This window comes from Kitasatospora purpeofusca, assembly GCF_042691725.1.
GTDB classification, from domain to species: Bacteria; Actinomycetota; Actinomycetes; order Streptomycetales; family Streptomycetaceae; genus Kitasatospora; species Kitasatospora purpeofusca_B.
The window spans coordinates 2,049,555-2,496,414 of record NZ_CP170483.1; the positions used below are offsets into that span (position 1 = coordinate 2,049,555).

Below are 446,860 nucleotides of genomic sequence, written 5' to 3' on the forward strand. Positions count from 1 at the left end.
GACGGCGATGGCACTGCCGAACACATAGCCGAACACCACCACCATCACCACGGGAACGCCCAGCGAGGCGGCCAGCAGTCCGGGTGAGCGGCGGTAGGCGAGGAGGACCCGGAGCATCGAGGCCCAGGTGTCGGCGAGCAGGCGCGCGGAGGCGGTCATCAGGCGGCCCTTTCCACGGTGGCGTCGGGTGCGTCGGGCGCGTCGTCCGCGCGCCCGGTGAAGGCGAGGAAGACGTCGTCCAGCGAGGGCGGCCGCAGCGCGGCGTCCCGGGCGACCACCCCCACCGCGTCCAACTCCCGTACCAGCCTGGGCAGCAGCACCTCCACCCCGGGCCGGGAGACCACCTCCACCGTCCGCTCGTGCTGGTCCACCAGCACGTCGCCGCTGCCGGCGAGCGCCGCCAGCACCACGGCGGCCCGGCCGAGCTGGGCGGCGTCGGCGAGGGTGACCGAGACCCGGGTGCCGATCGAGGCCTTGAGCCGCTGTGGCGGACCGGTGGCGATGGCGGCGCCGTGGTCGACGAGCACGACCGAGTCGGCGAGCCGGTCGGCCTCCTCCAGGTACTGGGTGGTGAGCAGCACGGTGGTGCCGGCGGCGGCCAACTCCCGCACCACGTCCCAGATCTGCTGTCGGCTGCGCGGGTCGAGGCCGGTGGTGGGCTCGTCCAGGAAGAGCACCGGCGGCGCGGTGACCAGGCTGGCGACGAGGTCGAGGCGGCGCCGCATGCCCCCGGAGTAGGTGCGGACGAGGCGGTCGGCGGCCTCGGCGAGCCCGAAGCGGTCCAGGAGCTCCCCGGCGCGGGCCCGGGCGCCACGGGCGCCGAGGTGGTGCAGCCGACCGAGCAGGTGCAGGTTGTCGCGGCCGGTGAGGCCCTCGTCGACGGCGGCGTGCTGGCCGGCCAGGCCGATGCTGCGGCGGACGGCGTCGGGCGCGCGGACCACGTCGTGGCCGGCCACCCGGACGGTGCCGCGGTCGGGGGCGACGAGGGTGGCGAGGACGCGGACGGCGGTGGTCTTGCCCGCGCCGTTGGGGCCGAGCAGGCCGCAGACCGTGCCGACGGGGACGGTCAGGTCGAGTCCGCGCAGGGCGCGGGTGGTGCCGAATCGTTTCTCCACGCCCGCCATCTCGATGGCGGCGACGGCGTGGTTCTGCTTCCGGACGGTGTCGGACATGGCTCCGCCCACTCCCCTCACTAGATACAGCCTCACTAGGTACAGCGTACGTAGAAGCACGTGCGAGCGCATCGTACTACGTACGCCGTACGTCTCTAAGATGGGGAACCGAGGTGATCAACCAGTGCCGTCCGACCAGCCCCCGCACCGCAGCTCCGCGCCCGCCCCGCTTCCGGGCGAGGCCCCCGAGCTGATCTGGCTGCGCCCCGAGCGCACCGGCCGCGGCCCCCGTCCGGCCCACAGCCGGACCTCGATCGCCGCCGCCGCCATCACCATCGCCGACGCGGAGGGTCTGGACGCGGTCTCCATGCGCCGGGTCGCCGCGGCGCTCGGCGCGGGCACCATGTCGCTCTACAACTACGTGCCGAAGAAGGAACACCTGCTCGACCTGATGCTCGACGCCGTCGCCGGCGAGTACGACTACTCCGCCCTCACCCCGACCGGCGACTGCCGCACCGACCTGCGCCGCCTCGCCCACGAGCAGCTCGCCGCGCTGCGCCGCCACCCCTGGGTCCCGGCCCTGGTGATCGCCCGCCCCGGCCTCGGCCCGCACGCCCTGCGCTACACCGACCACTTCCTCGCCGTCACCGAACCCAGCGGCCTCGACGGCGCCGCCCGCCTGGAGGCGCTCGCCCTGCTCAACGGGTTCGTCTGCCAGTACGCGCAGTACGAGCGCACGGCGGCGTCCGGCGCCAAGTGGCAGGCGGAACTGGCCGGTTACCTCGGCCGCGCCGCCGCCGGCGGCGCCTACCCCCACCTGGCCGCCGCCTTCGCCACCGCCGGCGCCCCGTCCGGCGACCCCGACGCCGTCTTCGACCGCGCACTCAACCGCGTCATCACCGCCGCACTGGCGCCGACGGCACCGTCCTGATCACCGGCCGAAGCGCCCTGCCCCTACTCGCCCCCACAGCTTCGGCAACAACGGCGCCGGCGGCCAGTTCACCTCCGCCCATGCACGGGTGCGCTGCTTGACTGCCATAACGCGGGGCCCTCCGCGAACGCGGACCCGGTACGGCCCCACGGACCCAATCGTCCAATCCCCCTTGTTCCATACGGCAGAGGCGCGCGGCGGGGGGTTCGCGCCCCCCGGGGTGGGGTTCACCCCAGGGCGCGGGGGAGGGTGGTGCGGACCCATTGCTCGGGTTCGGACAGGTGCGGAGCGTGACCGGCCCGGGCGTAGACGTGGCGGTCGGGCTTGGGGAGGGAGAGGTCGATCAGGTCGAGGATCTCGCCGTACATCGGTTCGCTGTCGTCGCTCTGGGTGAGCAGGACGCGTTCGGTGAAGCGGTTGAGGGCGGTGAGGTCGAGGTCGAGGGCGTCGGGGTCGCGCAGTTCGTCGAGGTAGGTCGGCGCGTTGCGGATGTAGGTGTGCCGGACCGGCGCGGGCAGTTGTTCCCACGCCCCCGGGCCGAAGGCGACGGTGTCGACGTAGCGCTCGGCCCCGGCGGCCGATTCGGCCTGTTCGAGCAGTTCGCGGACGGCGGAGATCCGTTCGGCGAAGGCGACGCCCAGCGGCCGCAGCTCCGGGTCGGCGAGCAGGGTGCCGGTCGCGGGCGGTTCGTGGACGGCCACGCCGCGCAGCAGGTCGGGGCGGCCGACGGCGAGGCGCAGGGCGATCAGGCCGCCGTAGGAGTCGCCGCAGACGTAGGCCGGCGCGAGGCCCAGGCCGACGATCAGGGCGGCCAGGTCGGCGGCGTCCTCGTACACGGAACCCTGGGTGAGCAGGTCCTCGCTGCGGCTGTGCCCGCGCCGGTCGTAGGCGACGGCGGTGGTCTCCTCGGCGAGCCCCGGCAGGACGCGCGACCAGCTGTCGGCGTCCGTCCACGACCCGTGCACCAGCACCAGCCCCGGCCCGGCGCCCCGGGTCTCGTAGTACAGCGACACCCCGTTCACCCTGATCTCGGCCATCGCGAGCCTCCCGACCTCGGTCGTGCACCGGCAACGCCCCACCCACCAGCGTGACACACCCCCGTCATACCGGTCGGATGAGCGGACCGGGGAACGGGGGCGCCGTCACGGAGAGCGAAGCGACCGCCCCGGCGGAGGATGGCGCCGAACCTCTGAAGGTGGAGCCGAAGCCCCATGAATCGAATACCTATATGAATGCCCCGGAACGTCGGTGGACCTTGGAAGCGGCTTGAGTCGCGGCGGCGCGTGCGGCAAGACTGGGCCCCAACATCCGAAGGGAGGGACCCACTTGACCACCGACCTCTCCACGATCCGGCAGATCAGACTCGGCGACGAACTCCGAGCCCTGCGGCTGGAGCAGAACAGGAAGCTCCTGGAGGTCACCCGCGGTCTGGACGGCTGGAGCGCCGCCCGCCTCAGCAAGATGGAGCGGGCGGAGCAGCCCGTCGGTCCCAGGGACCTCGCGACGCTCCTGGACTACTACGGGGTCACCGGCGCGGACCGGGAGTACTACGAGAACCTCCTCGGCAGCGGCCCGCCGAAGCAGTGGTGGCGGAACCTGGACTACGCCGAGGCGATCACGCCGGCCTTCGCGGAGTACCTGGCACTCGAAGCCGAGGCCGCGTCCATGCTGGACTACTTCCCCTCCGGGTTCCCCGGCCTCGTCCAGACCGACGAGTACGCGATGGAGATGATCGCGGCGGGCCTCGACTCGCCCAACGAGGAGAGCGTCGAAGCGGGCGCCGAGGTCCGGATCCTCCGGCAACGACGACTCTCCGACGAGCCGGCTCTGACGCTGGAGGCGTACTTCGGCGAGGTCGCGCTGCTGATCGCCGGCGATCAGTCCGTCCTGGCACGGCAGATCGGGCACGCCATCAGGGTCGCCCAACTGCCGAACGTGACCCTGCGCATGGTGCCGCTCAGCGCAGGTCGGACCGGCATTCTGTCCTCGGGGGTCACCCTCATGCAGTTCCCGGGCGATACCGAAAACGGCTTCGTCTTCATCGAAGCCGTCGGCGGTATGCTCCCGCGTAGGACGGGACGCGACGTGCGACGAGCCGAGCGAGCCTTCGCCCGAGTCAAGCGGCACGCGTTGTCTCCCGCCGACACCATCACGGCCCTTGAGCGCAAGTTGGAAGAGCTGACGTGAGCCAGAAGCACGATCCCTACGACCACAACCCCGCTGACGCCGACTGGTCCAAGTCCCCCTTCTCCGGTGACGGCAACGGTAATTGTGTGATCATCGCCCGCTTCCCCAACGGCGACGTCTGGCTCGGCGACGACAAGGACCCCGGCCGGCCCCACCTCGCGTTCGACCACGCCGAGTGGACCGCCTTCGTCCGGGCCGTCGAGTCCCGCTCCGCCCACTTCACCGCCTGACCCGGAGTGGGAAGTCGGATCCGCCGACTTCCCACTCCGAGGCGACGGTCGGCCGTGACCCGGCCGGTGGCAGGTCGTTGCGCCGGGCGTGAAGACGACCCGAGCCCTCGCCCTCCTCGCGACCGCCCTGTTCACCACCGGTCTCGCGGACACCGCCAACGCCATCACGCCCGTCCCCGCGGCCCAGGCCCCCGAGGCGGTCCTGCGGCTGACGGTGGCGCACGGCACGACCCCGACCTCCGGCACGCCGCACGTCGCCGCCCTCGACTGTCCGCCGGACGCCACCACCACCCACCCCGACCCGGTCACCGCCTGCCGGCTGCTCGACTCCGTCAACGGCGACCTCGACCAACTGGACGTCAACCCGGGTGTCTGCAACGACCTGTACGACCCCTACACCGTGACGGCCAAGGGCGTGTACCGGGGCCGGCCGCTCTCCTTCCAGCACACCTACGGCAACCAGTGCGTCCTGCTGCGCACCACCGGCGCGTTCTTCGACTTCTGACCCGGCTTCCGACCCCGGCTTCCGACCCCGGCTTCCGACCGACCCCGTGGACGGCCGGGAAGATCGATCTGGGATGCTCTCCCCGGCCGTTGATCGCACGGAAGCGGGGGGAAGGTCATGGAGACCGGGGAGATCGGGGCGCTCCTGCGGGAGCGGGACGAGCGCGCGTGGCGGCGGGCCCAGCGCTCGTGGGGCTGGGGCGTGAACGCGCTGGGGCTGCTGGCGCTCGGTGCGTGGCTGTGGGCGGTCGGACTGGCCTTCCTGCCGCTCTCGCACACCTATCCGAACGGCCACCACCTGGACTGCGGATCGCCGGTGTTCTTCGAGGCCACCGGGTACGGGGACGACGCCGGGAGGTGCGGCCGCCTCACGGACCACCGGATGCGCGGCGCGGTCGGCCTCGGGCTGGTGACGCTGCCGCTCTCGGTGGGCTGGCTCTGGCGGACGGTCGGCATGCGCCTCCAGCGCGTGGAGGGCCGGCTCTGAGGCTCCGGCTGCCGTCGCCTCCAGGGCGCGGATCACCGGGGGCCTGACCGCCGCAGGTCGGTGGCACTGCCCGGACCGCCGCGTTCGCCGACCCGTTCCACGGGGAGGTCGGTGGCCTCCAGCAGGGACTGCGCGCGGGCGAGCGCTGCTGGAGGCCACGGCCACACGGACACCCTGCTCCGGTGCACCGGCCGCACCCCGCTCCGGGGACACCCGCGCCGCCCGGCGGGCACCTGGCAGTGGGACGTCCGCGTGCGCTGAGCGCGCGACGCACGGGCCCGCCCCGGCCACGCTCCACCGGTCATGAACGGCGGCCCGGACGACGACGGCTCCCGCCCCGGTCAGTCGTCGCCGCCGCTGCCCACCTCACGCCGCTGGGACTTCTGGTAGCGGCGCAGGACGCGCCCGGCGCCGACGGTGGTGGCCGCCACCACGCGGGTCCACCGGGGGCCGCCGCGGTCGGCCCACACCACACAGGCGCAGCCCCCGACCACGAGGGCCAGGATGCCGATGAGCAGCACACCGATCATCTCGCCCACCTCCGTTCTTCGTTCTCGTACGGTTGCGGTGATGTTCCCGGGCCGGTCCCCGGTTCCGCGGGCCGCTCCGGTGTTTCGTACGGTACGTACGGTACGCACGGTTCGCCGTACAAGGACGGCGGGACCCGAATGTGGAGGCGGCGCACCATGGGACAGCAGCATCTCGGCTACGACGACATCAAGGCGGCCTCGGAGCGGATCGCGGGCCGCGTGCGGCCGGTGGCGCTCGCGCCTGGCCACAACGGGAGCGACGGGGGCGGCGGGACCGACGGCGGCGGGCTGTGGCTGGCCCTGGAGTACCTGCAGCACACCGGCTCCTTCAAGGCGCGCGGGGCGCAGAACTTCCTCCAGGCCCACCGGGAGGCCGGATCCCTGCCGGACGCCGGGGTCACCATCGCCTCCGGGGGCAACGCCGGGCTGGCGTGCGCGTGGGCGGCGCGGCAGCAGGGCGTGCGGGCCACCGTGTTCCTGCCCGCCAACGCACCGGGCGTGAAGGTCGCCCGGCTGCGCTCGTACGGGGCGGACGTCCGACTGGTCGGCACGGAGTACGCCGAGGCGCTCGCCGCCTGCGAGGAGTACGCCGCGGCCACCGGCGCGCTGGCGAGCCACGCCTACGACCACCCGCTGATCGCGGCGGGCGCGGGCACCCTGCTGGAGGAGGTCCACGAGCAACTCCCCGGCCTGGACACGGTGCTGGTCGCGGTCGGCGGCGGCGGGCTGTTCGCGGGGGTGGCCGCGGCCGCCCGCGAGCACGGCGTCCGGGTGGTGGCGGTCGAGCCGGAGGGCTCCCGCGCGCTGCACGCCGCGCTCGCGGCGGGCCGGCCGGTGGACGTCACGGTGGACTCGGTGGCCGGCGACTCCCTCGGGGCCCGCCGCGCCACCGCCCTGGCCGTGGACGTGGCGCGCGACCACGACGTCCGCTCCGTCCTCGTCCCGGACCAGGCGATCGTCCGGGCCCGGCAGTCGCTCTGGGAGGACCGCCGGATCGCCGTCGAACACGGCGCCGCGACCGCCCTCGCCGCCCTGCTCACCGGGAGCGAGGAGGAGGACGGCGGCCTCGGCTACCGCCCCGCCGACGGCGAGCGGGTCTGCGTCGTCCTGTGCGGCGCCAACACCGACCCGGCCACCCTCGCCGCCCCGGCCGCGTCATGACCGACGGCACCGGGGGCACCGACGGCACCACCGCGCTGCTCCGCGCCCTGCACGCCCAGCGGCGCCACGTCCTCGGCATCCTCGACGGCCTGGACGACGAGGCGCTGCGGCGGCCGGTGCTGCCGTCCGGCTGGCACTGCCTCGGGCTGGTCCAGCACCTCGCGCTGGACGTCGAACGGTTCTGGTTCCGCGCGGTGGTCGCCGGGGAGGCGGCGGTCGTCCAGGGCCTCGCGGACGAGGACGACGCCTGGCGCGTGGACACCGGCGTGCCCGCCGCCGACGTCCTCGACCGGTACCGCCGGGAGGCCGACCTCGCCGACGCCGTCATCGCCGCCACCCCGGCCGACCGTGCCCTCGCCTGGTGGCCGCAGGACCTGTTCGGCGAACCGCACCTGCACACCCTGCGCGACGTCCTGCTGCACGTGATCACCGAGACCGCCTGCCACGCCGGCCACCTGGACGCCGCCCGCGAACTCCTCGACGGCCGCCGCTGGTTGGTGCTGCCCTGACCAGCCCCGACCAGCCCCGACTACCCGCCCACGCCACCCACCAGCCGATCGCCGAGCGCGGTCCGCCGGTAGAGCACCTGGCGGCCGACACGGGCCCGGGCGACCAGGGCGGCGGCGTGCAGCACCCGCAGGTGCTGGGAGACGGCGCTGGGGGTCACCCGCAGCCGGCGGGCGAGTTCGACGGTGGCCAGCGGCTCGTCGAGCATGGTGAGCAGCCGGGCCTTGGCGGCCCCGACCAGCGGCGCCAGCACGGCGAGCGCGAGCGCGGGGGCGTCGACGGCGGGCGGCCCGGACCAGAGGGTCGCCACGCCCCGGCAGGGGTAGGCGAGCGCGGGCGCGCCGTCCGCGCCGAGCGGCGGCGCCGGCTTGTGGGCGAACACGGACGGGAGCAGCAGCAGGCCGCGCCCGGAGGCGACGACGTGGTGGTGGCTGAGCATGTCGGTGATGTGCAGGACCCCGCGGTGCCAGCGCAGGAACGGGTGCATGTCGGCGAAGAGCAGCCTGGCGCCGCCGACGGCGAGCCGGCGCGCCCGGTACGTCATGTCGGCCTCCAGCAGGAGCCGCATCCCCGGCCACTCCGGCCGCAGGGCGATCTCCCAGTAGTGCTGGAGGAGTTCGCAGATCCCGTCGCGCAGCCTGCGCACCTCGGCGTCGCCGCCGGCGAGGGCGGTGCGCAGCGGTTCCGGCGGCGGGTCCGGCAGGTGGGTGTCCGCCAGGTCGCGGCGGACCGTCTCGGGGGCGGTGCGGCGGACGGCGGCCAACTCCTCCTCGAAGGCGGGCGCGAAGGCCGGCGGACGCGGTGCGAGGAAGTCCGGCACGGTCCCCCGCCCGGCGACCAGGGAGAGCAGCAACCGGCCCTCCGCGGCGCCGAGTTCGCCGATCGCCCGGAGCGCGGACCGCCGCCACGGCAGGTGCACGGCCGACAGGCCCGGATCGCGCAGCACGCGCAGACTGAGCACGGCCTCGTTCAGCGGCGAGAGGGCGAAGCGGGTGTCCGCGAGGTCCTCGACGCCCAACTCGAAGGTGACGACCATGAAGCGCCACGCTACATCGGTTGTCGCCCGCGCGCCGCCGCGCCGCCTTCCTCGCACGACCCGCCGACTCCTCCTGCCTACGGCGACGGCGACGACAACATCCGCAACGCCGAGGACGGACTCTGCCCGGACGTCCCGAACTACGGCCCCGTGCCCGCCGGGACCAAGGTCGGCGAGTACCCGTGCAACGAGACGAACGCCTGGTGCTCCACGGCGGTCGCGGTGGTCGACCCGGGGCTTTACGCCCGGGCCGGCACCGCGACCGCCGTGTTCAGCGCCGGCCCGTGGCTCGCGCCGGACGACCTGCCGGCCGGCGACGGCGCGTGGCCGGTCGTCCTCGCCCCGCCGCCGAAGGAGGCCCGAGCCCCCAGGCCCTAGGCCGCGCCCCGGCGCAGCCGCGGCCGGTCACGCCCCGCTGTGCCGGAGCATGTCCTCCCGCTCCACCACCTTGACCCGCGCACGATCCTCCGCCGCGCCCAGCGCGCGCTCGTGGGCGTCCAGCTCGTACCAGCCCTCCCAGGTGGTGAACCGCACCCCGCGCTCCCGCAGGTGGGCGACGACCGCCTCCGGCTCCGGCTCGGCGGCGCCGGGCAGCCGGCCCTCGGTGTGGTCGGCGAGCAGGCAGGCGACGGTCTCGTTGGCGTCGCCCTTGGTGTGCCCGATGAGGCCGACCGGCCCGCGCTTGATCCAGCCGGTCACGTACACGGCGTCCTGGTGCGAGCCGTCGGCGGCGAGCACCCGGCCGGCCGCGTTCGGGACGGTGCCGGAGACGGGGTCGAACGGCAGCTTGGGCAGTTCGTCGGAGTAGTACCCGATCGCCCGGTAGACGGACTGCACGTCCCAGTCGGTGAACCGGCCGGTGCCGCGCACGTTGCCGGTGCCGTCGAGCTCGGTGCGCTCGGTGCGCAGCCCGCTCACCCGGCCGTCCTCGCCCAGCACCTCCACCGGGGACTCGAAGAAGTGCAGGTGGAGCCGGTGCGGGCGGTCGCCGGCGTCGCGGATGGCCCAGTTCTCGATGGTCGAGGCGACCATGTCGACGTGCTTGGCGCCGCGCCGCTCGGCGATCGAGCCGTCGTCGTACTCGATGTCCTCGGGGTTGACGATGACCTCGATGTTCGGCGAGTGGTCGAGCTCGCGCAGCTCCATCGGGCTGAACTTGGCCTGGGCCGGTCCGCGGCGGGCGAAGACGTGCACCTCCAGCGCCCGGTTGCGCTTCAGGCCCTCGTGGACGTTCGGCGGGATCTCGGTCGGCAGCAGCTCGTCGGCGGTCTTGGCGAGGATGCGGGCGACGTCCAGGGCCACGTTGCCGGCGCCGAGCACGGCGACCTTCTCGGCCTCCAGCGGCCAGCTGCGCGGCACGTCCGGGTGGCCGTCGTACCAGGAGACGAAGTCGGCGGCGCCGTACGAGCCGTCGAGGCCGACGCCGGGGATGTCGAGCGCGCGGTCGGCCATGGCGCCGGTGGAGAAGACCACGGCGTCGTAGAAGCGGTGCAGGTCGTCCAGCGTGAGGTCACAGGGGTAGTCGACGTTGCCGAACAAACGTATCTGCGGCTTGTCCAGCACCTGGTGCAGCGCGGTGATGATCCCCTTGATCCGCGGGTGGTCCGGCGCGACGCCGTACCGGATCAGCCCGAACGGCGCGGGCATCCGCTCGAAGAGGTCGATGGAGACCCCGGGCTGCTGGGCGGCGTCGGACTTCAGCAGGGCATCGGCGGCGTAGATGCCGGCGGGGCCGGCGCCGACGATCGCGACGCGGATCGGGCGGGTCATGGCGGAGCGGTCCTCCGAACGGGAGCGGACGTGGCAGGGCGGACGGGCGAGGGTGACCCACACCCACCCAACCTTGCCGGATCTCGCCACTGTAGGCGGTGCGGATCTATGAGGTCATAGAGCGAACCTATGGCCGATCCGGGAACAACGCCCGATCGCCCTGCTCGCACAAGGTCCAAAAACCGCCCCCCGCAGAGGCCTCCGCATGCCCTAGCGTGGCCCACGCACCACGACATGAGGTCTAGACCATAGAGTGGGGAATCATGAATTCGCGTGTGTCGAAGGCCCGTTGGACCGCGTCACTGGCGGCAGCCGCGGCGCTTCTGCTGACCGGCACCGCCGCCGGAACCGCCACCGCCGACCCGGCGCCGACCACCCAGAACGGCACCTCCGTGGGCTGGCGGGCACTCGGGCTGACCGCCAGCCCGGAGGGGACGAAGGCGTACGTGGTGGCGGCCGACCGGAACGGCAGCCGCACGCCGGTCGTGCTGCGGACGGTGGACCTCCGCAGCGGCTCGGTCGTCGCCGAGCTGCCCCTGGCCGAGGACGGCACCGCCGGGAACCCGGTGGTCAGCCAGGACGGCCGGCGGCTCTACGTGATCGTCGCGGACCACCTGGTGGCCGTGGACACGGCGGCCAACACCGTACTCTCCCGCACCCCGGCGCCGGAGCAGGACCGCCCGGCCGGCTGGTCGCCCGGTGCGCTGACCGGCCTCGCGGTCGGCCCGGACGGCTCGAAGGTGTACGTCGGACAGAACGGTCCGCTCGCCGCCGGCCAGGGGGTGCGGCCCGGGCGGGTCCTGGTGTTCGGCCCCGGCCAGGGCGCGTTCACCGGCTCCCTGCCGCTGCACGGCTACAACGCGAGCGGCCTCACCCTCCAGGCCGGCGGCGCCGCGGCGTACGTCGCGAGCGACTTCGGCATCGAGCACCTCGACACCACCACCGCGGTCCCCACCTTCCTCCGCACCGTCCAGCGGGTCGGCGCCACCAAGGAACTGGCCGCCTCCCCGGACGGCCTGCGCCTCTACGCCCTCGGCTCCCAGACCTCCACCGGCACCGGGTACGCCGTCAACACGCTCACCGACGTCGCCAGGCCGATCTTCACCTTCGCGACCGGACCGGTCGACCTCCACTACGTGTCGGTGAGCCCGGACGGCGGGCGGCTCTACCTGCTCAAGGACAGCTGGACGCCGCAGGCCTCGGTGCTCGCCTACGACACCGCGACCGACCTCAACCTCCCCGGCGAGACGCTCACCGGCTTCGGCCTGGACGGCGTCTCGGCCGCCACGGTCGCCCCGGGCGGGCACACCCTCCTGCTCGCGGGCATCCGCGGCAACGGCTCGTACCTGACGACCGTCGCGTTCTGATCAGGGCCGCCGCTCCGGCCCGGCTCCGGCGGACACACCCGCCGGAGCCGGGCCGGACCACCGCGGGTACAGCACCCCGGCTTCGCCCCGCGTCCCCCTCCGCACGCCCCCGAGCACGGGCCGCGGGCCACCGGCCGGCCCCGGGGGCGCACCCCGGGCCCGGCCGCGCGCCTCAGGACCCCGTGCCCGCCCCGGAGCCGGCCACCGCGCAGGAGGCCGCCTTCTCCAGCCCGGCGAACACGTCGTCGGGGTCCCGGTAGCCGTACTGGCCGGCCGCCACGACGGCCTGCCGCCGGCCGTCCTCCGTGCCGAGCACGTACGCGATGTTGCGGTGGATCGAGCCGGAGTGGCCCCAGACCACGCCGCAGCCCAGATCGACGCTCCCCACGCCGAGGCCGTACCGGTAGCCGGGCACGCCGGTGTCGACGGTGGCCTTCATCGCGGCCAGCTCCGCCGGGCGCAGCAGCCGCCCGCCGAACAGCGCGGCGTGGAAGCGGGCGAGGTCGGCGGTGCTGGAGATGCCGGCCCCGGCGGCGCCTCCGGCGGACGGGTTGATCAGCGTGGTGTCGACCGGGCCGCCGGGCAGCTGGGTGTACAGGTGCGCGTGCGGGCCGGTGATCAGCGGCGAGGAGACCGGCATCGAGGTCTGCCGCAGGCCGAGCGGCCGGATGATGCGCCGCTCCACCTCCTGGTTCCAGGTGCGCCCGGTGGACTTCTGGATGATCATCCCCGCGAGCAGGTAGTTGGTGTTGGAGTAGTGCCAGGACGCGCCGGGCGCGAAGTAGGGCGGGTGGGCCACCGCGTCGGCGACGATCTCCTCCGCCGTCCAGGTGCGCCAGCGGCCGGTGGCGGCCCAGGCCTCGACGCCCTCCGCCGTCCGGGGCACGAAGCGCTGGTCGTCGGTGTAGCTGAACAGCCCGCTGGTGTGGTCGAGCAACTGGCGGACGGTGATCCGCTCGCCGCCCGGCACCACACCGGGCAGGTACGCCGAGACCGGGTCGTCGAGCCGGACCCGGCCCTCGCCGACCAGTTGGAGCACCACGGTGGCGGTGAACATCTTGGTCAGGCTGCCGATCCGGAACCGGCCGTCCGGGTCGACCGCGCTCCGGTCGTCCAGCTCGGCGACCCCGGCGGTGCCCTGCCAGAGCGTGCGGCCGCGGTCCACCACCCGGGCGAGGTCCCAGGTCGCCTCGCCGGCGTCCACCACGGCGCCCAACTCGCCCTGGATCGCGGCGAAAGCCGGACTCACCGGATTCGCCCCGGTCGCGGCCCCCGGCGCCGCCACGGCGACCGCCCCACCGCCCGACGCCCCCGCGGCGCCGGCGGCCATGGCGACCGGCGCCGACGTGCCGACCAGCACCGCCCCCAGCACACCCGCCGCCACCAGCCGCGCCGTCCGCCCGGCCCGTCCGGCCCGTCCGGCCCGACCGGTCCGCCCCGTCGTCGTTCGCATCACGCACTCCCCATCCGCCCCGGGCCGAAGTCCCCCTCGCCCGCCGGGCCTTGCCCTCGTGCCGTCCGCCGGCCCCTCCGGCGGACGAGTACAACGGTAGGCGGGCCGTCGTGGACGAACCATGCGGCAATCCCGCCACTGCGGAGGGGGGTTGTCCCCACCCGGGTCCGAGCGGGTGCCAACTCGCCGAGCGTCAACTCCACTTGCCCGTTGAGGCAGTTCCCGACTGCCCCAGGAGGCGCCCGCTCATCCCCTTCGGCCGAACGCCGCACCACCCGGCCCCGATGCCCGGACCAGGGCTTCGGCGCAGGTCACGGCCGGTCGCCCACCGAGCGACGGTCCGCCCGGCCGGGCCGTCAGGACGAGGGTTGACACCGGAAGTTGGTCTAGTCCACCGTAGGGGAACACGCGTTTGACGAGGCCGGAACAGTCAGCGGCACTCCTTGTCGGACGAGGAAACCCCTCCCTCACCGCCCCCTCACCGCTCCCGGGGGCCCGGCCCCGCACCCGCCATGCCCCGCGTCCCGTCCCGCCGCCCGGCCCCCTCCTCCGGCGCACGGCCGACGACCGCCCGGACGCCCCCACCCGACCCTTGGAGTGACGTGATGCCGAAGCCCGACGGGCACCTGTTCCGGACCGCTTCGGAGCACCCGCACTTCAGCGAGCCGGACTACGGCGGGTTCCCGTGCGACCCCGAGCCGTTCCGCCGCTTCGACGCGCGGCAGGCCGCCCGGCCGACCGACCGCGCCCCGGTCCGCCCGGCCGTCGACCGCACCGGGTTCCCGCGCGTGCGGCCCGAGTTGAAGGCCGGCGGCCTGCCGGCCCGGAACGGCAGGCCGACCCACCGCGTCGCCGCCGACACCTCCGCGAGCGGGGTGCGCTCCGTCCGCAGGCCCCGGGCCGCGCGCGCCGAGCCGCTCGGCCCGGAGTCCTGGAACGCCGCGTCCCCGGCCCGGGACGGCGAGGCGTGAACGGGGACACCGCCGTGCGCGACGTCTGCCCCGCGCTTCCCGCCGACCGGTTCCGTGCCCCGGCCATCGCCGCCCTCGACGAGGAGGCCGCCCTGCTCGTCGACGCCTGGACGCCGCCGGTCCGCGCCGCGCGCGCCACCCCGCCCGGTCCACCGACCGCGCCCCGAGCCGGCCGGAGCGCCGACCATGCCTGACTACGGACGCCTGCGCGCCGCCCTGGCCGCCGCCGAGGACGACCGGATCATCTTCGACCTCGACGGCATCGAGGCCCAGTACGACGCCCTGCTGCGCGAACTCCCCGGCATCGACGTACGGTTCGCGATGAAGGCCTGCCCGGTCGACGAGGTGCTCGACTGCCTGGCCGCCCGGGGCGCCGGCTTCGACGCCGCCGGTCCGCAGGAGATCGCCCAGGCGCTGCGCACCGGCGTGCCGGTCGAGCGGATCCACTACGGCAACACCGTCAAGTCCGACCACCAGATCGCCGAGGCGTACCGGCTCGGCGTGCGCGACTTCGCCACCGACAGCCTGGCCGACGTCGCCGCGCTCGCCGCCCACGCCCCCGGCGCCCGGGTGTTCTGCCGGCTCGCCACCACCGGCGAGGGCGCCCTGTGGGGGCTGAGCCGCAAGTTCGGCTGCTCGCCCGAGGACGCCCTCCGGGTGCTGACGGCGGCCCGCGACGCCGGACTCGTCCCGGCCGGCCTGTCGGTGCACGTCGGCTCCCAGCAACTCACCTCCGAGGCCTGGCAGCACGCGCTGGAGACGCTCGCCGCGGTGATCGTGGAGGCCAACCGCCACGGCATCCTGCTGGACCACGTCAACCTCGGCGGCGGCCTGCCCGCGCTCGGCGTGCTCGACCGGCGCGGGAACCCGCTCCACCCGCCGGTCGACAAGATGTTCACGGTGATCCGGGAGGGCATGCAGTACCTGCGCGAGGTCTCCGCCGGGCCGCTGGGGTTCCTGTTGGAGCCGGGCCGCCACCTGGTCGCCGACCACGGCGCGATCCGGGCCCATGTCGTGCGCCTGACGGAGCGTCGGCAACTGGACGGGGAGCGGTCGCACTGGCTCTTCCTGAGCTGCGGCAAGTTCAACGGCCTGTACGAGATGGACGAGCTGCGCTACCGGCTGGAGTTCCCCACCCGCGCCGGGTCCCCGACCGTGCCCGCCGTGGTCGCCGGCCCCACCTGCGACAGCGACGACGCCTACGCCGACGAGGGCGCCGGCATGCCCGTCCCCCGGGACGCCGCCTCCGGCGACCCGGTGTGGGTCCTCTCCTGCGGCGCCTACGCCACCGCCTACACCACGCGCGGGTTCAACGGCTTCCCGCCGCTCCCCCACAGCTGCGTCCGGACCAACCGCCCGGCCGGCGCACCCGGCCCCGAGGAAGACCCGCGGTAGACGCCCCCGCACCGCCGGAGGGCACGGCGCCCGGGCGCCGAACCACCCGGTCCCGCCGGTGGTGGCCTGCCCGGACGGCCTCGCGGTCGGCCTCCTGGACGTCCCGGTGAACGCCCAGGGCGCCGTCCGCTCCCCCGAAAACCCGTCGCCCGCGGGTGCCCGCGCGGCATACGCTCGCCGGATGAGCACGCGCACCTTCCGCATCACCGTCCGCGGCGTCTTCGACGGCCTCACCCCCGAGCAGCACGCCGAACTGCGGTCCCGCGCCGCCGAGCACGACATCCTGTTCGCCGCCTTCACCCCCGAGGGCCACCTCAGCTACGACCTGAACGCCCGCGCCGTCTTCACCTTCCGCTACCAGGACGGCGGCGAGGCCGAGGAGGACATCCTCGACGCCACCGAGCGCGCCGAACGGTCCGCCCGCACCTGGCTCGACGAACGCGGCTACGGCTACAAGAACCTCCGCTCCCAGGCCGAGGACCTCTCCCAGGCCCCGCTCGGCAAGCGGCAGCGCCGCGCCGCCCGCGAGGCCTGAGGAAAACCCGCTGCGCCGCCGCGCCCGCCCCGGCAGACTACGGACGTGACGCGGCCGACCCCCCTCGCGAGCGAACTGCTCGGCCACCCGCCGGGCACCCGCCTGCTACTGCTCAACTGCGACGACTTCGGCCTCAACGAGGACGTCAACCTCGCCGTCGTCGAGGCGATCGAACACGGGGTCGCGGCCTCCTGCAGCCTGATGACCGGCTGTCCGGGATCCGCCCACGCGCTGCGCCTGCTGCGCGAGCGGCCCGGGCTGCCGTTCGGGATCCACCTCACCCTGGTGTGCGACACCGACGAGCCCGGGTTCCGCTGGGGCCCGGTCGCCCCGGCCGCCGCCGTCCCCTCGCTGCTCGACCCCGCCGGCCGGTTCTTCCCGGCCACCCCCGACGGCCGGACCCGGCTGCTCGCCCGGGCCGACGCGGCCCACGCCGAACGGGAGTTCCGCGCCCAGATCGAGGCCGCCACCGGCCCGGGACTGCACCCGACCCACCTCGACTTCCACTGCCTGGCCGACGCCGGCCGCCCGGACCTCCTGGACCTCGCGCTCGCGCTCGGCGCCGAGTACGGCCTGGCCGTGCGGATCTGGCTCGCGCCCGCGCTGGAACGCCTGCGCGCCCGCGGGCTGCCGGTCGTCGACCACGCCTTCCTGGACAGCTTCGCCGTCCCGCTCGACGACAGGCCCGCCCGCTACGCCCGGCTGCTCGCCGCACTCCCGCCCGGCCTGACCGAGTGGGCCGTCCACCCCAGCCTCGCCACGCCCGCCACCCGCCGGGGCGACGGCGGCTGGCGGGTCCGCCGCTCCGACCACGCCTTCCTGCTCGCCCCGCGCACCCGCGAGCTGCTCGCCGAGCACGGCATCACGGTGACCGACTACCGTCCGCTGCGGGCCCACTGGCCCCGGCGGGCCGCCCGGGGCACCACACGGGCGTGATCCACCCGGGCGCGCGCTCCGGCGCGAGCCCTCTGGTCTGTACCACTCCGACGCACCGGCCGGCGTACGCCGCCGGATGCCCAGAAGGTCGGCACACGGCCTCCTTGGCAGGCCTGCACCAACATGTCATTGTCAATCATCACGTCAGATCCTTTACTCCCAAGGGGAGTTGTGGCGATCGACGCCAGATGCCGAGTCGTCACGCGCTCCCGCGAAACTCAGGTCAGCACAGTTTCCACCTCCGGTCATCCCTACCCCCACACCCCCACCCAGCCGACCGACCACCAGCGGAGAACCCCATGCCGGACCTCGATCTCAACCTGCTCGTCGCCCTGGACGCCCTGCTGGAGGAGGGCAGCGTGACCGGTGCCGCCGAACGGCTGCACACCTCGGCCCCGGCGATGAGCCGCACGCTCGGGCGGCTGCGCCGAGTGCTCGGCGATCCGCTCCTGGTCCGGGCCGGGCGCGGACTGGTGCCGACACCGCGCGCGGTGGAACTGCGCTCCGAGGTCCGCGCCCTGGTCAGCCGGGGCCAGGCGCTGCTGATACCGCCCGCCGCCACCGAACCCGCCGAGCTCAACCGCCGCTTCACGCTGCGGACCGGCGACGTCCTGCTGACCACGATCGGCGCGGCCCTGCTCGCGGCGGTCCGCGCCCAGGCCCCGACCGTGACCCTGCGCTTCCTCGGCGACGACCTGGAGGGCACCAGTGCGATGCGCGACGGCCTGATCGACCTGGAGGTCGGCGTCACCGACCACCTCGATCCCGAGACCCGCACCGAACCCCTCGCCACCACCCGCCTGGTGGGCATCGCCCGCACCGGCCACCCGCTGGCCAACGGCGCGCCCCCGAGCGCCGAGGAGTTCGCCGCGGCCGACCACCTCACGGTCTCCCGGCACGGCCGCGGCCTCGGCCAGGTCGACCAGCGCCTCGCCCAACTCGGCCTCGCCCGACGCGTGGTGGCCAGCGTGCCGAGCTACCCGGCGGCGCTCTTCCTGCTCCGCGACACCGAACTCGTCGGCCTCGCCCCGGCCCGCCTCGGCACCCCGGCGGCCGAGGCCCTCGGCCTGGCCACCTTCCCCCTCCCGGTCGAGCTCCCCGAGGTGGTCCTGAGCATGGCCTGGCACCCGCGCAACGACCAGGACGCCGGCCACCGCTGGCTGCGCGACCTGGTCCGCGGCGTCGTCACCTCCCCCACCGGCCCGCCCCGCCCGCTGCCGGCCCGCACCCGCCCGGACCCGGCCCGCCCGGTCCCCCGCCCCGCCCTGACCGCCCACTGACCTCACCGCCGACCCCACCGGCCCGGCCGCACCGGCCCCCACCGACACCACGGCGGCGCACCACGGGCCCTGGGCCCCGGTGCGCCGCCGGACCGCGAACCGGCCGCCGAGGCGTGTCCGACCATTCCCGCCGGGCGTGCGACACCAGGGCACGCACGCCCCCGGCCCGTCAGCCGGGAGGCGCCCCCACCGCATGGACTCCGCCCCCGGCCGGAGGCTCGGGGAGCCGCCCGTCGATCCGACGCGAACGGTCGGACACGCCTTACGCCGTACGGCGCAGCAGGGCCAGGTACATCGCGTCCGTGCCATGCAGGTGCGGCCAGAGCTGGACGTCCGGGCCGTCGCCGAGGGACGGGACGCCGGGCAGCAGCGGCCGCGCGTCGATCCACTCGAGCCGGGCGCCCTCGGTGCGCAGGACGTCGTCCACCACCGCGCGGGTCTCCGCGAGGTGCGGGGAGCAGGTCGCGTAGCCGACCACGCCGCCGATCCGGGTGGCCTCGACGGCCGAGCGCAGCAGGTCGCGCTGGAGCGGGCCGAAGGCGGCGACGTCCTGCGGACGGCGGCGCCAGCGGGCCTCCGGGCGGCGGCGCAGGGCGCCGAGGCCGGAGCACGGGACGTCGACGAGGACGCGGTCGAAGCCGCCGGAGCGCCAGGCGGGGCGGGTGCCGTCGGCGGCGATCACGGTGTACGGGCCGGGGTTGCCGGCCAGGGCCCGGGCGACCAACCGGGCGCGGTGCGGCTGCTTCTCGCTGGCGACCAGCGCCGCGCCGCGCTCGGCGGCGAGCGCGGCGAGCAGCGCGGCCTTGCCGCCGGGGCCGGCGCAGCCGTCCAGCCAGAGCCGGTCCGGGCCGTCCAGCGGCGCGGCGGCGAGGGCGAGGGCGACCAGCTGGCTGCCCTCGTCCTGGACGCCGGCCCGGTTCTCCTGCACGGCCGCGACCGAGCCCGGGTCGCCGCCCTCGGCGAGCCGCAGTGCGAACGGGGACCAGCGGCCCGGCTCGGCCTCGGGCAGCGCGTCGGCCAGCTCGCCGACGGCGGCCCGGCCGGGGCGGGCCACCAGGGTGACCTCGGGGCGCTCGTTGTCGGCGCGCAGCAGCCGCTCGACGGCGGTGCGCCCGGAGTCGTCCGGCTGCCAGCGGCCGAGCGAGTCCCACAGGGCGGCGACCACCCAGCGCGGGTGGGAGTGCACGACGGCCAGGTGGTCCTCGGCGTCCTGCTCGTACGGCGGGGCGACCCGCTCGATCCAGGCGTCCAGGTCGTGGGCGCTGATCCGGCGCAGCACGGCGTTGACGAACTTGGCCTTGCCGTCGCCGAGCACCACCCGGGCCAGCTCGACGGTGGCCGAGACGGCCGCGTGGCTGGGGATGCGGGTGGTGAGCAGCTGGTGGGCGCCGAGCGAGAGCACGTCGAGGACCGGCGGGTCGACCTTGCCGAGCGGGCGGTCGATGCAGGCGGCGATGATCGCGTCGTAGGTGCCCTGGAGCCGGAGGGTGCCGTAGACCAGCTCGGTGGCGAGGGCCGCGTCGCGCCGGTCCATGCCCTTCTGCTCGGCCTCGCGGAGCAGCGAGGGGAGGATGAGGTTGGCGTAGGCGTCGCGCTCGTCGACGGCGCGCAGGGCGCGGAAGGCGACGATGCGCGCCGGGTCCTTCTTCGGGCGCCGGTGCGGGCGCGGGGCGCGCTTGCCGCCGGACGCGCTGGTGGTGCCGGAGGTGCCGTGGGTACTGCCGGGCGTGCTCATGGGATGTGCCTCAAAGTGCTGCGGGGGTTATTTCTGGATCTCTCGAACAGTAACGCGGAAAACCGGTCTCAGCCGGACTCGCCCAGCCGCTCGCCGGACTCGATGCGCGCGCCGCGCGCCCAGTCCGCCGCCCGCATGGCCTTCTTGCCCTGCGGCCGCACCTCGCCGAGCTCGATCTCGTGGCTGCCGGTGCCGACCCGGACGCTGTTCTTGCCGACGGCCAGCTCGCCCGGTGCCAGTCCGGCGGCGTCGGGCAGCAGCCGCACCGGGCCGGTGACCTTGAGCCGCTCGCCGCGGAACTCGGTCCAGGCGCCGGGGGCGGGGGCGCAGCCGCGCACCACCCGGTCGACCCGCAGCGCGGGCGCGGTCCAGTCGATCCGGGCGTCCTCGACGGTGATCTTGGGGGCGAGGGTGACGCCCTCGGCGGGCTGCGGGACGGCGTGCAGGGTGCCGTCGGCGATGCCGTCCATGGTGGCGGCGAGCAGCCGGGCACCGGAGTGGGCGAGCCGCTCCAGCAGCTCACCGCTGGTGTCGGCGGGGCGGACCTCCTCGGTGAGCACGCCGAAGACCGGCCCGGAGTCCAGGCCCTGCTCGATGAGGAAGGTGGACGCGCCGGTGACCTCGTCGCCGGCCAGCACCGCGTGCTGGACGGGGGCGGCGCCGCGCCAGGCGGGGAGCAGCGAGAAGTGCAGGTTGACCCAGCCGTGTGCGGGGATCTCCAGGGTGCCGGGGCGCAGCAGGGCCCCGTAGGCGACGACCGGGCAGCAGTCGGGGGCGAGCTCGGTGAGCCTGGCGACGAAGTCGGGGTCGCTCGGCTTCGCCGGCTTGAGGACCTCGATCCCGGCCTCCTCGGCGCGCTGGGCGACGGGGCTGGCGACGAGCTTGCGGCCGCGGCCGGCGGGGGCGTCGGGGCGGGTGACCACCGCGACGACCTCGTGCCGGTCGGAGGCGAGCAGGGCGTCCAGCGCGGGAACGGCGACCTCGGGGGTGCCGGCGAACACGAGGCGCATCAAGTGCCTTTCTGCAGTGCGGAGTTGGCGTTGTTCGAAGCGGGGGGGGTGTCAGCGCGCCGCGCCGAAGGTGCTGTGCGGGGAGACCTTGACCACCGGCGCGGGGCCCGATCCCCAGTCCGACTCGCGTATCGCCTTGAGCGCGGCCTTGCGCCGCTCGGTGTCGAGGCGGTCGATGAAGATGATGCCGTCGAGGTGGTCGGTCTCGTGCTGGATGCAGCGCGCGAGCAGCTGGGTGCCCTCGATGGTCACCGGATCGCCGTACATGGTGAAGCCCCTGGCGACGACACCGTGCGCGCGCCGGGTGTCGTAGCGCAGGCCGGGCAGTGAGAGGCAGCCCTCGGGGCCCTCCTGCTCCTCCTCGCTGAGCGACAGGTCGGGGTTGATCAGATGCCCGGTGACGCCGTCCACGTGGTAGGTGAACACCCTTAGGGAGACACCGAGTTGGGGCGCGGCCAGGCCGGCGCCGGGGGCGTCGAGCATGGTGTCCGTGAGGTCCTTGACAAGGGTGCGGAGCTCCTTGTCGAAGGTGGTGACGGGCCGGGCGGTGGCGCGCAGGACGGGGTCTCCGAAGATGCGGATCGGCTGGATCGCCACGGATGCGGGCTCCTGTCCGTCTGGGTCCGGGGTGCGGGGGTCGGGAAGCTGGCGACGAGCGGGCCGCGCGGCGTGCACGCGGCCGTCCGTCAGTCTATGCAATCCGCCCGAACCGGGTTCCGGCACATCCCGCTCGCCCCGCCTGCGTGACCCCGGCGGGCGGTCCGGCGTTGGTCAAGTGGAATTGACCGTGGCCGGAGCGCGCGGGAAGGACGCTCCGGCCGAGCCGAACCGTACGGAAGGTGGCACGTAGGCCATGGCTGAGCAGATCAACCACGACGCCCGGGCGCGGGCGAGCCTGCACCTGCTGGTGCGGGACATCGAGCGGGTGAGGCGACAGGTCGACGCCCTGCGAACGCTCACCGCCCAGTTGGGCAACGTCTACCGGCCGCGCCGCCCCAGCACCTCGGCGGGCTTCGTGGTGTACGGGCGGGCCCCGGCGCCGACGGTGCGCCTGGCGCAGGAGCTGCGGGAGAGCGTGGAGACGCTGGTGGCGGCGGCGGTCGAGTTCGACCGCGCGCTGGGCTTCTCCTGGGACTCGGTGGGCTCGGCCCTCGGGGTCACCAAGCAGGCGGTGCACCGCCGGTACGGGATGCGCCGGCCGACCAGCGAGCTGCTGGCGGCGGGCGGTGCGGTGCCGAGCCCGAGCCGCCCGGACCGCTCCGAGGAGTTGTCCGGCCACACCCCGGCGGTCGCCCACGCGCCGGCCCACCCGCCGGAGCGGGACCGCTCCCCCGCCCCGACCGGACTCGCCGCGACCGTCCCGGCCGCCCGCCAGGGCGGCCTCGACCGCACCGCGCTGGACCGCACCGCCCTCGACCGCGCCACCATCGACCGCACCGCCCTCGACCGCCCCGGCGTCCCGCTGCGCGGCTGACGCCCCCGGACGCCGGGTGGGGGCCGCGGCACGGACACCGCGCCCCTCACCCGACGTCCGTCACCCCGACGTCCGCCCCCGGACACCCGTCACCCCGACGTCCGTCACCCGATGCCCGTCACCCGATGTCCGTCGGGTCGATCCGCACCTTGACCGCCTCCGGCGTCCGCAGCGCGATCCGCGCGATCTGCGCCGCCTTCAGCGCCGCCGCCAGCGCCGCGCCCTGCCCGGGCGGCACCCGCAGCAGCGCGCGCTCCTGCTCCTCCCCCCGCAGCGCCGCCACCGGCACCGGCCCGAGCACATCCGCCTCCTCCGGCAGCCGGACCAGGTTCAGCAGATCCGCCACCGCCGCCGGGCTGCCGCTCACCGAGGCCATCCGGGCGACCGGCGGGAAGTGCAGCTGGGCACGCTCGTCCAGCTCCAGCCCGGCGTGCCCGAGCGGGTCCCAGCGCACCAGCGCCTGCACCGGCCGCGCCGTCGGCTCGGCGACCACCACCACCGTCCCGCCCTCGGCGGCCGGCCGCACCAGCGCGGCGGCGGCCAGCCAGAGCCGCAGCGCCTCCTCGCCGGCCCGCAGGTCGGGCCGGCTCAGCAGCGCCCAGCCGTCCAGCAGCAGCGCCGCCGCGTACCCGCCGCCGCCCTCGACGACCGGCTCCGCACCGGGCGTGGAGATCACCAGCGCCGGCTCGTCCGGGACGCCGGTCAGCACCGCGTCCCGCCCGGAGGTGCGCACCGGGACGCGCGGGAACGCCTTGCCCAGCTCCTCGGCCGTCCGCCGGGCGCCGACCACCTGCGCCCGCAGCCGGAACGAGCCGCACTCCGGGCAGTGCCAGTCCCGCTCCTCCTCGCCGCACCACTGGCAGCACAGCGGCGCATCGGCCCCGGCCGCCTCCAGCGGGCCCTCGCAGCGCCGGCAGCGGGCGGGCGTGCGGCAGCGCCCGCAGGCCAGCCGGGGCACGTAGCCGCGCCGGGGCACCTGGATGAGCACCGGCCCGCCGGCCGCCAGGCCCTCCCGGGCCGCCTCCCAGGCGACCGAGGGCAGCCGGGCGGCCTGCGCGGCGGCGTCCCGGTGCTGGTCCTGGTCGGTGACGGTGCGCACCCGCGGCGCGGTGCGGCGGACGGTCTCCCGGTCGGCGCCCAGCGCCCGGGCCCAACCGGTGCGCACCAGCTGGGCGCCCTCCACGGTGACGACGTGCCCGCCGAGCAGGACGGCCGCGCCCTCCTCGGCGGCGCGCAGCAGGGCGACCTCCCGCACGTGCGGGTGCGGGGCGCGCGGGTCGCTGTGGCTGGAGTCGCCGTCGGACCAGACCACCACCAGCCCGAGGTCGTGCACCGGCGCGAACATCGCGGCCCGGGTGCCGATGGCGGCGTGCACCGAGCCGCGGCTGACCTGCAGCCACCGCCGGTAGCGCTCGCGCGGGCCGAGGTCGGCGGCCAGCACGGCGTGCATGCCCTCGCCGAGCAGCTCGGTCAGCGCCCGGTCGACCCGGGCCACCGAGCGGCCGTCCGGCAGCACCACCAGGGCGCCGCGCCCGCCGGCCAGGGTGGCCGCGACGGCGCGGGCGATCTCGTACGGCCAGCCGGGCCCGGGCAGCGCCGTCCAGACCGCGCGGGGCGAGCCGCCGCCGGCCAGCGCGGCGAGGAAGTCCGGGCCGGCCGGGTAGCGGGACCAGCCGCCGGGCGCGGGTGCGGGCGGGCCGGGACGGGGCGGCGGCGAGGGCTCGGCCTCCGCCTTGGCGTGCCGGGGCGGCACCGCCAGCTGCAGCACATCGGCCAGGGTGCCCGCGTACCGGTCGGCCACGGTGCGGCAGAGCCGCAGCAGCGGCGGGCTGAGCACCGGCTCCGGCGAGAGGACCTGGGCGAGCGGGGCCAGCGGGCCGGGGAAGTCGCTCTTCTCCAGCCGGGCGACGATGAAACCGTCGTGCAGCTCCCCCCCCTCGCGCTGGCCTTTGACCACGCGCGCCCCGAAGCGCACCCGGACCCGCACACCGGGCCTGGCGTCCTCGGCCATCGCGGCCGGCACCTCGTAGTCGAAGAACTTGTCGATGGTGAGCACGCCCTTGTCGACGACCACCCGGGCGACCGGCAGGTGCTCGGCCCGCTTGGCGCCGCGCCAGGTGCGCGGCTTGGCCCGGCGGACCGTCTCCCGGATGAACGCCAGCTGCTCCGGCGCCCCGCCCTCGTCACTCCCCTGCGTGCTGCTCATCGCCCCAAGTAGTACCAGGTCCCACCGACAAAACGGCAGGTGGCGGCCGCCCGGCGTACCGGGCGGCCACCACCTGCCATCAAAGGGTCGAACGGGCCGATCAGGCCTCGACGGCCTTCTTCAGCTGCTCCACGCGGTCGGTCCGCTCCCAGGTGAAGTCCGGCAGCTCCCGGCCGAAGTGGCCGTACGCGGCGGTCTGCGAGTAGATCGGGCGCAGCAGGTCCAGGTCGCGGATGATCGCGGCCGGGCGCAGGTCGAAGACGTCGCTGACGGCCTTCTGGATGGTGAGGACCGGCACGGTCTCGGTGCCGAAGGTCTCCACGAACAGGCCGACCGGCTCGGCCTTGCCGATCGCGTACGCGACCTGCACCTCGGCGCGGCGGGCGAGGCCGGCGGCGACGATGTTCTTCGCCACCCAGCGCATCGCGTACGCGGCCGAGCGGTCCACCTTGGACGGGTCCTTGCCGGAGAAGGCGCCGCCGCCGTGGCGGGCCATGCCGCCGTAGGTGTCGATGATGATCTTGCGGCCGGTGAGGCCGGCGTCGCCCATCGGGCCGCCGATCTCGAAGCGGCCGGTCGGGTTGACCAGCAGGCGGTAGCCCTCGGTGACGAGCTTGATGCCCTGGTCGGCCAGCGCCTTCAGCTCCGGCTCCACGACGAACTCGCGGACGTCCGGGGTGAGCAGCGACTCGAGGTCGATGTCGCTGGCGTGCTGGGTGGAGACGACCACGGTGTCCAGGCGCAGCGCCTTGTCGCCGTCGTACTCGATGGTGACCTGGGTCTTGCCGTCGGGGCGCAGGTACGGGATGGTGCCGTTCTTGCGGACCTCGGTGAGGCGGCGCGAGAGGCGGTGGGCCAGGGTGATCGGCAGCGGCATCAGCTCGGGCGTCTCGTCGGACGCGTAGCCGAACATCAGGCCCTGGTCGCCCGCACCCTGCCGGTCCAGGTCGTCTGTGTCGTCCCCCTGGGTGGACCCCTCGACCCGGGCCTCGTACGCGGTGTCGACGCCCTGGGCGATGTCCGGCGACTGGGCGCCGATCGACACCGAGACGCCGCAGGACGCGCCGTCGAAGCCCTTCTTGGAGCTGTCGTAACCGATCTCCAGGATCTTGTCCCGGACGAGCTGGGCGATCGGCGCATACGCCTTGGTGGTCACCTCGCCGGCCACGTGCACCTGGCCGGTGGTGATGAGCGTCTCCACCGCGACCCGGGAGGTCGGGTCCTCGCGGAGGAGAGCGTCAAGGATGGTGTCGCTGATCTGGTCAGCGATCTTGTCGGGGTGTCCCTCGGTGACGGACTCCGAGGTGAACAGGCGGCGAGACACAGCGCTCCCTGGGGTTGCAGCGGCTGCTGACTGAAAGACCCCGGACGGATCCGGGGGCTTCCGGAAAGACTTGATTCCTGGAGTGTAACGGTCAGCTACCGAGAAACGTCACGCCATTCCGCGATTGGAGACCGGCCGACCACTCTGCGAGATCAGCCGACGAAGGAATCGAGCCGTTCCGCGACGAGGTCCCAGACGACGTCCGCGAGGACCTCCTTCGGCCCCACCGGGACGGGCGTCTCGCTGCCGTCGGCGCCCAGTACCACGGCCTCGTTGACGTCCTGCCCGAAGGCCTTGCCGTCGCCGACCTCGTTGACGACCAGCAGGTCGCAGCCCTTGCGGGCGAGCTTGGCCCGGCCGTGGGCGAGGACGTCGTCGGTCTCGGCCGCGAATCCCACCACGACTCGACCCGAACGGGTGCGGTGGGCGGAGAGCTCCGCCAGGACGTCGGGGTTGCGGACGAGCTCCACCGGCGCCGGCTCGACGCCCTCGACCTTCTTGATCTTGCCGGCGGCGTAGACCGCGGGCCGGAAGTCCGCCACCGCCGCGGCCATGACCACGGCGTCCGCGCCCTCGGCCGCCTTCAGGACGGCGTCGCGCAACTCCAGCGCGGTCGCCACCCGGACCACGTCCACCCCGGCCGGGTCGGGCAGCGCGGCATTGGCCGAGATCAACGTCACACGCGCCCCACGGGCCGCGGCGGTCGCCGCCAGGGCGTAGCCCTGCTTGCCCGAGGAGCGGTTGCCGAGGTACCGGACCGGGTCCAGCGGCTCCCGGGTGCCGCCGGCCGAGACCACCACGTGCCGGCCGGCCAGGTCGGTCCGCTCCCCGCCGTACCGCAGCACCGCGCGGCAGGCGTCGAAGATCGCGGACGGCTCGGGCAGCCGGCCCTTGCCGGTGTCCTTGCCGGTCAGCCGCCCGCTGGCGGGCTCCAGCACGATCACGCCCCGGCGGCGCAGCGTGGCGACGTTCTCCCGGGTGGCCGGGTGCTCCCACATCTCGGTGTGCATCGCGGGCGCCAGGACGACCGGGCAGCGCGCGGTGAGCAGGGTGTTGGTCAGCAGGTCGTCGGCCAGCCCGTGGGCGGCCTTGGCCATGAGGTCGGCGGTGGCCGGGGCGACCACCACCAGATCGGCGTTCTGCCCGATCCGCACGTGCGGCACCTCGTGCACGTTCTCCCAGGTCTCGGTGGCGGCCGGTCGGCCGGAGAGCGCCGCCCAGGTGGCCTCGCCGACGAAGTGCAGCGCCGCCGCGGTGGGCACCACGGTCACCCGGTGGCCGGACTCGGTGAACCGCCGCAGCAGCTCGCACGCCTTGTACGCGGCGATGCCGCCGCTGACGCCGAGGACGACCCGCGGCGCGTCCGTCCGCTCCGTGCTGCCGCTCATGTTCCCCAGCTCTCCTCGTGGCGGTCCTCAGGTGCCCGCCAACCCTACGGCGCGCCGGCGATCACCCGCACCGTGGCACCCCCCACAACGCCGAAGGGCCCGTCGGAGCGGACTCCGACGGACCCTTCACACGAAAGTGGGACCGCCTCAGGCGGCCTCGACCGCCTCGGCGGTCAGCATGCCGGCGTTGATCTCGCGCAGCGCGATCGACAGCGGCTTCTCGTGCACGTGGGTGTCGACCAGCGGGCCGACGTACTCCAGCAGGCCCTCGCCGAGCTGGGAGTAGTACGCGTTGATCTGGCGCGCACGCTTGGCCGCGTAGATGACCAGGCTGTACTTGGAGTCGGTGGCCTCAAGCAGCTCGTCGATCGGCGGGTTGATGATGCCCTCGGGCGCGGTCATGGAAGAGGACACGCGAAAACCTTCCGAAAGGGTGGAAAAGACAACAGGTCAGGCTACACCGAGCAAGGCTAGCAGTTCGCCGGCCACCTGCTCGACCGAGGTGTTGACCAGGGTCGTGTCGAACTCCGGCTCGGCCGCCAGCTCGACCTTGGCGGCCTCCAGCCGCTTCTCGATCACGTCCTGCGGCTCGGTGCCCCGGCCGGTGAGCCGACGGACCAGCTCGTCCCAGCTCGGCGGGGCCAGGAAGACCAGCTGCGCCTCGGGCATGGACTCGCGCACCTGCCGGGCGCCCTGCAGGTCGATCTCCAGCAGCACGGGTTCGCCGCGCTCCAGCTTCTCCTCGACCGCCGCCCGGGGCGTGCCGTAGCGGTTGCCCGCGAACACGGCCCACTCCAGCAGCTCGCCGTTGGCGATCAGCTTGTCGAACTCGTCGTTGTCGACGAAGTGGTACTGGACCCCGTTCTGCTCGCCCGGCCTCGGGTGGCGGGTCGTCGCCGACACCGAGAGCCAGACCTCGGGGTACTGCTTCCTCATATGAGCGACGACCGTGCTCTTGCCGACCCCCGAGGGGCCGGAGAGCACGGTCAGCCGCGGACGCTCACTCATGCACCGATTATCCCGGATCGCGGACGATCCCGGGACCACGGGGGCACGGTCAGGCGGCACCGCCGCCGAACTCCCGTTCCAGGGAGGCGATCTGGTTCGTTCCGAGACCACGGACACGACGGCTCTCGGAGATGCCGAGCCGCTCCATGATCTGCTTGGCCCGAACCTTGCCGACGCCCGGAAGGGACTCCAGCAGGGCCGAGACCTTCATCTTGCCGATCACGTCGTTGTCGGCCTTGCCGGCCTTGATCACCTCGTGCAGGGAGGCGCCGGAGTGCTTGAGCCGGTTCTTGACCTCGGCGCGCTCCCGGCGAGCCTCGGCGGCCTTGGCGAGCGCGGCGGTGCGCTGTTCAGGGGTAAGGGGCGGAAGAGCCACGCCGTTCACCTCAGGGTGGATGGAAGGGATTGAACTATGACTGTTGTGCTTCCCAGGGCACCGGCCAGAGAGCGAACTCGCCGCCCCTGACCTGCGGGAGCAGCAGGTTTCGCGGCTCCTCGGTGACCTATCGCCGGACACTACCCGGATTGCGGCGCCACGTCAGGAAAAGAACACGAAAAGTCCTGGTCAGCCAAGGCCGACCAGGACTTTCCAGGGCAAAATGACCGTGATTGCGAACCTTGGGCGGCGCCGATGTGACGGCGCTCACGTCGGGCGCCCGCCCCGGCGGGCCGTCGCAGCACGTCATCGCGGCCCCGCACGGCGTTCGCCAGGGGCGAACCCCTCCTCCTCGCCCGCTACTTGACCGCCTCCGCGTACTCCTGGACAAAACGGTCGGCGGCCGAGCGCAGCGCCTCCACCGAGGGGCCGTGCTTCAGGACGTCCCGGCTGACGCTCGGCACCACATTGCGCACCGAGGCGCCGAAGACCCGCGGCAGGTCCGCCATCGTCGCGCCCTGGGCGCCGATCCCGGGGGCGAGCAGCGGGCCGTTGATCGCCAGGTCCACGCCCGCGTCGGCCAGCGTCGCGCCGACCACCGCGCCGAACGAGCCCAGCGGCTCGGCACCGGCGTTCTCCGCGGCCAGCTGCCGCAGCACGGCGGCCGCCACCGGCTCGCCGTCCGCGCCGACGGCGCGCTGCACCTCGGCGCCCTCCGGGTTGGAGGTGAGCGCCAGCGCGAAGACGCCCGCGCCGTTGGCCGTGGCGAGGTCGAGCGCCGGGCGCAGCGAGCCGAAGCCCAGGTAGGGGCTCACCGTGACGGCGTCCGAGAACAGCGGGCTGCCGGGCGACAGGAAGGCCTCGGCGTAGGCGGCCATGGTGGAGCCGATGTCGCCGCGCTTGGCGTCCATCAGGACGAGCGCGCCGGCCGCCCGGGCCTCCTCGACGGACTTCTCCAGGACGGCGACGCCCCGGGAGCCGAAGCGCTCGAAGAAGGCGGCCTGCGGCTTGAGCACGGCCACCCGGCCGGCCAGCGCCTCGACGACGGTGCGGCTGAAGGTCTCCAGGCCCGCGACGGTGTCCTCCAGGCCCCAGGCGGCCAGCAGGGAGGCGTGCGGGTCGATGCCGACGCAGAGCTGGCCGCGGGTGTCCAGGGCGTGGCGCAGGCGGGTGCCGAAGGGGGCGAGGGTCATGACGTCCTTCCGGAGAGCGTGAGAAGAGGGGTTCGGGCGGCCCTGCGGCCGTCCACGGCCCTACCGGCCGTCCACGGCGCTGCCGACGGCCGCGGCCAGGCTGCGGAAGCCGCCGGCCCGGAGGCGGGCCGACAGGCCCTTGTGGATGCGCCGGCACCAGAACGGGCCCTCGTAGATGAAGGCGCTGTAGCCCTGGACGAGGTCCGCGCCGTGCAGGATCCGCTGCCAGGCGTCCTCGGCGGTCTCGATGCCGCCGACCGAGACCAGCACCAGCCGGCCCCCGGTACGGGCGCGCAGCCGCTGGAGGACCTCCAGCGCGCGCTCCTTCAGCGGGGCGCCGGACAGGCCGCCCATGCCGATCTCCTTCACCCGGTCGGCGTCGCTGCGCAGGCCCTCGCGGCCGATCGTGGTGTTGGTGGCGATGATGCCGTCCAGGCCCAGCTCCAGGGCGAGGTCGGCGACCTCGTCGATGTCCTCGTCGGCCAGGTCGGGGGCGATCTTGACCAGCAGCGGCACGTGGTGCGGGGTGGTCCGGTCGGCGGCCTCGCGCACGGCGCTCAGCAGAGGGCGCAGGTGCTCGACGGCCTGCAGGTTGCGCAGCCCGGGGGTGTTCGGCGAGCTGACGTTGACCACCAGGTAGTCGGCGAAGCGGGCCAGCCGTTCGGTGGACTTGACGTAGTCGGCGACCGCGTCGGCCTCCTCGACCACCTTGGTCTTGCCGATGTTGACGCCCACCACCGGCGTGGAGCTGGTGTGCGAGCGGGCGGCGAGCCGCGCGGCGACCCGGGCCGAGCCCTGGTTGTTGAAGCCCATCCGGTTGATCAGGGCGCGGTCCTCGACCAGCCGGAACAGCCGCGGCTGCGGGTTGCCCGGCTGCGCCTCGCCGGTGACGGTGCCGATCTCGACGTAGTCGAAGCCGAGCATCGACAGGCCGTCGATGCCGACGCCGTTCTTGTCGAAGCCGGCCGCCAGGCCGAACGGGCCGGGCAGCGCGAGGCCGAGGGCGTCGGTGCGCAGCGCCCGGTCGCGCGGGGCGAGCGCGAGGCGGACGAGGCCGCGCAGGCCGGGCACCGAGGAGGCCAGCCGGATCCAGAAGAAGGCCAGGTGGTGGGCCTTCTCGGGGTCCATCTTCTTGAAGACGAGGTCGAACAGCAGCTTGTACACAAAGTCCTCCCAGGGCATGGAAGTGGGGGGCACCCGGCGGTACTGGTGCCCCCCACTGGAGTGGTGCTACTTGGCGCGGCCGGCGTTGATCAGCTCGGCGTGCTCCTGGAGCGACATGACGCCGACCTCGTCGCGCAGCAGCCGGTCGATGCCCTGGACGGCGGCGCCCATGGCCTGGACGGTGGTCAGGCAGGGCACGGCGCGGGCGACGGCGGCGGTGCGGATCTCGTAGCCGTCGAGACGGCCGCCGGTGCCGTACGGCGTGTTGATGATGAGGTCGACCTCACCGTCGTGGATCAGCTGGACGATGGTCTTCTCGCCGTTCGGGCCCTCGCCCTCGCTGTGCTTGCGCACCACGGTGGCGGGGATGCCGCCGCGCTGCAGCACCTCGGCGGTGCCGGCGGTGGCCAGCAGCTCGAAGCCGAGGCCGACCAGCGCCCGGGCCGGGAAGACCAGGTTGCGCTTGTCGCGGTTGGCGACCGAGACGAAGACCTTGCCCTTGGTCGGCAGCGCGCCGTAGGCACCGGTCTGGGATTTGGCGTAGGCGGTGCCGAAGACGCGGTCGAGGCCCATGACTTCGCCGGTGGAGCGCATCTCGGGGCCGAGGACGGTGTCGACGCCGCGGCCGTGGACGTCGCGGAAGCGGCTCCAGGGCATCACGGCCTCCTTGACCGCGATCGGGGCGTCGGCGGGCAGGGTGCCGCCGTCGCCGTCGGCCGGGAGCAGGCCCTCGGCGCGCAGTTCGGCGATGGTGGCGCCCAGCGAGATCCGGGCGGCGGCCTTCGCGAGCGGTACCGCGGTCGCCTTGGAGGTGAACGGCACGGTCCGTGAGGCCCGCGGGTTCGCCTCCAGGACGTACAGGATGTCACCGGACAGGGCGAACTGGATGTTGATCAGACCGCGCACGCCGACGCCGCGGGCGATGGCCTCGGTGGAGGTGCGCAGCCGCTTGATGTCGTGGCCGCCGAGGGTGATGGGGGGCAGGGCGCAGGCGGAGTCGCCGGAGTGGATGCCGGCTTCCTCGATGTGTTCCATGACGCCGCCGAGGTAGAGCTCGGTGCCGTCGTAGAGGGCGTCGACGTCGATCTCGACGGCGTCGTCGAGGAAGCGGTCGATGAGGACGGGGTGTTCGGAGATCAGGCCGGCGTGGCGTTCGAGGTAGGAGGCGAGGGAGGCCTCGTCGTAGACGATCTCCATGCCGCGTCCGCCCAGGACGTAGGAGGGGCGGGCGAGGACGGGGTAGCCGATCTCGTCGGCGATGGCCTTGGCGTCGGTGAAGGAGAACGCGGTGCCGTGCTTGGGGGCGGGCAGGCCGGCGTCGCGCAGGACGCGGCCGAAGGCGCCGCGTTCCTCGGCGAGGTCGATGGCCTCGGGCTGGGTGCCGACGATCGGCACGCCGTTGTCCTTGAGGGCCTGGGCCAGGCCGAGCGGGGTCTGGCCGCCGAGCTGGACGATCACGCCGGCCAGCGGGCCGGCCTGCCGCTCGGCGTGGACGATCTCCAGGACGTCCTCCAGGGTGAGCGGCTCGAAGTAGAGCCGGTCGGAGGTGTCGTAGTCGGTGGAGACGGTCTCCGGGTTGCAGTTGACCATCACGGTCTCGTAGCCGGCGTCGGCGAGCGCGAAGGAGGCGTGCACGCAGGAGTAGTCGAACTCGATGCCCTGGCCGATGCGGTTGGGGCCGGAGCCGAGGATGATCACCGCGGGCCTGGTGCGCGGGGCGACCTCGTTCTCCTCGTCGTAGGAGGAGTAGAAGTACGGGGTGTGCGCGGCGAACTCGGCCGCGCAGGTGTCGACGGTCTTGAAGACCGGGCGGATGCCGAGCGCGTGCCGCACCTCGCGCACCACGTCCGCCTTCAGCCCGCGGATCTCCCCGACCTGCTGGTCGGAGAAGCCGTGGCGCTTGGCGTGCCGCAGCAGCTGCGGCGTCAGCTTCTCCGCCCGTGCCAGCTCGCCTGCGATCTCGTCGAGGAGGAACAGCTGGTCGACGAACCACGGGTCGATCCTGGTGGCCTCGAACACCTCCTCGGGGGTGGCGCCGGCGCGGATCGCCTCCATGACGGTGTTGATCCGCCCGTCCGTGGGCACCACCGCGCGGGCCAGCAGCTCCGCCTTGTCGCCGACCGTGCCGGCCCAGGTGAACTGGGAGCCCTTCTTCTCCAGCGAGCGCAGCGCCTTCTGCAGCGCCTCGGGGAAGTTGCGGCCCAGGGCCATCGCCTCGCCGACCGACTTCATGGTGGTCGTCAGCGTGGCGTCCGCGGAGGGGAACTTCTCGAACGCGAACCGCGGGACCTTGACGACCACGTAGTCCAGGGTCGGCTCGAAGGACGCCGGGGTCTGCTCGGTGATGTCGTTGGGGATCTCGTCGAGGGTGTAGCCGACGGCGAGCTTCGCGGCGATCTTCGCGATCGGGAAGCCGGTGGCCTTCGACGCCAGCGCCGAGGAGCGGGACACCCGCGGGTTCATCTCGATGACGATGACCCGGCCGTCGTCGGGGTTGACCGCGAACTGGATGTTGCAGCCGCCGGTGTCGACGCCGACCTCGCGGATCACGGCGATGCCGATGTCGCGCAGGATCTGGTACTCGCGGTCGGTGAGCGTCATCGCCGGGGCGACGGTGATCGAGTCACCGGTGTGCACGCCCATCGGGTCGAAGTTCTCGATCGAGCAGACGACCACGACGTTGTCGTTGCGGTCGCGCATCAGCTCCAGCTCGTACTCCTTCCAGCCGAGGATCGACTCCTCCAGGAGCACCTCGGTGGTCGGCGACAGCGTCAGGCCCTGGCCCGCGATGCGGCGCAGGTCCTCCTCGTCGTGCGCGAACCCCGACCCGGCGCCGCCCATCGTGAACGACGGGCGCACCACCACCGGGTAGCCGCCCAGGGTGTCCACCCCGGCCAGCACCTCGTCCATGGTGTGGCAGATCACCGAACGCGCGGACTCGCCGTGGCCGATCTTCGCGTTGACGGCCTCGACCACGCCCTTGAACAGCTCGCGGTCCTCGCCCTTGTTGATCGCCTCGACGTCCGCGCCGATCAGCTCGACGCCGTACTTCTCCAGCGTCCCGGCCCCGTGCAGCGAGATCGCGGTGTTCAGCGCGGTCTGCCCGCCCAGCGTCGGCAGCAGCGCGTCCGGCCGCTCCTTCGCGATGATCTTCTCGACGAACTCCGGGGTGATCGGCTCCACATAGGTCGCGTCCGCGATCTCCGGGTCCGTCATGATCGTCGCCGGGTTCGAGTTCACCAGCACGACCCGCAGGCCCTCGGCCTTCAGAACCCGACACGCCTGCGTGCCCGAATAGTCGAACTCGGCAGCCTGACCGATCACGATCGGACCGGAACCGATCACCAGAACGGACTTGATGTCAGTGCGCTTAGGCACGCTGGCCCTCCATGAGCTTCGCGAAACGATCGAAGAGGTACGCCGCGTCGTGCGGGCCGGCGGCGGCCTCCGGGTGGTACTGCACCGAGAAGGCGGGCACGTCCAGCGCCTGGAGGCCCTCGACCACATCGTCGTTGAGGCAGACGTGGGAGACCTCGACCCGCCCGTAGGGCGTGTCGCTGACCTTGTCGAGCGGTGCGTTGACGGCGAAGCCGTGGTTGTGCGCGGTGACCTCGACCTTGCCGGTGGTGCGGTCCTGGACCGGCTGGTTGATGCCGCGGTGGCCGTACTTGAGCTTGTAGGTGCCGAAGCCCAGCGCGCGGCCGAGGATCTGGTTGCCGAAGCAGATCCCGAAGAACGGGGTCTTGCGTTCCAGCACCCCCTGCGCCACGGCGACCTGGTGGTCGGCGGTGGCCGGGTCGCCCGGACCGTTGGAGAAGAACACGCCGTCGGGGTCGACCGCGTAGATGTCCTCCAGGGTGGCGTCGGCCGGCAGCACGTGCACCTCGATGCCGCGCTCGGCCATCCGCTGCGGGGTCATCGCCTTGATGCCGAGGTCCAGGGCGGCGACGGTGAAGCGCTTCTCACCGATCGCGGGCACCACGTACGGCTCGGTGGTTGCGACCTCGGCGCACAGGTCGGCGCCCTTCATCTCGGGCGAGGACTGCACCTTGGCCAGCAGCGCCGCCGGCTCGGCCAGCGCCTCGCCGGAGAAGATGCCGCAGCGCATCGCGCCGCGGTCGCGCAGGTGGCGGGTGAGCGCCCGGGTGTCGATGCCGCTGATGCCGACGATGCCCTGGGCGACCAGTTCCTCGTCCAGCGAGCGGCGGGAGCGCCAGTTGGAGGCGACCCGGGCGGGGTCCCGGACGACGTACCCGGCGACCCAGATCCGCTTGGACTCGTCGTCCTCGTCGTTCCAGCCGGTGTTGCCGATCTGCGGGGCGGTCATCACGACCACCTGGCGGTGGTACGAGGGGTCGGTCAGGGTCTCCTGGTAGCCGGACATGCCGGTGTTGAAGACCGCCTCGCCGAAGGTCTCGCCGGTCGCGCCGTAGGCCTGGCCGCGGAAGCTCCGGCCGTCCTCCAGGACGAGCACGGCGTCCGCACGGTCCGAGAACGGGCGCTCCCGCCGTTGGTGCTGCGTGGTGGGGGCAGGTGCGGTCATGACGCGGCCTCTTCCGTCTTCTTCGTCGTCGTACGTGTTGCTGCGAGCTGGGTGATCGCCTCGACCCAGGCGGTGTGCTCGTCGGGGTGGTCGGCCCGGAACCCGGAGTCCAGCTCGGTTCCCATGGGGGTCCCCCCGGCCGAAGGCTGGGGGAGGGTCCAGGTGACGACGAGGATTCCGGAGGGGACGACCTTGCCGGCGATCCCGGAGTCCGTGCGGGCGCCGGTCAGGTGCTCGGCGGGGATCCAGAAGTCGACGTCACCGGGGCGCTGCACCAGCAGGCCGTCCTCGCCGAGGGTCAGATCGGCGCGGCTGCGGGTGCCCAGGCCGTGCGCGACGACCCGGTCGAGCCAGTTCCCGGCGGTGGTGGTGCCGTGGTACCGGCCGCTGGTCTCCAGGATGGTCCGCCCGGCCCGTTCCGGCACGGCCGGCAGCGGGGGGATGCCGGACTGCAGGGTGCGGCGCCAGTTCCAGCCCTGGCGCATCAGCCAGTAGACCAGGCCGACGAGCAGCAGCAGGCCGACCGTCCAGCCGAGGTAGCCCGGCCAGTTGGTGACCCTGGCCTGCTCCTGGGCCAGCAGGACCGCGGAGCTCACGCGAGCCCGCCCTGCTCGACCAGCTCGCCGGCCAGCACCGTGGCGGTGCCGCGCAGGAAGGTGGCGTGCACCCGTCCGGGCAGGTCAAGGCCCTTGTAGGGGGTGTTGCGGGAACGGGTGGCGAAGCTGTCGGGGTTCACGGCACCACGGTACGCGGGATCGAACAGCACCAGGTTGGCGGGCTCACCCACCGAGACCGGACGGCCGTGCCCGGCGAGCCGGCCGATCCGGGCCGGGCGGTGCGACATCCGGTCGGCGACGCCCTCCCAGTTCAGCAGACCGGTGTCGACCATGGTCTGCTGCACCACGGAGAGCGCGGTCTCCAGGCCGACCATGCCCATCGCGGCCACGGCCCACTCGCAGTCCTTGTCCTCGGCCGGGTGCGGCGCGTGGTCGGTGGCGACGGCGTCGATGGTGCCGTCGGCCAGCGCCTTGCGCAGCGCCCGGACGTCCTCGGCGGTGCGCAGCGGCGGGTTGACCTTGTAGACGGGGTCGTAGGAGCGGACCAGCTCGTCGGTCAGCAGCAGGTGGTGCGGGGTGACCTCGGCGGTGACGTCCCAGCCCTTGGCCTTGGCCCAGCGGATGATCTCGACCGAGCCGGCGGTCGAGACGTGGCAGACGTGCAGCCGGGAGCCGACGTGCGCGGCGAGCAGCACGTCCCGGGCGATGATCGCCTCCTCGGCGACGGCCGGCCAGCCGCCCAGGCCGAGCTCGCCGGAGACCTGGCCCTCGTTCATCTGGGCGCCCTCGGTCAGCCGCGGCTCCTGGGCGTGCTGGGCGACGACGCCGTCGAAGGCCTTCACGTACTCCAGGGCGCGGCGCATGATCACCGCGTCGTCGACGCACTTGCCGTCGTCGGAGAAGACCCGGACACCGGCCGCGGAGTCGTGCATGGCGCCGAGCTCGGCGAGCTTCTTGCCCTCCAGGCCGACGGTGACGGCGCCGACCGGCTGCACGTCGCAGTAGCCGGACTCCTGGCCGAGGCGCCAGACCTGCTCGACCACGCCGGCGGTGTCGGCCACCGGGAAGGTGTTGGCCATGGCGTGGACGGCGGTGAAGCCGCCCTTCGCCGCGGCCTGGGTGCCGGTGAGGACGGTCTCGGCGTCCTCGCGGCCGGGCTCGCGCAGGTGGGTGTGCAGGTCGACCAGGCCGGGCAGGGCGATCAGGCCGGTGGCGTCGATCTCGATGTCGGCCTCGGCGACCAGGCCGGTGCCGATCGCCCGGATCACGCCGTCGGCGATGTGGAGGTCCTGCGGGACACCGCCGAGGATCTGGGCGTTGCGGATCAGGTAGGTGGTCACTGAGCAATCTCCACGGAGTCGGTGCGGGGGGTGTCGGCGGGAGTGGCTCCGCCGAGCAGCAGGTAGAGCACGGCCATCCGGACGGAGACGCCGTTGGCGACCTGCTCGACCACGGTGCAGCGCGGGGAGTCGGCGACCTCGGCGGTGATCTCCATGCCGCGGACCATCGGGCCGGGGTGCAGGACGACGGCGTGCTCGGGCAGCCGGGCCATCCGGACGGCGTTCAGGCCGTAGCGGCGGCTGTACTCGCGCTCGGTGGGGAAGAACGCGGCGTTCATCCGCTCGCGCTGGACCCGGAGCATCATCAGCGCGTCGGTCTTGGGGAGCACCCGCTCCAGGTCGTAGCTGACCTCGCAGGGCCAGTTCTCGATGCCGATCGGCAGCAGGGTCGGCGGGGCGACGAAGGTGACCTGGGCGCCGAGCGTGGTGAGCAGGTGGACGTTGGAGCGGGCGACCCGGCTGTGCAGGATGTCGCCGACGATGGTCACCCGCCGCCCGTCCAGCCCTCGCCGCAGGGCATTGCCCGGCGTCCCCGGGTTGAGGTGGCGGCGCATGGTGAAGGCGTCGAGCAGCGCCTGGGTGGGGTGCTCGTGGGTGCCGTCACCGGCGTTGATGACGCTGCCGTGCAGCCAGTCGGACTGCGCCAGGCGGGCCGGCGCGCCGGAGGCGTGGTGCCGGATGACGACGGCGTCGGCCCCCATCGCCTGCAGGGTGAGCGCGGTGTCCTTGAGGCTCTCGCCCTTGGAGACCGAGGAGCCCTTGGCGGAGAAGTTGATCACGTCGGCGGAGAGCCGCTTCTCGGCGACCTCGAAGGACGTCTTGGTGCGGGTCGAGTCCTCGAAGAAGAGGTTGACGACGGTCCGGCCGCGGAGGGTGGGGAGCTTCTTGACGGCCCGGCCGGAGAGCTGGGCGAGTTCCTCGGCGGTGTCCAGGATGAGCAGCGCGTCGTCGCGGCTGAGGTCGGCTGCGGACACGAGGTGGCGCTTCACGCGGGTTACTCCGGGAGGTGCGGTTCGGTGGGGCGGGCGGCCAGGGCCTGGGAGGAGCGCGCGGCGAAGTCGCGGTCGCCGACGAGCACGGCGTCGACGCCGTCGCGGTCGGCCAGGCGCACCTGGACGGCTTCGCGCAGCGAGGTGGGGAGGTTCTTGCCCACGTAGTCGGCGCGGATCGGCAGCTCGCGGTGGCCGCGGTCGACGAGCACGGCGAGCTGGACGGCGCGCGGGCGGCCGATGTCGTTCAGCGCGTCGAGCGCGGCGCGGATGGTGCGGCCGGAGAAGAGCACGTCGTCGACGAGGACGACGAGCCTGCCGTCGATGCCGCCGGGCGGCATCTCGGTGTGCTCCAGGGCGCGGGCGGGCTTCAGCCGCAGGTCGTCCCGGTACATGGTGATGTCCAGGGTGCCGAGCGGGATGTCCCGGCCGGTGATCTGGGCGAGCCGGGCGTGCAGCCGGCGGGCGAGGTGGACGCCCCTGGTGTGGATGCCGAGCAGCACGACGTCCTCGGCGCCCTTGGCGCGCTCGACGATCTCGTGCGCTATCCGGGTGATGACCCGGGCGATGTCCGTGCCGTCCAGCACCTGGTGCGGCGGCCGCGGCGCGGATTCCTGGTGTGCGGTCATGCCGAGGCGGACCTCCTTCCCCGCCTCACTGGACGGGCCTTAAAGGATGTCTGGAAACTCCCGGCCTGAACTGCGGCGCGGGCTCCGGTCATCCTAACAGCGTCATTTGCGGCCAACCGTCGGCCATCATTCCGCTCCCCGCGGTTCACGCACCGGACGCACCGGTGATGCGGCCCATTCGCACGACTGCCCCATTCGGCTTGACGCAACTACCTCACTCTACGTAACCTCACAGTGAGTTACGAGACGGACGTCGAACCCACCGGTAACGACGTCGGCCAATCGCCCGTGACCCACCACTGAACGCGAAGCAATCTCGTCCGGGGAGATCAATGTCCAGCGACTACGCGAAGCAGCTCGGAGGCAAGCTCCGAGCCATCCGCACTCAGCAGGGGCTCTCCCTGCACGGTGTCGAGGAGAAGTCCCAGGGGCGCTGGAAGGCGGTCGTCGTCGGCTCGTACGAGCGCGGCGACCGTGCGGTCACCGTGCAGCGGCTGGCCGAACTGGCTGAGTTCTACGGGGTCCCGGTGCAGGAGCTGCTGCCCGGCGGTACACCCGGTGGCGCGGCCGAGCCGCCGCCGCGCCTGGTCCTCGACCTGGAAAGACTGACCCAGGTCCCGTCGGAGAAGGCCGGCCCGCTGCAGCGCTACGCGGCGACCATCCAGAGCCAGCGCGGCGACTACAACGGCAAGGTGCTGTCGATCCGCCAGGACGACCTGCGCACCCTGGCCGTGATCTACGACCAGTCGCCGTCGATCCTCACCGAGCAGCTGATCTCCTGGGGCGTGCTCAACCCCGACGCGCGCCGCGCGGTGCGCGAGGAGGAGGCGGGCTGAGGCTCGCCGCACCGGCTCCCGCCGGCCTCCCCGTCGGCCTCCCGCCTTCGGGGGCGGCGGACAGCAGCAGAAACGTCACGGCGCGGCCCCCGCGAGGGGTGCCGCGCCGCGGCGCTCTCCGGGACGCCCGCGCCCCGTCGGCCCGGGTCGCGCTCCGGCGGAAGCTCTCCAGCCGGTAGCCCGGCTCGCGCCCTAGCAGACCGTCTCCAGCCGGTAGCCCGGCTCGGCGGCCACCCCGTCCAGCCGCACCGGCCCGGCGGCGGGCGCCCAGACCCGGCCCTCGCTGGTCCAGGCCCAGGCCGTCGCCAGGTACTCGCCGCAGGCCGCCGCGGTGCCCTGGGCGCCGTGCAGCACCGCGAGGCCGGGCAGCTCGCGGGCCAGCCCGGCGCAGAACACCGCGCAGAGCAGTTCGAGGTCCTCGTCGTTGATCCGGACCACGCCGTCCTCCCACTGGAGCACCCGGGCGGCCGCGGACAGCCGCCCGCCGGGCGCGTCCACCGACAGGCGCAGCTCGTAGACCCCGCTGCCGGCGCCGAGCAGCATCCGGCGGAACACCTCGGCGCCCTGCTCGTAGGCGCCGCGCACGGCGTCGTCGCGCTCCCCGTGGAGCCGGCCGTCGAGCAATAGGTCGGCGTGGCGCAGGGTCAGGCCGTTCTCACGGGCCCGGACCAGCCGGGGGACGAAGTCGCCGACCAGCTCCTCGCCCTGGTAGGCGAGCAGCTGGGTGCGCAGCGCCGGGTTGACCAGGTAGCGGTCGCGGGCGGCCGGCTCGGCCGGGTCGAGGCCGTGCAGCAGGCAGAACTCGGCGAAGTCCTGCGGGTGGAACATCCGGGCCCGGACGGTGTCGAAGCGGCGCCGGGCGTCGGCGAGCAGCTCGGCGGTCTCGCGCAGGTACTGTTCGTGGTCCGGCGCGTCGGACAACCGCCAGGCGCGGGCCTGCGCGAAGTCCGCGGGGCTGGTGAGCACGCCGATCACGAAGGCCTGGCCGGCGCCCTCGGCCCGCTGCCGCTCGCAGGCGCCGTCGCGGTCGGCGGCGGCGCGCGAGCGCGCCCGGGGGCGGGAACCCGCGGCGGTGCAGTCGGGGGTGCGGCGGGCGCGGCCGTTGCGGCTCATCGGAGCTCCTCGGACGGGGCGGGCGGGCGGGTCGGTCGGGTCGGCGGCGGGTGGCACCGCCGACCCTTGTCCTCCCCAACCCCGCGTGGCGCACACGTACGACGTGTCACAGGACTGTAACCGAGGGTGAATCGGATGTTTGGGGTCACGCACGGTTGTGCGGCCCACCGCTCGCGCCCCGCGCGTCCGACCCGCGCGCGGCGCACCCGTCACTGGGCGTGCACGCCCGCTCACGAGGGCCTCGCGCTACCTCGGCACGCTACCTCGGCACCCGCGCCAGCTGACGGGACTGGGCGACCAGGCGGCCGGTCCCGTCCCAGACCTCGGCGTCCTCCTCGAAGTACCCGCCGGCCAGGTTCCGGGTGGCGTGGACCACCCGCAGCCAGCCCGGCGCGGGCTTGGCGCGCAGGTGCACGGTCAGCTCGACGGTCGGCGCCCAGCCCGGCATCCCGAGGTCGAAGGTGACCGGCGGCAGGGCGTCGGCGGCCAGCAGGAGCAGCAGCGGGTCGGGCTCGCGGCCGTCGGCGAGCCGGAACCAGCCCTGGATCCGACCGACGCCGGAGGGCCGGCCGAGCGCCCAGCCGACGGTGGCCGGGTCGAGCCGCATGTCGAACCGCTCCAGCAGGGCGGCCTGGGTGAGCAACTCCTTGGGCGCGTGCTCGACGCCGATGCACTGGTCCGGCGGCGGCAGCTGCGGCGGGACGGCGGTGGTGCGCGCCTCGCCGTCGTGGGCGGCGAGGTCGCCGTGGCTGGCCACCACCCGCAGCCGCTCCACGCCGCCCTGGCTGAGCGCGGCGGTGCCGGTGGACAGCGAGCGGCCGGCGCGGATCACCTCGGTGCGCACGGTGGCCGGGCCGGGGGTGGCGGCCGAGAGGTAGTAGCCGCTGATCGAGACCGGGTCGGCGTGGCCGGCGCCCCCCGGGTGGGCGGCGTGCGCGAGCGTGAGCGCGTGGCCGGCCACGGCCAGCAGCAGTCCGCCGTTGACGCCGCCGCCGATCTGCCAGCCGGAGCCGAGTTCGCCGTCGTAGCGGCCGGGCTCCTCCGGGTGCGGGGTGAGGGCGATGCCCTGGTCGAACTCGCTGCGGATCGCCGTGGTCATGGAGGTGGCCTGCCCTTCGCTGCGGGGTCGCCGGCGGGTGCGGCCGCCGGCACGCCGGGTTACTGACGAGTAGCCACCACCATACGCCGCCCCGGTGACCATGCACGAGGGCCGCCGGACCGTTTGCGGTCCGGCGGCCCTCGGCGCGGTGTGCGCGGGCTCAGCGGCGGATGCTGGGCTTCAGCTCCAGGAAGCGGGCCAGCAGGCCGTTGACGAAGGCCGGGGAGTCGTCGGTGGAGTACTCCTTGGCGATCTCCACGGCCTCGTCCAGGACGACCGCGTCCGGGACGCGGTCCTCCCAGATCAGCTCGTACGCGCCGAGCCGCAGGACGTTGCGGTCCGCGATCGGCATCCGGTCGAGCGTCCAGCCGATCGCGTACTGCGAGATCAGCTCGTCGATCCGGCGGGCGTGCTGGACGTAACCCTCGACCAGCTCCATGGTGTACTCGCCGACCTGCGGGGTGCCCTCGTCCGGCTTGGGCTCCCGGGCCCGGGCCACCCAGTCGGCGAGGACCGTCAGCGGGTCGACCCCGCGGTGGTCGGCCTCGAACAGGATCTGGAAGGCTCGCGTGCGGGCCTTGGTGCGTGCGGACGACACGGACTTACTTCACCCGGCCGAGGTAGCTGCCGTCGCGGGTGTCGACCTTGACCTTCTCGCCGGTGGTGACGAACAGCGGCACCTGGATCTCGGCGCCGGTCTCCAGCTTCGCCGGCTTGGTGCCACCGGTGGAGCGGTCGCCCTGGACGCCCGGCTCGGTCTCGGCGATGAGCAGCTCGACCGCGGCCGGCAGCTCGACGTACAGCGGCTTGTTGTCGTGCTGGGCGACGAGGGCGTCGAAGCCCTCCAGCAGGTACTTGGCGGCGTCGCCGACCACGCCCGGCTCGATGGTCAGCTGGTCGTAGGTGTCCATGTCCATGAACACGAAGTTCTCGCCGTCCTTGTACGAGAACTGCATGGTGCGCTTGTCGACGTTGGCGGTCTCGACCTTCACACCGGCGTTGAAGGTCTTGTCGACGACCTTGCCCGAGAGGACCTCCTTGAGCTTGGTGCGCACGAAGGCCGGGCCCTTGCCGGGCTTGACGTGCTGGAACTCGACGACGGCCCAGAGCTTGCCGTCCAGGTTGAGGACCATGCCGTTCTTGAGATCGTTCGTGGAAGCCACGGGCGCACTTACTCCTGGATATAGCTGTCAAGGAACCAAGGGTCGCGTCCTGCGGCACACCCGTGTCACAGGGCGAGGAGCTCCTTGGTGGTGATGGTGAGCAGCTCGGGCCCGCCCTCATCCAGGGGGCGCACGACGAGCGTGTCCTCGATCCGGACCCCGCCCCGCCCCGGGAGGTGGACCCCCGGGCCGACGGTGACCGGTACGCGGCTGTCCAGTTTACCCATGTCCGTGGGGCCGAGGCGCGGGGCCTCCCGGATCTCCAGGCCGATGCCGTGGCCGACCGGGTGCGGCGAGCCCTCGGTGTGCCCGGCCGCCCGGAGGATCTCCCGCGCGGCCCGGTCGGGCACGCACTGCTCGATCCCCGGCCCGAGCGCCTCCCGCCCGGCCCGCTGGGCGCGGAACACCAGCCGGTGCAGCTCGACCTGCCAGGGCGCCGGGGCCGCGCCGATCACGAAGGTCCGGGCGGTGGACACCCCGTAGCCGCGGTACTGCGCGCCGAGCACCACGGTCAGGAAGTCGCCCTCCTCCACCCGCCGGTCGGTGGGCTGGTGCGCCGGCTGGCCGGAGTGGGAGCCGGTACCGACCGAGACCGGGAAGGCCGCCCGGTCCGCGCCGTGGTCGATCATCCGGCGCTCCAGCTCCATCGCCAGATGCCGTTCGGTGCGGCCCACCAGGATCGACTCCAGCAGCTCGCCGAGCGCCTGGTCGGCGATCTCCGCGGCGATCCGCAGGTCGGCGATCTCGTGCTCGTCCTTGACCACCCGCAGCCGCTCCACCGCCCGGCCGACGTCCGCCAGCCGCACCCCCTCGGCCAGCCCGGCCACCGCCCGGTGCCGGGTGACCGTCAGGTCGTGCTCCTCCACCGCCAGCCCGGCCACCCCCAGCCGCGCCGCGGCGGCGGCCGCCGCCAGCGCGGTGTCCGACCCGGCCGCCACCGGTAGCCGGGTGACCTCGGGGGCGATCAGGTGCTCGCCGGAGTCGTCCGGCGGCAGGTCGTCCGGCAGCGCGAGCAGCACCCGGTCCCGGGTCAGCAGCAGGGTCGCGCCGCACGGCGGGCACCCGGTGAGGTACCGCACGTTCGCCGCCCGGGTGACCAGCGCCGCGTCGGCCCCGGACGCACCGCAGTGCTCCCGCAACCGCTCCCGGCGGCCCGCGTACGCATCAGCCATGCGTCGAGCCTACGAACCCCTCCCCCGATCCGCCCGCCGAACGCCCCCACCCGGGCCGCCGCTGCGGCGGCTACCGCGGCCCGTCGCCCGCGGCGCCCGGGCTCCACTTCCGCTCCACCCCGGCCAGCCGCCAGTACGCGATGGCCGCGGCCCAGACCACCACGAACAGGCCGACGATCGCGTAGCCGACGTTGTCCAGCGAGATGTCCGCGATCCAGCCGGTCACCGGGTCGGTGAGGTCCAGCTTCTCGTGCAGCACGCCGACCAGCTCGATGGTGCCGATGAGGAAGGCCACCGCGATGGACAGGCCGGTGATGGTCAGGTTGTAGTACACCTTGCGCACCGGGTTGGAGAACGCCCACTGGTAGGCGAAGTTCATGAAGGTGCCGTCCAGCGTGTCGAACAGGCTCATCCCGGCCGCGAACAGCAGCGGCAGGCAGACGATCGCGTACCACGGCAGACCGGAGGCGGCGCCCGAGCCGGCCATCACCATCAGCGTGACCTCGGTGGCGGTGTCGAAGCCCAGGCCCAGCACCATGCCGACCGGGAACATCTGCCCGGGCCGGGTGATCGAGCGGGTCGCCCGGTTCAGCACCCGGGCCAGCAGGCCGCGGGAGTTCAGGTGCGCCTCCAGCTCGACCTCGTCGAACTGCCCGGCCCGCATCGAGCGGAACACCTTCAGGATCCCGAACAGCGCGGCCAGGTTCAGCGCGCCGATCAGGTAGAGGAAGGCGCCGGAGGCCGAGGTGCCGACCACGCCCAGCCACTGGTGGGTGGTCGACTCGTCGTCCATCAGCGTGCTGGCCAGCTGCGCGCCGCCCGCCACCAGGGCGGCCATCAGCACCACCATCGAGGAGTGCCCGAGCGCGAACCAGAAGCCCACCGAGACCGGGCGCCGGCCGTCCGCCATCAGCTTGCGGGTGGTGTTGTCGATCACCGCGATGTGGTCGGCGTCGAAGGCGTGCCGCATGCCGAGGGTGTACGCGGTGATGCCCAGGCCCACCCCGAAGACCTGGGTGCCGACCTCGTACTTCTCCGGCGCGACCAGGAAGATCAGCGTGCCGAACGCCACCAGGTGCATGGCGAGGATCACGCCCATCAGCCCGGCGGTGCGCAGGGTGTCCTCGCGGCGCCAGCGGAAGGCGGGCAGGGCGGCGGGCGGCGCCGCGGCCGCGGCGGTTTCGGGCAGGGTCATCTGCGGATCACGCTCCAGCACCTCGTGGAATGACTTCGTGAGATGCCGCGGCCGGTCTCCTGGCTGACGGGGCTCCCGTACCCGCCTTCCCGAGCGCGCGAGGCGCCCAGTGGCGTCGTGGGTACGGACACTCTCCCCCGATCACAGTGGCGAGGGCCGCTCCGGACTGGGACCCCTGAGGGTCCGTCACCGGTCTTCCCGAGCACCACGGCGGGGAACACCGTAGGCGGCCCGGCCGAACACCCGCAAGGCCGCGCACCCCCGCGGGTGGGCAGGATCACAGCCCCCGCCCGCCGCAACGGGCCGTCCGCGGACCGTCCCGGGCGACCCCGTCCGAACACCGCGCCCGGCCGGGGCCCGTTGAGTACGATCATGGCGTGCTGAACCGCCGCCGGCTCCGGGCCCGGCCCGACGAGGACCGCTGGGACACCCGGCCCGTCCGGGCCCGCGTCCTGGCGGTGGCCCGCACCCTCACCTCCGCCACCCGGGTCCTGGACGTCCTCACCCTGCTGCGCGAGCAGGACGGCATCGGCTTCGCCGTCACCGTCAACCCGGGCTCCGCGTTCACCGCCGGACTCGACGACTACCTCCGCGCCCAGCCCGGCCTCACCGTCCTGCCCTGGCGCGACGCCGTACGGCAGCCATTCGACCTCGCCGTCGCCTGCGCCGTCCATTCCTCGATGCACCGGCTGCGCGCACCCCTCGTGGTCCTCCCGCACGGCGCCGGCTACAACCGCCTGGTCCCCGAGTCCACCGGCGACACGGTCACCGCCGCCGGGCTCTCCCGGCGCGAACTCACCCACCGCGGACGGGTCTTCCCCGCCGTCATCGGCCTCTCCCACCGCGAGCAGTTCGACCGCCTGCGGACCGCCTGCCCCGAGGCACTGCCCCGCGCCCGCGAGGTCGGCGACCCCTGCTTCGACCGGATGCTGGCCGGCCTCGCCGCCCGCGACGGCTACCGGGCCGCCCTCGGCGCGGTCGACGGCCGCCGGCTCGTGGTGGTCAACTCCACCTGGAGCGCGCACTCCTCACTCGGCCGCCACCCCGGCCTGCCGCTGCGGCTGGTCGAACAGCTGCCCGCCGACGAGTACACCGTCGCCGTCGTCCTGCACCCCAACATCTGGGCCCGGCACGACCCGCGCGCCCTGCTCGCCGCCGCCGAACGCTCCGGCCTGCGGCTCCTCCCCCCGGACCAGGGCTGGCAGGCCGCGCTGATCGCCGCCGACTGCGTGATCGGCGACCACGGCTCGGTCTCCTTCTACGGCGCCGCCCTCGAACGCCGCACCCTGCTGGTCGCCACCGGCGCCGCCGAACTCGACCCCCGCTCCCCCAGCCACGCCTTCGGCCAGGCCGCCCCGGTCCTCGACCCCGAGGGCGACCTGCTCGCCCAGCTCGAACGGGCGATGGCCGACCAGGACCCGGCCGCCCTGCGCCCGATCACCGACCGCTCGCTCGGCCGGCGCGGCGAGTCCGCCCGGGTACTGCGCGACCTCCTGCTCTCCTACCTGCCCGGCATCGAGCCGCCGCCCGGCGACCCCCGGCCCCTGCCCTACCCCCGGCCCGTCCCGCTCGCCGCCGAACGCCCCACCGCCTACGACGTCGTCGCCACCGGCGAGGGCACCGCCGTCCACCTGCGCCGCTACCCCGTCGGCCCCGATCACCACACCCCGCGCGGCTTCCACGCGGTCGCCGCCGACGAACCCCGCCTCGCCCTGCGGCACACCGCCGAGGTCCTCGCCCGCACCGAGACCGCCGCCGAACAGCCCGCCGAGGCCTGGCTCGCCGCCACCGCCGCCGAACTCCCCGGCCTCGCCGTCGCCGTCGCCGCCCTCGGCCCGGCCCGCCACCTGCTGCGCCTGCCCACCGGCCTCCTCCTGGAAGCCCACGCCGAACGCCCCTGGGGCGCCCCCGCCCCCCGCCTCGACCCCCTCCTCCTCGGTTCCGCCGTCGCCCACTGGCTCACCACCCCCGCCGCCGCCCCGGCCGCCCTCCCCCGGCACCCCCTCACCCTCCGCACCGGCCCCCACCACACCACCGTCGCCTTCACCCCCCGGCCGCTCTGACCCCGCTCACCGCCCCCGCAGCTCCCGCAGCCGGGCGCGGTTGCGCTCGGCCAGGGCCGTGTCCCCCAGCTCCTGGGCCAGGTCGACGAGCAGCGCCCGCGCCGCCTCCTCCTTCCTCGGCTGCCCCAGCTCCCGCGCCCGCCCGGCGCTCAGCTCCGCCGCGCCGACCGCCGCCGCCGGCCGGTGCAGCGCCCGCTCGGCCCGGGCCTCGACCAGCGGCAGCCGCATCAGCATCGGGGCGTCGCCCTCCCGCCCGGCCAGCGCGGTCGCCTCCCCGAGCACGGCCAGCGCCTCCTCCGCCCGCCCCGCGGCCACCAGGGCCTGGGCGAGGTTGTAGCTCTGCACCACCACACCGTGCGGGTCGCCCGCATTGGCCTCCCGGGCCAGCGTGAACAGCTCCACGGCCCGCTCCGGCCGCCCGTCGGCCAGGCAGAGCAGGCCGTCGGTCTCCCACAGCACACCCGCCAGCCGCGGCTCGTCCACCTCCGGCAGCAGGGCGGCCGCGGCCGCCAACTGCTCGCCCGCGAGCGGGTACTCCCCGCGCTCGTAGTAGGCGCGCCCGAGCTGGTTGCGCATCCGGATCACGGCGTCCGGCCGGTTGTCCCACTGGGCCGCCTCGATGCCCAGCAGATGGCTCTCCACCCAGTCCCCGTAGTGCTTGCGCCCGTGGTACAGCGGCCAGAGCGACTCGCACAGCCGCCACACCTCACCGTGCCGGCGCTGCTCGGCCGCGGCCCGGACGGCGCCCAGCAGGTTGGCCCGCTCGCTCTGTAGCCACTCCAGCGCGTCCGCCCCCGAGCCGAACCCCGCCAGCCCCTGCCCGGCTCCGCTCTCCTGGAGCCGGAAGCGGTCGCCGATCGCCCGGTCGGCCAGCGCCGCGCGGCCCCGGTAGTAGGCGACGATCCGGGCCAGCAGCTCCAGCCGGCCGGGCAGTTCGCGGACCGTCCCGGCGGCGTGCAGCCGGACCAGGTCGTGGGCGCGGTACCGGCGCTCCGGCCCCTCCTGCGCCACGTCGTCCACCAGGTGCGCCGAGCGCAGGTCCGCCAGGCCGTCCGCCGCCCGCGGCACCCCCACCGCCTCCGCCAGCTCGACCGAGACCAGCGGCCCGGGATTGACGCCCAGCAGCCGGTAGAACGCACGGGTGTGCTCGGGAAGCCGCCGGTGGACGGCGTCCAGGACGTCCCCGACCGCACCCTCCTCATTGCTCAGGGACGACAACCTGCGCTCCTTGTCGGTCAGTTCGGCCAGCACCCGGTCCACCCGCAGGTCCTCGCGGTCGAGCAGCCGAAAGCCCACGGCGTTCAGGGCGAGCGGCAGGCCGCCGCAGAACTCGACCAGCCGTGCCAGCTCCGCGTCCGTCCCCCGGCCCGGGCCCAGCCAGCCGCGGACCAGTTCGCTCCCGGCGCCGGTCGTCAGCGGGTCCAGGCGCACCAGCTCGGCGCCGTCCAGGGCCAGCCCCGGCAGCCGGCGCCGGCCGGCGGCCACCAGCAGCCCGGTCGTGGGCAGCAGCGCCCGGACCTCGGCGGCGTGCTCGACGTTGTCCAGGAAGACCAGGACCCGGCGCCCGGCGGCCGTCACGGTGCGGAACGCCGCCGCCCGCTCCGCCAGGGTGTCCGGCACGTACGGGAGCCCGAAGCCGCGCAGGAAGCCGCCGAGCACCTCCCCGAGGTCCGCCCCGCCGAGGTGCCGGTGGGCGGCGAGGTCGGCGTAGAGCTGGCCGCCCGGGAAGTGCGCCGCGGACCGGGCCGCGAACTGGGCGACGAGTTCGGTCTTGCCGACGCCGCCGAGCCCGGTGAACGCCACCACGGCCGGCCGGACGTCGTCCAGCCGGCCCAGCGCCGCCTCCAGCCGGGCGAACTCGCCCTCCCGGTTGACGAAGGCCCGGCGCGGGCCGCGGATCTGGCGCGGCACGGCGAGTCCGGACGCCGCCATGACGACCGTGCCGGCCTGCACCACCATGCCGTGAACCGTGCCCGAAACGGTGTTGACCGTCCGGTCTCCGTCCGTCATCCGCGTGCTCCCTCCGCCCCGTCGAGTGCCGGGCCCCAGCCTACGGCCGGACCTGAGCCGGGATCACGCGGTGGGGCGGGGCGGTTGGCAGGTGGGGCACCAGAAGAGGTTGCGGGAGGCGTGCTCCTCGGTGCGGACGTCCGTGGCGCAGACCAGGCAGCGCTGCCCGGCGCGGCGGTAGACGTAGACCTCGCCGCCGTGGTCGTCGACGCGTGGGGGGCGGTTCATCGCCTCGGGGGTGTGCTCGGGGCGGACGGTGTCGATGCGGCCGGCGCCGACGCCCTCGCGCATCAGGACGACCAGGTCGGCCCAGAGCGCGTCCCACTCGGCGCGGCGCAGGGAGCGGCCGGGCAGCTGCGGGTCGATGCCGTGCCGGAACAGCACCTCGGCGCGGTAGACGTTGCCGACGCCGGCCAGCACCTTCTGGTCCATCAGCAGGGCGGCGATCGTCGTCCGGCTGCCGGTGATCCGCCGCCAGGCGGCGTCCGGGTCGGCGTCGGCGCGCAGCGGGTCGGGGCCGAGGCGGGCGGCGACGGCGGCCTTCTCGGCGTCGGTGATCAGCGCGCAGGTGTTGGGGCCGCGCAGGTCGGCGTAGTGCTCGTCGTTCTCCAGCCGCAGCCGCACCAGGCCGACCGGCTCGGGCGCCGGACCGTCGCCGGTGTCGCCGAAGGTGAAGCCGCCGTACAGGCCGAGGTGGACGTGCACCCAGGCGTCCTCGCCGAAGCCGAGGAAGAGGTGCTTGCCGGTGGCCTCGGCCGCGGCCAGCTCCCGCCCGTCGATCAGCTTGGCGCCGTCCACGAACCGGCCCTGCGGGCTGCTGGCCCGCACCGGCCGGCCGCCGAAGGCGCGGTGGTTCTCGGCGGCGAGGCGGTGGATGATGTGGCCTTCCGGCACGGGCGCGGCTCCCCCCGGTGATTCGTTCAGGACCCGTCCATCATCGCAGCCGGCACCGACAGTCCGGCCGGGCCGAGCGAGCCGCTCAGCGCACCGGGACGCCCATCAGCCGGGCCAGGATCACCCGGTCGAGTGCGGCGGCCGTGGCGGCCACGTCGAGGTGGGAGTTGTCGATGATCGGCAGCCCGGAGTTGTACCAGCCGGCCATCCGGCCGTGGATCCGGGCCACCTCCTCGTCGCCGAGCCGGCGGTTGCCGCTGCGCCGGGCGTTGCGGCCGAGCACCGAGTCCAGGCTGGGCAGCAGCACCACCGGGATCATGCCGGGGCCGATGTGCCGCTTCCAGCCGCCGAGGCCGATGGCCGGGCGGTCGGGGAAGACGGCGTCGTCGATGATGCAGGAGATGCCGTTGGCGAGGTAGTTGCGGCAGGCGAAGCCACAGGTCCGGCGGGCCAGCCGGTACTGCGCCTCGGAGGCGTTGTTCCAGCCGGACTGCGGGTTGGCGAAGCCCGACTGCACCCACTCGCGGACGTCGTCGAGGCTGATGTGCGCGGTCGGGGTGGGGCGCCGCTCGGCCCAGTGGCGGGCGACGGTGGTCTTGCCGGCGCCGGCCGGGCCGATCAGCAGCACCGCGATCGGGCCGGTGGCCGCGTGCTGCTGCGGCGGGCGGACGGGCAGTTGGACGGGCGCGCCGGGCGGCAGCAGGAAGTGGCCGGTGGAGCCGGCCGGCACCGGAGCGGGTGCCGGGGCCGGTGCGGGCGCGGGAGCAGGTGCGGGAGCAGGTGCGACGGGCGGGCCCGGCGGGACGACCGGCACCGGAACGGTCGGCGGCCCGGACGACGCGGCGGGCACCGCCACGGACGCCGGGTAGGCCGGGGCCGGCGGAGCGACGGGACGAGGGGGGACGGGTACACCCCCGGAGTACTGCGTCACGGTCACCTCCCGACATCCTTCAGCGGGGACACTACACGCCGGTGCGGCGGTGGACACAGTCCGCCGCCGCACCTGCGCTGGTCACCGCCCCGGCGCCGTCCGGGCGCCGACGCTCCGTCAGCCCGCCCCGTCAGCCCGTGGCGAGCCGGTCGGCCAGCGCCCGCAGCGCCAGCTCGTACGAGCCGATCCCGAACCCGGCGATCGTGCCGGAGGCCACCGCGGAGATCACCGAGGTGTGCCGGAAGGTCTCCCGGGCGTACGGGTTGGAGATGTGCACCTCGATCAGCGGCGCGGTGCGCTGCGCGGCGGCGTCCCGCATCGCGTACGAGTAGTGGGTGAACGCGCCCGGGTTGATCACCACCGGCACCCGGCCGTCGGCGGCCTCGTGCAGCCACTCGACCATCGTCTGCTCGGAGTTGGTCTCGTGCACCTCGACCTCGAAGCCCAGCTCCTTGCCGAGCGCGGTGCAGCGCTCGACCAGCCCGGCGTACGAGGTGGAGCCGTAGACATCGGGCTCGCGGCTGCCGAGCCGACCGAGGTTGGGGCCGTTCAGCACCATCACCCGGGTCACGAGGACACCTCCGCGTAGGCGGCCACCAGCAGGGACGGGTCGGGGCCCTCCAGCACGGAGGTCCTGCCGAGGCCGTCCAGCACGATGAAGCGGATGAGGTCGCCGCGCGACTTCTTGTCGACCTTCATCGCGTCCAGCAGCTTGGGCCAGGCGTCCGCGCGGTAGCTGAGCGGCAGCCCGACCGAGGCGAGCACGGTGCGGTGCCGGTCGGCGGTCGCGTCGTCCAGCCGCCCGGCGAGCCGGCCGAGCTCGGCGGCGAACACCATGCCGATCGAGATGGCCGCGCCGTGCCGCCACTTGTAGCGCTCGTTGCGCTCGATGGCGTGGCCGAGGGTGTGGCCGTAGTTGAGGATCTCGCGCTGCCCGGATTCCTTGAGGTCCCCGGAGACGACGTCGGCCTTGACCTGGATGGCCCGCCGGATCAGCTCGACGGTGTGCGGCCCGGCCGGCGTCCTGGCGCCCTCCGGGTCGGCCTCGACGAGATCGAGGATGGCCGGGTCGGCGATGAAGCCGCACTTGATGACCTCGGCGAGCCCGGAGACGTAGTCGTGCCGGGGCACGGTCTCCAGGGTCGCGAGGTCGGCCAGCACGCCCACCGGCGGGTGGAAAGCGCCGACCATGTTCTTGCCCTCGGCGATGTTGATGCCGGTCTTGCCGCCGACCGCCGCGTCGACCATGCCGAGCAGCGTGGTGGGCATGGAGACCCAGCGGACCCCGCGCAGCCAGGTGGCGGCGACGAAGCCGGCCAGGTCGGTGGTGGCCCCGCCGCCGAGGCCGACGACCACGTCGGTGCGGGTGAAGCCGGTCTGGCCGAGCACCGACCAGCAGTACGCGGCCACCTCGGCGCTCTTCGCGTCCTCGGCGTTGGGCACCTGGAGGGCGATCACCTCGTAGTCCTCGCCGAGCAGGTCCTCGCGGATCGCCTCGGCGGTGGCGGACAGCGCCTCGGGGTGGATGATCGCCACCCGCCGGGCCCGGGTCCCGATCAGCGGCGCCAGCTCGCCGAGCAACTGGTGCCCGATCAGCACGTCGTACGGGTCGTGGCCGGCGCTGCCGCCGACGTGAATCCTGACGTTGTCAGTCATGGGGGTTGTTCAGCTCCAGTGCTTCCAGTACGGCGTCCGCGACCTGCTCGGGGGTGCGGCCGGCGGTGTCGACGACGGCGGTGGCCACCTCCAGGTAGAGGGGGCGGCGGGCCTCCATCAGCTCGCGCCAGCGGGCCCGCGGGTTGACCGCCAGCAGCGGCCGGGGGGCGTCCAGGCCGACCCGCTTGACCGCGTCGGCGAGCGGCACCTCCAGGAACACCACCGGCAGGCCGCGCAGCAGCTCGCGGGTGGGCTCGGCCATCACCGCGCCGCCGCCGAGGGCGAGCACGCCCGCGTGGCCGTTGGCGGCGCCGCGCACCGCCGCCGCCTCCAGGGCGCGGAAGTGCGGCTCGCCCTCGTCGACGAAGATGTCCGGGATCGGCTTGCCGGCCTGCTCCTCGATGTCCGCGTCGGTGTCGCGGAACCCGACGCCGAGGCGTTCGGCGAGGACCCGCCCGACGGTGGACTTGCCACTGCCGGGCGGGCCGACCAGCACGACGACCGGCGAACTCATCGGACGATCAGGTGGTCGAGGTAGTTCTGCACGTTGCGCCGGGTCTCCGACACGTGGTCGCCACCGAACTTCTCGTTGACCGCGTCGGCGAGCACCAGGGCGACCATCGCCTCGGCGACGATGCCGGCCGCCGGCACCGCGCAGACGTCCGAGCGCTGGTGGTGGGCCTTGGCCGGCTCACCGGTGCGCACGTCCACGGTGCGCAGCGCGCGCGGCACGGTCGCGATCGGCTTCATCGCGGCGCGCACCCGCAGCAGCTCGCCGGTGGACAGGCCGCCCTCGGTGCCGCCGGAACGGCCGGAGACGCGCCTGGCGCCCTCGGGGGTCGGCACGATCTCGTCGTGCGCCTGCGACCCGGGGACGCGGGCCAGCTCGAAGCCGTCGCCGACCTCGACGCCCTTGATCGCCTGGATGCCCATCAGCGCGGCGGCGAGGCGGGCGTCCAGCCGGCGGTCCCAGTGGACGTGCGAGCCGAGGCCGACCGGGACGCCGTAGGCGAGCACCTCGACGACGCCGCCGAGGGTGTCGCCGTCCTTGTGGGCCTGGTCGATCTCGGCGACCATCGCCTTCGAGGCGTCGGCGTCCAGGCAGCGCACCGGGTCGGCGTCCAGCTTCGCCTCGTCGGCGGGCAGCGGCAGCACCCCGGCCGGGGCCTTGGCGGCGGCCAGCTCGACCACGTGGCTGACGATCTCGATGCCGCAGGTCTCCTTGAGGTAGGAGCGGGCGACGGCGCCGAGCGCGACCCGGGCCGCGGTCTCCCGGGCGCTGGCGCGCTCCAGGATCGGACGGGCCTCCTCGATCGAGTACTTCTGCATGCCGGCCAGGTCGGCGTGGCCGGGGCGCGGACGGGTCAGCGCCTCGTTGCGGGCGAGACCGGCGAGCACCTCGGGGTCGACCGGGTCGGCCGACATGACCTGCTCCCACTTCGGCCACTCGGTGTTGCCCACCATGACGGCGACGGGGCTGCCCATGCTCAGGCCGTGCCGGATGCCGCCGAGGAAGGTCACCTCGTCCTGCTCGAACTTCATCCGTGCGCCGCGACCGTAACCGAGCCGTCGGCGCGCCAGCGCGTCGGCCACCATCGCGGTGGTGACCGGTACACCGGCGGGCAGGCCCTCCAGCGTCGCGACGAGTGCGGGGCCGTGCGACTCCCCCGCCGTCAGCCAGCGCAACGTACCCAACGGAGCTCCTTCATCAGCGGACCGGCGCGGCGCTGCCGCCACCCGCCCGGGCGTGCCTTCTCCCCGAATCCTTTCATGCCGGACCGCCCGACCGGCCGCGCAGTCCGGTCACCGGACAGCATCCGGCCGACCCGCGGACGCGAAACGGCCGGTCGGCGCGGCGCCGGGGCGCTGCCGGGCCGCCCTCAGGCCGCAGCCAGCGCGGCCTCGCCGGCGGCGCGGATCGCCGCGAGCGGCCCGGGGGCGCGCCCGGTGAAGAACTCGTTCTGCAGCACCGCCTGGTGCACGAGCAGGTCGAGCCCGCCCAGCACGGTCGCCCCGCGCTCGGCGCAGGCCCCGGCCAGCTTGGTCGGCCACGGGTGGTACAGCACGTCGAAGAGCGCGCCCGGGTCGGCGGTGAGGTCCCCGGCGAAGCCGTCGGTCGTCCCGGCCGGGGTGGTGGCCACGGTGAGCGGGTGGGTCAGCGCCTCGGCGCCGCGCGCCCAGTCCGCGGTCCGCACGGCCACGCCGAGGCGCTCGCCGAGCTCCGCCATCTCCCGGGCCCGCTCGGGGCTGCGGACGTAGACGGTGACCTCGCGGGTGCCGATCGCGGCCAGCGCGGCCAGCGCCGAGGAGGCGGTGGCCCCGGCGCCGAGCACCGCGGCGGCCGGCACCTCGGTGATGCCGCGCTCGCGCAGCGCGTTGACCAGGCCGGGCACGTCGGTGTTGTGGCCGGACTTCCGCCCGTCGGCGCTGAACACCAGGGTGTTCACCGCCTCGACGTCGCGGGCGGTCGCGCTCACCTCGTCGAGCAGCGGGATGACCGCCCGCTTCAGCGGCATGGTGAGCGAGAAGCCCGCCCACTCGGCCTCGTCCAGCCCGGCGAGGAAGCCGGGCAGCCCGGCCTCGTCGACCTCGAAGCGGTCGTAGCGCCAGCCGTCCAGCCCGAGCGCCGCGAAGGCGGCCCGGTGCAGGACGGGCGAGAGCGAGTGCGCGATCGGCGAGCCGAGGACGGCCGCCCGGTGCTTGCTGGTCACGCTGGTGTTTCTCCCTGAACGGCCCCCCGGCGGGCGGTCACTTGGTGGTGCAGTGAACGGCGATCGGGTCGAACTTCTGGCCGGCCGCCGTGCAGTACGCCTTGACGTTGTTGGCGTGCTCCGTGTCCGTATCCGCGAACAGGGTCTGGGTCGGCGACATCGCGATGAAGTACAGCCACTTGCCGTCCGCCGGGTTGAGCGTCGCCTTGAGCGCGTCGTCGCCCGGGTTCGAGATCGGTCCCGGCGGCAGGCCCGGGTTGATGTACGTGTTGTACTTGTTGGAGCCGTCGTTGATGTCCTTCTTCTCCAGGTTCTTGGTACCCAGCGCGTACTGCAGCGTGGTGTCCATGCCCAGCTTGCCGTTGACCTTGCCCTTGTCGGCCAGCCGGTTCTGGATCGTCTTGGCCATCTTGGCGAAGTCTTCCTTGTTGTTGCCCTCCGCCTGGAGGATGCTCGCCTCGATGACCACCTCGTAGCCGGACTTGAGGCCGATCTTCGACGCCTCCGCGTCCAGGCCCGCGTAGCGGTCCACGGCGTTCTTGACCATCTGCTTGAGCAGGTCCTCGGGCTTCATGCCCTCGGTGATCGAGTAGCGGGTCGGCCAGAGGAAGCCCTCGATGTTGCCGTTGGCGTACGCGGGCAGGCCGAGGCTGTTGACCTGCTCCTTGGCGACGTTGGCGGTGGTGCCCTTGGGCAGCTTCAGCTTCTCGTCGATCTTGACGTAGGTGGCGGTGGAGGTCAGGCCCTCCTGGATGATCAGCTTCTCGCCGCCGTTCGCCTCCACCAGGAACTGCACGGCCCCCTCGGCCGACATCTCCTTGGGCATGCTGTAGGCGCCCGGCTGGATGGTGGAGCACTTCACGTTCTTGTCGCAGGCCGCCTTGAACGCGTCGACGCTCTTGACCACCCCGGCGTTCTTCAGCGCCAGGCCCATCTGGGTGCCCGCCGCACCCGGCTTGATCTCCACGTTGACCGAACCGGTGCCCGGGCCGGCGTAGTCCGGCGGCGGGCCGAAGTGGTCCTTGTAGAAGCCGTAGCCCCAGTAGCCGGCGCCGCCCATGGCACCGAGCAGCACGAGAGCGACCACCAGGCAGGCGCCGCCGTTGCGCCGGCCCGACTTCTTGCCCTTCTCCTTGCGCTTCTTCTTCGCCTCGCGGGAGTCGTCCTCCGCGCCGAGGAAACCGCCGTGGCCGTCGTCCTGCGCGCCGTCCTCGTGGTACTCGTCCTGGGCGTACTCGCCCTCGTGACCGTCCCACTCGTCCTCGGCGTGCTCACCGCCGTCGACGGGCGCGGCCGGGTCGGCACCGGCCTCCAGCGCGGCGGCCTCCGCCTCCCAGTCGATGCCGTCCGGCCCGGGGCCGGAGGGCTGCCCGGCGGCCGGTCGCTGCTCCTGCCGCGCCGGGGCGCCCTGCTGACCGGCACCCTGCTGCGGCACCTGCTGCTGCGGCACACCTTGCTGCGGCATCTGCTGCTGCGGGTAGCCCTGCTGCTGGCCCATGCCCTGCTGCGGCACCTGCTGCTGAGGCACACCCTGCTGCTGGGGGTAGCCCTGCTGACCGCCCATCCCCTGCTGCGGATAGCCCTGCTGCTGGGGATAGCCCTGCTGACCGCCGTACTGCTGCTGACCGCCCATGCCCTGCTGGCCGCCGCCCTGCTGCGGGTAGCCCTGCTGACCGCCCATGCCCTGCGGGTCCATCCCCTGCTGCGGCGTCTGCTGCTGGGGGTAGCCCTGTTGACCGCCGTACTGCTGCTGGGAATGCTGGGGATGCTCCTGCCACTGCCCGTCCTGCTGGCCGGGGACCGGCTGCTGACCGCCGTACCCGGGGTCACCCGGATGCCACGGCTCGGAGCCCTGGGGGCCGTAGCCCCGACCCAGATCGGTCATTGATCCCCTTATACCGACGGAGACGACCGGAGGATCGGCCCGGTCGCCCGGGACGGCGTCCCGGCTGCTTGTCGAACCGGCGTGCTAGCGCAACACCTGGACGGAGACGCTACCGTACCGCAGTCGGATGGCCGGTCGGGCCGCCGCCCGGCGCTCAGGGCGACCCCGGCGAGGCCGGGGCCGGAGCGGACGCGGAGGCCGTGGCGCCCGCCGACGCCGTCGCGCCCGCCGAGGCCCGGTTGGCGTTGAACTCCGCGACGTTCTTCTGCTGCACGTCGAAGCTGTCGGTGAACCGGGTGTCCCCCGGCTTCACGGTCACGAAGTAGAGCCAGTCGCCCGGCGCCGGGTCCACCGCCGCCATGATCGCCTGCCTCCCGGGGTTGGAGATCGGCGTCGGCGGCAGCCCCGGGTGCTTGTAGGTGTTGTACGGGGAGTCGAGCCGGGTGTCGGTGACGCTGGTGTTCAGCGTGGAGCGGCCCATCGCGTAGTTGATGGTGGAGTCCAGCTGCAGCGGCATGTTCTTGGCCAGCCGGTTGTAGATCACCCGCGCGACCTTCGCCATGTCCTCGGGGTTGTCGGCCTCCCCCTGCACCATGCTCGCGATGGTCACCAGCCCGTACAGGGACTGCCCGAGGTTGGTCGCGACGACCTCCGCGTCGTCCCGGGCGAACTCCCGGCCGGCCCGGTCGACCATCTGCTTCAGCAGGTCGGCGGCGGTGGTGTCGTCGGTCACCGCGTACGTCGCGGGGAACAGGTAGCCCTCGGGGACGCCGCCCGCGGTCTCCGGCAGGCCCAGCTCCGCGGCCTGGTCCTTGGCCGCCTGCTCCGCGGTGCCCGGCGGCAGCTGGAGCTTCCGGTCGATCGCCGCGTAGATCTGGCTGCCGCGCCAACCCTCGGGAATGGTCAGGCCGTTGGCGTTGGCGGGGTCGATCAGCACGGCGAGCGCGGCGGCCGCCGACATCTTCAGCCGCAGCGTGTACGTGCCGGGCTGGATCCGCCCGGCCGCCGCCGCGCTGCCCTTGGCGGCCCGGGTGAACGCGAGCGAGCTGGCCACCACGCCGTTGCGCACCAGCGCGGAGGCGATCTGGCTGAGGCCGGCGCCCTCCGGCACCGACACCTGCACCGAACCGGACCCGTTGCCCGTGTAGTCGGCCGCGGCCGGCGGCTTGCGCTGCCCCTGGATCCAGCTGAAGCCGGCCAGCCCGATCCCGCCGAACACGGCGATCAGCGACAGCGCGGTCAGCAGACAGGCCAGCCCGGTGCGCCGCCGGCGCGGATCCGGCGCACCGGGGCGCGGCGCGGGCGCGCCCGGCGGGCGGCCCTCCGGTTCGGTCGCCGGCGCACCGAGGTGGCCGGGGCTCAGGCCGGGTGTGAGGTCCAGGTCGGTCACGGCGTCCCCTCGGCGGTCGGCGCGGCAAGCGGCGCGACGGCAACGGCAGAGGGGTCCGTGCGGACGCGCGTCCGCACGGACCCTCTTCGGGACGTTAGAACAGGCCGGTCAGCCCGCCGCCTCGACGCTCTCACCGGGCGGGCGTCCGCTCACCCGTTCGGACTCAAGGGCGGTCTGCAGGATCACCACCGCGGCGGCCTGGTCGACCACCGAGCGGCCCTTCTTGGCCTTGACCCCCGAGGCGCGCAGCCCGTGGGTCGCGGTGACCGTCGACATCCGCTCGTCGACCAGCCGGACCGGTACCGGCCAGAGCCGGTTGGCCAGCCGGACCGCGTAGCCGCGGACCTTCTCGGCCGCCGGCCCCTCCTTGCCGCTGAGCGAGCGCGGCAGCCCGACGATCACCTCGATCGCGTCGTACTCCTCGACGATCGCGGCGATCCGGGCCTGCGACTTGACCCCGGCCGGGACGGTCTCCACCGGGGTGGCGAGCACCCCGTCGGGGTCGCAGGACGCGACCCCGATCCGGGCGTCCCCGACGTCGACGGCGATCCGCCGCCCGCGCCGGAAGGGCTTCTCCTCGAACTCCATCAGAACGCGGACCCCATCAGGAGGCACGCTCCGCGACCAGACCGCGCACCGCGGCGACGGCCTCGTCGATCGCGGCCGGGTTGGTGCCGCCGCCCTGGGCGACGTCGTCCTTGCCGCCACCGCCGCCGCCGAGGGTCTTGGCCGCGGTGCGGACCAGCTCGCCGGCCTTGATGCCGCGGCCGCGGGCGTCCTCGTTGGTGGCGATCACGGTCAGCGGGCGGTCGTTCGCCACGGTGAAGGCGGCGACCACGGCCGGGCGCGAGCCAAGGCGGCCGCGCACGTCCAGGACCAGCTTGCGCAGCTCGTCCGCGCCGGTGCCGTCGGCGACCCGGGCGGCCACCACGGCGATGCCGTGCACGTCCTCGGCCGAGTCGGCCAGACCCGCGGCGGCCGCGAGCACCTTCTCGGCGCGGAAGCGCTCGATCTCCTTCTCGGCGTCCTTGAGCTTGGCGAGCATGCCGGAGATCTTCTCCGGCAGCTCCTCCGGGCGGCCCTTGACCAGCTCGGTCAGCTGGGCGACCACGGTGTGCTCACGGGCCAGGAACCGGTACGCGTCGGCACCGACCAGGGCCTCCACGCGGCGCACGCCGGAACCGATCGAGGACTCGCCGAGCAGCTTCACCAGGCCCAGCTGGGCGGTGTTGCCGACGTGCGTGCCACCGCACAGCTCCTTGGAGAAGTCGCCGATGGTGACGACGCGGACCGAGTCGCCGTACTTCTCGCCGAACATCGCGATGGCGCCGGCCTTGCGGGCCTGGTCCATCGTCATGACCTCGGCGGTGACCTCCAGCTCGCGGGTCAGCACGTCGTTGATCTTCTGCTCGACGTCGGTCAGCACACTGCCGGGCACGGCGGCGGGCGAGCCGAAGTCGAAGCGGAAGCGGCCCGGGGCGTTCTCCGAACCGGCCTGGGCGGCCGTCGGGCCGAGCGCGTCGCGCAGCGCCTGGTGGGTCAGGTGGGTGGCCGAGTGGGCGCGGGCGATCGCCCGGCGGCGCTCCACGTCGATGGTGGCGTACGCGGAGGAGCCGAGCACGACCTCGCCGAACAGCACGCCGCCGGAGTGCACGATCACGCCCGGGACGGGCTGCTGCACGTCGCGGATCTCGACGACCGCGCCGGATTCCAGCCGGATCCGGCCGTGGTCGGCGAGCTGGCCGCCGCCCTCGGCGTAGAACGGGGTGCGGTCGAGGATGATCTCGACCTCGTCGCCCTCGGAGGCGGCCGGCGCCGGGGCGCCGTTCACCAGCAGGCCGACCACGGTGGCCTCGCCCTCGGTGAGGGTGTAGCCGGTGAAGACGCTGGCGCCCGAGGCGTCGGCCACCTCGCGGTACGCGGCGACGTCGGCGTGGCCCATCTTCTTGGCCTTGGCGTCCGCCTTGGCACGGTCCCGCTGCTCCTGCATGAGGCGGCGGAAGCCGGACTCGTCGACCTGGAGGCCCTGCTCCTCGGCCATCTCCAGGGTCAGGTCGATCGGGAAGCCGTAGGTGTCGTGCAGCTTGAACGCCTGGTCGCCGGAGAGCACCGCGCCGCCGGCCTGCTTGGTCTCGGTGACCGCGGCGTCCAGCAGGTTGGTGCCGGCCTTCAGCGTCTGGAGGAAGGCCGCCTCCTCGCCGACGACGACCGTCTCGATGCGCTTGCGGTCGGTCTCCAGCTCCGGGTACTGCGGGGCCATCGCCTTGATGGCGATGTCGGTGAGGTCCTTGGCGACCACACCGGTGGCGCCCAGCAGGCGCATGTTGCGGATGGCGCGGCGCAGGATGCGGCGCAGCACGTAGCCGCGGCCCTCGTTGCCGGGGGTGACGCCGTCGCCGATCAGCATCAGCGCGGTGCGGATGTGGTCGGTGACCACGCGCAGCGAGACGTCCGCCTTGTGCTCGGCGCCGTAGGTGTGACCGGTCAGCTCGGCGGCCCGGTCCAGGATCATCCGGCTGGTGTCGATCTCGAAGAGGTTGTCGACGTCCTGGAGGATGGCGGCGAGGCGCTCGAGGCCGAGGCCGGTGTCGATGTTCTTGCTCGGCAGGTCGCCGAGGATCTCGAACCCGTCCTTGCCGTCGCCGTGGCCGCGCTCGTACTGCATGAAGACCAGGTTCCAGATCTCCAGGTAGCGCTCGCCGTTGACGGCCGGGCCGCCCTCCTCGCCGTACGCGGGGCCGCGGTCGTAGTTGATCTCCGAGCACGGGCCGCACGGGCCGGGGACGCCCATCGACCAGAAGTTGTCCTTCATGCCCAGGCGCTGGATGCGCTCCGAGGGCACGCCGATGACGTCACGCCAGATCTGCTCGGCCTCGTCGTCGTCCTTGTAGACGGTGATCCAGAGCTTCTCCTTCTCCAGGCCGTAGCCGCCGTCCGCGACAGGGGTGGTGAGCAGCTCCCACGCGAACTTGATGGCTCCTTCCTTGAAGTAGTCACCGAAGGAGAAGTTGCCGCACATCTGGAAGAAGGAGCCGTGCCGGGTGGTCTTCCCGACCTCCTCGATGTCCAGGGTGCGCACGCACTTCTGGACGCTGGTGGCGCGCGAGAACTGCGGCTTGACCTCGCCCAGGAAGTAGGGCTTGAACGGGACCATGCCGGCGTTGACCAGCAGCAGGGTGGGGTCGTCGGCGACCAGGGACGCCGACGGAACGACGGTGTGGCCGCGCTCCTCGAAGAAGCGCAGCCAGCGGCGGCGGATCTCTGCCGACTCCATTAGTGGTCCTTCCGGTTGGTACCGCCCCGCGGCGCGAGCGCGCGCCGGGGCGTTTTCTCGATGGCTGGGGGGGTGGTGCCGGCTCCGTCGGAGGACCCGCGGGCACGGCTGGGCGGAGGCAGGGCGGCGGCCGGGCTCCCGGGCGCCGCCGAGATAGCTCGGTACCGGGGCTCGCCGCGCAGTGCCCCGTTGCGGCGGCGCGGCTCGACGACGGCGGTGCCGTCCAGTCCGAGGTCCTCGCGCAGCTGCTCCTCGCGCTCGTTCATGCCGGCCCGCACGTCCTGGGCGAACTGCTTGGCCAGGTCCCCCAGGTGCAGCGCGCCGCGGGCGGCGGTGCCGGAGAGGCTGTCCGGGGTGAGCCGGTGCACGGTCTCGTTGGCCTTGTTCACGGCCCAGACGGTGGCGCCGGCGCCGACCGCCATCCAGAAGATGCGTCGCACCATGCCGTCAGCTCCTCACCGCGCGCCGGACCCTGGAGAGCAGGCCGCCCCTGGGGGCGGTCGCGGCGCGCACCTCGGCCCGGATCAGCCGGGCCAGCTCCTCGCGCTCGGCCGGCTGGGTGGGCAGCGTGGCGGCGCCCTGCTGCTTGGCGACCGCCTTGCGCACGCCGTAGCTGAACGCCGCGACCTTGACCAGCGGGCCGCCGAGGGTGGCCGCGACGGTGGAGGAGAGCGCGTTGGCGTTGGCCGCCGCGTCCTGCACGTTGGCGGTGATCTCGTCCACCCGCTCCAGCTGCTCGTTGGCGCTGCGCACGGCGGCCCCGGCGTCGGTCAGCAGCGGCACGGCCTGCTCGGTGACGGCGGAGACCAGGACGGTGGCCTCCTTGAGCACCCGCGACAGCCGGACCAGCACGACCGCGAGCAGGGTGACCAGGACCGCCCAGAACACGGCGACGAGCAGGCCGGCCAGCTCTCCCACGGACACCTTTGCGCGCTCCCTCGCCTTGCGTTTCATCGGGCACCCATGCCCGGGCCCTGTCGCCTGGACCTTGCCGGGGTCCGGCAGAATCCAGGAGACAGGCCCTAGGGAACCCTATCGCGACCGCACGGAGTTTCCGGACCGGGTTTCCCCGCGCGGGGCGCGCGGCGATCCGACCGGGTGTGCGATCCGCGCGCGTAACCTACCCGTCGGTCACCTCGTTCTGCCGGGCAGGCCGCCACCCGGGCGGCCCGGACGGACGGATGCCCGGGCCGGCCCGGCCCGGGCCTCGAAGCGGGGAGCAGGGTTTGGACGGGGAATCGACACCGCGGCCGGACCGGCCGGGGCCGGGGCGGCTCCCGGCGGAGGTCACCGGCTTCGTCGGCCGACAGCGCGAGCTGACCGAGCTGGCCCTGCTGCTGGCCGGACACCGGCTGGTGACGGTCACCGGCCCGGGCGGGGTCGGCAAGAGCCGGCTGGCGCTGCGGGCCGCGGCCCGGGCCACCGGCGCGTTCCCGGACGGCACCTGGCTGGTGGAGGTGGCGCCGGTGCGGGACGGGCGGCTGCTCGGGCACGCCGCGCTGGAGGCGCTGCGGCTGACCGACGGCACCGCGCGGTCCCCGCTGGAGGTGCTGGCCGAGCAGCTGGCCGGGCGCCGGCTGCTGCTGGTGCTGGACGGCTGCGAGCACCTGGCGGCGGCCTGCGCCGAGCTGGCCGTGGCGCTGCTGCGGGCCCTGCCCGGCCTGCGGGTGCTGGTCACCAGCCGGGTGGCGCTGCGCACGGCCGGGGAGCACCTGCTGATCCTGGCCCCGCTGCCGGTCGGGCCGCGGGAACCGGCGGGCGCGGCGGGCGCCCTCCCCGACGCGGGGCGGCTGTTCGCCGACCGGGCCCGGGCGGTGCTGCCGTCCTTCGCGGTCACCGCCACGAACGCCGGGGCGATCGCCCGGCTGTGCCGCCGGCTGGACGGCATTCCGCTGGCCGTGGAGCTGGCCGCCGGGTGGCTGCGGGCGCTGTCGGTCGAGCAGATCGACGCCCGGCTGGACGACCGCTTCCGGCTGCTGACCGGCGGCGATCCGGATCCCCTGCCGCACCATCGGACGCTGCGCACCACGATCGGCTGGAGCCATGAGCTCTGCACAGTGCAGGAACGTTTGCTCTGGGCCCGCCTCTCGGTCTTCGCCGGCGGCTTCGACTTCGACGCGGCCGAGTACGTCTGCACCGGCGAGGGCGTCGACCCGGACGAGCTGCTCGACCTGCTCACCGAGCTGGTCGCCAAGTCCGTCGTGCTGCGCGTGGGGGCGCCTCCCGGCCGCCGGGCCGGTGAGGAGAGCCCCTACGGCGTCCGGTTCCGGCTGCTGGACACCCTCCGCGAGTACGGGCTGCAGCGGCTGCGGGCGGGCGGCGAGGAGCTCCGGCTGCTGCGCCGGCACCGGGACTGGTACCTGGGCGTGGCCACCTGGGGCGAGGTCGAGTGGTTCGGCCCCCGGCAGGCGGAGACCGCCGAGCGCACCGCACTGGTGCACGCCGACCTGCGGGCCGCCCTGGAGTTCTGCCTGGCCGAGCCGGGCGAGGAGCAGATCGCGCTGCTGATGGCCGGCACCCTCTGGTTCTACTGGGTCGGCTGCGGCCGCCTCGGCGAGGGCCGGCACTGGCTGGAACGGGCGCTGGCGCTCGACCCCGAGCCCACCGAGGCCCGCGCCAAGGCCCTCTGGGCAACCGGCTACACGGCCACCCTGCAGGGCGACCTGGCGGCCGCCCGGCCCGCCCTGGAGGAGTGCCGCCGCCAGGCGCTGGCCACCGGCGACGACCGCGCGCTGGCCTACGCGGTGCACCGGCAGGGCTGCGCCGCGCTGATCGACGACGAGCCGGCCCGCGCCACCGAGCTGCTCGAGGAGGCGCTCTGGCACTACCGCACCATCGGCGAGCTCAACAGCAACGTACTGATGGCGATGTTCGAGCTGGGCATCACCCACCTCTTCCAGGGCGACCGGGAGAGCGGCGAGCTCTGGCTCGGCCGGGTCCGCGAGCTGTGCGAGGAGCACGGCGAGCAGTGGGCGTACGCGTACGGGCTCTACGCGCTGGCGTACGCGCACTGGCTGAACGGCGAGGTCCGCCCGGCCCGGACGCTGGCCCGGGAGAGCGTGCGGCTCAACCACCTCTTCAACGACCTGCTGGGCATCGTGCTGGCGATCGACCTGCTGGCGCTGCTGGAGACCGAGCCGGCCGGCCCCGGGGAGCGGGGCGACCTGCGCGAGGCCCGGGTGCTGCAGGGCGCCGCGCACCGGATCCGGCGCGCGGTCGGCAAGCCCTTCTTCGGCTCGCGCACCTTCGACGGCCCGCACCGCGCCTGCGAGGAGCGCACCGTCGCCGGGTTGACCGAGCGGGAGTTCACCGACTTCTTCGCCACCGGCACCCGGCTCGACCTGGACGCCGCCGTGCACCGCGCGCTGGGCGGCGGGCACCCCGACGGTCCGGGTCCGCTCCCCGGTGGGGCGGTGAGGCCCCCGGGCGGGCCCGGGAATAGTTGAAACTTGTCCATTGCTGGAGCGGGCGGAACCACCGTACGGAAGGAGCACCCCGTGGCCAACATCGCCGACGAGTACCGCATGGCGAACTTCTACTTCGCATCCAAGGCGTACACCGACGCCGCCCGGATGCTCGAGGGGATCGTCGCCGAGGAGCCGGCCAACCTCTCGGTCCGGCTGCTGCTGGCCCGCAGCTACTTCCACTCCGCCCAGCTGCGCAAGGCCGAGGCCGAGCTGCTCCGGGTGCTGGACGCGGACCCGGCCGAGGACTACGCCCGGCTGATGCTCGGCCGCACCCTGGAGCGCCAGGGCCGCGCCGAGGAGGCCCGCCCGCACCTGCGGCTGGCCTCCGCGATGACCGGCGAGTCGTACTGACCCCACCCGGTCCCCCCTGATCCGTCCGGCCCGCCCGGCCGGTCCGTTCGGACAAGGGCGAGCCCCCGCCGCCACAAGGGCGACGGGGGCTCGCTGGGTACCGCAGGTGATACCGCTCGCGGGTCAGCGCGAGTAGTACTCGACGACGAGCTGCTCGTCGCAGATCACCGGGACCTCCTTGCGCTGCGGCGCACGGTCCAGGCGGAAGGCCAGGGCCTTCAGGTTGACCTCGAGGTACTTCGGGGTCTGGCCCTCGCCCGCGTTGCCACCCTCACGGGCGACCTGGAACGGGACCTTCTCCTTGCTGCGCTCGCGGACGGTGACCACGAAGCCCGGCTTCATCTGGAACGACGGCTTGTTGACCTTGCCGCCGTTGACCTCGATGTGGCCGTGGACGACCATCTGACGGGCCTGGTAGATGGTGCGGGCGATGCCCGAACGCAGCACCAGGGCGTCGAGGCGGGTCTCCAGCTCGGCGACGAGCGCCTCACCGGTCTTGCCCTCGGCCTTCTTCGCGCGGTCGAACGCGCGCGCCATCTGCTTCTCGCTCAGGTCGTACTGAGCGCGCAGACGCTGCTTCTCGACCAGACGGACCTTGTAGTCCGAGTTCTGCTTGCGGCCACGGCCGTGCTGGCCGGGCGGGTACGGGCGGGCCTCGAAGTACTTGACGGACTTCGGGGTCAGCGGCACGCCGAGCGCACGCGCGATCTTGACCTTGGGGCGCTTCTGGTTCGCCATGAACCAAACCTTCCTTGCTTACGAATACGGCTTCACCAGGTGTTGACGGAGGTCGCACGTCGCGACCCGGAGAAAACCCCACCGCCCGAGGGCAGTGCGATCAGCCGCTCTCCGGAGCCGGGCACGAAGTGTGCTTGTCACACGGATCGACCCGGAAACCGGGTCACCCGCGACACCGAAACGGTGCGCGACGCTCCTGGTGCGGACCTCCCGAAGGAGGCCGACGGCCGATGCCCCGCTGGTGCGGCCGGTCGGTCGGGGTCTCCCCCGCCGCCGTCCCGGGACACGGCACTCCGCCCGAGTATACCGGCAGATCACCCTGACATTGATCCGCCCTTGTCCCCACCCTTGCCCTCCCCCTTGGCCGCCCTCCCGGTCTCCCCCCGCAGCCGGGCCCTGGTCCACTCCACCACGTCCGCGTAGCGGGCCTCACCGCCGTGCCGGGTCGGCTGGTAGTACGCCTTGCCGTGCACCGCGTCCGGCGCGTACTGCTGGGCCGCGATGCCCTCCGGCAGGTCGTGCGGGTACCGGTACCCCTTGCCGTGCCCCAGCTTGCCCGCCCCGCCGTAGTGCGCGTCCCGCAGGTGCGGCGGCACCGGGCCGGCCAGCCCCTGCCGCACGTCCGCGAGCGCGGCGTCGATCGCCAGGTAGGCGGCGTTGGACTTGGGCGCCAGGGCGAGCGCGATGGCCGCCTGGGAGAGGATGATCCGCGCCTCCGGGAAGCCGATCAGCGCCACCGCCTGGGCCGCCGACACCGCCGTCTGCAGCGCCGTCGGATCGGCCAGGCCGACGTCCTCGCTGGCCGAGATCATCAGCCTCCGGGCGATGAACCGGGGGTCCTCCCCCGCCTCGATCATCCGGGCCAGGTAGTGCAGCGTGGCGTCCACGTCGCTGCCCCGGATCGACTTGATCAGCGCGCTGGCCACGTCGTAGTGCTGGTCGCCGTCCCGGTCGTAGCGGACCGCCGCGTGGTTGACGGCGGTCTCGGTGGTGGCCAGCGTGATGCTCGCCTCGCCCTTCTCCAGCGCCGCGCCGGCCGCCGCCTCCAGCGTGGTGAGCGCCTTGCGGGCGTCCCCGCCCGCCAGCCGCACCAGGTGGTCCTCGGCCTCCTGGCTCAGCTCCACCGCGCCCTCCAGGCCGCGCTCGTCCGCGACCGCGCGGTGCAGCAGCGCCCGCACGTCGTCGTCGGTCAGCGACTCCAGGGTGAGCAGCAGCGAGCGGGAGAGCAGCGGGGAGATCACCGAGAAGTACGGGTTCTCGGTGGTCGCGGCGATCAGGGTGACCCAGCGGTTCTCCACGGCGGGCAGCAGCGAGTCCTGCTGGGCCTTGGAGAACCGGTGGATCTCGTCGAGGAAGAGCACCGTCTCCCGGCCGGACATGCCGACCGCGCGGCGGGCGCCGTCGATGACCGCGCGGACCTCCTTGACCCCGGCGGTGATCGCGGACAGCTCGACGAACCGCCCCTCCACCGCCTGGCTGATGACGTGCGCCAGCGTGGTCTTGCCGGTGCCCGGCGGGCCCCAGAGGATCACCGAGCTGGTCGCCGCCGGACCGCGCGCGCCCGAGACCAGCCGGCGCAGCGGGGAGCCGTCCTTGAGCAGCTGCCGCTGGCCGGCCACCTCGTCCAGGGTGCGCGGACGCATCCGCACGGCGAGCGGCGCGCGGCCGGGCTCCTTGCTCTGGCGTTCCTCGGCGGCGGCGGTGAAGAGGTCCGGTTCGTCCACACCGGAAGCCTATGCGAGCCCGCCGACAGGACGGCCCGAACGGCCCGGGCCCGCTACTACCCGTCGAGGCCCGCCGCGTGGTCCGGGACGTACCGCTGCAGGTCGCGCGGCGGCCGCTGGTAGCCGCGCGAGGCCGGGCGGTCCGGCAGCTCGATCGCCGGCGGCTTCACCTCGCGGTAGGGGACGGTGGAGAGCAGGTGGGCGATCATGTTGATCCGGGCCCGCCGCTTGTCGTCGCTCTCCACCACGTTCCACGGGGAGTCCGGGGTGTCGGTGTGGAGGAACATCTCGTCCTTGGCCCGCGAGTAGTCCTCCCAGCGGGTGATCGACTCGACGTCCATCGGCGAGAGCTTCCACCGCTTCATCGGGTCCTCCAGCCGGTCCCGGAAGCGCCGCTCCTGCTCGGTGTCGCTGACCGAGAACCAGTACTTGCGCAGCAGCAGGCCGGACTCGGTGAGCATCCGCTCGAAGGTCGGGCACTGCTGCAGGAACTGCCAGTACTCCTCCTCGGTGCAGAAGCCCATCACCTTCTCCACCCCGGCCCGGTTGTACCAGCTGCGGTCGAACAGGACGATCTCCCCGGCGGCCGGCAGGTGCTCCGCGTAGCGCTGGAAGTACCACTGGGTGCGCTGCCGCTCGGTGGGCGCGGGCAGCGCGGCGACCCGGGCGATGCGCGGGTTCAGATACTCCGTCACCCGCTTGATCGCGCCGCCCTTGCCGGCCGCGTCGCGCCCCTCGAAGACCACCACCAGCCGGGCGCCCTCGGCGCGCACCCACTCCTGGAGCTTCACCAGCTCGTGCTGGAGCCGCAGCAGTTCCCGCTCGTAGGGCTTCTTCGCCAGGCGCTCGCCCGGACCGGTCCGCGCTTTGGGGGCGCTCTGCTCGCGCTGGGCCTTCGCTGCCACCTGGGGCCTCCGTTCGGTGGGGTGCTGATGACCCTTCACCGTACGTCCTGGACCGGGTTCCCGCTGGTCGGCGGGTTCCGGCCGGGCAGCGGCGGCCCCCTGAACCGCCGCTGCCCGGCTCCCCCGTCGGCCGGTCCGAGGACCGAACGATCAACCATGACCCAGACCTGCCGGACGGGTCCAATTTCCGGTTCCATAACCTTGGGGCATGGATGTCGACACCCGCCTGCTGCGCAGCTTCGCCGCGGTCTGCGAGGAGGGCCAGCTGACCGCGGCGGCGGCCCGGCTGTTCGTCTCCCAGCCGACGCTGACCAAGCAGATCCGCCAGCTGGAGAGCCAGCTCGGGGTCGAACTCTTCGAACGGTCGCGGCGCGGCATGGCCCCCACCCGGGCCGGCCGGGCGCTGGCCGCGCACGCCGGGGCGCTGCTGGCGGGCTGGGAGGAGGCGCTGCGCGCCACCCGGGCGGCCGCCGCGGACCAGGGCTCGACGCTGCGGGTGGGCTTCGAGGGCGGCATCATCAACCTGATGACCCGGCGCACGGTGGCGGACTTCGCCCGCCGGATGCCGGGCTGGCAGGTGGAGCTGCGGCAGAACAACTGGTTCGACCCGACCTCGGGCCTGGCCACCGGCGAGATCGACCTGACGCTCTGGCACGCCCCGCCGGCGCTCGCCGAGCGGTACAGCGTGGCCGTGCTGGGCGAGGAGGCGCGGTGCGCGGCGCTGCCGGCCGGGCACCGGCTGGCCGACCGTGCGGTGATCGACTTCGAGGAGCTGCTCGACGAGCCCTTCGTGGCGATCCCGCACGAGGCCGGGCACTGGCGGGACTACTGGCTGGCGGTCCGGGAGCGGGGCGGGCGACCGGTGCGGATCGGCGCGGTGGCGCACAACACCGACGAGTGGCTGACCGCGGTGGTGTGCGGCCAGGGCGTCGGTTTCGCCCCGGAGACCATGAGCCGGCTGGCACCGCGCGAGGATGTCGCGTACCGGCCGGTGCGGGGGTTGAGCCCGAGCCAGGTCGGGCTGTACTGGCCGAAGGACCGGGAGCCGACACCCGCCATGACCGCGTTCGTGCGCAGTTGCCGCACCACGATAGGTCTCGGAGGAAAGCCGGCCCGCTCGGCCCGGACGGTGCAGTAGGGCTGGACGCTAGACGGCCTCGAAGGGCTCGGGGTAGTGGCACAGGCCCCGCGGGGAGCCGTCGTACCCGGGCAGTGCGAGCGTCTGGAAGTACCCGTCGGGCACCTCGAACGGGCCGCTCACCTCGTGCCGCTGGGCCGGGATGAAGCCGAATCGGCCGTAGTAGTCGGGATCGCCGAGCACGACGACGAGTTTCTCGCCGGCGTCCTCGGCGGCCGTCAGCGCGGCCCTGACCACCAGCTCGCCGACCCCTTTGCGCTGCCATTCGGGGGCGACGGCGACCGGCGCGAGCGCCAGCCCCTTGCCCTTGCCGACCCGCAGCCGGGTGAGCAGCGCGTGGCCGACCACCAGCCCGGAGTCGTCGACCGCGACCACCGACAGGTCCGGCAGCCAGGCCGGGTCGCGGCGCAGCGCGTCGACCAGGTCGGCCTCGTCGGGGCCGGGGAAGGCGGCCATGTGGACACGTCTGGTGGCGGGGGCGTCCTCGGGACATTCGATCCTGGTACTGACCTTCACAGGGAACCCTCTCTCTGTCGCACGCCGTTGTGGACCGGCCCCGGACAGCGGGAATGCTGTCCGGGGCCGTGAAAGGTTAGCCGATGTCGGCCGACGGGGTGTCAGGCCTTCGGCTGACCCTCGGACTTGGCTTCCTCACGGACCTTGGGCTGGGCGTCGACGCCGGCCTCGCGGCGCTGCGCCGGGGTGATCGGGGTGGGGGCGCCGGTCAGCGGGTCGCCGCCGGTGGACGTCTTCGGGAACGCGATGACGTCCCGGATGGTGTCGTACCCGCCGAGCAGGGTGACGATCCGGTCCAGGCCGAAGGCGACACCGCCGTGCGGCGGCGGGCCGTAGTTGAAGGCGTCCAGCAGGAAGCCGAACTGCGAGGCGGCCTCCTCCTCGGAGAGGCCGATCGCGTCGAACGCCCGCTTCTGCACGTCCCGCTGGTGGATACGGATCGAACCGCCGCCCAGCTCCGAGCCGTTGAGCACGAGGTCGTAGGCGTTGGACAGGGCGTTGCCCGGGTCGGTGTCGAAGGTGGCCAGCGACTGCGCGGTGGGGGCGGTGAAGGGGTGGTGCACGGCGTGCCAGCCCTGGAACGCGCCCTTGTCGTCCTCGATCGGCTCGAACATCGGGAAGTCGACGACCCACAGGAAGGCCCACTGGGACTCGTCGATCAGCTCGCAGCGGCGGCCGATCTCCAGGCGGGCGGCGCCGAGCAGCTCCTGGGAGGCGCGCTCCTTGCCGGCCGCGAAGAAGATCGCGTCGCCGTTCTTGGCGCCGGCGGCGGCGGCCAGGCCGGCCAGGTGCTCCTCGGAGAGGTTCTTGGCGACGGGGCCGCGCAGCTCGCCGGTCTCGGCGTCGATGAGCACGTAGGCGAGGCCGCGGGCGCCGCGCGCCTTGGCCCAGTCCTGCCAGGCGTCGAGCTGCTTGCGCGGCTGCGAGGCGCCGCCGGGCATCACCACGGCGCCGACGTACGGGGCCTGGAAGACCCGGAAGTCGGTGCCCTTGAAGTACGCGGTGAGGTCGGTGAGCTCCTGGCCGAAGCGGACGTCCGGCTTGTCGGAGCCGTAGCGGCCCATGGCGTCGGCGTAGGTCATCCGCGGCAGCGGGTCGGGGATCTCGTAGCCGTGGACCTCGCGCCAGATCGCGCCGATGATCTTCTCGCCGAGGGCCAGGACGTCCTCCTGGTCGACGAAGGAGGCCTCGATGTCCAGCTGGGTGAACTCCGGCTGGCGGTCGGCACGGAAGTCCTCGTCGCGGAAGCAGCGGGCGATCTGGTAGTAGCGCTCCATGCCGGCCACCATCAGCAGCTGCTTGAACAGCTGGGGCGACTGCGGCAGCGCGTACCAGTGGCCGGGCTGCAGGCGGACCGGGACGAGGAAGTCGCGGGCGCCCTCGGGGGTGGAGCGGGTGAGGTACGGCGTCTCGATGTCGAGGTAGTCGTTCTCCTCCATCACCCGGCGGATGATGTTGTTGACCTTGGAGCGCAGGCGCAGGCCCTTGGCCGGGCCCTCACGGCGCAGGTCGAGGTAGCGGTAGCGCAGGCGCACCTCCTCGTTGACCGTGCCGGGCTCGTACTCGGCGACCGGGAACGGCAGCGGCGCGGCCTCGGAGAGGACCTCGATCGCGCTGACGACGACCTCGACGGCGCCGGTCGGGATGTCCGGGTTCTCGTTGCCCTCGGGCCGCACCCGGACGTCGCCGACCACCTTGACGCAGTACTCGGCGCGCAGGCCGTGCACCGAGTCGAGGTCGCGGACCACGATCTGCACGGTGCCGGAGGCGTCGCGCAGGTCGATGAAGGCCACGCCGCCGTGGTCGCGGCGGCGGGCGACCCAGCCGGCCAGGGTGACGGTGGTGCCTGCGTGCTCCGGGCGGAGCGTGCCCGCGTCGTGCGTGCGGATCACAGCTGCTTCTCCTTCAGGGTGGTGACGAGTGCGTCGAGGGCGACGGGGTTCTGCTCGCCGGTGGTGAGGTCCTTGAGCTGGACGACGCCCTCGGCGAGGTCGCGGTCCCCGGCGATGAGGGCGAAGCGGGCGCCGGAACGGTCGGCGGACTTCATGGCGTTCTTGATGCTCTTGACGCCGAAGGCGAGGTCGGTGGCGACGCCGGCCCGGCGCAGCTCGATCACCTTGGCGAACAGGACGTTCTTGGCCTCCTCGCCGAGCGCGACGGCGTAGACGGAGGTGGCGGCCGGCAGGTCGAGGGTGACGCCCTCGGCCTCCAGGGCCAGGAAGGTGCGGTCCACGCCGAGCGCCCAGCCGACCGAGGGCAGCGCCGGGCCGCCGATCATCTCGGACAGGCCGTCGTAGCGGCCGCCGCCGCCGATCGCGGACTGGGCGCCGAGGCCGTTGTGCACGAACTCGAAGGTGGTGCGGGTGTAGTAGTCGAGGCCGCGGACCAGCTTGGGGTCGTCGACGAAGGCGACGCCGTTGGCGGTCAGCAGCTCGCGGACCTTCTCGTCGTAGGCCTTGCAGTCCTCGCAGAGGTAGTCGCGCAGCATCGGGGCGCCGCCGAGCTGGGCCTGCACCGACTCGCGCTTGTCGTCCAGCACCCGCAGCGGGTTGATCCCGGCGCGGCGGCGGGTGTCCTCGTCGAGGTCCAGGCCGGCCAGGAACTCCACCAGGGCGGCGCGGTAGACCGGGCGGCACTGCTTGTCGCCGAGGCTGTTGAGCAGCAGCCGGTAGTCGCTCAGGCCGAGCGCGCGGAAGGCGTCGTCGGCCAGGATGATCAGCTCGGCGTCCAGCGCCGGGTCCTCGGCGCCGATCGCCTCCGCGCCGACCTGCGAGAACTGGCGGTAGCGGCCCTTCTGGGCGCGCTCGTAGCGGTAGTAGGAGCCGGAGTACCAGAGCTTGACCGGCAGGTTGCCCTGCTTGTGCAGGTTGGCCTGGAGCGCGGCGCGCAGCACGGAGGCGGTGCCCTCGGGGCGCAGCGCGAGCTCGTCGCCGCCCTTGGTGGTGAGGGTGTACATCTCCTTGCTGACGATGTCGGTCGACTCGCCGACGCCGCGGGAGAACAGCTTGACGTCCTCGAAGACCGGGGTCTCGACGTAGCCGTAGCCGGCCCGGCGGGCGGGCGCGGCGATCGCCTCGCGGACCGCCAGGAAGGTCGCCGAGCTGGGCGGCAGCAGGTCGTAGGTGCCCTTGGGGGCGGTGAAGGTGCTCAACTTCTCTTCCGTCACATTCCTCGTCGCGGGAAAGCCGGGGCGCCGGCCGCCCCCGCTGCCTGCCGGAGGTAGGGGTTGGTGGCGCGCTCGCGGCCGATGGTGGTCTGTCCGCCGTGGCCGGAGAGGACCACGGTGGCGTCGTCGAGGGGCAGGCACACCCGGGCCAGCGAGCGCAGGATCGCCTCGCCGTCCCCGCCCGGGAGGTCGGTTCGCCCTATGGAGCCGGCGAAGAGCAGGTCGCCCGAGAAGAGCACCGGGGGAAGGTCCTCGGCGGCGGGCGTCCGGAACGTCACCGACCCCCTGGTATGGCCGGGGGCGTGGTCGACGGTGAGTGACAGACCGGCCAGCTCCAGCACGCCGCCGTCGGTGAGCTCGCGCACGTCGTCGGGCTCGCCGACGGTCAGCTCGCCCATCAGCTGGGTGCCGAGCGAGCGGCCGAGCGCTTTCTCCGGGTCGCTCATCATGTAGCGGTCCTCGGGGTGGATCCAGGCCGGGACGCCCTTGGCGCCGCAGACCGGGACCACGGAGGCGACATGGTCGATGTGGCCGTGGGTGAGCACCACCGCGACCGGCTTGAGCCGGTGCTCGCGGACCAGTTCCTCGACGCCGGCGGCGGCCTGGTGGCCCGGATCGACGATGACGCACTCCTCGCCCGGCGCCGGAGCGACCAGGTAGCAGTTGGTGCCCCAGGCTCCAGCGGGGAATCCGGCGATGAACACGCGCGTCCTTCGGTGTCGGTCTTCGGCTCTTCGGCGTCGCTCGCCGCGGCGGCTGGGGCTGCGGCTACGAACGGTGATGTAGGGGCAGCCTACCGGCGGTGCGGGTCCGGTTGCGAACCAGATCCGCGTGACAGGTTCACTTCGAGCTGAACGGTTCACCCCGTTCTTACGGTCGCGGTCCCTACACTTGGCCGCCGATGGGTGCGATGATCCGCATCGGCGTCGCACACAGACGAAGCCCCCACATCCGCGATCAGCACATCCGTAGGAGACAGAGCCGGTGGTCAGCAGCGAACAGCGGCGGCGGCAGCTCGCCCGGGACAAGTACGAGCGCCAGATGGAGCGCCGGGCCGCCCAGGTGGCCGCGCGCAAGCGCCGCAACACGATCCTCGGCGCCTCACTCGCCGTGGTCGTGCTGGCGGGCGGCGGCACCCTCTTCGCGACCGGCGCCTTCGACTCGGACGACAAGAAGAAGGACGACCGCACCGCGCAGGCCGCCCCGTCCCCGGACGCGACCGAGCCCACCGCGGCGACCCGCAAGCCGGTCGAGGGCTGCGGGGAGCCGGCGCCGGGCGCCCCGAACGGCAAGCAGTGGCAGGCCGAGCCGGCGATGACCGTGGACGCCAAGGCCTCCTACGCGGTGACCCTGGACACCAACTGCGGCAAGGTGACGCTGTCGCTGGACGCCGCCAAGGCGCCGCACACGGTGAACTCCTTCGCCTTCCTGGCCGGCGAGCAGTACTTCGACCACACCAAGTGCCACCGGCTCACCACCGACGGCATCTTCGTGCTGCAGTGCGGCGACCCGACCGCCAGCGCCACCGCCCCGGGCGGAACCGGCGGTCCCGGCTACAAGTTCGCCGACGAGAACCTCACCGGCGCCACCTACCCGGCCGGCACCGTGGCGATGGCCAACGCCGGCCCGGGCACCAACGGCAGCCAGTTCTTCCTCGTCTACAAGGACACCCAGCTGTCGCCGAACTACACCCCGTTCGGCAAGATCACCGGCGGTCTGGACGTGCTCCAGAAGATCGCCGCCGCGGGCACCCTGGAGGGCGGCACGGACGGCCACCCGATGGCCGACGTCACCCTCAACTCGGTGACCGCCGCCAAGGGTTGATCCGCCCCGGAGCCCTCCCGGCGCGCCGCCAGGGCGCGCCGGGGCGGCCCCGGCCCGAAATCGCCCGGCCCGGATGCGGACAGCACCGGGCCTGGTCGCCTATGTTGGCGTTGTGTAGGGTGCCCAGACCCGCCGGCCGTCACCCTCGGCAGCAGGACACGGCGGACGGGGACGGCGGACTCATCGGTCCGCCGCACATCAACTGTGGACGACGGACGCGTACCGCCCCGGCGCGGGCGCGACGTCATGTGGAGGACGCGCTATGAGCAGCGACCCGTGGGGCCGTGTCGACGAGCAGGGCACGGTCTACGTCAGGACGGCCGACGGCGAACGCGTCGTGGGTTCCTGGCAGGCCGGCTCGCCCGAGGAGGCGCTCGCCTACTTCGAGCGCAAGTACCAGGGCATCGAGGTGGAGATCGGCCTGCTGGAGAAGCGGGTGCGCACCACCGACCTGGCCGCCAAGGACGCCCAGGCCGCACTGGAGCACCTGCGCGAGCAGGTCACCGAGGCGCACGCGGTCGGCGACCTGGCCTCGCTGGCCCAGCGGCTGGACGCGCTCGCCGGCGAGATCGACAGCCGCCGCGAGGAGCGCAAGGTCGCCCGGGCCAAGGCCCAGGACGAGACCCGCACCGCCAAGGAGGCGCTGGTCGCCGAGGCCGAGCAGCTCGCCGAGTCCACCCAGTGGCGGGAGGCCGGCGACCGGCTGCGCGCCCTGGTGGACACCTGGAAGGGCCTGCCCCGCCTGGACCGCAAGAGCGACGACGAGCTGTGGCACCGCTTCTCGCACGCCCGCTCGGTCTTCTCCAAGCACCGCAAGTCGCACTTCGCGGCGCTGGACGCCGAGCGCGAGCAGGCCCGGCTCACCAAGGAGCAGCTGGTCACCGAGGCCGAGGCGCTCTCCTCCTCCACCGAGTGGGGCGACACCGCGGCGAGCTACCGCGACCTGATGGCGCGCTGGAAGGCCGCCGGCCGCGCCCAGCGCGACGTCGAGGACGAGCTGTGGGCGCGGTTCCGCGGCGCCCAGGACGTCTTCTTCCAGGCGCGCTCCGCGGTGTTCAGCGAGCGCGACGCCGAGCAGGTCGCCAACCAGAAGCTCAAGGAGGCGCTGGCGGCCGAGGCCGAGGCGATCCTGCCGATCACCGACCTCAAGGCGGCCAAGGCGGCGCTGCGCGAGGTCAACGAGCGCTGGGAGGCCATCGGCCACGTGCCGCGCGACGTCCGTCCGAAGCTGGACGGCCGGCTGAACACGGTCGAGCGGGCCATCCGCGAGGCCGAGGACAGCGAGTGGAAGCGCTCCAACCCGGAGGCCAAGGCCCGCGCCGCCGGCATGGTCGGCCTGTTCCAGGCCAAGGCGGAGAAGCTGCGCACCGACCTGGACAAGGCCCGCGCGGCCGGCAACACCGCCAAGGCGGCGAAGCTGGAGTCCGAGCTGGCCGGCGTCCAGGAGCTGCTGGAGCAGGCGCACCGCAGCCAGGAGGAGTTCAGCGGCTGATCCGGCCGCGGACCCACGCGAAAGGGCCCCCGGGGAGCGATCCCCGGGGGCCCTTTCGCGTGGCGTGGCCGGCTACTTGCGGGCCGAGGTGACGCGGTAGACGTCGTAGACGCCCTCGACGCCGCGGACCGCCTTGAGGACGTGGCCCAGGTGCTTGGGGTCGCCCATCTCGAAGGTGAAGCGGCTCATCGCCACCCGGTCCCGGGAGGTCTGCACGGCCGCCGACAGGATGTTGACGTGCTGGTCGGACAGCACCCGGGTGACGTCGGAGAGCAGCCGGGAGCGGTCCAGCGCCTCGACCTGGATGGCCACCAGGAAGACCGAGGACTGGGTGGCCGCCCACTCGACCTCGATCATCCGCTCGGGCTGCTGGCTGAGCGCCTCGACGTTGACGCAGTCGGCGCGGTGCACCGAGACGCCGTTGCCGCGGGTGACGAAGCCGACGATGGCGTCGCCCGGCACCGGGGTGCAGCAGCGCGACAGCTTCACCCAGACGTCCTCGACGCCCTTGACGATCACGCCCGGGTCGCCCTTGGCCCGGCGGCGCACCGCGCGCCGGTTGTCGTGGGTCGGGGTGGCCGTCTCGGCGAGGTCCTCGGTGGCGCCCTCCTCGCCGCCCAGCGCCTGCACCAGCTTCTGGACGATGTTCTGCGCGGTGACGTGGCCCTCGCCGATCGCCGCGTAGAGCGAGGAGATGTCCGGGTAGCGCATCTCGTGGGCGAGGGTGACCAGCGAGTCGCCGGTGAGGATCCGCTGGATCGGCAGGCCCTGCTTGCGCATCGCGCGGGCGATGGCCTCCTTGCCCTGCTCGATCGCCTCCTCGCGGCGCTCCTTGGAGAACCAGGCGCGGATCTTGTTGCGGGCCCGGGGGGACTTGACGAAGCCCAGCCAGTCACGGGACGGCCCGGCGTTCTCCGCCTTGGAGGTGAACACCTCGACCGTGTCGCCGTTCTCCAGGGTCGACTCCAGCGGCACCAGCCGCCCGTTCACCCGGGCCCCGATGGTGCGGTAGCCGACCTCGGTGTGCACCGCGAACGCGAAGTCCACCGGGGTGGCCCCGGCCGGGAGGGCTATGACATCGCCCTTGGGGGTGAAGACGAAGACCTCGTTGCTGGCCAGGTCGAAGCGCAGCGACTCCAGGAACTCGCTGGGGTCGGCGGTCTCCTTCTGCCAGTCCAGCAGCTGCCGCAGCCAGGCCATCTCGTTGACGGCGCCGGCCTTGTCGTCCTTGCGGGTCTGGGTCGGGGTGTCGGTGCGCACCTTGGAGGCGCCGGCCACCGCGCGCTGCTTGTACTTCCAGTGCGCGGCGATGCCGTACTCGGCGCGGCGGTGCATGTCGAAGGTGCGGATCTGCAGCTCGACGGGCTTGCCCCCGGGACCGATCACCGTGGTGTGCAGCGACTGGTACATGTTGAACTTGGGCATCGCGATGTAGTCCTTGAACCGCCCCGGCACCGGGTTCCACCGCGCGTGGATGGTGCCCAGCGCCGCGTAGCAGTCGCGGACGGTGTCGACCAGGACCCGGATGCCCACCAGGTCGTAGATCTCGGCGAAGTCCCGGCCCCGGACGATCATCTTCTGGTAGACCGAGTAGTAGTGCTTCGGCCGGCCGGTGACCGAGGCCGTGATCCGGGCACCGCGCAGGTCGCCCTGGACCTGGTCGATGACGGTCGCCAGGTACTCGTCCCGCTTGGGGGCGCGCTCGGCGACCAGCCGGACGATCTCGTCGTACATCTTGGGGTAGAGGATCGCGAAGGCGAGGTCCTCCAGCTCCCACTTGATGGTGTTCATGCCCAGCCGGTGCGCCAGCGGGGCGTAGATCTCCAGGGTCTCGCGGGCCTTCTTCTCCTGCTTCTCCCGCTTGAGGTAGCGCATGGTGCGCATGTTGTGCAGGCGGTCGGCCAGCTTGATCACCAGGACCCGGGGGTCCTTGGCCATCGCGACGACCATCTTGCGGACCGTCTCGGCCTGCGCGGCCTCGCCGAACTTGACCCGGTCCAGCTTGGTGACGCCGTCCACCAGCAGGGCCACCGAGTCGCCGAAGTCCTTGCGCAGGGTCTCCAGGCCGTAGTCGGTGTCCTCGACGGTGTCGTGCAGCAGCCCGGCCATCAGCGTCGGGGCGTCCATGCCCAGCTCGGCCAGGATCGTCGCGACCGCCAGCGGGTGGGTGATGTACGGGTCGCCGCTCTTGCGCTTCTGCCCGCGGTGCCACTTCTCGGCGACCGCGTATGCCTTCTCGATGTCGCGCAGCAGCGCCGGGTCGGCCTTGGGGTCGTTGGCCCGGATCGAGCGGAAGAGCGGCTCCAGGACGGGGTTGAGCACGCTGGAGCGCTGGCCGCCGAGGCGGGCGAGGCGGGCCCGCATGCCGCCGCCGGCGGAGGGGCCGCGGCCGGCCGGGGCGGACGGGCGGGACGGGGTCGGCGCCGGACGTGCCGGGGTGGCCCCCGAGGGCGTGGGCCGGTTCTCGGGGGCGGCCGCAGCCGCCGTGGGCACAACCTCGTCGGGCAAGGACACTCCTCAGGGCGCTCGGCCTGCCCCCCGCGGGCGCCGCACGGCTCGGGCCGCGGCCCGCGCAACCGGGAGGGGATGAATCTTCATGGTACCGAGCCTTGCGCCGGGACGTTCGGTCGGCCGGGCCCGCACACACGGCGGACATCCGCCGGACACACCAGCGGGCGGCGGCCGGAATGCTCCGGCCGCCGCCCGCCTGGGTCGTGCGTCCTCAGACCGTGACCAGCGTCTCCAGCGGAGCGCCGCCCAGGTGCGGGGTCAGCCGCCCGCGCCCGTCGAGGAAGCCCAGCTCCATCAGCACGACCACGCCGGCCAGCTCCGCGCCGGCCTCCTTGACCAGGTCCAGCGAGGCGCCGATGGTCCCGCCGGTGGCGAGCACGTCGTCCACCACCAGCACCCGCTCACCGGGCGCGAAGGCGTCGCACTGCACCTCCAGCGTCGCCGAGCCGTACTCCAGCTCGTACGAGCGGCGGAACACCTCGCCGGGCAGCTTGCCCTGCTTGCGGATCGGCACGAAGCCGATCCCGGCCGCGAAGGCCGCCGGGGCGGCCAGCACGAAGCCGCGCGCCTCCAGGCCGACCACCTTGGTGGCCCCGAGCGCCGCGGCCCGGTCCGCCAGCGCCCGGGTGAGCGCGGCGAAGGCCTCGGCGTCGGCGAGCAGCGGCGCGATGTCCTTGAACAGCACGCCGGGCTTCGGGTAGTCCTGGACGTCCCGGATCCGGCTGGTGAGCAGCTCGGCCAGGGGTGTGTCGGCGGTGGTCACGAAGGGTCCTAACGGTCGACTCGGGTCAGCGCTTGGTGGACGGACGGCCCTTGGCGCGCGTGGTGCCGGCCGCGCCACCGCGCTGGCCGACCATACCCGCCGGCAGGTCCTCGTCGGCGATCTCCTCGCTGTCGCCCGCCTCCTTGGCCGTGGCGGCCTTGGCGTCGGCGGCGCGGCGCTGGGCGACCCGCTTGGCCAGGGCCTTCATCTCCGGCGCCTCCTCCTTCAGCTGCGCGAGCAGCGGGGTGGCGACGCAGATCGAGGAGTAGGCACCGGCGGCGAGACCGATGAACAGCGCCAGCGAGATGTCGTTCAGGGTGCCGGCACCGAGCAGACCGCCGCCGATGAACAGCAGCGCCGCCACCGGGAGCAGGGCGACCACGGTGGTGTTGAGCGAGCGGACCAGGGTCTGGTTGAGGCCCGCGTTGGCCGCGTCGCTGTAGGTGAGCTTGTTCTGCTTGGTGATCCCCTTGGTGTTCTCCTTCACGGTGTCGAAGACGACGACCGTGTCGTAGAGGGAGTACCCGAGGATGGTCAGGAAGCCGATCACGGTGCCCGGGGTGACCTCGAAGCCCACCAGGGCGTAGACGCCGATGGTGATCAGGAGGTCGTGGATGAGGGCGACCAGCGCGGCCACCGCCATCCGCCACTCGAAGGCGATCGCCAGGTAGATCGTCACCAGGATCATGAAGATGACCAGACCGGTGAGCGCCTTGTTGGAGATCTGCTCGCCCCAGCTGGGGCCGATCACCTGGGCCTCGATCTCGCCGACCGGGACGCCGAGCTCCTGCGACAGCTTGCCGGTGACCTCCGCGGAGGTGGTCTTGTCCTCCGAGGAGATCTGGATGCGGATCTTGCCGTTGTCGGTGGACTGCACCAGCGGGTGCGAGGAGACGATCTTGTCGACCGCCTCCTGGGTCTGCGACACCGTCAGCCCCGGCTTGGTCACGGTGTAGACCGAGCCGCCCTTGAACTCGATGCCCAGGTGCAGGCCCATCGCCAGGCCGATCCCGGCGACCAGGACGATCGCCGCGGAGATGCTGTACCAGAGCTTGCGCCGGCCGACGAAGTCGAAGCTGATTTCGCCCTGGTAGAGCTTGTGGCCCAGATTGGAGAAGCGCGACACGGTGTCAGGCCTCCTTCACGGCGGCGGAGGACGAGGGGGTGCGACGACGGGTGCTGCGCAGCGGCGGGCGGGCGCCCAGCCGCTTCGGGTCCAGCCCGGACCACGGGTGGCCGTCGAGGAAGAACTTCCGGCGGGCCAGCAGCGTGATCAGCGGCTTGGTGAAGAGGAAGATGACGACGACGTCGAGCGCCGTGGTCAGGCCCAGCGTGAACGCGAAGCCCTGGACCTTGCCGACCGAGACCAGGTAGAGCACGGCGGCACAGAGGAAGGACACGAAGTCCGACACCAGGATGGTGCGCCGGGCGCGCGGCCAGGCCCGCTGGACGGCCGGGCGCAGCGGGGAGCCCTCGCGGACCTCGTCGCGGATGCGCTCGAAGTACACGATGAAGGAGTCGGCGGTGATACCGATCGCGACGATGGCACCGCAGACGGCCGGCAGGTTCAGCGCGAAGCCGATCCCGGCGCCGAGCAGGCTCATGATCGAGTAGGTCAGCGCCGCCGAGACGAGCAGACCGGCGATCGAGACCAGGCCCAGACCGCGGTAGTAGACCAGCGAGTAGGCGACCACCAGGATCATGCCGATCAGACCGGCGACCAGGCCGGCCTTCAGCTGGTCGCCGCCGAGCTGCGGGGAGACGGTGGTGACGTCGCTGGTGGTGAACTCCAGCGGCAGGGCGCCGAAGCTCAGCACGTTCGCGAGGTTCTGCGCCTCGGTCTGGGTGAAGTTGCCGGAGATCACGGCCGAGCCGCCGGGGATGGCGCTGCGCACGTACGGGTGGGAGACGACCTGGCCGTCCAGCACGATGGCGAACTGGTTGGTCGGGTCGGGCTGGGCGGCGAGCTGGCCGGTGACGGCGGTGAAGGCGTCGGTGCCGGTGCCGTCGAACTGGAGCTGGACCTGCCAGCCGCCACCCTGCTGGGTGTCGATGGTGGCCTGCGCCTTGGAGACGTTCTTACCCTGCACCGCGACCGGGCCGAGGGCGAGCTTGTAGTAGACGCCGTTCTCGTCCTTCTGGGTGCAGGCGACCGCCGGAGCGTTGTCGGCGCCCTGGTAGTTCTTCCGCTGGTCCGGCTTGGTGCAGTCCATCGCGGCGAACTGGGCGGCCAGCTCCGGCGGGACGGTGCCCGAGGTCATCGCCGTGGAGAGGTCCGGCGTGGCCGCCGGGTCGGTCGCGGCGGCGCTCGGGGCGCCGGTGGCGGCGGGCGCCGAGGGGGCGCCGGAGGCGGTGGCACCGGTGGTGGCGGCGGGCGTCGTCGGGGTGTCGGCCGCGAGGGCCTCACCGGCCGGGCGGCCCTGCTTGGTGGCGCTCGCGCTCGGGGTGCCGGTCGCGGCGGCGGTTCCGCTCGCGCTCGGGGTGCCGGTGGCGGCCGGGGCGCTCGGGGTGCCGCTCGCGCCCGCCGACGGGGACGCGGTCGGGGCCGGGGCCTGGATGCCGCTCGGGGCCAGGGCGAGGACCGGGCGGAAGAACAGCTTCGCGGTGGTACCGACCTGGTCGGCCGCGCTCTGCTTGTCACCGCCCTTGGGGATGTTCACGATGATGTTGCGGTCGCCCTGGGTCTGGACCTCCGCCTCGGAGACGCCCATACCGTTGACGCGCTGCTCGATGATCCCGGTGGCGATGTCCATGTTGGACTTGTTGATCGCCTTGGGGTCGGTCGACTTCGCGCTCAGCGTGATGCTGGTACCGCCGGCGAGGTCGATACCGAGCCGGGGCTTGGTGTTGCCCGTCCCGAACATGAGGGCGACCAGTCCGACGGTGACGACCAGGATGAGGGCCAACGCCCGCCCTGGGTAACCGTCGCGCGGGCGCGACTTGGGTGTTGCCACCTTGCTCGTTTCTCCCTGTCCATGCCACTTCCCCCCACCGACCCCCGCCCGGCACGCGGCTGGGCGGGGAGTGGCGGAACTGCGGCCCTGAGTCCTGTGGGCTCGCGGCACAACGCCGCGCGGCCGGGCGGGTGCCCGACCGTACTACTTGCTCGCGGGAGCCCCGCCCTCGGCCTCGGCCTTCGCGTCGCCCTTGTCGGCGTCGTCCTTGCTGAACGACAGCGGCTTCGCGTCGGCCTGCGCGGCCTCGACCTCGACGTCCTCGTCCGAGGCGTCGACCCCCTCGTCCTCGGCCGGGCGACCGTGGATGATCGCGTCGTACTCGTCGCGGTCCAGGATCGCGGCGATCGCGCTCTTGGTGAAGTGGGAGACCACGCCCGGCGCGATCTCCAGCTCGACGGTCTCCTCGTTGACCGCCTTCACCAGCGCGTACAGACCGCCGATGGTCCGCACGCCCGCCCCCGGCTCCAGCGACGTCTGCATCCGCTGCATCTGCTGCTGGCGCTTCTTCTGCGACCGGAACATGAGCACGATCGCGAGGATCGGGAGGAGAAGGATGATGAGGTTCACTGCAGCCAGGGTCCTTTACGGGCCGCCGGCCGGCGGCCTGTGTGGTATTGGTCGTCCCGTCGGGTGAGAGGGGCGGTCCGGCGGAGTCTAGGCGACCCCGAAGTGATCGGACAACGCCAAGCATCGCATCCTGCCGCCGAAAGTGGCGAGCCTCCGCCTGCACTGTTTCCCCGGACTTCTCCCCCGCCTTCGCCGGGTGCCCCGCACGGCGGGCGCGCATGATCCGCACACGCTCCGCCGTCACCCGTTCGGCCCAGACCCCGGGCGCGCCGTCAGTCCTCGGCCTTCTCCTGGGCGAAGAGCTCCGGCTGGGGCGGCACCGCGCCGCGCCCGGGCTGCGCCGGCGGAGTGAGGCCCAGGTGCCGCCAGGCCCCGGCGGTGGCGATCCGCCCGCGCGGGGTGCGGGCCAGCAGACCCTCGCGGACCAGGAACGGCTCGGCGACCTCCTCGACCGTCTCGGCCTCCTCCCCGACCGCGACCGCCAGGGTCGACAGCCCGACCGGGCCGCCGCCGAACAGCCGCAGCAGCGCGTCCAGCACCGCCCGGTCCAACCGGTCCAGACCACGGGCGTCCACCTCGTAGACGTCCAGCGCCTGGCCCGCGATCGCGGCGTTGACCACGCCGTCGTGCCGCACCTGCGCGTAGTCGCGGACCCGGCGCAGCAGCCGGTTGGCGATCCGCGGCGTGCCCCGCGAACGGCCGGCGATCTCGGCGGCGGCGGCCGGGTCGATCTCCACGTCCAGCAGCGCGGCCGAGCGGTGCACCACCCGCTGCAGCTCGGCGGGCGCGTAGAACTCCATGTGCCCGGTGAAGCCGAACCGGTCGCGCAGCGGCGGCGGCAGCAGGCCGGCCCGGGTGGTCGCGCCGACCAGGGTGAACGGCGGCAACTCCAGCGGAATGGCGGTCGCGCCGGGCCCCTTGCCGACGATCACGTCGACCCGGAAGTCCTCCATCGCCATGTAGAGCATCTCCTCGGCCGGCCGGGACATCCGGTGGATCTCGTCGAGGAACAGCACCTCGCCCTCCGCGAGCGAGGAGAGGATCGCCGCGAGGTCGCCCGCGTGCTGGATCGCCGGGCCGGAGGTGATCCGGATCGGGGCGCCCAGCTCGGCCGCGATGATCATCGACAGGGTGGTCTTGCCGAGCCCGGGCGGGCCGCTGAGCAGCACGTGGTCGGGGGCGGCGCCGCGCTGGCGGGCCGCCTGGAGCACCAGCGACAGCTGCTCGCGCACCCGCTCCTGGCCGATGAACTCGTCCAGCAGCCGGGGGCGCAGCGCCGCCTCGACGGCCTGGTCCTCCCCGTCGGCGGCGGCGGTCACCAGCCGGTCGGCGGGCTCGGAGTCGTACGGGCTCATCGGAGGGGGCTCCCACATCGGTGTCGACAAAGGGACAGGTCGTCAGATGGCTTCAGCGAGACCGGTTGAGTCCGCGCAGCGCCAGGCGCAGCAGCGCGCCCACGTCCGGGACCGGCTGCGCCTGCGCCTGCGGCGTGACGGCGTCGACCGCGTCGTCCGCCTCGCGGGGCGCGTAGCCGAGGCCGACCAGCGCGGAGTGCAGCTGCTCGCTCCACGGCGCCGGCCCGCTGGCGACCGGCTTCTGCGCCGGGACCCCGCCGTGCGGGGCGCCCAGCTTGTCCTTGTACTCCAGCAGCAGTTTGGCGGCCTTGGCCTTCCCGATGCCGGGCACCGCCACCAGCGCCTTCTCGTCACCGTTGGCGATCGCGACCCGCAGCGCGTCGGGGCTGTGCACGCCGAGGACGGCCTGCGCCAGCTTCGGACCGACACCGGGCGCGGCCTGCAGGATCTCGAAGACGGCCCGCTCGTCGTCGTCCGCGAAGCCGAACAGGGTCAGCGAGTCCTCCCGCACCACCAGCGAGGTCGCCAGCCGGGCCGGCTCCCCCAGCCGCAGGCCGGCCAGCGTGTTCGGCGTGCACTGCACGGCCATGCCGACCCCGCCGACCTCGACCACCGCGACGCCGCCGGACAGCGCCGCCACGGGTCCTTGCACGAAGGCGATCATCGAATGGTTCCTCTCGGGCCGTGCGGGGAGGTGGTGCGGGCGGCCGCCTTGACCGCGGCCTCCAGGCGGTTGGTGGCGCCGCCGCGCCAGATGTGGCAGATGGCCAGCGCCAGCGCGTCGGCGGCGTCGGCCGGCTTCGGCGGCGCGTCCAGCCGCAGCAGCCGCTGCACCATGGCCGTGACCTGCGCCTTGTCGGCCCGGCCGGAGCCGGTGACGGCGGCCTTGACCTCGCTCGGGGTGTGCAGGGTGACGGGTATGCCGCGCCGGGTCGCGCAGAGCATCGCCACCGCGCTGGCCTGCGCCGTCCCCATCACGGTGCGGACGTTGTGCTGGGCGAAGACCCGCTCGACGGCCACCAGGTCGGGCCGGTGCTCGTCCAGCCAGGCCTCCAGGCCCTGCTCGACCAGCAGCAGCCGCTGCCCGATCTCCGCCTCGGCGGGGGTGCGCACCACGCCGACCCCGGCCATCCGCAGCGGCCGGCCCGGCGCGCCCTCGACCACGCCGACCCCGCACCTGGTCAGCCCCGGGTCGACACCCAGCACCCGCACCACGGCTTCCCCTCCTCTGTAATGCGCCGCTCGTCTGTGATGCGCCGCTCGTCTCCGGGCGCTCGGACCCGGCGACTCGCAGCGCGCGACCTGCGAAGGCTACCCCCCGCCACCGACAGCGCCCCGAACGACACCGGCCCGGCGGTCCTGGGGACCGCCGGGCCGGGAGGGGGCACGATCACTCGGCGTCGAGCTGCGCACCGACCTCGTCGCTGATGTCGAAGTTGGCGAAGACGTTCTGCACGTCGTCGCTGTCCTCCAGGGCGTCGATCAGCTTCAGGATCTTGCGGGCGCCGTCGACGTCCAGCTCGACCTGCATGCTCGGCAGGAAGTTGGCCTCGGCCGAGTCGTAGTCGACGCCGGCGTCCACCAGGGCGGTGCGCACGGCGACCATCTTGGAGGCCTCGGAGACGATCTCGAAGGAGTCGCCGAGGTCGTTGATCTCCTCGGGCTCCTGGTCCAGGACGACCTCGAAGAGCTTGTCCTCGTCCACGCCGTCCGCCTTGGGGACGATCACGACGCCCTTGCGGGTGAACAGGTAGGAGACCGAGCCCGGGTCGGCCATCGAGCCGCCGTTGCGGGTCATCGCCACGCGCACGTCGGAGGCGGCGCGGTTGCGGTTGTCGGTGAGGCACTCGATGAGCACCGCGACGCCGTTCGGCCCGTAGCCCTCGTACATGATCGTCTGGTAGTCGGCCCCGCCGGCCTCCAGACCGCCACCGCGCTTGACGGCGCGGTTGATGTTGTCGATCGGGACCGAGCTCTTCTTCGCCTTCTGGATGGCGTCGTAGAGCGTCGGGTTTCCGGCCGGGTCGGGGCCGCCGGTGCGCGCCGCCACCTCGATGTTCTTGATCATCTTGGCGAAGAGCTTGCCGCGCTTGGCGTCGATCACGGCCTTCTTGTGCTTGGTGGTAGCCCACTTAGAGTGGCCGGACATCGCCAGCTCCTTTACGTCGCCAAAGGGAAATGAACAGATGAGATCTTACCGGTGCGGCCGCCGCCCGACCGCACACGGTCGCGTACGCGCGGTCACGCGGCGGCGAGGTGCTCCTCGACCATGCGCACGAAGTAGGCGTGCACCCGGTGGTCGCCGGTGAGCTCCGGGTGGAACGAGGTGGCCAGCAGGTTGCCCTGACGGACGGCCACGATCCGGCTCTCCGGGCCGTCGGCGGCCGGCAGCTCGGCCAGCACCTCGACGCCCGCGCCGACCGCCTCCACCCAGGGGGCGCGGATGAACACGCCGTGCACCGGGTCCGCGTCCAGGCCCTGGAAGGCGACGCCGGACTCGAAGGACTCGTTCTGGCGGCCGAAGGCGTTGCGGCGCACCGTCATGTCGATGCCGCCCACCGTCTCCTGGTCCTCGCGCCCGTCCAGGATCTTGTCCGCCAGCATGATCATGCCGGCGCAGGTCCCGTACACCGGCATGCCGGCGGCGACCCGCGCGCGCAGCGGGTCCATCACGCCGAACAGCAGCGCCAGCTTGGACATCGTGGTGGACTCCCCGCCGGGGATCACCAGCGCGTCGACCTCGGCCAGCTCCTCCGCGCGGCGGACCGGGCGGGCGAGCGCGTCGGCCTCGGCCAGTGCGACCAGGTGCTCGCGGACGTCACCCTGAAGGGCGAGGACGCCGATGACTGGAGTGGACACTTCTCGTACCTCTTGACTCTCGGACTCGACGACACACGGCGGCCCGCCGCGCCGATGATCTCATCGCGCGGCGGGCCGTCCACAGCGCATTACCAGCCGCGGTTGGCGTACCGCTCGCTCTCCGGCAGGGTGTCGCAGTTGATGCCGACCATGGCCTCGCCCAGGTTGCGGGAGGCGTCGGCGATGATCTTCGGGTCGTCGAAGAACGTGGTGGCCTTGACGATCGCGGCGGCACGCTTGGCCGGGTCGCCCGACTTGAAGATGCCGGAGCCGACGAAGACGCCCTCGGCGCCCAGCTGGCGCATCAGCGCGGCGTCGGCCGGGGTGGCCACGCCACCGGCGGAGAACAGCACGACCGGCAGCTTGCCGAGCTCGGCGACCTCCTTGACCAGCTCGTACGGGGCGCGCAGCTCCTTGGCGGCGGCGTACAGCTCGTTGTTGTCGAAGCCGCGCAGCTTGGCGATCTCGTTCTTGATCTGACGCAGGTGGCGGACCGCCTCGACGACGTTGCCGGTGCCGGCCTCGCCCTTGGAGCGGATCATGGCCGCGCCCTCGGCGATGCGGCGCAGCGCCTCGCCCAGGTTGGTGGCACCACAGACGAAGGGCGTGGTGAACGCGAACTTGTCGGAGTGGTTGACCTCGTCGGCCGGGGTCAGCACCTCGGACTCGTCGATGTAGTCGACACCCAGCGACTGGAGGACCTGGGCCTCGACGAAGTGGCCGATCCGGGACTTCGCCATGACCGGGATCGAGACCGCGGCGATGATCTCCTCGATCATGTTCGGGTCCGACATGCGCGCCACGCCGCCGTCCTTGCGGATGTCGGCGGGCACCCGCTCCAGGGCCATGACGGCCACAGCGCCGGCGTCCTCGGCGATCTTCGCCTGCTCGGCGTTGACCACGTCCATGATCACACCGCCCTTGAGCTGCTCGGCCATGCCGCGCTTCACCCGGGCGGTGCCGATCTGCGGCTGGTCTGCGGTGGTGGGGGTGGTGGACACGTGAGACCTCACTCGAAGATGAACCAGTGCTATCGCCCTATGGTAGGCGGAAGAGACCGGCCCTCCATGCGCCACCAAGTCCAGCCGGTCCGGCGGGATACGACAAAGAGGCCGTATCCGGGCTCCACCCGTCACAACAGGCCGAACCGGGGCCGCCGACGGGCTCCGACCGACTCCGATCGACTCCGATCGGAGCCCACCGGCTCCCACCGGCTCCCACCGGCTCCCACCGGCGCCGACGGCCCGCGCTACGCCGGAGCGCCCTCCGGGGTGAGCGCCACCGGCGGCGCGTCGTCCATCTCGAAGGCCAGCGGGAACGGCGCCTTGCCCGCCAGCCGGAAGTACCGCACCAGCCGGTGCTCGCGCACCGCCCGCGCCGCCCGCACCGCGTCGTTGTGGAACCGCCGCGCCATCGGCACCCGCCGCACCGCCGCCGTCAGATCCCGCACCGCGTCCTCGCCGCCCGGCGCCGCCACCAGCGCCGCCACCTGCTCCGGCTCCGCGAACACCGCCCGCAGCGCCAGGCTCAGCTGGCTCTCCGCCACCTCGCGCTGCTCGTCCTCCGCCTGCCGCGCCGCGTGCGCCGCGTCCAGCAGCAGCAGCGACGCCGCCGGGTCCAGCTGCGAGGACGTCGCCAGCTCCATCGCCACCGAAGCCCGGCGGACCAGCTGCGCGTCCAGCGCCGCACGAGCGGCGTCGATCCGGGCGTGCAGCCGGTCCAGCCTTCCGGCCGTCCAACTCAGGTACATGCCGAACAGCACCACGGCCACGCCGGCCCAGATCCAGGTAGTCACGGGGCGCTACGCTACCGGGTGCCCCCGGTTCAGCCCTCGATCGCCGTGTTCCGGTAGGCCGCGCGGTCGATGTCGCGCACGTCCACGGCCAGGTGCAGCCGCTCCCCCGGCGCCGGCTTCACCCGCTCCGCGAGCAGCGCCAGCACCCCCTCGGTGAGCGCCGCCTTCGTCTCCGGGCTACGGCCCGGGAAGATCTGGAGCTGCACGAACACCTGCGCCTCGGCGCGCTCCCCGAAGGCCACCACGACCTCCGGGTCGGTCGCCCGGAAGATCGTCTTGCAGCCCTCGGGCTGGACGGCGATGGTCTCCACCGTCAGCCGGTTGATCGCCACGCCCAGCTCACGGCGGTCGAAGGAGCCGGCCAGGCTCGGGGAGTAGTCGACGGAGATCTGCGGCATCGGGGCCTCCAGGAACGCGGGAACGCACGGACGGGGAACGGTCCGACCCTAACCGTGCCCGCCCCCCTCCAGGTCCCGGACCGGGGTCTCAGTCCCGGGCCAGCCCGAACCGGCCCCGCCGCCCGCTGCGCTCGTCCTCCCCGACCACCGCCGCCTGCCCGGCCGTCACCGTCTCGTACACGGCCAGGATGTCCGCGCCCACCGTCGACCAGTCGAACCGCCGCACGTGCCGGGACGCCGCCTTCGAGAGCTCCGCCAGCCGCCCCGGGTCCCCCAGCAGCCGCACCGCCGAGCGCGCCAGCGCGTCCGCGTCCTCCACCGGGAACAGCTCCCCCGCCTCCCCGCCGTCCAGCACCTGCTTGAACGCGTCCAGGTCGCTCGCCAGCACCGGCGCCCCCGCCGACATCGCCTCGACCAGGATGATCCCGAAGCTCTCGCCACCGGTGTTCGGCGCCACGTACAGGTCCACGCTGCGCAGCAGCCGGGCCTTGTCCCGGTCGCTCACCATGCCGAGGAACTCCACCTGCGCGCGGACCTCCGGCGCCAGCCCGGCGACCGCCTCCTCCTCGTCGCCCTTGCCCGCCACCAGCAGCCGCACCCCCGGCCGCTCCGCGAGGATCCGCGGCAGCGCCGCGAGCAGCGTCGGCAGCCCCTTGCGCGGCTCGTTGATCCGGCCGACGAAGCCGATCGTCCCCGGCCGCCCCTCGGCCGCCCCGCCCGTCCAGCGCTCGTCCGGCTCCGCCCCCGCGAAGAAGCCCACGTCCACGCCGTTCGGGATCACCACCGCGTCCCCGCCCAGGTGCTCCACCAGGGTGCGCCGGGCGTACTCGCTCACCGCGATCCGCGCCCGCATCTTCTCCAGGCCCGGCTGCAGGATCGAATAGGCCGCGATCATCGCCCGCGAGCGCGGGTTCGAGGTGTGGAAGGTGCCGACCATCGGCCCCGACGCCGACCACGCCGCCAGCATCGACAGGCTCGGCGCGGCCGGCTCGTGCACGTGCAGGATGTCGAAGCGCCCCTCGTGCAGCCACCGCCGCACCCGGGCCGCCGACAGGATCCCGAAGCTCAGCCGCGCCACCGAGCCGTTGTACGGCACCGCCACCGCCCGCCCCGCCGCCACCACGTACGGCGGCAGCGCCTCGTCGTCCTCGGCCGGCGCCAGCACCGACACCTCGTGGCCCAGGCCGATCAGGTGCTCGGCGAGGTCCCGGATGTGGAACTGCACGCCGCCGGGGACGTCCCAGTCGTAGGGGCAGACGATGCCGATCTTCACGCGTCTCCTCGAGATCCTGCGGGCAGTGCGATGCGGTGCGGGCGGTGCGGACGGCGGTCCGCCGGTCGTCAGGCCCCCGACGCCTCGGCCGCCGGCTCCCCGGCCGCCTCCGCCACCGGGCGGACGGCGGGCTCCCGGACGGCCGGACGGCCGGTGCCACCGACCCGCACGGCCCCCGCCTCCACCGTCTCACGGACCGGGAGGTCGGCCAGCCAGAAGCGCTGCAGCATGTGCCAGTCCTCCGGATGCTCCCGGATCGCCGCCTCCCACACCCCGGCCATCGCCTGCGTCATCGCCCGGGTCTTCTCCACCCGGTCGCCCTCCGCCGGCACCACGACCTCCGGGTGCACCCGCCCCCGCATGGTCCGCCCCTCGTACCAGAGCGACACCGGCAGCAGCGCCGCCCCGGTCCGCTGGCACAGCGCCGCCGGACCGGCCGGCATCCGCGTCGCCTCGCCGAAGAACGACACCTCGATGCCCGCCTCCGAGAGGTCCCGGTCCCCCACCAGGCAGACCAGCTTCCCCGCCCGCAGCCGCCGCGCCAGCGTGCCGACCACGTTCACCGAGCCGCCGGTCAGCGCCAGCACCTCCATGCCCAGGCTCTCCCGGAACGCCACGAACCGGTCGAACAGCCGCTCCGGCTCCAACCGCTCCGCCACCGTCGTGAACGGATACCCGCGGGTCGCCACCCAGGCCCCCGCCAGATCCCAGTTGCCCATGTGCGGCAGGGCCGCCACCACGCCCCGCCCGGACTCCAGCGCCTGCTGCACGTGCTCGAAGCCGTCCACCCGCACGTCCCGCAGCACCCGCCCGCGGCCCCACACCGGCAGCCGGAACGACTCCTGCCAGTACCGCATGTACGAGCGCATGCCGGCCCGCGAGAGCTCCCGCAGCCGGGCCTCGTCCGCGTCCGGGCACACCCGCAGCAGGTTCGCCTCCAACTGCAGCACCCGCTTGCCGCGCCGCCGCCACGCCGAATCCGCCAGCCGGTCGAACAGGCCCCGCGCCGCCGGCTCGGGCAGGTGCTTGAGCACCGCCCAGCCCGCCGCGTACGCCGTGTACACCAGCCGGTCCATCAGTCGCTCCCTCACCGCGCAACCGCCCCCTCTCAGCTCCCGGCCGCCACGCGGTCCGCCTCGAACGCCTCACGCCGTACCGTCAGCATCCGCTGGAACACCGTCACCAGACTGCCGACCGCCACCAGCCACAGCGCCACCGGCAGCAGCCACTCCACGTACGGCACCCCGAACGTCGACAGACCCGCCACACCGGCCGCCACCAGGCTGATCACCAGCCGCTCGGCCCGCTCCACCAGCCCCGACACGTCGCACGGCAGCCCCTGGCTCTCCGCCCGCGCCTTGGTGTACGACACCACCAGCCCGCTCGCCAGGCAGAACACCGCCACCGCGCACAGCAGGTTGTTGTCACCCTTGCCCGCGTACCACATGGCCAGACCGCCGAAGACCGCCGCGTCCGCGACCCGGTCCAGCGTCGAATCCAGGAACGCCCCCCACTTCGTGGACCGCCCCAGCTGCCGCGCCATGTTCCCGTCCACCAGGTCCGAGAAGATGAACAGCGTGATCGTGATGGTGCCCCAGAAGAACTCCCCACGCGGGAAGAACACCAGCGCACCCGCCACCGAACCGGCCGTACCGACCAGCGTCACGGTGTCCGGACTCACACCCAATCGGATGAGGAACGCGGCGAACGGGGTCAGGACACGTGTGAAGAAGGCACGCGCGTATTTGTTGAGCATGGCCTTCCCGACCGCTCCGATCTCCCTGGTACCCGCCTGCGGCCAGAGGGCGCGGCAGACGACCGCATGGATCAGCCCACCCGGCGCACCCATCGTAGCCACGCCCGCCGACCTCCCCCGCGCACACACCACCCCCGCATGCCGCTCGCGCGCCTCCGGCCACCCCCGCCCCGGGGGCGTGTCTTGCGAATCAGCCCGGGTCCGCGACGCCAGGGCACGCCCCTCGCCGCGTTGTCGTCGGTCGCCGATGCTCCGCATGGACTCCCTCCTCCGCCTTGCGATGCACGCACCCTGACGCCGCGGCCTTGTCCGAGCTGATCCACAAGACACGCCCTAGACTTTCACCGACAGCCTCGGCGCGACGGGAGGAGACCCCGATGCCCGACCGCAGCACCGCCAGAGCCGGCCAGGCCCCCGCCGTCGCCGGACCGGGCGACCTGCGCAACGTCGTCCTCATCGGCTGCGCCGGCGTGGGCAAGACCACCCTCGCCGAGTCCCTCGCGTACGCCGCCGGCGCCGTCGGCCGCCCCGGCCGGGTCACCGACGGCACCACCGTCTCCGACCACGAGCCCATCGAGCACCAGCAGCAGCGCTCCGTCCAGCTCTCCGTGCTCCCCCTCGAATGGCGCGGCACCAAGATCAACCTGCTCGACCCGCCCGGCCACCCCGACTTCGCCGCCGACCTGCGCGCCGCCCTGCACGCCGCCGACGCCGCCGTCTTCGTCGTCTCCGCCACCGACCCCGTCACCGCCCCCACCCGCACCCTGTGGCGCGAGTGCGCCGCCGAGAACATCCCCCGCGCCATCGCCGTCGCCAAGCTCGACATCGCCCGCGGCAGCCTCGACGACATCCTCACCGCCTGCCACGACGCCTTCGGCCTCGGCCCCGACACCCTGAGGCCGCTCTTCCTGCCCGTCCACCACGACGGCCGCCCCGACGGCAGCGTCGACCTCCTCACCGGCCACACCTACGGCCAGGCCGACCCCCTGCCCGACACCGCCCCCGCCCGCGAGAGCCTCGTCGAAGCCATCTCCGGCCAGGACGACACCCTCATGGAGCAGTACCTCACCGGCGAAACCCCCGACACCGACTCCCTCGAAGCCGGCATGCGCCGCGAGGTCCTCGCCTGCACCCTCCACCCCGCCGTCCCCACCAGCGAACACGGCCTCGGCGCCACCGAACTCCTCGACCTCATCACCACCACCTTCCCCACCCCCGCCGAACGCACCCGCCCCGCCCCCGCCTGCGACCCCGACGCCCCCCTCGCCGCCCAGGTCGTCCGCGTCACCGGCGACGCCTACGTCGGCCGCATCAGCCTGCTGCGCCTCTACGCCGGCACCCTGCGCCCCGACACCCGCATCCGCCTCACCGGCCCCGACCACCCGGCCGACCAGGACGGCGAGGAACGCGTCACCGGCCTCACCAGCCCCTTCGGCAAACTCCAGCGGCCCGTCCCGCACGCCGTCGCCGGCGACCTCGTCTGCGCCGCCAAACTCACCACCGCCCGCTCCGGCGACACCGTCCAGGAACCCGGCCACTTCGCCGAACTCGACACCTGGCCGCTCCCCGAGCCCCTCCTGCCCGTCGCCGTCGAAGCCCACAGCAAGGCCGACGACGACAAGCTCTCCCAGGCCCTCTCCCGGCTCGCCGCCGAGGACCCCGCGCTACGCCTCGAACAGAACCCCGACACCCATCAGCTCGTCCTCTGGTGCACCGGCGAGGCCCACGCCGACGCCGTCCTCGACCGGCTCCGCAACCGCCACGGCGTCCACGTCGACACCGTCGAGCACAAGGTCGCCCTGCGCGAGACCTTCGGCACCGCCGCCGCCGGCCACGGCCGCCTCGTCAAACAGTCCGGCGGCCACGGCCAGTACGCCATCTGCGAGCTGGAGGTCGAACCCCTCCCGGCCGGCTCCGGCTTCGAGTTCCAGGAACACGTCGTCGGCGGCGCCGTCCCCAAACACTTCATCCCCTCCGTCGAGAAGGGCGTCCGCGCCCAGCTCGCCAAGGGCGTCGCCACCGGCCACCCGCTCGTCGACATCCGCGTCACCCTCACCGACGGCAAGGCGCACTCCGTCGACTCCTCCGACTCCGCCTTCCAGACCGCCGCCGCCCTCGCCCTGCGCGACGCCGCCGAACACGCCGTCATCCGGCTCCTCGAACCCGTCGCCGCCGTCAGCGTCCTGCTCCCCGACGACTACCTCGGCGCCGTCCTCGGCGACCTCTCCGCCCGCCGCGGCCGCGTCCTCGGCAGCGAGACCGGCGGCCCCGGCCTCACCCTGCTGCGCGCCGAGGTCCCCGAACTCGAACTCGCCCGCTACCCCGTCGACCTGCGCTCGCTCACCCACGGCACCGCCGAGTTCACCCGCGCCCACCTGCGCCACGAACCCATGCCCGCCGCCCTCGCCGCCCGCTTCACGGACGGCTAGTCAGCGGCTCACCGGCTCACCGGCGCGGCAGCGCGCAGGCCGGCGTCCCGCCCGGCATCCGGTGCCGGTTCGCCGCCACCCACCGGTACACCAGCGCCGCCACCGGCCGCACCGGCGCCAGCGCCAGCACCCCGCCCAGGTACGCCCACGCCCCGCCCGAGCGCATCAGCAACCGCGCCACCGCCTGTGCCCCGCCGTACACCCGGCCCGCCGGCGTCACCCAGAGCACCTCGCGCTCCGCGCGCTCCCAGGACACCTCGCCGCGCCCCCCGGCCACCGCGTCCAGCCCCGCCAGGTCCGCGAACTGGAACGGCACCGCCTCCCAGCCCCCCGACGCCAGCGTCTGCCGCGGGTAGCGCTCCGCCCAGGTCACGCACGTCGTGCAGAACCCGCAGTCCCCGTCGAACACCAGCACCGGATCCGTCAGCCCACCGCTCTCCATGCCGCCATCGTGCACCATCGCGCCCACCGGCCCGCGTCCGGGTGCGTCGAACAGCCGAAACGTGGGCATCATGCCCCACAGGTCCACCGTGGCCCGTTCGTGACGGCACTTCAGACGATCATGCGCGCGCCGGGACCCCGGCACGGTAACCTGCCGCAGGACACAAGGGGAGGAGGGGACGCCACCGTGACCACACTCGACATGACCCCGGGTGCGCAGATACCCCGGACCGATGCCGGCCCGCAGACCGCCGGTACCCAGGCGCTCTCCTCGGCCGCGTACCGCGACGGCGACCTCACGGTCGAGGCCGCCAGACTCGACGGAGCCGGCGCGAACAAGGGCCGCTTCGCCCTCTTCGCCCCCAACTTCGGCGAGGCCTTCAGCAAGGCGCTCATCTCCCGCACCCTCGGCGGCGACCGCAAGCCACTCGTGCCCGCGTTCGGCGTCGAGACCCGCCAGATCGTCGAGCACGCCCTCGCCGCCGAGGAGATCCGCCGCAACCGCGACCGGCAGCTGTCCACCGTCTCCGTGGTCACCGGCCTGCTCTGCCTGCCCGGCACCCTGGTCTGGCTCGGCGCCTTCCAGCTGCGCGCCTGGCTCAGGCGCGACAACCCCAAGAACGCCGGCGTCTACGGAGCCGTCGTCCTGATCCTGGCCGCCGCGCTCGCCGTGCTGCTCGCGATCAAGCCCCCGGCCGGCGGCGTCCTCGGCCTCTACCTGCGCATCGTGATGCTCGCCCCGGTCATCGGCTGGTACCTCGCGCGGCGCATCGTCGAACGCACCGCCGTCGACCTCCGCGCCCGCTGGCTGTCCCTGGCCGAGGGCAACGCCGTCGCCGCGACCGTCCCGATGGCCGTCCCCCGCGACGACCTCGACAAGAAGGCCGCCGACCTGCGCGCCAAGCTCGGCCGGCTGGAGTCCGAGCAGGAGACCAACGTCCAGCACTACGCCGGCCCCAAGGGCATCCTCGGCATCGGCCGCCGCTGGGGCGAGTGGAAGCTCATCGACACCCTGCGCCCCGCCGAGGGACAGATCGACTTCCGCCAGTTCCACCCCTGGGACCTCGTCCGCAAGATCGCCGGCCACCTCAAGGGCCTCGGCATCAGCGAGGTCGCCAACAGCGGCATGCCCAACGTCCAGGTCAAGCAGTGGGTCGTCTACGAGGTCGGCGAGAGCGCCGACGAGATCAGCCGCCCCGGCAACGCCGACATGGACGGCGACCTCATGCGCGACTTCGCCGTCCAGGCCATCGCCGACAAGCAGACCTTCGGCGGCGGCCCCCGCCACTATCTCGCCACCCAGTTCATCACCCACGACGGCAAGCTCGTCCTGACCTTCACCGTCACCGTCGTGCTGCTCGCCAACACCCTCAACATCACCGTCGCCGGCTACGCCCTCGGCCCGATCAACGGCTTCTTCTTCGACAAGCCCAAGGACAAGGAGAAGTCCGTCGCCAAGACCTTCCGGTTCTGGGAGAACCGCACGGTCAAGCTCCCGCTGATCGACAACGACGAGGTCGTCCGGCAGGCCGTCCGCGCCCCCTTCTACCGGATGCCCGGCCTGCTCTCCTGGCTCGGCGGCGGCCTCGGCCTGCCCGAACCCTTCGGCCTGCGGCACATCTGGGCCGGCCAGCCCTGGGGCACCCGCACCATGGCCGACAACGCGCTCAACTCCTCCCACCCGGTGCTCGGCGCCGTCCACGCCGCCACCCTGGAGTTCCTCGCCGAGCACGACCTCGACACCGAGCGCGCCTTCAAGGGCCGCGCGGCCGGCCTCAAGGCCGAGGCCCAGGGCAGCCGCCCGTTCAAGGTCGACCACTACGACGCCTGAGCCCGCACGACGCAGGGCCCCCGCCGACCCGACGGTCGGCGGGGGCCCTTCTCGCTGCGCGCCTCAGCCCTGCGGCCAGGCCTCGGCCAGCATCTTGCGGGTGTCCGCCAGCAGCTGCGGCAGCACCTTGGTGTGGCCGACCACCGGCATGAAGTTGGTGTCCCCGCCCCACCGCGGCACCACGTGCTGGTGCAGGTGGGCGGCGATGCCGGCCCCGGCCGCCGCGCCCTGGTTCATGCCGATGTTGAAGCCGTGCGCGCCCGAGGCCGCGCGCAGCGCCGTCATCGCCTTCTTGGTGAACACCGCCAGCTCGGCCGTCTCCGCCTCGTCCAGCTCGGTGTAGTCCGCCGCGTGCCGGTACGGGACCACCATGAGGTGCCCGCCGTTGTACGGGTACAGGTTCAGCACCGCGTACACGGCGCTCCCGCGCGCGACGACCAGCCCGTCCTCGTCGCTCAGCGACGGGATCGAGCAGAACGGGCAGCCGTCGTCCGGAGCCGGGCCGGTGGGCTTGTTCTCGCCCTGGATGTAGGCCATCCGATGGGGGGTCCACAGGCGGCGGAAGCCGTCCGGCTCCCCGACGCCCTGCTGCAGTTCCGGCTCAGTCGTCATGCTGATCAGCATATTCGCCCAACCGTGCTTGCAAAGCCGCGCGGGGCGGACTCCCTGAGGAGCCCGCCCCGCGCCCGCGCACCACCGAGGGCGTCAGACCTGGATCCGGCGCTCCACGGCGTCCACGATCTCCTGGACGGCCTCGGCCACCGGCACGCCGTTCTTCTGCTCGCCGTTGCGGTAGCGGAAGGAGACCGCACCCGCCTCGACGTCGTCGTTGCCGGCGATCAGCATGAACGGCGTCTTGGCCTTCTGGGCGTTCCTGATCTTCTTCTGCATCCGGTCGTCCGAGGTGTCCACCTCGACCCGGATCCCGCGCTTCTTCAGCTCGGCCGCGACCTCCTGCAGGTACGGCACGTGCTCGTCGGTGATCGGGATGCCGGTCACGGTGACCGGGGCCAGCCACGGCGGCATCGCGCCGGCGTAGTGCTCCAGCAGCACCGCGAAGAACCGCTCGATCGAGCCGAACAGCGCACGGTGGATCATGACCGGCTGCTGGCGCGAGCCGTCCGCCGCCGTGTACTGGAGGTCGAAACGGGCCGGCAGGTTGAAGTCCAGCTGGATGGTGCTCATCTGCCAGGTGCGGCCGATGGCGTCCCGCGCCTGCACCGAGATCTTCGGACCGTAGAAGGCCGCGCCGCCCGGGTCCGGGACCAGCGGCAGGCCCTGCTTCTCGGCCACGGCGGCGAGGACGGCGGTGGCCTCCTCCCACGCGTCGTCGCTGCCGACGAACTTCTCCGGGTCCTTGGTGGACAGCTCCAGGTAGAAGTCGGTCAGACCGTAGTCGCGCAGCAGGTTGAGCACGAAGGTGAGGGTCGAGTCGAGCTCGTCCGCCATCTGCTCGCGGGTGCAGTAGATGTGCGCGTCGTCCTGGGTGAAGCCGCGGGCGCGGGTCAGGCCGTGCACCACGCCGGACTTCTCGTACCGGTACACCGTGCCGAACTCGAACAGGCGCAGCGGCAGCTCACGGTACGAGCGGCCGCGCGCGTCGAAGATCAGGTTGTGCATCGGGCAGTTCATCGGCTTGAGGTAGTAGTCCACGCCCTCGTCGAGCTGCATGGGCGGGTACATCCCGTCCGCGTACCAGTCGAGGTGGCCGCTCTTCTCGAAGAGCTTCCCCTTGGTGGCGTGCGGGGTGTAGACGAACTCGTAGCCCTCCTCCTCGTGCCGGCGGCGCGAGTAGTCCTCCATGGCGCGGCGGATGATGCCGCCCTTGGGGTGGAAGACCGCGAGGCCGGAGCCGATCTCCTCGGGGATGGAGAAGAGGTCGAGCTCGTTGCCGAGCTTGCGGTGGTCGCGCTTGGCGGCCTCCTCCAGGAACTCCAGGTGCGCCTTGAGCTCGTCCTTGCTCGGCCAGGCGGTCCCGTAGAGGCGCTGGAGCATCGGGTTCTTCTCGCTGCCGCGCCAGTAGGCGGCGGCCGAACGCATGATCTTGAACGCCGGGATCATCCGGGTGCTGGGCAGGTGCGGGCCGCGGCAGAGGTCGCCCCAGCACTGCTCGCCGGTCTTGGCGTCCAGGTTGTCGTAGATGGTGAGCTCGCCCGCGCCGACCTCGACGTCGGCGCCCTCGCCGGCGGTGGCGGCGGAGCCCTTGAGGCCGATCAGCTCCAGCTTGAACGGCTCGGCGGCCAGCTCCTCGCGGGCGGCCTCGTCGGTGACCACCCGGCGGGAGAACTTCTGCCCGCGCTTGATGATCTCCTGCATCTTCTTCTCGACGGCCTTGAGGTCGTCGGGGTGGAACGGCTTCTCGACGTCGAAGTCGTAGTAGAAGCCGTCCTTGACCGGCGGGCCGATGCCGAGCTTGGCCTCCGGGAAGAGCTGCTGCACGGCCTGCGCCATGACGTGCGCGGTGGAGTGGCGCAGGATGTCGAGGCCGTCCGGGCTGGAGATCGCGACCGGCTCGACCTCGTCGCCGTCCTGGAGGGCGTAGGCGAGGTCCTTGAGCAGGCCGCCGACCCGGGCGGCGATGATCGAGCGGTCGTCGGCGAAGAGCTCGGCGGCCGTAGTGCCCGTGGTCACCACGCGCTCTTCCCGATCGGGTTCGCGGTTGATGATTACCCGGACGTCCGTCACCGGTCTCTCCTGACGTGCTGGATTCAGAGGGCGCAGCACAGCGCTGCGCCTGACGATGGTACCGAGACCGGTGGCCCCACCGTCACCTCCGTCCCGTCCTACTCCCCCCGCCCCTCCCCCAGGGTCTTGAGCAGGCGCTCCCGCTCGGCCTCCTCCAGTCCGCACGGTTCCGGGCCGGTGGGCCGGACCAGCCGGCGGAAGCCGCCGCGCCGCTCCAGACGGCCGCTGATCCGCACCGGGGTGCCGGCCAGGTGGGCCTCGGCGGCGGTCCGGTAGGCGGGGTCGGGCAGCCGGACCTTGACCTCGTCGACCTCGGCGCCGCCGAGCACCCGCAGGCGCACGCTGCCCGGGCCGGCGGGGTCGGCGCGCTTGAGGCGGACGACGAGGCCGACGAGGGTGACGGCGACGGCGGGCTCGATGCGCTCCAGCAGTTCGGCGGCCTCGCCGAGGGCGGGCAGGTCGCCGGGCGAGAACTCGACGGCGATCCGGCGGTCGCCGAAGCCGCCCGGGGTGCCGGCGGCGGCCGACCAGGCGACGGTGAACCGGCCCGCGGTGGCGCCGCGCACCAGCTCCTGGACGGACTCGACGAGTTCGCGGCTGACGCCGGACTGGACGGCGTTCTCGAAGGCCTCGCCGCCGCCGCTGACCCGCCGGTAGTCGACGGCGTCGCGCAGCGCCTCCAGGGCGCGGACCAGGGTGGTGACGGCGGCCCGGCCCTCGGGGGCGGGCGTGTAGGCGGTCAGGCCGGAGCCGCCGTCGACGACCAGGACCCGGTCGAGGAAGTCGCCGGCCCAGGCGTCGAGGCGGGCGCCGAAGTAGGCGGCGCGGGTGCGGCCGGCCTTGGCGCCGGCGGCGAGCATGGCGCGGGCGGCGAGCCGGAGCCGTTCGGTGTCGTCCCAGGGCAGGGCGCCGGGGGCGGCGGCGCCCTGGGGTGCGGCGAGGTCGCGGTGCCACTGGAGCTCGTCGCCGGGGACGGCCAGGGCGAGCAGGATGGCGCGGGCCGAGGGGCTGGCGGAGCGGGCGAGCGCGGTGACGGCGTCGGTGAGCAGGTCGACGGCGTCGTCGAAGCCGTCACCGGCGGGGACGAGCAGGCTGACGCCGGGGTCGGTGCCCTCGGGGGGCGTCCAGCGGCCGTAGCGGGCGGAGGGGCCGCCGCGCCGGACCCAGCCGTGCCGGGCGAGCAGGGTGGCGAGCACCGCGGGGTCGACGGCGGCCGGATCGGGCAGCGGCCCGGTCTGCGGGGGTTCGCCGAGCGTGGGACGCATCGGCCCGTGGGGCAGTGTCATGGGGCGGCTCCTCCCGGCCGGGCCCGGGCCGTCACGGGCTGCCGCCCGCGCCGACCCGGGCCATGATGTCGCACAGGGCGCGGTCGTCGAAGACCTTCGCGGTGGGGACCCGGACGTTGGTGCGGCGCTGCCCGGTGACGGGGTGGCCGGCCAGGTTGACCCAGTAGCAGCAGTGCCGCAGTTCGAGGGCGTCGGGGCGGGCGGCGAGCCAGCGGTCGACGCGGCGGGGCAGCAGCATGACGACGAGGATCCGGGGCACGGCGACCCGGGGGCGGGCGAGCTTGCGCAGGTGGTCGTTGTCCAGGGTGAAGGAGAAGAACGCGCCGCGCGGGTCGGGTGCGATCTGCTGGGTGGCCTTCAGCTGGATCTTGACGGTGACCTCGTCGTCGACCTCGTGGCTGCGCGAGCCGTGGCTGACCTGCCAGTCGATGCCGTTGTCGGGGAACGGCTGGGAGAGCGAGCAGCCGGCCGCGGCCGCGACCGCGTGCAGGTAGCCGACCTGCAGAGTCTCCATGCAGGCGGTCACCGCCAGGTCGCCCCGCAGGACGTCCGCCGCCTCCTCGGGCTGCGGCTGCGTCAGCGCCATGACCGTTCGTCCTCCCCCGTCCCCCCGGGCCCGTCCGGATTCGAACAGGGCGCCCGTGGGCAGGGTGCCCGGCCGGTGCGGCGCCAAACGGTTGAGGGGGCGTCAGGGGCGGGTATCACCGGGGCGGGAACGCGCCGTTTTCGAGGGGCAGTCATGCAGCAGCACTGGTTCACCGGCCCGCTCGCCTCCTTCGACACCGAGACCACCGGCGTGGACATCGAGACCGATCGCGTCGTCTCGGCCGCCCTGGTCGTCCAAACCGCCCCGGGCACGCCCCCGGTGGCCACCGACTGGCTCGCCGACCCCGGCGTGCCGATACCCGACGGCGCCCGCGCGGTGCACGGGATCAGCGACGAGACGGTGCGGGCGCACGGGCGGCCGGCCGCGGTGGTGGTCGCCGAGGTCGCCGCCGCGCTCGCCGAGCAGGCACGGGCCGGGCGGCCGGTGGTGGTGATGAACGCGCCCTACGACCTGACGCTGCTGGACCGGGAGCTGCGCCGGCACCGGGGGGTGTCGCTGGCCGAGGCGATCGGCCCGGCGGCGCTGCTGGTGCTGGATCCGCGGGTGCTGGACAAGTACGTGGACCGCTACCGCCGGGGCCGGCGGACCCTGACCGACCTGTGCGCGCACTACGGGGTGGAGCTGACCGGGGCGCACGACGCGGGGGCGGACGCGAGGGCGGCGCTGGAGGTGGTGCGGACGATCGGCGCGCGGTACCCGGGGGCGCTGGGCGGGCTGACGGCGGCGGAGCTGCACCTGCGGCAGGCGGTCTGGCACGCGGCGCAGGCGCGCGGGCTGCAGGCCTGGTTCGACCGGTCGGGGGCGGACGAGCGGGTGGACCTGTCGTGGCCGCTGCGGCCGGCCCGGTGCGGTTGCGGCCGCCGGCTGTCGCCGGAGCACGAGTGCGAGGTGGCGGCGTAGCCCGCCGGACCCGGGAACGCCGCAGGCCCCGACCGGTCTTCCGATCAGGGCCTGCGTGCTGTCCGGTGGGCGATACTGGGATCGAACCAGTGACCCCTTCGGTGTGAACGAAGTGCTCTCCCGCTGAGCTAATCGCCCGGGCAACGAGAAGAACTGTAGCACCATTCGGGGGGTGTCGTACAACTCGTTCGGGGAGTGCCGCCCGACGCATCCGCAGAACTCCTGCGCGGCACGGAAGGTGACTGGGACTCAGCACATTCCCGGCACCGTTCGGCGGATTGTGGAAATACATGTGAGGCCCAGCCGATAATCGGCTGGGCCTCACATATCACAATGCATTCCGGTGGGCGATACTGGGATCGAACCAGTGACCCCTTCGGTGTGAACGAAGTGCTCTCCCGCTGAGCTAATCGCCCGGGTGCAGGGAAAACATTACCGCATCCCGGGGGGTGGTCCGAACACGCCGCCTCCCCCGGACGGCCCTCCCCGGGAGGCGGCGGACGGGGCCGGACGGCTCAGTCCTCGTGGATCTTCCAGGGCATGACCAGCCCGTACTTCCACAGGTACCAGCCGCCGAGCGCGGCGATCAGCGTCAGGCCGATCACGGTCAGCGTCAGGTTGCGGCGCCGGACCCGCGGGTCCAGGGCCTTCTGCGCGGCCTCGGCCACCTTGCGGCGGGTCCAGCGCAGTGCCAGCTGGGCCCAGACGAACTCGGTCGCCCAGACGCCCATGCCCAGGAAGATGACCACCCAGCCGGGGCCGGGCAGCGGAAGCATGATCACGCCGAGCACCACGACGGCCAGGCCGACCAGGAAGACGGCCACCTGCCAGCTCAGGTGCAGCGGACGGGAGCGGCGGATGAACCGCGGGGCGCGCGAGCCGAGCGGCTTGCCGCCCTCGGCGCCGCCCTCCGGGGCCCCCTCGTCACCCGCACCCGTCGGCACCCCCGTGTCGTCCGGCACGATCGCATCCCCCGTTCCGGTGTTCCCGCCCGCGTCCCCGCGTGCCTCGTCGCTTCGCACAGTCATGCCAGGAAACTAACCGAGAAGGGGCCCGGTAATCGCCCGGCGGACACTCTGTGGCGATTCCGCAATGCGCCGTAAGGGGTACGACTCGCGCCCGAATCGGGACAGAGGGGTTTACATCGGTCGTGGAGGTGGGATGGTCCGTTCGCCGACGTGCGATTCCCCGAGCGCACACTGAGCGAAAGGCCATGGCGCTTATGAACACCACGGTCAGCTGCGAGCTGCACCTGCGCCTCATCGTGTCCAGCGAGTCCTCACTGCCCGTCCCCGCGGGCCTTCGCTACGACACCGCCGACCCCTATGCCGTGCACGCCACCTTCCACACCGGCGCCGACGAGACCGTGGAGTGGGTGTTCGCCCGAGATCTCCTTGCGGAGGGGCTGCACCGACCCACCGGTACGGGCGACGTCCGGGTGTGGCCCTCGCGCAGTCACGGGCAAGGGGTGGTCTGCATCGCCCTGAGCTCTCCGGAAGGAGAAGCCCTGCTGGAGGCCCCGGCCCGGGCGCTTGAGTCGTTCCTCAAGCGGACGGACGCCGCCGTGCCCCCCGGCACCGAACACCGTCACTTCGACCTCGACCGGGAGCTGTCCCACATCCTCGCCGAAAGCTGACCCCGACCGGTGGCGGTCGCACCCCGCTGTCGGCGGGGTCGTAGCCCCTGCCGTCAACCGCAGCCGTCCTACTCGGGGGCACGGCAGCAGAATCAGCCGCGCACGACGCGGTCTCGGGGCCGGTGACGAAACGGTTCTCTCCCCAGTGGAGCGGGCCCGCAGCACCGAAGGCGCCCGGCACCGGAGCCGGCCATCCCGCGGATGGCCGGCCTCGCTGCCGGGCGCGGCCGTTTTCCGCAGAAGGATCCGCACACACTGGCGGAATCCGTACGCATCTTCGACGCAAGCCGCCGCCGCACGCCGCACCGCCCCGGTATGGTCGGGGAATGACCCGTAGTCGCGGGGTGCCCACGACCCCCTCCGCGCGAGGAGCCTCCACGTGCTGATCACCCATGACACCGAGTGCGCGCTGAGCATCCTCGTCGAGCTGCTCAACACCGCACCCGAGGTGTGCGGCACCGAGCTGCTGCCCGACGTGGCCGCGCTCGACGCGTTCGTGGGCCGGCAGGAGATCAGCGAGGTCGACTCGCTGACCGGCGACGACCTGCGCCGGGTGCACGAGCTGCGCTCACGGCTGCGCGAGGTCTTCGGCACGGAGTCCACCGAGGAGGCCGCCGAACTGGTCAACGCGCTGGTCGCGGCGGCCGGCACGACCCCCCGGCTGACCAACCACGACCACCACGGGTGGCACATCCACTACTTCGCGCCGCACGCCGCCCTCGGCGACCACCTGGCCGCCGAACTCGGCATGGCGCTGGCCTTCATCCTCACCGCGGGCGAGCGCGAACGGCTGCGCCGCTGCGAGGCGCCGGACTGCGCGCGGGTCTTCGTGGACCTCTCGCGCAACCGCTCGCGCCGCTACTGCGACAGCCGGACCTGCGGGAACCGCCTGCACGTGGCCGCCTACCGGGCCCGCCAGCGCTCGGCGGACCCGGTCGCCTCGGCCTGAGCGGCCGGGACGCCGCGCTCAGATGCCGCGGCGGCGCAGGATCTCCTCGATGTCGGCGAACTCGCCGCCGAGGCCGTCGTCGCCCTTGCCCCGCCCGGTGCCCTTGGCCTTCTCGGCGCGCTGCGGCGCCGGCTGAGCGGCCGGGGCCGCGGCGGGAGCCACGGCCGGACGGGCCGGGGCGGGCCCGGCGGCGGGCGCGGCGCCCTCGCGTCCCTCGGTCACGGCGCCGCGCCGGCCCACCCAGCGGGTGGTGACGAGCAGCCCCGCCGAGATCGCCAGCAGCACGATGCCGGTCCACACCCGGGGGTCGAGGACCAGCTTCACCGCCCAGTCGGCGATCTCGTCGCCGATCGTCCGGGCCACCGGGAACAGGCCGGTCAGGTAGAGGCCGGCGGGCAGCAGCGCGACGGCGAACCAGCGGGTCGCGGAGAGGAAGCGCCGGCGGTAGGCGCGCAGGCCCGCCACGGCCGTGCCGGCCGCCGTCAACGTGAACGCGACCGCCGCCGTCAGCACGGCCGCCTCCTCTCGGTCCTCACTCCGGCCGTCGGACTGCCGGTCGAACTGATCATCTCGTCGGACCTCCCACGAACTCCGGTCTGGCGAACTGGCCGGACCCGGTCGCCGAAACGGCACAGGCCCCACTGATGGAACACTGGGGGCATGATCGAAGGTTCCCTCCCCCGTCTCGAGTTCTGGTGCGAGCTCCAGTGCCCGGACTGCCGCACCGCCCTGGCCGACGTCCGTACGCTGCGCGCCCGCTACGGCGACGCGCTGGCGATCGAGCTGCGGCACTTCCCGCTGGAGAAGCACAAGCACGCCTACGCCGCCGCCGAGGCCGCCGAGGAGGCGTTCGCGCAGGGCCTCGGCTGGCCGTTCGTCGAGGCGCTGCTGGAGCGGGTCGAGGACCTGGAGGCGCGCGGCACCGAGGTGCTGCTGGAGGTGGCCCGGGAGGTCGGGGTGGACGCCGAGGAGGTGGACACCGCGCTGGTGGACGGGCGGCACATGCTGACCGTGGACGCCGACCAGGCCGAGGGCCGGGCGATCGGGGTGACGGGCACGCCGACGTACGTGATCGCCGGGCAGCGCCTCGACGGCGGGAAGAGCCAGGACGGCCTGCTGGAGCGCGTCGTCGCCGCCGTCGAGGCCGCGAAGGCGTCCTGACCCGCGGCGGGCCGCCGGCCCGCCGTCACAGCAGCGGCTTGCCGTACACCCGGTTGGTGACCCGGTAGCCGAGCGACTCGTAGAGGCGGATCGCGACCGAGTTGCCGCTGAAGACGTTCAGCCCGAGGTGGCGGACGCCCGCCGACAGGCAGGCGTGCTCGGCGAGGCGCATCAGCGTCCGGCCGTGGCCGCGCCCCCGGTGGGCGTCGGCCACCTCGACCACCATCACCCAGGCCAGCGGGGCGCCGTCGGGCAGGTCGCGCAGCCGCAGCGCCAGCCAGAGCGAGCCCAGCGGCTCCTCCCCGGCCCCGTACAGGCGGCGCAGCGCGACGCCCGCGGTGTCCGCGCCCTGCGGCAGGAGCCTGGCGTGGTCGGCGTCGGCCTTGGCGCGGGCCTCCTCCTCGTCGAGGCCGGAGGCGCACAGGTCGTGCAGGTAGCCGGCCTTGGCCTCGGCCAGCCAGGCCGGGAACTCGGCGGCGCCGATCGGGCGGGCGGCGACGCCGGTCGGCAGGGCCGGCGGCGCGTCCAGCCGTTTGACCATGTTCCGCATCCGCTCGGTGTAGCCGAGGGTGACCGCGAGCGAGCGGGCGACCTGCGCGGCTTCGGGGATGTCGGCGTCCACCCGGGTGCAGCCCCAGCCGCGCAGCACCTCCTCGGCGGCCAGCGCGCCGATCGTCCCGCGCCCCCGGCCGCGTCCGCTGCTGACCTCCAACTCTGCTATCTCGCCCCAGAGTTGGCCGCCGCGCCGGACGGCCGTGGTGCGCAGGCCGCCGACCGGGCGGCCGTTGACGCAGATCTGCCAGCGCCGGGTGCGGCCGCCGGCGGGGGTGGGGGTCTCCGGGCTTTCGGGGCGCAGCGTGGTGGTCATGTCGGGGTCCCTTCCCCGCCGTCCGGCTCTTCTACCGGTCCGGACGCCGCCGGCCCCGCCGGGGGTTCCCTCGGCGGGGCGGCGGGGGCGGGTGCTCAGGGGTCGAGGTCGTCGCCGCTGCGCTGGGCGAAGGCGGCCATGGCCTTGGCGGTGACCGGGCCGGGGCCGGGCAGTTCGCGGTCGTCGACGCGGGTGACGGCCTGGACGTCGCGCAGGGAGGAGGTCAGGAAGATCTCCTCGGCCTCCTGGAGGGCGTCGAGCGGAAGGTCGGCCTCCTCGGCGCCGCACCAGTCGACGACGAGCTGCCGGGTGATGCCGGCCAGGCAGCCGGAGGCGAGCGGCGGGGTGAGCAGGCGGCCGCCGAGGACGACGAAGACGTTGGAGCCGGTGCCCTCGCAGAGCCGGCCGGCGGTGTTGGCGAGCAGGGCCTCGGAGGCGTGGGTGCGGTGGGCGGCGGCGAGGGCGACGACGTTCTCGGCGTAGGAGGTGGTCTTGAGGCCGGCGACGGCGCTGTGCTCGTTGCGGCGCCAGGGGACGACCGTGACGGCGGTGGTGTCGGGGCGGCGGGTGGCGGTGCCGAGGGAGGCCACCAGGGTGGGGCCGGTGTCGCCGCGCTCGGAGCCGAGCGGCGCGGTGCCGCCGGTGTAGGTGATGCGCAGGCGGCCGAGCGGCATCGGGTTGGCGGCGAGGACGGCGGCGCAGGCCTCGCGGACCAGGTCGTGGTCGGGGTCGGGCAGGCCGAGGCCGCGGGCGGAGCGGGTGAGCCGCTCCAGGTGGCGGGTGACGGCGAAGGCCTTGCCGTCGACGGCCTTCATGGTCTCGAAGACGCCGTCGCCGGTGGTGAGTCCGTGGTCCAGGACGGACAGGGCCGGGTCGGCGGAGTCGACGAGGGTGCCGTTGACCCAGCTGGTGGTCGGGTGCTGCATCGCGGGGTGCTCCTCGCGGGACGGGCGCGGGCCGGCCGGCTGCGGATGGCGGCGCCGGGCTCGGTCCGTGTCGGGGTTCAGTCGGAGTCGGGACGGATGTCGGTGCCCGACGCTATCGCGACCAGACGGGCGGCCTTCAGCTCGGTTTCCGCCCATTCACGGTCGGGGTCGGAGCCCCAGGTGATGCCGGCGCCGGTGCCGAAGCGCAGTTCGGGCGCCGCGGGGTCGGTCCGGTCGATCCAGAAGGTGCGGATGCCGACGGCGAGTTCGGCCTCGCCGCGGTCGGCGTCGACCCAGCCGACGGCGCCGCAGTAGGGGCCGCGCGGGGCGGTCTCCAGGGCTTCGATGATCCGCAGGGCGCTGGACTTGGGGGCGCCGGTGACGGAGCCGGGCGGGAAGGTGGCGGCGAACAGCCCGGGCCAGCCGGCGTCCGGGCGCAGGGTGCCCTCGACGGTGGAGACCAGGTGGACCAGGCCGGGATGCTTCTCGACCGCGCACAGGTCGGGCACGGTGACGGTGCCGGTGGCGCAGACCCGGCCGAGGTCGTTGCGGACCAGGTCGACGATCATCACGTTCTCCGCGTGGTCCTTGTCGAGCAGGTCGTGCTCGGTGCGGCCGGTGCCCTTGATCGGGCCGGAGGAGACGGTGCGGCCGGTGCGGCGCAGGTAGAGCTCGGGCGAGGCGGTGGCGATCTCCACGCCGTGCCCGGGCAGCCGGATCGTTCCCGCGTAGGGGGCCGGGTTGCCGTGGGCGAGCAGCCCGGTGAGGGCGTCGATGTCGGAGCGGGCGGGGTCGGGCAGCGGTGCGCAGAGCACCCGGCAGAGGTTGGCCTGGTAGACCTCGCCGGCCGCGATGTGCTCGCGGACGCGGCGCACGCCCGCGGTGTAGGCGGCGCGGTCGAGCGAGCTGCGCCAGGCGCCGGCGGCCGGGCCGAGCCAGCCGGCGCCGGAGGGCGGGGCCGGGGCGGGGCGGACGTCCTCGAAGCGGGCGCAGGTGAGGCGGCCCTCGAAGTCGTAGGCGACGGCCCACCAGCCGGCGGAGTCCAGGGCGGCCGGGTCGGAGGTGACGTCGCGCAGCCCGGTCGCCAGGCGGCCGCCGAAGCGGGCGAGGGGGTGCTGGGGGGCGGGGTGGCCGGACACGGTTCTCCTGCACGGGGCTCTGCTCGGGTTGCGGTGCCTGAAGTGTAGGCCGGGGGGCGTGAGCAGAGCCGGGCGTCGCGCCGGCGTACGCCGGGTGACCTGCGGGTGTCACCCAGGGTGTCGATCGCCCCCGGCCGCACCCGTCCGGGCCGGTCGGCGCGGGGGCGTCCGGCGGCGACCCGCCGGGCATGCTGCGGGAACGGATTTTTCGCTGGCCCGGTAATCCGCTAGAGTTCAACACGTCGCCAGGGAGCGCAGCCGGGAAAACCGGTGAAGACCCCGGGAGACAGGCGGACGTGGCTCAGTTGGTAGAGCATCACCTTGCCAAGGTGAGGGTCGCGAGTTCGAATCTCGTCGTCCGCTCGACGAAGGACAGTGTAGGATCGTCCTTCAGTGTTGCCTGGTGGAGTGGCCGAGAGGCGAGGCAACGGCCTGCAAAGCCGTCTACACGGGTTCAAATCCCGTCTCCACCTCCAAGGGGCTCACCCGGCTCAGCCGGGTGGCCTCCCCGCGCGATTAGCTCAGCGGGAGAGCACTACCTTGACACGGTAGGGGTCACTGGTTCAATCCCAGTATCGCGCACCATGCCCGGCCCTGCCGGACACCTGCCCCGCGCGATTAGCTCAGCGGGAGAGCACCACCTTGACACGGTGGGGGTCACTGGTTCAATCCCAGTATCGCGCACGTCGGATCTTGGGTGATCTTCGGATCCCGGGGTTCGTTGCGGTCGCACCGCATCCGCGCGATTAGCTCAGCGGGAGAGCACTACCTTGACACGGTAGGGGTCACTGGTTCAATCCCAGTATCGCGCACGTCGGACCCCCCGGGGTCTGCTGCAGGACCGCCTTACCAGGCGCGATTAGCTCAGCGGGAGAGCACTACCTTGACACGGTAGGGGTCACTGGTTCAATCCCAGTATCGCGCACAGTGACGGCCGGGGCCGCGACTCGTAACGGGTCGCGGCCCCGGCCGTTTCGGCGTTCCCGGGAACGTTCCGAGAGCGTTCCCGGGCGCACGAGGGGAACAGCGGAAGAGCCGCGTACGGTCGCCCTCACCGACGTCCGTACGCGGCGTCTCCGCCTGCCGGGGCGCTCTGCGCGCCGCTCTCGCCCGTCCGCGTGTCATCGCGGGCGCGGCCTCCCCGGCCGGCACTGGCTCCCCGTCCCCTGGGGATCAGTGCCCGTTTCGGTGGGCACCCTCGGTGCCCCGCCCGTCAGTGGCCGATCAGCTCGGCCACCGCCTGGGCCTGGTTCGCCATCTGCTCCCAGCCGCCGAACAGCATGGCCAGCAGCACCGCGCAGGGCAGTGCCATGGCCACCGCGACCGCCGGGTGCCTGGTGGGCTCCGCGGCGCCGCGCTGGGTGAAGGCCGGCCGACGGCGGCGGGAGGTGGATCCCATGGGCTGCGGTGCCATGCCCTTGACTCCTCTTGCTGAGCTCGGCCGGTGGATGGACGGTGGTGCACGTGGACGCGGTGGACGGCTTACCTCGGGGGACGAGCTCCCCGTCCACCGCTGAGAACAACGGTATGGCGGGAGGGGGTTGGCGGGCGTCATGCCGTCGTACTGTTCTCCGGGCCTCCCGGAGGATGACGATCCGACCTGGGGAGTACTACCGCAGGCGGAGACGTCCGCGACCCGGTCCCAGGGGGAACCCTGAGAGGAAACCCCGAGAAACGATTCGGCAGCGCACCATCCGGATGTCAGTCCAAGATCCGACAATCGGACGGTGGCTTCAGGTGTTGCGTATCAGCACACCGCAGCGGGCAGTCCGTAAGCTGTGCCAGACAGGAACTGACGACGCCCCATCCGACGGGGCCTCACCCACAGTCTGACGGGGAAACGAGAATGGCGATGATGCGGCTGAGGCGTGAGGACCCCCGCATCGTCGGGCCGTACCGTCTGCACCGGCGGCTGGGAGCCGGCGGCATGGGCGTGGTCTACCTCGGATCGGACCGCCGGGGCCAGCGCGTCGCGCTCAAGCTGATCCGGTCCGAGCTGGCTGAGGACGTCGAGTTCCGCACCCGCTTCGCCCGCGAGATCGCCGCCGCCTCCCGGATCCGCGGCGGCTGCACCGCCCGCGTCATGGGCTCCGACATCGAGGCCGACCGGCCCTGGCTGGCCACCGCGTACGTCCCCGGGCCGTCGCTGTACAAGCGGGTCGGCGACGAGGGGGCGCTCGGCTGGCCCGAGGTCGCCCGGATCGGGGCCGCGCTCGCCGACGGGCTCGTCAAGGTGCACGAGGCCGGCGTCGTCCACCGGGACCTCAAGCCGTCCAACATCCTGCTGTCGCCGCGCGGGCCGCGCATCATCGACTTCGGCATCGCCTGGTCGCGCGGGGCCAGCACGCTCACCCACGTCGGCACCGCTGTCGGCTCGCCCGGCTTCCTCGCCCCCGAGCAGGTCCGCGGGGCCGCCGTCACGCCCGCGACCGACGTCTTCGCCTTCGGCGCGACCCTCGCGTACGCGCTCACCGGTGACACCCCGTTCGGCTCCGGGGCCTCCTCGGAGGTCATGCTCTACCGCGTCGTCCACGAGGAGCCCGACCTGGCGGCGGTGCCGCCGCAGCTGGCGCCGCTGATCCGGGCCTGCCTGGCCAAGGAGCCCGCCGAGCGGCCCGGTGCGGCCGCGCTGCACGAGCGGCTGAGCGAGCTGGCCGTGCGCGGCACGGCGGCCGGTCCGGGTCCCGCGCCGGGCGGCGCGGCGGGCCACGGCTCCGGCGGGCCGTTCGGTCGGGCCCGCGGGGCCGCGCGCGGCCAGCAGGCCGCGTCCGGGGCCGTCGGCGGCGCGGGCGCGGGCCGGGCGGGCGCCGTCCGGGGTGCCGCGGGGCCCGGCGCGGACCGGGCCGGGGCTCCGGGGCATCCGGGACACCCCGGGCATCCGGCGCGTCCGGCCGGGGTGGTGCCGGGCGCACCGCCGCCCGCCGCACCGCGCGGCGTCCCGGCGCCCGGGCGGGCACCCGAACAGGCCGCCGCCTCCGCCCGGGCCCGGGCGGGCACGGCGGGCGGCGCACCGCGCCGGGCCTCCGGGCCGACCGACGGGCAGGCGGCCACCGCGCCGCTCCCCGGCCCGAGGCGGCCCACGCCACCCGGCCGATGCGCGAGCGCCAGCAGACCCCGCCGCCCGGGCACGAGCGCCGGCAGCGGCCGGGCGGGCCGCGCGGCCGGGCGGGCGACCGGCAGCACACACCCGCACCCGGCGGGCGCCCCGGGACCGCCCGGCAGCGGCTGCTGCGGCAGCGGCTGGTGGTGTTCGTGACGGTGACGGTGGGGGTCGCGCTGGCCATCGCGGCGGCGCAGGGGTGCGAGAACCGGGACAAGCAGGGGCTGCGGGCGCCCACGAGCGCCGCGACCGCGCCGGCCGGCCCGGGGCCCTCGTCCACTGCGGTGACTCCGGAGGCGTCGGGCGGGACGGGGGTCTCGGCGGACGGGCTCGCCTCCTCGACCACCCCGCTGGCCGCCGCCGCGCACGGGGCCCCGGCCGCCGGCGGCGCGGAGAGCGCGCTGATGCCGGCGCAGGGCGCGGGTCCGGCGGTCGACTGGCCGAACCGCTCCTACACCGATCCGGCGGGCGGTCCGGCGATCTCCCTGCGGGACGGCCGCTCGGCGGGCGCGGGCCCGCAGGTCGTGCTGAGCGCGGTGCTCCCGGCCCGGTACAAGGGCGCACCGGCGGCGCTGGTCGTGCTGCGGCGCTCGGAGGGCTCGGTGCCGGTCGACCTGGTGCAGCTGTTCTCCTTCACCGGGGACGCCCCGGTCGCCCTGACCTCGCGCTCCTCGGCGGCGGACCCGCAGGCGACGGCGGCCTGGCGGCTGGAGGGCGGGGCGCTGGTGCGGGAGGAGCGGGTCGCCCAGACCGGGGCCGCCACCTCCACCCGCTACACGCTGCGCGCGGACGGCACCCTGGAGGAGTCCTGGCCCGGCTCCCCCACCATGACTCCCCCGGCCACCGTCCCGCCCCCCGCCGCGGCCCCCGCACCCCCGACCTCCCCGGCGGGCTGACGCCGGGAGCGGCTTCCCGCGCACCGCGGCACCGTCCCCCGCCGACGGCGAGCGCGGGGCCATGGCGCCGCGACGGGGCTGCGAGCCGGAGCAGGAAGTCGGCGGGGCCGACTTCCTGCTCCGGGCCGTGGTGGGGTCAGGCGGTGGTGGTGACGGCGTAGAAGGCGACGGCCGCGGCGGCGCCGACGTTGAGCGAGTCGACGCCGTGGGCCATCGGGATGCGTACCGCGTGGTCGGCGGCGGCCAGGGCGCGAGGGGTGAGGCCGTCGCCCTCGGCACCGAGCATCAGGGCCGCCTTGGGGAGGCGGTGCGGGGCGAGGCCGGCCAGGTCGACGGCGGTGTCGGCCGGGGTGAGGGCGAGCAGGCTGAAGCCGGCGGCGCGCACCGTGTCCAGGGCGGTCGGCCAGGGGTCCAGCCGGGCGTACGGGACGGCGAAGACGGCGCCCATCGAGACCTTCACCGCGCGCCGGTACAGCGGGTCCGCGCAGTCGGGCGAGAGCAGGACGGCGTCCATGCCCAGGGCGGCGGCGCTGCGGAAGATCGCGCCCAGGTTGGTGTGGTCGACCAGGCCCTCCAGGACGGCCACCCGGCGGGCGCCGGCCAGCAGTTCGGCGGCGTCCGGCAGTGGCTGCCGCTCCATCGAGGCGAGGGCGCCGCGGTGGACGTGGTAGCCGGTGACGGCCTCGGCCAGGGCGGGTTCGACGACGTGGACGGGGGCGTCGGCCTCGGCGATGACGTCGGCCATCACGTCCAGCCACTTGGAGGTCAGCAGCATCGACCGCATCCGGTAGCCGGCCGCCAGGGCGCGGCGCACGACCTTCTCGCCCTCCGCGATGAACAGGCCCTCGGCGGGTTCGCGGCGGCGGCGGAGTTCGACGTCGGTCAGGCCGGTGTAGTCGGCGAGGCGCGGGTCGGCGGGGTCGGTGATGGTGCTGGGTTCGGACACCCTGCGATCTTGCCAAGTCGGGCCGGGGAAGGCCAACCGGCCCAATGGGCGGGGTGGCCGCCCTTGGCCCGCCGCCGCGTGGAGTGCAAATATGACGTATGGCCCGATTTCCGGGCCGATCTTGGGCTCCGTCGGACCCTGGTGCGGCCGGTTCCACGTCCGCCTCCCGATCCACCGGTACCGCCGCCGGCTCGCCCGGTGGGCACCCCCACGGTCGGCACCAGCGATCACGAACGGCCCGGCCCGCACCGGCCCGGGTCCGGTCGGTGGCCGGACAGGTCTTCGCGCTGCAGGTCGTGGTGGTGCTGCTGCTGGTGGTGGCGGCCGTGGTCGCGCTGCTGGTGCAGTCCCGCAACGACGCCCGGCATGAGGCCACCAACCGCTCGGTGGCGGTCGCGCAGACCTTCGCCAATGGGCCGGGCACCGCCGCGGCGCTGCGCTCGCCGAACCCGACCGCGATCCTGCAGCCCGCGGCGCAGTCCGCGCGGATCAACGCGGGCGTGGACTTCATCGTCGTGATCAGCACCGACGGCATCCGCCTCACCCACCCCGACCCCGCGCGGATCGGCCAGAAGTTCGTCGGCACCTACCAGCCCGCGCTGGCCGGACAGGTGCTGACCGAGCAGGTCACCGGCACGATCGGGTCGCTGGTGCAGGCCGTCGTGCCGGTGTACGCGCCGGACGGGCAGGTGGTCGGGGCGGTGTCGGCGGGCATCACGGTCGCCAATGTGAGCAGCGCCAGCGAGCGGCAGTTGCCGGTGGTGCTCGGCGCGGCGGCCGCCGGGCTCGCGCTGGCGACCGGCGGGACGGCGCTGATCAGCCGGCGCCTGAAGCGGCAGACCCGGGGGCTGGGGCCGGCCGAGATGACCCGCATGTACGAGCACCACGCGGCGGTGCTGCACGCGGTGCGCGAGGGCGTGCTGATCGTCGGCGGCGACGGCCGGCTGTTGCTCTGCAACGACGAGGCGCGCCGGCTGCTGGACCTGCCGCCGGACGCCGAGGGCCGTCCGCTGACCGAGCTGGGCCTGGAGCCGGCGCCGCTGGAGCTGCTGGCCGACGGGCGGCCGGTCAGCGACGAGGTGGTGCTGGCCGGTGAACGGCTGCTGGCGGTGAACGTGCGGCCCACGGACCGGGACGGCGGGCCGCCAGGGTCGGTGGCGACGCTGCGGGACTCGACGGAGCTGCTGGCCCTGACCGGGCGGGCCGAGGTGGCGCAGCGGCGGCTGCGGCTGCTCTACGACGCCGGGGTCACGGTGGGCAGCACGCTGGACGTGACGCGGACGGCGGAGGAGCTGGCGCAGGTGACGGTGGGCCGGTTCGCCGACATCGTCACGGTGGACCTGGCGGACCAGGTGCTGGAGGGCGAGGAGCCGCCGTCCGGTGCGGGGCCGCTGCGGATGCGGCGGGCGGCGGTGGCCTCGGTGCGGGACGACGCGCCGTTCCACCCGGTGGGCTCGGTGCTGGAGGTGGCGCCGTCGACGCCGCTGGCGGGGGCGCTGAACAGCGGGCTGCCGGGGTTGGAGCCGCGGCTGGCGGAGGCGGCCGGGTGGCGGGAGCAGGATCCGGAGGCCGCGGCGCGGGTGCTGGAGTACGGGGTGCACTCGCTGGTGCGGGTGCCGCTGAAGTCGCGCGGGGTGCTGCTGGGGATCGCCCGGTTCTGGCGCTCGGAGCGGGCGGAGCCGTTCGAGGAGGAGGACCTGGCGCTGGCCGAGGAGCTGGTCGCGCACGCGGCCGTGTGCGTCGACAACGCGCGCCGGTACACCCGGGAGCACGCGATGGCGGTGACCTTGCAGCACAGTCTGCTGCCGCGCAGCCTGCCGGAGCAGAACGCGCTGGAGGTGGCGCACCGGTACCTGCCGGCGCAGGCGGGGGTGGGCGGGGACTGGTTCGACCTGATCCCGCTGCCGGGGGCCCGGGTGGCGCTGGTGGTGGGGGACGTGGTCGGGCACGGGCTGCACGCGGCGGCGACGATGGGGCGGCTGCGGACGGCGATCCACAACTTCTCGACGCTGGACCTGCCGCCGGACGAGTTGCTGGGGCATCTGGACGAGCTGGTGAACCGGATCGACCTGGAGGAGTCGGCGACCGGGGGTTCGGCGGCGGTGACGGGGGCGACCTGTCTGTATCTGATCTACGACCCGGTGGCGCGGCGGTGCACGGTGGCGAGTGCGGGGCATCCGCCGCCGGCGCTGGTGCGGCCGGACGGGTCGGTGGTGTTCCCGGAGCTGCCGACGGGGCCGCCGCTGGGGCTGGCGGTGCTGCCGTTCGAGACGGTGGAGCTGGAGGTGGCGGAGGACAGCCGGCTGGTGCTCTACACGGACGGGCTGGTGGAGGACCGCCAGCGGGACATCGACGAGGGGCTGGAGCTGTTGCGGGCGGCGTTGACGGGGCCGTCGCGGACGCCGGAGCAGACGTGTGCGGATGTGCTGGGGGCGCTGTTGCCGGCGCGGCCGCAGGACGACATCGCGCTGCTGGTGGCGCGGACCCGGGGGCTGCCGGCGGAGCGGGTGGCGCAGTGGGAGGTGCCGTCCGATCCGGCGGCGGTCGCGGGGGTGCGGGCGGCGGTCGCGGAGCGGCTGGAGGAGTGGGGGCTGGCGGAGGCGTCGTTCGTCACCGAGCTGATCCTGAGCGAGCTGGTGACCAACGCGATCCGGTACGGCACGGGGCCGATCAAGGTGCGGTTGCTGCTCGACCGGGCGCTGATCTGCGAGGTGTCGGACGGCAGCAGCACCTCGCCGCATCTGCGGTACGCGGCCACCACGGACGAGGGCGGGCGCGGGCTGTTCCTGGTCGCCCAGTTCGCCGACCGGTGGGGGACGCGGTACACGGCCACCGGGAAGGTGATCTGGACGGAGCAGCCGCTGGAGTAGCCGCTTGCCGTTCGTGCACTTTGCAAAGTCCATACTTTGCAAAGTGCACGAAACGCGGGTGCCAAGGCGCTGAGCTGGGATTATGTGTCAGCACTTTGCAAACAGTTGCTGTTTGCAAAGTGCTGGCGGGGAGAGGTGGAGGTGGTTGGTCGGGGCCCGGGGGCTGGGGTCAGGCGTCGGGGGTCGTGGCGGGGGCGAGGACATTGACGACGTCGCCGATGACGATGACCGCCGGGGGCTTGATGCCCTCGGCCTCGACGGTGGCGGCGACGGTGGCCAGGGTGGCGTCGACGCGGCGCTGGGCGGCGGTGGTGCCCTCCTGGACGACGGCCACCGGGGTGTCGGCGGCGCGCCCCTCCGCGATCAGCCGGGCCGCGATCGCGCCGATCTTGTCGACGGCCATCAGCAGCACCACGGTGCCCGTCATCCGGGCGAGCGCCCCCCAGTCGGTCAGCGACCGCTCGTCGTCCGGTCCCACGTGCCCCGAGACCACCGTGAACTCGTGGGTCATCCCCCGGTGGGTGACCGGCACGCCGACCGCCGCCGGCACGCTGATCGAGCTGGAGATGCCCGGCACCACCGTGACCGGCAGCCCGGCCTCGGCGCAGGCCAGCAGCTCCTCGCCGCCGCGCCCGAACACGTACGGGTCGCCGCCCTTCAGCCGCACCACGAACTTGCCCGCCTTGGCGTGCTCGACCAGCGTCCGGTTGATCGCCTCCTGCGCCATGAAGCGCCCGTACGGGATCTTCGACGCGTCGATCACCTCGACGTGCTCCGGCAGCTCCGCCAGCAGCTCGCGCGGCGCCAGCCGGTCGGCGACCACCACGTCCGCGTCCGCGAGCAGCCGCCGGCCGCGCACCGTGATCAGGTCCGGGTCCCCCGGGCCGCCGCCGACCAGCGCCACCCCCGCGCCGCGCGCGCGGTACTGGCGGGCGGCGAGCGAGCCGTCCCGCAGCCCCTCGACGATCGAGTCGCGCAGCGCGGCCGAGTGCCGCGGGTCGCCGGTGAGGACGGCCACCGTCGCCCCGGCGTCGCGCCCGCTGGCCGGCGTCCACGCGGTGGCGGCGGAGGCGTCGTCGCTGCGGGCGCAGAACACCCGCTCGCGCTCCGCCTCCGCGCTGACGGCGGCGTTCACCGCCGCGTCGTCGGTGGCGACCAGCGCGTACCAGGTGTCGGCGAGGTCGCCCTCCTGGTAGGGCCGCTGGTGCCAGGTCAGCTCCCCGGCGTCGGCCATCGCCTGGACGGCCGGGGTGGTGGCCGGCGCTATCAGGTGCACCTCGGCACCGGTGGCGAGCAGGGCGGGCAGCCGTCGCTGGGCGACGTGCCCGCCGCCGACCACCACGACGCGGCGGCCGGCCAGCAGCAGGCCGACGGGGTAGGGGGTGCGGCCCTCGGTGCTGGGGTGCGGGGTGGGCGCGGTCATCGGTGGTGCTCCTGGATCGGTGAGGGTAACGGGGTGCGGCGCGGCGCCGCTCCGCGCACCGGCGCGCCCTCGGGCCGGTGCGCGGAGCGGTTCGGACGAGCGTCAGGCCTTCTCGGTGACCCCGGCGGAGTCGAAGGTGGCTACATCGTGCATCGCGCGGGCCGCACTCTGCACCAGCGGCAGGGCCAGCAGGGCACCGGTGCCCTCGCCGAGCCGCAGGTCGAGGTCGATCAGCGGGCGCAGGCCGAGCTTGGTCAGCGCCGCCTGGTGGCCGGGCTCGGCCGAGCGGTGGCCGGCGATGCAGGCGGCCAGCACCTCGGGGGCGATCGCCTTGGCGACGAGCGCGGCCGAGCCGGCGATCACGCCGTCCAGGATGACCGGGGTGCGCAGGCTGGCCGCACCGAGCAGGAAGCCGGCGAGGGCCGCGTGCTCCAGGCCGCCGATGGCGGCGAGGACGCCGATCGGGTCGCCCGGGTCGGGCTGGTGCAGGGCCAGGGCGGCCCGGACGACCTCGACCTTGCGGGCGTGCGTCTCGTCGTCGATGCCGGTGCCGCGGCCGGTGACCTCGGCCGGGTCCAGACCGGTGAACACCGAGATCAGGGCGGCGGAGGCGGTGGTGTTGGCGATGCCCATGTCGCCGGTGACCAGGGCCTTGTTGCCGGCCGCGACGAGGTCGCGGGCGGTCTCGATGCCGACCTCCAGGGCCTTGAGGGCCTCCTCGCGGGTCATCGCCGGGCCCTGGGTCATGTCGTCGGTGCCGGGCTTGACCTTGCGCGGCAGCAGACCGGTGGTGCGGCCCTGCTGGATCGCGTCCGGCAGCTCGGCGGCCACGCCGACGTCGACCACGCAGACCTCGGTGCCGATCTGCTTGGCGAAGGCGTTGACCACCGCTCCCCCGGCCAGGAAGTTGCCGACCATCTGGGCGGTGACCTCCTGCGGCCAGGGGCTGACGCCCTGGGCGTGCACGCCGTGGTCGCCGGCGAAGACCGCGACGCAGGCGGGCTCCGGGATCGGCGGCGGGCACTTGCGGGACAGACCGCACAGCTGGGCGGAGATGATCTCCAGCATGCCGAGCGAGCCGGCCGGCTTGGTCATCCGCTTCTGACGGTCCCAGGCCTCGCCGAGCGCCTTGGCGTCCAGCGGGCGGATGCCGCGCAGGGTCTCGGAGAGCACGTTGTGCGGGTCCTCGCCCGGCAGGGCGCGGTTGCCGTACTGCTCCTCGTGGACGACCCAGGACAGCGGGCGCTTCTTCGCCCAGCCCTGCTGCTGCAGCTCGGGCTCGTCCGGGAAGGCGTCGACGAAGCCGACGCACAGGTAGGCGACGACGTCCAGGTGCTCGGGCAGGCCGAGCTCGCGGACCAGCTCCTCCTCGTCGAAGAAGCTCACCCAGCCGACGCCGAGGCCCTCGGCGCGGGCGGCCAGCCAGAGGTTCTCGACGGCGAGGGCGGCCGAGTACGGGGCCATCTGCGGCTGGGTGTGGCGGCCCAGGGTGTGGCGGCCGCCGCGGGTGCGGTCGGCGGTGACCACGATGTTGACGGGCGTCTCGAGGATCGCCTCGATCTTGATTTCCTTGAACTGCTTCGCGCGGCCCTTGGGGAGCGAGTCCGCGTACGCGTCGCGCTGGCGCTCGGCCAGTTCGTGCATCTTGCGGCGGGTCTTGGCGGAGCGGATGACCACGAAGTCCCAGGGCTGCGAGTAGCCGACGCTGGGGGCGGTGTGGGCCGCCTCCAGGACGCGGATCAGCACCTCGTGCGGGATCGGGTCGGGGCGGAAGCCGTTGCGGATGTCGCGGCGCTCGCGGATGACCTGGTGGACGGCCTCGCGGCCGGCGTCGTCGTAACCGGGGGCGGCCGGGCCGCGCGGTTCGGCGGGCTCGGCGACGGCTTCGGCTTCGGCTTCGACCGCCTCGGCGGATTCGACGGATTCGGTCGGGGCAGCGGTGTCGGTGGCCTCAGTGACCGCAGCGGGCTCCGTGGGCTCGGTGGCCTCGGTCGCCTCCGTGACGGCTTCGGCGCTGTCCACGGTCGCGGGCGCGACGACGGCCTCGGTCTCGGTCTCCGGTGCGGCCTCGGTGGCCTCGGCCGGGGCCGACTCGGCGGCGGGCTGCTCCACGGCGGCCGGGGCCTCGGCGGCGGGCGCTGCGGCCTCCTCGGTGACCGGGGCGTCCGCGGGCGCGGCGCCCTCCTCGACGGCCGGGACGGCGACGGGCTGACCGGACGGCATCTCACCGGTGCCGACGGCGGTCTCGGCGACGGCCTCGGCGACGGGCTGCTGCTCGGCGGCCGGGGCCGCCTCGGCGGGCTGCCCGACGACGGCCTGCTCCACGACGGGCTGTTCGGCAACGGGCTGCTCGACAACGGGCTGCTGCTCGACGGCCTGGGCCACCGGCTCGGCGGCCACCTCGGCCACCGGCTGCGCGGCCGGGGCGGGTGCGGCGGGCGCGGCGGCCTCGGCGGGCGCGACAGCCTCGGCGGCGGGCGCTATGGGGGCGGACTGCTCCGCCTCCGTCTCGACCGCGACGGGCGCGGCCGGGTCGACGGCCTCGACCTGCGGCAGACCGTGCGGGGTCGGCGCGGCCAGGAAGGCCGAGATGCGGCGCGGCTGGCCGGCCGGGGCGGCGGCCTGGTCGGCGGCAAGGTCGGCAGGTTGCGCGGGCTGCGCGGCGGCCGCCTCCGTCCGGACCTCGGCCGGCGCCTCGGCGGCGGGGACGGCGGTCGGCTCGGCGGTCCCGGGCGTCGCGGCGGGGGCGACCGGCTGCGCGGCGGCGGCCTCGACGGGTGCGACGGCCTCGGGGGCGGCGACGACCGGCTCCACGGGCGCGGCGACGGCTTCGACGACCTCGACGGGGGCTGCGGTCTCGACGGGCGCGACCGGCACGGCGGCCGTGGCGGCCGCCACCGGCGCCGGGGCCTCGGCGGGCGCGGCCGCCTGCGCAGCGGCCGCCTCGACCGGCTGCGCGACCGGCACGGGCTGGACGGCGGGCGCGGCGACCTGGGCGGCCTGCGGCTCCGGCTGGACGGCGGCCGTCACGACCGGGATGCCGTGGGCCGGCGTGCTGCCGGTGGAGGGGCCGCGGTCGGCGAGCGAGCGCACCGGGACCTGGCCGGTCATCAGGGACGGGTCCGGGATCGGCGGGCCGGCGTGCAGCGGGCGGCGCGGTGCCTGGGCGGCCGTCATCGCGTCGAGGCCCTGGCCCTGGACCGGGACGGTCTGGGCGCCGGGCACCGGCTGGGCGTGCGACGGTGCCTGCGGGGCCTGGGCCTGGGCGGCGCCGAGCACGGGCGGGTCCAGCGGCGGCCAGGACGGCTCGACGGGGATGCCGGGCGGGCCCTGCTGGTCGCCGGCCGCTTCGCCCCAGGAGCCCTGCGGACCGGGCATCAGCAGGACGTCCTCCTCCTCATCGAGGCCGTCGGGCTGGTCGACGAAGTGGAAGGCGGGGCGGTGGCCGCCCTGGTCGACGGCCCAGCCGTCGCCGGCGCCGCCGGGCATGCCGGGGGCGGGCGCGGCGAATCCGGGCGCGCCGTGCGGGACACCCTGGGCGGGGACGCCGTGCCCGGGTGCGACGGCCGCGGGGCCGCCGAGCGGGTCGGGCCCGGCGAGCAGGTGCTCCGGCAGTCCCTCGTTCGGGACGTGGCCGCCATCGGTCATGTCAAAGCTCCTTCCAGGCCGCTGCCGCGCCCTCGGCGACGCGATCACCGACCGCAGCGCCCATCCGCACGGGTCGGGCCTGCACCGGCCCGCCCCTCAACCACACACGGCCGCCGCGCCGAGGCGCTGCGGCCGAAGTCCTTCCGGCGCGCTGCGGCACCCCGGCCCGCGCACCACCCGTGCCGGGTGGCGCGTCATCTGAAACAACGACAAGCCGGGGCAACCGGCACGACCGCACCGGACCCTACGGCATTCTCCAGGTCCGGCGGGCGGCCCGTCGAATTGCCCACACTTCGAGCCGTACCGGTCCGTACCGCGTCGAAAAAGTGACGACCCGACCGGATCGGGCGGGCCGGCGGAGGCCGCAGCCGTCCCGGACGCCACACTACCGGCCCGGCGGGGCCGCCTCTCGAATCGGTGTCCGGATGCGACCTGGATCACCGTCCGGCCCGGCGCGGAGGCCCGGTGCGGGGTCCCGGCGCGCGCGGCTCCCCGCCCCTCCGGCCGGAATCGGCACCGGGTCTTCACGTTTTCTGCTCACCCCAGAGCAGGAAGGTGCCGGGGTCGCCGACGCCGAGGCGCAGTCCGTGGGCGTCCTGGTCGCCGCTGCCGGCCGGGGTGCCGGGGGCGGCGGCGGGCGCGAGCAGCGGCGCGCACTGGAGCAGTGCGCCGTCGGCGTGGTAGCCGGCGTCGGCGATGGCGCGGCGGACCTCCTCGGCCTCGGCGAGGGTGCGGGCGACGGCGACGATCCGTTCGGGGCGGCGGGAGAGCACGGCGCGCACCACGTCGGGGCCGCCGGTCTCGACCACGGCGGCGTCGGGTTCGGGGAGTTCGCCGAGGACGTCGGGGCCGTGGCCGTGGACGGTCTCGACCTCGACGCCGTAGCGGCGGGCGTTGACGGCGAGGCGGGCGCAGGCGGCGCGGTCGGCCTCGACGGCGACCACGGCGGCGCCGAAGCGGGCGGCCTCGACGGCGAGCGCTCCGCTGCCGGCGCCGACGGACCAGACGAGGTCGCCGGGGCGCGCGCCGAGGCGGGCGAGCACGAGGGCGCGGACGTGCGCCGGGAGCGCGTCGGCCGCGCCGGGCGCGCGCCCGCTGCCGGTGTAGGTGTCGGTGGACAGGGCCCAGCCGCGGTCGGGGCCGGGGTAGCCGACGGGGCGTCCGGCGAGCCAGCCGGCCGCTTCGCCGGCGGCGCCGCTCTGCGGTCCGCCGCCGGGGCCGCCGGCGCTGCTGCCGCCGATCACCAGGACGACGTTGGGGTCGCGCCAGATGTGGTCGGCGACCCGGTCGGAGGTGAGGACGGTGACGTCCTCGTCGGGGGTGCCGAGGGCCGCGCAGACGACGAAGGTGCGGTGGACGCCGCGGAGCATCAGGGCGAGTTCGCTGGGTCCGGCGCCGGGGGCGGTGAGGACGGCGACCTTGGGGTGGGCGCGGCAGATGTTGGCCGCGCGCCGCAGCCGGCCGCCGTGGGCGCTGACGACCTGGGCGTCCTCCCAGGGCATGCCGGCGCGGGCGAAGGCGGCGGCGACGGAGGAGACGGCGGGCAGGACTTCGAGTTCGAGGCCGTACTCGGGGCGGCGCAGGGTCCGGACGACGCCGAAGAAGCCGGGGTCGCCCTCGGCGATGACGACGGCGGCGCCGCGGTGTTCGGCGATCCGGCGGGCGGCGAGCTGGATGCTGCCGAGCGCGATGCGTTCGGCGGCGGGCGGCACCGGGAGGGCCTTGAGCTGGTAGGGGGCGCCGGCCACCAGGGTGGCCGCGGCGAGGGCCGCGGCGGCGGCCTCGGTCAGCGGTGTGCCGTCCCATCCGATGACCGTGATCCGGTCAGCCATCTGCGGCCGTCTCCCTCGCCATCCGTGCACCGACAGGCGGCGCCGGTGTTCGGCGCCGGTCAGAGGTTACCGGGTGTGATCCCCTGGGCGCGGACATCTCGCACACGTGTGCCCGGCGGGGCGCGGGGCGGCGGGTACCGGGTTCAGTCGCGCAGGACGTAGCGGTGGCCGCCGGCCCAGGCGGGGGCGGGGGCCTCGGGGGCTTCCAGGTCCTCGGGCAGCAGGCTCCACAGGATGAGGTCGCTGCGGCTCTCTTCGACGACCTCGCCGGTCTCGCCGGTCTCGCCGCGCACTATCCAGGCGCTGCGCAGCACGCCCTCGCTGATGCCGCCGATCTTCTGGGCGACCTGCTGGGCGGCGGTGTTGCCGGCGGCGGTGCGCAGTTCCAGGCGCAGGAAGCCGCGGTCCTCGAAGAGCCACTGGGCGACGCCGAGGACGGCTTCGGGGGCGTAGCCCTCGCCGCGGGCCCAGGCGGCGGTGATGAAGGAGATCTCGGTGGAGCGCAGCCGCCAGTCGGTGTTGCGGAGTTCGACGAGGCCGACGAGGCGCTGGGTGAGGTGTTCGGTGACGGCGAGGACGATGCCGTGGCCGGCGGCGCGGTGGGCGGGGGCGAGGGTGCGGGCCAGTTCGGCGGCGCGGGCCTCGGTGAAGGGGTGGGGCCGGTCGGTCCAGGCCAGGACGAGTTCGTCGGCCATCATGGCGGCCAGGCCGGGGGCGTCGTCCTCCGCAAGCGGGCGCAGCAGCAGCCGTTCGGTGCTGATGGCGGTCTCGGGGAAGCTCGCTGCCATGCCGTCTCTCCTCGCCGGGTCGTGGACACACCGTACGCCTCGCCGGTGCCGGGTGGTCACGCGGTGCACGGACCGGACGACGGTACGTCAGAAGTGGGTCTGTCGGACCGTCATTGGTGCATACTGCCCGACCGGGCCCCCGCCTGGTTGCGGCGGGGGCCCGGTGGTGTCCGGCGGGACGGGTCGGTGGCGCGGGTGGCGTGGATCAGAACGCCGGGATGACGGCGCCCTTGAAGGTGTCGTCGATGTACTTCTTCACCTCGGGCGAGTGGAGCAGCTCGGCGAGCTTCTTGACCCGGGGGTCGTTCTCCTTGCCCTGCTTGACCGCGAGGATGTTGGCGTAGGGGTTGCCCTCGGCCTTCTCCAGGACCAGGGAGTCGCTGGTGGGCTTGAGGCCGGCGTCGATGGCGTAGTTGCCGTTGATGACGGCGGCGTCGAGGTCCTCGATGGAGCGGGGCAGCTGGGCGGCCTCCAGCTCCTTCCACTTGAGGTTCTTCGGGTTGCCGGTGACGTCGGCGGGGGTGGCGGCGGTGCCGACGCCGTCCTTGAGGGTGATGACGTTGTTGTCGGCGAGGAGCTTGAGCGCGCGGCCCTCGTTGGTGGCGTCGTTGGGCAGGCCGATGGTGGCGCCGTCCTTGATGTCGCCGATGGCCTTGGCCTTCTTGGAGTAGAGGCCGAGGGGCTCCAGGTGGACCGTCCCGGCGGAGACGATCTGGGTGTTGTGCTTCTTGTTGAAGTCGTCCAGGTACGGCACGTGCTGGAAGTAGTTGGCGTCGGCCGAGCCGTCCTGCACCGCCGTGTTGGGGGTCACGTAGTCGGTGACCTCCTTGATGGTGAGCTTGAGGCCGGCCTTCTCCGCGAGGTTGTCCTTGACGTACTTGAGGATCTGACCGTGCGGGGTGGGGCTGGCGACGACGGTGAGCGGCGCGTTCGGGTCCGAGGAGGACTTCGAGTCGCCGTTGCTGCCGCAGGCCGCGAGGGAGAGGGCGATGCCGGCGGTGGCGAGGACGCTGGTGAACTTCAGGGCGTTGCGCACGAAAAGTGCCTTTCTGCGTGGTACCGGGGAGCCGGGTCCGGGTTCGGACGCCGGGAGGTCTAGGGGGCGACGAGTTCGTTCTCGTCGGCGGCGGTCCGGGCGGCGGGGACGTTGCCGCGCGGGCGCAGCAGGCGGGTCCGGCCGCCGCCGCGGCCGCGGTGGGCGAGGGAGCGGACGGCCCAGTCGCCGAGCAGCTGGACGAGGGTGACGATGATCACCAGTTCGGCGACGATGATCCACATGAAGGCGGTCTCGAAGCGGAAGTAGCCGTAGTTGATGGCGAGGGTGCCGAGGCCGCCGCCGCCGACCGCGCCGGCCATGGCGGAGTAGCTGATCAGCGTGATGATCGTGGTGGTGACGGAGGCGACGAGGCCGGGCAGGGCTTCGGGGATCAGCGTCTTGCGGACGATGGTCCAGGTGGAGCCGCCCATGGCCTGGACGGCCTCGACCAGGCCGCGGTCGACCTCGCGCACGGAGGTCTCGACGAGGCGGGCGAAGAAGGGGATCGCGCCGATGGTGAGCGGCACGGTCGCGGCCTGCCAGCCGATGGAGGTGCCGACCAGCCAGCGGGTGAAGGAGATCAGCGCGATCATCAGGATGATGAACGGCACCGAGCGGGCGATGTTGACGACGGCGCCGAGCACCTTGTTGACGGGCCGGTTCTGCAGCAGGCCGCCCTTGTCGGTGAGCACCAGCAGCACGCCGAGCGGCAGTCCGAGCAGGACGGTGCCGACGGCGGCGGCGCCGACCATCTGGAGGGTCTCCCAGGTGGCGGGTCCCATCAGTTCCTGCATCTGGTCCCAGGTCATGCGGCCGCTCCGTTCGTCTTCGCGGTGCGGGCCGGGTCGAGGACGTCGACCTGGAGGCCCTGCTCGCGCAGGTAGCCGATGGGCACCACGTTGTCCTGGTGGCTGCCGGGCAGTTCGACCCGCATCCGGCCGACCATGCGTCCGGCGATGGTCTCGACGGCGGCGCCGAGGATGTTGATGTCGATCTGGTAGGTGCGGGCGAGCTGGGAGACGAAGGGCTGGGCGGAGGTGTCGCCCTGGAAGGTGATCTCCAGCACGGTGGAGTCGGGCCGGCCGGTGCCGGACTCGCCGAGGGGGAAGAGTTCGCGGGCGAGCTCGGAGCCGGGTTCGGCGAGCAGGTCGGTGAGGGCGCCGGACTCGATGACCCGGCCGCCGCGCATCAGGGCGGCGGAGTCGCAGACCGACTTGATGACGTCCATCTCGTGGGTGATGAGCAGGACGGTGAGGCCGAGCTGCTGGTTGAGTTCGCGCAGCAGCTTGAGGATGGAGCGGGTGGTCTCGGGGTCGAGCGCGGAGGTGGCCTCGTCGGAGAGCAGCACCTTGGGGTCGCCGGCGAGGGCGCGGGCGATGCCGACGCGCTGCTTCTGGCCGCCGGAGAGCTGGCCGGGGTAGCTGCGGGCCTTGTCGGCGAGGCCGACGAGGTCGAGGAGTTCGGCGGCCTTGCGGCGGCGCTCGGTGCGGTCCAGGCCGATGATCTCCAGCGGGAGTTCGACGTTCTGCTGGACGGTCCGCGAGGCGAGCAGGTTGAAGTGCTGGAAGACCATGCCGATCCGGCGGCGGGCCTCGCGCAGTTCCTTGCCGGCCCGGTTCTCGCCGCCGGCCAGGGCGGTGAGTTCGACGCCGTCCACGGTGACGGTGCCCGAGGTGGGCCGCTCCAGCATGTTCACGCAGCGGATGAGGGTGGACTTGCCGGCGCCGCTGGTGCCGACGACTCCGTAGACCTCGCCGGGGCGGACGTGGAGGTCGACGCCCGCGAGGGCGGTCACCTCGCGGCCGCGGGATCGGTAGACCTTGGTGAGGTCCGTGGTGGTGATCACAACTGCTTCCGTACGTCGGGGGCGGGCGGCGTGCGGTCGCCGGGCCGCGGTGCGGTCGGCGACGTGGGCGGGGTCACGCCTGGGGATTGCGTCGCTGTCGTCCCTCGATCGTCGCCGCCGGGCGGCCGGGCCGCGCGCAGGCGCGGCCCTGACGAGTCACCGTGTCCGCGGGCGGGCGGACAGGCCGGAGGAGGGGTACGGCAGAGTGGGCGCGCTCGCACGGACGGGAGCGGCGGCGGGTTCCTCGCTTCGGGGCGCGAGGGGGAGGCACTCTCAGCGGGTGCCGGGGGCGGTGGCCCTCAGCGGTGACACATTCGACGGCACATGGCACGCTCACCTGCCGGCAGGGTGCCGGTGGGGGTCCATTTCGTCGTCGCAGTCATGTGAGCCAGTAAAACAGATGGGCCGGGGGAACCCCAATTATTTCGCAGGGCTGTCCGTAATGCGGACAGTGCGGGTCCTCACCTGCGGCGATACGGCTCGGCGCCGCCACCGTCGTCCGGATGGTGGCGGCGCCGACGAGGACCGGGAGGGTCGGGGCGGTCGGCCGGGCTTCAGGCGGTGGCGGCGAGCGCGGCGGCGGCGGGCTTCTCCAGGTGCACCAGGGTGAGCCGGCCGCTGACCTGCTCGACGGTGGTCTGCCGGTAGCCCTGGCGGGCGTAGAGGCGCAGGTTGCCGAGGCTGCGGTGGCCGGTGAAGAGCCGGTAGGAGGCCACCGCGCCGTCCTCGGCGAGGCGCTGTTCGAGGGCTTCCAGCAGGCGGCCGCCGAGGCCGTGGCGCTGCATCCGGGGGTGGACGACCAGCCGCCCTATCCGGCCGACGCCGTCGGGGCCGAGCCGGCCGCGGACGGTGCCGACGATCTCCTCGCCGAGGCGGGCGACCAGGACGTGCTGCTCGGTCAGCTCGGTGCGCAGGCTCTGCAGGGTCTGGGTCAGCGGCTCGATGGCCCAGTCCCCGTAGAGCTCGGCCTCGCTCTGGTAGCCGAGGTACTGGAGCTTGAGGATCTGCTCCGTGTCGTTGGTGTCGGCGGTCGAAATGATGACGCTCATGCCCATGTGCGGGGGCCTCCCCATCCTTGTGCCGGCGCGCGAACGTGAGGGTGTCGCACCGGAGTGCCTGCCGGAGGTGTCTGTCCCGGCCGGGGATCCGCCCAGACCGGGGTGGCGCACGAACGTACCGGCCCGCACGGCCCGGTGGGGCCGTGTCGGCGGCGGCGCGCTCACGGTCAGTATCGGGGCGGGCGCGTCACCGTCAAGAGCGGCGTTCGCCAGCGCCTTACCCGCGCGTCAGCTGCTCTCAACCTCACGGCCGCCGGACGTGGCGAGGGTCACGCCCGGGTGTCGGGGTGGTGCGGGAGGGGAGAACGTGGCGAGCGTCACGTCCGAGCGGGTGAGGGCGGGGCGGCGGGGCGCGGGTGAGGGGGGTCACGGCGCGGCGGGTCAGGCGTAGCGCTCGGTGCGCAGCAGGGCGCGCAGGCAGGCCAGGCAGCGGGCGCGGGTGGGGCCGATGGAGCCGCGCGGCATGCCGAGGCGGTGGGAGAGCTCGCGGTAGGTCGGCGGCGGGTCCTCGGCGAGGGCGGCGACCAGTTGCGGGCAGCGGCCGGGCAGCGCGGCGACGGCCTCGCGAAGGAGGCGGCGGCGCAGGCCGGCCAGGACCTCGTCCTCGGCCGACGGGTGGGACGGGAGGGGCGGGGGGTCGGTGCGCATACCGTGGTTGACCGGGCGGGGGCCGCGCCGGTTACGGAGTCGCGGTGGCGTGCGCGCGGGAGGGGCGCGGCGGTTCGTCCGCCGCGCCCCTCCCCGGGTGGTGGGGTCCGGTCAGCCGGTCGCCCACTCCTGCTGGGCGGCGAGGTCGGCCTTGACCTCGGTGAGCTGGACGGCGACGGCGCTCGGGGCGGTGCCGCCGCGGCCGTTGCGGGCGGCGATGGCGCCGTGGACGCTGAGCACGGTGCGGACCTCGGGGGTGAGGTGCTCGGAGATGTCGGCGAACTGGGCGTCCGTCAGGTCGCCGAGTTCGATGCCCCGGGCCTCGCACTCCTTGACGCAGGCGCCGGCGACCTCGTGGGCGACGCGGAACGGCACGCCCTGCTTGACGAGCCATTCGGCGATGTCGGTGGCGAGGGAGAAGCCGGCCGGGGCGAGCTCCTCGAGGCGCTCGCGGTGGACGGTGAGGGTGGCCATCATGCCGGTGAAGGCGGGCAGCAGGACTTCGAGGGTGTCGCAGGAGTCGAAGACCGGCTCCTTGTCCTCCTGCAGGTCGCGGTTGTAGGCGAGCGGGAGGGCCTTGAGGGTGGCGAGCAGGCCGGTGAGGTTGCCGATGAGCCGGCCGGACTTGCCGCGGGCGAGTTCGGCGATGTCGGGGTTCTTCTTCTGCGGCATGATCGACGAGCCGGTGGAGAAGGCGTCGTGCAGCGTGATGAAGCCGAACTCCTTGGTGTTCCAGATGATCACCTCCTCCGCGATGCGGGAGAGGTTGATCCCGATCATCGCGGTGACGAAGGCGAATTCGGCGACGAAGTCGCGCGAGGCGGTGCCGTCGATGGAGTTGCCGACGGAGCCGCCCTCGAAGCCGAGGTCGGCGGCGACGGCCTGCGGGTCGAGGCCGAGCGAGGAGCCGGCCAGGGCCCCGGAGCCGTAGGGGGAGACGGCGGTGCGGGCGTCCCACTGGCGCAGCCGCTCGGCGTCGCGGCCGAGGGCCTGCACGTGCGCGAGGACGTGGTGGGCGAAGAGCACGGGCTGGGCGTGCTGGAGGTGGGTGCGGCCCGGCATGGCGGTGTCCGGGTGGGCCTCGGCGAGGCCGACCAGGGCGTGCTGGAGGTCGAGCAGCAGGGCGCCGATGGTCTTCGCGTGGTCCCGCAGGTACATCCGGAAGAGGGTGGCGATCTGGTCGTTGCGGGAGCGGCCGGCCCGCAGCTTGCCGCCGAGGTCGGGGCCGAGGCGCTCCAGCAGGCCGCGCTCCAGGGCGGTGTGGACGTCCTCGTCGGCGATGGTGCCGGTGAAGGTGCCGGCCTCGACGTCGGCGAGCAGCCGGTCGAGTCCGTCGTGCATGGCGGCGAGTTCGTCGTCGGTGAGCAGGCCGGCCCGGTGCAGGACGCGGGCGTGGGCCTTGGAGCCGGCGATGTCGTAGGGGGCGAGGCGCCAGTCGAAGTGCACCGAGGCGGAGAGCCTGGCGAGGGCCTCGGACGGGCCGTCGGCGAAGCGGGCGCCCCAGAGGCGGACGTCGCCACCGGAGGCGGTCTGGTCGGCGGACATCGCTGGCTCCTTGCTGACGTGCGGGAAGAGAGGTTCGGGGGTGGCCCCGGCCGGACCCCGCGGGAGGGGTGCGGCCGGGGCCGGAGGGCGGATCAGCCCAGGTCGCGCCGGGCGGCGATCTTCGAGGAGAGGCCGAAGATCTCGATGAAGCCCTTGGACATCGACTGGTCGAAGGTGTCGCCGGTGTCGTAGGTGGCGAGGTTGAAGTCGTACAGCGACTGGTCGGACCTGCGGCCGTTGACGACGGCCCGGCCGCCGTGCAGGACCATCCGGATGTCGCCGGAGACGTGCTGGTTGGCCTCGTCGACGAAGCCGTCGAGGGCGCGCTTGAGCGGGGAGAACCACAGGCCGTCGTAGACCAGCTCGGCCCAGCGCTGCTCGACCTGCCGCTTGTAGCGGGCGAGTTCGCGCTCGACGGTGACGTTCTCCAGCGCCTGGTGGGCGGTGATCAGGGCGATCGCGCCGGGGGCCTCGTAGATCTCCCGGGACTTGATGCCGACCAGCCGGTCCTCGACCATGTCGAGGCGGCCGATGCCGTGGGCGCCGGCCCGCTTGTTGAGCTCCTCGATGGCCTGCAGGACGGTGACCTTGCGGCCGTCGACGGCGACCGGGACGCCGGCGTCGAAGGTGATGACCACCTCGTCGGCCTCGCGCGGGGTGGCCGGGTTCTGGGTGTACTCGTAGACGTCCTCGATCGGGGCGTTCCAGATGTCCTCCAGGAAGCCGGTCTCGACGGCCCGTCCGAAGACGTTCTGGTCGATCGAGTACGGGGACTTCTTGGTGGTGGCGATCGGCAGGCCCTTGGCCTCGGCGAAGGCGATGGCCTTGTCCCGGGTCATCGCGTAGTCGCGGACCGGGGCGATGCACTTGAGGCCCGGGGCGAGGGAGTTGATGCCGACCTCGAAGCGGACCTGGTCGTTGCCCTTGCCGGTGCAGCCGTGGGCGACGGTGGTGGCGCCGTGCTTCTGCGCGGCGGCGACCAGGTGCTTGACGATGACGGGCCGCGAGAGGGCGGACACCAGCGGGTACTCGCCCTGGTAGAGGGCGTTGGCCTTGAGGGCCGGCAGGCAGTACTCGTCGGCGAACTCCTCGCGGGCGTCGGCGACCTCGGCCTCGACGGCGCCGCAGTCCAGCGCCCGCTGGCGGATGACGTCCAGGTCCTCGCCGCCCTGGCCGACGTCGACGGCGACGGCGATGACCTCCGCGCCCGTCTCCTCGGCGATCCAGCCGATGCAGACGGACGTGTCCAGACCGCCCGAGTAGGCGAGTACGACGCGCTCGGTCACGGCTTTCTCCTTCACAACTGTGCGAACAGGCTTACGGCGATAGGCATAAGTATGCACTACTCCGTATGAAATTCAAAGCGCGATGTCCAGGCGGGTTCCGGATGCGCCTGTGGGCCCGGTCGCGACCGGGCCCACAGGGGTGGAGCGGGGGCTACTGCACCTTCGCCTGGGCGAGCTGCATGAGGTGGTCGGCGAGGGCCTGGCCGCCGAAGGGGTCGCGGCTGATCAGCAGGACGGTGTCGTCGCCGGCGATGGTGCCGATGATCTCGAACACCTCCGCCTGGTCGATCGCCGAGGCCAGGAACTGCGCCGCGCCCGGCGGCGTGCGTAGCACCACCAGGTTGCCCGAGGCGGTGGCGGAGACCATGAGCTCGCCGGCCAGCCGGGCCATCCGGCCCTCGGTGGCGGACTCCCCCATCGGCGCGCGCGGGGTGCGGTCGCCCCCCTCGGCCGGGACGGCGTAGATGAGCGCGCCGTCCCGGCTGCGGATCTTCACCGCGCCCAGCTCGTCCAGGTCCCTGGAGAGGGTGGCCTGGGTGACCACGAGTCCGTCGTCGGCGAGCAGCTTGGCGAGCTGGCTCTGCGAGCGCACGGGCTGGCGGGTGAGCAGGTCCACGATCCGTCGGTGGCGCGCGGTGCGGGTCTGCGGCACCTGCGGCGACGGGCCGGCGGCGGGCTGCCCGGAGTTGGGTACGGTCATGTGATTATTCTCCCGGACTACCCGCGGTTCGCATCGTCCGGGGCGTCCGCGCGGACGGCCCGCAGCACGGCCGGCAGCGCCGCCAGGAACGCGTCCGCCTCCTGCTCGGTGAGCACCAGCGGCGGCGCGAGGCGCACCGCGTCCGGCACCGCGGCGTTCACCAGGAAGCCGGCCTCCTGCAGGCCCGCCTGGATCTTCGCCGACACCGGCGCGGTGAGCACGATGCCCAGCAGCATCCCGGCCCCGCGCACGTGCGAGACCAGCGGGTCGCCGAGCGCCTCCACGCCGTGCCGCAGCCGCTCGCCGATCTTGCGGGCGTGCTCCAGCAGGCCCTGGGACTCGATGGTGTCGAGCACCGCGAGGCCGGCCGCCGCGGCCACCGGGTTGCCGCCGAAGGTGGTGCCGTGCTGGCCCGGGGTGAGCAGCTCGGCCGCCGCGCCGAAGGCCAGCACCGCGCCCATCGGCAGGCCGCCGCCGAGCGCCTTGGCGAGCGTGACGACGTCCGGCTCGATGCCCTCGGACGCCTGGTGGGCGAACCAGTGGCCGGTGCGGCCGACGCCGGTCTGGATCTCGTCCAGGACGAGCAGGGTGCCGGTGGCGCGGGTGATCTCGCGGGCGGCGGCCAGATAGCCGTCGGGCAGCGGGATCGCGCCGTTCTCGCCCTGGATCGGCTCCAGGAAGACGGCGGCGGTCCCGGTGGTGACGGCCGCGCGCAGCGCCTCGACGTCGCCGAACGGGACGTGCGTGACGTCGCCGGGCAGCGGGCGGAACGGCTCCTGCTTGGCGGGCTGGCCGGTGAGCGCGAGGGCGCCCATGGTGCGGCCGTGGAAACCGCCCTCCAGGGCGACCAGGTGGGTGCGGCCGGTGCGGCGGCTGATCTTGAAGGCGGCCTCGTTGGCCTCGGCGCCGGAGTTGCAGAAGAACACCCGGCCCGGGCGACCGTCCAGGCGCAGCAGCCGCTCGGCGAGGGCGACGGTGGGCTCGGCGATGAAGAGGTTGGAGACGTGGCCGAGGGTGGCGATCTGCCGGCTGACGGCCTCGACGACCGCCGGGTGGGCGGTACCGAGGGCGTTGACGGCGATGCCGCCGAGCAGGTCGGTGTACGCCTTGCCGTCGGCGTCCCAGAGCGTGCTGCCCTCGCCGCGGACCAGCGGGATCCGGGGGGTGCCGTAGTTGTCGGTGAAGGAGTGCTGCCACCGCTCGGTGAGCTGGGCGTTGGAAGTCATGCGAGTCCCCCGGTCACGGTCGGTTCGTCGGCGGGCACGACCATCGTGCCGATGCCCTCGTCGGTGAAGATCTCCAGCAGCAGGCTGTGCGGCACCCGGCCGTCCAGCACGCGGGCGGTGCCGACGCCGGAGCGCACGGCGCGCAGGCAGCCCTCCATCTTGGGCAGCATCCCGCTGGACAGGGTGGGCAGCAGTTCCTCCAGCTCGGAGGCGTCGAGCTGGCTGATCACGTCGTCGGAGTTCGGCCAGTCCTTGTAGAGGCCCTCGACGTCGGTGAGGACGACGAGCATCTCGGCGCCGAGCGCGACCGCGAGCGCGGCGGCGGCGGTGTCGGCGTTGATGTTGTAGACGTGGCCGTCGGCGCCGCGGGCGATCGAGGAGATCACCGGGATGCGGCCGTCGGAGAGGAGCGCCTTCACGGCACCGGCCTCGATGTTGACGATGTCGCCGACCAGGCCGATGTCGACCTGCTCGCCGTCGACCACCGCGTACCGCTTGACGGCGGTCATGGTGTGCGCGTCCTCGCCGGTCAGGCCGACCGCGAACGGGCCGTGCTCGTTGAGCAGGCCGACGAGATCGCGCTGCACCTGGCCGGCGAGCACCATCCGGACCACGTCCATGGTCTCGGGGGTGGTGACCCGCAGGCCGTTGGTGAACGAGGACTCCAGGCCGAGCCGCTCGAGCTGGGCGCTGATCTGCGGGCCGCCGCCGTGCACCACGACCGGGTGCAGGCCGGCGAAGCGCAGGAAGACGACGTCCTTGGCGAAGGCGGCCTTGAGCTCCTCGTCGACCATGGCGTTGCCGCCGAACTTGATCACGATGGTCTTGCCGTGGAAGCGCGCCAGCCACGGCAGGGCCTCGATGAGCGTCATGGCCTTGGGCAACGCGGTGTTGTTGCGGGCCTGTTCGCCCTTGGGTGCGATCTGCACAGTTCTGCTTCCCGGCTCGATGGCGGCTGTCAGGTGGAGTAGGCGCTGTTCTCGTGCACGTAGTCGGCGGTGAGGTCGTTGGTCCACAGGCTGGCCGCGGCGTCGCCGGCGTTGAGGTGTGCGGTGATGACGACCTCGCGGCCGGTCATGTCGACCAGGTCGCGGTCCTCCCCCACGCTGCCGTCCCGGCAGACCCAGACGCCGTTGATGGCGACGTCCAGGCGGTCGGGGTCGAAGGTGGCGTCGGTGGTGCCGATCGCGGCCAGCACCCGGCCCCAGTTGGGGTCCTCGCCGTGGATGGCGCACTTGAGCAGGTTGTTGCGGCCGATCACCCGGGCGACGTCGACGGCCTCCTGCTCACCGGCGGCGCCGGTGACGTCGATCCGGATGTCCTTGCTGGCGCCCTCGGCGTCGCCGATCAGCTGGCGGGCCAGGTCGGCGCAGACGGTGCGCACGGCCTCGTCGAACTCGGCCCGGTCCGGGACGGTGCCGGAGGCGCCCGAGGCGAGCAGCAGCACGGTGTCGTTGGTGGACATGCAGCCGTCGGAGTCGATCCGGTCGAAGGTGGTGCGGGTGGCGCCGCGCAGCGCGGCGTCCAGGGCGGCGGCGTCCGCCTCGGCGTCGGTGGTGAGCACGACCAGCATGGTGGCCAGGCTCGGGGCGAGCATGCCGGCGCCCTTGGCCATGCCGCCGACCGTCCAGCCGGCCGGGCTGGTGACCTGCGCGGTCTTGTGCACGGTGTCGGTGGTCTTGATGGCGATCGCGGCCTGCTCGCCGCCGGTGGCGCTGAGCGCGGCGGCGGCCGTGGCGACGCCGGGCAGCAGGATGTCCATCGGCAGCCGCACGCCGATCAGGCCGGTGGAGGCGACGGCGACCTCGCCGGCGTTGAGCTTCAGCTCCTCGGCGGCCTTCTCGGCGGTGGCGTGGGTGTCCTGGAAGCCGAGCGGGCCGGTGCAGGCGTTGGCCCCGCCGGAGTTGAGGACGACGGCGCAGACCGTGCCGCCCTTGAGGACCTGCTCGGACCAGAGCACGGGGGCGGCCTTGACCCGGTTGGCGGTGAAGACGCCGGCGGCGGCCAGCGAGGGCCCGTCGTTGACGACGAGCGCGAGGTCCGGGGTCCCGGAGGCCTTGATCCCGGCGGTGACGCCGGCGGCCCGGAAGCCCTTGGCAGCGGTGACGCCGACGTTCTGGTGGTCGGTCACGGTGCGACTCCGTTCACGGGAAGGCCCAGCTCCTCGGGCAGGCCGAGGGCGATGTTCATGCTCTGCACCGCACCGCCGGCGGTGCCCTTGACCAGGTTGTCGATCGCGCTGATCGCCACGATCCGCCCGGCGGCCGCGTCCAGGGCGACCTGCACCAGGGCGGCGTTGGAGCCGTAGACGCTGCTGGTCTGCGGCCACTGGCCCGCGGGCAGCAGGTGCACGAACGGCTCGTCGGCGTACGCCTCGGCGTAGGCGGCCCGCAGCTCCTCGGCGCCCACCCCGGGCTTCGCCTTGGCGGAGCAGGTGGCGAGGATGCCGCGCGGCATCGGGACCAGGGTGGGGGTGAAGGAGACGGTGACCGGCTCGCCCGCGAGCGGGGTGAGGTTCTGGGACATCTCCGGGGTGTGCCGGTGCACGCCGCCGACGCCGTAGGCGCTGACGCTGCCCATCACCTCGCTGCCGAGCAGGTGGGTCTTGGCGGCCTTGCCGGCGCCGGAGGTGCCGGAGGCGGCGACGACCACCGCCTCGGGCTCGGCCAGGCCCGCCGCGTAGGCGGGGAACAGCGCGAGCGAGACCGCCGTCGGGTAGCAGCCGGGGACGGCGATCCGGTTGCTCCCCTTGAGCGCGGCGCGGTGGCCGGGCAGCTCGGGCAGGCCGTAGGGCCAGGTGCCGGCGTGCGCGGAGCCGTAGAACTGCTCCCAGTCGGCGGCGGCCCTGAGCCGGAAGTCCGCGCCGCAGTCGACGACCAGCACGTTCGCGCCGAGCGCCTCGGCGACGGCGGCGGACTGGCCGTGCGGCAGCGCCAGGAACACCACGTCGTGGTCGGCCAGCACCTCCGGGGTGGTCGGCTCCAGGACCCGGTCGGCCAGCGGCAGCAGGTGCGGCTGCAGCAGCCCCAGCCGGGTGCCCGCGTTCGAGCCGCCGGTCAGCGCCCCGATCTCCACCTCCGGGTGGCCGAGCAGCAGGCGCAGCACCTCACCGCCCGCGTATCCGCTCGCGCCGGCGACGGCGACTCGCAATGCCATGGCGTTCCTCCTTCGTCTTGGCATGAATATACGCAGCACGGAACATTCATGCAAGGAGTATGCGCAGGGCCGGCCCGGCCCGGCTCACCCGGGCCGGGCCGGGCGGGCGGCTCAGCGCTTGACGGCCTTGAGCACCACGAACTTCGGATTGCCCGCCACCGTCCGGCAGTTGCCGAACAGGCGGCGGAGCTTGACGTGGTAGCCGAGGTGGCGGTTGCCGACCACCCACAGCTCGCCGCCGGGGCGCAGCGCGCGGCGGGCGCCGGTGAACATCCGCCAGGCGGTGGCGTCGGTGGTGGCCTGGTGGGAGTGGAACGGCGGGTTGTTGAGGACGAGGTCCACCGAGCCGGCCGGCACGCCCGCGTCGGCGAGCGCGTCGGCGGTGAGGAACTCGGCGGGGGCGTGCGGGCCGAGGTTGGTGCGGAAGGTCTCCTCGGCGGAGGCGACCGCCTGGTGGGACTCGTCGACGAAGACCAGCTCGGCGCCGGGGGCGGCCAGGGCGGCGGCGGTGCCGACCACGCCGTTGCCGCAGCCGAGGTCGACGATCCGGGCGCCGGGGGCGGCGGTGGGCAGGTGGGCGAGGAGGAAGCGGGTGCCGAGGTCGAGGCGGTCGGCGCAGAAGGTGCCGGCGTGGTTGACCACGGTGCGCCCGGCGGCGGGGCCGATGTCGCCGGGCAGGGCGTAGCGGTGCGGCCAGGGGTTGGGGCCGGGGTCGAGCGCCCGGTCGGGGGTGCAGAGGATCAGCCGGGCCTTGCGGACGGCGAGCGAGGTGCGGGTGGGGCCGAGGATCCGCTCGAAGAGCGTCAGGGTGGAGGTGTGGATCTCGGTGGTCATGCCGGTGCCTAGGACCACGGTGTCCGGGTGGAGGGCCGGGGCGAGCCGGTGCAGCTGGTCCTCCAGCAGGGCGAGGCTCTTGGGGACGCGCACCAGCAGGACGTCGGTCCGCTCGGGCGGGGTGTCGCGGGTGGTGAGCAGGCGCGCGGCGGCGGGGTCGGCGCCGGCCCGGGCGAGGTTGGCGGCGGTGGCGCGCTGGGCGAGGTACGAGTCGCTGATCTGGGTGGTCCGGGCGGGCGCGTGCCCGGCGGGGGCGGTGGCGAGGGCGGTGGTCAGCGCGCCCCAGCGGTCGCCGAGGACGGTGACCTCGCGGCCGGCCAGGGCGGTGGCCCGGCCCTCGGCGGAGTCGGCCTCGCCGGCCAGGTGCCGCAGCAGGTACTCGTCGGCGGCGTCCCAGGCGCGCAGCCGCTCGCGCGGGTCCTCGGGGTGGCGGGTGAGGTCGAGGGTGCCCCACGGGGTCGGGAAGGGGGTCGCGGCGGTGGTGGCGAGGTCGTTCATCGCCGCCCAGGCTAGCCGACCCACGCCCGCGCGCCGACCGGGGCGGCGGCCGATACTGAAAGGGCCCGACGGAAGGGGCCCGGCCATGGACTGGAAGCTCGCGGTGGTGGTGGTCCCGGTGACGGACGTCGACCGGGCGAAGCTCTTCTACGAGGAACAGGCCGGCTTCACCGTCGACCACGACAGCCGGGTCCGGGACGGGGTGCGGGTGGTGCAGCTGACGCCGCCCGGCTCCAGCTGCTCGATCGTGGTGGGCACGGGGCTGACGGAAGCGCCGGCGGGCTCGCTGAAGGGGCTGCAGCTGGTGGTGCCGGACATCGACCGGGCGCACGCGGAGCTGGTGGCGCGGGGCGTGGAGGTGAGTCCGGTGCAGCACTTCGAGGACGGGGACCGGGTGGACGGGCGGGGCGGGGCGTGGAACTCGTTCGTCTTCTTCAGCGACCCGGACGGCAACGGGTGGGCCGTCCAGGAGGCGCCCGGCGGCGCGGGGGCCCGGTGACCGGGGCTTAGGCTCGGATGATGGTCGAAGACGAGGGAAGCGTCCGGGTGGACAGCTGGATCTGGTCGGTGCGGCTCGCCAAGACCCGGTCGGCCGCGGCGGCGGCGTGCAAGGCCGGGCACGTGCGGGTCAACGGCGAGCGGGCGAAGCCGGCGCAGGCGCTGAAGCCGGGGGACGAGGTCCGGGTGCGCGTGGAGGGGTGGGAGCGGGTGGTCGTGGTGACGAAGCTGATCCGCAAGCGGGTCGGCGCGGACGTCGCGGCGCAGTGCCTGGTGGACAACAGCCCGCCGCGCCCGGCGCGCGAGTTCGTCGCCGCGCCCGGCGCGCGGGACCGGGGCGCCGGGCGGCCGACCAAGCGCGACCGCCGTGAGATGGACGGGCTGCGCGGCCGGTGAAGCGTCCGGCGGGACGTCGCGCAAGGCCACGGCAGGTTCCTGCCGAATTGGTCTCGACCATTGCCCCGGGTCCGGGCAGCGGAGGAGGCTCACTGCGAAGCGCCGGGCGGGCAGTCCGGCGCTCGTGTCCGAAGAAGGAAGGCACGGCATGGCAGTGCGCAAGGCGATTTCCACCATGACCCTGGCTGGACTCCTCGCGGCGGGCGGGCTGATGGCCGCCCCGGCCGCCCAGGCCTCCACGGCCAGGACGACCGGCTACGTCTACGTCGGCATCTACTCGAGCGGTGAGGCGTGCCACGCCGGGGGCAAGGCCCTGGTGGCCCGGGGCGAGGCGTTCAACTACTTCTGCGACATCCTCGAGTACCCCCCGTACACGGCCCGCCTCTCCATCTGGGTCTGATCGCACGGTGAGCGGGCCCGGCGGCGCATCGCGTCGCCGGGCCCGATCGCCGGGCCCGATCACCGGCCGCGGCGCGCGGCCGCAGCTCAGGCGGCCAGGGTGTCGGTGCGGACCTGCGCCAGGAAGGCGTCCAGGTTGGCCACCGTACGGGCGATCTGCTCCTCCAGCGGGAGCGACTCGTTGGGGCGGGTGACCGCCGCGGACTTCTTGCGCCCGCGCAGGTAGAGCGAGCAGGCGAGGTCGGCGCAGATGTAGGTGCCGACGGTGTTGCCCTCCCGCCCCGCCGCACCGGCCCGGCGGGCGGTGAGCAGCGCGACGCCGGAGCCCGCGTGGGCGGTGACGCACAGCGAGCAGACGTTGGTCTTGGTCAGGCTCCGCCGGAACGAGGGCACCCGCAGGGTGACGCCGACCAGCCCGTCGCGGTGCTCGGCGACCAGGTAAGCGCGGTCGGGCGCGCCCTGGTCCCGCCAGCCGAGGAAGTCGAGGTCCTCCCAGGGGAGTTCGGCCAGCCCCCGGGGCAGGTTGAGCCGCCGGGCCTCGCCCTTGGAGCAGTTGACGAAGGACGCACGGATCTCGGGATCGGTCAGCGCTCGCATGCCCGGCAAGCTAACACCGCCGGGCCGGGCCCGTCGCCCGGTTTTCCGCGCGCGGGCCGGCCGGGTCAGGCCACCGGGTGGGCGGCCTGGACGGCCAGCCGCCGCGGGGCGTCGGCGCCGATTGCGGTGAGCAGGTCGTCGAGGGCGAGGAACACCTCCCAGTGCTCGCGCCCGGCCGCCTGCGCCGGCCGGGCCACCACCCGGTCCTCCAAGTCGCGGACCCGGCTGTCCTTCCACGCCTTGTCGGCCAGGCTGACCAGCAGGTCCTCCACGGTGGCACCGGGCGCGCCCCAGCTGCCGTGGGTGCCGGCGAAGCGGGCCAGGCGCTCCGGTACGCCGTGGGCCAGCAGCAGTTCGCGCCCGGCCCGCTCGTGCAGCGAGCCGGGGGCGGAGAGCTCCTCGCGGTGGACGGTCTTGCCGATGTCGTGGGTGGCGGCGCCGAACAGCACCGCCTCCCGGTCCACCGCCGCCCCGTACTCGGCGCACCGGTCGAGGATCGTCACGGCGACCTCGTGGACCAGCCCGAGGTGGGCGGTGAGCCGCGGCGGGGCGTCGACGGCGGCCAGCAGAGCGGCCGCGGCCTCGGGCAGCGGCGGGGCTCCGGGGGTCATCAGCGCTTGAAGGCGACGCCGGCGTAGGCCGAGACGTCCTGCCAGCCCTCGGGGAGGTCGGCGGTGCGGATGTGGCCGGCCTCCGGGCGCCAGAGCGGGAGCTGGACCAGGCCGGGGCCGGCGAACTCGAAGTCCCCGAAGAAGGGTTCGACGTCCGCGCGGGGGCGCAGCACCAGCGGCGCGCTGGCGCTGCGGTAGACCCGGGTGCCCTCGGCGGCGCTCTCCCGGGAGGCGAAGTCGGGGCTGCCGTGCGAGAGGATCAGCGCGCTGCCGGGCGCGAGGGCGTCGCGCAGGGTGCGCACGACCCGCTCGGCGCCGTCCTCGTCACGGACGAAGTGCAGGACGGCGACCAGCATCAGGGCGACCGGTTCGCCGAGGTCGATCGCGGCGCGCAGGGCGGGGTGCTCGAGGATCGCCCCGGGCTCGCGCAGGTCCGCCTCGATGACCGAGGTGTGCCCGGCGGGGTGGCCGGCCAGCAGGGCGCGCGCGTGGGTGGCGACGATCGGGTCGTTGTCGACGTAGACGACCCGGGCGTCCGGCGCGGCCCGGCGGGCGACCTCGCTGGTGGAGCCGACGGCGGGGATGCCGGTGCCGATGTCGAGGAACTGCCGGATGCCCCGGCCGGCCGCGAACTCGACGGCGCGGCCGAGGAACTCGCGGTTGGTGCGGGCCAGCAGCCGCAGCGCCGGGTAGGCGGCGATGGCGGCTTCGGCGGCCTTGCGGTCGGCCTCGAAGTTGTCCTTGCCGCCGAGGTAGTAGTCGTACATCCGGGCGGTGTGCGGGACCCCGGTGTCGAGCTCGGTCGGCGGCCGCCAGTCCTCGGCGCGCGCCCACTCCCAGCCGGTGCCGGTGATGTCGCGCTGCGCCGTCCTGTCCTCGGTCATCTGCCGCCCCCTGGCGTTCGTCGTGTCCGGAGTGTCCACCGCCGGACGGATTGCGCCCCCGTGTCCCGCGACCGGCAGGCGGCCGACGGCGGCCCCCCGCCGCACGGTGCGCCGTGATCGTAACCGAGGAAACGCCGCCGAAACAGCGGTAGTTCAGGTTTCCGCAGCATCCGAACCATGGTGTGTGTGCACGTCAACGACGGTCCGCGGGACTCCCCTGGCCGGCCGCGGCCGGCGGTCGCCGCCGGGTGGCGCCGTCTCTATGCTGGCTGGCGATGACTGTCGACCGGCGCACCGTCCTGCGCACCACCGTCAAACTGGCCGCCCTCACCGCCGCCGGCGGCCTGCTCACCGCCTGCGGCGACACCGGCCGCCGCCGGGCCGACCCGGGCGCGTTCGCGGTGCGCCCGGGCACCATGGACCCGTCGGGCACCGTGGACCCGGCCTGGGCCGGCGGCGAGGGGCCCACCTCCCCCGAGCCCGCCACGACCGCGACCGCGACCGCCCCGGCGAGCCCGGCCGCCGCCACCGCGCCGCCCACTGCGCCGGTGCTGCCGCCGCTGGCGCCCGGCACCCCCGTCGAGGTCGCCTACGGGCCGCGCGCCGGCCGCAACGTCGCCCTGACCTTCCACGGCAGCGGCGACCCGGCGCTCGCCACCGCCCTGCTGGAGATCGCCGAGCAGCGCGGTGTCGGGCTCACCGTGATGGTCGTCGGCAGCTGGCTCGACCAGCAGCCGCAGATGGCCCGGCGGATCCTGGACGGCGGCCACGAGCTGGGCAACCACACCCAGAACCACCAGAACATCTCCGCCATGGCACCGGACCGGGCGCGCGCCGAGATCGCCCAGTGCGCGGAACGGCTGCAGCGGCTCACCGGCTCGATCGGCCGCTGGTTCCGCCCGTCCGCCGCCCAGTACGCGACGCCGATGGTGCGGGAGCAGGCGAAGGCGGTCGGGTACGAGCACGTGCTCTCCTTCGACGTGGACCCGCGCGACTACGCCGACCCGGGCGCCGCCGACCTCCAGCGCCGGGTGCTCGGCTCGGTGCGCGGCGGCTCGGTGGTCGCCCTGCACCTGGGCCACCGCTGCACGGTCGACGCGCTGCCCGGCATCCTCGACGGCCTCGGCAGGGCCGGCCTCACCCCGGTGACCGCGAGCCGCCTCTGCGCGTGACCACCGGGCCGCCGCCGGGCCGCCACCGGCCGCACGGGGCTCGTGGGGCGCACAGGGCGCGTGGGATGCTTCCGCCATGCGGTACATCATCATCGGGGCGGGTGCGGTGGGCGGCACGATCGGTGCCCGGCTGCACGAGGGCGGGCACGAGGTGGTGCTGGTCGCGCGCGGCGCGCACCTGGCGGCGCTGCGCGCGGAGGGCCTGCGGTTCGGCACCCCGCAGGGCGTGCGGACGCTGCGGATCCCGGCGGCCGGCGATCCGCGGGAGGTGGCGCTGCGGGCCGACGACGTGCTGGTGCTCGCCGTGAAGACGCAGGACACCGCGGCCGCGCTGGCCGCGTGGGCGCCGCGGCCGGTGGCCGGGGGCGGTACGGCCGCCGAGCGGCTGCCGCTGGTGTGCGCGCAGAACGGGGTGGAGAACGAGCGGATCGCGCTGCGGCTGTTCCGCGAGGTGCTGGCGATGTGCGTGTGGATGCCGTCCACCCATCTGGCGCCGGGCCGGGTCAGCGCGGGCGGCACACCGGTGAGCGGGGTGCTGCGGCTGGGCGGCTACCCGTCCGGCACCGGCGGCGCCCGGGCCGCCGCGATCGCCGCCGACCTCGCCGCCTCGGGCTTCAGCGCCCCGGTGGAGGCGGACGTGATGGGCTGGAAGTACACCAAGCTGCTCGGCAACCTCGGCAACGCGCTGGACGCGGTGGCCGGCGACACCGGCGGCGACGCGGTGCGGGCGCTGCGGGAGCGGGCCGGCGCGGAGGGCGCGGCCGTGCTGGCGGCGGCCGGCATCGCGTACCGCGACCCGGCCGAGCAGGCCCGCGCGGTGCGCGCGACGCTGCGCCTGGAGCCGGTGGACGGCGAGGAGCGGACCGGCTCGTCGTCCTGGCAGAGCCTGGCGCGCGGCACCGGCTCGATCGAGGCCGACCACCTGAACGGCGAGATCGTGCTGCTGGCCCGGCTGCACGGGGTGGCGGCGCCGCTCAACGAGGCGCTGCAGCGGCTGGCCGGGGAGTTCGCCCGCACCGGCCGCGCCCCGGGCTCGCTCACCGCGGAGGAACTGGCGGCGCTCCGCGGGCTGTGAACGGTACTGCGAGAACGGCGTGGTGAAGACGGTGCGGTGAAGACGGTGCGGTGAACGGTCAGGCCATCGGGTCGTCGGGCCCGTAGGGGCGCAGCCGCAGCGTGCGGGCGTCCGCCGCGCGGATCTCCTCGGCCCGGCGGACGAGTTCCTCCAGGTCGTCCCGTCCGGCGTGCAGGAAGCGCCCGTGCAGCGCGTCGAAGCGCCCGCGGGCGGCGTCCACGATGACGGCGACCATGTACGGGATGGAGCCCCAGGTCTTGGTGTCGCGGAACATCGGCATGCCGGCGGTCATGTCGGTGGCGACCGCGCCGGGGCTGATGTCGAGGATCACCACCTGGTGCTCGGCGAGCGAGTCGGCGAGGTTGTCGGAGAGCTTGAGCAGCGCGCCCTTGGAGGTGGCGTAGGCGGTGTAGTGGCCGTCGGGGCGCAGCGCGAAGCCGGAGTTGAGGTTGACGACGCGGCCGCGGCGGCGGCGGACCATGCCCGGCAGGACGCAGCGCAGCAGGTTGTAGGGGCCGCGCAGGTTGACCTCGACCACCTGCCACCACTGGGTGACGTCGGTCTCCCAGAGCGGGACCTCGGCGCGGTCGATCCAGCCGGCGTTGTTGACCAGCAGGTCGACGGGGCCGAGGTCGCGCTCGACGAGGCGGACGGCCTCGCGGACCGAGCCGGGGCGGGTGACGTCGGCGGTGACGGCGACGCCGCGCGCGCCGTGCCGCACGCACTCCTTGAGGGTGTCGGTGAGCGTCTCGTGGGTGCGGCCGACGAGGCCGACGGCCATGCCCTCGGCGGCGAGGCCGATGGCGATCTCCCGGCCGATGCCGCGGCCTGCGCCGGTGACCAGGGCGACCTGTCCCGTGAGCGATCCCGTCGGCATGCCCGTGCTCCCTCCGTCCGTCCGCGACCACCCGCGGTCCGGGCCCGCATTCTGTCGTCCGGCGGGCCGGGGCGGCCCGGGAGCGCACCCGCGACGCGGGCGGACCCACCCGTTCGGGGGAAGGCGCCGACTGGGGGGCCGCCGGGGAGGGGATGACCTACTCACCGGTAGGGAGTAGTAACGTCGTCGGGACGGTACACCGGTCCGCACATACCGGTGCTCCCGAACCGCCGAACAGCAGCTGGGCCACTTGTCGCCGGGAGACCCCCGGCACCACCGAAGGGCAACTGAGTGAGTGACATCGCGCGCGTCGGAGTGATCGGCTGCGGACTCATGGGGTCGGGCATCGCGGAGGTCTTCGCCCGGGCGGGGCTGAACGTCCTGGTCGCCGAGGCCGGCGGGGAGGCGCTGGAGTTCGGGCGCGCCCGGCTGACCAACTCGCTGGAGACCGCCGTGAAGCGCGGCAAGCTGACGGAGGAGCAGCGGGACGAGGCGCTGTCCCGGCTGGCGTTCACCGTCGACCTGGCGGACTTCGCGGACCGCGACCTGGTGGTCGAGGCGGTCGCCGAGCGCGCGGACGTCAAGGTGAAGATCTTCGAGACGCTGGACCGGGTGGTCGAGCGGCGGGACGCGATCCTCGCCTCGAACACCTCCTCGATCCCGATCGTGAAGCTGGCCGCCGCCACCTCCCGCCCGGAGCAGGTGATCGGCCTGCACTTCTTCAACCCGGCGCCGGTGCAGAAGCTGGTCGAGGTGATCCCGACCCTGACCACCTCGGCCGCCACCACGGACCGGGTGGAGGCGTTCGCCACCGAGGTGCTGCGCAAGGCCCCGATCCGGGCCCGCGACCGGGCCGGCTTCGTGGTGAACGCGCTGCTGGTGCCGTACCTGCTGTCGGCGGTGCGGATGTTCGAGACGGGCGTGGCGACCGCCTCCGACATCGACAGGGGCATGGAGGCCGGCTGCGCCCACCCGATGGGCCCGCTGCGGCTGTGCGACCTGATCGGCCTGGACACCGTCGTCTCGATCGCCGAGTCGATGTACGACGAGTACAAGGAGCCGCTGTACGCCGCTCCCCCGCTGCTGTCGCGGATGGTCGACGCGGGCCTGCTGGGCCGCAAGTCCGGCCGCGGCTTCTACGACTACACCGCGACCGCCTGAGCGGCCGCCCGACGCCGGTGGCGGGAGGCCCGGCCGGGCGCCGGCCGCCTCCCGCCGACGTGCGGCGGCGCGTCAGCTGCTGATGGTGTAGCTGTCGCCGTAGACCTTCCACTTCAGCGGCGGGTTGAGGTCGAAGTTCCCGGCGTTGAGGAAGACCAGCTGCTCGGTGTCGACCCGGCTGGTGTCGGCGTGCGCCTCCTCCTGCTTCATGACGGCCTTGCGGGCGTCCAGGAAGGCCTTGAGGTAGGTGGCCTCGTCGCCGCCCTGGGCGGGGGTCCTGGCCTTCTTCATGGCGGCGCTGCGGATCCCGCCGAAGCTGTCGGCGCCGGTGCCGGGGCCGTGCATGACGATGGCGTCGTAGTAGGCGAACTGGCCGAGCGCGCGCAGGCCGTCGGCCTTGGCCTGCTTGACCGAGGGGTTGAAGTAGACGCGGTCGCGCTCGTCGTTCTGGGCCTGCTGGAAGACGGTGTCCTTGGCGGCGGTCGCCCAGTCCTTCTCGAAGGCGGAGCCGAGGCCCGCGTGCGAGTCGGTGCCGTTGACCTTGCGCAGCGCCGGGAGGTACTTGGCGAGGATGTTGCCCGGCTTGAGGTCGCCGTAGTGCTCGACGAGTTCGAGCATGTCGCCGGTGCCGGAACAGAAGCCGATGATGCCGGCGGTGTAGCCGCGGCCGTCGTTGATGTCCTCGATGTACTTGTACTGGGCCTTCCAGTCGAGGGAGGAGTTCTCGGCGCTGGACACCAGCTGCATGGCGATGTCCTTCTTGTGCGGGTCGTCCAGGCCCACGGCGGCGAGCCGGACGGTGCCGGCGGCGGGGGCGGCGTGCGCAGCGCCGGCGGCCGCGACGCCGGCCGGGGCGGCCACCAGCAGGGCGGCGAGGGCGAGGCGGGCGGTGCGGGCGGTGCGGTGGTGAGTACGCATCTGACGCTCCGTTTCCCTGATCCGGACACGGGGGTGGCCGGACTCCTGAGAGTTAGGAAAGTTTCCTAACTTGATTGAAGCGTTCACGTCGGGCCCGGCGCAAGGGGATTGCCCGCAAAGGCACGCGAAAGGGCCCCGGCCGGTGGTCCGGCCAGGGCCCTTCGAGACGGGCGTCAGGCGCCGCGCAGCACCGCGCCGGTGCGGGCGACGGCCTCGGCGACGGCCGCCTCGCGGGCCGCGCTCGCCTCGTCGGCGGTCAGCGTCCGGTCCGCGGCGCGGAACCGCAGCGCGTACGCCAGCGACTTCCTGCCCTCACCGACCTGCTCGCCGGTGAAGACGTCGAACAGCCGGATCGCCTCCAGCAGTTCGCCGGCCCCGGAGCGCAGCGCGGCCTCCACGTCGGCGGCCCGTACCTCGGCGTCGACGATCAGCGCGACGTCCTGGGTGGCCACCGGGAAGCCGGAGACCGCCGGACCGTCGACCCGCGCGGCGCCGTCGGCGGCCAGCAGGTCCAGGTCGAGCTCCATCGCACCGGTGCGCTCGGGCAGGCCCATCGCCTTGACGACGCGCGGGTGCAGCTCACCGGCGTGGCCGACCACGCGGTCGGTGCCGGCCACCACCAGCTCGGCGCAGCGGCCCGGGTGCCACGGCATCAGCCGGCCCGGACGCACGGTCAGCTCGACGCCGGCGGCGCGGGCCACCGTACGGGCGGCCTCCACGGCGTCGGCCCAGGTCGCCGGAGCGCCCTTGCCCCACCAGCCGGACGGCAGCCGCTCGCCGGCCAGCGCGACGGCGACCCGGCGCGGCTGGTGCGGCAGCGCGGCGTCCAGCGCCGCCAGCTCCTCGTCGCCCGGCCGGCGGTCGACGGCCGGACGCGGGGCGACCGACAGCTCGTCCTTCGGCAGGAACACCGTGCCCGTCTCGAAGATCGCCAGATCGGTGTTGCCGCGGCCGACGTTGCGGCGCAGCGCCCCGAGCAGGCCCGGCAGCAGCGTGGTGCGCAGCCCCGGCTCCTCGTCGTTGAGCGGGTTGACCAGGGTGACGGTCCGCCGCCGCCGGTCCTCCGGCTCCAGGCCGAGCGCCTCGAAGGAGGCCTCGCCGACGAACGGGTAGTTGTTGACCTCGACGTAGCCCGCGCCGGCCAGCGCGACGCCGACCCGGCGGTGCATCCGCTGGGCCTCGGTCAGGCCCTTGCCCGGCGGGACGGTGGGCATCCGGGCGGGGACGTTGTCGTAGCCCTCCAGCCGGATGACCTCCTCGGCGAGGTCGTACGGGTCGGTGAGGTCGGGGCGCCAGGTCGGCGGGGTGACCTCCAGGACGTCGGCGCCGGAGACCGAGCAGCCGATCTCCTGCAGGCGCCGGGTGACGGTCTCGCGGCCGTACCCGGTGCCGGCGACCCGGTCGGGCAGGTCGGCGGCGATGGTGATGGTGCGCACCGGGTGCGCGGCGGCGATGTCGGTGACACCGGCCTCGGCGGTGCCGCCGGCGATCAGCACCAGCAGGTCGACGGCGCGCTGCGCGGCGGCGCGGGCGGCCTCGGGGTCGACGCCGCGCTCGAAGCGCTTGGACGCCTCGGAGGGCAGCTTGTGCCGCTTGGCGCCGCGGGCGATGGCGACCGCGTCGAAGTGCGCCGCCTCGATGATCACCTCGGTGGTGCCCGGGCCGGCGGCCGGGTCGAGGATCTCGGTGGACGCGCCGCCCATGACGCCGGCCAGGCCGATCGGGCCGCTGTTGTCGCAGATCAGCAGGTCCTCGGCGGACAGCGTGCGCTTCACGCCGTCGAGGGTGGTGAGGCTCTCGCCCTCCTCCGCCCGGCGGACCACGATGGGGCCGTCGACGCGCTGCCGGTCGTAGGCGTGCAGCGGCTGGCCGACCTCCAGCATCACGTAGTTGGTGATGTCGACGGCGAGCGAGATCGGGCGGATGCCCGCCTTCTGCAGCCGGCGCTGGAGCCAGATCGGGGACTTGGCTGCCGGGTCGAGGCCGATGACGGTGCGGGCCACGAAGCGGTCGCAGCCGGCCGGGTCGTTGACCTTCACCAGGTAGCCGAAGGAGTTGGCCGGCGGCACGTCGAGCAGCGCCGGGTCGGCCAGCGGCAGCCCGTAGGCGGCGGCGGCCTCGCGGGCGACGCCGCGCATGGACAGGCAGTAGCCGCGGTCCGGGGTGACGGCGATGTCGAGCACCTCGTCGACGAGCTGGAGCAGCTCGATGGCGTCGATGCCGGGCTCGTACTCGGGCGGGAGCACGATGATGCCGTCGTGGTCGTCGCCCAGGCCGAGCTCGCGGGCCGAGCAGATCATGCCGGCCGAGGTGTGGCCGTAGGTCTTGCGGGCGGCGATCGGGAACGGACCGGGGAGCACGGCGCCGGGGAGCACCACGACGACCTTGTCGCCGACGGCGAAGTTGGTGGCGCCGCAGACGATCTCCTGCGGCTCGCCGGTGCCGTTGGCGTCGCCGACGTTGACGAAGCAGTGCCGGATCGGCTTCTTGAAGCCGGTCAGCTCCTCGATGGAGAGCACCTCGCCGACCACCAGCGGGCCCTTGAGGTCGCCGCCGAGCTGCTCGACGGTCTCGACCTCCAGGCCGGCGCGGACCAGCCGCTCGGCCACGTCGCGACCGGTCTCACCGGCCGGCAGGTCGACGTACTCGCGCAGCCAGGAAAGCGGGACGCGCATCAGATCTCCATCCCGAACGGGAGGGTGAAGCGCACGTCACCCTCGACCATGTCGCGCATGTCGGCGACGTTGTGACGGTTCATCAGGATCCGCTCCAGGCCCAGGCCGAAGGCGAACCCGCTGTAGCGGTTGGGGTCCACGCCGCAGGCGACGAGCACCCGCGGGTTGACCACGCCGCAGCCGCCGAGCTCGATCCAGCCCTCGGAGCCGCAGGTGCGGCAGGGGCGGTCCGGGTTGCCGACCGACGCGCCGCGGCACACGAAGCACTGCAGGTCGATCTCGGCGCTCGGCTCGGTGAACGGGAAGTAGGAGGGCCGCCAGCGCAGCTCCAGGCCGTCGCCGATGAGGGTCGAGACCAGCTGCTCGATGGTGCCCTTGAGGTCGGCGAAGGTGATGCCCTCGTCCACGGCCAGGCCCTCGACCTGGCGGAAGACCGGGGTGTGGGTGGCGTCCAGCTCGTCGGTGCGGTAGACCCGGCCGGGGCAGACCACGTAGACGGGGGGCTCGCGGTGGAGCAGGGTGCGGGCCTGGACCGGGGAGGTCTGGGTGCGCAGCACCACGCCGGAGTCGGCGGAGCCGTCCGGGGCCCGGACGAAGAAGGTGTCCTGCATCGAGCGGGCCGGGTGGTCCGGGCCCAGGTTGAGGGCGTCGAAGTTGAGCCACTCGGCCTCGACCTCGGGGCCCTCGGCGACCTGGTAGCCCATCGCGACGAAGGTGTCCTCGATGCGCTCGGCCAGCGTGGTCAGCGGGTGGCGGGCGCCGCGCGGGGTGCGGTCGTAGGGCAGCGTGACGTCCACCGCCTCCTCGACCAGCACACGGGCGTCGCGCTCGGCCTCCAGTTCGGCCTGCCGCTTGGCGAGCGCCTGGTTGACGGCGCCCCGGGCCTGGCCGATCAGCTTGCCGGCGGCGGCCTTGGCGTGCGGGGGAAGGGCGCCGATCTCGCGGTTGGCGAGGGACAGGGCGGAGCGGTCGCCGGTGTGGGCGACCTTGGCCTGCTTCAGCTCGTCGAGGCTGGTGGCGGCGGCGAACGCGGCGACGGCCCCGTCCCGGGCCGCCTCCACCACCTCGGGCTTGAGGGCCTCGACCTCGACCGGGTCGTACGACTTGTTGGGTGCCGACATCTCTATCTTTCCCGTGCTCCTGCTCGTCCGTGCTCAGGTAAGGGGGCTCGTGCCTTCGCGTCACGCCCGGCGTGGCCGGGGCACGGGCAGCCGTTCTCCGAACCGGGGAGGCGGGGTGTCCGCGGCGCGGCCGCGCGGGGCGTTCCACAACGCCAAAGGTCGAGTGTAGTCGCAGCGCGTTGCGCGGCTGCCGTCAAGCCCGCCCGGCGGACCGACCACTCCATGCCGTGTTCGTCGTTCACGGTTCTTTCAGAGCATGAAGTCGGGCACCCCGGCGGGCAGGACGAATCGGAACCGGGCACCGCCGCCGGGCGCGCGGTCGACGCGGATCGAGCCGCCGTGGGCCTCCACGATGCCCTTGACGATGTAGAGGCCGAGCCCGGTGCCGCCGCGCTTGGAACCGCGCCAGAAGCGGGTGAAGACGCGCGGCACCGCCTCCTCGGGGATACCGCTGCCTTCGTCGCTCACGGTGACCGCTGTGCCTTCCACGATGCGGGGCGGGGTGCCGGGGCGCTCCCAGACGGGTGCCTCGACGACCTCCTTGGCCGGTGCCACCTCGATGGTGACAGTCCCCTCGCCGTGCCGCACGGCATTTTCCAGCAGGTTGGCGAGCACCTGGTCGACCTTGTCGGGGTCGGCCCACAGCACGGTGAGCGGCTCGCGGACCCGGATGTCGAAGCGCTCCTCGGGGATGCCGGTGGCGACCTTGCGCTCGACGTGCCGGCGCACGGCGGCGGCCAGGTCGACGACCTGCTTGCGCAGCTCCAGCCGCCCGGCGTCGATCCGGGAGATGTCCAGCAGCTCGGCGATCAACCGGGTGACCCGGTCGGCGTCGGCGTCCACGGTCTCCAGCATCAGCCGCTTCTGCCCGTCGGTGAACCGCTCCCACTTGGCGAGCAGGGTCGCGGTGAACCCCTTGACGCTGGTGAGCGGCGAGCGCAGCTCGTGCGCGACGGTGGCGATCAGCTCGGCGTGGCTGCGCTCGGTGCGCCGGCGCGCCTCGGTGCCGCGCAGGGCGATCACCAGCCGCTCCAGCGGACCCCCGGGGCGCTCGCGGACGTAGCGGGCGGAGACCAGCACCTCGCGGCCCCCGGGCAGCAGCAGGTTGCGCTCCGGCTGGCCGGTGCGCACGGCCAGGCCGCCGTACGGGTCGGTCAGCTGCCACCAGCGGCGGCCTTCGAGGTCCTCCAGCGGCAGGACGTCCTCCAGCGCGCTGCCGAGCGCGGCCTGCGGGGCGACGCCGGTCAGCCGGACGGCGGCGCGGTTGAAGCAGACCACCCGGCCCAGGGCGTCGGCGACCACCAGGCCGTCCGGCAGGTCGTCCGGGTCGAGCTCCGGCCCGCTTGCGACCATGGGTGTCCTCCCCGATTACCCACCGTGTCTTTCCCCCCACCGAGGCAGACCCTAGCGCCTCACAGCCTCGCGTAATAGGCCATGGCCGACGATTCGCGTCGGATCGGCGCGCGACGGCCGGGTCCACGCGGTGGGGGCGCCTCCCGGCCGCCGGGCCGGGGGCGCGCGCGCCCCGGCGTCGCACGCCCGGCGGGAATCGCCGGCCGCGCCCCGAGGGCCACGACGAGCCGCCGACGCGGGTCGGCGCACGGGTCAGCGTGCGGCGCGGCACCCGCCGGGCGAGCGCTGGGCGCGGGCCGAGGCGTAGAGGCAGACGGCGGCGGCGGTGGCCAGGTTGAGGCTCTCGGCGTGCCCGTGGATCGGGACGCGCACGACCTCGTCGGTCAGTGCGCGGGTCTCCTCCGGGAGCCCCCACGCCTCGTTGCCGAACACCCACGCGCCCGGCGCGCCCAGGGTGCCCTCGTCGAGCTCCTGGTCCAGGTCGCGCTCCCCCGCGCCGTCGGCGGCCAGCACCCGCACCCCGGCCTCGCGCAGCCGGCCGATCGCCTCCTCGACCGGCACGCCGACGGCGACCGGGAGGTGGAAGAGGCTGCCGACCGAGGCCCGGACCGCCTTCGGGTTGTACAGGTCGACGGAGGCGTCGGTGAGCACCACGGCGTCCGCGCCGGCCGCGTCGGCGGTGCGCAGCACGGTCCCGGCGTTGCCGGGGTCGCGGACGTGCGCGAGCACGGCGACCAGCCGCGGGCGGGCGGCGAGGACGTCGGCGAAGGGCGTGTCGATGAAGCGGCAGAGCGCGACGATGCCCTGCGGGGTCACGGTGTCGCAGATGCCGGCGACGACCTCGTCGGTGGCGGTGAGCACCGCCAGCCCCTCGGCGCGGGCGGCCTCGACGATCCCGGCGTGCCGCTCGGCGGCCTCGACGGTGGCGTACACCTCGACGACGGCGTGCTCACCCGAGCCCGGCAACCGCCCGAACGCGATGGCCTCGCGCACGGCCTGCGGGCCCTCGGCGAGGAAGCGGCGTTCCTTGCCGCGCTGGCTCCGCTTGGCGAGCCGCCGGGCCGCGACCACGCGGGGCGAGCGCAGGGAGGTGAGCAGGGGGGTGTCGGTGCTCGACATGATCTCGTCTCTGTGCTGGCCGGCTGGGGGTGACCGGGGTAACGCAAAACCGGACCCGCAGGATCGAGCCTGCGGGTCCGGTCAGCTCAACTCCACTGATCCACTGGTCCAGAGGATCAGGCGGCGTCGGCGGCGGCCTTCGGGGCGTTCACGTCGGCCGGCAGCGCCTTCTGGGCGACCTCGACCAGGGCGGCGAACGCGCCCGGGTCGTTGACGGCCAGGTCGGCCAGCATCTTGCGGTCGATCTCGACGCTGGCGGCCTTCAGGCCCTGCACGAAGCGGTTGTAGGTGATGCCGTTGGCACGGGCCGCAGCGTTGATGCGCTGGATCCACAGCTGACGGAAGTCGCCCTTGCGCTTCTTGCGGTCGTTGAAGTTGTAGACCAGCGAGTGGGTGACCTGCTCCTTGGCCTTGCGGTACAGGCGCGAACGCTGGCCGCGGTAGCCGCTGGCGCGCTCCAGGATGACCCGGCGCTTCTTGTGGGCGTTGACCGCCCGCTTGACGCGTGCCACTTCATTACTCCTTGGGTTGGACCACGGACTACTTCACGTGGTCCGTCATTCGAATGGGTCGGGAAGGATCAGCTGCCCCGCACGCGGCTCGCACCGGGCGGGAGGGCGATCACTTGCCGAGAAGCTTCTTGATCTTCTTGGCGTCGGCGGGGGCCAGCTCGATCGTCCCGGCCAGCTTGCGGGTCAGCGTCGAGGGCTTGTGCTCCAGGAGGTGGCGGCGGCCGGCGCGCTCGCGCAGCACCTTGCCAGAGCCACTGATCTTGAAGCGCTTGCTGGCGCCACTGTGCGTCTTCTGCTTCGGCATTTCGCCGTATCTCCTCGTCGGTCCGTCCACGCCCGCGCGGTGTGCGCCGCGCGGGCGTGAAGGATGGATCTGCGGTGACCGGGCGGGGCGCCCCGTCACCCTGGTGGCCGGTCTCCCGGGCCCTCCTGACCTGGGAAGGTCAGGCGCCCTGGGAGGCCTCGGCCGGCTGCTCGACCGGAGCGGCGGCCTCGGGGGCCTCCGCCTCGGCGGCGGCGTCCTGGGCCTCGGCAGGCTCGGTCAGCTCGGCGGGCTCGGCCGGTTCGGTCAGCTCGGCGGACTCGGCCAGCTCAGCGGCATCGTCTGCATCGTCGGCGAGGTCGGAGCCGGGGGTCCGGCCCTGGCGCTCGGCCTTGCGGGCGTCCGCGAGGGCGCGGGCCTCGGCCATCGCCTCGGTCTTCTTCTTGTGCGGGCCGAGAACCATGATCATGTTACGGCCGTCCTGCTTCGGCGAGGACTCGACGAAGCCCAGGTCCTGGACATCGTCGGCAAGCCGCTGGAGCAGACGGAAGCCCAGCTCGGGGCGGGACTGCTCACGACCGCGGAACATGATCGTGATCTTGACCTTGTCGCCCTGCTTGAGGAACCGGACGACGTGACCCTTCTTGGTGTCATAGTCGTGCGGGTCGATCTTCGGCCGGAGCTTCATCTCCTTGATGACCGTGTGCGCCTGGTTCTTGCGCGCCTCACGGGCCTTCATGGCCGACTCGTACTTGAACTTGCCGTAGTCCATGAGCTTGCACACCGGCGGCCGGGCGGTCGCCGCGACCTCGACCAGGTCGAGGTCGTACTCCTGCGCGAGCTCCAGCGCCTTGGCAAGCGGCACGATGCCGACCTGCTCGCCGCTGGGACCGACGAGTCGCACCTCGGGGACGCGAATCCGGTCGTTGATGCGGGGCTCGGTGCTGATGGGGCCTCCTCGGTTGCACCTTCTGCGATGCGGCCGTCGGACGGCGGTCGCACGTAGTGGACTCGACCACTGGGCGGGGCTTCATTCGTGCTGCGCTGTACCCGGCTCCGTTCGGCCGTTCACACCGCGACACGAAAAAAGCCCCGCTCGGTACAAGCGGGGCTCCACACAACCGGGGGCGGCACCCGGTGAGGGGCGCTGCGGCGACCGTCGGCGCTGGGCGCCCGTCGCGGACCGGACCCGTCGACCGTGAGGCCGATCGGGTGGGAGACTTTCGCGGTTGCCCTCTCGGGCCTCCTGGGTGGAGCCTCCACTTGCTGGCCGGACCTCCGTCAGGACGTCTGGCCGGTCAGTCTCGAAGCATACAGCGCCGAGGGGTCGAACGCCATTCCGCCCTCGCGAGCCCCGGCTTGTACGCTCCCTCTGTACGGACACCGGCACGACGGAACGAGCCCCCCTTGAGCAGCGAGCCCACCCAGAACCCCGCCGCGGACGACCAGGCGATCGGCTTCGACGACCTCACCCGGGACATCGCCGAGGTCCCGGCCGTCGAGGTGATCACCACCGTCGCGGTGCACCTGATGAGCGCCGCCGCCGTGAAGTGCGGCCTCGCCGAGGGCGGCGAGAAGGACAAGGACCTCGACGAGGCCCGCAAGCTCATCACCGCGCTCGCCGGACTGGTCACCGCGGGCGCCCCGGAGATCAGCAACTTCCACGCCGCGCCGCTGCGCGACGGCCTGCGCTCGCTGCAGCTGGCCTTCCGCGAGGCCTCGATCGTCCCGGACGCCCCGGGTGCCGGGCCGGGCGAGAAGTTCACCGGTCCGGTCTACTCCTGAGACCCTCGAACGGCGGCGGGGGACATGCTCACGTGAGCATGTCCCCCGCCGCCGTTCGCCGTCAGCGCCGTCAGCGCCGGTAGAGCGGCTCGCCGGGCAGCCGCGCACTCGCCGGGAGCACCGCCAGGTCGAGGCCGCGGTCCAGCCGCACCCGCAGCACCGGGTCGGCGACCACCGCCTGCCCGACCCGCTGCGCGGCCGCCTGCATCCCGGCCTGGTCCAGCGCCGGGTCGAGGATCACCGCGAGCACCCCGTCCGAGTCCTCGGCCGCCTCCAGCACCCCCGCGATCACCTGCGGCTCGGCCGCCAGCAGCGTCCGGACCGCCTCGCGCACCTCGGGGTCGGCCGCCGGCGGCAGATAGGGCCGGTTCTCCGCCAGCGCGCGCAACCGGGCCCCCGACAGCTGGAACGGCACCGGCCCGGCCGGGTCCACCAGCAGGGTGTCCGCCCGCTCGGAGAAGGCCACCATCGCGGCCTGCGGGGCCGCGGTCGGCGCCGGACGGGCGTCGGCGCGCCAGCGGGCCAGCGACTCCAGCGAGGTGAAGGCCGGCAGCGCGCGCCGGCCGTCGGCCGCCTCCAGCACCGGGACGGCCATGTCGCTGGTCTTCTCGTGCCGGTGCCCGTGCGCGTCCACCTCGACCTCGCCGAGGATCGCCACGATCGGCACCATCAGCCGGGTCGGCGTCAGCGCCGCGAGCACCTCCGGCTCGGCCGCGCGGTCCTGCGCCCAGCGGGCGAGCGCGGCGGTCAGCGCCGGGTCGGCGGCGCCGTCGTCGCCGGAGAAGCCCGGGTCGGGGATGTTCTTGCCGACGAACGCCGGGTTGGAGAAGTCTTTGCGGTCCACCCGGCCGACCCTATGCCACCGGCCCCCTGCTCCCCCACGGACCGAAGGTCCCCCGTCCGCCCCCTACCCGCGGGTAGACCCGCTGTGGCAGTCTGCGCGCATGGCCACGCTCCGAGCCGCCGCCACCGGCGCCGCCCGCCCCGTCACCGCCCCCTCGCCGGCCGCCGACCGCGCCCGCTACGACCGGGCCACCGCCCACCTGGACGGCCCGGTGGCCGTCGTCGACCTGGCCGCCTTCGACGCCAACGCCGCGGACCTGGTGCGCCGGGCCGCCGGCAAGCCGATCCGGGTGGCCAGCAAGTCGGTGCGCTGCCGCGCCCTGCTGGAGCGGGCGCTGGCGGTGGAGGGCTTCGCCGGGGTGATGAGCTACACCCTGGCCGAGTCGCTCTGGCTGGCCCGCGCCGGGCTGGACGACATCCTGCTCGCCTACCCCTCCAGCGACCGGGCCGGCTTCGCCGAGCTGACCGCCGACCCCGGGCTCGCCGCCGCCGTCACCGTGGTGCTGGACGACCCCGCCCAGCTGGACCTGGTCGACGCCGTCCGGGCCGGCACCGCCGAGGTGCGGGTCTGCCTGGAGCTGGACACCACGCTGCAGCTGCTCGGCGGGCGGGTGCGGGTCGGCGCCCGCCGCTCCCCGCTGCGCACCCCCGAGGACGTCGCCGCCTTCGCCGAGCTGGTGCAGCGCCGCCGGGGCTTGCGGGTGGTCGGGCTGATGGCCTACGAGGGGCACGTCGCCGGGGTGGGCGACGCGGTGCCCGGGCGGCCGGTGCGCTCCGCACTGGTGCGGATGATGCAGGCCCGGGCGCGGACCGAGCTGGCCGAGCGCCGGGCGGCCACCGTGCGGATGCTGCGCCGGGTGGCCGAACTGGAGTTCGTCAACGGCGGCGGCACCGGCAGCGTCGAGTCGACGGTGGCCGAGCGCGCGGTGACCGAGGTGGCGGCCGGGTCCGGGCTCTACCAGCCGCAGCTGTTCGACCACTACCGGGCCTTCCGCGGCCGCCCGGCCGCGCTGTTCGGCCAGCCCGTCGTGCGCCGCCCCGGGGTGGGCGTGGTGACCGTGCTCGGCGGCGGCTACCCGGCGTCCGGCGCGGCCGGCCCGGACCGCTCCCCCGTGCCCTACCTTCCGGCGGGGCTGCGCTACGACCCGATGGAGGGGGCCGGCGAGGTGCAGACCCCGCTGCTCGGCGCGGCGGCGGACGACCTGCTGATCGGCGACCGGGTCTGGTTCCGGCACGCCAAGGCGGGGGAACTCTGCGAGCGGTTCGCCGAGTTGCACCTCGTGGAGGGGGACGCGGTGGTGCGCACGGTGCCGACCTACCGGGGCGAGGGGCACACCTTCCTCTGATCCGCGCGCCCGCGCCCGGTGGCCGTTCCACTACCGTGGGAGCGCAATCCGGAACGGTGAGAGGGGGAGGCCGTGGAGGCCGAGATCGCGCAGCTGGTGACCACGGGTGCCACGACGGTGGTCGGACTGATGGCCACCGAGGCCTGGACGCAGCTGCGTTCACGGCTCGCGGGCCTGCTGGGGCGCGGCCGGGACGCCGAGGAGGTGTCCGCCGAGCTGGAGGAGATCCGGGTCGAGCTGGTCCGGGCGAACGGCGACACCGAGCTGGTCGACGACCAGACCGCGGAGGTGCGCAACCGGATCCGCCGGGCGCTGCGCGAGGACCCGCAGGCGGCGATGGAATTCCGCTCCCTCCTGGTGGAGTTCACCAAGGGGACGACCAACATCACGGTGTACAACAACACGATCACCGGCGGGACGCACCACGGCAACGTGTTCCAGGTGGGTCGACTCGGCCGGAACTACCAGGCCCCGCCGCCCGGATCCGACACGAACTGACCGGATCGGCCGCCCGGAGCGCCGGGGAACCTTGGCCGGACCTTAAGAGGGCCCGATGGGATGCCTAACCCAGGCACCCCATCGGGCCTTTGCGCTGTTCACGGGCCTACATTCCGTCAAAAAGTGGCCCACAACGCGCTATTGCCAGCTGGTCTAGTCCAATCATACGCTCAGCGCAGGGGCCGCACGCCGGGTCGGCCGGTCCCTCGGGCAGACGTGCCCGGCAATCCCCCCACACAGCCTCGACCCGGTTCACGGTCAAGGAGTCCCCACCCCATGTCCATCAAGCGAACCGCCATGTCCGTCGGCGTCATCGGCGCCGCGTTCCTCTCCGTCTCGGCGGCCGGCATCGGCACCGCCGGCGCGCACGGTACCGTCACCAACCCGGTCAGCCGCGTCGCGGCCTGCTACGCGGAGGGTCCGGAGACCCCCAAGTCGCAGATCTGCAAGGACGTCGTCGCGCTGGGCGGCACCCAGCCGCTGTACGACTGGAACGAGGTCAACCTCCCCAGCGTCGCCGGCAACCACCAGGCGCAGATCCCGGACGGCAAGCTCTGCTCCGCCGGCCGTGACAAGTACAAGGCGCTGGACCTGCCGCGCGCCGACTGGCCGGCCAGCCCGGTCACCGCCGGCAAGGTCGACTTCAAGTTCCGCGTCACCGCCCCGCACCAGGGCAACCAGACCATCTACATCACCAAGCAGAGCTGGGACCCGACCCAGCCGCTGAAGTGGTCCGACCTCGACGCGGTCCCGGTCGCGCAGGTGCCCACCTCCCGCACCTCCGACAACGGCTACTACAACTACAGCGGCACCCTGCCGCAGCGCACCGGCCGCCAGCTGCTCTACATGGTGTGGCAGCGCACCGACAGCCCGGAGGCCTTCTACAGCTGCTCCGACCTCGACTTCGGCAAGGGCGCCACCACCGCCGGCGCGGTGTCGGCGCTCGCCGCCCAGGCCCCGGCCGCGCCCAGCGAGGCGCAGATCGCCGCCGACCAGTCCAAGTCCACCGTCGCCCACCACGGGCACGGCGGCAACGCCGAGGAGCCCGCCGGCCGGGTCGTCGCGGCCGACAGCGCGGCGGTGGGTGGCGGTTCCGCCACCGGTCCGCTGCTGCTCGCCGGTGCCGCCGCGATCGGCGTCGGCTGGGCCGGCATGGTGCTCCGGCGCCGTCGGGTCGAGGCTGTGCGACACGACGGCTGACCGCCGGAAGCCGGGGCCGGGCCGCTCCATCCCCCGTTCGGCCCCGCCCCGGCCGATCCACCCCCTGTGAAAGACGGCGGCCGGCCCGGCAGGTGTTCCGGGCGGGCCGCCGCCGTGCGTGAGCCGAACCGTGGCGCGTCAGGTGTTCGAGGTACCGCTGCCGCCGCCGTCCGGGCCGCCGGGCAAGCCCGGGATCGCCGGCACCTTGCCGCTGTAGTCGTTGATGCCCTTGACGATGGTGTCCATCACCGCGACGTCCGGCGCCTTGGCCGCGATGTCGAAGCCCAGGTGCACCGAGACCAGGGACTTGCCGTCGGCGGACGGGAAGACCACGGTCTGCACGTAGCCGTCGTTGCCCTTGACGGCGTCCACCTTCCAGCGGACCAGGTAGCCGTCCCGGCCGTCCACCTTGACCGCCTCGGACTTGAGCTCCTCGTGCGAGGCGATCTCGTTGTAGGAGTCCTTGGCCGCCTTCTCGATGTCGGCCTTGGCCGCCGCCTGCGCGTCGGTGCCGCCGCCGTCGATCCGGCCGGTGTTGGCGCCGCCCAGCGAGCAGGTGCCGCCGCCCTCGCAGTCGTAGGAGCCGATGCTGAGCGCGGCGTAGCCGTCGCGGGTGGTGCCGCCCTCCCAGCCGGCGGGGACGGGCAGGACGAGCCGGTTGACCACGTCGACGGCCTGGTCGCTGCCGGTGCCGCGGCCGTTCCCGCCGTTGCCGTTCCCCTTGCCCTGGCCGCCGTTGCCGTTGCCGTTGCCTCCGGGGCCGTTGCCGTTGCCTCCGGGGCCGTTGCCGTTGCCTCCGGGGCCGTTGCCGTTGCCGTTGTCGCCCGGGCCGCCGAAGCCCGGCAGCCCGCGCCAACTGCCGTCGCCGTCCGGCCCGGCCGCGTCGGAGGAACGCGCGGCGCGGTGCCGGTCGCCGTGGTCGTCCGTCGCCAGGTAGGTGACGCCCGAGCCGACGCCGAGGCCGAGCACGGCCGCCACCGCCGCCGCGATCACCACCTTGGACGGCTTGCGCCGCTGCTTCGGCGCGGGCGGCACCGGCGAACCGTAGGCGGTGCCGAAGGGGGGCGGCTCCGGGTAGCGGACCGACGGCCCGCTCTCCAGCACCTCCCCCTCCAGCACCTGGGGTCCGGCGGCCTCCTCCGGCCCCGGAGCGCCGGCCGCCGGGGCCTGCGGCGGCGGTGCGTCCGAGGGTGCGGGCCGGGTACTGACCGTCCACCCCTTGCCGTCCCACCAGCGCTGCGGTCTCGGGTCGCTGGTGATGTCCTTCGGGTCCGGGTACCACCCGGCGGGGATCTGCTCACTCACACCAGAGAATCTAGGCGCAGCCGGATAAGCGCGAAATCAGCTGGACCCCGGATTCCCGGCCTTTTCGATGAGATTACGGTGAGAAGGTGAGCGCCCCGGCCGGGCGGCACCGCCGGGCGGCACGGGAGCCCGCGCCGCTCGGCGGGTACCGGCTCAGGCGCCCGGCGCCTCGGGGTTGAAGGTGAACTGCTGGTTGTAATAGCTGCCGCCCGCCCCCCAGAGGATCACGGGAGCACCGTCGTCCGTGCTCACACCGGCGACGTCGAACACGAGTTTCAGCGCGGACGAGCTGCCGATGGCGAGGGACTGCAGCTCAGAGATCCGGTTGAACCCCTCCCACTTCTGGTTGGCGCCGCCGTGGCAGGTCCACTGGCCCACCTGAACCCCGGGCTGGAAGTTCCAGCCCGGGACCTCCAGGCACCTGCCGCTGTGCACGTTGACGATGGTGCCGTCGCCGTTGAAGCGCCACTTCTGGTTGTCGCCGCCGGTGCAGTTCCACTGGCGGAGCGGCGCGCCGTCGTCGGTCCGCCAGTCGGCGATCTCCAGGCACTTGCCGCTGTGCACCGCCCGGACCTCCACGTCGTACCCGATGTCGATGATCGGGTGCGCCGACGCGGGTGCGGCGGAGACGAGCGCGGCACCGGCGGCGAGCGTGACGGCGGCGGCGGTGCCGGAGAGCCGGCGCACGATGGACGAGTGGGTCATCCTGTTCCCCCCTGGAACGTTGACCGGCGCGGGTGGATCCCGCGGCCTTCGCATGACAAGACCCGCGCCACCCCAGGAGGGTTGTACTCGAACTTCGGAGAAGTTTCGCAGTCGGACCACCGGGGCCCGCCAAGGGCTACAGCGGTGTCACGTAGGCGCCGGCGATGCCCCCGTCGACCAGGAACTCGCTCGCCGTGATGAACGAGGAGTCGTCGCTGGCGAGGAAGGCCACCGCGGCGGCGATCTCCTCCGGGCGGGCGAACCGGCCCAGCGGGATGTGCACCAGCCGGCGGGCCGCGCGCTCCGGGTCCTTGGCGAACAGCTCGCGCAGCAGCGGGGTGTCCACCGGCCCCGGGGACAGGGCGTTGACCCGGATCCCCTCCCGCGCGAACTGGACGCCCAACTCGCGGGACATCGCCAGCACTCCGCCCTTGGAGGCGGTGTAGGAGATCTGCGAGGTCGCGGCGCCCATCCGGGCCACGAAGCTCGCGGTGTTGATGATCGACCCGCGCCCGTGCCGGCGCATGTACGGCAGCGCCGCCTTGCAGCAGAGGTAGACCGAGGTCAGGTTGACCTCCTGGACCCGGCGCCAGGCGTCCAGTTCGGTGGTGAGGATGGAGTCGTCCTCCGGCGGCGAGATGCCGGCGTTGTTGAAGGCGACGTCCACGCCGCCGAAGGTCTCGTAGGCCTCGTCGAAGAGCGCCTCGACCATCGCCGGGTCGGTGACGTCGGTGTGCACGAAGAGGCCGCCGACCTCCTCGGCCGCCGCCTTGCCGGTGGTCTCGTCGATGTCGGCGCAGACCACCTTCGCGCCCTCGGCGGCGAGCCGGCGGGCCGAGGCCAGGCCGATCCCGCTGCCCGCGCCGGTGATCACGGCCGTCCGGCCGACCAGCCGGCGGCAGACCGGCGCGGCGGGCTGGGCCGCCTTCTCCGACCTCTCGGACGCGCGGGGGTGGTGGGACTGGTGGGTCACCGGGTGCTCCTACTCCTCGGTCCGGATGAAGACGTTCTTGGTCTCGGTGAAGTGCGCCAGCGCCTCCGGCCCCAGCTCGCGGCCGACCCCGGACTCCCCGAAGCCGCCGAACGGCGTCCAGTACCGCACCGAGGCGTGCGAGTTGACCGACAGGTTGCCCGCCGCGACGCCCCGGGCCATCCGCAGCGCCCGGCCGAGGTCGCGGGTCCAGATCGAGCCGGACAGGCCGTACCGGGTGGCGTTGGCGAGCCGCAGGGCGTCCGCCTCGTCGGTGAACGGCAGGACGACCGCGACCGGGCCGAAGATCTCCTCGGTGACCGCCGGGACGTCCTCCCGGGTGGGCGCCAGCACCGTCGGCGGGTACCAGGAGCCGGGCCCGTCCGGCACCGTGCCGCGGGCCAGCACCGGCAGTTCGGGCGTCACGTAGGACGCCACCCGGCGGACCTGCTCGGCCGAGATCAGCGGGCCGAGCGCGGTGCGCGGGTCGGCCGGGTCGCCGGTGCGGATCCGCTCGACCGCGGGCAGCAGCAGCGCCAGGAAGTCGTCGTAGGCCTCGCGTTGGACCAGGATCCGGCTGCGGGCGCAGCAGTCCTGGCCGCTGTTGTCGAGGAAGGACATCGGGTCGGCGGCGCCTTCGAGGTCGGCGTCGGCGAAGACGATGCTGGGGCTCTTGCCGCCGAGTTCGAGGGTGACCCGCTTGGCCCGGGCCGCGCAGCGGGCGGCGACCTCCTTGCCGACCTCGGTCGAGCCGGTGAAGACGATCTTGCGCACCGCGGGGTGATCGACCAGGGCCCGGCCGGTCACCGGCCCGGCGCCCGGCACCACCTGGAACAGGCCCTCCGGCAGCCCTGCGGCGAGGGCGAGTTCGGCCAGCCGCAGCGCGGTGAGCGGGGTCGCCTCGGCGGGCTTGAGGAGGACGGCGTTCCCGGCGGCCAGCGCGGGGGCGAAGCCCCAGGCGGCGACCGGCATCGGGAAGTTCCACGGGGCGATCACCCCGACCACCCCGACCGGCTCGTGGAAGGTGACGTCCAGCCCGCCGGCCACCGGGATCTGCCGCCCGGTCAGCCGCTCCACTCCCCCGGCCGCGTACTCCAGCAGGTCGCGGACGTTGCCCGCCTCCCAGGTGGCGTTGCCGATGGTGTGGCCGGCCTCGGTGACCTCCAGCCCGGCCAGTTCGGGGACGTGCACCTCCACCTGGTCGGCGAACCGGCGCAGCAGCCGGGCCCGTTCGCCGGGGGCGAGGGCGGCCCAGCCGCGCTGTGCCTCGACGGCGCGCCGCACCGCGGCGTCCAGCTGCCCGGGGGTGGTGTCGGGGACGCTGCCGAGGACCTCGCCGGTGGCGGGGTTGCGGACGGCGCGGGCACCGGTCCCGGCCCCGTCCTCGGCCTCGTCCGCGGTGAAGGTGACGGTGTCGATGGTGCTCACATCCGCTCGAAGGATCGGTAGCGCTCCCAGTCGGTGATCGCGCTGTCGTAGGCGGCCTGCTCGACCCTGGCCATGTGCAGGTAGTGCTCGACCACGTCGTCCCCGAAGGCGGCGCGGGCGAGTTCGCTGGTGCCCCACAGGTCGGCCGCCTCGCGCAGCGAGCCGGGCACCCGGACGTAGTCCTCGACGGCGTAGGCGTTGCCGAGGCAGGGGGCGGGCAGCTCCAGCTTCCGCTGGATCCCGTGCAGTCCGGCGGCGATCATGCCGGCCACCGCCAGGTACGGGTTGACGTCCCCGCCGGGCACCCGGTTCTCCATCCGCAGCCAGGCGCCGTGCCCCACCACCCGCAGGGCGCAGGTCCGGTTGTCCCGGCCCCAGGCGACGGCGGTCGGGGCGAACGAGCCCGGGCGGTAGCGCTTGTAGGAGTTGATGTTCGGCGCGTACAGCAGGGTGAACTCGCGCAGCGCGGCCAGCTGTCCGGCCAGGAAGTGCCGCATGGTGTCGGTCATCCGGCCGTCCGCGCCCGCGAACGCCGGGGCGCCGACGGCGTCGCGCAGCGACAGGTGGATGTGGCAGCTGTTGCCCTCGCGCTGGTCGTACTTGGCCATGAAGGTGAGCGCGCAGCCGAGTTGGGCGGCGATCTCCTTGGCCCCGGTCTTGTAGACGCTGTGCTGGTCGCAGGTGGTCAGCGCGTCGGCGTAGCGGAAGGCGATCTCGTGCTGGCCGAGGTTGCACTCGCCCTTGGCGGACTCCACCACCAGGCCGGCGCCGGCCATCTCGGTGCGGATCCGGGACAGCAGCGGTTCGACCCGGGCGGTGCCGAGCAGCGAGTAGTCGGCGTTGTAGAGGTTGGTCGGGGTCAGTCCGCGGTAGCCGCCCTGCCAGGCCTGCTCGTAGGTGTCGCGGAAGACCAGGAACTCCAGCTCGGTGCCGATGTCGGCGGCCAGGCCGTGCTCCGCCAGCCGGGCGATCTGGCGCTGCAGCAGTTGGCGGGGCGCGGCGGCCACCGGGTGGCCGCCGCGGCCGGCCAGGTCGGCGGTGACCTGGGCGGTGCCCGGCTGCCAGGGGGTCAGCCGCAGGGTGGACAGGTCGGGGCGCATGGCGAAGTCGCCGTAGCCGGTCTCCCAGGAGGAGAGCGCGTAGCCGTCCACGGTGTTGAGCTCGACGTCGACGGCGAGCAGGTACTCGCAGGCGTCGGCGCCGTGCTCGGCGACCTCGTCCAGGAAGAAGCGGGCGGCGAAGCGCTTGCCCTGGAGGCGGCCCTGCATGTCGGTGAAGCCGAGGGCGACGGTGTGGACCTCGCCGGCGTCGACCAGGGCGCGCAGCTCGTTCAGGGTCAGCGGGGCGCGGCGCGGCAGGGTGCCGGGGGCGGTACCGGGCTCGGGCCCGGCGCCGCCGGGCGCGGTGGTGCGGTCGGGCATGGCGGACACCCTCCTCCTCGATCACGCAGCGAGATCAAGCGGTCACAGCGAACCGTACGGCCTGCCGCGGAGAGCATGGAAGAGGGCGGGCGGGTGTGGCGCGCCGACAGGCGAGGTTGACGGGGGATCAGGCGGTGCGGGAGGAGAATGCGCGCCATGGAACGCAGGCCTTTTGTCGGCGTCAGCACCTATCTGGTGGACGCGAGTTGGAGCGACTGGCGGGACCGCCGGGTGGCCCTGGTGCCCCAGCGGTACACCGCCTACGTGCAGGACTCGGGCGGGGTCGCGGTGCTGCTGCCGCCGGACGCCCCCGAGCGCGCGCCGGAGGTCCTCGCGCGGCTGGACGCCCTGGTCATCGCGGGCGGGCCGGACATCGACCCCGCCTACTACGGGCAGCCGCCGCACCCGCTGAGCGACATCGACGCGGTGGAGCGGGACGTCTGGGAGAGCGCGCTGCTGCGCGCGGCGCTGGCGGCCGGGATGCCGCTGCTGGGGATCTGCCGGGGCATGCAGGTGCTCAACGTGGTGTGCGGGGGCACGCTGATCCAGCACCTGCCGGACGTCGTCGAGGTGGACGTGCACGCCGGCTCGCCCGGCCGGTACGGGACGCACCTGGTGCGGCCGGTGCCGGGGACGCTGCTGGGCGGGCTGCTGCAGGAGCCGGAGCTGAGCGTGCCGACCTTCCACCACCAGGCGGTGGACCGGCTGGGCACGGGGCTGCGGGTGAGCGCGCACGCGCCGGACGGGACGGTGGAGGCGGTGGAGGGGCCGGGGTTCACGCTCGGGGTGCAGTGGCATCCGGAGCAGGGCGAGGACCTGCGGGTGATGCAGGCGCTGGTGCGGGCGGCGACGGCGGCGCGGTCGGTGCAGCTGGAGCCGGTGGAGGTGGGGTAGCCCCGCCCCGGGGACCCGCTCAGGGCAGGGGACCCGCTCAGGGCAGGGGCAGTCCGGCCGCCGTGGCGATCACCCCGGCCACGCCGGCGGCCAGCAGGGCGAGCACCACCCCTCGCCGGGCGGCCACCAGCCAGAGCAGCGCGAAGGCCAGCACGACCCCCTGCCAGCCGGTGCCGAGCGCGGCGGCGAGCGGCAGGGCCGAGCCGGCGATGGCGCCGATCACCGCCGGGCCGGCGCCGGTGAGGAAGTCCTGCACCCGCCGGTCGGCCCGCAGCCGGTCGAAGTGCCGGCCGCCGAGGATCACGAAGAGGAAGGACGGCGCGAAGGCGACCGCCGCGGCGAGCAGCCCGCCGGCGATCCCGGCGGCCGCGTAACCGACCACGGCGACGGTCTGCACCACCGGCCCGGGGGTGACCTGGCCGAGGGCGACGGCGTTGAGGAACTGTCCGTCGGTCATCCAGTGGTACCGGTCGACGGCGTCGTCGTGCATCAGCGGGATGATCACGAACCCTCCTCCGTAGGAGAGCGCGCCCACCTTGAACGCCACCCAGGCCACCGCGCCGAGCCCGCCGAGCGCGGGGAGCCCGGCGGCGAGCGGCAGCAGGCCGGCCCGTGGACGGCGGGGGCGTTCGCGGCCCGGTCCGCCGCTCTCCCCCGGCCCCCTCCCGCGCGCCCGGACCGCGATCTCGGCCAGGCCGGAGGCGATCAGCACCAGGACCAGCCAGGGCCCGGTCAGCACGGCCGCCAGCGCCCCGGCGAGCGCGTACCCGCCCCAGCGGGCGCGGGCGGCGCGGCCCCGGCCGGCCCGGGTGAAGCTCGCGGGGAGCAGTGAGGTGGCGGCCTGCACGGCGACCGCCGGGACGGCCGCACCCGCGCCGGCGGCCGCGCCGAGCACCCATCGCGGCGGGTCGCCGGCCAGGAACAGCACCGCGAGGGCGAGGATCAGCGCCAGCCCGGGCGCGATGAAGCAGGCCCCGCCGACCAGCGCGCCCGGGACGCCGCGCAGCCGCCAGGCGGTGAGGATCGCGAGCTGGGTGGAGGCCGGTCCGGGCAGCAGGTTGGTCGCCGCGACGCCGTCCTCGAACTCCTCCGGGGAGAGCCACTTGCGCCGCTCCACGCAGAGCCGGCGCAGCAGCAGGATGTGCGCGGGCGGTCCGCCGAAGCCGGTGATGCCGATCCGGCCCCATGCGCGGGCGATCGTGCCCAGGCTCACCCGTCCGGTCGTCTCCATGTGCGTCTCCCCTGTTCAGCGGCGGCGCGACGATACCGGACGGGGGTTACCGCGCGGCAATGACAACGGTCTCCAGTGCAGCCTTTGGATCTTCGTCGGATCTGCGGTTCACTTCGAATGCGGGGCGGTCGCCCGCCCCGCCCCTTACCCGTGCGTTCATGTGTTCCAGGAGAGGACTTCGATGGTCGGCCACGAGCACTCCCACCATGATCATGAGCATGACCAGAAGCAGGCTCACGGCGGCCACGGTGGTCACGGCGGCCACGGCGGTCACTCGCACGGTGTCTCCGCCGACGCCGACCGCCGCTGGCTGGTGAGCGCGCTCGCGCTGATCGTGGTGTTCATGGCCGGCGAGGTGGTGGTCGGCTTCGCCGCCCAGTCGCTGGCGCTGATCTCGGACGCCGCGCACATGCTCACCGACGCCGCCTCGATCGTCCTCGCGCTGGTCGCCATGCGGCTGGCCGCCCGCCCGGCGCGCGGCGGCTACACCTACGGTCTCAAGCGCGCCGAGATCCTCTCCGCGCAGGCCAACGGCGTGACCCTGCTGGTGCTGTCCGCCTGGCTCGGCTACGAGGCGATCAGCCGGCTGTTCGAACCGCCGGAGGTGACCGGTTCGCTGGTCCTGGTCACCGCGCTGATCGGGATCGTGGTGAACCTGGCCGCCACCTGGTGCATGTCCAAGGCCAACCGCAGCTCGCTGAACGTCGAGGGCGCCTTCCAGCACGTCCTGACCGACCTGTACGCGTTCATCGCCACCGCCGTGGCCGGTGTGGTCATGGTGACCACCGGCTTCGCCCGGGCCGACTCGATCGCCTCCCTCATCGTGGTCGCGCTGATGCTGAAGGCGGGCGTCGGCCTGGTCCGCGACTCCGGGCGGATCTTCCTGGAGGCCGCGCCCGCCGGCGTCGACCCGGACGCGGTCGCCGACCGGATGGTCGCCCAGCCGCTGGTCGAGGAGATCCACGACCTGCACATCTGGGAGATCACCTCCGGGCAGCCCGCGCTCTCCGCGCACATCCTGGTCACCCCGGGCGGCGACTGCCACGCGGTGCGGCGCGGACTCCAGCGCCGGCTCGCCGACGAGTACGGCATCACCCACAGCACCCTCCAGGTCGACCACGTCGGCGAGGACGAGGCCGGCGCGCTGCTGCAGATCACCACGCCCGGCGACCTCACCCCCGAGCACTGCGCCGACGCCCACGGCCCCGTCCACCGCGCCGGGCCGCACGAGCACTAGGAGGCCCTCCGTGTCCGCCCGGTACGGCATGATCGGAGGCGTGACCGCACCCCGCCTGATGCTGCTCGACTCCGCCAGCCTCTACTTCCGGGCCTACTTCGGCGTACCGGACACCCTGCGCTCGCCGCAGGGTGAGCCGGTCAACGCCGTCCGGGGCCTGCTGGACTTCATCGCCCGGCTGGTCCACGACCACCGGCCCGACCAGCTGGTCGCCTGCATGGACGCCGCCTGGCGCCCCCAGTGGCGGGTGGACCTCATCCCCTCCTACAAGACCCACCGGGTCGCCGAGGCCGCGACGGACGGCGAGGAGGAGGTGCCGGACACCCTCGCCCCGCAGGTCCCGGTGATCGAGCAGGTGCTGGACGCGCTCGGCATCGCCCGGATCGGTTCCCCCGGCTACGAGGCGGACGACGTGATCGGCACGCTCACCGCGCAGGCCAGCGGGCCGGTACAGATCGTCACCGGCGACCGCGACCTGTTCCAACTGGTCGACGACGCCCGCGAGATCACCGTGCTCTACCCGGTCAAGGGCATGGGCAACCTCCAGGTCACCGACGACGCGCTGCTGCTGGAGAAGTACGGCGTGCGCGGCGCCCAGTACGCCGACCTGGCCGCCCTGCGCGGCGACCCGAGCGACGGCCTGCCCGGTGTGAAGGGCATCGGCGAGAAGACGGCGGCCCAGCTGATCCACGAGTACGGCGACCTGTCCACGATCCGCGCCGCCGCCCAGGACATCGGCTCCAAGCTGACCCCGGCCCGGCGCCGCAACCTCCTGGAGGCCTCGGCCTACCTGGACGTCGCCCCCACCGTGGTCCGGGTCGCCACCGACGCCCCGCTCCCCGACTTCGACCCCGCCGTGCCGAACGAACCGCTCGACCCGATGACCCTGGAGTCCCTCTCCGCCCGCTGGAACCTCGGCACCTCCCTGGACCGCGTCCTGGAGACCCTCACCGCCCGCTGACGCGACACCCCCGCGCGGCGGCCCCGTCCGCTCGCCCCTGCTCCGCCCGGCGCCGCGCATCAGCCGCCGTGCCGACCGGCACCACCGGGAGTGGGAAGTCGGCCCCGTCGACTTCCCACTCCGCCCCGGGCTTGGTCAGTGCTGCAAAGGGACATCGGCCCGATCCTCAGCGGATCAACAGCCGGATGACGATGTTCCGGCGGTCCCCTCGCCAGGCGCAAGGGGACCGCCAGGGGTAGGGCGCGTCAACCCCGAACGGCTGCACGGTGCCTGACGAGCTGGGCAGGCCGGGGCCTCGGGAGTGGAAAGTCGGGCAGGCCGACTTCCTGCTCCGCACGTCCCGATCCACGTTGCAGTCGGTGGCACTCGCTCGGTCCGAGCGAGTGCCACCGAGGTTTGGCCTTCGGCGACCCCTTGCGTGGAGCGCAGGGCCGCCGCATCGACTGTCTGGTGCCGTCGCGCCGTCTCAGGTGGGGCCGAGGAGTGGGAAGTCGGCCTCGTCGACTTTCCACTCCGCCCGCCCTTGCCCCGAGGGAGGAGGACCGGCATTGGTGGCTGCCCCTCGCTCGAACCGAGCGAGGGGCAGCGGCCGAGGTCAGGTGGGGTGGTCACGGTGGAGAGCTGCGGAGTGGGAAGTCGGAACGGCCGACTTCCCACTCCGCATCGGGCGCTCCGAAGAGGCCAACCCGGCCGCCTCACCCACCGCGGCCCAGCCGGCAACAGAAAGGGCGGCAAGGCGCAGCCGAAACCGCACGGGCGAAGCCCCCGGCCAGCGGCAAGGCACAGCCGAAGCCGCACGGGGCGGCCGTGCGGTGCCCGGGCTTCGAGAGGCTCGAAGCCCGGGCGCCGGCGGGGTCAGCTGACGGAGGAGTAGGCGATGATGCCGCGGCGGAGGCCGTCGATGGCCTTGCGGGCGGTCTTGCGGAGGTCGGCGTCCTCCCCCGCGGCGTCCTGGATCTGGCCGAGGACGTCGATCAGCTGCTTCGTCCAGCGGACGAAGTCGCCGGCCGGCATGTCGGCGTCGCGCAGGACGGAGTCCAGGGAGTGGCCGAGCGCCCAGCGGTAGGCGGCCCAGGCGAAGCCGAGGTCGGGTTCGCGCTGGCCGACGCCCTCCGCGGTGTTGATGCGGTGCTGCTCCTCCAGGGCGTCGAGGTGGCCCCAGATGCGGACCATCTGGCCGAGGGCGGTCTTCGCCGCGCCCTCGGGGACCCGGGGGGCGGTGGCGTCGTCGGACTGGCGGGCCTCGTAGACCAGCGCGGAGGCGCAGGCGGCGAGTTCGGCGGCGGCGAGGCCGCTCCAGACGCCCTCGCGGATGCACTCGGAGGCGAGCAGGTCGAGTTCGCCGTAGAGCCGGCCGAGCCGCCTGCCGTCGTCGGTGACGGCGTCGCCGCTGAGGTAGCCGAGGTCGGCGAGCAGCCCGCAGACCCGGTCGAAGGTGCGGGCGATGGTGTGCGTGCGGGAGCGCATCCTGCGTTCCAGCAGCTCGGTGTCGCGGTGCAGCCGGTGGTAGCGCTCGGACCAGCGGGCGTGGTCCTCGCGCTGGTCGCAGCCGTGGCACGGGTGCTGGCGCAGGACGGTGCGCAGCCGGCCGATCTCGGGGTCGTCGGCGGCGGCCGCGCGGCCGCGCCGGAACCGCTCGGGCTCCACGTGGCCGGCCTTGGTGCGCAGCGCGGAGGCGAGGTCGCGGCGGGACTGCGGGCTGCGCGGGTTGAAGGACTTGGGGATGCGCAGCCGATCGATCGCGGCGACGGGGTGCGGGAAGTCGATCATCGCGAGCCGCTTGACCTGCCGCTCGGCGGTGAGCACCACGGGGCGCGGCCCGTCCTGGTAGTCGGGGTGGCGCGGGCCGCCGCGCGGCGAGCGGCTGACGGGCGGCAGGCCGGGGTCGAGGACGAGCGCGAGGCCGGCGAACTTGCCCGTCGGCACGTGGATGACGTCGCCGGGCTTGAGCTGCTCGATGGACTCGATCGCGGCGGAGCGGCGCTGGCTGCTGCCCTCGCGGGCGAGTTCGTTCTCCCGGTCCTTGAGCTGCCGCCGCAGCGACATGTACTCCTCGAAGTCGCCGAGGTGGCAGGTCATGGACTCGCGGTAGCCCTCCAGCCCCTCCTCGTTGCGCTGGACCTGGCGGGCGATGCCGACCACCGAGCGGTCGGCCTGGAACTGCGCGAAGGAGGTCTCCAGCAGTTCGCGCGAGCGGTGCCGGCCGAACTGGGAGACCAGGTTGACGGCCATGTTGTAGGACGGCCGGAACGAGGACTTCAGCGGGTAGGTGCGGGTGCCGGCGAGGCCGGCCAGCGCCTCCGGGTCGAGGCCGCGCTGCCAGAGCACCACGGCGTGGCCCTCGACGTCGATGCCGCGCCGCCCGGCCCGGCCGGTGAGCTGGGTGTACTCGCCGGGGGTGATGTCGGCGTGGGTCTCGCCGTTCCACTTGACGAGCTTCTCCATGACGACGGAGCGCGCGGGCATGTTGATGCCCAGCGCCAGGGTCTCGGTCGCGAAGACGGCCTTGACCAGGCCCTTCACGAACAGCTCCTCGACGACCTCCTTGAACCGCGGCAGCATGCCGGCGTGGTGGGCGGCGATGCCGCGCTCCAGGCCGTCCAGCCACTCGAAGTAGCCGAGGACGTGCAGGTCCTCGTCGGGGATGTCGGCGCAGCGCTCCTCGACGAGGGCGCGGACCCGGGCGCGGTCGCCCTCCTTGTTGAGGCGCAGGCCGGAGGAGAGGCACTGCTGGACGGCGGCCTCGCAGCCGGCCCGGCTGAAGATGAAGGTGATGGCGGGCAGCAGGCCCTCGGCGTCGAGCCGGTCGATGACGTCGACGCGGCCCGGGGTCCAGACCCGGCCGGGGCGGCCATTCGGCATCGAGCGGCCGCGGCCGCGGGCGAACTTGTCACGCGGGTTGCGGTCGAGTTCGCTGCGGGCGAGGCGGACGAGTTCGGGGTTGACGGCCTTGCCGGGGTTGCGCTGGTTGCCCTTGGGGCGGCCGTCGCGGTCGGGGGCGGCGAACAGGTCGTACATCCGGTTGCCGGCCATCACGTGCTGCCAGAGCGGGACGGGCCGGTGCTCGGAGACGATGACCCGGGTGCCGCCGCGGACGGTGTCCAGCCAGTCGCCGAACTCCTCGGCGTTGGAGACGGTCGCGGAGAGCGAGACCAGGGTGACGGACTCGGGGAGGTGGATGATGACCTCCTCCCAGACGGCGCCGCGGAGGCGGTCGGCGAGGTAGTGGACCTCGTCCATGACCACGTAGCCGAGGCCGTCGAGGGTGCTGGAGCCCGCGTAGAGCATGTTGCGGAGCACCTCGGTGGTCATCACCACGACCGGGGCGTCGCCGTTGACGGTGTTGTCGCCGGTGAGCAGGCCGACCTTGGCGGCGCCGTAGCGCCGGACGAGGTCCCCGTACTTCTGGTTCGACAGCGCCTTGATCGGCGTGGTGTAGAAGCACTTGCGCCCGCCCTGGAGGGCGAGGTGGACGGCGAACTCGCCGACGATGGTCTTGCCGGAGCCGGTGGGCGCGGCGACCAGGACGCCCTCGCCGGCCTCCAGGGCGCGGCAGGCCTCCAGCTGGAAGTCGTCCAGCGGGAAGTCGTAGAGCTCCTGGAAGCCGTACAGGGCGGTGGCCTGCTCCTTGGCCCGGCGGCGGGAGGCGGCGAAGGCCTCGGCGGGGCTGAGCTCCCGCTCGTCGGAAAGCTCCGGGCCGTCGGAGGGCTCGCGCTCAGGGGTGTTCATCGCCGTCCGGGGGTCGCGGGGGTCGGTGGTGTGATCTCGCATCTCAGCGAGAGGTTACCCGGCGGGGCTGACATCGATAGCACCGTTTTTCCCGGGCAAGGGATCGCTTCTCTCTCACATCCATAGTTGCAAATGTCTTCAATCGGTCATCGGGTGACCGACTTCGGACGACTCCGGTCATCCGCGGTGACACGCCGTGCGGTCTGCCTACATTCGGTGCCACATCCCGGTGATACCCACCGGGCCCGCGGGAGGAGCGCACGATGGCGAACCTGGAGACCTCGCTCAAGGAGGCCATGGCGATCGAGGGCGCGATCGGCGTCGCCCTGGTCGACTACGGCAGCGGCATGGCACTCGGCACCCTCGGTGACGGCGGCGAGCTGGACCTCAATGTCGCCGCCGCCGGGAACACCGACGTGGTGCGGGCCAAGATGCGGGCGATGGAGCACCTCAACCTGCTCGACAACGAGATCGAGGACATCCTGGTCAGCCTGACCAGCCAGTACCACCTGCTGCGGCCGCTGACCACGCAGGGCGGCCGGGGGCTGTTCCTCTTCCTCGCCCTCAACCGCGGGCGCGCCAACCTCGCGATGGCCCGCCACCAGCTGAAGCGGATCGAGACGGCGCTGGAGATCTGACGGCCGGGAACGCACCGGGCAGGCCAAACAGGGAGGGAACGCCGTGGCGATCGCGCTGTACCAGGCCAAGGCCGAGTTCTTCCGGATGCTCGGCCATCCCGTCCGGATCCGGGTCCTGGAGCTGCTGCAGGCCGGACCGACGCCCGTGCGCGAGCTGCTGGCGGAGCTGCGGATCGAACCCTCCAGCCTCTCCCAGCAGCTCGCGGTGCTGCGCAGATCCGGGATCGTCACCGCCACCCGTGAGGGCAGCACGGTGGTGTACGCGCTGGCCGGCGGGGACGTCACCGAGCTGCTGCGGGCGGCGCGGCGGATCCTCACCGGGCTCATCGCGGACCAGCACGTGCTGCTCGCCGAGCTGCGCGCCGCCGCGGACTGAGCCCGCGGCAACGCGGACCGGGCCCGCAGCGGCACGGACGGCGCGGCACGGGCGGCACGGGCGGCGCGACGCGGCACCGGGAGCCGGGCTACCCGAGCAGCCCGGCCAGCCCCGCCGCCAGCACCTCGTACTCGGGCGCCCGGTTGTACACCTGCGCGCACACCCGCAGCACCCCGCCGCCCGGCCACGGGCGCGCCACGGTCCGCACGGCGTGCCGCTGCCACATCCGCGCCATCAGCTCCTGCGCCTGCGGCAGCGTCTCGGCCACCCCGGCCGGCAGCCGCAGCGCGCGCATCGACAGCCCCGCCGAGGACGGCAGCGGCGCCAGCCCCACCCGCTCGGCGACCAGCGCGGCGCCGTACCCGGCGAGCCGCTCGTTGTGTCCGCGCACCAGCTCCGGCCCGAGCCCGGCCAGCACGTCGAGCCCGGCCGGGGCGGCCAGGTAGGGCGTGTAGTCCAGGGTGCCGCGCCACTCGACGGAGGCCGGGTAGCCCTGGTGGTCCTCCCAGGAGAGGATCAGCGGGCGGATCTTGCCGGCCCACTCCGGGCGGACCACCAGGACGCCGGTGGCCCGGGGGGCGAAGGCCCACTTGTGCAGGTTGCCGAACCAGAAGTCGGCCTCCACCGGGACTGGCCCGGCCAGCATGCCGGGCTCGTGCGCGGCGTCCACCACGGTGGTCACGCCGCGCCCGCGCAGGGCGCTCAGCAGCCCGGGGGTGGCGATCCGGCGGGCGGTCGGCGAGGTGATGCCGTCCAGGACGGCGAGCACGGTGCGGTCGGTGACCGCGGCCAGTACGGCCTCGCGCACCGCGTCCCCGTCGGGCAGGTCCAGCGGCAGCCGCACCGTGCGCAGCTCGGCGCCGGCGTCCTCGGCGCGCCGCCGGACGGCCTCGCCGACGGTGCCGTAGCCGTGGTCGGTGACCAGGACGTGGTCCCCGGCGGCGAGCGGCACATTGGCCAGGGTGACGGCGATCGCGTCGGTCACGTTGGGCACCAGGGCGAGCAGTTCGGGCTCGGTGCCGAGGGCGGCGGCGATCCGGGCCCGGGCGGCGGCGACCCGCTCGGGCAGGTCGGCGAAGAAGCCGTCGGGGTCGGCCTCCTGCTCCTCGTGCAGCCGCCGCTGGAGCCGCTGGACCGGGACGGGGACGGCGCCGAAGGAGCCGTGGTTGAGGTGGACCACCGCCGGGTCCAGCGAGAACAGCCCCTCGCTGCCGGCCAGCGGCTCGGGGGGCACGACGGTCCTCGGGGTCTCGGTCACTGCGTTCCTCCTGTTACCTGGATCACGTGATGTGTGACATTTCACATGTCGCCCTACTGGTCGGCGAGCCGGTCCCACGGCGACCATCGGGCAGTGACCATCACCGACCCCTACCTCTCCCTCAGCGCCCGGACCGGCCGCTTCAGCTTCGGTGCCCCGCGAGCGATCTCGCTCAACCAGGACGGTACCCGCCTGCTGCTGCTGCGTTCCAGCGGCCCCGAGGACCGGTTCGACCGGCTGCACCTCCTCGACCTCGCCACCGGCGAGGAGCGCGAGGCCGCCGACCCCGCCGCCCTCGCCCCCGGCCGCACCGGAGCGACCGCCGACCTGCCCGCCGTCGAGCGCCGCCTGCGCGAGCGGAGCCGGCTCACCGCCGCCGGCATCGGCACCTACGCCGCCACCCCCGACCTCGCCGTCGCCGTCTTCGCCCTGGACGGCCGGCTCTTCCGCACCGAGACCGCCACCGGCCGCACCACCGAGATCCCCACCGCCGGCCCGGCCTTCGACCCCCGCCCGAACGCCACCGGCGAGCTCGTCGCCTACGTCGCCGACGACGCCCTCTACGTCGCCTCCGCCGACGTCCCCGGCCGCCAGCGGATCAGCCCGGACGACGGCGCCCGCTGGGGCGTCGCCGAGTTCGCCGCCGCCGAGGAGCTGGGCCGCCACCGCGGCCACTGGTGGCGCCCGGACGGCACCGCCGTGCTCGCCGCCCGGGTGGACGAGTCCGCCGTCCCCCCGCGCCACTTCGCCGACCCGGCCCACCCCGAGCAGGCCCCCGAGCAGTTCGCCTACCCGCAGGCCGGCGGGCCCAACGCCGACGTCCGGCTCTGGGTGCTCGGCCTGGACGGCACCCGGGTCGAACTCGACTGGGACACCGCCGCCTTCCCCTACCTGTGCGCCGCCGAGTGGGACGGCGACGACGAGCTGCTGCTCACCGTCGCCGACCGGCTGCAGCAGAACGTCCTGCTGCTGAGCGCCGACCCGGCCACCGGCACCACCACCGAACTCTCCCGCACCACCGACGCGTTCTGGGTCGACGACCTGCCCGGCACCCCCGCCCGGCTGGACGACGGCCGGCTGCTCACCGTCCACGACACCCCCGAGGCCCGCGGCCTGGCCCTGGACGGCAAGCCGCTGGACACCTCCGGCCTGCAGATCCGCCGGGTGGTCGGCCGGCTGCGCGGGAAGCTGCTCTGCGAGACCGGCGAGGGCGACCCGTTCGACCAGCACGTCCACCTGGTCGACCCGGACGGCGGCGCCCCCGAGCGGCTCTCCGAGGGCCCCGGCGCGCACAGCGCCCTGGCCGCCGGCGACACCCTGCTGCTCACCTCGGCCGGCCCGGACGGCGTGCGCCGCGAGGCCCTCACCCCGCACGGCGTCACCCCCCTGACGGACCGCTCGGCCCCGCTGCCGTACCGGGTCGAGCCGCGGCTGGCCCGGGTCACCGAGCGCGCCCTGCCGAGCGCCGTGGTCTACCCGCGCGGGCACGTCCCCGGCCGGCGGCTGCCCGTGCTGCTCGACGTCTACGGCGGCCCCGGCTACCAGGCGGTGGCCAACGAGCCGCGCCGCTGGCAGCTCAAGCAGTGGTGGGCCGACCAGGGCTTCGCGGTGGTCACCGTCGACAACGGCGGCACCCCGTTCGTCTCCCCCGCCTTCACCCGGACCATCTTCCGCCGCTTCTCCCAGGTGGCGCTGGACGACCAGGTGGACGCGCTGCTGGCGCTCGGCGCCACGCACCCCGACCTCGACCTCGGCCGGGTCGGCGTGCGCGGCTGGTCCTACGGCGGCTACTTCGCGGCGCTGGCCGTGCTGCGCCGCCCGGACGTCTTCCACGCGGCCTGCGCGGGCGCCCCGCCCACCGACTTCCGGCTGTACGACACCGCCTACACCGAGCGCTACCTCGACCTGCCGCAGGAGAACCCGGACGGCTACGCGGCCGACTGCCTGGTGGACGACGCCCCGTCACTGACCCGGCCGCTGCTGCTGATCCACGGCCTGGCCGACGACAACGTGCACCCCTCGCACACCCTGCTGCTCTCCCAGGCGCTCACCCGGGCCGGCCGCCCGCACAGCCTGCTGGCCCTGCCCGGCGTCACCCACATGACCCCGGGCGGCGTCAACGAGCAGCTGGCGCAGGCCGAACTCGCCTTCCTGCGGGCCTCGCTGGGCTGACCGGCGACCCGCCGCCGGACCGCACGACCGGGCCGGCCCCTCCTCACCCCGAGCGCCGCACGACCCGCACCAGGGCCGTGCGGCGCTCGGCGTTTGCGGCCCGAGGGTTGTCCGAAGTCTTCCGTGTGACCCATGACATGTGAAATATTACCTGCGCTCACCCGACCACCCCCGTCCGGAAAGGACCGGTCAGTTGCGCAGACTCTCCGCGGCGTTCGCGGCCGCGCTCACCACGAGCGCGATAGCGGCCACCCTCCTCGGGTCCACCACCGCCCAGGCCGCTTCGCCCACCCCCGCGCCCGCCCTCACCGCCGAGAGCGGCTCCGGCGCCGAGGCCGGCGGCCTCGAAGCCCCGCCCGCACCGCTCGCCCCGCAGGAGCGCGAGCGCCAGTCGCTGCGCACCAAGGCGCTGGAGCAGGTCAACAAGGGCGCCGTGGCGAAGACCACCGACCGCCGGGCACCCGCCAAGGTGCGGGTCGGCAACGACTACGTCCAACTCGCCCAGCAGCGCAAGGACAAGGTCTTCGTCATCCTCGCCCAGTTCGGCGACCAGGTGGACACCACCACCCTCCACAACGGTCAGCCGCGCTACGGCGGCACCCCCGGCCCGCAGCACAACGCCATCCCCAAGCCGGGCAAGAGCGACAACCACACGCTCTGGAACCAGGACTTCAGCCGGCAGTACTACCAGAAGATGTTCTTCGACGACGCGCCCGGCGCCGTCTCGATGCGCAACTACTACCGCACCCAGTCCTCCGGCCGCTACGACATCGAGGGCACCGTCAGCGACTGGGTCACCCTGCCCTGGAACGAGGCCCGCTACGGCTCCAACAAGGGCCCGCAGGGCTCCGGCGCCTGGACCCAGGGCCAGGAGTTCATCCGGGACTCCGTCAAGGCCTGGTACGACGGCCAGCTCGCCAAGGGCCGCACGGCCGCCGACGTCAAGGCCGAGCTGGCCCAGTACGACGTCTACGACCGCTACGACCACGACAAGGACGGCGAGTTCGCCCAGCCCGACGGCTACCTCGACAACGTCATCGTGGTGCACGCGGGCGTCGACGAGACCTGGGGCGGCGGCGCCCAGGGGGCCGACGCGCTGTGGGCGCACCGCAGCTGGACCCTCCCCGACCCGACCGGCCAGGTCGGCCCGGAGGGCAACAAGATCGGCGGCGCGCCCGTCGGCGACACCGGCCTGTACGTCTACGACTACGTCCAGGCGGGCGAGAACAGCGGTGTCGGCCTGTTCTCCCACGAGTTCGGCCACAACCTCGGCCTGCCCGACCTCTACAGCACCACCGGCGGCGACAACAGCGTCAACTTCTGGTCGCTGATGTCCTCCGGTTCGTACCTGGGCAAGGGCAAGAACACCACCGGCGCCTACCCCGGCGACCTCGACGCCTGGAGCAAGCTGCAGTTCGGCTGGCTCAACTACGACGAGGCGCAGGCGGCCACCCGCTCCAGCCACGCCCTCGGCGTCAGCGGCTACAACACCGACCAGGCGCAGGCCGTCCTGGTCCACCTGCCGGACAGCACCACCAGCACCGACCTCGCCGACCCGCGCGAGGGCGCCAAGCAGTGGTGGAGCCAGACCGGCGACGACCTGGACAACGCGCTGGCCCGCGACGTCGACCTCACCGCGGCCACCGGCCCGGCCGCCCTCGACGCGGCGGTCTGGTACGACGTCGAGCAGGACTACGACTTCCTGACCGTCGAGGCCTCCACCGACGGCGGCAAGCGCTGGACCGCCCTGCCCGGCACCGTGGACGGCGCCGCGATCGGCAACACCAGCGCGGGCGTCCCCGGCCTGAGCGGCACTTCGGGCGCCTACCGGCAGCTGCACATCCCGCTGGACGGCTACGCCGGGAAGAACGTCAAGCTCCGCTTCCACGTCACCTCGGACAACAACACCCACGGCAAGGGCGTCCTGGTCGACGCGGTGAAGATCACCGCCGGCGGCACCGAGCTGTTCGCCGACGGCGCCGAGAACGGCACGGCGGGCTGGATCAGCACCGGCTTCACCGTCGTGACCGGCCGCACCTACGTCAAGCAGCACCCGCGCGCCTACCTGGTGGAGAACCGCCGCTACAGCGGCTACGGCGAGTTCCTGAAGACCGGGCCGTACAGCTTCGGCTACTCCGGCGTCGAGGGCAAGAAGGACGTCGTCGACAACTACCCGTACCAGGAGGGCGTGCTCGTCTGGCTCTGGGACACCGCCTACGGCGACAACAACACCAAGGACCACCCGGGCGGCGGCCTGATCCTGCCGATCGACGCCCGCCCGGCGCCGGTCCGGTTCGCCGACGGCACCCTGGTCAACGGCCGGGCGCAGACCTACGACGCGACCTTCTCGCTCAAGCCGACCACCGCGTTCACCCTGCACAAGTCGGGTGTCCCGGTGCGGATCGGGTCCAAGCCGGCCGTCCCGGCCTTCAACGACCACAGCGGCGTCTACCGGGACCCGGCCACCCCGCAGCTCGCGGTCAACGTTCCGGACACCAACACGAAGATCGAGGTGGTCCGCGAGGCCCAGGGCGGGCGGATCACCACCGTCCGGGTGGGCCCCGCGTCCTGACACCCCCCGCACCCCCGGTGTCCTGAGCACCGGGTCTCCCGTGGAAGACAGGTACCGCGGAAGAACGGCCGCCCCGGCCCTCCCCCACGGAGGGCCGGGGCGGCCGCGCGTTCCCCCGGTACGGGCCTCAGTGCGGACCCGCGGGCCCCCGCCGCAGGCTCATCGCGGCGGTGGCGGTCCCGAACACGGTCAGCGCGCCGAGCCCGAAGACCATGAACCGGGCCCCGTCGAGCGTCGAGTCCCCGCCGACGCTCACCAGCGTCCCGGCCAGCGCCGAACTCACCGAGAAGGCGATCAGCTGGGTGGTGTTGAGCCCGGCCGCCGCCTTGGCACCCTCCGCCTCGTCGTCCGTGCTGCGCATCGCCGTGACGCTCAGGTGCGGGAAGGCGACGCCGATGCCCGTCCCGCCCGCGACCAGCACCACCGCCCACAGCAGCACCCGCGCGCCGGACGCCGAGCCGGTCTGCAGCAGGCCGTACGCCAGCAGGCCCGCCGTGAGCACCGCCGGGCCGAGCCGGATCGCCAGCCCGCGGGCCCGCTCCGAGCGCAGGTTGACGCTGAACAGCTGCGCGGACGTCCAGCCCACCGACACCGTCGCCCCCAGGAACCCGGCCGCCAGCGGGCTCAGCCCGCCCAACTCCTGGCCGAACAGCGGGATGAAGGTCTCGGTCATCACGCCGGTGCAGTACACCGCGACCGTCAGGTAGATCCATTTCAGGTGGTTGCCGCGCCGGTAGGTGAGTTTCGGCAGGACGGTCGCCGAGCCGCCGCGCTCGGCCAGCACGAAGCCGGCCAGCAGCGCCAGGCCCAGCGCGATGCACAGCACCGTCGCCCAGCCGCGCGGCACCGTCGAGCTGATGCTGAACGTCGCCGCCGCCAGCGTCAGCAGCACCAGCGAGGCCAGTGGCAGCGGCTCGGCCGGCCGCCCCGTGCCGGACGGCCCGGGCAGCACGCGCCGGGCCGTCACCGCCAGCGCCACCGCCGCCGCCAGGAGCAGCAGATAGGCCCCCCGCCACAGGCCCAGCTCGGCGAAGAGCCCGCCCAGCGAGGGCCCCACCAGCGTGCCCACGCCCCACATCGCCGACACCAGCCCGGCCGCCCTGGTCCACAGCCGCTCCGGCAGCGCGGTGCGGATGACCGCGTAGCCGAGGCCGGCCATCAGACCGCCGCCCAGGCCCTGGACGATCCGGCCGACGATCAGCGCCTCCATCGACGGGCTGGCCGCGGTGAGCCCGGCGCCGCCGGCGAACACCAGGAACCCGGTCAGATAGGCGCGCGAGGGCCCGAACCGGGCCAGCATCCGGCTGACCAGCATCGCGGCGATCACCGCGGCGATCAGGAAGCCGGTCGCCACCCACGCGTAGTAGCGGGCGCCGCCGATGTCCTCGACGATCGAGGGCAGCAGGGCGGCGGTGAAGTAGAGGTTCATCGCGTACAGCGCGACACCGCCGGCGAGGATCGAGGCCTGCGCGGCGAACTGCCGGGAGAACAGTTCGCCCCAACCGCCCGAGGACGCCGACGACTCCGCTTCCGGAGCGTGACGTCCCTGTTCGGAGGGGGTGCGGGCGGTCTGGGCGGGTGGGGAGTCGGTCACGCTTCGGTACGCTAGTAGTTCAAGAGAACTTGAAGTCAAGGAGGCGCATGGACAGCGCCGCAAACGCCGCGCGGAGCGCGGACGCCAAGCCCCGGCCGGCCGATCCGCTGACCGTCGGCGAGGTCGCCCGGCGGGCGGGGGTGGCCGCCTCGGCGGTGCGGTTCTACGAGGAGCAGGGGCTGATCGCCTCCGAGCGCACCTCCGGCAACCAGCGCCGCTACCACCGGCACGTGCTGCGCCGGCTCTCGCTGATCCTGGTCGCCAAGCGGCTCGGCATCCCGCTGGCGGAGGTGGCCGAGGTGTTCGCCGGACTGCCCGCCGACCGGATGCCGGACAAGCGCGACTGGGAGCGGATCTCGCGCCGCTGGGCGGCGCTGCTCGCGGCCCGGCGCCGGGAGATCGAGCGGCTGGAGAGCGAACTGACCGGCTGCATCGGCTGCGGCTGCCTCTCGCTGCGCCGCTGCCGGGTCCTCAACCCGCGCGACGCGCTCGCCGCCGACGGGCCCGGCCCGCGCCGGCTGCCCTCCGCGGAGCCGGGACCGGGCCCGGACACGCCTTGAGGCCGGGAACGCCGCACGGGCCTGCCGGGACCGACGACCCAGGTCGGTCCGGCAGGCCCGGCGCACCCGGCCGCGGAGCGGCGCGGGTGGACCCGGTCGGACGCGGCCCTCATCAGGCTCCCCGCCGCGCCCGACCGGGCGTTTCTCGGTGCGCGCGGAGCCGGTGCTCCGCGCGGGTGGTGCCGTACCGTCCGCCGTGGGGGTGGCCGGACGGTACGGCGGTCGAACCGCGGCCGGGGGCGCGCCCATCGGCGGGCGCCCGCGGCCGCGAGACCGTCTCCCGGGTCAGTTCTCCGGGAAGTGGCAGGCCGCCTCGCGCCCCCCGGTTCCGGCGATCTGCAGCAGCGGACGCTCGGTGCGGCAGATCTCCTGGGCCTTCGGGCAGCGCGGGTGGAAGCTGCACCCGGACGGCGGGTCGGCCGGGCTCGGCGGGTCGCCGAGCAGCACGATCCGCTCGCGCTCGCGTTCCGCGGCCGGGTCCGGCAGCGGCACGGCCGAGAGCAGCGCCTTGGTGTAGGGGTGCGCGGGGTTGCCGTACACCTGGTGCTTGTCGCCGATCTCGACGATCCGGCCGAGGTACATCACCGCGACCCGGTCGCAGACCCGCTTGACCACCGAGAGGTCGTGCGCGATGAAGATGTACGCCAGCCCCAGTTCGTCCTGGAGCCGCTCCATCAGGTTGACCACCTGGGCCTGGATGGAGACGTCCAGCGCGGAGACCGGCTCGTCGGCGACCACCAGCCGGGGCGAGGTGGCCAGCGAGCGGGCGATGCCGATCCGCTGGGCCTGGCCGCCGGAGAACTCGTGCGGGTAGCGGTCCAGGTGCTCGGGGATGAGGCCGACCAGCTCCATCAGCTCGGCGGCCCGCTTGCGGGCCTCGGCCGCGCCGGCGCCCTGGACCAGCAGCGGCTCGGAGATGATCCGGGCCACCGTCTGGCGGGGGTTGAGCGAGGAGTACGGATCCTGGAACACCATCTGCAGGTGCTTGCGGTGCGGCCGCAGCTGGGCCTGGCTCAGAGCGCCGATCTCGGTGCCGTCGAAGGTGACGGTGCCGGAGGTCGGGTCGCTCAGCCGGACGATCATGCGCCCGGTGGTCGACTTTCCGCAACCGGACTCGCCGACCAGGCCGAGGGTCTCACCGGCGCCGACGTCGAAGCTCACCCCGTCCACGGCGCGGATCGGGGCGCCGGCCTTGCCGGTGCGCGAACGGCGGCCGGGGAAGGTCTTCACCAAGTCCCGGACGGACAGCAGGGGCTCGGCCGGATCGGTCGTCGCGGTCATCCCAGGGCTCCTTCCGGCACCAGCGGCAGGTGACAGGCGGCCTGGTGGCCGGGCGAGAGCGGACCGAACTGCGGGCGCTCGGACAGACAGCGGGCGTGCTCCTCGGCGGTGGCGGCGGTGGTGCGGGCGCAGCGCGGGGCGAAGGAACAGCCGGGGGCGGGGGCGATCAGCGACGGCGGGCTGCCGGGGATGGCCCGCAGCGGGGCGTCGTCACTGTCGTCCAGACGGGGCAGCGAGTCGAGCAGCCCTCGGGTGTAGGGGTGCGTGGGGGCGGCGAACAGCCGGTCCACGGAGGCCTGTTCGGCGGCGCGGCCGCCGTACATGACGAGCACCTCGTGGGCGACCCGGGCGACCACGCCCAGGTCGTGGGTGATCATCACGACGCCGAGGCCGCGCTCCTGCTGGATCCGGGCGATCAGCTCGAGGATCTGGGCCTGGACGGTGACGTCGAGCGCGGTGGTCGGCTCGTCGGCGATCAGCAGCTCGGGCTCGCAGGCGAGCCCCATCGCGATCATCACGCGCTGGCGCATGCCGCCGGAGAACTGGTGCGGGTACTCGTCGACCCGGCGGGCGGGTTCGGGGATGCCGACCTCGGCGAGCATCTCGATCGCGCGCTGGCGGCCGGCCTTGCGGGAGGCCTTGAAGTGCACCCGGTAGTGCTCGGCGATCTGCTCCCCGACCGTGTAGAAGGGGTGCAGGCTGGACAGCGGGTCCTGGAAGATCATCGCGATCCGCCGGCCCCGGACGGCGCCGAGGGCCTTCTCGCTGAGGCCGTTGAGCTCCTGGCCGTGCAGCCGGATCGAGCCGCCGACCTCGGCACCGCGGTGCAGGCCCATGACGGCGAGCGAGGTGACGGACTTTCCGCTGCCCGACTCGCCGACCAGGCCGAGGGTCCTCCCGGCCTCGACGGTGAAGTTGATGCCGTCGACGGCCCGGACGGTACCGCGCGGGGTGTTGAAGGAGACCTTGAGGTCGTCGACCTCCAGAAGGGCCGTCATCAGTACCTCACTCTCGGGTCGACGAATGCGTAGAGCACGTCGACCAGCAGGTTCGCGACCACGATGAAGAAGGCCGCGAGCAGCGTGACGCCGAGGATGACGGGCTGGTCGGAACGGAGCAGCCCGTCGTAGAAGAGCCGTCCGATGCCGGGCAGACCGAAGATCGACTCGGTGATGACGGCGCCGGCGAGCAGGCCGCCGAGGTCCATGCCGAAGATGGTGAGGATCGGCGTCATGCCGGAGCGCAGCCCGTGCTTGACGGTGACCGTGCGGGACGGCATGCCCTTGGCGCGGGCGGTGCGGATGTAGGGCTCGGCCATCGCCTCGATCATCGAGTTGCGGCTCTGCCGGGCGTACTGGGCCGCGTACAGCAGGGCCAGCGCGATCCAGGGCAGCAGCAGGTTGGAGCCCCACGCGAACGGGTTGTCGGTGAACTTGTGGTACGAGGGGTAGGGCAGCAGGCCGGCGCTGCGCACGACGCCCCAGATCAGCATGATCGAGGTGAAGTAGACGGGCAGCGAGGCGGTGCCGACCGAGAGCACCATCAGGATCTTGTCGGCCGGCTTGCCCTTGCGCAGCGCCGAGGTGACGCCGGCGCCCAGGCCGAGGACCAGCCAGAGCACGGCCGAGCCGAGGGCGAGCGAGACGGAGACCGGCAGGCGGTCGACGAGCAGGTCCCAGACCGGCAGCGAGTACTCGTAGGAGTAGCCGAGGCAGGGGAAGCCGCAGTGGGCGGCGCTCGGGCCGGTGCCGTAGTCGCGGCCGGCCACGATGCCGGTCAGGTAGGCGCCGAACTGTTCCCAGATCGGCTTGTCCAGGCCCATCGCCGCCTGGACCTCGGCGAGCCGCTCGGGGCTGCAGGTCTTGCCGCAGGCGGCCGCTGCCGGGTCGTTGGGCAGCAGGTAGAAGATGGTGAAGGTGATGGCGCAGATGGCCAGCAGGATGCCGACCACGCCGATCAGCCGGCGGCCGAGGTACAGGATCACGACCGGCCCCCCTTCGGGTCGAGGATGTCGCGCAGCGCGTCACCGAGCAGCGTGAAGGCGAGCACGGCGATGAAGAGGAAGACCGTCGGGATCATGAAGTACGTCGGGTCGGTCTCGTAGTGGACGATCGACTCGGCGATCATCTGGCCCCACGAGGCCGTCGGCGGGCGGACGCCGACACCGAGGTAGGAGAGCGCGGCCTCGGTGGCGATCATGCCGGGGATCAGCAGCGTGGTGTACGCGATGATCGGGCCGGAGACGTTCGGCAGGATCTCCCGGGTGAGGATGCGCCAGGACCGGGCACCGCCGACCTTGGCCGCCTCGACGTACTCGCGGTGCTTGAGCGACAGGGTCTGGCCGCGGACCACGCGGGCGATGCCGGGCCAGCCGAACAGGCCGATCACCGTGGTCATCAGCAGGATCCGGTTGACGTCCTTGGCCACCGACATCATCGCGATCATGAAGATCAGCGACGGGAAGGACATCGTGAGGTCCATCAGCCGGGACAGCACGTTGTCGATGCGGCCGCCGAAGTAGCCGGCCGCGATGCCGGCCAGGGTGCCGGCGATCACGACGAGGGCGGTGGCGGTGAAGGCGATCAGCAGCGACACCTGGCCGCCGTGCAGGACGCGGGCGAACAGGTCGCGACCGGTGACCGGCTCGACGCCGAACCAGTGCCGCGCGCCCATGCCGCCGAAGTCGCCCTTGGGCAGGCCGCCCAGGTACGCGTCCACGGCGCGCTTGTCGAACTCCTCGGGGGACCATCCGCCGAGCGAGCTCAGCGGGCCGGCCAGCACCGCCATCAGCACCAGGAGGGCGACGGTGATCAGCCCGAACCGGGCCGAGCCCTTGGCCCACAGCTGGTCCCAGACCAATCGCCAGGGCCCGCGCCCGGAGGGCTTCGCGGGGCCCGCCGCCGCGACGGGCGCGGCGGCGGGTTCAGTGGTAGTACTCATGTCCGGCTGGTCCCTCAGCCCTGGTTCTTCGAGGGGTCCTTGAGGCCGATGACGGCCATGTCCAGCATTCCGGCGTAACCGGAGTTGCCGAACGCGCCGGCCACGTTGGTGCCGACCAGGAGCGGGCGGCGCTCCCACATCAGCGGGACGGCCGGAGCCTTCTTCAGGATGTCCTCGTCCAGCTTCTGCCAGGCCTTGTTGGCCTCCGCGACGTCCGTCAGGCCCGCGATGCGGTCCATCTCGTCCATCGTGGCCTGGTCCTTGAACTGGCTGTAGTTGCCCTGGTTGCCCTTCTCCTTGATCGTCCGGCCGTCGAACAGGAACGGGGCGAAGGTCGAGCCGGACGGGTAGTCCGGGCACCAGCCCTGGATCAGCAGCTCGGGGGCGTTCTTGATGTCGCCGATGGTGTCGGCGAAGGCGGACGGGTCGACCGTGTTGACGGTGACCTGGATGCCGGCCTTGGAGAGCGACTGCTGGATGGCCTCGGCGCGGAGCTTGTCGCCGAGCGAGACGGTGATCTGGAGCTTGAGGTCGGTCTTGCCGGCCTCCTTCAGCATCGCCTTCGCCTTCTCCGGGTCACCGGCGGCGGGGACCTTCAGCGGGTCGCCCTTGACGCCGCCGGCCAGCGACGGGGGCAGGAAGGTGGTGGCGATGTCGGCCATCGTCGGGCCGCCGAACGCGGTGACCTGGGCCTCGCGGTCGACCGCCCACATCATCGCCTCGCGGACCTTCGGGTCGTCGAACGGCGCCTTGGCGGTGTTGAGGTAGAGGCTGTCGGTACAGCCGGTCACCTCGGCGATCATGCGGGACTTGACGTCCTCCTTGGGCAGCACCTTCGGCACCGACTCGGGGCGCATCCACGGCATCTCGATCGCGTTGGCGTCGGCGCCGTCACTGGCGATGATCCGGTCGTCGGCCTGGCCGCCCTTGATGCCCTGGGTGACCACGATCTTGTCCGGGTAGGCCTTGCGGACCGTGTCGGTGGCGGCGTCCCAGTTGCCGTTGCGGACCAGCACCAGCTGCTTGCCGCGGTCGTAGGTGTCGATCTTGTACGGGCCGGAGGAGAACGGCCGCTGGTCGTACTGGGTGCCCTTCTCCTGGGACTGCGGAACCGGCGCGAAGGTGGGCAGCGTCGCGGTGTAGGAGAACTCGGCGACCGGGCGCTTGAGGTGGAAGACGATGGTCTTGTCGTCCGGCGTCTCGATGCTCGGCAGGTGCTCGCCGTTCAGCGGGCCCTTGTAGTTCTCGCCGCCGGCCAGGTACTGCGCGGCGTAGTCGGGGCCACCGGTGAGGTCCGCGGCGAACGAGCGCTCGACGTTGTACTTGATGTCGGCCGACTTGATCGGGGTGCCGTCCTCGTACTTGACGCCGTCCTTCAGGGTGAAGGTCCAGGTCTTGCCGCCGTCGGAGGGGCGGCCGACGTCGGTGGCGAGGTCCGGGACGATCTCGCTGCCGGCGGGGCCCGGCTCGGCCTTGAAGGTGACCAGGGTGCGGTAGAGCAGCCGGGTACCGAAGTCCATGGTCGGGAGCACCCAGTTGCGGGCCGGGTCGAGGTGGGCGAAGTCCTGGTTGGTGAGGACGTGCAGGGTGCCGCCCTTGACCGGCGTACCGCCGACGATCGAGCCGGCCGCGGCGCCCGGGGCCTTGGTGGAGGCGGCCGTGCCGCCGTCCGAGGTGTCGCTCTTGTCCTTGTCGCCGCAGGCCGCGAGACCGAGCGAGAGTGCCGCCGCAATGGCCGCCGCGATGGCGGTCTGGGTACGCCTGTTCATATCTGACTCCGCACTGGGGGGGCCGCCGTGAAGGCCCGTCGTCCGCCCCGGGGGTGGATCCGGGACCAGCCTCGGAGGGCGACCTCAGTGGGTCTAGCCGCTCCGCGGTGTGACCCGTAACATAGTAATGTGAAATTGCACTGCACAAGAGGTGACGCCACCCGTTACCGAGCTGTGTCCGTGCCACCCCCACTTCCCCCGAATCCGCACCACCCGCTTAGGAGCACCCGGTGACCCTCCGTCAGACCGGCCTCAACACCGGAAGCCACGACCTCCCCGTCTCGGCCGCCCTCAACGCCTTCATGGGCACCTCCTGGGCGGCCACGCCGCTCCCGGCCGACGACCGCGTCCCCGGCTACGCCGTGACCCCCGGCCGCCGCACCCGGCTCTCCGCCGCCTTCCCCGGCGAGCGCCTGATCGTCCCGGCCGGCCAGCTCAAGGTCCGCAGCAACGACGTCGACTACCGCTTCCGCCCGCACAGCGCCTACGCCTGGCTCACCGGCCTCACCGGTGAGGACCAGGTCGGCCACGTGCTCGTCCTGGAGCCGACCGGCCCCGACGGCCACGAGCCCGTCCTCTACCTGCGCCCCCGCTCCCCGCGCGGCGGCGACCCGGTGCGCGGCGCCGAGTTCTTCCGCGACCGCCGCTACGGCGAGTTCTGGGTCGGCCGCCGCCCCGACCTCGACGAGGCCGCCCGGCTCACCGGCGTGCGGGTCGAGCACCTGGACGAGCTGGAGAAGCTGGTCACCGGCCCGCAGCCCGCCACCCGCGTCCTCACCGGCGTCGACCCCGCGCTCGACGCCGCCACCGGCCGCCCCGGCGCCCCCGAACTCGCCCAGGGCGACGGCCTGTTCGCCGCCGTGCTGTCCGAACTGCGGCTGGTCAAGGACACCTGGGAGGTCGAGCAGCTCCAGCTCTCCGTCGACCACACCGTCCTCGGCTTCGAGGACGTCGTGCGCGCCCTGCCCGCCGCCCTGCGCCACCACCGCGGCGAGCGCTGGATCGAGGGCGTGTTCAACCTGCGCGCCCGCGCCGAGGGCAACGGCATCGGCTACGAGACCATCGCCGCCTCCGGCGCCCACGCCTGCGTCCTGCACTGGATCCGCAACGACGGCGCGCTCGACCCGAACGCCCTGCTGCTGTTCGACGCCGGTGTGGAGACCGACACCCTCTACACCGCCGACATCACCCGCACCCTCCCGCTCAGCGGCACCTTCACCCCCGTCCAGCGGCAGGCCTACGAGCTCGTCCTCGCCGCCCAGCAGGCCGGCATCGACACGCTGCGCCCCGGCGCCCGCTTCCGCGACTTCCACACCGCGGCCGCCCGGGTCATCGCCGAGGGCCTCGCCGACTGGGGCATCCTGCCGGTCAGCGCCGAGGAGGCGCTCGCCGACGAGAGCGGCCTCTACCGCCGCTACACCCTCTGCGGCACCGGCCACATGCTCGGCCTCGACGTCCACGACTGCGCCAAGGCGCGCGCCGAGACGTACCTGGACGGCGTCCTGGAGGAGGGCCACGTGCTCACCGTCGAGCCCGGCCTCTACCTCCAGCCCGACGACGAGACGCTGCCCGCCGAACTGCGCGGCCTCGGCATCCGGATCGAGGACGACCTCGTCATCACCGCCGACGGCGCGCGCCTGATGTCCGGCGCGCTGCCCCGCACGGTGCCGGCCATCGAGGCCTGGATGGCCGAACTGCTCGGCTGAGCCCTCGCGCTCGAAGGGCCGCCGGGTTCACCGCCCGGCGGCCCGGGCGTCCTTCCACAGCTCCGCCACCAGCTCCGCCGCCGGGCCGCTGCGCGCCGCCCGGTGCCCCGTCCCCGCCCACAGGTGCATCGCCTGCGCGTCGCCGCGCCGGGCCGCCGCCGCGCGCAGCGGCTGGGTCAGGTAGTGCACGTCCGGGTAGGCGGCGGGCGCGTACGGCCCGAACCGGTCGATGAAGTCGTTGCGCAGCGCCCGCGCCGGGCGGCCGGTGAACGCCCGGGTCACCGTCGTCGCGTCGAACTCCGTCAGCGCCGCCCGGTGCACCGCCGTCGTCCCGGCCTCGTCCGCGCGCAGCAGCGCCGTGCCCAGCTGCACCGCCACCGCCCCGGCCCGCAGCGCGGCCGCCACCGCCGGACCGTCCGACAGCCCGCCGGCCGCGACCAGCGGCAGCCCGGTCACCGCCCGGACGGCGGCCAGCAGTTCGAGCAGCGGCAGCTCCCCGGGTCGGTCGGCCGCCGCATGGGTGCCCCGGTGCCCGCCGGCCTCCGGCCCCTGCACGCACAGCGCGTCCATCCCGACCGCCTCGGCGCGGCGGGCCTCGTCCGGCGTGGTCACCGTGCCGACCTGGAACGTGCCCGCCGCCCGCAGCGCCCGCGCCTCCTCGGCGGAGGGCAGCCCGAAGGTGTACGAGACCACCGGGACGGGTTCGGCGAGCAGCCCGGCGATCTTGGCCTCCCAGTCGTCCCGGTCCGGCGCGATCGCCTCCGGCAGCCTCACGCCGTGCTTCCCGGCCTCCGGCCGCAGCCGCTCCCGGTAGGCGGCCACGGCCGCCGGGTCGCCGGGCTCCGCGGGCACGAACAGGTTCAGGCCGAACGGGCGGTCCGTCAGCTCCCGGACCCGGCGGACCTGTTCGAAGGTGTCTGCGGCGCTCCGGTACCCGGCGGCGAGGAAGCCGAGCCCGCCCGCCCCGCTCACGGCGGCCGCCAGCTCCGGCGTCGACGGCCCGCCGGCCATCGGCGCGGCGATCACGGGCACGGGGAGTTCGTCGAGTCGCACGGCCATCCGGGGGTCCTCCACTCACACGGCGCACCGGGGTTCTCGGGCTACCCGGCCACCCTACGCCCCGCACCGGATCGGCCCCGATCACCCCGCGCCGGGCCGGCCCCGCACGCGATCACCCCCCGCGCCGGATCAACCCCCGCGCCCGCGCCTCCCGCACCGCCGCCGTCCGCGACTCCACCGCCGACCCCCACACCCCCAAGCCGCCCGCAGGGCCCCCTCACCCCCCGCGCCGGATCAACCCCCGCGCCCGCGCCTCCCGCACCGCCGCCGTCCGCGACTCCACGCCCAACTTCGTGTAGATGTGCACCAGATGCGACTTCACCGTCGCCAGGCTCAGCTGCAGCCGCCCGCTGATCGCCTGGTTGGTGAGCCCGTCCGCGACCAGCCCCAGCACCTCCGTCTCCCGCACACTCAGTGCCGCCGCAGGCGTCCGCATCCGCTCCAGCAGCCGGTCCGCCACCGTCGGCGCCAGCGCCGTCCGCCCCGCTGCCGCCGACCGCACGGCCCGCGCCAGCTCCTCCGGCGGCGCGTCCTTCAGCAGGTACCCGGTGGCCCCGGCCTCCAGCGCCGGCAGGGTGTCCGCGTCGGTGTCGTACGTGGTCACCACCAGCACCCGCGGCGCCCCCGCGCCGCGCCCGGTGATCGCCGCGGTGGCCTGCGCCCCGTTCATCGCCGAGCCGGGCCCGAACTGCAGGTCCATCAGCACCACGTCGACGTCCAGCTCCGCCGCGAGCTCGACGGCGCGCTCGGCGGTCGCGGCCTCGGCGACGATCGCGAAGTCCGGCTCGCACTCCAGCACGGCCCGCAGCCCGGCCCGGACCACCGGGTGGTCGTCCGCGAGCAGCAGGCGGATCACGCCGTCGGTCACGAGGTCTCCTCCTTCGCACCACTCGAAGCGTCGGGCACCGGCAGCAGCACGGCGAGCGCCGTCCCCTCCCCCGGCGCGGACTCCACCGCGAAGGTCCCGCCGAGCGCCCGCGCCCGGGCCCGCATCGACGGCAGCCCGAACCCGCCGTCCCCGTCCCCGACCGCCTCCGGTCCGCCGACGGCGGCCGGATCGAACCCCGCCCCGTCGTCCACCACGTCCAGCGCCACCTCGCCCGCCATGAAGCTGAGCGTCACCTCCGCGTGGGTCGCCCCCGCGTGCCGCACCGTGTTCCCGAGCGCCGACTGCGCGATCCGCAGCAGCGCCACCTCGTGCGGCACCGGCAGCCGGACCCGCTCGCCGGAGACGTGCAGCCGCACCGGCAGCCCGCTGCGCGCCGAGGTCGTCGCGCACAGCCGCTCCAGCGCGACCGGCAGCGTGTCGCTCTCCAGCGCCGGCGGGGTGAGCGCGCGCACGAAGCGGCGGGCCTCGTCGAGGTTGTCCTGCGCGGCCTGCCGAGCCTGCTCGACGTACTCGGCGGCGGCGTCGGTGCGCTCCGGCAGGGCGCGCTGCGCGGCCCGCAGCAGCAGCTGGATGCTGGTGAGGCTCTGCGCGAGGGTGTCGTGGATCTCCCGGGCGAGGCGCTCGCGCTCGGCGAGGACGCCGGCCGCGTGGTGGGCGGTGGCGAGGTCGGCGCGTGCGGCGGTGAGCTCGTCGATGAGGCGGCGCCGCTCCTCGCTCTCCCGGTAGAGCGCCTGGTAGCCGAACACGGTCGCGGTGGCGACGGCGGCGCCCAGCAGCGGCCCGATGGCCGCGGCCACGCTCGCGGTGTGCTGGTGCGCGGAGTAGGCGGCGATCGAGGCCACCGCGGTCAGCGTCACCGCGACCAGCCCGGCGCGCCGGGTCAGCAGGTGCAGTTCCAGGAAGTACAGCGGGAAGGCCAGCCAGACGCCGTCCTGGGTGGCGAGCAGCACGCCGGCCCAGGTGACGCCGAGCAGCAAGAGCCAGAGCCCGGCGGCCCGGCGCGAGCGGCCGACCGCGCCGATCAGCGGCCCGGCCGTGTAGACGGCGGCCATCGCGGTCGCGGCGGCCGTGACCGCCGCCGGGTCGCCGCCCCGCCCGGCCAGGGCCCGGACGACGGCGAGCGCCAGCAGGCCCGCCACGAGCAGGTGCAGGCAGACCTGGAGGACGCGGGCGACGGGTGTGGTTCGGGGTCGATCGGTCGCCATCCGTCCAGCCTAGGGTGCGTGCCGCCATCCGGCATCAATCGAAAGGTTGAACTCCGTCTTCGCCCTTCGATGCCGAGGAAGCAATCCCCGGTGCGATGCCCGAGGGGCCCTCCTTCGAGGAGTCTCTTCAGTGTCGCAGTGGATCGAGCGGAAGGGCTTGTGGTGTTCGTCGCCTGGAGGGATCTGAGGTTCGCCAAGGGGCGGTTCGCCCTGATGGGAACCGTCATCGTGCTGATCACGGTGCTGGTCGGCCTGCTGTCGGGCCTGACGGCCGGGCTGGGCCGGCAGAACATCTCGGCGATCACCGGCCTGTCCGCCGACCATCTGGCCTTCGGCCGGCCCGCCGACGGCCAGAAGCTGTCGTTCACCGACTCCCAGGTCACCCCCGAGCAGTGGCAGGGCTGGGCCCGGACCCCGGGCGTCACCGACGCGCAGCCGCTCGGCATCGCCACCACCAAGGCGGCGGCCGGCCCGCGCACCGCCGCGCTCTCCGTCTTCGGTGTGCCCGACGGCTCCGCGCTCGCCCCGCAGGGCCCCGCGCTCGCCCCGGGCCGGGCGGTGCTGTCCAAGACCGCCGCCGAGGACCTCGGCGGGCTGCGCCAGGGCGACGCGTTCACCGTCGCCGGCCACCCCCTGACGGTCGCGGCCGTCTCCGGGGACGCCTCCTACAGCCACACCCCGGTCGTCTGGACCACCCTCACCGACTGGCAGCGGGCCGCCCCCGGCGGCGCCGGCCACGCCACCGTGGTCGCGCTCACCACCACGAAGGGCGCCGACCTGGCCGCCGCCGACGCCACGCTCGGCACCGAGACCCGCACCCGGGACGACGCGCTCGCCGCGATCGGCTCCTACACCTCCGAGAACGGCTCGCTGCAGCTGATGCGGGGCTTCCTGTTCGCCATCTCCGCCCTGGTGATCGGCGCGTTCTTCACGGTCTGGACGATCCAGCGCAGCGGCGACATCGCCGTCCTGAAGGCGCTCGGCGCCTCCACCCGCTACCTGCTGCGCGACGCGCTGGGGCAGGCCGTCGTGCTGCTGCTCCTCGGCACCGCGCTCGGCACGGCCGTCGCCGCCGGCCTCGGCGCGCTGATCGGCTCCGCGGTCCCGTTCGTCCTGGACGCCCCGACCGTGCTGGTCCCCGCCGTCGTCATGATCGCGCTCGGCGCGGTCGGCGCGGCCCTGTCCGTCCGCCGCATCACCTCCGTCGACCCGCTGACCGCTCTGGGGAGCGCCCGATGAGCCTTCTTCTCGACCACGTCACCCTCACCTACCCGGACGGCGACAGCCGGCTGACCGCCCTCGACGACGTCTCGCTGACCGTCCCCGAGGGCACCCTCACCGCCGTGGTGGGGCCCTCCGGCTCGGGCAAGTCCAGCCTGCTGGCGGTCGCCGCCACGCTGATCGCCCCGGACTCCGGCCGGGTGGTGGTGGACGGCACCGACACCACCGGCCTGGACCGCACCGCGCTGACGGCGCTGCGCCGCCACCGGATCGGCATCGTCTTCCAGCAGCCCAACCTGCTGCCCTCGCTCACCGCCGTCGAGCAGCTCCAGGTGATGGCCCACCTGGACGGCCGCGCCCCGCGCAGCGCCCTCCCCCGGGCCCTGGAGCTGCTGGACGCCGTCGGCCTGCGCGACCAGGCGGGCCGCCGTCCGCACCAGCTCTCCGGCGGTCAGCGCCAGCGCGTCAACATCGCCCGCGCGCTGATGAACGACCCGACCGTCCTCCTGGTCGACGAGCCCACCAGCGCCCTCGACCACGAACGCGGCGCCGCCGTCCTGGACCTGCTCACCACCCTCACCCACCAGCGCGCCACCGCCACCGTCCTGGTCACCCACGACCGCACCCACCTGACGGCGGTCGACCAGGTCGCCGAGGTCCACGACGGCCGCCTGACGGTGCCGGCGGCTATGTGACCTACTGCTTGGCGGCCAGCACGTCGTCCACCAACAGCGTCACCGACGCCCCGATCGACTCTGGCAGGGTGAACGACTGTCCGGGGTGGTGGACTGCGTGCACCCGATACTCGCCGTCCTGCGGATCGGTCAGCACCATGACCCGCTGGTTCGTCCGGTCGACGATGAGGTACACCGGCACACCCGCCGAGGCGTACGCGGCAGGCTTCCGCTTCAGGTCATCACTGAGATTGGAGGAGGTCACCTCCACCACCAGGCGGAAGATAGCCGGATCGTAGCTGTTGTACTCGATCAGCTTGTCGTCACTGTTCGCATCGACAATCGCAAGATCCGGAATGGCGAAGTCAGAGGGTCCGTCGGGCAACCAAATTCCGATGCCCTGGAACACCTCGGTGTCGCCGTCGTCCAGCCCTGCCGCGAGAAAGACACGGTCAAGCCTCTTGACCGACCGACCGTGCTTCATGTTCGGCGACGGTGTCACGGTGATTTGGCTCCCGATGATCTCGACCCGATAGCCGGCGAACTGGTCGGAGATCAGCTCGGCGACCTCAAGCAGCGTGGGCTGCTCAAACGGTTCTTCCACTGCGGCGGCGGACATGGAATCCTCCTTGCTGCCGATGTCGAGAACATCATCGTAGAGCGCGGGCCCGCTTCACGGCCCGATCTCCGGATCTTCGCCCGAACGGGTGGTTTACCCCTACCGGGCCCGGAGTCGCAGGCCGGTGCGGGACTCCTCCGGCTGCTCCTGCTGGTCCTCGGCCCACAGCGAGCGGACATGGCTGAGGTGGCGGGTCATGCAGGACTCGGCGGCCGGGGCGTCGCCGGCGATCATCAGGTCGAGCAGCTCCAGGTGCTCCTCCGCCGAGGAGACCAGCTCGCCGCGCTCGGCGAGGCGGTTGAGGCCGTAGAGGCGGGAGCGCTTGCGCAGGTCGCCGACGACCTCGACCAGCCGGGAGTTGCCGGCCAGGCCGAGCAGGTCGAGGTGGAACTGGCGGTCGGCCTCCAGGTAGCCGATGAGGTCCTGCTTGCCCGCGGCGGCGACGATCGCCTCGGCCTGCGGGCGCAGCGCCTCCAGCTGGTCGGCGTTGGCGCTGCGGGCGACCCGGCCGATGGTGGGGACCTCGATGAGGGCGCGGATCTCGGTGAAGTCGTCGAGGTCGCGCTCGGTGAGCTCGGTGACCCGGAAGCCCTTGTTGCGGACGGCCTCCACCAGGCCCTCGCGGGCGAGGTCGAGCATGGCCTCGCGGACGGGGGTGGCGGAGACGCCGAAGTCGGCGGCGAGGGCGGGCGCGGAGTAGACGACGCCGGGGCGCAGCTCGCCGGAGATGAGGGCGGCCCGCAGGGCGTGGGCGACCTGGTCGCGCAGCCGCTCCTGGACGGAGATCAGGGTGCGGGGTTTGAGGTCGGCCATGGTGTTCCTCCGGTGAGTGCAGAACACCAGCGTACAATGTCACGTTACGTTGAGTGTGCAACATTCCGTGATTCGGACGCCCCATCAGGGACCGCAATACATGACCGAACCCCATCGTGGCAGGGCCGCCGCCCGGTGGCAACGGTCGGCGGCCCCTCACTTCACGGCCCTCACCCCGCTCCCCCTCGGAGCAGCCGGACCGGACCGGTCGCGCCGGACGCCCCGTGCCCGGCAGTACAGCGCAAAAAAGCGGCCGACGTGGCGGGGGATCCCGTCCCACCACGTCGGCCGCACTTCCGGCCGGTCACTTCAACGACCGCCCCCCGTCCAGGGCAACGGGTCCGGGGGCGGGTGCCGACGCAGCGCCGAGGCGCCGACACCGTGCGTCGGGCCCCACAGCGGGCCCCGTGCCGGCCGGAGACTCAGCCCGCCTCGCGGCGGTAGGTCTCCGCCGCGACCGCGAGATCCTGCCAGGCCATCCCGACGCTCTTGAAGAACCTCGGCCGGCCGGTCGGCACCGGCGCCTCGCCGTTGACCAGCTCGGCCAGGTTCCACAGGGTGTCGGCGCCGGTGACCCCCGCCATCAGCAGGTCGCCGGCCTCCCGCAGCGCCACCGCGCGGGCCTCCACGTAGAGCGCGGACCGGCCGACCAGCACCTCGTCCACCTCCCGGGCGTCGACCTCGTGCGAGCCGACCGCCGCCACCGCCGCGTGGTCGGGGACCAGCGCGCCGTCGAACAGCGGGGTGCGCGCGGTGGTGCAGCAGACCACCAGGTCGGCGTCCGCCACGTCGGCGGGGGTGCCGACCGCGCCGGCCACGCCGCGGGCCCGGGCGTACCGCGCCAGCGCCTCGGCGGGCTGCTCGCTGCGGGCGACCACGGTCACCCGGGTCAGCGGGCGGATGGCGAGCAGCGCGTCCAGGTGGCCGTACGCCTGCGGGCCGGAGCCGAACAGCACCAGGTGCGCGGCCTGCGGCACCGCCAGCCGGTCCAGCGCGACGGCGGTGACCGCGGGGGTGCGCAGCGAGGTGAGCGCGACGCCGTCGAGCAGGGCGAGCGGCTGCAGGGTCGGACCGTCGAGCAGCAGGTAGCTGCCGGTGATCCGGGGCAGCCCGACGGCCGGATTGGCGGGGGCGACCCCGGCGATCTTCACCCCGACGTACCTGTGGGAGGCGGCCGGCATCAGCAGCAGTTCCCCGGCGGGCACCGGCACGGCCGAGCGGGCGGGCGCGGCCTCCGGGTCCAGCCCGTCGAGCAGGACCCGCTCGATCGCCCGGGCCGCCTCGGCGGGCGTCAGCCCGACGGCGTCCGCGGTGAGGACGTCGTCCGGGCCCGGCGCGGCGGGCTGGAGCGGCTCAGCCGCCGCGCCGGGCGGTTCCGGGGCCGGGGCGATGACCGGGGCAGCGGCCACCGTCCTCAGGTCCCCGCTCACAGCAGGAACCCCGCGCCGAGGGTGTCCTGCGGGTCGAGTACGAAGCGGTGCTCGCCGGTGCGGTGCGCGGTGCCGGTCACCTCGGTGACCACGCCGTCGCCCCACGGGTCGCCGCCGGCCAGCACCCGCCCGCCGAAGACGGTGCCGACGATCGACTCGTGCCGCAGCTCCTCGCCGGGCACCAGCCGCTGCTCGGCGGCCAGGATCGCCAGCCGCGCCGAGGTGCCGGAGCCGCACGGCGAGCGGTCGATCTGGCCGTCCGCGAAGACGGTGACGTTGCGCTGGTTCAACCTGCCGTCCGCCGAGGGGAGTTCGTCGTACAGGATGACCCCGTAGACGCCCGACAGCCGCGGGTCCACCGGGTTCCGCACCGCCGGGGAGCCGGCCAGTGCGGCCCTGATCTCCCGCCCGATCGCGGTGAGTTCGGACAGCTGCCCGAGGCTCACCGAGAGGCCGAGCGCGGCGGCCGGCACCGAGGCGTAGCAGGCGCCGGAGTGCGCGACGGCCACCTCGACGGTGCCGCGCGAGGTCTCCACCGGCAGCTTCAGCTCGCTGACCCAGGAGGGCACGTTGCGGAACGTCACCCCGGTGGTCCGCCCGGCGGCCCGGTGGACCAGCGCGGTGACCCGGCCGGACGGCACGTCGATCCGCACCCGGGCGACGCCGTAGTCGGGCGCCGTGACGAGCCCGGAGTCGACCGCCCAGGCGCCGAGCGCGATGGTGCCGTGGCCGCAGGCGGTCGAGTAGCCGTCCTTGTGCCAGAACAGCACGCCGAGGTCGGCCTCGTCGTCGTCCGGCGGCACCAGGAAGCCGCCGTACATCCCGGCGTGGCCGCGCGGCTCGCGGGTGAGCAGCTGCCGGATGTCGTCCAGCGTGCTCGGCCGGGGCGCGGTCGCGGTGCCGCCGGCGCCGATCGCGATGGCCCGCCGCTCGGAGACGGTGTCACCGGGGATCACCGGCGCACCGGCGACGACGATCCGGAACGGCTCGCCGGCCGTGTGGTAGTCGACGGTGTCGACCTGCAGGGCCTCGCCCTCGGTGGGCTGCGCCGTCATCAGGCACCCCCGGCGGGCAGCAGGGTGACGGTGCGGCTCTGGGTGTAGAAGTCCAGCGCCGCCTGCCCCTGCTCGCGGGCGCCGTGGCTGGCGCCCTTGGCGCCGCCGAACGGCAGGTGGAAGTCGACGCCGCTGGACGGCGCGTTGACCCGGATCATGCCCGCGTTCAGCCGGTCGGCGGCGGCCAGCGCCGCGTCCAGGTTCCGGGTGTGCACCGAGGCGGACAGGGTGTACGGGGTGTCGTTGGCGATCGCGATCGCCTCGTCCAGGTCGGCCGCCGCGTGCAGCACGGCGATCGGGCCGAAGAACTCCTCGCGCCGCAGCGGGTGGTCGTCCGGCACCCCGGCGACCAGGGTCGGGTCCAGGTACCAGCCGTCCCGCTCCGGGACGCCGCCGCCGGTCAGCACCTCGGCGCCGACCTCCTGGGCGGAGGCGACGGCCGCGGTGATCTCGTCCCGGGTGGCCTCGTTGATGACCGGGCCGCAGGAGGTCTCGTCGACCGCGGCGAGCGCCTTGACCAGCGCGGCGCGCAGCGGCTCGTACGCCTCGCCGACCGCGACGACCCGGCTGGTGGCGGTGCACTTCTGGCCCGCGTAGCCGGCGATCGCGTTGGCGAGGTGGGCGGCGGCCTGGTCGATGTCGGCGTCCGGCAGGACGATCGCCGCGTTCAGCCCGCCGAGTTCGGCCTGCACCGGGATGCCGCGCTCGGTGGCGGTGCGGACGACCTGTCGGCCGACCCCGGTGGAGCCGGTGAAGGAGACCACGTCGGCCGCGGCGACCAGGGTGCCGCCCTCGGCGCCGCCGCCGGGCAGCACGGTGAAGACGTCCGCGGGCAGCCCGGCCCCGGCGATCAGCTCGCCCAGCCGCCGCGCGACGCCGATCGCCTCGGAGGAGGGCTTGAGGACGACGCTGTTGCCGACGGCCAGCGCCGGGGCGGCCTTCCAGGTGGGGATCGCCAGCGGGAAGTTCCACGGCGTGATCAGCCCGGCGACCCCGTAGGGGCGGCGGCGGGTGAGCAGCAGGCCGGGCCCGCCGGCGGTCTCGTGCACCTCGCCGGAGGCGGCGAACGGCGCCTGCGCGTAGTAGCGCCAGATCGCGGCGGTGCGGGCGACCTCGCCGCGCGCCTCGGCGATCGGCTTGCCGACCTCGCGCACCACCAGCTCGGCCAGTTCCTCGGCGTGCGCCTCGACCGCCTCGGCGATCCGGGTGAGCGCGGCCGAACGGGCGCCGGCGCCGGCGGCGAGCCAGCCGGACTGCGCGGCGCGGGCACGGGCGACAGCGGCCTCGACGGCTTCGGTGCCGGGGCGGGGCGCCTCGGCGACGAGGTCCGCGGGGTCGGCGGGGTTGTACGAACGGATCGTCACGGGGGGCAGCCCTTCGGGGGATTCGACGGGAGGGGTGGAGACGGGAGGCGGCGGGCGGTCAGAGCAGGAAGCCGGCCGGGAACGGGTCGGTGGGGTCGAGGAAGTACTGGGCGGTGCCGGTGACCCAGGCCCGCCCGGTGACGGTCGGCACCACCGCGGGGCGCCCGGCCACCTCGGTCTCCTCGACCAGGCGGCCGATGAAGGTGGTCCCGATGAAGGAGTCGTTGCGGAAGTCCCGGTCGAGCGGCAGCTCGCCGCGGGCGTGCAGCTGGGCCATCCGGGCGGAGGTGCCGGTGCCGCAGGGCGAGCGGTCGAACCAGCCGGGGTGGATGGCCATCGCGTGCCGGGAGTGCTCGGCGGTGGAGCCGGGGGCGAGCAGCTGGACGTGGTGGCAGCTGTGGATGGACGGGTTCTCCGGGTGCACCGGGCGGTCCGGTCCGGCGTTGATGGCGTCCATCAGGGCCAGGCCGGCGTCCAGGATCTCCTGCTTGCGCTCCCGCTCGAACGGCAGGCCGAACTCGGCGAGCGGCAGGATCGCGTAGAAGTTGCCGCCGTAGGCGAGGTCGTAGCCGACCGTACCGTAGCCGGGGACCTCGATCTTCCGGTCCAGCGCCACCGAGTAGGACGGCACGTTGCGGATGGTGACCGCCTTGGCGGCGCCGTTCTCCACCGCGACGTCCGCGATCACCAGGCCGGCCGGGGTGTCCAGCCGGACGGTGGTGACCGGCTCGACGACCGGCACCATGCCCGTCTCCACCAGCACGGTGGCCACGCCGATGGTGCCGTGGCCGCACATCGGCAGCAGGCCGGAGACCTCGATGTAGAGCACGCCCCAGTCGGCGTCCGGCCGGGTCGGCGGCTGCAGGATGGCGCCGCTCATCGCGGCGTGGCCGCGGGGCTCGTACATCAGCAGGGTCCGGAAGTGGTCCAGGTGCTGCTGGAAGTGCACCCGGCGCTCGGCCATGGTGGCGCCGGGGATCACACCGAACCCACCGGTGATGACCCGGGTGGGCATGCCCTCGGTGTGCGAGTCGACGGCGTGGAAGACGTGACGGCTGCGCATCTGCTGACGCTCCGTGGGGTGGTGGGAAGGTGGATGAAGGGGCCCGCCCGAGCAAGTGCGAGCGAGCCGAAGGGGCGCGCCCTAGCACAGGAGCCGAGCCCCAAAAAAGGCGAGCCCTCCAGGGGGCCGGCTGCCGCCGCAGCCGGCCCGTCCCGGACATCGGCACTACGGGGTGCGGGTCAGGCGAGGCCCTCGGCCAGCGCCTTCTCGGTGGCCGCGCGGACGGCCGCCTCGATCTCCGGGGTCAGCGGCAGGCGCGGCGCCCGGGTCGGACCGCCGGGGCGGCCGGCGATGTCCATGGAGAGCTTGATCGCCTGGACGAACTCGGTCTTGGAGTCCCAGCGCAGCAGCTGGTGCAGCGCCTTGTACAGCGGCAGCGCGGTGCCCAGGTCGTGGGCGACGGCGGCCTTGTACAGCGCGACGCTCGCCTCGGGCAGCGCGTTGGGGTAGCCGGCGATCCAGCCGACGGCGCCGGCCAGGGCCAGCTCCAGCAGCACGTCGTCGGCGCCGATCAGCAGGTCGAGGCCCGGGGCCAGCTCGGCGATCTCGTACGCCCGGCGGACGTCGCCGGTGAACTCCTTGACCGCGACGATCGAGCCCTCGCCGTGCAGCTCGGCGAGCAGCGACGGGACGAGGTCGACCTTGGTGTCGATCGGGTTGTTGTAGGCGACGATCGGCACGCCGGCCTTGGCGACCTCGGCGTAGTGCCCGCGGACGGCGGCCCGGTCGGCGCGGTAGGCGTTCGGCGGCAGCAGCAGGACGGAGCCGGCGCCGGCCTCGGCGGCCTGCTCGGCCCAGCGGCGGGACTCGGCGCTGCCGTAGGCGGCGACACCGGGCATCACCCGGGAGCCGTCGCCGGCCGCCTCGACGGCGACCTCGACGACCTTGGCGCGCTCCTCGGCGGTCAGCGTCTGGTACTCGCCGAGCGAGCCGTTGGGGACGACGCCGTCACAGCCGGACTCGATCAGCCAGCGGACGTGGTCGGCGTAGGCGTCGTAGTCGACGGAGAGGTCCGGGCGCAGCGGGAGCGTGGTGGCGACCATGATGCCGCGCCAGGGCCGGATGGTGTCGTGCGGGGTCTGGGACACAGGTGACTCCTTGGTGAGGTGTGACATTTTATTAGAGGGCGCGCGGCGGAGACAAGAGTCCCCGCCGGACAATTTCGGGCGGACCGGGGCGGGCCGGGCCTGATGGGCCCGGTCCCGCCCGGTCACGCCCCGTTCGGGCCCGGTCAGGGCCCGAACGGGCTCACTCCCGCTCGTCCCGCTCGTTCCGCTCGGCCGCGAGTTGCCCGAGCGGAACGGGACAGGAGAACGGCCGGCTGTCGGCACTGGACTCCTTGGGCACGGCCCCGCCGCCCGCCAGGCAGGCCACCGCCGGACCGCACATCCGGCCCTGGCACCAGCCCATCCCGGCCCTGGTCAGCAGCTTGACGGTGCGCGCGTCGCCCGCGCCCAGCTCGTCCACCGCCTCGCGGATCCGCCCGGCCGGGACCTCCTCGCAGCGGCAGACGTCGGTGTCCTCGCGCAGCCAGTCGGTCCAGCCCGGTCCGGGCCGGTGGGCGGCGGCCATCAGCTCGGCGAAGGCCCGCAGCCGGGAGCGCCGGCGCAGCAGCGCGGTGCGCACCGGCCGGTCGGCGACCGCGTGCGCGGCCAGCTCGCCCTCGGCGATCGCCAGGTCGGCGCCGCCGACCCCGCAGGTCTCACCGGCCGCCCAGAGCCCGGGGACGGTGGTCCTCAGGCGGGCGTCGACGCTGAGCGCGGCCGTCCCGTCGGGCGTGCTGCGGGTGGCCGCGCCCAACTCGGTGGCCAGTTCGATCTGCGGGACCAGGCCGTGACCGACGGCGAGCGCGTCGCACTCGATCCGCCGCTCACTGCCGGGCACCGGACGCCAGGCGGCGTCCAGTCGGGCCACCGTGACGGCGGTGACCCGGTCCGTGCCGTGCGCCTCGACGACCGCGCTGCGCGGCCGCAGCCGCACGCCGTGGCGCAGCAGCGCGGAGCCGTGCCCGGCGCCCTCGACGAGCTTGGCCGGAACGGCGGCCAGCACGCCGGGGCGCCGGGCGTACCCGAGGTACGCGGTGGCCTCGACCACCGCGGGCACCTCGGCGCCGGCGGTGACCAGGGAAGAGGCCGCCGCGAGCAGCAGCGGGCCGCTGCCGGCCACCACGATCCGCCGCCCGGGCAGCACCAGGCCGGCCTTGAGCATGGCCTGCGCGCCGCCGGCGGTCACCACCCCGGGGAGGGTCCAGCCGGGGAAGGGCAGCTGCCGCTCGTACGCGCCGGTGGCGAGCAGGACGGCGGCGGACCGGACGGTGGCCCGGTCGTCGGCGTCCGGGCCGGTGGTGGCGTGCAGCCGCCAGTCGCTCTCCCCGGTGCGCTCCAGCGCCCACACCTGGTGGCCGACCAGCAGGTCGACGCGGCCGGCCGCGCGGTGGGCGGCGAGCCGGTCGGCGAGGCCGGTGTAGACGGACCAGCCGTGGTGCAGCCGGTCGGGCCGGCCGGCGCCGAGGCCGGGGGCGGGGTGGCGGTAGTACTGCCCGCCGGTGCTCCGGCCGGCGTCGACCAGGGCGCAGCGCAGCCCGAGGTCGGCGGCGGTCACGGCGGCGGCGAGGCCGGCCGGCCCGGCGCCGATCACCGCGAGGTCGTAGGGGTCCGGCCCGCCGGACAGGGGCTCAGACGTCGAGGTCGGCACGGCCGTGACCCTCCTGGGTGGTGACGGTGGTGCCGGGCTCGGCCGGCAGCAGGCAGGTGCGCTGGTTGGGCCGCCCGTCGACGGTGGCCAGGCAGTCGAAGCAGGCGCCGATCCCGCAGAACGCCCCGCGCGGCCGGCCGCCGACCCGGGTGGTGCGCCAGGCCAGCACGCCGTCGGCCCACAGGGCGGCGGCGATCGTCTGCCCGGGCAGCGCGGGCACGGGGCGGCCGTCGAAGTCGATGGTGTGCGCGGGCCCGGGTTCGGCCCGGACCAGCTCCGCGGGGGTGCGGCTACGGCGCATGGGTGGGGGTTCTCCGTTCAGCTCATGAGCCGATCGTGGGATGGTCGGGAGGGCCTCAGGCGGCGTCGTCCCCGGCCGGGAAGCGGTCGGCCCGGAAGGGCGCGAGGCCGAGGTCCGGCTCCTTGCCGGTGAGCTGCTGGGCGATCAGCAGTCCGGTGGCCGGGGCCAGGCCGATGCCCGCGCCCTCGTGGCCGCAGGCGTGGTACAGACCGGCCACCCGGGGGTCGGCGCCGATCGCGGGCAGGTGGTCCGGCAGGTACGGGCGGAAGCCCCGGTAGGCGCGCATCACGCTCACCCCGGCCAGCACCGGGAAGAGCGCGGCGGCCTGGGCGGCCAGCCGGTGCAGCACCTCCACCGAGAGCGTCCGGTCGAAGCCGACCCGCTCGCGGCTGGCGCCGATCAGCACCGGCCCGCCCGGGGTCCCCTCGACCACGGCCGAGGTCTGCAGCTCGGCGGAGCCGCTGGCGACGTCGGCCACGTAGTCGGCGGCGTACACCTTGTGCCGGACGATCCGCGGCAGCGGCTCGGTGACCAGCACGAACCCGCGCCGCGGCAGCACCGGCAGCCGGACGCCGGCCAGCGCGGCCAGCTCGCCGCCCCAGGTGCCGGCGGCGTTGACGACCGCGGCCGCCGGGATCCGCCGCCGCTCGGTCTCGACGCCGCACACGGCGCCGTCGGCGCCGAGCCGCACGGCCCGGACGGCCTCGCCGGTGTGCAGCCGGGCACCGGCCCGGCGGGCGGCGCGCAGCAGGTGGGCGGCGGCCAGCGCGGGCTGGACCTGGGCGTCCTGGGGGTACAGGAACCCGCCGGCCAGGCCGGGCGCGAGGTGCGGCTCCAGCTCGTTCAGCCGCTCGGCGGGGATCTCCTCGGCGCTGACGCCGACCGCCGTCTGCTCGGCGGCGAAGGCGCGCAGCGCCTCCTGCCGGGCGGGCGTGCCGGCGACCACCAGGCCGCCCTTGGCCTCGTACTCGACGGCGGCGCCGAGTTCGTCGGCGAGTTCGCGCCACAGGCCGGTGGAGTACAGGGCGAGGTCGAGCTCGGGGCCGGGCTCCTTGTCGGAGACCAGCAGGTTGCCCTCGCCGGCACCGGTGGTGCCGCCGGCGACCGGGCCGCGGTCGACGACGTCGACGGCGAGGCCGGCCCGTGCGGCGTAGTACGCGCAGGCGGCGCCGACGACGCCGGCACCGACCACGACGACGTCGGGGAGTCTCTGGGAGTGGGACACGGCAGTAATATGTCACATGCCATCGAACCTGCCAAGACCACCCACCCGGAACGGGCCAAAAGCACGGAAAAGCCCCGGCCCGCCGCTCCGTAGCGGCGGGCCGGGGCTCGCGGACCTCAGGTCGTCGACCGGCTCAGGTGATGTCGTCCATCTGCTCGTGGCGGGCGGCCGGCACCTGGGCGGAGGCGCTCGGCGTGCCCGACGCCGCGATCGCCTCGCTCTGCGCGACCGGCGCCACCGAGAGGTCGACGTGCGAGGCCTCCTCGTCGCTCAGCGCGAGGTCCGGGTTGCGCCGGGCCCTGCGCCGGTCGTTCAGCACCGCCACGCCGACCGCGAGGAAGTACAGCCCCCAGATCGGCGCGGCCAGCGCCAGCATGGTGAGCGGGTCAGCGCTGGGCGTCGCGAAGGCGGCGAACACGGTGATGCCCATCACCATGCCGCGCCACCAGCCCAGCAGCCGCTTGCCGGTGACCATGCCGGTCAGGTTCAGCATGACCAGCAGCAGCGGGAACTCGAAGGCGAGGCCGAAGATCAGCACCAGCCGGGTCGCGATGTCGAAGTAGTCCGCGGGCGGCAGGATCGGCGTGGTCTGGTCCGGGGTGAACGAGATCAGCACCTCGACGGTCAGCGGCAGCAGCAGGATCGCCAGGGTCACACCGGCCAGGAACAGCGGCGCGCCGCACAGCATGAAGACGACCGTGTACTTGCGCTCGTGCTTGTGCAGACCGGGCGCCACGAAGGCCCACAGCTGGTACAGCCAGATCGGGACGGTCGCGACCACACCGACCGTCAGGGCGACCTTGAGCATCCAGTTGAAGCCCGCGGTCAGGCCGATGGTCGAGACCTGCGCGCACTTGCCCTTGGTGGTGGTGATGGTGTCCGGGGTGCACTGCGGCAGCGGCTTGAGCAGCAGCGTCTCGATCTGCTTGTGGAAGATCAGCGCGACGATCGTGATCAGCACGATCGCCAGGACCGACTTGACCACGCGGTTCCGCAGTTCCCGCAGGTGGTCGGCGAGGGCCATCCGCCCCTCGGGATCCTTGGGCGTCTTCGACGCCTTGGTGAGCTTGCTCAACCCCGGTCCTCAACTCGTGCGTCGGGGCCCGCCGGTCGACGGGCCTCCAGTGGTCGCGCGTACCGCGCGTTCAGCGCGCCCCGGTGTCCGGGGCGGACTGCCCTGCGGACTGCTCGGTCACCGGGCGGGCGGTCGCGGACGCGCCCGGGGCGGACTGGATGGTCCTCGCCGTACCGCCGTCGGCCACCGCCGGGGCGGGCGGCGCCGGGGTGTCGGCACCGTCGGTGCGCATCGCCTTCGCCTCGCTCTTGAGGATCCGTGCCGACTGGCCGAGGGAACGCGCCAGCTCCGGCAGCCGCTTGGCGCCGAAGAGCACGATGGCAATGACCGCGACCAGGAGGATCGCGGTGAACGAGACCCGCATGCTCGACCACCTTCAGTCTCGGCGGCACCGACGGGCCGCCCGCTGCGGGGATGGTAACCGCTGCGGGTGACGCCGTGACGACGGCCGCCCGAACAGGACAGCGGCCCCCGTTCGCGCTCAGGAGCCAACTGAGAGCGTAACGCGCCCCCACCTCCGCGCAGCAGCCCCCGGTGTCCACCGTTCGACATTCCCGACGGGTCCGCGGCCGTCCGCCGCGCTCCGTGCGCCGGGGCGGACGCTGCGTACGCCGGGCCGCGGCGGCCCCGCCGCGCCGTCAGCCGCGGCCCGCCGCCGTGGCCGCGAGGTCCCCGGCCGCCTCGGCCAGCGCCCGGGAGGCGGCGTCCACGCCCTTCGCCAGCGCGCGCACGTCCAGCCAGAGCCGGACCGCGAGGACGCCGAGCACCAGCAGGCCGGCGGTGGCGAGGAGGACGGCGGCGACGAGCATCCAGGACATGGCCCCAGCCTAGCGGGCCCCGCTCACCCCTCGGCGGGCACCAGCCGCATGGTCCGCACCCCGGCCCCGGTCAGCGCCGTGACGATCTTCTCCCCGGCGGGCTTGCGCACCGCCGCCCCGCACAGCGGACACCCGAAGCTGTAGTGCGCCTGCGCCGCCGTGCGGCCGAACGTCAGGCGGAACGCCTCGACCGGCAGCTCCACCTTCTCCCGGCACTCCGAGCAGTACACCTTGAATCTGGTACCGGGCTCCACGGCTCAGACCAGCCCCTCCCCGTAGTGCGCCAGCGCCTCCAGCGCCGCCGCCCGCGCCTGCTCCGCCGGCTCCGGCGGCGAGACGATCCGCCCGTCGCGGCCCAGCCGCAGCGCCAGCGGGCGCAACTGCGAGGGGTCGGCGCTGCGCAAGGTGATCCGCAGTCCGCCGTCGGGCAGTTCCTCGGCCCGGTCGTGGGTGTAGTACTCGGCGACCCAGCGGCCGCCGGAGGAGACCTCGACGACCACCTCGGGGTCGTCGGCGGAGGGGTTGACCAGCCCGCCGGAGAGATCGCGCGGCTCGCGCCTGGGCGGGTCGGCGGGGACGTCCAGGACCTTGATCTCGGCGACCCGGTCGAGCCGGAACATCCGGTGGTCCTCGGAGGTCCGGCACCAGGCCTCCAGGTAGGTGTGGCCCTCGGTGAGCAGCCGGATCGGGTCGACCTCGCGCTCGGTCATGCCGCCGCGGCCGTGCGAGTAGTACCGCAGCCAGAGCCGGCGGCCCTCGCTGAGCGCGCGGTCGATGTCGGCGAAGACGTGGCTCTCGGCCTCGAAGGTGACGCCGACCCGGGCGCTGCCCTCGGCGCTCTCCCCCGCCGCGTTCTCGATCTTGGCGACGGCCCGGGTGAGCGCCTCCCGGTCGCCGGCCCGCAGGCCGGGCAGCCCCGCGACGGCGCGGGCGGCGACCAGCAGCGCGGTCGCCTCGTCGGCGGCCAGCCGCAGCGGCTGGGCGACGTCGTCGACGTTGTGCCACCAGATCCGCTCGCCGTCGGTGTCGATGTCGAGCAGGTCGCCGCCGCGGAAGCTGGTGCCGCACATCGGCAGCACGTTGAGGTCGCCGATCAGCTCGCGCTCGCTGATGCCGAAGGCGCGGGCCACCTCGGCGACCTCGGCGCCGGGGCGCTCACGCAGATAGGTGACCAGCGACAGCATCCGCCGGGTCTGGTCGATCGCGTTGCTCATGCGTCCACCTCGCTACGCTCGGCCGGCGCTTCGCCCAGCGCGCACCTTCCGATGATCTGCCCGCTCATGCCCGCACACCCTCCACCGCAGTGCCGGCCACCGCGCGCAGCCGGTCGATGACGTCGGCCCGCAGCTCCTCGGGGCCGACCACCAGCACGTCCGGCCCGAACTCGGCGAGGTCGGCGCCGAGCCCGTTGCCGTACGGGATCTCCAGCTCGTCCCAGCTGTCGTCGGTCCGCCGGGTGGCGAGCGCCTTGGTGCGCAGCGGGAAGCCCGCGCCGCGGCGGACCCTGACCACGGCGGTGGCGGTGGCGCCCTCGCCGGCGAACTTGGCGACGGTCGCGCGGACGTCCACGTGCTCGGGCACGGTGCCGAGGAAGGCGCCGGACCGGGCGCGGACCTTGCCGGTGATCCGGCTGAGCCGGAAGACCCGGGCGTCCTCGCGGTCGCGGTCCCAGCCGGCCAGGTACCAGTGGCCGCGCCAGCACTCCAGGGCCCAGGGCTCGACACTGCGCTGCTCGACGGCGGCGGCGCCGGCCTTGCGGTACTCGAAGGTGACCGGGCGGCGGTCGCGGGCGGCGGTGAGCAGCGGTTCGAACGCGGCCTCGCGGGCGGGGATGCGCGGTTCGAGGGCGGGGCGGCGCTCGGTGTCGGTGAAGGGGACGCCGGCGGCGCGGAGCTTCTGGAGCGCGCCGCTGGCTGCGCCGCTCATCTTGGCCTGCTGCCAGACCCGGGCGGCGAGGGTGAGCGCGGCGGCCTCCTCGGCGTCGAGGGCGATCTCCGGCAGGCGGTTGCGGTCGGCGCGGGCGAGGTAGCCGAGTTCGCCGTCGAGCGCGTTCTCGTCGACGTCGATGACCAGCCCGAGTTCGCGCAGGTCGTCCTTGTCCCGCTCGAACATCCGGTTGAAGGCTTCCTCGCTGCTGTGCTGCCAGGCTTCGCGGTAGGCCTCGATGGACTCCCGCAGCTCCTTCTTGGAGAGCGGACGTCTGGTGTTCATCAGGCACAGGGCGAGATTCATCAGCCGCTCTGCCTTGGCGATCGCCATCGCTGACCCTTCCGGTGTGCCGCGCCACGCGCGGGGTGCGCCCGCCGGGCGTCGTCGTGGACCCGGCGGGACCGACCGTACCGGTAGCGGTACGCACGGCAAAAGCCGAGTCCGCCCACACGTGGGGCCGCACCCCGCGGACGGGGTGCGGCCCTGGGCGATCAGCGTCCTCAGACGGAGATCAGGTCGACCACGAAGATCAGGGTCGAGCCCGCCGGGATGAGCGGGCTGGGCGACTGGTTGCCGTAGGCCAGGTGCGGCGGGATGACCAGCTCGCGGCGGCCGCCGACCTTCATGCCGGCGACGCCCTGGTCCCAGCCCTTGATGACCCGGCCGCCGCCGAGCGGGAACTTGAAGGTCGAGCCGCGGTTCCAGCTGGCGTCGAACTCCTCGCCGGTCGCGTAGGTCACGCCGACGTAGTGGACCTCGACGACCTGGCCGGGCTTGGCCTCCTCGCCGGTGCCGACGGTGATGTCGCGGATCTTCAGCTCGGTCGGCGCGTCACCGACGGGGAAGTCGATCTCGGGCTTGCTCACTAGTGCCTCATCTCACGGTTGGTTCGTTCCATGACCAAGCGGCGGGCGCCCGCACCACGGTCCGTTACCGGACCACGGTACGGGCGCCCGCCGCCCGTCCGGGCCCGGCCACGCGGCCGGGCCCGAAGGTCACACGCACACCATTGTCACCCGAAAGTGGATCAGCCCTGACCGGCGTCGAGGATGTCCACGACGAAGACCAGCGTGGAGTTGGCCGGGATCTCGTTCTGGGCCTGGTCCTTGTAGCCGAGCGAGGCCGGGATGACGAGCTCGACCCGGCTGCCGATGGTCTGGCCCTCCAGGCCCTGGTCCCAGCCGGCGATGACCTGGCCGCCGCCGAGCGGGAAGGAGAACGCCTGGCCCTTGCTCAGCGAGGAGTCGAAGACCTTGCCGTCCTTGTACAGGGCGCCGGTGTACTGGACGAGGATCTTCTCGCCCTTCTCGACCTTGCGGCCCTCGCCCTTGATCAGGACGTGGCTCTTGAGCTCGGTCGGGTCGGCGGCGCCGGGCACCGGGGTGATCTCGGCGGGCTTCTTGCCGTTGTCCTTGACCTGCGGGAAGTCCGCGGGCGGCGGGGTCACGGTGCCGCTGACGACGGCGTCGGGGGCGTTGGTGTTGCGGATGTCGATGACGAAGATCAGGTTGTCCTTCGCCCCGATGGACATGCTCGGGTTGCCCTGGGCGCCGAAGGCGGCGGCCGGCGGCGCGACGACGAGCAGCCGGGAACCGGCCTTCTTGCCGACGACGGCCTGGTCGAGCGCCGGGATGAGCGCGTCGGTGCCGGCCTGGAAGATCTGCGGCTTGCCCTTCTCGTCGTACGAGGAGGGGATGTCCTTGCCGGTGTTCCAGTCCTTGCCGGTGTAGTCGACCGAGGTCCAGGAGTTCTTCTCGACCTTGGGGCCGTTGCCCTCGGAGAGGACCTTGACGACGAAGCCGCCGTCGGCCTGGTCGGTGGGCACCTCGATGTTCGCCTTGGTCCCGAAGTCACCGGTGACGTTGGGCAGCACCTTGGCGCTGTCCTTGATCGGCGGGACGGGGTCGGGGGTCGGCGTGGCCGGGGCCGACTTGGCGGCGTCCGGCTTGGCGGCGGCGTCGTCGGACGAGCCGTCCTTGTTCACCAGGTACAGGGTGACGGCGCTGCCGATCAGCAGGACGCCCAGGACCGTGCCGAGGATCACGCCGAGCCGGCCGACCTTGCCCGGGTTCTCGTCGTACCCGGCCTCGGAGGTGTCCTGGCGGCGGACGGTGGAGGCGAAGATCTGCGGGACGTCCTCGGTCTTCGTCCCCGCGGTCCGCGGCGCTTCCCCCGACCCGCCCCACCCGGCCTGCTGCTTCAGGATCGCCGGGGGGACGACGATCGACTCACCGTCGCCCGGGAGCGGGCCGCCGGGCCGCGAGTCGGCCGGGTCTCCGGCAGAGTTACCGTGCGCGGTACCGGACCCGCCCGGGCTCGACGCTTTCTCAGACATGACTCCCCATCCATCTCGCCACGAGGTCTTCGAGGTCTACGGCCGGCGTGGTGGCGCCGGGGTGCTGTCGCACTGCCCGCCCGGACCCCGGACGCCGGCGGCGCCTACCACAGTGCGAGGGCAGTATGACAGGTCAGGATGAGGGCGGGCGCTAGCCCGTGCGAGCGCCCGCCCAAGCGTACGGAATCCCCCCGGGCTCGAACCAGCCCGCGCAAAGGATCTCCGCGAATCCGTGCGGATCCGTGCGGATCCGTGCGCGTCCGGGCGGCCGGCACGGATCCGCCGGACGCTACACGGCCTCCAGGATGTCCACGACGAACACCAGGGTCGAGTTCGGCGGCACGGAGCCCTGCGCCTGGTCCTTGTAGCCGAGCGCCGGCGGCACCACCAGCAGGACCCGGCTGCCGACGTTCTGGCCGACCAGGCCCTTGTCCCAGCCCTCGATGACGCTGCCGGTGCCGATCTGCAGCGCCTGCGCGCCGCCGTGGCTCCAGGAGGAGTCGAACTGCTGGCCGTTGCTCCACAGCACCCCGGTGTACTGCACGACCAGGGTCTGCCCGGACTTCACCTGCTTGCCCTCGCCCTTGATCAGCACGGCCTGCTGGAGGTCGGTCGGCGGGGCCTGCCCGGCCGGCACGGTGATGGTGACGGCGGCCTTGCCGTTGTCCTTGACCTGCGGCAGGTTCGCCGGCGGCGGCGTCATGGTGCCGGAGAGCGTGGCGTCCGGCGGCAGGCTCTCCATGATGTCGAGGACGAACACCACGGTGTCGCCGGGGCCGACGCCCAGCTGGGTGGAGCCCTGGGTGCCGAACGCGGCGGCCGGCGGCGCGACGACCAGCAGCCGGCTGCCGACCTTCTTGCCGATCACGCTCTGGTCGAAGGCCGGCACCAGCTGCCCGCTGCCCGCCTGGTAGAGCTGCGGCTTGCCGCCGGAGTCGTAGGAGCTGGGCAGGTCCTTGCCGGTGGTCCAGTCCTTGGCGGTGTAGTTGACCGTCACCCAGTCGCCCTTGTTGACCGCGGAGCGGTCCCCCTCGCTGACGGTGTTCACCACGAACTGCCCGCTGGGCTGCTGGCCCTCGGGAATGGTGATGGTGGCCTTGCTCCCGAAGCCGCCGCCGGACAGCGTCGGCATCGGCGAGGCCTCGTTCACCGGGGCGGGCACGGTGGGCGCGGCGGTCGGCGACGCCGTGGGCGTGGCCTCGCCGGCGGGCTTGGTGGAGCTGCTGCAGGCCACCGCCAGCAACAGGGGCAGGGTGAGAAGCAACCCGGCGGTGCGGCGCACGGCGTTCCTAACTGTCGGTCAAAGTCGGCTCTCCGGACTCGACGGACAGCGTATGCGCAGACGGCGCCCGGCCCCGGTAGACACCACCGGGACCGGGCGCTGCGAAGATCACACCGATGGAGGACGCGGGCCGCACGCCGCTCCCCCGTCCGCGCGCCGGTCACATGCCGGCGATGAGCTTCTCCACCCGCTCGTCGACGGACCGGAACGGGTCCTTGCAGAGCACGGTGCGCTGCGCCTGGTCGTTCAGCTTGAGGTGCACCCAGTCGACGGTGAAGTCGCGGCGCTGCTCCTGCGCCCGGCGGATGAAGTCGCCGCGCAGCCGGGCCCGGGTGGTCTGCGGCGGGATCGACTTGGCCTCGAAGGTCTTGAGGTCGGTGGTCACCCGCTGCGCCTGGTTCTTGGCCTGGAGCAGGTAGAACAGGCCGCGGCGGCGGTGGATGTCGTGGTAGGCGAGGTCGATCTGGGCGACCCGGGGGTTGCTCATGCTCATCTGGTGCTTCTCGCGGTAGCGCTCGATGAGCTTGTACTTCATGATCCAGTCGATCTCGGTGGCGACCCCGTCGAGGCGTTCGGTGCGGACCGCCTCCAGGGTGCGGCCCCACAGGTCGAGGACGCGCGCGATGGTCCCGGTGTTGATGCCCTTGCGGTCGGCGAACTCCAGGGCCTTGGTGTAGTACTCCTCCTGGATGTCGAGCGCGCTGGCCTCCCGGCCGTTGGCGAGCCGGACCTGGTGGGTGCCGGTGAGGTCGTGGCTGACCTCGCGGATCGCCCGGATCGGGTTCTCCAGGGTGAGGTCGCGCATCACCACGCCGGCCTCGATGAGCCGCAGCACCAGGTCGGTGGAGCCCACCTTGAGCAGGGTGGTGGTCTCCGACATGTTGGAGTCGCCGACGATGACGTGCAGCCGGCGGTAGCGCTCGGCGTCGGCGTGCGGCTCGTCGCGGGTGTTGATGATCGGGCGCGAGCGGGTGGTCGCCGAGCTGACGCCCTCCCAGATGTGCTCGGCGCGCTGGCTGACGCAGTAGACCGCGCCGCGCGGGGTCTGCAGCACCTTGCCGGCGCCGCAGATCAGCTGCCGGGTCACCAGGAACGGGATGAGCACGTCGGCCAGCCGGGAGAACTCGCCGTGCCGGGCCACCAGGTAGTTCTCGTGGCAGCCGTAGGAGTTGCCGGCGGAGTCGGTGTTGTTCTTGAAGAGGTAGACGTCCCCGGCGATGCCCTCCTCGTGCAGCCGCCGCTCGGCGTCGACCAGCAGGCCTTCGAGGATGCGCTCGCCCGCCTTGTCGTGCGTCACCAGCTCGACGACGTCGTCGCACTCGGGGGTGGCGTACTCGGGGTGGGAGCCGACGTCGAGGTACAGGCGGGCACCGTTGCGCAGGAACACGTTGCTGCTGCGGCCCCAGGAGACTACGCGGCGGAAGAGGTAGCGGGCGACCTCGTCCGGGGACAGCCTGCGCTGCCCGCGGAACGTGCAGGTGACCCCGTACTCGTTCTCCAGCCCGAAAATTCGGCGGTCCATGGGCCATCCATTCTCTGATGGGAGCTGTCCGAAACCGCCTCCGCGAAAGCCCGTCCGGGCCGCCGCAGGGGCACCGGGGTCCCGTCCGGCCGCCGTCGCCGGCCGCTGGACGGGACCCCGTGGGCACTACTGGTCGGAGTCGCCGGGCGGGGTGGCCGCCCGCTTCTCCGTTCCGTCCGTGTCGTCCGAGTCGTCCGACTCGGCGGACTCGTCGCCGTCGAGCAGCCGGGCGAGCTGGCCGCCCAGGATCCGCTTGAACTTGCGCTGCTGGAAGCGCTGGCGGTCCAGGACCGCCACCTCCAGCTGGTCGGGGGTGAGGGCGCGCGGGGCGCCGCCGTTGGGGTCGCGGGCGAGCGAGTCCACCGCGACCTTGATGGCCTCGGTGAGCGAGAACCCGCTGCGGTGCCGCTGGCCCAGGTAGTTGCCGATCGAGTCGGCGTTGCCGCCGACCACCACGTAGTTCTTCTCGTCGACGACCGAGCCGTCGGGGGTGAGCCGGTAGATCTGGTCGTCGTCGCCGGTGCGGCCGACCTCGGCGACGATCAGCTCGACCTCGTAGGGCTTCTCGCCGACCGAGGAGAAGATGGTGCCGAGGGTCTGGGCGTAGACGTTGGCCAGGCCCCGGGCGGTGACGTCGGCCCGGTCGTAGGTGTAGCCGCGCAGGTCGGCGTAGCGCACGCCGCCGATGCGCAGGTTCTCGAACTCGTTGTACCGGCCGACCGCCGCGAAGGCGATCTTGTCGTAGATCTCGGACACCTTGTGGAGCGCCCGGGAGGTGTTCTCGGCGACGAAGACGATGCCGTCGGCATAGGTGAGCACGACCACGCTGCGACCGCGCGCGATGCCCTTGCGGGCGTACTCCGCGCGGTCCGCCATGGCCTGCTGGGGGGAGACGTAGAACGGTGTCGACACCGGCGGTCGTCCCTTCCTTCCTCAGTTGATGGCTAGAGCAGCGGGGCCTGCGGCCCGTTGGGGTGGGCCAGGCGCTGGTCGGTGATGGAGACGGCGATCTCGGCGACCTCGGCCTCGGTGAGCCGGCGGAAGCCGTCCTCGGTGATCAGCGAGACGATCGGGAAGATCTTGCGGGCGAGGTCGGGGCCGCCGGTGGCGGAGTCGTCGTCGGCCGCGTCGTAGAGGGCCTGGACGACCATGGTGGAGGCCTGCACGGCCGTCAGGTCCTCGCGGTGGAGCTTCTTCATCGAGCCGCGGGCGAAGACCGAGCCGGAGCCGGTGGCGGCGAAGCCGCGCTCCTCGGAACGGCCGCCGGTGACGTCGTAGGTGAAGATCCGGCCGCGGCCGAGTTCGAGGTCGTAGCCGGCGAACATCGGCACGACCGCGAGGCCCTGCATCGCCATGCCGAGGTTGCCCCGGATCATGGTGGTGAGCCGGTTGGCCTTGCCCTCCAGGGAGAGCACGGTCCCCTCGATCTTCTCGTAGTGCTCCAGCTCCAGCTGGAACATCCGGACCATCTCGATCGCGAGGCCCGCGGTGCCGGCGATGCCGATCGCGCTGTACTCGTCCGCCGGGAAGACCTTCTCCATGTCCCGCTGGGCGATCATGCTGCCCATGGTGGCGCGGCGGTCACCGGCGAGGACCACACCGCCGTCGAAGACCGCGGCGACGATGGTCGTGCCGTGCGGGGCCTCGATGACGCCCTCGGGCAGACGGGACCGACCGGGGATCAGCTCGGGCCGGTGGGCCTCCAGGAAGTCGAGGAACGACGAGGACCCCGGGGTCAGGAAGGCAGCCGGTAGACGCCCGGTGCCACGAGTGTTGGCTTCCACACGATTCCTTCCAGGTAGCTTGAAGCGCGCACTGCCCGCACCCTACCCGCCGGACGATCACTGTCCAGCACGGCGGAGGGCCGGACCGGACGGACGGACGGCTCCCGCCGCCCGCCCGCCGTCATCGGTCGCAACCGTGAATTCCCGGAATGCCGCCGGGCAACCGCCCGGATTCCGACCGGGACTACTGTCCGCCCTTTTGCACGAACTGCCGCACGAAATCCTCGGCGTTCGATTCCAGGACCTCGTCGATTTCGTCCAGAACCGCGTCGACGTCGTCGCTCAGCTTTTCCTGGCGCTCCTTGAGCTCGTCCGAATTCTGCGCTTCCGCGGCCTGCTCCTCGACCTCCTCGGAGGAGCGGTTCGCCCGCTGCTGGCCGCCGCCGGTGTCCTTGCTCGCCATTTACCTCACCCCGCTCGATCGTCTGGCACGGTTTGGTCGTTGCTTGCTGCACCGACCCTATACACAAGGTGCGACAACCCGCTTCCGGTTTGCCGGTGGCGCTTCCTGTCCAACACCCGCCGTCACCCCGGATGATTCCCATTTGCCCGGCGTTCACCCATGGTGATCGATAGTGACCGGTCAGCCGCCGGAGAGCACCCGGAGCAGGTCCTCCGCGGTGCGGCAGCGGTCCAGCAGTTCCTTGACGTGGTTGCGGGTGCCGCGCAGCGGCTCCAGGGTGGGCACCCGCTGGAGCGAGTCGCGGCCCGGCAGGTCGAAGATCACCGAGTCCCAGGAGGCCGCCGCGACGTGCTCGGCGTACTGTTCCAGGCAGCGCCCCCGGAAGTACGCCCGGGTGTCCTCCGGGGGCTTGGTGACGGCCCTGGCGACCTCCTCCTCGGTCACCAGCCGGTCGAACCGGCCACGGGCCACCAGGCGGTTGTAGAGGCCTTTCTCGGGCCGTACGTCGCTGTACTGGAGGTCGACCAGCTGCAGCCGCGGGCTGTCCCACTCCAGGGCGTCCCGGCTGCGGTAGCCCTCCAGGATCTCCCGCTTGGCGATCCAGTCCAGCTGGCGCGAGAGCGACATCGGGTCCCGCTCCAGGCGTCCCAGTACGTCCTCCCAGCGGGCCAGCACGTCCACGGTCTGCTCGTCGGCGTCGGTGCCGAAGCGGTCCTCGACGTACTTGCGGGCCAGCTCGCAGTACTCCAGCTGGAGCTGGACGGCGGTGAGCCGGCGCCCGCTGCGCAACGTGACCAGGTGCTTCAGGGTGGGGTCGTGGGAGATCCGGTGCAGGGTGCGCACCGGCTGGTCGACGGCCAGGTCGGAGGTGATGAAGGCGTCCTCGATCATGGCCAGGACCAGCGAGGTGGTGCCGAGCTTGAGGTAGGTGGAGATCTCGGAGAGGTTGGCGTCCCCGATGATCACGTGCAGCCGGCGGTACTTCTCGGCGTCGGCGTGCGGTTCGTCCCGGGTGTTGATGATCGGCCGCTTGAGCGTCGTCTCCAGGCCGACCTCGACCTCGAAGAAGTCCGCGCGCTGGCTGATCTGGAAGCCGTGGGCGGAGCCGTCCTGCCCGACGCCGACCCGGCCGGCGCCGGTGACCACCTGGCGCGAGACGAAGAACGGGGTGAGGTGGCGGACGATGTCGGCGAACGGCGTCGCCCGCTTCATGAGGTAGTTCTCGTGGGTGCCGTAGGAGGCGCCCTTGTTGTCGGTGTTGTTCTTGTACAGGTGGATGTTCTGCCCGTTGGGCAGCTCCAGCGCGCGCTGTGCGGCGGCCGCCATGATCCGTTCGCCGGCCTTGTCCCAGAGCACGGCGTCGCGCGGGTTGGTCACCTCGGGCGAGCTGTACTCGGGGTGCGCGTGGTCCACGTAGAACCGCGCGCCGTTGGTGAGGATGACGTTGGCGAGGCCGATGTCCTCGTCGGTCAGCTGGCTGGCGTCGGCGACGTCCCGTGCGAGGTCGAAGCCCCGGGCGTCGCGCAGCGGATTCTCCTCCTCGAAGTCCCATCGGGCGCGCCGTGCCCGGTGCATCGCCGCCGCGTACGCGTTGACGATCTGGGACGAGGTGAGCATGGCGTTGGCGTTGGGGTGCCCGGGAACGGAGATCCCGTACTCGGTCTCGATGCCCATCACGCGCCGTACGGTCATGCGGCCCTCCTTGCCCGGTGCGCCGCCCCCGGCGGGCGGTCCACACTGACGTACCGCTGAACAACACCGACGCCGGCCGTCTGCCCGCGAACGGTGGGTCGAGCCTAGAACGCGGCACCGACCGGCGGGCCCCGAGACGCGCCGTCCGGCTGCGGGGCCGCGAGGCGCCACAGCCGGACGGGGTGCGAGCGTTCCGGGAGGCCCGGACCGGTTCGGTTACAGGTACTGCCCGGTGTTGGCGACAGTGTCGATGGAGCGGCCGGACTCGGCGCCCTGCTTCCCCGTGACCAGGGTGCGGATGAAGACGATCCGCTCGCCCTTCTTGCCGGAGATCCGGGCCCAGTCGTCCGGGTTGGTGGTGTTCGGCAGGTCCTCGTTCTCCTTGAACTCGTCCACGCAGGCGTTGAGCAGGTGGGAGACCCGCAGGCCCCGCTGGCCGTGGTCGAGGTAGTCCTTGATGGCCATCTTCTTGGCCCGGTCGACGATGTTCTGGATCATCGCGCCGGAGTTGAAGTCCTTGAAGTACAGGACCTCCTTGTCACCGTTGGCGTAGGTGACCTCCAGGAAGCGGTTCTCCTCGGTCTCGGAGTACATCCGCTCCACCACCGACTGGATCATCGCGGCCACCGTGGCCTCGACGGAGCCGTCGTGCTCCTTGACGTCGTCCGGGTGGAAGGGCAGCGAGTCCTTGAGGTACTTGGAGAAGATGTCCTTGGCCGCCTCGGCGTCCGGGCGCTCGATCTTGATCTTGACGTCCAGGCGGCCCGGCCGCAGGATCGCCGGGTCGATCATGTCCTCGCGGTTCGAGGCGCCGATGACGATGACGTTCTCCAGGCCCTCCACGCCGTCGATCTCGGCGAGCAGCTGGGGGACGATGGTGTTCTCGACGTCCGAGCTGACGCCGGAGCCGCGGGTGCGGAAGAGCGACTCCATCTCGTCGAAGAAGACGATGACCGGGGTGCCCTCGCCCGCCTTCTCCCGGGCCCGCTGGAAGACCAGGCGGATCTGCCGCTCGGTCTCGCCGACGTACTTGTTGAGCAGCTCGGGGCCCTTGATGTTGAGGAAGTAGCTCTTCCCCTGGGGCCGGCCGGTGACCTCGGCGACCTTCTTGGCCAGCGAGTTCGCCACCGCCTTGGCGATCAGCGTCTTGCCGCAGCCGGGCGGGCCGTAGAGCAGCACGCCCTTGGGCGGGCGCAGCTCGTACTCCTTGAAGAGCTCGGCGTGCAGGTAGGGCAGCTCGACCGCGTCGCGGATCAGCTCGATCTGGTTGGCCAGGCCGCCGATCTGGCGGTAGTCGATGTCCGGGACCTCCTCGAGGACCAGCTCCTCGACCTCGGCCTTCGGCACGACCTCGTACACGTAGCCGGAACGCGGTTCCAGCAACAGGGCGTCCCCCGCCCGGAGGGTGGCCTCGCGCAGCGGTTCGGCGAGGCGGACCACCCGCTCCTCGTCGGTGTGGCCGATGACCAGGGCCCGCTCGCCGTCCTCCAGGACCTCCTTGAGGGTGACGAGGTCGCCGATGCGCTCGAAGGCCATCGCGTCCACGATGTTGAGGGCCTCGTTGAGCATCACTTCCTGGCCGCGCCGCAGCTCGTCGAGGGCGACGTTGGGGCTGACGTTCACACGAAGCTTGCGGCCGCCGGTGAAGATGTCGGCGGTGTCGTCCTCGTTGGCGCTGAGGAAGACGCCGAATCCGGCCGGGGGCTGTGCCAGCCGGTCCACTTCCTCCTTGAGGGCCACGATCTGGTCGCGGGCCTCACGCAGGGTGGAGGCGAGCCGTTCGTTCTGGGCGGTCACGCCGGCCAGGTTGGTCTGGAGCTCGACGATCCGCTCTTCGAGGATTCTCGAATTGCGCGGCGAGTCGGCGAGCTTGCGGCGCAGGACGGCGATTTCCTGCTCAAGGTACGAGAGCTGAGCGGCCTCGTCGGAACCACGAGCGGGCCTGCCGGTGCTGCGGTTGTAGTCGTCATCGTGGGCTGCCACGGTCCTCACCTCCTCCGGGGAGCTGGACGCTTCCAGACCCTACCTGGGACCAGGGGTCCGTAAACCCCTAGATCAAGAAAGATGGAACGGGCGTGTCCGATCTTCGCCCTCGCGTGCTTCCCCTCTGCTAGGGGGATACCCACCGCGCACGGGCCAAAGCGGACCAGATGTATCGTCGATCGAGTCGATATCCGATCGCGACCGGCACACAAGGTCCGATCGTTGTACGAATGGCGGGAATGCCCCAGGACGGGGCGTCCCGGGACAGAAACGGCGGACAATCATCATGTCGGTGAGCGAGTCGACGGCGGCGGCCGAGCCGCTGGAGGTGTGGATCGACCAGGATCTGTGCACCGGCGACGGCATCTGCGCGCAGTACGCGCCGGAGGTCTTCGAGCTGGACATCGACGGCCTCGCCTATGTGAAGGGCGAGGACGACGAGTTGCGCCAGCAGCCCGGCCAGACGGTCCCGGTGCCGCTGACGCTGCTTCAGGACGTGGTGGACTCGGTGAAGGACTGCCCGGGCGACTGCATCCACGTGCGCCGGGCCGCCGACGGGGTCGAGGTGTACGGGCCTGACGCCGAGTAGGCGCCGATGTCCGTTACGTGAGGCTCGACGGGGCGGCGGTCTGGGAGCGGTCCCAGCCGCCGTCCTTGCGCGTCCAGGTGAGGTCGAGCGAGATGTCGGGCGCGAACCGGGGCACGTCGTCGTCGGAGTAGCCCCGCGCATGGGCGGTGACGGCCCCGTCGGAGCGCAGCGCGAGGCGGCTGACGGTGAGGTTCTCGCGCTCGGAGAGCAGGGTGGCCAGCACGGCGGGCCGCCCGCCGGGGCCGGCGCCGAGCAGGTAGACGGCGTCGGGCGGGGTGCCGTTCTCGGCGGCGCAGTGCGCGGCGGCGACGGTGCCGGGGCGGCCGTCGCCGAGGTCGGCGGCGAAGCTGACGGACACGGTCACCGGGAACGGCCCGCAGTCGAGCGGGAGTTCGGCCTTCGCGGGGTCGGGGGCCGCGGCCGCGGGGAGGGCCCTGGGGGTGGTCCGGGCGGGCCCGGGGGCGCCGCTCGCGGGGCCCGCGGCGAGCCCGGCGGCCACCACGGCGGCGCAGCCGGCCACCGTCACGGCCCAGTGCCAGGGGGCGGTGCGCCCGTCCCGGGGGCCGCCGCGGCCCGTTGCGGTCTGCTGTCCAGCCGTCGTCCCGACCGCGCTCTCCACCAGGCGTCCCCTCCAGTGGTCCGTGTGAGCGAGCATCGTCCCACACCGGGGCGACGGCGCGGTGGCGCGGGTGTGCGGGAACGCGGCAGGGGTGGTACGGCGCTGCCGTACCACCCCTGCGGGAGGCGTCTCAGTCGAGGTCGGCCGGCTCGGCGGTCTCGACGCGGGCGGCGGCCCGGGCGGCCGCGCGCTCCTGCAGGCTGGGCTCGGGGGCCCCGTTGTCGTAGTCCTCGCCGTAGGCGCCCTTGGCCGGGCGGCGGCGGCGCAGCGGCGGCTCGACGCCGTCGGCGAGCCGGCGGGCGGTGAGCAGGAAGCCGGTGTGGCCGATCATCCGGTGGTCCGGGCGGACGGCCAGGCCCTCCAGGTGCCAGGTGCGGACCATGGTCTCCCAGGCCTGCGGCTCGGTGAAGGTGCCGTGGTCGCGCAGCGCCTCGACGGTCTTGGACATCTGCGTGGTGGTGGCCACGTAGCAGCAGATGAGGCCGCCGGGGACGAGCGCCCTGGAGGCGACGTCCAGGCACTCCCAGGGGGCGAGCATGTCGAGGATGACGCGGTCGACGTCGGTCTCGACCAGGTTGTCCTGGAGGTCGCCGACGGTGAGCTTCCACGCCGGGTGCGAACCGCCGAAGTAGCGCTCGACGTTGCCCTTGGCGATGTCGGCGAAGTCCTGGCGGCGCTCGTAGGAGGCGAGCAGGCCGGTGTCGCCGACGGCGCGCAGCAGGTAGGTGGAGAGCGCGCCGGAGCCGACGCCGGCCTCGACCACGCGGGCGCCGGCGAAGATGTCGGCCATCGCCAGGATCTGCCCGGCGTCCTTGGGGTAGATCACGGCGGCACCGCGAGGCATGGACAGGACGTAGTCGGGGAGCAGGGGGCGCAGCGCGAGGTACGGGACGTTCCCCGTGGTGCGCACGACCGTGCCCTCGGGGGCGCCGATCAGCTCGTCGTGCGGGAACGCACCCTTGTGGGTGTGGAACTGGTTCCCGGCCTGGAGCGTGAACGTGTAGTGGCGGCCCTTGGGGTCGGTCAGCTGGACCTGGTCCCCGACCTGGAAGGGCCCTCGTCGGCGGGCGGCACCGGTCGGTTCGGACATGCGGACAATCCTAAGGGAAGCGGACCGTCCGGCTTACCAGGTGATCCTTTCAGCGGCCGGTGACGGCGGCGGTCAGCCGCTGTTCGATGTCGGTGAGCGCGGCGACCCCGTACGTCCGGCCGTCCTCCTCGACCACGAGGTACTCCCCCGCGGGGGTGGCCCGCACGGCGCGCAGCAGGTCCTCGCCGGCCAGGTCGGCGGAGAGCAGCAGCCCGGGTTCGAGGTCGCGGGCGAGCGGGCCGACGGCGACCCAGGGGCGGCGGTGCTCGGGGACGGAGCGGACGGCCGCCTCCCGGAGGATGGCGATCGGCTCGCCGCGGCCGTCGACGACCACGACCGCGCCGGCCTGGGCCTCGCGGGCGCGCCGCATGGCCTCGCCGAGCGGGGTGTCGGCGGTGACCTCGACGGCCCGGCGGGCGAGGTCGCGCAGCCGCAGGCCGGGCAGCGCCTCCTTGAGCCGGGCGTTGCGCAGCGCGCCGGTGGCACCGTTCCAGATGATCGCGGCGAGGACGGCCGCGAGGACGGCGTCGACCAGGGTGTCGGTGCGGCTGCGGTCGAGTGCGCGGGCGGAGCTGATCAGCGGCAGGCCGACCAGGACGGCGATGGCCAGCGCCCGGCCGGCCCAGGCGGCGGCGACGGTGCCGGTCATCGGCCGGCCGGTGGCGGCCCAGACGACGGCGCGCAGCATCCGGCCGCCGTCCAGCGGCAGGCCGGGCAGCAGGTTGAAGGCGGCGACGACGAGGTTGGAGACCATCAGGCCGGTGAGCAGCACTCCGGGGACGGTGGCGACCTCGACGGCCTGGAGGGCGAGGTAGAAGACGCCGCCGAGGACGAGGGAGAGCAGCGGGCCGACGAACGCCAGCCAGAACTCCCGCCAGGGGCGTTCGGCCTCGTTCTCGATCTCCGAGACGCCGCCGAAGAACTGGAGCTGGATGCGGCGCACGCCGAGCTTGTAGCGCAGCGCGACCAGGGTGTGGGCGAGCTCGTGGACCAGCACCGAGCCGTAGAAGGCGACGGCGAAGGAGAACGCGACCAGGTAGCGGGCGGCGCCGAGGCCGGGCAGCACCCGCTCGAGCTGGCCGCCGAAGACCCAGGTGATCAGGGCCGCGATGACGAACCAGGACGGGGTGACGTAGATCGGCACGCCGAAGGGGCGGCCCATCAGGATGCCGCCGCGGGGCTCCGGCTCCCGGGGCGGTGGGGTCCCTGGCCGGTGGCCGCCGCCCTGCGGTGGCTGGTCGGAGGTCTGCTGCCCCCTGGAGTCGCTCACCGTGTTCCCTTCCTCCGTCGCCCCCGCAGCGCGCCGCGCGCCGGTGCGCCCACGCTACGTGATCGCGGCCGCCGTCCGGCGCCCGCCCCTCGCCTTCCCACTGCGTTCATACCCCGTGGCGACCGCTTTCCGGCAGCACCGTGGCAGCGGGATGACAGCGCAGGGCAATAGGGTCTGGGGTATGCAGCAGACCGACACCAGCAGTCCCGCCGCGGTCCCGCCCCGTCCGGCGGCGGCCCCGACCGGGCTGTCCCCGTCGCGCGCGGGCGACTTCCTGACCTGCCCGCTGTTGTACCGGCTGCGGGTGATCGACCGGCTGCCGGAGCCGCCGAGCCCGGCGGCGACCCGGGGCACCCTGGTGCACGCGGTGCTGGAGCGGCTGTTCGACTCGCCGGCGACCGACCGGACGCCGGAGCGGGCGCTGGGGCTGCTGCGCCCGCAGTGGGAGCGGCTGCTGGGCGAGCGCCCGGAGCTGGCCGGGCTGTTCCCGGAGGACCCGGACGGCGCGGCGCTGACCCGCTGGCTGGCGGACGCGGAGAAGCTGGTCGGCCAGTGGTTCCGGCTGGAGGACCCGACCCGGCTGCACCCGGTGGAGCGCGAGCTGTACGTGGAGACGGCGCTGGAGTCGGGGCTGCTGCTGCGCGGCTACATCGACCGGGTGGACGTCGCACCGACCGGTGAGGTCCGGCTGGTGGACTACAAGACCGGCCGGGCGCCCTCGCGGGACTTCGAGGGCAAGGCGATGTTCCAGATGAAGTTCTACGCGTTGGTGGTCTGGCGCTGGAAGGGCGTGATCCCCAAGCGGCTGCAGCTGGTCTACCTGGGCGGCGGCGGGGACGTGGTCAGTTACGACCCGGACGAGACCGACCTGCTCGCGGTGGAGCGCAAGCTGCTGGCGCTGTGGGAGCGGATCGGCCGGGCGGTGGCCACCGGCGACTTCCCGGCGACCCGCAACCGGCTCTGCGACTGGTGCGACCACCAGGCCAGCTGTCCGGAGTTCGGCGGCACGCCCCCGCCGTACCCGCTGCCACTGACGCGTACGTCCGACGAGGTCGATCCCACGGGGGATCCGACGAGCAAGGAGTCGTAGGTGACGATCCGAGTGCTGCTGGTCGACGACCAGCCACTGCTGCGCACCGGTTTCCGGATGATCCTGGAGGCCGAGTCCGACCTGGTGGTGGTCGGCGAGGCCGGCGACGGCCAGCAGGCGCTGGACCAGGTGCGGGCGCTGCAGCCCGACGTGGTGCTGATGGACATCCGGATGCCGAGGATGGACGGCGTGGAGGCGACCCGCCGGATCGCCGGTCCGGGGCGGGACGGTCCGGCGAAGGTGCTGGTGCTGACCACCTTCGACCTGGACGAGTACGTGGTGGAGGCACTGCGCGCGGGGGCGAGCGGCTTCCTGCTGAAGGACGTGCCGGCCGAGGAGCTGGTGCAGGCGATCCGGGTGGTGGCGGACGGCGCGGCGATGCTGGCGCCGTCGATCACCCGCAGGCTGCTGGACATGTACGCCACCAAGCTGCCGTCGGGCGAGGAGGCGCCGCCGCAGGCGCTGAACGCGCTGACCGAGCGGGAGCTGGAGGTGCTGAAGCTGGTGGCGCGCGGGCTGTCCAACGCGGAGATCGCGGCGGAGCTGTTCGTCAGCGAGACGACGGTGAAGACGCACGTCGGCCATGTGCTGACCAAGCTGCAGCTGCGGGACCGGGTGCAGGCGGCGGTGTACGCCTACGAGAGCGGCCTGGTGCGCCCGGGCGCGCTGTAGGGGCCCGGAAACGGACGGCGGCCCGTCCGCTCCCCGGTCGGAACCGGGCGGAGCGGGCGGGCCGCCGTGCTGCGGGCGGGCGGGCCGCCGCGTTGCCGGGGGCTACTTGCCGCTGCGGCCGATCTCCCAGAAGCGGAAGAAGCCGGTGGTGTCGACGGTGGACTCCACGCCGGTGATGTTGGCGCGGGAGGTGAAGAACGCCTTGTTCTGGAACAGCGGGATGAGCGGGGCGTTGGTGGCGACGATGCCCTGGATCTGGGCGTAGGCGCCGGTCGCGGCGGCCCGGTCGGTCTGCTTGAGGGTCTCGGGCACCAGCTTCTGGCTGATCTGCGGGTCGTCCCAGCCGTGGTGGTAGGCACCGCCGTCGACGATCAGCGGGGCGACGTAGTTGTCCGGATCCGGGTAGTCCGCGAACCAGCCGATCGTGTACAGCTGGTACTTGCCCTCGTTCCAGCCCTTCTTGTACGTGTCCCAGTCGGGCTCCTGCTGGACCGTGATCTGGAACAGGCCGCCGGCCTCCAGCTGCTTCTTCAGGGTCTCGGGCTCGACGGACTCGGCGCGCGAGCGCGACCAGGTGAGGGTGAGCTTGACCGGGGTGGGCACCTTGGCGGCGGTGAGGATCGCCTTGGCCTTGGCGACGTCCTGGTCGCCGTAGCGGTCGAAGAAGGCCGTGTTGTGGCCGGTGACGCCGGCCGGGACCATCGAGTACAGCGGCTGGACGGTGCGCGCGAAGACGTCGCGGGCCAGCGCCTTGCGGTCGATCAGCTGGGCGGCGGCCTGGCGGACGGCGAGGTTGCCGCCGGTGGCGTCCTTGGTGTTGAAGACCAGGTAGCGGGTGTCGTTGCTGTCGCCCTCGACGACGCGCAGGTCGGTCTTGCCGCCCTGCTGGTCGGAGAGGATCTGGGCGGCGGTGTTCGGCTCCAGGCTGTTGTCGGCGAGGTCGACCTGGCCGCTGTCCAGCGCGGCCTTGAGGTCGGCCGGCTTGTCGAAGTAGCGCAGGGTGAACTTCTTGTTCCGCAGCTTGGCGTCGCCGGTGTACTTGTCGTTCGGCAGCAGCACGACCTTCGCCGGGCCGCCCTTGGCCATCGCCTCGACCGAGTCGATCTTGTAGGGGCCGGAGCCGACCAGCTTGTCGTTGGGCAGCGCCTTGTCGGCCGGGTAGAGCTCCTGGTCGACGATGGCGCCGGCCGGGCCGGCCAGCTTGGCCGGGAGGGTGGCGTCGGGCTGGGCGAGGTGGAAGACCACCTCGGTGTCGTTGGGCGCCTCGACGGACTTGATCGACGACAGCAGACCGGCCGGGCCGTTCGGGTCGTTGATCTTCAGGGTCCGCTGGATCGAGTGGACGACGTCGGCGGCGGTGAGCGCGTGGCCGTTGGAGAACTTCAGCCCGGTCCTGAGCGTGCAGTGGTACTGGGTGGCGTCGCCGGCGGTGAACTCGCAGGACTGGGCGGCGTCCGGGGTGGGCGCGCTGGAGGCGGCCGGGTAGCTGAGCAGCGACTGGAAGGTGTTGCGCAGCAGCAGCCAGGAGCCGGCGTCGTAGGCGATGGCCGGGTCCAGGGCGCCGGTCAGCGCGGTGGTGCCCATGGTGATCGACTTGTCGCCGTCCCCCTTGACGGCGTCGGTGACCGATCCGCAGCCGGCCACCGAGGCGGCGACGATTCCGGCACAGCCGAGCACGGCCAGTCGTTCAGCTGAAGTCTTCACGGGTCGCGTCCTTCTGGGGGTGCGGTCCGGCTGCGATCGCGGGCACGACGGGGGTGCCCGTCAGCGGCGGTGCCTGGGCTCGGGGGGTGGAACGAACCCGAGTAGCGTGCCATATCGAACACGCCCCCCCGGCACCCGCAAAGGTGACGGTTGGGACACGGCGGCGGGGCTCTGGTCAGGGCTGTCCGACGAGTTGTCAGGCAATGCCCGTTTTCTCCCGGGACGCTCCCCGGACCCGGCCCGGTCCGCCCGCTTACCGGCGGGCCCCGCCGCTCCGCAATGAGACGACAATCACACTCGCGAGGTCACCAGGGAGCGCAACAGCTCCAGGTCGACCTGCTCCAGCGAGGAGAGCACCAGGCGTCCCGGCGCCGGCTCGATCGGCGTCACCGAGGGCACCGCGATCACCGGGCAGCCGGCCGCCTCGGCGGCCCGCACCCCGGTCGGCGCGTCCTCCACCACCACGCAGCGGGCCGGGTCGGCGCCCAGCCGGCGGGCCGCCTCCAGGTACGGGTCCGGATGCGGCTTGGTGCGCGGCACCTCGTCCCCGGCGACCGAGAACGCGAAGTGCTCGGCGCCCAGCGAGCGGAGCACGATGTCGATGATGTGCCGGTGCGAGGCGGACACCAGCGCGGCCGGCACGCCGTGCGCCGCCAGCGTGTTGAGCAGCCGCTCGGCGCCCGGCATCAGCGGCACCCCGCCGCCCAGCAGGTCGACGAAGCGCTGGTTGATCAGCACGGTCAGGTCGGCCGGCGACAGGTCCACGCCGGTGCTGCTCAACAGGTGGTCGATCACCCGGGTCATCGGACCGCCGACCACGTGCGCGCGGTCCTCGGCGGTCAGCTGGTGGCCGAGGTCGGCGAAGAGCGAGGCCTCGGCCTGCCACCAGAAGTCCTCGGTGTCGACCAGCGTCCCGTCCATGTCCAGCAGCACCGCCTGGAGGCCCCGGTCGTCGCCGCCGAGGGTCTGGGTGGCGGTGGAGATGGTGGTCATGGCGGGATCCTTCCGTCCGAGCCCGGATCGGTCCCGGGGATGGCACGGGCCGGCCCGCTGGTGAGCGGACCGGCCCGTTCAGGGTCATCAAGAATACGCCCGGGCCGCCCGGATCGGGCGAACGATGCGCGACACGGGCGTTACCGGGCGTTGAAGTACTTCGCCTCCGGGTGGTGGATCACGATCGCGTCGGTGGACTGCTCCGGGTGCAGCTGGAACTCCTCGGAGAGCACCACGCCGATCCGCTCGGGCTTCAGCAGCTCGGCGATCTTGGCGCGGTCCTCCAGCTCCGGGCAGGCGCCGTAGCCCAGCGAGAAGCGGGCGCCGCGGTACTTGAGCGCGAACATGTCCTTGACGTCCTGCGGGTCCTCGTCCCCGAAGCCCAGCTCGTAGCGGACCCGGGCGTGCCAGAACTCGGCCAGCGCCTCGGCCAGCTGGACGGACAGGCCGTGCAGCTCCAGGTAGTCGCGGTAGGCGTTGTTCGCGAACAGCTCGTTGGCCGCCTCGGAGATCCGGTTGCCCATGGTGACCACCTGCAGGCCGACCACGTCGCGCACCCCGGACTCCTCCGGGCGGAAGAAGTCCGCCAGGCACAGCCGCCGCCCGCGCCGCTGGCGCGGGAAGGTGAAGCGGGTCCGCTCGGTGCCGTCCTCGTGGAAGACGATCAGGTCGTCGCCCTTGGAGTTGGCCGGGAAGTAGCCGTAGACCACGGCCGCCTCCAGCCAGCCCTCGGTCTGCAGCCGGTCCAGCCACATCCGCAGCCGCGGCCGGCCCTCGGTCTCCACCAGCTCCTCGTAGGAGGGCCCCTCGCCGGTGCGGGCGGCCTTCAGGCCCCACTGCCCCTTGAACAGCGCGTCCTCGTCCAGCCAGGAGGCGTAGTCGGCGAACGGCACGCCCTTGACGATCCGCTCGCCCCAGAACGGCGGGGCCGGCAGCCGGTTGTCCACCGCCACGTCGGAGCGGATCTGGCCGAGGTTGACCTCCTCCGGCTCCGCGACCTCCACCCGGGCGTGCCGGCGCTGCTTGAGCTCCGGCAGCACCGCACCCGGCACCCCGCGCTTGACCGCGACCAGCGCGTCCATCAGCCGCAGGCCCTCGAAGGCGTCCCGGGCGTAGCGGACCTCGCCCTCGTAGATCTCGTGCAGGTCCTGCTCGACGTAGGCACGGGTCAGCGCGGCGCCGCCGAGGATCACCGGGAACTGGGCCGCCAGCCTGCGCTGGTTCAGCTCCTCCAGGTTCTCCTTCATGATCACGGTGGACTTGACCAGCAGGCCGGACATCCCGATGACGTCCGCGTTGTGCTCCTGCGCGGCGTCCAGGATCGCCGAGACCGGCTGCTTGATGCCCAGGTTGACCACGTTGTAGCCGTTGTTGGACAGGATGATGTCGACCAGGTTCTTGCCGATGTCGTGGACGTCGCCCTTCACGGTGGCCAGCACGATGGTGCCCTTGCCCTCCGAGTCGGACTTCTCCATGTACGGCTCCAGGTGGGCCACCGCGGTCTTCATCACCTCGGCGGACTGGAGCACGAACGGCAGCTGCATCTGGCCGGAGCCGAACAGCTCGCCGACCACCTTCATGCCGGACAGCAGGGTGTCGTTGATGATCTCCAGCGCCGGGCGGGCGCTCAGCGCCTGGTCCAGGTCGGCCTCCAGGCCGTTCCGCTCGCCGTCGATGATCCGGCGCTGGAGGCGCTCCTCCAGCGGCAGCGCGGCCAGCTCCTCCGCCTTGGACGCCCTGACCGAGGCCGAGGAGACGCCCTCGAACAGCTCCAGCAGGCGCTGCAGCGGGTCGTAGCCCTCCCGACGGCGGTCGTACACCAGGTCGAGCGCGGCCTCGCGCTGCTCCTCCGGGATCCGCGCGATCGGCAGGATCTTGGAGGCGTGCACGATGGCCGAGTCCAGGCCGGCCTCCACGCACTCGTGCAGGAAGACCGAGTTGAGGACGACCCGGGCGGCCGGGTTGAGGCCGAAGGAGATGTTGGACAGGCCCAGCGTGGTCTGCACCGCCGGGCGGCGCCGCTTCAGCTCGCGGATCGCCTCGATGGTCTCGATGCCGTCCCGGCGGGACTCCTCCTGGCCGGTGGCCAGGGTGAAGGTCAGGCAGTCGACCAGGATGGAGCCCTCGTCGATGCCGTAGTCGGCGGTGAGCTCGGCGATCAGCCGCTCGGCGATCTCCACCTTCGTCCCGGCGGTGCGGGCCTGGCCCTCCTCGTCGATGGTGAGCGCGATCAGGCCGGCGCCGTGCTCGCGGGCCAGCGAGGCGATCCGGCCGAAGCGCGACTGCGGGGTGTTGCCGTCCTCGTAGTTGACCGAGTTGAGCACCGCGCGGCCGCCGAGCGCCTCCAGGCCCGCCCGCAGCACCTCCGGCTCGGTGGAGTCCAGCACGATCGGCAGGGTCGAGGCGGTGGCCAGCCGGCCGGCGATCTCCTTCATGTCGGCGACGCCGTCGCGGCCGACGTAGTCCACGCACAGGTCCAGCAGGTGCGAGCCGTCGCGGATCTGGTCGCGGGCGATCTCCACGCAGGCCTGCCAGTCGCCGGCCAGCATCGACTCGCGGAACTTCTTCGAGCCGTTGGCGTTGGTGCGCTCGCCGATCGCCAGGTACGAGGTGTCCTGGCGGAACGGCACCGACTGGTAGAGCGAGGCGGCGGCCGGCTCCGGGCGCGGGTCGCGCGCGGCCACCGGGCGGCCCTGCACCCGCTCGACCACCTGGCGCAGGTGCTCGGGCGTGGTGCCGCAGCAGCCGCCGACCAGCGACAGTCCGTACTCGCGGGTGAAGACGTCGTGCGCGTCGGCCAGCTCGGCCGGGCTCAGCGGGTAGTGCGCGCCGTCCTTGCCCAGCACCGGCAGACCGGCGTTCGGCATGCAGGACAGGCCGATCCGGGCGTTCTTCGCCAGGTAGCGCAGGTGCTCGCTCATCTCGGCCGGGCCGGTGGCGCAGTTCAGGCCGATGTAGTCGACGCCCAGCGGCTCCAGGGCGGTCAGCGCGGCGCCGATCTCCGAACCGAGCAGCATGGTGCCGGTGGTCTCCACGGTCACCTGGACCAGCACCGGCAGGTCCAGGCCCGCCTCGGCCAGCGCCTGCTTGGAGCCCAGGATCGCGGCCTTGGTCTGCAGCAGGTCCTGGCTGGTCTCCACCAGCAGGGCGTCCGCGCCGCCGGCGATCAGGCCGGCCGCGTTCTGCCGGAAACCCTCGCGCAGCGTCTCGTAGGGGGCGTGGCCGAGGGTCGGCAGCTTGGTGCCGGGGCCGATCGAGCCGAGCACCCAGCGCAGCCGGCCGTCCTCGGCGCCGTGCGCGTCGGCGGACTCGCGGGCCAGCCGGGCACCGGCCTCGGAGAGCTCGAAGACGCGCTCGGAGATCTCGTACTCGCCGAGCGCGGAGAAGTTGGCGCCGAAGGTGTTGGTCTCCACGCAGTCCACGCCCACCGCGAAGTAGGCGTCGTGCACGGAGCGGACGATGTCGGGCCGGGTGAGGTTGAGGACCTCGTTGCAGCCCTCCAGGTTCTGGAAGTCCTCCAGCGTCGGATCCTGTGCCTGGAGCATGGTGCCCATCGCCCCGTCGGCGACCACCACACGGGTGGCGAGTGCCTCGCGCAGCGCGTTCGCGCGGCTCTGCTGGGTGACGGACGGGGCGGCTGCGGTGGCCATGGGGCTTCTCCCTGGGTGCGACGGCTGTCGGCTTTGCGAACCCGCTGAATCGGGGACGCACGTGGCCAGGGTATCCGGCCCCCGCCAGGAGGTGAGCACCTGTTCCGTATCCTGAGCGCTCGGCCATGAGGGGGGAGCCCACGGCATGACCACATTCCGGACGCGCATTCGAGACGGGGCGCGCGGGGCACTGCACTGGACGGGGGCCCGGGCGCGGGCGCTGCGGGCCCGCTGGCGCGGCTGGTCGCGGTGGCGGAAGGCCCTGGTGGTGGCGGGTGCGCTGCTCGCCGTGGTGGCCGTGCCGGTCGGTTCGGCGGCGCTCGCGCTGCGCCTGCAGTACGTCGGCGACCCCTCCCCCGAGGCCCGCACCCGGGGCCGTGACGCCGTCTGGCTGGGCCACGCGTGGGTCGACGGCCGGAAGGGTGACGCCGACCTCGCCGAGCTCGCCCGGCGGCTGGCCGGCACCGGCATCCGCGACCTGTACGTGCACACCGGCCCGCTGGAGCACGACGGCTCGCTCCCGCCCGCCGTGCACCCCCGCGCACGGTGGTTCACCGACGCCGCGCACCGGGCGCTGCCCGGGATCCGGGTGCAGGGCTGGCTCGGCGACGAGGTGAAGCCGGAGAAGGACGCCCTCGACCTGGAGGACACCGCCACCCGCGAGCGGGTCACCGCCTCCGCCGGCCAGGTGCTGGACCAGGGCTTCGACGGCGTGCACTTCGACATGGAGCCGATCCGGCCCGGCTCGAAGGGCTGGCTCGACCTGCTGGAGCGGGTCCGCCCGGTCACCGCCGGGCGCGGCGCCGTGCTGTCGGTGGCCGCCCCGCAGATCGACCCGCTGCCCTACCAGCACAACCTCGGCATCGCGCTCACCGGCCACGGCAAGTGGTGGGACCAGGCGTACTTCGCCGCCACCGCCCGCCGGGTCGACCAGATCGCGATGATGACCTACGACTCCAGCATGCCCACCGAGGGCTTCTACGGCGGCTACAACGCCTACCAGACCGAGCTCGCCCTGGAGGCCACGCCGGAGGACGTCGACCTGCTGATGGGCCTGCCGTTCTACTGGGAGGACAAGTGGGGCCACTGGGGCCGCGCCGAGACGGTGAGCGCCGGGATCCGGGGCATCCGGCTGGGCCTGGGGCGCCACGACCTCCAGCGGCGCAACTTCGGCGTCGGGCTGTACGTGGACTTCGCCGCCACCGAGCAGAACTGGGCCGACTACCGCCGCGAGTGGGTGCGGTAGGGCGTCCCGGGCCTCAGACCCGGGCCGTCCGGTGGGCGAGCGCGGCCAGGAAGCGGTGCACGGCGGCGCCCTCGCCGGTCACGTAGTGCGAGACGGCCCGGTACAGCGGCTGGTACACCTCGCCGCGCTCGGTGACGGTCAGCGTGCAGCCGGCGCCGACCGGGGTGAGCACGAACGTCCAGGTGCCGCCGTACGGCAGGTCGGGGTCGGCGATCCCGGTCACCAGGCGGTGCGGCCGCTCGCTCTCCACCACCTCGTAGACGGTGTGCCCGTGCCGGCCGTCCTCGCGCCAGCGCGGGCGGCCGGCGGCGGTGGCGGGCAGCCGCTCGACGTGCGCCACGTCCGGGCGCCAGGCCGGGAAGAGGTCGACGTCGGTCAGCACGTCCCAGACCGCCGCGGGCGGCTGCGCCAGCTCCAGGCCGCCCCCGCTGAGGTGCTCCACCGGCAGCCGCCGCCCCGCGGCCCACGCCGCCAGCGCCCCGGCCGCACCGACCGCCAGCGCCGCCGCCGCGACACCCGCCCACCGCCGTCCGCTCATCCGCCGGCTCCTCGCCACCGCACCGCCCGGCCCCCGCCTTCCATCATCGCGCCGCCGCAGCGCTCCGGCACGGCCGGACGGCGGCGGGCTGTGCGGGTGCGCCCGGATAACCGGTGGATCGCGGCCGCCCCCTCCCCCAGACTGTCCCGGTGCCCCGGCGGAACGGGGCTTCAAAGCCCGTAGGCTGGGCAGGTAGGGAACCATGGAGCGAGGCGTTCCATGGGTGACGAGAGGTTCGACCGTCGGCATCCGGCCCGCCGGCGCCCGGGCAGTCCCGGCCGGGCGGGGCGGGGGCGGCCGACCGGAGGGAGACGCTGGGTGATCGAGCTGGAAGAAGTTCCCGAGTTGATCGACCCGGTGATGGTCTGCGCCTTCGAGGGGTGGAACGACGCGGGCGACGCCGCCTCCGCGGCCCTGGCACATCTGGACGAGACCTGGGGCGGCAAGGTGTTCGCCGCGCTCGACGCGGAGGACTACTACGACTTCCAGGTCAACCGGCCGACCGTCTGGCTGGACGGCGGAGTGCGCCGGATCACCTGGCCGACCACCAGACTCTCGGTGATCCGGGTGACCGAGCCGACCACCCGGGACGTCGTCCTGGTGCGCGGCATCGAGCCGAGCATGCGCTGGCGCTCGTTCTGCAACGAGCTGCTGGGCTTCGCGCACGAGCTGGGCGTCGAGCTGGTGGTGATCCTGGGCGCGCTGCTCGGCGACACCCCGCACAGCCGTCCGGTGCCGGTCAGCGGCGTCACCTCCGACCCCGAGCTGGCCCGCCGGCTGGACCTGGAGGAGAGCCGCTACGAGGGCCCGACCGGGATCGTCGGGGTGCTCCAGGAGGCCTGCACGCACGCCGGGGTGCCGGCGGTCACGCTGTGGGCGGCGGTGCCGCACTACGTCGCGCAGCCGCCGAACCCCAAGGCCACCCTGGCGCTGATCAACAAGCTGGAGGACCTGCTGGACCTGCGCATCCCGCCGGGCGACCTCGGCGAGGACGCCCGGGCCTGGCAGCTGGGCGTGGACCAGCTGGCCGCCGAGGACAGCGAGGTCGCCGAGTACGTCCAGCAGCTGGAGGAGGCGCAGGACACCGCGGAGCTGCCGGAGGCCTCGGGCGACGCGATCGCCCGGGAGTTCGAGCGCTACCTGCGGCGCCGGGAGAACGTCGGACCGGCCGGGGAGAAGCCGGTCGCCGGGCACGCCACCGCGGAGCGGCCCGCCGATCCGGAGCCGCCGTCCGCCCGGGACAGCCAGGACGGCGCCGAGGAGGAGTGAGCCGCCCCGGCACGTGGGCGCCGATCGGAAAGGGGCGCCGGGACCGGTCGGTCCCGGCGCCCCTTCGCCGTCGCAAAGCCGCTACAGCGCGACGCCGAGCAGCGCGTCCACGGTGCGGGTGACCAGGCCGGGGGCGCCGATGTCGGTGCCGCCCTCGGCCTGCTGCGCGGCGGCCCAGCGGTCCACCGCGGCCAGCGCGGCGGGCGTGTCGAGGTCCTCGGCGAGCGCCGCGCGGACCTCGGCGAGCAACTGCTCGGCGGCCGGGCCGTCCGGCCGGGAGACGGCGGCGCGCCAGCGGGCGAGCCGCTCGACGGCCTCGTCCAGGGTGGCCTTGGTCCACTCCCAGTCCTCGCGGTAGTGGTGCGAGAGCAGGGCGAGGCGGATCGCCGCCGGGTCGACGCCCTCGCGGCGCAGCGCCGAGACGAAGACCAGGTTGCCGCGGGACTTGGACATCTTGTGGCCGTCCAGGCCGACCATGCCCGCGTGCACGTACGCCTTGGCGTACGGGTGGTCGCCGGTGGCGACCTGGGCGTGCGCGGCGCCCATCTCGTGGTGCGGGAAGGAGAGGTCGCTGCCGCCGCCCTGGATGTCGAAGGACATCCCGAGGAACTGCAGCGCGATGGCGACGCACTCGATGTGCCAGCCGGGGCGGCCGTGGCCGAGCTCGGTGTCCCAGGCGGGCTCGCCGGGGCGGGCCGCGAGCCAGAGCAGGGCGTCCAGCGGGTGGCGCTTGCCGGGGCGGTCCGGGTCTCCGCCGCGCTCGGCGAAGACCGGACGCATGGCCTCGCGGGTGAGGCCGGAGACCTCGCCGAAGCGCTGGTCGGCCTCGACCGAGAAGTAGATGTCGCCGTCCAGCTCGTAGGCGGCCCCGCTCGCCAGCAGCTTCTGCACCAGCGGGACGATCCACGGGATGGACTCGACGGCGCCGATGTAGTGGGCCGGCGGGAGCAGCCGCAGCGCGGTCATGTCCTCGCGGAAGAGCGCGGTCTCGCGCTCGGCGAGGGCCACCCAGTCCTGGCCGGTCTCGACCGCGCGCTGCAGGAGCGGGTCGTCGACGTCGGTGACGTTCTGCACGTAGAGGACGTCGTGGCCGGCGTCCCTCCACACCCGCTGCACCAGGTCGAAGGCGTTGTAGGTGGCGGCGTGGCCCATGTGGGTCGCGTCGTAGGGCGTGATGCCGCAGACGTAGATCCGGGCGGTGCCGTCCTGCGGAACGACCTCCCGGATGCCTCCCGTCGCGGTGTCGTGGATTCGAAGGGGGAGCCCCTGACCAGGCAGGGCGGGAACCTCGGAGGCGGGCCAGGCATGCATGGCATTGACTTTAACCGTGAGAACATTTGAAAGCCTAACCAGTCGCCAAGATCGACTGGATTCGCTTCCTTTCGTGGCCCGGTCGGTTCCGGACCGATAGTGCCCGGCGCTTGACAGCGCCGGGCAGCCGTCCCGGATCCGCCCCGCGCACGGCCTCGCGGGGCGGACCGGGCGGACGGGCGGCCCGGCCGGCCCTGCCGCCGACCGGGCGCCCGCGACCCTCGGGCCGCGGCCGGAGCCGCTACAACCGCTGCCAGAGGGCCGGCACGTTCGGCGGCTCCCACCCGACGATGGCCGTGTGCCCCTGGAGGCACCGGTAGGAGGAACCGCCGTAGGTGACGCGGTCGCCCGCGTTGTAGAAGGTGCCGACCGCCCAGGTGCCGCCGGCGGTCTGGGTCGGCGTCGGCGTGGTGGGCGTGCTGGTCGGGGTGCCCGTCGGGGTCGGGGTCTGCGCCACGTTGAGCACGAAGTCGTACGTGCCCTCCTTGGCCGAGCCGACCTGGCGGACGTTCATCAGCAGCCGCGCGTCGTAGATGGTGTCGGTGCTGTTGCGCGGCTCGTTCGGGAAGTACAGCTGGGTGGTGACCACCGGCCGGTTGGGCGCCTGGAGCTTGACGTGGATGTGCCGGGTGCGGCCCGGGTAGAGGCCGGGCACGATCGTCGTGAGGCTGAACGCGCCCTGGGCGTTGGTGAACTGGTGGCCGCGGAAGGTGAAGCCGACGTTGTCGTAGGTGCCGTTCACGTCGGCCTGCCAGAAGTCCATCAGGACGTTGGCCAGCGGCAGGCAGGCGCGGCCGAAGACGTAGCCGCTGACGGTGAGCCGGGTGCCCGGGGTGCTGTCGGTGATGAGCGAGGTGCGCAGCGGGGAGTTGGGCTTGAAGTAGGGGCCCTCGGTCTGCTCGATGGTCGGGGCGTCGCCGTCGTGGCACTCGGGGGTGAACTCCGGCATCTCGCCGGTGCCGACCCGGTCGCGGGCCAGCGCGACGCCACCGCCGACCAGCAGCGGTGCGGTGCCGAGCACGGCGGCGGCCCTGAGGACGGTCTTGCGGCTGATCCGGCGGTCGTTCGGACCGTCCGTCCCGGTGAGGGGCTCTTCGGACGCGGGCATGCGCCGACTCCTTCGGTGTGAAGTGTGGGGGATCCGGTGGTACTGGTCGGGGGCGGCCCTTGCCATGGTGGGGGCATGACAAGGACCGGGCCGGCGGGCCGCCCGCTCGCGCCGGGCGGTCCGCCGGTGGCCAGCAGTCAACCTACGGGCCGTCCGGAGCCGCCGCGATGGACGTGATCCGGGGATCGTGGTGATTTCCTCCGACCCTCGTCCGGAACTCCCCCGGCGTCATCCCCGTCTCCCGGCGGAAGAACCGGCAGAAGTACGCCGGATCACCGAACCCGGCCTCCCTGGACACCTGTCGCACCGTCAGTTCCGTGCAGGCCAGCAGGCGTTTGGCCTCCAGCGTCTGCTGCTGGCGGATCAGCCGGCCCGGGGTGCGGCCGGTCGCCTGCTTGACCATCGCCTGCAAGTGGCCCGAGGAGACGCCCAGCTCGTGCGCGCAGGAGGCGACCGAGCGCTGCACCCCGCCCGGGGTCGCGATCAGCCGGGTGAAGGCGGCCGCGAGATCCCCGGTGCGGCCGGGGGTCCCGCCCGCGCCGGCGGGCGAACAGGCCCGCAGCGCCCGCACGATGAGGATGTGCAGACTGGCCCGCAGCACGCCCGGGTAGCCGGCCGGCCGGGCCCGGTACTCGGTCTCCATGTCCGCCAGCAGCCCGGCGATCGGCGCGGCCTGCTCCCCCAGCCGCACCGCCGGGCGGGAGGCCAGGGTGCGCAGCGCGGCGAGGTCCTGCGGGTGGGCCAGCAGGAAGTCCTCGTTGAACAGCACGACCTGGCCGGTGAGTTCGGCCGCGTCCGCCCAGTAGTGCACCTGGCCGGGGGCGATCACGCACAGCTGCGGGGGCTGCACCGGCCGCTGGACCAGGTCCAGGACGTGGGCGCCGTACCCGCCGGTGACGAAGACGATCTCGTAGAAGGAGTGCCGGTGGGGGAAGCCGGCCCGGGACAGCGGGCCGATGGCGTCGAAGCTGCCGATCGCGAACGGGAGCAGATGCGGCAGCGGGACCTGGAGGCGGTGCAGCGGAAGGTCCAGGTGGGGGGTGGTCCGTCGCTCGTCCATCGTCGCAGTGTGCTGCCCGGGCGGCACACCGGTCCAGACCATTACCGGCTGAGCGGGCCCGTGGACCTTCGGATCGAGGGGTCGGGCCGCCTTCGAACCCTCGGCTCGGCGGCCCGGGCGCCCCGGAGCCGAGCGGGCGAGCCCCCGCCCCGGCACGGGCCGAAGGCCCACCCGCCCCGAGCCGAAGGGGCGCGCCGGTGCCGAAAGGGAGAAGCGAGGGAGCGACGAAGGAGCGAGGGAGCGCCGACCGTCGGCACCGGACAAAAGCGCCCCGGAGGCGAGCGGGCGACCAACAATCAGATGGGCGGCCAGGGGATGGACGGCCAGTCCTCGGAGGGCAGCGGGTGGGTGCCGGTGGCGAGCAGCGCGGCCACCCGGGCCCGGGCGGCGTCCAGCTCGGCGGCGGTCAGGTGCGGGGCCAGCCGCTCCCCCAGCGCGCCGTCCAACTGCTCGGCCAGCCCGGCCAGCACCGTGGCCGCCTCGGCGGGCAGCGGCTGCCCGGCCCAGCCCCAGAGCAGGGTGCGCAGCTTGCCCTCGGTGTTGAAGGTGACGCCGTGGTCGATGCCGTAGAGCCGGCCGTCGGCCGCGGGGATCAGGTGGCCGCCCTTGCGGTCGGCGTTGTTGAGGACGGCGTCCAGCACCGCGAGTCGGCGCAGCCGCGCGTCGTCGGGGTGGACCAGCAGCGCGGTGCGCCCGTCGCCGACCTCGGCCCGGACGATCGGCAGCCAGCCGTCCTCGGGGCCGCGCGGGTCCTGGAGCGCGAGCAGCGGGGCGGCGTCCGGGTCGGGCTCCACCCACAGCTGCACCATGCCGGGGCCGTGCGGGCCCTCGCGCAGCACGGTGGGCGGCACCAGCCCCCAGCCCGTGGCGGCGGACAGCTCGTAGGCGGCGACCTCGCGGCCGGCCAGGGTGCCGTCGGGGAAGTCCCAGAGCGGGCGCTCGCCGGCCACCGGCTTGTAGACGGCCTGGGCCGCCCGGCCGTCGGCGGCGGTGACGGTGCAGTAGAGGGCGGCGTTGGAGGCGTCGGTGAGCCGGCCGTGCACGGTCAGCCCGCCCTCGCGCAGCAGGCTCAGCGCGCCGGGCGGGTCGGCGGCGAGGGCGGCGGCCTCGGCGGGGTCGGACCGCGGCGGCTCCGGCGGGTCGGCGGGCCGGGCGGTCGGCGTGTTCAGCGCCGGTACCCGTTCGCGCGCGGGCACAGGTGGCCCTCCGGGTCGAGCGGCAGGTTGCAGAACGGGCAGGGCTTGCGGCCGGCCGCGACGAGGTCCAGCGCCCGCTTGGCGAACACCCGGGCCATCGCGCCGGAGAGCCGCACCCGGAGCATGTCGGGGCCGTTCTCGTCGTCCTCGAAGACGGCGGCGCCCTCCTCCTCGCCCTCCTCCTCCTCGACCAGCGCCTGGGCCTCGACCACCAGGCAGCTGTCCACGCTGTCCCAGGCGAGCGCCATCGTGCCGACCCGGAACTCCTGTTCCAGCGGCAGGTCCAGCGGCGCGGTGTCGAGCAGGTCCTGCGGGGCGGTGGCCGGGATGGTGGCCGCGCCGCCGCTGCGGCGCAGCGCCTCGTCGAGGACCTCCTCGATCCGCTCGGCGAGCGCGGCGACCTGGGTCTTCTCCAGCAGCACGCTGGTGATCCGCCCACGGGCGCTGGCCTGCAGGTAGAACGCCCGGGCGCCGGGCTGGCCGACGGTGCCGGCCACGAACCGTTCGGGCTGGTCGTAGAAGAAGACCTGACGGGTCACGCTCTCGCTCCGGGTCGTATCGATCGTCGTGGGCGTCGCGCGGACGCCGCTGGGGTCGGTCGGGGGTCGGGGCTGGGTGGTCCGGGGTGCCCGCGCGGGCGGCGCGGGGGACCCACTGGTCACCCTACGACCTCCGGGGCCGCACCGGGGAGCCGAGGCCCGGGCCGGGGCTCCGGGCAGGCTCCGGGCCGACGGCTCAGGCCGCGCCGGTGGAGCCGCCGACCACCGCGTCCCCGCTCGGGGCGCTCCGGCCGCCCGGGCCGGCCGGCCGCGGGGCGAGGGAGGCGAGGTCGCCCGTGTCGCCCATGCGCAGCACGAAGGGCCGGCGCGCGGTGTAGCGGATCGCGGTGACCGAGCACGGGTCGACGTTGATCCGCTGGAAGTGGTCGAGGTGCAGGCCGAGCGCGTCGGCCACCACCGCCTTGATCACGTCGCCGTGCGAGCAGGCGATCCAGACCGCGTCCTCGCCGTGCTCGGCGGCGATCTTCTCGTTCCACTCGCGGACCGCGCCCACCGTGCGGTGGCTCAGCTCGCGCAGCGACTCGCCGCCGGGGAAGACGGCCGCCGCCGCGTGGTCCTGGACGGTGCGCCACAGCGGCTCCTTGGCCAGCTCGGCCAGCGGCCGGCCGGTCCACTCGCCGTAGTGGCACTCGCCGAGCCGCTCGTCCAGCGCGGGCCCGGCCAGGCCGGGGCGGGCGGCGAGCAGCGGTTCCAGGCTCTGCCGGCAGCGCTCCAGCGGGCTGCTGACCGCCTGGACCAGCGGGACCGGCGCGAGCCGCTCGGCGAGCGCGGCGGCCTGGGCGCGACCGGTGTCGTCGAGGTCCACCCCGGGTGTCCAACCGGCCAGGATTCCGGCGGTGTTCGCGGTCGAGCGGCCGTGGCGGACGAGCAGCAGGGTGGGCATGGGGCCTACCCTACGGCCTCCCGGGCCGGGCCCGCCCGCGGATCCCGCCCGGGCGCCGGGCGGACCGGCCCCCGGGCGCAGCGCGGTCGCGGCGGATGTTTCGGACGGGCGGCAGGGGCGACAATGGCCCGCATGATCGTCCATTGCGCCATCTACCGCGACGGCCGACCGGTCGCGACGGCCGCGGACCCCGCCGGCAGCCTCGCCGCCGCGCGGGAGGCGGGCCCGGGCGGCTTCGTCTGGATAGGCCTGTTCGAGCCCACCGTCGAGGAACTCGACCGGGTCGGCTCCGAGTTCGGCCTGCACCCGCTGGCCGTCGAGGACGCGGTCGGCGCCCACCAGCGCCCCAAGGTGGAGGCCTACCAGGACTCGCTGTTCGTGTCGCTCAAGACGCTCGGCTACCACCCCGGCGGCCACGCGGTGACCAGCGGCGAGGTGATGGTCTTCGTGGGCGAGGACTTCGTGATGACCGTCCGGCACGGCGCCGACAGTCCGCTCGGCGGCCTGCGCTCCCAGCTGGAGCAGCAGCCGGAGGTGCTCAAGTACGGCCCGAGCGCGGTGCTGCACTCCGTCTGCGACACGGTGGTGGACGGCTACGTGGACGTGGCCGTCGGCATCCAGGCGGACCTCGACGAGCTGGAGGCGGACGTCTTCGCGCCCGGCCGGGTGGGCCGGGACGTCGCGAGCCGGATCTACGGCTACAAGCGGCAGCTGGTCACCGTCCGCCGGGCCACCGGCCCGCTGCTCGACCCGATGCTGCGGCTGGAGCGCGGCGGCGTGCCGTACGTCCGGGCCGAGGCGCTGCCGTACCTGCGGGACGTCGCCGACCACCTGGCCCGTGCCAACGACCAGGTGGAGGGCATGGACCGGCTGCTGTCGGACATCCTGTCGGCCAACCTGGCGCAGGTCAGCGTGCAGCAGAACAACGACATGCGGAAGATCTCCGCCTGGGCGGCGCTGGCCGCCGTGCCGACGATGATCGCCGGCGTGTACGGGATGAACTTCGAGCACATGCCCGAGCTGCGCCAGCCCTGGGGCTACCCGGCGGCGGTCTCGCTGATGGTCACGGTCTGCGTGGTGCTGCACCGGGTGTTCAAGCGGCACGACTGGCTTTAGGGCGTCCCTGATCGACTCCCGGCGCGCGGGGGCGCCTCTCCCCGGGGGTGCGGGGAGAGGCGGCGGACCGTCACGCCAGGCCGGCGCGCTCCAGGGCCTCGACGCCGGTGCGCAGCGCCGCGATCCGCTCGTCGAGCGTGAAGCCGGCCGGGGCCAGGGTGAGCGTGGTGACGCCCGCGTCCGCGTAGGCCTGCATCCGGTCGGCGATCCGGGCGGTGTCGCCGATCAGCGAGGTGGCGTCGATGAGGTCGCGCGGGACGGCGGCGCCCGCGCCCGCGTAGTCCCTGGCCAGGTAGCGCTCCTGGACCTCGTCGGCGGCCTGCTCGTAGCCCATCCGGCGGGCGAGCTGGTTGTAGAAGTTCTTCTCCTTGCTGCCCATGCCGCCGATGTAGAGCGCGGTGTAGGCGCGCTGCGAGTCGACCCCGGCCTCGATGTCCTCGCCGACGGCGATGGCCACGGTCGGGCAGACGTCGAAGCCGTCGAACTCCCGGCCGGGCTCGGCACCGGCCTTGGCGCGGCCGGCCTTCAGCGGGTCGAGGGAGAGCGCGGCGTGCGCGGGGTCGAAGAAGATGCCGAGCCAGCCGTCGGCGATCTCGCCGGTCTGCTCCAGGTTCTTCGGGCCGATCGCGGCGATGTACAGCGGGATGTGCTCGCGCACCGGGTGCACGGTGAGCTTGATCGGCTTGCCGGGGCCGCCGGGCAGCGGCAGCGTCCAGTGGGCGCCGTCGTGGACCAGCCGCTCGCGGGACATCGCCTTGCGGATGATCTCCACGTACTCGCGGGTGCGGGCCAGCGGCTTGTCGAACTTCACGCCGTACCAGCCCTCGGAGACCTGCGGGCCGGAGACGCCGAGGCCGAGCCGGAAGCGGCCGCCGGAGAGGGTGTCCAGGGTGGCGGCGGTCATCGCGGTCATCGCCGGGGTGCGGGCCGGGATCTGGAAGATGGCCGAGCCGACGTCGATCCGTTCGGTCCTGGCGGCGACGTAGGAGAGCACGGTGGCCGCGTCCGAGCCGTACGCCTCGGCGGCCCAGCAGACCGCGTAGCCGAGCCGGTCGGCCTCCTGGGCGACGGCGATGTTGTCGGCGTCCATGCCGAGTCCCCAGTAGCCGAGGTTGATGCCGAGTCGCATGGGCACTGCCTTCCAGTCGGGTTGCTCGTGAGCGCGACGACGCGTCCGGCCGACATGCTACTGGCCGGTAGCGGTGTTCCGGGTCACATTTCGGCTGCTGCCCGCCGTGCCCGGCTCCGGTGCGGCCGGCGGTGATCGTCCTGCGGGTCTGCACACCTGCCCGGGCACCGGCCGCTACGCTCAGCCGACGTGGGGCGCCACGTCCCACCTGCGGGTTTACCCCCGTCGCACACGCCGCCCCGCAGCGTTTTGCCACCGCACCTTCGGCCAGTGAGAGGGCCCGCCCGATGGAAAAGCGTCACCTCGGCCGCACCGGGCTGCAGGTCTCCCGGCTCGGCCTCGGCACCATGACCTGGGGTCGCGACACCGACGAGCAGGAGGCCGCCGAACAGCTCAAGGAGTTCGTCGACGCCGGCGGCAACCTCGTCGACACCGCCGACGTCTACGCCGACGGCGACGCCGAGTACCTGCTCTCCCGGCTCACCGACAGCCTCGTCCCCCGCTCCGAGCTGGTCATCGCCACCAAGGCGGGCAGCGTCCCGGCCTCCGCGCGCCGCTTCGACGGCTCGCGCGGCCATCTGCTCGGCGCGCTCGACGCCTCGCTGCGCCGGCTCGGCACCGACTACGTCGACCTCTGGCAGGTGCACGCCTTCGACCCGGGCACCCCGGTCGAGGAGACCCTGAGCGCCCTGGACATCGCCGTCTCCTCCGGCCGCGCCCGCTACGTCGGGGTCTGCGACTTCAGCGGCTGGCAGCTCGCCAGGGCCGCCACCTGGCAGCACGCCCACCACGGGCGGGTGCCGCTGGCCGGGGCGCAGCTGGAGTACTCGCTGCTCCAGCGCGGCATCGAGCGCGAGGCGCTGCCGGCCGCCCGGGACACCGGGGTGGGCCTGCTCGCCGGCTCCCCGCTGGGGCGCGGCGTGCTCACCGGCAAGTACCGGCACGGCCTGCCGCAGGACTCGCGCGGCGCCTCGCCGTACCTGTCCGGGTTCGTCCAGCCCTACCTCGGCGAGCGCGCCCGGCGGATCGTGGACGCCGTCGCGACCGCCGCCGACGGGCTCGCCAGCAGCCCGCTGGCGGTCGCGCTCGCCTGGGTGCGGGACCGCCCTGGGGTGGCCAGCGCGCTGATCGGGGCGCGGACCGTCGGGCAGTTGCAGGCGGCGCTGTCGGTGGAGGAGCTTACGCTTCCGGAGGAGATCCGCGGTGCGCTCGACGACATCTCGGCGCCGGTCCACCGCTACCCCGACCAGGGGTGGAGCGAGCTGTAGCGGCCGCTCGACCCCGCGACCCGAGCCTTCCCGACCCGACCGACCGCCGGTCCGGCCGCCCCGCGCGGCCCCGGACCGGCCCGACCCGGCCGACCGCCCGCACCACGGGGCGGGCGGCGCCCAGCATGTGGAGTTGAGCTTTTGTGGAGCGGACGATGACTGACGCGGAGAACGGCGCTCCCGAGGAGACCTCGGCGGGCTCGGGCGGCGGCGGTGCGACCGGTGACGCGGGTGTCGTTCCCGGGCAGGCGTCGCCGGAGCAGGTGTCGCCGGAGCAGGACGCGGCGGCCCCGGACGCGGCGGGTGGCCCGGCGGGCGCCGACCCGGCGGACCGGGCGGCGGCGGTCGCGGCGCTGGCGGAGCGGGTGCGGTCGGTCGGCCGGTCCGCCGAGGGCGCCGAGGGCCCGGCGGCCGAGGGCGAGGCTGCCGCGGCCCGGGCCGACCGGCCGGTGACCGACGAGCAGCGGGCCCAGGCGCTCAAGGCCACCACCGAGGTGCTGACGGCGGGCGGCGCCCCGGCCGAGCTGGCCGCGGCGGCCGTGGCGGCCTTCGGCGACGGCGCGGCCGAGCAACTACGGGAGAACCCGTGGTCCGTGCTCACCCTGCCCGGCGTCCGCCCGGAGCACGCGGACGGCTTCGCCCGCGGCCTGCTCGGCCCGGAGGCCGGCCCCGGCGACCAGCGGCGCGCCCAGGCGCTGGTCGGCTGGCTGCTGGAACAAGCGGCGCTGCGCGGTCACTCGGCCGTGGAGATCGGCGAGCTGACCACCGGGCTGGAGCGCCTCGGTGTGCCGGACTGCGCCGCCGCCGTACAGGCCGTCGTGGTCGACGGCCACGCCATGCCGTTCCAGGAGGAGCTCACCGGCGCCGAGGCGCACGCGGCGGGCGGCGGCGAGGACGACGAGCCGCCTACCCGCACCCTGCTCGCCCTGGAGCGGCTGGCGCTGGCCGAGGAGAGCCTGGCCGAGGGCCTGATCCGGCTGATGTCCACCTTCGTCCCCGGCGAGGACCCGCTGGAGGCCGAGGAGGCGCCCGAGGACGGCGAGGGCGCCGAGCCCGCCGAGGAGGCCCCCGCCGCGCCCGGGCCGGCCGCCTGGGAGGCCGCCGCGGCCGCCGCCCCGTCCTCCTCCGCGGCCGCCCTGGTCCGGGCCGTCGCCGAGAGCGCGCTCGTCCTGCACACCGGCGGCGAGGCCGCCCGCGCCGAACCGGCCGCCCTGCTGGCCGCCGCCACCGGCCTCGGCCTGCGGGCCTGGGCCGCCACCTGGACCGATCAGGGCCGGGACGCCTTCACCGCGCTCGCCCCGCTCGCCGACGCCCCCGCCGACGCGCCCGCGCCCGTCGCCACGCCGGGCGAGCTGCTGTCCGGCGCGGCCGGCCCCGGCCGGGCCGGCGACGGCACGCTCGCGCTCGACCTGCTGATCGTGCTGGACGCCCCGCTGCTGGACGTCGAGCTGGCCGCCACCCTGCTGGAGTCGCTGGCGGACGGCACCCGCCTGGTGCTCAGCGGCGACCCGGGCCAGCTCTGGTCGGCCGGCCCCGGCCGGTTCTTCGCCGATCTACTGGCCGCCAAGGCCTGCCCGGCCGTCGCCTCCCGCACCCCCGACTTCGGCCCGATCGGCGAGTTGGTCTCCGGCGTCGGCATCGGCGAGCTCCAGCCGGTCGAGGCACCCGACAAGGAGGTCGTCATCCTGACCGCCAAGGACTCCGGGGAGGCCGTCCACCGGGCCGTCCAGCTGCTCACCGACTCGATCCCGCGCGCCCTCGGCATCCCGTCCGAGCAGGTCGTCCTGCTCACCCCCGGGCACGGCGGCGGGGCCGGCACCCGGGCGCTGAACACCGCCGCCAAGGCCCGGCTCAACCCGGGCCCGGGCCGGTTCGGCGGCTTCGACCCGGGCGACCGGGTGGCCGACTCGCCCGTGCCCGGCCACACCCGCCTGGCCCGCGTGGTCGACGGCGACGCCACCGGGCTGCACCTGGAGTACTCGGACGGCACCCGCCGCACCGTCCCGCCCGCCGAGGCCGGGAAGCTGCGGCACGGCTGGGCGCTGACCGTCCACCAGGCGGTCGGCCGTCGCTGGCCGGGCGCGGTGGTGGTGCTGCCGGAGGACGCGGGCGCGGCGCTCACCCGGCAGTGGGTGTACACGGCGTTCGGCCGCGGCGAGCGCCACCTCTCGGTGGTCCACGCCGCCGGCCCGGCGCTCCCGCAGGCCGTCGCCGGGCGCCCGTCCACGCCCCGCACCACCCGGCTGCGGGCGATCCTCGCGGAGAACGCGGCCGAGTCCTTCTGACGCGCCCGCCCGCGGCGCCGGCCCAGCACGCCGTGAAGGCCGCGGGGCCCCCTCGGATCCGAGGGGGCCCCGCGGCCTTCGCGGGCCCGACAGCCATGAACGGCGCTCATGCTTCCGGTGGAAAGCAAGCCCTGGACGCACGACCGGGGCCCGGCGGAGGGTGGAGGGCGTCCACCGCGCGCACCGCCGGGCCCGTCGTCCCGTGCGAGGAACGTCCGAAACCATGCGCCTGAAGCGCCCGTTCCGCCCCGCACGCGCCGGGCGCGCGGGGCGCGGGCCGTCGAGGGTCAGTCGTCGGGGTCCTCGTCGTCGTAGACCTCGCTCACGTCGAACCGGCAGATCAGCAGCTGCGGATCCGCGTGCTCGAACGGCTCCGGCAGCCACTCCCCCGGCTCGCTCGGCTCGGCGGCCGCCACCCAGAGCGTGGAGTCGGCCTCCTCCAGCCCGAACTCCTCGCTGCGGGCGGCGATCTCGTCCGGCTCGAACTCGCCGAACAGCACGCCGATCGCGGCGTTCACCCCGCCGCCGTCCGAGCCCCCGCCCGGGGTCAGCGAGTCGTCCAGCCGCTCGGCCTGGGCGCGCAGCCGCTTCGGGTCGACGACGTGGTAGTCGCGGCGGATCAGCACGCTGATCGCCTCGGGCTGTTCGGGGCCGTGGTACCCGCCCGGGCCCTCGTCGCCGGGGACCTCGAAGGGTGTGACCTCGTCGTAGACCTCGTACAGGAGCTGGTCGTACGCGATGGCCGCCGTCGCGAGCTGCTCGTAGGCGGTGGACACAGCGGGATCGTCCGCTGCGCTGTGGCTTGACACCGCTTCCAGATGACGGTCGATGGCGGCCTTGACCGCCTCGGCGGCGGCGCGTACCTCGGCAATGGTGGGCTGCGCGGCATCAGACATGGAGCAGACGCTATCTCCCCTCGGTGCCGGTACGCACAGCGGTTGTCACCTACACCCGCGATTTCACCGCAACTTCCCCCACGATGTCCGTTCCGCGTGGTTCTGTCCCCCGGGGTGTCGCCCCGCCGCGCGCGCCCGGCGCCCACCCGGACGGTCCGCACGGACGGTCCGCGCGAGCCGTCCGGGTGCCGCTTCGCGCGGCGCGCCGGGGGTATGCCGTCCCCAGGAGCAACGGAACTGATGCGCTGTCAGTACGGTGCGGGCCGGGGCGGCCGGAAAACCCCGGGCCCGTTGTCGGAGGCAGGCCGTAGGCTTGCCCGCAGACGTCCCACAGGAGGAGCGTTTTGACCCCACCGAAGCCGGTCCGCCAGCCGGAGTACGAGTACCAGTCGCTGCGCATGCCGCGCGGAACGTCCCGCAACGCGGCACGCCAACTGCTCACCGATCACGCCGAGTACGGGCACTGGGAACTGGACAGGCTCCGCCTGTTCCCGGACGGCAGCCGCACGGTGCTGCTGCGCCGGCGCATCATCCGGCAGGTCCGCAGCTGGTGACGGCGGACGCGCGGCGGGTCGGCCCGCCGCGCGTCCGGTACATCCGGCGTGTCCGCGGTGCCCCGGGGGCTCAGCGGGCGCCGGCGCGGGCGCGGCGGTAGAGGACGCCACCGCCGATCAGCAGGGCCAGGCCGGCCGCGCCGAACAGTTCGGTGTTGCCCGCGCCGGTGGCGGCCAACTGGTGGCCGGCCTCCGCGGTGGCCGGTCCGGCGGTGCGCGCGGCGGCCTGCTGCACGGCCTGCGACGGGGCGGCCGGGGAGCCGGTGGGCTGCGCGGCCTCGGTCGGACCGCTCGCCCGGGGGGTGCCCTGGGTCGCCGCGGCGGCGCTCTGGGTGACCGGCGGCGTGGCGGGCGGCGGCGCGCTGTGCGGGGCGTGCTCCTCCGGGCAGTTCTCCGGGCAGTTCTCCTGCGGCGCGGCCGGCTTGGCGGGCGCCGGCGCGGCCGCGTTGACGCAGGTGTTGCCGTACGCCGGGTTGAGCGCTCCGACCACGTCGACGGAGTTGCCGCAGGCGTTGACCGGGATGTGCACCGGGGCCTGGACGCTGTTGCCGGAGATCACGCCGGGCGAGCCGGCGGCCGTGCCGGAGGCCGCGGCCCCCGAGGCCGCCGTCCCCCCGCCGGCCGCACCCGCGCCGGCCGCGCCCGTACCCGCCTGGCCACCGCCCGACTGCGAGCCACCCGCCTGGGAGCCGCCCGTCTGGCCTCCGCCGGCGTGGGCGCCGCCGGCATGGGCACCGCCCGCCTGCCCGCCGCCCACGTGCGCGCCCCCGGCGGGGCGCTTGGAGGTGTTGGCGCAGTTGTTGCCGTACGACGGATTCAGCAAGCCGATCACGTCGACCGTGTTGCCGCAGGCGTTGATCGGCACCTCGATCGGCACCTGCACCGAGTTGCCGGAGGCGACACCCGGCGAGCCTGCCGCGACACCCTCCGCGCCGGCGCCCGCATGGGCGTAGCCGGCGGTCGAGGCCAGCACACTTCCGGTGGCCATGGCCGTGAGGAGCCCCTTCTTGGCTGCGTTCCTCATATTTTCCCCTGACATTTCGAGACGACATGACGACCCTCCGAAAGTCGGAATTACCGATTGGGTGGAGAGGTCCTCGGCTGCATGGGAGAAAACGAAGGAATCCGCCGAGAGGTTGGCCGGCGCGACCCCCATTCACCCTTTCGAGGGATCTCATGGACCGGCCGCAGGGCGCGCCGGAAAAGCGGGCGCCCCCGGCACGGCGCGCACGCCGCCCGGGGGCCCGGCTCAATGACCGATCTGGCCTCAGACGTTGAAGCAGGTGTTGCCGAACGCCGGGTTCAGCACGCCGATCACGCTGATGGTGTTGCCGCACGCGTTGATCGGGATGTGCACCGGGATCTGGATCTGGTTGCCGGAGACGACACCCGGGGAGCCCGCGGCCACACCCTCGGCACCGGCACCGCCGTGGGCGGAGGCGACACCCGTGGCGGCGAGCACCAGGCCACCGGCGGCGGCGGTCACGGCGGCGATCTTCTTGACCTTCATCATTCCTCCTGTATGAACACCCGGATATCGGTTCCGGGCTGTCACAGGAAGCAACGAGGTTGCGGCAAACGGGGTACGGAGCAGAGCCCGCCTTCACCCAGACCGGTGATACGACGAACAGGAAATCGATCTGGCAGAACGGCGGCGGCCCGCTCCCGGACCGGCCGGGAGCGGGCCGCCGCCGGGTGCTCAGCAGGCGTCGATGAACCGGTCCAGCACCCGCACGCCGAACTTCAGGCCGTCCACCGGCACCCGCTCGTCCACGCCGTGGAACATCCCGGCGAAGTCCAGCTCCGGCGGCAGCTGCAGCGGGGCGAAGCCGAAGCAGCGGATCCCGAGGTCCTGGAACGACTTGGCGTCCGTCCCGCCGGAGAGGCAGTACGGCACGGCGCGGGCGATCGGGTCCTCGGCGCGCAGCGCGGTCTGCATCGCCTCCACCAGGGCGCCGTCGAAGCTGGTCTCGATCGCCTTGTCCGAGTGCAGGCTCTCGCGCTTCACGCGCGGGCCGAGCACGCTGTCCAGCTCGGCCAGGAACTCCTCCTCGTAGCCGGGCAGGAAGCGGCCGTCCACGTGCGCGGTGGCCTGGCCGGGGATCACGTTGACCTTGTAGCCGGCGCCGAGCATGGTCGGCTGGGCGGTGTTGCGCAGCGTGGTGCCGATCATCTTGGCGATGCCGCCGAGCACCCGCAGCGTCTCGTCCATGTTCTCCGGGTCGAGCTCGACGCCGAGCGCGTCCGACAGCTCGTCCAGGAAGGCCCGCACGGTCTTGGTGATCCGCAGCGGGAACTGGTGGCGCCCGAGGCGGGCGACCGCCTCGCAGAGCTCGGTGATGGCGTTGTCGTCGTTCTCCATCGACCCGTGCCCGGCCCGGCCCTCGACCGTGAGCCGCATCCAGTGCATGCCCTTCTCGGCCGTCTCCACCAGGTAGAGCCGGGTGCGGTCGTTGACCGTGAAGGAGAAGCCGCCGACCTCGCCGATCGCCTCGGTGACGCCCTCGAAGAGGCCCGGGTGCTTGTCCACCAGGTACCGGGCGCCGTAGGTGCCGCCCGCCTCCTCGTCGGCCAGGAAGGCCAGCACCAGGTCGCGCGGGGGCTTGCGGCCGGTGCGCAGCCGGTCGCGGACGACCGCGAGGGTCATCGCGTCCATGTCCTTCATGTCGACCGCGCCGCGCCCCCAGACGCAGCCGTCCGCGATCTCGCCGGAGAACGGGTCGTAACTCCAGTCCGCGGCGTTGGCCGGCACGACGTCGGTGTGCCCGTGGATCAGCAGGCCCGGACGCGAGCGGTCCTCGCCCTCGATCCGGACCACGGTGGACGCCCGCCCCTTGGCCGACTCGATGATCTGCGGTTCGAGGCCGAACTCGGCGAGCTGCTCGGCCACGTACTCGGCGGCCTTGCGCTCCCCCGGGCCGGAGCCGTCGCCGTAGTTGCTGGTGTCGATCCGGATCAGGTCGCGGCAGAGGTCGGCGACCTCGGATTCGCCCGTCACCTTCGGCGCCGCCGCCCGCTCCGCCGACTCGCTCCGCTCGCTCACGGTCACTCCTCGTCTCCAGCCCGCACCGGCACCCCAGCACCACCCCGGGACCTCCGCCCGGGTCGCACGAGCACGTCCGACCATCCTCTCCCAGCCCCCGACCCGGATCCACCCCCAGGAAACAGGCCGACACACCGTCGCAACCTGCGCTCCCCCGCCCGGAGCCGTTTTGGGACCGGAAGCCGATCACTGCTACAGTTACATCTGTCAGCGCGGCCGACGAACAGCAGGAAGCCGTGAGGACAACACCCCGTCCGGGTGGCGGAATGGCAGACGCGCTAGCTTGAGGTGCTAGTGCCCTTTATCGGGCGTGGGGGTTCAAGTCCCCCCTCGGACACCAGCTAAGACCCCTGTTTATCAGGGGTTTTTTGCTTTTCCAGGCAGTGGCGTGACCAACCACGTGACCAACGGCCCAGAGAATCCCTGATCAGACCAGGGCAGACAGGCCAACCCTGCTGGCATTGCTCGCAGCCAGCTTCCTGGCCCCGTCCTTCCGACTGTGTCCGTACCGGGCCATCGTGTAGCCCGGCGAGTGGTGCCGAACATTCGCCGACACCTCCACCGGATTCTCCCCCGCCTCCAAAGCGTTGGTGACGTGCGAGTGCCGCAGGTCGTGAATCCGGAAGTCCTCCGGCAGGCCCAGACGGTTACGGAGCGTGCGCCACCGGGCAGAGACCTTCTCCGGGTCCTGCGGGCCCCCGGCGCGTCCGGTCTTGAACAGCTTGAAGCCGTCACGGGCGAACACGAGGTCGTGATCGTTCCAGGCCGGACCGAGACCGGCCCTTTCCTCCTGCTGCCGTTCCCTCTGCCGCTTGAGCACGCTCATGACGGCCTGGTCGACGTAGATGCTCGCGGCGTCGTCCCCGTCCTTGGTCAGCGGGCGGTGGCGGAAGGTGTTGCCCTCCTCCACCACGACCCATTGCAGGTCGATGGCTCCGCTGTCCCAGTGCACGTCCTCCCAGCGCAGGCCCAGGGCCTCGCTGCGTCGGCAGCCGGTCACCGCGATGAACGTCCAGAGAGGCGCGTCACGAAGGCAGTGGTGGGACGGGCCGCACTTGCTGTTCCCGCACGGCTCCCAGACCGCCGCCAGGAACCTGGCCGTGTCCGCGTCGTCGAGGGTCGGGTACTTCTGTTCCTGCCCCTTGATCTCCCTCTGTGTCGGGGGGTTAGCGGTCTTGGCCGGGTTCGACGGGATCAGCTTCTTGATCACCGCCGCCCCGAGGGCGCCGGACAGGATGTTGTGGACGTGGCGCACGGACTTCTTGCCGAGGGGCTTCCCGGCGTTCGTCGGGCACGGCGCCGTCTCCAGCAGCCGGTACAGGTCGTCCAAGGTGTCGTCGGTGACCTCGTTCAACTTCACTGCGCCGATGTGCGGCTTGATGTGCAACCGGATCTTCGACTCGTACCCGGCGAGGGTGGTCCCCTCCTTCCGGTGGGTGCCCAGCCACTTGTCCAACCAGCCTCCGAGGGTCATGTCAGAACGGACGGCCACCGTGCCCGCGTCATGGTCGGTGTGCCACTGGCGGAGTGCCTTCGCCGCCTCGGTCTTGGTCCTGTACTCCCGCCCTATCCAGTACCTCTCGTTCTTGCCTGTCGCCTTGTTGAGGTGCTGGGGCGTACGGACGCCCCAGGTGTTCGGTCGGCCCTTGCGCGGGATCTCCACCGGAGTCCCGCCGAGCCCGTTGCCGCGCTTTGCCACTGGTGCTACTGCTCCTCTCGCTCGCTCTGCCACTCGGCGAGCAGTTCCTTTGCTTTGCCTGTGAGCTGCTTGCCGTCCCACAGGCCGATGACCGTGGCCCGCTTGATCCGTTCCGACATGGTCGCCTTGCCGATCCCCAGACGGTCGGCGAGTTCCTGCTGCGGTGCCGTGGTTCCCGTCGCCCTCATCCGGACCAGTTCGGCCACCAGGAAGGCGTAGTCCAGGACGGTCCGGCAGCGCGTCGGCACCGGCCACGGCTCGCCCAGCTCGTTGCCTGTCTCCTGCGCCAGAACGGCGCGGGCCTGGGCCTTGATCTCCGCGAAGGGCAGTTGCCGCAGCAGGCCGGCGGGGATGCCGTCCGTCTCCAGAGCGGCGGCCATGCCCTGCTCGATCTCCTCGACGCTGCCACCCACGCCGAGGTGGATGGTCAGTTTCGAGGGACCGGTGAAGGGTGCGCCGGAGGGACAGTGGGCCCTGACCACCCACGGCCCGTAGGACCGCGTCCAGACCAGCGACTCACCCTCGCGCTGCCATCCCGGGGGGAGGTCGGATTCGTTCGTTCGTGAGGTCATGACACGACCATAGCTCACATCGAACATGCTGCGTCAAGTTCGGAAAAGTGTCGGGGATCACTAGATTTGGACTTGCTGCCACTAGTTCGGACATGTTGTTCTGAAAACAGGCCGGACAGCAACGAACGGGACTGCCCGTCCACCGGACCGCAGCAGGGGACAACATTTGGAACGCATCCTGATGACCGTTGACGACGTGGCCAACTACCTTCACAAGCCGAGAAGTTGGGTCTACTCCCAGTGGAAGCACGAAGGCATCCCGTTCCGAAAGGTCGGCCAGTCCCTCCGGTGCCGTCCCAACGATCTGGAGAGCTGGTTGGACCAGCAGACCCCCTGATCCCTTCCTTTGTTTGCCAGGCCCCCGGCCAACACCGGGGGCCTTCTCATTGCCACCTCGGGAGACCCGATGCACGAAACCCTGGCCTTCACCGACCGCCGCATCCCTCGCGAAGCCGAGTACCGAAGGCTCGAACAGGAAGCCGACCGCTACCTGAGCAGGACCGAGGAGGCCACCGCGGACTCCTACCCGAGCCGGTGGCACGAGTGCGAGTACGACATGGCAACCGCCGTGCTCTGTCCCGAGGAAGACCCATTCACGGAGATCGACGCACTCATGCGGGAACTTCCCGGAACGAATGGCCCGGACCACTACCGGGAACTGCTCGACCTGGCGGCCGGGACCGCATCCGCCGGCCTCCAGTACATGGCAGGCTACGCGGTCGAACGCCGAAGCACCCCCGTTGAAAACTGCCGATGGCAGGGCTGCCGAGAGCCGCTGTACGCCCCTGGAGCGACGCGGGGCGCGGGTAGGCCAAAGAGCTACTGCCACGACCACAAGAAGCCCCGCAGGGCCCGCATCAGGGCGCTACAGCGGGACGGAATCCGAATAGGACAGCACCGGAACCTGACCTACAGCTTTCCCGGAAATCAAGGCCAAGACTTGGATGATTACCGGAAGGTGTGGACGTGGGTCAACCTTCCCCGGGTCTAGCGTGTCGCTTTAATTCGGAACTAGTAGAGGGCATCGCTACTCACTCCTGTGCGCCCTCTGGAGTCACACTCACTGGGCGGTGGGTCACTGACGCGGAAGTGAGCCGGGCAGTTACCAAGTCCAAGCATCAGCTGAATGGGTCTCTGCGGATACCTCCCTGTGAGAACCACAGAGATACATGCTCTCCTTACTCCTCTGGGCACGGGGGGTAAGGGGGGCAGTGTCTTCTCATACGTTGTCCTCTTGTGAGATACAGCCGCCCCTTAAGGCGGCTTACTTCTCATACTCTCTCTTCTCTCTTGATTTTTAGTTCTGACTAGGAGGTGTCGCCATGAGCGACGAACAGATTCTCACTGGTGATCCCGGTTCTCCGGAGGTTATGCCGGCTGATCCGGCCCAGGCTATCCGGGCAGAGATTCACCGCGAGTACGCGGGCAGGCTCGCCCTAGCTGAGGTGAGGGCCCAGGCCGCCATTGCGGGTGTGACCGTTCTGGCGGATTACTACGACCCGAACTGTTTCCTTTCTGAGGATGGCACGACCAATACCGAGGCCATTCAAGAGATGATCGAGAAGGAACGTGCGAATCAGGCAGCCAGGGCCTTTCCGGATCTCCAGGGTGCCGGATACCACCGGGGAACCGCCCCGAATTCTCCCGCCCCTTCCCTTGATGCCCGCCACCGTTGATCCCCTGGAGATTTCATGACTGACACTGCTACAAATTCCGGCCCCACTGCCGAAGCCTGCGGGAACGTTCTGGCGGTGATCAGGGCCCAGGCCGCCCAGGCGGGCGGTGAATTCCCTGAGGCCGTATTCGAGTTCCTGGACGTTTCCAAGCTGCTCGACGAGGACGGCCGACCGTCCTTGGAGATCATCAGCGAGGCAATCGCACCATTCTTGAAGGCCGCGGGGCCCCGGTACCCGTGGCAGGCATACACCATCCCTGTTCTCCGCAACTCGTAGTCCCTCGACTGCAACACCGCTAATTATTAGGAGTCACTTTGGCGCAAAGCTATCAGAACCAGCTTTCCGGAACCTTTGTCAGTGAGGAGTGGAATTCTGGCCTCCTCACGCAGTTTGACCCGCTGCTCGTGTGGGGTTCCCGTATCGTCAGTAATCGTTCCTACGAGGGCGATATTCGCCAGCGTGGCGACGCTGTTCACATCAATAGCCTGACCCGCCCGACCGTTGGCGATTACAAGCTCCCTGAGGGCATGACCGCTCAGCGGCCAGAAACCGTGGACCAGCTCCTCCACATCACCGAGGCGAAGTTCCTCCAGCTGCTCGTGGAGAACATCGAGCGGGTACAGGTGGCCGGGGCCATGGAGTCCCCTATCAATAAGGAAATGGTGCGGGCCCTGGCTCGTGAGGCCGACAGCTTCATGGGGCGCGTGATCGCCGCTGGTGCAACTGCTGTACCGAATATCAAGGTAACCGCCGGGAACGCCCCCCAGGCCCTCTACGGCGCTGTCCTTGACCTCATGCTGGCCCTGGATAGCAACGACATTCCAGAGGGCCGTTACGTGGTCGTCTCGCCCCGCGTGAAGCGGTACCTGGTTGAGCATCCTTCGATTTCTAATGCCGGTGCCTACGGGGAGGCCGGAGTGACCAAGAATGGTGTGGTTGCTCGCCTGGCTGGCTTTACCGTCCTGTCCACCACTGCCATGCCGGCCGGAGTGGACATCGTCGCCGGGCACTCGGATTTCAGCACCTACGCGTCTCAGTTCACGGGCTTCCGTCAGGGCCAGTCGGAGAAGTACCGGGCCGACTACATCGATAATCTTCACCTCTACGGCGGGAAGATCGTCCGATTCCCTGGACTGGATACCGTGAAGCCGGATCACACCTTTGATGAGAGCAAGCCCACCAAGGGTATTCTGCGTGCTTCCGTTGAGTGGCCTACTTCCTGATCTACTCTCGGGCCCCCGCCTTTCTCGGCGGGGGCCCGCTTTTTTGCTTTGAAAACCGGCACAGTATGTGTCCAGGAGCGACTTTCCGGGCGCTGGGGCGCCACTTGGAGCGCAGATCACCTATCCAGGTAGGCATTTACAACTATTTCGGACCCAAGAAGATGCCTCAGGCGGTGAAACTGGCTCCGGTCCACCCAGAAAGCGGCCTGCCGGCCGAAGATTTGAAACCCGTACACGGTCGACGGAACCCACCCCCGGTGGGTCCTAACTTGAAATAACGAAGCATTACCCCCAGTTACATTTACCATCCAGTTATCTAGAAGAAATGCATCCGTGATGGATACCCTGGGCTTCTCGGGGGTTTTGGGTGAGACGATGGAGGTCGTTCGCCGGTCGGGCCGGTGAGCGGGAATGGCGGCCGTAAGAAGCGATGCTCCGGCTGACTCACTGGAACTCACCCAGCTAAGGAATGAAAGAACCCATGCGCACGACTGTCTTGGTTCCCGTTGAGAAGGTCTTCTGCGATGCGCACATTGCCCGCGATGGCAGCGAGGAAGAGGCAACGGAGTCTCTGACCATTGCCAGTCACGCATGGGATCTGTGCTTGGAGCACAGCGTTGTCTTCGCTCGGTACCTGATGGATGCGCTTGGTGTGCCTGGCCGGTCCGAGGCTGTGCCGGTTGCTGCTGAGGAGTCCGTGACGGAGGCCAAGCACGACCACCAGGACGACACCGAGGACGACGTGACCGAGGCTGGGCCGGTGGTCCGTCCGACGGTGCTGGTGTCCGGGGAGATCCCTGGTTACGAGTGGGACGACGCGCGGGAAGCTGTCCGCAACCTCGGCTATGAGGTCGTGGGCAGGGCCGATGCCAACACCGTGCTGATCATCTGTGGCGAGGGTGCGGAGCGGGCAACCAAGAAGCTGCAAGACGCAGTTGAGTTCGGCATCCCGTGCTTCGATGCGTCCAAGCCGGGCGCCTTCCGGGACGCCGTGTGTGCCGGAGAGTTCAAGGGCGGTGACCCCCTGCCCGAACCGGTGAGGGTGGACGCTCAGGCCGTCAAGGCCAAGTCCGAAGCACAGGCCATACGTGACTGGGCCAAGGCCCAGGGCTACACGGTGAACGCCAAGGGCCCCATCCCCGCATCGGTCCGCCACGCCTACCGCGTGGCTACCAAGCAAGCGGCCTGACCAGCAGCACGTACCTGGGGTGGCCGGGGTCGGCCCGGCCACCCGATCCCAACCAGTCCCAGGAGAAGAGAAGTTGAGCACCATCACCCTGTACGGGCCCATCGGTCGCGCCGTTGAGGAGGTCAGCCCGTACGTCGAGTGCGATCCGGTCGGCATCTACGTGGCCGCTCTGAGCATGTGGTCCGCAGCCATCGGCCAGACGGTGAAGGTGTCCAGTCGGGGCAACGCCCGTCCGGCCCTGCTGTGGTCCGCGTTGGTCGGTGGGACGGGCAAGGGCAAGGGGACGGCCCTCCGGGCCGCACAGCACATCATGAAGCCTGCCCTCGGCCGCTTCCTGGAGACCCACACCACCAGCGGCATCACCTCGGGAGCGAGCTTGGTGAACTACCTCGCCGAACAGGTGGAGGCCACGGAGGAGACAGAGGCCGGACGCGACGTCCGCACCTTCGTGTGTGAGGAGGAGTGGTCCGAAGTGCTCCGCCGGGTGCGACGGGATGCCTCGTTCACCGCCAAGCTCCGGAGCGCATGGGACGGGGCTCCGCTGCGGAACACCACGAAGGAAGGTGCCCAGGCCGTCGAGGATCCGGCCCTTGTGATGCACACCCACATCACGCCGTCCGACTGGACCAAGTACATCGGCGCCACCGAGGCGGCCGGAGGGTCCTACAACCGCATCATGCCCTTCAGTCTGGGGTCCGTGCCGATGCTGGACGACGACGCGGCCGTCCTGCCGGAGGTAGATGGCTGGGACATCACTCAGGCGTACTACTGGGCGGCCGGTGACCGGCACACGGTCAGCCTCGGGGACGACGCCCGGCCACTGTGGAAGACCATCCGCAGGTATGCCCGCGTGATCGCCGAGAGCCTTCCCGAGGCACAGGCTGTGTACGTTGAGAGGACGGCCGAGCAAACCATCCGGGTAGCGGCCTGCCTGGCCGCCTCGGAACGCTCCGAGGTGATCGACCGTGCTTGCCTGGCGGCTGCCTTCTCACTGGTTCGCTACAGCGTCCGCTGCGCGGTGAACATCACCGGCGGTGCCGAGAGCGCCAAGCCCGCCCGCCGGATGCCGACGCTGGCGGAGAAGGTCCGGGCCCGGATCGAGATGCACGGAGGCAAGGCCAGGTCTTCCGAACTGCTGCCGTACGTCGGAGCCTCCGCCGATGAGGTCAAGGCACTGCCCGGGGTGAGGGTCACTCTCGACCGCTCCGGCCTGGGACGACCGGCCACGGTGTACACCCTGACGGAGGAGGAGGCCGGTCACGCTCCGCTCAGCCGGCCTCGAACCCAGAGTGACGAACGCCCGGCCACCGTGGTCCGCATGGACACCTACCGACCTGCCAAGACCGCTCCCCCCGCCCCGGCCCCCGTGGCCGTTCCCCGCCCTGAGCCGGTCGCCACTACGAACCCGTTCCTTGCCCTCCTCTGAACGTTCGAAGCAAAGCAAACCGCCCCGGCCAACTTGGCCGGGGCGGTTCTTTCGTTCGGTCAGACGGTGCCAAACTCTCCGGCCTGGATGCCAGCGACGAAGGCGGCGAAGCTGTCAGGGGTGAAGGCCAGGGTCGGGCCATGAGGGTCCTTGGAGTCACGGACGGGCACGACACCGGGGATGTTGGCGGCCACCTCGACGCAAGCGCCGCCGTTGTCGCTGTAACTGGACTTGAACCATGTGGGTTCGGTCACTGGATTTCCTCTCGTACCTTCCTGATCAGCGCCACGGACGCGGCCTGCGGCAGCGCCTCTACCTGCAGATGATGGTAGGCCGTGAGCAGTGGCTGCACCGCTTCGGGATCCCGCTCGAACCACCCCTGTTGGGCGGCTTCCGAGTAGGCGGCCACGGATCGATCGGGCAATACAGGCAAGTAGACCGGAAGATTCAGACTGCGTGCCTCGCCCATGGAGTACGGAGCGACCTGAAGGGTCATGTGTGGAAGCGATGCCACCTCGACTAGGTAGTCGAGCTGAGTAGCCATGACTCGGCGGCCACCGACCGGGCGCCGGATGCAGCTCTCGTCCAGGATCGCGTACATCTGTGGAACAGGCTCACGGGCGAGCAGCCTTTGGCGGTTGGCCAGAACCCGGAGTCGTTCATCCGCCTGGGCTTCGGTGACGCTGCCACGGTTCAACGCCGCGGTTGTCAGTGCTTCGGCATACTCGGGTGTTTGCAGCAGGCCCGGAATGATCCCGATCTCGAACATCCTGAGTTCCAGCGCCTTGGCCTCCTCCACTACGTACTGGCCGAAGCCTTGCAGCAGGGCGCTGGCCCGCACGTCCAGGAACAGGTTTGCGAACTTGGTGCCACTGTCGAACATGCGATCAACTTGCCTTGCAAAACGCAAGGTTGGTGGCTTCCGCCCGGTTTCTACGGATGAGATGTGCCCCGACGAGTAGCCCGTTCGCTCGGCCACCTGATCCTGCCTCATCCCTAACTCTTCGCGTTGAGAACGTAGTTGGGCACCAAATGAAGCCTGCGGCGAGCTGTCCGGCGTGAGCGGCTTGACGTTCACGGGCCCCCATTTCTTTCTGATTCGCAAGGTTGAAAGCTTTCTGAGCCTAAGGGACAGTTGGCGCTCCCGGTAGCCGCTGAGTTACGGATCGGAGCCCCCATGCCCGACGTCGTAAGACCCCAGGAAACCCCCCAACGTCACCAGGTGGTGCGCGACTTCAGCCACCTCGTGGACGGCGAGCCGACGGAGTGCGTGTTCGTGGAAGTCCTCACCGGCAAGGCGGTGGTCCGCCCCCTGGGACTGCCCACCCCGGAGCGCCGGATCGACCTCGACCTCGTCAAGCCCGTGGAACCGCCGGAGCTCGCGCCCGGCACCTGTGGCCGGCCGAACCGGCAGCGCATCGGCGGGATGTCGGCATGAGCGCCGAGACGGAAGCCTCGAACGTCCTCACCGCAGCGCCGGAACAGCTGCGATGCACGCCCGCGCAGTTGGCCAGGATCCGGCGCCGCATGGGCCTCCGGGCGGAGTTGGACCGCAGGCGCCTGCGGCTCCCTTGCAGCGGTAGCGCCGTCTGGGAGATACACAGCCCGAGCGGATGGCTGGTCGGTTCCCTGGCCTCGAAGCCGGACTAACAAACGTTCAACCCGGAATCACGTACCGCTGACGGGCCTATGGGTCCGCTCAGTGCACAGCCCCCGTCCCGGGCGCGTAGTCATGGCGGGTGCCCGCCCGGGACGGGTTCCAGTTCCCGTACCCCGCCCTGGGGAGCGCATGGTGGGCGGAGACATCGGTACGGGAGTAGTGGTCCTGCCTGTCTGGGCAACCCGCTGTGGGCAGGCAGGACCACCCAACAGGAAGGGATCGCTGTGCCGACACCTGCACCCGGACACCCCGTTGTTTCGTACGTGCTGTTCACGGATCCGGCGTCTCGCCTGCTGATTGTGCAAGCCGCCGGACTCGACACGTGGCATCTGCCCGGTGGAGTCGTTGAAGTCGGCGAGTCCCCGTTGGACGCCGCCCGACGAGAGGTCCGGGAGGAACTGGGGCTTGTCACCGACCTTCGGGATGACGACCTGTTCGCCGTGGAGTGGGCGCAAGCCCGTCGCCCTGGTGCTCGTGATCGTCTCGTCTTCCTGTGGGCCGGACCGGTGCTCAGCAGCGTCGACACAGGCCAGATCTCCCTTCAGGCCCGGGAGCTGTCGGCATGGCGCTGGGCGACGTACGACGAAGCCAAGGCACTTCTGCACCCGGGCGTTGCCGCACGGATCCGGACGCCCCTTCAGCTCCCCGGAACCGTTACCTATCGAGAGACACGACACGAAAGGATGGTCTGACATGGCCGACTTCCCGGAGCGGACCCTTCGGATCGGGACCCGCAGCTCCCCGCTCGCTCTCACCCAGACGGACATGGTGATTGCCGCACTGCGGCAGCACGAACCGGAGCTTCAGACCGAGGTGGTACCGGTCACGACCGAAGCCGACAAGTGGCAGGGGGACCTTGCCCAGCTCGGCGGCAAGGGGCTCTACGTCCGGGAGATCGACACCATGCTTCAGCGCGGTGACATCGACGCGGCGGTGCACTGCGTCAAGGACGTGCCGGGCGATGTTCCGTTGCCCAGGGGGCTCATCTTCGCCGCGTACATGGAGCGGCCGGACGTGCGGGACGTGCTGCTGTTCCCCGAAGGTTCCGGGTACACGTCGCTGGCCGACCTTCCGCCCGGCGCAATCATCCTGTCCTCGGCGGTCCGCCGGAAGGCTCAGGTTCTCCGGGCCCGCCCGGACCTCAAGGTCGTCAGGGTGCGCGGCGCGATCGGCAGCCGACTCGAAAAGCTGGACGGGAAGAGGAAGCTCGACGGCGTGAAGCCGGACGGCATGATCCTGGCCGTGGCCGGTCTCGCCCGCCTGGGAATCGAGCGGCCCGGGTACGTGCTGAGCATGGACGAGATGCTGCCGCCTGTCGGTGCCGGTGTTCTCGGTCTGGAGTGTCGGCAGGACGACCCCGCTGTTGGGGCGTTGCTGGAGAAGGTCAACCACCCGAAGACTCAGCGGGAGGTGACGGCTGAGCGCGTCATGCTCCATGGACTCCGTGGTCACTGCAACTCGCCGATCGCCGGGTACTGCACCACCGAGGGAGATGGGCAGCTGTCCCTCAGGGGCATGGTCTTCGACCGTGAGGGTTCGAAGTTCGCCAATGTGATGGTCTGGGACGAACACCAGGGAGACCCGGCGGTTCTCGGTGCCCGGGCGTGCGCCGAACTCCTCCGACAGGGAGCGCGGGACATCATCGAAGGCATCCCACACTGACGACTGTGGCCTATCGCATTGCCTGCAAGAGGCGACATCTGCCGTGACCAACGCATGACCAACAGCGGTCCCAAACAGCCAGAAACAGGCAGGAAGCACAGGCAAGGGAACCTGTCAAACCATCGACATGTCGGAGACGTTTCCGCAGGTCAGAGCTAACAAAGGCTGGTGCCCGAGAGGAGAGTTCAAGTCCCCCCTCGGACACCACTGAGCGGGCCAGGAGAAATCCTGGCCCGCTTTTCGTGTTGTCCCTCTGCCCGTTTCCACCCTTTTTTGCCCGGACTGTTTCCCGTCAGCGCACCTTTTGTACGCCCTTGGTCACTGTTCGACCGCCGTGACCTGAGGTTTACTTTGTCGGCGCCGCCCCGCCGAGGGGTGGTGCCAACGGGGAGTGTCCATGCCGTGTCGAAGGGAAGGGCGGGTTCCATGGGGAACTTCTCGGGTGGGTCGTATGCCGTTGACGTGCGTGGAGCCGCGCAGGTGTGCGTCATCGGCGCGGGGCTGTCGGGCCTGGCCGCCGCGCACGCGCTCGCGGTGCGGGGCATCGACTTCGTCTGTCTGGAGAAGGCTCCGCAGGTCGGCGGGATCTGGCGCAAGCCCGAGGCCGGTGAACGCGGGCCGGGCTACCGGTCCCTGCACCTGAACACCGCCAAGGAGCTGACCGGCTACGCCGCCTTCCCGATGCCGGACTCCTTCCCGGCCTACCCCCGGCACGACGAGATGGCCGCCTACCTGCGGGCCTTCGCCGACTGGGCGGGCCTGTCGGCGCGCATCGAGTTCGGCACCGAGGTGCTGTCCGCCCGGCCGGACTTCGACGGTTCCTGGCTGGTCGGCACCCGGGACGCGCACGGGGTCACCACCACCCGGCGGTTCGCGCGGGTGGTGGTCGCCTCGGGCGCCAACGCGGAGCCGCTGCTGCCGGACCCGGTGCCGGAGGGCGCCGAGTCGTTCACCGGCCGCATGCTGCACACCGTCGACTACCAGGAGGGCGGCGAGTTCCGCGGACAGCGGGTGGTCGTGGTCGGCCTCGGCGCCTCCGCCGTGGACATCGCCTCGGACCTCTCCCGGCACGCCGCGCACACCGTGCTGTCGGTCCGCCGGGGGCTGCACGTCGTCCCGAAACAGCTCTACGGCATATCGTGCGACGTGATCGCCGAGTCGCCGTGGTTCACCGGCATGTCGCCGACCGAGCAGCGCGAGTACATCGAGCAGGCCCTGCTGGTCGCCCGGGGCCGGCTGTCGGACTACGGCCTGCCCGAGCCCGACCACCCGATCTTCTCCTCCGCGGTGACGGTCTCGGACGAGATCCTCAGCCGGATCCGGCACGGCGCGGTGACCCCCAAGCCGGAGATCGCGTCCTTCACCGGGAACCTGGTCCGGTTCACCGACGGTTCCTCGGTGGAGGCCGACGCGGTCGTCTGGTGCACCGGCTACCGGATGTCCTACCCGTACCTGCCCGCCGACTGCCCGGTCGGCCCGAGCGGGCGGGTGGAGCTGTACCGGCGGATCGTCGCGCCCTACCGGCCCGGCCTGTACTTCGTCGGCCTGATCCGCCCGGTGGGGGCGATCACCCGGGCCCTGGAGGCCCAGGCGGACTGGGTCGCGCGGCTCATCGGCGGCGAGGAGGCACTGCCGCCCGGGGACGTCATGGGCAAGGAGATCGAGGAGTACCTGAGCGGCGTCGCCGCGCGCTACGGGCAGGGGCTCGGCACCTCGATCCAGATCGACGTGGTGCCCTACGTGCGGGAGTTCCGCACGTCGTAGCCCCTGCCCGCGCCGGGCGCGGTCAACCGGTCGGCGGCCGGACGCGATAGGCCTCCGCGGAGAGGTACACGGTGAGCCGGGGCGGCAGGCCCCGCTGGTGGGCGAGCGCCAGGTAGGCGATCAGCCCGACGCCGTCCTGCGGCCGCCGCCCGGTGAGGGAGGGCAGGGCGCGCAGGAGCGGGGCCGGGTCCATGCCGTACCGGCCGAGCAGGGCGACCGCCCGGTCCAGGGCCTCGCCGTCGTGCCGGACGTAGTCCCGCACCGGGACGTGCAGGGTGAAGCCGCTCGGCCGGTCGGCCTCGGTCTCGGTGAAGGCCTGGCAGGACAGCACCGGCAGCCCGGAGAGCGCGGTGTCGGCGCTCCCGGTGCCGGCCGCCGCGGCGGCGAACTCCCGGAGCGCGGCCGCCGACGGCCCGTCGGGCATCCGGGACAGCTCGCCGGCCGCGGCGGCCGACAGGTCGGGGTGCCGGACGTACACCTTGACCCGGGGAAGCTCCCAGTCCCCGAGGTCCAGGGCGAGGAACGGGTAGCCGTCACCCGGCGGCAGGCCCTCGAACGCCCGGTGGTGGCCGATCCGGTCCAGCGCCTCGCGCACCGTCACGGCGGCCCGGGAGGCGCCGCGGGCGGCGGGGTTCAGGTACACCTTGACCCGGGGGACACCGCCGGGGCGCAGTTCCAGGGCGCACCACAGGGCCAGCGGGCCGTGCGGGTCCGGCGGCAGGAGGATCTCCTCCAGCTTGTCCAGACAGGCGGTGGCGAACCCCCAGCGCCGGGACATCGCGCGGACGGCCGCCAGCCCGGCGCGGCCGTTCTCCTCCAGGGTGCCGGTCCCGCCGCCGGGTTCCAGCAGCACCCGCAGCTCGGGCGGGCCGTCCGGCCGGAAGGCGAGTGAGTACTCCACCGGCGTGTGGTCGTCGGACAGGGAGGTCCGCCCGGACGGCGGCAGATCGAGCCGCCGTCCGGACTGTGCTCCCAGGAACTCGGTGAGGACGTCCGCGTACGTCCGCGCGTCGTCCTCTCCGAGGCCCACGACCCCGCACAGCCGCCGCAGCTGGCCCGCGGTGAACTCTCCGAGTGTCCGGGCCGCTCTTTCGGGGTCGCCGGTCACTTCACCAGCCAGGACAGGAAGGAGCTCCACAGCCCGCGTTCCTTGCGGGCGCCCGCGGTGTGCTCCTCCCGGACGGGCGTGGCCGTCCGGGAGGAAGCGGGCCGGGGCGCCTCCTGGACCGGGGTGAACCGGGTCGGCAGCGCGGACAACGCCCGGCTGAACGGGCCCGGACGCCAGGTCAGGCTGTCCGCCGGCACCGCGAGTTCGATGTCCGGCAGCCGGTTGAACAGGTTCTCGATGGCCGTCACGGTGATGTGCCGGGCGGGCTCCTTGGAGGGGCAGGCGTGCGGGCCCGCGCTCCACGCCAGGTGCGCCCGGTTGCTGCCGGCCCCGCCGGTGTTGGCGGCCGCGATGCTGACCAGCACCAGCTCGCCGGCCCCCAGCTTCGTCCCGGCGAACTCCATGTCGGCGGCCGAGTAGTGCGGCGCGTAGTTCGTCAGCGGCGGGTTGCCCCACAGCGTGTCGTCGAGCGCCTCGGCGATCAGGCCGCCCTTGTGGGCGTACTGGTCCTGGGTGAGCAGCCGGTGCAGGGTGTTGCCGATGAGGTTGCGCAGCGGCTCGGCGCCCGCGCCCAGGAGCAGTGCGAGCTGATGGACCATCTCCTCGTTGTCCAGGCCCGCCTCGTGCTGCATCAGCCACGAGGTGACGTCGTCGCCCGGCCTGGACCGCTTGAGGACCACCAGGTCGGCCGCGGCCTGCAGCAGCACGTCGGCCGCCCGGGCGGCGTTGATGCCGTCGAACATGCCGGAGATGCCGAACATCACCCGGTCGCCGATGTCGGCCGGGCAGCCGAAGAGCTCGTTGAAGACGAACAGCGGCAGCTGCTTGGCGTACTCGCCGACCAGGTCGGCCGAGCCGCGCGCGCTGAACTGGCCGATGAGGTAGTCGGAGATCTGCCCGATCCGCTGGGAGAGCCGGCGGGTGTCGATCCGGGCGAGGCTGTCGGTGACGGCCTGGCGCAGCCGCAGGTGCTCGACCCCGTCGCTGAACATGCAGTTGGGCCGGTAGGCCAGCAGCGGCAGGACCGGGCTGTCGGCGGGGATCCGGCCCTCGTTGAGGTCCCGCCAGCGGCGCGAGTCCTTCCGGAAGGAGGCCGGGTCCTGCAGCAGCTGCAGCGCGGCGGTGTAGTCGGTGACGAGGGTGGCCTCGACGCCCGGGGCGAGTTCGACCGGCGTGGTCGCGCCGAAGTGGCGCATGTAGGCGTAGTAGGCCTGCGGATCGGCCGCGAACTGCGGCCCGTACAGGGGTATCCGTTCGCCGGTGCCGTGGGCGGGGCACCCCGGCGGGGGCACGAGGGTGGTGGACTCAGCGTCCATGTCTGCTCCTAGTGGACACGGTCCAGCAAGTGACGGACCAGTCTGATCAATGCTTCGGCGGAGGACTTCTCGTCGCGGGCGTCGCAGGTGACCACGGGGGTGTCGTCCAACAGGTCCAACGCCTCCCGCAGGGCGGCCTCCTGGTAGACCGGCGTGCCGTCGAAGCGGTTGACGGCGATCGCGTAGTCGAGCCCGTACTGCTCGATCAAGTCGATCACGGCGAAGGAGTCCGCCAGCCGGTCGGGGTCGACCAGCACCAGCGCCCCGAGCGCGCCGCGTGCCATGTCCTCCCACATCTGCACGAAGCGCAACTGCCCGGGGGTGCCGAACAGGTACAGCACGACGCGGTCGCTGAGGGTCAGCCGGCCGAAGTCCATGGCGACGGTCGTGGTGGTCTTGCTCCTGACCCCCTTGAGGTCGTCGACCTCCTCCCCGGCCCGCGTCATGGTCTCCTCGGTGGAGAGCGGGGTGATCTCGGAGATCGAGCCGATGAAGGTGGTCTTGCCCACCGCGAAGTGCCCGACGACGAGGATCTTCACGGCGGTCTGGTTGGCTCCGCCGCGAACGTAGGCCCGCTCATCCAAACTTGGCCTCAAGTCCATTCAGCACCTCCTGAAGGATGCGCGTGTCCACCAGGGAGGCACGCGCGACGGGCGGGCGGACGAGAAGGTAGCCACCCTCGGTGAGGGCGGAGAGGAGGATCCTCACCACGCCCAGGGGGAGCCGGGTGTGTCCGGCGATCTCGGCCACCGTGAGGTAGCCCGCGGCACATAATTCGAGAAGGCCCTGCTCCTCCGGGGAGAGCCGGCGGGTGGGGCGCTGCTGTTCGTCGCCCGCCGCCGTGACCAGGGTGACCAGGGAGAGCTGCTCGTCGTCGGGCAGCCCCCGCCCCTTGGTGATGACGTACGGTCTCACCAGGGGCGGGGCGGCGTCGTGCGCCTGCTCGCCTGGGGTGGTCATGGGCGCGCGCCGAGGTTCTCGCGCGGGGGCGCCATGAGCGCCTTGCCGAGCTGGCCGACGAGCTGCTGCATCCGGAAGGTGATGTCCGCCATGTCGACGTCCGGGGAGGCCGAGACGCCGAGGTAGGCGCCCTGGCCGGCCGAGATGAGGAAGACCCAGCCGCCGTCGAACTCCACCAGGGTCTGCCGCCACTGCTGCTGGGAGCCGTTGCAGAAGAAGGCGAGCGAACGGCTCAGCGACTGCACCCCGCTCATCCCGGCGGCGACCCGGTCCGCGTCGTCCTTGCCGATCTCCTTCGTCCGGGCCATCAGCAGGCCGTCGGCGGATATCAGGACCGCGTGCAGGGCGCCGGGGATCTCCAGGGCGCTGTCAAGCATCCATGACAGATCGTTGTTCACGGGTACTCATGTCCTTCACTGCTTGCAGCGGTTGCGCCGCTCGTCGTTTCGGCGGCCTCCGGACTCGTCGCCCGGCCGGACTGGGTGCCTCGCTGGAAGGCGCCCATGATCGCCGCCGTCTCCGCGCCGGAGCGGGCCTGTGCCGCCGGGGCCTGACCACCGGGGGCCGGGGCGCCGAATCCCTGGGCACCGAGCCCCTGGGTACCGAATCCCTGGGTACCGAAGTCCTGACCGAAGTCCTGGGCTCCGACCGGGACCGGCTCGGCCGGCACGACCGACATCGGCCGCTTGCGGCGCCGCTTCGGCAGGCCGTCGGTGCCGGTGGCGGCCGCTACCGGCGCGGCCTCGAACGGATTGCGGACCGCCTCGGCGCCGCCGACGGGGCCGGCCGGGGCCGGCTTGTGCTCCGGCATGGCGGTGAGGAGTTCGTGCGGCAGGAGGAGCACCGCGCGCACACCGCCGTAGGGGGAGGAGGAATCCACCGAAGCCTCGAAGCCGAAGCGCTCGCTGAGCACCCCGGCCACCGCGAAACCGAACTGCGGCGGGTTTCCGAGCGAGGAGACGCCGGAGACCCGCTGGCTCGACAGGAGCTTTTCGGCCCGGGTGCGCTCCTCGTCGTTCATGCCGATACCGGCGTCGTCGACGACGATGCAAACACCCTTCGGCACGGTGCGGATATTGATTTCCACCATCGTGTCGGGGCTGGAATAGCTGGTAGCATTGTCGAGCAGTTCAGCGAGTGCCAGCGCCACCGGTTCGACGGCCCGGCTGGTGATTCCGTAATTGACCTGGGAGAGAATCTCCACCCGCCGGAAATGCCGAATGCGGCCCTGCGCGCTGCGGACCACGTCGTAGATGGACGCCACCTCGCGCTGCCGGCCCAGCCAGCCGTCGCACAGGACCGCGATCGACTGGGCACGCCGCCCGAACTGCGAGTTCGTGTGGTCGATCTCCAGGAGGTCCTCCAGGATGACCGAGTCGCCGTACTTGGTCTGCAGTCGGGAAACGACCAGCTGCTGTTCGGCGGCGAGGCCCTGAAGGGTTCGCATGGCGGACTTGAGGACCGTTTTGGTCTCTTCGTCGGCGCGCACGTGAGCCGCCTCGACGGATTGCGAGAAGTCGCTCTCCAGCGCGGCGTAGTGGGCTCTGAGCCCCTCGGCCTCCTCGCGCGCCGACGCTGCTGCCCGGCGCTGGAGGACAATGACGGCGATTGCGCCGAGGAGGACAACGAGAAGAGCCCAAAGAATGGGATTCTGCAGGGAATGCGTCATAGGACTCTCTTCGGGAGAGTGGAGGCCAGCTGCTGAATTACCGTCAAAGCGGGGTGGACCGGCGGACGTCCGCGTCGGGGTCGCCGCCCGGACTGTCCTGTGAACATTCCGTCTCACACCCGCCCGATCCCCCCGGCAAGCGCCGTGATCATATCATCGGATGAAACGTCCCCTCCGCAGCCTGCCACCAGGGCCGTCCAGTTGACGTGCGCTCAGTTCGCCCCGCAACCAACACCGCCCCCCGGGCGCTGCGGCGCCCATTCGACCAGACCATGACACCGTGGGCAAACGCCCTGCTCCCGCTGCTGATGGAACGCGGGTCGCCGGCGGCCGGGTTCAGCGGGGAGGATCGGCCGGGTTCGGCGGAGCGGCCGGGTTCGGCGGAGCGGCCGGGACGGGCGCCCGGGAGGCGCGCCGTTCGCCGAGACCGCGCAGCAGCTCGCCGACGACGAACGCCGTCACCGCGGTCACCAGCAGCAACGGGAGCAGGTTGGGCGCCTCGGCCCCGAGCAGGGCCGTCGCCAGCACCGTGCTGGTGACCGGCAGCCGGGTGACCGCCGTGGCAGAGGCCGCGAGGCCGACGGCCAGGCCCGGCGCGGTGCCGAGTCCCGGCAGCGGGGCGCAGGCCACCCCGAGGGCGGCGCCGATCAGCAGCGCCGGGAAGATCGGACCACCGCGCAGACTGCCCAACGCCACGCCCCAGGCCGCCGCCTTGCAGAGCGTCAGCGCCAGCAGCGCGAACACCGACCAGGCCGCCGGGTCCGCCGCGAGCGTCCCCAGGGTCGCCTGGCCGGAGAGCGCCGCCTCCTGCGGCGACCGGCCGGTCAGCAGCGCGTACCCGGCGATGCAGGCGCCGACCGCGACGGCGCACACCACGGTGCGCACCGCCGTCCGCCGCGCGGTCGGGGGCGGCGCGGCACGCCCGGGGGCGCCGGTGGTGAACACCTTGACCCGACGGCCCAGCGTCTGCCCCGCCACGCACACCGCGGTGACGGCGGCGGCGACCGGCAGGCCCCACAGGAAGTCGCCCGCGTCCGGGACCCCGCTGTGCGGCACCGAGGGCAGCGAGAGCGCGCCGATGGACAGTCCCGTCCAATGGCCGAAGCCGGTGAACACCAGCGCGCCGACGCCGCTGGCCAGCAGGCACGGCATGATCAGCAGCAGGAGTTGCGGCCCGCCGAGGCCGGCCGCCTCGATCATCATCACGGCGGCCACCAGGGGGCTGCCGAAGATGGTGGAGATCGCCGCCGTCGAGCCCGCCGCACCGAGCACCGGCACCAGCTGCGGCCGGGCCGCGCGGCGGGCCGGGCGGACGGCGAGCAGCGCCAGCCCGCCGCCCATCGCCATCAGCGGCGCCTCCGGGCCGAGCACCGCACCGAGCGGCAGGCAGGCGAGGGCGGCGAGGACGACGCCGGGCACGGCCTTCGGCGGGGTCGGCGGGCCGCCCAGGCCGTCCACCGGGACATGGCCGCCGCGGCCGGGCAGCCGGGTGACGACCGGGGCCAGCAGCAGGCCGGCCAGCAGCAGCGCGGGCAGCGGCCACCACCAGGGCGCGCGGTCGTGGCCGAGGGCGTCGGGCAGGCTCTCCCAGACCCAGTGCTGGAGTTCGTGCTCCAGGCCGACGAACCAGAAGGCGGCCAGCGAGACCGGGACGCCGAGCAGCGCGGAGACCAGCAGCAGGCCCAGGTAGCCCTTGGTCAGCAGGACCTGGCGCAGACCCGGGGCGGGCCCCGTCCTCGGCGTCGGGTCGTCGTCGCCGCCGCTCGGACCAGCGCTCGGCTCGGGCATCGTCCGCCTCCGTCGCGTTCCTCGCGCCGGTCCCGCCCCGGCCGCGTCCTGCGACCGAGTCTCGCCCGCGCCCGGGGGGCCCGCACGTAACCACCGGTGCGGCCGCGCCCCGATTGCGCCTTCGGGGTGAGTGACGGCGGGGTGAGTGACGGTGGAAGGGGCTGCGGCGGTCAGTCCTGGCGGATCTGCCGGGCGTCCCCGAGAGCGCTCTCGATGCCCTGCACCATCCGCCACAGCGGCGCCCGGCGGCTGGCGACCAGCACCACGACGTCGTCCCGCTCCCCCGGCCCGGCGCCCTCGGACGCGCCGCCACCGCCGCCGGGGCGCTCGCCCCAGGTGTCGGTGACGAAGGACATCGCGCGGTCCACCTCGGCCACCCAGTCGCTCTCGCCGCCCGACCGCAGCCAGGCGCGCAGGGCGTGGTTGTGCGCGGCCACCACGGCGGCGGCGACCACGTCGGCCCGCAGCGGTCCGTCCGGGCGCCCCGCGAAGCGGCCGCGCAGGTAGTGCGCGAGGGTGTGCTCGTAGCGCCACACGACGGACAGCTCGTAGGCGCGCAGGCCCGGGACCTTGCGGGTGAGCCGGTAGCGCTGGACGGAGAAGGACGGCTGCTCGGCGTACATCCGCAGGACGAGCCGGGCGGCGTCACCGGCGTGCCGGACCGGGTCCTCCTCACCGGTGCCGGATTCGAGAAACTCCGTCATGTCGGCGAGGCCGCGCTCGTGGTCGGGGAAGACCACGTCCTCCTTGGCCGGGAAGTAGCGGAAGAAGGAGCGCCGGCCGACTCCGGCGAGCGAGACGATGTCGTCGATCGTGGTCTGCTCGAAGCCGCGTTCCAGGAAGAGCTCGAAGGCGGCGGCGACCAGCGCCTCGCGCATCGCGGGCTTCGGCTGCCCGTCGTTCATGGGCTGGTCCTGTTCTTCCTTCTCGCTCATTCCCGGAACATAGCATCGGCCTCGAACACCTGGACCGGGCCGCGGACGGCCGGCCCGGGTGCCCGGGGCGTCGGCGGGTTACGGCAGGTTGCGGGCCATCACGATGCGCTGGATCTGGTTGGTGCCCTCGTAGATCTGCGTGATCTTCGCGTCCCGCATCATCCGCTCCAACGGATAGTCCCGGGTGTACCCGTACCCACCCAGCAACTGCACCGCGTCCGTCGTGATCTCCATCGCCGCGTCCGACGCGAAACACTTCGCCGCCGCACCGAAGAACGTCAGATCCCCGTCCCCCCGCTGCGACCTCGCCGCCGCCGCGTACGTCAACTGACGCGCCGCCTCCAGCTTCATCGCCATGTCCGCCAGCATGAACTGCACACCCTGGAAGTCCCCGATCGGCTTCCCGAACTGCCGACGCTCCCGCACATACCCCTTCGCGTAGTCCAACGCCCCCTGCGCGATCCCCAACGCCTGCGCCGCGATCGTCACCCGCGTGTGGTCCAGCGTCCGCATCGCCGTCGCGAACCCCGTCCCCTCCGCACCGATCATCCGATCCGCCGGAATCCGCACATTGTCGAAGTACACCTCACGCGTCGGCGACCCCTTGATCCCCAGCTTCCGCTCCGGCGCACCGAACGACACCCCCGCGTCGCCCTTCTCCACCACGAACGCCGAGATCCCCTTCGACCGCTTCTCCGGATCCGTCACCGCCATCACCGTGTAGAACTCGGAGACACCGGCGTTGGTGATCCACCGCTTCACCCCGTTCAGCACCCAGGAATCCCCGTCGCGCACCGCCCGGGTCCTCATCCCCGCCGCGTCCGAACCCGCCTCCGGCTCCGACAGGCAGTACGAGAACATCCCCTCCCCACGCGCCAGCGCCCCCAGGTACTTCGCCTTCAACTCCGGCGACCCCGACAACTGCACCGGCAGCGACCCCAGCTTGTTCACCGCCGGGATCAACGACGACGAGGCGCACACCCGCGCCACCTCCTCGATCACGATCACCGTCGCCAGCGCGTCCGCCCCCGCACCCCCGAACTCCTCCGGCACATGCACCGCGTGCAGGTCGTTTCCCCGCAACGCGTCCAACGCCTCCTGCGGGAACCGCCCCTGCTCGTCCACATCCGCCGCGAACGGAGCGATCTTCGCCTCGGCCAGCGAACGCACCGCCGCACGGAGCATCTCGTGCTCCTCGGAGATCCGGAAGAGATCGAAGTCCTGACTCATGGTCGGCCACTCCTGTTTCACGACGTTCAAGACGGCACTCAGTACCCTTCATTATGCACGTGCACGACAAAAAGGGAACTCAGTGCCTTCACAGGATGGTACTGAGTTCCCTATCCTTTTTTCCGGCGGAACCGACGAGCGCAGGGAGATGACACCGTGGTCCACGCAGCCATCGACGCCCACACCGAGAGCGCCCCGCTGTACTTCCAGCGCTGCGCCTGGTGCCGCAACCCGACCTTCCATCGGCTGCTCTGCCCCACCTGCGGCTCCACCGACCTGCGGCTGGAGCGCAGCGAGGGCACCGGGGTGGTGCGGCGCTGCGCCGTCGAGCAGGCCCGGACTCCGCTGGCCCGGCAGAAGTCGCTGATCCGGATGGCCGAGGGGTTCGACGTCTGGTGCATCGTCAACGGCCTGCGCTCCACGGTGCCGGTGGGCACCCGGGTGCGGCTCACCGCGGCGACCGGGACCGAGCAGCCGGAGCTGACGGTGCTGTCACCGGAGGAGCCCGCGCGGACGGTGCCCGCCGAGCCGCGGCCGCTGCCGCCGGCCCAGGGCGGGTTCACCCAGCACCTGGCGGCCTTCGCGGAGTAGCGGGAAAGCGCGGCGAGGGCGTGGCACCGAGTACCCGGGGTACTCGGTGCCACGCCCTCGCGGTGTCCGGACGGATCAGGCCTTGCGGGCCTTGACCTCGGTGGTGAGCTGCGGCAGCACCGCGAAGAGGTCGCCGACGACGCCGTAGTCCGCGAGCTCGAAGATCGGGGCCTCGGGGTCCTTGTTGACGGCCACGATGGTCTTCGAGGTCTGCATGCCGGCCCGGTGCTGGATCGCGCCGGAGATGCCGTTGGCGATGTAGAGCTGCGGGGAGACCTGCTTGCCGGTCTGGCCGACCTGGCTGCTGTGCGGGTACCAGCCGGCGTCGACGGCGGCGCGCGAGGCGCCGACGGCCGCGCCCAGGGCGTCGGCCAGCTCCTCGACGACGCCGAAGCCCTCGGCGGCACCGACACCGCGGCCGCCGGAGACCACGATCGCGGCCTCGGTCAGCTCCGGACGCCCGGTGGAGACCCGCGGGGTGCGCGAGACCACCTTGGCGGCGTTGCCGGTGAACGCCACGGTCACGCTCTCCACCGCGCCGGCCGCCGGGGCGGCCTCCGGGGCGACGGCGTTCGGCTTGACGGTGATGACCGCCGCGCCGTTGCTGACGCGGGAGTCGACGGTGAAGGCGGCCGCGAAGACGGACTGGGTGGCCACCGGGCCCTGGTCGCCGGCGCGCAGGTCGATGGCGTCGGTGATGATGCCGGACCCGATCCGCAGGGCGACCCGGGCGGCGACCTCCTTGCCCTCGCCGGAGGAGGTGACCAGCACCGCGGCCGGCCGCACCGCCCCGGCGATCTGCGCCAGGGCGTCCACCTTCGGGACGACCAGCAGGTCGGCGAACTCGGCGCCGTCGGCGACGTACACCTTCACGGCGCCGTACTCGGCGGCCTTGGCGGCCAGCTCGGCCGCCTTGTCACCGGCGCCGAGGACGACGGCGGAGGGCTCGCCGATACGGCGGGCCAGGGTCAGCAGCTCCAGGGCCGGCTTGCGGACCGCGCCGTCGGCGTGGTCGACCAGGACGAGGATCTCAGCCATTGCTCGATGTCTCCGTGATTCGTGGGACTGTGGGGATGATTCAGATGAACTTCTGGTCGGCGAGGAAGCCGGCGAGCGCCCTGCCGCCCTCGCCCTCGTCCTTGACGACCGTGCCCGCGGTACGCGCCGGACGCGCCGCCACCGACTCCACCGCCGTCCACGCACCCGCCAGGCCCACCCCGCCGGCCTCGATACCCAGATCGTCCAGGTCCAACGACTGCACCGGCTTCTTCTTCGCCGCCATGATCCCCTTGAACGACGGGTACCGCGCCTCACCCGACTGGTCCGTCACCGACACCACCGCCGGCAGCGCCGCCTCCACCAGCTCCGTCGCCGCGTCACCGTCACGACGGCCCTTCACCACACCGCCCTCGACCGACACCTCCGACAGCAGCGTCACCTGCGCCACCCCCAGCCGCTCCGCCAGCAGCGCCGGCAGCACGCCCATCGAACCGTCCGTCGACGCCATACCACCGACCACCAGGTCGAACCCGGTCCTCTCCAGCGCCTTCGCCAGCACCGCCGACGTCCCGACCGCATCCGACCCGTGGATGCCGTCGTCGTTCACGTGCACGGCCTTGTCCGCACCCATCGACAGCGCCTTGCGCAACGCGTCCTTCGCGTCGTCCGGCCCCACCGTCAGCACCGTCACCTCGGAACCCTCATGGGCCTCCGCGATCCGCAGCGCCTGCTCCACGCCGTACTCGTCCAGCTCCGACAGAAGGCCGTCCACGCCCTCCCGGTCGGTGGTGTGATCGTCCGAGAAACGACGGTCACCCGTCGCATCCGGCACGTACTTCACACAGACAACGATCCTCAAGCTCATGAGCGGTTCTCCTGGTACGGGTGCACTGGTCGGATGCACTGGTCCACGACCTCGTCCGCGCCGAGGGTACTGAGTGCCAGATCGGCCCTTGGCCCGATCTGGCCCGTCGGCCCTCTTCGACAGCCTCCGAGGCTCTCCGGAGAGAATACGGCACTCAGTACCCCTGGTAAAGGAACTCAGTACCCTTCCTGTCCTCCCGGGGCCTGCCGGGGTCCACCAGAATGTCCTGGCATGCCGCTGTCGACGCCGATCCGGGCCCCGGATCGGCCCGAGGAAGGGGAACAACATGGCATCCGCGGAGGTGCTGGTGGTCGTGCACACGACGGTCTACGGCCAGCGGCTGCGCGATGTCCATGCACTGCTCGAAGCCGACCTGCGGGTGCGGATCCGGTTCACGGTGGCGCCACACACGTTCAACCGGGGCGCGACGGCCCACGTCCGGCGGCTCGGCGGCGCGGTACTGCCATGGAAGGAGGCCGTCCGCCGGAGCTTCGACCTGGTGCTGGCCGCCGGTTCGCAGGGGCTGGAGCGGCTGCACGGCCCAACGGTCCGACTGCCACACGGGGTGGGGCACATCAAGCTGTCGCCGACGGGCGTCGGGGCCAGGCGGACCGTCGCCGGGCTCGGCCCCGAGTACGTCATCTGGAACGGACGGCTGGTACCCGCCGCGTACGCGCTCGCGCACCGGGACGACCGCACCGAACTCGGCCGAGGGTGCCCCGAGGCGCTGCCGATCGCCGAGGTCGTCGGCGACGCCGACCACGACCGGATCGCCGCCGCCCTCCCTTCCCGCGAGCGGTACCGAGCCTCACTCGGGCTACGGCCCGGCGAACGGCTGGTGCTGGTCTGCTCCACCTGGGGCAGCGGTTCGCTGTTCACCCGGCTCGACACCGTCCTGCCGCGGCTGGCCGCCGAACTGCCCCGCCGCGGCCACCACGCCGCGCTGCTGGTTCATCCCAACGTGTCCGCCGCGCACGGCCCCCGGGCGGTCCGTGCACGGGCGACGGCCGCCGCGCGCGGAGCGGTCAGTGTGCTCGGGCCCGAGAAGGACTGGCGGCCCCTGCTGGTCGCCGCCGACTTCGTCATCGGCGACCACGGCTCGGTCACCCTCTACGGCACCATGACCGGCGCGCCGGTCCTGCTCGCCGCGCACCCGCACCGGGACATCAACCCGCGCTCGCCCGGCGCGCAGCTCGCCCACACTGCCCCGGCGCTCAGCACGTCCCAGCCGCTCACCGCCCAACTCGCCCACGCCGCCGCGCAGTACCGGCGAAAGGACTATGCGGCGATCGCAGCCCGGATCAGCTCGGAACCGGGCCGGTTCGACCGCCGGATGCGACGGCTGCTCTACCGCGTCCTCGGCCTGGACGAGCCCGCCCACCCGCCCGCGCCGCCCGTACTGCCGCTGCCCGCGCCGCTGTGGCCCACGCCCGACGACGACCGGGTGGGCGCGCCGAGCGCCGCGGCGGCGACGCGGGCGGTGTCGGGGGCGTCCAGGGATTTGTAGAGGGCGAGGGATTCCCGCCAGCGCGCGGCCGCCTCGACGAGGTCCCCACGGGCTTGGGCGAGATCACCGATCAGTTCGAGGACGCGGGCCTCCCAGCGCCTCGCCCGGCCTTCACGGAACACCGCGAGCGCGTCCGCGTAGCAGCGGTGGGCCTCCTCATGGGCGCCGAGGACGGTGTGTGCCTGGCCGAGGAAGGCGAGCGCGCGGGCGGCCTCGTACACGGAGGGGACGGCGGCGAGGTCCCGGTGGGCGCCGGTGATGACCGGGACGGCCTCGGCGGCGCGACCCTGCTCCAGCAGGACGCCGCCGAGGGCGAGCCGGGCCAGCGCCGCACCCCGCCGGTAGCCGCGGGCCTCACGAAGGTCGGCCGTCCTGCGCAGACAGTCCGCCGCCTGGGCGAGCCGGCCCGCCGTACGGTGGGTCTGGCCGAGGCCGTAGAGGGCGTCGGCCTCGACGAACGCATCACGGGACGCGCGGGCCAGGTGGAGCGCCTCGGCGTACCACTCGGCGGCCTCCTCTCCCAGGTCGGCGTTGCGCAGACCGGCGCCGCCGGAGGTGAGCATCCGCAGCTCACCGTCACGGTGGCCGACCGACCGGGCGGCGGTACGGCCGATCCGGTGCGCCTCGACCCACAGCCGGGCGGGGCGCAGCCGCAGGAAGAGCGGCCACATGGCGTCGACCAGCTGCCAAGCGATGGCGGGGCGGCCGGTGGCCGCGGCCCAGCGCACGGCCTCGCCGAGCCGCTCGGTCTCAGCGTCGAGCCAACCGACCGCCGCGGTTTCGTCGGCGAACTGCTCGGCTCCGGGCGTCGGCCCGGTGGCGTAGTCACGGAGCAGGGTTCGGTGGCTCGGGCTCAACACGGCCTCCGCGGCCGTGGTGGTGGCCAGGTACCAGTCCAGGAGCCGGTCAACGGCCACCCGCCCCCCTGGCCGGTCGCGGATCTCGTCGGCGCGCGCCCGGGCGTGCAGCTTCGCCAGGCCGTGGAAACGGAAGCCGTCCGCCGTCTCCTCCAGCAGGTGGATGTCGATGAGCTGGTCGAGCAACTGCTCGGCCTCGGCCCGTTCCAGGTCGCCGAGCGCGCGGACGACGTCCACGGTGAAGACCGGGAAGGGCAGGAGTCCGAGCAGCCGGTACAGCCGGGCACCGTCCGCGCCCAGCACGGCGAAGGACGCGTCCAGGGCATGCCCTGCGCCCTCTCCCCCGACAGCGAGTGCGGCAAGCCGCCCGGACTCGTCGGCGATGGCCTCGGCGGTGCCGGAGAGCGACTGCGCGGGCCGGGCGGTGATCCGGGCGGCGGCGAGACAGACCGCCAACGGGAGCCGGCCGCAGCGCTCCACCACCAGGGCGGCGGCGGCCGGTTCGCGGGCTATCCGCTCAACGCCGGCCCGCTGGGCGAGCAGGTGTACAGCGGCCTCGCTCGAGAGGACGTCGACCGGCCGGAACACGGCGCCGTCTATGCCGAGCCCGGTGAGCCGGCGGCGGCTGGTGACCACGACCACGGCGTGCTCCGAGCCGGGCAGCAACGGGCGGACCTGGGCGGCGGTCGAAGCGTCGTCGAGCAGAACGGCGATCCGGCGTTCGGCCGCGAGCGAGCGCCAGAGCGCGGCGCCCTCGGCGAGGTCGCACGGCACATGCGCGATCGCGAAGGCCCGCAGAAAGGCTGCGAGCACCTCGGCGGGATCCACCGGCCCACCGTGGGCGTGGGCCCGCAGGTCGGCGAAGAGCTGGCCGTCCGGGAAACGGTCGGAATGGCGGCGCAGCCACTGGACCCCGAGGGCACTCTTCCCCACCCCAGCGGGCCCGGTGAGCACCACGGTCAGGTCGCCTGGCCCGGCCACGTCGTCCAACTCACGGTCCAGGTGGGCGAGATCCTCTCCCCGTCCGACCAGTCGACGCGGTACGGAGGGGAGCTGGCGGGGCACCGGGAGCCACGAACCGGGAGGTGGCGGCACGGCGGCACGGCCGTAGACGGTCAGGCCGTGGATCTCTCCGGCCTGGACGACCGCACCGGAGACCTCGGCGTCGGCAAGGGAGTTGCGTGCCACGCAGCGCGGCTCGCGCCGGTCCGACTCCACTGGCTCTCCCTGTCCGCAAGGCGAAGGACGGACGAGGAACGGAGGCGGCCGCCTTCGAGCTCGTCGAACCATCACTGATACCACGTGACATGACGTGTCGTCAGTCAGACGTCTTCGATGCGGCACGGCGGGGCCGGTGCGGTTCGCACCGGCCCCGCCGTTCGGGGTCAGGGGGCGGTCAGGGGGACGGCGGCTTCGGGGGTGAGGATGCGGGCGGTCAAGGTCTCCTGGAGGTACAGGTTGATGGTGTCGGGGGTGTGGGAGAGGTAGCCGACGCTGACGTCCTGGCCGAGGTGGAGGGCGAAGTCGCCGCCACGGGTGGAGAGGAGGAGGGCGCCCTCGATGGCGGGGGCCCAGATGAGTTCGCCGTCGAGGAGGCGGGCGATGTGGCTGGCGACGGGGTAGCCGTGGTCGGAGGTCTCGTTGACGGCGGTGTAGGCGTCGGCGCCGAGGAGGAGGGCGTAGGGGCCGCCGACGCCGGCCAGGCGGAGGGTGGTGAGGGCGCGGCTGACGGCCTCGGGGTACTCGCGGACGTCGGCGGGGAGCGGGACTGCGGGGTTGCCGGCGGCCGCGCGGATGCCCTCGATGGCGGCGGCGGGGTAGCCGTCGAAGACGGCGCGGTCCTCGGTGAGGGCGAGGGTGCGGGCGGCGTCCTTGACGGGCTGCCAGTCGGAGTCGCGGGAGCCGCGTTCGACGTCGTCCACGGCGGACCGGTCGAGCGCGAAGGGCACCCGGAGTTCGACCAGCGGCCGCACTTCGCGGGCATGGGCCTGGACGCCCGGGCCGGGCGGATCGATGGCGGTGAGGTGGCCGGTGCCGACGGCCGCGAGGGCGGCGCCGTCGGGGCCGCTGAGGTCGACGACGCGGCGGCCGGCGAGGTGGAGCGTGAAGGTCTGCCGGGCCTCCTCCTCGATCTCCGTCCAGGCCGCGGCGGAGACGGGGGCGAGTTCGCGGTGCAGGTTGTTCATGACGCGGGGGTGCCTTTCAGGCTGCCGATGGCGAGGGAGCCGTCGGAGGAGGCGGAGGAGGCGGAGGCGGGGACGCGGGAGATGGAGGCGGCCGGCGCGGGCGGCGGGTCGTCCAGGAAGTCGGCGGTCGGGACGTGGAAGAGGGTGCCGGTGGCCGCGGTCGAGAAGTCGAGCAGACGGTCGTGGGCGCCGGGCGGGCGGCCGACGAACATGTTCTCCAGCATCTCCTCGGTCACCGCCGGCGTGCGCGAGTAGCCGATGAAGTACGTCCCGAACTCCCCGCCCCCGGCGAACGAGCCGAACGCCATGTTGAACCGCATGATCTGCCGCTCCTCGCCCTCCGGGCCGGTGACGGTGGTCAGCGCGACGTGCGAGTCGGCGGGCTTGACGTCGTCGGCGAGCTCGATGTCGGTGAGCTTGGTGCGGCCGACCGCGCGTTCCTGCGCCTCGACGGGGAGGCGGTTCCAGGCGTCCAGGTCGTGCAGGTACTTCTGGACGATCACATAGCTGCCGCCCGCGAACTCCGGGTCCTCCGCGCCGATCAGGACGGCGTCGGCCGCCGCGCGGCCCTCGGGGTTCTCGGTGCCGTCGACGAAGCCGAGCAGGTCGCGGTCGTCGAAGTAGCGGAAGCCGTGCACGGCGTCGACCACGGTGGCGGCGCCGGCGAGGCGGTTGGTGAGCTGGCCGGCGAGTTCGAAGCAGAGGTCCATCCGGGCGGCGCGCAGGTGGAACAGCAGGTCGCCGGGGGTGGCCGGGGCCCGGTGGCGGGTGCCGGTGATCTCCCGGAAGGGGTGCAGTTCGGCCGGGCGGGGGCCGTCGAAGAGCCGGTCCCAGGCGTCCGAGCCGATGCCGGTGACACCGGTCAGGCCGGCCTCGGGGGCGCGGAAGCCGACCGCGCGGCGCAGGCCCGCCAGGTCGGGCAGCAGGGACCGGACGACGGGCTCGCCACCGGGGTCGATGGTGAGGACGAGGAAGATCGCGGCGGTGGTGAGCGGGGTGAGGACGGGCTGCGGCATCGGCGGACTCCGGTCTCCGGGGTCTGATCATCCGTACGATTACATCCCAGAGCGGACATTTCGGCACGGTCGGCAGGCCGAGGACCGGAGAGGGGACGGCCCCTCACCGGGAGGCGCCGGTGAGGGGCTTGGCGGGACGGTCAGGAGGGGACGGCCAGGACGGGGCGGACAGGACGGGACGTCGCAGGACGGGACGCTCAGGACGCGGCGCGACGGCGGCGCAGGCCGGACGCGGTGACGAGGGCGCCGAGGGCGACCGCCGCGACCGGGACCGCCAGGGCGGCCCGGAAGCCGTCCAGGCCGGAGCGGTCCGGGCCGGTGGCGGCCAGGTGGACGGCGGTGACCGCGGAGAGGCCGAGCGCCGCGCCGAACTGGAAGGCGGTGTTGAGCAGCCCGCCGGCCAGCCCCTGCTCCTCCTCGGCGACGCCGTCGGTGGCGGCGATGGTCAGCGGCCCGTAGGCGAGGGCGAAGGCCAGGCCGGTGAGGATCATGGTCGGGAACATCATCGGGTAGCTCCAGCCCGGGCCCACCGGCAGGAACAACGCGTAGGACACCACCGCCAGGCAGAAGCCCCCGAGAATCACCCGGACGATGCCGAACCGCTCCACCAGCCGGGGCGTGAGGGTCGGCGCGAGCACCGCGTCCACGCCGACGGCGAGCAGCGCGAGGCCGGTCTGCAGCGGGGTCCAGCCGCGCAGGTCCTGAAGGTAGAGGGTGACGGTGAACTGGAAGCCGAAGAAGGAGCCGGCGAACAGCAGCGCGCCGAGGTTGGCGCGCAGCAGCGGGCCGGAGCGCAGCAGGCCGAGGCGGACCAGCGGGGCGGCGGAGCGCCGTTCGACCGCGGCGAAGACGGCCAGCAGGACCAGGCCGCCGGCCAGCTCGGCGAGGGTCCGGCCGGCGGCGGCGTCCGGCTCGCCGATCCGCACCACCGCGTGGACCAGCAGCAGCATGGCGCCGGTGGCGGTGGCGGCGCCGGCCAGGTCGAAGCGCTCGCCGGGACGGCGGGCGGGTGCCTGGTCGCGCGGGAGCAGCGGCGGGGCGGCGAGCAGCAGGCCGCCGGCGAGCAGCACCGGGGCGAAGAAGACCCAGCGCCAGCTGATCGCGGTGAGCAGGCCGCCGGCCACCAGGCCGAGCGAGAAGCCGGCGGCCGCGGTGCCCGCGTAGAGGAGCAGCGCGCGGTTGCGGCGCGGGCCCTCGGCGAAGGCCGTGGTGATGATCGCCAGGCCCGCGGGGGTCATGAAGGCGGCCGCGAGGCCGGTGGCGAAGCGGGCCAGGATGAGCGTCCAGGGGGCGCCGGCGAGCCCGCCGAGGCCGGAGAAGAGGACGAAGACGGTGAGCCAGAGCAGGAACATCCGGCGGCGTCCGAGCAGGTCGGCGGCGCGTCCGCCGAGCAGCATGAAGCCGCCGTAGCCGAGGACGTAGGCGCTGAGCACCCAGCTGAGCGAGCCGGTGTCCATGCCGAGGTCGGCCCGGATCGAGGGGAGCGCCACGTTGAGCATGGCGACGTCGATGCCCTCCAGGAAGATCGCGCCGCACAGGACGAGGAGGACGGCGGTCTCGCGGCCGGTGAGCCGGGCGGACGGCGACGGCGGCAACGGGGGCGACGGGGGCGACGCCGGGGCGGCGGGCGTGCCGGTTTCGGGCACGGCTGAGGACGCGGACACGGAGGTCTCCTGGGAGTGCGCGGGGAGGCGGGGACGCCGGACGGGGCGGTTCCCCTTCATCCGGTCGGTTCCCTCTTGTAACCACCGGCCATCCTGAGGCAGCATCAGGAGCCATGGAAGAAGGCACTTTGAAGTCACCGACGCACTGCACGGATACCGGGGGCGACTACGACGTGCTCCAGTGGGACACCCGGGAGGACTGCGAGGTCCGGCAGATCCTCGACCGGATCGCCGACAAGTGGTCGCTGCTGGTGATCGCCCTGCTGGACCGCGGCTCGCTGCGCTTCACCGAGCTGCGCCGGGAGATCGACGGGGTCAGCCAGCGGATGCTGACCGTCACGCTGCGGCAGCTGGAGCGGGACGGCCTGGTGGAGCGGACGGTGCACCCGGTGGTGCCGCCCCGGGTGGACTACGCGCTGACGCCGCTCGGGCGGACGCTGCACGAGACCGTCCGCTCGCTGGTCGCCTGGACGCAGACGCACCAGCGCGAGATCGCGGCGGCCCGCGCCTCGTACGACGCCCGGGTGGGCTGAGCGTACGAGAAGGGCGCACCCGGCCTCCCGGGTGCGCCCCTTCTCGCGTGCGTGCGCCGCCGCCGTCAGACCCGCAGGGCCGCCAGCTGCTCGGCGAACGGGACCACCGTCTCCTCCTCGGACCCGCCGTCCGCCGCCGGCCCGCTGGGGGCGCGGCCGACGAGCAGCCCGGCGAGTTCGCCGGCGGCCCGGTCGATCCGGCCCGGGAGCCCGTCGGTGAGCCGGTCGCCCGTGCTGCCCCAGTCGTCGGTGGCCGCGTAGACCGCGGTCGGGACGACCACCGCGCGCAGGTAGCTGAACAGTGGCCGGACGGCGTGCTCCAGCGCCAGCGAGTGCCGCGCCGTGCCGCCGGTGGCGGCGATCAGCACCGGCTTGCCGGTGAGCACGTCGGGGTCGATCACGTCGAAGAACGACTTGAACAGCCCGCTGTAGGAGGCGGCGAAGATCGGCGTCACCGTGATCAGCCCGTCGGCCCGGGTGACCGCCTCGATCGCCTCGCCCAGCGCGGCGCCGGGGAAGCCGGTGACGAAGTTGTGCGCGATGTCGGTGGCGAGGTCGCGCAGCTCGATCACCGTCACGTCCACCTCGCGCCCGTCGCCGGCGAGCCGGCGGACGGTCGCGTCGGCCAGCCGGTCCGCGAGCAGGCGCGTCGAGGACGGCTTGCTCAGGCCGGCGCTCAGCACGACCAGTCGGTACGCGGTCACTTGGTCGCCTCCGTGTTCTCCTCGGTGTTGCGCTCCTGCTCCTTGCGGGCGCGGTCGGCCGCGACCAGCGAGGCGTGGGTCGGCGCGTCCGGCACGCCGGCCGGGCGGCCCTTGGCGAACTCCTCGCGCAGCACCGGCACGACCTCCTCGCCGAGCAGGTCGAGCTGCTCCAGCACAGTCTTCAGCGGCAGGCCGGCGTGGTCCATCAGGAACAGCTGGCGCTGGTAGTCGCCGAAGGTCTCGCGGAAGGTCAGGGTCTTCTCGACGACCTCCTGCGGGCTGCCGACGGTGAGCGGGGTCTGCGCGGTGAACTCCTCCAGCGACGGCCCGTGTCCGTACACCGGCGCGTTGTCGAAGTAGGGGCGGAACTCGCGCACCGCGTCCTGCGAGTTCTTGCGCATGAACACCTGGCCGCCGAGGCCGACGACGGCCTGCTCGGGGGTGCCGTGCCCGTAGTGGGCGAAGCGCTCGCGGTAGAGGTTGATCAGCTTCTTGAAGTGCTCCTTGGGCCAGAAGATGTTGTTCGCGAAGAAGCCGTCGCCGTAGTAGGCGGCCTGCTCGGCGATCTCCGGGCTGCGGATCGAGCCGTGCCAGACGAACGGCGGGACGCCGTCGAGCGGGCGCGGGGTGGCGGTGAAGGACTGCAGCGGGGTGCGGAAGCGGCCCGACCAGTCGACCACGTCCTCGCGCCACAGCTGGTGCAGCAGCGCGTAGTTCTCGATCGCGAGCGGGATGCCCTGGCGGATGTCCTTGCCGAACCACGGGTAGACCGGGCCGGTGTTGCCGCGGCCCATCATGAGGTCCACCCGGCCGTCGGCGAGGTGCTGGAGCACCGCGTAGTCCTCGGCGATCTTCACCGGGTCGTTCGTGGTGATCAGGGTGGTCGAGGTGGAGAGGATGATGCGCTCGGTCTGCGCGGCGATGTAGCCGAGCAGGGTGGTCGGCGAGGACGGCACGAACGGCGGGTTGTGGTGCTCGCCGGTCGCGAAGACGTCCAGGCCGACTTCCTCGGCCTTGCGGGCGATGGCGACGGTCGCCTTGATCCGCTCGTGCTCGGTCGGGGTGCGGCCGGTCGTCGGGTCGGGGGTGACATCGCCGACGGTGAAGATTCCGAACTGCATGCTGCTCACCACACTCCAGGTGGAATCCCGCAGGTGAAACCTGGCTCAGGATCCGGTCGTCAAAGTTTCAACCACTTTAGCATCCGCCACCCGGGTGTTATTCCCCTCCGCGCCCGGATGCCGTTCCGAGACCGCACCGGACCCCGGGGCCGCACCGGAATCCGGGACGGCACGGCGCCCCGGGACCGCGCGGCGGGCGCGCAGGGCGTCCGGGAGCAGGGTCAGCAGGCCCGCGGCGGCCATCGCGACCCCGAGCCAGAGGGGCGCGCGCAGGCCCCGGGCGTCGATGGCGAGTCCGCCGAGCAGCGAGCTGAGGATGACGCCCAGCGTGATGAAGGAGTTGTGGACGGTGTTCACCAGCGGACGGGCGTTGCCGATCCGCTGGACCCGCGCGGCCATCGCCGGGTTCATGGTGACGCCGACCAGCCCGACCCCGAGCAGCAGCCCGACCGCCGGCACCCGGAGCTGGGCGAAGAGCGCGAGGCCGGCGAGGAAGACGGTGTTCAGCGCCAGGCCGACCGCGAGCACCGGCAGCGCGTACCGGTCGGCGAGCCGGCCGACCACGGTGTTGCCGACCACGGTCGCCGCACCGTAGGCGACGAGCAGCAGCGGGACGGAGCCGGCCGAGAAGCCGGTGATCTCGGTCAGGACCGGGTTGACGTAGCTGAACAGCGAGAAGGTCGCGCCGATGATCAGGGTGCTGGTGACGAAGGCCAGCCAGAGCCGCCGGTTGCGCAGGGCGCCCAGCTCGGTGCGCAGCGAGCCGCCGCCCTCGGCGTGGTCGGTGTCCGGCACCCCGGCGACGGTGCCCAGCGCGACCAGCACGGTGAGGACGGCGATCGCCCAGAAGGCCGCCCGCCAGCCGAGGTGCTCGCCGATCACGGTGGCCAGCGGCAGGCCGAGCAGGGTGCCGAGCATCAGGCCGTTCATCAGCACCGCGATCGACCGGCCGCGCAGCTCGACCGGGGCCAACTGGGCGCAGAGCGAGATCGAGATGCCGAAGAACGCCTGCGCGGCGATGCCGCCGACCACCCGGGCGGCCAGCATCACCGGGTAGCCGGAGGCGGTCGCGGCCAGCAGGTTGCCGACCAGGAAGATCGCGAACAGCAGGAGCAGCGCGTGTTTCTGACGCATCCTCAGCAGCGAGACGGTGAGGAACGGGCCGCCGAAGGACATCGCGACGGAGAAGGCGGTGATCAGGTAGCCGATCTGCGGGACGGTCGCGTCGAGCCCCTCCGCCAGCTGCGGCATCAGCCCGGCGACGGCGAACTCACTGGTCACCATCGCGAAGATGCCGAGGGCGAGGACGTACACGGCACGTGGCACGGGAATACTCCCCCGATAGTTTTGGATTGATCAGTTCAAAATAAGGGCAGGCGAAAGCACCCGGACGGCCGGGCGGGCCGACGGGCGGCCGGATCCCCCCGGATCAGGGCGTGAGCGCGTCCACCGCGGTGGCGGCGATGGCCTCGACGACGGCCCGGTCGGCCCCGCCCTTGGCGCAGACCCGCATCCCGGCGATCACCGCGTTCACGAAGCGGGCCAGTTCGCCCGCCTCCCGGCGCGCCGCGATCTCACCGGCGCGCTGGCCCGTGTCGATCGCGGCCCGCAGCGCGGCGAGCCGCACCTCCTGGTCCCGCTCCAGCAGCGCGGCCGCCTCCGGGTCGCGCCCGGCCGGCTCGACGACGGTGTTCACGGTCAGGCAGCCGAGGCTGCGCCCGTGCGGGCGGTTCTCGAACTCCCCGTCGACGACCCGCGCGAGCAGGAGCCGGATCCGCTCCAGCGGGGGCAGCTCCGGATCCTCCAGCAGGGCGACCTGCGGGACGGTCATCAGCTCGTTGTAGCGGTCCAGCGACCTCCTGAACAGGTCGCGCTTGCTGCTGAACGTGTTGTAGATGCTGCTCCGCCCGAGGCCGGTCGCCTCGCAGAGGTCCTGGGTGGAGGTGGCCTCGTAGCCGTTCGCCCAGAACGCCCGCATCGCCGCGTCCAGCGCCCGGTCCTCGTCGAAGGTGCGCGGTCTCGCCATGGCAGCACCGTAGCCGTTTTGGACTGCTCGATGCAATACCGGTCCGGGGCCGCTCCCTCCCCCGGACGGCGGACGGCGGACGGCGCGGGACAATGGGAGGAGCCGGAAGCGGTCGGCCGGAGCACCCGAAGGGCGGCGAACCGATGGCGGCGTACATCGCGGTGAGCGCGCTGAGCCACGAGGGCCTGCTGCGCGAGCGGAACGAGGACAGCCTCACCGTCGGGCCGTGGACACTCTGCGCGACCGTCACCACCAATCCGCAGACCCTGCTCTTCCCGCTCGGCCCGCCCTGTGTGGTCGCGGTCGCCGACGGCCTCGGCGGCCACCCCGGCGGCGAGGTCGCCAGCGCCCTGGTCGCCCGGAGGCTCGCGACGGACGGGCCCGCGCTCGACGGCGAGGAGAGCGTCCGGGACGCCCTCCAGACCTGCAACCGGGACGTGTACGCGGCCGCCGGCGGGGATCCGGGGCTGGCCGCGATGGGCACCACGGTGGCGGGCCTGGTGGTGCTGGAGGACCGGGCCGTGGTCTTCAACGTCGGCGACAGCCGCGTCTACCGGATCGGCGACGGCACGCTGCGGCGGGTCAGCGTGGACGACAGCCCGCCGCTGCCGCCCGGACGGCGCACCACCTCGGTGGTCACCCAGACCCTCGGCGGCTCGCTCGGGCTCACCTTCGTCGAACCGCACGTCCGCAGCGCGCCGCTGGCCGTCGGCGACCGGTACCTGGTGTGCAGCGACGGGCTGACCGACCCGGTGCCGGAGGAGGAGCTGTCGGTGCTGCTCACCCGCCCGCCGGAGGAGGCCGAACGGGCCGACGGGCGGGCCGCGTTCGCGCTCTGGAGGGCCGCGATCGAGGCGGGCGGGCCGGACAACATCACGCTCGCCCTGGTGCGGATCGGGACATGACGGGGAGGGCCCCGGCGGTTCGGCGCCGGGGCCCTCTGTCGGTGCGGTCAGTGCGGTCGGTTCACCACTCCTCGGTCAGTACTCGGCCTTGATGGTCGCGCCGGAGAAGCCCTGCTGGGCGTAGAGGCTCAGGAAGACGTAGCCGGCCGGCGGGTTGGTGATGGTCAGGGTCTCGGTGTTGTCGGCGTTGCCGGACTTGGCGGTGTAGGCGTTGGTGTACGCCCAGCCGCCGGCGTTGTAGTACAGGTCGGCGTTGCCGGTGCCGCCCGTGCTGGTGAGCTTCAGCTGCGTCACCCCGGCCGGGAGGTACAGGTAGAAGTGCGCGTAGTTGCCGGTGGTCGCCGCCACGTTGCCGCGCCCGCAGTTCTTGTCCAGTTGGCGGGTGTCGGCGCCGGTGCACTCGGACGCCCCGGCCACGGTGACGTCCTGCCGCGCGGTCGCGGTGGCGCCCTTGTCGTCGGTCACCGTGAGCGTGACGGTGTAGGTGCCGGCCTTGGCGTACGTCTTGGCCGGGTTGGCCGCCGTGTCGGTGGTGCCGTCGCCGAAGTCCCAGGCGCGGGAGGCGATGGTGCCGTCCTGGTCGGTGGAGCGGTCGGTGAAGGTGGCCGCCAGGCCGGAGACCGCGCTGGTGAAGGCGGCGGTCGGCGCCTGGTTGTTGCCGGGGTTGGTGCCGCCGCCGCAGGCCCCGGCCGCGCAGGCGGTCAGCCAGCGGTCGAAGTCGGCGTCGTAGCGGGTGCCGATGGTGGTCTTGAGGATGGTGCGGGCGCCGTTCCAGTCACCGGCGCGGTACTTGGCGAGCACGGCGTCCAGGTCGGAGCGGTGCTGCTCCAGCATGTAGCGGACGGACAGGTAGCCCCAGCGGTAGACGCGCTCCTGGTCGCCGTACCCGGTGTCGAAGAGGTCGGAGAGCCGGTAGGTGTGGAGGCCGGCGGCGGTGATCGCCGCGTCGTAGGTCTCCTTGCGGTACGAGTAGGAGACGTACTCGGCGAAGCCCTCGACCCACCAGATGGTCGGGGTGGTCATGCCGGCGTCGAAGTCGCCGTACATGTCGAACCGGCCGTCGAGGTAGTGGGTGTACTCGTGGTTGAGGTTCCAGATCTGGAAGTCCGGCGTCCAGTCGGCCTCGTAGGCGAGGAAGCGCGGCTGGTTGCCGGCCTCGTTCGGCTTGCCCTCCAGGTACATGCCGCCGTTGTTGGTGTCGATGCCGTAGATGCCGGCCGCGAACACGACGTAGTCGAAGCGGGTGTGGAAGACCACGACCTCGATGGTGGTGTTCCGGTCGTCGGCGACCGGACCGTTGTCCTTGGCCACCGCATGGAAGAAGGCGTCCTGGCCGTTGAGGCTGGAGCAGGTGGTGTCCAGCTGTCCGGCGTCCAGCTTCTGGGCGAGGACACGGATGCTCGGGCTGCACGTGTGGTCGACGGCCAGGACGGCCGACTTGAGCCGGGCCGACGCGTCACAGGTGCCGTAGTAGGAGCAGTTGCCGGCGTCGAAGGCCTCGCCCATCTCGGCCACGGCGGCCCACTGGTAGGAGGTGGGCCCGCTCGGCGAGGACTGGTCGGCCAAGCCCTTCAGCAGCGGGCGGACCTTGGGCTGGAGCGCGCTGTACTGCACGAAGCGGCCCAGCTCGCGGGTCGCGTTGTAGACCAGGAAGGTGTAGTCGCCGCCGAGCAGGGCGCTGTTGGCGGTGGCGAAGGCGTAGAGCGCGTCGAGCACGCCCGGGTCGGCCTGCACCGCTTCGGCGAAGCCCTTCGTCTGGTGGCCGCGCCACAGCACGGTGAACACGCTGTTGAGCGCGTTGCCCATGTTCACCGGGTTGTGGGTGGCGGCGTCGTACGCACCCAGCAGGCGCTTGACCACCGGCAGGTAGCGGACGTTCTCCTGCGCGCTGTCGATCAGGGTGATCGCCTCCCCGAGCGTGCCCGCGTTGACGGCGGAGACGTCACGGGAGTGCGCGCTGTTGAAGAAGCTGTCCAGCGCGCCGCGGATCGAGGTCTGCAGGGCGGTGCCGTAGGTGCCGACGTCGGACGCGTGGTACCACTGCACGTAGTAGCCGGCCCGCAGGAACAGGACCAGCTGAGCGGTGGAAGCGGAGTTGTCGCCCGGGTAGTTCGCGGCGTTGTCGCGCAGGGCGTCCGCCACCGTGACCATCTGGGACTCGCGGAACGTTCCGCTCGCGTCACCGCCGGTCAGCAGGAACAGATCGTTGATGCAGCCGAGGTCGGCCGTCGTGACGGCCTGGACCAGGGCGCTGCCGGTTCGGCTGAAGTCCGGTATGTTGCAGGGCTGTTCGGCGAGAGCCTTGGCGGCGCTCCCACCGAAGGCCTTGGCCAGCTCGGCCTTCTGCTCCGACTTCCGCTCCGCCGCCGACAGGGTCTCGGCGCGCTCGGGGTCCGTGGTCGAGAACGGGGCGCGCTCACGGACCGACAGCTGCTTCTTCGTGCCGTGGGTGTCCGGCGCGTCACCGATCGCGGGCCGCGGGGCCAGGCCGGCGGGTCCGGACGAGGTCGCGGGCGAGCCTCCGCCGGGCTGCGCCGAGACCGGCAGCGGGGCCGCCTGGGTGCGCGGGGCGAACACTCCGACCGCCACGAACATCGCGAGGATGAACGTCAACAGCCGGGCGACGTGGGGATGTTGATGCAGGGAACGTGCGGTTCTCACGTGGGGGCCTCCGGGCCATCGTCGGCCGCGTGGGGGCGCGGCCGGTGGGGGTGGTGAGGACCGTTGCGACGGCACCGTTGGGGCAGTGGCCGTCGACCATCGGCAGGGAGTGTGACATGTACAATGGCACACATCACACAGCCGAGGAACCCCCAGAACCGGCAACTGCCGCTTCCCCACAGGAACTTCACGGAACGGCCGCAGACCGGCAAAGGCCGCCGGTCGGTCGACCGGCGGCCTTTGCGGGCAGCGACGGCGCCGCCGCGGTGTGTCAGTTGCGGACGAGGAGCACCACGCCCGCGGTGACCAGGCCGAGCGCGACGGCGGCCGCGCCGTACACCAGCCGGTGCTCGCGCACCACCGGCAGGTAGCGGTCCACGGCGTAGCGGCCGGGGCCGGTCAGGGCGATCGTCGCCGCGGCGGCGATCAGGAGCAGTTCGTACTCGCTGCCGCCCTTCATGGCGAAGAAGCTGCCGTTCCACGAGACGGCGAGGGCGTTGAGCATGGTGCCCAGGATCGCGGCGGCGGCCAGCGGGGCCAGCAGGCCGACGGCCAGCGCTAGTCCGCCGCCGACCTCGGTGAGACCGGCCACGACGGCCATGGCCTTGGACGCCGGGTAGCCCTTCGAGTCGAAGAACGCTCCGGTGCCGTCGATCCCGCCGCCGCCGAACCAGCCGAACAGCTTCTGGCTGCCGTGCGCGGCCATGGTCAGGCCGAGGGCGACGCGCAGCAGCAGGAGGCCTGCGTCGTAGGCGTGCGGGGAGGTGGCCGCGAGTCCGGGGGTTCTTCCGGCCGCGACGGTGGGGTTGGTGGGGGCGGTCGTGCTCGGGCTGCCGCTCGGCATGCGCGTCTCCATCGAAAAAAGGGGGGTTCGTCGATACTGGCCCGGATTTGTTCAAATTCGAACCAGTGGGGTGATGCGACCGTACCTGGAAGTTTGAATTTGAACAACCGGCCCGGCAGGAGTTTTTGGCGTGATCGGGTCAGTACTGGTGTAGACCGGCGTACGAAGGCGTGGGGCGGGGCAGGCTCACGACATGGCACACCGCAACGAACACCGCCGGGCCGAGAACAAGGGCACCCCGCACGCCGAGGCCCTCGCCGCCTTCACCGAACGGGTGCGGCTGATCACCCCCGAGCAGTGGGACGCGCCCACCCCCTGCGCCGACTGGACCGTCCGCGATCTGGTCAACCACCTCGCCGGCGAGCAGCTCTGGGTGCCCGAACTGCTGATGGGCGCCACCATCGGCGAGGTCGGCGCGCGCTTCGACGGCGACGTCCTCGGCGACGACCCGGTCGGCGTCTGGACCGCCGCCGCGGACGCCGCGCGCGACGCCTTCGCCGTCCCCGGCGCCACCGAGCTCACCGTGCACCTCTCCTACGGCGACGTCTCCGGCCAGTACTACCTGGACCAGCTCACCGCCGACGCCGTCGTGCACACCTGGGACCTCGCCGAGGGCACCGGCCGGCTCACCCGGCTGCCGGAGGCGCTGGTGGACTTCGCGCTCGCCGAGTTCACCGGCTACGGGGACCTCTCGGGCAGCGGATACTTCGACGCGCCGCTGCCGGTGCCGGACGACGCCGCACCGCAGACCCGGATGCTCGCGCTCACCGGGCGCCGGGACCGCCCCTGACCTGCGGCTCTACCCGGCCGCCGGTCCCCCGCCGGATCTCCCGCCGCCGCGCCGCCCGGGCAACGGGCGCGTCGCCGGATACTGGAGGTGTCGGGGGGCGGAGCCGCAGCAGACGGGAGAGGCGGGCGCGCCATGAGCCGCAGGCCGGACATCCTCGGCGAGTTCACCGCGGAGCACCGCGCGGTGGAGGAACTGCTCGCCCGGATCGAGGCCGCTCCGGCGCCCTCCGGCGGGGCCGGACAGGACGGCGGAGCGGCCTCGGAGCCGTTGCTCGGACAGCTCACCGACCTGCTGTTCAGCCACTGCGCGGCGGAGGAGGAGCACCTGTTCCCGGTCGTCCAGCACGATGTGCCGGACGGCGGCGCGATGGTGTTCCGGTGCATCCACGACCACCTCGCGATCGGCCAGTACCTCGCGGACCTCCAGGCCCTTCCGGCCGGTGACCCGGCGCTGGACACCCTGCTGGGCGGACTGGCCGCGCTGCTGCGCCGGCACCTGGCGACCGAGGAGAAGCAGCTGTTCCCCGCCGCCCGCAAGGCCCTGCCGGCCGCCGCCCGGAACGCGCTCGCCGAACGGCTTCGGGCCGACCGGGCGGAGATCGCCGAGGCCGGGCCGTGAGGCTGCGGGACTGCGGGGCTGCGGGGCTGCGGGACCGTGAGGCTGCGGGACCGTGGATCAGGGCTTGGCGCTGATCACCGCGAACCGGCCGCCCTCCGGGTCCTGGAGCCGGGCCACCCGCCCGTACGGCGAGTCGAACGCCGGGCCGAGCGCGCTGCCGCCGAGCCCCTCCGCCCTGGCCACCGCCGCGTCGGTGTCCGGCACCGAGAACGACACCTCCCAGTGCGGCGGCATCCCCGCCGGGCCGTTCGCCTGCTCCCTGGCGAGCGCGGCGACACTGTGCCCCTCGGCCCGCAGCACCACCCGGTCGTGCTCCCAGCGGACCTCGAACCGCTCCGGGTCCCGGCCGTCCCAGCGGAACACCTCGCCGTAGAAGAGCGCGGCCGCGAACGGATCCGGGGTGCGCAGCTCGATCCAGACCGGTGCTCCCATCAGGTCCAGCCGCCGGGCCCGGCCCAGCGGCCCCTCCCAGATGCCGAACACCGCGCCCGCCGGGTCCGCGGCGAACGCCACCCGGCCCGCGTCGAAGGAGAGCGGCCCCACCGCGAGCGTCGCACCGCGCTCGCGGACCGCGTCGGCGGCGGCGTCCGCGCTCTCCGTGCCGAAGTAGCTGGTCCAGGCGACGGGCATGTCCCAGCCGCCGCTCGCCACCCCCAGTCCGGCCACCGCCTCCCCGCCGGCCACCGCGTGCGCGTACGGGCCGAAGCGGTCCGGCCCCGGCTCGAACTCCCAGCCCAGCAGCGGCCCGTAGAAGGCCTTGGCCGCGTCGAGGTCGCGCGCCATCAGGCTCACCCAGCACGGAACGGCCGCCACGCAGCGCACCTCGGTCGTTGTCCCACCGCTGACCATCGCGACCACCTCCGAGACCCCGGCCGCCGGGCCCCTCCCGACTCCCACGGCCGTCCGGCCGCCCGGGCGAGTTCAGCCTAGGACGTACCGGACGGTTCGGGGCGGATCAGCGCGCGGTCCGACGAAGGTGGGGGCGTGCGCAGCGGCTCCGCGCTCCGACGGCTCGGGGCACGGGCGCGCCTGCGAAGCCGTGGTGGCCGGCGCCCGGGGCGGTCACGGCCGGCCGGCCGTGGCCGCGGACCGGGGAGGCGTTGGACTCCCCGCCGTCCTCGCCGAGTCCGCCGAGTCCGTCGAGTCCGTCCTCCGGCCCCTCGGCGTCGGGCGGTTCCTCCCGGGGCAGGGGCTCGCCCGGCCACTCCGGTTCCCCGTACCGCCAGTAGCCGCGCCCCCGGGGTGCCGTGCTCGGCAGCGGCCCGGATGACGGAGTCGGCGAACGGTCCTGGAAGAACACCCGGGCGCGGCCGCAGGCGGCGCTGAGGCGCTCGACCACCTCGTGCGGCCACCACGGCGTCTCCCGCGGCGGGGACTCCGCGTAGATCAGCCGCCATCCGGCGTACTCGGGGGTGACGAAGACCCGGTGCACCGGCTCGGGTGCGGACTTCTCGTCGTGCTCCTGGGCGGCGAGCCACCAGTGGTCGGGCGGCGGACCCGGGCGCTCGGCCTCGAACGCCCGTCGGGTGACCGACGGCGGGGGTCAACGCCTCGCGCGGTCAGGGGAGTCCAGCCGGGCGACGAGGTGGAGGCGGTCGCCGTCGGCGGTTTCGGCGGGCCGGTCGCCGTCCGTCCAGGGCGGTTCGGTGCGCGGGCCGGGCCGGTCGTGGAGGGCGAGGACGCCGAAGCCGTGGTGGGCGAGCAGGTGGCGCAGCTCCTGGGGGAAGAGCAGCCGCCAGGCGGAGTGCTGCTCGAGCGGCGGGGCACCGTCGTCGCCGGCCCAGCTGCGGGTACGGCGCAGCAGTTGGGCGGCGTGGTCGATCCACAGCACGGTGCGGGAGGTGTGGGTGACGCCGTCGTGGGTGATGCTGTCGAGCCTCGGGGCGTCGAGGAGTTCGGTGCGACCGAGGAAGAAGGCGCCGTTGCGCATCTCGGCGACCAGCAGGCCGCCGGGGCGCAGATGGCGGCGGAGCCGACCGAACAGCGCGTCGAGGTCGGCGTTGGTGTGGCAGTAGAGCAGCGCGCTGTCCAGGCAGAGCACGGCGTGGAACCGTCCCGGCAGTGTGAACTCCCGCATGTCGCCGACGTGGTAGGCCGGTCCGGGGTGGCGGGCCCGGGCGTGGGCGATCATCGCCGGGGAGCTGTCCAGGCCGGTGACGGTGCGCCCGGCCGCGCGGTGCAGCCAGCCGGCGTCGCGGCCGGTGCCGCAGCCGAGGTCGAGGACGTCGGGTCCGGCGCCGTGCTCGCGGAGCATCGACTCGGCCCACCGGGCGGCGGTGAACCCGGGGTCGGGGAAACGGAGTTCGTAGAGTTCCGGGTGGTCGGTGAGCAGGTTGCGATGGGCGGCGGCCGGGGTGGCGGCCGGGGGGCGGTGGTTCATCGGGCCTCGCTGGGGCGGGGGCGGGCGGAGGCGGTGCCGCCCATGGCCCGGCCGGCGGCCGGCGCGGGGAGCACGCCGAGGCCGGCCCGGTCCGGGGTGCGGACGGTGCCGTCGGCGCCGCCGATGCCCTGCCAGGGGTCGTGGGCGAGCAGCAGGTGGCCGTCGAGGTCCAGCCAGCGGGCCCGGTCGGCGAGGTGGACGGCGGGCGCGATGCCGAGCGAGCTGGCCGCCAGGCAGCCGAGCATCAGCTCGGTGCCGCTGCCGCGCAGGGCCTCGGCGATGCGCAGCACCTGGTGGACGCCACCGCACTTGGCGAGCTTGAGGTTGACGCCCTGCACCCGTCCGGCGAGCCGGCAGGCGTCCTCGTAGCCGACGGCGTCCTCGTCGGCGATCACCGGGACGGGTGAGCGGTCGGCGACGGCGGCGAGCACCTCGGGGCGGCCCGGGGGGATCGGCTGCTCGACGGCCTCGACGCCGGTGGCGGCGAAGGCGGGCAGCAGTCGGAGGGCCTGGGCGGGGGTCCAGGCGCCGTTGGGGTCGAGCAGCAGCCGGGCGTCCGGGGCGGCCTCGCGGACGGCCTGGACGCGGGCCAGGTCGAGGCCGGGGTCGGCGGCGCCGGCCTTGACCTTGAGCACGGTGAATCCGGCGTCGGCGAGCCGGGCGGCCTGGGCGGCGGCGCGGGCGGGCGGCTCGATGCCGATGGTGCGGGCGGTGGCGGCGGCGACCGGTTCGGCGCGGCCGAGCAGCCGGTGGACGGGCTCGCCGGCGCGCTTGCCGGCCAGGTCGAGCAGGGCGGCCTCGACGGCGGCCAGCACCCCGGCGGACAGCGGCGCGTACGGGGCCGCGCCGTCGCACAGGTCGGCGAGCGCCTGCTCCGGCTCCTGGCCGCGCTCCAGCGCGGGGCGCAGCGCGTCGAGTTCGTGCCGGATCCGCTCGGTGGGCAGGTCCAGGTAGCGGCTGCTGACCGCCTCGCCGTGGCCGGTCGACCCACCGTGCGCGAGGGAGAGTTGGACGGCGTCCCGTTCGGTGGTGACCGAGCGGGAGATGCGCAGCGGCTCGGCCAGCCGGAGCCGGACGGTGCGGACGTCGAGCCTCATCGGTCCTCCTCGGTGCGGGCGGGGGCGGCGGCGCCCGCCGGGACGGCGGCCGGCTCCCCGGGTGCGGTCCGGTCGGTGCGCCAGCGGGCCCAGCCGGTGACCTCGACGGCCGCCGGGTGCGGGATCTCGATCGGGCGCGGTGCGGCCCGTCCGGCGTCCAGGCCGTGCCGTCGGCAGAAGGCGTCGTCGTACACGGTGCCGAGGTAGCGGTGCGGGCCGTCGGGGAAGACGGTGGCGACGGCGGCGCCCGGGTGGACGCGGGCGGCCCAGGCGGCGACCAGGGCGACCGCGCCGGTGGACCAGCCGCCGCTGACGAAGGCGCCCCGGGCCAGCCGCCGGCAGGCATCGACCGCCTCGGCCGGGCCGACCCAGTGCACCTCGTCGAAGGCCTGGTGGGCGACGTTGCGCGGGTGGATGGAGCTGCCGAGGCCGCGCATCAGCCGGGGCCGGGCGGGCTGGCCGAAGATGGTGGAGCCGACCGAGTCGACGCCGATGACCCGCAGCCGGGGCCAGCGGCCGCGCAGCGCCTCGGCGAGCCCGGCGCTGTGGCCGCCGGTGCCGACGCTGCAGACCAGCACGTCCAGGTGGTCGAGGTCGGCGGTGATCTCCTGGGCCATCACCCGGTAACCGTCGGCGTTGTCGGGGTTGTTGTACTGGTCGGGCCAGTAGGCGTCGGGCAGCCGGTCGAGCACGGCGCGCAGCCGGGTGAGCCGGGCCGCCTGCCAGCCGCCGCGCCGGGCGGGCTGCTCGACCAGCTCCAGCCGGGCGCCGTAGGCGCGCAGCAACTGCCGCATGGACGGTTCGAGTTCGCTGTCGCCGACCAGCACGACGGGGTGGCCGAGGGCCTGTCCGGCGAAGGCCAGGCCGACGCCCATGGTGCCCGAGGTGGACTCCACCACCGTGGCACCGGGCCGCAGTTCGCCGCGCGCCCGGGCGCCGCGGAGCATGGCGACGGCCGAGCGGGCCTTCATCCCGCCGGCGCTCAGCCCCTCCAGCTTGGCCCAGAAGCCGGGGTGCGGCTGCGGCAGCGGGGTGGTGATCCGGGCCAGCGGGGTGCCGCCGAGCAGCGGCAGCAGGGCCGGATTGCCCAGCATCGGATGGCCCAGCGCCGCGCCGGAGTCGAGCAGGGCGGTCACCGGCCCGCACCCCCGTACAGGTGGATGACGGTGGGTCCGCCGTCGAGCCAGAAGAAGGGGAAGGGCTCGGCGCTGACGGCGGTGACCCCGTCGCCGAGCAGCTGCGGCAGGACGGAGCTGCCGGTCTGGGCGAACAGCACCAGGGGCTTTCCGGTGGCGCGGGCGTGGGCGAGCAGCGGGTCCAGGGAGCCGTTGCCGAGGGTCATGCCGGAGGCGAGGATCGCGTCGCAGTCGTCGAGGTGGGCGAGGGCGTCGGTGTGCACCGGCTCGTCCCATTCGGTGGTGCCGCCCTTGAGGTCGCAGGCCCGGTAGTCGACCCCGTGCGAACGGAGCTGTTCCAGCAGCGAGTTGACGACCCCGACGACCAGCACCCGGCGGACGGCGGCGAGCGGCAGCAGCCCCACCACGGCGGCGGCGCGGACCCGCGACTTCACCAGCGAGGAGCCGGCGGGCAGGCCGAACCGCCGGGCACCGTACGCCGGCGCGTGCGGCCGGCAGTGGCCGAGGTAGGCGTCGAGCGCGGCGACCCGGACGGCGGTGCCCGGGTGGTCGAGCAGTTCCCCGACGGTCGCGCCGACGCAGTCGGTGACGGTGGCGGCGGGCAGTTCGCCGGGTTCGACGGCGCAGGAGCCGACGGCGGCGCCGAGGCGGAGGCTGAGCACCTCGTTGCGGTAGCCGCGGGTGCGGCCGGGGTGCCGGACGGCCTGGACGGTGCTGAAGGCGAGCGCGATCCGCAGCGTGGCCGGGTCGGGCCCGTACGCCCCCGTACGGGCCCGCCCGGTGATCAGGTCGAGCACGGGGAGGGTGGTGATCCCGGTGCTCGGGGCGGGGATCACGATCGGGCCGATCGCGGTGGTGGCGCTCACGCGGACACCGCCGCGGGTGCGGCCGGACGGTCGGCGGGCGCGACGCGCGGGGTGAGCCCGGCGAGCAGCCGCTCGGCCGTGCGGCGCGCCCCGGCCCCGCCGGTGTCGGCGGTCATGACGTGCCCGAGGTACTCGTTGTTGCTGGTCGCGGGCCGCACCTCGCGGCCGGGCTCGGCGAGGGCGAGTTCGACCAGTGCCGGGTCACGCCGCACCGCCTCCGCTCCGTCGAAGCCGTCCAGCGGGCCGGCCTGCCCGCCGCCGGGCACCAGGAAGGCGATGGCGGCGCTGGCGACCCCGGTCGGGTGGACGGCCAGGTCGGGCCGGCGGCCGAGGGCGACGTCGATCGCGGCGGCGGCCAGGTCGACCCCGGTGACCCGCCGGACCAGTTCGGTGATCCGGTTCCCGGCCGGGCGCGGGTTGACCTCGACCACCCGGGGCCCGGCGGGGGTGAGCTTGATCTCGGTGTGCGCGACGACCTGGTCGAGGCCCAGCGCGGCCAGCGCGTCGACGGCGGTGCGGACGGCGGCGGCGGCCTCGGCCGGGTCGAGGGCGGCCGGGAACATGTGGCCGGTCTCGACGAAGGCGGGCGCGCCGCCGACGCTCTTGTCGGTGACGCCGACGACGTGCGCGACGCCGTCCGCGGAGACCGTCTCGACGCTGACCTCGGCTCCGGTGAGCAGTTCCTCCAGCAGCACCGCCGGCTCCCGCCGCTGGCCGCGCGCATTGACCGGGAAGGCGTCCAACGCCCGGATCGCCACGAGGAGTTCGGCCTCGTCACGGACCTGGCGGACGAACATCCCGGCGCACAGGTCGACCGGCTTGACGACCAGCGGGTAGCCGATCGCCCGGGCCGCGGCGCGGGCCTGCTCGCGGTCGGCGCAGAGCTCGTACGCGGGCCCGGGGACGCCGGCCTCGGCGAGCCGGCGGCGGGTGAGGTCCTTGCGGCAGGCGGCGGCGACGGCCTCGGGCGCCGGGCCGGGCAGGCCGAGCCGGCGGGCCACCCGGGCGACCTGCGGGAGGTAGTAGTCGCAGGAGGAGAGCACGCCGTCGAAACCGAGCAGCGCGTGCAGCCGCTCGGCGTACGGGAGCAGCGCGTCCGGGTCGTTGGTGTCGGCGGTGAGGACGTTCTCGGCGGCGAGCAGCGGGTGCGGGCCGTCGGCGGGGGCGGCGGACCGCAGGTAGTGGTGCAGGTCGCGGGTGAGGAAGGTGAAGCGGTGGCCGCCCTCCCCCAGCGCCCGTGGCAGCAGTCTGCTCATGGAGCCGACCCAGCTCTCGATCATCAGCAGATGCGCCACGACTCTCCCTTTCGACGGACTCGACAGCCAGGACCGTAACGGGATTCGTTTTCATTTTCAACGCGCCGGACCGCGTTTCCGTCGGCGCGTCAGATGAAAGTGGTTTTCAATGTACCCTGGCCCCCGACCATCACATCCCAGTCCTGTCGGAGTTCTCTGATGGACCGTCAGTTTCCTTATGCCGTGCGCCATGCGCTCCCGCAGGACGTGCCCGGTGCGCGCCGGCTGATCCTCGACACCTTCTACCGCGAGTTCGGCTACGGCTACGTGCCCGCCTGGCACGCCGATGTGGTCGACCTCCAGGGGCACTACCTGGACCACCCCCGGCACGCCCTGCTGGTCGCCGTGCTCGGCGAGGAGGTGGTGGCCACCACCGCACTGCACTCCACCGGGCCCGCCCACCCGCCGCACCCGCGCGAGATCGCCCGGCGCTACCCGTCCGGGACCACCGCGCAACTGGTCCGGGTCTACGTCCGGGCCGAGCACCGGCGGCACGGGCTGGCCCGCGAGCTCGTCCGCCGCGCCTGCGCGTTCGCCGCCGAGGAGGGCGGCTACCGGCGGCTGTATCTGCACACCAACACCGAGATCCCCGGGGCCGAGCCGTTCTGGCGCAGCCTCGCCGAGGAGGTCCACGACGCCCGCCCGACCGGCGAGCACGGTCCGGGGGTGGCCACCGTCCACTTCGAGATCCCGCTGCGCCGACCGGTGGCCGCGGCCGGGAGCGCGAGGTTCGGCGGCGTCGGGAAGAGCGCCGGAAAGGGTGTCGGCGAGGGTGTCGGCGGAGGCGCCCGGGCGATGTGACGCAGGTCACGGCCGGGTGCGAAATTTCCGGGGAGCGATTCCCCGTTTAGCCCTTCGCAGGACTAAGCGGGGAGTGACTCCCCGGAACCCGTACCCCGGGAGGAGTACACCCGTGACCACCGTCGCCCCCCGTCCGACCCGCACCGCGGGGCCGGCCCGCGCGCCCAGGCTGCGCGCGGACGCCAGCCGCAACCGCGAACGGATCGTCCTGGCGGCCCGCGACGCCTTCGTCGAGCACGGCGCGGACGCGGCGCTGGACGAAATCGCGAAGCGGGCGGGCGTCGGAAACGCTACGCTCTACCGGAACTTCCCCACCAGGGCGGCACTGATCCGCGAGGTGGCCCTGCTCGTGAAGAACCGCATCGTGGCGATCGCCGAGCGGGCGGCCGCCGAGGCCGCCGGCCCGTTCGACGCCCTGGAGCGGTTCGCCCACGAGACGGTCGACGAGAAGGTCGGCGCGCTCTGCTCGATGCTCACCAACCACGTCGACCCGCACGATCCGGACCTGGCGGCGGCGCGCGAGCGCCTGCTGTCGGTCGTCGGCGGCCTGCTGGAGCGGGCGAAGGCGGCGGGCGAGGCCCGCCCGGACGTCCACCACGGCGACCTGTTCATCGCCCTGAGCCAGCTCACCCGCCCGCTGCCGGGCACCTCGTGCCGCATCCTGGACGAGTTCGTCCACCGGCACCTGCAACTGCTCCTGGACGGCATGCGGGCGCCCGCCCCTTCCGTCCTGCCCGGCCGGGCCGCGACCTTCGAGGACTTCCACGGCGACCACTGACCCACCGCGCCGAACGACCGGCGCGACCTGACACCGGACACCAGAAGCCGGACACCGGACACCGTCACCGCGAGGACGCGGTGCGGCTGCCCCTGCGCGCCCACCACTCCTGCCCGCGACCCTTTTCCGCACCTTCCGCACACCCCGCACCCCGAAGTGAGTACCTCCATGCCACAAACCGACGCCCCGCCCGCCGTCCAGCCCGATCCGAGGCGCTGGAAAGCCCTGATATTCATCGGCCTCGCGCAGTTGATGGTCGTCCTCGACGCCACCATCGTGAACATCGCGCTGCCGTCCGCCCAGAAGGACCTCGGCATCACCGACGGCAACCGCCAGTGGGTGATCACCGCGTACGCGCTGGCCTTCGGCGGCCTGCTGCTCTTCGGTGGCCGGGTGGCCGACCTGTGGGGGCGCAAGCGGGCCTTCGTGGTCGGCCTCACCGGCTTCGCGCTGGCCTCCGCGCTGGGCGGCGCCGCCGCCAACACCACGATGCTGCTCGGCGCCCGTGCCCTCCAGGGCGTGTTCGGCGCACTGCTGGCCCCGGCCGCGCTCTCGCTGCTGGCCGTGATGTTCACCGAGGCCAAGGAGCGCGCCAAGGCGTTCGGCATCTACGGCGCGATCGCCGGCGGTGGCGGCGCGATCGGCCTGATCCTCGGCGGTCTGCTGACCGAGTACATGAACTGGCGCTGGACCTTCTTCGTCAACATCCCGTTCGCCGTGATCGCCGCCGCCGGCGCGGTCATGGTGATCCGCGAGCCCGCCGTGGGCCGCAACCGCAACCGCCTCGACGTCCCCGGCGTGCTGCTGGTCACCACCGGCCTGGTCGCCCTGGTCTACGGGTTCACCCGGGCCGAATCGGACGGCTGGAGCTCGGGCCTGACGATCGGCCTGTTCGTCGCCGCCGCCGTGCTGCTGTCCGCGTTCGTCCTGGTCGAGCGGAAGGTCAAGGCGCCGCTGCTGCCGCTGCGCGTCGTGCTGGACCGCAACCGCGGCGGGGTCTACCTGTCGCTGGGCCTGGCCGTGATCGGCATGTTCGGTCTGTTCCTGTTCCTGACCTACTACCTGCAGATCGTGCTCGACTACAGCCCGGTTCTGACCGGCGTGGCCTTCCTGCCCATGGTGGCGGGCATGATCACCGGTTCGACCCAGATCGGCGCCCGGCTGATGACCCGCGTCCCGGCGCGGTTCCTGATGGCGCCCGGCTTCCTGGTCGCCTCGCTCGGCATGCTCATCCTGACCCAGATCGGCCTGGACAGCTCCTACCCGGCGCTGATCCTGCCCGGCCTGATCCTGATGGGCCTCGGCATGGGCACCGCGTTCATGCCGGCGATGAGCCTGGCCACGCACGGCGTCCAGCCGCGCGACGCGGGCGTGGCGTCCGCCATGGTCAACACCTCGCAGCAGGTCGGCGGCGCCATCGGCACCGCGCTGCTGAACACCATCGCGGCCAGCGCCACGGCCACCTGGCTGGCGGCCCACGCGGCCGCCGCGACCACCCCGGCCGCCGCCCGGGCGGTGCAGTTCCAGGGCATGGTGCACGGCTTCTCGACCGCGATCTGGTGGTCCTTCGGCATCCTGGTGCTGGCGGCCGCGCTCGCGTTCATCCTGATCAACGCCGGCCGCCCCGGCTCCGGCGGCACGGGTGCGGACGCCGACGCGGCGAAGGCCAACGAGGTGCCAGTGCTGGTGCACTGACCCCTGCGGGGTTCGCGACGGTGCGCTGCGGCCCGTCCGGTGTCATCACGACACCGGGCGGGCCGTTCGCCGTTTCCGGGCACCCCCAGGGAAGCGGGGAATGGTCCCCGCCTCACTCCGTCTGTACCCGTGCCGCCGGAGCCGGGGCGGCCGGCGGCGGCAACGACCTCGTCGCCACCCATCTGCACCTGTCGACCGACTCCATCACCTACGCCGTCCGGGTGGGATTCCTCGCCGTCCCGGTGGCCGTCTTCGCCGTCACCGGGCGCTGGTGCCTGGGCCCGCAGCGCCGGGACCGGGAGAAGGTGCCGCACGGCCGCGTGACCGGCGTCGTCGGGCGCCTGCCGCACGGCGAACTCATCGAGGTGCGCGCCCCGCTCGCGCCCGCTGAAGAACACCGGCTCACCGCGCACGAGCGGCCGCGAGCCCTCGAACTGCCCGCCGCCGTGGACGACAATGGAGTGGCCCACCCGGCCGGGGTCCTTGACCGCGCCCGTGCGAGGCTGTCCCGTGGGCTCTACGGCGAGGGCGCCCGGATCGCCCGGCCCGCCGCCGGGGAGTACCACCGGGCCGCCGCGCACCACCCAGCCGTCGAACAGCACGCCGCCGGACAGCGCACCGCCGGACAGCACATCGTCGAACAGCACACCGTCGCCGAGCACCACGAGAGCAGCGGCGGACACGGCCACCAGGGCCGCGCCGCCCGCCACCACCCGCCGCAACGGAGAGGGAGGACACCGTGCACGACCGTACCGACCAGCTGGCCGACAGCAGATACCTCCTGCTCACCACGTTCGGCGAGGACGGCCGCCGGATCCGCTCGCAGAGCTGGGTGGTCGCCGACGGCACGGCGCTCGGCATCTGGACGCCCGCCCACTCCGGCGAGGCCGAGCGGATCCGCCGCCACCCCAAGGTCCTGGTCGGCCCGTGCGACGCGCACGGGCGCCCGACGGGGCGTCAGCTCCCGGCCCGCGCCGCCGTCTGCGACGCGGACGACACCGCCCGCTACCGCGCGTCGCTGATCAACAAGTACGGACTGGCGGCGTTCCTGGCGCTGGCCCGCAGCCGGATGCGGCTCGGGCTGGCCGGGACCATCGGCATCCGGATCACGCTCAACGAGCTGGAGCAGCGGTTGATCGGGCCGGAGTGGCAGCTGCCGACCACGTACTGCCCGAACTGAGACGGGCGCCGGCGGCACGGGGCGCGGCTCGGCGGCTCAGCGGATCGGCAGCTCGGCGGCACGGCGACGCAGCGGCTCAGGCCTCGTCGTCGTCCGGTGCGCGGGCCAGGTCCCCCGGCTCGCAGGCCTCCCGGCCCGTGCCGGCGTGCACCACCTTGACCGCGTGGCCCGGGCCGCCCGGCACCACCCGCTGCTCCCGTCCGCAGCGCGGACAGATCAGCGGAATGCGCGACCGGTGGGCGGCCTGGCCCGCGGCGCCTTCCGGTCGCGTCACGACAGCGGGTGGGTCGGGACCGGGCTGACCGCCTGGATCTCGTTGTGGGCCTTGGTGAGCAACTGCGAGGCGAGGTCGTTGAGCGCCCTCGCGGCCGCGATCTCCTCGCCGACCCTCAGCTGGTCCGGGTCGGAGGGGTGACGGCTGGTGTAGCCGTGCGCGCGCATCTCCGTCCCGTCCGCCAACCGCACCAGGGCGGCGGCGGTCGTCCGCGGCCCCTCCTCGTGGAATTCCATCTCGATGTGCCACCCGACAAGAGTCTGCATGGCGGTTCACCTCCGGCGGTCGCTCCTTGTCCGGTTACTCCTCCAGAGTGCGCCGCGCCCCCGGTGAACACCAGAGCAGGCGGCCGGGGGCGGCGCCCGAGCGGAACTTGAACGCGTTCAATCCTGTGCGTAGAGTCGACGCGAAAGGTGTTTGAACGTGTTCAAGGAAGCTGGGGGCCGACCGCCGTGGGACGAGGCACCGAAGAACTGGTCGACCTGCTGGTCCTGCTCGGCATGGGTGCGGTGGTCCCGCTCGGCCTCGCCCTGATCGACGAGCCCGGCCTCGCCCGGGTGCGCCGCCTCTGGCCGCTGGCCGCCGTCCCCGGCGCGCTCTCGCTGTGGCTGCCGCGCGGACCGCTCGCCACCGGCAGCGCCGCGTGCTACGCGCTCGGCACGCTCGCCCTCGCCGTGCACGCCCCGGTCCGGCTGGCCCGCACCCGCTCCCTCGCCCCGCCCGAGATCGCCGTGCTCACCGCGCTGGCGACGCCGTCGGTGGCCGGACTCGCCCTGGTCGCGGAGCGCTCCGGGCACGAGCTGTTCGGATTCGACCTCGACATCCTGGCCCTGACCGTCCCCCACTTCCACTACGCCGGCTTCACCGCCGCCCTGGTCGCCGGACTGGTGTGCCGCGCCGTCCCGGACCGTCCGGCCGCGCGGTGGGCCGCGCTCAGCGTGCCGGCCGGGACCCTGCTGGTGCTGGCCGGCTACTTCGTCGGCGACTGGGCGGAACTCGCCGGGGCCGCCGTGCTCACCGCCGGCATGTGGCTGGTCGGCCTGCTCACCTGGCGCGACCTGCGGGACCGGGGGCAGGGCACGGCCGTGCTGCTCGGCGTCTCGGCGGCCGTCCTCGCCGTCACCATGCTGCTCGCCCTCTGGTGGGCGCTCGGCGAGGCCTCCGGGCTCCCGCACCCCACCCTCGGCTGGATGGCCGCCACCCACGGCGTCGGCAACGCGCTCGGCTTCGCGCTGTGCTCGCTGCTCGCCTGGCGCCGACTCGCCCCGACCACACAGGAGATCCCCCGGTGAACGACCTCAACTACCCCGAGGTCGGCGCGAGCAGCGACCTCACCGCCCCGCTCCCGGCCGGCTACAACCACCTCCGCCACCGCGCCCTCGTGGGCCACGGCCGGGCCGCGCTGGACGCCGCCGGAGCCGCCGTCCTCGACTGGCGGATGCACCGGGCGGCCGGCGTCCGCATCACCGCCGGGGCGGAGCGCGCCGCGCCCGGCGTCCCCGTCCACTGCGCCATCGGCCTCGGCCCGCTGCGGGCCGGCGCCCCGTGCCGGGTGATCTGGAGCACCGCCGGCGGCGGGGACCGCGACCGTCACGGCTTCACCTACGGCACCCGGCGGGGCCACCTCGCGGTGGGCGAGGAGACCTTCGTGGTGGAGATGGCGGCGGACGGCGCGGTCTGGTTCACCGTCAACGCGTTCAGCCGTCCGCAGCGCTGGTACGCCCGCCTCGCCGGCCCCCTGCTCCCCCTCGCCCAGCACCTCTTCGCCCGCCGCTGCGCCCGCGCCCTCACCCGCGTGGCCGCCCGCGCGGCGCGGTAGCGCGGCGAGAGGTGGAGCCGAAAGTCGAACCCACCGACTTCCTGCGCCCGCTCCGGCCACGGACGGGCAGGCCGAACGGCTCGGTAGCGCGGCGCGGTGGAGTGGAAAGTCGGACCCGCCGACTTCCTGCGCCCACTCCGATGGACGGGCAGGCCGAACAGCGCGGCAACGCGGCGGGAAGTGGAGCAGAAAGTCGAACCCACCAACTTCCTGCGCCCACTCCGACGGGCGGGCCAAACGGCTCGGTAGCGCGGCGCGATGGAGTGGAAAGTCGAACCCGCCGACTCCCTACGCCCACTCCGACCACGGACGAGCGGGCCGAACACCGCGGCAACGCGGCAGGAAGTGGAGCCGAAAGTCGAACCCGCCGACTCCCTACGCCCACTCCGGCCACGGACGAGCGGGCCGAACACCGCGGCAACGCGGCAGGAAGTGGAGTGGAAAGTCGGACCCGCCGACTTCCTGCGCCCACTCCGATGGACCGGCAGGCCGAACAGCGCGGCAACGCGGCAGGAAGTGGAGTGGAAAGTCGAACCCGCCGACTCCCTACGCCCACTCCGACGGGCGGGCCAAACGGCTCGGTAGCGCGGCGCGGTGGAGTGGAAAGTCGGACCCGCCGACTTCCTGCGCCCGCTCCGACGGGCGGGCCGCGCGGCGTGGTGGCCGGCCGGGGCAGGCGTGGGGGCAGTGGCCCGCGCCCACCATGCTCCAGGACGCGAGCGAAGGCCACTGCGCGTGGGCACCGCGCCGGGAAGTGGAGCCGAAAGTCGAACCCGCCAACTTCCTACGCCCGCTCCGACGGACGGGCCGCGCGGTAGCGCGGCGGGAGGTGGAGCCGAAAGTCGAACCCGCCGACTTCCTACGCCCGCTCCGACGGACGGGCCGAACGGCGCGGCGGCCGGCCGGGGCAGGCGTAGGGGCGGCGGCCCGCGCCCACCATGCTCCAGGACGCGAGCGAAGGCCACTGCGCGTGGGCACCGCGCCGGGAAGTGGAGCCGAAAGTCGAACCCGCCGACTTCCTACGCCCGCTCCGACGGACGGGCCGAACGGCGCGGCCGCCGGCCGGGGCAGGCGTAGGGGCAGTGGCCCGCGCCCACCATGCTCCAGGACGCGAGCGAAGGCCACTGCGCGTGGGCACCGCGCCGGGAAGTGGAGCCGAAAGTCGAACCCGCCGACTTCCTACGCCCGCTCCGACGGACGGGCCGAACGGCGCGGTGTCCGACCGGGGCAGGCGTGGGGGCGGCGGCCCGCGCCCACCATGGTCCAGGGCGCGGGCGAGGGCCGGACCGCGTGGGGGCAGGCCGGAGCCGGTGCACAGGGACTTCCCCCGTGGTGTCGAGGGTCAGGTGGTGGGGACGGTGAGGAGGAGGGTGCCGGTGTCCAGGGTGCGGATCTCGAAGTGGTCGATGGTGGTGGGCGGGAAGGCGGTGCCGCCGGTGGTGTGGAGCGGGGTGGTGGGGGCGTAGCCGGTGGCGGGGACGTTCCAGGTGGTCACGGTCTGGTGGCCGCCGGTGGTGGAGACCGCGACCAGGTCGCAGGTCAGCGGGCCCCGGACGCCGGAGAGTTCGAGGGTGACCCGGCTGCCCCAGGCCGCGGGGTCCACGCCGACCACGGCGTGGGCGCCGGTCGCCGTGTCCGTCGCGGCGAACTGGTGGGCGGCCGCGGTGGCGACCACGCCGGGCGCGGAATCAGCGGTGATCACGGCGGCGGTCACCGCGGGGCCCGCGATCGTCAGCGCGGCCGCCGCGGCGACCAGGACCAGCCGCCGGACGCGCCCGCGCGACCGGCTCGCCCGGACCTGCCCGACCAGCCGGTCGAGCAGCGCCGGGTCCGGCCGGGGGGCGGGGTCGCCCGGGTCGGCGGCGGCCGCGTACTCGCCGAGCAGCGTTTCGACGGGGCGGAGCTCGGCCAGCTGTTCGGCGCACTGCGGGCAGCCGGCGGCCAGGTGGGCGTCGAAGGCGGCGCGTTCGACCGGGTCCAGGACGCCGAGGACGTAGGCGCCGACGTCGAGGTGCAAGGCCCGCGCGGAATCGGGTTCGGACGGTGTCACGATGTCACTCCCCGTTCCTCCAGCGCGAGCCTGAGCGCGCGCAGCGCGTAGTACACCCGCGAGCGCACGGTGCCCGCGGGGACGCCGAGTTCGGCGGCCGCCTCGTTGGCGGTGCGGCCCTTGAAGTACGTCTCGACGATGACCTCGCGGTGCGCGGCCGAGAGGTCGCCGAGCGCGTCCGCGACCGTCATCATCCGCAGCGCGCGGTCGAGTTCGTCCTCGGCGGGCAGCAACTCCAGCGGCCCGGCGCCCACTTCGCGCGGGCGGGCGAGTTCGGCGCGGTGCTCGTCGATGACGATCCGGCGGGCGACGGTGGCGAGCCACGGCCGCAGCGAGCCGGCCGCCGGGTCCAGCCGGTGGAGGTTGCGCCAGGCGCGCAGCAGCGTCTCCTGCACGACGTCCTCGGCGCGCTGGCGGTCGCCGGCGACGAGGTGGAGGACGAAGCCGAGCAGCGGCCCGGCGTGCTCGTGGTAGAGCGCGCGCATCAGCTCCTCGTCCGGCGCCGGCACGCCCCGGACGGCCGGGCGGCCGTCACCGGGAGGCTCCTCGGTCACCATCACATCCTCGCGCACGGCTGCCTCCGGGTCGAGGGTCGCCGCCGGGCGGACGGCCGGGCGTCAGTAGCCCGATCCACCGGAGCCGCCGGAGCCGGCGGTGGCCCGGTCACCGGTGGGGGTCGCCGCGAACCAGATGCCCTGAACGCCCTGGCCCATGGTGTCGCCGGGCTTCTGGTCGGGCGCGTAGCGGTAGAGCGGCCAGCCGGCGAGGGTGAGCTGCTTGCTGCCGTCGGCGCGGGTGACGGTGCCGACGAGCTTGGCGTCGATGCCGCTGACGGAGACCGTCGTGCCGGTGGCCGGGACGGGCGGCCACAGGGTCGCGCAACTGCCGTCGCAGGTGGCGGTGGGCGGGGTGGCGCTGTCGTGGTCGAAGCGGTAGAGGGTGAAACCGGCGCTGTCGGTGACGATGGTGCCGAGGTGCGCGTCGGTGGTGGTCCGCAGGGTGGTCGCGGTCATGCCCGGCGAGGCCGGGGCGCTGGACGCGGCGGGCGGTTTGGTGGGCGCCGAGCTGCTGGAGCCGGACGAGCCGCAGCCCGCCACCAGGGCGGCCGCGGCCAGCCCGGACGCGGCGAGCACGGCGAGCCGTCCCGGACGGCGGCTGGTACGCCGGCCCGGTCCGCTGGTGTGATCATCGGTCGAGCCGTCGGTACGGCGGGTGGTGCGCATGGTGACCGCTCCCCGGTCGGTACGGGTGCACGTCGGTGCCGGACACCCTCCGGTACGGACGGGGGCCGCCGTCCGCTCAACGGACGGCGCGGCCAGGTCCGCGGAATAGCGCGCGAACAGCAGCCGTTGTCGGGGGCACATGGCCTTGACCGCCACACCGGAAGGGCAGGAACCGCGACATGAGCAGCACGGTCGAGCTGACCAAGGAGAACTTCGACGAGATCGTCCCCGGCGAGGACGGCCAGGATTTCGTCTTCATCGACTTCTGGGCGAGCTGGTGCGGCCCGTGCCGCCAGTTCGCGCCGGTCTTCGAGAAGGCCGCCGAGCGTCACCCCGATCTGGTCTTCGCCAAGGTGGACACCGAGGCGCAGCAGGAGCTGGCGGCGGCCTTCGGGATCCAGTCCATCCCCACGCTGGCGATCATCCGCGAGGGTGTCCTCGTCTTCTCGCAGGCGGGCGCGCTGCCCGAGCCGGTGTTCGAGGACCTGATCGGCCAGGCCCGCAAGCTGGACATGGACGAGGTGAAGCGGAAGGTGGCGGCCGAGCAGGACGGCGGCCCGAAGAAGGGCTGACGCCCGGCCGTTGACGCGGCCGTTCGGCACGGCGAGCCCCTGGGTGGCGCACCCGCCCCCGGGGCTCGCCGCCGTGCGTCCGGGGCAGCGCCTCCGAGGCAGTGCGTCCGGGGCAGCGCGTCCACCCCTCGCCCGGTCCGCTCAGTCCTCGCTCCAGGCGGCGAGCCGGGCGGCGAGCGCGCGCACTTCGTCCCGCAGGGCCGCGGGGCGGCGCACGGTGAAGGGATGGCCGAGGCCGGCCAGCATCGTGGCCATGCCGTCGAGCCGCTCGGCCCGCGCGCGGAACAGGACGCGCCCGTCGTCGGTCGCGGTGAGCGTGCCCGCGGCGGGCGGAATGCGGTGGCGGACCTCGGCGAGGGTGGTCGTGAGCACCACCTCGACCTCGTGCGTCCACGGCACCGAGGCGAGCGACTCCAGCACCCGCTGCACCGGGTCGACGTCGGCGGGCGGTTCGAACCCGGTCCCGCCCGGCCCGACCGAGCGGATCCGGTCCAGCCGGAAGGTCCGCTGCTCGCCGCTGCGGTGGTCCAGCCCCGTCGTGTACCAGCGGCCCGAGTGGAAGACCAGCCCGTACGGGTCGAAGTCGCGCTGACTGGGCGCGCCCGCGCGGTCCCGGTAGTCGAGCCGGACGCGGCGCCGGCGGCGGACCGCCTCGGCGAGCGCGAAGAGCGCGGTGCCGGCCGGGCTGGGGCCGGCGGCGGGCGCGGCGGTCAGTCCGAGGGTCTGTTCGACGGCCGCGACCTGCTCGCGCAGCTGGGGCGGAAGCACCCGCTGGATCTTGGCGAGCGCCGACTCGCCGGCCTGCTCCCCCACCGACAGCCCGGACCGCCGGCCGGCCAGCAGTCCGAGGACGACGGAGGCCGCCTCGTCCCCGGTGAGCATCAGCGGCGGCAGCCGGAAGCCCGGCATCAGCCGGTAGCCGCCGTACCGGCCCCGCTCGGCCCGGACGGGGATGCCGAGTTCGGCGAGCCGGGCGGTGTACCGGCGCACGGTGCGAACGTCGACCTCCAGCCGCGCGGCGAGTTCGGCGCCGGTGAGGCCGGGGTGTGCCTGGAGCAGTTCGAGCAGGGCGAGGGCGCGGCTGACCGGGTGTTCCACGGGTCCTGTGCTCCTCGGGCCGACGGCGATGCGCGGGTCGGCCGGAGGCCGATCGGCCGATTGGCCGACCAGCCGATTAATCCGGTCGAGTTCTGTCCGCATGTGATTCTAGGGTCGGAGTCGAGGTCGGGCGGCCGGGTGACTTCTCCGGTGTCCCGTCGACGGCCGCGCGGCCGGCACCTCAGGACACGAAACTCCAGGAGAGGACCGTCCCCCCATGAGCACCTTCGTACTCGTTCCCGGTTTCTGGCTCGGCGGCTGGGCCTGGGACGCGGTGGCCGAACCGCTGCGCGCCGCGGGCCACACCGTGCACGCGGTGACCCTGCCCGGGCTCGCCGAACGGGCCGGCGAGGCCTCGCCCGAAACCGGCGCGCAGGCCCATGTCGACGATCTGACCGACCTGCTGGTCCGCGAGGACCTCCGGGACGTGGTCCTGGTCGCGCACAGCGGCGGCACCATCGCCGTGAGCGGCGCGGCCGACCGGGTGCCGGAGCGGATCCGCCGGGTGGTCTGGGTCGACTCCGGCCCGATGTCCGACGGCGTCGCGATCGCCGACCTCTGGGACCCCGCCTACCGCGCCGCGCTGGAGGCGTCACTGGTCGACGGCTGGCGGCTGCCGCTGCCCTCCTGGGAGGTACTGGCCTCGGGCGGCGCCGATGTGGCGGGGATCGACGAGGCCGGGCTGGAGCGGTTCCGCACGCGGGCGACCGACCAGCCGGGCCGGACGCTCACCGAGCCGGTGCAGTTGGCCGGCGGAGCGGAGAAGCTGCCGAAGGCCCTGGTCTCGTGCTCGATCCCGCTGGCGCAGGTCCACGAGATGATCGCCGCCGGGCACCCGTACTTCGCAGCGCTCGCCGGGCCGGAGTGGGAGCTGCGCGAGGTGCCGACGGGGCACTGGCCGATGTTCTCCCGGCCGGCCGAAACCGCGGCGGTGCTGGTCGAGTTGGCGCAGCTCGCGTAGCGGGCCCGCGCGGCCGGGCGGTCCCGGGCACCGGGGCGGGGCGCCGCTACGGCCGCGCGGACCGGCGGCCTCGCCCGCGTGTTCGGCTGCGCCGGGCGGGCGGGGCGGCGCAGGATGGGCACGGCACCACGGCACACCTGCGAGAGCACGGAGGAACACGGATGACCTCTCCCCAGTCCACCGCCCCCGAGGAGTACGACGTCATCGTGGTCGGCGCCGGTCCGACCGGCGAGAACGTCGCCGACCGGACGGCCGCCGCCGGGCTGCGCACCGTGATCGTGGAGAGCGAACTGGTGGGCGGCGAGTGCTCGTACTGGGCCTGCATGCCGAGCAAGGCGCTGCTGCGCCCGGTGGCCGCGCTGGCCGACGCCCGCGCGGTGGCCGGCTCCCGGGAGGCGGTCGGCGGCGGCACCCTGGACCCGGCCGCGGTGCTCGCCCGGCGCGACTCGTTCGCCTCGCACTGGCAGGACGACGGCCAGGTGCGGTGGCTCCGCGACACCGGCATCGACCTGGTCCGCGGCCACGGCCGGCTGGCCGGCGAGCGGCAGGTGACCGTCGAGGCGGAGGACGGCGGCGAGCGGCTGCTGGTCGCCCGGCACGCCGTGGCGATCTGTACCGGCAGCCGGCCGGTGCTGCCGCAGGGCGTCCCCGGGCTGGCCGACGCGCGCCCGTGGACCAACCGGGAGGCGACCGGCTCACCCGCCGTCCCCGGCCGGCTGGCGGTGGTCGGCGGCGGCGTGGTCGGCGTCGAGATGGCCACCGCCTGGCGGGCGCTCGGCTCGGAGGTGGTGCTGCTGGTCCGCGGCGGCGGGCTGCTGCCCCGGATGGAGCCGTTCGCCGGCGAGCTGGTCGCGGACGGCCTGCGGGCGGCCGGGGTGGACGTCCGGTTCGGGACGGAGGTCGCCTCGCTGGAGCGGCAGCCGGCGCAGGGCGGGTCCTTTGAGGTCACGCTGGTGCTGGGCGACGGCGAGCGGCTGACCGTGGACGAGGTGCTGTACGCCACCGGGCGCGCCCCGCGCACCGCGGACGTCGGCCTGGAGCAGGTCGGCCTGCACCCCGGCGGCTGGCTCGACGTGGACGACAGCTGCACCGTGCTCGGGGTCGACGGCGGCTGGCTGTACGCGGCGGGGGACGTCAACCACCGGGCGCTGCTCACCCACCAGGGCAAGTACCAGGCGCGGATCACCGGCGCGGCCATCGTCGCGCGCGCCCAGGGGCGCCCGCTGGACACCACGCGCTGGGGCGCGCACGCCGCGTCGGCCGACAGTGCGGGCGCGCCGCAGGTGGTCTTCACGCACCCGGAGGTCGCGGCCGTCGGTCTGACCCTGGACGCCGCCGAGCGGGCCGGTCTGCGGGTCAAGGCCATCGACCAGGACCTCGGCGCGGTGGCCGGCGCCTCGCTCTACGGTGACGACTACACCGGCCGGGCCCGGGCGGTCTTCGACCTGGACCGGGAGGTGCTGGTCGGCGTGACGTTCGTCGGGCCGGGCGTCTCCGAACTGGTGCACTCGGCGACCGTCGCGGTGGTCGGCGAGGTGCCGATCGACCGGCTCTGGCACGCGGTGCCCGCCTACCCGACGATCAGCGAGGTCTGGCTGCGGCTGCTGGAGGGCTGCCGGGGCTGACCGGCGACCGGGCGCGGCGAGATGTGCCGGGCGGGCGACAGCGGGACACTGGCCCGAGGAGGGGTGTCCGGGCGGGGCCGTTTTCGCCGAGCAGGTGGTGTGTGGCAATGAGCGAAGTGCTGTTGGCCGTCGGAACCGAGAAGGGCCTCTTCCTCGGACGCAGCCGCGACCGGTTGGACTGGCAGTTCAGCGGGCCGCACTTCCGGATGAACGCGATCTACTCCGTCGCGATCGACCGCCGGGACCACGGGAGCGGCGGGCCCCGGCAGGACGGCGGTGTCCGCCTGCTGGTGGGCGCCGACAGCAGCCACTGGGGCCCATCGGTCTGGCGCTCGGACGACCTCGGTGCCAGCTGGTTCGAGCCGCCCACCCCCGCGATCCGCTTCCCCGAGCACACCGGCGCCTCGCTCACCCGGGTCTGGCAGCTCCAGCCGGCCGGCCCGGAGGCGCCCGGCGTGGTCTACGCGGGCACCGAACCCGCCGCGCTGTTCCGCTCCGAGGACGGCGGCGAGAGCTTCAGCCTGGTGGAACCGCTCTGGAACCACCCGCAGCGCAGCGAGTGGGGCGCCGGCTACGGCGGCCAGGGCCTGCACACCGTCCTCACCGACCCGCGCGACCCGGAGCGGCTGCTGATCGCCGTCTCCAGCGGCGGCGTCTACCGCAGCAAGGACGGCGGCGGCAGCTGGGAGCCGTCCAACTCCGGGCTGCGGGCCGAGTTCCTGCCGGAGGAGAGCCAGTACCCCGAGTTCGGCCAGTGCGTGCACAAGATCGCCCGGGACGCCGTCAACCCGGACCGGCTCTACCTGCAGAACCACGGCGGCGTCTACCGCAGCGACGACGGCGGCGCGAGCTGGCGCTCGATCGCCGCCGGGCTGCCCGCCGACTTCGGCTTCGCGATCGCCGCCCACCCGCGCCGGGCCGACACCGCGTACGTGTTCCCGCTCGGCGGCGCCGACGACCGGATCCCGCCCGGCCGCCGCTGCCGGGTCTTTCGCACCAACGACGCCGGGGACAGCTGGCAGACGCTCGCCGAGGGCCTGCCGGGCGAGGACCACTACGGCATCGTGCTGCGCGACGCGCTGCGCACCGACGACGCCGAGCCGGCCGGCATCTACTTCGGCAACCGGACCGGTGACGTCTACGCGAGCCACGACGAGGGCGAGCACTGGGCGCTGTTGGTCTCCCACCTGCCGGACGTCCTCTGCGTGCGGGCGGCCGTGATCGCGGACTGACCCGCGGACTGACCCGCGGACCGGCACGCGGCCGTGAGCGGGGCGGCGGGCTCAGGTGTCGTACGTGCCGTCCCACGGGGCGTGGAAGCCGAGGCGGTCGGGGTAGAGCTCGGCCCAGTCGTCCTCCGCCGCGCCCTCGTGGTGCCGTTCGAGGACCAGGCCGAAGAGCACGCCGTCGACGTGCACGGCGAAGGGCGCGATCGCGACGTCCCCGAACTCCCGCTCCGGCAAGGCGTCCAGCCACCGCTCCAACAGCCGGCCGGCGGTCTTGGCGACCTCACCGCCGAAGGCACCGGGCACCGCCTCGATCCGGGAGTCGAGGTGGCGCCCGGCGTCGTCGAAGCGGTGCAGGACCGCGAAGCAGGACGGCACTCGCGGGTCCGCCGCGCCCTGCGGGACGGCGAAGGTGACGGAGGCCAGGAACTGGCCGCCCCGGAAGCGGCCGATGGTGTCGGTGCGGTAGTCGGGCTCGTAGGCGATCGGGACGACCTCGGGGACGCTCATGCCCGAACGGTAGGCCCCGGCACCGACAGGTCCGCCCGGCCGGCGCGGCGCAGGGTGCGGAAGAACGCCCGGACGTCCGCGACCAGCTGCTCCGGCGCCTGGAGCGAGGCGAAGTGGCCGCCGGTGTCGTACGCGGTCCAGCGGGTCACGGTGTTGGACCGCTCCGCCAGGGTGCGGATCGCCCGGTCGCCGAGGAACAGCGCCACCCCGGTCGGGATGCCCGAGGGCGCCGGGCGGCCCCAGCCGTCGGCCGCGATCTCCCGGTAGAGGCGGGCGGCCGAGCCGGCGGTGCCGGTGAGCCAGAAGGCGGTGACGTCGGTCAGCACGGCGTCCCACGAGGGCAGGCTCTGGCGGGTCGCCACCGGATCGTGGTCGACGAACCACTCGAGGTTCCAGGCGAGCTGGCCGACCGGCGAGTCGTTGAGCGCGTAGGCCACGGTCTGCGGGCGGGTGGCCATCTGTGTCGCGTAGCCGGAGTGCGCCTGCCACCACCGGGCGTTGGCCTCGGCCCGGGCCCGCTCGTCGGCGGAGAGCAGCGCCGACTCCTCCGCGCCGAGCGGGGCCGAGGCGTTCGGCGGCGCGTTGAGGTGGACGCCGATCACCTCCTCGGGCGCCACCCGGCCGAGTTCGGGCGACACGATGGCGCCGAAGTCGCCGCCCTGCGCGCCGTACCGCCGGTAGCCGAGCCGGCGCATCAGCCCGGCCCAGGCCGCGGCGATCCGGCGGGTGCCCCAGCCCGGTCCGGTGGTCGGCCCGGAATAGGCGAAGCCGGGCAGTGAGGGCGCGACGACGTGGAAGGCGTCGGCCGGGTCGCCGCCGTGCGCCCGGGGGTCGGTCAGCGGGCCGAGGATGCCGGTGAAGTCGTGGACGGTGCTCGGCCAGCCGTGGGTGAGGATCAGCGGGACGGCGTCCGGCTCGGGCGAACGGACGTGCAGGAAGTGCACGTTCTGCCCGTCGATCGTGGTGGTGAACTGGGGGAAGGCGTTCAGCGCCGCCTCGTGCGCCCGCCAGTCGTAGCCGTCCGCCCAGTACTCGGCCAGCTCGCGCAGGTACGGCGCGGCGACCCCGTACGACCAGCCGGCGCCCGGCGGTTCGTCCGGCCAGCGGGTGCGGGCGATCCGCAGGCGCAGCTCGTCCAGTTCGCCCTGCGGAACTGCGAGCCGGAACGGTCGGACGGCGTCCTCGTCGGTGATCATGCGGCGACGGTAGGCGGGGAGTAGGTCAGCGGGCGTCCTACTCGGCGGGGCCGACCGGTTGATCCGGGCGGACTGTTCACCCAGCATGGCGGGAACCGGGCGCACCGAGGGGCGCGCCGACGGACGAGGAACGGACAAACGGCGTGACGGAGAACGAACCTGACTGGCAGTACGGCTACGGGGCGGGCGGCGTCGCCCTCGTGCGCTACGAACGCGGGGAACGCGAGGGACGCCCCTGGGCCGACCGGCTGGAGGTGGTCGACCCCCGCGCCGACCTGGCCGCCCAGGTCGCGTACGTGCGGGCGGAACTGGCGGGCTGGGTGGTCTCCGGGCCGGTCGAACTCGGCCAGGAGCTGGTGCGGCAGGGTGCGGTGGTGCTGCGCCACGGCCACACCATGGAGCGCGAGCTCACCGACGCGCCGCCCGCCGGGGGCTGGGAGGCCTGGGCGCGGACCCCGTTGCGCGACGGGCTCCGCGCCGTTCCGTGCGACCGCGGGGCCGCCGCGCTCGTCCCGGCCACGCTGGCCGCCTTCGGCCCCGGCCACCCCGACCACCGACCGGAGGAGCGCGCGGACGGCCAACCCGCGGTGCAGCGGCTCAGCGAACTGCTCGCCGGTGACGTCGTCGGGCCGCTGCTGCCGTCCAGCGCCCTGGTGGTGGACGACGCCGACCGGGTGGTGGCCGGAGCCGTCCTGACCGACTGGGACGGGCTGCCCTGGATCGCGAGCGTGTTCCGCGACCCGGCGCTCGGCTACCGCGGCCTCGGCCGTGACCTGCTGCGCCGCACCGTCGGTGACGTCGCCCTCGCGGGCAGGACCGGGATCGGGCTGGCGGTGACCGAGGGCAACGCGGCCCGACGGCTGTACGAGGAGATGGGTTTCACGGTGACCGGCACATCGCTGACGGTCGTCGTCCCCTGAGTCCCGAACGTCACCGGGCGCCACCGGGCACGGCCCGAGCGCGGCCCGGGCGCGGCCGTCCTGGAGCCGGCCCTCAGGGGTGGGCCAGCTCCAGGACGGCTATCCCGGCCAGCACGGCCGCGCCGGCCGCGATCCGCAGCCGACCGAGCCGCTCGCGGAACACCAGGGTGGCGATCAGCGCGGCGATCACGATGCTCGTCTCGCGCAGCGCGGCGATCGTCGCGAGGTTCCCCCGGGACTGCGCCCAGACCACCAGCCCGTAGGCGGTCAGCGACAGCACACCGCCGAGCAGCCCGAACGGGACCGCCGGACCGGCCCCGACCAGCAGGCCCCGCCCCCGGCGCGCCCAGGCGATCAGCGCCAGCGTCGGCCCCTGGAGCAGGAACAGCCAGGCGACGTAGCCGCCGACCGTGCCCGCGTGCCGCACGCCACCGCCGTCCGACACGGTGTACGCGGCGATCATCACCCCGGTGCCGGCCGCCGCCGCGAGCGCGGGCAACTGGGCCCGGCCCGGTATCCCGTGGGCGAAGGCCAGCCCGGCCAGGCCGCAGGAGATGACGGCCACGCCGAGCAGTTCCCCGCCGCCGAGCCGGTCGCCCAGGACGGTGACCGACAGCACCGCCACCAGCAGCGGCGCCGAACCGCGGGCGATCGGGTACATCTGCCCGAAGTCCCCCAGCTGGTAGGCGCGCAGCAGGAGCAGCTGGGAGGCCACCTGCAGCACCACCGAGGTGATCAGGTACGGCCAGGCCGCGGCCGCCGGGAGCGGGTTGAGCGCCACCAGGACCAGCGCGCAGGCGGTGTACGCGAGGTTGATCAGCGTGAAGCCGACCAGCTTGTCCTGGATCCGGTGCGCCAGCCCGTTCCAGACCGCGTGCAGCACGGCCGCGCTCAGCACGGCCACGGGGACGGCGGCGGACATGACGGGACTCCCCTCCGACGGGCGGCCGGGCAGCCGGCGGATCGCCGACCCCCGGAATCGCGTTCCACGGTACACTGCCTCCATGGAAGAGCATTCCGATTTTTCTCCGCTGGAGTCCCAGCTGGCCGCGCACATCCGCGCCCGGCTCGGCGAACTGCGCGGCAGCGAGGCGCGGGTCGCCCAGGTGCTCCTCACCCGGGGCGCCGACCTGGTCGGCCTCAGCGTGAGCGATGTCGCCGAGCTGGCCGGGACGGCGTCCTCCTCGGTGGTCCGCGCCTGCCAGCGGCTCGGTTTCCGGGGCTACCAGGAGCTGAAGATCGCCGCCGTCCGGCAGGCCCCGGCCCCGGGGCCCGATCCCGCCGACACCCGGGACCCGGCCGCCCGCGCGCTCGCCGACACCGTCCGCGCCGCCCGCGAGGCGCTCGACGGGATCGCCACGACGCTCACCCCCGACCGGCTGCGGGCGGCGGCCGAGGCGCTGAACGCCGCCGACCACGTGCTGGTCCTCGGCGCGGGCCTGTCCGGCGCGGTGGTGGTGGACGCCGCGTACCGGCTGCGCGCGCTGGGCCTGCGCACCGACTCCCCCGCCGACCCGATCACCGCGCAGCTGGCCGCAGCGCAGCTGCCGCCCACCGCCGCCTGTCTGGCCGTCAGCCACACCGGCGCCACCCGCACCGTGGTCGACGCCGCCCGCCTCGCCCGCGACAACGGCGCCACCGTGGTGGCCCTCACCAGCTACGCCCGCTCGCCGCTCGGCGACACCGCCACCCACACCCTGGTCGCCGGCGGCCAGGACCTGGTCTTCGGCCTGGAGACCACCGCCGGCCGGCTCGCCCACCTGGCGGTGCTGGACGCCCTCACCCTGACCCTGCTGGCCCTGCGCGGCGAACCCGCCGAACAGGCCCTGCGGCTGTCCGCGGACGTGACGGCCGACCACGCGTACTGACGGACGGGACGGGCGAAGGGCGGGCGAAGGACCGGCGAAAGGCGCCCGTCCAGCCGGTGAAACGGCCGCGGGCGCGGTCGGTGGCGGTGTGTAGGCTCGCGGGCATGGCAAGGGTGACGCGGGACGACGTGGCGAGGGCGGCGGGGACGTCGACCGCGGTCGTGAGTTATGTGATCAACGACGGGCCGCGGCCGGTGGCCGCCGCGACGCGGGCCCGGGTGCTCGCCGCCGTCGAGGAACTGGGGTACCGGCCGAACCGGGTCGCGCAGGCGATGGCCCGGCGGCGCACCGACCTCATCGGCATGGTCGTGCCGGACGCCCGCCAGCCCTTCTTCGCCGAACTCGCGCACACCGTGGAGCGCGCGGCCGCCGAACGCGGGCGGCTGCTGCTGATCGGCAACTCCGACTACGCGAACGAGCGCGAGGCCCACTACATCCGCGCCTTCCTCGGCATGCAGGTGGACGGCCTGATCCTGGTGACCCAGGACCCGTCCGCCCCCGGCGTCACCGGCGTGGACGCCACCGAGGGGACGCCGGTCGTGCTGCTGCACCACCGCGCCGAGACCGAGCGCGGGATCGCGGTGGTCGCGGACGACGAGGGCGGCGCGCGCGAGGTCGTCCGCCACCTGCTCGGCCACGGACACGCCGAGGTGCACTGCTTCGGCGGCACCTTCGCGCTCAGCCCGAGCGACCCGGTGACCGTCCGCACCGCCGGCTGGGCCGCCGCGCTCACCGAGGCGGGCCTGTCCACCGAGGGCCGGCTGACCCGGGCACCGTTCGACCGCGTGCGGGCGCACCGGGAGGCGCTCGCGCTGCTGGCGCGCGCCGACCGCCCGTCCGCCGTCTTCTGCGCCACCGACGACCAGGCGATCGGCCTGCTGCGGGCCGCCGACGACCTGGGCATCCGGGTGCCGGAGGACCTCGCGGTGGCCGGGTTCGACGACATCGCCGAGGCGGTGATCGCCGGACCGCCGCTGACCAGCGTCGCCACCGCCCAGGCGGACATGGCGCGCGCCGCCGTCGACCTGGTGCTGAGCGCGGGCGCGGACGGGGGAACGGCGCCGGCCGCCGGGGCCCGGACGTTCCCGGCCCGGATGGTCGTCCGCCGCTCCTGCGGCTGCACCGGGGCCTGAACCGCCGCACGGCGGACACACCGTGACCGCGCTCGCCGGGTTCGCGCCGGGTCCCGGGCCGGTCAGACCCCGGAGCGGGTGAGCCGGCGGAAGACGAGGGCCACCACGCCGGCGGTCAGCACCAGCAGCAGCCCGGCCTCGACGAACTGGACCGGAACGAGGTGCGACACCGGGTGGTACTGCCCCCAGGAGGTCGGCGCCGCCGCACAGACCCCTGGCGCGTCCGTGCAGGCGTCGTGCGTCAGCCTCGTGCCGTCCGCCAACACCACCCCGTGCTCCACCAGCCAGGCGTTGGTGGGCTGGTGGAAGCCGCCCAGCCGGTCGTTGAACGACTGCTCCGCCTCGACCATCGGCCAGAAGTACGGCCGCAGCGCCATCACCACCGTGTGGGCGAGGGCCACCGCCGCACCGCTCACCAGCACCGCGGGGACGGTGCGCCGCAGCACCTGGCCGACCAGCACCCCCAGCGCCAGGCCGAACAGCGACCAGGCGACGGGCATGACGCCGAGCACGGGATAGGTGAAGCCCTGGAACGGCGGGTCGAAGGTCGCCGCCGGGCCGTGCACGATGTCCGACCACCACACCCAGGACATCAGCGCGGACAGCGGGGCGCTGAGGAGCACGACCGCCAGGCCGGGCACCGCGAGCCGGATCGCCAGCCAACGGGCCGGGGAGACGGACTGCGCCAGGACCAGCCGCAGGGTGCCGCGCTCGTACTCCTGGGCGAGCAGCGGTCCGCCGAGGAACATGCCGAGCAGCACCGGAAGGGCGGTGACGGCCGGCTGCAGGAGGTCGGTGAAGGCCCGGCGCAGCATCTCGATCCGGCCGAACTGCACCTGGCACCCGAGGTCCCACTCCTTCGCGTCGACGCAGCCGCTCCGGTCGAAGAGCTCGGTCCGGTCCTGGAGGAGGACGTGCAGGACGACCAGGAGGACCGCGACGGGGACCACCAGGAGCACCATGGTCCGCACCGCGGCCCGGCTCTGCCGCCAGACCAGCCAGAGCACTCCGCGCGAGCCGCGGGACGGACGGGCCGCGGCCGGCCGGTCGACCGTGCGGTCCGCGGGCACCGGGGCGGCCGGGCCGGTCAGGGTGCTGGTGCTCATGCGGCGGCCTCGCGATCGGTGGCGGGGGCGGGGGTGGCGAGCTGCGCCGGGGGGAGCGGGGTGCGGAGGTAGGCCAGCAGCAGCTCCTCCAGGCTCGGCCGGACCGACTCCCAGGGCCCGTCGACCGGTTCGCCGGTGTGCAGCAGCGCGGTGACCTGGCGGCCCCGGACCCGCCGCTCCACCGCGATGCCGGCGGGCAGTTCCGCCCCGCCCGCGACGCCGGTGAGCAGCTGGTGACCGTCGAGGATCTCCTCCAGGTCCCCGGCCAGCCGGATCCTCCCCGCCTGGACCAGCAGCAAGTGGTCGATGACGCCGTCGAGTTCGGGCAGGATGTGCGAGGAGACCAGGATCGTGGTGCCGCGTTCGGCGGCCTCCGCCATCAGCAGGCCCATCAGCTCGTGGCGGGCCAGCGGGTCGAGGTCGGCCATCGGCTCGTCGAGCAGCAGCAGTTCGGCGCGCTTGCCGAGGGCGAGGGCGAGCGCGATCCGGGTGCGCTGGCCGCCGGAGAGCGCGCCGATGCGCGAGCGGGGATGCAACTCCCCCAGGTCGACGACGCGCCGGGCCGCCTCCTCGTCCCATCCGGGGTTGAGCTCGCGCCCGATGCGCAGCGTCTCCGCCACCGTGAAGGAGGGGTAGAGCGGCTTCTCCTGGGTGACGTAGGCGACCCTGGCGCGCGATCGCGGGGTGCTCGACGCCTCGCCGAACACCCGCAGTTCGCCCTCGGTCGGGTCGATCAGCCGGGCGGCCAGGGTGAGCAGGGTGCTCTTGCCCGCCCCGTTGGCCCCGACCACGCCGCAGATCCGGCCGGCCGGGACGGTGAAGTGGCAGTCGCGCAGGGCCCACCGGCCGCCCCGGTACCGCTTGCCCAGGCCCACGGCCTCGACGGCCGGCCGGTCCTCGGCCGCCGCCCCCCGCGCCGGTACGGATGTCGCGTCCGTCATCTGCTCCCCCCGCCCTCCCTAGTTCGGTGCGGCCGGATCCGCCGGCCCGGTTGACGTGTGCGGCGCCGCCGGGGTGCCGACGCCGGTCCCGAAGCGCTGCTCCAGCACGGAGGCCGTCAGCGCGGCGATGTCCTCCCGGTCGAGTCCGGCCGCGCGGGCCTCGTCGACCCACCCCACCAGCCCGGCCCGCAGCGGCCCGTCGGCGGCGGCCTCCGGCCGGGCGAGCGACCGGCGGACGAAGGTGCCGAGCCCCGGGCGGGGCTCGACCAGCCCCTCGCGTTCCAGTTCGCGATAGGCCTTCAGCACGGTGTTCGGGTTGATCGCGGTCTGCTCGACCACCTCTCGCGCGGTCGGCAGCTTGTCCCCCGGCTGGAGCACACCGAGCCGCAGCGCCTGCTTGGTCTGCTGCACGATCTGCTGGTAGGTGGAGACGCCGCTGCGCCGCTCGATGCGGTACTCGATCACACCCTGCTCACCTTTTCACTAGTTCATTAGTGGAATCGTGGCGGACCCCGCCAGCACGGTCAAGTCGGACCAGGGGGTCAGGGGCGCCGCAGGAGGCGCAGGTCGCCGTCGTCCACGACCCGCCGGTAGCCGAGCCGCTCGTAGCGGCCGAGCATCCGGAGGGTGTCCTCGATCGCACAGGGCGCGTGCACGCTCGGATCGGCCAGGTCGACGACCACCCACTGCGGGCCGTCCTGCAGCGCGTCGGCCAGGGGCGGCGCCGGCTCGCGGCAGACCAGGCCGACCGTGGTCCGCCCGGCCAGTTGCGCGGCGAGGCGGTTGGACGCGGCGACGGTGGCGCCGTCGGGTATCCGGGCGAGCATCCCCCTGGTCGCGGCGAGGCGGGGCGAGGTGCCCCAGGCCCCGGGGGCGGCGACCTCGCGCAGCGGGTAGAGCGGGAGCGTCCCGACGGCGACCAGGACCGCGACCACCAGGGCGCGCCGGGCCCGGCGGACGGCGGCGCGGTCCGGTGCGGCAGATCCGGCCGGACCTGCCGCACCGTCCGCTCCGGCGGCCCGGGCCCCGCAGGCGAACGCGCCGGTCCGGGCCAGGGCGTCCACCAGGGCCGCCAGCAGCAGCGGCATCAGCACCGCGCTGTAGTGGTAGCCCACCCCCCAGTAGTGCGGATTGTCGGCGAGCAGCCGCCAGCCCAGGGTCGGCACGCAGAGCAGCACCAGCGGCGACCGCAGCCCCAGGAACCCGGCGGTCGCGGCCGACAGTCCGAGCAGCAGCCACTTCAACGGCGGCCAGAGCACCCGGACCGCCGCCTCCCAGGGCGCGCCGGCGGCCTTCCCGGCGCCCAACTGCCCCCAGTAGTCGAACTCCCCGCCGGGGTTGAACGACGGCAGGACCACCAGCATGGTCAGCACCGTCGCCGCGACCCCGAACACCGCCGTCCCGAAGCCCAGCGCCCGGATCCCGCTCCCGCGCGGGGCCCGCACGAGGACCAGCACCCCGACGGCGGCCACCGTCAGCCCGAGGTCCTCCTTCACCAGCACCAGCGGCAGCGCCCAGAGCACCGCCGCGACCGGCCGCCCCCGCCCCAGCGCGGTGGCCGAGAACGCCAGCAGCGGGACGGCGAAGGCGATCTCGTGGAAGTCGTCGGACACTGCCTCGACGATCCCCCAGGACAGCCCGATCAGGCAGCCCGCGGTGCCCGCCAGTCGCCAACCGCCGACCTCGTAGGCCCACCGGCTCAGCGGCACCACGGCCAGCGCCATCAGCACCGCCTGGGCGAGGAGCAGCGTCACGGCGCTCGGGAACGCCCGGTAGAACGGGGCGAGGGTGGCCAGCAGCGGGTGGAAGTGGTCCCCGAGCAGGTGGTAGCCGGGGCCCTTGAGCAGGACGACCGGCGCCCGCTCGTGCGCGTACGCGCGCACCGCCTGCTCGAAGATGCCCAGGTCATAGGCCTGGGTCAGGATGCGCCGGTGCCGGTTGACGGCGACGCAGGAGTAGAGCACGGCGAACAGCCCGGCCAGCCCCCAGGACAGGACCCGGGGCCGCCGGAGCGAGCGGAGCACCCTGCGGAGCATCCACATGCACAAACCACCCTTCCACTATTGAATTAGTGAAAGGGTGGTGGAGCCTCCGAGCAGCCGTCAAGCCCGGCCCCTTCGGGCAGGGGGTACCCCATATCGGACAGGGGGGTTAACTCCCCCCTCGGAAAGGGGGCTACTCGGGTACCGTGGCGGCGTCCGGACCGTCAGACTGCTCGTCATGAGCCCAGAGCCCACCACCCTTCCGCCTCCGATTCCGGCCGCACCGGCGCGCCGCGACCCGGACGGCAGCGACTTCGCCCAGCTCACCCGCCGAATAGCCGAGGAGGGGCTGCTCGACCGCCGCTACGGCTACTACGCGGCCCGCTTCGGCGTCACGCTGGCCGCGTTCGCGGGCGGCTGGTACGCCCTGTTCGCCCTGGGCGACTCCTGGTGGCAGCTCGCGCTGGCCGTCGCGATGTCCGTCGTCTTCGGCCAGCTCGGCCTCCTGGCCCACGATCTGGCACACCGCCAGGTGTTCGGCGGGCGGCGCAACAGCGAGGTCGGCGGACGGATCGTCGCCAACCTGCTGATGGGCATGAGCTACGGCTGGTGGATGAACAAGCACACCCGCCACCACGCCAACCCCAACCACGAGGGCCGGGACCCGGACGTCTCCCCCGACATCGTGGTCTGGTCGCAGGACCAGGCCCGGCAGTCGCGCGGGGCGGCCCGGTTCATCGGCCGGCGACTGGCGTACCTGTTCGTCCCGCTGCTCTTCCTGGAGGGCCTCAACCTCAGCTTCAACAGCTTCCGCGCGCTCCGCAGCCCCTACCTGAAGCGCCCCCGGCTGGAGGGTGCCCTGCTCGTCCTGCACTTCGTGGCCTACTTCGGGGCCGTGTTCACCGCACTGCCGGCCGGCAAGGCGATCGCCTTCCTCGCCGTCCACCAGGCGCTGTTCGGCGTCTACCTGGGCTGCGTCTTCGCACCGAACCACAAGGGCATGCTGATGGTGACGCCCGAGATGCGGCTGGACTTCCTCCGCCGCCAGGTGCTGACCTCGCGCAACGTCCGCGGCAACCCCGTCCTCGACACGCTGATGGGCGGCCTCAACTACCAGGTGGAGCACCACCTCTTCCCCAGCATGCCGACCCCGGCGCTCCCCCGCGCCGCCCGGATCACCCGGCTGTTCTGCGCGGAGAAGGGCATCCCGTACTACCAGACCGGGCTGCTCCGCTCCTATCGCGAGATCTTCGCCCACCTCCACCACACCGGCGAGCCGCTGCGCGCGGACCACTGAGACACGCCCCGACGGCGGACGCGCCGGCGTCCTTTCGCGTCAGACCAGCTCGGCGGCGAGCAGGTCCATCAGGAGATTGTCGTGCCAACTGCCGTCGGAGCCGCGCTCGTACTGGCGCATCACTCCCACGGGACGGAAGCCGACCTTCTCGTAACAGCGGATCGCCGGGGCGTTGTCGGCCGCCGGGTCGATCACCAGCCGGTGGAAGCGGTGGTGCTCGATCAGGTGGCGGGCCAGGGTGCGGACGGCGTCGGTGCCGTAGCCGCGGCCGTGGCGGACCGGGTCGAGGTAGATGTCCAGGCCGGCGTGGCGGTACTCGTCGTCGTCGTTGGCGTACCACTGGACGGCGCCGACGACCCGGCCCTCCGCCTCGATGACGAAGGTCTCGGTGTCGGACTCGGCGAGATCGGTGGTGACGGCGTCGGTGAGGTCGTCACCACCGCGCCAGCGGGCGTAGACCTCGGGGGTGCGGCGGATCGCCACCAGGGCCGGGATGTCCTCGGAAGCGGCTGGGCGGAGCGTGACGTGCGCGCCGTGCAGAATCGTCCCCATGACAGCGGATGCTTCCATGGAGCGCCGCGTTCGGCGAGTCGTTTTCGGTTTTGCACGCACCACCTCCCACCGGGGATGATTCGCCGTCGTGACACGTCTGCTGATCTTCCTCCTCTTCCTGGTGGGCTACCTCGTCTACCGGGTCGTCCGCCGCAAGCGCCACCTGGCGTGGGCCCGGGCCGGCTTCGACCCGGCGGCGTACGGCATGCCGCCGCGCGAGCGTCTGGACCCGACCCGGGCCGGGCCGCCGACCCCGCTGGAGCGGCGGAAGCGTTCGCAGGCGGTCGCCGACGCGGCCTGGGCCGGGGACTGGCGTCCGGCGGCCGCGTACGTCGCCGAGGCCGGCGACCACTGGGACGAGCGGTGGGAGCGGCTGGGGCTGCTGGCGGCGATCGCGGCCGACGGCGACGGCTGGCTGGGCGCCTGGCGCTCGGCCGAGCCCGGCAACTGCGACGCCGCCACCCTGGAGGCGAAGCTGATGGTGCACCGCGCCTGGGAGGTGCGCGGCTCCGGCTACCGGAACGAGGTCGGCGACGACGCGATCGAGGCGTTCCGCGAGCTGCTGCCGGCCGCGGTCGAGGCGGCCCGCCGGGCGGCCCTGCTGGACCCGGCGAACCCGGGCCCGTGGGTGGTGATCGTGACGGCGGCGCGCGGGGCGCAGTTCACCCCGGAGCAGTTCCAGGAGGCCTGGGACGAGCTGATGAAGCGCGCCTGGTACCACTACGACGGCCACTGGCAGGCCATGCAGTACTGGTGCGAGAAGTGGTTCGGCTCGAACAAGCAGATGCTGGCCTTCGCCGAGCGCGCCATGGACGCGGCCCCGCCCGGCAGCCCGCTGGGCGGGATCTACCTGCACGCCCTCGCGGAGCTGGAGGGGCGCCGCAGCATCGCCGGCACGCTGGCCTCGGACAAGACCAAGTGGCGCATCGAGAACCTCGCCGCCCAGCTGCGGCAGGTCCGGCCGGACGACGAGCGGCTGCCGCAGCTGCGGCACCTGCTGGCGCACTTCGCCGGCGAGGTGGAGGCGTACGGCGTCGCGCTGGAGCAGTTCCGGGCGATCGGGCCGTGGTGCGGCGCGCGGCCGTGGACCGAGCAGGACGACCCGGTGGCGGCGTTCGACCTGGCCCGCGCGCTGGCGGTGAAGCGGGCCAAGGCGGAACCGCTGGCGGCCGAGCTGCGGCCGGCGAAGAACACCGGCGCGGGCCAGGGGCTGTAGGACGCCCGGGGAGGGGCGCTGCCCGTATGCGCCTCTCCCCGTCCCGCGCGAGGACCCGGCGTCAGCGCTCCGGGCCGTACGCGCCGAAGCCGCGGCAGACCAGGCCGTCGCGGAAGGTCAGCGCCTCCGCGACGGCCACGCCGCGCTCGTTGCGGTAGTCGATCACGATCGTGTCGACCGAGACCCGCACCGAGTCCAGCGTGAAGTGCAGATCGGGCAGCAGCGCCAGGGCCTTCGTCCAGTACGCGCGCAGCGCGTCCTTGCCGCGCACCTCCCCCGACGGTTCCCCGAGGAAGCGGACGACCCGGGGCGAGACGAAGACGACGTCGTCCGTGTAGTGCGCGAGGACGCCCTCCAGGTCGCGGGCGTTCCACACCGCCACCCACTCCTCGGCGAACCGCTGCGCGAAAGCATGATCGATGGTCATGCCCCCATCCTCGCCGCTACCGAGCGGACTCGGGGAGGGAACCGGCGGAACGGAGCGGGGCGAGGACGAACGGCAGGTGGTCGGGGCCGCAGGCGATCAGCACGGGGGCGTCGCCGTCGCGTCGGGGCCGGATGGCGAGCGTCAGCAGTCCACCGATCACGCCGGTAGCCGATCACGGAGCGACGGGCCCCGGTGGCCGGGCCGGAAATCCCCCGCGAGAATTCTCGGGCCGGCTGTCGAAACCGCCGCCGCCCGTTCGACGCAGGGGTGAGCGGCGGGGAGAGGCCCCGCCCGCACCCCTACGAGGAGTGATCCACCATGCCGCGTTTCCTGTCACTGATCCGCATCGACGAGCAGCAGGCCTCCGAGTTCCGGTCCGACCCCGGCTTCGAGGAGCGGATGGGGGCCCTGTTCGAGGAGATCACCAAGGCGGGGGTGATGCTGGACACCGCCGGACTGCTGCCCACCAAGGAGGGCACCCGACTGCTCTGGGACGGCGGGAAGGTGACCTGCACCGACGGCCCGTTCACCGAGACCAAGGAGGTCGTGGGCGGCTACGCCCTCCTGCAGTGCAAGGACAAGGCCGAGGCCGTCGAGTGGACCCGGCGCTTCCTGGAGACGCACCCGGCGCACTGGCACGTCGGCGCCGAGCTGCGCCAGATCGACGAGGGCAGCACGCCGCCGGAGGCGTGAGCGGCGGGGCGGTGGTTTGCCCCGGTGGGCGGCGGCTGCTCTGATGGGTGATCATGACGGAGCGCAACGCGGGACCGGCGGAGCCGGCGCGGACGGCGGGGGCGACGGAGGCGGCCAGGACGGTCGAGACCGTCTTTCGGATCGAGTCCGCGCGGATCATCGCGGGGGTCGCCCGGATCGTGCGCGACGTCGGCATCGCCGAGGAACTGGCGCAGGACGCGCTGGTCGCCGCCCTGGAGCAGTGGCCCGAGTCGGGCGTCCCGGACCGTCCGGGCGCCTGGCTCACGGCCGCCGCCAAGCACCGCGCGATCGACCTGGTCCGCCGCCGGGAGACGTACGCGCGCAAGCTCGCCGAGGTCGGGCGGGCGCTGGAGGACGTGCCGCCGCCCGAGCCGTCCGGGCCGGACGACATCGACGACGACCTGCTGCGGCTGATCTTCACGGTCTGCCACCCGGTGCTGTCGGCGCCGGCCCGGATCGCGCTCACCCTGCGGCTGCTCGGCGGGCTGACCACGGCGGAGATCGCCCGGGCCTTCCTCTCCACCGAGCCGACCGTGGCCCAGCGGATCGTGCGCGCCAAGCGGACCCTGGCGCAGGCCGGGATACCGTTCGAGGTCCCGTACGGGGAGGAGCGGGCGGCCCGGCTCTCCTCCGTGCTGGAGGTCATCTACCTGATCTTCAACGAGGGCTACGCGGCGACCGCCGGGGACGACCTGCTGCGGCCCGCGCTCTGCGAGGACGCGCTGCGGCTGGCCCGGGTGCTGGCCGCGCTGATGCCCGCGGAGCCGGAGGCGCACGGGCTGGCGGCGCTGCTGGAGTTCCAGGCCTCCCGGACGGCCGCCCGCACCGGACCGGCCGGCGAGCCCGTGCTGCTCGCCGACCAGAACCGCGCCCGCTGGGACCGGCTGCTGATCCGGCGCGGGGCCGCCGCGCTGCGGCGGGCGGGCACCGGGCCGTACTCGGTGCAGGCCGCGATCGCCGCCTGCCACGCGCGGGCCGCGCGGTACCAGGACACCGACTGGGCGACGATCGCCGCGCTCTACGGCCGGCTGATGGCGCTGACGCCCTCCCCGGTGGTGGAGCTGAACCGGGCCGTGGCGCTGTCGATGGCCGAGGGGCCGGCGGTGGCGCTGGAGGTGGTGGACGCGCTGGCCGCGGAACCGGCGCTGCGCGGGTACCACCTGCTGCCCAGCGTCCGGGGCGACCTGCTGGTCCGGCTGGGGCGGGGGGCCGAGGCGCGGGCGGAGTTCGAGCGGGCGGCGGGGCTCACCCGCAACGTCCGGGAGCGGGAACTGCTGCTCGCCAAGGCGGCGGAGGCGGCCGAGGCGGCAGCAGCCCGGGCGGACGGGGGTCGAGGGAGCGAGGGTTGAGCGCCGGGGGCCGGGCGTTCGAGGGTCGAGGGTCGGGGCTTCGAGGGTCGGGGCTTCGAGGGTTCAGAGGGCGTCGTCGAGGCGCAGCCGGGCGCTGACCTGGCCGAGGCCGTCGGCCAGCACGGTCAGCTGCTCCCGGGTGAGCACGTCGATCAGCAGTTCGCGGACCAGGGCGACGTGGCCGGGGGCCGCCTCGCGCAGCATCTCGCCGCCCTGATCGGTGAGTTCGGCGAAGACGCCGCGCACATCGCTGGGGCAGGAACGGCGGCTGACCAGGCCCATCTTCTCCAACTGGGTGACCTGGTAGGTCAGCCCGCTCTTGGAGGTGACCAGCCTGTCGGCCAGCTCGGTCATGCGCAGCGAGCCGGCCGGGGCGGCGGAGAGGTGGACGAGGATCTCGTACTGGGTGTGGGAGAGGCCCGATTCCTCCTTGAGCTGGCGTTCCAGGCGGCGGTTGAGGAGGTTGCTCGCGGTGACGAAGCTCCGCCAGGCGGCCATCTCCTCCTCGTCGAGCCACCGGGGCTCGTACGGGGAGGCGGCGGAGGGGGGCGCCGAGGGTGCGGACGAGGTGGAGGGCATGGGGGGATCGTACTCCCATTGTTCAAATTCGAACGAAGGTGTACGGTCTACATGGGTTGAAGTTCAAATTTGAACTACTGACCCGTACCGATCCGCCGGGGGCCAGAGGAGAAGAGCCGCCATGAGCACCACCGCGCCCGAGCGCATGCCCGCCCTCTACCTGTCGCACGGCGCCCCGCCGCTCGCCGACGATCCGGTCTGGCCCGGTGAGCTGGCCGCCTGGTCCGCCGACCTGCCGCGCCCCAAGGCGATCCTGATGGTCTCCGCGCACTGGGAGGAGGCCCCGCTCGCGCTCGGCGCCGTCACCACCGTGCCGCTGGTCTACGACTTCTGGGGCTTCCCGGAGCACTACTACCGCGTCCAGTACGCCGCCCCCGGCGCACCGGAGCTCGCCGAGCGCGTGCGCAAGCTGCTGCGCGCCCCCGGGACGCCCGTCCAGGACATCCCCGACCGCGGCCTGGACCACGGCGCGTACGTCCCGCTGGTGGAGATGTTCCCGGAGGCGGACATCCCGGTGCTCCAGGTCTCCATGCCGACCCTGGACCCGCAGCGGCTGCTGGAGATCGGCCGCCGGCTCGCCCCGCTGCGCGACGAGGGCGTGCTGATCGTCGGCAGCGGCTTCTTCACCCACAACCTGCGGGCGCTCAGCAACGACGGCCGGGTCACCTCGGTGATGGCCGAGTTCGACGACTGGGGCCGGCGCGCCCTGGCGGCCCAGGACCTCGACGCGCTGCTCGACTTCGAGCAGAAGGCCCCGGCCGGCCGGCTCGCCCACCCGCGCACCGAGCACTTCGCCCCGCTGTTCGTCACGCTCGGCGCGGCGGAGGGCGAGCTGGGCAGCCAGCGCACGGTGATCGACGGGTTCTGGATGGGCCTGGCGAAGCGCTCGATCCAGGTCGGCTGACGGCGCACCGGCGCGCGGCCGGGCCGGGCCGGGCCGGTCAGAACGCGCAGCAGGTGAAGCGCTCGCCGAGGTGCTCGGGCTGCTCGATCTCGTCCACCAGCGCCACCGCGTAGTCCGGCACCGAGATCCGGCTCTCCCCCTCGGCGTCGGTGAGCAGGTGCTCCAGCGCGGTGCGGTAGCGGCCGGTGCGCTCCCCCGGGCCGATGTGGGCGGCCGGGCTGAGCACCGTCCAGCGCACATCCGTGACCGTCCGGTAGTACTCCAGGGCGTCGCCGTGGGCGTGCATGATCTGCAGCACCGCCTCCGGCAGCCCCGGGGCGTCCCAGACCCGGGTGCCGGGCGCGGTCTCCAGGCTGCCCGCGCCGCCGACCGCGACCAGCCGGGGCGCCCCGCCGCCGAGCCGGCGCAGCCCCTCGACCAGCGCCCGGGCCGCCGGTTCGATCAGCGCCAGGTGGCCGGGGCCGTCACCGCCGCCGACCGCGCTCACCAGGGCGTCCTGCCCGTCCGCGACCCGGGCCACGTCCGCCGGGTCGAGCACGTCACCGGCCTCGACGAACACCTCTCCCCGGTGGCGCGCGGTGTCGAACCGGGACGGGGTGCGGACGACCGCCGTCACCCGGTGGCCGCGCGCGGCGGCCTCCGCGACGACGGCGCTGCCGATGGTGCCGTTCGCGCCGAACACGGCGATCTTGGCCATGGGGTACCTGCCTGTTCTCCGGGGCCTGTTCTCCGGGAGCCGGGTGGGGGTGGGACCGGGTGGGAGTCCGGAGCCAGCAGTAGCACCCGGGGCGGGCGGGACCCTGGCGGACACGCGGGGGCGGGTGAGACGGTGGGCCGATGACTGATCGTCCGATGAACGGTGATGACGTCCGCGCCGCGCTCGGCGAGCTCACGGCCGTCCTCGGTCCCGCGGCCGGGGCCGGCGGCCCCCGCTGGGACGCGCCCGCCGGACCGCTGGAGTGGAGCTGCCGGGAGACCGCCGCCCACATCGCCCACGACCTGCTCGCCTACGCGGGCCAGCTCGCCGCCCGGCCCGGCGACCGTTACCTGCCGCTGGACCTGACGGTGCGCCCGGAGGCCGGACCGGCCGAGGTGCTCACCGTCGTCACGGCCTGCGCGCACCTGCTGGCCACCGCCCTGGACGCGGCCCCGCCCGAGCTGCGGGCGTACCACCACGGGCCGTGCGACCCGGCCGGGTTCGCCGCGATGGGGGTCACCGAGACCCTGGTGCACACCCACGACATCACCCTCGGGCTCGGCCTGGAGTGGCGGCCCCCGGAGCGGCTCACCGCAGCCGCGCTGGCCCGGCTCTTCCCCGACGCGCCCACCGGCGACCCGGCCGACGTGCTGCTCTGGTGCACCGGCCGCGGGGAGCTCGACGGCCGCCCGCGCCGGACCTCGTGGAGCTGGCGGGCGGCCGTCGGGTAGGGCGCGTCCGACCATTCGCGTCGGACCGGCGGGCGGCGTCAGGCGGTCCCGGTGGCGATCCGCTCGGCGGCGCTGCGCTCGACGCAGAACTCGTTGCCCTCGAGGTCGAGAAGGGTGGCCCAGCCCTTGCCGTCCGGGGTGCGGTGGTCCCCGGACAGCGTCGCGCCCAGGGCGAGGAGGCGCTCCACCTCCTCGTCCCGGGTGCGGTCCTGCGGCTGGACGTCCAGGTGGACGCGGTTCTTGGCGGTCTTGCCCTCGGGCACCCGGATGAAGAGCAGCGAGGCGCCGGCCGACTCGACCACCGCCTCCGGATCACCGGGGTTGTCGTCCTCGCCCAGGGTGCCGTCCAGCACCTGCGCCCAGAACCGGGCCAGGGCGTAGGGGTCGGCGCAGTCGATCGTCACATGTCGCACCAGAGAAGCCATGGGGCCACTGTGGCCCCCGATCCCGCCGACGGTCCAACCCTTTATCCGGCGGCTCCGGCCGGCCGGCTGTGCCAGTGGCCGTCGAGCGGGTACTGCGGCGGCGCGGCCGGGACGAGCGCCTCGAAGGGGTAGCCGGCCTTCTCCGCGACCCGGCAGGACGCCTGGTTGTCCCCCTCGTGGAAGAGGTCCAGCCGGACCAGTCCATCGGCGGCGAAGGTCTCCCCCGCCCAGACGGTGAGCGCCGCCAGCGCGCGCGGGGCCACCCCCCGGCCGCGGGCGGCGGCGGCCGTCCAGTAGCCCACCTCGGAGCCGGCGCTGCCCGGCGCGCCGCGCTTGAGCACGACGTTGCCGACCAGCGCGCCCTCCTCCAGGACGGCGAAGGAGTACCGGCTGCCCTCGGCCCGGCCGCGCTCCTGGGTCTCCAGCCAGCGGGCGGCCTCGTCGAGGTCGCTCACCCGGTGGCGGACGTAGCGGCGCAGCGTCGGGTCGCGGTGGACGCCGAGCAGGGCCGGAGCGTCCTGGGCCCGGAAGGGGCGCAGCAGCAGCCCCTCGGCGCGCGGGGCCCCGGCGGCGAGCGCGGCCGTCACTTCAGCCCCTCCCAGCCCCAGCGCGGGGTGGGGCCCGGCTCGCCGAGGTCGGTGCCGGCCGGGGAGGCGGAGACGTCCTCGGCGATCCTGGTGCCCCAGTCGAAGTACTCCAGGACGCGGCGGCGCAGCAGCTCGTCCTCGGGCAGTTCCGCGCGCACCGCCTCGGCCATCAGCTCCATCCAGCGCAGCCGCTGCTCCTCGGTGATGGCGAGGCCGAGGTGGGCGCGGAGCAGCCCCTGGTGGCCGCCGAGGTCGGTGGTGAAGCGGTCCGGGCCGCCGAACACCTCGGCCAGCCAGACGGCGACGTGCTCGATGTGGGTGGGCGTGAACCGGGCGAAGACCGGCGCGAGCAGCGGATCGGCGAGCACGCCCCGGTAGAAGGTGTCGCTCAGCCGCCGCAGGGCGTCGAGTCCCCCGATCGCGTCGTACAGGCTGCCGGAAGGGTGGTCGGTCATCGGTGTCTCTCCCCCATGGGTGGATCTCCTGCCGCCCTTCCTAGCAGCGGAGCGCGCGCCGCGCCCGCTCCCGCCCCCCCTGTTCGCCCCCGGCTCACCAATCGGAGCGCCCGGCTCCGCTCCGGGCCGGCGCTTGACCCTGCCACTGGCGGCAGGGTTGGAGGGTTGCGGGCATGAGCGAGACGACGCGGGTGGACGAGGCCGTGGGGCAGGGGCTCCGGGTGGTGGTGGTCACCGGGGCCGGGACCGGGATCGGACGGGCCACGGCGTGGGCCTTCGCCGAGCAGGGGGCGCGGGTGGTGGCCGTCGGACGCCGGGCGGAGCCGCTGGCGGGGACGGCGCAGCGGGCACCGGGGCGGATCGTGCCGGTGGCCGCGGACATCACGGCGCCGGACGGGCCGGAGGCGGTGGTCCGGGCGGCGCTGGAGCGGTTCGGGCGACTGGACGTCCTGGTCAACAACGCGGGGATCGCCCCGCACGCGACGCTCGGCGGCTACACCCGGGAGGGCGTCGGCGCGCTGCTGGCCACCAATCTGACGGCACCCGTCCTGCTCGCCCAGGCGGCGCTGCCGGCGCTCGGCGCGAGCCGGGGCGTGATCGTGAACGTCAGCACCGCCGTCGGACAGCGCGGCTGGCCGACGAACTCGGCCTACGCCGCGAGCAAGGCCGCGGTCGACTCGCTGACCCGCAGCTGGGCGGTGGAGCTGGCACCGCTCGGCATCCGGGTCGTGGCGGTGGCCCCGGGCGCGATCGAGACCCCGATCGCCGAGCACGCCGGGATCGCCCCCGAACAGCGGGCGGCACTGCGCGCGTGGCAGCTGGCGCACACCCCGCTCGGCCGGATCGGCGACGCCGCCGAGGTGGCCTGGGCCATCACCCGACTCGCCTCGCCGCAGGCCTCCTTCGTGACCGGCGTAGTGTTGCCGGTGGACGGGGGCGCCGTGGTGAGCTGAGCGCGGCGGGCGGCGGGGACGGCGACGGGCGGGGGCGGCGCGGGTGCGGATCGGCGAGCTGGCGCGGGCGACCGGGACGACCGCCCGGGCGCTGCGGCACTACGAGCAGGCCGGGTTGATCGGCTCCGGACGCGCGCCCAACGGGTACCGGGTGTACGACGAGGCGGCGGTGGTACGGGTGCGCAACATCCGCGCGCTGCTGGAGGCCGGGTTCACCCTCGAGGACGTCCGGCCGTTCCTGGGGTGCCTGGACCGCGACGCGCTGGGGCCGCCGTCGGCCGGGGCGCTGCGGATCGCCCGGGAGCGGCTGGCGGTGCTGGAGCGCCGGATCGCCGCCCAGAGCGAGACCCGGGACCGGCTGGCGGCGGCGATCAGCGCCGCGCAGGCGCCCGCCCGGCAGGTGCGGGGCCCGTCCGGGTGACACCCCCGATCGGGGGTGTGCAGGGGGCGGCGGGCGGAGGACAGTGGGCCCATGCAGATTCCACTCTCCGTGATGGACTTCCTCGACCGGGCCGAGCTGGTCTACGGCGACCGGGTCGGCATCGTCGACGAGCCGGTGCAACCTGCCGAATCCTGGGGCGATCTGACGTACCGTCGGATCGCGCGACTGGCGCGGGCCCAGGCGGCCGGGCTGGACCGGCTCGGGGTCGGCCCGGGCGAACGGGTGGCGGTCGTGTCGCACAACTCGGCGCGACTGCTGACCTCGCTCTTCGGCGTGAGCGGGCACGGCCGGGTGCTGGTACCGGTGAACTTCCGGCTCAAGGCCGAGGAGGTGTCGTACATCGTCGAGCAGAGCGGCGCCTCGGTGCTGCTGGTCGACCCGGAGCTGGCCGAGCCGCTGGCCGGGGTGGTCGCCAAGCACAAGTTCGTGATCGGGGCGGACAGCGACGCGCTGCTGTACGACTTCGGGAACGCTCCGCGCCGCTACGCGATCGACGAGAACGACACCGCGACCATCAACTACACCAGCGGAACCACCGCCCGCCCCAAGGGGGTTCAGCTCACCCACCGCAACGTCTGGCTGAACGCGACGCTGATGGCGCTGCACTTCGGGGCGAGCGACCGGGACGTCTACCTGCACACCCTGCCGATGTTCCACGCCAACGGCTGGGGCCTGCCGTTCTCGCTCACCGGGCTGGGCGCGCGGCACGTGGTGCTGCGGAAGGTGGACGGCGCCGAGATCCTGCGCCGGGTCGAGCGGCACGGGGTGACCTTCCTGTGCGGCGCGCCGGCGGTGGTGCAGATGGTGCTGGACGCGGCGGCCGAGTGGGACGGCCCGGTTCCCGGCCGGGACCGGGTGCGGATGGTGGTGGCCGGCGCGCCGCCGCCGACCTCGGTGGTGCAGCGGATGGAGTCCGAGCTCGGCTGGGAGTTCCTGCAGATCTACGGCCTGACCGAGACCTCGCCGGTGGTGACGGTCAACCGCACCCGCGCCGAGTGGGACGAACTGCCCGCCGAGCGGCGGGCGGAGAAGCTGGTGCAGGCGGGTGCCCCGGCGATCGGCAACCAGGTCCGGGTGGACGAGCAGGGCGAGGTGCTGGTCCGCTCCAACGTCGTGCTGGACGGCTACTGGCAGCAGCCGGAGGCCACCGCGGAGGCGCTGCGGGACGGCTGGTTCCACACCGGCGACGGCGGCGTGCTGGAGGACGGCTACCTGACCATCTCGGACCGGAAGAAGGACGTCATCATCAGCGGCGGGGAGAACGTCTCCTCGATCGAGGTGGAGGACTGCCTGTACGACCACCCGGCGGTGGCCGAGGTAGCGGTGATCGGCGTGCCGGACGCCAAGTGGGGCGAGACGGTCAAGGCGCTGGTGGTGCCGAAGCCGGGCGCGGAGATCACCGAGGCGGACCTCATCGCGCACTGCAAGCAGCGGCTGGCCGGCTACAAGTCGCCCACCTCGGTGGAGTTCCGGGACGCGCTGCCGCGCACGACCACCGGGAAGCTGCAGAAGTTCCGGCTCCGCGAGCCGTACTGGTCGGGGCGCGAGCGGAAGGTCAACTGACCGGCCAGGCCCGGTGGTTCAGTCGAGGAGACCCGACTCCCGGGCGGTGACGGCGAGTTCGGTGCGATTGCGGACGCCGAGCTTGTGCATGGCGCTCTTCAGGTAGCCGGTCACCGTGTTGCAGGTGAGGCCGAGCTGGGCGGCGATCTCCGGGTTGGTCCGGCCGGTCGCCGCCCAGCGGAGCACCTCGTGCTCGCGCCGGGTGAGCGGGGTGCGTGGGCCGAGCGGGGTGCGCGGGGGTCTTCGCGCGGCGGCGGCGGCCGGCGGCGCGGCCCCGCGCCAGGCGGCGGCCCCGGCGAGGGCCCGGGTGGCGGCCTCGGCGAGCCTGGCCACGGCGGCGATCCGGACGTCCCCGAACGGGACCACCGCGCGCAGCGAGGCGTACACCACGCCGTGCACCGTGCCGCCGTGCAGCAGCGGCACGGTGAGCATCGCGTAGAGGTCCTCGGCGGTGACGGCGGCGTCGTAGTGGTGCGAGATGGTGGTGTCGGCGCGGTAGTCGGGCACCCAGCTGGGCGCCCGTTCGGCCAGCGCCCGGCCGCCGAGGCCGGTGCCGGCCGGCACCGGGAGGTCGTGCAGCAGGGCCGCCCGGGTACCGGCCCAGTGCCGCAGCACCATGCCCTCGCCGCCGGAGCCGGACACGCCCGGCTCGGGCACCCCGACCAGGCCGACGTCGGCGCCGCAGTCGGTGACCGCCCGGCGGGCGAGGTCGCCGAGCACGGCGTCCCGGACCAGCTCGGCGGCCCGGGCGGCGAGGTCGTCCGGGGCCTCGGCGCTGCTGTTCGGCGCGGTCGGGGCGGTCGTCATCGCGCGATTGTCACACGCGCTCGCGGCACTGGGGAGGGGTCGCGAACGGGTTCGGCGTGCGTGTCGTGGGGAGGTGCGCGGAGTTCCGGGTGGAGGCGGACGCGGCGGCGTAGGGTGCGGGCGCGAGGTTACCGGCGGGTCACCACCACGGCCCCTCGTGACCTGCCGCGGTTTCCGGTGTTTCCAAGGTTTCCGACCGTAACGAAGGGGATATCCATGGCCGATCCGAACGTTCCCGAGGGCTCGTCCGTACTGGCGGCGCTGCTCGCCGACCTGCGGGCCGAGAGTGCGGCGCTGGACGGACTCGTCGCCGGGCTGGAGCCGGACGGCTGGGCGCTGGACACCCCCGCACCGGGGTGGACGGTGGCGCACCAGATCGCCCACCTGGCGTGGACGGACGAGTGGTCGGAGCTGGCCGCCCGCGATCCGGAGGCCTTCGTCGCGGAGTCCGGCCGGGTGTTCGGCGAGCTGGTGGCGGCCGGCACGGACCCGGTGGAGGACGGCGCGGCGCGCGGGGCGGCCGAGCGGCCGGCCGCGCTGCTGGACCGCTGGCGCTCCGGCCGGGAGCGGCTCGCGGCCGCCCTGGCGGCGGTGCCGGCCGACGCCCGGCTGCCCTGGCTGGGGCCGCCGATGAAGGCCGCGTCGATGGCCACCGCGCGGCTGATGGAGACCTGGGCGCACGGGCAGGACGTGGCGGACGCGCTCGGCGTCCGCCGGGAGCCGACGGCGCGCCTGCGGCACGTCGCGCACCTGGGGGTGCGGACGATGGGCTTCGCGTTCACGGTGCACGGGCGGCCCGCCCCGCAGGCCCCGGTGCGGGTGGAACTGACCGCGCCGGACGGCGGATCGTGGACGTGGGGGCCGGCGGACGCGGCGGACCGGGTGACCGGACCGGCCCTGGACTTCTGCCTGCTGGTCACCCGGCGTCGGCACCGGGACGACCTCGCGCTGACCGCCGTCGGCGAGGTCGCGACGGCCTGGTTGCCGATCGCCCAGGCCTTCGCGGGCCCGCCCGGACCGGGCCGGGCGGCGGGGTCGTCGCGCTAGGGCAGGCGGGGTCGTCGCGCCAGGCGTACCGACCACGGAGGCTGGCTCCCTGTCACCAACCTCCGTGGTCGGTACGCCGGTCACAGGATCGACCGCGAGCCGGACCGCGGCCGGAGGCCGGGGCACGGTGTCGTCCGCACGGCGGCGGCATGGGCGTCGACCTGGACAGGTGGACCGACCGGGCGGCTCAGCAGACGGCCGGCACCGTGACCGTGGCGCTCGCCACCGGCTGGCCCGTCCTGGTGGTGGTGAAGGTCGCGATGATGCCCACGCCGCACGGGACGGTGCTCACGATCGGACCGACCGTGATCCCCTTGGACCCCACGACGGCTCCGAGGTTCTCGCGGTCCAGGCTGTGGCCGGCGGTGGTGCCGAGATCCAGGACGAACGAGGCCATCTGCGGGGGTCCGCCGGCCGATCCCACCCAGCCGGTGGCGGACGCGACGCGGCCGTTGAGCGTCAGGCAGACCTGGGTCCCGATGCCGTAGCCACAGGTGGTCGTCGACGAGATCGTGGTCGTGCCCGAGGGCCGGGCGGTGGCCTGGGTGGCGCCCGCGACGCCGAGCCCGGACAGCGCGGCACCGACCGCGAGGAACGCAACGAAACGCTTCATCGGAGTTCTCTCCTTCGAGGACAGCAGGTGCTGGAAGGTTGTGCCATGTCACGCTTCACATGGCGGATGCTTCCACGCACTCCGGCCGGCATTCCCGGCCGGGCCGAAATCGCTTCAGGCGTACCGGAATTGATCCCCCGATGGCGCGAATGCGCGCTGCGGCCCGGGCCACTGGGCGCGGCGGGAGTCCAGGACGGTCCGATAGCTCGACCGAATCAACCGATGATGCGTCAAATACGCCGGTTTGCACGGCAAACCACACGTTTCGGCGATATACAGAGTTCGTGGGCACATGATGGACTCCGGGCATGACGCGAATGAACTCGATGCGCACCGTCCTCGCGGGGGCCGCCGCGCTGCTCGCCGTCGGCGGCCTCGTCGCCACCCCCGCCCAGGCCGCGTTCGCGCCGCCGGCCGGCCCGGTCGGGATCGCCGCGCCGGCGCAGGTCCGGGCGGGGACGCCGGCCGCGCACCAGGTGGTCACGTTCTTCGAGGAGTACCGGCGGGCGGTGCTCGGCGAGAGCGGCGAGAGCCCGCGGGCCGTCCGCGAGCGCTACCTCTCCCCGCACCTCGAATTCCGCCTCGACGCCTGGGCGCAGGAGCACGACGCCGATCCGGTGTTCCGGGCCCAGAACGTCCCGGCGGACTGGTCGGCCCAGCAGGTGAAGGAGGAGTACGGCTTCGCCTCGGTCCGGCTCACCGAGTTCTGGGGCGGGGGCGGCAGTCAGGACGTCTGGTACACCGTCCGCCTGGGCGATCTGCGGATCGTCGAGCTGAACGACCAGCCCGCCTTCTGACCGGGCGGCCAGGAGCCGCCATAGACTCCGGCGCGGTGCAGGCACCCCCCCCCACGACTGCACCGCGCCGGTCGCACACCGCTGCTTCCCGCCGTCCAGGCCGGGAGCAGCTCGCCGAGCAGCCACTCGGCCTCCCCGGCCGTCACGGCCCGATCCGCAGCGGGGTCAGCCGGGTGGCGACCAGGTTGGTGGCGCCCCGGTCCCGTTCGACGTGCCCGTGGACCAGCAGCCCGGCCCGGTCGAGGGCGGTGCGGCGCTGGGACTCCCAGACCGGCCGGCCGCAGATCACATTGATCAGCCCGGTCTCGTCCTCCAGGCTGAGGAAGAGCACCCCGCCCGCCGTCGGCGGCCGCTGCCGGTGGGTGACCAGGCCGCCGACCACCACCGCCGTCCCCGGTGGTACGTCCGGGAGTTCGGCGGCCGAGAGCGCGCCGCCGCGCTCCAGGTGGGCGCGCAGGTGCTGGAGCGGGTGGCTGGTCGCGGACGTCCCGGTGGCCCAGAGGTCGGCGATGGTCTCCTCGACCGGGGTCATCGCGGGCAGGTCCGGCGCCTCGGTGCCGGGCGTCGTGCCCGGGATGAGGTCCGCCGAGACGCCCGCGAACGCGCCCGCCGCCCAGAGCGCCTGCCGCCGGCCGAGCCCGAAACAGCCGAACGCGCCCGCCGCGGCCAGCGCCTCCAGGGCCGGTGCGGGCAGGCCGGTGCGGCGGGCGAAGTCCTCCAGGTCCGCGTACGGCTGCCCGGCCGCGATCGCCCCGGCCTGCGCGGAGCCGATGCCGCGCACGGTGTCCAGGCCGAGCCGGATCGCGGGCTGCGGCTTCCCGGCGGTGAGCGGCGGCTTGGGCGTCGGCCCGCGGTACGGCTCCAGGGTGGGGCCGGGGCCGCTGGCGTTGACGTCCACCCCGCGCACCCGCACGCCGTGCCGCCGGGCGTCCGAGACCAGGCTGAGCGGCGCGTAGAAGCCCATCGGCTGGTTGGCCAGCAGGGCGCAGGTGAACGCCGCCGGGTAGTGGTACTTGAGCCAGGCACTGGCGTACACCAGGTAGGCGAAGCTGATCGCGTGGCTCTCCGGGAAGCCGTAGTTGGAGAAGGCCTCGATCTTGGTGTAGGCGTCCTGCGCCACCTCCTCCGGGATGCCGCGTTCGGCCATGCCGCCGAGCAGCCGCTCGCGCAGCCGGGCGACCCGCTCGTGCGAGCGCTTGGCGCCCATCGCCTGGCGCAGCCGGTCCGCCTCGGCGGGGGTGAACCCGGCGCAGTCGATGGCGAGTTGCATCATCTGCTCCTGGAACAGCGGCACCCCGAGGGTCTTGCCGAGCGCGTTCTCCATCAGCGGGTGCGGGCAGCCGGCCGGCTCCACCCCGGCGCGGCGGCGCAGGTAGGGGTGGACGGAGCCGCCCTGGATCGGGCCGGGCCGGATCAGCGCGACCTCCACGACCAGGTCGTAGAAGTGGTCCGGCTTGAGCCGGGGCAGGGTGGCCATCTGGGCGCGCGACTCGACCTGGAACACGCCGACGGTGTCGGCCCGCCGCAGCATCGCGTACACGCCCGCGTCGTCGTCCGGGATGGTCGCCAGGTCGTAGTGCTCGCCGTGGTGGCGGGCGACCAGGTCGCAGGTGTCGTGCAGCGCGGCGAGCATGCCGAGGCCGAGCAGGTCGATCTTGACCAGTCCGGCGCCGGCCACCGACTCCTTGTCCCACTGCAGCACGGAGCGCCCCGGCATCCGCGCCCACTCGGTCGGGCAGATCCCGGCGATCGGCTCCCGGGTGAGCACCATGCCGCCCGAGTGGATGCCCAGGTGGCGCGGCAGGCCGTGGAGCTGCCCGGCGAGCGCGAGCACGTCGGCGGGGATGACGGCGTCCGCGCCGGGCGGCGAGCGGAAGTCGGCCTGCCGGCTGAACGCGTCCACCTGGCCCTGCGGGTAGCCGAGCACCCGGGCGGCGTCGCGCAGGGCCAGCCGGGGCCGGTAGGTGATCACATTGGCGACCTGGGCGGCGTGCTCGCGCCCGTACCGGCGGTAGACGTACTGGATGACCTCCTCGCGGCGGCGGTTCTCGATGTCCAGGTCGATGTCCGGCGGGCCGTCGCGGGCGGTGGAGAGAAAGCGTTCGAAGAGCAGCTTGTAGTGCACCGGGTCGACGGCGGTGATCCCGAGCGCGAAGCAGACCGCCGAGTTGGCCGCCGAACCGCGCCCCTGGCACCAGATGGACTCCCGGCGGCAGAAGTCGACGATGTCGTGGACGATCAGGAAGTAGCCGGCCAGGTCGAGTTCCTCGATGACGTCCAGCTCCCGGGCGAGCTGGCGGCGGGCCGGGCCGTTCCCGGGCCCGAACCGGGCCGGGCCGCCCTCGGCGACCAGGGCGCGCAGATGGCTGATCTCGGTGCGGCCGGGCGGGACCGGGTAGCCGGGCAGCTCCGGGTCCAGGGTGGCGAAGTCGAAGGCGCAGGCGCGGGCGAGGTCCACGGTGGCCTCGCGGACGCCCGGGAAGCGGGCCAGCCGGGCCGCCATCTCACGGCCGGAGCGCAGGTGGGCGGTGCCGGCGGCCTGCGTCCAGCCCGCCGCCTCGGGGAGGGTGCGGCGCTCGTGCAGGGCGGCCAGGCTCTGCGCGAGCCGGCCCTCGGCGGGGCTCGCGTGGTGGGCGTTGGTGGAGGCGACGGCGGTCAGGCGCAGCCGGGCGGCGAGCGCGGCGAGGGCGTCGTTGCGCAGGTCGTCGCCGGGGAGCCACTGGTGGATCAGCTCGACGTGGACGTTCTCGCGGCCGAACGCCTCGGTGAGGGTGCGCAGTCGGTGCTCGGGGTCGGCCGGTCCGCTTCCGGTGGCGGCCAGGGCGGCGGGGACGCGGCCGAGGCGGCAGCCGGTGAGCACCGCCCAGTGGCCGCCGTGCGCCTCGGCCAGGGCCGCGAAGTCGTAGACCGGGTTCCCCTTGGCCCCGCCCGCGAGCTGGGCCGCGCCGATGACGGCGGAGAGGCGGCGGTAGCCCTCCGGGTCGCGGGCCAGCACGAGCAGGTGCTCGGCCCCGCCCTTGTCCTGACGCAGCGTCAGTTCAGCGCCGAAGACGGTGGCCACGCCCGTGCCGCGGGCCGCCTCGGCGAACCGGACCGCGCCGTAGAGGCCGTCGTGGTCGGTGAGCGCGAGGGCCTCGACGCCCAGCCGGGCGGCCTCGGCGACCAGCGCCTCGGGGTCGCTGGCGCCGTCGAGGAAGCTGAAGGCGGAGTGGACGTGCAGTTCGGCCCAGGCCGGTCCGGCGGGCCGCGCCCCGGCGGGCTCGTCCGGCCGGTCGCCGTCGCGCGGGTGCAGCGGGACGACGTCGCCGTCGCCGCCGCCGGACAGGCGTCGGTGCAGCTCGCTCCAGGGGAGGGAGGGATGACTGGTGAATCCCATCGGGGGTGGCGCCTTCGGTCTCTCGCTGGTTTCTGCCCCCCTCGGACGGCCCGGCCGTCAGTCGTACCCGGCCTCCACGAACCAGGCACCCCCCTCCACCGTGAGCAGCAGCGCCCGCCCGTCCGCCACCGTCACCTGGAACCGGGCCCGGCGGCGGGCGCGCTCCTGGTCCCACCAGTACTCGACCGCCGGCCAGGGACCGGTCCAGCCGTCCACCGCCAGGTCCCGCCCGCGCACCGCCACGGTGGCCGGCCGGGCCGACACCCCCGCCCGGCCGTCCACCGTCACCGGCCGCCCGGCCGCGTCCAGCACCGCCGCCGGCACCGGGACCCGGTGCACCACGGCCGGCCAGACGTCCCGCAGCCCGCCGACCCGCCCCGGCCAGGGGGCGTCGGCGGGTGCCGCCGGGTCGTACGGCTCGCCCCACGGCACCCGGACCGCCTGGTCCTCGGGCCCCCGGCCGCCGGCCGGCTCGATCCGGCGCAGCCCGGCGTGGCCGAGCACCGCCTGCACCCGGGCCACCGCGCGCTCCACCCGGTCGTCCGCCACCGCCTGCCCCCAGAGGGCGAGTTGGCGGCCCTGGTCGGGGGTGAGGTCGTCCGGGACGAGGCGCAGCGCGGTGAACCCGCCCGGCTCGGGGTCGTGCGAGCTCCCGGGGCCGCCGCCCCGGTCGAACGTGCCGGTGCTCTGCCAGGCCTGGAGCTGCCAGCGGACGCGCTCGGCGAGCGCCGTCGCCGAGAGCCGGCCCTCGTGCCGCCAGAGCCGCGCGACCGTCCGGCCGTCGGCGCACTCCACCTCGACGGCGACCCGCTGGCAGGTCAGCCCCGCCCCGGCGAGCCGCCGGTGCAACCGCTCGGCCAGGGTGCGGGCGACGAACACCAGCGGTTCGGCGAGCGGCTCGGGCGGGTCGAAGCGCTGCTCGACGGAGAGGTCCGGCCCCTCGGTGCGCGGCACCAGCGGGCGCGGCTGCAGACCGCGGGCCAGCCGGTGCGCCACCGTGCCGGCCGGGCCGAAGCGGTCGGCCACCGACTCGGCGGGCAGCGCGGCGAACGCCCCGACCGTGGGCAGGCCCAGCCGGTCCAGCAGTTCGGCCAGCTCCGCGTCGCCGAGCGCGGCCACCGGGTAGGGCGCGAGGAACTCCGCCGTCCGCCCGGCGGGGACCAGGACCCCCGCGCGGGCGGCGAGCACGGCGGCGAACAGGCCGTCGGCCACGCCGACCTGGCCGAGGGGCGGCGGCGCGGCGGCGGGCGGCGCGGTCCCGGGGGCGGGGGCCGACGGGTAGGCGGGCGGGCGGGCGAAGCCGCCCCGGGCGCCGTCCCGGGCGGCGGGCGCGGCGGCGAGCAGCTCGTCCACCCCGGCGGTCCGCCGCCGGGGCGCGGGCCGCTCGGCGTCGGCGGGGTGCAGCGGGACGACCTCGGCCAGGCCGTCACCGGCCCCGCCGCCGTTTCCGCACCCGGCGCCGTTCCCGACCCCGCCGCCGCTCCCGTCCCCGGCGGCACCGCGGCTCCCGGCCGGCTCCGCGTCCGCCGGGTGCACCTGGGGAGCCGCGACCGCCGCCGACACCGCCAGGGCGGCCGTGACCGCCCCCTGGACCTTCGCCGCCAGGGCCTCCTCCCCGCCGAAGTAGCGGGCCGGCCCCTTCACCGGGATCGCGCACAGCCCCGGGCGCAGCACCTCCACCCGGGGGGTGAACGCCTCCACGGCCGCGGCCACCGGTTCGAACCGCCGGGCCTCCGCCTGCGGGTCGCGGTCGCGCAGCTCCAGCGCCGGACAGAGCCGCTGGGCCAGCTTGAGCCGCTGCCCCTGTCGTACCCCGGCCGCCCGGGCCGCCGCCGAGCAGGCCAGCACCCGGCCGCCCTCGACCACCGCCACCGGGGCGTCGGCCTCCCCCGGACGCTCGACGGCCACCACCGGCCAGTCCGGACACCACACCACCAGCACCCGGGGGGTGAGCGCGCCACCCGCCCCGGTGGACCCGGCAACCTCGCCGCCGGTCATCTCACACCACCGCCATACGGTCGAGGCCCGCCCCGGCCCCCGACACCGCGCCCTCCCCCGCCACGTCCACGTTCGCCGTCCCGGCGCCGACCGTCTCCTCCACGGTCCGCACCGCGCCGTGCGCGTCCGGCAGCCAGAGCCGGGCCGTCCGCCCGCGCCCCGCCGATCCGCGGCCCTCGGCCACCACCTCGACCTGCCGTCCGGTGAGCTGCCCGTGCCCGTCGCCCAGCCCGAACCAGCGCCCGGAGCGCACGCCCAGCCGCAGCCCGGCCCCCGGCCACGGCCCGGCCACCAGCAGCACGCAGCCGCTGCGCCGCAGTACGGCGGCCAGCCGGGCGGCCAGGTTCGGCGGGACCGGGCCGTCCGGGCGCAGCATGATCAGTTCGACGGCGCCGGCCAGCACGGAGACCACCTCGGCCCAGTGCGGTCCGGGGTCGTCGGCCACCAGCAGGCGCCGCAGGTCGAGCCCGTACCCGGCGGCCGCGGCCAGCCCGAGGTCCGGCAGCCCGACCGCCGCGGCCCAGCCGCCGTCGCTCTCCCGCACCCCGGCGGCCAGCGCCAGCAGCAGCCCGGCGTCCCCGCCCGCCACCGACACCGCCGCGCCCCGTCGCAGTCCGCCCTCCGGCAGCAGCCCGCGCAGCGCGGGCACCACCGGCAGCAGCCCCCGTCCGGGGACGGCGGTCGACGCCACCGGCCGGAGCGCGGGCTTCCGCTCGGCGGTGGATTCGAAAACAGATTCGATAACGGGCACACCCCCAGGATCGAACATTCGTTCGCAAAGATTCAAGTCCGAATCGTCCGTCCCCGGCCCGTCACTCTCCGTGTCCGCCCGCCGGCGGTGGCGCGGCACGGCGGCGCGGCCTACTTGGGCATCTCGTTCCAGAGCTGGTCGGCGGTCTTGCCGGTGAGCTGGACCCAGATCTGGCCGGAGCCGTAGTCCCTGGTGTTCAGCAGGTACGGCAGGTCCGGCCGCCGGTAGGCGTTCGTGACGTAGTCGATGAGCCGGGCGGTGGCGCTGTAGCCGCTGTCGTACCGGTCGCCCGGGGCGAGCGGGTGGACGGTGCCGGGCTGGAAGTTGTAGTAGCGCACCCAGTCCGCCAGCCCCTCCTCCAGCCACCACGGGCGGCCCGGGTGGCCGAAGAACGCCACGTGCGCCGCCTCGTGCAGCAGGAAGCCGGTGTCGTTCTGGTTGCCCCGGGTGTAGTTGATGTTGGCGTGGATCTCGGGCACGGCGCCGGACCGCGCCTCGGCGGGGTGGTCGGTGATCTGCGGGTCGAGGACGATCCGGAACCGGGGGGCGGCGGTCCACGCGCCCTTGGTGACCAGGCCGGAGATCGTCGCGTAGTAGTCCGCGATGGTCTGCTTCTGCTGCTCCAGCCACGGGCCGAGGTCCGGGGCCCGCGAGTAGTCCAGGTCGATGACCGGGCGGCCGGGGGACGGCGGGGTGGTGCCGGTGTTCCGGTCGAGGTTCCAGTTCTGCGCCGGGTCGCCGGCGTTGCAGGCGGCCACCTTCGCGTTCAGGTCCGCCCCGCGGACGAGGCAGAGGCCCGGGTCCGAGACGTTGCGCAGCAGCCAGCCCCGGCCGTCGCCCAGCGAGGTGTTGTGCAGGCTCCACCGCTGGTTGTCCGCGGCCACGTAGTTCCAGGCTCCGACGGTGTTCCGGCCCAGGTCGCGGTCGAGCGCGTTGTTGCTGCCGGGCACCTTGACCGACCAGGTGCCGGCGCCCTCGTCCTTGATCGTCCACAGCTGCTGGGCCGACGCCTCGTTCCAGTCCCGGACCACCACGTTGGACCCGTTGGTGCGGCTGTCCCACTGGAGGGCGCCGCCCGCCTTGCTGGAGACGCGGTACTCGGCGCCGCTGACCGGCAGCGGCAGGTCGGTCGCGCTCGCGGTCCCGGCCCCCAGGACCGTTCCGGACACCGCGGTCGCGGCGACCAGGACCGCGGTGGCGGCCGTACGACGGCTGATCATCTCGGGTTCCCCCCTCCGGCCGGCTCCCCGGTGGATCCGGCCTGCCGCCATGTCACCGCCCCTCCGCACACAGGGTGTCGACGGTCCGTTCACGGACGCGTCGACGCAGCGTCGGACGCCCGGGGCCGGGGCGTTTCAGTGCCCACGACAAGCCGGCGTTTATTTCCACCTGGCAGGGTCTGCCGGTGCGACCGAGGGCCGGCCCGGCCCCGGCGGCGGTCGCGACGACGAAACGAGGTCGAGGAGAATCATGCGTGGCACCACGCTCGGTGACCGCTACCGGCTGGAGGAGTGGCTCGGGGGCGGTTCGATGGGCGATGTCTGGCTCGCGAAGGACCAGGTGCTCGACCGCCGGGTGGCCGTCAAGGTCCTGAAGCCCGCGCTGCTGGACGAACCCGGCTTCGCGGAGCGGTTCCACGACGAGGCGCGGGTGATGGCCCGGGTGCAGCACCCCGGCATCGTCGGCGTGTACGACTTCGGCCCCGGCCGCGCCGCCGACGCCCCCTCCTGGGGCGCGCCGCCGGAACCCGCCGCCCACCCGGTCGCCTACCTGGTCATGGAGCTGATCGAGGGCGAGCCGCTGAGCACCGTGATGGAACGGCGGGGCCCGCTGACCGTCCCGGAGGCCCTCGGCCTGGCGCTGGAGGTCCTGGCGGCGCTCCGGGCGGCGCACGAGGCCGGCATCGTCCACCGGGACGTCAAGCCGGCCAACCTGATGATGCGTGACGGCCACGTGATCGTCACCGACTTCGGCATCGCCCGCCCCGGTTGCGACCCCCGGCTCACCGTGCCCGGGATGGTGCTCGGCACCGCCGCCTACCAGGCGCCCGAGCAGGCCTCCACCGGCACGGTCACCGCCTCGGCGGACCTGTACGCGCTCGGGGTCGTGCTCTACGAGTGCCTGACCGGGCGGCTGCCGTTCGAGGGCGAGACCGCCCTGGAGCTGATCCTCAAGCACCTGACCGACCCCGTGCCGCCGCTGCCGGCCGACGTCCCCGCCCCGGTCCGGGCCCTGGTCGAGCGCGCCATGGCGAAGGACCCTGCGCTGCGCTGGCCGGACGCCGCCGCCATGGCCGAGGCCGTCCTGGCGGCCCTCGCCGGTGAGCCGGCCGACGGCCCGGCGGGCGGGCCGTCCTGGGCGGCGGTGGTCCGATCGACCGGGGCGCTGGCCGCGCTCCGGGCCACCGGGTCGACGGCGCGCCCGGTGGTCGCGGCCGGGCCCGGTCCGGCCGCCCCGCCGAACCGCGCGGCCGGGTGGCGGGCGGCGCTGTTCGGCAGCCGTCGCCGGACCCTGCTCGTGGCGGGCGCGGCCGCGCTCTGCTGCGCCGTCACCGCCACCACGGCCGTCGTACTGCACCGGGACGGCGGTCCGGCCGAGGCCCGGGCGGCCGACGCGGCGAACGCCTCCGCCCGCTCGGGCCTTCCGCTGACGGCGCCGGTCGGGCTGCTCCCCGACCCGGGTGCGCCGTCCCCCTCCCCCGGCGCGCCGACCCCGTCCGGGGTCCCCTCGCCGACCGGGCCGCCCCTCCCGGGCGGGCCGCTGCCCGAGGCGGGCGCCGCGGGCGGTCCGATCGGCTCGGCGGGCGGTTCGGTGGGCGGTTCGGTGGGCGGGGGCGGCGCCGCGTCGAGCACCCCCGTGAACCCCCGGGCGCGCCCGCCCCCGGGTCTCCGGACGCACCCGCCGGCTCCCCCGCCCCGGGCGGCGCGGCGGGCGCCCCTCGCCGGCGCCCGGGCAGCCGTCGGCGCCGGGCGCCCCCGCCTACACGGCCGGCCCGGCGCCGGAAGCCCCCGCCGCCACCTCCACTGCGCGGCGGACCGTGCCCCCGGACCCGAACTACACCTACACGCCCCCGCCGTACACCGCCTCGCCGCCCCCGCCCCCGCCGACCTACACCATCCCGACGAAACCGCCCATCAAGCCGCCGACCCAGCCGGGCGGTCCGCTGCCGGCGCTCGCCCGGCTGTCCAACGGCGGGTCCGTGCTGTACGACCAGGCCTCGCTCGACCAGGCGGGCAACCCGGTGGTCCTGACGTCCGACGACGGCGGCCCCGGCGGGGTCTGGAGGCTGAACCCGCACGCGGAGGGCGGGTACTTCCTCTCCAACGGCGCCACCCGGTACTCCAAGATCCTGGACCTGGAGGAGAGCCGTTCCCAGACGCGGCTGTGGTACGCGCCGACGCCCACCGGCCCGAACCAGATCTGGTCGTTCTTCCCGGTGCCCGGGGGCTATGTGGTGACCGTCGCCCGGGACGCGCAGCGCTGCCTGTCCGCCGCCGGTCCGGGCGTGCCCGCCACGGTGCGCACCTGCGCGGGCTCCGCCGACCAGATCTGGACGGTCTCCGCGGCCTGACGGCCGGGCCCGCGCGGACGGCCGGGGCCGGTCGTCCGCGCAGGCCCACGCCGGGCCCGTTCGGGCCCGACCGGACCCGGCCCGTCAGGCGCGTCAGGCCGGGAGCCAGGAGGGCCAGTGCCGCCGGGCCGGCCCGGCCGGGTGGTCGGCGCCGAGCAGCGGCACCAGGCGCTCGGCCTCCGGCGAGCCGATCGGGGCCAGGATGCCGTGCGCCTCGGCCCAGCAGGCGCGGGCCCGGGCCGGCCGGCCCGACCGCTCCGGGTCACCGGGCCGCTCCGGGTCACCGGGGCGGTGGTCCGCCAGCGCGTCGCCGAGCGCGGCCAGGGCCAGGCCGCGGCCCCGGTGGTCGCCGTCCAGGGTCAGCGCGTCGACCGCGCGCTCCGCCGCCTCGACCGCCTCCGGCCCGCGCCCGGCCGCGCGCAGCGACTCGCCGAGCCGCAGCAGGATCCGGCCGGTGCGCCGGTGGTCGTCCGGGTCGGTCAGGGCGAGCGCGGCCCGCCGGTGGGCGACCGCCTCGTCGGGCCGGCCGAGGTCGTGGGCGATCGAGCCGAGCGAGTCCCGGGCGCGGGCCTCCAGCGCGCGGTCGGCCAGGTCGTGGCCGATGAGCAGGGCCTGGTCGACCACCCGGCCCGCCGCGCCGAACCGGCCCTGCCGGGCGAACGCCCCCGCCAGGTCCAGCAGTTCGGCCGCCAGGGCGCGCCGGTCGCCGATCCGCTGCCGGACGGCGACCGCGGCCGAGAACCCGGCCACCGCCTCGTCCGGGCGGTCGAGGTGGACGAAGCAGGCGGCCAGCGAACCGTGCGCGAGCGCGAGCAGCGGCTCCGGCAGCCCGTGCGCGATGCACAGGTCACGGGCCCGGAGCAGCTCGGCGAGGGCCGACGACGCGGAGCCGACCTCGGCCAGCAGCCGGCCGAGCACCAGGCGCGCCCGGGCCTCCGCGGTACGGCCGCCCTCCTCCAGGGCGGCGCGCAGCAGGGCGTTGGCGGCGTGGCCGAGCGGCCGGGTGGCATGCCCGGAGTCCGCCGACAGGCAGACGCCCAGCAGGAGTTCGGCGAGCCGGTCGAGGCCGGGCGCCGCGTCCGGGGAGCGGTCCGGGAGCTGCGCGCACTGGCGCACCAGCGCCGCGACGCCCACGTAGTGCCCGCCGGCCGGGGAGGCGGTCCGCGCCGTCGGCGACCGGAGCGCGGCCGTCGCCCTGGCGTGGTGGTGGTCCACCAGCCGGGCCAGCGCGCCCGCCCGCTCACCGTCGATCTCCGCCTGATCGCGCGGGCCGCCCGGGCAGACCCGGTCGACCCGCTGGGCGAAGGCCCGCAGCAGGTCGTGGTAGCGGTAGCGGTCGGGGCTAGCCGAGACCTCCAGCATCGAGCAGTCCACCAGGGACTCGGCCAGCGCCTCGGCCTCCGGCTCCGGCCGGTCCAGGACCGCGGCCGCCTCCGCCGCCGACAGGTCCGGCACCTCGGGGACGGCCAACATCCGGAAGGCGCGGGCCTGTTCGGCGTCCAGCAGGTCGAAGCCGAAGCGGAAGGAGGAATCGACGGCGAGGTCCCCGCTGCGCAGCGCGTCCAACCGGTAGCGGTCGCCGCCCAGTTGCTCCACCAGCCGGGCGACGCTCCAGCCGGGGCGGCAGGCCAGGCGCGCCGCGAGGATCCGCACGGCCAGCGGCAACTGCCCGCAGAGCCGGACGAGTTCGCGGGCCGATTCGCCCTCGGCCGCCACCCGCTCGGCGCCGACCACCCGGGTCAGCAGGGTGACCGCCTCCTCGGCGGGCAGCACCGGCAGTTCGGTGAAGCGGGCGTTGGGCAGCGCCCCGATCCGGGTCCGGCTGGTGACCAGGACGGCGCAGCCCGCCCCGCCCGGGAGCAGCGGGCGGACCTGCTCGGCGTCGCGCGCGTTGTCGAGCAGGACGAGGACCCGCCGCCCGGCGAGCAACGACCGGTAGCGGGCCGCCCGTTCGGCCGGGCTCGCCGGGATCGCCTCGCCGGGGACGCCGAAGGAGCGCAGGAAGGCCGCCAGCGCCTCCTCGGGACGGGTCGGGCGGCCGTCCGCGCCGTGCAGGTCGAGGTAGAGCCGGCCGTCCGGGAACTCCTCGGCGAGGCCGTGCGCGACGTGCAGGGCGAGCGCGGTCTTGCCGACCCCGCCCATGCCCGCGACCGCCGCCACGGGCACCCGGTCCGGCTCCAGCAGGGCTGCCCGCACCGCTTCGACCTCCGCCGCCCGGCCGGTGAAGTCGGCGACAGCGGCGGGGAGTTGGTCCGGCCTGAGGACGGCGGATTCCGCCTCCACCGGCGCGCCGGCCTCCGCCGGGGGAGCCTGGACGGGCGCCGGTCCGGCGGGCGCCGCCAGGCTCCCGTCCGCCGCGAGGATCCGCCCGTGCAGGTCGCGCAGCCCGGGGCCGGGGGCCACGCCCAGCTCGGTGCGCAGCCGGCGGTCCGCCGCCCGGTAGACCTCCAGGGCGTCCGCCTGCCGTCCGGAGCGGTACAGCGCGAGCATCAGCAGCTCCGAGAGGCGCTCGCGCAGCGGGTGCTCCTCGGCCAGCGCCGCCAGTTCGGCGACCGACTCGGCCCAGCGCCCGCCCTCGACCTCCGCCTCCAGGCACGACTCCAGGACGGCGAGCCGGCGCTCCTCCCACTCCCGGCGCTGGCGCCGCAGGAAGGGGCCGGGCACCCCGGACATCGGCTCGCCGCGCCAGAGCGCCAGCGCCGTCCGCAGCACGGCGGCCGCCTCGGCGTGCCGCCCCTCGGAGCGCAGCGTCCGCGCCCGGGCCAGCAGTGACTCGCACCGCGCGGTGTCCAGGCCCTCGGGGTCGGCCACCAGCAGGTACCCGCCGCCGAGCGAGGTCAGCGCGTCGGGCCCGAGGACCCGGCGCAGCCGGTGCACATAGGTGCGGATGACGCCGTGCGCGCTGGCCGGCGGCTCCTCGCCCCACAGGTCGTCGACCAGTTGGGCGCCCGACACCTGCCGGCCCGCCCGGAACAGCAGGGCGAGCAGCAGCCCCTGCTGCTGCGGCGAACCGAGCGCCAGCTCCGCCCCGTCCCGCAGGCCGCGCACCGGCCCGAGCACCTCGAACCGCAGCCCTCCCGACCGCGCCTCCCGATCCACCGAACGACTCCCCCCATGTCCGTACAACTCCCCCGTCCGCATGATAACCACCGGCATTCCCGCTGCTCGGCCCCGGTGGAGCGGCGGCGGCGCGGCCGCGGTGGGAGGTTTGACTTCGAGTGGACTCCAACTCGTAGCTTCGACGGGACGACGCACCACGTACGACCAGGGACACGCACGACCAGGGAAACGGAGCACCTCCCATGCACACGAGCAGGAACGACGACGCCGCCGGCACCCGCGAGGAGCGGTTCGAGCGGGGGATGGCCGTCCTCACCTCCGTCGACGGCGAGGCCGGGCGGCGGGTGGTCGAGGGACTCGCCGACATCCACCCCGAACTCGCCCACCAGATCGTCGCCTGGGGCTTCGGCGAGATCTACAGCCGACCCGGACTCCCACCGCGCGACCGGCAGTTGGTCACCCTGGGCATGCTCACCGCGCTCGGCGGCTGCGAGCCGCAGCTGGAGGTCCACCTCAATGCCGCCCTCAACGTCGGCCTCACCCCCACCGAGATCACCGAGGCGCTGCTGCACTCCGCCGCGTACTGCGGCTTCCCCAAGGCCCTGAACGCCACCTTCGTCGCCAGGAGGGTCTTCGGCGAGCGCGGCCTGCTGCCCGTCGGCGAGCACTGACCCCGGCGGACTCCCGGGCCGGGAAAGGTGGTGAGGGACGGGAGGGGCGGCGGCAGACTGACCGCCATGACCGAAGAGGCACGCGAGACGTTCGCGACGTTCAAGAAGGACCTGCTCACCTATCTGCAGGACGCCCGGGACGCCCTGCTGTGGAAGCTCGAAGGGCTCTCGGAGTACGACATCCGCCGGCCGCTGACGCCGACCGGGACCAATCTGCTCGGGCTGGTCAAGCACGCGACGGCGGCGGAAGCCCTGTACTTCGGGGAGGCCTTCGGGCGGCCGTTCGAGGCGCCCCGGCCGTGGATCACCGGGGCCGCCGAGCCGAACTCCGACTTCTGGGCGACCCCGGAGGAGAGCCGGGAGCAGATCGTCGACGGGTACCGCGCGGCCTGCGCGCACGCCGACGCGACGATCGCCGCGCTGGCGCTGGACGCGGTCGGCCGGGTGCCGTGGGGCCGGCGCGCCGAGGTGACGCTGCACCACGGCCTCGTCCACATGACCGCCGAGACCCAGCGGCACGCCGGGCACGCCGACATCGTCCGCGAACTCGTCGACGGCGCGACCGGCCAGCGGCGGGACGGGGAGAACACCGCCCCCGGCGACGAGGCCTGGTGGGCCGGGCACCGGGCCCGGGTCGAACGCGCCGCCCGGGAAGCCGCCGGGGTGCAGCCGGCTCAGGCGTAGTGACGGGCGACGGCGGTGGCCGCGGCCGCGACGGCCTCGCGCAGGCCGGGCGGGCCGAGCACCACGGCCTCCGGGCCCAGCCGCAGGAGGTCCCCGACGGCCACCGCCGTGCTCTCGACGGCGAGGTCGACCTCCACCCAGCCCCCGGCGTCGGGCGGACCCGCGGTGGTCAGGGCCCGGGCGCCGGCGGCGCCGAACTGCATCGGCAGCAGCCTGCGGACCTGCGGGGAGACCCGCAGCCGGGCGGTCTGCTGGTGGAGGGCGGCGGTCAGCCGGCGGGCGGCCTCGGCCCAGTGGGCGGCCAGGTCGAAGCCGGCGGGGCGCTCGAAGGTCTCCTTGGCGACCTCGACGGCGAGCAGCCGGGAGACCCGGTAGGTGCGGGCGGCCGGCTCGGCGGAACCGGCACCCGCCGCACCCGCCGCACCCGCGACCAGGTACCAGATGCCCCCCTTGAGCACGAGGCCCAGCGGGTGCAGCTCCCGGTGCACCTCGCCGCGCCAGCGGCGGTAGTGGACGCGCAGCACCCGCTGCTCCCAGACCGCCCGGGCGACCGGCGCCAGGTGGGCGACCGGGTCGGCGTCGCGGAACCAGGCCGGGGCGTCGAGGTGGAAGCGGTCCTGGATCCGGCGGGTGCGGTCGGCGAGTTCGGCGGGCAGCGCGGCCTGGAGCTTGAGCTGGGCGGTGGTCAGCACGGCGCCGAGCCCGAGGTCGCGGGCCGGTCCGGGGGCGCCGGTGAGGAACAGCGCGTCGGCCTCGGCACCGGTGAGCCCGGTGAGCCGGGTGCGGTAGCCGTCCATCAGCCGGTAGCCGCCCTCGGGCCCCCGGTCGGCGGTCACCGGGACGCCGGACGCGGCCAGCGCCTCGACGTCCCGGTAGACCGTGCGGACCGAGACCTCCAGCTCGGCGGCGAGTTCGCCCGCGGTCATCCGGCCGCGGTTCTGGAGCAGGAGCAGCAGGGCGAGGAGCCGGTCGGCGCGCATGTCCCCATTCTGCCGCCCGTACCTGACAGAAGGTGTCAGGTACCGGCACCAGGGTGGTCACCGAGCGCACGGCACACCCGCCGTACGCCGCCCCGAGCTCCACCCAGAGGACGACCATGAGCGCTTCCACCACCGTCACCGGCGGCTTCGGCTACGCCGACTGGACCGAGACCGCGATCGGCCCGGCGCAGACCCTGCCCCGGCTGGCCCGGGCCTCCGTCGTCAACACCTTCACCGGCGGCATCGAGGCGGCGGCGACCGTCTGCGAGTACGTCCTCGTCTACGCCACCGAGAAGACCGGCGGCTTCACCGGCCTGCAGCAGCTCACCGGCCGGCTGGACGGCCGCACCGGCGGCTTCACCGTGGAGGAGCGCGGCACCTTCGAGGAGGACGGCACCATCCGCTGCGCCTTCGAGGTGGTCCCCGGCACCGCCACCGGCGACCTCGCCGGCCTGCGCGGCACCGGCAGCTACCGCTACCACCCCGGCGAGTCCCCCGTCCCGTACACCTTCTCCTACGAGCTCGGCTGAGCCCGGGCCGGGGGCGCGGGGCCTACGCCAGGCCGGTGAGGAGGGAGACCCGGACGTGCTCCGGGTAGCCGGCGGCGGGCGGGGCGGGGAGGGCGGCGCGCAGGCGGGCGGCGAAGGCCGGCCGCTCGGCGTGGGAGGGGAGCTCCGGGGCGGGGATGGCGGAGTAGACGGCGCCCAGGAGCTGATCGGGGGTCAGGGCGTCCTCGTACGCGATCACCGTCTCCCGCACGTCCGTGTAACCGGCGGCCGTCAACGCGGCGGCGTAGCCCTCGCGTTCGGCGGCGCCGGTGCCGCAGGAGGCGGTGATCGGGCGGCCGAAGTGCTCCTCCAGCGCGCCGCGCAGGGCGCGCGACCAGTCGGTGTCCTGGGCCCAGACCGGCGCGCCGTTGGCGATCACCGCGACCCCGCCGCCGGCGCGGGTGCGCGGGCGCAGGGCGCGGAACAGCTCGTCGGGACGCATCCAGTGCAGGGCGTTGCCGATCACGGTGACGCCGAACGGGCAGTCGCCGGGCAGCAGGGCCGCGAGGGCGGGGACGTCCGCGTCGGTGCCCAGCAGCCACAGGGCGTTGCGCACGCCCACGCGGTCGGCGGCGGCCCGGGCCAGGCCGAGCATGTCCGGCTCCGGGTCCAGGCCGATGACGGTCCGCACGTGGGCGGCGAGCGGCAGGGCGAGCTGGCCGGTGCCGCAGCCGAGGTCGAGGGCGAGATCGCCGATGCCGGGGTGGGCGTCCAGGCCGAAGGTGCGGACCAGGGCGTCGAGGACGGCCGGCGGATAGCCGCGGCGGTACTCGGCGTAGTGGGCGGCGACCTCGCCGGAGAAGTCCGGGCGGGCGGGAAGGGGGGAGGTGGTGGTCATGGCCGGATACCTGCCCACCCGGTCCCGGCGCAGTCGGCCGATCGCTGTGGGCGGACGGCCTGCGGCGGACGGATCCGCCGCAGGCCGCGGACCACGGGCCGGGCGCGCTCAGACCTCAGCGGGCGCGCTCAGACCTCGACGGGCGGCTCGGACATGATGCGGCGCACCTCGACCGGCATCTCGAGCGGCCTGCCCTCCGGTCCGGGGGCGGCGGAGACCTTGGCCGCGATCTCGACCGCGCGCGACTCGCCGTCGCAGTCGACGATCCACCAGCCGGCCACCCACTCCTTGGTCTCCCCGAACGGACCGTCGGAGACCACCGGCGCGCCGTCACCGCCCCCGCGGACGATCCGGGCGGTCGCCGGCGCGTCCAGGCCCTGGGCGTCGACGAGTTCACCGGTGCCGGCGAGTTCGACGTTGAGGTCCCGCATGTACTGGACGTGGACCCGGATGTCCTCGCCCGGCCACTCCTCGACCTTCGGGAAGTCGACGTCCTTCTCACTGAACTGCATCAGCAGCATGTACTTCATCGTTCACTCCTTCGTCGACCGCAGGCTCTCACAGGAGGTCGGAGCACGCCGGGTGTTCTCGGCATCCCGGCGGAAATTCCGGCCGGGGACGTCCGCGGTTCCCCCGGCGGACCCCGGAGCGACGCCGTTGACCGGGCCCTGAGCGGCACCTAGGGTCGGGATCCGTGCAGCGATACGACTGGCTGAAGAAGATTCAGCGCATGGACCCGGAGACCGAGTTCACCGAGATCTACCGGATCAGCAGCTGGTACGAGTTCCCCTGGGACTACACCCAGTCGCTCGGCTTCGCGCTCTACCGCACCTACGCCGTCCCCAGCATCGGCCGACTGCTCGCGCGGACCGGCGAGTTCACCGGGCGCACCCAGAAGCGGTACGACGACACCGTGCTGATCCTGGAGGCGGTGATCGAGCACGGCTTCGACTCCTCGCGGGGGCGCGAGGCGATCCGCCGGATGAACCAGATGCACCGCCGGTACGCCATCACGAACGACGACTTCCGGTACGTGCTCGCCACCTTCGTGGTGACGCCCAAGCGCTGGCTGGACGACTACGGCTGGCGCCGTCTGTCCCCGCACGAGATCCGGGCGGCGGTCAACTACTACCGCGAGCTGGGCCGGCACATGGGCCTGAGCGGCATCCCGGAGACGTACGAGGAGTTCGAGCGGCTGCTCGACGACTACGAGCGCGAGCACTTCGCCTTCGACCCGGGCAGCCGGGCGGTCTCCGACGCCACGCTCGGCCTGATGGCCTCCTGGTACCCGGCGCCGGTGCGGCCGTCGATGCGGATCTCCTCGGTCTGCCTGCTCGACGACCCGCTGCGCGAGGCCTTCGGCTACCCGGCCCCGCCGGCCGCGCTGCGCCGCGCCGTCCGGGCGGGGATGCGGCTGCGCGGGCGCTTCGTGCGGCTGCTGCCGCCGCGCCGCAGGCCGCACCTGGGCCGGGACGGGTGGCAGGTGCGCAGCTACCCCGGGTATCCGTACGGCTATCGGATCGGCGACCTGGGGACCTTCGAGGAGAAGGGCGCCACCGGCTCCTCCCCGGGAGGCTGCCCGTTCCCGCACGCCCCGGCGGCCGGGGACGGCGCCGAACACGGCGGCTGACATGCGTCGGGCGGCGGACGGGAGCGAGATCCCGTCCGCCGCCCGCCGAGGTGGTGCCTACAGCGTGCCGGCGACAGCCGTGCCCGCGTGGCTGCCCGGCAGGGAGTCGGTGGCGAGGGCCTGCGGGACGCTCCATCCGCCGGTGGCGGAGCGCGTGGTGGTCAGCACCCGGTTGTCGGCGGTGTCGACGGCGAAGCGGACGTCGGCGTCGACGCCGGCGGCGCTGATCCCGGTCGCGGTGACCTGGCCGAGGACGCCGCCCAGCGAGCGGAAGGGCTGCCAGGTGCCGTCCACGAAGCGGATCGTGTGCTGCACGGCGCCGTTGTCGGTGACGGCTGCGAGGTTGACGGCGTCGCCCTGGCGGGCCAGCGCGACGGAGGTGACCGGGGCGGTGGCACCGGCCGCCGCCTCGACGGAGCCCCAGGCGCCCCAGTTGCCGTCGGCGAGGCGCACGGTGTGGTAGACCTTCCCGCCCGAGACGGCGGCGATCTGGAGGTCGCCCGCGGTGCTCGCGACGGCGAGCGAGGTGATGCCGTTCAGCGGGCCGGTGGCGTCGAAGACCCGGCCGAAGCCCGCCCAACTGCCGGCCGCGTTGCGGACGGTGTGGAACAGCTGCCCGTCGGCGAGGACGAGGACGTGCAGGTCGGCGCCGATCGACGCGGCCGCCACCCGGGTGATCCCGCCCAGGTCCCCGACACCGGTGTTGAGGTCGCCGAAGCCGGCCCAGGTGCCGTTCGCGCTGCGGATGGTGTGGTACAGGTGGCCGTTGCCGCCCTGCGCGAGGACGTGCGTCTCGCCGTTGATGCCGGCCACCGCCGAGGTGCGCACGCCGCCGATGTTGCCGGCCTTGGCCTGGACGTCCTCGTAGGAGGTCCAGCTGCCGTCCTGGAGGCCGGTCGCCTGGTACAGGTTGGCGCCGCCCCGGACCAGCGCCCGGGTCTTCCAGCCGGGCGTGGACAGCCGGACCTGCTCGATCCAGCCGGCCAGGTCGTCGACCCGGGCGTCCACGGTGCCGGTGCGGGTCTCGGTGCTGCCGAAGCAGCCGCCCTGCCAGGAGCGGGAGGCGACGGCGACCAGCTCGGCCGCGCCGCCGCTCGTCTCGCGGAGCACCGGCGCGCCGGTGTCGCCCTTGCAGACCGAGGCGCCGTCGATGCCGGTGGTGTCCAGGGCGGTGGGGCGCACCGCGTCGACCTTGAAGACGCCGCTGTGGAGCCGGAGCGGGGACCACTCGGTCTTGGTGCGGCCGTAGCCGGGCACCCGGAGCTGCTGGCCGGCGGTCGGCGCGGTCGAGGCGACCTTGACCGGGGCGATGCCGTCCACCGGGGTGGCCAGCCGCGCCAGGACCAGGTCACGCGTCCTGCCGGGCTCCGGCAGCAGCTCGCTGACCTCGGTGGTCACGCCCTGGCCGGTGGCGGTCAGGTCGGTGCGGCCGACGGTGACGGTGGTGCGCCACTTCGGGGCGCCGGCCACCACGGTCCCCGGCTGGGCGGGGTCGTCGGTGAAGCAGGACGCCGCCGTGACGATCCAGCTCCGGTCGACGAGGGCTCCGGTGCAGGAGCGGAGGTTGTCACCGATGGCGATCCGCGCGGTGTACGCGTACGAGCCGTCGGCGGACGGGGTTCCGGTCACGGCACCGGCCGGGGCGGCCGAGAGGTTGACGAGCGTACCGATCGCCGCGGCCGCGGTCAGCGACCCGAGCAGGCGGGCGGAACGGCGACGAGCCGTGGACATTTCCTTCTCCTCTTCTGCATGGTGGAGCGAATTCATTCGTCCAGGAATTGGCAGCAGACAGCCCGGCAATGCAGAAGGACAGGGGGAATCGCCCCGACAGAGCGCCATCGCACCCGAGCAGGGGTCGACCACACATCTCCCCCGATTGCCACCGTGGACCGACCAGTCACATTGATACCACCAGCACGGGGCCGTTTCCGAGGGGCTGCGGACAAAAACTTCGTACACCCCGATGATCCGTCAGGAAGTGTACGATTTGAACCGGTTGACACCGCCATCCACCGAATCGGGCGGCGTGATTCGGGGGCAAATTCAAGCCACCGGACAATTTCTCGCCAATCCCCCACCCCGCCTGTTTATTCGTCGATCGTACGGGTACGTACGGCAGATCGACGATGAAGGCCCGCCACCGGGCGTACCGGTGGCGGGCCTTCGGCGTTCCCGGGCGGGGAGGAGCTACGCCCCGGTGAGGTGGCGCAGCAGCGGGCCGGGGTCGTGACTGCCGCAGGCGGTGCGGACGGCGGCGTCATGGGCGGCGGCGAGGGCGTCGAGCCGGGCGAGGCGGGTGAGGCCGAGCCGGGAGAGGTGCGCGGTGATGCGGCGGCGGTCCTGCTCGTCCTGGCGGCGGTAGACCCAGCCGGCCTCGGCGAGGGCGTCGACGATCCGGCTGAGGCTGGCCTGCGGGATCAGCAGCGCCTGGGCGAGCTCGCCCATCGAGCGGCCGGCTCCCTCGGTGAGGGCGCGCATGACGCGCCACTGGTCCAGGGTGCAGCCCTCGGCCTCCAGGCGGGCGGCGAGGTCGCGGGCGAGGCGGCGCTGGGCGATGGTGAGGAGCTCGATCAGCAGGGGCTGGTCGGTGGCGACGGCGGCGGGGGTGGTCGCGGGGGTGGTGGCTGCTGGTGTCATGGCCGTGTCTCTTTTCCCCGTCGCCGGTCCCGGTCGCCGGCCCGGTCGTCCTGTCCTCGTTTGGCCGGATCGGCTGCCATGACGATACTCGCAAGCGATGAGCGCCGAGGTGAAGCTGCTGGAGCCGCTCGACGCGCGGTACCTCCCCCGGGAGGCGCCGGCGCTGCGGGTGGGCCTGGTCGTGCCGCAGTCCGGGCCGCTCGGCCTGACCGGGCCGTCGGCGCTGGACGGAGCGCTGCTGGCCGCGCACGAGGTGAACGCGGGCGGCGGGGTGCGCGGGCTGCCGCTGGAGCTGGTGCTGGTGGACGGCGGCGGCGCCCCGGCGACGGTGGCGCGGGAGGTGGCACTGCTGCTGGACGCCGGGGCGGTGGACGCGGTGGCCGGCTGCCACTCCAGCGATGTGCACCGGGCCGTGGAGGCGGTCACCACCGGGCGGACGGCGTACGTGTACACGCCGCCGCACGAGGGCGGCGACCGGCTGCCGGGCGTGTTCTGCACCGGGGCGGACCCGGCACGGCAGCTGAACGGGGTGGTGGAGCGGCTCACCGCGCGGCACCGGCTGCGCCGGTGGGCGCTGGTCGGCAACGACTACATCTGGCCGTACGCGGTGCACCGGGCGGCCGGGGAGGCGGTGGCCCGGGCCGGGGCGCGGGTGGTGCTGGAGCGGCACCTGCCGTTCGGGGCGGCGGAGCGGGCGCTGGAACCGCTGCTGGACGCGCTGCGCGCGCAGCGGGCGGACGCGGTGCTGCTGAGCCTGATCGGCGCCGACCTGGTGCGGTTCAACCGGGCGCTGCGCCGCAGCGGCCTGGACCGCCGGCTGGTGCGGCTGTCCGGCGCGCTGGAGGAGAACAGCCTGCTGGCGTACGGCGGGGACGGCACCGGCACGCTGTACGCCGCGATGCCGTCGTTCGCGTCCCTGGCCGAGGAACGGCGGGTGCGGCTGGCGGAGCAGCACCGGGCGGTGTTCGGGCCGTACGCGCCGGTGCTGGACGCCTACGCGGTCGGGTTGTACGACGGGCTGCACCTGCTGGCGGCGCTGGCGGCGCGCGGGGAACTGGTCGCGGACGGCGGGCTGGGGCGGGCGGCGGCGCGGCTGCTGCGCGGGGACGGCGCGGCGGTGCGGCGGGCCTGGTCGCGGGCGCCGCTGGGGCCGGCCCGCGACGGGGTGCACCTGGCGCGGGCGGAGGGACTGGGCTTCACCGTCCTGCCCTGACCGTACCGACGCCGACACAGGCAGCCACCTGCGGCGAAACCCTTCCATTTGGAAATAACTGGCTCTAGGGTCTCCCCCACCACCTCGGGTCGCCCCGCCTCGGGTCGTCACGGAAGAGAGCCCCCCACATGTCCGAAGCACCCGCCTCCCCCGCCGGCATCGAGAGCTACGGCTACCAACAGGAGCTGCGCCGCTCGCTGCGGTTCACCGACCTGCTGGTCTACGGCCTGGTCTTCATGGTGCCGATCGCCCCCTTCGGCATCTTCGGCAGCGTCTTCCAGGGCTCGGGCGGCATGGTCGCCCTCGCCTACGCGCTCGGGATGGTGGCGATGATGTTCACCGCCCTCTCCTACGCGCAGATGTCCCGGGCCTTCCCGATGGCCGGCTCGGTGTACACCTACGCCGGACGCGGCATCGCGGCGCCGGTCGGCTTCCTGTCCGGCTGGATGATCCTGCTGGACTACGTGCTCGTCCCCGGCCTGCTCTACCTGATCGCCGGCGTGGCGATGAACTCACTGGTGCCGGCGGTGCCGGTGTGGCTGTGGCTGGTCGGCTTCGTGCTGCTCAACACCGCGGTCAACTACCTGGGCGTCGAGATGACGTCCAAGGTCAACAAGGCCATGCTGATCGGCGAACTCGTCGTGCTGGTGGTGTTCATCGGCTTCGGCGTGGCGGCGCTGGCCTCCGGCAAGGGCCGCGGCTTCGACTTCACCCCGGTCTACAACTCGCAGACCTTCTCCTGGAGCCTGGTGTTCGGCGCGGTGTCGGTGGCGGTGCTGAGCTTCCTCGGCTTCGACGGCATCTCCACCCTCTCCGAGGAGAACCGGGACTCCACCAAGGCCATCGGCCGGTCGATGATCGCCGCGCTGCTGCTGGCCGGCTCGCTGTTCATCGTGCAGACCTGGATCGCCTCGCTGCTCGTCCCGGACCCCGCCGCGCTGATCGCCGACGGCGACCCGGACGGCACCGCCTTCTACGACGCGGCGCGCGTCGCCGCCGGCGGCTGGCTGGCCACCGTCACCGCCGCCGCGACCGCCGTGGCCTGGGGCTTCGCCAACTCCCTGGTGGCCCAGGCGGCCACCTCGCGGCTGCTGTTCGCGATGGCCCGCGACCGCCAGCTGCCCGCCTTCCTCGCCAAGGTCCACCCGCGCCACCGCGTCCCGGTCAACGCGACCCTGCTGACGGCCGGCGTCTCGCTCGTCCTCGGCCTCTACACCGCCTCGCGCGAGGACGGCATCACGCTGCTGTCCACGCTGGTCAACTTCGGCGCGCTGACCACCTTCCTCGTCCTGCACGTGTCCGTCGTGGTGCACTACGTGTTCCGCCGCCGCAGCCGCGACTGGTGGCGTCACCTCATCGCCCCGGCCCTCGGCTTCGCGATCCTCGCGTACGTGGTGATCAACGCCGACATCGCCGCCCAGCGGCTCGGCTTCGTCTGGCTGGCGATCGGCGGGCTCGTCCTGACCGGGCTGCTGCTGTCCGGCCGCCGCCCGAACCTGGCGGCGGTGTCCGCCGACGCGACCCCCGACTCCTCCCCCCGCAAGGAGAACCAGTGAACCTGCCCGACGTCGTCACCCTCTCCCCCACCCCCGACGACTACGCCTACACCTTCGGCGGACGCGCCCCGCTGGTGACCGTCCGGCCCGGCACGGTGGTCGAGCTGACCACCGAGGACTGCTTCGGCGGCCGGGTCCGCGGCTTCGCCGACCTGCCGAGCGCGGTCTGCGCGTTCCCCTACCTCAACCCCGTCACCGGGCCGATCGCGGTGGCCGGCGCCGAGCCCGGCGACACCCTGGCCGTGCACTTCGTGGAGATCACCCCGGCCCGCGACTGGGGCGTCTCCAGCACCTTCCCGCACTTCGGCGCGCTCACCGCCACCCACACCACGGCGATGCTGCACGCCCCGCTGGAGGAGCGGGTCTGGGTCTACGAGCTGGACACGGCGGCCGGCGTCTGCCGCTTCCGGGCCCGCAACAGCGACTTCACCGCCGAACTCCCGCTGGACCCGATGCACGGCACGGTCGGCGTCGCCCCGGCCGGCGGCGAGACCCTGCTGTCGATCACCCCGGGCGCGCACGGCGGCAACCTCGACACCCCCGAGATGCGGGCCGGCACCACCGCCTACTTCGGCGTCAACGTGCCCGGCGGACTGCTCGCCATCGGCGACGGCCACGCCCGCCAGGGCGAGGGCGAGGTGTGCGGGACGGCGGTCGAGACGGCGATGCGCACCACGGTGGTGGTCGACCTGATCAAGGGCGGCGGGCCGGCCTGGCCCCGGCTGGAGAACGACCGGTACCTGATCTCCACCGGTTCGGCCCGGCCGCTGGAGGACGCCTTCCGGATCAGCCAGCACGACCTCGTGTGCTGGAGCGGGGAGTTGCTCGGCCTGGACGTGCTGGACGCCTACCAGCTGGTCAGCCAGGCCGGCCTGGCCCCGGCGGCCAACGTGTGCGACACCAACTACACGATGGCCGCCAAGCTGCCCAAGTCCCTGCTGGGCCGCACCCGGGCGTACGACGGCCTGCACGACCGGCTCCGGGAGACCGCCGCCACCTACCTGCGCGGCCGTTGAAGAGCGGTCAGGTTCCCTGCACAACGGTGTTCTGATTGGCGGTGAGCAGCCACCGGCCACCCTCCTTGGCCATGACGTACAGCGGGCTGCCCTCCTCCCCGATCTGCCCGCCGTCGCCGTCGAGGTAGCGCTGGCGCACCTTGACGGCGGCGACGTCGGGCCGGATGAAGATCACGTGCACCACCTCGTAGGTGGCCGTGTGGCCGCTCTCCGCGAAGGCCCCGGGCAGCACCGTGCGGGTGAACGCGGCGATCTCGTCGCGGCCGCGCAGGAGCTTGCCGTGGCCGGTGGTCCAGATCGCGTCCGCCCGGAAGAGGCCGACGAACTCCTCGACGAGCTCGTTGACCTGCGCGTGCTGGACGGTGGCGACCACCTGCCGGATGGCGGCGATCTCGGCCTCGGCGGAACCGGCGTTCATGAGAGCGTTCGTGATGGCGTTCATGACGGCCATGATGGAATCTCAAGCCGACTTGAGGTCAAGCCCGGACGCCCTCGGGGCTTGAAGCTGCCGCAACGGCAGCCTCTACCGTCCTGACCAGGGCCGGACGGACCGGCCCGGCGAGAGACGTGAGGGAGAGCGGAATGGCTGGCTGGCCGATCGCCGAGGTCGCCCGGATGTCCGGGGTGACGGCCCGGACGCTGCGGCACTACGACGAGATCGCGCTGCTGCCGCCCGCCCGGATCGGCGCCAACGGCCACCGCTACTACGAGGAACCGGAGCTGCTGCGGCTCCAGCAGATCCTCGTGCTGCGGGCGCTCGGCCTGGGGCTGTCCGAGATCGGCCGCGTCCTGGCCACCCGGGTGGACGAGCTGGAGGCGCTGCGCGGCCACCACCGCCGGCTGCTCGCCGAGCGCGACCGCCTCGAGGAGCTGGCCGCCACGGTCGCCCGCACGATCACCGATCTGGAGCGATCCAGGAAGGACGGTACGACCATGACCGCGATCAACCGGCCCGAGAACCTCTTCGAGGGGATCCGGGCGGCCGACTACGACGAGGGCGTGAGCGCGTTCCCCGAGCTGGCCGAGGCCACCCGGCGGGCCACGGCGGAGCTGAGCCCGGAGGAGGTCGAGGCGGGCCAGCGCGAGCGCACCGCGCTGATGATCCGGCTCGCCGAGCTGATGGCCGCCGGCCTGCCGGTCGACGCCGAGGCGGTGCAGGCCGAGATCGCCGCGCAGTACCGGGCGCTCACCTCCATCCAGCCGGTCTCGCCGGCGGACTTCCGGGCGATGGGGCAGGCCTGCGTGGAGAACGAGCCGTGGCGGGCGGCGTACGAGTCGATCGCCCCCGGGCTGGCCGAGTACCAGCGGGACGCGATCGAGGCGTACGCGGCGGCGCTGCCCTCCTGAGCGGCCCCGCCGGGGGCCGGGCGGGCGCGAGCGGGTGGACGGGACCCGCTCGCGCCCGCCTCCGCGCCCACCCGAACGGGTGATCTAGTCTGGTGGGGTGACTCTTCTCGTTCGCCGCCGCCACGTGGACCTGCTCCGCGTGACCAGCATGTCCTGTCGACGCTCCGGCTGAACCTCGTACCCCTTCACCCTCAGCGCGGCCCGCAGCGGCCGCGTCCCCCCTCCCGGCCCCGGGCACTGCCGCCGCACCAGGCGCGTCCCCGGTGTTCCCGGTCACCACCGGAGCCGGCCGGGACGAGACCCAGCGGATGTCACCCATGACGCAGCAGGACCACCCCGTCAACCCCGTCGAGGCCCACGCCGAGACTCCCCTCGACGCCCTTCCGGTGATCGACCTCTCGCTCGCCGGCGGCAGCCCGGCGGACCGCACCCGCCTGCACGACGGGCTCCGCACCGCGGCCACCCGCGTCGGCTTCTTCCAGCTGGTCGGCCACGGCGTCACGCCGGCCGAGACCACCGCCCTGACCGACGCCATGCGGGCCTTCTTCGCCCTCCCCGAGGCCGACCGCCTCGCCGTCGCCAACCTGCACTCCCCGCACTACCGCGGCTACACCCGCACCGGCGACGAGCGCACCGGCGGCAGCCGGGACTGGCGCGACCAGCTCGACATCGGCGCCGAGCTGCCCCCGCACGTGCCCGCCCCCGGCGAGCCCCCGTACTGGTGGCTGGAGGGCCCCAACCAGTGGCCGGCCGCGCTCCCGGAGCTGCGGACCGCCGCCCTGGCCTGGATCGACCGGCTCGGCGCGGTCGCCCGCACGCTGCTGCACGAACTCCTCGCCGCGATCGGCGCCCGCCCCGACTTCTACGACCCCGCCTTCGCCGGCCACCCGCACCTGCGGCTCAAGCTGGTCCGCTACCCGGGCACCGCTCCCGACGGAGCCGCCCAGGGCGTCGGCGCGCACAAGGACTACGGCTTCATCACGCTGCTCCTCCAGGACACCGTCGGCGGCCTCCAGGTGGAGCGCCCGGACGGCACCTTCCTGGACGTCCCGCCGCTGGAGGGCGCCTTCGTGGTCAACCTCGGCGAGCTGCTGGAGGTCGCCACCGACGGCTACCTCAAGGCCACCAGCCACCGCGTGGTCAGCCCGCCCGGCGCCCGCGAGCGCTTCTCCGTCCCGTTCTTCTACAACCCGCGCCTCGACGCCCACATCGAGCCGCTGGACTTCCCGCTCGCCCACCACGCCCCCGGCGCCACCCAGGACCCGGCCAACCCGCTCTACGCCGATTTCGGAATGAACGAGTGGAAGGGCTACACGCGGGCCCACCCCGAGGTCACCCGCCGCCACCACCCCGACCTCGCCGCCTGAGCACCGCCCCACCCCACACCCCAAACCCCAGACGCCACACGCCGCGCCCCGCACCGGGCCCGTGCTCCCCGCCGGAGCGCGGGCCCGGGCCGCGTCCGGGGCGTGGACCCGGTGGAACAGTGGTGTCACACTGCTGGTGTCACAGCGACGGTGCCACGGACAGGGAGGCGGGGGTGGAGGTGCGGCTGACGGTGGACGAGTTGGCGGCGCGGGCGGGGGTGACGGTGCGGACGGTGCGGTTCTACGGGACGAAGGGGCTGCTGCCGCCGCCGGTGCTCGGGGCCCGCCGGGTGGGGTGGTACGGGGCGGAGCACCTGGACCGGCTGGGGCTGATCGAGGAGCTGCAGCGGCAGGGACTGACGCTGGCCGCCGTCGAGCGGTACCTGGCCCGGCTGCCGCGGGACTCCACGCCGCTGGACCTGGCGATCCACCGGGCGCTGGTGGCGTCGTGGACGCCGGAGGTGCCAAAGGAGGCGGGCCGGGAGGAGGTGGAGCGGCGGGCCGGGCGGCGGCTGTCCGAGGAGCAGGTGGACCGGCTGGCCGCGATGGGGGCGCTGGAGCGGACGGCGGACCCGGAGGTGTTCCGGGTGGACCCGGGGCTGCTGCCGCTGGGCGTGCGGATCCTGGACGTGCCGATCCCGCTGGAGACGCTGCTGGCGGCGCGCGCGGTGGTGGTGGAGCACAGTCGGGCGACGGCGCGGGAGCTGCACCGGCTGTTCCGGGAGACGGTGTGGAAGCCGTACCGGGAGAGCGAGCCCGCGCCGGACGACGTGGAGCGGATGAAGGCGCTCACCGACCACATCCAGCCGATGGTGGCGCAGGCGCTGGTGAGCGCGTTCCAGCGGTCGTTGCGGGAGGAGCTGGGCGAGGCGGCCGCGGAGGAGCGACGGGCCGCCCCGCCCGGGTGAGGGACGCGCGGGACCAGCGGGACAGAAGGACCAGCAGGACGCGCGGGACCGGCGGGATCAGTCGGTGAAGGTGCGGCCCTCCGCGGCGATGCGCTCCAGCAGCGCGGGCGGCGCGAACCGCTCCCCGTACGCGGCGGCGAGCTCGCGGGCGCGCGCCGCGAAGCCGGCCGGGCCGCCCGGGTAGCCGTTGATGTACTGCAGGACGCCGCCGGTCCAGGCCGGGAAGCCGATGCCGAGGATGGAGCCGACGTTGGCGTCCGCGACCGAGGTGAGCACGCCCTCCTCCAGGCAGCGCACCGAGTCCAGGGCCTCGCTGAACAGCATCCGCTCCTTGAGGTCCTCGAACGGGACGGAGACCTCCGCGCGCGTGAAGTGCTCGCGCAGGCCCGGCCAGAGGCGGCCGCGCACGCCGTTCTCGTCGTACTCGTAGAAGCCGGCGCCGCCGCTGCGGCCGGTGCGGCCGAACTCGTCGACCATCCGGTCCACCACCGCGTCCGCCGGGTGGGCGGTCCACTCGCCGCCGGCCTCCTCGACGGCGCGCCGGTACTCGTCGCGGATCCTGCGCGGCAGGGTGAGGGTCAGCTCGTCGAGCAGCGAGAGCACCTTGGCCGGGTAGCCGGCCTGGGCGGCGGCCTGCTCGACGCTGGCCGGCTCGACGCCCTCGCCGATCATCGCGACGCCCTCGTTGACGAACTGGCCGATCACCCGCGAGGTGAAGAAGCCGCGCGAGTCGTTGACCACGATCGGGGTCCGACCGATCTGCCGGACCAGGTCGAAGGCGCGGGCCAGCGCCTCGTCCCCGGTCTGCGGGCCGCGGATGATCTCCACCAGCCGCATCCTGTCGACCGGCGAGAAGAAGTGCAGCCCGATGAAGTCGGCGGTGCGCCGCACGCCCTCGGCGAGCAGGCCGATCGGCAGGGTGGAGGTGTTGGAGCAGAGCAGGGCGTCGGGCGCGACGACGCCCTCGATCTCCTGGAACACCTTGTGCTTCAGCTCGGGGTTCTCGAAGACCGCCTCGATCACCGCGTCGCAGCCGGCCAGGTCGGCGGCCTCGGCGGTGGGGGTGATCCGGGCGAGCAGCTCGTCGCGCTGCGCCCCGGTGCTGCGCCCGCGCGCCACCGCCTTCGCCAACAGGCCCTCGGAGTAGGCCTTTCCGCGCTCGGCGGCCTCGATGGTGACGTCCTTGAGCAGCACCTCGATGCCGGCCTTGGCGCAGGCGTGGGCGATGCCGGCGCCCATCATGCCCGCGCCGAGCACGGCGACCTTGCGCACCGTCCGCTTCTCCACCGAAGCGGGCCGTCCGGCACCGGAGTTGACCGCCTGGAGGTCGAAGAACAGCGCCTGGATCATGTTCGTGCCGGTCTGCCCGCAGGCCAGCTCGGTGAAGTAGCGGGCCTCGATCACCATCGCGGTGTCGACGTCCACCTGGGCGCTCTCGACGGCGGCCGCGAGCACGTTGCGCGGCGCCGGATAGGGGGCGCCGGCCAGCTGCTTGCGCAGGTTGGCGGGGAAGGCGGGCAGGTTGGCGGCGAAGGCCGGGGTGCTGGGGGTGCCGCCGGGGATCCTGTACCCCTTGACGTCCCAGGGCTGGACGGGCGCCGGGTTCGCCTCGATCCAGGCCCGCGCCCGGGCGGACAACTCCTCGGGGGTGTCCACGAGTTCGTGCACCAGACCGTGTTCGAGGGCCTGCGCCGGGCGGTACTGGCGGCCCTCCAGCAGGAACTTCAGCAGCGCGTCGGTGATGCCGAACAGCCGGACGGTGCGGACGATCCCGCCGCCGCCGGGGAGCAGGCCGAGGGTGACCTCGGGCAGGCCGATCCGGCTCGCGGGGGTGTCCAGCGCGATCCGGTGGTGACAGGCGAGGGCCAGCTCCAGCCCGCCGCCGAGCGCGCTGCCGTTGACCGCGGCGACGACCGGCCTGCCGAGCGTCTCCAGGGTGCGCAGGGCGCGCTTGATCCGCATCGACTTCTCGAAGACGGCGGCGGCGTCCTCGGGGCGGGCGGCGGAGAGCATCCGCAGGTCGCCACCGGCGAAGAAGGTCCTCTTGGCGGAGGTGACGACCACGCCGCGCAGCCCGCCGTCGGCGGCGAGGCCGGCCAGCCGGGCGACGACGGCCTCGAAGTCGGCGGTGAAGGCCTCGTTCATGGTGTTGACGGACTGGGTGGGGTCGTCGAGGACGAGGGTGACCACGCCGTCCTGGTCCTGCTCCCAGCGGATGGTGGTGGTGTCGCTCATGGGTTCGGCTCTCCGGAGGAGGTGAGGAGGAGGACGGGGGTCAGACGCGCTCGACGACGGTGGCGATGCCCATCCCGCCGCCCACGCAGAGGGTGGCCAGGCCGTAGCGCAGGTCGCGCCGCTCCAACTCGTCGACGAGGGTACCGATCAGCATCGCGCCGGTGGCGCCCAGCGGGTGGCCGAGGGCGATCGCGCCGCCGTTGACGTTCACCTGCTCCGGGGAGAAGCCCATCTCGCGGACGAAGCGCAGGGCGACGGCGGCGAAGGCCTCGTTGATCTCGACCAGGTCGATGTCGGCGGCGGTCAGCCCGGCCCTGGCGAGCGCCTTGCGGGTGGCGGGCGCGGGACCGGTGAGCATGATGGTCGGCTCGGAGCCGGAGACGGCGGCGGAGACGATCCGGGCGCGCGGCCGCAGCCCGTAGCGCTCGCCGACCTCGCGGTTGCCGATGGCGACCAGGGCGGCGCCGTCGACGATGCCGGAGGAGTTGCCGGCGTGGTGGACGTGGTCGATGGCCTCCACCCAGTGGTACTTCTGCAGGGCGACCGCGTCGAAGCCGCCGGCCTCGCCGATGGCGGCGAAGGAGGGCTTGAGCCCGGCGAGCGTCTCGACGGTGGTGCCGGGGCGGATGAACTCGTCGCGCTCCAGCACCACCAGGCCGCTGCGGTCGCGGACCGGCACGACCGAGCGGTCGAACAGGCCGTCGGCCTGGGCCTTGGCGGCGCGGGCCTGGGACTCGGCGGCGAAGGCGTCGACGTCGGTGCGGGAGAAGCCCTCGATGGTGGCGATGAGGTCGGCGCCGATGCCCTGCGGCACGAAGTTGGTCTCGTAGGCCGTCATCGGGTCCGCGAACCAGGCGCCGCCGTCGGAGGCCATCTTCACCCGGGACATCGACTCGACCCCGCCGGCCAGGACGAGGTCCTCCCAGCCGGAGCGGACCTTGGCGGCGGCCAGGTTGACGGCCTCCAGGCCGGAGGCGCAGAAGCGGTTCTCCTGGACGCCGGCGACCGTGTCGGGCAGGCCGGCGGCGATGGCGGCGATCCGGGCGATGTCGGAGCCCTGGTCGCCGACCGGGCTGACCACGCCGAGCACGATGTCGTCGATCGCCGCCGGGTCCAACTCGGGGAAACGGCGGCGGATCTCGTGGATCAGGCCGACGACCAGGTCGATCGGCTTGGTGCCGTGCAGCGAGCCGGTGGCCTTGCCCCGGCCGCGCGGGGTGCGGATCGCGTCGTAGACGTACGCTTCGGTGGTCACGGTGGGGAGCCTTTCGGGGCAGGGGGTCGGACGCCTGGGATCGGGTGCCGGGGATCAGTCGAGGAGGGAGCGGCCCACGATCTCCTTCATGATCTCGGTGGTGCCGCCGTAGATGGTCTGGATGCGGCCGTCGGTGAACGCCCGGGCCACCGGGTACTCGGCCATGTAGCCGTAGCCGCCGTGGAGTTGGAGGCAGCGGTCGGCGGTGCGCTTCTGCAGCTCGGTGGCCCACCACTTGGCCATCGAGGCGTCCGCCGGGGTGAGCGCGCGGCGGTTGTGCTCGGTGATGCAGCGGTCGACGAACGCCCGGGTGACGGCGCACTCGGTGGCCAGTTCGGCGATCTCGAAGCGGACGTGCTGGAGCTTGGCCAGCGGCCGGCCGAACGCCTCGCGCTGCTTGACGTAGGCGGTGGTGATCTCGACCAGGTGCTCGGCCCCGGCGATCGCGGACGCGGCGATGGTGAGCCGCTCCTGGGCGAGGTTGCGCATCAGGTACAGGAAGCCCTGGTTCGGCTCGCCGAGCAGGTTCTCCTTCGGGACGCGGACGTCCTGGAAGAACAACTCGGCGGTGTCCTGGGCCTTCTGGCCGATCTTGTCGAGGTTGCGGCCGCGCTCGAAGCCGGGCATGCCGCGCTCGACGACCAGCAGGCTCAGGCCGTGCGCGCCGCCCTCGGGGGTGGTGCGGGCGACCACGACCACCAGGTCGGCGAGGATGCCGTTGGAGATGAAGGTCTTGGCGCCGTTGAGCAGGAAGTGGTCGCCCCGGTCCACCGCCCGGGTGCGGATGCCCTGGAGGTCGGAGCCGGTACCGGGCTCGGTCATCGCGATGGCGGTGATCAGCTCGCCGGTGCAGAAGCCGGGCAGCCAGCGGCGCTTCTGCTCCTCGGTGGCGAGCGAGGTGAGGTAGGGGCCGATGATGTCGTTGTGCAGGCCGAGCGCCAGGCCAAAGGCGCCGGCCCGGGCGAACTCCTCGGCCAGCACGGCGGCGTAGCGGAAGTCGGCGGTGCCCCCGCCCCCGTACTCCTCGGGGACGGCGAGGCCGAGCAGGCCCTGCCGGCCGGCGGCCGGCCAGGCCTCGCGGTCGACGATGCCGGCCTTCTCCCAGCGGTCGTAGTGCGGCAGCACCTCCTTGGCGAGGTAGGCCCGGACGGCGCTCCGGAAGTCCTCGTGCTCCTCGGCGAAGAGGTCGCGTTGCACGGCATTCTCCTTGGCGGGGTGGGGGGTTCAGGCGGTCGGCGGCGCGGTGAGCCCGGGCACGCCCCAGTCGGCGGCGACCCCGGCGGCGTCGGCGCCCGGCCGGGCGGGCGGGCGGCGCAGCGCGCCGGGGGTGGCGGAGAACCGCGGGGCGGGGGCCGGCTGGGTGACGCCGTCCACCTCCACGTACGTCGCCCGGTCCGCCAGGTGCGGATGGGCGTGCGCCTGACGCATCGTCAGCACCGGTTCCACGCAGGCGTCGGATCCCGCGAAGACGGCCTCCCACGCGGCGCGGGGGCGCTCGGCGAAGCGCGCGGCGATCCGGGCGCGCAGTTCGGGCCAGCGGGCGGTCTCCCACTGGCCGGGCGCGTCCGGGCCGAGCTCCAGCAGCCGGGCGAACTCGGCGTAGAACTGCGGCTCCAGGGCGCCCACCGCGAGGTGACCGCCGTCGGCGGCCGGGTAGACGGCGTAGAACGGCGCGCCGCCGTCCAGCAGGTTGGCCCCGCGCCGGTCCTGCCACTGCCCGCCGGCCAGCAGGCCCTGGAGGACGGCGGTGAGGTGGGCCGCGCCGTCGACGATGGCGGCGTCGACGACCTGGCCGGCGCCGGTGGCGCGGGCGTGGTGGAGGGCCGCGAGCAGGCCGACGACCAGGTAGAGCGAGCCGCCGGCGTAGTCGCCGAGCAGGTTGGCGGGCAGCGCGGGCGGCCCCTCGGCGGCGTCCGCGGCCAGCGGCGCGACCAGGCCGAGCGCACCCGACACCGCCGTGTACCCGATGTCGTGCCCGGCCCGGGCGGCCAGCGGTCCGTCCTGGCCCCAGCCGGTCATCCGCCCGTACACCAGGGCGGGGTTGCGGGCCAGACAGGCCTCGGGCCCGACGCCGAGGCGCTCGGCGACGCCGGGCCGGTAGCCCTCGATCAGCAGGTCGGCACGGGCGGCCAGGGCGAGCACCAGGCCCGGCCCGCCGGGGGACTTGAGGTCGACGACCACCGAGCGCTTGTTGCGGCCCGCGACGTCGTAGGCCGGGTCGATGCCGAGCGGCGAGGGCTCGGGCCGGTCGACCCGGACGACGTCGGCGCCGAGGTCGCCCAGCAGCATCGCGGCGAACGGCCCGGGGCCGATTCCGGCGAGTTCGACGACACGGACGCCGGCCAGCGGTCCGCCGCGCCCGCCCCCGTCGCTGTCACGTCTGGGCGCCACTGCCCCTCCGGGGTCGACGAAGTCTGACAGTAAAGCTGTCACACTCGCGATGATAGGGAAGCGACCGTTCAGTAACAAGACCTTCGCACCTCGGCGCGGGCGCCCCTGACGCGCACCGTGCGACCGCGGCCACGGAGGGTGGGTCGGTACACCGACAGACCCTCCCGGTACCGTCATCCCTGGCGGGGGGCTGCTGACCTCCCGTCGGATCCGGAGGAAGGAAGAGCAGCCGCACATGGTCTACCCAGGGTTCACCACCGGGCCGGTCGCGCCCAGTACGTCCCCGTTCGCCAATCCCACGCCCCGGCCGACCCCGGCCCCCGCCGCGGGCACGCCCGCCGCCGCACCGGGACCGGTACCGTCCCCCTCCCCCGGCGTGAACCCGTCCGGCACCACCACCCGGCTCGACCGCCCGTACGAGCTCAACGCCTCGGCCGGCATCGCCCGCCAGATCGCCGCGGACCTCGACAAGGCCAACGGCAAGGGCGGCAACAACCTCGCCGAGCACGCCTCCACCGCCGCCGGGAGGATCCGCGGCTTCGCCTTCGGCGGCGCGCTCACCGGCTCCACCGAGCGCTGGCTCCAGCAGTGCAAGGCCCTGCACGACAAGCTGACCGGCACCGCCGACAACCTGGACGCCACCCAGCGCTCCTACCAGTCCAACGAGACGTCCACCGCCGGCCAGTTCGGCCGGCCCGGCCGCTGAGCGGAGAGGAGCAACCCCCATGGTGTCCTTCAAGGAACTCCACGAAGCCGACTTCGCCGGCGTCACCGAGACCGCCGAAGCCTGGACCGCGATGGCCACGGCCCTCGACGGGCTCGACTCGCGCGTCGCCCGCGACCTCACCGGCACCCCGCAGCGAGCCGGCTGGGAGGGGCCCGCCGCCCTCCAGGCGGGCGCCACCCTCAAGGGCGTCGACACCGACGTCACCCAGGCCGCCGGCGTCGCCAAGGCGCTCGCCGCGATCATCCGCGACGCGGCCGCCGACTTCACCGCCGCCCGCAAGGACCTCGACACCGCGATCCACGACGCCGAGACCCAGACCATGACCGTCGGCGGCGACGGCGAGGTCCGCTGGCCGCCGATGCCCGGCTCGCACAACGACCCGGACGCCGGCCCGGCGATCAAGAAGTACGACGACGAGATGAAGGTCAAGGCCGAGGCGATATCCGCCCGGCTCACCAAGGCCGTGCAGCAGGCCACCGCCGCCGACCAGCGCGCCGCCGTCGCCCTGCGGACCGACATCGGCACCAGCACCACCGCCTTCAACGCCAAGCCCTACGGCGGCGGCGACGCGGCCGACGGCAAGCGCGCCGCCGACCTGCTGGCCAAGGGCGGCAGCCTCTCCGACACCGAGCTCCAGCAGTTGCAGAGCCTGATGGCCTCCGGCTCCGGCTCCAAGGAGTTCTCCACCGGCCTGCTCAACAGCCTCAGTGCCGGCGGCCACAGCGGCCCCGAGGCCCTGCTCGACTACGCCAAGGTCTACGGCGACCTCGCCCGGGGCGACCACAACGCCCAGCAGTACCAGGAGCTCTACGGCAACCTCGGCCAGGTGCTCGCCACCGCCACCAAGGACGGCGGCATGGGCAAGGCCTGGGAGGACGAGCTGCTCAGGGCCGCCCGCAAGCCGGGCGGGTCGGCCGCCGGGTACAACGAGAACTACCGGGCGCTCACCGAGCTGATGAGCGCCAAGGGCGACTTCGACAAGCCGTTCCTGACGAAGGTCGGCAACGACCTGGTCGACTACGAGCGCGGCAGCAAGCTCAAGGGCGAGGAGCTCTGGGGGCCCGAGTACGGCAACGTCACCGGGAAGCAGGGCGACCCGATGCGCGGCCTGATGAAGGCGATGAGCCACAACCCGGAGGCGTCCAAGGAGTTCCTCGACCCCGGTGCCAACAAGAACCTCGACTACCTGCTCAAGGACCGCAAGTGGCCCAACCAGGGCTACGAGCACCAGCAGATCGACGCCCTCGCCCGGGACACCTCGCGCGGCGCCTTCGGCGACCTCCTCCAGGCCGCCACCACCGGCCGCGACCCGCACGGCGACCAGCCCCCGGCCCGCCCGCACGACGCGGCGATGGCGCGGATCATGTCCGAGACCATCACCCACTTCGGCGGCGACAAGGCCGGTCACGAGAACGAGCTGCCCGCCGCGCTGCGCCGCCCGCTCGGCGAGATGATCGCCGACTACGCCCCGGACACCTACGAGATCCTCGGCAAGGAGACCGGCGGCACCTCGGAGACCAGCGGGCTCACCATCGGCCGGGAGCAGATGCTGCGCACCATCCGCGGTGTGGCCGAGGACCCCGAGGCGTTCAAGCTCGTCCACTACGCGGAGAGCCAGGAGGTCGCCCGGCGGCTGAACGAGTACCCGGCCGAGGCGTTCCAGCCGGACCAGACCGGACGGCCGAACCACCGGATCGAGGGGTTCACCCGCGAGGCCGGCGAGGTGATGGGCACGCTCAGCGGCGTACGCACCGACGTCATCGCCGACCACCGGGACGACGCGATTTTCCGCAACAACTGGAACGCCAAGATGGACTACCACGTACTCGGCGCCCCGGTCACCGGCGTACCCGTGGTCGGCGACACGATCCAGCGGCTGGTGGACGTCGGCACCTCCGCCTACGCCAACAACCTCAACAACGACGAGAGCCTGAAGGCCACCGAGCAGATCTCGGACACCTTCCGGGCGGGCGACGAGCAGCTCAAGGCGATGATCCGGGAGCGCGCTCTGGCCGCCGGCATCCCGCCGAAGGAGGTCAACGCCACCGGCGGCGTCACCACCACGCTGCTGACCGATGTCAACGCGAGCTACCAGACCGGCGTCGACGACGCGTACCGCCGGGCACTCGGGCGGAACTGATGAACGAACCGACGAAGGAACACCAGCCCGTGAGCGAGCGGATCGACGCGGCGCTCACCCGGCGCGGGTACACCACCCGGGCCCTGCGGCTGCGGGCGGCCGGGGTGCTGCTGGCCATCACGGCCGGGGTCTCGGGGCTGCTGCTGTTCAGATTCACCAACGTTCTCGGGCCGGACAGCGTCTGCGGGGGCGCGGCGAGCGCCGACGCCGTGCACGCCGCGCTGGGGCCGGGGCGGATCACGGAGGAGAAGTCCCGCGGTTACTCCCCCACCGCCGTCGGCCAGGCTCAGTACTGCAGCGCCAAGGTGAGCTTCGGCCTGTTCGGAGACACCGAGCAGAGCGTCTCGTTCGGGCTCTCCGTGAGCCGGAGCACAGGCGCCGAATCCCGCCCGGGGGCACGGCTCTTCGCCGAGAACGGCGCGGTGGGCGCGGTAACGCCGGGCGGCGCGTGGGCGCTGCTCCCGGAGGGCTGCCCCACCGGTCTCCAGGCCTCGGTCGGCACCGGCAACGACGGGGAGGACGGCGACCACGCGGAAGGAATCGCCCGGCTCGCCGTCGAGTTCGCCGGCTTCGCCGCGAAGGACCGCAACTGCGGCGGCACACCACCCGCTCCGAAGTCGCTGTCCCCTGCGGGCACCGAGCAGCCGGTCGACTGGAACAACCTCTGCGGCCTGCCCGGCATGGCCGTCACCAAGGCGCCCGACGCAGACCACGACGACTGGTACCGCCAGCAGGCCACCACGGCCTTCTCCCCGGTCTGGTCCTGCGACGTGACCGACAAGCCGACCGGGCGGCCCGTGGCGTCGTTCGTCGTCATCACCGAGCCCCGGGTGATCGACCTCCCGCCGGAAAAGGAGCGCTCCACGGCGTTCGGCCGGAGCACGTGGACCGGAAACCTGAGCGAGGACGTAGTGACCACCTGCCAGGGCCGCAGGACGTACTTCCACTACGAATCGCGCCCGGCACCGGCCCTCAAGAGCCAACGCCTGTTGCCCGACACCAAGGCCGTCTGGACGCAGTTCCTCACCGCCTCTGGCAAGGCGATCGGCTGCGAGCCGATCATCCCCTAGCCGCCCCCTCCTCCCCGAGGACCGCCGCCTCCTCCACCGGATCCCCCCTGTGGGGGAGGCGGATCGGTTTGCCGCAGGACGTGCGGGTGGGCGGGTGCGCGGGAGCGTGGGGGCATGACCTCGACACTCCCGCTCTCCGTGACAGCCCCGACCACCGCCCCGCCCACCGCTCCGCCCGCCACCCCGCCCGCCGCCGCGCCCGTCGGCCGGGTGCGGACCGCCGCGGCCTGGACGGCCGTCGCCGCGACCGTGCCCTACCTCACCCTCAAGCTGCTCTGGCTCACCGGCCACCCGGTCGGGGCCGGGGACGCGGACGCCATGGACGACCTGTGGCTCCTCAACCTGCTCACCTTCGGCATGGACGCCATCGCCGTCGTCCTGGCGCTCGCGTTCGTCCGGCCGTGGGGGCGGCGCGCGCCCGCCGGGCTGCTGGCCTTCCCGATGTGGGTCGCGACCGGCCTGCTCGGCACCATCCTGGTCGCCCTGCCGCTCATCCTGCTGTCCACCCTGGTGCTCGGCCCGGAGGACAGCGCGACGTCGGGCGCCGACAACGGGCCGAGCGGCTGGGTGTTCACCCTGGTGTACGGCGGATTCGCCCTCCAGGGGCTGGCCCTGATCACCGGCTTCCTGCTCTACGCGCGGGAGCGCTGGGCCGGGCTGCTGCGCCGCGACCGGATCGGCGACCTGCCGTCCTCCCCCACGCTGACCACCCAGCGGGCCTTCGCCTGCGTCGCCGCGCTGCTCGCCGCCGGGGTCGCGGCGGCCCGACTGTACTGGGCGTTCGGCGGGGCGGCCGGGCTGCCGGTGGCGTGGCAGGAGCAGCGCGGCCGGAGCGTGGCGGTCATGGACGCGGTGACGGCCGTGATGGCGGTGGCCGCGGTGGCGGCGCTGCTGGTGCTGGTGTTCCGGCGCCGGCCGGGGTGGCGGCTGCGCGGGCCGCTGGCGGTGGTGTGGACGGCGGCCGGTTCGGTGTTCGCCTGGGGGGCTTGGCAGTTGGTGGCGTTCGGGACGTCCGTCACGGCCTCCGCCGACCCGCGCGAGGCGGTGCCGGGGCTGCTGCCGCTGGTGGAGGCGGTGCAGGTGGTGACCGGGCTGCTGGTGCTGGCGGTGGGCGCGGTCGCGCTGGTCGAGCGGGCGGCTGCGGGCGCCGTCCCGGACACCGCGTGGGCGGCGGCAACCGTCGCCCCTGCCGGGGGCGCTGACGTAGAGTCGGCGAAGTGATCACGGGGGCGGGTCGGGAGCGGGACGGGCGGGGCGGCGCGCTGCGCCGGGTGGCGGGTGCCCTGTTCGGGCGGCGGGCCCGGCTGCGCTGGGTGCACCTGGTGCTCGGCGGCGCACTGCTGATGCCGTACTGGATACTGTCGACGGTCGCCCTGGGCGCGCTGGACCCGCGCAAGGGCTCGCTGCTGCAGCTCCTGCTCTACTTCGCCGCGCTCGCCGCCTCGCTCCCGATGGCCGCCGTCACCGCCCTGGTCCCGACCGTCCGGGCCCTGGAGGGCACGGCGGCCCTGGCGCTGTGCGCGCCCCGGCGGGCGGCGGAGGTGGTCACCGGGCCGGCCCGGTCCTGGGCGGCCCGGCGCCGGACGGCGGCGTGGTTCGTACTGCACCTGCTGTTCGGCGGGGTCGTCAGCGGGATGACGCTGGCGGGGACGCCGTTCGCGGTGGTGCTGATCCTCCGGCCGACCGGCTTCGAGCAGGCGGTGCGGTTCTGGGAGGACCGGGGCGTGCCGGGCTGGCTGCCCGGGCCGCTGCTGGGCGCCGCGCTGCTCGCCCTGATCGTCGGCACCAGCGCCGGACTCGGCGCGCTGCTGGCACGGTGGGCGCCCGTACTGCTCGGCCCGACCCCGGACGAGCGGCTGGCCACCGCCGAACGCCGGGCCGCCGTGCTCACCCAGCGCAACCGGCTGGCCCGTGAACTGCACGACTCGGTCGGCCACGCGCTGAGCGCCGTCGGCATCCAGGCCTCGGCCGCCGCCCGGGTGCTGCGCTCCGACCCGGAGTTCGCGGCGGAGGCGCTGGCCGCCATCGAGGAGACCGCGCGCGGCGCCGTCGCCGAGCTGGACGCGGTGCTGGGGCTGCTCCGCGAGGAGGACGGCGACGCGGCCGGGCCGGCCGGACCGACCCTCGCCGGGCTGGACGACCTGCTGCGGCAACTGGCCCGCACCGGGCTGGCGGTGGACGCCGAGCTGGCCCCCGGCCTGGACCGGCTGCCGGCCGCGTTCTCCCGCGAGGCCTACCGGGTCGTCCAGGAGGGCCTGACCAATGTGCTCCGGCACGCCGGACCGGCCGGCTCCGCGCCCGCCCGGCTGCGGGTCGCCCCGGCCGGCGGGCGGCTGGAGATCGAACTGACCAACCCGCTCGGCCCGCTGCGGCCCAGCCGGCCCGGCGGCGGGCGCGGGCTGCGCGGGATCGGCGAGCGCGCGGCGGCGCTGCGCGGCGGCTTCGAGGCCGGGCCGGCGGACGACGGGACGACGTGGCGGCTGGCCGTCTGGCTGCCGGTGGGAGGAGAGCGGTGAACGACAACGGGTACGTCGCGGACGGTTCGGGGGCCACGGCCGGCGGGCCGGTCCGGGTGGTGATCGCCGACGACGAGCGGCTGGTGCGCACGGGCCTGCGGGTGGTGATCGACGCCGAGCCGGACCTCACCGTGGTCGGCGAGGCGGCCGACGGCGCCGAGGTGGTGCCGCTGGTGCGCGCGCTGCGGCCCGACGTGGTGCTGATGGACGTCCGGATGCCGGGGATCGACGGCATCCGGGCCACCGAGCAGTTGGTCGCCGGGATGGCCGAACCGCCCCGGATCCTGGTGGTCACCACCTTCGAGCACGACGACCACGTCTACGACGCGCTGCGGGCGGGGGCGGCCGGGTTCCTGCTGAAGCGGGCGCGGGCCGAGGAGATGGTGCAGGCGGTGCGGCTGATCGCGCGCGGCGACTCGCTGCTGTTCCCGGCGGCGGTCCGCGAGCTGGCGCTGCGACACGCGGCGCCGGCCGCGCGCGCCTCCCGCCCCGCGCCCGACCGGGGCCCGATCGGGCGGCTCACCGGCCGGGAGGGCGAGGTGCTGCGGCTGATGGCGGCCGGGCTCAACAACGCGGAGATCGCCGCGAAGCTGGTGCTCAGCCAGGAGACGGTCAAGACGCACGTCGGCGGCGTGCTGGCCAAGCTGGGCGCGCGGGACCGCACCCAGGCGGTGATCGCGGCGTACGAGTCGGGGTTCGTACTGCCGGGCTGACGGGAGGCCACGGGCGGGAGGAACTGGTGGCCGCATGTCGGTCCGGCCCCGGTCCGCGTTTCCGGGTCCCGCGTTTCAGATCCGCGTTTCAGATCCGCGTTCCGGGTCCGCGTTTCAGATCCGCCAGGACCGGATCCGGTCGGCCGCCGCGAACACGTCCGTCCGCCCCTCGGCGACGGCCCGGGCCAGCTCCACCAGCGCCCCGTACGGCGGGTCGATGCCCTCCCCGGCCGCGTGCATGTACGCCGCCGTCGTCATGCAGGCGTACAGGTTGTTGCGCACCGGGAGCGGCCGCAGCAGCACGATGGTGTGCATCAGGGTGGCCGCGCACCAGGCCGGATCGGCGTCGTGGCCGAGCTGCGCCGTGTTCACCCGGTGCCGGGCGACGGCCGCCTGCAGCGCCGAGTAGTCCCGCACGCTGAGGTCCTCCGGCGAGGCCAGCTCCTGGACGTCGAGCAGCCAGCGCAGATCGACCCGCAGCAGCATCATCGCGGCACCCTCATCGCTCACACCGGTCGCCCGCCCCGCTCAGGCGGCGGGCGCGTCCTCCGGGAACTCCCGGTCGAACTCCTCGCGGTGCGCGTTCCAGAACGCCACCGCGTGGGAGACGAACACCCGGCGCTGCTGCTCCCGCACACTCAGGTCGTGCACATAGGCCTTGACGCTCTTGCCGTCGGCGGCGGCCGCCTCGCGGATGGCGGCGAGTTCGTGCTCCGTGTACTCGATGTTGAGTGCTGGCATGGCGCCGATGGTACTGGAGCGTACGGGAGTTGGACACCGAGCCGACCACCCGGACACCGGACCGCGGGCGGGTACGCCTCCGGTCGGATCCGGGGGGCCGCGGCGTACCTCCCTGGTCGGGCCGCGGACCGCTCCGCAGGCTGACGTGCGACGGCCCGAGCGGTCCGTAGCGTCGACCCATGGGCGGCGGAGGGGTTCCGCGGGGGAGGCCCGGACCTGGAAACGGCAGGGAACGGCATGGGTATCGGACACCGGAGGTCGGTGGCCAGGGCGGCGGGGATCGCGGCGGTCGCGCTCGCGGTCACGGCGGGGACGATCGGCGCGGCGGGCGCCGCACCGGACGGGGACCCGGCGCAGCGGCCGGGCGCCAACCGCCTGGAGGGCGTCTGGCAGACGGACGGGTACGGCACGATCGTCGAGATCCACGGGACCACCTTCAGCACCTACGACGTGACCCGGATCAGCTGCACCCCGGGCTTTCTGGCCGGCACGCAGGTCGGCGCGACCGGGCCCGGCGGCGCCGTTCGCTACGGCCGCCCCGGCAAGGGCTACGGAGAGCTGACCCTCACGCCCCGGGGGCGCGACCGGGTGGTGTACAAGGAGGACAGCTCGGCCGGGACCAAGAACCTGTCCCGGCTGCCCGGCGGCCTGCCGGCGCGGTGCACGCAGCCGGCGCCGCAGGACGCGCTCGCGACCTTCGACCGGTTCTGGGCGACCTTCGAGGAGAACTACCCGTTCTTCGCCGCCAAGGGCATCGACTGGCAGGCCAGGGGCGCGCAGGCGCGGGCGGCCATCACCCCGCAGACCACTACCGACGATCTCGCGGGAATCTTCAAGGACCTCCTGGAACCGCTCGGTGACGCGCACACCGTGATCGGGCGCAAGAGGGCCGACGGCGGCTACGGCCTCGTCTTCGAGGGCCTGCGCCCGGGCACCGAGGAGCCCGACGACCAGGCGCGGGAGCAGGCGGGCCGGGCGGTCGCCGCCCAACTCCTCGCCCCCGAGCGGACCTTCGGCCGTGACCGGCTGGGCGTCGGCGAACTGCCGGGCGGCATCGGCTACCTGCGGGTGAGCGCCTTCGGCGGATACGTCGACGACGGCTCGTACCAGGACCTGGCGGCCGAGCTGGACAAGGCGCTGGACCTCCTGCTGGCCCACCCCGACCGGCTGAGCGGGCTGGTGATCGACCTGCGGCTGAACGGCGGCGGCTCGGACGAGCTGGGGCTGCGGATCGCCTCCCGGCTCACCGACCGGCCCTTCCTCGCCTACCGCAAGGCGGCCCGCAACGACCCGGCCGACCCGACCGCCTTCACCCGGCCGCAGCCGGTCACCGTCCGCCCCGCCGCCGGGGCCACCCACTACACCGGTCCGGTCGCCCTGCTCACCGCGGGCTCGACCGTGAGCGCGGGCGAGACCTTCACCCAGGCGATGATGCAACGGCGCCCGACGACGGTCCGGATCGGCGAGAACACCCAGGGCGTGTTCTCCGACATCATGATCAAGCCGGTCTCCGCCGACCTGATCGTCGGCCTGCCGAACGAGGAGTTCCGCACCCCGACCGGCAGCACCTTCGACGGCCCGGGCATCCCGCCGGACGTCCGCACCCCGGTCTTCACCCCGGAGGAGCTGGCTGCCCTGAAGGACTCCGCGCTGACCGAGGCCCGGCGGCTGCTCGCCGCCGGGGCCGGCCGCTGAGCGTCACATCGGGTCCACCGCCCTCAGCTCGCCGTCCAGCTCCAGCCAGCGGGTGACGCCCAGGCCGCGCAGGAACGGCAGGTCGTGGCTGGCGACGATCAGTGCGCCCTGGTAGGCGGCGAGCGCCTGGGTGAGCTGGCGGACGCTGGCCAGGTCGAGGTTGTTGGTCGGCTCGTCGAGCAGCAGCAGCTGCGGCGGCGGGTCGGCCAGCAGCAGCGCGGCCAGGGTGGCGCGGAACCGCTCGCCGCCCGAGAGCGTGCCGGCCGGCTGGTCGGCCCGCCCGCCGCGGAACAGGAACCGGGCCAGCCGCGCCCGGATCGCGTTGTCCCCCGCGCTCGGCGCGAACAGCTTGACGTTGCCCACGACGGTCAGCTTCTCGTCGAGCAGGTCGAGCCGCTGCGGGAGGTGGCGCAGCGGCACCGGGGTGATCACCTCGCCCGCCACCGGGGCCAGTTCGCCGGCGATGGTGCGCAGCAGGGTGGACTTGCCCGCGCCGTTGCGGCCGACCAGGGCGATCCGCTCGGGCCCGCGCAGGTCGAGGTCGGCGGTGATGCCGTGCGGCAGCCGGACCTTGTCCAGGGTCAGCACGGTGCGCCCGGCCGGCACGGCGGTGCGGGGCAGGTCGATCCGGATCTCGGCGTCGTCCCGGACGGCCTCCTCGGCGGCGGTCAGCTTGCGTTTGGCCTCCTCCAGGCGCTCGGTGTGCATGCCCTGGAGCCGGCCGGCGGTCTCCTGGCCCTGGCGTTTGAGCTTGCCGGCGAAGATGTGCGGGTCGTTGCGGGTGACCGCGCGCTTCCTGCCGTAGCCGGCGCTGCGCTCCAGCCGCATCCGGGCCTCGGACAGGTCCCGCTTCTGGCGGTGGACGTCGGCCTCGGCGTTGCGCAGCAGCCGCTCGGCGGTCTCCTGCTGGGCGGCGACGGTGCGCTCGTACTCGGTGAAGTCGCCGCCGTACCAGGTGACCTGACCGTCCCTCAGTTCGGCGATCTGGTCGACGTGCTGGAGCAGCTCGCGGTCGTGGCTGACGACCACCATCACGCCGCCCCAGCCGGCCACCGTCTCGTAGAGCCGCTGCCGGGCGGAGCGGTCGAGGTTGTTGGTCGGCTCGTCGAGCAGCAGGACGTCGGGGCGGCGCAGCAGCAGGGTGGCCAGCCGCAGCAGGACGGCCTCGCCGCCGGAGAGTTCGCCGGTGGTGCGGTCGAGCCCGAGCCGGTGCAGGCCGAGCCGGTCGAGCAGGGCGCGGGCGCGCTCCTCGACGTCCCAGTCGTCGCCGACCGCGTCGAAGTGGCGCTGGTCGGTGGAGCCGGTCTCGATGGCGTGCAGGGCCTCGCGGGCGGCCCGGACGCCGAGCGCCTCGTCGACCCGCAGGCCGGTGTCCAGGGTGAGGCCCTGCGGCAGGTAGCCGATCTCGCCGGCCGCCTTGACGGCGCCGGAGGTGGGGGTGAGTTCGCCCGCCAGCAGGCGCAGCAGGGTGGACTTGCCCGCGCCGTTGAGCCCGATCAGCCCGGTGCGGCCGGGGCCGACGGCGAGGTGGAAGCCGTCGAGGACGGGCCTGCCGTCCGGCCACTCGAAGGAGAGGTCGGTGCAGAGGAGCGAGGTGGTGGGTTGTGCCATGGAGAGCCTCCCGAAGGTCGCCGACGTGGTCGTGGAGCAACACGGGGAGACACCGCGGTGCGGGCGGGGACCGGGAGGGGAGGGCCGGGGTCGTCAGAGCGACAAGGGTCGCCGGGCCGGCACACCACTGAGGTCGGGCACGCGCACACTCACGGACCGCGGGCAGCGAACCGGTCGGCAACAAGGCTGGCGACAGGGCTGCGGCACGGCGGGGGCGGTGTCTCGGGACCTCAGTAGATCAACGGCGTGCTCCTGTTCTGGCGGGTGGCAGGCATCACGCTACGGAGGCCCCCGGGGGGCGTGCAACCGGTTTTTCCGGTGCCGATCACCGCCCCCGGCGGTGTCCGTGCCCGGCCGCCTAGAATCGGGTCATCATGAGCGCCACACTCGTCGTCAAGGAACTCGCCGCCGGCCACGGCGAGCGCACCCTCTTCTCCGGCCTGGACCTGGTCGTCGCCCCCGGCGACGTGATCGGCCTGGTCGGCGTGAACGGGGCCGGGAAGTCCACCCTGCTGCGCCTGCTGGCCGGCCTGGACGCCCCGGAGGGCGGTTCGGTGCGGCTCAGCCCGGCCACCGCCAACGTCGGCCACCTCCCGCAGGAGCCGGAGCGCCGGCCGGAGGAGTCGGTCCGCGACTTCCTGGCCCGCCGCACCGGGGTGGCCGCCGCGCAGGCCGCGCTGGACGAGGCCACCCAGGGCCTGGTGGACGGCGTGCCCGGCGCCGACGACGCCTACGCCACGAACCTGGACCGCTGGCTGGACCTCGGCGGCGCCGACCTGGAGGAGCGGGCCGAGGAGGTCGCCGACTCGCTCGGCCTCAAGGTCTCCCTGGACCTGCCGATGACGGCCCTGTCCGGCGGGCAGGCGGCCCGGGCCGGCCTGGCCTCGCTGCTGCTCTCCCGCTACGACGTCTTCCTGCTCGACGAACCCACCAACGACCTCGACCTGGACGGCCTGGAGCGGCTGGAGGCCTTCGTCAAGGGCCTGCGCACGGGCACCGTGGTGATCAGCCACGACCGCGAGTTCCTGGCCCGCACCGTCACCAAGGTGCTGGAGCTGGACCTGCACCAGCAGCAGATCAACCTCTACGGCGGCGGCTACGAGGCGTACCTGGAGGAGCGCGCCACCGCCCGCCGGCACGCCCGCGAGGAGTACGAGGAGTACGCCGACACCAAGGCGGGCCTGGAGGCCCGGGCCCGGATGCAGCGCGGCTGGATGGAGAACGGCGTCCGCAACGCCCGCCGCAAGTCGAGTGACAACGACAAGATCGGGCGCGCGATGCGCACCGAGTCCACCGAGAAGCAGGCCGCCAAGGCCCGCCAGACGCAGCGGATGATCGAGCGGCTGGACGTGGTCGAGGAGCCGCGCAAGGAGTGGGAACTGCGGATGGAGATCGCCACCGCGCCGCGCTCCGGTGCCGTGGTCGCCACCCTGCGCGGGGCCACCGCCCGGCGCGGCGACTTCACGCTCGGCCCGGTGGACCTGCAGATCGACTGGGCGGACCGGGTGGCCATCACCGGCGCCAACGGCGCGGGCAAGTCCACCCTGCTGGCCGCCCTGCTGGGCCGGCTCGACCTCGACGCGGGCAGCGCCGTGCTGGGCTCCGGCGTGGTGGTCGGCGAGGTGGACCAGGCCCGCGGGCTGTTCCTCGGCGGGGAGCCGCTGCTGGAGGCGTTCGCCGCCGCCGTCCCGGAGGCCGCGCCGGAGGAGGTGCGCACCCTGCTGGCCAAGTTCGGCCTGAAGGCGGCGCACGTGCTGCGCCCGGCGGGCACCCTCTCCCCCGGCGAGCGGACCAGGGCGGCGCTGGCGCTGCTCCAGGCGCGCGGGGTGAACCTGCTGGTGCTCGACGAGCCCACCAACCACCTGGACCTGCCCGCGATCGAGCAGTTGGAGTCGGCGCTGGGCTCGTACAACGGCACGCTGCTGCTGGTCACCCACGACCGGCGGATGCTGGACACCGTCGCGGTGAACCGGCGGATCGAGGTCGGCGGCGGCACGGTCCGCGAGCTGTAGCCGAGGGCCGGGCCGCGGGCCGGGAGAGGAGGTCCAGACCTCTTCCCCGGCCCGCCGTCATGTGCTGTGCTGTCGCCCATGGTTGACAGCACAGCGCTCGACAGCGCGGTGGCAGGCGCGTCCTACCCGACCGTCCCGCTCACCCCCATGACCGTGCCCGCCCACGAGGCCGAGGCGCGCAGCAGGTCCTTCCACGACGTGATGGCGCGGCGCCGGACCGTCCGCGACTACTCGACCCGGCCGATCCCGGACGGTGTCGTCGAGTGGGCGGTCCGCACCGCCAACACCGCGCCGAGCGGCGCGCACGTCCAGCCCTGGCGGTTCGTGGTGATCACCGATCCGGAGCGCAAGCGCCGGCTGCGGGAGGCCGCCGAGGCCGAGGAGCGGGAGTTCTACGCGCACCGGGCCTCCGCGGAGTGGCTGGCCGCGCTGGCGCCGATCGGCACCGACTGGCACAAGCCCTTCCTGGAGGACGCGCCGGCCGTGATCGTCGTCTTCGAGGTGCACAAGGGCCCCGCCTCGCCGCGCCCGTACTACACCAAGGAGTCGGTGGGCATCGCGGTCGGCCTGCTGCTCGCCTCGCTGCACCAGGCGGGCCTGGCCACGCTCACCCACACGCCGAGTCCGATGAAGTTCCTCAACGAGGTGTGCGAACGGCCGCAGGAGGAACGGGCCGCCTACGTCATCCCGGTGGGCTACCCCGCCGAGGGGGCGCGCGTGCCGGACCTGCGGCGCAAGGATCTCGACGAGGTGCTCGTCCGGCTCTGACGCGCCCCCGGACGGTCCCGGCGCGCGGCGGCGGGCGGTGGTGACAGGTACAGGACGCCGACATAATCGCTGTCATGAATCACGTCATGCCGCCGCCGCGCGGGAACGCGCCCGCGTCCGGTGCGCCCGCGTCCGGTGCGCCCGTGCCCGTGCCCGCGCCCGGTGCGCCCACCCCCGGCCGGCCGCCCGAACTGCTGCGGCCGGCCGAGGGGATCACCCTGCGGCGGCGCTCCCCGGCCCAGGCGCCCGCGCTCAACGCCGCCGTCCGGGCCAACCTGGACCACCTGCGCCCCTGGCTGGAGTGGGCCGCCGAGGCACCCACCCCCGCCCGGACCGCCGAGCTCACCGCGGCCGGTGTCGCCGCCTGGGACGCCGGCACCGACTTCATCTACCTGGTCGGCCTGGACGCCGAACCGGGCCGGGTGATCGGCTCGTTCGGCCTGCACGGCCGGATCGGCCCGGGCGCCCTGGAGATCGGCTACTGGGTGAGCGCCGAGCACGCGCGCCGCGGCATCGCCACCGCCGCCGCCCGGTCACTCGCCGCGGCCGCGCTCGCCCTGCCCGGGATCCACCGGATCGAGATCCACTGCGACCCGGCCAACACCGCCAGCGGCGCGGTGGCCCGCCGGCTCGGCTGCCGGCTCGACCGGGTGGTCGACGCGCCGGTGCGGGCGCCGGGCGAGACCGGGCGCAAGCAGATCTGGATCCGGGAACAGCGCCCGGGCCGCCACTGAGCCCCCGCTCAGTACCGCTCGCCGGCCGCCGCCGGCAGCGCGTCCAGCTCGGCGAGGTCCGCCGGCGAGAGCACCAGGTCGGCCGCCGCCGCGTTCTCCTCCAGGTACTTCGGCGTCCTGGTCCCCGGGATCGGCAGCACGTACCGCCCCTGCGCCAGCACCCAGGCGAGCGCCACCTGCGCGGGCGTCGCGCCGTGCCGCGCCGCGACCGCCCGCACCCGCTCCACCAGGGCCAGGTTGGCCTTCAGCGCCTCCTGCTGGAAGCGCGGGAGCCCGCGGCGGAAGTCGTCCGCCGGCAGCTCGTCGAAGGACGCGATGCCGCCGGTCAGGAAGCCGCGGCCGAGCGGGGAGAACGGCAGGAACGCGATCCCCTGCTCCTCGGTGTACGGCAGCACCTCGGCGAGCGAGTCCCGGGTCCAGAGCGACAGCTCGTTCTGCACCGAGGCCACCGGGTGGACGGCCTGCGCGCGCCTGATCTCCGCGACGTCCACCTCGGAGAGTCCGATCCGCCGCGCCTTGCCGGCCGCGACCGCCTCGGCGAGCGCGCCCCAGGACTCCTCGACCGGCACCTCCGGGTCGATCCGGTGCAGCTGGTACAGGTCGACGTGGTCGGTGCCGAGCCGGCGCAGGCTGTCGTCGATCGCCCGCCGGATGTGCTCGGGCCGCCCGTTGCGCAGCACCCGCTCCTCGGCGTTGCCCGGCACCAGGCCCACCTTGGTGGCGAGCACCGCGCGCTCCCGGTGCGGCCCGGCCAGCGCGGCGCCGACCACCTCCTCGTTGCTGTACGGCCCGTAGATGTCGGAGGTGTCGATCAGCGTGACACCGAGGTCCAGCGCCTGCCGGATCACCCGCACCGAGTTGTCGTCGTCACGGTTGTGGACGTCGTAGGCCCAGGTCATCCCCATGCAGCCGAGGCCGACGACCCCGACCTCGGGGCCCTCGCTGCCGAGCGTGGCGTTGCGCATGACGGTACTCCTCACGTGTGGCGGTCCCCATGGTGCCGACCGCGACCGGATCAACGGGAACAGCCTCCCCCTTGGAGTGCGCTCTAGGTCAAGCCGAACCGGGCAACCGGGGCCGAGCCGCCGCCGTCCCCCGGGCAACGGTTCCCGTGGCTTCACCTCCCGGTCCGAGGAGGAGGACGACGTCGCGCCCACCCGCCCCCACTTCCACGGCCGGCCCGGCTCGGCTCCCGACGGCGCGTCACATCGCCGACGGGCGCTGGGCGTTCAGCGCGGATCCCGGCGGAACCTTAAGGTCCGCGTAAGCCTTGCCACGGCGTTCCTTTGACGCGCCGAAGGTCCTTGACGTGCCCAGGTGGTCTGGTCCAGGTTGATGCTCAGCACCGCGCACCTCCCCCACCGGACCACCCCTCCGCCGCCGCCCGCCCCGCGCCACCTCCCCCTGCGCGAGGCGGGCGGCGCCTCCTGGCCCCCGAGAGGCACCCCCATGCCACGCGCGCCCCACGACGACACCGCCGCCCGGCACCGGCGCCCCGCCGCCCGCACCAAGCTGCTCGGCCTCACCGCCGCTGTGGTCCTGGCCGCCGGCGGCCTCGCCACGCTCGCCGGGAACGCCGGGGCCGCCGACGGCAACCTGCTCGGCAACCCCGGGTTCGAGAGCGGCTCACTGGGCGCCTGGAGCTGTTCCGGATCGACCGGAAGTGTGGTCAACTCCGGTGCGCACGGCGGCTCGTACGCGCTGCGCGGCGAGGTCTCCGGCGCCGACACCGCGCAGTGCGGCCAGAGCGTCGCGGTGAAGCCCAACACCACGTACACGCTGAGCGCCTGGGTCCAGGGCCAGTACGTGTACCTCGGCGCGACCGGCAGCGGCGTCACCGACCCGGCCGTCTGGACCCCCGGCGGCTCCGGCTGGCAGCAGCTGACCGCCACCTTCACCACCGGCGCGGCCACCACCAGCGTCAACGTCCACCTGCACGGCTGGTACGGGCAGGGCGCCTACCTCGCCGACGACGTCACGCTCACCGGCCCCGGCGGCAACCCGAGCACGCCGCCGCCCACCACCCCGCCCACCACGACTCCGCCGACCACGCCACCGACCACGCCGCCGACCGGTGGGCCGACCACCCCGGCGCCGAACGTCGCCCTCCCGGTGGCCCCGTACATCGACATGGGCGCCTGGCCCACCCCGTCGATGCCCGCGATGGCGAAGTCGGGCAACCTCAAGTCCTTCACCATGGGCTTCGTCACCGCCGTCGGCTGCAAGGCCGGCTGGTTCAACGCCTACGACCCGCGCACCGGTTGGGCCAAGGACCAGATCGACGCGCTGCGCGCGGCCGGCGGCGACGTCAAGCTCTCCTTCGGCGGCGCCAGTGGCACCGAACTCGCCGCTGCCTGCACCAGCGTCGACTCCCTGTTCGCCGAGTACGACGCCGTGGTGAACGCCTACAACCTGCGCTACGTCGACTTCGACATCGAGGGCGCCGCGATCGCCGACACCGTCGCCAACGAGCGCCGCTCCGCCGCCCTCGCCAAGCTGCAGAAGGCCCACCCCGGCCTGAAGGTCTCCTTCACCCTGCCGGTCCTGCCCGAGGGCCTGACCACCGAGGGCGTCGCCGTCGTCCGCTCCGCCCGGGACGCGGGCGTGGACGTCGACGTCGTCAACGTCATGGCGATGGACTACTACCGCGCCGGCACCGACTACGGCGACGCCGCCGTCCAGGCCGCGCAGTCCCTGTACGGCCAGCTCAAGGCGCTCTACCCGGCCAAGGGCGACGCCCAGCTGTGGGCCATGGTCGGGGTCACCCCGATGCTCGGCGAGAACGACGACCACCAGATCTACAACCAGGCCGACGCCCAGCAGTTGGTCGCCTTCGCCCGGCAGCACCACCTCGGCACGCTGGCCTTCTGGGACGCCACCCGGGACGCCAACGCCTGCACCGGCGGCGGCCTCTTCAAGTGCACCAACATCCCGCAGCAGCCGTACGAGTTCGCGAAGATCTTCGCCCAGTACACCGGCTGAGCCCGCTCCGGGCACAGCGCCGGCGGCCCCCTTCCCGGGGCCGCCGACGCCCGCGAGGCCGGCTCCCCCGTCTCCGGCGTCTTCCTCGAGGACTACCGCGAGGCCGCCCGGTGACCCCGGCGCCCTTCCGCGCCGCTACACCGGGGCGGTGACCTTCTCCACCGGGCCGAAGTCGCGGAAGGTGCCGTGGGTGCGCATCGGGACGCCCCGCAGCTCGGTCTTCCGGTCGTAGCGCACGGTGCGGCCCTGGGCGTCGATCCACTGGTCGAGCCGGAAGCTCGTCACGCCCTTGCCCTTGAGGATCTTGTAGCTCTCGGGCTCCACCGCCTTCATCCGCTCCAGGTCGACGGTGCCGGAGAGGTGGAAGCACGGGGTGCCCTCGCAGTCCTCCATCCCCTTGCGGGCGGACCTGCCGAGGTCCAGCAGTGCCTTGGCGTAGCCGTGGTAGTCGGGGATCCGGTCGCCCAGCGGGGAGGTGCGCCAGCTACTGCCGCTCTTGATGTAGGTGGTGCCGTCGTCGGTCACGATGGTGCTCGGGCCGCTGTCGCTGCCGCCGCCGACGAGGTCGCTGCCGCCCGCGCTCATGGACTCGGTGATCCGGCCGGAGCGGACGGGCCCGTTGAGGTTCACCCGGGCCTTGGTGACGGCGCCGATCGCACCGCCCTCCGTCGTGAAGTCCTGGGTGGCCGCGTACGGCGTCCGCTCCGCCAGCGCGAGCGCCTTCTCCGGGTCTATCGCCCCGCCCTCCGTCGTGGCGGCAGGGGCAGCGGTGGGTGTGGGGGTCGCCGTGGGTGTGGGGGTCGCCGTGGGTGTGGGGGTCGCCGTGGGTGTGGGGGTGAGCGTGGGCGTCTGCGTGGGGGCGTCGGTCGGCACCGCCCCGGACGTACTGGCGGCCGTCGCGGGCGGGGTCGAGGACGCGGCCGGCGTCGCGTCGTCACAGCCCGTCAGGCCGAGGAGGGAGACCGCCACGACGGCGACGGAGAGAACGGTGGAACGACGCATGATCAGAAGAACCCCCGGTCGAGCAAAGAGACAGGGCGCATCCTGACACATCAACTGGTCCGTAGTCGAACCGTTTCCTCCCGGCGCCGCACCACCGCGACGCCCCCGTCCAGGTCGACGCCGGCCCCGGGCGGAGCGCCGGCGTGCTCGTCGTCGCGCAGGACCAACTGGGCCTGGCGCTGCTCGATCTGGACGCGCTTGTTGGCGTTGAACAGCGCGTGCAGCTCCTCGACCGCCGTCATCCCGAGCCCGCCCGCCACCGTCCCGCCCCGCGACCGCCTCCCCCGCCGTCCACTGCGCAGCGCCGCCACCACGAACAGCGCGGTCACCAGCGCCGCCGCCACCAGAACCACCGTCACCACCACCATGCCCGGGCCAACGACCGGTCCGCACGCGATCGTTCCGCACAGGAAGTCGGGCCCGCCGACTTCCTGTGCGCACCGTCGGCTACGCCCCCGCCGCCACCGGTTCCTCGTCCGCGACCTCCAGGCCGTAGGCGACGACCGCCTGCCGCAGGCCGCCCGGGTAGCCGGCCAGGGCGGGGGTGAAGTCCCAGTTCCCGGCGTCGTCGCGGTCGAAGCGGCCGAGGCGCATCGCGATGTTGGACTCCGCGCCGTCCGCCAGGTGCACGATCGCCGCCTCCTGGTCGGCGCCCGCCTCCAGGATCAGCGCCGGTCCGGCGAATCCGGCCATGGTGGCCTCGGGGTGGTTCTCGGTGTCGGCGGCGGCGATGACGACCAGCCGGTCCGCCTCGGCGGGGAGCGCCTCGAAGTCGACCATCAGGCAGGCGTTGGCGTCCTCGTAGCCGGTGGCCAGGCGAACGGAACCGTCGGGCGTGGAGGCGTTGTTGTAGAAGACGAGGTGGTCGTCGGAGAGGGCCCGGTTGCCCTGGCAGACCAGGGCGGCGATGTCGTACTCGTCCTCACCGGTCCAGTGCAGCAGGAGACGGGACGGCTCGGCGGCCACCTCGATCGCCGGCTGCCCGGCGCCGGCATCGCCCCCGACCTCCCCGTAGGCGGGGGCGAACACCTCGTGGAAGCCGTGGTGCTTCAGCAGACCGACCAACTCGGACCCGTTGATCAGCGTGATCGGCTTGCCCGAGACGAACTGGTGCGAGCTGGGACCGAACTTGCTGGTGGTGACCAGCACGGCCTTGGTGGCCTCCCGGTCGTGCTGCAGCGTGCCGAAGAGGTCCCGGACGGCCGACGGCGTCACCGTGTCCCGGTACCGCTTGACCTGCACGATCACGTTCCCGCCCCGGAACGGGTCGGTGTCGATGCCCCGGACGTCCACCCCGCCGTCCTTCGAGCGGGCCGTGAGCTCGACCCTCATGCCCATCGACTCCATCAGCCGGGCTATCAGCCGCTCGAACTCGATCGGGTCCATCTCCAGCAGGAGTTGGAGCTCGCGCACCCGTCGCGCCATCCGGCCGCGGTTCGCGTTGGTGTCGTCGCGCAGGTGCCGGAACAGCATGCGCTGCGCACGGCGCTCGGCGGTGTCGGGGTTGCTGAGGCGGTGGAGCTTGCGGCTCCGGGACATAGGTACTCCCTCGAACGCGCGGAGACGACGAATCGTCAGGCACGCGTCATAAACGGCGACTTCAGGACGGCTTGGGTGTGTCCCCCGCTGGGTAAGTGAGTAGGTTACCGCCGCGCCTAGGCTTTCGGCATGACGACGAACAACAGCGACCTACTCGTGATGACCACGACCCACGACGACGAGGCGAAGGCCCGGACGCTGGCAGCGGACGTGGTACGGGCCCGGCTCGCGGCCTGCGCGCAGGTGTACCGGATCCAGTCCGTCTACTGGTGGGAGGGCGAGGTCCAGGACGCGGCCGAGTGGCGGATCGACTTCAAGACCCGCACCGAACTGGCCGCCGCCCTGACCGACTTCGTCAACGAGCGGCACGACTACGACACCCCCGAGGTCATCGCCGTCCCGGTGGTGGCCGGCAGCCCCGCCTACCTGGACTGGGTGCGGGCGGAGACTGCGGGGAGGTGAACGGAGGTGCGCGCACAGCGCACGGTGGTGAGCGGGAGCGCGAGTCCGAACCCGCGCCCCGGCTCGCATCGGTGGATCGAGGCGTTCGCGGCCCGATCCGCGACGGTGACCAAGACCGCTTGATACGCCTCCGATGAAAGGGAGTTGACCCCAAGAAGGCGGACTCTAGTCCGATGCTCCGGCGCCCCGCGACGGGGTGGGGTTGTCGAGGGGGAATCGGACTTCAGGTGACAAAGCCTGGGGCGTCAGCCATACGCTGGCCACGCAATCGGCAGGCACGCACAGTGTCCACGCTTCCCGACGACATGGTCGACAAGTGGGTGGCAGCCCGCATGGCGAGGCAGGAGATCCTCGCCCGGACACCGCTCCCGCTGCTGAGCTGGGTCATCGACGAAAGCGCGCTCCGATGCCCCATCGGAGGCTGGGACATTCACGAGGAACAACTTCGCCATCTGCTCAAGATCGGACAGATGCGAGGGCTTGAGATTCAGGTGATGCCAATGGAACGCACCCACCACGCCGGCATGGGAGGCTCGTTCATCCTCCTCACCCCCAAGGGGCGGTCACAGATCGCCTTCGCCGAGGTGCAGCACGTCAACAGGCTCATCACCGACCCCGATCAGGTCCGTATCATGAACGCACGGTACAGCAGCATCAGGGCCCAGGCACTGAACCTGTCGGAGTCTCTGGCCTTGATCGAGAAGATCACGGGAGAGCGGTAAGCATGGCCGAGCTGGCATGGTTCAAGAGCAGCTACAGCGGCAACGAGGGAACCGAGTGCGTCGAGGTGGCCGAGACAACCTCCGCCATCCTCGTCCGCGACTCCAAGGACAAGAGCGGCCCCCACCTCACCTTCACCCCCGACAGCTGGCAGGCCTTCACCACCTACGCCACCACCGCCGAGGTCTGAACAACACCCCCGCACGGCCCGCCGCTCCGCACCCGGAGCGGCGGGCCGTCGGTCACCGCCCCGTCCTGGGATGCAAACCGAAGACCGGGTCGTCCTGCATGTACCCGTCGCGCAACTCCAGGTGAACCGCTGATACCTGCGTGTTCCTCAGCAGCTCATCGATCTTCGGAACGCTCCGCGACATCGCATGCCTCCTTCAACGCCCGTGCCGCGCGGGATACTACGGCCTCGTGCGGCCAGCGGGGAGCGTCCCGTCAGAACCAGTGCAGGGTGAACGGGGCGCGGGGGGTGCGGAAGAGGGTGTCGGCGAGGGCGGGGTGGTGGGCGCGGATGTGGCCGGCGCGGACCAGGGTGCTCGGGGTGGTGCCGCCGAGGTAGATCGAGCCCAGGTCGCTGACGTCGAGCGACAGGTCCGGGTCGCGGTCCGTGGTGACGCACTCGGCCTTGCCGTCGCGGACGGTCAGCAGGTAGCGGTTGTGCTCGCCGAGGAAGCGGTCCTCGACGTCGAGGACGAGCTCGCCGTCCGCGAACCAGCCGCGCGCGGTCAGTGCGCGCGGGACGTCCAGCAGGCGCACCCAGAGCCAGTCCGTCTCTCCGCCCACCTCGCCCGCGCGGAAGTCCGCGAGCTGCCAGCGCAGCGGGTGCTCGGTCGGGAGGTGCTTGAACACGATCTGGGTCACCAGGTCGTGCTCAAGCACGAACCGGGCCAGGGCCGTGAACGCGGCGTCGTCGACGGCTATGGTCTCGTCCACGGTCAGGACGACCGTCTTGGTCACGGGGTCGTAGTCACCCCGCGAGTAGCTCGCATACCCGTCCGGCACGCCGTCGGCGTCGCGGTGGACGGCGACGTAGCGCGGCGCCGGGGCGATCGGCGGCTGTCCCGCTCGCAGGGCCCACCAGCGGTGCGGGCGCGACACCGCGCCGGGCTGCGTCCGCCGGTACCGGTCGTAGACCTCCTCCATGAGGTCGACGCACTCGGCCCGCCGCAGCACCTCGACCGTCCCGGTGTCCGCTCCGCCCGCCCGCGGGGCGGCGAGGGCCGAGCGGTGGCGCGGCACCGTCAGCCGCCGGGTGTACGTCGCCGGGCCGTAGCCGAACCGGCGGTAGATCACGGCCTCGGAGGCCAGCAGCACCGAGAGGAACTCCCCGCGCTCCCGCAGCTCCTCGAGCTGGTACCGCATCATCGCGGTGAGCACGCCCCGGCGCCGGTGCGTGGGCAGCACACCGACGGCGGTCACCCCGGCGACCGGGACGACGGTGTCACCGGGCAGGGTGAGTTCGAAGGAGTACGAGGCGGCCGTGCCGATCGGCCGCCCGTCGTCCGCCACCGCCATCACGCCCCGGTCCATCTCCAGGGCCGACCACCAGGCCCCGCCGCCGTCCTCGGCCGTTGTGTCCCGGACGAGCCCGAACGGGGTCAGGAGGGTGTCGACGAAGACGTCGTGGTCCTGCTCGGTGGTGGAACGGATCTCCATGGGTACAACGGCCTCCCCTGGTCACGGCACCACGGCGCGTGGTGCCCGGCTCAGTGCAACGCCCCCGGGCGGCCCGGTCAAGGGGTTTTCTGCCCGTCCCCGCCTCGGCCCTCCTCACGCGTAGCGCAGGGCGGGGCGGGTCAGGAGGCCGAGGAGCGCGCCGAGGGCGAGGCCGAGGAGGGAGTCGAGAACGTCCTGGGCGTCGCAGGCGCGGCCGAGGGCGGGGAGCGCGTACTGGGCGGCCTCCAGGGCGACGGGGAGGAGGACGCCGGCCACGAGGACGGCGGCGGCGCGGCGCCGGGACCCGGCCAGGGCGGCGGCCAGGCCGACCGGGGCGAACATCAGGAGCGCCAGGTCGGCCTGACGGGAGGCGAACCACTCCCCCGGCGGCCGTACGCCGATGACGTCGAGCGTGCAGTGGCGCACGATGCCCGACCAGGAGAGGTCCTGCCAGAACGGGCGCGGGTGCGCCGGCAGGAGGGTCAGCGTGAACACGCCGCCGAGGGCGAGCAGCAGGACGAAGCCGACCGCCCAGTGCGCGCGCAGCAGCCGCCCGACCGGACGGTTCAGCAGTGCCGCCGGGACGAGGGAGGCGAGCAGTCCGGGCCAGAACATCGGCAGCCCGTTCAACACGGTTTTGATCACGCCCGCACGGACGCCGCTCGGCGCCCGCGCGGTTCTCCCGGGCGGGGTCCGTCCCCGACCGGCACTCGAACTGGCGCCCTGTTAGAGTCGGTTGGCAGTCCGACCGAGGGGGGTCATCCGATGAAGTCCCGTGCGCTCGCGATCGCCGTGGCCGTTGCGGCCACCGTGCTGATCGCCGTCGCCTTCCGGCCGACCGACAACGCGCCGAAGCCCGGTAAGCCGGGGTCCGCCTACGCGCCCTCCGTCATGCCCTCCGCGCCCGGAGCCGAGGACAGCTCCGCCGCCTTCACCCGGTACGTCGAGCAGCACGGCACCGCGGAGGAGCGGGCGGCCGTCCTGGGCCACGTCACGAGGCTCAACCGTGCCGTGAAGCAGGACGACCACGTCAACACCTACCTGGCCACCGACTTCCCCGACAACGTCGACGACCGGACCCGCACCATCATCCGCGCCTACCTGAAGTGGGCCGGGCCGAACGAACCGGGCCGGATGCTCGTCCTCTACAACGCCGCCGGCGGGGTGATGGGCGCGATCCTCGTCGCCGACTGGAGCTGACCCGCGCCCGGGCCGCTCAGGCGACCCGCTCGCCGGTCCGGCCGCCCGCCATCGCGTCCCGCACCCCGCGCGAGAGGCGCTCGGCGACGGCCGCGACCAAGGCGCGCGGGCGGCGCGGGGCGAGGTGGGCGCCGATCCGGTTGGCGAGGCCGGGGACGACGTAGGAACGGTCGGCGTCCAGGGCCCGCAGCGCCGCCCGGACGACCGGCTCCGGGGTGCTGAAGCCACCCGTGACGGCGGCCTTCCGGGTGCCGATGACGTTGAAGAACTCGGTCTCCACCGGGCCCGGGCAGAGGGCGAGGACGCGGATGCCGCGCCGCCGGTACTCCTGGCGCAGCGCGAGGCTGAAGTTGAGCACGAAGGTCTTCGACGAGCCGTAGACGGCGAAGTACGGGGTCGGCTGGAAGCCCGCCGTGGACGCCACGTTGACCACCGCGCCCCGGCCGCGCGCGAGCATGCCGGGCAGCAGTTCGTGGGTGAGGTCGACGAGCGCGACGACGTTGACCATCAGCTGGTCGTGGTCGCGCTGCGGGTCGATCGTCTCGAACGGGCCGCAGGTGCCGAAGCCGGCGTTGTTGACCAGCAGGTCCACCGTCAGGCCGCGGTCGGCGAGTTCGGCGGCTGTCCGGCGGGCGGCGTCGGGGGCGGAGAGGTCCTGGACGAGGACGTGGGCGGTGATGCCGTGGGCCTCGCCGAGCCGCTTGGCGAGGTCGTGCAGGCGGTCGGCGGAGCGGGCGACCAGGACGAGGTCGTGGCCGCGCGCGGCGAACTGGGCGGCGAACTCGGCGCCGAGGCCGGAGGAGGCGCCGGTGATCAGAGCGGTGGTGGCCGTGCGCACGATGGTGCTCCTTGTCTCGCAATGTGTGACACGAGAGTATCGGATAACAGCAGAGATGCGACACCACTGTTTCATTTAATGAGCGACCCGTTCCCCCGCTGTACCGTTCCCCGGTACGTCAGAGCTGGAGGCACACCATGAGCAACACGCCCGGGCGCCCGCTGCGCGCCGACGCCGAACGCAGCATCCGCGCGATCCTCGCGGCGGCGGAACGCGTCCTGGCCGAGACCCCCGGCGCGTCCATGGAGCAGATCGCGGAGGCGGCCGGCGTCACCCGGACCACCGTCCACCGCCGGTTCGCCAACCGGCAGGCGCTGGTCGACGCGCTCGCCGCCGAGGCCGCCGCCAAGCTCGCGGAGGCCATCGAGGACGGCCGCCCGGAGACCGCCCCGCCGCTGGTCGCGCTGCACCGGGCGACGGCCAACGTACTGCGGGTGAAGGCCGCCTGGGGCTTCGCGCTCGGACCGGCCGCCGCGCAGAGCGAGCAGGCCGCGCGGACGCACGAGGAGATCAACCGCCGCTGTCTGGAACTGCTCGGCCGGATCCGGGAGGAGGGGGTCATCGCCGCGGACGCGGACCTGGAGTGGGTGCGCCGGGTCTTCTACGCGCTCATCGGCGAGGCCCTGCACGGCGACACCGGCACGGCGCCCGCCGAAGCCGATCCGGACGCCCTGGCGGCCCGGATCGTCGACACCCTGCTGTACGGCGTGGGCCCGCGCGGGACGGACTGACCACCGGAGCCGGACGCGGCCCGGCACGCCGGTGGCCGGCCACCGGCGGGGGATCAGCCGCAGACCTCCGCCAGCCGCTCGGCCCCGACCTGGTCCGCCAGGACGCCCAGCAGCCGCGTCTGCTCGGCGACGGCCGCCTCGTCGGGCTTCTCCAGGTACAGCGCCGGGTGCAGCATCACGGAGACCACCGCCACCCGGTCCGGGTTGCCCGGGCAGGGCACCATCCCCGCCGCGACGCCCTCGGTGCGCATGATTCCGCGCCCGGCCAGCTCGCGAGGGCTCCGCGCCCCAGCCGGCGCGTCGATCTTGTCGTCCGCCCCCAGCGCCGCCAACTGAACCGCCAGGCCCTCCTCCCCGTCCACGGTGATCCAGCAGCTCCGCATGTCCGGCGAGCCGTCGTCGTGGACCTTCGTCCGCCAGTCCTCCACCCCCGGCTTCCCCTTGGGCATCAGGGAGTTCAGCGGCGTTCCGGCATCCCGCCGGAAGCCGCACAGGGTCTGCCGCACCACCGCCGGCTCGTCGTCGCCCAGCAGCACCACGCCACCGGTGACGGCCGCCGCCAGCACGACGAGCGCGCCGGCGGCCAGGGCCCAGGTGCGCCCGGAGGCCCGCCGACCGCCCCCGGTCACCTCTTCCGCCACCGGCTCGCCCACCGGCCCGGCCGCCGAATCGCCCGGTTCCGTCCGCGTCGTCGCGTCCACGTAGCACTCCCCTCGGCGCCCGGGCCCACCGACCGCCACTTGATCATCTGCGCGGCGCGCAGCCTACCGCGCCACGCCCCCCGTCGATCGCACACGCCCCTCCCGCGCCCGGTCCCGGCGCCCAACTCCCCCATATGGCATGAAAATCCTCTATCTCCCTCGTTCGAGGGAACTATCGCCCGTGTCCCCACTTTTGCGGCGCGATGAGGGAACATCAGCACGTCCGCGCCCGAACGACCTCCGTCCGGGCGGTAGAAACCGGCCCCTGGGACCAGCCCGTGACCACCTCCGCCCCCGTGTGGGACTGCCCCTTCAACCACACCGACGGCCTGGAGTTCGACCCCCTGCTCAAGCGCCTGCTGACCGAGGAGCCGATCGCCAGGATCCGTCTTCCGCACGGCGAGGGCGAGGCCTGGCTCGCCACCCGCTACGAGGACGTCCGGGTGGTCACCACCGACCGCCGGTTCAGCCGCGCCGCCGGCATCGGCCGTGACCTGCCCCGGATGACGCCCGCCCCGATCGCGCAGGTCGAGTCGATCAACCTGATGGACCCCCCGGCCCACAACCGCCTCCGCCGGCTGGTCGCCCAGGGCTTCACCAACCGCCAGGTGGAGCGGATGCGCCCGCACACCCAGCGCGTCGTCGACGGCTACTTCGACGAGATGGAGGAGCACGGCGCACCCGCCGACCTCGTCCGCTTCCTGTCCGCCCGGCTGCCGCTCACCACCATCTGCGAGCTGCTCGACATCCCCGCCGAGGACCGCACCGAACTCCGCGGCCACGCCGTCGCGATGATGTCGATGGGGCCGGGCAGCGGCGCGGGCCAGGTCAACGCCAAGGCCGCCCTGCGCGCCTACTTCGCCGAGCTGACGGCCGCCCGCCGCCGCTCGCCCGGCGAGGACCTCGTCAGCGCGCTCGCCACCGCCCGGGACGGCGCCGAGCTGCTGGACGACGACGAACTCGCCGTCATGGCCATGGTCCTGCTGGTCACCGGCCACGACACCAGCACCTACCAGCTCTCCAACATCACCTACACCCTGCTCACCCACCCCGAGCAGCTCGCCAAACTGCGCGCCCAGCCCGACCTGCTGCCGCGCGCCCTGGAGGAGCTGCTGCGCTTCATCCCGTTCCGCCAGGGGGTGGGCATCGCCCGGGTCGCCACCGAGGACGTCGAGCTCGGCGGGGTGCTGATCAAGGCCGGCGAGCCGGTGCACGTCTCCTACCTGGCCGCCAACCGGGACCCGGCGATGTACGAGCGGCCCGACGAGCTCGACCTCGACCGCGGCGCGCCCACCCACATGACCTTCGGCTACGGCACCCACCACTGCCTCGGCTCCCACCTGGCCCGGATGGAGCTCCAGGTGGCCATCGGCACCCTGCTGAACCGGTTCCCCGGGCTGCGGCTCGCCGTGCCGCCCGCCGAGCTGGACTGGCAGACCGGCTCGATCTGGCGCTACCCGCAGACCCTGCCGGTCGCCTGGTGACCTGGCGACCCCCCTCCTCACCCAGCCGCATCCGTAGACCCGGGCCCGCCCGACGGGAGATCCACCCATGGCAACACTCTGCAGACCCGCCATCGCCGTTCCCGAGCACGTCATCACCCTCGACGAGACCCTCGACCTGGCCCGCGCCCTGCACGCCGACCACCCCCAACTCGGCCTCGCGCTGCGGCTGATCGAGAACACCGGGGTGCGGACCAGGCACCTGGTCCAGCCCATCGAGGAGACCCTGCGGCACCCGGGCTTCACCGTCCGCAACGCCGTCTACGAGCGGGAGGCCAAGCGCCGCGTCCCCGAGGTGGTCGAGCGCGCCCTCGGCCACGCGGAACTCGCCGCCCGGGACGTCGACCTCATCCTCTACGTGTCCTGCACCGGCTTCATGATGCCCTCGCTGACCGCGTGGCTGATCAACGCGATGGGGTTCCGCTCCGACACCCGGCAGCTGCCGATCGCCCAGCTCGGCTGCGCGGCCGGCGGCGCCGCCGTCAACCGGGCGCACGACTTCTGCCGCGCCTACCCCGGCGCCAACGTGCTGATCGTCGCCTGCGAGTTCTGCTCGCTCTGCTACCAGCCCACCGACATCGGCGTCGGCTCGCTGCTCTCCAACGGCCTGTTCGGCGACGCGATCGCCGCCGTGGTGCTGCGCGGCCGCGGCGGCACCGGCGTCCACCTGGAGCGCAACGGCTCGCACCTGGTGCCGGACACCGAGAACTGGATCTCGTACGGGGTCAAGGACACCGGCTTCCACTTCCAGCTCGACAAGCGCGTCCCGGGCACGATGGAGATGCTCGCCCCGGCCCTGCGCGCGCTGGCCGTCGAGCACGCCTGGGACGTCTCCGGCCTCGGCTTCTACATCGTGCACGCGGGCGGCCCGCGGATCCTCGACGACCTCTGCCACTTCCTCAACCTGGAGCCGGCCGCGTTCCGCTTCTCCCGGGCCACGCTCACCGAGCGCGGCAACATCGCCAGCGCCGTGGTCTTCGACGCACTGGCCCGGATGTTCGAGGAGGGCGGGGTCGAGGACGGCACCCAGGGGCTGATCGCGGGCTTCGGACCGGGCATCACCGCCGAGATCTCGCTGGGCAGTTGGGTCGGCGCGCCGCTGGAGGCGATGGTCCCGCGCCGGTCGCGCGCCATCGACACCGCGGAGTTGACGATCGCTCACCGGACGGCCCCCCTGCCGCGTCCGGCCGGGTCTACGATCACCGAATGACCGATACCACGGATGCCACCGACACCGAAGGCACCGCAGGCACCGTCGAGGCACCGGACGACGCCGGAGCCCCGCTGATCCCCAGACCACCCCGCCCCGCCGAGGCCGACCGGACCCCCTCCGAAACCGACCGCGCCGACGAGCTGGCCGCGCGCTTCCCCGCCCTGCACGCCCCGCAGTACTGGGCCTGGGGCCGCTACGACGCGCAGTTCTCCACCGTCCTGCCACCGGACGAGCTGATCACCAACATCCACCTGGTGGGGTTCACCGACAGCGGCCGGGTGGTGCTCTGCCGCGACGAGCGCGACCACTGGTTCCTGCCCGGCGGCACCCGCGAGCACGGTGAGTCGGTGGCCTCCTGCCTGGTCCGCGAGCTGCGCGAGGAGGCCGGCGCCCGGCTGCTCGGCGAGCCGGTCTGGCTGGGCGCGCACCGCTGTGTGACCGACGAGCCGGTGCCCTACCGGCCCTGGCAGCCGCACCCCGAGAAGGCCTGGCTCTGGGGCTGGGCCGAGATCACGGTGGACTCCGTCCCGACCAACCCGGACGACGGCGAGCAGGTGGTCGAGGTCCGTGAGGCGGACCCGGCCGAGGCGCAGCGGCTGCTGCTGCGCGGCCACGACACGTGGTGGGGCGAGCTGATCGCGCTGGCGGTGGAGCTGCGGTCGCGTCCGCGCTGAGCCGCGATATTCCCCCGCTCCAGGAAAAGCACCGGAATGGCGCAGCAGCGGGCCCCGGTGTCCGGTATCCGGTGGTATGACTCGAAGGGACTCGGGTCCTTCTCGGGCCCGCACCGACGGGAGCCGTCATGGACAACTACCCGCTGCTCAACATCTTCTGGACGATGCTGGAGCTGTTCCTCTGGATCCTCTGGTTCTTCCTGCTCTTCAAGATCATCACGGACATCTTCCGCAGCCATGACATGGGCGGCTGGGCCAAGGCCGGCTGGATGATCCTGGTGATCCTGCTGCCGCTGATCGGTGTGCTCGTGTATGTGATCGCGCGCGGCAGGGGCATGGGGGAACGCGACATCGCGCAGGCCCAGAAGGCCGACGCCGCGTTCAAGGCGTACATCCGCGACGCGGCGGGCACCGAACCCGGGGAGGGGGCCGGGGCGGCGCCCCCCGGCCGCAGCCACGTCGAGGACCTGGCCAAGCTGGCCGACCTCAAGGCCAGCGGGGCCATCTCCGAGGAGGAGTACCAGAAGGCGAAGGACAAGCTGCTGGTGTGAGGCCGGCGGCGGCCGGTGGACGGGTGTCCACCGGCCGCCGCCGTCCGCTCAGCGTGATCCGCTCAGCGCCATCCGCTCAGCGCCGCCCGGTACGGCGGTCGCCGGAGCGGCGGTCGTCCGCCGAGCCGCCGCCGGCCAGCCCGGCCCGGCGCAGCGCGTCCGCCATGGCGCTGTTGCCCAGCGGCGCCGAACCGCCGGAGCCGCCGGAGCCGCCCCGGTCGCGGCGGTCCTGCCCGCGCCCGCCGCCCTGGCCGCCCTGCCCGCCCTGGCCGCCGCGCCGTTCCTGGCGCGGCGGGCGGGCCTGGCGGTCGCCGCCGCGCCCGCCGCCCTCGTCGCCGCGCCCCACCTCGTCGTCCAGCCGCAGGGTGAGCCCGATCCGCTTGCGCGGCACGTCCACCGAGGTCACCCGGACGGTCACGATGTCGCCGGGCTTGACCACCTCGCGCGGGTCCTTGACGAAGTTCTTCGACAGCGCCGACACGTGCACCAGGCCGTCCTGGTGGACGCCCACGTCGACGAAGGCGCCGAACGCGGCCACGTTCGTCACCACGCCCTCCAGCACCATGCCGACCTCCAGGTCGCCGAGCTTGTCGACGCCCTCCTTGAAGGTCGCGGTGCGGAACGCCGGGCGCGGGTCGCGGCCCGGCTTGTCCAGCTCGCCGAGGATGTCGGTGACGGTCGGGACGCCGAAGGTGTCGTCGGCGAAGTCGCCCGGCCGCAGGGCGCGCAGCTTCCCGCTGTTGCCGATCAGCTCGCGCAGCTCCCCGCCGGTCGAGGCGAGGATCCGGCGCACCACCGGGTACGCCTCCGGGTGCACGCTGGAGCCGTCCAGCGGGTCGTCGCCGCCCGGGATCCGCAGGAAGCCCGCGCACTGCTCGAAGGCCTTGGGGCCCAGCCGGGCCACGTCCTTCAGCGCCTTGCGGGTGCGGAACGGGCCGTTGGCGTCACGGTGGGCGACGATGTTGTCCGCGAGCGTGCCGGTGATGCCGGAGACCCGGGTGAGCAGCGGGGCGGAGGCGGTGTTGACGTCCACGCCGACCGCGTTGACGCAGTCCTCGACGACGGCGTCCAGCGAGCGGGAGAGCTTCACCTCGCTCAGGTCGTGCTGGTACTGGCCGACGCCGATCGACTTCGGGTCGATCTTGACCAGTTCGGCCAGCGGGTCCTGGAGCCGGCGGGCGATCGAGACCGCGCCGCGGATCGACACGTCCAGCTCCGGCAGCTCCTGCGAGGCGAAGGCGGACGCCGAGTAGACCGAGGCGCCGGCCTCGCTGACCATCGCCTTGGTGAGCTTCAGCTCCGGGTGGCGCTTGATGAGGTCCTCGCCGAGCTTGTCGGTCTCCCGGGAGGCGGTGCCGTTGCCGATCGCCACCAGGTCGACGTCGTGCTTCTTCGCCAGCGCGGCCAGGCTCGCCAGCGCCGCGTCCCACTTGTTGGCGGGCTGGTGCGGGTAGATCGTGTCGTACGCGACCACCTTGCCGGTGGCGTCCACCACGGCGACCTTCACGCCGGTGCGGAAGCCCGGGTCCAGGCCCATGGTGGCGCGGGTGCCGGCCGGGGCGGCGAGCAGCAGGTCGCGCAGGTTGGCGGCGAAGACCCGGACCGCCTCGTCCTCGGCCTCCGCGCGCAGCCGGCCGCGCAGGTCGATGCCGAGCCGGACCAGGATCCGGGTGCGCCAGGCCCAGCGGACGGTGTCGCCGAGCCACTTGTCGGCCGGGCGGCCGTGGTCGGCGATGCCGAAGCGGGCGGCGATCCGCTGCTCGTAGTCGCTCGCGCCGGGCAGGTCGCCGTCCTCCGCGCCGTCGTACGGCGACAGGTCGAGGTCCAGCACCTCCTCCTTCTCACCGCGCAGCATCGCCAGGATGCGGTGCGAGGGGAGCTTGGTGTACGGCTCGGCGAAGTCGAAGTAGTCGGCGAACTTCGCGCCCTCCTGCTCCTTGCCCGCGCGGACGGTGGCGACCATCCGGCCGCGCGTCCACATCCGCTCGCGCAGCGAGCCGACCAGGTCGGCGTCCTCGCCGAACCGCTCGACCAGGATCGCCCGCGCGCCCTCCAGCGCGGCCGGGGCGTCGGCCACCGACGCGTTCAGGTAGCCGGCCGCCAGCGCCGCCGGGTCCTGGGTCGGGTCGGCGAGCAGGGTCTCGGCCAGCGGCTCCAGCCCGGCCTCGCGGGCGATCTGCGCCTTGGTGCGCCGCTTCGGCTTGAACGGCAGGTAGATGTCCTCCAGCCGCGCCTTGGAGTCGGCGGCCAGGATCTGCGCACGCAGCGCGTCGTCCAGTTTGCCCTGCGACCCGATCGACTCCAGGACGGCGCCGCGCCGCTCCTCCAGCTCCCGCAGGTAGCGCAGCCGCTCCTCCAGGGTGCGCAGTTGCGCGTCGTCCAGCGAGCCGGTCGCCTCCTTGCGGTAGCGGGCCACGAACGGCACCGTCGCGCCGCCGTCCAGCAGCTCGACCGCCGACTTCACCTGCCCCTCGCGGACGCCCAGTTCCTCGGCGATCTTCCGCTCGATCGCCTTCTGGGCCTGCTGGGCCGCCTGTTCGACTGGCGTGGTCACGAAGCCGGTCACCTTCTTCAGAGTTGCTGTCCGTACCCCGGCATTCTCGCAGCAACCCCCGACAGCCCGCCCCGCCGCGCCACCCCGGGCGTGGCGCGCGGCCTCCCGCGGGCGCGCTCAGTAGCCGTCGTCGACGGTGCGGTCCGGAGCGCCGTTGGGAGCGAGCCCGATCAGCACGGTCTCCTTCTCCTTCACCAGCCTGATCCGGTCCGGAGCGTCCCAGGTGACCTCGGGCCTGTCGTGCCAGTCGCCGTTGACGTACGCGAGGTGCCAACGGCGCTTTCCCAGACCGGAGCCCTCGTCCACCGAGACGATCCAGTACGGATCGATCATCGCGTACCCCTCCTCGACCACCAGGCGACGGTCCGTCCGCTCCGGCGCCGCCTCGGAGCGGATCGTCCGCTCACTGTCGGTCAGCAGCGATCCGAAGAACACCCAGACGAGCGCGGCGCCCAGCAGGAACGTGCCCGTGACACCACCCAGCACGATCCTGGCCCACAGGTTCCACCGCGCGGTCAGGACGCCGACGAAGAGCAGCGCGAGCACCAACGTGCCGAACAGCGCCGGGTGGTCCAGCCATCGGCGCAGCACCAGGAACCCACCGGAGCCGCTGTTCGCCCGGCCGAGGACGGCGGCTCCCGCCAGCGCCGCCGCGAGCCCGAGCGCCCCCCGTGAAACCCAACGCCTCCGCGAAGTACTCATATTCTCACCCTGGTGTTCGAAATCCGCCTGAGCGCAGGGCCCGTCGCGGCGTACAGTGCCGGGCATGTGCGCAGCCGCTCGGACGCCCGACCACCTGCACGACGACGACCACCTGCACGACCGTCTGCACGACGAAGAACCCACCATCGACACCAGCCTGGTGCGGCGGCTGATCGCCGCCCAGTTCCCGCAGTGGAAGGGCCTGCCGCTCTCGTCGGTCGGGCTCACGGCCACGGACAACGCGATGTTCCGGCTCGGCCCCGAACTCGCCGTCCGCCTCCCCCGGGCCGCCTGGGCGGCCGGGAACCTGGGGCGCGAGCAGTACTGGCTCCCCCGCCTCGCCCGGCACCTGCCGGTGCCCGTCCCCGCGCCGGTCGGTCACGGCCGGCCGACCGTCGGCTACCCGTGGGACTGGTCGGTGCTGCGCTGGCTGGACGGCGCGACCCCGGCCGCCGGATCGCTCCCGAACCCCGTCCAACTCGCCCACGACCTCGCCGAGTTCGTCACCAGGCTGCGTTCCGTCGAGCCGGGCCCGGACGCCCCCGCCGCACTGCGCGCCGGGCCGCTGGCCGGCCGCGACGCCGCCACCCGGGCCGCCATCGGACGGCTGCGCGGGGTGATCGACACCGAGACGGCGACCGCCCTGTGGGACAAGGCCCTGCGGCTGCCCGAGCCCGCCGGGCCGGCCCGCTGGGTGCACGGCGACCTCACCCCGGGCAACCTGCTGGTCACCGGCCAACGCCTGAGCGCCGTCCTGGACTTCGGCCTGCTGGGCGTCGGCGACCCGACCGTCGACCTGCTCCCGGCCTGGAGCCTGCTGCCGGCCACCGCCCGCCCGGCCTTCCGCACCGCCCTGGCCGTCGACGACGCCACCTGGGAACGCGGCCGCGCCTGGGCGCTGTCCCTCGCGCTCGTCCAACTGCCGTACTACCGCACCACCAACCCGCCGCTGGCCGCCAACGCCCGGTATGTCGTCAAGGAGATCCTGTCGGACCGCAGCGTGTGAGCGCGCGTACGGGCGGTCGTACGAGCGCGCGGCGGCGTCAGGACTGGACGTAGCGGGTCGCCTCGGCGGCCCCCGGCGGCAGCGGGGTGCGGGCCGCCTCGGACTGCCAGGCGCCGGCCAGTTCGGCCGGGAAGCGGCGGCCGCTGCGGGTCAGCACCAGCCCGGGCGTCAGCTCGACCTCGTCACCCGGGCGGAACGGCCGGTCGCCGCCCGGCGGGAGCCGCTCCCACGGGCCCAGGTGGCCGCGCCGCCCGGCCTCGCGCATCCGGCTGCCGTACGTGCTGGTGTCCCGCACCGTCACCGCGCCGCCGCGCACCGAGACCGTCAGGTGCCGGCGGCTGACCAGGGCCGCCCGCTCGACCGGCAGCAGGCCGAGCAGCGCGATGCCGGGCCCGTCCGGCCCGGGTGCCCGGCCGACCGCCGTCCGCGAGCCCTCGTCCAGCGTGTACCGGGCCACGCACTCCCCGTCCAGCACCACCTTGACCTGCGCGGCGCCGGGCCGGGCCCCGTCGTCGAGCAGCGGCGTCCCGTGCAGTTCGCAGGTCGGCACGCCCCGGCGCATCCGCGGCAGCATCACCCGCCCGCCGCGGTGCACGCTGTACAGGGCGCACCGCGCCTCCGGGCAGCGCCACGCCCGTCCGACCACCTCGACCAGCGGTTTGCGGGCGGCCGTCAGCAGGCCCTGCTTCTTGAGCGCCGACAGCTCCATCTTCTTGGAGATCTCCGCACCCGTCCGGTACCCCATGTCGAGCGGCACCAGCCGCACCACCCCGCGCCCGGCCGCCTCGGGCCGCAGGAACTGCCAGGTGTTGCCCTGGATCCACGGGTGCTCGATCCGGTGGTCGTCGTAGTAGTCGGCGGTGACCACCTGGATCCCGGTCATGCCGGCGATCTCCAGCACCCGCTCGTCGGCGTCCGGCACCTCCTCCACCAGCCCCTCGGCCACCCACCGCGCCAGCGTCCGGGCGTCCGCCTCCTCGGCGAACTCCCGCCGCCCGCCCAGCAGGCTGCGGTCGGCCACGCAGTACACCGCCACGTGCCGGTCCCCGGTCAGCCGCACCAGCGCCTCCACCACCAGCCCCAGCCGGTGCAGCGAACGCGGCGCCGACCCGCCGAGGTCGGTCCGCCGGACGACGTTGGAGAGCTCGACCAGGTAGTCGGCCCGGTCCGCGGACGTGGCGAGGTTGCGGTCGAGGGCGCGGTCGAGCGCGCGGTCGGGGCGGTGCTGCTCCACGGGGCCTCCGCACGGTCTGCGCGCACGGGACGAGCCGGACGGCCCTCCCGACGTCGCGTCACATCCGTTCCATCATCACCCATCGACCGAACGGCAGGAGGCCGGTCCCCGGCACCGGCCCCAGTAGGGTGCGAACATGACACGTCATCTCGAATTCGAGGGTCCGTACAACTTCCGCGACCTGGGCGGCTATCCGGCCTCCGACGGGCAAGCGGTCCGCTGGGGCCTGCTGTACCGCTCGTCCTCGCTCGGCAGGCTCACCTCGGCCACCGACCTCGAACGGTTCCGGGCGCTGGACATCGGCACCGTGATCGACCTGCGCTACCCGTGGGAGATCGAGCGCAGGGGGCGGATACCGGAGCTGGACGGCGTCGCGTACCACAACCTCTCGATCGAGCACCGGCCGTACGACCAGGCCGAGATCGATCCGGGGCTCGACCCCTGGCGGTACCTGGCGGACCGGTTCGCCGAGGTGGCCGAGGACGGGGCGGCGGAGATCCGCACCGTCCTGGAGCTGATCGCCGGGGCCGAGCGGCCGGTGGTGTTCCACTGCGCCGCCGGCAAGGACCGCACCGGGCTGATCGCCGCCCTGGTGCTCACCCTGCTCGGCGTCGGCGAGGACGACGTGGCCGCCGACTTCGCGCTCACCGAACTCGTCACCAACCGGCTGGTGGCCGACTGGCGCGCCGCCAACCCGGGGCGCACCCTGCGCTGGCCCGCCTTCGGGCGCGCGCCGGAGGAGGTGATCCGGCTCGCGCTCGCGGACCTGGCCGCCGCCCACGGCTCGGTGCACGCCTATGCCACCGGCAAGATCGGTCTCGACGGGGCGCTGGTCGGCCGGCTGCGGGCCCGGCTGCTCACGGCGTAGCCCGGCGGCGACGAGAACCGGCCAGCGCCTCACCGGAACGACAATCGCATGAAAAAGAAATCGATCGACCGGTGAATCAGAATCGGGCAGGGCTGATCGATATTCGACCTTGAAATCCCGGCCACGGGAAATTCCGGAGAATGTCGATCAGCCCCTTGCCAAACCCCGGCGCCTCGGCCTCACCACGCCGAATGGCCGAAAAAAATAGTGCTGGGCACCTGTTCGTGCACGCTAAGGTCATTTCCGCGGCGGCTCGGCCGATCGGGTGAACGCGACCGTTCGGGTCGAACCTCCGCTCGTTTCCTTTTGCCTGCATGACCCCGCCCGTACGGCGGTGTCACCGAAACGATCGGACGGACTGTGCACGCAAAGAACCCCGCCGACCGCCCCCGCCGCATCGACCGCACGCTCGTCCGAGGCGTCCTGGTCGCCGCCGCGCTGCTCGGCTTCGCCGGCGCCGGCCCCGCCCTCGCCGAAGGCTCCTGGACGTCCTACATCAGCAACTGGGGGCCCGGCTCGGAGTCCCGCCGCTGGGAGGACAGCGACCGCGACGACGTCGCCACCTCCGTCACCTTCCAGGGCTGCGTGACCGGCAACAACGACTTCAAGGACGCCGACCTCCAGATCTACAAGGACGTCTTCGGCCCCGACAAGGCCTACGGCCACCGCACCAACCACTGCGACACCTCCAGTTGGGGCGACCAGAGCTCCGGCACCTACTACTTCATGCTCGAGGGCGTGCGCAGCGGCGCCAAGCTCTGGGTGGACACCGTCACCACCCGGTACTGACCCCGCCCCCGCCCGCCCCCAGACCCTCGCCCCGGCCGTGGTTCCGGCGGACGCCCCCCGTCCGCCGGTACCCCCGCACCCGTTCCGAGCGAAATGCGTCGACCCCGCCATGGCCCTTGAATTCCACCGCATCGACTTCCAGTACAGCCGGAAGGCGCTCCTGTTCACCGGTCTCGATCTGCGGATCGACCATCCGGCCACCGTCCTGCTCGGCCCCAACGGCGCCGGGAAGTCCACCCTCATGGCGATCGCCGCCTCGCAGCTGAGCCCGCACCGGGGGCTCGTCACCTGGCACGGCGTCAACCCGGCGGCGGGCGGCGGCGACCGGGCCGCCTACCGGCGCGCGGTGGCCTGGCTGCCCCAGCAGATCACCACCGTCCCCGGGCTCACCGTGCGCGAACAGGTCGCCTACTGCGGCTGGTTGAAGGGCATGTCGCGCACCGCGGCCTGGCGGGCCTCGGCCGGCGCGCTCGCCCGGGTCGGCCTCTCCGGGCTCGCCGACCGGGCCGGCCACCAGCTCTCCGGCGGCCAGCTGCGCCGGATGGGCATCGCCGGCTGCCTCGCCCACCACAGCGAGCTGATCCTGATGGACGAGCCCACGGCCGGGCTCGACCCCGCCCAGCGGGCGGTGTTCCGGTCCCTCGTCGAGGAGTTGACGGGCGAGGTGAACGTCCTCGTCTCCACCCACCAGACCGAGGACCTCGCCGCGACCTACCGGCACGTGGTGGTGCTGGACCGCGGCCGGGTCCGGTTCCAGGGCGCCACCGAGGAGTTCCACGCCCTCGCGGCCGGCGGCCGGATCCCCGGGGCGGGCGGCGGGGTCGGCGGCGGATCCGGCGGGGCCGGTGACGGGGCCGGCGGGGCCGGCGGGCCCGGCGGCGGGTCCGGCACGCCGAGCGCCGAGGCCGCGTACGCGCGCCTGATCGAACGGGAGACGTGACCATGCTGCTGCGCACCGTTCTGCGGGTCTCGGCCGGCACCCGGATGCTGCCGTTCCTGCTCGGCTTCGTCCTGGTCGCGCTCGGCGACGAGCTGACCGCCTGGGTCACCCCGGCGTACGGGCTCGCCGCCGCCGGGCACGCCAGCCTCGCGCTGCCGTTCGCCTGCGCGGCCTGCGCGGCCTGCGGCGCCTGGGAGGGCGGGCGGCTGCAGCGCGGCGGCGTGTTCGGCCGCTCGCCGGTCCGCTCCGCGCCGGCCATCACCGCGCCAGTGCTGCTGCCGGTCGCCGCGATGGGCGGGCTGGGCATGGCCGCCGCGCTCGGCACCGCGGTGCTGGCCGGCGGCACCGTGGACGGCGTCCCGCAGCCCGGCCTGTTCGCCGTCTGGGCCGGACTGCTGCTCGCCAACACCCTGGTCGGCTCGGTCGTCGGGCGGGTGCTGGCACCGGTGGTCGCCGTGCCGCTCGCGCTGGTCAGCAGCTTCGTGCTGAACGCCTACCCCGCCGCCTTCGACACCTACTGGCCGCGGCACCTGGTCGGCGGCGGGCTCTCCGACTGCTGCGCCGTGGACCAGGTGCTGGACGGGCGGGCAGTGGCCGGCTCGCTGGTCTTCTCCGGCGCGGTCTGCGCGGCCGCCGTCCTGCTGATCCGCCGGCGCGGCACCCCGCTCGCCGTCGCCGCCGCGCTGGCCGTCACGGCGGGCGGTGTCGCGGCGGGCGGCTGGACCGCCCGCGACCTCGGCCCCGAACCGGTGCGCGCCCGCTCCGCCGCCGCGCTGGTCTGCGACGACGGACGACCGCGCGTCTGCCTCTGGCCGGAGCTCGGCGGCGACCGCTCGGCGATGGTCCGCACCGAGGTCCGGCAGGTCGCCGCGACCCTGGCCGGGCGCGGCGTCGCCGTCCCGGAGGGGTTCACCATGGCCGCCCGGCCCGGACCGGGCGAGGCCAAGCTCGGTGTCCCGACCGACGCCCTGGCGCGGGACGTCGCCCCCGCCGTGGTCGGCGGCCTGCTCCCGCGGGCCCCGGACTGCGCCCGCCGCGGCGACCCCTACCCGGCCGCGGCCGCCGTCGGCACGGCCACCGCCTGGCTCACCGCCCGGGCCGGGCCGGACGGCGCCACCGTGCCCCCGGCCGGGATCGGCGGCCGCTTCACCGAGGAGGACGCGGCCCGCGCCGCCCGGCTGGTCCGGCTGCCCGAGGAGACCCAGCTCGCCTGGTACCGCGCCACCGCCACGGCCCTGGCCGACTGCGGCACCCTGCCCCCGCCGCTCCCGTACGCCGGGGCGGCCGCCGGAGGGGGGACGCGGTGATCTGGTGGTGCAAGGCGCGCGCGGTGCCGGTGCTCGTGGCCGTCCTCGCCGCGACCCTCGCCGTCGGCCTGCTCCTCGGGGACGGCGAGCTGCCGGTGCCCGCCCTGCGCGGACAGGCCGGGCACTTCCTCCTCGCGCACGTGATCACCCTGCTCCCGGCGGTGTTCCTGCTGTACGGGCTGGGCCGGGGCGACCTGCGGACCGAATCCGTCGCCGGACGGCACCTGCGCGGCCTGGACGTCGGGCTCGCGCTCGCCCTCGCGGCCGCCGGGACGACCTGCGGCGGCCTCGCCTACGCGGCCGGCCAAGGGGCGCTCGCCCTGGTCCTGGCCCGCAACATCGCCGGGTACCTCGGCCTGGCGCTGCTGGCCCACCCGCTGGTCGGCCACCGCCCGGCGGCCGCCGCGCTCGCCGCCGTCCCGCTGCTCTGCTCGGCGGCGGGCTGGTACCCGGACGGCCATCCGCGACCGTGGGCCTGGCCGCTGCACCCGGCCGGCTCCCCGGCCGCGCTGGCCGCCGTCGGCCTGCTGCTGCTCACCGGCACGGCCTGCGCCCTGCGCGGCCGGCACCCGCCCGCCGCGTCACGCCTCCTGGCCGGCTGAGCGCCGCCCTCGGCGGGCGCCGCGTCGCTGCGGCTCAGCGGCTCAGCGGCGCCGGGGGCGGCCCGAGCGGGCGCCGCCCTGGGGCCTGCGGGGCGCGCGGGAGGCGCCGCCGGGGGCCGCCGCGGCCTCGGCCGTGTCGGGCCAGTGGGCGGGGCGCTTCAGCGCCGCCGGGAGGCGGGTGGCCGCGTCGCCGCGGGCCGCGTTGAGCTGCGTCTGGGTCAGGAACAGCGCGTCGGTGAGGTCGGCGCCGGCCAGGTCGGCGTCCCGCAGGTCCGCGCCGACCAGATCGGCGAGCCGCAGGTCCGCCCCGGCCAGGTCCGCCGCGACCAGCAGCGCACCCCGCAGATTGGCCCCGCGCAGGTCCGCTCCGCGCAGCCGGGCCCCGAACAGGTCCGCACCCCGGTGCTCGCGTCGGCGCGGGACAGCCGCCCGGACCAGCTCGCTCGCCCTGAGCAGCAGCTCGGCCACCGCCTGCCGGTGCGCGGGCACGTCGACCGCCAGGATCTCCTCCGGCGTGCCCGCGGCCAGCCGCTCGGTCTCCTCCAGCACCCGGCGCAGCTCGTCGTGCACGCTGCGGGCCGGGGCGAAGGTGAGCGCCTCGACGAGGTACCGGAGCAGCTCGTGCAGCTGCCGCACCACCGGGAACACCTCGAACATCGTCCCGGCGCTCTCCGGCGCCTCGCGCCAGCTGCGCCCGCCGAAGGTGACCTGGGAGACGTGCTGGCCGGCCCCGAAGCAGTCGTACACCGTGCAGCCGGGGAAGCCGCTGTCGCGCAGCCGCTCGTGGATGCCGCAGGTGAAGTCCGTCTGCAGATTGCGGCAGGCGGTGCCGGCGGCCTTGTTCACCGCGAAGTCGCTGCCGGCGGCGAACGGCAGCGCGACGCAGCACAGCCCGAAGCAGTTCCCGCAGTCGGAGACGAGGTTGAGGCTCGGGACGCTCACGATGCTGTTGTTCCTCCGGGGACGACGATGCGGTGTGGTGCTGCGGCCGTGCGGTGGCGCGGTGGTGCGGTGCGACGGCGGTGCAGCTGTAGAGCGTACCGACAGCCCGGAGCGGACGTCGGTTAGTGTGGTCGGCCGAGCGCGAGCGGCACCGAAGCACGTGCGGCACAGCACCAGCGGAGGAACCAACGCATGTCCCGGCACGACGTGGCGCCGTACCCGGACACCGAGGGCACCGCGGCGCCCGCCACCGGACGGCCGCCCGCCCTCCGCCTCCCGCCCCGCGCCCGCACCGTCGCGTTCACCCTGCTCTGCTTCGCGGTCTGCCTGGCGATCGGCGCCCAGCAGTGGACCACCCTGCAGCTCGGCGGCTTCGACCTCGGGATCTTCGACCAGGGCGTGCGCGGCTACGCGCACTTCGGCCTGCCGGTGTCGACGCTGAAGAGCTTCCACCACGAGTTCCCGCCCGGCTTCTCGCTCCTCGGCGACCACTTCTCCCCCGTGATCGCGCTGATGGCACCGCTCTACTGGCTCTGGGACGACCCCCGCTCGCTGCTCCTCGGCCAGGCGCTCTGCTTCGCCGCCGGCGTGCCGCTGATCCGCCGGATCACCGACCGCTGCTTCGCCGGCGCCGACCCCCGCACCGCCCGCCGCGCCGCCGACCTGGCCGCGCTCGCCTACGGGCTGGGCTGGCCGCTCCTGGTGGCCTCCCGCGGCGGGTTCCACGAGGTGGCGTTCGCCGTGCCGCTCACGCTGCTGATGCTGGAGCGCGGGATGGCCCGGCAGTACTGGGCGTCCGCGCTGGCCGGCCTGCTGCTGTGCTGCACCAAGGAGGACATGGGCCTGGTGGTCGGCGCGTACGGCCTGGTGCTGCTGCTGCGGGCGCGCCGGGAGCCGGACGCCGACCGTCGCCGCCCCGCCGTCCGCTGGGGGCTGGGCCTGCTGCTCGGCGGCCCGCTCGCGGCGGCGGTGGCGATCGCGAAGCTGGTCCCGGCGATGGGCGGGGTACCCGGCTACTACTGGAACTACCAGGCGCTCGGCGAGGACGGCGGCTCGGCGGTCGCCAACGTCCTGGCCGACCCGACCCTCCTGGTCTCGGCGTTCTTCGACGCCCCGCTGAAGCCGCTGCTGCTGCTCTGGATCTTCGGCACCCTGTTCCTCCTGCCGCTGCGCTCCGCGACCGTGCTCCTGGCCGTCCCGCTGCTCGCCGAGCGGGTGCTCTCCAGCAACCCCAACCACTGGTCGATCGCCCGGCACTACGACGCGTTCCTCTGGCCGATCCTGCTGGTCGCCGCGGTGGAGGTGCTGGGCCGCTGCCACGACCGCGCCCTGACCCGGCGGCTCGGCGTGGCGGCGGCCGCCCTGACCGTCGCGGCCGCGCTGCCGCTCGGGGTGGCGAACCTGTTCGTGCCGGCCTACTGGCAGCCGAAGGCGAGCGAGGCGGCGCTGCTGCGCGGCGCGGCGCTGGTCCCGGACGGCGCCTCCGTCGAGGCCGACAACCAGGCGGCGCCGCGGCTGACCGCCCGCGCGGACGTGGTGCTGGTCGACGAGAAGCCGCGCGGGCGCGCGTACGTGCTGATCCGCGCCGACAAGCGGTCCTTCCCGTTCCGGACCGACCGGGAGCAGGCGGCCCGGATCGAGCTGCTGCTGGCGCACGGGTACCGGACGGTCTGGTCGGAGGACGGCGTGTACCTGCTGCACCGGGAGGGCACCGAGCCGATCCCGGGCGAGCACGTGCCCGGCCCGGACACCACCCCGTACCAGGACGAGGTGCCGTCGGACGTGGGCCGCAACCTCTTCCGCGGCTGACGCCCGCTGACGCCCGCCGCCCCGCGGCCGCCCCTCAGCCCTGGTACGGCAGCAGCTCCGCGCGCTTGGGCGGGCGGCCGTCGCCGGAGGAGCGGCCGGTGAGGCGGCGGCCGATCCACGGGCCGAGGTGGGTGCGGGCCCAGCGGGCGTCGGCGGCCAGCCGCTCGCCGCGGGTCGGCGGCGCGGCGACCGGCAGCGGGGCGCGCCAGTCGAAGCCGGCGGGGCGGCCGAGCGCCTCCAGGACGGCCTCGGCGACCCGGCGGTGCCCCTCGGGCGAGAGGTGGAGCCGGTCCTCCGCCCAGAGCCGGCGGTCGTCGAAGCAGGGCGCGGAGAAGAGGTCGACCACGGCGACGCCCGGATCCTGGGCGAGCTCGTGCACGAAGGCCTTCATCCGCAGGATCGCCGGGAGCAGCCGGGCCGAGCCGGCCATCCGGCGGGTCGGGTCGGTGCTGGTGAACATGACCACGGTGGCGCCGGTGGCGCGCAGCCGGGTGGCGGAGGCGCCGAGCAGTTCCTCGACCCGGGCGACCTCGCAGCGCGGTCGCAGCACGTCGTTGAGCCCGCCGGCCAGGGTGACCAGCTCGGCGCCCAAGGCGGCGGCGGTCTCCACCTGCTCGTCGTGGATCTGGCCGATGAGCTTGCCGCGGACGGCGAGGTTGGCGTACCGGAAGGCGCCGGCCGGGTGGTCGGCGGCGAGCCGGGCGGCGACGCGGTCGGCCCAGCCCCGGAAGTGGCCGTCCGACAGCAGCTCGTCGCACATGCCCTCGGTGAAGGAGTCCCCGACGGCGACGTAACTGCGGAAGGCGGCGAGCGTGTTCTCCGTGTTCTCCGTGTTCTCCATGGCCCGACGATCGTACGCGCGCGGCCTGCGGCGGGATCCGGCACCCTCGGGCGCACGCCGCGCTACCCCGCGGAACCCCGCCGGCCCCGGATCAACGGCCACGGATCAACGGCCACGGCAATCGGGCGCCGATCCTCCGTTCATCGGCGCCGGGCAGAGTGGTGCACGTCGGCGGCGCTGCCCGACGGATCCAGGACCGGTCACGGGGGAACCGGTCCCGGAGTACCGGGCGCGCCGCCGACCGCGTCCTCCCGACCGCGTCCTCCCAGCCGCCTCCCCCCGGCCGGTCAGACCCCCGCCGTCTCCTCCACCGCGCCGGTGACCCAGTGCGTTCGCACGGCATCGGTCGGCCGCTGCTCCCCCAGCGCGTCGAGCCCCCAGACGCCGAGCGCCGCCACGACCGGCCGCAGCGCGGCGCCGCGCCCGGTCAGCTCGTAGACGGTGGCGTTGGCCGGCCGCTCGAGGCGGCGCCGCTCGACCACGCCCTCGCTCTCCAACTGCTTGAGCCGCGCGGCGAGGATGTCGGTGGAGACGCCGGGCAGGTCGGCGTGCAGGTCGGTGTAGCGGCGCGGACCGGCCAGGAGTTCACGGACGATCAGGAGGCTCCAGCGCTCCCCCACCGCGTCCAGGGCGCGGGCGACGGCGCAGTACTGGTCGTAGCTTCGGCGTGACATGTGGATCAGCATAGCCAAAAGGTTGGACTTTCCAAGTGCCTACTTGGTAGAACAAAGCGACCAGGATCGACGCGGGGTGACGGTCGGGAGGCCACCGATGGAGTTTCGGCAGTCCAGCAAGCTGAATGGCGTGTGTTACGAGATCCGCGGCCCGGTGGTCGACCAGGCCAACGCGCTGGAGGAGGCCGGGCACAGCGTGCTCCGGCTGAACACCGGCAACCCGGCCACGTTCGGCTTCGAGGCGCCGGAGGAGATCCTCCAGGACATCATCCGCAACCTCCCCCGGGCGCACGGCTACAGCGACTCGCGGGGCATCCTGCCGGCCCGCCGCGCGGTCGTGCAGTACTACCAGCAGCGCGGCGTCGACGGCGTGACCGTCAACGACGTCTACCTCGGCAACGGCGTCTCCGAGCTGATCCAGATGGCCGTCACCGCCCTGGTGGACGACGGCGACGAGGTGCTCGTCCCGATGCCCGACTACCCGCTGTGGACGGCGGTGGTCCGGCTGGCCGGCGGCAAGGCGGTGCACTACGCCTGCGACGAGGAGGCGGACTGGTTCCCCGACCTCGACGACATCGCCGCGAAGATCACCGCCCGCACCAAGGCGATCGTGGTCATCAATCCCAACAACCCCACCGGCGCGGTCTACCCGAAGGAACTGCTGGAGGGCATCCTCGACCTCGCCCGCCGCCACCAGCTGATGGTGCTGGCCGACGAGATCTACGACAAGATCCTCTACGACGGCGTCGAGCACCACTGCCTGGCCGCCCTGGCCGACGACGTGCTCACCCTCACCTTCAACGGCCTCTCGAAGTCCTACCGGGTGGCCGGCTTCCGCAGCGGCTGGCTGGTCGTCTCCGGCCCCAAGCAGCACGCGAGCGACTACCTGGAGGGCCTCACCATGCTCTCCGGCATGCGGCTGTGCCCCAACGTGCCCTCCCAGTACGCCGTCCAGGCCGCGCTCGGCGGCCACCAGTCCATCAACGACCTGGTCCTGCCCGGCGGCCGCCTCACCGAACAGCGCGACGTCGCCTTCCGCGCCCTCAACGAGATCCCCGGCGTCAGCTGCGTCAAGCCCCGCGGCGCGCTCTACGCCTTCGCCAAACTCGACCCGGCCGTCCACCGCATCGTCGACGACGAGCGCTTCGTCCTGGACCTCCTGCTCCGCGAGAAGATCCACGTCGTCCAGGGCACCGGCTTCAACTGGCCCCGCCCCGACCACTTCCGCTTCGTCACCCTCCCCCGCGCCGACGACCTGGAGACGGCCATCAACCGCATCGGCCGCTTCCTCGCCACCTACCGCCAGACCTGAGCCCCGCCCTGCAGGAGCCCCCGCAGATCGGACCCTGCGGGGGGTAATGTGGGTGATGTGGATTGATTTGCCACGTCACCAACGAAGGGGCAAAGATGAGCATGACCAACGTCGATGTCGACGATGCGATCCTCGCGGAGGCCATGCGCTTGATGGGGACCAGCACGAAGAAGGAGACCATCAACGGAGCCCTCGCCGACTACGTCAACCGACTCAGGCGGCTGGAGGCCCTGGAGAAGCTGTCCGCCCGCGCGGCCCGCGGCGAGTTCGACCCGACCGAGCGGATCCACCAGGCCCGAAAGGCCGGCGGGGAGGAATAGCGGATGAGCGACATGGGCTACCTGATCGACACCTCGGGGTTCGTCCAGCTGATGCGCGACCCGAAGACTCTCGACCGGTGGCGGGCCCCGCTGGAGTCCGGACTCATCAGAATCGCCAAGGTGACCAAGGCGGAGATCCTCTACTCGGCCACCGGCCCAGCTCACCGCGATGAGCTGGAGGAGGAACTCAACGACCTCTTCGGCCCGGCGCTCGGCCTCCCGAAGGGCGGCGAGGACTGGGCGCTCAACGCCCAGTACAAGCTGACCCAGAAGGGGCAACACCGTTCGGCCGGTACGGTGGACCTGCTGCTCTGCTCCGTCGCGGTGCACCACAACTACCCGGTGCTGCACGTGGACAGCGACTTCGCCACCGTCGCCCGGGTGATCACCGAGTTCAGGGAACGAGACGTCCGCGAACCGTGATCCGGATTCGGCGATCGGCCCCCGCAGGCGGTGCCTGCGGGGGCCGATCGCGTGCGGGGAGGGGGGCTACCAGCCCCAGCCGCCGCCCCGGCCGTCGTCGTCGTGGTCGCTGTCCCAGCCCTCGCCGACCTTGCGCAGGACGGTGTAGTGGTCGACCCGGGTGCCGTCCTCCGCCAGGGCGGTGACGGTCATCTCGGACTTCCGGCCCAGGTGGGCGGGCTTCACGTCGACCTTGATGAAGGAGTAGCCGGTGTAGCGGACCCGCGACCACTCGACCTTCTCGGTGACCTTGCCGCCGCCCTTGGCGAAGTAGTAGGTGTCCACCGAGTCGAGGCGGTTCTCGTGGCCCTCGTAGGTGTCCGGGGCGTCGAACCTGTAGAGGCTGCGGCCGGCCGCGCCCGCCGTCACGTACACCACGCCGTCCTCGGCGGGCTCGACGGCGGCGCCGCTCGGCACCGCCTTGGAGACCTTGTTGCCGAGGATCGCGTCGGTGCGCTCGTACACGTGGTTGTGACCGTTGATCACCAGGTCGACCCGGTACTTCTCGAACAGCGGCACCCAGGCCTCCCGCACCCCGCCCTCGGAGGCGTGCTGGTGGGTGGTGGAGAAGGCGCAGTGGTGGAAGAAGACCACGACGAAGTCGATCGTCTCGTCGCCCCGCAGGTCCTTCAGGGTGCGCTCCAGCCAGCGGGTCTGCCGGCCCGCCGAGACGCCCAGGTTCGCCGGGATCTCGTAGGAGACGTCGTTGGCGTCCAGCGAGATGACGCCGACGTTCTTGTAGCGGAAGGAGTAGACGCCCGGGACGCTGCGCTTGTCCGGGCCGTTGTCCGGCAGGTAGAAGCGGGCGTTCTCGCCGCCGTAGCCGTTCGGCGAGTACCAGGCCTCCATGTCGTGGTTGCCGTAGGCGACCATCCACGGCACCTTCGAGGCCACCGTCTCGGTCTGCACCAGGAAGGCGTCCCAGGTGGTGGCGTTGAACACCGACTTGTCGGAGTCCTGGCCGGAGCCCGCCGGGTCGGCGTAGCAGATGTCGCCGGCGTGCAGGTGGAAGGCCGGGTTCTGGGCCAGGATGATGTGGTCGTTGCCCTTGGCGTGGTCGCTGACGCCCTGGTCGCCGAAGGCGGTGAAGGTGAACGGCTCGTACACCTTGCCCCAGCGGTGCTCGCGCGAGGGCGCGGTGCGGAAGGTGCCGAGGGTGGAGACGGCCTGCTGCGAGGCCGGGTCGAAGCCCTGGTGGCCGACACCGTAGTAGTAGGTGGTGTCGGGGTGCAGGTCCTCCAGCGCCACGTGCAGGTAGTACTGGTCCACCGGTTGGCCGGTGGGGGTGAGCGCCGGCGTGTGCAGGGTGCGCACCTCCGCCTCGATCCGGTGGCTGAGGTCCCACGGGTTCTTGCCGTAGCGCAGGAACGGCCGCTTCACCGGGGCCGGTACCTGCCAGGAGACCCGGAACTGGGTGTCCGGCTCGGGGCCGAAGGAGAGGTGACGCCCGATCGGGGCGACCAGCGAGCCGTCGACGCCCGCGGCGGCGCCGCCGGCCAGCAGCTGCGGCGAGGCCGGGGCGGCCGAGGCGGTGCCGCTGCCCAGGGCACCGCCCACGGCCAGCGCGCCCACCGAGACGGCGCCGGCGCGCAGCATCCGGCGGCGGGAGAAGCGGGCCCGCAGGTACTCGTGCTGCTCGGCCATGCTCATGCGTTCGGCGAGCTTCACCGGCACGCCCATGTTCGGAGTTTCCATGGGCGGGACTCTTCCAGGAACGTGTTGACCCGACACGGACACGCGGTGAACGCGCCCGGGCGCGCCGGTCAGTCGAACGCCAATGTTCGACCATGCCTCGGCAAAGCCGTACGCAGGCGAAACGCGCCACCCGGGCCCGGGGACCGGTGCCGCGACCGGGGCTGGCAGGATCATCCACCATGGCCCGGATCCTGATCTACCGTCGCAACCTCCGCTTCCCGCACGCCTCGGTCGTCGACGGCACCCGCGCCCTGGGCGAACTGGGCGAACGGCACGGCTTCACCGTCGACGCCAGCGAGGACCCGGCCGTCTTCCGGCCCGCCGCCCTGCGCCGGTACGCCGCCGTGGTGTTCCTCTCCACCGGCGGCCCGGTGCTCGACGAGGCCGGGCAGGACGCGCTGCGCGCCCACCTGACCGCCGGTCACGGCTGGCTGGGCGTGCACGCGGCGTCCAGTACGGCGTACGAGTGGCCGTGGTTCGAGGGCCTGGTCGGCGCCCGGTTCGACCGCCACCCGGCGATCCAGACCGCGCCCGTGCGGGTCGCCGACGCCGACCACCCGGCCACCGCCCACCTGCCGGCCCGCTGGGAGTGGACCGACGAGTGGTACGACTTCCGCTCCGACCCGCGCGAACGCGGCGCCCGCGTGCTGCTCACCGTGGACGAGGCCGACTACACGGGGGCCGCCATGGGCCTGGCCGACCGTCATCCGCTCGCCTGGTGCGGAGAGTACGACGGCGCGCCGACCTTCTACACCGCGCTCGGCCACGCGCCCGAGGCGTACGCGGACCGGGCCTTCCGCGGCCACCTGCTGGGGGGCCTGCGCCACGTGCTCGGCTGAGCGAACGGGACCGCCCGGAGCAGCGGTGCTGCCCCGGGCGGTCCGTCCGTTCGGCCGTCTACCAGCCGTGGTCCTCCTTTTTCTTCTTCTTGTTGGTGACGGAGACGGTGACGCAGTCGTCGGCGTTCACCTGGATGGGACCGGTGACCGGGTCACACGGCACCTGGTAGCCGCCGGGCGCGGCGGTCTCCCGCAGGTAGTACTGCCCGGTCGGCAGGTGGCTGAAGTCGCAGCCGCCGTCGTGGGCGGTGGTGCAGCCATCCGCCCGGGTGTCCGGGTTGGCGCCGCCGGTCTGCAGCCCGGGGACGCCGTTGCTCTCCCGCCACAGCTGGAACCTCGCGCCGCCCAGCGGCCTGCCCGACTTGGCGTCCGTCTTCGTCAGGTGGATCGAGCCGGTGCCCGGCGGCTTCGGCGACGGGCAGTCGCGGGCGGTGACCTGGACGCCCGCCATGGCGTTGGCCGGGGTCAGCACCAGCGGGCCGAACACCGGGTCGGCCGGCAGGTCGTACCCGGGAGGTGCGGCGGTCTCCCGCCAGTAGTACGTCCCGACCGGCACCGTCCGACGGCAGAAACCGTCCGCACCCGTGGTGCAGGCAGCACCCACCTGCGTGTCGGGGTTCACACCACCGGTCTGGAGACCGGGGATGCCGTTGGTCTCCTCCCACAGCTCGAAGACAGCACCGGCCAGCGGCGCACCGGTCTCGGCATCCGTCTTCAGCACCCGCACCTCACCGGTCACCGGCGCCTGCGCGACATCCGGGGCCGTCACCTGCACGCCCGCAGCGGCATTGGCCGCCGTCAGCACCAGCGGGCCGAAGACAGGCTGGGCCGGCAGCACATAGCCGGGAGGCGCGGCGGTCTCCCGCCAGTAGTACGTCCCGAGGTTCACCGTGCGGCGGCACAGACCGTCCGCACCGGTCGTGCAGATCCCGCTCACCTGGGTGTCGGGGTTCACGCCACCGGTCTGGAGACCGGGAACGCCGTTGGTCTCCTCCCACAGCTCGAAGACACCACCCGCCAGCGGTGCACCGGTCACCGAGTCCGTCTTCAGCACCCGGACCTCACCGGCCAGCGGCGCCTGAGGGACGTCGGGAGCCGTCACCTGCACACCCCCGGCGGCGTTCTCCGGAGTGAGCACGAGCGGGCCGAACACCGGCTGGGCCGGCAGCACATAGCCGGGGGGCGCGGCGGTCTCCTGCCAGTAGTACGTCCCGATCGGCACCGTTCGGCGGCAGAGACCGTCCGCACCCGTGGTGCAGGCCGTACCCACCTGGGTGTCCGGGTTCACACCACCGGTCTGAAGACCCGGAATGCCGTTCGTCTCCTCCCACAGCTCGAACACACCACCCGCCAGCGGCAGGCCCGTCACCGAATCCGTCTTCAGCACCCGGACCTCACCCGTCACCGGCGCCTGCGGAGCATCGGGAGCCGTCACCTGCACACCGGCCGGAGCATTCGCCGCCGTCAGCTCCAACGGACCGAGCACCGGATCAGCCGGCAGCACATACCCGGGCGGCGCAGCCGTCTCCCGCCAGTAATAGGCACCCAGCGGCACCGTCCGACGACACAGACCGTCCGCACCCGTCGTACAGGCAGCACCCACCTGGGTATCGGGGTTCACACCACCGGTCTGAAGACCCGGAATGCCGTTCGTCTCCTCCCACAGCTCGAACACACCACCAGCCAGCGGCGCACCCGTCACCGAGTCCGTCTTCAGGACGCGCACCTCACCGGTCATCGGGGGCTGCGCCGTATCGGGAGCCGTCACCTGCACGCCCTCAGCAGCGTTCAGGGGGGTCAGGACCAGCGGGCCGAACACCGGGTCGGCCGGCAGCACATACCCGGGCGGCGCGGCGGTCTCCTGCCAGTAGTACGTCCCGACCGGCACCGTCCGGCGGCAGAAACCGTCCGCACCCGTGGTGCAGGCCGTACCCACCTGGGTGTCGGGGTTCACACCACCGGTCTGAAGACCCGGAATGCCGTTGGTCTCCTCCCACAGCTCGAACACACCACCAGCCAGCGGCAGACCCGTCACCGAATCCGTCTTCAGCACCCGGACCTCACCGGTCACCGGCGCCTGCGGAGCATCGGGAGCCGTCACCTGCACACCGGCCGGAGCATTCGCCGCCGTCAGCTCCAACGGACCGAGCACCGGATCAGCCGGCAACAGGTACCCGGGCGGCGCAGCCGTCTCCCGCCAGTAATAGGCACCCAGCGGCACCGTCCGACGACACAGACCGTCCGCACCCGTCGTACAGGCAGCACCCACCTGCGTGTCCGGGTTCACACCACCGGTCTGAAGACCCGGAATGCCATTGGTCTCCTCCCACAGCTCGAACACACCACCAGCCAGCGGCGCACCCGTCACCGAGTCCGTCTTCAGGACGCGAACCTCACCGGTCATCGGGGGCTGCGCCGTATCGGGAGCCGTCACCTGCACGCCCTCAGCAGCGTTCAGGGGGGTCAGGACCAGCGGGCCGAACACCGGGTCGGTCGGCAGCACATACCCGGGCGGCGCGGCGGTCTCCTGCCAGTAGTACGTCCCGACCGGCACCGTCCGGCGGCAGAAACCGTCCGCACCCGTGGTGCAGGCCGTACCCACCTGGGTGTCGGGGTTCACGCCACCGGTCTGAAGACCCGGAATGCCGTTGGTCTCCTCCCACAGCTCGAACACACCACCAGCCAGCGGCAGACCCGTCACCGAATCCGTCTTCAGCACCCGGACCTCACCGGTCACCGGCGCCTGCGGAGCATCGGGAGCCGTCACCTGCACACCGGCCGGAGCATTCGCCGCCGTCAGCTCCAACGGACCGAGCACCGGATCAGCCGGCAACAGGTACCCGGGCGGCGCAGCCGTCTCCCGCCAGTAATAGGCACCCAGCGGCACCGTCCGACGACACAGACCGTCCGCACCCGTCGTACAGGCAGCACCCACCTGCGTGTCCGGGTTCACACCACCGGTCTGAAGACCCGGAATGCCATTGGTCTCCTCCCACAGCTCGAACACACCACCAGCCAGCGGCGCACCCGTCACCGAGTCCGTCTTCAGGACGCGAACCTCACCCGTCACCGGGGCGGCGGCGCAGTCGGGCAGGTCGCCGTTGAAGGGGTAGGCGTGGAACTCCTGGCCGCCGCCTCCGGTGGGCGAGCTGGTGTGGACGAGCCCGCCGGTGGTGAAGAAGCGGCCGTTGACACCGGGCAGGGTGACCGTGGTCTGCGAGGCCTGCTCGCCGACCAGGGTGCTGCCCTGGAACTGGCCGGTGCCGGCCAGGGTGACCGTGGTGGCGTCGGGGAAGTTCCACAGCAGGCGCTCGCGGTAGGCGTTCAGCGGGTCGGTGTCGCTGATGCCGCCGCTGAAGGTGTTGATGGTCCGGGTGGCGCCGGTCAGGTTGACCAGGATCGTCGCGCCCGCCGGGATGTTGGCGAAGGTGATGCCCTGCTGGACGCCGCCGGGGCCGGTGAGGTCGAAGTCGACGTTGAAGACCTGGAGCGGCGACACGCCGTCGCCGGTGAACAGGGTCTCGAAGCCCGCGTTCACCGCGGTGCCGGTCGGGGTGCGCGGCACGCCGTTGACCCGGGCGTAGCAGTCGGAGGCCGCGGAGAGCTGGTCGCGCAGGGCGGCGTACGGCTGGGCGGCGTTGGGGTCGTGGACAAGGGTGCCGGTCACGGTGCCGGTCTCGGTGCCGGCGTACCGGACGACACCGCCCTCGGCCACCAGGGTCTGACCGCTCGCGACGGAGACGTTGCCGCCGGTGGTCAGGAAGTCGGCGCCGTCCGGCGGGGGGACCCGGGAGCCCACGCCGACGATGCCGATGTTGTAGATGGAGCTGACCCCGCTCTCCTTCGCCTGGTCGAAGTCGTTGAGGACGACGATGCGGCCCTCGGCCTCGGCGGCGCGACCGCGGACCAGGAAGTCGGAGCCGACGAAGACGTTGATCCCATTGTCCCGTCCGGCGAACGGGCCGTTGTTGATCGGGGGGAAGGGGGAGGGACAGCTGCCGGGGACGCAGGGCCCCAGTCCGCCGGGGAGCGTCGCGGCCTCGGCGGACGTGGCACCGGGGCCGAGCGCGAGGACGGGGACGAGGGCCGAGACGATGGTGCACGGTAGTGCCAGGGCGGCGGCCTTTCGGCGGACGCGGGCTAACAGCCGGTTGAGGGAAGCCATAGTCGTAGCGTCCGGCAGGCTGTCCGAACACGGTCACCTGAGGGTCGCTCAGCTACGCTGACCGGTGTGCGGACGCACCCGCACAGACCAACCGTCACCTGACCTGACGGGCCCGACCCGACGCCACGCTCAGGGCGCCGTGCTCAGGACGACTCGTCCCAGGGGGACGCCGCCCGGTTGCCGGTGCCGTCGCAGGTGCGGCAGATCTCGTCGCGGTAGGCGTGCTTGGCGCCGGTGGCGTCGACCCGGTAGCGGACGTAGACGCCGGTGCCGTCGCAGAGGAAGCAGTTGCCCCCGCCGCCGCCGACCTCGGTGGTGCCGGTGCCCTGGCAGGTCCGGCAGCTGAGGCCGGCGGTGCGGCCGGTGCCCGCGCAGATGCGGCAGACCGTGGTCATCGTCTTCCTCCCGGGTCGGGGACCTAGGTCATGGTAGGCGCTGGCCGGTCCTTCCCGAGCGGGCCCTGGTCAGCCCGGCAGGCCCGCGCCGACGCGGCGGGAGACGGAGATCTGCTGGAGGTCGAGCATCCCCGGCGGGTCGGCGAGGCCGGGGCCGCCGGCGTGCACCCACGCGGCGATCTCCTCGATCATGTCCTCGGCGAGCACCCAGCCCAGCCAGACCGGCCGGCCGCCGGCCGCGCGGCCCTCGCTGGACGGGCCGACCACGACCACATTGGAGTGCGCGCAGGTGTCCAGGCACTTGACGGCCCGGACCCGGCCCGCGTCACCGACCGCCGCGCGCAGCCGTTCGTACTGGCCGGCGTGGTCGACGCCGGGGTGCTTCTCCTGGGTGCCGCAGCAGCAGCCCCGGCAGACGGTGACGGTCACCGGGGACGCCGGGCCGCGCCCGCCGCCCTTCCCGCCGGTCCGTTCACGCTCGCGTTCGCGCTCGCGTCGGCTCATGCTCCCTCAGCCCTCCTCGTTCCGCAGGGCCCGCCGCCACGCCCGTTCGCGCAGCAGCCGCAGGCCGTTGAGGCCGACGATCACGGTGGAGCCCTCGTGCCCGGCCACGCCGAGCGGCAGGGGCAGCGTACCCGCCAGGTCCCAGGCGACCAGGAGGGTGATGGCCGCCCCCGCGATCACCAGGTTCTGCACCACCAGCCGGCGGGCGCGCCGGGAGAGCGCCACCACGGCCGGGACGGCGGCCAGTTCGTCGCGGACGAGGACGGCGTCGGCGGTCTCCAGAGCGAGGTCCGAGCCGGCCCGGCCCATCGCCACACCGGTGTGCGCGGCGGCCAGCGCCGGGGCGTCGTTGACGCCGTCGCCGATCATCAGCACCCGGCGGCCGGCGGCGGCCAGGTCGTGCACGGCGGCGGCCTTCTCGTGCGGCAGCAGCCCGCCCCGGACGTCGGTGAGGCCGACCTCGGCGGCCAGCCGGGCGGCGGCGCGCGGGTTGTCGCCGGTGAGCAGCACCGGCGGGCGGCCGGTGAGCGCGGCCAGGGCGCGGACGGCGCCGGCGGCCTGGGCGCGCGGGCGGTCGGCGAGGCCGAGGACGCCGGCCGGCTCGCCGTCGCGCAGCACCAGGACGGCGGTGCGGCCGTCCGCCTCCAGGGCGGTGACGGCGGGGTGGTCGCGGTGCGGGCCGGGGCGCCGACGGCGACCACGGCGCCGTCGACCACGGCCCGCACGCCGACGCCGGGGGTGGCGGTGAAGTCGGTGGCGGGCGGGACGGCGAGGCCGCGCTCGCGGGCGGCGGCGACCACGGCGCGGGCCAGCGGGTGCTCGCTGGGGTGCTCGGCGGCGGCGGCGAGCGCCAGCAGGTCGTCGGCCGCGGTGCCGTCGAGCGGGCGCACCTCGGTGACCCGGGGGGTGCCCTCGGTGAGGGTGCCGGTCTTGTCGAGGGCGACGGCATCGGCCTGCCCGAGGCGTTCCATCACCACCGCCGACTTGACCAGGACGCCGTGCCGGCCGGCGTTGGCGATCGCGGAGAGCAGCGGCGGCATGGTGGCGAGCACCACGGCGCAGGGCGAGGCGACGATCATGAAGGTCATCGCGCGCAGCAGGGCTTCGGTCGTCCCGGCGCCGAGGGCGATCGGGACGGCGAACAGCAGCAGGGTGGCGGCCACCAGGACGGCGGCATAGCGCTGTTCGACCTTCTCGACGAACAGCTGGGTGGGCGCCTTGGTCTCGGAGGCCTCCTCGACCATCGCGACGATCCGGGCGATCACGGTGTCGGCGGGGTCCCGCTCGACGCGCACCCGCAGCACGCCGGAGCCGTTGAGGGTGCCCGCGTACACCTGGTCGCCGGGGCGCTTGGCGGCGGGCAGCGGTTCGCCGGTGATGGTGGCCTGGTCGACGTCGCTCGCACCGTCGAGGACGCGGCCGTCGGCGCCGATCCGCTCGCCGGGGCGGATCAGCACGGTGTCGCCGACGGCGAGGGCGGCGGTGGGGACGGTCTCCTCGGCGTCCCCGCCCAAGGCGTCCGCGCCCGAGGGGTCCGCGCCCGAGGGGTCCGCGCCCGAGGCGTCGGTGCGCAGCCGGGTGGCGGTGGCGGGGGCGAGGTCCAGCAGGCCGCGGACGGAGTCGGCGGTGCGGGCGGTGGCCAGCGCCTCCAGGGCGCCGCTGGTCGCGAAGATGACGATCAGCAGCGCGCCGTCCAGCACCTGCCCGATGGCGGCGGCGCCGAGCGCGGCGACGACCATCAGCAGGTCCACGTCCAGGGTCCGCCCGCGCAGCGCGCGCAGTCCGGCGAGGGCGGGCTCCCAGCCGCCGGCGGCGTACGCGACGGCGTACAGCGCGCCGGACGCCCAGCCGGGGGCGCCGCCGAACTGGAGGCCGAGCGCGGCCAGGAAGGCGGCCAGGCTGCCGGCCGCCCAGCGGGCCTCGGGCAGCGCGAGCGCCCGGGTGCGACGGGGGCGCGGCGGGCCGGCGGGCGGGGCCGGGGCGGCCGACCGGGCGAGCGGGGTGGGCGGGGTGGCGACGGACATGGCCGTCACCCTACAGGAACACATGAACACACCTTCATGTGTTCATATGATCTGCTCCACCGGCCCCCGCTCCCCCACCTCCGCGCCCCCGTAGGATTCCCCCATGGGACACGCAGCCGCCGAGAACGCCGTGCCGCGGATGCGCCTGGACGCGTCCAACGCCGCCAAGGTGGCGAGCACGCTCCAGGCCCTCGCCACCCCCTCGCGCCTGCTGATCCTCGCCCAGCTCCGCGAAGGGCCGCGGGCCGCCACCGAACTCGCCGACGCCGTCGGCATGGAGCAGTCCGCCTGCTCCCACCAGTTGCGCCTGCTGCGCAACCTCGGCCTGGTCGTCGGCGAGCGCCGCGGCCGCTCGGTCGTCTACTCCCTGCACGACGACCACGTCGCCGCCCTCCTCGACCAGGCGGTCTACCACGTCGACCACCTCCGCCTCGGCATCACCGACAGCGGAATGGCGAACTCCCTGCCAACAAACGGTAGTTGAGTGTCAAAGCAGTGGGCCCGGGAACGCACCGGCGGCTAGGCTGCGGGCCGTGAACCTCCTCGCGCTCACGATCGGGACGGTCCTCGGCGGCAGTTCGTACTACACCGGGTCGCGGTCCGTGCGGACGTTCCGGATCCGCCGGTACGGCATGCGCCTGCCCGCCCGGGTGACCGAGGTCGACAGCCGGCCCGTGGGCGACGAGGGCGGCATCGAGGACGACGTCAAGGTGCGCTTCGAGCTCACGGACGGCGCGGCGGTGGAGGCGGCGACGTCGATCTCCCTGCGGGGTCCGACGGGACTGGAGCCGGGCGACCGGGTCGAGATCGCCTACCACCGGAGCCACCCCCGGAAGGTGGTCGTCCTCGGCTACCCCAGCGCCGACGGCGTGGGGCTCCTGGGGTACGCCTGCGTGCTGTTCGCCGTGATGACCGTCTTCTTCTACTGGATCGGCCTCTCCCTCGACTGACGGCGGCCCGGCCACCGCCACCGCCACCGCCGGCTACGCCGTCGCCTCGGCGGCCGCGCGGCCGGCGGTGCGGCCGGAGAAGAGGCAGCCGCCGAGGAAAGTGCCCTCCAGGGAGCGGTAGCCGTGCAGGCCGCCGCCGCCGAAGCCGGCGGCCTCGCCCGCCGCGTAGAGGCCGTCGAGGACGGAGCCGTCGGGGCGCAGCACGCGGGCCGAGAGGTCGGTGTGCAGGCCGCCGAGCGACTTGCGGGTCAGGACGGACAGCCGGACGGCGATCAGCGGGGCGGCGGCCGGGTCGAGGATGCGGTGCGGCGCGGCGGTGCGGATCAGCCGGTCGCCGAGGTAGCGGCGGGCGCCGTGGATCGCGGTCACCTGGAGGTCCTTGGCGAAGGGGTTGGCGAGCTGGCGGTCCCGGGCCTCGACGACGCGGCGCAGTTCGGCGGTGTCGATCAGCCGGGCCCGCGCCTTGGCGTTCATCGCGCGGGCGAGGTCGTGCAGGTTGCCCGCGACGACGAAGTCCGGGCCGTGGCCGAGGTGGGTGCGGACCGGACCGGGGGCGCCGGGCAGCGCGCGCCGCAGCACGCCCCGCAGCGAGCGGCCGGTGAGGTCGGGGTTCTGGTCGGAGCCGGAGAGGGTGAACTCCTTCTCGATGATCCTGCGGTTGAGCACGAACCAGGTGTGGTCGTACCCGGTGGTCCGGATGTGCTCCAGGGTGCCGAGGGTGTCGAAGCCGGGGAACAGCGGGACGGGCAGCCGGCGGCCGCGGGCGTCGAGCCAGAGCGAGGAGGGCCCGGGCAGGATGCGGATGCCGTGCCGGGCCCAGACCGGGTCCCAGTTGGCGATGCCCTCGGTGTAGTGCCACATCCGGTCGCCGTTGACCAGGGCGGCCCCGGCCTCGGCGGCGACCCCGAGCATCAGCCCGTCCACGTGCGCGGGCACCCCGGAGAGCATCCGCCCGGGCGGGGCGCCGAGCCGGGCGGGCCAGGCCCTGCGGACGAGATCGTGGTTGCCGCCGATGCCGCCGGAGGTGACGACGACGGCCTGCGCGCGCAGCTCGAAGCGGCCGGCCACCTCGCGGGAGCTCGCCTCACCGCGCGCCGCCGCGCTCGGCGCGAGCACCTCGCCCGTCACCGTGTCGACGGCGCCGGCGCTCGCCGCCAGGCCGGTGACGCGGTGCCGGAAGCGCAGGTCGACCAGCCCGTGGGCGGCGGCCGCGCGGACCCTGCGGACGAAGGGTTCGAGCAGGCCGGGGCCGGTGCCCCAGACGATGTGGAAGCGCGGGACGGAGTTGCCGGGGCCGTCGGCGAGCAACCCGCCGCGCTCGGCCCAGCCGACGACCGGGAAGAACCGCACGCCCATCGCGCGCAACCAGGCCCGCTTCTCCCCCGCGGCGAAGTCGACGTAGGCCTCGGCCCAGCGGCGCGGCCAGGCGTCCTCGGGCCGGTCGAAGCCCGCGGTGCCGAGCCAGTCCTGCCGGGCGAGGGCGTGCGAGTCGCGGATCCGCAGCCGGCGCTGCTCGGGCGAGTCGACCAGGAACAGGCCGCCGAAGGACCAGTGCGCCTGGCCGCCGAGCGAGGCCGCGGGCTCCTGGTCGAGCAGGATCACCTTCCGCCCGGCGTCGGTGAGTTCGGCGGTCGCGGCGAGGCCCGCGAGTCCGGCTCCGATGACGATGACGTCGGCGTCCAGGGCCATCCGGGCAACTCCTCAAGGCCAGCGGCGAACGGTCGCGCGCATTCCGCTCCGCCCCGTTTCGGAATGGTCTTCGATCCACCGTGGAGCGAAATTCGAAATTCCCGCCGGGCCGGCCGGTGAAACCTTTGACGGGTTTTCGGAAATGTGCGCGCGCGGCATGGACGGCACCGAAACCTGCCAGTAACTTACCTGTCGGTAGTAGCTGTGGCCCGGCTCGCACGTCCCCCACCCACCCGTTTCTCTCCCCCAGGAGGAACCGTGCTCCGCCGTGCCCGGAATTCCCTGCTGCTCGCGTCGGCCGCGCTGGGCGCCGCCCTCGCGATGACCGCCACCAGCGCGCAGGCCGCCACCCCCGCCCCGCACCGCTACGTCGCCCTCGGCGACTCCTACGCCTCCGGCGCCGGCGTCCCGAACCAGTCGGCCGGCCTCTGCCTGCGCTCCGAGCGCAACTACGGCCACCTGGTCGCCGCCGCCCTGGACGCCGCCGCCTACCGCGACGTCACCTGCGCCGCCGCGAAGGTCACGTCGATCACCCGGGCCCAGTACGACGCCTTCATCCGGGTCAACGACCCGCAGATCGACGCGGTGACCGCGGACACCGACCTCATCACCCTCGGGATCGGCGGCAACGACCTCGGCGACAGCGACATCGGGATCGGCGACGTGATCGCCACCTGCATCGCGGGCGCGGTGGTCAACCCGCTCGGCACGCCCTGCACCGACGTCTACCACCACGGCCACTGGGACTGGTCCAGCTGGTCCTGGCAGTACGGCGCCGACGACCTCGCCGACCGGATCGAGGCCACCGGGCCGCGGCTCGCCGCCACCCTGCGCACGCTGCGCGCCAAGGCGCCGAACGCCCGGATCCTGCTGGTCGGCTACCCCTCGGTGCTGCCCGCCGACGGCGCGTCCTGCGTGCTGCGCCAGCCCCTCGCCCCGCGCGACGTCCCCTACCTGCACGCCGTGCTCGGGCGGCTGAACGCGATGCTGAAGTCCACCGCCGCGGCGGTCGGCGCCACCTACGTGGACACCGCCACCCCGACCCGCGGACACGACGTCTGCTCGGACGACCGCTGGATCGAGGGCGCGCTGCCCGGCTCCCCGGCCGTCCCCTTCCACCCGAACGCGACCGGCGAGCGGATCACGGCGGACGCCGTCCTCGCCGCGCTGCGCTAGCGAAAGCCCCGAGGGGGCGGCGACCGGACCCCGGTCACCGCCCCCTCGGTCGTGCGCTCGGCCGTTTCACGGCTTGATGCGGACCACCTGCGGGTCGTGGTCGCTCGCCTGCTGGGCGAACTCGGCGTTGATGTGCACCACGTCGTACTTGGCGTACCCGACCTCCGGGCTGACCAGGATGTGGTCCAGCACCTGCGAGTTGCCCTGGTAGACGTACGAGTACTGCTCCTTCTCCGGCAGCTCGTTCACCAGGTCGCGCAGCACGCCGTCCTTGGTGAGCGCGGCCAGCGCGGGCGAGAACTGGTAGTCGTTGAAGTCGCCGACCGAGACCACCTTGGCCTCCTTGTCGGCGGCCAGCAGCTTGGCGACGAAGGCCTGCTCGACGGTGGCCTGGGCGATCCGCTGGACCTCGGAGGAGCGGGTCGGGGCCTGGAAGCGGCTGTCGATGCCCTGGTCGCCGCCCTTGCTGTTGAAGTGGTTGGCGATGACGAAGACCTTCTTGCCGCGGAAGGAGAACTGGCCCACCAGCGGCTTGCGGCTGTTGGCCCACGCCGCGTCGGTGGGGGCGATCCGGCCGGGCGAGGCGGTCAGCGAGGCGGCGGCGCCGGTGCCGGCGACGTCCACGGCGGTGGTGGCGGTGCCGCCCGGGATGTCGGTGAAGGAGACCCGCTGCGGGTTGAACAGGAAGACCTGGCGGATGTTGCCGCCGGGCTCGCCGCCGTCCTTGCCGTCCTGCGGGTCGACCGAGCGCCAGTCGTACGCCGGGCCGCCGGCCGCCTTGATCGCGGCGATGAACTTGGCGACGGTCTCGCTCGCGTCCACCGTGCCGTCGCTCTTGGCGCCGTTGTTGTCCTGGATCTCCTCCAGGGCGACGATGTCGGGCGAGCGCAGGTGGGTGACGACGCCGGCGGCCAGCTCGGCGAACTTGGCGTCGGGGTTGGTGGCGGCCAGGTTCTCCACGTTGTAGGTGGCGACGGTGAGTTCGCGCTCGCCGGCCTGCGCGGTGACCTCGCGCTGCAGGTGGTTGTCCTGGAGCGCGCCGAGGGCTCCGGCCACCAGGGTGTAGCCGCCGAACTGGTTGTAGTCCAGCGGGCCGGAGGTGGTGCCGGCCAGCACATCGCCGACGTTGGCGACCGGGAAGGGCTGCTGGGAGACCGGCGCCTGCTGCTGGACCATCAGGCGGCCGACGTTCGGCTCGGCGTAGGACTCGTAGAGCAGGCCGCCGCGCCGGCTCTTCTGGTCCTGCTTGTCGGCGGCCACCCACAGCTCGTTGTACTTGTCGGTCGCCTGGACCACCCGCACGTCGCGGACCTCGACGAGCATGCCCTCCAGCGACTCGTAGAAGTCGAGGGTGTACTTCTCCGGGTCCAGGGTGACGCCGTTGATCGTGCCGTCCGCACCGGCCTGCGGGCTGTAGGTGCCGGGGATGTTGCGGGTGTCGACGACCACCGGGGCCGGCAGCGGGTTGCCGGAGGAGACCACGGTGACGGCCGGGTTGGTCAGCTGGGTCAGCGACTGCGAGCCGCCGTTGAAGTTCGGGTAGTACTCCGTCACCTTGCCGGTGACCAGCACCGAGTCGCCGACCTTGACGGTCGGGTTGGCGGAGCCGGTGTAGACGAAGACGCCCTCGCTGGTGGCCGGGTCGGCGTCCGGGTTCGGGTCCTGGATCCAGAAGCCCTTGGAACCGTAGGCGCGCACGCCGGTCACGATGCCGGGCACGCCCGCGACGGTCTTGCCGGTGCGCTCCGACACCCGGGTCTTCCCCTGGATGTCGTGGATCCGCACGGTGCCCGGCTCGGTCGGGCCGGTCGGGGTGGAGCCCTCGGCGACCTCGCCGCGGCTGTTGGTCGGCGTCGGGGCGCCGGCCGCGAGGTCGGCCGCGTTGTCGTCGGTGTCGGGCAGGCCCGCCCTGCGGGCCACCGAGGCGGTGTTGGAGGCGCCGGGCACCGAGGCCGAGCCCTCGTGGACCACGGCGGTGCCGAAGCCGACGAGGTCGCGCACCCGCGCGTCGGCGGCGCAGTCGGCGGCGGTCTTGCAGGTCAGCGGGTCGGTGCCGCGCACCAGCGCGACGGTGCCGCTGGTGCCGGAGAGCGCCAGCGAGCCGGCCGCGTCCGGGGTGGGCAGCTCGACGGTGCCCGCCGCGCCGGCCGACTCGGCGACCAGGTAGCGCCCGCCGGGGGCGATCGACCCGGTCAGCGGGGTGACGCCCCACTGGGAGTTGGCACCGGGGGTCGCGGATATGTACTGGATGCTCCAGCCGTCCAGGCCGAAGGCCGCGCCGCCCTTGTTGGCCAGCTCGACGAAGTCGTTCTTCAGGGTGGCGCCCGAGTTGCCGCCACCGCCGTAGACCTCGGCGATCAGCGCGTCGGCGGAGGGCGCGGCCACGGCGGCCGGCAGCGGGGCCAGCACCAGGGAGGCGGCCAGACCGGCCGGGAGGATCGCGGCGCGCAGCAGGGCGCGGCGGGAACGCGGACGGGGCGCAGTGGGGGTGGTCACCGGAACGGGACTCCTAGCTGTGGGTGAGGGTCGGTCGGCCGGGCGCACCGCGCGCATGGCCCCGCTACCCGCGTAGAAAGCCGTGCGGGAGCCGGGAACCACCCCCGCAGCGCCCAAAGATACGCGCGTAGAAAATGGCCGGACAAGAGCCCGGAAGTGAACTTCTCCAAGACGTCCGACGATCGTCGCCCCGCGGCCGTGACGGCCGTGAAGGCCTCGACGACCGGCTACAGCCAGCCCCGCTGAGCCGCCTTCAGGCCCGCCTCGAAACGGCTCGCCGCCTCCAGACGCTCCATCAGCGCCGCCATCTGCCGCCGCACCGTGCGCACCGAGACGCCCAGCCGCTTGGCCGCCGCGTCGTCGGTCAGCCCGGTGGACAGCAGCCGCAGCAGCTCGCGCTCGCCGGGACTCAGGCCGGTGGCGGCGTCCTCGGGGCGGGGGTCCCCGCCGAGCGGGACGGCCGTCTCCCAGGTCTGCTCGAACAGCGCGACCAGCGAGGCGACGATCCCGGGCTCCTCCGTGCACAGCGCGCCGGCCCGGGTGTTCTCCGGGTCGATCGGCACCACCGCGGTGATCCCGTCGAAGACCAGCATCCGCGGCGGCAGCACCGGGGCGGTGCGCACCCGGCCGCCCAGCGAGGTCATCCACTGGGTGTAGGCGAAGGTCTCCGGGTCGTTGCGCACGCTGTCCTGGTAGATGGTGCGCAGGCTGACGCCGCGCCGCAGGGCGTCCTCGTCCAGCGGGCGGGAGGCGGCCAGGCTGGCCGCGGACTGCGCACCGCCGGGCATCACGCCCAGGCACTCGGTGGCCAGCCGGGCGGTCAGCACCTCCAGCTTGGACTGGATGGCGTCGAGGCCGACCAGCCGCTCGCCGCCGTCCACCAGGGTGGCCGAGCGGAGCGTGGCGTACTCCGCGACGGCGCGCGCCACGGCGGCCTTGGAGACGGCCAACTCCTGTTGCCTGCGCGCGAGCTCCTCCTCCTGACGGCGCAGCAGCAGTTCCAGTCCGCGCTCCGGACTGACCGGCCACAGGGCGCCCGGGCGCTCCCGGGAGGCCCGCAGCAGCGTCAGGTCGGCAAGGCGGTCGAGGGCCGCCCGGACAACGGTTTCGGAGAGTTCGAGCCGTTCGCAGAGTTCGGCCACTCCGCCCTCCGGGTCCGCGAGCATCTCGCGGTACACGGCTTCGGCGGTGGCGTCCAGGCCCAGCAGTTCCAGCACGTCAACGACCCCTGATCGTCACAGCATCGCCTCAAGCGAATGAATTTCCGTCCGGTCCGCCGACCCCCGATCCTTCCTCCGGCCGGCGCGCCCCCACAAGACGTGATCCGGTCACCCGAGCAGAACCGGACCATCCGGTCGGTTCCGCGGACGGTGCCGGGCCCGCGGCGCCACCCCCGGTTGCCGCCGCGGGGTTGCAGCATGCTGCCTGGCCGGATGCTGCAACCCGATCTCCCTCCCGCGACGGGCCCGGCGCCGGGAGTATTCGGTGTGCGCGCACCGCACCGCCGGCCACGCACCACCGGCCACGCCATTCCACACGCCCTGAACCACTGTGCACAGAACAGGAACCGCCGTGCCGAAGACCGTCCGGCTGCTCGCCGTCACCGCTCTCGCCCTCACCCTCGCCACCGCCGCCGCCCCCGCCTTCTCCGCCCCGCAGGCCGCCCCGGCCGCCGTCACCCTCGCCTCGGCCGGCCGCGCCGGCGGGCCGGGGATCGGCTGGGACGCCCCGGGCATCGGGATCATCGGCTGGGACACCGCCCCGGCCGACGGTCCGGGCATCGGCTGGGACTGACCGTTCCGTGTTCGCCGTCCATCTGACGCTCCTGGACGTCTCGACCGCGCCGACGGTCGAGGCCGGACCCGCCGACGTCCAGGGCGCCCTGTGGGCACGCGCGGTTCCGGGCGACGGCCTGGAGCACGTGCGTGCCGGAGCCGTCCCGGGAGGCGTCGGCCTGGTGCTGTACGTCCGCGCGCCCGACCGGGAGGCGGCCGAGCTGCGGGCGTACGCCCTGCTCGACCGGGCACTGGCGCAGGGCCCCGCGCGCCGCTACGCGGTGGCGGCTCCACCGTAGGCCGCGGGGCCTTCCGCCGGGCGCTTCCTGATCTTCCGTCCGGTTTTCGGACGGTTGCCCCCGCTCGCTGATTTGGCCGATTCATGCCTTCGGCCATGACCGGCTCTTTACTGACATGCGCATGCCCATTGGTGCGTCCTGCCCAGGCCCGGTTCCCCCGGGCCCGCGCAGCCGTGCCCGCGGACGGGCGCGCGTCGCCGTCGATGTCGAATCCCCCTCACCCAAGACCGTCGAGGAGCTCCCCATGTCCCACCCGACCGGCACACCACCCCGGCCCCGCGCCGGGGACACCGTGCCAGCCGCCCCCGCGTCACGCCGCCGCAACGGCGTGCTGCGCAACACCGCGGTCGCGCTCGCCGTGGTGCTCGCCGCCGAAGCCGGCGCCGTCCTCATGACAACCGGCCAGGCCGTCGCCGTCAGCCCCGACAAGCCCGCCGCCCCCAAGGCGGCGAAGGCGCTCGGCCCCGCCGAGGCCAAGGACATCGCCACCGCCCACCTCAAGGCCCGGCTGGAGAACCGCCGGATCGAGGTGACGGACGAGCGCACCGAGTCCACCACCACCTGGATCAACCCGGACGGCACCACCACGCTGGACATGGCCACCGGTCCGATCCGCTACAAGGACAAGGACGGCAAGCTCCAGCCGATCGACGTGTCGCTCGCCCAGCAGGCCGACGGCACCGTCAAGGCCAAGGGCCACCCGCTCGGCCTCTCGCTGGCCGGCGCCACCCCGGCCGCCGCCGCGTCCACGTTCAAGGCGGCCGGCGCCCCGGCGGGCGACCAGCAGGCCCCGGCGGTCCCGCTGGTCTCGCTGGACAACGGCAACGGCACCGCCATGTCGCTGTCCTGGCGCGGCACCCTGCCCGCCCCCACGGTGGACGGCACCAAGGCCCGCTACGAGAACGCCCTCACCGCGACCGACCTGGTCATCGAGTCCACCCGGACCGGCTTCGAGCAGTTCCTGGAGCTCAAGGACCGCTCGGCGGTCGGCGCCAACGGCACCGTCACGATGACCCTGGACGTGGCCGGCCTGCGGGCCCGGCACAACGAGGACAACTCGGTCTCCTTCCTCGACCCGACGACCGGCGAGGAGAAGGGCCAGCTGCCCGCCCCGGTGATGTGGGACGCGCAGGTCGACGAGCGCAGCGGCGAGCACACCCGCACCGCCCCGGTCGGCCTGAAGGTCACCCAGAACGGCAACGCCGTCGACCTCACGCTCACCCCGGACGCGGCGTTCCTCAACGACCCGAAGACCCGCTTCCCGGTCACCGTCGACCCGGCGGTCAACATCGGCGTCGGCTTCGACACCTTCGTCCAGGAGGGCTACGGCACCGACGTCTCCTCCCAGACCGAGCTGAAGCTGGGCAACAACGGCTCCGGCCAGGTGGCGCGTTCGTTCCTGCAGTTCCCGATGGCCAAGATCAGCGGGAAGCAGATCACCAGCGGCAAGCTCAACCTGTGGAACTTCCACAGCTGGTCCTGCACGGCGAAGAGCTGGGAGGTCTGGGACACCGGCACCGCCACCACCGCCACCCGCTGGACGGCGCAGCCCGGCTGGAACAAGAAGTGGGCCTCCTCCACCGCCACCAAGGGCTTCTCCAGCTCCTGCAACGACGGCTGGGTCAACCAGGACATCACCGCGCTGGTCCAGGCGTGGGCCAACAACGGCAACGCCAACAACACCCTGGGCGTCCGGGCCACCGACGAGAACGACCCGTACGGCTGGAAGCGGTTCAACTCCGGCAACGCGGCCTCCAACACGCCGTACCTCTCGGTCAGTTACAACACGGTCCCGGCCGTCTCGACGCTGGTCTCCCCGGCCAACGGCGCGCTCACCGGCGACTCCACCCCGGCCCTGTCGGCGAAGGCGACCGACCCCGACGGCGGGAACATCCTGCTGGACTTCGAGGTCTGGACGTCCAACGGCACCGCGGCGCTCCAGTCCGGGCACACCGCGTACGCGGCCTCCGGCTCCACGTTCACCTGGACCCCGGGCACCGCGCTGCCGGCCGGCGCCTACAAGTGGCGCTCCCGCTCCTGGGACGGCACCGCCAACAGCGCCTGGTCCGCGTTCCGCACCTTCACCGTGGACACCACCGCGCCGGGCGCGACCACCGTCTCCTCCGGCGACTTCCCGGCCGGCCAGTGGGCGGGCGCCCCGGACGCCAACGGCGACTACAGCGGCACCTTCACCTTCACCCCGCCGACCAGCGACGTGAAGGACGTCCAGTACAAGCTGGACGGCGGCGCCTGGGTCACCGCGGCCACCACCGGCACGCCGGTGACCGCCAAGCTCACCTTCAAGGCGGGCACCCACACCGTCACCGCGCACAGCCGGGACGCCGCGGGCAACGTCTCCGCCGACCGGACGTACACCTTCTACGCCGGCAAGGGCGCGGCCCTGACCGCTCCGGGCGCCGGCGAGCGCGCCGCCCGTCGCACCACGCTGCTGGGCGAGGGCAACAGCAACCACACCGGGGTGCGCTACCAGTACCGCCGCGGCGAGACCGACACCTGGAAGGACGTGCCGGTCGCCAACCTGACCACCACCGACGGCAAGGCCGTCACCGGCTGGCCGTTCGCCGCCCCGGCCGGCAAGCCGGCCCCGCTGACCTGGAACATCACCGACACCCTGACCGCCGACGGCCCGGTGGACGTCCAGGCGCTGTTCACCGACGGCACCTCGGTCGCCGTCACCGAGCCGACCACCATCACCGTCGACCGCAGCGCGGGAACGGCGCCGGACACCGAGATCGGGCCGGGCAAGGTCAACACCCTCACCGGTGACTTCGGCCTCTCCGTGACCGACGCCGCCGGCTTCGGGCTGAGCAGCGAGCGCTCGTTCTCCTCCCGCCGCCCCAACCTCGGCGCGGAGCGCGAGGGCCAGGCCGCGATCTTCGGCCCGCAGTGGAGCCCCAGCACCGTCACCGAGCTGACCCAGTCCGACTGGGCCTACCTGCGCCAGACCTCGCCGACCTCGGTCGCCCTGGTCAACGGCGAGGGCGCGGAGACCGGCTTCACCGCGACCGCCGGCGGCGGCTGGAAGCCCGAGCCCGGCGCCGAGGAGTACACCCTCACCGGCACCCTCACCGGCACCTTCTCCCTGAAGACCACCGCCGGTGCGACCATCACCTTCGGCAAGGTCGACCCGGCCGCCGCCACCTGGCAGGTCACCGGCAGCTCCCTGCCGGCGGACAACTCCACCACGACGGTCGTCTCGGAGAAGGTCACGGCCGGCGGCAGGACGCTGGCCCGCCCGCGGTACCTGGTCTCGCCGACCTCGGCCACGGCCTCGGCGAACTGCGCGGCCGTCCCGTCGACCGCCGGCTGCCGCGTCCTGGAGTACGTCTACGCGGACACCACCACCGCCACCACCGCGGCCGTCGGCGACATCGCCGGCCAGGTGAAGCAGATCCGGCTGTGGAGCACCGCCCCGGGGGACATCGTCGCCACCCCGGTCGTCATCGCGGAGTACCGCTACGACGACATGACCCGCCTGCGCGAGGTCTGGGACCCGCGCGTCGGCCAGTCGCCGAAGACCACCTACAGCTACGACGCCGCGGGCCGGGTCATCACCCTCACCCCGCCCGGTGAGCTGCCCTGGACCCTGACCTACGGCAAGGCCGGCAACGCCGCCACCGCCGGCGAGGGCATGCTGCTCGCGGTCTCGCGTCCCTCGCTCCAGCAGGGCAGCAAGGACGTCACCAACGGCACCTCCGCGACCAACCTGGTCTACGACGTGCCGCTGACCGGCACCGGCGCCCCGTACGCGATGGGCGTCGCCGACGTGGCCGCCTGGGGCCAGACCAACGCGCCCACCGACGCCACCGCGTTCTTCCCCGCCGACGCGCCTCCGGCCAGCCACGACGGCCGGACCCTCGCCGCGGGCGCCTACGCCAAGGCCGCCATCACCTACACCAACGCCTCGGGCCGCCAGGTCAACACCGCGGCCGCCGGCGGCGTGACCACCACCGAGTACGACGCACTCGGCAACACCACCCGCGAGCTGACCGCCGACAACCGGGCGCTGGCGCTGTCCGGCGCCGGTGACGGGCTCACCAGGCTGCGGGCGCTCGGCCTCGACAAGGCCGGCACCGCCGACCGCGCCCTGGCGCTGTCCACGCTCTCCACGCACTCCGCCGACGGCCTGCGCCAGCTGGAGCAGACCGGCCCGCTGCACGTCGTGACGCTGGAGCGCGACCTGGCCGC

Annotated in this window: 412 protein-coding genes, 9 tRNA genes, 4 pseudogenes and 1 riboswitch (2 of these 426 only partly in view); of the genes and pseudogenes, 159 read left to right on the forward strand and 266 right to left on the reverse strand. The window is 73.7% G+C overall.

Annotation, left to right across the window (positions count from 1 at the left end):
* Together ACFCLZ_RS08090 and ACFCLZ_RS08095 are read right to left on the reverse strand one after the other, a co-directional pair.
* Positions 1–159: the beginning of an ABC transporter permease gene (locus tag ACFCLZ_RS08090; protein WP_380284106.1), read on the reverse strand. 681 nt of this gene lie to the left of the window's left edge; the window shows 159 of its 840 coding nt (coding positions 1–159); its start codon is at positions 157–159; the stop codon falls past the left edge of the window.
* Positions 159–1,172, reverse strand: coding sequence for an ATP-binding cassette domain-containing protein (locus ACFCLZ_RS08095; RefSeq protein WP_380284107.1), 1,014 nt, complete (start codon positions 1,170–1,172; stop codon positions 159–161). The genes ACFCLZ_RS08090 and ACFCLZ_RS08095 overlap by 1 nt, the downstream gene beginning before the upstream one ends.
* A gap of 124 nt (positions 1,173–1,296) precedes the next feature.
* On the opposite strand from ACFCLZ_RS08095, the gene ACFCLZ_RS08100 reads away from it, so the two are divergent.
* Positions 1,297–2,043: a TetR/AcrR family transcriptional regulator gene (locus ACFCLZ_RS08100; RefSeq protein ID WP_380284108.1), complete on the forward strand. Its 747-nt coding sequence runs from the start codon at positions 1,297–1,299 to the stop codon at positions 2,041–2,043.
* A gap of 227 nt (positions 2,044–2,270) precedes the next feature.
* Here ACFCLZ_RS08100 and ACFCLZ_RS08105 read toward each other — a convergent pair whose 3' ends face one another.
* The gene (locus ACFCLZ_RS08105; protein WP_380284109.1) at positions 2,271–3,080 is read right to left on the reverse strand and encodes an alpha/beta fold hydrolase; all 810 of its coding nucleotides are present in this window, start codon (positions 3,078–3,080) and stop codon (positions 2,271–2,273) included.
* A 289-nt stretch (positions 3,081–3,369) separates the two neighbouring features.
* On the opposite strand from ACFCLZ_RS08105, the gene ACFCLZ_RS08110 reads away from it, so the two are divergent.
* The 4 genes from ACFCLZ_RS08110 to ACFCLZ_RS08125 all read left to right on the forward strand — a co-directional run bounded on the left by ACFCLZ_RS08110 (position 3,370) and on the right by ACFCLZ_RS08125 (position 5,451).
* Positions 3,370–4,230: a helix-turn-helix domain-containing protein gene (locus ACFCLZ_RS08110; RefSeq protein WP_380284111.1), complete on the forward strand. Its 861-nt coding sequence runs from the start codon at positions 3,370–3,372 to the stop codon at positions 4,228–4,230.
* Positions 4,227–4,460 carry a DUF397 domain-containing protein gene (locus tag ACFCLZ_RS08115; protein ID WP_380284112.1) on the forward strand — a complete coding sequence of 78 codons (234 nt, stop codon included), beginning with the start codon at positions 4,227–4,229 and terminating at the stop codon, positions 4,458–4,460. The genes ACFCLZ_RS08110 and ACFCLZ_RS08115 overlap by 4 nt, the downstream gene beginning before the upstream one ends.
* Before the next feature lie 88 nt (positions 4,461–4,548).
* Positions 4,549–4,965 carry an SSI family serine proteinase inhibitor gene (locus tag ACFCLZ_RS08120; protein WP_380284113.1) on the forward strand — a complete coding sequence of 139 codons (417 nt, stop codon included), beginning with the start codon at positions 4,549–4,551 and terminating at the stop codon, positions 4,963–4,965.
* A 117-nt stretch (positions 4,966–5,082) separates the two neighbouring features.
* Complete coding sequence (locus tag ACFCLZ_RS08125; protein ID WP_380284114.1) at positions 5,083–5,451, forward strand: hypothetical protein; 369 nt, start codon at positions 5,083–5,085, stop codon at positions 5,449–5,451.
* 341 nt (positions 5,452–5,792) lie between these two features.
* Here the strand turns inward: ACFCLZ_RS08125 and ACFCLZ_RS08130 are convergent, their stop codons facing one another.
* Positions 5,793–5,981 (reverse strand): hypothetical protein, encoded by a 189-nt coding sequence (locus ACFCLZ_RS08130; RefSeq protein ID WP_380284115.1) that lies wholly within the window; start codon positions 5,979–5,981, stop codon positions 5,793–5,795.
* Between the two features lie 156 nt (positions 5,982–6,137).
* On the opposite strand from ACFCLZ_RS08130, the gene ACFCLZ_RS08135 reads away from it, so the two are divergent.
* Together ACFCLZ_RS08135 and ACFCLZ_RS08140 are read left to right on the forward strand one after the other, a co-directional pair.
* On the forward strand, positions 6,138–7,142 hold the full coding sequence (locus tag ACFCLZ_RS08135; protein WP_380284116.1) for a threonine/serine dehydratase: 1,005 nt from the start codon (positions 6,138–6,140) through the stop codon (positions 7,140–7,142).
* Positions 7,139–7,651, forward strand: coding sequence for a DinB family protein (locus ACFCLZ_RS08140; RefSeq protein WP_380284117.1), 513 nt, complete (start codon positions 7,139–7,141; stop codon positions 7,649–7,651). Before ACFCLZ_RS08135 ends, ACFCLZ_RS08140 begins: the two co-directional genes overlap by 4 nt.
* Before the next feature lie 20 nt (positions 7,652–7,671).
* Here ACFCLZ_RS08140 and ACFCLZ_RS08145 read toward each other — a convergent pair whose 3' ends face one another.
* Positions 7,672–8,685 (reverse strand): ArsR family transcriptional regulator, encoded by a 1,014-nt coding sequence (locus tag ACFCLZ_RS08145; RefSeq protein ID WP_380284118.1) that lies wholly within the window; start codon positions 8,683–8,685, stop codon positions 7,672–7,674.
* Between the two features lie 150 nt (positions 8,686–8,835).
* Between ACFCLZ_RS08145 and ACFCLZ_RS08150 the strand changes: the two genes are divergently transcribed.
* Complete coding sequence (locus ACFCLZ_RS08150) at positions 8,836–9,063, forward strand: hypothetical protein (RefSeq protein WP_380284119.1); 228 nt, start codon at positions 8,836–8,838, stop codon at positions 9,061–9,063.
* 27 nt (positions 9,064–9,090) lie between these two features.
* On the opposite strand, the gene ACFCLZ_RS08155 is transcribed toward ACFCLZ_RS08150, so the two are convergent.
* Positions 9,091–10,455, reverse strand: a complete 1,365-nt coding sequence (locus tag ACFCLZ_RS08155; RefSeq protein ID WP_380284120.1) for an FAD-dependent oxidoreductase — start codon at positions 10,453–10,455, stop codon at positions 9,091–9,093.
* Between the two features lie 263 nt (positions 10,456–10,718).
* Between ACFCLZ_RS08155 and ACFCLZ_RS08160 the strand changes: the two genes are divergently transcribed.
* Entirely contained in the window at positions 10,719–11,822 is a 1,104-nt protein-coding gene (locus ACFCLZ_RS08160; protein ID WP_380284121.1) for a YncE family protein, read from the forward strand.
* 172 nt (positions 11,823–11,994) lie between these two features.
* Here ACFCLZ_RS08160 and ACFCLZ_RS08165 read toward each other — a convergent pair whose 3' ends face one another.
* The gene (locus ACFCLZ_RS08165; protein ID WP_380284122.1) at positions 11,995–13,275 is read right to left on the reverse strand and encodes a serine hydrolase domain-containing protein; all 1,281 of its coding nucleotides are present in this window, start codon (positions 13,273–13,275) and stop codon (positions 11,995–11,997) included.
* 605 nt (positions 13,276–13,880) lie between these two features.
* On the opposite strand from ACFCLZ_RS08165, the gene ACFCLZ_RS08170 reads away from it, so the two are divergent.
* The 6 genes from ACFCLZ_RS08170 (at position 13,881) to ACFCLZ_RS08195 (ending at position 18,392) form a co-directional block, all read left to right on the forward strand.
* Positions 13,881–14,246 carry a hypothetical protein gene (locus ACFCLZ_RS08170; protein WP_380284123.1) on the forward strand — a complete coding sequence of 122 codons (366 nt, stop codon included), beginning with the start codon at positions 13,881–13,883 and terminating at the stop codon, positions 14,244–14,246.
* A complete protein-coding gene (locus ACFCLZ_RS08175) occupies positions 14,243–14,440 on the forward strand; it encodes a hypothetical protein (RefSeq protein WP_380284124.1) in 198 nt (65 codons plus the stop codon). Before ACFCLZ_RS08170 ends, ACFCLZ_RS08175 begins: the two co-directional genes overlap by 4 nt.
* The gene (locus ACFCLZ_RS08180; RefSeq protein WP_380284125.1) at positions 14,433–15,641 is read left to right on the forward strand and encodes a type III PLP-dependent enzyme; all 1,209 of its coding nucleotides are present in this window, start codon (positions 14,433–14,435) and stop codon (positions 15,639–15,641) included. Before ACFCLZ_RS08175 ends, ACFCLZ_RS08180 begins: the two co-directional genes overlap by 8 nt.
* 181 nt (positions 15,642–15,822) lie before the next feature.
* Positions 15,823–16,176 (forward strand): DUF6204 family protein, encoded by a 354-nt coding sequence (locus ACFCLZ_RS08185; protein ID WP_380284127.1) that lies wholly within the window; start codon positions 15,823–15,825, stop codon positions 16,174–16,176.
* A 45-nt stretch (positions 16,177–16,221) separates the two neighbouring features.
* The gene (locus tag ACFCLZ_RS08190) at positions 16,222–17,112 is read left to right on the forward strand and encodes a ChbG/HpnK family deacetylase (protein ID WP_380284128.1); all 891 of its coding nucleotides are present in this window, start codon (positions 16,222–16,224) and stop codon (positions 17,110–17,112) included.
* 299 nt (positions 17,113–17,411) lie between these two features.
* Positions 17,412–18,392, forward strand: coding sequence for a LysR family transcriptional regulator (locus ACFCLZ_RS08195; RefSeq protein ID WP_380284129.1), 981 nt, complete (start codon positions 17,412–17,414; stop codon positions 18,390–18,392).
* A gap of 262 nt (positions 18,393–18,654) precedes the next feature.
* Here the strand turns inward: ACFCLZ_RS08195 and ACFCLZ_RS08200 are convergent, their stop codons facing one another.
* The 3 genes from ACFCLZ_RS08200 to def form a co-directional block, all read right to left on the reverse strand.
* Positions 18,655–20,127 (reverse strand): RsmB/NOP family class I SAM-dependent RNA methyltransferase, encoded by a 1,473-nt coding sequence (locus tag ACFCLZ_RS08200; protein WP_380284130.1) that lies wholly within the window; start codon positions 20,125–20,127, stop codon positions 18,655–18,657.
* A gap of 68 nt (positions 20,128–20,195) precedes the next feature.
* The gene (gene fmt / locus ACFCLZ_RS08205; RefSeq protein ID WP_380284131.1) at positions 20,196–21,137 is read right to left on the reverse strand and encodes a methionyl-tRNA formyltransferase; all 942 of its coding nucleotides are present in this window, start codon (positions 21,135–21,137) and stop codon (positions 20,196–20,198) included.
* Positions 21,138–21,188: 51 nt separating this feature from the next.
* Entirely contained in the window at positions 21,189–21,734 is a 546-nt protein-coding gene (def, locus tag ACFCLZ_RS08210) for a peptide deformylase (protein WP_376094325.1), read from the reverse strand.
* 256 nt (positions 21,735–21,990) lie between these two features.
* Here def and ACFCLZ_RS08215 point away from each other — a divergent pair.
* Positions 21,991–22,458: pseudogene (locus ACFCLZ_RS08215) on the forward strand (hypothetical protein); the annotation flags it as partial.
* A 271-nt stretch (positions 22,459–22,729) separates the two neighbouring features.
* Here ACFCLZ_RS08215 and ACFCLZ_RS08220 read toward each other — a convergent pair.
* The 14 genes from ACFCLZ_RS08220 to pyrR all read right to left on the reverse strand — a co-directional run bounded on the left by ACFCLZ_RS08220 (position 22,730) and on the right by pyrR (position 39,328).
* On the reverse strand, positions 22,730–24,817 hold the full coding sequence (locus ACFCLZ_RS08220; RefSeq protein WP_380284132.1) for a primosomal protein N': 2,088 nt from the start codon (positions 24,815–24,817) through the stop codon (positions 22,730–22,732).
* A gap of 100 nt (positions 24,818–24,917) precedes the next feature.
* On the reverse strand, positions 24,918–26,141 hold the full coding sequence (metK, locus tag ACFCLZ_RS08225) for a methionine adenosyltransferase (protein WP_380284133.1): 1,224 nt from the start codon (positions 26,139–26,141) through the stop codon (positions 24,918–24,920).
* A gap of 152 nt (positions 26,142–26,293) precedes the next feature.
* Positions 26,294–27,529 (reverse strand): bifunctional phosphopantothenoylcysteine decarboxylase/phosphopantothenate--cysteine ligase CoaBC, encoded by a 1,236-nt coding sequence (coaBC, locus tag ACFCLZ_RS08230; RefSeq protein WP_380284134.1) that lies wholly within the window; start codon positions 27,527–27,529, stop codon positions 26,294–26,296.
* A gap of 147 nt (positions 27,530–27,676) precedes the next feature.
* Positions 27,677–27,943, reverse strand: coding sequence for a DNA-directed RNA polymerase subunit omega (gene rpoZ / locus ACFCLZ_RS08235; protein ID WP_030056185.1), 267 nt, complete (start codon positions 27,941–27,943; stop codon positions 27,677–27,679).
* A 36-nt stretch (positions 27,944–27,979) separates the two neighbouring features.
* Positions 27,980–28,537, reverse strand: coding sequence for a guanylate kinase (gene gmk / locus ACFCLZ_RS08240; RefSeq protein ID WP_380284135.1), 558 nt, complete (start codon positions 28,535–28,537; stop codon positions 27,980–27,982).
* Positions 28,538–28,586: 49 nt separating this feature from the next.
* On the reverse strand, positions 28,587–28,913 hold the full coding sequence (mihF, locus tag ACFCLZ_RS08245; protein ID WP_030056187.1) for an integration host factor, actinobacterial type: 327 nt from the start codon (positions 28,911–28,913) through the stop codon (positions 28,587–28,589).
* 359 nt (positions 28,914–29,272) lie between these two features.
* Positions 29,273–30,106, reverse strand: a complete 834-nt coding sequence (pyrF, locus tag ACFCLZ_RS08250; RefSeq protein ID WP_355375534.1) for an orotidine-5'-phosphate decarboxylase — start codon at positions 30,104–30,106, stop codon at positions 29,273–29,275.
* A 60-nt stretch (positions 30,107–30,166) separates the two neighbouring features.
* The gene (locus ACFCLZ_RS08255) at positions 30,167–31,270 is read right to left on the reverse strand and encodes a quinone-dependent dihydroorotate dehydrogenase (protein WP_380286105.1); all 1,104 of its coding nucleotides are present in this window, start codon (positions 31,268–31,270) and stop codon (positions 30,167–30,169) included.
* A 66-nt stretch (positions 31,271–31,336) separates the two neighbouring features.
* A complete protein-coding gene (gene carB / locus ACFCLZ_RS08260) occupies positions 31,337–34,648 on the reverse strand; it encodes a carbamoyl-phosphate synthase large subunit (RefSeq protein ID WP_380284136.1) in 3,312 nt (1,103 codons plus the stop codon).
* Positions 34,641–35,813, reverse strand: coding sequence for a glutamine-hydrolyzing carbamoyl-phosphate synthase small subunit (gene carA / locus ACFCLZ_RS08265; RefSeq protein WP_380284137.1), 1,173 nt, complete (start codon positions 35,811–35,813; stop codon positions 34,641–34,643). The genes carB and carA overlap by 8 nt, the downstream gene beginning before the upstream one ends.
* Complete coding sequence (locus ACFCLZ_RS08270; protein WP_380284138.1) at positions 35,810–36,409, reverse strand: hypothetical protein; 600 nt, start codon at positions 36,407–36,409, stop codon at positions 35,810–35,812. The genes carA and ACFCLZ_RS08270 overlap by 4 nt, the downstream gene beginning before the upstream one ends.
* On the reverse strand, positions 36,406–37,710 hold the full coding sequence (locus ACFCLZ_RS08275) for a dihydroorotase (protein ID WP_380284139.1): 1,305 nt from the start codon (positions 37,708–37,710) through the stop codon (positions 36,406–36,408). The genes ACFCLZ_RS08270 and ACFCLZ_RS08275 overlap by 4 nt, the downstream gene beginning before the upstream one ends.
* On the reverse strand, positions 37,707–38,699 hold the full coding sequence (locus tag ACFCLZ_RS08280) for an aspartate carbamoyltransferase catalytic subunit (protein WP_380284141.1): 993 nt from the start codon (positions 38,697–38,699) through the stop codon (positions 37,707–37,709). The genes ACFCLZ_RS08275 and ACFCLZ_RS08280 overlap by 4 nt, the downstream gene beginning before the upstream one ends.
* A 5-nt stretch (positions 38,700–38,704) precedes the next feature.
* Positions 38,705–39,328 (reverse strand): bifunctional pyr operon transcriptional regulator/uracil phosphoribosyltransferase PyrR, encoded by a 624-nt coding sequence (gene pyrR / locus ACFCLZ_RS08285; RefSeq protein ID WP_380284142.1) that lies wholly within the window; start codon positions 39,326–39,328, stop codon positions 38,705–38,707.
* A 332-nt stretch (positions 39,329–39,660) separates the two neighbouring features.
* On the opposite strand from pyrR, the gene ACFCLZ_RS08290 reads away from it, so the two are divergent.
* Positions 39,661–40,164 carry a transcriptional regulator gene (locus tag ACFCLZ_RS08290; RefSeq protein WP_045692870.1) on the forward strand — a complete coding sequence of 168 codons (504 nt, stop codon included), beginning with the start codon at positions 39,661–39,663 and terminating at the stop codon, positions 40,162–40,164.
* Positions 40,165–40,356: 192 nt separating this feature from the next.
* On the opposite strand, the gene ACFCLZ_RS08295 is transcribed toward ACFCLZ_RS08290, so the two are convergent.
* The 6 genes from ACFCLZ_RS08295 to ACFCLZ_RS08320 all read right to left on the reverse strand — a co-directional run bounded on the left by ACFCLZ_RS08295 (position 40,357) and on the right by ACFCLZ_RS08320 (position 45,906).
* Positions 40,357–41,277, reverse strand: a complete 921-nt coding sequence (locus ACFCLZ_RS08295; RefSeq protein ID WP_380284143.1) for a hypothetical protein — start codon at positions 41,275–41,277, stop codon at positions 40,357–40,359.
* Between the two features lie 259 nt (positions 41,278–41,536).
* Positions 41,537–42,376 carry a thioesterase family protein gene (locus tag ACFCLZ_RS08300; protein WP_380284144.1) on the reverse strand — a complete coding sequence of 280 codons (840 nt, stop codon included), beginning with the start codon at positions 42,374–42,376 and terminating at the stop codon, positions 41,537–41,539.
* Between the two features lie 160 nt (positions 42,377–42,536).
* Complete coding sequence (gene nusB / locus ACFCLZ_RS08305) at positions 42,537–42,974, reverse strand: transcription antitermination factor NusB (RefSeq protein ID WP_380284145.1); 438 nt, start codon at positions 42,972–42,974, stop codon at positions 42,537–42,539.
* A 4-nt stretch (positions 42,975–42,978) separates the two neighbouring features.
* Positions 42,979–43,539, reverse strand: a complete 561-nt coding sequence (gene efp / locus ACFCLZ_RS08310) for an elongation factor P (protein WP_376094376.1) — start codon at positions 43,537–43,539, stop codon at positions 42,979–42,981.
* A gap of 65 nt (positions 43,540–43,604) precedes the next feature.
* Positions 43,605–44,711 (reverse strand): M24 family metallopeptidase, encoded by a 1,107-nt coding sequence (locus ACFCLZ_RS08315; protein WP_380284147.1) that lies wholly within the window; start codon positions 44,709–44,711, stop codon positions 43,605–43,607.
* Positions 44,712–44,781: 70 nt separating this feature from the next.
* Positions 44,782–45,906: a HoxN/HupN/NixA family nickel/cobalt transporter gene (locus ACFCLZ_RS08320; protein WP_380284149.1), complete on the reverse strand. Its 1,125-nt coding sequence runs from the start codon at positions 45,904–45,906 to the stop codon at positions 44,782–44,784.
* Between the two features lie 31 nt (positions 45,907–45,937).
* Positions 45,938–46,131, reverse strand: a riboswitch (cobalamin riboswitch).
* A 152-nt stretch (positions 46,132–46,283) separates the two neighbouring features.
* Here ACFCLZ_RS08320 and ACFCLZ_RS08325 point away from each other — a divergent pair.
* On the forward strand, positions 46,284–47,969 hold the full coding sequence (locus tag ACFCLZ_RS08325; RefSeq protein WP_380284150.1) for a hypothetical protein: 1,686 nt from the start codon (positions 46,284–46,286) through the stop codon (positions 47,967–47,969).
* A 6-nt stretch (positions 47,970–47,975) separates the two neighbouring features.
* On the opposite strand, the gene ACFCLZ_RS08330 is transcribed toward ACFCLZ_RS08325, so the two are convergent.
* The 9 genes from ACFCLZ_RS08330 to mltG (ACFCLZ_RS08370) all read right to left on the reverse strand — a co-directional run bounded on the left by ACFCLZ_RS08330 (position 47,976) and on the right by mltG (ACFCLZ_RS08370) (position 57,669).
* Positions 47,976–49,979: a hypothetical protein gene (locus tag ACFCLZ_RS08330; protein ID WP_380284151.1), complete on the reverse strand. Its 2,004-nt coding sequence runs from the start codon at positions 49,977–49,979 to the stop codon at positions 47,976–47,978.
* A 63-nt stretch (positions 49,980–50,042) separates the two neighbouring features.
* Complete coding sequence (locus ACFCLZ_RS08335; protein ID WP_380284152.1) at positions 50,043–50,873, reverse strand: Fpg/Nei family DNA glycosylase; 831 nt, start codon at positions 50,871–50,873, stop codon at positions 50,043–50,045.
* A gap of 85 nt (positions 50,874–50,958) precedes the next feature.
* Positions 50,959–51,804, reverse strand: coding sequence for an AAA family ATPase (locus ACFCLZ_RS08340; RefSeq protein WP_380286106.1), 846 nt, complete (start codon positions 51,802–51,804; stop codon positions 50,959–50,961).
* 130 nt (positions 51,805–51,934) lie between these two features.
* Entirely contained in the window at positions 51,935–52,363 is a 429-nt protein-coding gene (gene aroQ / locus ACFCLZ_RS08345) for a type II 3-dehydroquinate dehydratase (RefSeq protein WP_380286107.1), read from the reverse strand.
* An 8-nt stretch (positions 52,364–52,371) separates the two neighbouring features.
* Positions 52,372–53,460: a 3-dehydroquinate synthase gene (gene aroB, locus ACFCLZ_RS08350; RefSeq protein ID WP_380284153.1), complete on the reverse strand. Its 1,089-nt coding sequence runs from the start codon at positions 53,458–53,460 to the stop codon at positions 52,372–52,374.
* Positions 53,453–53,974, reverse strand: coding sequence for a shikimate kinase (locus tag ACFCLZ_RS08355; protein ID WP_380284154.1), 522 nt, complete (start codon positions 53,972–53,974; stop codon positions 53,453–53,455). The genes aroB and ACFCLZ_RS08355 overlap by 8 nt, the downstream gene beginning before the upstream one ends.
* Positions 53,971–55,155 carry a chorismate synthase gene (gene aroC / locus ACFCLZ_RS08360; RefSeq protein ID WP_380284155.1) on the reverse strand — a complete coding sequence of 395 codons (1,185 nt, stop codon included), beginning with the start codon at positions 55,153–55,155 and terminating at the stop codon, positions 53,971–53,973. The genes ACFCLZ_RS08355 and aroC overlap by 4 nt, the downstream gene beginning before the upstream one ends.
* Before the next feature lie 185 nt (positions 55,156–55,340).
* Positions 55,341–56,171, reverse strand: a complete 831-nt coding sequence (locus ACFCLZ_RS08365) for a shikimate dehydrogenase (protein WP_380284156.1) — start codon at positions 56,169–56,171, stop codon at positions 55,341–55,343.
* Between the two features lie 37 nt (positions 56,172–56,208).
* Positions 56,209–57,669, reverse strand: coding sequence for an endolytic transglycosylase MltG (gene mltG, locus ACFCLZ_RS08370; RefSeq protein WP_380284158.1), 1,461 nt, complete (start codon positions 57,667–57,669; stop codon positions 56,209–56,211).
* Between mltG (ACFCLZ_RS08370) and ACFCLZ_RS08375 the strand changes: the two genes are divergently transcribed.
* Positions 57,625–58,059, forward strand: a complete 435-nt coding sequence (locus tag ACFCLZ_RS08375) for a hypothetical protein (protein WP_380284159.1) — start codon at positions 57,625–57,627, stop codon at positions 58,057–58,059. The genes mltG (ACFCLZ_RS08370) and ACFCLZ_RS08375 overlap by 45 nt on opposite strands.
* 151 nt (positions 58,060–58,210) lie before the next feature.
* Here ACFCLZ_RS08375 and mltG (ACFCLZ_RS08380) read toward each other — a convergent pair whose 3' ends face one another.
* The 5 genes from mltG (ACFCLZ_RS08380) to ACFCLZ_RS08400 form a co-directional block, all read right to left on the reverse strand.
* Positions 58,211–59,446 carry an endolytic transglycosylase MltG gene (mltG, locus tag ACFCLZ_RS08380; protein WP_380284160.1) on the reverse strand — a complete coding sequence of 412 codons (1,236 nt, stop codon included), beginning with the start codon at positions 59,444–59,446 and terminating at the stop codon, positions 58,211–58,213.
* Positions 59,447–59,554: 108 nt separating this feature from the next.
* Positions 59,555–60,034, reverse strand: a complete 480-nt coding sequence (ruvX, locus tag ACFCLZ_RS08385; protein WP_380284161.1) for a Holliday junction resolvase RuvX — start codon at positions 60,032–60,034, stop codon at positions 59,555–59,557.
* A 16-nt stretch (positions 60,035–60,050) separates the two neighbouring features.
* The gene (alaS, locus tag ACFCLZ_RS08390) at positions 60,051–62,720 is read right to left on the reverse strand and encodes an alanine--tRNA ligase (RefSeq protein WP_380284162.1); all 2,670 of its coding nucleotides are present in this window, start codon (positions 62,718–62,720) and stop codon (positions 60,051–60,053) included.
* Entirely contained in the window at positions 62,720–63,163 is a 444-nt protein-coding gene (locus tag ACFCLZ_RS08395; RefSeq protein ID WP_380284163.1) for a DUF6167 family protein, read from the reverse strand. Before ACFCLZ_RS08395 ends, alaS begins: the two co-directional genes overlap by 1 nt.
* A gap of 4 nt (positions 63,164–63,167) precedes the next feature.
* Positions 63,168–63,644: a DUF948 domain-containing protein gene (locus ACFCLZ_RS08400; protein WP_380284164.1), complete on the reverse strand. Its 477-nt coding sequence runs from the start codon at positions 63,642–63,644 to the stop codon at positions 63,168–63,170.
* Between the two features lie 257 nt (positions 63,645–63,901).
* On the opposite strand from ACFCLZ_RS08400, the gene ACFCLZ_RS08405 reads away from it, so the two are divergent.
* Complete coding sequence (locus ACFCLZ_RS08405; RefSeq protein WP_380284165.1) at positions 63,902–66,166, forward strand: ATP-binding protein; 2,265 nt, start codon at positions 63,902–63,904, stop codon at positions 66,164–66,166.
* A gap of 78 nt (positions 66,167–66,244) precedes the next feature.
* A complete protein-coding gene (locus ACFCLZ_RS08410; RefSeq protein ID WP_380286108.1) occupies positions 66,245–66,538 on the forward strand; it encodes a tetratricopeptide repeat protein in 294 nt (97 codons plus the stop codon).
* 123 nt (positions 66,539–66,661) lie between these two features.
* Here the strand turns inward: ACFCLZ_RS08410 and rpsD are convergent, their stop codons facing one another.
* The 3 genes from rpsD to ppk2 all read right to left on the reverse strand — a co-directional run bounded on the left by rpsD (position 66,662) and on the right by ppk2 (position 69,842).
* Positions 66,662–67,276 (reverse strand): 30S ribosomal protein S4, encoded by a 615-nt coding sequence (rpsD, locus tag ACFCLZ_RS08415; RefSeq protein WP_376149976.1) that lies wholly within the window; start codon positions 67,274–67,276, stop codon positions 66,662–66,664.
* Positions 67,277–67,590: 314 nt separating this feature from the next.
* Positions 67,591–69,000 (reverse strand): replication-associated recombination protein A, encoded by a 1,410-nt coding sequence (locus tag ACFCLZ_RS08420; RefSeq protein ID WP_380284166.1) that lies wholly within the window; start codon positions 68,998–69,000, stop codon positions 67,591–67,593.
* A gap of 56 nt (positions 69,001–69,056) precedes the next feature.
* Positions 69,057–69,842: a polyphosphate kinase 2 gene (gene ppk2 / locus ACFCLZ_RS08425; protein WP_380286110.1), complete on the reverse strand. Its 786-nt coding sequence runs from the start codon at positions 69,840–69,842 to the stop codon at positions 69,057–69,059.
* A 271-nt stretch (positions 69,843–70,113) separates the two neighbouring features.
* On the opposite strand from ppk2, the gene ACFCLZ_RS08430 reads away from it, so the two are divergent.
* Positions 70,114–71,043: a LysR family transcriptional regulator gene (locus ACFCLZ_RS08430; protein WP_380284167.1), complete on the forward strand. Its 930-nt coding sequence runs from the start codon at positions 70,114–70,116 to the stop codon at positions 71,041–71,043.
* A gap of 9 nt (positions 71,044–71,052) precedes the next feature.
* On the opposite strand, the gene ACFCLZ_RS08435 is transcribed toward ACFCLZ_RS08430, so the two are convergent.
* The 4 genes from ACFCLZ_RS08435 to ACFCLZ_RS08450 form a co-directional block, all read right to left on the reverse strand.
* Positions 71,053–71,499 (reverse strand): GNAT family N-acetyltransferase, encoded by a 447-nt coding sequence (locus ACFCLZ_RS08435; RefSeq protein ID WP_380284168.1) that lies wholly within the window; start codon positions 71,497–71,499, stop codon positions 71,053–71,055.
* Between the two features lie 161 nt (positions 71,500–71,660).
* Positions 71,661–73,451 (reverse strand): aspartate--tRNA ligase, encoded by a 1,791-nt coding sequence (gene aspS, locus ACFCLZ_RS08440; protein ID WP_380284170.1) that lies wholly within the window; start codon positions 73,449–73,451, stop codon positions 71,661–71,663.
* Positions 73,448–74,710: a histidine--tRNA ligase gene (gene hisS / locus ACFCLZ_RS08445; protein WP_380284172.1), complete on the reverse strand. Its 1,263-nt coding sequence runs from the start codon at positions 74,708–74,710 to the stop codon at positions 73,448–73,450. The genes aspS and hisS overlap by 4 nt, the downstream gene beginning before the upstream one ends.
* An 11-nt stretch (positions 74,711–74,721) precedes the next feature.
* The gene (locus ACFCLZ_RS08450; RefSeq protein WP_380284173.1) at positions 74,722–75,429 is read right to left on the reverse strand and encodes an MBL fold metallo-hydrolase; all 708 of its coding nucleotides are present in this window, start codon (positions 75,427–75,429) and stop codon (positions 74,722–74,724) included.
* Positions 75,430–75,709: 280 nt separating this feature from the next.
* Here ACFCLZ_RS08450 and ACFCLZ_RS08455 point away from each other — a divergent pair, with 280 nt between their 5' ends.
* Together ACFCLZ_RS08455 and ACFCLZ_RS08460 are read left to right on the forward strand one after the other, a co-directional pair.
* Positions 75,710–76,549, forward strand: a complete 840-nt coding sequence (locus ACFCLZ_RS08455) for a peptidylprolyl isomerase (RefSeq protein WP_380284175.1) — start codon at positions 75,710–75,712, stop codon at positions 76,547–76,549.
* A gap of 262 nt (positions 76,550–76,811) precedes the next feature.
* Entirely contained in the window at positions 76,812–78,041 is a 1,230-nt protein-coding gene (locus tag ACFCLZ_RS08460; protein WP_380284176.1) for a DUF349 domain-containing protein, read from the forward strand.
* Between the two features lie 72 nt (positions 78,042–78,113).
* Here ACFCLZ_RS08460 and ACFCLZ_RS08465 read toward each other — a convergent pair whose 3' ends face one another.
* The 16 genes from ACFCLZ_RS08465 to pgsA all read right to left on the reverse strand — a co-directional run bounded on the left by ACFCLZ_RS08465 (position 78,114) and on the right by pgsA (position 94,275).
* Complete coding sequence (locus ACFCLZ_RS08465; protein ID WP_380284177.1) at positions 78,114–80,549, reverse strand: RelA/SpoT family protein; 2,436 nt, start codon at positions 80,547–80,549, stop codon at positions 78,114–78,116.
* Between the two features lie 214 nt (positions 80,550–80,763).
* Positions 80,764–81,315 (reverse strand): adenine phosphoribosyltransferase, encoded by a 552-nt coding sequence (locus ACFCLZ_RS08470; protein WP_380284178.1) that lies wholly within the window; start codon positions 81,313–81,315, stop codon positions 80,764–80,766.
* A gap of 25 nt (positions 81,316–81,340) precedes the next feature.
* Positions 81,341–82,441: a protein translocase subunit SecF gene (gene secF / locus ACFCLZ_RS08475; protein ID WP_380284179.1), complete on the reverse strand. Its 1,101-nt coding sequence runs from the start codon at positions 82,439–82,441 to the stop codon at positions 81,341–81,343.
* A gap of 4 nt (positions 82,442–82,445) precedes the next feature.
* On the reverse strand, positions 82,446–84,269 hold the full coding sequence (gene secD / locus ACFCLZ_RS08480; protein WP_380284180.1) for a protein translocase subunit SecD: 1,824 nt from the start codon (positions 84,267–84,269) through the stop codon (positions 82,446–82,448).
* Positions 84,270–84,413: 144 nt separating this feature from the next.
* A complete protein-coding gene (gene yajC, locus ACFCLZ_RS08485) occupies positions 84,414–84,839 on the reverse strand; it encodes a preprotein translocase subunit YajC (RefSeq protein ID WP_380284181.1) in 426 nt (141 codons plus the stop codon).
* 272 nt (positions 84,840–85,111) lie between these two features.
* Positions 85,112–86,194: a Holliday junction branch migration DNA helicase RuvB gene (gene ruvB, locus ACFCLZ_RS08490; RefSeq protein WP_380284182.1), complete on the reverse strand. Its 1,083-nt coding sequence runs from the start codon at positions 86,192–86,194 to the stop codon at positions 85,112–85,114.
* A gap of 52 nt (positions 86,195–86,246) precedes the next feature.
* Complete coding sequence (ruvA, locus tag ACFCLZ_RS08495; protein WP_380284184.1) at positions 86,247–86,858, reverse strand: Holliday junction branch migration protein RuvA; 612 nt, start codon at positions 86,856–86,858, stop codon at positions 86,247–86,249.
* Positions 86,855–87,406 carry a crossover junction endodeoxyribonuclease RuvC gene (gene ruvC, locus ACFCLZ_RS08500; RefSeq protein WP_380286111.1) on the reverse strand — a complete coding sequence of 184 codons (552 nt, stop codon included), beginning with the start codon at positions 87,404–87,406 and terminating at the stop codon, positions 86,855–86,857. The genes ruvA and ruvC overlap by 4 nt, the downstream gene beginning before the upstream one ends.
* A 178-nt stretch (positions 87,407–87,584) precedes the next feature.
* Positions 87,585–88,343 carry a YebC/PmpR family DNA-binding transcriptional regulator gene (locus ACFCLZ_RS08505; protein ID WP_049651428.1) on the reverse strand — a complete coding sequence of 253 codons (759 nt, stop codon included), beginning with the start codon at positions 88,341–88,343 and terminating at the stop codon, positions 87,585–87,587.
* Between the two features lie 92 nt (positions 88,344–88,435).
* Positions 88,436–89,053, reverse strand: coding sequence for a pyridoxal 5'-phosphate synthase glutaminase subunit PdxT (pdxT, locus tag ACFCLZ_RS08510; RefSeq protein WP_380284185.1), 618 nt, complete (start codon positions 89,051–89,053; stop codon positions 88,436–88,438).
* A gap of 89 nt (positions 89,054–89,142) precedes the next feature.
* On the reverse strand, positions 89,143–90,054 hold the full coding sequence (gene pdxS / locus ACFCLZ_RS08515; RefSeq protein WP_327675744.1) for a pyridoxal 5'-phosphate synthase lyase subunit PdxS: 912 nt from the start codon (positions 90,052–90,054) through the stop codon (positions 89,143–89,145).
* 248 nt (positions 90,055–90,302) lie between these two features.
* Positions 90,303–90,803, reverse strand: a complete 501-nt coding sequence (locus ACFCLZ_RS08520; RefSeq protein ID WP_380286112.1) for a hypothetical protein — start codon at positions 90,801–90,803, stop codon at positions 90,303–90,305.
* A 74-nt stretch (positions 90,804–90,877) separates the two neighbouring features.
* Positions 90,878–91,246: a 5-carboxymethyl-2-hydroxymuconate Delta-isomerase gene (locus tag ACFCLZ_RS08525; protein WP_380284187.1), complete on the reverse strand. Its 369-nt coding sequence runs from the start codon at positions 91,244–91,246 to the stop codon at positions 90,878–90,880.
* A gap of 88 nt (positions 91,247–91,334) precedes the next feature.
* Positions 91,335–92,519, reverse strand: coding sequence for a glycosyltransferase family 4 protein (locus tag ACFCLZ_RS08530; protein WP_380284188.1), 1,185 nt, complete (start codon positions 92,517–92,519; stop codon positions 91,335–91,337).
* 68 nt (positions 92,520–92,587) lie between these two features.
* A complete protein-coding gene (locus tag ACFCLZ_RS08535) occupies positions 92,588–93,595 on the reverse strand; it encodes a phosphatidylinositol mannoside acyltransferase (RefSeq protein ID WP_380284189.1) in 1,008 nt (335 codons plus the stop codon).
* Positions 93,596–93,627: 32 nt separating this feature from the next.
* Positions 93,628–94,275, reverse strand: coding sequence for a phosphatidylinositol phosphate synthase (gene pgsA, locus ACFCLZ_RS08540; RefSeq protein ID WP_380286113.1), 648 nt, complete (start codon positions 94,273–94,275; stop codon positions 93,628–93,630).
* Between the two features lie 377 nt (positions 94,276–94,652).
* Between pgsA and ACFCLZ_RS08545 the strand changes: the two genes are divergently transcribed.
* On the forward strand, positions 94,653–96,704 hold the full coding sequence (locus ACFCLZ_RS08545) for an elongation factor G-like protein EF-G2 (RefSeq protein WP_380284190.1): 2,052 nt from the start codon (positions 94,653–94,655) through the stop codon (positions 96,702–96,704).
* A 16-nt stretch (positions 96,705–96,720) separates the two neighbouring features.
* On the opposite strand, the gene ACFCLZ_RS08550 is transcribed toward ACFCLZ_RS08545, so the two are convergent.
* Complete coding sequence (locus ACFCLZ_RS08550; RefSeq protein ID WP_380286114.1) at positions 96,721–97,146, reverse strand: thiol-disulfide oxidoreductase DCC family protein; 426 nt, start codon at positions 97,144–97,146, stop codon at positions 96,721–96,723.
* Between the two features lie 186 nt (positions 97,147–97,332).
* On the opposite strand from ACFCLZ_RS08550, the gene ACFCLZ_RS08555 reads away from it, so the two are divergent.
* Positions 97,333–98,976, forward strand: a complete 1,644-nt coding sequence (locus tag ACFCLZ_RS08555) for a hypothetical protein (protein ID WP_380284191.1) — start codon at positions 97,333–97,335, stop codon at positions 98,974–98,976.
* A 63-nt stretch (positions 98,977–99,039) separates the two neighbouring features.
* Here the strand turns inward: ACFCLZ_RS08555 and ACFCLZ_RS08560 are convergent, their stop codons facing one another.
* The 4 genes from ACFCLZ_RS08560 to ACFCLZ_RS08575 form a co-directional block, all read right to left on the reverse strand.
* The gene (locus ACFCLZ_RS08560) at positions 99,040–99,600 is read right to left on the reverse strand and encodes an HIT family protein (protein WP_380284192.1); all 561 of its coding nucleotides are present in this window, start codon (positions 99,598–99,600) and stop codon (positions 99,040–99,042) included.
* Between the two features lie 81 nt (positions 99,601–99,681).
* Positions 99,682–101,661 carry a threonine--tRNA ligase gene (thrS, locus tag ACFCLZ_RS08565; RefSeq protein ID WP_380284193.1) on the reverse strand — a complete coding sequence of 660 codons (1,980 nt, stop codon included), beginning with the start codon at positions 101,659–101,661 and terminating at the stop codon, positions 99,682–99,684.
* 98 nt (positions 101,662–101,759) lie between these two features.
* On the reverse strand, positions 101,760–102,947 hold the full coding sequence (locus ACFCLZ_RS08570; RefSeq protein WP_380284194.1) for a hypothetical protein: 1,188 nt from the start codon (positions 102,945–102,947) through the stop codon (positions 101,760–101,762).
* Between the two features lie 31 nt (positions 102,948–102,978).
* Complete coding sequence (locus ACFCLZ_RS08575) at positions 102,979–103,533, reverse strand: DUF4365 domain-containing protein (RefSeq protein WP_380284196.1); 555 nt, start codon at positions 103,531–103,533, stop codon at positions 102,979–102,981.
* 153 nt (positions 103,534–103,686) lie between these two features.
* Here ACFCLZ_RS08575 and ACFCLZ_RS08580 point away from each other — a divergent pair, with 153 nt between their 5' ends.
* Positions 103,687–104,454, forward strand: a complete 768-nt coding sequence (locus ACFCLZ_RS08580; protein ID WP_380284197.1) for a 3'-5' exonuclease — start codon at positions 103,687–103,689, stop codon at positions 104,452–104,454.
* Positions 104,455–104,520: 66 nt separating this feature from the next.
* Here the strand turns inward: ACFCLZ_RS08580 and ACFCLZ_RS08585 are convergent.
* From ACFCLZ_RS08585 to ACFCLZ_RS08595, 3 genes are all read right to left on the reverse strand, one after another.
* A tRNA-Val gene (locus ACFCLZ_RS08585) sits at positions 104,521–104,592 on the reverse strand.
* A gap of 206 nt (positions 104,593–104,798) precedes the next feature.
* Positions 104,799–104,870 (reverse strand) — tRNA-Val (locus ACFCLZ_RS08590).
* Positions 104,871–104,969: 99 nt separating this feature from the next.
* Positions 104,970–105,482 (reverse strand): TIGR02611 family protein, encoded by a 513-nt coding sequence (locus ACFCLZ_RS08595; RefSeq protein WP_380284198.1) that lies wholly within the window; start codon positions 105,480–105,482, stop codon positions 104,970–104,972.
* A 194-nt stretch (positions 105,483–105,676) separates the two neighbouring features.
* Here ACFCLZ_RS08595 and ACFCLZ_RS08600 point away from each other — a divergent pair, with 194 nt between their 5' ends.
* Together ACFCLZ_RS08600 and ACFCLZ_RS08605 are read left to right on the forward strand one after the other, a co-directional pair.
* Positions 105,677–106,090 carry an SsgA family sporulation/cell division regulator gene (locus ACFCLZ_RS08600; RefSeq protein WP_030056266.1) on the forward strand — a complete coding sequence of 138 codons (414 nt, stop codon included), beginning with the start codon at positions 105,677–105,679 and terminating at the stop codon, positions 106,088–106,090.
* 379 nt (positions 106,091–106,469) lie between these two features.
* The gene (locus ACFCLZ_RS08605) at positions 106,470–107,039 is read left to right on the forward strand and encodes a CGNR zinc finger domain-containing protein (RefSeq protein WP_380284199.1); all 570 of its coding nucleotides are present in this window, start codon (positions 106,470–106,472) and stop codon (positions 107,037–107,039) included.
* Between the two features lie 18 nt (positions 107,040–107,057).
* Here the strand turns inward: ACFCLZ_RS08605 and ACFCLZ_RS08610 are convergent, their stop codons facing one another.
* Positions 107,058–107,552: a hypothetical protein gene (locus ACFCLZ_RS08610; RefSeq protein WP_380284200.1), complete on the reverse strand. Its 495-nt coding sequence runs from the start codon at positions 107,550–107,552 to the stop codon at positions 107,058–107,060.
* A 147-nt stretch (positions 107,553–107,699) separates the two neighbouring features.
* Between ACFCLZ_RS08610 and ACFCLZ_RS08615 the strand changes: the two genes are divergently transcribed.
* Positions 107,700–108,200: a DsbA family protein gene (locus ACFCLZ_RS08615; RefSeq protein WP_380284201.1), complete on the forward strand. Its 501-nt coding sequence runs from the start codon at positions 107,700–107,702 to the stop codon at positions 108,198–108,200.
* Positions 108,201–108,225: 25 nt separating this feature from the next.
* On the opposite strand, the gene ACFCLZ_RS08620 is transcribed toward ACFCLZ_RS08615, so the two are convergent.
* The 3 genes from ACFCLZ_RS08620 to ACFCLZ_RS08630 all read right to left on the reverse strand — a co-directional run bounded on the left by ACFCLZ_RS08620 (position 108,226) and on the right by ACFCLZ_RS08630 (position 111,133).
* A complete protein-coding gene (locus tag ACFCLZ_RS08620; RefSeq protein ID WP_380284203.1) occupies positions 108,226–109,068 on the reverse strand; it encodes a GNAT family N-acetyltransferase in 843 nt (280 codons plus the stop codon).
* A 95-nt stretch (positions 109,069–109,163) separates the two neighbouring features.
* A complete protein-coding gene (locus tag ACFCLZ_RS08625) occupies positions 109,164–109,994 on the reverse strand; it encodes an aminotransferase class IV (RefSeq protein WP_380284204.1) in 831 nt (276 codons plus the stop codon).
* Positions 109,995–110,071: 77 nt separating this feature from the next.
* Positions 110,072–111,133 carry a chorismate-binding protein gene (locus ACFCLZ_RS08630; RefSeq protein WP_380284205.1) on the reverse strand — a complete coding sequence of 354 codons (1,062 nt, stop codon included), beginning with the start codon at positions 111,131–111,133 and terminating at the stop codon, positions 110,072–110,074.
* A 290-nt stretch (positions 111,134–111,423) separates the two neighbouring features.
* Between ACFCLZ_RS08630 and ACFCLZ_RS08635 the strand changes: the two genes are divergently transcribed.
* From ACFCLZ_RS08635 to ACFCLZ_RS08660, 6 genes are all read left to right on the forward strand, one after another.
* Positions 111,424–111,496 (forward strand) — tRNA-Gly (locus tag ACFCLZ_RS08635).
* A 39-nt stretch (positions 111,497–111,535) separates the two neighbouring features.
* Positions 111,536–111,609, forward strand: a tRNA-Cys gene (locus tag ACFCLZ_RS08640).
* Positions 111,610–111,643: 34 nt separating this feature from the next.
* Positions 111,644–111,718, forward strand: a tRNA-Val gene (locus ACFCLZ_RS08645).
* Between the two features lie 27 nt (positions 111,719–111,745).
* A tRNA-Val gene (locus ACFCLZ_RS08650) sits at positions 111,746–111,817 on the forward strand.
* A gap of 56 nt (positions 111,818–111,873) precedes the next feature.
* Positions 111,874–111,945, forward strand: a tRNA-Val gene (locus tag ACFCLZ_RS08655).
* Between the two features lie 41 nt (positions 111,946–111,986).
* A tRNA-Val gene (locus tag ACFCLZ_RS08660) sits at positions 111,987–112,058 on the forward strand.
* A gap of 288 nt (positions 112,059–112,346) precedes the next feature.
* Here ACFCLZ_RS08660 and ACFCLZ_RS08665 read toward each other — a convergent pair.
* On the reverse strand, positions 112,347–112,547 hold the full coding sequence (locus tag ACFCLZ_RS08665) for a hypothetical protein (RefSeq protein WP_380284206.1): 201 nt from the start codon (positions 112,545–112,547) through the stop codon (positions 112,347–112,349).
* A 441-nt stretch (positions 112,548–112,988) separates the two neighbouring features.
* Here ACFCLZ_RS08665 and ACFCLZ_RS08670 point away from each other — a divergent pair, with 441 nt between their 5' ends.
* Positions 112,989–114,389 carry a serine/threonine-protein kinase gene (locus tag ACFCLZ_RS08670; RefSeq protein ID WP_380284207.1) on the forward strand — a complete coding sequence of 467 codons (1,401 nt, stop codon included), beginning with the start codon at positions 112,989–112,991 and terminating at the stop codon, positions 114,387–114,389.
* Positions 114,386–115,129 carry a hypothetical protein gene (locus ACFCLZ_RS08675; RefSeq protein WP_380284208.1) on the forward strand — a complete coding sequence of 248 codons (744 nt, stop codon included), beginning with the start codon at positions 114,386–114,388 and terminating at the stop codon, positions 115,127–115,129. The genes ACFCLZ_RS08670 and ACFCLZ_RS08675 overlap by 4 nt, the downstream gene beginning before the upstream one ends.
* A 136-nt stretch (positions 115,130–115,265) precedes the next feature.
* Here ACFCLZ_RS08675 and ACFCLZ_RS08680 read toward each other — a convergent pair whose 3' ends face one another.
* The gene (locus ACFCLZ_RS08680) at positions 115,266–116,075 is read right to left on the reverse strand and encodes a TrmH family RNA methyltransferase (RefSeq protein WP_380284209.1); all 810 of its coding nucleotides are present in this window, start codon (positions 116,073–116,075) and stop codon (positions 115,266–115,268) included.
* Between the two features lie 98 nt (positions 116,076–116,173).
* Between ACFCLZ_RS08680 and ACFCLZ_RS08685 the strand changes: the two genes are divergently transcribed.
* Positions 116,174–118,945, forward strand: a complete 2,772-nt coding sequence (locus tag ACFCLZ_RS08685; protein WP_380284210.1) for a SpoIIE family protein phosphatase — start codon at positions 116,174–116,176, stop codon at positions 118,943–118,945.
* Positions 118,946–119,114: 169 nt separating this feature from the next.
* On the opposite strand, the gene cobA is transcribed toward ACFCLZ_RS08685, so the two are convergent.
* From cobA to ACFCLZ_RS08770, 17 genes are all read right to left on the reverse strand, one after another.
* The gene (cobA, locus tag ACFCLZ_RS08690) at positions 119,115–120,368 is read right to left on the reverse strand and encodes a uroporphyrinogen-III C-methyltransferase (RefSeq protein WP_380284211.1); all 1,254 of its coding nucleotides are present in this window, start codon (positions 120,366–120,368) and stop codon (positions 119,115–119,117) included.
* Between the two features lie 102 nt (positions 120,369–120,470).
* Positions 120,471–124,016 carry a nicotinate-nucleotide--dimethylbenzimidazole phosphoribosyltransferase gene (gene cobT / locus ACFCLZ_RS08695; protein WP_380284212.1) on the reverse strand — a complete coding sequence of 1,182 codons (3,546 nt, stop codon included), beginning with the start codon at positions 124,014–124,016 and terminating at the stop codon, positions 120,471–120,473.
* A gap of 524 nt (positions 124,017–124,540) precedes the next feature.
* Complete coding sequence (gene cbiE / locus ACFCLZ_RS08700; protein WP_380284213.1) at positions 124,541–125,848, reverse strand: precorrin-6y C5,15-methyltransferase (decarboxylating) subunit CbiE; 1,308 nt, start codon at positions 125,846–125,848, stop codon at positions 124,541–124,543.
* A gap of 143 nt (positions 125,849–125,991) precedes the next feature.
* Positions 125,992–126,636 (reverse strand): GNAT family N-acetyltransferase, encoded by a 645-nt coding sequence (locus ACFCLZ_RS08705; protein ID WP_380284214.1) that lies wholly within the window; start codon positions 126,634–126,636, stop codon positions 125,992–125,994.
* 205 nt (positions 126,637–126,841) lie between these two features.
* The gene (locus ACFCLZ_RS08710; RefSeq protein WP_380284216.1) at positions 126,842–127,672 is read right to left on the reverse strand and encodes a MetQ/NlpA family ABC transporter substrate-binding protein; all 831 of its coding nucleotides are present in this window, start codon (positions 127,670–127,672) and stop codon (positions 126,842–126,844) included.
* Between the two features lie 59 nt (positions 127,673–127,731).
* The gene (locus ACFCLZ_RS08715) at positions 127,732–128,481 is read right to left on the reverse strand and encodes a methionine ABC transporter permease (protein ID WP_380284217.1); all 750 of its coding nucleotides are present in this window, start codon (positions 128,479–128,481) and stop codon (positions 127,732–127,734) included.
* Complete coding sequence (locus ACFCLZ_RS08720) at positions 128,478–129,518, reverse strand: methionine ABC transporter ATP-binding protein (RefSeq protein ID WP_380284219.1); 1,041 nt, start codon at positions 129,516–129,518, stop codon at positions 128,478–128,480. Before ACFCLZ_RS08720 ends, ACFCLZ_RS08715 begins: the two co-directional genes overlap by 4 nt.
* Before the next feature lie 554 nt (positions 129,519–130,072).
* Complete coding sequence (locus ACFCLZ_RS08725; protein WP_380284220.1) at positions 130,073–130,573, reverse strand: GNAT family N-acetyltransferase; 501 nt, start codon at positions 130,571–130,573, stop codon at positions 130,073–130,075.
* Between the two features lie 384 nt (positions 130,574–130,957).
* Positions 130,958–131,224 carry a hypothetical protein gene (locus tag ACFCLZ_RS08730; protein WP_380284221.1) on the reverse strand — a complete coding sequence of 89 codons (267 nt, stop codon included), beginning with the start codon at positions 131,222–131,224 and terminating at the stop codon, positions 130,958–130,960.
* Between the two features lie 111 nt (positions 131,225–131,335).
* On the reverse strand, positions 131,336–132,769 hold the full coding sequence (gene argH / locus ACFCLZ_RS08735) for an argininosuccinate lyase (protein ID WP_380284223.1): 1,434 nt from the start codon (positions 132,767–132,769) through the stop codon (positions 131,336–131,338).
* Between the two features lie 92 nt (positions 132,770–132,861).
* Positions 132,862–134,055: an argininosuccinate synthase gene (locus ACFCLZ_RS08740; protein WP_380284224.1), complete on the reverse strand. Its 1,194-nt coding sequence runs from the start codon at positions 134,053–134,055 to the stop codon at positions 132,862–132,864.
* A 151-nt stretch (positions 134,056–134,206) separates the two neighbouring features.
* Complete coding sequence (locus tag ACFCLZ_RS08745) at positions 134,207–134,755, reverse strand: arginine repressor (protein WP_380284225.1); 549 nt, start codon at positions 134,753–134,755, stop codon at positions 134,207–134,209.
* 17 nt (positions 134,756–134,772) lie between these two features.
* Positions 134,773–135,981, reverse strand: coding sequence for an acetylornithine transaminase (locus tag ACFCLZ_RS08750; protein ID WP_380284226.1), 1,209 nt, complete (start codon positions 135,979–135,981; stop codon positions 134,773–134,775).
* Positions 135,978–136,853 carry an acetylglutamate kinase gene (argB, locus tag ACFCLZ_RS08755; protein WP_380286115.1) on the reverse strand — a complete coding sequence of 292 codons (876 nt, stop codon included), beginning with the start codon at positions 136,851–136,853 and terminating at the stop codon, positions 135,978–135,980. The genes ACFCLZ_RS08750 and argB overlap by 4 nt, the downstream gene beginning before the upstream one ends.
* Before the next feature lie 86 nt (positions 136,854–136,939).
* Positions 136,940–138,112, reverse strand: a complete 1,173-nt coding sequence (gene argJ / locus ACFCLZ_RS08760) for a bifunctional glutamate N-acetyltransferase/amino-acid acetyltransferase ArgJ (RefSeq protein WP_380284227.1) — start codon at positions 138,110–138,112, stop codon at positions 136,940–136,942.
* Positions 138,109–139,137 carry an N-acetyl-gamma-glutamyl-phosphate reductase gene (argC, locus tag ACFCLZ_RS08765; protein WP_380284228.1) on the reverse strand — a complete coding sequence of 343 codons (1,029 nt, stop codon included), beginning with the start codon at positions 139,135–139,137 and terminating at the stop codon, positions 138,109–138,111. The genes argJ and argC overlap by 4 nt, the downstream gene beginning before the upstream one ends.
* A 111-nt stretch (positions 139,138–139,248) precedes the next feature.
* Positions 139,249–140,469 (reverse strand): methyltransferase, encoded by a 1,221-nt coding sequence (locus ACFCLZ_RS08770; protein WP_380284229.1) that lies wholly within the window; start codon positions 140,467–140,469, stop codon positions 139,249–139,251.
* 85 nt (positions 140,470–140,554) lie between these two features.
* Here ACFCLZ_RS08770 and ACFCLZ_RS08775 point away from each other — a divergent pair, with 85 nt between their 5' ends.
* The 3 genes from ACFCLZ_RS08775 to ACFCLZ_RS08785 all read left to right on the forward strand — a co-directional run bounded on the left by ACFCLZ_RS08775 (position 140,555) and on the right by ACFCLZ_RS08785 (position 141,763).
* Entirely contained in the window at positions 140,555–140,968 is a 414-nt protein-coding gene (locus ACFCLZ_RS08775; RefSeq protein WP_380284230.1) for a VOC family protein, read from the forward strand.
* Between the two features lie 20 nt (positions 140,969–140,988).
* Positions 140,989–141,363 carry an RNA-binding S4 domain-containing protein gene (locus ACFCLZ_RS08780; RefSeq protein ID WP_380284232.1) on the forward strand — a complete coding sequence of 125 codons (375 nt, stop codon included), beginning with the start codon at positions 140,989–140,991 and terminating at the stop codon, positions 141,361–141,363.
* A gap of 148 nt (positions 141,364–141,511) precedes the next feature.
* Positions 141,512–141,763, forward strand: a complete 252-nt coding sequence (locus ACFCLZ_RS08785) for a hypothetical protein (protein WP_380284233.1) — start codon at positions 141,512–141,514, stop codon at positions 141,761–141,763.
* An 86-nt stretch (positions 141,764–141,849) separates the two neighbouring features.
* Here the strand turns inward: ACFCLZ_RS08785 and ACFCLZ_RS08790 are convergent, their stop codons facing one another.
* From ACFCLZ_RS08790 to ACFCLZ_RS08800, 3 genes are all read right to left on the reverse strand, one after another.
* Positions 141,850–142,359 (reverse strand): FBP domain-containing protein, encoded by a 510-nt coding sequence (locus tag ACFCLZ_RS08790; protein ID WP_380284234.1) that lies wholly within the window; start codon positions 142,357–142,359, stop codon positions 141,850–141,852.
* A gap of 65 nt (positions 142,360–142,424) precedes the next feature.
* Positions 142,425–142,970, reverse strand: a complete 546-nt coding sequence (locus ACFCLZ_RS08795; protein WP_380284235.1) for an HD domain-containing protein — start codon at positions 142,968–142,970, stop codon at positions 142,425–142,427.
* Entirely contained in the window at positions 142,970–143,854 is an 885-nt protein-coding gene (locus ACFCLZ_RS08800; RefSeq protein ID WP_380284236.1) for an SAM-dependent methyltransferase, read from the reverse strand. The genes ACFCLZ_RS08795 and ACFCLZ_RS08800 overlap by 1 nt, the downstream gene beginning before the upstream one ends.
* Before the next feature lie 275 nt (positions 143,855–144,129).
* On the opposite strand from ACFCLZ_RS08800, the gene ACFCLZ_RS08805 reads away from it, so the two are divergent.
* Both ACFCLZ_RS08805 and ACFCLZ_RS08810 read left to right on the forward strand, forming a co-directional pair.
* The gene (locus ACFCLZ_RS08805) at positions 144,130–145,026 is read left to right on the forward strand and encodes a polysaccharide deacetylase family protein (RefSeq protein ID WP_380284237.1); all 897 of its coding nucleotides are present in this window, start codon (positions 144,130–144,132) and stop codon (positions 145,024–145,026) included.
* Positions 145,027–145,102: 76 nt separating this feature from the next.
* Complete coding sequence (locus ACFCLZ_RS08810) at positions 145,103–146,101, forward strand: ketopantoate reductase family protein (RefSeq protein ID WP_380284238.1); 999 nt, start codon at positions 145,103–145,105, stop codon at positions 146,099–146,101.
* 58 nt (positions 146,102–146,159) lie between these two features.
* Here ACFCLZ_RS08810 and ACFCLZ_RS08815 read toward each other — a convergent pair whose 3' ends face one another.
* Positions 146,160–146,978 carry an SDR family NAD(P)-dependent oxidoreductase gene (locus tag ACFCLZ_RS08815; protein WP_380284239.1) on the reverse strand — a complete coding sequence of 273 codons (819 nt, stop codon included), beginning with the start codon at positions 146,976–146,978 and terminating at the stop codon, positions 146,160–146,162.
* A 291-nt stretch (positions 146,979–147,269) separates the two neighbouring features.
* On the opposite strand from ACFCLZ_RS08815, the gene ACFCLZ_RS08820 reads away from it, so the two are divergent.
* The gene (locus tag ACFCLZ_RS08820) at positions 147,270–148,139 is read left to right on the forward strand and encodes a 3-hydroxybutyryl-CoA dehydrogenase (RefSeq protein ID WP_380284240.1); all 870 of its coding nucleotides are present in this window, start codon (positions 147,270–147,272) and stop codon (positions 148,137–148,139) included.
* 72 nt (positions 148,140–148,211) lie between these two features.
* Here the strand turns inward: ACFCLZ_RS08820 and ACFCLZ_RS08825 are convergent, their stop codons facing one another.
* The 8 genes from ACFCLZ_RS08825 to infC all read right to left on the reverse strand — a co-directional run bounded on the left by ACFCLZ_RS08825 (position 148,212) and on the right by infC (position 157,048).
* The gene (locus ACFCLZ_RS08825; RefSeq protein WP_380284242.1) at positions 148,212–149,057 is read right to left on the reverse strand and encodes a chitosanase; all 846 of its coding nucleotides are present in this window, start codon (positions 149,055–149,057) and stop codon (positions 148,212–148,214) included.
* Between the two features lie 173 nt (positions 149,058–149,230).
* Positions 149,231–151,732 carry a phenylalanine--tRNA ligase subunit beta gene (gene pheT / locus ACFCLZ_RS08830; RefSeq protein WP_380284244.1) on the reverse strand — a complete coding sequence of 834 codons (2,502 nt, stop codon included), beginning with the start codon at positions 151,730–151,732 and terminating at the stop codon, positions 149,231–149,233.
* Positions 151,732–152,853, reverse strand: coding sequence for a phenylalanine--tRNA ligase subunit alpha (gene pheS / locus ACFCLZ_RS08835; protein WP_380284246.1), 1,122 nt, complete (start codon positions 152,851–152,853; stop codon positions 151,732–151,734). Before pheS ends, pheT begins: the two co-directional genes overlap by 1 nt.
* A gap of 249 nt (positions 152,854–153,102) precedes the next feature.
* Entirely contained in the window at positions 153,103–154,206 is a 1,104-nt protein-coding gene (locus tag ACFCLZ_RS08840; RefSeq protein ID WP_380284247.1) for an ATP-binding protein, read from the reverse strand.
* Between the two features lie 252 nt (positions 154,207–154,458).
* Positions 154,459–155,325 carry a TrmH family RNA methyltransferase gene (locus tag ACFCLZ_RS08845; protein WP_380284248.1) on the reverse strand — a complete coding sequence of 289 codons (867 nt, stop codon included), beginning with the start codon at positions 155,323–155,325 and terminating at the stop codon, positions 154,459–154,461.
* A 116-nt stretch (positions 155,326–155,441) separates the two neighbouring features.
* The gene (rplT, locus tag ACFCLZ_RS08850) at positions 155,442–155,837 is read right to left on the reverse strand and encodes a 50S ribosomal protein L20 (RefSeq protein ID WP_030395970.1); all 396 of its coding nucleotides are present in this window, start codon (positions 155,835–155,837) and stop codon (positions 155,442–155,444) included.
* A 109-nt stretch (positions 155,838–155,946) separates the two neighbouring features.
* Positions 155,947–156,141 (reverse strand): 50S ribosomal protein L35, encoded by a 195-nt coding sequence (gene rpmI, locus ACFCLZ_RS08855; protein ID WP_045701618.1) that lies wholly within the window; start codon positions 156,139–156,141, stop codon positions 155,947–155,949.
* Positions 156,142–156,280: 139 nt separating this feature from the next.
* A complete protein-coding gene (gene infC, locus ACFCLZ_RS08860) occupies positions 156,281–157,048 on the reverse strand; it encodes a translation initiation factor IF-3 (RefSeq protein WP_380286116.1) in 768 nt (255 codons plus the stop codon).
* Between the two features lie 458 nt (positions 157,049–157,506).
* Here infC and ACFCLZ_RS08865 point away from each other — a divergent pair, with 458 nt between their 5' ends.
* Complete coding sequence (locus tag ACFCLZ_RS08865; protein WP_380284249.1) at positions 157,507–157,884, forward strand: DUF1844 domain-containing protein; 378 nt, start codon at positions 157,507–157,509, stop codon at positions 157,882–157,884.
* A gap of 70 nt (positions 157,885–157,954) precedes the next feature.
* On the opposite strand, the gene ACFCLZ_RS08870 is transcribed toward ACFCLZ_RS08865, so the two are convergent.
* Positions 157,955–158,728: an SseB family protein gene (locus tag ACFCLZ_RS08870; RefSeq protein ID WP_380284251.1), complete on the reverse strand. Its 774-nt coding sequence runs from the start codon at positions 158,726–158,728 to the stop codon at positions 157,955–157,957.
* Positions 158,729–158,828: 100 nt separating this feature from the next.
* On the opposite strand from ACFCLZ_RS08870, the gene ACFCLZ_RS08875 reads away from it, so the two are divergent.
* The 3 genes from ACFCLZ_RS08875 to ACFCLZ_RS08885 all read left to right on the forward strand — a co-directional run bounded on the left by ACFCLZ_RS08875 (position 158,829) and on the right by ACFCLZ_RS08885 (position 161,771).
* The gene (locus ACFCLZ_RS08875) at positions 158,829–160,073 is read left to right on the forward strand and encodes an amino acid deaminase/aldolase (protein ID WP_380284252.1); all 1,245 of its coding nucleotides are present in this window, start codon (positions 158,829–158,831) and stop codon (positions 160,071–160,073) included.
* A 72-nt stretch (positions 160,074–160,145) separates the two neighbouring features.
* The gene (locus ACFCLZ_RS08880) at positions 160,146–160,571 is read left to right on the forward strand and encodes a hypothetical protein (RefSeq protein ID WP_380284253.1); all 426 of its coding nucleotides are present in this window, start codon (positions 160,146–160,148) and stop codon (positions 160,569–160,571) included.
* A 276-nt stretch (positions 160,572–160,847) separates the two neighbouring features.
* Positions 160,848–161,771 carry a lytic polysaccharide monooxygenase gene (locus tag ACFCLZ_RS08885; RefSeq protein WP_380284254.1) on the forward strand — a complete coding sequence of 308 codons (924 nt, stop codon included), beginning with the start codon at positions 160,848–160,850 and terminating at the stop codon, positions 161,769–161,771.
* 138 nt (positions 161,772–161,909) lie between these two features.
* Here the strand turns inward: ACFCLZ_RS08885 and ACFCLZ_RS08890 are convergent, their stop codons facing one another.
* The 5 genes from ACFCLZ_RS08890 to ACFCLZ_RS08910 all read right to left on the reverse strand — a co-directional run bounded on the left by ACFCLZ_RS08890 (position 161,910) and on the right by ACFCLZ_RS08910 (position 167,600).
* Complete coding sequence (locus tag ACFCLZ_RS08890) at positions 161,910–163,076, reverse strand: DUF2510 domain-containing protein (protein WP_380284255.1); 1,167 nt, start codon at positions 163,074–163,076, stop codon at positions 161,910–161,912.
* 153 nt (positions 163,077–163,229) lie between these two features.
* A complete protein-coding gene (locus tag ACFCLZ_RS08895; RefSeq protein WP_380284256.1) occupies positions 163,230–163,781 on the reverse strand; it encodes an RICIN domain-containing protein in 552 nt (183 codons plus the stop codon).
* A 136-nt stretch (positions 163,782–163,917) separates the two neighbouring features.
* A complete protein-coding gene (locus ACFCLZ_RS08900) occupies positions 163,918–164,673 on the reverse strand; it encodes a 3-oxoacyl-ACP reductase (protein WP_380286117.1) in 756 nt (251 codons plus the stop codon).
* A gap of 90 nt (positions 164,674–164,763) precedes the next feature.
* Positions 164,764–166,170, reverse strand: coding sequence for an aldehyde dehydrogenase family protein (locus tag ACFCLZ_RS08905; RefSeq protein ID WP_380286118.1), 1,407 nt, complete (start codon positions 166,168–166,170; stop codon positions 164,764–164,766).
* Between the two features lie 5 nt (positions 166,171–166,175).
* Complete coding sequence (locus ACFCLZ_RS08910; protein WP_380284257.1) at positions 166,176–167,600, reverse strand: glutamine synthetase family protein; 1,425 nt, start codon at positions 167,598–167,600, stop codon at positions 166,176–166,178.
* 156 nt (positions 167,601–167,756) lie between these two features.
* Between ACFCLZ_RS08910 and ACFCLZ_RS08915 the strand changes: the two genes are divergently transcribed.
* Positions 167,757–168,494, forward strand: a complete 738-nt coding sequence (locus ACFCLZ_RS08915; protein WP_380284259.1) for a gamma-glutamyl-gamma-aminobutyrate hydrolase family protein — start codon at positions 167,757–167,759, stop codon at positions 168,492–168,494.
* A gap of 37 nt (positions 168,495–168,531) precedes the next feature.
* Here ACFCLZ_RS08915 and chrA read toward each other — a convergent pair whose 3' ends face one another.
* Positions 168,532–169,725, reverse strand: a complete 1,194-nt coding sequence (gene chrA, locus ACFCLZ_RS08920) for a chromate efflux transporter (protein WP_380284260.1) — start codon at positions 169,723–169,725, stop codon at positions 168,532–168,534.
* Between the two features lie 181 nt (positions 169,726–169,906).
* Between chrA and ACFCLZ_RS08925 the strand changes: the two genes are divergently transcribed.
* Entirely contained in the window at positions 169,907–170,962 is a 1,056-nt protein-coding gene (locus ACFCLZ_RS08925) for a cation diffusion facilitator family transporter (RefSeq protein ID WP_380284261.1), read from the forward strand.
* 58 nt (positions 170,963–171,020) lie between these two features.
* Positions 171,021–171,923, forward strand: a complete 903-nt coding sequence (locus tag ACFCLZ_RS08930; protein ID WP_380286119.1) for a 5'-3' exonuclease H3TH domain-containing protein — start codon at positions 171,021–171,023, stop codon at positions 171,921–171,923.
* An 855-nt stretch (positions 171,924–172,778) separates the two neighbouring features.
* Here the strand turns inward: ACFCLZ_RS08930 and ACFCLZ_RS08935 are convergent.
* The gene (locus ACFCLZ_RS08935) at positions 172,779–175,652 is read right to left on the reverse strand and encodes a DEAD/DEAH box helicase (RefSeq protein WP_380286120.1); all 2,874 of its coding nucleotides are present in this window, start codon (positions 175,650–175,652) and stop codon (positions 172,779–172,781) included.
* A gap of 263 nt (positions 175,653–175,915) precedes the next feature.
* Between ACFCLZ_RS08935 and ACFCLZ_RS08940 the strand changes: the two genes are divergently transcribed.
* Positions 175,916–176,290 (forward strand): hypothetical protein, encoded by a 375-nt coding sequence (locus ACFCLZ_RS08940; protein ID WP_344322143.1) that lies wholly within the window; start codon positions 175,916–175,918, stop codon positions 176,288–176,290.
* A gap of 43 nt (positions 176,291–176,333) precedes the next feature.
* Positions 176,334–176,666, forward strand: coding sequence for an ArsR/SmtB family transcription factor (locus ACFCLZ_RS08945; protein WP_380284263.1), 333 nt, complete (start codon positions 176,334–176,336; stop codon positions 176,664–176,666).
* Positions 176,667–176,754: 88 nt separating this feature from the next.
* On the opposite strand, the gene ACFCLZ_RS08950 is transcribed toward ACFCLZ_RS08945, so the two are convergent.
* Positions 176,755–177,924, reverse strand: coding sequence for an aminotransferase class V-fold PLP-dependent enzyme (locus ACFCLZ_RS08950; RefSeq protein WP_380284264.1), 1,170 nt, complete (start codon positions 177,922–177,924; stop codon positions 176,755–176,757).
* 93 nt (positions 177,925–178,017) lie between these two features.
* Here ACFCLZ_RS08950 and ACFCLZ_RS08955 point away from each other — a divergent pair, with 93 nt between their 5' ends.
* Both ACFCLZ_RS08955 and ACFCLZ_RS08960 read left to right on the forward strand, forming a co-directional pair.
* The gene (locus tag ACFCLZ_RS08955; RefSeq protein WP_380284265.1) at positions 178,018–180,096 is read left to right on the forward strand and encodes a prolyl oligopeptidase family serine peptidase; all 2,079 of its coding nucleotides are present in this window, start codon (positions 178,018–178,020) and stop codon (positions 180,094–180,096) included.
* Positions 180,097–180,289: 193 nt separating this feature from the next.
* Positions 180,290–182,668, forward strand: a complete 2,379-nt coding sequence (locus tag ACFCLZ_RS08960; protein WP_380284266.1) for an immune inhibitor A domain-containing protein — start codon at positions 180,290–180,292, stop codon at positions 182,666–182,668.
* A 127-nt stretch (positions 182,669–182,795) separates the two neighbouring features.
* On the opposite strand, the gene ACFCLZ_RS08965 is transcribed toward ACFCLZ_RS08960, so the two are convergent.
* On the reverse strand, positions 182,796–184,262 hold the full coding sequence (locus ACFCLZ_RS08965; protein ID WP_380284267.1) for an MFS transporter: 1,467 nt from the start codon (positions 184,260–184,262) through the stop codon (positions 182,796–182,798).
* 47 nt (positions 184,263–184,309) lie between these two features.
* Here ACFCLZ_RS08965 and soxR point away from each other — a divergent pair, with 47 nt between their 5' ends.
* Entirely contained in the window at positions 184,310–184,822 is a 513-nt protein-coding gene (soxR, locus tag ACFCLZ_RS08970) for a redox-sensitive transcriptional activator SoxR (protein WP_380284268.1), read from the forward strand.
* Between the two features lie 285 nt (positions 184,823–185,107).
* On the opposite strand, the gene ACFCLZ_RS08975 is transcribed toward soxR, so the two are convergent.
* The 5 genes from ACFCLZ_RS08975 to ACFCLZ_RS08995 are packed head-to-tail and all read right to left on the reverse strand — an operon-like array spanning position 185,108 to position 190,812.
* Positions 185,108–186,103, reverse strand: a complete 996-nt coding sequence (locus ACFCLZ_RS08975; RefSeq protein WP_380284269.1) for an ABC transporter ATP-binding protein — start codon at positions 186,101–186,103, stop codon at positions 185,108–185,110.
* Positions 186,100–187,101, reverse strand: coding sequence for an ABC transporter ATP-binding protein (locus tag ACFCLZ_RS08980; protein WP_380284270.1), 1,002 nt, complete (start codon positions 187,099–187,101; stop codon positions 186,100–186,102). Before ACFCLZ_RS08980 ends, ACFCLZ_RS08975 begins: the two co-directional genes overlap by 4 nt.
* Entirely contained in the window at positions 187,101–188,087 is a 987-nt protein-coding gene (locus tag ACFCLZ_RS08985; RefSeq protein WP_380284271.1) for an ABC transporter permease, read from the reverse strand. The genes ACFCLZ_RS08980 and ACFCLZ_RS08985 overlap by 1 nt, the downstream gene beginning before the upstream one ends.
* The gene (locus tag ACFCLZ_RS08990) at positions 188,084–189,043 is read right to left on the reverse strand and encodes an ABC transporter permease (RefSeq protein WP_380284272.1); all 960 of its coding nucleotides are present in this window, start codon (positions 189,041–189,043) and stop codon (positions 188,084–188,086) included. Before ACFCLZ_RS08990 ends, ACFCLZ_RS08985 begins: the two co-directional genes overlap by 4 nt.
* 14 nt (positions 189,044–189,057) lie before the next feature.
* Complete coding sequence (locus tag ACFCLZ_RS08995) at positions 189,058–190,812, reverse strand: ABC transporter substrate-binding protein (RefSeq protein WP_380284273.1); 1,755 nt, start codon at positions 190,810–190,812, stop codon at positions 189,058–189,060.
* Between the two features lie 302 nt (positions 190,813–191,114).
* On the opposite strand from ACFCLZ_RS08995, the gene ACFCLZ_RS09000 reads away from it, so the two are divergent.
* The gene (locus ACFCLZ_RS09000; RefSeq protein ID WP_380286121.1) at positions 191,115–192,518 is read left to right on the forward strand and encodes an aminopeptidase P family protein; all 1,404 of its coding nucleotides are present in this window, start codon (positions 191,115–191,117) and stop codon (positions 192,516–192,518) included.
* 27 nt (positions 192,519–192,545) lie between these two features.
* Here the strand turns inward: ACFCLZ_RS09000 and ACFCLZ_RS09005 are convergent, their stop codons facing one another.
* From ACFCLZ_RS09005 to ACFCLZ_RS09015, 3 genes are all read right to left on the reverse strand, one after another.
* On the reverse strand, positions 192,546–193,577 hold the full coding sequence (locus tag ACFCLZ_RS09005) for a nitronate monooxygenase (protein ID WP_380284274.1): 1,032 nt from the start codon (positions 193,575–193,577) through the stop codon (positions 192,546–192,548).
* 217 nt (positions 193,578–193,794) lie between these two features.
* Positions 193,795–194,445: a response regulator gene (locus tag ACFCLZ_RS09010; protein ID WP_380284275.1), complete on the reverse strand. Its 651-nt coding sequence runs from the start codon at positions 194,443–194,445 to the stop codon at positions 193,795–193,797.
* Entirely contained in the window at positions 194,442–195,671 is a 1,230-nt protein-coding gene (locus ACFCLZ_RS09015; protein WP_380284276.1) for a sensor histidine kinase, read from the reverse strand. Before ACFCLZ_RS09015 ends, ACFCLZ_RS09010 begins: the two co-directional genes overlap by 4 nt.
* Before the next feature lie 162 nt (positions 195,672–195,833).
* Between ACFCLZ_RS09015 and ACFCLZ_RS09020 the strand changes: the two genes are divergently transcribed.
* Both ACFCLZ_RS09020 and ACFCLZ_RS09025 read left to right on the forward strand, forming a co-directional pair.
* Complete coding sequence (locus ACFCLZ_RS09020) at positions 195,834–196,910, forward strand: ABC transporter permease (RefSeq protein WP_380286122.1); 1,077 nt, start codon at positions 195,834–195,836, stop codon at positions 196,908–196,910.
* Positions 196,907–197,587: an ABC transporter ATP-binding protein gene (locus ACFCLZ_RS09025; protein ID WP_380284277.1), complete on the forward strand. Its 681-nt coding sequence runs from the start codon at positions 196,907–196,909 to the stop codon at positions 197,585–197,587. Before ACFCLZ_RS09020 ends, ACFCLZ_RS09025 begins: the two co-directional genes overlap by 4 nt.
* A 1-nt stretch (position 197,588) precedes the next feature.
* Here ACFCLZ_RS09025 and ACFCLZ_RS09030 read toward each other — a convergent pair whose 3' ends face one another.
* The 25 genes from ACFCLZ_RS09030 to arc all read right to left on the reverse strand — a co-directional run bounded on the left by ACFCLZ_RS09030 (position 197,589) and on the right by arc (position 222,953).
* The gene (locus tag ACFCLZ_RS09030) at positions 197,589–198,185 is read right to left on the reverse strand and encodes a Uma2 family endonuclease (protein WP_380284278.1); all 597 of its coding nucleotides are present in this window, start codon (positions 198,183–198,185) and stop codon (positions 197,589–197,591) included.
* A 99-nt stretch (positions 198,186–198,284) separates the two neighbouring features.
* Positions 198,285–198,998, reverse strand: a complete 714-nt coding sequence (locus ACFCLZ_RS09035; protein WP_380284279.1) for a GntR family transcriptional regulator — start codon at positions 198,996–198,998, stop codon at positions 198,285–198,287.
* Between the two features lie 422 nt (positions 198,999–199,420).
* Positions 199,421–200,293, reverse strand: coding sequence for an ornithine cyclodeaminase family protein (locus ACFCLZ_RS09040; RefSeq protein ID WP_380286123.1), 873 nt, complete (start codon positions 200,291–200,293; stop codon positions 199,421–199,423).
* A gap of 131 nt (positions 200,294–200,424) precedes the next feature.
* Positions 200,425–201,483, reverse strand: coding sequence for a proline racemase family protein (locus tag ACFCLZ_RS09045; RefSeq protein WP_380284280.1), 1,059 nt, complete (start codon positions 201,481–201,483; stop codon positions 200,425–200,427).
* Entirely contained in the window at positions 201,483–202,847 is a 1,365-nt protein-coding gene (locus ACFCLZ_RS09050) for an aldehyde dehydrogenase family protein (protein WP_380284281.1), read from the reverse strand. The genes ACFCLZ_RS09045 and ACFCLZ_RS09050 overlap by 1 nt, the downstream gene beginning before the upstream one ends.
* A gap of 58 nt (positions 202,848–202,905) precedes the next feature.
* Positions 202,906–203,910 (reverse strand): proline racemase family protein, encoded by a 1,005-nt coding sequence (locus ACFCLZ_RS09055; protein WP_380284283.1) that lies wholly within the window; start codon positions 203,908–203,910, stop codon positions 202,906–202,908.
* Between the two features lie 179 nt (positions 203,911–204,089).
* Positions 204,090–204,953 carry a dihydrodipicolinate synthase family protein gene (locus ACFCLZ_RS09060; protein ID WP_380286124.1) on the reverse strand — a complete coding sequence of 288 codons (864 nt, stop codon included), beginning with the start codon at positions 204,951–204,953 and terminating at the stop codon, positions 204,090–204,092.
* 205 nt (positions 204,954–205,158) lie between these two features.
* On the reverse strand, positions 205,159–206,604 hold the full coding sequence (locus ACFCLZ_RS09065; RefSeq protein WP_380284284.1) for an FAD-dependent oxidoreductase: 1,446 nt from the start codon (positions 206,602–206,604) through the stop codon (positions 205,159–205,161).
* Positions 206,585–206,905: a (2Fe-2S)-binding protein gene (locus ACFCLZ_RS09070; RefSeq protein ID WP_380284285.1), complete on the reverse strand. Its 321-nt coding sequence runs from the start codon at positions 206,903–206,905 to the stop codon at positions 206,585–206,587. The genes ACFCLZ_RS09065 and ACFCLZ_RS09070 overlap by 20 nt, the downstream gene beginning before the upstream one ends.
* Before the next feature lie 55 nt (positions 206,906–206,960).
* Positions 206,961–208,130 (reverse strand): NAD(P)/FAD-dependent oxidoreductase, encoded by a 1,170-nt coding sequence (locus tag ACFCLZ_RS09075; protein ID WP_380284286.1) that lies wholly within the window; start codon positions 208,128–208,130, stop codon positions 206,961–206,963.
* 133 nt (positions 208,131–208,263) lie between these two features.
* Positions 208,264–209,205 carry a twin-arginine translocase subunit TatC gene (tatC, locus tag ACFCLZ_RS09080; protein WP_380284287.1) on the reverse strand — a complete coding sequence of 314 codons (942 nt, stop codon included), beginning with the start codon at positions 209,203–209,205 and terminating at the stop codon, positions 208,264–208,266.
* 70 nt (positions 209,206–209,275) lie between these two features.
* A complete protein-coding gene (gene tatA, locus ACFCLZ_RS09085) occupies positions 209,276–209,569 on the reverse strand; it encodes a Sec-independent protein translocase subunit TatA (RefSeq protein ID WP_380284288.1) in 294 nt (97 codons plus the stop codon).
* 274 nt (positions 209,570–209,843) lie between these two features.
* Positions 209,844–210,023 carry a hypothetical protein gene (locus tag ACFCLZ_RS09090; RefSeq protein WP_380284289.1) on the reverse strand — a complete coding sequence of 60 codons (180 nt, stop codon included), beginning with the start codon at positions 210,021–210,023 and terminating at the stop codon, positions 209,844–209,846.
* Positions 210,024–210,046: 23 nt separating this feature from the next.
* Positions 210,047–210,277 carry a hypothetical protein gene (locus tag ACFCLZ_RS09095; protein WP_376087294.1) on the reverse strand — a complete coding sequence of 77 codons (231 nt, stop codon included), beginning with the start codon at positions 210,275–210,277 and terminating at the stop codon, positions 210,047–210,049.
* A gap of 3 nt (positions 210,278–210,280) precedes the next feature.
* Positions 210,281–211,237: a helix-turn-helix transcriptional regulator gene (locus tag ACFCLZ_RS09100; protein WP_380284290.1), complete on the reverse strand. Its 957-nt coding sequence runs from the start codon at positions 211,235–211,237 to the stop codon at positions 210,281–210,283.
* Between the two features lie 64 nt (positions 211,238–211,301).
* Positions 211,302–212,282, reverse strand: a complete 981-nt coding sequence (locus ACFCLZ_RS09105) for a helix-turn-helix transcriptional regulator (protein WP_380284291.1) — start codon at positions 212,280–212,282, stop codon at positions 211,302–211,304.
* 170 nt (positions 212,283–212,452) lie between these two features.
* Complete coding sequence (locus ACFCLZ_RS09110; protein WP_380284292.1) at positions 212,453–212,818, reverse strand: FKBP-type peptidyl-prolyl cis-trans isomerase; 366 nt, start codon at positions 212,816–212,818, stop codon at positions 212,453–212,455.
* Between the two features lie 161 nt (positions 212,819–212,979).
* Positions 212,980–214,287: an FKBP-type peptidyl-prolyl cis-trans isomerase gene (locus tag ACFCLZ_RS09115; protein WP_380284293.1), complete on the reverse strand. Its 1,308-nt coding sequence runs from the start codon at positions 214,285–214,287 to the stop codon at positions 212,980–212,982.
* A gap of 289 nt (positions 214,288–214,576) precedes the next feature.
* Complete coding sequence (locus ACFCLZ_RS09120) at positions 214,577–215,569, reverse strand: FKBP-type peptidyl-prolyl cis-trans isomerase (protein ID WP_380284294.1); 993 nt, start codon at positions 215,567–215,569, stop codon at positions 214,577–214,579.
* Between the two features lie 160 nt (positions 215,570–215,729).
* Positions 215,730–217,091 (reverse strand): Pup--protein ligase, encoded by a 1,362-nt coding sequence (gene pafA, locus ACFCLZ_RS09125; RefSeq protein WP_350545455.1) that lies wholly within the window; start codon positions 217,089–217,091, stop codon positions 215,730–215,732.
* A gap of 126 nt (positions 217,092–217,217) precedes the next feature.
* Positions 217,218–218,003: a proteasome subunit alpha gene (gene prcA / locus ACFCLZ_RS09130; RefSeq protein ID WP_380284295.1), complete on the reverse strand. Its 786-nt coding sequence runs from the start codon at positions 218,001–218,003 to the stop codon at positions 217,218–217,220.
* 32 nt (positions 218,004–218,035) lie between these two features.
* The gene (prcB, locus tag ACFCLZ_RS09135; protein ID WP_380284296.1) at positions 218,036–218,875 is read right to left on the reverse strand and encodes a proteasome subunit beta; all 840 of its coding nucleotides are present in this window, start codon (positions 218,873–218,875) and stop codon (positions 218,036–218,038) included.
* A 184-nt stretch (positions 218,876–219,059) separates the two neighbouring features.
* Positions 219,060–219,278, reverse strand: coding sequence for a ubiquitin-like protein Pup (locus ACFCLZ_RS09140; RefSeq protein ID WP_030299936.1), 219 nt, complete (start codon positions 219,276–219,278; stop codon positions 219,060–219,062).
* A 180-nt stretch (positions 219,279–219,458) separates the two neighbouring features.
* Positions 219,459–220,970 carry a depupylase/deamidase Dop gene (gene dop, locus ACFCLZ_RS09145; protein ID WP_380284297.1) on the reverse strand — a complete coding sequence of 504 codons (1,512 nt, stop codon included), beginning with the start codon at positions 220,968–220,970 and terminating at the stop codon, positions 219,459–219,461.
* A gap of 216 nt (positions 220,971–221,186) precedes the next feature.
* Positions 221,187–222,953 carry a proteasome ATPase gene (gene arc, locus ACFCLZ_RS09150; RefSeq protein ID WP_376087280.1) on the reverse strand — a complete coding sequence of 589 codons (1,767 nt, stop codon included), beginning with the start codon at positions 222,951–222,953 and terminating at the stop codon, positions 221,187–221,189.
* Positions 222,954–223,239: 286 nt separating this feature from the next.
* Between arc and ACFCLZ_RS09155 the strand changes: the two genes are divergently transcribed.
* Entirely contained in the window at positions 223,240–223,542 is a 303-nt protein-coding gene (locus ACFCLZ_RS09155; RefSeq protein ID WP_380284298.1) for a ferredoxin, read from the forward strand.
* A 13-nt stretch (positions 223,543–223,555) separates the two neighbouring features.
* Here the strand turns inward: ACFCLZ_RS09155 and ACFCLZ_RS09160 are convergent, their stop codons facing one another.
* From ACFCLZ_RS09160 to ACFCLZ_RS09170, 3 genes are all read right to left on the reverse strand, one after another.
* Positions 223,556–224,197 (reverse strand): hypothetical protein, encoded by a 642-nt coding sequence (locus ACFCLZ_RS09160; RefSeq protein WP_380284299.1) that lies wholly within the window; start codon positions 224,195–224,197, stop codon positions 223,556–223,558.
* Between the two features lie 94 nt (positions 224,198–224,291).
* The gene (locus tag ACFCLZ_RS09165) at positions 224,292–225,251 is read right to left on the reverse strand and encodes a tRNA (adenine-N1)-methyltransferase (protein ID WP_380284301.1); all 960 of its coding nucleotides are present in this window, start codon (positions 225,249–225,251) and stop codon (positions 224,292–224,294) included.
* Between the two features lie 49 nt (positions 225,252–225,300).
* On the reverse strand, positions 225,301–226,521 hold the full coding sequence (locus ACFCLZ_RS09170) for a site-2 protease family protein (protein WP_380284302.1): 1,221 nt from the start codon (positions 226,519–226,521) through the stop codon (positions 225,301–225,303).
* Between the two features lie 181 nt (positions 226,522–226,702).
* Here ACFCLZ_RS09170 and ACFCLZ_RS09175 point away from each other — a divergent pair, with 181 nt between their 5' ends.
* Positions 226,703–227,611 (forward strand): RecB family exonuclease, encoded by a 909-nt coding sequence (locus tag ACFCLZ_RS09175; RefSeq protein ID WP_380284303.1) that lies wholly within the window; start codon positions 226,703–226,705, stop codon positions 227,609–227,611.
* The gene (locus ACFCLZ_RS09180) at positions 227,612–228,283 is read left to right on the forward strand and encodes a response regulator transcription factor (protein ID WP_030299918.1); all 672 of its coding nucleotides are present in this window, start codon (positions 227,612–227,614) and stop codon (positions 228,281–228,283) included.
* Between the two features lie 102 nt (positions 228,284–228,385).
* On the opposite strand, the gene ACFCLZ_RS09185 is transcribed toward ACFCLZ_RS09180, so the two are convergent.
* The 3 genes from ACFCLZ_RS09185 to metH all read right to left on the reverse strand — a co-directional run bounded on the left by ACFCLZ_RS09185 (position 228,386) and on the right by metH (position 234,630).
* Entirely contained in the window at positions 228,386–229,987 is a 1,602-nt protein-coding gene (locus ACFCLZ_RS09185; RefSeq protein WP_380284304.1) for an ABC transporter substrate-binding protein, read from the reverse strand.
* Between the two features lie 291 nt (positions 229,988–230,278).
* Complete coding sequence (locus ACFCLZ_RS09190; protein WP_380284305.1) at positions 230,279–230,980, reverse strand: HAD family hydrolase; 702 nt, start codon at positions 230,978–230,980, stop codon at positions 230,279–230,281.
* A 140-nt stretch (positions 230,981–231,120) separates the two neighbouring features.
* Positions 231,121–234,630, reverse strand: a complete 3,510-nt coding sequence (metH, locus tag ACFCLZ_RS09195; protein ID WP_380284306.1) for a methionine synthase — start codon at positions 234,628–234,630, stop codon at positions 231,121–231,123.
* A gap of 145 nt (positions 234,631–234,775) precedes the next feature.
* Between metH and ACFCLZ_RS09200 the strand changes: the two genes are divergently transcribed.
* Positions 234,776–235,876, forward strand: coding sequence for a hypothetical protein (locus ACFCLZ_RS09200; protein ID WP_380284308.1), 1,101 nt, complete (start codon positions 234,776–234,778; stop codon positions 235,874–235,876).
* A gap of 13 nt (positions 235,877–235,889) precedes the next feature.
* Here ACFCLZ_RS09200 and ACFCLZ_RS09205 read toward each other — a convergent pair whose 3' ends face one another.
* A complete protein-coding gene (locus tag ACFCLZ_RS09205) occupies positions 235,890–236,414 on the reverse strand; it encodes an SRPBCC domain-containing protein (RefSeq protein WP_380284309.1) in 525 nt (174 codons plus the stop codon).
* Between the two features lie 318 nt (positions 236,415–236,732).
* Between ACFCLZ_RS09205 and ACFCLZ_RS09210 the strand changes: the two genes are divergently transcribed.
* Positions 236,733–237,683, forward strand: a complete 951-nt coding sequence (locus ACFCLZ_RS09210) for a PAC2 family protein (RefSeq protein WP_380284310.1) — start codon at positions 236,733–236,735, stop codon at positions 237,681–237,683.
* A gap of 81 nt (positions 237,684–237,764) precedes the next feature.
* Here ACFCLZ_RS09210 and mshC read toward each other — a convergent pair whose 3' ends face one another.
* The 6 genes from mshC to ACFCLZ_RS09240 form a co-directional block, all read right to left on the reverse strand.
* Positions 237,765–238,994: a cysteine--1-D-myo-inosityl 2-amino-2-deoxy-alpha-D-glucopyranoside ligase gene (gene mshC / locus ACFCLZ_RS09215; RefSeq protein WP_380284311.1), complete on the reverse strand. Its 1,230-nt coding sequence runs from the start codon at positions 238,992–238,994 to the stop codon at positions 237,765–237,767.
* Between the two features lie 241 nt (positions 238,995–239,235).
* The gene (locus tag ACFCLZ_RS09220) at positions 239,236–240,102 is read right to left on the reverse strand and encodes a carbohydrate-binding protein (protein ID WP_380284312.1); all 867 of its coding nucleotides are present in this window, start codon (positions 240,100–240,102) and stop codon (positions 239,236–239,238) included.
* 142 nt (positions 240,103–240,244) lie between these two features.
* A complete protein-coding gene (locus ACFCLZ_RS09225; protein WP_380284313.1) occupies positions 240,245–241,162 on the reverse strand; it encodes an AraC family transcriptional regulator in 918 nt (305 codons plus the stop codon).
* Positions 241,163–241,458: 296 nt separating this feature from the next.
* On the reverse strand, positions 241,459–242,235 hold the full coding sequence (locus tag ACFCLZ_RS09230) for an SCO1664 family protein (RefSeq protein WP_380286125.1): 777 nt from the start codon (positions 242,233–242,235) through the stop codon (positions 241,459–241,461).
* Between the two features lie 92 nt (positions 242,236–242,327).
* Entirely contained in the window at positions 242,328–242,897 is a 570-nt protein-coding gene (locus ACFCLZ_RS09235; RefSeq protein WP_380284315.1) for a DUF3090 domain-containing protein, read from the reverse strand.
* A 196-nt stretch (positions 242,898–243,093) separates the two neighbouring features.
* The gene (locus tag ACFCLZ_RS09240) at positions 243,094–243,801 is read right to left on the reverse strand and encodes a histidine phosphatase family protein (protein ID WP_380284316.1); all 708 of its coding nucleotides are present in this window, start codon (positions 243,799–243,801) and stop codon (positions 243,094–243,096) included.
* Between the two features lie 123 nt (positions 243,802–243,924).
* Here ACFCLZ_RS09240 and ACFCLZ_RS09245 point away from each other — a divergent pair, with 123 nt between their 5' ends.
* Entirely contained in the window at positions 243,925–244,917 is a 993-nt protein-coding gene (locus ACFCLZ_RS09245; RefSeq protein ID WP_380284317.1) for a magnesium and cobalt transport protein CorA, read from the forward strand.
* Positions 244,918–244,987: 70 nt separating this feature from the next.
* On the opposite strand, the gene ACFCLZ_RS09250 is transcribed toward ACFCLZ_RS09245, so the two are convergent.
* Positions 244,988–246,046 carry an LLM class F420-dependent oxidoreductase gene (locus ACFCLZ_RS09250; protein ID WP_380284318.1) on the reverse strand — a complete coding sequence of 353 codons (1,059 nt, stop codon included), beginning with the start codon at positions 246,044–246,046 and terminating at the stop codon, positions 244,988–244,990.
* Between the two features lie 287 nt (positions 246,047–246,333).
* On the opposite strand from ACFCLZ_RS09250, the gene ACFCLZ_RS09255 reads away from it, so the two are divergent.
* Both ACFCLZ_RS09255 and ACFCLZ_RS09260 read left to right on the forward strand, forming a co-directional pair.
* Complete coding sequence (locus ACFCLZ_RS09255; RefSeq protein ID WP_380284319.1) at positions 246,334–247,314, forward strand: aldo/keto reductase; 981 nt, start codon at positions 246,334–246,336, stop codon at positions 247,312–247,314.
* Between the two features lie 155 nt (positions 247,315–247,469).
* Positions 247,470–249,599, forward strand: a complete 2,130-nt coding sequence (locus tag ACFCLZ_RS09260) for a helix-hairpin-helix domain-containing protein (RefSeq protein ID WP_380284320.1) — start codon at positions 247,470–247,472, stop codon at positions 249,597–249,599.
* Positions 249,600–249,886: 287 nt separating this feature from the next.
* Here ACFCLZ_RS09260 and ACFCLZ_RS09265 read toward each other — a convergent pair whose 3' ends face one another.
* The gene (locus tag ACFCLZ_RS09265) at positions 249,887–250,495 is read right to left on the reverse strand and encodes a hypothetical protein (RefSeq protein ID WP_380284321.1); all 609 of its coding nucleotides are present in this window, start codon (positions 250,493–250,495) and stop codon (positions 249,887–249,889) included.
* 344 nt (positions 250,496–250,839) lie between these two features.
* Here ACFCLZ_RS09265 and ACFCLZ_RS09270 point away from each other — a divergent pair, with 344 nt between their 5' ends.
* Positions 250,840–251,049 (forward strand): DUF5703 family protein, encoded by a 210-nt coding sequence (locus ACFCLZ_RS09270; RefSeq protein ID WP_037846781.1) that lies wholly within the window; start codon positions 250,840–250,842, stop codon positions 251,047–251,049.
* A 70-nt stretch (positions 251,050–251,119) separates the two neighbouring features.
* On the opposite strand, the gene ACFCLZ_RS09275 is transcribed toward ACFCLZ_RS09270, so the two are convergent.
* The 3 genes from ACFCLZ_RS09275 to ACFCLZ_RS09285 form a co-directional block, all read right to left on the reverse strand.
* Complete coding sequence (locus ACFCLZ_RS09275) at positions 251,120–252,073, reverse strand: chaplin family protein (RefSeq protein WP_380284322.1); 954 nt, start codon at positions 252,071–252,073, stop codon at positions 251,120–251,122.
* Between the two features lie 243 nt (positions 252,074–252,316).
* Positions 252,317–252,562, reverse strand: a complete 246-nt coding sequence (locus ACFCLZ_RS09280) for a chaplin (protein ID WP_380284324.1) — start codon at positions 252,560–252,562, stop codon at positions 252,317–252,319.
* Between the two features lie 186 nt (positions 252,563–252,748).
* The gene (locus tag ACFCLZ_RS09285) at positions 252,749–254,176 is read right to left on the reverse strand and encodes a M20/M25/M40 family metallo-hydrolase (protein ID WP_380284325.1); all 1,428 of its coding nucleotides are present in this window, start codon (positions 254,174–254,176) and stop codon (positions 252,749–252,751) included.
* 168 nt (positions 254,177–254,344) lie between these two features.
* Here ACFCLZ_RS09285 and ACFCLZ_RS09290 point away from each other — a divergent pair.
* Positions 254,345–254,432 (forward strand) — tRNA-Leu (locus ACFCLZ_RS09290).
* A gap of 87 nt (positions 254,433–254,519) precedes the next feature.
* On the opposite strand, the gene ACFCLZ_RS09295 is transcribed toward ACFCLZ_RS09290, so the two are convergent.
* Together ACFCLZ_RS09295 and ACFCLZ_RS09300 are read right to left on the reverse strand one after the other, a co-directional pair.
* Positions 254,520–255,791, reverse strand: a complete 1,272-nt coding sequence (locus ACFCLZ_RS09295) for a tyrosine-type recombinase/integrase (RefSeq protein WP_380284326.1) — start codon at positions 255,789–255,791, stop codon at positions 254,520–254,522.
* A gap of 5 nt (positions 255,792–255,796) precedes the next feature.
* Positions 255,797–256,363 carry a helix-turn-helix domain-containing protein gene (locus ACFCLZ_RS09300; protein WP_380284327.1) on the reverse strand — a complete coding sequence of 189 codons (567 nt, stop codon included), beginning with the start codon at positions 256,361–256,363 and terminating at the stop codon, positions 255,797–255,799.
* Positions 256,364–256,544: 181 nt separating this feature from the next.
* Here ACFCLZ_RS09300 and ACFCLZ_RS09305 point away from each other — a divergent pair, with 181 nt between their 5' ends.
* From ACFCLZ_RS09305 to ACFCLZ_RS09330, 6 genes are all read left to right on the forward strand, one after another.
* On the forward strand, positions 256,545–256,700 hold the full coding sequence (locus ACFCLZ_RS09305; RefSeq protein WP_380284328.1) for a helix-turn-helix domain-containing protein: 156 nt from the start codon (positions 256,545–256,547) through the stop codon (positions 256,698–256,700).
* Between the two features lie 69 nt (positions 256,701–256,769).
* On the forward strand, positions 256,770–257,354 hold the full coding sequence (locus ACFCLZ_RS09310) for a hypothetical protein (RefSeq protein ID WP_380284329.1): 585 nt from the start codon (positions 256,770–256,772) through the stop codon (positions 257,352–257,354).
* Between the two features lie 331 nt (positions 257,355–257,685).
* On the forward strand, positions 257,686–258,039 hold the full coding sequence (locus ACFCLZ_RS09315) for a hypothetical protein (protein WP_380284330.1): 354 nt from the start codon (positions 257,686–257,688) through the stop codon (positions 258,037–258,039).
* Between the two features lie 314 nt (positions 258,040–258,353).
* Positions 258,354–259,262, forward strand: a complete 909-nt coding sequence (locus ACFCLZ_RS09320; RefSeq protein ID WP_380284331.1) for a hypothetical protein — start codon at positions 258,354–258,356, stop codon at positions 259,260–259,262.
* A gap of 481 nt (positions 259,263–259,743) precedes the next feature.
* The gene (locus tag ACFCLZ_RS09325; RefSeq protein ID WP_380284332.1) at positions 259,744–260,451 is read left to right on the forward strand and encodes a histone-like nucleoid-structuring protein Lsr2; all 708 of its coding nucleotides are present in this window, start codon (positions 259,744–259,746) and stop codon (positions 260,449–260,451) included.
* Positions 260,452–260,524: 73 nt separating this feature from the next.
* Positions 260,525–261,877: a DUF3987 domain-containing protein gene (locus tag ACFCLZ_RS09330; RefSeq protein ID WP_380284333.1), complete on the forward strand. Its 1,353-nt coding sequence runs from the start codon at positions 260,525–260,527 to the stop codon at positions 261,875–261,877.
* Positions 261,878–261,936: 59 nt separating this feature from the next.
* On the opposite strand, the gene ACFCLZ_RS09335 is transcribed toward ACFCLZ_RS09330, so the two are convergent.
* Entirely contained in the window at positions 261,937–262,131 is a 195-nt protein-coding gene (locus tag ACFCLZ_RS09335) for a DUF397 domain-containing protein (protein WP_380284334.1), read from the reverse strand.
* Positions 262,128–262,955 (reverse strand): helix-turn-helix domain-containing protein, encoded by an 828-nt coding sequence (locus ACFCLZ_RS09340; protein ID WP_380284335.1) that lies wholly within the window; start codon positions 262,953–262,955, stop codon positions 262,128–262,130. The genes ACFCLZ_RS09335 and ACFCLZ_RS09340 overlap by 4 nt, the downstream gene beginning before the upstream one ends.
* A 99-nt stretch (positions 262,956–263,054) precedes the next feature.
* Here ACFCLZ_RS09340 and ACFCLZ_RS09345 point away from each other — a divergent pair, with 99 nt between their 5' ends.
* From ACFCLZ_RS09345 to ACFCLZ_RS09360, 4 genes are all read left to right on the forward strand, one after another.
* Complete coding sequence (locus tag ACFCLZ_RS09345) at positions 263,055–263,315, forward strand: hypothetical protein (RefSeq protein ID WP_380284336.1); 261 nt, start codon at positions 263,055–263,057, stop codon at positions 263,313–263,315.
* Positions 263,316–263,800: 485 nt separating this feature from the next.
* Complete coding sequence (locus ACFCLZ_RS09350) at positions 263,801–264,229, forward strand: NUDIX domain-containing protein (RefSeq protein WP_380284337.1); 429 nt, start codon at positions 263,801–263,803, stop codon at positions 264,227–264,229.
* Position 264,230: 1 nt separating this feature from the next.
* Complete coding sequence (gene hemC, locus ACFCLZ_RS09355) at positions 264,231–265,199, forward strand: hydroxymethylbilane synthase (protein ID WP_380284338.1); 969 nt, start codon at positions 264,231–264,233, stop codon at positions 265,197–265,199.
* A gap of 462 nt (positions 265,200–265,661) precedes the next feature.
* Positions 265,662–266,963, forward strand: coding sequence for a flavin-containing monooxygenase (locus tag ACFCLZ_RS09360; RefSeq protein ID WP_380284339.1), 1,302 nt, complete (start codon positions 265,662–265,664; stop codon positions 266,961–266,963).
* Positions 266,964–266,985: 22 nt separating this feature from the next.
* Here the strand turns inward: ACFCLZ_RS09360 and ACFCLZ_RS09365 are convergent, their stop codons facing one another.
* The 9 genes from ACFCLZ_RS09365 to ACFCLZ_RS09405 form a co-directional block, all read right to left on the reverse strand.
* Positions 266,986–268,101 (reverse strand): tryptophan dimethylallyltransferase family protein, encoded by a 1,116-nt coding sequence (locus ACFCLZ_RS09365; RefSeq protein WP_380284340.1) that lies wholly within the window; start codon positions 268,099–268,101, stop codon positions 266,986–266,988.
* Entirely contained in the window at positions 268,068–269,387 is a 1,320-nt protein-coding gene (locus ACFCLZ_RS09370; RefSeq protein ID WP_380284342.1) for a cytochrome P450, read from the reverse strand. Before ACFCLZ_RS09370 ends, ACFCLZ_RS09365 begins: the two co-directional genes overlap by 34 nt.
* 8 nt (positions 269,388–269,395) lie before the next feature.
* Complete coding sequence (locus ACFCLZ_RS09375; protein WP_380284343.1) at positions 269,396–269,989, reverse strand: ATP/GTP-binding protein; 594 nt, start codon at positions 269,987–269,989, stop codon at positions 269,396–269,398.
* Positions 269,964–270,347: a DUF742 domain-containing protein gene (locus ACFCLZ_RS09380; RefSeq protein ID WP_380284344.1), complete on the reverse strand. Its 384-nt coding sequence runs from the start codon at positions 270,345–270,347 to the stop codon at positions 269,964–269,966. The genes ACFCLZ_RS09375 and ACFCLZ_RS09380 overlap by 26 nt, the downstream gene beginning before the upstream one ends.
* On the reverse strand, positions 270,344–270,745 hold the full coding sequence (locus ACFCLZ_RS09385; protein WP_376087089.1) for a roadblock/LC7 domain-containing protein: 402 nt from the start codon (positions 270,743–270,745) through the stop codon (positions 270,344–270,346). The genes ACFCLZ_RS09380 and ACFCLZ_RS09385 overlap by 4 nt, the downstream gene beginning before the upstream one ends.
* Complete coding sequence (locus ACFCLZ_RS09390; RefSeq protein ID WP_380284345.1) at positions 270,742–272,016, reverse strand: ATP-binding protein; 1,275 nt, start codon at positions 272,014–272,016, stop codon at positions 270,742–270,744. The genes ACFCLZ_RS09385 and ACFCLZ_RS09390 overlap by 4 nt, the downstream gene beginning before the upstream one ends.
* Before the next feature lie 336 nt (positions 272,017–272,352).
* A complete protein-coding gene (locus ACFCLZ_RS09395) occupies positions 272,353–273,804 on the reverse strand; it encodes a chloride channel protein (protein WP_380284346.1) in 1,452 nt (483 codons plus the stop codon).
* Positions 273,805–273,974: 170 nt separating this feature from the next.
* Positions 273,975–274,739, reverse strand: coding sequence for a TetR family transcriptional regulator (locus ACFCLZ_RS09400; protein WP_380284347.1), 765 nt, complete (start codon positions 274,737–274,739; stop codon positions 273,975–273,977).
* 78 nt (positions 274,740–274,817) lie between these two features.
* Positions 274,818–275,969: an acyl-CoA dehydrogenase family protein gene (locus ACFCLZ_RS09405; RefSeq protein ID WP_380284348.1), complete on the reverse strand. Its 1,152-nt coding sequence runs from the start codon at positions 275,967–275,969 to the stop codon at positions 274,818–274,820.
* 156 nt (positions 275,970–276,125) lie between these two features.
* Here ACFCLZ_RS09405 and ACFCLZ_RS09410 point away from each other — a divergent pair, with 156 nt between their 5' ends.
* Positions 276,126–276,560 (forward strand): zinc ribbon domain-containing protein, encoded by a 435-nt coding sequence (locus ACFCLZ_RS09410; protein WP_380284349.1) that lies wholly within the window; start codon positions 276,126–276,128, stop codon positions 276,558–276,560.
* Between the two features lie 75 nt (positions 276,561–276,635).
* Here the strand turns inward: ACFCLZ_RS09410 and ACFCLZ_RS09415 are convergent, their stop codons facing one another.
* Both ACFCLZ_RS09415 and ACFCLZ_RS09420 read right to left on the reverse strand, forming a co-directional pair.
* Positions 276,636–277,598 (reverse strand): electron transfer flavoprotein subunit alpha/FixB family protein, encoded by a 963-nt coding sequence (locus ACFCLZ_RS09415; protein WP_380284350.1) that lies wholly within the window; start codon positions 277,596–277,598, stop codon positions 276,636–276,638.
* A 40-nt stretch (positions 277,599–277,638) separates the two neighbouring features.
* The gene (locus tag ACFCLZ_RS09420) at positions 277,639–278,424 is read right to left on the reverse strand and encodes an electron transfer flavoprotein subunit beta/FixA family protein (protein WP_380284351.1); all 786 of its coding nucleotides are present in this window, start codon (positions 278,422–278,424) and stop codon (positions 277,639–277,641) included.
* A 286-nt stretch (positions 278,425–278,710) separates the two neighbouring features.
* Here ACFCLZ_RS09420 and ACFCLZ_RS09425 point away from each other — a divergent pair, with 286 nt between their 5' ends.
* The gene (locus ACFCLZ_RS09425) at positions 278,711–279,931 is read left to right on the forward strand and encodes a hypothetical protein (RefSeq protein ID WP_380284352.1); all 1,221 of its coding nucleotides are present in this window, start codon (positions 278,711–278,713) and stop codon (positions 279,929–279,931) included.
* 2,242 nt (positions 279,932–282,173) lie between these two features.
* On the opposite strand, the gene ACFCLZ_RS09430 is transcribed toward ACFCLZ_RS09425, so the two are convergent.
* From ACFCLZ_RS09430 to ACFCLZ_RS09440, 3 genes are all read right to left on the reverse strand, one after another.
* Entirely contained in the window at positions 282,174–282,974 is an 801-nt protein-coding gene (locus tag ACFCLZ_RS09430) for a family 1 encapsulin nanocompartment shell protein (RefSeq protein ID WP_380284354.1), read from the reverse strand.
* Positions 282,971–283,990 (reverse strand): Dyp-type peroxidase, encoded by a 1,020-nt coding sequence (locus ACFCLZ_RS09435; RefSeq protein ID WP_380284355.1) that lies wholly within the window; start codon positions 283,988–283,990, stop codon positions 282,971–282,973. Before ACFCLZ_RS09435 ends, ACFCLZ_RS09430 begins: the two co-directional genes overlap by 4 nt.
* 197 nt (positions 283,991–284,187) lie before the next feature.
* A complete protein-coding gene (locus ACFCLZ_RS09440) occupies positions 284,188–285,654 on the reverse strand; it encodes an MFS transporter (RefSeq protein WP_380284356.1) in 1,467 nt (488 codons plus the stop codon).
* A gap of 113 nt (positions 285,655–285,767) precedes the next feature.
* On the opposite strand from ACFCLZ_RS09440, the gene ACFCLZ_RS09445 reads away from it, so the two are divergent.
* Positions 285,768–286,187 carry a winged helix-turn-helix transcriptional regulator gene (locus ACFCLZ_RS09445; protein ID WP_380284357.1) on the forward strand — a complete coding sequence of 140 codons (420 nt, stop codon included), beginning with the start codon at positions 285,768–285,770 and terminating at the stop codon, positions 286,185–286,187.
* Between the two features lie 65 nt (positions 286,188–286,252).
* Here ACFCLZ_RS09445 and ACFCLZ_RS09450 read toward each other — a convergent pair whose 3' ends face one another.
* The 4 genes from ACFCLZ_RS09450 to ACFCLZ_RS09465 all read right to left on the reverse strand — a co-directional run bounded on the left by ACFCLZ_RS09450 (position 286,253) and on the right by ACFCLZ_RS09465 (position 290,038).
* Entirely contained in the window at positions 286,253–286,891 is a 639-nt protein-coding gene (locus ACFCLZ_RS09450) for an FMN reductase (protein ID WP_380284359.1), read from the reverse strand.
* Positions 286,888–288,012 (reverse strand): LLM class flavin-dependent oxidoreductase, encoded by a 1,125-nt coding sequence (locus tag ACFCLZ_RS09455; protein WP_380284360.1) that lies wholly within the window; start codon positions 288,010–288,012, stop codon positions 286,888–286,890. Before ACFCLZ_RS09455 ends, ACFCLZ_RS09450 begins: the two co-directional genes overlap by 4 nt.
* A gap of 45 nt (positions 288,013–288,057) precedes the next feature.
* Positions 288,058–289,338 (reverse strand): MFS transporter, encoded by a 1,281-nt coding sequence (locus ACFCLZ_RS09460; protein WP_380284361.1) that lies wholly within the window; start codon positions 289,336–289,338, stop codon positions 288,058–288,060.
* Between the two features lie 103 nt (positions 289,339–289,441).
* On the reverse strand, positions 289,442–290,038 hold the full coding sequence (locus tag ACFCLZ_RS09465; protein WP_380284362.1) for a TetR/AcrR family transcriptional regulator: 597 nt from the start codon (positions 290,036–290,038) through the stop codon (positions 289,442–289,444).
* Between the two features lie 143 nt (positions 290,039–290,181).
* On the opposite strand from ACFCLZ_RS09465, the gene ACFCLZ_RS09470 reads away from it, so the two are divergent.
* Positions 290,182–290,943: a PP2C family protein-serine/threonine phosphatase gene (locus tag ACFCLZ_RS09470; RefSeq protein WP_380284363.1), complete on the forward strand. Its 762-nt coding sequence runs from the start codon at positions 290,182–290,184 to the stop codon at positions 290,941–290,943.
* A 75-nt stretch (positions 290,944–291,018) separates the two neighbouring features.
* Here the strand turns inward: ACFCLZ_RS09470 and ACFCLZ_RS09475 are convergent, their stop codons facing one another.
* A complete protein-coding gene (locus ACFCLZ_RS09475) occupies positions 291,019–293,538 on the reverse strand; it encodes a collagenase (RefSeq protein WP_380286126.1) in 2,520 nt (839 codons plus the stop codon).
* Between the two features lie 337 nt (positions 293,539–293,875).
* Positions 293,876–294,448, reverse strand: a complete 573-nt coding sequence (locus tag ACFCLZ_RS09480) for a DoxX family membrane protein (RefSeq protein ID WP_380284364.1) — start codon at positions 294,446–294,448, stop codon at positions 293,876–293,878.
* A 193-nt stretch (positions 294,449–294,641) separates the two neighbouring features.
* On the opposite strand from ACFCLZ_RS09480, the gene ACFCLZ_RS09485 reads away from it, so the two are divergent.
* On the forward strand, positions 294,642–295,238 hold the full coding sequence (locus tag ACFCLZ_RS09485) for a TIGR03086 family metal-binding protein (RefSeq protein WP_380284365.1): 597 nt from the start codon (positions 294,642–294,644) through the stop codon (positions 295,236–295,238).
* 132 nt (positions 295,239–295,370) lie between these two features.
* A complete protein-coding gene (locus ACFCLZ_RS09490) occupies positions 295,371–295,856 on the forward strand; it encodes a hemerythrin domain-containing protein (RefSeq protein ID WP_380284366.1) in 486 nt (161 codons plus the stop codon).
* A 57-nt stretch (positions 295,857–295,913) separates the two neighbouring features.
* On the opposite strand, the gene ACFCLZ_RS09495 is transcribed toward ACFCLZ_RS09490, so the two are convergent.
* The 7 genes from ACFCLZ_RS09495 to ACFCLZ_RS09525 all read right to left on the reverse strand — a co-directional run bounded on the left by ACFCLZ_RS09495 (position 295,914) and on the right by ACFCLZ_RS09525 (position 302,630).
* Positions 295,914–296,669, reverse strand: coding sequence for a VOC family protein (locus ACFCLZ_RS09495; RefSeq protein WP_380284367.1), 756 nt, complete (start codon positions 296,667–296,669; stop codon positions 295,914–295,916).
* A gap of 142 nt (positions 296,670–296,811) precedes the next feature.
* The gene (locus tag ACFCLZ_RS09500; protein ID WP_380284368.1) at positions 296,812–297,288 is read right to left on the reverse strand and encodes a hypothetical protein; all 477 of its coding nucleotides are present in this window, start codon (positions 297,286–297,288) and stop codon (positions 296,812–296,814) included.
* A gap of 111 nt (positions 297,289–297,399) precedes the next feature.
* The gene (locus ACFCLZ_RS09505) at positions 297,400–298,236 is read right to left on the reverse strand and encodes a class I SAM-dependent methyltransferase (RefSeq protein WP_380284369.1); all 837 of its coding nucleotides are present in this window, start codon (positions 298,234–298,236) and stop codon (positions 297,400–297,402) included.
* Positions 298,233–299,333 (reverse strand): dipeptide epimerase, encoded by a 1,101-nt coding sequence (locus tag ACFCLZ_RS09510; RefSeq protein ID WP_380284370.1) that lies wholly within the window; start codon positions 299,331–299,333, stop codon positions 298,233–298,235. Before ACFCLZ_RS09510 ends, ACFCLZ_RS09505 begins: the two co-directional genes overlap by 4 nt.
* Positions 299,330–300,427 (reverse strand): PLP-dependent cysteine synthase family protein, encoded by a 1,098-nt coding sequence (locus ACFCLZ_RS09515; RefSeq protein ID WP_380286127.1) that lies wholly within the window; start codon positions 300,425–300,427, stop codon positions 299,330–299,332. Before ACFCLZ_RS09515 ends, ACFCLZ_RS09510 begins: the two co-directional genes overlap by 4 nt.
* Before the next feature lie 38 nt (positions 300,428–300,465).
* A complete protein-coding gene (locus ACFCLZ_RS09520; RefSeq protein ID WP_380284371.1) occupies positions 300,466–301,335 on the reverse strand; it encodes a Rossmann-like domain-containing protein in 870 nt (289 codons plus the stop codon).
* The gene (locus ACFCLZ_RS09525) at positions 301,332–302,630 is read right to left on the reverse strand and encodes an ATP-grasp domain-containing protein (protein ID WP_380284372.1); all 1,299 of its coding nucleotides are present in this window, start codon (positions 302,628–302,630) and stop codon (positions 301,332–301,334) included. The genes ACFCLZ_RS09520 and ACFCLZ_RS09525 overlap by 4 nt, the downstream gene beginning before the upstream one ends.
* A 183-nt stretch (positions 302,631–302,813) precedes the next feature.
* Between ACFCLZ_RS09525 and ACFCLZ_RS09530 the strand changes: the two genes are divergently transcribed.
* The 4 genes from ACFCLZ_RS09530 to ACFCLZ_RS09545 all read left to right on the forward strand — a co-directional run bounded on the left by ACFCLZ_RS09530 (position 302,814) and on the right by ACFCLZ_RS09545 (position 307,084).
* Entirely contained in the window at positions 302,814–303,431 is a 618-nt protein-coding gene (locus tag ACFCLZ_RS09530) for a GNAT family N-acetyltransferase (RefSeq protein ID WP_380284373.1), read from the forward strand.
* A 112-nt stretch (positions 303,432–303,543) separates the two neighbouring features.
* A complete protein-coding gene (locus ACFCLZ_RS09535; protein WP_380284374.1) occupies positions 303,544–304,209 on the forward strand; it encodes a TetR/AcrR family transcriptional regulator in 666 nt (221 codons plus the stop codon).
* Positions 304,210–304,377: 168 nt separating this feature from the next.
* Complete coding sequence (locus tag ACFCLZ_RS09540) at positions 304,378–305,904, forward strand: MFS transporter (RefSeq protein ID WP_380284375.1); 1,527 nt, start codon at positions 304,378–304,380, stop codon at positions 305,902–305,904.
* A 739-nt stretch (positions 305,905–306,643) separates the two neighbouring features.
* Positions 306,644–307,084 (forward strand): PPOX class F420-dependent oxidoreductase, encoded by a 441-nt coding sequence (locus ACFCLZ_RS09545; RefSeq protein WP_380284376.1) that lies wholly within the window; start codon positions 306,644–306,646, stop codon positions 307,082–307,084.
* A 76-nt stretch (positions 307,085–307,160) separates the two neighbouring features.
* Here the strand turns inward: ACFCLZ_RS09545 and ACFCLZ_RS09550 are convergent, their stop codons facing one another.
* Positions 307,161–307,358 carry a hypothetical protein gene (locus ACFCLZ_RS09550; protein WP_380284377.1) on the reverse strand — a complete coding sequence of 66 codons (198 nt, stop codon included), beginning with the start codon at positions 307,356–307,358 and terminating at the stop codon, positions 307,161–307,163.
* Entirely contained in the window at positions 307,355–307,624 is a 270-nt protein-coding gene (locus tag ACFCLZ_RS09555; protein ID WP_380284378.1) for a DUF1876 domain-containing protein, read from the reverse strand. Before ACFCLZ_RS09555 ends, ACFCLZ_RS09550 begins: the two co-directional genes overlap by 4 nt.
* A 186-nt stretch (positions 307,625–307,810) precedes the next feature.
* On the opposite strand from ACFCLZ_RS09555, the gene ACFCLZ_RS09560 reads away from it, so the two are divergent.
* Together ACFCLZ_RS09560 and ACFCLZ_RS09565 are read left to right on the forward strand one after the other, a co-directional pair.
* The gene (locus ACFCLZ_RS09560; RefSeq protein ID WP_380284379.1) at positions 307,811–308,650 is read left to right on the forward strand and encodes a YndJ family protein; all 840 of its coding nucleotides are present in this window, start codon (positions 307,811–307,813) and stop codon (positions 308,648–308,650) included.
* The gene (locus ACFCLZ_RS09565; RefSeq protein WP_380284380.1) at positions 308,647–309,177 is read left to right on the forward strand and encodes a DUF1990 family protein; all 531 of its coding nucleotides are present in this window, start codon (positions 308,647–308,649) and stop codon (positions 309,175–309,177) included. The genes ACFCLZ_RS09560 and ACFCLZ_RS09565 overlap by 4 nt, the downstream gene beginning before the upstream one ends.
* Before the next feature lie 1,342 nt (positions 309,178–310,519).
* Here ACFCLZ_RS09565 and ACFCLZ_RS09570 read toward each other — a convergent pair.
* From ACFCLZ_RS09570 to ACFCLZ_RS09580, 3 genes are read right to left on the reverse strand one after another with little or no spacing between them, the layout of a single operon-like run.
* Positions 310,520–311,227, reverse strand: coding sequence for an anti-sigma factor family protein (locus tag ACFCLZ_RS09570; RefSeq protein WP_380284381.1), 708 nt, complete (start codon positions 311,225–311,227; stop codon positions 310,520–310,522).
* Positions 311,224–311,784, reverse strand: coding sequence for a sigma-70 family RNA polymerase sigma factor (locus ACFCLZ_RS09575; RefSeq protein ID WP_380286128.1), 561 nt, complete (start codon positions 311,782–311,784; stop codon positions 311,224–311,226). The genes ACFCLZ_RS09570 and ACFCLZ_RS09575 overlap by 4 nt, the downstream gene beginning before the upstream one ends.
* A 60-nt stretch (positions 311,785–311,844) precedes the next feature.
* The gene (locus ACFCLZ_RS09580) at positions 311,845–312,450 is read right to left on the reverse strand and encodes a hypothetical protein (protein ID WP_380284382.1); all 606 of its coding nucleotides are present in this window, start codon (positions 312,448–312,450) and stop codon (positions 311,845–311,847) included.
* Positions 312,451–312,629: 179 nt separating this feature from the next.
* Here ACFCLZ_RS09580 and trxA point away from each other — a divergent pair, with 179 nt between their 5' ends.
* The gene (gene trxA / locus ACFCLZ_RS09585; RefSeq protein ID WP_380284383.1) at positions 312,630–313,022 is read left to right on the forward strand and encodes a thioredoxin; all 393 of its coding nucleotides are present in this window, start codon (positions 312,630–312,632) and stop codon (positions 313,020–313,022) included.
* Positions 313,023–313,163: 141 nt separating this feature from the next.
* Here the strand turns inward: trxA and ACFCLZ_RS09590 are convergent, their stop codons facing one another.
* On the reverse strand, positions 313,164–314,120 hold the full coding sequence (locus tag ACFCLZ_RS09590; protein ID WP_380284384.1) for a helix-turn-helix transcriptional regulator: 957 nt from the start codon (positions 314,118–314,120) through the stop codon (positions 313,164–313,166).
* 217 nt (positions 314,121–314,337) lie between these two features.
* Here ACFCLZ_RS09590 and ACFCLZ_RS09595 point away from each other — a divergent pair, with 217 nt between their 5' ends.
* From ACFCLZ_RS09595 to ACFCLZ_RS09605, 3 genes are all read left to right on the forward strand, one after another.
* A complete protein-coding gene (locus ACFCLZ_RS09595) occupies positions 314,338–315,081 on the forward strand; it encodes an alpha/beta fold hydrolase (protein WP_380284385.1) in 744 nt (247 codons plus the stop codon).
* Between the two features lie 161 nt (positions 315,082–315,242).
* The gene (locus tag ACFCLZ_RS09600; protein WP_380284386.1) at positions 315,243–316,706 is read left to right on the forward strand and encodes a dihydrolipoyl dehydrogenase family protein; all 1,464 of its coding nucleotides are present in this window, start codon (positions 315,243–315,245) and stop codon (positions 316,704–316,706) included.
* 107 nt (positions 316,707–316,813) lie between these two features.
* Positions 316,814–317,938 (forward strand): WD40/YVTN/BNR-like repeat-containing protein, encoded by a 1,125-nt coding sequence (locus ACFCLZ_RS09605; RefSeq protein ID WP_380284387.1) that lies wholly within the window; start codon positions 316,814–316,816, stop codon positions 317,936–317,938.
* 51 nt (positions 317,939–317,989) lie between these two features.
* Here the strand turns inward: ACFCLZ_RS09605 and ACFCLZ_RS09610 are convergent, their stop codons facing one another.
* Positions 317,990–318,442 carry a hypothetical protein gene (locus ACFCLZ_RS09610; protein ID WP_380284388.1) on the reverse strand — a complete coding sequence of 151 codons (453 nt, stop codon included), beginning with the start codon at positions 318,440–318,442 and terminating at the stop codon, positions 317,990–317,992.
* Positions 318,439–319,638 carry an epoxide hydrolase family protein gene (locus ACFCLZ_RS09615; RefSeq protein ID WP_380284389.1) on the reverse strand — a complete coding sequence of 400 codons (1,200 nt, stop codon included), beginning with the start codon at positions 319,636–319,638 and terminating at the stop codon, positions 318,439–318,441. The genes ACFCLZ_RS09610 and ACFCLZ_RS09615 overlap by 4 nt, the downstream gene beginning before the upstream one ends.
* 143 nt (positions 319,639–319,781) lie before the next feature.
* On the opposite strand from ACFCLZ_RS09615, the gene ACFCLZ_RS09620 reads away from it, so the two are divergent.
* Positions 319,782–320,558, forward strand: a complete 777-nt coding sequence (locus ACFCLZ_RS09620; RefSeq protein WP_380284390.1) for a GNAT family N-acetyltransferase — start codon at positions 319,782–319,784, stop codon at positions 320,556–320,558.
* Between the two features lie 73 nt (positions 320,559–320,631).
* Here ACFCLZ_RS09620 and ACFCLZ_RS09625 read toward each other — a convergent pair whose 3' ends face one another.
* A complete protein-coding gene (locus ACFCLZ_RS09625) occupies positions 320,632–321,480 on the reverse strand; it encodes an EamA family transporter (RefSeq protein WP_380284391.1) in 849 nt (282 codons plus the stop codon).
* Between the two features lie 82 nt (positions 321,481–321,562).
* Here ACFCLZ_RS09625 and ACFCLZ_RS09630 point away from each other — a divergent pair, with 82 nt between their 5' ends.
* Positions 321,563–322,426 carry a MurR/RpiR family transcriptional regulator gene (locus tag ACFCLZ_RS09630; protein ID WP_380284392.1) on the forward strand — a complete coding sequence of 288 codons (864 nt, stop codon included), beginning with the start codon at positions 321,563–321,565 and terminating at the stop codon, positions 322,424–322,426.
* Positions 322,427–322,530: 104 nt separating this feature from the next.
* Positions 322,531–323,559, forward strand: coding sequence for a LacI family DNA-binding transcriptional regulator (locus ACFCLZ_RS09635; RefSeq protein ID WP_380284394.1), 1,029 nt, complete (start codon positions 322,531–322,533; stop codon positions 323,557–323,559).
* 62 nt (positions 323,560–323,621) lie between these two features.
* Here the strand turns inward: ACFCLZ_RS09635 and ACFCLZ_RS09640 are convergent, their stop codons facing one another.
* From ACFCLZ_RS09640 to ACFCLZ_RS09655, 4 genes are all read right to left on the reverse strand, one after another.
* Positions 323,622–324,665, reverse strand: a complete 1,044-nt coding sequence (locus ACFCLZ_RS09640) for an ABC transporter permease subunit (RefSeq protein WP_380284395.1) — start codon at positions 324,663–324,665, stop codon at positions 323,622–323,624.
* Positions 324,662–325,606: an ABC transporter ATP-binding protein gene (locus ACFCLZ_RS09645; RefSeq protein WP_380284397.1), complete on the reverse strand. Its 945-nt coding sequence runs from the start codon at positions 325,604–325,606 to the stop codon at positions 324,662–324,664. Before ACFCLZ_RS09645 ends, ACFCLZ_RS09640 begins: the two co-directional genes overlap by 4 nt.
* Before the next feature lie 18 nt (positions 325,607–325,624).
* Complete coding sequence (locus tag ACFCLZ_RS09650; RefSeq protein WP_380284398.1) at positions 325,625–326,071, reverse strand: GntR family transcriptional regulator; 447 nt, start codon at positions 326,069–326,071, stop codon at positions 325,625–325,627.
* A gap of 77 nt (positions 326,072–326,148) precedes the next feature.
* Positions 326,149–327,630 (reverse strand): DUF2079 domain-containing protein, encoded by a 1,482-nt coding sequence (locus ACFCLZ_RS09655; RefSeq protein WP_380284399.1) that lies wholly within the window; start codon positions 327,628–327,630, stop codon positions 326,149–326,151.
* Between the two features lie 196 nt (positions 327,631–327,826).
* Here ACFCLZ_RS09655 and ACFCLZ_RS09660 point away from each other — a divergent pair, with 196 nt between their 5' ends.
* A complete protein-coding gene (locus ACFCLZ_RS09660) occupies positions 327,827–328,885 on the forward strand; it encodes a fatty acid desaturase family protein (protein WP_380284400.1) in 1,059 nt (352 codons plus the stop codon).
* A 39-nt stretch (positions 328,886–328,924) separates the two neighbouring features.
* Here ACFCLZ_RS09660 and ACFCLZ_RS09665 read toward each other — a convergent pair whose 3' ends face one another.
* Complete coding sequence (locus ACFCLZ_RS09665; RefSeq protein ID WP_380284401.1) at positions 328,925–329,437, reverse strand: GNAT family N-acetyltransferase; 513 nt, start codon at positions 329,435–329,437, stop codon at positions 328,925–328,927.
* 88 nt (positions 329,438–329,525) lie between these two features.
* Here ACFCLZ_RS09665 and ACFCLZ_RS09670 point away from each other — a divergent pair, with 88 nt between their 5' ends.
* Positions 329,526–330,653: a hypothetical protein gene (locus ACFCLZ_RS09670; protein ID WP_380284402.1), complete on the forward strand. Its 1,128-nt coding sequence runs from the start codon at positions 329,526–329,528 to the stop codon at positions 330,651–330,653.
* Between the two features lie 61 nt (positions 330,654–330,714).
* Here ACFCLZ_RS09670 and ACFCLZ_RS09675 read toward each other — a convergent pair whose 3' ends face one another.
* A complete protein-coding gene (locus ACFCLZ_RS09675) occupies positions 330,715–331,080 on the reverse strand; it encodes a nuclear transport factor 2 family protein (protein ID WP_380284403.1) in 366 nt (121 codons plus the stop codon).
* A 16-nt stretch (positions 331,081–331,096) separates the two neighbouring features.
* Positions 331,097–331,240, reverse strand: coding sequence for a hypothetical protein (locus tag ACFCLZ_RS09680; RefSeq protein WP_380284404.1), 144 nt, complete (start codon positions 331,238–331,240; stop codon positions 331,097–331,099).
* A 158-nt stretch (positions 331,241–331,398) separates the two neighbouring features.
* Here ACFCLZ_RS09680 and ACFCLZ_RS09685 point away from each other — a divergent pair, with 158 nt between their 5' ends.
* Both ACFCLZ_RS09685 and ACFCLZ_RS09690 read left to right on the forward strand, forming a co-directional pair.
* Entirely contained in the window at positions 331,399–331,773 is a 375-nt protein-coding gene (locus ACFCLZ_RS09685) for a YciI family protein (RefSeq protein WP_380284405.1), read from the forward strand.
* 53 nt (positions 331,774–331,826) lie between these two features.
* On the forward strand, positions 331,827–333,143 hold the full coding sequence (locus ACFCLZ_RS09690; protein WP_380284406.1) for an RNA polymerase sigma factor: 1,317 nt from the start codon (positions 331,827–331,829) through the stop codon (positions 333,141–333,143).
* Positions 333,144–333,206: 63 nt separating this feature from the next.
* Here the strand turns inward: ACFCLZ_RS09690 and ACFCLZ_RS09695 are convergent, their stop codons facing one another.
* Complete coding sequence (locus ACFCLZ_RS09695; RefSeq protein ID WP_380284407.1) at positions 333,207–333,722, reverse strand: MarR family winged helix-turn-helix transcriptional regulator; 516 nt, start codon at positions 333,720–333,722, stop codon at positions 333,207–333,209.
* A 121-nt stretch (positions 333,723–333,843) separates the two neighbouring features.
* Between ACFCLZ_RS09695 and ACFCLZ_RS09700 the strand changes: the two genes are divergently transcribed.
* Positions 333,844–334,626 carry a dioxygenase gene (locus tag ACFCLZ_RS09700; RefSeq protein WP_380284409.1) on the forward strand — a complete coding sequence of 261 codons (783 nt, stop codon included), beginning with the start codon at positions 333,844–333,846 and terminating at the stop codon, positions 334,624–334,626.
* Positions 334,627–334,663: 37 nt separating this feature from the next.
* Here ACFCLZ_RS09700 and ACFCLZ_RS09705 read toward each other — a convergent pair whose 3' ends face one another.
* Positions 334,664–335,323 (reverse strand): NAD(P)-dependent oxidoreductase, encoded by a 660-nt coding sequence (locus tag ACFCLZ_RS09705; protein ID WP_380284410.1) that lies wholly within the window; start codon positions 335,321–335,323, stop codon positions 334,664–334,666.
* Positions 335,324–335,463: 140 nt separating this feature from the next.
* Between ACFCLZ_RS09705 and ACFCLZ_RS09710 the strand changes: the two genes are divergently transcribed.
* Positions 335,464–336,054, forward strand: coding sequence for a maleylpyruvate isomerase N-terminal domain-containing protein (locus ACFCLZ_RS09710; protein ID WP_380284411.1), 591 nt, complete (start codon positions 335,464–335,466; stop codon positions 336,052–336,054).
* Positions 336,055–336,092: 38 nt separating this feature from the next.
* On the opposite strand, the gene ACFCLZ_RS09715 is transcribed toward ACFCLZ_RS09710, so the two are convergent.
* From ACFCLZ_RS09715 to ACFCLZ_RS09725, 3 genes are read right to left on the reverse strand one after another with little or no spacing between them, the layout of a single operon-like run.
* The gene (locus tag ACFCLZ_RS09715; RefSeq protein WP_380284412.1) at positions 336,093–336,479 is read right to left on the reverse strand and encodes a VOC family protein; all 387 of its coding nucleotides are present in this window, start codon (positions 336,477–336,479) and stop codon (positions 336,093–336,095) included.
* Positions 336,480–336,520: 41 nt separating this feature from the next.
* Positions 336,521–337,066 (reverse strand): GNAT family N-acetyltransferase, encoded by a 546-nt coding sequence (locus ACFCLZ_RS09720; protein WP_380284413.1) that lies wholly within the window; start codon positions 337,064–337,066, stop codon positions 336,521–336,523.
* A complete protein-coding gene (locus ACFCLZ_RS09725; RefSeq protein ID WP_380284414.1) occupies positions 337,063–337,521 on the reverse strand; it encodes a group II truncated hemoglobin in 459 nt (152 codons plus the stop codon). The genes ACFCLZ_RS09720 and ACFCLZ_RS09725 overlap by 4 nt, the downstream gene beginning before the upstream one ends.
* A gap of 173 nt (positions 337,522–337,694) precedes the next feature.
* Here ACFCLZ_RS09725 and ACFCLZ_RS09730 point away from each other — a divergent pair, with 173 nt between their 5' ends.
* The 3 genes from ACFCLZ_RS09730 to ACFCLZ_RS09740 are packed head-to-tail and all read left to right on the forward strand — an operon-like array spanning position 337,695 to position 340,479.
* Positions 337,695–338,474 (forward strand): SDR family NAD(P)-dependent oxidoreductase, encoded by a 780-nt coding sequence (locus ACFCLZ_RS09730; RefSeq protein ID WP_380284415.1) that lies wholly within the window; start codon positions 337,695–337,697, stop codon positions 338,472–338,474.
* 43 nt (positions 338,475–338,517) lie between these two features.
* Entirely contained in the window at positions 338,518–338,895 is a 378-nt protein-coding gene (locus ACFCLZ_RS09735) for a MerR family transcriptional regulator (protein WP_380284416.1), read from the forward strand.
* 51 nt (positions 338,896–338,946) lie between these two features.
* Positions 338,947–340,479, forward strand: coding sequence for an AMP-binding protein (locus tag ACFCLZ_RS09740; protein WP_380284417.1), 1,533 nt, complete (start codon positions 338,947–338,949; stop codon positions 340,477–340,479).
* An 18-nt stretch (positions 340,480–340,497) separates the two neighbouring features.
* Here ACFCLZ_RS09740 and ACFCLZ_RS09745 read toward each other — a convergent pair whose 3' ends face one another.
* Positions 340,498–341,286: a LuxR C-terminal-related transcriptional regulator gene (locus ACFCLZ_RS09745; RefSeq protein ID WP_380284418.1), complete on the reverse strand. Its 789-nt coding sequence runs from the start codon at positions 341,284–341,286 to the stop codon at positions 340,498–340,500.
* A 216-nt stretch (positions 341,287–341,502) separates the two neighbouring features.
* Here ACFCLZ_RS09745 and ACFCLZ_RS09750 point away from each other — a divergent pair, with 216 nt between their 5' ends.
* On the forward strand, positions 341,503–342,333 hold the full coding sequence (locus ACFCLZ_RS09750; RefSeq protein ID WP_380284419.1) for a TIGR03084 family metal-binding protein: 831 nt from the start codon (positions 341,503–341,505) through the stop codon (positions 342,331–342,333).
* A 187-nt stretch (positions 342,334–342,520) separates the two neighbouring features.
* Here the strand turns inward: ACFCLZ_RS09750 and ACFCLZ_RS09755 are convergent, their stop codons facing one another.
* Complete coding sequence (locus ACFCLZ_RS09755) at positions 342,521–342,946, reverse strand: hypothetical protein (protein WP_380284420.1); 426 nt, start codon at positions 342,944–342,946, stop codon at positions 342,521–342,523.
* Positions 342,947–343,254: 308 nt separating this feature from the next.
* On the opposite strand from ACFCLZ_RS09755, the gene ACFCLZ_RS09760 reads away from it, so the two are divergent.
* The gene (locus ACFCLZ_RS09760) at positions 343,255–343,743 is read left to right on the forward strand and encodes a hypothetical protein (protein WP_380284421.1); all 489 of its coding nucleotides are present in this window, start codon (positions 343,255–343,257) and stop codon (positions 343,741–343,743) included.
* A 142-nt stretch (positions 343,744–343,885) separates the two neighbouring features.
* Here the strand turns inward: ACFCLZ_RS09760 and ACFCLZ_RS09765 are convergent, their stop codons facing one another.
* From ACFCLZ_RS09765 to ACFCLZ_RS09780, 4 genes are all read right to left on the reverse strand, one after another.
* Positions 343,886–347,119, reverse strand: coding sequence for an error-prone DNA polymerase (locus ACFCLZ_RS09765; RefSeq protein ID WP_380284422.1), 3,234 nt, complete (start codon positions 347,117–347,119; stop codon positions 343,886–343,888).
* 57 nt (positions 347,120–347,176) lie between these two features.
* Positions 347,177–349,117: a hypothetical protein gene (locus ACFCLZ_RS09770; protein ID WP_380284423.1), complete on the reverse strand. Its 1,941-nt coding sequence runs from the start codon at positions 349,115–349,117 to the stop codon at positions 347,177–347,179.
* A 1-nt stretch (position 349,118) separates the two neighbouring features.
* Positions 349,119–349,808: a hypothetical protein gene (locus ACFCLZ_RS09775; RefSeq protein WP_380284424.1), complete on the reverse strand. Its 690-nt coding sequence runs from the start codon at positions 349,806–349,808 to the stop codon at positions 349,119–349,121.
* Between the two features lie 170 nt (positions 349,809–349,978).
* Positions 349,979–351,088: a basic secretory protein-like protein gene (locus ACFCLZ_RS09780; RefSeq protein WP_380284425.1), complete on the reverse strand. Its 1,110-nt coding sequence runs from the start codon at positions 351,086–351,088 to the stop codon at positions 349,979–349,981.
* A 310-nt stretch (positions 351,089–351,398) separates the two neighbouring features.
* On the opposite strand from ACFCLZ_RS09780, the pseudogene ACFCLZ_RS09785 reads away from it, so the two are divergent.
* Positions 351,399–352,085 (forward strand): annotated as a pseudogene (locus tag ACFCLZ_RS09785) (serine/threonine-protein kinase); the annotation flags it as partial.
* Here the strand turns inward: ACFCLZ_RS09785 and ACFCLZ_RS09790 are convergent.
* Positions 351,980–352,720, reverse strand: coding sequence for a hypothetical protein (locus ACFCLZ_RS09790; protein ID WP_380284426.1), 741 nt, complete (start codon positions 352,718–352,720; stop codon positions 351,980–351,982). The pseudogene ACFCLZ_RS09785 and the gene ACFCLZ_RS09790 overlap by 106 nt on opposite strands.
* Before the next feature lie 185 nt (positions 352,721–352,905).
* On the opposite strand from ACFCLZ_RS09790, the gene ACFCLZ_RS09795 reads away from it, so the two are divergent.
* A complete protein-coding gene (locus tag ACFCLZ_RS09795) occupies positions 352,906–353,439 on the forward strand; it encodes an RICIN domain-containing protein (RefSeq protein WP_380284427.1) in 534 nt (177 codons plus the stop codon).
* Positions 353,440–353,532: 93 nt separating this feature from the next.
* Here the strand turns inward: ACFCLZ_RS09795 and ACFCLZ_RS09800 are convergent, their stop codons facing one another.
* Positions 353,533–356,538 carry a BTAD domain-containing putative transcriptional regulator gene (locus ACFCLZ_RS09800; RefSeq protein WP_380284428.1) on the reverse strand — a complete coding sequence of 1,002 codons (3,006 nt, stop codon included), beginning with the start codon at positions 356,536–356,538 and terminating at the stop codon, positions 353,533–353,535.
* Positions 356,539–356,741: 203 nt separating this feature from the next.
* On the opposite strand from ACFCLZ_RS09800, the gene ACFCLZ_RS09805 reads away from it, so the two are divergent.
* Both ACFCLZ_RS09805 and ACFCLZ_RS09810 read left to right on the forward strand, forming a co-directional pair.
* The gene (locus tag ACFCLZ_RS09805) at positions 356,742–357,170 is read left to right on the forward strand and encodes a carboxymuconolactone decarboxylase family protein (RefSeq protein ID WP_380284429.1); all 429 of its coding nucleotides are present in this window, start codon (positions 356,742–356,744) and stop codon (positions 357,168–357,170) included.
* Positions 357,171–357,236: 66 nt separating this feature from the next.
* The gene (locus ACFCLZ_RS09810) at positions 357,237–357,854 is read left to right on the forward strand and encodes a DinB family protein (RefSeq protein ID WP_380284430.1); all 618 of its coding nucleotides are present in this window, start codon (positions 357,237–357,239) and stop codon (positions 357,852–357,854) included.
* Here the strand turns inward: ACFCLZ_RS09810 and ACFCLZ_RS09815 are convergent.
* Positions 357,845–358,834 (reverse strand): helix-turn-helix transcriptional regulator, encoded by a 990-nt coding sequence (locus ACFCLZ_RS09815; RefSeq protein ID WP_380284431.1) that lies wholly within the window; start codon positions 358,832–358,834, stop codon positions 357,845–357,847. The genes ACFCLZ_RS09810 and ACFCLZ_RS09815 overlap by 10 nt on opposite strands.
* 116 nt (positions 358,835–358,950) lie before the next feature.
* Here ACFCLZ_RS09815 and ACFCLZ_RS09820 point away from each other — a divergent pair, with 116 nt between their 5' ends.
* Positions 358,951–359,364 carry a DUF3224 domain-containing protein gene (locus tag ACFCLZ_RS09820; RefSeq protein ID WP_380284432.1) on the forward strand — a complete coding sequence of 138 codons (414 nt, stop codon included), beginning with the start codon at positions 358,951–358,953 and terminating at the stop codon, positions 359,362–359,364.
* Positions 359,365–359,386: 22 nt separating this feature from the next.
* Here the strand turns inward: ACFCLZ_RS09820 and ACFCLZ_RS09825 are convergent, their stop codons facing one another.
* Both ACFCLZ_RS09825 and ACFCLZ_RS09830 read right to left on the reverse strand, forming a co-directional pair.
* Positions 359,387–360,220: a class I SAM-dependent methyltransferase gene (locus ACFCLZ_RS09825; RefSeq protein ID WP_380284433.1), complete on the reverse strand. Its 834-nt coding sequence runs from the start codon at positions 360,218–360,220 to the stop codon at positions 359,387–359,389.
* 128 nt (positions 360,221–360,348) lie between these two features.
* Complete coding sequence (locus ACFCLZ_RS09830; protein ID WP_380284434.1) at positions 360,349–360,750, reverse strand: YciI family protein; 402 nt, start codon at positions 360,748–360,750, stop codon at positions 360,349–360,351.
* A 164-nt stretch (positions 360,751–360,914) separates the two neighbouring features.
* On the opposite strand from ACFCLZ_RS09830, the gene ACFCLZ_RS09835 reads away from it, so the two are divergent.
* Positions 360,915–361,850 (forward strand): oxygenase MpaB family protein, encoded by a 936-nt coding sequence (locus ACFCLZ_RS09835; RefSeq protein ID WP_380284435.1) that lies wholly within the window; start codon positions 360,915–360,917, stop codon positions 361,848–361,850.
* Positions 361,851–361,907: 57 nt separating this feature from the next.
* On the opposite strand, the gene ACFCLZ_RS09840 is transcribed toward ACFCLZ_RS09835, so the two are convergent.
* Both ACFCLZ_RS09840 and ACFCLZ_RS09845 read right to left on the reverse strand, forming a co-directional pair.
* The gene (locus ACFCLZ_RS09840; protein WP_380284436.1) at positions 361,908–363,581 is read right to left on the reverse strand and encodes a trypsin-like serine protease; all 1,674 of its coding nucleotides are present in this window, start codon (positions 363,579–363,581) and stop codon (positions 361,908–361,910) included.
* 456 nt (positions 363,582–364,037) lie between these two features.
* The gene (locus ACFCLZ_RS09845) at positions 364,038–364,487 is read right to left on the reverse strand and encodes a MarR family winged helix-turn-helix transcriptional regulator (RefSeq protein ID WP_380284437.1); all 450 of its coding nucleotides are present in this window, start codon (positions 364,485–364,487) and stop codon (positions 364,038–364,040) included.
* 97 nt (positions 364,488–364,584) lie between these two features.
* Here ACFCLZ_RS09845 and ACFCLZ_RS09850 point away from each other — a divergent pair, with 97 nt between their 5' ends.
* The 3 genes from ACFCLZ_RS09850 to ACFCLZ_RS09860 all read left to right on the forward strand — a co-directional run bounded on the left by ACFCLZ_RS09850 (position 364,585) and on the right by ACFCLZ_RS09860 (position 368,272).
* The gene (locus ACFCLZ_RS09850) at positions 364,585–365,700 is read left to right on the forward strand and encodes an ABC transporter substrate-binding protein (protein ID WP_380284438.1); all 1,116 of its coding nucleotides are present in this window, start codon (positions 364,585–364,587) and stop codon (positions 365,698–365,700) included.
* Positions 365,701–365,828: 128 nt separating this feature from the next.
* Positions 365,829–367,256 (forward strand): APC family permease, encoded by a 1,428-nt coding sequence (locus ACFCLZ_RS09855; protein ID WP_380284439.1) that lies wholly within the window; start codon positions 365,829–365,831, stop codon positions 367,254–367,256.
* The gene (locus ACFCLZ_RS09860; RefSeq protein WP_380284440.1) at positions 367,253–368,272 is read left to right on the forward strand and encodes an acetamidase/formamidase family protein; all 1,020 of its coding nucleotides are present in this window, start codon (positions 367,253–367,255) and stop codon (positions 368,270–368,272) included. Before ACFCLZ_RS09855 ends, ACFCLZ_RS09860 begins: the two co-directional genes overlap by 4 nt.
* Before the next feature lie 7 nt (positions 368,273–368,279).
* On the opposite strand, the gene ACFCLZ_RS09865 is transcribed toward ACFCLZ_RS09860, so the two are convergent.
* Positions 368,280–368,714, reverse strand: a complete 435-nt coding sequence (locus ACFCLZ_RS09865; protein WP_380284441.1) for an SgcJ/EcaC family oxidoreductase — start codon at positions 368,712–368,714, stop codon at positions 368,280–368,282.
* A 140-nt stretch (positions 368,715–368,854) separates the two neighbouring features.
* Here ACFCLZ_RS09865 and ACFCLZ_RS09870 point away from each other — a divergent pair, with 140 nt between their 5' ends.
* The 3 genes from ACFCLZ_RS09870 to ACFCLZ_RS09880 all read left to right on the forward strand — a co-directional run bounded on the left by ACFCLZ_RS09870 (position 368,855) and on the right by ACFCLZ_RS09880 (position 371,894).
* A complete protein-coding gene (locus ACFCLZ_RS09870) occupies positions 368,855–369,619 on the forward strand; it encodes a MerR family transcriptional regulator (protein WP_380284442.1) in 765 nt (254 codons plus the stop codon).
* Positions 369,620–369,936: 317 nt separating this feature from the next.
* A complete protein-coding gene (locus ACFCLZ_RS09875; protein ID WP_380284443.1) occupies positions 369,937–370,986 on the forward strand; it encodes an isopenicillin N synthase family dioxygenase in 1,050 nt (349 codons plus the stop codon).
* 173 nt (positions 370,987–371,159) lie between these two features.
* Positions 371,160–371,894, forward strand: a complete 735-nt coding sequence (locus tag ACFCLZ_RS09880; RefSeq protein WP_380284444.1) for a MerR family transcriptional regulator — start codon at positions 371,160–371,162, stop codon at positions 371,892–371,894.
* A gap of 57 nt (positions 371,895–371,951) precedes the next feature.
* On the opposite strand, the gene ACFCLZ_RS09885 is transcribed toward ACFCLZ_RS09880, so the two are convergent.
* The 4 genes from ACFCLZ_RS09885 to ACFCLZ_RS09900 are packed head-to-tail and all read right to left on the reverse strand — an operon-like array spanning position 371,952 to position 377,730.
* On the reverse strand, positions 371,952–374,129 hold the full coding sequence (locus ACFCLZ_RS09885) for a 3-hydroxyacyl-CoA dehydrogenase NAD-binding domain-containing protein (RefSeq protein ID WP_380284445.1): 2,178 nt from the start codon (positions 374,127–374,129) through the stop codon (positions 371,952–371,954).
* 40 nt (positions 374,130–374,169) lie between these two features.
* A complete protein-coding gene (locus ACFCLZ_RS09890; protein WP_380284446.1) occupies positions 374,170–375,384 on the reverse strand; it encodes an acetyl-CoA C-acetyltransferase in 1,215 nt (404 codons plus the stop codon).
* A 54-nt stretch (positions 375,385–375,438) separates the two neighbouring features.
* Entirely contained in the window at positions 375,439–376,581 is a 1,143-nt protein-coding gene (locus ACFCLZ_RS09895; RefSeq protein WP_380284447.1) for an acyl-CoA dehydrogenase family protein, read from the reverse strand.
* A 27-nt stretch (positions 376,582–376,608) separates the two neighbouring features.
* A complete protein-coding gene (locus tag ACFCLZ_RS09900) occupies positions 376,609–377,730 on the reverse strand; it encodes a CaiB/BaiF CoA transferase family protein (protein WP_380286129.1) in 1,122 nt (373 codons plus the stop codon).
* A gap of 280 nt (positions 377,731–378,010) precedes the next feature.
* Between ACFCLZ_RS09900 and ACFCLZ_RS09905 the strand changes: the two genes are divergently transcribed.
* From ACFCLZ_RS09905 to ACFCLZ_RS09930, 6 genes are all read left to right on the forward strand, one after another.
* Positions 378,011–378,481 carry a hypothetical protein gene (locus tag ACFCLZ_RS09905; RefSeq protein ID WP_380284448.1) on the forward strand — a complete coding sequence of 157 codons (471 nt, stop codon included), beginning with the start codon at positions 378,011–378,013 and terminating at the stop codon, positions 378,479–378,481.
* A 19-nt stretch (positions 378,482–378,500) separates the two neighbouring features.
* A complete protein-coding gene (locus ACFCLZ_RS09910; protein WP_380284449.1) occupies positions 378,501–380,642 on the forward strand; it encodes a DUF6571 family protein in 2,142 nt (713 codons plus the stop codon).
* Positions 380,643–380,671: 29 nt separating this feature from the next.
* A complete protein-coding gene (locus ACFCLZ_RS09915) occupies positions 380,672–381,712 on the forward strand; it encodes a hypothetical protein (RefSeq protein WP_380284450.1) in 1,041 nt (346 codons plus the stop codon).
* Between the two features lie 114 nt (positions 381,713–381,826).
* Positions 381,827–382,933 (forward strand): hypothetical protein, encoded by a 1,107-nt coding sequence (locus tag ACFCLZ_RS09920; protein ID WP_380284451.1) that lies wholly within the window; start codon positions 381,827–381,829, stop codon positions 382,931–382,933.
* On the forward strand, positions 382,930–384,228 hold the full coding sequence (locus ACFCLZ_RS09925) for a sensor histidine kinase (RefSeq protein WP_380284452.1): 1,299 nt from the start codon (positions 382,930–382,932) through the stop codon (positions 384,226–384,228). The genes ACFCLZ_RS09920 and ACFCLZ_RS09925 overlap by 4 nt, the downstream gene beginning before the upstream one ends.
* Positions 384,225–384,941 (forward strand): response regulator, encoded by a 717-nt coding sequence (locus ACFCLZ_RS09930; RefSeq protein WP_380284453.1) that lies wholly within the window; start codon positions 384,225–384,227, stop codon positions 384,939–384,941. The genes ACFCLZ_RS09925 and ACFCLZ_RS09930 overlap by 4 nt, the downstream gene beginning before the upstream one ends.
* Before the next feature lie 114 nt (positions 384,942–385,055).
* On the opposite strand, the gene ACFCLZ_RS09935 is transcribed toward ACFCLZ_RS09930, so the two are convergent.
* Entirely contained in the window at positions 385,056–385,427 is a 372-nt protein-coding gene (locus ACFCLZ_RS09935; protein ID WP_380286130.1) for a toxin Doc, read from the reverse strand.
* Between the two features lie 42 nt (positions 385,428–385,469).
* Complete coding sequence (locus tag ACFCLZ_RS09940) at positions 385,470–385,682, reverse strand: hypothetical protein (RefSeq protein ID WP_344322900.1); 213 nt, start codon at positions 385,680–385,682, stop codon at positions 385,470–385,472.
* Positions 385,683–385,919: 237 nt separating this feature from the next.
* Here ACFCLZ_RS09940 and ACFCLZ_RS09945 point away from each other — a divergent pair, with 237 nt between their 5' ends.
* Positions 385,920–387,377, forward strand: coding sequence for a S41 family peptidase (locus tag ACFCLZ_RS09945; protein WP_380284454.1), 1,458 nt, complete (start codon positions 385,920–385,922; stop codon positions 387,375–387,377).
* A 3-nt stretch (positions 387,378–387,380) separates the two neighbouring features.
* On the opposite strand, the gene ACFCLZ_RS09950 is transcribed toward ACFCLZ_RS09945, so the two are convergent.
* Positions 387,381–388,988, reverse strand: a complete 1,608-nt coding sequence (locus tag ACFCLZ_RS09950; RefSeq protein ID WP_380284455.1) for an ABC-F family ATP-binding cassette domain-containing protein — start codon at positions 388,986–388,988, stop codon at positions 387,381–387,383.
* 374 nt (positions 388,989–389,362) lie between these two features.
* Here ACFCLZ_RS09950 and ACFCLZ_RS09955 point away from each other — a divergent pair, with 374 nt between their 5' ends.
* From ACFCLZ_RS09955 to ACFCLZ_RS09965, 3 genes are all read left to right on the forward strand, one after another.
* Positions 389,363–391,000 (forward strand): ABC-F family ATP-binding cassette domain-containing protein, encoded by a 1,638-nt coding sequence (locus ACFCLZ_RS09955; RefSeq protein ID WP_380284456.1) that lies wholly within the window; start codon positions 389,363–389,365, stop codon positions 390,998–391,000.
* Between the two features lie 78 nt (positions 391,001–391,078).
* On the forward strand, positions 391,079–391,768 hold the full coding sequence (locus tag ACFCLZ_RS09960) for a nitroreductase family protein (protein ID WP_380284457.1): 690 nt from the start codon (positions 391,079–391,081) through the stop codon (positions 391,766–391,768).
* 74 nt (positions 391,769–391,842) lie between these two features.
* On the forward strand, positions 391,843–392,502 hold the full coding sequence (locus ACFCLZ_RS09965; RefSeq protein WP_380284458.1) for a GNAT family N-acetyltransferase: 660 nt from the start codon (positions 391,843–391,845) through the stop codon (positions 392,500–392,502).
* Between the two features lie 8 nt (positions 392,503–392,510).
* Here ACFCLZ_RS09965 and ACFCLZ_RS09970 read toward each other — a convergent pair whose 3' ends face one another.
* Positions 392,511–393,467: an aldo/keto reductase gene (locus ACFCLZ_RS09970; protein ID WP_380284459.1), complete on the reverse strand. Its 957-nt coding sequence runs from the start codon at positions 393,465–393,467 to the stop codon at positions 392,511–392,513.
* 484 nt (positions 393,468–393,951) lie between these two features.
* On the opposite strand from ACFCLZ_RS09970, the gene ACFCLZ_RS09975 reads away from it, so the two are divergent.
* Positions 393,952–395,484 (forward strand): carbohydrate binding domain-containing protein, encoded by a 1,533-nt coding sequence (locus ACFCLZ_RS09975; RefSeq protein WP_380284460.1) that lies wholly within the window; start codon positions 393,952–393,954, stop codon positions 395,482–395,484.
* Between the two features lie 135 nt (positions 395,485–395,619).
* On the opposite strand, the gene ACFCLZ_RS09980 is transcribed toward ACFCLZ_RS09975, so the two are convergent.
* From ACFCLZ_RS09980 to ACFCLZ_RS09990, 3 genes are all read right to left on the reverse strand, one after another.
* On the reverse strand, positions 395,620–396,486 hold the full coding sequence (locus ACFCLZ_RS09980; RefSeq protein WP_380284461.1) for a hypothetical protein: 867 nt from the start codon (positions 396,484–396,486) through the stop codon (positions 395,620–395,622).
* A 50-nt stretch (positions 396,487–396,536) separates the two neighbouring features.
* Entirely contained in the window at positions 396,537–396,854 is a 318-nt protein-coding gene (locus ACFCLZ_RS09985; RefSeq protein WP_380284462.1) for a DUF6191 domain-containing protein, read from the reverse strand.
* A 79-nt stretch (positions 396,855–396,933) separates the two neighbouring features.
* Positions 396,934–398,025 carry a restriction endonuclease gene (locus ACFCLZ_RS09990; protein ID WP_380284463.1) on the reverse strand — a complete coding sequence of 364 codons (1,092 nt, stop codon included), beginning with the start codon at positions 398,023–398,025 and terminating at the stop codon, positions 396,934–396,936.
* Positions 398,026–398,154: 129 nt separating this feature from the next.
* Here ACFCLZ_RS09990 and cutA point away from each other — a divergent pair, with 129 nt between their 5' ends.
* From cutA to ACFCLZ_RS10005, 3 genes are all read left to right on the forward strand, one after another.
* Positions 398,155–398,487, forward strand: coding sequence for a divalent-cation tolerance protein CutA (gene cutA, locus ACFCLZ_RS09995; protein ID WP_380284464.1), 333 nt, complete (start codon positions 398,155–398,157; stop codon positions 398,485–398,487).
* 284 nt (positions 398,488–398,771) lie between these two features.
* Positions 398,772–399,209, forward strand: a complete 438-nt coding sequence (locus tag ACFCLZ_RS10000) for a DUF5753 domain-containing protein (RefSeq protein ID WP_380284465.1) — start codon at positions 398,772–398,774, stop codon at positions 399,207–399,209.
* A gap of 2 nt (positions 399,210–399,211) precedes the next feature.
* The gene (locus ACFCLZ_RS10005) at positions 399,212–399,397 is read left to right on the forward strand and encodes a DUF397 domain-containing protein (RefSeq protein ID WP_380284466.1); all 186 of its coding nucleotides are present in this window, start codon (positions 399,212–399,214) and stop codon (positions 399,395–399,397) included.
* Between the two features lie 254 nt (positions 399,398–399,651).
* On the opposite strand, the gene ACFCLZ_RS10010 is transcribed toward ACFCLZ_RS10005, so the two are convergent.
* Together ACFCLZ_RS10010 and ACFCLZ_RS10015 are read right to left on the reverse strand one after the other, a co-directional pair.
* The gene (locus ACFCLZ_RS10010; RefSeq protein WP_380284467.1) at positions 399,652–400,872 is read right to left on the reverse strand and encodes a GNAT family N-acetyltransferase; all 1,221 of its coding nucleotides are present in this window, start codon (positions 400,870–400,872) and stop codon (positions 399,652–399,654) included.
* Positions 400,873–400,986: 114 nt separating this feature from the next.
* Positions 400,987–401,517 (reverse strand): VanZ family protein, encoded by a 531-nt coding sequence (locus ACFCLZ_RS10015; protein ID WP_380284468.1) that lies wholly within the window; start codon positions 401,515–401,517, stop codon positions 400,987–400,989.
* A gap of 120 nt (positions 401,518–401,637) precedes the next feature.
* Between ACFCLZ_RS10015 and ACFCLZ_RS10020 the strand changes: the two genes are divergently transcribed.
* Positions 401,638–402,072 (forward strand): hypothetical protein, encoded by a 435-nt coding sequence (locus ACFCLZ_RS10020; protein WP_380284469.1) that lies wholly within the window; start codon positions 401,638–401,640, stop codon positions 402,070–402,072.
* A 16-nt stretch (positions 402,073–402,088) separates the two neighbouring features.
* Here the strand turns inward: ACFCLZ_RS10020 and ACFCLZ_RS10025 are convergent, their stop codons facing one another.
* A complete protein-coding gene (locus tag ACFCLZ_RS10025; protein ID WP_380284470.1) occupies positions 402,089–402,910 on the reverse strand; it encodes an SDR family NAD(P)-dependent oxidoreductase in 822 nt (273 codons plus the stop codon).
* A 137-nt stretch (positions 402,911–403,047) separates the two neighbouring features.
* On the opposite strand from ACFCLZ_RS10025, the gene ACFCLZ_RS10030 reads away from it, so the two are divergent.
* The gene (locus tag ACFCLZ_RS10030; RefSeq protein WP_380284471.1) at positions 403,048–403,641 is read left to right on the forward strand and encodes a TetR/AcrR family transcriptional regulator; all 594 of its coding nucleotides are present in this window, start codon (positions 403,048–403,050) and stop codon (positions 403,639–403,641) included.
* 53 nt (positions 403,642–403,694) lie between these two features.
* On the opposite strand, the gene ACFCLZ_RS10035 is transcribed toward ACFCLZ_RS10030, so the two are convergent.
* Positions 403,695–404,342 carry a hypothetical protein gene (locus ACFCLZ_RS10035; RefSeq protein WP_380284472.1) on the reverse strand — a complete coding sequence of 216 codons (648 nt, stop codon included), beginning with the start codon at positions 404,340–404,342 and terminating at the stop codon, positions 403,695–403,697.
* 278 nt (positions 404,343–404,620) lie between these two features.
* Between ACFCLZ_RS10035 and ACFCLZ_RS10040 the strand changes: the two genes are divergently transcribed.
* From ACFCLZ_RS10040 to ACFCLZ_RS10055, 4 genes are all read left to right on the forward strand, one after another.
* Positions 404,621–405,826: a cytochrome P450 gene (locus tag ACFCLZ_RS10040; protein WP_380284473.1), complete on the forward strand. Its 1,206-nt coding sequence runs from the start codon at positions 404,621–404,623 to the stop codon at positions 405,824–405,826.
* Positions 405,827–405,893: 67 nt separating this feature from the next.
* Positions 405,894–407,054, forward strand: coding sequence for a type III polyketide synthase (locus ACFCLZ_RS10045; RefSeq protein ID WP_380284474.1), 1,161 nt, complete (start codon positions 405,894–405,896; stop codon positions 407,052–407,054).
* Complete coding sequence (locus ACFCLZ_RS10050; protein ID WP_380284475.1) at positions 407,051–407,731, forward strand: NUDIX domain-containing protein; 681 nt, start codon at positions 407,051–407,053, stop codon at positions 407,729–407,731. Before ACFCLZ_RS10045 ends, ACFCLZ_RS10050 begins: the two co-directional genes overlap by 4 nt.
* Positions 407,732–407,859: 128 nt before the next feature.
* Positions 407,860–408,282: an SHOCT domain-containing protein gene (locus ACFCLZ_RS10055; protein ID WP_380284476.1), complete on the forward strand. Its 423-nt coding sequence runs from the start codon at positions 407,860–407,862 to the stop codon at positions 408,280–408,282.
* Positions 408,283–408,358: 76 nt separating this feature from the next.
* Here the strand turns inward: ACFCLZ_RS10055 and ACFCLZ_RS10060 are convergent, their stop codons facing one another.
* Positions 408,359–410,836, reverse strand: coding sequence for a Tex family protein (locus tag ACFCLZ_RS10060; protein WP_380284477.1), 2,478 nt, complete (start codon positions 410,834–410,836; stop codon positions 408,359–408,361).
* A gap of 117 nt (positions 410,837–410,953) precedes the next feature.
* Entirely contained in the window at positions 410,954–411,538 is a 585-nt protein-coding gene (locus ACFCLZ_RS10065) for a hypothetical protein (protein ID WP_380284478.1), read from the reverse strand.
* Positions 411,539–411,602: 64 nt separating this feature from the next.
* Here ACFCLZ_RS10065 and ACFCLZ_RS10070 point away from each other — a divergent pair, with 64 nt between their 5' ends.
* Positions 411,603–412,544, forward strand: a complete 942-nt coding sequence (locus tag ACFCLZ_RS10070; protein ID WP_380284479.1) for an aminoglycoside phosphotransferase family protein — start codon at positions 411,603–411,605, stop codon at positions 412,542–412,544.
* Positions 412,545–412,581: 37 nt separating this feature from the next.
* Here ACFCLZ_RS10070 and ACFCLZ_RS10075 read toward each other — a convergent pair whose 3' ends face one another.
* A complete protein-coding gene (locus ACFCLZ_RS10075; protein WP_380284480.1) occupies positions 412,582–413,778 on the reverse strand; it encodes an FHA domain-containing protein in 1,197 nt (398 codons plus the stop codon).
* Positions 413,779–413,914: 136 nt separating this feature from the next.
* On the opposite strand from ACFCLZ_RS10075, the gene ACFCLZ_RS10080 reads away from it, so the two are divergent.
* From ACFCLZ_RS10080 to ACFCLZ_RS10100, 5 genes are all read left to right on the forward strand, one after another.
* Positions 413,915–414,646: a tyrosine-protein phosphatase gene (locus ACFCLZ_RS10080; protein WP_380284481.1), complete on the forward strand. Its 732-nt coding sequence runs from the start codon at positions 413,915–413,917 to the stop codon at positions 414,644–414,646.
* A 360-nt stretch (positions 414,647–415,006) separates the two neighbouring features.
* A complete protein-coding gene (locus ACFCLZ_RS10085) occupies positions 415,007–415,435 on the forward strand; it encodes a hypothetical protein (protein WP_380284482.1) in 429 nt (142 codons plus the stop codon).
* A 109-nt stretch (positions 415,436–415,544) separates the two neighbouring features.
* The gene (locus ACFCLZ_RS10090; RefSeq protein ID WP_380284483.1) at positions 415,545–416,375 is read left to right on the forward strand and encodes an ATP-binding cassette domain-containing protein; all 831 of its coding nucleotides are present in this window, start codon (positions 415,545–415,547) and stop codon (positions 416,373–416,375) included.
* A gap of 2 nt (positions 416,376–416,377) precedes the next feature.
* Positions 416,378–417,682 (forward strand): hypothetical protein, encoded by a 1,305-nt coding sequence (locus ACFCLZ_RS10095; protein WP_380284484.1) that lies wholly within the window; start codon positions 416,378–416,380, stop codon positions 417,680–417,682.
* A 23-nt stretch (positions 417,683–417,705) separates the two neighbouring features.
* A complete protein-coding gene (locus ACFCLZ_RS10100; RefSeq protein WP_380284485.1) occupies positions 417,706–418,284 on the forward strand; it encodes a hypothetical protein in 579 nt (192 codons plus the stop codon).
* Positions 418,285–418,326: 42 nt separating this feature from the next.
* Here ACFCLZ_RS10100 and ACFCLZ_RS10105 read toward each other — a convergent pair whose 3' ends face one another.
* Entirely contained in the window at positions 418,327–419,226 is a 900-nt protein-coding gene (locus ACFCLZ_RS10105) for a pentapeptide repeat-containing protein (protein ID WP_380284486.1), read from the reverse strand.
* Between the two features lie 192 nt (positions 419,227–419,418).
* Between ACFCLZ_RS10105 and ACFCLZ_RS10110 the strand changes: the two genes are divergently transcribed.
* Positions 419,419–421,035 carry a DUF2079 domain-containing protein gene (locus ACFCLZ_RS10110; RefSeq protein WP_380284487.1) on the forward strand — a complete coding sequence of 539 codons (1,617 nt, stop codon included), beginning with the start codon at positions 419,419–419,421 and terminating at the stop codon, positions 421,033–421,035.
* 34 nt (positions 421,036–421,069) lie between these two features.
* Here the strand turns inward: ACFCLZ_RS10110 and ACFCLZ_RS10115 are convergent, their stop codons facing one another.
* Together ACFCLZ_RS10115 and ACFCLZ_RS10120 are read right to left on the reverse strand one after the other, a co-directional pair.
* Positions 421,070–421,876: an SGNH/GDSL hydrolase family protein gene (locus ACFCLZ_RS10115; RefSeq protein ID WP_380284488.1), complete on the reverse strand. Its 807-nt coding sequence runs from the start codon at positions 421,874–421,876 to the stop codon at positions 421,070–421,072.
* Between the two features lie 323 nt (positions 421,877–422,199).
* A pseudogene (locus ACFCLZ_RS10120) lies at positions 422,200–422,550 on the reverse strand (winged helix-turn-helix transcriptional regulator); the annotation flags it as partial.
* 97 nt (positions 422,551–422,647) lie between these two features.
* Between ACFCLZ_RS10120 and ACFCLZ_RS10125 the strand changes: the two are divergent.
* From ACFCLZ_RS10125 to ACFCLZ_RS10135, 3 genes are all read left to right on the forward strand, one after another.
* Entirely contained in the window at positions 422,648–423,862 is a 1,215-nt protein-coding gene (locus ACFCLZ_RS10125; RefSeq protein WP_380284489.1) for a pyridoxal phosphate-dependent aminotransferase, read from the forward strand.
* Positions 423,863–423,957: 95 nt separating this feature from the next.
* Positions 423,958–424,182, forward strand: coding sequence for a type II toxin-antitoxin system VapB family antitoxin (locus ACFCLZ_RS10130; protein ID WP_380284490.1), 225 nt, complete (start codon positions 423,958–423,960; stop codon positions 424,180–424,182).
* Positions 424,183–424,185: 3 nt separating this feature from the next.
* Positions 424,186–424,605, forward strand: a complete 420-nt coding sequence (locus ACFCLZ_RS10135; protein WP_380284491.1) for a PIN domain-containing protein — start codon at positions 424,186–424,188, stop codon at positions 424,603–424,605.
* 66 nt (positions 424,606–424,671) lie between these two features.
* Here ACFCLZ_RS10135 and ACFCLZ_RS10140 read toward each other — a convergent pair whose 3' ends face one another.
* The gene (locus ACFCLZ_RS10140; RefSeq protein WP_380284492.1) at positions 424,672–426,339 is read right to left on the reverse strand and encodes a fibronectin type III domain-containing protein; all 1,668 of its coding nucleotides are present in this window, start codon (positions 426,337–426,339) and stop codon (positions 424,672–424,674) included.
* Positions 426,340–426,518: 179 nt separating this feature from the next.
* Between ACFCLZ_RS10140 and ACFCLZ_RS10145 the strand changes: the two genes are divergently transcribed.
* Positions 426,519–427,178 (forward strand): ThuA domain-containing protein, encoded by a 660-nt coding sequence (locus ACFCLZ_RS10145; RefSeq protein WP_380284493.1) that lies wholly within the window; start codon positions 426,519–426,521, stop codon positions 427,176–427,178.
* Positions 427,179–427,236: 58 nt separating this feature from the next.
* On the opposite strand, the gene ACFCLZ_RS10150 is transcribed toward ACFCLZ_RS10145, so the two are convergent.
* The 4 genes and pseudogenes from ACFCLZ_RS10150 to ACFCLZ_RS10165 form a co-directional block, all read right to left on the reverse strand.
* Positions 427,237–431,343, reverse strand: coding sequence for a SpaA isopeptide-forming pilin-related protein (locus ACFCLZ_RS10150; protein WP_380284494.1), 4,107 nt, complete (start codon positions 431,341–431,343; stop codon positions 427,237–427,239).
* 143 nt (positions 431,344–431,486) lie between these two features.
* Complete coding sequence (locus tag ACFCLZ_RS10155) at positions 431,487–431,738, reverse strand: hypothetical protein (RefSeq protein ID WP_380284496.1); 252 nt, start codon at positions 431,736–431,738, stop codon at positions 431,487–431,489.
* Between the two features lie 69 nt (positions 431,739–431,807).
* A complete protein-coding gene (locus tag ACFCLZ_RS10160) occupies positions 431,808–432,242 on the reverse strand; it encodes a (2Fe-2S) ferredoxin domain-containing protein (RefSeq protein ID WP_380284497.1) in 435 nt (144 codons plus the stop codon).
* A gap of 6 nt (positions 432,243–432,248) precedes the next feature.
* Positions 432,249–434,266 (reverse strand): annotated as a pseudogene (locus ACFCLZ_RS10165) (heavy metal translocating P-type ATPase).
* Positions 434,267–434,369: 103 nt separating this feature from the next.
* Between ACFCLZ_RS10165 and ACFCLZ_RS10170 the strand changes: the two are divergent.
* Positions 434,370–434,750: an ArsR/SmtB family transcription factor gene (locus tag ACFCLZ_RS10170; RefSeq protein WP_380284498.1), complete on the forward strand. Its 381-nt coding sequence runs from the start codon at positions 434,370–434,372 to the stop codon at positions 434,748–434,750.
* Between the two features lie 49 nt (positions 434,751–434,799).
* On the forward strand, positions 434,800–435,216 hold the full coding sequence (locus ACFCLZ_RS10175; RefSeq protein WP_380284499.1) for a DUF3592 domain-containing protein: 417 nt from the start codon (positions 434,800–434,802) through the stop codon (positions 435,214–435,216).
* A 33-nt stretch (positions 435,217–435,249) separates the two neighbouring features.
* Here ACFCLZ_RS10175 and ACFCLZ_RS10180 read toward each other — a convergent pair whose 3' ends face one another.
* On the reverse strand, positions 435,250–436,905 hold the full coding sequence (locus ACFCLZ_RS10180) for an FAD-binding dehydrogenase (RefSeq protein ID WP_380284500.1): 1,656 nt from the start codon (positions 436,903–436,905) through the stop codon (positions 435,250–435,252).
* A 258-nt stretch (positions 436,906–437,163) separates the two neighbouring features.
* Here ACFCLZ_RS10180 and ACFCLZ_RS10185 point away from each other — a divergent pair, with 258 nt between their 5' ends.
* Positions 437,164–438,081, forward strand: coding sequence for an SGNH/GDSL hydrolase family protein (locus ACFCLZ_RS10185; protein ID WP_380284501.1), 918 nt, complete (start codon positions 437,164–437,166; stop codon positions 438,079–438,081).
* A 66-nt stretch (positions 438,082–438,147) separates the two neighbouring features.
* Here ACFCLZ_RS10185 and ACFCLZ_RS10190 read toward each other — a convergent pair whose 3' ends face one another.
* Together ACFCLZ_RS10190 and ACFCLZ_RS10195 are read right to left on the reverse strand one after the other, a co-directional pair.
* Positions 438,148–440,577 carry a lamin tail domain-containing protein gene (locus ACFCLZ_RS10190; protein ID WP_380284502.1) on the reverse strand — a complete coding sequence of 810 codons (2,430 nt, stop codon included), beginning with the start codon at positions 440,575–440,577 and terminating at the stop codon, positions 438,148–438,150.
* Between the two features lie 227 nt (positions 440,578–440,804).
* Positions 440,805–441,794, reverse strand: coding sequence for a LuxR C-terminal-related transcriptional regulator (locus ACFCLZ_RS10195; RefSeq protein WP_380284503.1), 990 nt, complete (start codon positions 441,792–441,794; stop codon positions 440,805–440,807).
* Between the two features lie 355 nt (positions 441,795–442,149).
* Here ACFCLZ_RS10195 and ACFCLZ_RS10200 point away from each other — a divergent pair, with 355 nt between their 5' ends.
* The 3 genes from ACFCLZ_RS10200 to ACFCLZ_RS10210 form a co-directional block, all read left to right on the forward strand.
* Positions 442,150–442,371 carry a hypothetical protein gene (locus ACFCLZ_RS10200; protein ID WP_380284504.1) on the forward strand — a complete coding sequence of 74 codons (222 nt, stop codon included), beginning with the start codon at positions 442,150–442,152 and terminating at the stop codon, positions 442,369–442,371.
* A gap of 7 nt (positions 442,372–442,378) precedes the next feature.
* Positions 442,379–442,651: a hypothetical protein gene (locus ACFCLZ_RS10205; protein ID WP_380284505.1), complete on the forward strand. Its 273-nt coding sequence runs from the start codon at positions 442,379–442,381 to the stop codon at positions 442,649–442,651.
* Between the two features lie 244 nt (positions 442,652–442,895).
* Positions 442,896–446,860: the 5' portion of a DNRLRE domain-containing protein gene (locus ACFCLZ_RS10210; protein ID WP_380284506.1), read on the forward strand. 2,281 nt of this gene lie beyond the right edge of the window; 3,965 of the gene's 6,246 nt are visible here — the first part of the coding sequence; its start codon is at positions 442,896–442,898; its stop codon lies beyond the right edge, outside the window.

What these genes read in the sequence shown, in the direction of transcription:
- ACFCLZ_RS09395 (WP_380284346.1), bottom strand. Translation starts at nt 273,804, where the DNA reads ATGCCCGAGCCGAGCGCTGGTCCGAGCGGCGGCGACGACGACCCGACG.
- mshC (WP_380284311.1), bottom strand. Translation starts at nt 238,994, where the DNA reads ATGCATGCCTGGCCCGCCTCCGAGGTTCCCGCCCTGCCTGGTCAGGGG.
- ACFCLZ_RS09305 (WP_380284328.1), top strand. Translation starts at nt 256,545, where the DNA reads ATGACCGTTGACGACGTGGCCAACTACCTTCACAAGCCGAGAAGTTGG.
- ACFCLZ_RS10055 (WP_380284476.1), top strand. Translation starts at nt 407,860, where the DNA reads ATGGACAACTACCCGCTGCTCAACATCTTCTGGACGATGCTGGAGCTG.
- ACFCLZ_RS08845 (WP_380284248.1), bottom strand. Translation starts at nt 155,325, where the DNA reads ATGTCGAGCACCGACACCCCCCTGCTCACCTCCCTGCGCTCGCCCCGC.
- ACFCLZ_RS09300 (WP_380284327.1), bottom strand. Translation starts at nt 256,363, where the DNA reads ATGACCTCACGAACGAACGAATCCGACCTCCCCCCGGGATGGCAGCGC.
- ACFCLZ_RS10010 (WP_380284467.1), bottom strand. Translation starts at nt 400,872, where the DNA reads ATGGAGATCCGTTCCACCACCGAGCAGGACCACGACGTCTTCGTCGAC.
- ACFCLZ_RS09285 (WP_380284325.1), bottom strand. Translation starts at nt 254,176, where the DNA reads ATGGTCGGACGTGCTCGTGCGACCCGGGCGGAGGTCCCGGGGTGGTGC.
- ACFCLZ_RS08795 (WP_380284235.1), bottom strand. Translation starts at nt 142,970, where the DNA reads ATGACCCCCGGAGCCCCGCCGCTGCCCGAGGCCGCGGCCGCTCTGCTG.
- ACFCLZ_RS09190 (WP_380284305.1), bottom strand. Translation starts at nt 230,980, where the DNA reads ATGACCACCATCTCCACCGCCACCCAGACCCTCGGCGGCGACGACCGG.
- ACFCLZ_RS08505 (WP_049651428.1), bottom strand. Translation starts at nt 88,343, where the DNA reads ATGTCCGGCCACTCTAAGTGGGCTACCACCAAGCACAAGAAGGCCGTG.
- ACFCLZ_RS09810 (WP_380284430.1), top strand. Translation starts at nt 357,237, where the DNA reads ATGACCGAAGAGGCACGCGAGACGTTCGCGACGTTCAAGAAGGACCTG.
- ACFCLZ_RS08895 (WP_380284256.1), bottom strand. Translation starts at nt 163,781, where the DNA reads ATGACCCACTCGTCCATCGTGCGCCGGCTCTCCGGCACCGCCGCCGCC.
- ACFCLZ_RS09015 (WP_380284276.1), bottom strand. Translation starts at nt 195,671, where the DNA reads ATGGCGACCGATCGACCCCGAACCACACCCGTCGCCCGCGTCCTCCAG.
- ACFCLZ_RS09685 (WP_380284405.1), top strand. Translation starts at nt 331,399, where the DNA reads ATGCCGCGTTTCCTGTCACTGATCCGCATCGACGAGCAGCAGGCCTCC.
- ACFCLZ_RS08545 (WP_380284190.1), top strand. Translation starts at nt 94,653, where the DNA reads ATGCCCGACCGCAGCACCGCCAGAGCCGGCCAGGCCCCCGCCGTCGCC.
- ACFCLZ_RS08975 (WP_380284269.1), bottom strand. Translation starts at nt 186,103, where the DNA reads ATGACCGCGACGACCGATCCGGCCGAGCCCCTGCTGTCCGTCCGGGAC.
- ACFCLZ_RS09700 (WP_380284409.1), top strand. Translation starts at nt 333,844, where the DNA reads ATGAGCACCACCGCGCCCGAGCGCATGCCCGCCCTCTACCTGTCGCAC.
- ACFCLZ_RS09910 (WP_380284449.1), top strand. Translation starts at nt 378,501, where the DNA reads ATGGTGTCCTTCAAGGAACTCCACGAAGCCGACTTCGCCGGCGTCACC.
- ACFCLZ_RS08750 (WP_380284226.1), bottom strand. Translation starts at nt 135,981, where the DNA reads ATGACTTCCAACGCCCAGCTCACCGAGCGGTGGCAGCACTCCTTCACC.
- ACFCLZ_RS09980 (WP_380284461.1), bottom strand. Translation starts at nt 396,486, where the DNA reads ATGCGTCGTTCCACCGTTCTCTCCGTCGCCGTCGTGGCGGTCTCCCTC.
- ACFCLZ_RS09955 (WP_380284456.1), top strand. Translation starts at nt 389,363, where the DNA reads ATGAGCGCCACACTCGTCGTCAAGGAACTCGCCGCCGGCCACGGCGAG.
- ACFCLZ_RS09760 (WP_380284421.1), top strand. Translation starts at nt 343,255, where the DNA reads ATGACGCGAATGAACTCGATGCGCACCGTCCTCGCGGGGGCCGCCGCG.
- ACFCLZ_RS09175 (WP_380284303.1), top strand. Translation starts at nt 226,703, where the DNA reads ATGCAGCAGACCGACACCAGCAGTCCCGCCGCGGTCCCGCCCCGTCCG.
- ACFCLZ_RS08315 (WP_380284147.1), bottom strand. Translation starts at nt 44,711, where the DNA reads ATGGCTGATGCGTACGCGGGCCGCCGGGAGCGGTTGCGGGAGCACTGC.
- ACFCLZ_RS09705 (WP_380284410.1), bottom strand. Translation starts at nt 335,323, where the DNA reads ATGGCCAAGATCGCCGTGTTCGGCGCGAACGGCACCATCGGCAGCGCC.
- ACFCLZ_RS09815 (WP_380284431.1), bottom strand. Translation starts at nt 358,834, where the DNA reads ATGCGCGCCGACCGGCTCCTCGCCCTGCTGCTCCTGCTCCAGAACCGC.
- ACFCLZ_RS09905 (WP_380284448.1), top strand. Translation starts at nt 378,011, where the DNA reads ATGGTCTACCCAGGGTTCACCACCGGGCCGGTCGCGCCCAGTACGTCC.
- ACFCLZ_RS09580 (WP_380284382.1), bottom strand. Translation starts at nt 312,450, where the DNA reads ATGCGCACCACCCGCCGTACCGACGGCTCGACCGATGATCACACCAGC.
- ACFCLZ_RS08410 (WP_380286108.1), top strand. Translation starts at nt 66,245, where the DNA reads ATGGCGAACTTCTACTTCGCATCCAAGGCGTACACCGACGCCGCCCGG.
- pafA (WP_350545455.1), bottom strand. Translation starts at nt 217,091, where the DNA reads ATGGACCGCCGAATTTTCGGGCTGGAGAACGAGTACGGGGTCACCTGC.
- ACFCLZ_RS08725 (WP_380284220.1), bottom strand. Translation starts at nt 130,573, where the DNA reads ATGGGCATGAGCGTCATCATTTCGACCGCCGACACCAACGACACGGAG.
- argC (WP_380284228.1), bottom strand. Translation starts at nt 139,137, where the DNA reads ATGGCATTGCGAGTCGCCGTCGCCGGCGCGAGCGGATACGCGGGCGGT.
- ACFCLZ_RS09140 (WP_030299936.1), bottom strand. Translation starts at nt 219,278, where the DNA reads ATGGCGAGCAAGGACACCGGCGGCGGCCAGCAGCGGGCGAACCGCTCC.
- metH (WP_380284306.1), bottom strand. Translation starts at nt 234,630, where the DNA reads ATGGCCACCGCAGCCGCCCCGTCCGTCACCCAGCAGAGCCGCGCGAAC.
- ACFCLZ_RS08775 (WP_380284230.1), top strand. Translation starts at nt 140,555, where the DNA reads ATGGACTGGAAGCTCGCGGTGGTGGTGGTCCCGGTGACGGACGTCGAC.
- ACFCLZ_RS09990 (WP_380284463.1), bottom strand. Translation starts at nt 398,025, where the DNA reads ATGTCCCGGAGCCGCAAGCTCCACCGCCTCAGCAACCCCGACACCGCC.
- ACFCLZ_RS09250 (WP_380284318.1), bottom strand. Translation starts at nt 246,046, where the DNA reads ATGCGACTCGGCATCAACCTCGGCTACTGGGGACTCGGCATGGACGCC.
- ACFCLZ_RS09455 (WP_380284360.1), bottom strand. Translation starts at nt 288,012, where the DNA reads ATGCAGTTCGGAATCTTCACCGTCGGCGATGTCACCCCCGACCCGACG.
- ACFCLZ_RS08165 (WP_380284122.1), bottom strand. Translation starts at nt 13,275, where the DNA reads ATGCGAACGACGACGGGGCGGACCGGTCGGGCCGGACGGGCCGGACGG.
- ACFCLZ_RS08330 (WP_380284151.1), bottom strand. Translation starts at nt 49,979, where the DNA reads ATGACGGACGGAGACCGGACGGTCAACACCGTTTCGGGCACGGTTCAC.
- ACFCLZ_RS08715 (WP_380284217.1), bottom strand. Translation starts at nt 128,481, where the DNA reads ATGACCTGGGACCAGATGCAGGAACTGATGGGACCCGCCACCTGGGAG.
- coaBC (WP_380284134.1), bottom strand. Translation starts at nt 27,529, where the DNA reads ATGAGCGGCAGCACGGAGCGGACGGACGCGCCGCGGGTCGTCCTCGGC.
- ACFCLZ_RS09610 (WP_380284388.1), bottom strand. Translation starts at nt 318,442, where the DNA reads ATGAGCGTCCCCGAGGTCGTCCCGATCGCCTACGAGCCCGACTACCGC.
- ACFCLZ_RS08355 (WP_380284154.1), bottom strand. Translation starts at nt 53,974, where the DNA reads ATGAGTTCGCCGGTCGTCGTGCTGGTCGGCCCGCCCGGCAGTGGCAAG.
- ACFCLZ_RS08670 (WP_380284207.1), top strand. Translation starts at nt 112,989, where the DNA reads ATGCGGCTGAGGCGTGAGGACCCCCGCATCGTCGGGCCGTACCGTCTG.
- ACFCLZ_RS10005 (WP_380284466.1), top strand. Translation starts at nt 399,212, where the DNA reads ATGGCCGAGCTGGCATGGTTCAAGAGCAGCTACAGCGGCAACGAGGGA.
- ACFCLZ_RS09780 (WP_380284425.1), bottom strand. Translation starts at nt 351,088, where the DNA reads ATGATCAGCCGTCGTACGGCCGCCACCGCGGTCCTGGTCGCCGCGACC.
- ACFCLZ_RS08620 (WP_380284203.1), bottom strand. Translation starts at nt 109,068, where the DNA reads ATGACCACCACGCTGCGCCCCGAAAGCCCGGAGACCCCCACCCCCGCC.
- ACFCLZ_RS09600 (WP_380284386.1), top strand. Translation starts at nt 315,243, where the DNA reads ATGACCTCTCCCCAGTCCACCGCCCCCGAGGAGTACGACGTCATCGTG.
- ACFCLZ_RS08170 (WP_380284123.1), top strand. Translation starts at nt 13,881, where the DNA reads ATGCCGAAGCCCGACGGGCACCTGTTCCGGACCGCTTCGGAGCACCCG.
- ACFCLZ_RS08930 (WP_380286119.1), top strand. Translation starts at nt 171,021, where the DNA reads ATGCTGCTCGACTCCGCCAGCCTCTACTTCCGGGCCTACTTCGGCGTA.
- ACFCLZ_RS08125 (WP_380284114.1), top strand. Translation starts at nt 5,083, where the DNA reads ATGGAGACCGGGGAGATCGGGGCGCTCCTGCGGGAGCGGGACGAGCGC.
- ACFCLZ_RS09105 (WP_380284291.1), bottom strand. Translation starts at nt 212,282, where the DNA reads ATGGCGATCGCCAAGGCAGAGCGGCTGATGAATCTCGCCCTGTGCCTG.
- ACFCLZ_RS08685 (WP_380284210.1), top strand. Translation starts at nt 116,174, where the DNA reads ATGGCCCGATTTCCGGGCCGATCTTGGGCTCCGTCGGACCCTGGTGCG.
- ACFCLZ_RS08595 (WP_380284198.1), bottom strand. Translation starts at nt 105,482, where the DNA reads ATGACTGTGCGAAGCGACGAGGCACGCGGGGACGCGGGCGGGAACACC.
- ACFCLZ_RS10135 (WP_380284491.1), top strand. Translation starts at nt 424,186, where the DNA reads ATGAGCGACATGGGCTACCTGATCGACACCTCGGGGTTCGTCCAGCTG.
- ACFCLZ_RS08915 (WP_380284259.1), top strand. Translation starts at nt 167,757, where the DNA reads ATGGAACGCAGGCCTTTTGTCGGCGTCAGCACCTATCTGGTGGACGCG.
- ACFCLZ_RS09160 (WP_380284299.1), bottom strand. Translation starts at nt 224,197, where the DNA reads ATGCTCGCTCACACGGACCACTGGAGGGGACGCCTGGTGGAGAGCGCG.
- ACFCLZ_RS08320 (WP_380284149.1), bottom strand. Translation starts at nt 45,906, where the DNA reads ATGACCCTGCCCGAAACCGCCGCGGCCGCGGCGCCGCCCGCCGCCCTG.
- ACFCLZ_RS08600 (WP_030056266.1), top strand. Translation starts at nt 105,677, where the DNA reads ATGAACACCACGGTCAGCTGCGAGCTGCACCTGCGCCTCATCGTGTCC.
- ACFCLZ_RS08990 (WP_380284272.1), bottom strand. Translation starts at nt 189,043, where the DNA reads ATGAGTACTACCACTGAACCCGCCGCCGCGCCCGTCGCGGCGGCGGGC.
- ACFCLZ_RS10110 (WP_380284487.1), top strand. Translation starts at nt 419,419, where the DNA reads ATGTCCCGGCACGACGTGGCGCCGTACCCGGACACCGAGGGCACCGCG.
- ACFCLZ_RS08575 (WP_380284196.1), bottom strand. Translation starts at nt 103,533, where the DNA reads ATGGCGCTGACGCAGCCGCAGCCCGAGGAGGCGGCGGACGTCCTGCGG.
- ACFCLZ_RS08160 (WP_380284121.1), top strand. Translation starts at nt 10,719, where the DNA reads ATGAATTCGCGTGTGTCGAAGGCCCGTTGGACCGCGTCACTGGCGGCA.
- ACFCLZ_RS08140 (WP_380284117.1), top strand. Translation starts at nt 7,139, where the DNA reads ATGACCGACGGCACCGGGGGCACCGACGGCACCACCGCGCTGCTCCGC.
- ACFCLZ_RS08625 (WP_380284204.1), bottom strand. Translation starts at nt 109,994, where the DNA reads ATGCAGCACCCGACCACCAGCTGGGTCAACGGCACCCTCGTCGACTCC.
- ACFCLZ_RS09625 (WP_380284391.1), bottom strand. Translation starts at nt 321,480, where the DNA reads ATGTCCGCCGCCGTCCCCGTGGCCGTGCTGAGCGCGGCCGTGCTGCAC.
- argB (WP_380286115.1), bottom strand. Translation starts at nt 136,853, where the DNA reads ATGACGCTCATCGAGGCCCTGCCGTGGCTGGCGCGCTTCCACGGCAAG.
- ACFCLZ_RS09345 (WP_380284336.1), top strand. Translation starts at nt 263,055, where the DNA reads ATGCCCGACGTCGTAAGACCCCAGGAAACCCCCCAACGTCACCAGGTG.
- ruvA (WP_380284184.1), bottom strand. Translation starts at nt 86,858, where the DNA reads ATGATCGCCTTCGTGCAAGGACCCGTGGCGGCGCTGTCCGGCGGCGTC.
- ACFCLZ_RS09100 (WP_380284290.1), bottom strand. Translation starts at nt 211,237, where the DNA reads ATGAGCAACGCGATCGACCAGACCCGGCGGATGCTGTCGCTGGTCACC.
- ACFCLZ_RS08435 (WP_380284168.1), bottom strand. Translation starts at nt 71,499, where the DNA reads ATGGCCGCCTTCCCCGGCCCCGACGAGGCCGACCTGGTCGACGCGCTG.
- ACFCLZ_RS09595 (WP_380284385.1), top strand. Translation starts at nt 314,338, where the DNA reads ATGAGCACCTTCGTACTCGTTCCCGGTTTCTGGCTCGGCGGCTGGGCC.
- ACFCLZ_RS09515 (WP_380286127.1), bottom strand. Translation starts at nt 300,427, where the DNA reads ATGCTGGGCAATCCGGCCCTGCTGCCGCTGCTCGGCGGCACCCCGCTG.
- ACFCLZ_RS08570 (WP_380284194.1), bottom strand. Translation starts at nt 102,947, where the DNA reads ATGACACTGCCCCACGGGCCGATGCGTCCCACGCTCGGCGAACCCCCG.
- ACFCLZ_RS09770 (WP_380284423.1), bottom strand. Translation starts at nt 349,117, where the DNA reads ATGACCGGCGGCGAGGTTGCCGGGTCCACCGGGGCGGGTGGCGCGCTC.
- ACFCLZ_RS09695 (WP_380284407.1), bottom strand. Translation starts at nt 333,722, where the DNA reads ATGCCCTCCACCTCGTCCGCACCCTCGGCGCCCCCCTCCGCCGCCTCC.
- ACFCLZ_RS08815 (WP_380284239.1), bottom strand. Translation starts at nt 146,978, where the DNA reads ATGCCGACGGGATCGCTCACGGGACAGGTCGCCCTGGTCACCGGCGCA.
- pheT (WP_380284244.1), bottom strand. Translation starts at nt 151,732, where the DNA reads ATGCGCGTCCCGCTTTCCTGGCTGCGCGAGTACGTCGACCTGCCGGCC.
- ACFCLZ_RS09805 (WP_380284429.1), top strand. Translation starts at nt 356,742, where the DNA reads ATGCACACGAGCAGGAACGACGACGCCGCCGGCACCCGCGAGGAGCGG.
- ACFCLZ_RS09375 (WP_380284343.1), bottom strand. Translation starts at nt 269,989, where the DNA reads ATGGACTTGAGGCCAAGTTTGGATGAGCGGGCCTACGTTCGCGGCGGA.
- ACFCLZ_RS09255 (WP_380284319.1), top strand. Translation starts at nt 246,334, where the DNA reads ATGGAAAAGCGTCACCTCGGCCGCACCGGGCTGCAGGTCTCCCGGCTC.
- ACFCLZ_RS09640 (WP_380284395.1), bottom strand. Translation starts at nt 324,665, where the DNA reads ATGAGCACCAGCACCCTGACCGGCCCGGCCGCCCCGGTGCCCGCGGAC.
- ACFCLZ_RS10180 (WP_380284500.1), bottom strand. Translation starts at nt 436,905, where the DNA reads ATGGCCCTGGACGCCGACGTCATCGTCATCGGAGCCGGACTCGCGGGC.
- ACFCLZ_RS10145 (WP_380284493.1), top strand. Translation starts at nt 426,519, where the DNA reads ATGGCCCGGATCCTGATCTACCGTCGCAACCTCCGCTTCCCGCACGCC.
- ACFCLZ_RS10130 (WP_380284490.1), top strand. Translation starts at nt 423,958, where the DNA reads ATGAGCATGACCAACGTCGATGTCGACGATGCGATCCTCGCGGAGGCC.
- ACFCLZ_RS09865 (WP_380284441.1), bottom strand. Translation starts at nt 368,714, where the DNA reads ATGAACGCCATCACGAACGCTCTCATGAACGCCGGTTCCGCCGAGGCC.
- ACFCLZ_RS09830 (WP_380284434.1), bottom strand. Translation starts at nt 360,750, where the DNA reads ATGAAGTACATGCTGCTGATGCAGTTCAGTGAGAAGGACGTCGACTTC.
- ACFCLZ_RS08580 (WP_380284197.1), top strand. Translation starts at nt 103,687, where the DNA reads ATGCAGCAGCACTGGTTCACCGGCCCGCTCGCCTCCTTCGACACCGAG.
- ACFCLZ_RS08780 (WP_380284232.1), top strand. Translation starts at nt 140,989, where the DNA reads ATGGTCGAAGACGAGGGAAGCGTCCGGGTGGACAGCTGGATCTGGTCG.
- gmk (WP_380284135.1), bottom strand. Translation starts at nt 28,537, where the DNA reads ATGAGTGAGCGTCCGCGGCTGACCGTGCTCTCCGGCCCCTCGGGGGTC.
- ACFCLZ_RS09885 (WP_380284445.1), bottom strand. Translation starts at nt 374,129, where the DNA reads ATGAGCGACACCACCACCATCCGCTGGGAGCAGGACCAGGACGGCGTG.
- ACFCLZ_RS08550 (WP_380286114.1), bottom strand. Translation starts at nt 97,146, where the DNA reads ATGGAGAGCGGTGGGCTGACGGATCCGGTGCTGGTGTTCGACGGGGAC.
- ACFCLZ_RS08730 (WP_380284221.1), bottom strand. Translation starts at nt 131,224, where the DNA reads ATGCGCACCGACCCCCCGCCCCTCCCGTCCCACCCGTCGGCCGAGGAC.
- ACFCLZ_RS09715 (WP_380284412.1), bottom strand. Translation starts at nt 336,479, where the DNA reads ATGGCTTCTCTGGTGCGACATGTGACGATCGACTGCGCCGACCCCTAC.
- ACFCLZ_RS09965 (WP_380284458.1), top strand. Translation starts at nt 391,843, where the DNA reads ATGAATCACGTCATGCCGCCGCCGCGCGGGAACGCGCCCGCGTCCGGT.
- ACFCLZ_RS09605 (WP_380284387.1), top strand. Translation starts at nt 316,814, where the DNA reads ATGAGCGAAGTGCTGTTGGCCGTCGGAACCGAGAAGGGCCTCTTCCTC.
- ACFCLZ_RS10030 (WP_380284471.1), top strand. Translation starts at nt 403,048, where the DNA reads ATGAGCAACACGCCCGGGCGCCCGCTGCGCGCCGACGCCGAACGCAGC.
- ACFCLZ_RS08875 (WP_380284252.1), top strand. Translation starts at nt 158,829, where the DNA reads ATGGCCACGCTCCGAGCCGCCGCCACCGGCGCCGCCCGCCCCGTCACC.
- ACFCLZ_RS09000 (WP_380286121.1), top strand. Translation starts at nt 191,115, where the DNA reads ATGGGCACCTCCTGGGCGGCCACGCCGCTCCCGGCCGACGACCGCGTC.
- ACFCLZ_RS09745 (WP_380284418.1), bottom strand. Translation starts at nt 341,286, where the DNA reads ATGACGACCGCCCCGACCGCGCCGAACAGCAGCGCCGAGGCCCCGGAC.
- ACFCLZ_RS09665 (WP_380284401.1), bottom strand. Translation starts at nt 329,437, where the DNA reads ATGGGGACGATTCTGCACGGCGCGCACGTCACGCTCCGCCCAGCCGCT.
- ACFCLZ_RS08925 (WP_380284261.1), top strand. Translation starts at nt 169,907, where the DNA reads ATGGTCGGCCACGAGCACTCCCACCATGATCATGAGCATGACCAGAAG.
- ACFCLZ_RS08980 (WP_380284270.1), bottom strand. Translation starts at nt 187,101, where the DNA reads ATGACGGCCCTTCTGGAGGTCGACGACCTCAAGGTCTCCTTCAACACC.
- ACFCLZ_RS09490 (WP_380284366.1), top strand. Translation starts at nt 295,371, where the DNA reads ATGAGCCGCAGGCCGGACATCCTCGGCGAGTTCACCGCGGAGCACCGC.
- ACFCLZ_RS09425 (WP_380284352.1), top strand. Translation starts at nt 278,711, where the DNA reads ATGGCATCCGCGGAGGTGCTGGTGGTCGTGCACACGACGGTCTACGGC.
- ACFCLZ_RS09445 (WP_380284357.1), top strand. Translation starts at nt 285,768, where the DNA reads ATGGAAGAAGGCACTTTGAAGTCACCGACGCACTGCACGGATACCGGG.
- ACFCLZ_RS09630 (WP_380284392.1), top strand. Translation starts at nt 321,563, where the DNA reads ATGGAAGAGCATTCCGATTTTTCTCCGCTGGAGTCCCAGCTGGCCGCG.
- ACFCLZ_RS09505 (WP_380284369.1), bottom strand. Translation starts at nt 298,236, where the DNA reads ATGAACCACCGCCCCCCGGCCGCCACCCCGGCCGCCGCCCATCGCAAC.
- pgsA (WP_380286113.1), bottom strand. Translation starts at nt 94,275, where the DNA reads ATGCTCAACAAATACGCGCGTGCCTTCTTCACACGTGTCCTGACCCCG.
- ACFCLZ_RS08300 (WP_380284144.1), bottom strand. Translation starts at nt 42,376, where the DNA reads ATGACCACGGCGATCCGCAGCGAGTTCGACCAGGGCATCGCCCTCACC.
- ACFCLZ_RS08940 (WP_344322143.1), top strand. Translation starts at nt 175,916, where the DNA reads ATGGCGAACCTGGAGACCTCGCTCAAGGAGGCCATGGCGATCGAGGGC.
- ACFCLZ_RS09850 (WP_380284438.1), top strand. Translation starts at nt 364,585, where the DNA reads ATGAGCGCCGAGGTGAAGCTGCTGGAGCCGCTCGACGCGCGGTACCTC.
- dop (WP_380284297.1), bottom strand. Translation starts at nt 220,970, where the DNA reads ATGACCGTACGGCGCGTGATGGGCATCGAGACCGAGTACGGGATCTCC.
- ACFCLZ_RS09820 (WP_380284432.1), top strand. Translation starts at nt 358,951, where the DNA reads ATGAGCGCTTCCACCACCGTCACCGGCGGCTTCGGCTACGCCGACTGG.
- chrA (WP_380284260.1), bottom strand. Translation starts at nt 169,725, where the DNA reads ATGGAGACGACCGGACGGGTGAGCCTGGGCACGATCGCCCGCGCATGG.
- aroB (WP_380284153.1), bottom strand. Translation starts at nt 53,460, where the DNA reads ATGACTGACAACGTCAGGATTCACGTCGGCGGCAGCGCCGGCCACGAC.
- ACFCLZ_RS09970 (WP_380284459.1), bottom strand. Translation starts at nt 393,467, where the DNA reads ATGCGCAACGCCACGCTCGGCAGCGAGGGCCCCGAGGTCGGGGTCGTC.
- mltG (WP_380284158.1), bottom strand. Translation starts at nt 57,669, where the DNA reads ATGGGCCAGCAGCAGGGCTACCCGCAGCAGCAGATGCCGCAGCAAGGT.
- ACFCLZ_RS09265 (WP_380284321.1), bottom strand. Translation starts at nt 250,495, where the DNA reads ATGTCTGATGCCGCGCAGCCCACCATTGCCGAGGTACGCGCCGCCGCC.
- ACFCLZ_RS10070 (WP_380284479.1), top strand. Translation starts at nt 411,603, where the DNA reads ATGTGCGCAGCCGCTCGGACGCCCGACCACCTGCACGACGACGACCAC.
- fmt (WP_380284131.1), bottom strand. Translation starts at nt 21,137, where the DNA reads ATGCGCCTCGTGTTCGCCGGCACCCCCGAGGTCGCCGTTCCCGCGCTG.
- cobT (WP_380284212.1), bottom strand. Translation starts at nt 124,016, where the DNA reads ATGACCGATGGCGGCCACGTCCCGAACGAGGGACTGCCGGAGCACCTG.
- ACFCLZ_RS09325 (WP_380284332.1), top strand. Translation starts at nt 259,744, where the DNA reads ATGCGCACGACTGTCTTGGTTCCCGTTGAGAAGGTCTTCTGCGATGCG.
- ACFCLZ_RS09310 (WP_380284329.1), top strand. Translation starts at nt 256,770, where the DNA reads ATGCACGAAACCCTGGCCTTCACCGACCGCCGCATCCCTCGCGAAGCC.
- pyrF (WP_355375534.1), bottom strand. Translation starts at nt 30,106, where the DNA reads ATGACCCTCGCCCCCTTCGGCACCCGCCTGCGCCACGCCCTGGACACC.
- ACFCLZ_RS09950 (WP_380284455.1), bottom strand. Translation starts at nt 388,988, where the DNA reads ATGGCACAACCCACCACCTCGCTCCTCTGCACCGACCTCTCCTTCGAG.
- ACFCLZ_RS09825 (WP_380284433.1), bottom strand. Translation starts at nt 360,220, where the DNA reads ATGACCACCACCTCCCCCCTTCCCGCCCGCCCGGACTTCTCCGGCGAG.
- cobA (WP_380284211.1), bottom strand. Translation starts at nt 120,368, where the DNA reads ATGACCGCGCCCACCCCGCACCCCAGCACCGAGGGCCGCACCCCCTAC.
- ACFCLZ_RS09055 (WP_380284283.1), bottom strand. Translation starts at nt 203,910, where the DNA reads ATGCGCAGCCGTCACGTCTTCCACGCCGTCGACTCGCACACCGAGGGC.
- ACFCLZ_RS09840 (WP_380284436.1), bottom strand. Translation starts at nt 363,581, where the DNA reads ATGTCCACGGCTCGTCGCCGTTCCGCCCGCCTGCTCGGGTCGCTGACC.
- ACFCLZ_RS09070 (WP_380284285.1), bottom strand. Translation starts at nt 206,905, where the DNA reads ATGCGCCGTAGCCGCACCCCCGCGGAGCTGGTCCGGGCCGAACCCGGG.
- pheS (WP_380284246.1), bottom strand. Translation starts at nt 152,853, where the DNA reads ATGTCGGCACCCAACAAGTCGTACGACCCGGTCGAGGTCGAGGCCCTC.
- ACFCLZ_RS10080 (WP_380284481.1), top strand. Translation starts at nt 413,915, where the DNA reads ATGACACGTCATCTCGAATTCGAGGGTCCGTACAACTTCCGCGACCTG.
- ACFCLZ_RS09870 (WP_380284442.1), top strand. Translation starts at nt 368,855, where the DNA reads ATGGCTGGCTGGCCGATCGCCGAGGTCGCCCGGATGTCCGGGGTGACG.
- ACFCLZ_RS09005 (WP_380284274.1), bottom strand. Translation starts at nt 193,577, where the DNA reads ATGGCCGTGCGACTCGACGAACTCCCCGTGCCCGTGATCGCCGCGCCG.
- ACFCLZ_RS08290 (WP_045692870.1), top strand. Translation starts at nt 39,661, where the DNA reads ATGTCCAGCGACTACGCGAAGCAGCTCGGAGGCAAGCTCCGAGCCATC.
- ACFCLZ_RS08105 (WP_380284109.1), bottom strand. Translation starts at nt 3,080, where the DNA reads ATGGCCGAGATCAGGGTGAACGGGGTGTCGCTGTACTACGAGACCCGG.
- ACFCLZ_RS09380 (WP_380284344.1), bottom strand. Translation starts at nt 270,347, where the DNA reads ATGACCACCCCAGGCGAGCAGGCGCACGACGCCGCCCCGCCCCTGGTG.
- ACFCLZ_RS09710 (WP_380284411.1), top strand. Translation starts at nt 335,464, where the DNA reads ATGACTGATCGTCCGATGAACGGTGATGACGTCCGCGCCGCGCTCGGC.
- ACFCLZ_RS08560 (WP_380284192.1), bottom strand. Translation starts at nt 99,600, where the DNA reads ATGCTGATCAGCATGACGACTGAGCCGGAACTGCAGCAGGGCGTCGGG.
- ACFCLZ_RS09475 (WP_380286126.1), bottom strand. Translation starts at nt 293,538, where the DNA reads ATGTTCGTGGCGGTCGGAGTGTTCGCCCCGCGCACCCAGGCGGCCCCG.
- ACFCLZ_RS09875 (WP_380284443.1), top strand. Translation starts at nt 369,937, where the DNA reads ATGACGCAGCAGGACCACCCCGTCAACCCCGTCGAGGCCCACGCCGAG.
- ACFCLZ_RS09435 (WP_380284355.1), bottom strand. Translation starts at nt 283,990, where the DNA reads ATGCCGCAGCCCGTCCTCACCCCGCTCACCACCGCCGCGATCTTCCTC.
- ACFCLZ_RS09045 (WP_380284280.1), bottom strand. Translation starts at nt 201,483, where the DNA reads ATGACGGCGCAGCCCACCGAGGGCGAGGCCCTGCAGGTCGACACCGTC.
- ACFCLZ_RS08155 (WP_380284120.1), bottom strand. Translation starts at nt 10,455, where the DNA reads ATGACCCGCCCGATCCGCGTCGCGATCGTCGGCGCCGGCCCCGCCGGC.
- ACFCLZ_RS09205 (WP_380284309.1), bottom strand. Translation starts at nt 236,414, where the DNA reads ATGAGCGGACGGCGGTGGGCGGGTGTCGCGGCGGCGGCGCTGGCGGTC.
- ACFCLZ_RS09855 (WP_380284439.1), top strand. Translation starts at nt 365,829, where the DNA reads ATGTCCGAAGCACCCGCCTCCCCCGCCGGCATCGAGAGCTACGGCTAC.
- ACFCLZ_RS08395 (WP_380284163.1), bottom strand. Translation starts at nt 63,163, where the DNA reads ATGGTGCGACGCATCTTCTGGATGGCGGTCGGCGCCGGCGCCACCGTC.
- ACFCLZ_RS09845 (WP_380284437.1), bottom strand. Translation starts at nt 364,487, where the DNA reads ATGACACCAGCAGCCACCACCCCCGCGACCACCCCCGCCGCCGTCGCC.
- ACFCLZ_RS08520 (WP_380286112.1), bottom strand. Translation starts at nt 90,803, where the DNA reads ATGTACCTGAGTTGGACGGCCGGAAGGCTGGACCGGCTGCACGCCCGG.
- ACFCLZ_RS09765 (WP_380284422.1), bottom strand. Translation starts at nt 347,119, where the DNA reads ATGGGATTCACCAGTCATCCCTCCCTCCCCTGGAGCGAGCTGCACCGA.
- ACFCLZ_RS09155 (WP_380284298.1), top strand. Translation starts at nt 223,240, where the DNA reads ATGTCGGTGAGCGAGTCGACGGCGGCGGCCGAGCCGCTGGAGGTGTGG.
- ACFCLZ_RS09480 (WP_380284364.1), bottom strand. Translation starts at nt 294,448, where the DNA reads ATGCCGAGCGGCAGCCCGAGCACGACCGCCCCCACCAACCCCACCGTC.
- ACFCLZ_RS09635 (WP_380284394.1), top strand. Translation starts at nt 322,531, where the DNA reads ATGGCAAGGGTGACGCGGGACGACGTGGCGAGGGCGGCGGGGACGTCG.
- ACFCLZ_RS09245 (WP_380284317.1), top strand. Translation starts at nt 243,925, where the DNA reads ATGGCCCGCATGATCGTCCATTGCGCCATCTACCGCGACGGCCGACCG.
- ACFCLZ_RS09390 (WP_380284345.1), bottom strand. Translation starts at nt 272,016, where the DNA reads ATGACGCATTCCCTGCAGAATCCCATTCTTTGGGCTCTTCTCGTTGTC.
- alaS (WP_380284162.1), bottom strand. Translation starts at nt 62,720, where the DNA reads ATGGAGTCGGCAGAGATCCGCCGCCGCTGGCTGCGCTTCTTCGAGGAG.
- ACFCLZ_RS09430 (WP_380284354.1), bottom strand. Translation starts at nt 282,974, where the DNA reads ATGAACAACCTGCACCGCGAACTCGCCCCCGTCTCCGCCGCGGCCTGG.
- argH (WP_380284223.1), bottom strand. Translation starts at nt 132,769, where the DNA reads ATGTCCGCCGACCAGACCGCCTCCGGTGGCGACGTCCGCCTCTGGGGC.
- ACFCLZ_RS09220 (WP_380284312.1), bottom strand. Translation starts at nt 240,102, where the DNA reads ATGCCCGCGTCCGAAGAGCCCCTCACCGGGACGGACGGTCCGAACGAC.
- cbiE (WP_380284213.1), bottom strand. Translation starts at nt 125,848, where the DNA reads ATGGCTGACCGGATCACGGTCATCGGATGGGACGGCACACCGCTGACC.
- ACFCLZ_RS09575 (WP_380286128.1), bottom strand. Translation starts at nt 311,784, where the DNA reads ATGGTGACCGAGGAGCCTCCCGGTGACGGCCGCCCGGCCGTCCGGGGC.
- ACFCLZ_RS08800 (WP_380284236.1), bottom strand. Translation starts at nt 143,854, where the DNA reads ATGACCGAGGACAGGACGGCGCAGCGCGACATCACCGGCACCGGCTGG.
- ACFCLZ_RS09690 (WP_380284406.1), top strand. Translation starts at nt 331,827, where the DNA reads ATGACGGAGCGCAACGCGGGACCGGCGGAGCCGGCGCGGACGGCGGGG.
- ACFCLZ_RS08200 (WP_380284130.1), bottom strand. Translation starts at nt 20,127, where the DNA reads ATGAGCACGCCCGGCAGTACCCACGGCACCTCCGGCACCACCAGCGCG.
- ACFCLZ_RS09725 (WP_380284414.1), bottom strand. Translation starts at nt 337,521, where the DNA reads ATGACCGACCACCCTTCCGGCAGCCTGTACGACGCGATCGGGGGACTC.
- ACFCLZ_RS08745 (WP_380284225.1), bottom strand. Translation starts at nt 134,755, where the DNA reads ATGACCGTACCCAACTCCGGGCAGCCCGCCGCCGGCCCGTCGCCGCAG.
- ACFCLZ_RS08195 (WP_380284129.1), top strand. Translation starts at nt 17,412, where the DNA reads ATGCCGGACCTCGATCTCAACCTGCTCGTCGCCCTGGACGCCCTGCTG.
- ACFCLZ_RS08910 (WP_380284257.1), bottom strand. Translation starts at nt 167,600, where the DNA reads ATGCCCGACCGCACCACCGCGCCCGGCGGCGCCGGGCCCGAGCCCGGT.
- ACFCLZ_RS08525 (WP_380284187.1), bottom strand. Translation starts at nt 91,246, where the DNA reads ATGCCGCAGATCTCCGTCGACTACTCCCCGAGCCTGGCCGGCTCCTTC.
- ACFCLZ_RS08705 (WP_380284214.1), bottom strand. Translation starts at nt 126,636, where the DNA reads ATGGCAGCGAGCTTCCCCGAGACCGCCATCAGCACCGAACGGCTGCTG.
- rpmI (WP_045701618.1), bottom strand. Translation starts at nt 156,141, where the DNA reads ATGCCGAAGCAGAAGACGCACAGTGGCGCCAGCAAGCGCTTCAAGATC.
- ACFCLZ_RS10050 (WP_380284475.1), top strand. Translation starts at nt 407,051, where the DNA reads ATGACCGATACCACGGATGCCACCGACACCGAAGGCACCGCAGGCACC.
- ACFCLZ_RS09985 (WP_380284462.1), bottom strand. Translation starts at nt 396,854, where the DNA reads ATGGTGGTGGTGACGGTGGTTCTGGTGGCGGCGGCGCTGGTGACCGCG.
- cutA (WP_380284464.1), top strand. Translation starts at nt 398,155, where the DNA reads ATGACGACGAACAACAGCGACCTACTCGTGATGACCACGACCCACGAC.
- ACFCLZ_RS09165 (WP_380284301.1), bottom strand. Translation starts at nt 225,251, where the DNA reads ATGTCCGAACCGACCGGTGCCGCCCGCCGACGAGGGCCCTTCCAGGTC.
- ACFCLZ_RS09940 (WP_344322900.1), bottom strand. Translation starts at nt 385,682, where the DNA reads ATGCCAGCACTCAACATCGAGTACACGGAGCACGAACTCGCCGCCATC.
- ACFCLZ_RS08135 (WP_380284116.1), top strand. Translation starts at nt 6,138, where the DNA reads ATGGGACAGCAGCATCTCGGCTACGACGACATCAAGGCGGCCTCGGAG.
- ACFCLZ_RS09920 (WP_380284451.1), top strand. Translation starts at nt 381,827, where the DNA reads ATGACCTCGACACTCCCGCTCTCCGTGACAGCCCCGACCACCGCCCCG.
- ACFCLZ_RS10045 (WP_380284474.1), top strand. Translation starts at nt 405,894, where the DNA reads ATGGCAACACTCTGCAGACCCGCCATCGCCGTTCCCGAGCACGTCATC.
- ACFCLZ_RS10065 (WP_380284478.1), bottom strand. Translation starts at nt 411,538, where the DNA reads ATGAGTACTTCGCGGAGGCGTTGGGTTTCACGGGGGGCGCTCGGGCTC.
- ACFCLZ_RS08810 (WP_380284238.1), top strand. Translation starts at nt 145,103, where the DNA reads ATGCGGTACATCATCATCGGGGCGGGTGCGGTGGGCGGCACGATCGGT.
- ACFCLZ_RS10140 (WP_380284492.1), bottom strand. Translation starts at nt 426,339, where the DNA reads ATGGAAACTCCGAACATGGGCGTGCCGGTGAAGCTCGCCGAACGCATG.
- ACFCLZ_RS10155 (WP_380284496.1), bottom strand. Translation starts at nt 431,738, where the DNA reads ATGACCACGGTCTGCCGCATCTGCGCGGGCACCGGCCGCACCGCCGGC.
- ACFCLZ_RS09280 (WP_380284324.1), bottom strand. Translation starts at nt 252,562, where the DNA reads ATGATGAAGGTCAAGAAGATCGCCGCCGTGACCGCCGCCGCCGGTGGC.
- ACFCLZ_RS09755 (WP_380284420.1), bottom strand. Translation starts at nt 342,946, where the DNA reads ATGAAGCGTTTCGTTGCGTTCCTCGCGGTCGGTGCCGCGCTGTCCGGG.
- ACFCLZ_RS09090 (WP_380284289.1), bottom strand. Translation starts at nt 210,023, where the DNA reads ATGTCCTGGATGCTCGTCGCCGCCGTCCTCCTCGCCACCGCCGGCCTG.
- ACFCLZ_RS09060 (WP_380286124.1), bottom strand. Translation starts at nt 204,953, where the DNA reads ATGGTCGCCACCACGCTCCCGCTGCGCCCGGACCTCTCCGTCGACTAC.
- ACFCLZ_RS09275 (WP_380284322.1), bottom strand. Translation starts at nt 252,073, where the DNA reads ATGAGGAACGCAGCCAAGAAGGGGCTCCTCACGGCCATGGCCACCGGA.
- ACFCLZ_RS08790 (WP_380284234.1), bottom strand. Translation starts at nt 142,359, where the DNA reads ATGCGAGCGCTGACCGATCCCGAGATCCGTGCGTCCTTCGTCAACTGC.
- ACFCLZ_RS09750 (WP_380284419.1), top strand. Translation starts at nt 341,503, where the DNA reads ATGGCCGATCCGAACGTTCCCGAGGGCTCGTCCGTACTGGCGGCGCTG.
- ACFCLZ_RS08405 (WP_380284165.1), top strand. Translation starts at nt 63,902, where the DNA reads ATGCCCGGGCCGGCCCGGCCCGGGCCTCGAAGCGGGGAGCAGGGTTTG.
- ACFCLZ_RS09025 (WP_380284277.1), top strand. Translation starts at nt 196,907, where the DNA reads ATGAGCCTTCTTCTCGACCACGTCACCCTCACCTACCCGGACGGCGAC.
- trxA (WP_380284383.1), top strand. Translation starts at nt 312,630, where the DNA reads ATGAGCAGCACGGTCGAGCTGACCAAGGAGAACTTCGACGAGATCGTC.
- ACFCLZ_RS09645 (WP_380284397.1), bottom strand. Translation starts at nt 325,606, where the DNA reads ATGACGGACGCGACATCCGTACCGGCGCGGGGGGCGGCGGCCGAGGAC.
- tatA (WP_380284288.1), bottom strand. Translation starts at nt 209,569, where the DNA reads ATGCGGGTCTCGTTCACCGCGATCCTCCTGGTCGCGGTCATTGCCATC.
- ACFCLZ_RS09315 (WP_380284330.1), top strand. Translation starts at nt 257,686, where the DNA reads ATGAGCGACGAACAGATTCTCACTGGTGATCCCGGTTCTCCGGAGGTT.
- ruvX (WP_380284161.1), bottom strand. Translation starts at nt 60,034, where the DNA reads ATGGAGTTCGAGGAGAAGCCCTTCCGGCGCGGGCGGCGGATCGCCGTC.
- ACFCLZ_RS09240 (WP_380284316.1), bottom strand. Translation starts at nt 243,801, where the DNA reads ATGCCCACCCTGCTGCTCGTCCGCCACGGCCGCTCGACCGCGAACACC.
- ACFCLZ_RS09370 (WP_380284342.1), bottom strand. Translation starts at nt 269,387, where the DNA reads ATGGACGCTGAGTCCACCACCCTCGTGCCCCCGCCGGGGTGCCCCGCC.
- ACFCLZ_RS08805 (WP_380284237.1), top strand. Translation starts at nt 144,130, where the DNA reads ATGACTGTCGACCGGCGCACCGTCCTGCGCACCACCGTCAAACTGGCC.
- hemC (WP_380284338.1), top strand. Translation starts at nt 264,231, where the DNA reads ATGGCCGACTTCCCGGAGCGGACCCTTCGGATCGGGACCCGCAGCTCC.
- ACFCLZ_RS09035 (WP_380284279.1), bottom strand. Translation starts at nt 198,998, where the DNA reads ATGGCCGACCTCAAACCCCGCACCCTGATCTCCGTCCAGGAGCGGCTG.
- ACFCLZ_RS08095 (WP_380284107.1), bottom strand. Translation starts at nt 1,172, where the DNA reads ATGTCCGACACCGTCCGGAAGCAGAACCACGCCGTCGCCGCCATCGAG.
- ACFCLZ_RS09510 (WP_380284370.1), bottom strand. Translation starts at nt 299,333, where the DNA reads ATGAGGCTCGACGTCCGCACCGTCCGGCTCCGGCTGGCCGAGCCGCTG.
- rpsD (WP_376149976.1), bottom strand. Translation starts at nt 67,276, where the DNA reads ATGGCGAACCAGAAGCGCCCCAAGGTCAAGATCGCGCGTGCGCTCGGC.
- ACFCLZ_RS08460 (WP_380284176.1), top strand. Translation starts at nt 76,812, where the DNA reads ATGAGCAGCGACCCGTGGGGCCGTGTCGACGAGCAGGGCACGGTCTAC.
- ACFCLZ_RS09405 (WP_380284348.1), bottom strand. Translation starts at nt 275,969, where the DNA reads ATGAGTCAGGACTTCGATCTCTTCCGGATCTCCGAGGAGCACGAGATG.
- ACFCLZ_RS08130 (WP_380284115.1), bottom strand. Translation starts at nt 5,981, where the DNA reads ATGATCGGTGTGCTGCTCATCGGCATCCTGGCCCTCGTGGTCGGGGGC.
- ACFCLZ_RS08825 (WP_380284242.1), bottom strand. Translation starts at nt 149,057, where the DNA reads ATGCGTACTCACCACCGCACCGCCCGCACCGCCCGCCTCGCCCTCGCC.
- ACFCLZ_RS10160 (WP_380284497.1), bottom strand. Translation starts at nt 432,242, where the DNA reads ATGAGCCGACGCGAGCGCGAACGCGAGCGTGAACGGACCGGCGGGAAG.
- ACFCLZ_RS08935 (WP_380286120.1), bottom strand. Translation starts at nt 175,652, where the DNA reads ATGAACACCCCTGAGCGCGAGCCCTCCGACGGCCCGGAGCTTTCCGAC.
- ACFCLZ_RS08885 (WP_380284254.1), top strand. Translation starts at nt 160,848, where the DNA reads ATGTCCATCAAGCGAACCGCCATGTCCGTCGGCGTCATCGGCGCCGCG.
- ACFCLZ_RS09975 (WP_380284460.1), top strand. Translation starts at nt 393,952, where the DNA reads ATGCCACGCGCGCCCCACGACGACACCGCCGCCCGGCACCGGCGCCCC.
- ACFCLZ_RS08295 (WP_380284143.1), bottom strand. Translation starts at nt 41,277, where the DNA reads ATGAGCCGCAACGGCCGCGCCCGCCGCACCCCCGACTGCACCGCCGCG.
- ACFCLZ_RS09260 (WP_380284320.1), top strand. Translation starts at nt 247,470, where the DNA reads ATGACTGACGCGGAGAACGGCGCTCCCGAGGAGACCTCGGCGGGCTCG.
- ACFCLZ_RS09675 (WP_380284403.1), bottom strand. Translation starts at nt 331,080, where the DNA reads ATGACCATCGATCATGCTTTCGCGCAGCGGTTCGCCGAGGAGTGGGTG.
- ACFCLZ_RS09615 (WP_380284389.1), bottom strand. Translation starts at nt 319,638, where the DNA reads ATGATCACCGACGAGGACGCCGTCCGACCGTTCCGGCTCGCAGTTCCG.
- ACFCLZ_RS10170 (WP_380284498.1), top strand. Translation starts at nt 434,370, where the DNA reads ATGGGACACGCAGCCGCCGAGAACGCCGTGCCGCGGATGCGCCTGGAC.
- ACFCLZ_RS09485 (WP_380284365.1), top strand. Translation starts at nt 294,642, where the DNA reads ATGGCACACCGCAACGAACACCGCCGGGCCGAGAACAAGGGCACCCCG.
- ACFCLZ_RS09740 (WP_380284417.1), top strand. Translation starts at nt 338,947, where the DNA reads ATGCAGATTCCACTCTCCGTGATGGACTTCCTCGACCGGGCCGAGCTG.
- ACFCLZ_RS08180 (WP_380284125.1), top strand. Translation starts at nt 14,433, where the DNA reads ATGCCTGACTACGGACGCCTGCGCGCCGCCCTGGCCGCCGCCGAGGAC.
- carA (WP_380284137.1), bottom strand. Translation starts at nt 35,813, where the DNA reads ATGACCGCACCTGCCCCCACCACGCAGCACCAACGGCGGGAGCGCCCG.
- ACFCLZ_RS10125 (WP_380284489.1), top strand. Translation starts at nt 422,648, where the DNA reads ATGGAGTTTCGGCAGTCCAGCAAGCTGAATGGCGTGTGTTACGAGATC.
- ACFCLZ_RS09960 (WP_380284457.1), top strand. Translation starts at nt 391,079, where the DNA reads ATGGTTGACAGCACAGCGCTCGACAGCGCGGTGGCAGGCGCGTCCTAC.
- ACFCLZ_RS08785 (WP_380284233.1), top strand. Translation starts at nt 141,512, where the DNA reads ATGGCAGTGCGCAAGGCGATTTCCACCATGACCCTGGCTGGACTCCTC.
- ACFCLZ_RS09660 (WP_380284400.1), top strand. Translation starts at nt 327,827, where the DNA reads ATGAGCCCAGAGCCCACCACCCTTCCGCCTCCGATTCCGGCCGCACCG.
- ACFCLZ_RS09470 (WP_380284363.1), top strand. Translation starts at nt 290,182, where the DNA reads ATGGCGGCGTACATCGCGGTGAGCGCGCTGAGCCACGAGGGCCTGCTG.
- ACFCLZ_RS08615 (WP_380284201.1), top strand. Translation starts at nt 107,700, where the DNA reads ATGATCGAAGGTTCCCTCCCCCGTCTCGAGTTCTGGTGCGAGCTCCAG.
- aroQ (WP_380286107.1), bottom strand. Translation starts at nt 52,363, where the DNA reads ATGGTGCTGAACGGCCCCAACCTCGGTCGGCTCGGCAGCCGCGAGCCC.
- ACFCLZ_RS09945 (WP_380284454.1), top strand. Translation starts at nt 385,920, where the DNA reads ATGGGTATCGGACACCGGAGGTCGGTGGCCAGGGCGGCGGGGATCGCG.
- ACFCLZ_RS09465 (WP_380284362.1), bottom strand. Translation starts at nt 290,038, where the DNA reads ATGGCGAGACCGCGCACCTTCGACGAGGACCGGGCGCTGGACGCGGCG.
- ACFCLZ_RS09420 (WP_380284351.1), bottom strand. Translation starts at nt 278,424, where the DNA reads ATGAGCTTGAGGATCGTTGTCTGTGTGAAGTACGTGCCGGATGCGACG.
- ACFCLZ_RS09730 (WP_380284415.1), top strand. Translation starts at nt 337,695, where the DNA reads ATGAGCGAGACGACGCGGGTGGACGAGGCCGTGGGGCAGGGGCTCCGG.
- ACFCLZ_RS09415 (WP_380284350.1), bottom strand. Translation starts at nt 277,598, where the DNA reads ATGGCTGAGATCCTCGTCCTGGTCGACCACGCCGACGGCGCGGTCCGC.
- ACFCLZ_RS10020 (WP_380284469.1), top strand. Translation starts at nt 401,638, where the DNA reads ATGAAGTCCCGTGCGCTCGCGATCGCCGTGGCCGTTGCGGCCACCGTG.
- pyrR (WP_380284142.1), bottom strand. Translation starts at nt 39,328, where the DNA reads ATGACCGCACACCAGGAATCCGCGCCGCGGCCGCCGCACCAGGTGCTG.
- ACFCLZ_RS09225 (WP_380284313.1), bottom strand. Translation starts at nt 241,162, where the DNA reads ATGGACGAGCGACGGACCACCCCCCACCTGGACCTTCCGCTGCACCGC.
- soxR (WP_380284268.1), top strand. Translation starts at nt 184,310, where the DNA reads ATGGACAGCGCCGCAAACGCCGCGCGGAGCGCGGACGCCAAGCCCCGG.
- ACFCLZ_RS08995 (WP_380284273.1), bottom strand. Translation starts at nt 190,812, where the DNA reads ATGAACAGGCGTACCCAGACCGCCATCGCGGCGGCCATTGCGGCGGCA.
- ACFCLZ_RS08535 (WP_380284189.1), bottom strand. Translation starts at nt 93,595, where the DNA reads ATGGACCGGCTGGTGTACACGGCGTACGCGGCGGGCTGGGCGGTGCTC.
- ACFCLZ_RS08430 (WP_380284167.1), top strand. Translation starts at nt 70,114, where the DNA reads ATGGATGTCGACACCCGCCTGCTGCGCAGCTTCGCCGCGGTCTGCGAG.
- ACFCLZ_RS09200 (WP_380284308.1), top strand. Translation starts at nt 234,776, where the DNA reads ATGACCACATTCCGGACGCGCATTCGAGACGGGGCGCGCGGGGCACTG.
- ACFCLZ_RS08220 (WP_380284132.1), bottom strand. Translation starts at nt 24,817, where the DNA reads ATGAGCAGCACGCAGGGGAGTGACGAGGGCGGGGCGCCGGAGCAGCTG.
- ACFCLZ_RS10115 (WP_380284488.1), bottom strand. Translation starts at nt 421,876, where the DNA reads ATGGAGAACACGGAGAACACGGAGAACACGCTCGCCGCCTTCCGCAGT.
- ACFCLZ_RS08770 (WP_380284229.1), bottom strand. Translation starts at nt 140,469, where the DNA reads ATGAACGACCTCGCCACCACCGCCGCGACCCCCTTCCCGACCCCGTGG.
- ACFCLZ_RS09540 (WP_380284375.1), top strand. Translation starts at nt 304,378, where the DNA reads ATGCCACAAACCGACGCCCCGCCCGCCGTCCAGCCCGATCCGAGGCGC.
- ACFCLZ_RS10150 (WP_380284494.1), bottom strand. Translation starts at nt 431,343, where the DNA reads ATGGCTTCCCTCAACCGGCTGTTAGCCCGCGTCCGCCGAAAGGCCGCC.
- ACFCLZ_RS09935 (WP_380286130.1), bottom strand. Translation starts at nt 385,427, where the DNA reads ATGCTGCTGCGGGTCGATCTGCGCTGGCTGCTCGACGTCCAGGAGCTG.
- ACFCLZ_RS08185 (WP_380284127.1), top strand. Translation starts at nt 15,823, where the DNA reads ATGAGCACGCGCACCTTCCGCATCACCGTCCGCGGCGTCTTCGACGGC.
- ruvB (WP_380284182.1), bottom strand. Translation starts at nt 86,194, where the DNA reads ATGAGCCCGTACGACTCCGAGCCCGCCGACCGGCTGGTGACCGCCGCC.
- ACFCLZ_RS10090 (WP_380284483.1), top strand. Translation starts at nt 415,545, where the DNA reads ATGGCCCTTGAATTCCACCGCATCGACTTCCAGTACAGCCGGAAGGCG.
- ACFCLZ_RS08145 (WP_380284118.1), bottom strand. Translation starts at nt 8,685, where the DNA reads ATGGTCGTCACCTTCGAGTTGGGCGTCGAGGACCTCGCGGACACCCGC.
- ACFCLZ_RS09115 (WP_380284293.1), bottom strand. Translation starts at nt 214,287, where the DNA reads ATGTCTGAGAAAGCGTCGAGCCCGGGCGGGTCCGGTACCGCGCACGGT.
- ACFCLZ_RS08665 (WP_380284206.1), bottom strand. Translation starts at nt 112,547, where the DNA reads ATGGCACCGCAGCCCATGGGATCCACCTCCCGCCGCCGTCGGCCGGCC.
- ACFCLZ_RS09030 (WP_380284278.1), bottom strand. Translation starts at nt 198,185, where the DNA reads ATGTCCGCCGCCGCAGTGGAAGAACCGTTTGAGCAGCCCACGCTGCTT.
- ACFCLZ_RS09555 (WP_380284378.1), bottom strand. Translation starts at nt 307,624, where the DNA reads ATGCAGACTCTTGTCGGGTGGCACATCGAGATGGAATTCCACGAGGAG.
- ACFCLZ_RS10095 (WP_380284484.1), top strand. Translation starts at nt 416,378, where the DNA reads ATGCTGCTGCGCACCGTTCTGCGGGTCTCGGCCGGCACCCGGATGCTG.
- ACFCLZ_RS09400 (WP_380284347.1), bottom strand. Translation starts at nt 274,739, where the DNA reads ATGAGCGAGAAGGAAGAACAGGACCAGCCCATGAACGACGGGCAGCCG.
- ACFCLZ_RS08840 (WP_380284247.1), bottom strand. Translation starts at nt 154,206, where the DNA reads ATGGTCGCAAGCGGGCCGGAGCTCGACCCGGACGACCTGCCGGACGGC.